General features: G+C 66.1%; 422 protein-coding genes, 2 tRNA genes and 2 pseudogenes (1 of these 426 only partly in view). 188 read left to right on the forward strand and 238 right to left on the reverse strand.

Annotated features, from left to right (window positions below):
- Positions 1-583 precede the first annotated feature (583 nt).
- Positions 584-1,414: a 23S rRNA (adenine(2030)-N(6))-methyltransferase RlmJ gene (locus tag AC3WS4_RS02850; RefSeq protein ID WP_492739888.1), complete on the forward strand. Its 831-nt coding sequence runs from the start codon at positions 584-586 to the stop codon at positions 1,412-1,414.
- Between the two features lie 127 nt (positions 1,415-1,541).
- Here AC3WS4_RS02850 and AC3WS4_RS02855 read toward each other — a convergent pair whose 3' ends face one another.
- From AC3WS4_RS02855 to AC3WS4_RS02865, 3 genes are all read right to left on the reverse strand, one after another.
- Complete coding sequence (locus AC3WS4_RS02855) at positions 1,542-1,862, reverse strand: hypothetical protein (protein WP_492739887.1); 321 nt, start codon at positions 1,860-1,862, stop codon at positions 1,542-1,544.
- 230 nt (positions 1,863-2,092) lie between these two features.
- The gene (locus AC3WS4_RS02860; protein ID WP_492739886.1) at positions 2,093-2,413 is read right to left on the reverse strand and encodes a 2Fe-2S iron-sulfur cluster-binding protein; all 321 of its coding nucleotides are present in this window, start codon (positions 2,411-2,413) and stop codon (positions 2,093-2,095) included.
- A gap of 3 nt (positions 2,414-2,416) precedes the next feature.
- The gene (locus AC3WS4_RS02865; protein WP_492742616.1) at positions 2,417-3,703 is read right to left on the reverse strand and encodes an aromatic ring-hydroxylating oxygenase subunit alpha; all 1,287 of its coding nucleotides are present in this window, start codon (positions 3,701-3,703) and stop codon (positions 2,417-2,419) included.
- 70 nt (positions 3,704-3,773) lie between these two features.
- On the opposite strand from AC3WS4_RS02865, the gene AC3WS4_RS02870 reads away from it, so the two are divergent.
- Together AC3WS4_RS02870 and gloA are read left to right on the forward strand one after the other, a co-directional pair.
- Positions 3,774-4,502 (forward strand): SDR family NAD(P)-dependent oxidoreductase, encoded by a 729-nt coding sequence (locus AC3WS4_RS02870; protein WP_492739885.1) that lies wholly within the window; start codon positions 3,774-3,776, stop codon positions 4,500-4,502.
- Positions 4,503-4,549: 47 nt separating this feature from the next.
- Positions 4,550-5,050: a lactoylglutathione lyase gene (gene gloA, locus AC3WS4_RS02875; protein ID WP_492739884.1), complete on the forward strand. Its 501-nt coding sequence runs from the start codon at positions 4,550-4,552 to the stop codon at positions 5,048-5,050.
- A gap of 8 nt (positions 5,051-5,058) precedes the next feature.
- Here the strand turns inward: gloA and AC3WS4_RS02880 are convergent, their stop codons facing one another.
- The 5 genes from AC3WS4_RS02880 to AC3WS4_RS02900 all read right to left on the reverse strand — a co-directional run bounded on the left by AC3WS4_RS02880 (position 5,059) and on the right by AC3WS4_RS02900 (position 11,933).
- Complete coding sequence (locus AC3WS4_RS02880; protein WP_082545088.1) at positions 5,059-5,844, reverse strand: FadR/GntR family transcriptional regulator; 786 nt, start codon at positions 5,842-5,844, stop codon at positions 5,059-5,061.
- Between the two features lie 63 nt (positions 5,845-5,907).
- Positions 5,908-7,164, reverse strand: a complete 1,257-nt coding sequence (locus AC3WS4_RS02885) for a spinster family MFS transporter (protein ID WP_492742618.1) — start codon at positions 7,162-7,164, stop codon at positions 5,908-5,910.
- A gap of 65 nt (positions 7,165-7,229) precedes the next feature.
- On the reverse strand, positions 7,230-8,012 hold the full coding sequence (locus AC3WS4_RS02890) for an SDR family NAD(P)-dependent oxidoreductase (protein WP_056348785.1): 783 nt from the start codon (positions 8,010-8,012) through the stop codon (positions 7,230-7,232).
- A 12-nt stretch (positions 8,013-8,024) separates the two neighbouring features.
- A complete protein-coding gene (locus tag AC3WS4_RS02895; RefSeq protein WP_492739882.1) occupies positions 8,025-9,560 on the reverse strand; it encodes a class I adenylate-forming enzyme family protein in 1,536 nt (511 codons plus the stop codon).
- A 54-nt stretch (positions 9,561-9,614) separates the two neighbouring features.
- Positions 9,615-11,933, reverse strand: coding sequence for a TonB-dependent receptor (locus tag AC3WS4_RS02900; RefSeq protein ID WP_492739881.1), 2,319 nt, complete (start codon positions 11,931-11,933; stop codon positions 9,615-9,617).
- A gap of 242 nt (positions 11,934-12,175) precedes the next feature.
- Here AC3WS4_RS02900 and AC3WS4_RS02905 point away from each other — a divergent pair, with 242 nt between their 5' ends.
- From AC3WS4_RS02905 to AC3WS4_RS02930, 6 genes are all read left to right on the forward strand, one after another.
- Positions 12,176-13,480: a cytochrome P450 gene (locus AC3WS4_RS02905; RefSeq protein ID WP_492739880.1), complete on the forward strand. Its 1,305-nt coding sequence runs from the start codon at positions 12,176-12,178 to the stop codon at positions 13,478-13,480.
- Between the two features lie 6 nt (positions 13,481-13,486).
- Positions 13,487-15,187, forward strand: a complete 1,701-nt coding sequence (dld, locus tag AC3WS4_RS02910; protein WP_492739879.1) for a D-lactate dehydrogenase — start codon at positions 13,487-13,489, stop codon at positions 15,185-15,187.
- Positions 15,188-15,672: 485 nt separating this feature from the next.
- A complete protein-coding gene (locus tag AC3WS4_RS02915; protein WP_492739878.1) occupies positions 15,673-15,834 on the forward strand; it encodes a hypothetical protein in 162 nt (53 codons plus the stop codon).
- Positions 15,835-15,983: 149 nt separating this feature from the next.
- A complete protein-coding gene (locus tag AC3WS4_RS02920) occupies positions 15,984-16,298 on the forward strand; it encodes a hypothetical protein (RefSeq protein WP_492739877.1) in 315 nt (104 codons plus the stop codon).
- Between the two features lie 33 nt (positions 16,299-16,331).
- On the forward strand, positions 16,332-17,306 hold the full coding sequence (locus tag AC3WS4_RS02925) for a hypothetical protein (protein ID WP_492739876.1): 975 nt from the start codon (positions 16,332-16,334) through the stop codon (positions 17,304-17,306).
- Positions 17,303-18,121: a Stf0 family sulfotransferase gene (locus AC3WS4_RS02930; protein WP_492739875.1), complete on the forward strand. Its 819-nt coding sequence runs from the start codon at positions 17,303-17,305 to the stop codon at positions 18,119-18,121. Before AC3WS4_RS02925 ends, AC3WS4_RS02930 begins: the two co-directional genes overlap by 4 nt.
- Before the next feature lie 11 nt (positions 18,122-18,132).
- Here the strand turns inward: AC3WS4_RS02930 and AC3WS4_RS02935 are convergent, their stop codons facing one another.
- From AC3WS4_RS02935 to AC3WS4_RS02945, 3 genes are read right to left on the reverse strand one after another with little or no spacing between them, the layout of a single operon-like run.
- On the reverse strand, positions 18,133-18,408 hold the full coding sequence (locus AC3WS4_RS02935) for a PqqD family protein (RefSeq protein ID WP_492739874.1): 276 nt from the start codon (positions 18,406-18,408) through the stop codon (positions 18,133-18,135).
- A gap of 12 nt (positions 18,409-18,420) precedes the next feature.
- Complete coding sequence (locus AC3WS4_RS02940) at positions 18,421-20,328, reverse strand: asparagine synthetase B family protein (RefSeq protein WP_492739873.1); 1,908 nt, start codon at positions 20,326-20,328, stop codon at positions 18,421-18,423.
- Positions 20,325-20,612 carry a PqqD family protein gene (locus tag AC3WS4_RS02945; protein WP_056346457.1) on the reverse strand — a complete coding sequence of 96 codons (288 nt, stop codon included), beginning with the start codon at positions 20,610-20,612 and terminating at the stop codon, positions 20,325-20,327. Before AC3WS4_RS02945 ends, AC3WS4_RS02940 begins: the two co-directional genes overlap by 4 nt.
- A 145-nt stretch (positions 20,613-20,757) precedes the next feature.
- Here AC3WS4_RS02945 and AC3WS4_RS02950 point away from each other — a divergent pair, with 145 nt between their 5' ends.
- Positions 20,758-22,623 carry an acyltransferase family protein gene (locus AC3WS4_RS02950; RefSeq protein ID WP_492742723.1) on the forward strand — a complete coding sequence of 622 codons (1,866 nt, stop codon included), beginning with the start codon at positions 20,758-20,760 and terminating at the stop codon, positions 22,621-22,623.
- On the opposite strand, the gene AC3WS4_RS02955 is transcribed toward AC3WS4_RS02950, so the two are convergent.
- On the reverse strand, positions 22,613-23,239 hold the full coding sequence (locus AC3WS4_RS02955) for a 2OG-Fe(II) oxygenase (RefSeq protein WP_492739871.1): 627 nt from the start codon (positions 23,237-23,239) through the stop codon (positions 22,613-22,615). The two genes, AC3WS4_RS02950 and AC3WS4_RS02955, sit on opposite strands and share 11 nt — an antisense overlap.
- An 85-nt stretch (positions 23,240-23,324) precedes the next feature.
- Between AC3WS4_RS02955 and AC3WS4_RS02960 the strand changes: the two genes are divergently transcribed.
- Complete coding sequence (locus AC3WS4_RS02960) at positions 23,325-24,416, forward strand: 50S ribosomal protein L11 methyltransferase (RefSeq protein WP_492742621.1); 1,092 nt, start codon at positions 23,325-23,327, stop codon at positions 24,414-24,416.
- On the opposite strand, the gene AC3WS4_RS02965 is transcribed toward AC3WS4_RS02960, so the two are convergent.
- The 7 genes from AC3WS4_RS02965 to AC3WS4_RS02995 form a co-directional block, all read right to left on the reverse strand.
- Positions 24,364-25,392: a lasso peptide biosynthesis B2 protein gene (locus AC3WS4_RS02965; RefSeq protein ID WP_492739869.1), complete on the reverse strand. Its 1,029-nt coding sequence runs from the start codon at positions 25,390-25,392 to the stop codon at positions 24,364-24,366. The two genes, AC3WS4_RS02960 and AC3WS4_RS02965, sit on opposite strands and share 53 nt — an antisense overlap.
- 650 nt (positions 25,393-26,042) lie before the next feature.
- Positions 26,043-27,464: a sodium:solute symporter family protein gene (locus tag AC3WS4_RS02970; RefSeq protein ID WP_492739868.1), complete on the reverse strand. Its 1,422-nt coding sequence runs from the start codon at positions 27,462-27,464 to the stop codon at positions 26,043-26,045.
- 51 nt (positions 27,465-27,515) lie between these two features.
- Positions 27,516-28,688 carry a mandelate racemase/muconate lactonizing enzyme family protein gene (locus AC3WS4_RS02975; protein ID WP_492739867.1) on the reverse strand — a complete coding sequence of 391 codons (1,173 nt, stop codon included), beginning with the start codon at positions 28,686-28,688 and terminating at the stop codon, positions 27,516-27,518.
- A 29-nt stretch (positions 28,689-28,717) separates the two neighbouring features.
- Positions 28,718-29,401, reverse strand: a complete 684-nt coding sequence (locus AC3WS4_RS02980) for an SDR family NAD(P)-dependent oxidoreductase (protein WP_492739866.1) — start codon at positions 29,399-29,401, stop codon at positions 28,718-28,720.
- Positions 29,402-29,405: 4 nt separating this feature from the next.
- Positions 29,406-30,350 carry a dihydrodipicolinate synthase family protein gene (locus AC3WS4_RS02985; protein ID WP_492739865.1) on the reverse strand — a complete coding sequence of 315 codons (945 nt, stop codon included), beginning with the start codon at positions 30,348-30,350 and terminating at the stop codon, positions 29,406-29,408.
- Positions 30,351-30,372: 22 nt separating this feature from the next.
- Positions 30,373-31,185 (reverse strand): IclR family transcriptional regulator, encoded by an 813-nt coding sequence (locus AC3WS4_RS02990; RefSeq protein ID WP_056351946.1) that lies wholly within the window; start codon positions 31,183-31,185, stop codon positions 30,373-30,375.
- Positions 31,186-31,394: 209 nt separating this feature from the next.
- A complete protein-coding gene (locus tag AC3WS4_RS02995; protein ID WP_492739864.1) occupies positions 31,395-34,322 on the reverse strand; it encodes a TonB-dependent receptor domain-containing protein in 2,928 nt (975 codons plus the stop codon).
- Positions 34,323-34,685: 363 nt separating this feature from the next.
- On the opposite strand from AC3WS4_RS02995, the gene bla reads away from it, so the two are divergent.
- The 3 genes from bla to AC3WS4_RS03010 all read left to right on the forward strand — a co-directional run bounded on the left by bla (position 34,686) and on the right by AC3WS4_RS03010 (position 38,124).
- Positions 34,686-35,669 carry a metallo-beta-lactamase gene (gene bla / locus AC3WS4_RS03000; RefSeq protein WP_162248592.1) on the forward strand — a complete coding sequence of 328 codons (984 nt, stop codon included), beginning with the start codon at positions 34,686-34,688 and terminating at the stop codon, positions 35,667-35,669.
- Positions 35,666-37,087: an LVIVD repeat-containing protein gene (locus AC3WS4_RS03005; protein ID WP_492739863.1), complete on the forward strand. Its 1,422-nt coding sequence runs from the start codon at positions 35,666-35,668 to the stop codon at positions 37,085-37,087. The genes bla and AC3WS4_RS03005 overlap by 4 nt, the downstream gene beginning before the upstream one ends.
- Positions 37,088-37,383: 296 nt before the next feature.
- Complete coding sequence (locus AC3WS4_RS03010) at positions 37,384-38,124, forward strand: SDR family NAD(P)-dependent oxidoreductase (RefSeq protein WP_492739862.1); 741 nt, start codon at positions 37,384-37,386, stop codon at positions 38,122-38,124.
- Between the two features lie 9 nt (positions 38,125-38,133).
- Here the strand turns inward: AC3WS4_RS03010 and AC3WS4_RS03015 are convergent, their stop codons facing one another.
- The 6 genes from AC3WS4_RS03015 to AC3WS4_RS03040 form a co-directional block, all read right to left on the reverse strand.
- Positions 38,134-38,535 (reverse strand): GFA family protein, encoded by a 402-nt coding sequence (locus tag AC3WS4_RS03015; protein ID WP_492739861.1) that lies wholly within the window; start codon positions 38,533-38,535, stop codon positions 38,134-38,136.
- Positions 38,532-39,188 (reverse strand): TetR family transcriptional regulator, encoded by a 657-nt coding sequence (locus AC3WS4_RS03020; protein ID WP_492739860.1) that lies wholly within the window; start codon positions 39,186-39,188, stop codon positions 38,532-38,534. The genes AC3WS4_RS03015 and AC3WS4_RS03020 overlap by 4 nt, the downstream gene beginning before the upstream one ends.
- Before the next feature lie 110 nt (positions 39,189-39,298).
- Positions 39,299-40,789 (reverse strand): acetyl-CoA acetyltransferase, encoded by a 1,491-nt coding sequence (locus tag AC3WS4_RS03025; RefSeq protein WP_492739859.1) that lies wholly within the window; start codon positions 40,787-40,789, stop codon positions 39,299-39,301.
- Between the two features lie 11 nt (positions 40,790-40,800).
- Entirely contained in the window at positions 40,801-41,598 is a 798-nt protein-coding gene (locus tag AC3WS4_RS03030) for a crotonase/enoyl-CoA hydratase family protein (protein WP_492739857.1), read from the reverse strand.
- A gap of 21 nt (positions 41,599-41,619) precedes the next feature.
- Positions 41,620-42,843, reverse strand: a complete 1,224-nt coding sequence (locus tag AC3WS4_RS03035) for an acyl-CoA dehydrogenase family protein (protein WP_492739855.1) — start codon at positions 42,841-42,843, stop codon at positions 41,620-41,622.
- Between the two features lie 11 nt (positions 42,844-42,854).
- Positions 42,855-43,955, reverse strand: a complete 1,101-nt coding sequence (locus AC3WS4_RS03040; RefSeq protein WP_492739854.1) for an acyl-CoA dehydrogenase family protein — start codon at positions 43,953-43,955, stop codon at positions 42,855-42,857.
- Between the two features lie 161 nt (positions 43,956-44,116).
- On the opposite strand from AC3WS4_RS03040, the gene AC3WS4_RS03045 reads away from it, so the two are divergent.
- Positions 44,117-46,420 carry a CaiB/BaiF CoA-transferase family protein gene (locus AC3WS4_RS03045; RefSeq protein ID WP_492739853.1) on the forward strand — a complete coding sequence of 768 codons (2,304 nt, stop codon included), beginning with the start codon at positions 44,117-44,119 and terminating at the stop codon, positions 46,418-46,420.
- Positions 46,421-46,435: 15 nt separating this feature from the next.
- On the opposite strand, the gene AC3WS4_RS03050 is transcribed toward AC3WS4_RS03045, so the two are convergent.
- Positions 46,436-46,807, reverse strand: a complete 372-nt coding sequence (locus tag AC3WS4_RS03050; protein ID WP_492742624.1) for an EthD domain-containing protein — start codon at positions 46,805-46,807, stop codon at positions 46,436-46,438.
- A 133-nt stretch (positions 46,808-46,940) separates the two neighbouring features.
- Here AC3WS4_RS03050 and AC3WS4_RS03055 point away from each other — a divergent pair, with 133 nt between their 5' ends.
- Both AC3WS4_RS03055 and AC3WS4_RS03060 read left to right on the forward strand, forming a co-directional pair.
- Complete coding sequence (locus tag AC3WS4_RS03055) at positions 46,941-47,351, forward strand: Zn-ribbon domain-containing OB-fold protein (RefSeq protein ID WP_492739850.1); 411 nt, start codon at positions 46,941-46,943, stop codon at positions 47,349-47,351.
- Positions 47,348-48,511, forward strand: coding sequence for a thiolase C-terminal domain-containing protein (locus AC3WS4_RS03060; protein WP_492739848.1), 1,164 nt, complete (start codon positions 47,348-47,350; stop codon positions 48,509-48,511). The genes AC3WS4_RS03055 and AC3WS4_RS03060 overlap by 4 nt, the downstream gene beginning before the upstream one ends.
- Before the next feature lie 187 nt (positions 48,512-48,698).
- On the opposite strand, the gene AC3WS4_RS03065 is transcribed toward AC3WS4_RS03060, so the two are convergent.
- Genes AC3WS4_RS03065 through AC3WS4_RS03085 form a run of 5 tightly spaced genes read right to left on the reverse strand, consistent with a single transcriptional unit; the run spans position 48,699 to position 54,150 of the window.
- Entirely contained in the window at positions 48,699-49,484 is a 786-nt protein-coding gene (locus tag AC3WS4_RS03065; RefSeq protein WP_492739847.1) for an SDR family NAD(P)-dependent oxidoreductase, read from the reverse strand.
- Positions 49,481-50,965 carry an aldehyde dehydrogenase gene (locus AC3WS4_RS03070; RefSeq protein ID WP_492739846.1) on the reverse strand — a complete coding sequence of 495 codons (1,485 nt, stop codon included), beginning with the start codon at positions 50,963-50,965 and terminating at the stop codon, positions 49,481-49,483. Before AC3WS4_RS03070 ends, AC3WS4_RS03065 begins: the two co-directional genes overlap by 4 nt.
- Before the next feature lie 22 nt (positions 50,966-50,987).
- Positions 50,988-51,764: an enoyl-CoA hydratase/isomerase family protein gene (locus AC3WS4_RS03075; protein ID WP_492739844.1), complete on the reverse strand. Its 777-nt coding sequence runs from the start codon at positions 51,762-51,764 to the stop codon at positions 50,988-50,990.
- Between the two features lie 11 nt (positions 51,765-51,775).
- Positions 51,776-52,549 (reverse strand): enoyl-CoA hydratase-related protein, encoded by a 774-nt coding sequence (locus tag AC3WS4_RS03080; protein WP_056348696.1) that lies wholly within the window; start codon positions 52,547-52,549, stop codon positions 51,776-51,778.
- Complete coding sequence (locus tag AC3WS4_RS03085) at positions 52,546-54,150, reverse strand: GMC family oxidoreductase (protein ID WP_492739843.1); 1,605 nt, start codon at positions 54,148-54,150, stop codon at positions 52,546-52,548. The genes AC3WS4_RS03080 and AC3WS4_RS03085 overlap by 4 nt, the downstream gene beginning before the upstream one ends.
- Positions 54,151-54,278: 128 nt before the next feature.
- Between AC3WS4_RS03085 and AC3WS4_RS03090 the strand changes: the two genes are divergently transcribed.
- Together AC3WS4_RS03090 and AC3WS4_RS03095 are read left to right on the forward strand one after the other, a co-directional pair.
- Complete coding sequence (locus AC3WS4_RS03090; protein ID WP_056348690.1) at positions 54,279-54,599, forward strand: 2Fe-2S iron-sulfur cluster-binding family protein; 321 nt, start codon at positions 54,279-54,281, stop codon at positions 54,597-54,599.
- A 44-nt stretch (positions 54,600-54,643) separates the two neighbouring features.
- Complete coding sequence (locus tag AC3WS4_RS03095; protein WP_162248591.1) at positions 54,644-55,270, forward strand: TetR family transcriptional regulator; 627 nt, start codon at positions 54,644-54,646, stop codon at positions 55,268-55,270.
- Between the two features lie 11 nt (positions 55,271-55,281).
- Here AC3WS4_RS03095 and AC3WS4_RS03100 read toward each other — a convergent pair whose 3' ends face one another.
- Complete coding sequence (locus AC3WS4_RS03100; RefSeq protein ID WP_492739842.1) at positions 55,282-57,417, reverse strand: molybdopterin-containing oxidoreductase family protein; 2,136 nt, start codon at positions 57,415-57,417, stop codon at positions 55,282-55,284.
- A gap of 224 nt (positions 57,418-57,641) precedes the next feature.
- On the opposite strand from AC3WS4_RS03100, the gene AC3WS4_RS03105 reads away from it, so the two are divergent.
- The 3 genes from AC3WS4_RS03105 to AC3WS4_RS03115 are packed head-to-tail and all read left to right on the forward strand — an operon-like array spanning position 57,642 to position 61,099.
- Positions 57,642-58,838 (forward strand): cytochrome P450, encoded by a 1,197-nt coding sequence (locus AC3WS4_RS03105; RefSeq protein ID WP_492739839.1) that lies wholly within the window; start codon positions 57,642-57,644, stop codon positions 58,836-58,838.
- Positions 58,839-58,895: 57 nt separating this feature from the next.
- Positions 58,896-60,086: an acyl-CoA dehydrogenase family protein gene (locus AC3WS4_RS03110; protein WP_492739836.1), complete on the forward strand. Its 1,191-nt coding sequence runs from the start codon at positions 58,896-58,898 to the stop codon at positions 60,084-60,086.
- A complete protein-coding gene (locus AC3WS4_RS03115; protein WP_492739834.1) occupies positions 60,083-61,099 on the forward strand; it encodes an acyl-CoA dehydrogenase family protein in 1,017 nt (338 codons plus the stop codon). Before AC3WS4_RS03110 ends, AC3WS4_RS03115 begins: the two co-directional genes overlap by 4 nt.
- Positions 61,100-61,142: 43 nt before the next feature.
- Here AC3WS4_RS03115 and AC3WS4_RS03120 read toward each other — a convergent pair whose 3' ends face one another.
- Complete coding sequence (locus AC3WS4_RS03120) at positions 61,143-62,567, reverse strand: aldehyde dehydrogenase family protein (RefSeq protein WP_492739833.1); 1,425 nt, start codon at positions 62,565-62,567, stop codon at positions 61,143-61,145.
- Between the two features lie 111 nt (positions 62,568-62,678).
- Here AC3WS4_RS03120 and AC3WS4_RS03125 point away from each other — a divergent pair, with 111 nt between their 5' ends.
- The 4 genes from AC3WS4_RS03125 (at position 62,679) to AC3WS4_RS03140 (ending at position 68,002) form a co-directional block, all read left to right on the forward strand.
- On the forward strand, positions 62,679-64,799 hold the full coding sequence (locus AC3WS4_RS03125) for a molybdopterin-containing oxidoreductase family protein (protein ID WP_492739832.1): 2,121 nt from the start codon (positions 62,679-62,681) through the stop codon (positions 64,797-64,799).
- Positions 64,800-64,880: 81 nt separating this feature from the next.
- Positions 64,881-65,489: a TetR/AcrR family transcriptional regulator gene (locus tag AC3WS4_RS03130; RefSeq protein ID WP_492739831.1), complete on the forward strand. Its 609-nt coding sequence runs from the start codon at positions 64,881-64,883 to the stop codon at positions 65,487-65,489.
- A 115-nt stretch (positions 65,490-65,604) separates the two neighbouring features.
- Entirely contained in the window at positions 65,605-66,381 is a 777-nt protein-coding gene (locus tag AC3WS4_RS03135) for a hypothetical protein (RefSeq protein ID WP_492739830.1), read from the forward strand.
- 19 nt (positions 66,382-66,400) lie between these two features.
- Positions 66,401-68,002 carry an AMP-binding protein gene (locus AC3WS4_RS03140; RefSeq protein ID WP_492739829.1) on the forward strand — a complete coding sequence of 534 codons (1,602 nt, stop codon included), beginning with the start codon at positions 66,401-66,403 and terminating at the stop codon, positions 68,000-68,002.
- Here AC3WS4_RS03140 and AC3WS4_RS03145 read toward each other — a convergent pair.
- The gene (locus AC3WS4_RS03145) at positions 67,974-69,581 is read right to left on the reverse strand and encodes an AMP-binding protein (RefSeq protein WP_492739828.1); all 1,608 of its coding nucleotides are present in this window, start codon (positions 69,579-69,581) and stop codon (positions 67,974-67,976) included. The two genes, AC3WS4_RS03140 and AC3WS4_RS03145, sit on opposite strands and share 29 nt — an antisense overlap.
- A 159-nt stretch (positions 69,582-69,740) precedes the next feature.
- Between AC3WS4_RS03145 and AC3WS4_RS03150 the strand changes: the two genes are divergently transcribed.
- Entirely contained in the window at positions 69,741-70,946 is a 1,206-nt protein-coding gene (locus tag AC3WS4_RS03150) for an aromatic ring-hydroxylating oxygenase subunit alpha (RefSeq protein ID WP_492739827.1), read from the forward strand.
- A gap of 3 nt (positions 70,947-70,949) precedes the next feature.
- On the opposite strand, the gene AC3WS4_RS03155 is transcribed toward AC3WS4_RS03150, so the two are convergent.
- From AC3WS4_RS03155 to AC3WS4_RS03170, 4 genes are all read right to left on the reverse strand, one after another.
- Positions 70,950-72,125: a CaiB/BaiF CoA transferase family protein gene (locus tag AC3WS4_RS03155; RefSeq protein WP_492739826.1), complete on the reverse strand. Its 1,176-nt coding sequence runs from the start codon at positions 72,123-72,125 to the stop codon at positions 70,950-70,952.
- Positions 72,115-72,855 carry a cysteine hydrolase family protein gene (locus tag AC3WS4_RS03160; protein ID WP_492739825.1) on the reverse strand — a complete coding sequence of 247 codons (741 nt, stop codon included), beginning with the start codon at positions 72,853-72,855 and terminating at the stop codon, positions 72,115-72,117. Before AC3WS4_RS03160 ends, AC3WS4_RS03155 begins: the two co-directional genes overlap by 11 nt.
- Before the next feature lie 61 nt (positions 72,856-72,916).
- Positions 72,917-75,307 carry a TonB-dependent receptor gene (locus AC3WS4_RS03165; RefSeq protein WP_492739824.1) on the reverse strand — a complete coding sequence of 797 codons (2,391 nt, stop codon included), beginning with the start codon at positions 75,305-75,307 and terminating at the stop codon, positions 72,917-72,919.
- A 346-nt stretch (positions 75,308-75,653) separates the two neighbouring features.
- The gene (locus AC3WS4_RS03170) at positions 75,654-76,277 is read right to left on the reverse strand and encodes a TetR/AcrR family transcriptional regulator (protein WP_492739822.1); all 624 of its coding nucleotides are present in this window, start codon (positions 76,275-76,277) and stop codon (positions 75,654-75,656) included.
- A gap of 190 nt (positions 76,278-76,467) precedes the next feature.
- Here AC3WS4_RS03170 and AC3WS4_RS03175 point away from each other — a divergent pair, with 190 nt between their 5' ends.
- Positions 76,468-78,102 (forward strand): tannase/feruloyl esterase family alpha/beta hydrolase, encoded by a 1,635-nt coding sequence (locus AC3WS4_RS03175; RefSeq protein WP_492739821.1) that lies wholly within the window; start codon positions 76,468-76,470, stop codon positions 78,100-78,102.
- A gap of 48 nt (positions 78,103-78,150) precedes the next feature.
- On the opposite strand, the gene AC3WS4_RS03180 is transcribed toward AC3WS4_RS03175, so the two are convergent.
- Both AC3WS4_RS03180 and AC3WS4_RS03185 read right to left on the reverse strand, forming a co-directional pair.
- Positions 78,151-79,686 (reverse strand): class I adenylate-forming enzyme family protein, encoded by a 1,536-nt coding sequence (locus AC3WS4_RS03180; RefSeq protein ID WP_492739819.1) that lies wholly within the window; start codon positions 79,684-79,686, stop codon positions 78,151-78,153.
- A 60-nt stretch (positions 79,687-79,746) separates the two neighbouring features.
- Positions 79,747-80,895, reverse strand: a complete 1,149-nt coding sequence (locus tag AC3WS4_RS03185) for an aromatic ring-hydroxylating oxygenase subunit alpha (RefSeq protein WP_492739818.1) — start codon at positions 80,893-80,895, stop codon at positions 79,747-79,749.
- Positions 80,896-81,000: 105 nt separating this feature from the next.
- On the opposite strand from AC3WS4_RS03185, the gene AC3WS4_RS03190 reads away from it, so the two are divergent.
- From AC3WS4_RS03190 to AC3WS4_RS03200, 3 genes are read left to right on the forward strand one after another with little or no spacing between them, the layout of a single operon-like run.
- Positions 81,001-83,313 carry an arylsulfatase gene (locus tag AC3WS4_RS03190; RefSeq protein WP_492739817.1) on the forward strand — a complete coding sequence of 771 codons (2,313 nt, stop codon included), beginning with the start codon at positions 81,001-81,003 and terminating at the stop codon, positions 83,311-83,313.
- Positions 83,314-83,348: 35 nt separating this feature from the next.
- Positions 83,349-85,457, forward strand: coding sequence for a molybdopterin-containing oxidoreductase family protein (locus tag AC3WS4_RS03195; protein WP_492739816.1), 2,109 nt, complete (start codon positions 83,349-83,351; stop codon positions 85,455-85,457).
- Complete coding sequence (locus AC3WS4_RS03200; protein ID WP_492739815.1) at positions 85,454-86,752, forward strand: MFS transporter; 1,299 nt, start codon at positions 85,454-85,456, stop codon at positions 86,750-86,752. Before AC3WS4_RS03195 ends, AC3WS4_RS03200 begins: the two co-directional genes overlap by 4 nt.
- A gap of 4 nt (positions 86,753-86,756) precedes the next feature.
- Here the strand turns inward: AC3WS4_RS03200 and AC3WS4_RS03205 are convergent, their stop codons facing one another.
- From AC3WS4_RS03205 to AC3WS4_RS03215, 3 genes are all read right to left on the reverse strand, one after another.
- Entirely contained in the window at positions 86,757-87,938 is a 1,182-nt protein-coding gene (locus AC3WS4_RS03205; protein WP_492739814.1) for a lipase family protein, read from the reverse strand.
- A gap of 68 nt (positions 87,939-88,006) precedes the next feature.
- A complete protein-coding gene (locus AC3WS4_RS03210; protein ID WP_492739812.1) occupies positions 88,007-90,448 on the reverse strand; it encodes a TonB-dependent receptor in 2,442 nt (813 codons plus the stop codon).
- A 157-nt stretch (positions 90,449-90,605) separates the two neighbouring features.
- Positions 90,606-91,460, reverse strand: a complete 855-nt coding sequence (locus tag AC3WS4_RS03215) for an alpha/beta fold hydrolase (protein WP_492739810.1) — start codon at positions 91,458-91,460, stop codon at positions 90,606-90,608.
- A 145-nt stretch (positions 91,461-91,605) separates the two neighbouring features.
- On the opposite strand from AC3WS4_RS03215, the gene AC3WS4_RS03220 reads away from it, so the two are divergent.
- The gene (locus AC3WS4_RS03220; protein WP_056351936.1) at positions 91,606-92,247 is read left to right on the forward strand and encodes a TetR/AcrR family transcriptional regulator; all 642 of its coding nucleotides are present in this window, start codon (positions 91,606-91,608) and stop codon (positions 92,245-92,247) included.
- A gap of 1 nt (position 92,248) precedes the next feature.
- On the opposite strand, the gene AC3WS4_RS03225 is transcribed toward AC3WS4_RS03220, so the two are convergent.
- The 3 genes from AC3WS4_RS03225 to AC3WS4_RS03235 are packed head-to-tail and all read right to left on the reverse strand — an operon-like array spanning position 92,249 to position 96,190.
- Positions 92,249-93,463, reverse strand: coding sequence for a cytochrome P450 (locus tag AC3WS4_RS03225; RefSeq protein WP_492739808.1), 1,215 nt, complete (start codon positions 93,461-93,463; stop codon positions 92,249-92,251).
- A 10-nt stretch (positions 93,464-93,473) separates the two neighbouring features.
- The gene (locus AC3WS4_RS03230; RefSeq protein ID WP_492739807.1) at positions 93,474-94,973 is read right to left on the reverse strand and encodes a class I adenylate-forming enzyme family protein; all 1,500 of its coding nucleotides are present in this window, start codon (positions 94,971-94,973) and stop codon (positions 93,474-93,476) included.
- 38 nt (positions 94,974-95,011) lie between these two features.
- Entirely contained in the window at positions 95,012-96,190 is a 1,179-nt protein-coding gene (locus AC3WS4_RS03235) for an aromatic ring-hydroxylating oxygenase subunit alpha (protein ID WP_492739806.1), read from the reverse strand.
- A 120-nt stretch (positions 96,191-96,310) separates the two neighbouring features.
- Here AC3WS4_RS03235 and AC3WS4_RS03240 point away from each other — a divergent pair.
- Positions 96,311-97,813: pseudogene (locus AC3WS4_RS03240) on the forward strand (GMC family oxidoreductase); the annotation flags it as partial.
- 330 nt (positions 97,814-98,143) lie between these two features.
- Here the strand turns inward: AC3WS4_RS03240 and AC3WS4_RS03245 are convergent.
- The 6 genes from AC3WS4_RS03245 to cysD all read right to left on the reverse strand — a co-directional run bounded on the left by AC3WS4_RS03245 (position 98,144) and on the right by cysD (position 106,543).
- Entirely contained in the window at positions 98,144-100,534 is a 2,391-nt protein-coding gene (locus AC3WS4_RS03245; protein WP_492739805.1) for a TonB-dependent receptor, read from the reverse strand.
- A gap of 68 nt (positions 100,535-100,602) precedes the next feature.
- A complete protein-coding gene (locus tag AC3WS4_RS03250; protein WP_492739804.1) occupies positions 100,603-101,787 on the reverse strand; it encodes a hypothetical protein in 1,185 nt (394 codons plus the stop codon).
- Positions 101,780-102,955: a sulfotransferase family protein gene (locus AC3WS4_RS03255; RefSeq protein ID WP_187142338.1), complete on the reverse strand. Its 1,176-nt coding sequence runs from the start codon at positions 102,953-102,955 to the stop codon at positions 101,780-101,782. The genes AC3WS4_RS03250 and AC3WS4_RS03255 overlap by 8 nt, the downstream gene beginning before the upstream one ends.
- Positions 102,952-103,719 carry a 3'(2'),5'-bisphosphate nucleotidase CysQ gene (locus tag AC3WS4_RS03260; RefSeq protein ID WP_492739803.1) on the reverse strand — a complete coding sequence of 256 codons (768 nt, stop codon included), beginning with the start codon at positions 103,717-103,719 and terminating at the stop codon, positions 102,952-102,954. The genes AC3WS4_RS03255 and AC3WS4_RS03260 overlap by 4 nt, the downstream gene beginning before the upstream one ends.
- Positions 103,716-105,629 carry a sulfate adenylyltransferase subunit CysN gene (gene cysN, locus AC3WS4_RS03265; protein WP_492742627.1) on the reverse strand — a complete coding sequence of 638 codons (1,914 nt, stop codon included), beginning with the start codon at positions 105,627-105,629 and terminating at the stop codon, positions 103,716-103,718. Before cysN ends, AC3WS4_RS03260 begins: the two co-directional genes overlap by 4 nt.
- Positions 105,629-106,543: a sulfate adenylyltransferase subunit CysD gene (gene cysD / locus AC3WS4_RS03270; RefSeq protein ID WP_492736570.1), complete on the reverse strand. Its 915-nt coding sequence runs from the start codon at positions 106,541-106,543 to the stop codon at positions 105,629-105,631. The genes cysN and cysD overlap by 1 nt, the downstream gene beginning before the upstream one ends.
- 191 nt (positions 106,544-106,734) lie before the next feature.
- Here cysD and AC3WS4_RS03275 point away from each other — a divergent pair, with 191 nt between their 5' ends.
- The gene (locus AC3WS4_RS03275) at positions 106,735-107,607 is read left to right on the forward strand and encodes a helix-turn-helix transcriptional regulator (RefSeq protein ID WP_492736568.1); all 873 of its coding nucleotides are present in this window, start codon (positions 106,735-106,737) and stop codon (positions 107,605-107,607) included.
- Between the two features lie 117 nt (positions 107,608-107,724).
- Complete coding sequence (locus AC3WS4_RS03280; RefSeq protein ID WP_492736566.1) at positions 107,725-108,315, forward strand: hypothetical protein; 591 nt, start codon at positions 107,725-107,727, stop codon at positions 108,313-108,315.
- A gap of 13 nt (positions 108,316-108,328) precedes the next feature.
- On the opposite strand, the gene AC3WS4_RS03285 is transcribed toward AC3WS4_RS03280, so the two are convergent.
- Positions 108,329-108,805, reverse strand: coding sequence for a methylated-DNA--[protein]-cysteine S-methyltransferase (locus AC3WS4_RS03285; RefSeq protein WP_056342971.1), 477 nt, complete (start codon positions 108,803-108,805; stop codon positions 108,329-108,331).
- A gap of 145 nt (positions 108,806-108,950) precedes the next feature.
- On the opposite strand from AC3WS4_RS03285, the gene AC3WS4_RS03290 reads away from it, so the two are divergent.
- The 5 genes from AC3WS4_RS03290 (at position 108,951) to AC3WS4_RS03310 (ending at position 115,551) form a co-directional block, all read left to right on the forward strand.
- Positions 108,951-110,186 (forward strand): MFS transporter, encoded by a 1,236-nt coding sequence (locus AC3WS4_RS03290; RefSeq protein ID WP_492736564.1) that lies wholly within the window; start codon positions 108,951-108,953, stop codon positions 110,184-110,186.
- 68 nt (positions 110,187-110,254) lie between these two features.
- Positions 110,255-111,433, forward strand: coding sequence for a formate-dependent phosphoribosylglycinamide formyltransferase (gene purT, locus AC3WS4_RS03295; RefSeq protein WP_492736562.1), 1,179 nt, complete (start codon positions 110,255-110,257; stop codon positions 111,431-111,433).
- 71 nt (positions 111,434-111,504) lie between these two features.
- Positions 111,505-112,158 (forward strand): TVP38/TMEM64 family protein, encoded by a 654-nt coding sequence (locus AC3WS4_RS03300; RefSeq protein ID WP_492736561.1) that lies wholly within the window; start codon positions 111,505-111,507, stop codon positions 112,156-112,158.
- A 70-nt stretch (positions 112,159-112,228) separates the two neighbouring features.
- Positions 112,229-115,045, forward strand: a complete 2,817-nt coding sequence (gene polA / locus AC3WS4_RS03305) for a DNA polymerase I (protein WP_492736559.1) — start codon at positions 112,229-112,231, stop codon at positions 115,043-115,045.
- Between the two features lie 2 nt (positions 115,046-115,047).
- Positions 115,048-115,551: a hypothetical protein gene (locus AC3WS4_RS03310; protein WP_492736630.1), complete on the forward strand. Its 504-nt coding sequence runs from the start codon at positions 115,048-115,050 to the stop codon at positions 115,549-115,551.
- A 4-nt stretch (positions 115,552-115,555) separates the two neighbouring features.
- Here AC3WS4_RS03310 and AC3WS4_RS03315 read toward each other — a convergent pair whose 3' ends face one another.
- Positions 115,556-116,188, reverse strand: coding sequence for a DUF805 domain-containing protein (locus AC3WS4_RS03315; protein ID WP_492736557.1), 633 nt, complete (start codon positions 116,186-116,188; stop codon positions 115,556-115,558).
- A gap of 187 nt (positions 116,189-116,375) precedes the next feature.
- Between AC3WS4_RS03315 and AC3WS4_RS03320 the strand changes: the two genes are divergently transcribed.
- Together AC3WS4_RS03320 and AC3WS4_RS03325 are read left to right on the forward strand one after the other, a co-directional pair.
- Positions 116,376-117,053, forward strand: coding sequence for a CDP-alcohol phosphatidyltransferase family protein (locus AC3WS4_RS03320; RefSeq protein ID WP_056342988.1), 678 nt, complete (start codon positions 116,376-116,378; stop codon positions 117,051-117,053).
- Positions 117,054-117,120: 67 nt separating this feature from the next.
- Positions 117,121-118,362: a hypothetical protein gene (locus tag AC3WS4_RS03325; RefSeq protein WP_492736554.1), complete on the forward strand. Its 1,242-nt coding sequence runs from the start codon at positions 117,121-117,123 to the stop codon at positions 118,360-118,362.
- Here the strand turns inward: AC3WS4_RS03325 and AC3WS4_RS03330 are convergent.
- Positions 118,359-119,249: a prephenate dehydratase gene (locus tag AC3WS4_RS03330; RefSeq protein WP_056342993.1), complete on the reverse strand. Its 891-nt coding sequence runs from the start codon at positions 119,247-119,249 to the stop codon at positions 118,359-118,361. The two genes, AC3WS4_RS03325 and AC3WS4_RS03330, sit on opposite strands and share 4 nt — an antisense overlap.
- 168 nt (positions 119,250-119,417) lie before the next feature.
- Here AC3WS4_RS03330 and AC3WS4_RS03335 point away from each other — a divergent pair, with 168 nt between their 5' ends.
- Both AC3WS4_RS03335 and AC3WS4_RS03340 read left to right on the forward strand, forming a co-directional pair.
- Positions 119,418-120,071 carry a c-type cytochrome gene (locus AC3WS4_RS03335; protein WP_492736552.1) on the forward strand — a complete coding sequence of 218 codons (654 nt, stop codon included), beginning with the start codon at positions 119,418-119,420 and terminating at the stop codon, positions 120,069-120,071.
- Entirely contained in the window at positions 120,071-120,508 is a 438-nt protein-coding gene (locus AC3WS4_RS03340) for a c-type cytochrome (protein ID WP_492736550.1), read from the forward strand. Before AC3WS4_RS03335 ends, AC3WS4_RS03340 begins: the two co-directional genes overlap by 1 nt.
- Positions 120,509-120,553: 45 nt before the next feature.
- On the opposite strand, the gene AC3WS4_RS03345 is transcribed toward AC3WS4_RS03340, so the two are convergent.
- Both AC3WS4_RS03345 and AC3WS4_RS03350 read right to left on the reverse strand, forming a co-directional pair.
- Positions 120,554-121,426 carry an LOG family protein gene (locus AC3WS4_RS03345; RefSeq protein WP_187141593.1) on the reverse strand — a complete coding sequence of 291 codons (873 nt, stop codon included), beginning with the start codon at positions 121,424-121,426 and terminating at the stop codon, positions 120,554-120,556.
- Positions 121,427-121,474: 48 nt separating this feature from the next.
- Positions 121,475-122,140 (reverse strand): extensin family protein, encoded by a 666-nt coding sequence (locus tag AC3WS4_RS03350; RefSeq protein WP_492742629.1) that lies wholly within the window; start codon positions 122,138-122,140, stop codon positions 121,475-121,477.
- A gap of 207 nt (positions 122,141-122,347) precedes the next feature.
- Between AC3WS4_RS03350 and AC3WS4_RS03355 the strand changes: the two genes are divergently transcribed.
- The 3 genes from AC3WS4_RS03355 to AC3WS4_RS03365 all read left to right on the forward strand — a co-directional run bounded on the left by AC3WS4_RS03355 (position 122,348) and on the right by AC3WS4_RS03365 (position 126,400).
- Positions 122,348-123,475 (forward strand): phosphoserine transaminase, encoded by a 1,128-nt coding sequence (locus tag AC3WS4_RS03355; RefSeq protein ID WP_492736546.1) that lies wholly within the window; start codon positions 122,348-122,350, stop codon positions 123,473-123,475.
- Positions 123,476-123,556: 81 nt separating this feature from the next.
- Positions 123,557-125,143 (forward strand): phosphoglycerate dehydrogenase, encoded by a 1,587-nt coding sequence (serA, locus tag AC3WS4_RS03360; RefSeq protein WP_056343009.1) that lies wholly within the window; start codon positions 123,557-123,559, stop codon positions 125,141-125,143.
- A 144-nt stretch (positions 125,144-125,287) separates the two neighbouring features.
- Positions 125,288-126,400 (forward strand): ATP phosphoribosyltransferase regulatory subunit, encoded by a 1,113-nt coding sequence (locus AC3WS4_RS03365; RefSeq protein WP_492736544.1) that lies wholly within the window; start codon positions 125,288-125,290, stop codon positions 126,398-126,400.
- Between the two features lie 110 nt (positions 126,401-126,510).
- On the opposite strand, the gene AC3WS4_RS03370 is transcribed toward AC3WS4_RS03365, so the two are convergent.
- Positions 126,511-126,888 carry a DOPA 4,5-dioxygenase family protein gene (locus AC3WS4_RS03370; RefSeq protein ID WP_492736542.1) on the reverse strand — a complete coding sequence of 126 codons (378 nt, stop codon included), beginning with the start codon at positions 126,886-126,888 and terminating at the stop codon, positions 126,511-126,513.
- A gap of 230 nt (positions 126,889-127,118) precedes the next feature.
- On the opposite strand from AC3WS4_RS03370, the gene AC3WS4_RS03375 reads away from it, so the two are divergent.
- Complete coding sequence (locus tag AC3WS4_RS03375) at positions 127,119-127,253, forward strand: entericidin A/B family lipoprotein (protein ID WP_156878310.1); 135 nt, start codon at positions 127,119-127,121, stop codon at positions 127,251-127,253.
- Between the two features lie 16 nt (positions 127,254-127,269).
- Here the strand turns inward: AC3WS4_RS03375 and AC3WS4_RS03380 are convergent, their stop codons facing one another.
- Positions 127,270-128,202, reverse strand: a complete 933-nt coding sequence (locus tag AC3WS4_RS03380; protein ID WP_492736628.1) for an alpha/beta hydrolase — start codon at positions 128,200-128,202, stop codon at positions 127,270-127,272.
- Positions 128,203-128,355: 153 nt separating this feature from the next.
- Between AC3WS4_RS03380 and AC3WS4_RS03385 the strand changes: the two genes are divergently transcribed.
- Positions 128,356-129,645 (forward strand): adenylosuccinate synthase, encoded by a 1,290-nt coding sequence (locus AC3WS4_RS03385; protein WP_492736540.1) that lies wholly within the window; start codon positions 128,356-128,358, stop codon positions 129,643-129,645.
- Here the strand turns inward: AC3WS4_RS03385 and AC3WS4_RS03390 are convergent.
- Positions 129,635-130,528, reverse strand: coding sequence for a haloalkane dehalogenase (locus tag AC3WS4_RS03390; RefSeq protein ID WP_492736538.1), 894 nt, complete (start codon positions 130,526-130,528; stop codon positions 129,635-129,637). The two genes, AC3WS4_RS03385 and AC3WS4_RS03390, sit on opposite strands and share 11 nt — an antisense overlap.
- Before the next feature lie 86 nt (positions 130,529-130,614).
- Here AC3WS4_RS03390 and AC3WS4_RS03395 point away from each other — a divergent pair, with 86 nt between their 5' ends.
- Both AC3WS4_RS03395 and AC3WS4_RS03400 read left to right on the forward strand, forming a co-directional pair.
- A complete protein-coding gene (locus AC3WS4_RS03395; RefSeq protein WP_492736536.1) occupies positions 130,615-131,118 on the forward strand; it encodes a L,D-transpeptidase family protein in 504 nt (167 codons plus the stop codon).
- 8 nt (positions 131,119-131,126) lie between these two features.
- Complete coding sequence (locus AC3WS4_RS03400; RefSeq protein WP_492736534.1) at positions 131,127-131,717, forward strand: NADPH-dependent FMN reductase; 591 nt, start codon at positions 131,127-131,129, stop codon at positions 131,715-131,717.
- 1 nt (position 131,718) lies between these two features.
- On the opposite strand, the gene AC3WS4_RS03405 is transcribed toward AC3WS4_RS03400, so the two are convergent.
- Complete coding sequence (locus AC3WS4_RS03405; RefSeq protein ID WP_492736532.1) at positions 131,719-133,035, reverse strand: spinster family MFS transporter; 1,317 nt, start codon at positions 133,033-133,035, stop codon at positions 131,719-131,721.
- 113 nt (positions 133,036-133,148) lie between these two features.
- Here AC3WS4_RS03405 and AC3WS4_RS03410 point away from each other — a divergent pair, with 113 nt between their 5' ends.
- Positions 133,149-134,723, forward strand: a complete 1,575-nt coding sequence (locus AC3WS4_RS03410; protein WP_492736530.1) for an amidase — start codon at positions 133,149-133,151, stop codon at positions 134,721-134,723.
- Positions 134,724-134,806: 83 nt separating this feature from the next.
- Here AC3WS4_RS03410 and AC3WS4_RS03415 read toward each other — a convergent pair whose 3' ends face one another.
- A complete protein-coding gene (locus AC3WS4_RS03415; RefSeq protein WP_492736528.1) occupies positions 134,807-135,292 on the reverse strand; it encodes a DUF2721 domain-containing protein in 486 nt (161 codons plus the stop codon).
- Positions 135,289-136,509, reverse strand: a complete 1,221-nt coding sequence (locus tag AC3WS4_RS03420; RefSeq protein WP_492736526.1) for an LL-diaminopimelate aminotransferase — start codon at positions 136,507-136,509, stop codon at positions 135,289-135,291. Before AC3WS4_RS03420 ends, AC3WS4_RS03415 begins: the two co-directional genes overlap by 4 nt.
- A 113-nt stretch (positions 136,510-136,622) precedes the next feature.
- Between AC3WS4_RS03420 and AC3WS4_RS03425 the strand changes: the two genes are divergently transcribed.
- The 3 genes from AC3WS4_RS03425 (at position 136,623) to clpS (ending at position 139,781) form a co-directional block, all read left to right on the forward strand.
- The gene (locus AC3WS4_RS03425) at positions 136,623-138,401 is read left to right on the forward strand and encodes a PHA/PHB synthase family protein (RefSeq protein ID WP_492736524.1); all 1,779 of its coding nucleotides are present in this window, start codon (positions 136,623-136,625) and stop codon (positions 138,399-138,401) included.
- Positions 138,402-138,523: 122 nt separating this feature from the next.
- Positions 138,524-139,237, forward strand: coding sequence for a phasin family protein (locus AC3WS4_RS03430; protein ID WP_492736522.1), 714 nt, complete (start codon positions 138,524-138,526; stop codon positions 139,235-139,237).
- A 217-nt stretch (positions 139,238-139,454) separates the two neighbouring features.
- A complete protein-coding gene (gene clpS / locus AC3WS4_RS03435; RefSeq protein WP_235535542.1) occupies positions 139,455-139,781 on the forward strand; it encodes an ATP-dependent Clp protease adapter ClpS in 327 nt (108 codons plus the stop codon).
- A 1-nt stretch (position 139,782) separates the two neighbouring features.
- Here the strand turns inward: clpS and AC3WS4_RS03440 are convergent, their stop codons facing one another.
- On the reverse strand, positions 139,783-140,274 hold the full coding sequence (locus AC3WS4_RS03440; RefSeq protein ID WP_492736520.1) for a winged helix-turn-helix transcriptional regulator: 492 nt from the start codon (positions 140,272-140,274) through the stop codon (positions 139,783-139,785).
- 189 nt (positions 140,275-140,463) lie between these two features.
- Between AC3WS4_RS03440 and AC3WS4_RS03445 the strand changes: the two genes are divergently transcribed.
- Together AC3WS4_RS03445 and AC3WS4_RS03450 are read left to right on the forward strand one after the other, a co-directional pair.
- Entirely contained in the window at positions 140,464-141,195 is a 732-nt protein-coding gene (locus AC3WS4_RS03445) for an SDR family oxidoreductase (protein WP_492736518.1), read from the forward strand.
- Entirely contained in the window at positions 141,189-141,803 is a 615-nt protein-coding gene (locus AC3WS4_RS03450) for a 2-hydroxychromene-2-carboxylate isomerase (RefSeq protein WP_492736516.1), read from the forward strand. Before AC3WS4_RS03445 ends, AC3WS4_RS03450 begins: the two co-directional genes overlap by 7 nt.
- Here the strand turns inward: AC3WS4_RS03450 and AC3WS4_RS03455 are convergent.
- Together AC3WS4_RS03455 and AC3WS4_RS03460 are read right to left on the reverse strand one after the other, a co-directional pair.
- Entirely contained in the window at positions 141,800-142,750 is a 951-nt protein-coding gene (locus AC3WS4_RS03455; protein ID WP_492742631.1) for a DMT family transporter, read from the reverse strand. The two genes, AC3WS4_RS03450 and AC3WS4_RS03455, sit on opposite strands and share 4 nt — an antisense overlap.
- Before the next feature lie 56 nt (positions 142,751-142,806).
- A complete protein-coding gene (locus AC3WS4_RS03460) occupies positions 142,807-143,817 on the reverse strand; it encodes a DUF3011 domain-containing protein (RefSeq protein ID WP_492736512.1) in 1,011 nt (336 codons plus the stop codon).
- Between the two features lie 251 nt (positions 143,818-144,068).
- On the opposite strand from AC3WS4_RS03460, the gene AC3WS4_RS03465 reads away from it, so the two are divergent.
- Genes AC3WS4_RS03465 through AC3WS4_RS03475 form a run of 3 tightly spaced genes read left to right on the forward strand, consistent with a single transcriptional unit; the run spans position 144,069 to position 147,627 of the window.
- Positions 144,069-145,715 (forward strand): TIGR02594 family protein, encoded by a 1,647-nt coding sequence (locus AC3WS4_RS03465; RefSeq protein WP_492736510.1) that lies wholly within the window; start codon positions 144,069-144,071, stop codon positions 145,713-145,715.
- A gap of 47 nt (positions 145,716-145,762) precedes the next feature.
- Entirely contained in the window at positions 145,763-147,046 is a 1,284-nt protein-coding gene (gene murA, locus AC3WS4_RS03470; RefSeq protein WP_492736508.1) for a UDP-N-acetylglucosamine 1-carboxyvinyltransferase, read from the forward strand.
- Positions 147,047-147,057: 11 nt separating this feature from the next.
- The gene (locus AC3WS4_RS03475; protein WP_492736506.1) at positions 147,058-147,627 is read left to right on the forward strand and encodes a hypothetical protein; all 570 of its coding nucleotides are present in this window, start codon (positions 147,058-147,060) and stop codon (positions 147,625-147,627) included.
- Between the two features lie 3 nt (positions 147,628-147,630).
- On the opposite strand, the gene AC3WS4_RS03480 is transcribed toward AC3WS4_RS03475, so the two are convergent.
- Complete coding sequence (locus tag AC3WS4_RS03480) at positions 147,631-148,902, reverse strand: alpha/beta hydrolase family protein (RefSeq protein WP_492736504.1); 1,272 nt, start codon at positions 148,900-148,902, stop codon at positions 147,631-147,633.
- Between the two features lie 91 nt (positions 148,903-148,993).
- Between AC3WS4_RS03480 and AC3WS4_RS03485 the strand changes: the two genes are divergently transcribed.
- The gene (locus AC3WS4_RS03485) at positions 148,994-149,665 is read left to right on the forward strand and encodes a hypothetical protein (RefSeq protein ID WP_492736502.1); all 672 of its coding nucleotides are present in this window, start codon (positions 148,994-148,996) and stop codon (positions 149,663-149,665) included.
- 19 nt (positions 149,666-149,684) lie between these two features.
- On the opposite strand, the gene AC3WS4_RS03490 is transcribed toward AC3WS4_RS03485, so the two are convergent.
- The 4 genes from AC3WS4_RS03490 to AC3WS4_RS03505 all read right to left on the reverse strand — a co-directional run bounded on the left by AC3WS4_RS03490 (position 149,685) and on the right by AC3WS4_RS03505 (position 153,247).
- Positions 149,685-150,641, reverse strand: coding sequence for a DMT family transporter (locus tag AC3WS4_RS03490; RefSeq protein ID WP_492736500.1), 957 nt, complete (start codon positions 150,639-150,641; stop codon positions 149,685-149,687).
- Positions 150,638-151,648, reverse strand: a complete 1,011-nt coding sequence (locus AC3WS4_RS03495) for a threonine aldolase family protein (RefSeq protein WP_492736498.1) — start codon at positions 151,646-151,648, stop codon at positions 150,638-150,640. The genes AC3WS4_RS03490 and AC3WS4_RS03495 overlap by 4 nt, the downstream gene beginning before the upstream one ends.
- Before the next feature lie 43 nt (positions 151,649-151,691).
- On the reverse strand, positions 151,692-151,877 hold the full coding sequence (locus AC3WS4_RS03500; RefSeq protein ID WP_492736496.1) for a hypothetical protein: 186 nt from the start codon (positions 151,875-151,877) through the stop codon (positions 151,692-151,694).
- Between the two features lie 152 nt (positions 151,878-152,029).
- The gene (locus AC3WS4_RS03505; RefSeq protein ID WP_492736494.1) at positions 152,030-153,247 is read right to left on the reverse strand and encodes an argininosuccinate synthase; all 1,218 of its coding nucleotides are present in this window, start codon (positions 153,245-153,247) and stop codon (positions 152,030-152,032) included.
- A 143-nt stretch (positions 153,248-153,390) separates the two neighbouring features.
- On the opposite strand from AC3WS4_RS03505, the gene AC3WS4_RS03510 reads away from it, so the two are divergent.
- The 3 genes from AC3WS4_RS03510 (at position 153,391) to AC3WS4_RS03520 (ending at position 156,538) form a co-directional block, all read left to right on the forward strand.
- A complete protein-coding gene (locus tag AC3WS4_RS03510) occupies positions 153,391-154,464 on the forward strand; it encodes a tetratricopeptide repeat protein (protein WP_492736492.1) in 1,074 nt (357 codons plus the stop codon).
- A 285-nt stretch (positions 154,465-154,749) separates the two neighbouring features.
- Positions 154,750-156,090 (forward strand): acyltransferase family protein, encoded by a 1,341-nt coding sequence (locus tag AC3WS4_RS03515; RefSeq protein ID WP_492736490.1) that lies wholly within the window; start codon positions 154,750-154,752, stop codon positions 156,088-156,090.
- A 10-nt stretch (positions 156,091-156,100) separates the two neighbouring features.
- Positions 156,101-156,538 carry a DUF1801 domain-containing protein gene (locus AC3WS4_RS03520; protein WP_492736489.1) on the forward strand — a complete coding sequence of 146 codons (438 nt, stop codon included), beginning with the start codon at positions 156,101-156,103 and terminating at the stop codon, positions 156,536-156,538.
- Here AC3WS4_RS03520 and AC3WS4_RS03525 read toward each other — a convergent pair.
- From AC3WS4_RS03525 to AC3WS4_RS03535, 3 genes are read right to left on the reverse strand one after another with little or no spacing between them, the layout of a single operon-like run.
- A complete protein-coding gene (locus AC3WS4_RS03525; protein ID WP_492736487.1) occupies positions 156,535-157,314 on the reverse strand; it encodes a molybdopterin-dependent oxidoreductase in 780 nt (259 codons plus the stop codon). The genes AC3WS4_RS03520 and AC3WS4_RS03525 overlap by 4 nt on opposite strands.
- Entirely contained in the window at positions 157,311-158,156 is an 846-nt protein-coding gene (locus AC3WS4_RS03530) for a cytochrome b/b6 domain-containing protein (RefSeq protein ID WP_492736485.1), read from the reverse strand. Before AC3WS4_RS03530 ends, AC3WS4_RS03525 begins: the two co-directional genes overlap by 4 nt.
- 30 nt (positions 158,157-158,186) lie before the next feature.
- Entirely contained in the window at positions 158,187-159,893 is a 1,707-nt protein-coding gene (locus AC3WS4_RS03535) for a class I adenylate-forming enzyme family protein (RefSeq protein ID WP_492736483.1), read from the reverse strand.
- 77 nt (positions 159,894-159,970) lie between these two features.
- On the opposite strand from AC3WS4_RS03535, the gene lgt reads away from it, so the two are divergent.
- The 5 genes from lgt (at position 159,971) to AC3WS4_RS03560 (ending at position 164,549) form a co-directional block, all read left to right on the forward strand.
- Positions 159,971-160,852: a prolipoprotein diacylglyceryl transferase gene (lgt, locus tag AC3WS4_RS03540; protein WP_056343107.1), complete on the forward strand. Its 882-nt coding sequence runs from the start codon at positions 159,971-159,973 to the stop codon at positions 160,850-160,852.
- Complete coding sequence (locus tag AC3WS4_RS03545) at positions 160,845-161,885, forward strand: class I SAM-dependent methyltransferase (protein ID WP_492736480.1); 1,041 nt, start codon at positions 160,845-160,847, stop codon at positions 161,883-161,885. Before lgt ends, AC3WS4_RS03545 begins: the two co-directional genes overlap by 8 nt.
- Positions 161,882-162,400: a GNAT family N-acetyltransferase gene (locus AC3WS4_RS03550; protein ID WP_187141626.1), complete on the forward strand. Its 519-nt coding sequence runs from the start codon at positions 161,882-161,884 to the stop codon at positions 162,398-162,400. Before AC3WS4_RS03545 ends, AC3WS4_RS03550 begins: the two co-directional genes overlap by 4 nt.
- Positions 162,397-163,158 carry a peptidoglycan editing factor PgeF gene (gene pgeF / locus AC3WS4_RS03555; RefSeq protein ID WP_492736478.1) on the forward strand — a complete coding sequence of 254 codons (762 nt, stop codon included), beginning with the start codon at positions 162,397-162,399 and terminating at the stop codon, positions 163,156-163,158. The genes AC3WS4_RS03550 and pgeF overlap by 4 nt, the downstream gene beginning before the upstream one ends.
- Positions 163,159-163,265: 107 nt before the next feature.
- On the forward strand, positions 163,266-164,549 hold the full coding sequence (locus AC3WS4_RS03560; protein WP_492736476.1) for an MFS transporter: 1,284 nt from the start codon (positions 163,266-163,268) through the stop codon (positions 164,547-164,549).
- Positions 164,550-164,580: 31 nt separating this feature from the next.
- On the opposite strand, the gene AC3WS4_RS03565 is transcribed toward AC3WS4_RS03560, so the two are convergent.
- Positions 164,581-165,585, reverse strand: a complete 1,005-nt coding sequence (locus tag AC3WS4_RS03565) for a RelA/SpoT-related domain-containing protein (protein ID WP_492736474.1) — start codon at positions 165,583-165,585, stop codon at positions 164,581-164,583.
- Positions 165,586-165,761: 176 nt separating this feature from the next.
- Here AC3WS4_RS03565 and AC3WS4_RS03570 point away from each other — a divergent pair, with 176 nt between their 5' ends.
- Positions 165,762-167,087: a cystathionine gamma-synthase family protein gene (locus AC3WS4_RS03570; protein ID WP_492736472.1), complete on the forward strand. Its 1,326-nt coding sequence runs from the start codon at positions 165,762-165,764 to the stop codon at positions 167,085-167,087.
- Positions 167,088-167,193: 106 nt separating this feature from the next.
- Here AC3WS4_RS03570 and AC3WS4_RS03575 read toward each other — a convergent pair whose 3' ends face one another.
- Positions 167,194-167,916 (reverse strand): HAD family hydrolase, encoded by a 723-nt coding sequence (locus tag AC3WS4_RS03575; RefSeq protein ID WP_492736470.1) that lies wholly within the window; start codon positions 167,914-167,916, stop codon positions 167,194-167,196.
- Positions 167,917-168,027: 111 nt separating this feature from the next.
- Between AC3WS4_RS03575 and AC3WS4_RS03580 the strand changes: the two genes are divergently transcribed.
- From AC3WS4_RS03580 to AC3WS4_RS03600, 5 genes are all read left to right on the forward strand, one after another.
- Positions 168,028-169,134: an ABC transporter permease gene (locus AC3WS4_RS03580; RefSeq protein WP_056343126.1), complete on the forward strand. Its 1,107-nt coding sequence runs from the start codon at positions 168,028-168,030 to the stop codon at positions 169,132-169,134.
- On the forward strand, positions 169,134-169,991 hold the full coding sequence (locus AC3WS4_RS03585; RefSeq protein WP_056343129.1) for an ABC transporter ATP-binding protein: 858 nt from the start codon (positions 169,134-169,136) through the stop codon (positions 169,989-169,991). Before AC3WS4_RS03580 ends, AC3WS4_RS03585 begins: the two co-directional genes overlap by 1 nt.
- A 9-nt stretch (positions 169,992-170,000) precedes the next feature.
- Positions 170,001-170,942, forward strand: coding sequence for an MlaD family protein (locus tag AC3WS4_RS03590; protein WP_056343132.1), 942 nt, complete (start codon positions 170,001-170,003; stop codon positions 170,940-170,942).
- An 11-nt stretch (positions 170,943-170,953) separates the two neighbouring features.
- Entirely contained in the window at positions 170,954-171,553 is a 600-nt protein-coding gene (locus AC3WS4_RS03595) for an ABC-type transport auxiliary lipoprotein family protein (protein ID WP_492736467.1), read from the forward strand.
- Positions 171,554-171,699: 146 nt separating this feature from the next.
- Complete coding sequence (locus AC3WS4_RS03600) at positions 171,700-172,020, forward strand: DMT family transporter (protein ID WP_492736465.1); 321 nt, start codon at positions 171,700-171,702, stop codon at positions 172,018-172,020.
- Between the two features lie 220 nt (positions 172,021-172,240).
- Here the strand turns inward: AC3WS4_RS03600 and pepN are convergent, their stop codons facing one another.
- Positions 172,241-174,835, reverse strand: coding sequence for an aminopeptidase N (pepN, locus tag AC3WS4_RS03605; protein ID WP_492736464.1), 2,595 nt, complete (start codon positions 174,833-174,835; stop codon positions 172,241-172,243).
- Positions 174,836-174,883: 48 nt separating this feature from the next.
- Between pepN and AC3WS4_RS03610 the strand changes: the two genes are divergently transcribed.
- Entirely contained in the window at positions 174,884-175,675 is a 792-nt protein-coding gene (locus tag AC3WS4_RS03610; RefSeq protein ID WP_492736462.1) for a Rossmann-fold NAD(P)-binding domain-containing protein, read from the forward strand.
- A gap of 30 nt (positions 175,676-175,705) precedes the next feature.
- On the opposite strand, the gene AC3WS4_RS03615 is transcribed toward AC3WS4_RS03610, so the two are convergent.
- The 12 genes from AC3WS4_RS03615 to AC3WS4_RS03670 form a co-directional block, all read right to left on the reverse strand.
- Positions 175,706-176,890 (reverse strand): DUF445 domain-containing protein, encoded by a 1,185-nt coding sequence (locus tag AC3WS4_RS03615; RefSeq protein ID WP_235535555.1) that lies wholly within the window; start codon positions 176,888-176,890, stop codon positions 175,706-175,708.
- 181 nt (positions 176,891-177,071) lie between these two features.
- Positions 177,072-180,680 (reverse strand): efflux RND transporter permease subunit, encoded by a 3,609-nt coding sequence (locus AC3WS4_RS03620; protein ID WP_492736460.1) that lies wholly within the window; start codon positions 180,678-180,680, stop codon positions 177,072-177,074.
- 42 nt (positions 180,681-180,722) lie between these two features.
- Positions 180,723-181,895: an efflux RND transporter periplasmic adaptor subunit gene (locus AC3WS4_RS03625; RefSeq protein ID WP_056343154.1), complete on the reverse strand. Its 1,173-nt coding sequence runs from the start codon at positions 181,893-181,895 to the stop codon at positions 180,723-180,725.
- 305 nt (positions 181,896-182,200) lie between these two features.
- On the reverse strand, positions 182,201-182,470 hold the full coding sequence (locus tag AC3WS4_RS03630; protein WP_056343170.1) for a GlsB/YeaQ/YmgE family stress response membrane protein: 270 nt from the start codon (positions 182,468-182,470) through the stop codon (positions 182,201-182,203).
- Between the two features lie 120 nt (positions 182,471-182,590).
- A complete protein-coding gene (locus AC3WS4_RS03635; protein ID WP_056343173.1) occupies positions 182,591-182,854 on the reverse strand; it encodes a GlsB/YeaQ/YmgE family stress response membrane protein in 264 nt (87 codons plus the stop codon).
- Positions 182,855-184,020: 1,166 nt separating this feature from the next.
- Positions 184,021-185,010 (reverse strand): quinolinate synthase NadA, encoded by a 990-nt coding sequence (nadA, locus tag AC3WS4_RS03640; protein ID WP_187141638.1) that lies wholly within the window; start codon positions 185,008-185,010, stop codon positions 184,021-184,023.
- 71 nt (positions 185,011-185,081) lie between these two features.
- A complete protein-coding gene (locus tag AC3WS4_RS03645; RefSeq protein ID WP_492736457.1) occupies positions 185,082-185,795 on the reverse strand; it encodes an adenylate cyclase in 714 nt (237 codons plus the stop codon).
- A gap of 66 nt (positions 185,796-185,861) precedes the next feature.
- Positions 185,862-186,476 (reverse strand): DUF4230 domain-containing protein, encoded by a 615-nt coding sequence (locus AC3WS4_RS03650; protein ID WP_492736455.1) that lies wholly within the window; start codon positions 186,474-186,476, stop codon positions 185,862-185,864.
- Positions 186,473-187,393 (reverse strand): MBL fold metallo-hydrolase, encoded by a 921-nt coding sequence (locus AC3WS4_RS03655; protein WP_492736453.1) that lies wholly within the window; start codon positions 187,391-187,393, stop codon positions 186,473-186,475. The genes AC3WS4_RS03650 and AC3WS4_RS03655 overlap by 4 nt, the downstream gene beginning before the upstream one ends.
- 556 nt (positions 187,394-187,949) lie before the next feature.
- A complete protein-coding gene (locus tag AC3WS4_RS03660) occupies positions 187,950-189,680 on the reverse strand; it encodes a M56 family metallopeptidase (RefSeq protein ID WP_492736451.1) in 1,731 nt (576 codons plus the stop codon).
- Complete coding sequence (locus AC3WS4_RS03665; RefSeq protein WP_492736449.1) at positions 189,677-190,045, reverse strand: BlaI/MecI/CopY family transcriptional regulator; 369 nt, start codon at positions 190,043-190,045, stop codon at positions 189,677-189,679. The genes AC3WS4_RS03660 and AC3WS4_RS03665 overlap by 4 nt, the downstream gene beginning before the upstream one ends.
- Positions 190,046-190,560: 515 nt before the next feature.
- Positions 190,561-190,707, reverse strand: coding sequence for a hypothetical protein (locus AC3WS4_RS03670; protein ID WP_492736447.1), 147 nt, complete (start codon positions 190,705-190,707; stop codon positions 190,561-190,563).
- Between the two features lie 20 nt (positions 190,708-190,727).
- On the opposite strand from AC3WS4_RS03670, the gene AC3WS4_RS03675 reads away from it, so the two are divergent.
- Entirely contained in the window at positions 190,728-191,123 is a 396-nt protein-coding gene (locus AC3WS4_RS03675; protein WP_492736445.1) for a group III truncated hemoglobin, read from the forward strand.
- A gap of 153 nt (positions 191,124-191,276) precedes the next feature.
- Here the strand turns inward: AC3WS4_RS03675 and grxD are convergent, their stop codons facing one another.
- From grxD to AC3WS4_RS03690, 3 genes are read right to left on the reverse strand one after another with little or no spacing between them, the layout of a single operon-like run.
- Positions 191,277-191,606, reverse strand: coding sequence for a Grx4 family monothiol glutaredoxin (grxD, locus tag AC3WS4_RS03680; RefSeq protein WP_056343201.1), 330 nt, complete (start codon positions 191,604-191,606; stop codon positions 191,277-191,279).
- 50 nt (positions 191,607-191,656) lie between these two features.
- Entirely contained in the window at positions 191,657-191,890 is a 234-nt protein-coding gene (locus AC3WS4_RS03685) for a BolA/IbaG family iron-sulfur metabolism protein (RefSeq protein ID WP_056343204.1), read from the reverse strand.
- Between the two features lie 10 nt (positions 191,891-191,900).
- Positions 191,901-192,224: a DUF1476 domain-containing protein gene (locus AC3WS4_RS03690; protein WP_056343429.1), complete on the reverse strand. Its 324-nt coding sequence runs from the start codon at positions 192,222-192,224 to the stop codon at positions 191,901-191,903.
- 213 nt (positions 192,225-192,437) lie between these two features.
- Between AC3WS4_RS03690 and AC3WS4_RS03695 the strand changes: the two genes are divergently transcribed.
- The 9 genes from AC3WS4_RS03695 to AC3WS4_RS03735 all read left to right on the forward strand — a co-directional run bounded on the left by AC3WS4_RS03695 (position 192,438) and on the right by AC3WS4_RS03735 (position 215,475).
- Complete coding sequence (locus tag AC3WS4_RS03695) at positions 192,438-195,536, forward strand: CHAT domain-containing protein (protein ID WP_492736442.1); 3,099 nt, start codon at positions 192,438-192,440, stop codon at positions 195,534-195,536.
- 4 nt (positions 195,537-195,540) lie between these two features.
- Entirely contained in the window at positions 195,541-197,631 is a 2,091-nt protein-coding gene (locus AC3WS4_RS03700; protein WP_492736439.1) for a CHASE2 domain-containing protein, read from the forward strand.
- Positions 197,618-198,376, forward strand: a complete 759-nt coding sequence (locus tag AC3WS4_RS03705) for a hypothetical protein (protein WP_492736437.1) — start codon at positions 197,618-197,620, stop codon at positions 198,374-198,376. Before AC3WS4_RS03700 ends, AC3WS4_RS03705 begins: the two co-directional genes overlap by 14 nt.
- An 87-nt stretch (positions 198,377-198,463) precedes the next feature.
- Positions 198,464-200,383 carry a ShlB/FhaC/HecB family hemolysin secretion/activation protein gene (locus AC3WS4_RS03710; protein WP_492742634.1) on the forward strand — a complete coding sequence of 640 codons (1,920 nt, stop codon included), beginning with the start codon at positions 198,464-198,466 and terminating at the stop codon, positions 200,381-200,383.
- A 28-nt stretch (positions 200,384-200,411) separates the two neighbouring features.
- The gene (locus AC3WS4_RS03715; RefSeq protein ID WP_492736433.1) at positions 200,412-211,940 is read left to right on the forward strand and encodes a hypothetical protein; all 11,529 of its coding nucleotides are present in this window, start codon (positions 200,412-200,414) and stop codon (positions 211,938-211,940) included.
- Positions 211,941-211,986: 46 nt separating this feature from the next.
- Complete coding sequence (cysS, locus tag AC3WS4_RS03720; RefSeq protein WP_492736431.1) at positions 211,987-213,450, forward strand: cysteine--tRNA ligase; 1,464 nt, start codon at positions 211,987-211,989, stop codon at positions 213,448-213,450.
- Between the two features lie 208 nt (positions 213,451-213,658).
- On the forward strand, positions 213,659-214,045 hold the full coding sequence (locus AC3WS4_RS03725) for a hypothetical protein (RefSeq protein WP_492736429.1): 387 nt from the start codon (positions 213,659-213,661) through the stop codon (positions 214,043-214,045).
- A gap of 106 nt (positions 214,046-214,151) precedes the next feature.
- Entirely contained in the window at positions 214,152-214,511 is a 360-nt protein-coding gene (locus tag AC3WS4_RS03730; RefSeq protein ID WP_056343221.1) for a hypothetical protein, read from the forward strand.
- A gap of 19 nt (positions 214,512-214,530) precedes the next feature.
- Positions 214,531-215,475: a D-2-hydroxyacid dehydrogenase gene (locus tag AC3WS4_RS03735; protein ID WP_492736427.1), complete on the forward strand. Its 945-nt coding sequence runs from the start codon at positions 214,531-214,533 to the stop codon at positions 215,473-215,475.
- Here the strand turns inward: AC3WS4_RS03735 and AC3WS4_RS03740 are convergent.
- The 6 genes from AC3WS4_RS03740 to pyk all read right to left on the reverse strand — a co-directional run bounded on the left by AC3WS4_RS03740 (position 215,472) and on the right by pyk (position 224,586).
- Positions 215,472-216,320 carry a metallophosphoesterase gene (locus tag AC3WS4_RS03740; RefSeq protein WP_492736426.1) on the reverse strand — a complete coding sequence of 283 codons (849 nt, stop codon included), beginning with the start codon at positions 216,318-216,320 and terminating at the stop codon, positions 215,472-215,474. The genes AC3WS4_RS03735 and AC3WS4_RS03740 overlap by 4 nt on opposite strands.
- 311 nt (positions 216,321-216,631) lie before the next feature.
- On the reverse strand, positions 216,632-218,566 hold the full coding sequence (locus tag AC3WS4_RS03745) for a cytochrome c3 family protein (RefSeq protein WP_492736424.1): 1,935 nt from the start codon (positions 218,564-218,566) through the stop codon (positions 216,632-216,634).
- 19 nt (positions 218,567-218,585) lie between these two features.
- Positions 218,586-219,482 carry a hypothetical protein gene (locus AC3WS4_RS03750; protein ID WP_492736422.1) on the reverse strand — a complete coding sequence of 299 codons (897 nt, stop codon included), beginning with the start codon at positions 219,480-219,482 and terminating at the stop codon, positions 218,586-218,588.
- The gene (locus tag AC3WS4_RS03755) at positions 219,482-221,929 is read right to left on the reverse strand and encodes a cyclic nucleotide-binding domain-containing protein (RefSeq protein WP_492736420.1); all 2,448 of its coding nucleotides are present in this window, start codon (positions 221,927-221,929) and stop codon (positions 219,482-219,484) included. The genes AC3WS4_RS03750 and AC3WS4_RS03755 overlap by 1 nt, the downstream gene beginning before the upstream one ends.
- A gap of 240 nt (positions 221,930-222,169) precedes the next feature.
- Complete coding sequence (locus tag AC3WS4_RS03760; RefSeq protein ID WP_492736418.1) at positions 222,170-222,943, reverse strand: arginyltransferase; 774 nt, start codon at positions 222,941-222,943, stop codon at positions 222,170-222,172.
- 188 nt (positions 222,944-223,131) lie between these two features.
- Positions 223,132-224,586 carry a pyruvate kinase gene (gene pyk, locus AC3WS4_RS03765; RefSeq protein ID WP_056343238.1) on the reverse strand — a complete coding sequence of 485 codons (1,455 nt, stop codon included), beginning with the start codon at positions 224,584-224,586 and terminating at the stop codon, positions 223,132-223,134.
- Positions 224,587-224,708: 122 nt separating this feature from the next.
- Between pyk and AC3WS4_RS03770 the strand changes: the two genes are divergently transcribed.
- The 17 genes from AC3WS4_RS03770 (at position 224,709) to pal (ending at position 236,177) form a co-directional block, all read left to right on the forward strand.
- On the forward strand, positions 224,709-225,029 hold the full coding sequence (locus AC3WS4_RS03770; protein WP_187141890.1) for a DUF1244 domain-containing protein: 321 nt from the start codon (positions 224,709-224,711) through the stop codon (positions 225,027-225,029).
- Positions 225,030-225,092: 63 nt separating this feature from the next.
- On the forward strand, positions 225,093-225,335 hold the full coding sequence (locus AC3WS4_RS03775) for a DUF2312 domain-containing protein (RefSeq protein ID WP_056343244.1): 243 nt from the start codon (positions 225,093-225,095) through the stop codon (positions 225,333-225,335).
- 30 nt (positions 225,336-225,365) lie between these two features.
- A complete protein-coding gene (locus tag AC3WS4_RS03780) occupies positions 225,366-225,683 on the forward strand; it encodes a YbjQ family protein (protein WP_077148138.1) in 318 nt (105 codons plus the stop codon).
- Positions 225,684-225,706: 23 nt separating this feature from the next.
- Positions 225,707-226,243, forward strand: a complete 537-nt coding sequence (locus AC3WS4_RS03785; RefSeq protein ID WP_492736416.1) for a hypothetical protein — start codon at positions 225,707-225,709, stop codon at positions 226,241-226,243.
- Positions 226,240-227,055: a hypothetical protein gene (locus AC3WS4_RS03790; RefSeq protein WP_492736415.1), complete on the forward strand. Its 816-nt coding sequence runs from the start codon at positions 226,240-226,242 to the stop codon at positions 227,053-227,055. Before AC3WS4_RS03785 ends, AC3WS4_RS03790 begins: the two co-directional genes overlap by 4 nt.
- An 83-nt stretch (positions 227,056-227,138) precedes the next feature.
- Positions 227,139-227,885: a YebC/PmpR family DNA-binding transcriptional regulator gene (locus tag AC3WS4_RS03795; protein ID WP_492736413.1), complete on the forward strand. Its 747-nt coding sequence runs from the start codon at positions 227,139-227,141 to the stop codon at positions 227,883-227,885.
- Positions 227,886-228,027: 142 nt separating this feature from the next.
- A complete protein-coding gene (gene ruvC / locus AC3WS4_RS03800) occupies positions 228,028-228,501 on the forward strand; it encodes a crossover junction endodeoxyribonuclease RuvC (RefSeq protein ID WP_492736411.1) in 474 nt (157 codons plus the stop codon).
- 303 nt (positions 228,502-228,804) lie between these two features.
- On the forward strand, positions 228,805-229,404 hold the full coding sequence (gene ruvA, locus AC3WS4_RS03805) for a Holliday junction branch migration protein RuvA (RefSeq protein ID WP_492736409.1): 600 nt from the start codon (positions 228,805-228,807) through the stop codon (positions 229,402-229,404).
- Positions 229,401-230,111 carry a TonB family protein gene (locus AC3WS4_RS03810; protein WP_492736407.1) on the forward strand — a complete coding sequence of 237 codons (711 nt, stop codon included), beginning with the start codon at positions 229,401-229,403 and terminating at the stop codon, positions 230,109-230,111. The genes ruvA and AC3WS4_RS03810 overlap by 4 nt, the downstream gene beginning before the upstream one ends.
- Before the next feature lie 7 nt (positions 230,112-230,118).
- Positions 230,119-230,526: a GFA family protein gene (locus AC3WS4_RS03815; RefSeq protein WP_492736405.1), complete on the forward strand. Its 408-nt coding sequence runs from the start codon at positions 230,119-230,121 to the stop codon at positions 230,524-230,526.
- Positions 230,519-231,547, forward strand: a complete 1,029-nt coding sequence (gene ruvB / locus AC3WS4_RS03820) for a Holliday junction branch migration DNA helicase RuvB (protein ID WP_492736403.1) — start codon at positions 230,519-230,521, stop codon at positions 231,545-231,547. Before AC3WS4_RS03815 ends, ruvB begins: the two co-directional genes overlap by 8 nt.
- Positions 231,548-231,647: 100 nt before the next feature.
- Positions 231,648-232,127, forward strand: a complete 480-nt coding sequence (locus tag AC3WS4_RS03825; RefSeq protein ID WP_492736401.1) for a YbgC/FadM family acyl-CoA thioesterase — start codon at positions 231,648-231,650, stop codon at positions 232,125-232,127.
- Entirely contained in the window at positions 232,121-232,819 is a 699-nt protein-coding gene (tolQ, locus tag AC3WS4_RS03830; RefSeq protein WP_056343269.1) for a protein TolQ, read from the forward strand. The genes AC3WS4_RS03825 and tolQ overlap by 7 nt, the downstream gene beginning before the upstream one ends.
- Positions 232,819-233,328 (forward strand): protein TolR, encoded by a 510-nt coding sequence (gene tolR / locus AC3WS4_RS03835; protein WP_492736399.1) that lies wholly within the window; start codon positions 232,819-232,821, stop codon positions 233,326-233,328. Before tolQ ends, tolR begins: the two co-directional genes overlap by 1 nt.
- Before the next feature lie 9 nt (positions 233,329-233,337).
- A complete protein-coding gene (locus AC3WS4_RS03840) occupies positions 233,338-234,162 on the forward strand; it encodes a hypothetical protein (protein ID WP_492736397.1) in 825 nt (274 codons plus the stop codon).
- 5 nt (positions 234,163-234,167) lie between these two features.
- Positions 234,168-235,535, forward strand: coding sequence for a Tol-Pal system beta propeller repeat protein TolB (gene tolB, locus AC3WS4_RS03845; protein ID WP_492736395.1), 1,368 nt, complete (start codon positions 234,168-234,170; stop codon positions 235,533-235,535).
- A 132-nt stretch (positions 235,536-235,667) separates the two neighbouring features.
- Entirely contained in the window at positions 235,668-236,177 is a 510-nt protein-coding gene (gene pal / locus AC3WS4_RS03850; protein WP_410468131.1) for a peptidoglycan-associated lipoprotein Pal, read from the forward strand.
- Here the strand turns inward: pal and AC3WS4_RS03855 are convergent.
- The 15 genes from AC3WS4_RS03855 to AC3WS4_RS03925 all read right to left on the reverse strand — a co-directional run bounded on the left by AC3WS4_RS03855 (position 236,164) and on the right by AC3WS4_RS03925 (position 252,616).
- A complete protein-coding gene (locus AC3WS4_RS03855) occupies positions 236,164-236,937 on the reverse strand; it encodes a prepilin peptidase (protein ID WP_492736393.1) in 774 nt (257 codons plus the stop codon). The two genes, pal and AC3WS4_RS03855, sit on opposite strands and share 14 nt — an antisense overlap.
- Before the next feature lie 3 nt (positions 236,938-236,940).
- Positions 236,941-237,651, reverse strand: coding sequence for a type II secretion system protein N (gene gspN, locus AC3WS4_RS03860; RefSeq protein WP_492736391.1), 711 nt, complete (start codon positions 237,649-237,651; stop codon positions 236,941-236,943).
- A complete protein-coding gene (locus AC3WS4_RS03865; RefSeq protein ID WP_187141907.1) occupies positions 237,648-238,130 on the reverse strand; it encodes a type II secretion system protein M in 483 nt (160 codons plus the stop codon). Before AC3WS4_RS03865 ends, gspN begins: the two co-directional genes overlap by 4 nt.
- Positions 238,127-239,266, reverse strand: a complete 1,140-nt coding sequence (gspL, locus tag AC3WS4_RS03870) for a type II secretion system protein GspL (protein ID WP_492736389.1) — start codon at positions 239,264-239,266, stop codon at positions 238,127-238,129. The genes AC3WS4_RS03865 and gspL overlap by 4 nt, the downstream gene beginning before the upstream one ends.
- 1 nt (position 239,267) lies before the next feature.
- The gene (gene gspK, locus AC3WS4_RS03875) at positions 239,268-240,275 is read right to left on the reverse strand and encodes a type II secretion system minor pseudopilin GspK (protein WP_492736387.1); all 1,008 of its coding nucleotides are present in this window, start codon (positions 240,273-240,275) and stop codon (positions 239,268-239,270) included.
- Positions 240,272-240,883, reverse strand: a complete 612-nt coding sequence (locus AC3WS4_RS03880) for a GspJ family type II secretion system protein (protein WP_492736385.1) — start codon at positions 240,881-240,883, stop codon at positions 240,272-240,274. Before AC3WS4_RS03880 ends, gspK begins: the two co-directional genes overlap by 4 nt.
- Complete coding sequence (gene gspI, locus AC3WS4_RS03885; protein ID WP_492736383.1) at positions 240,880-241,245, reverse strand: type II secretion system minor pseudopilin GspI; 366 nt, start codon at positions 241,243-241,245, stop codon at positions 240,880-240,882. Before gspI ends, AC3WS4_RS03880 begins: the two co-directional genes overlap by 4 nt.
- Complete coding sequence (locus AC3WS4_RS03890; protein WP_492736381.1) at positions 241,235-241,717, reverse strand: GspH/FimT family pseudopilin; 483 nt, start codon at positions 241,715-241,717, stop codon at positions 241,235-241,237. Before AC3WS4_RS03890 ends, gspI begins: the two co-directional genes overlap by 11 nt.
- Positions 241,704-242,189: a type II secretion system major pseudopilin GspG gene (gene gspG / locus AC3WS4_RS03895; protein WP_492736379.1), complete on the reverse strand. Its 486-nt coding sequence runs from the start codon at positions 242,187-242,189 to the stop codon at positions 241,704-241,706. Before gspG ends, AC3WS4_RS03890 begins: the two co-directional genes overlap by 14 nt.
- 11 nt (positions 242,190-242,200) lie before the next feature.
- Positions 242,201-243,418 (reverse strand): type II secretion system inner membrane protein GspF, encoded by a 1,218-nt coding sequence (gspF, locus tag AC3WS4_RS03900; RefSeq protein WP_492736377.1) that lies wholly within the window; start codon positions 243,416-243,418, stop codon positions 242,201-242,203.
- Complete coding sequence (locus tag AC3WS4_RS03905; protein WP_492736375.1) at positions 243,411-244,904, reverse strand: GspE/PulE family protein; 1,494 nt, start codon at positions 244,902-244,904, stop codon at positions 243,411-243,413. The genes gspF and AC3WS4_RS03905 overlap by 8 nt, the downstream gene beginning before the upstream one ends.
- A complete protein-coding gene (gspD, locus tag AC3WS4_RS03910; RefSeq protein WP_492736373.1) occupies positions 244,901-247,105 on the reverse strand; it encodes a type II secretion system secretin GspD in 2,205 nt (734 codons plus the stop codon). The genes AC3WS4_RS03905 and gspD overlap by 4 nt, the downstream gene beginning before the upstream one ends.
- Positions 247,106-247,110: 5 nt before the next feature.
- The gene (locus tag AC3WS4_RS03915) at positions 247,111-247,977 is read right to left on the reverse strand and encodes a type II secretion system protein N (RefSeq protein ID WP_492742636.1); all 867 of its coding nucleotides are present in this window, start codon (positions 247,975-247,977) and stop codon (positions 247,111-247,113) included.
- Positions 247,978-248,264: 287 nt separating this feature from the next.
- Positions 248,265-250,967, reverse strand: a complete 2,703-nt coding sequence (locus AC3WS4_RS03920) for a TonB-dependent receptor domain-containing protein (protein WP_492736369.1) — start codon at positions 250,965-250,967, stop codon at positions 248,265-248,267.
- 89 nt (positions 250,968-251,056) lie between these two features.
- Positions 251,057-252,616: a beta-helix domain-containing protein gene (locus tag AC3WS4_RS03925; RefSeq protein WP_492736367.1), complete on the reverse strand. Its 1,560-nt coding sequence runs from the start codon at positions 252,614-252,616 to the stop codon at positions 251,057-251,059.
- A gap of 318 nt (positions 252,617-252,934) precedes the next feature.
- Between AC3WS4_RS03925 and AC3WS4_RS03930 the strand changes: the two genes are divergently transcribed.
- Positions 252,935-253,021: transfer RNA gene (locus AC3WS4_RS03930), tRNA-Leu, on the forward strand.
- A gap of 281 nt (positions 253,022-253,302) precedes the next feature.
- On the opposite strand, the gene AC3WS4_RS03935 is transcribed toward AC3WS4_RS03930, so the two are convergent.
- From AC3WS4_RS03935 to AC3WS4_RS03950, 4 genes are read right to left on the reverse strand one after another with little or no spacing between them, the layout of a single operon-like run.
- Positions 253,303-254,193 carry an enoyl-CoA hydratase/isomerase family protein gene (locus AC3WS4_RS03935; protein ID WP_492736365.1) on the reverse strand — a complete coding sequence of 297 codons (891 nt, stop codon included), beginning with the start codon at positions 254,191-254,193 and terminating at the stop codon, positions 253,303-253,305.
- A gap of 35 nt (positions 254,194-254,228) precedes the next feature.
- Positions 254,229-255,749, reverse strand: a complete 1,521-nt coding sequence (locus AC3WS4_RS03940) for an AMP-binding protein (protein WP_492736363.1) — start codon at positions 255,747-255,749, stop codon at positions 254,229-254,231.
- A 1-nt stretch (position 255,750) separates the two neighbouring features.
- Entirely contained in the window at positions 255,751-257,304 is a 1,554-nt protein-coding gene (locus AC3WS4_RS03945; RefSeq protein WP_492736361.1) for an acyl-CoA synthetase, read from the reverse strand.
- A 52-nt stretch (positions 257,305-257,356) separates the two neighbouring features.
- Complete coding sequence (locus AC3WS4_RS03950) at positions 257,357-259,528, reverse strand: TonB-dependent receptor (RefSeq protein ID WP_492736359.1); 2,172 nt, start codon at positions 259,526-259,528, stop codon at positions 257,357-257,359.
- 146 nt (positions 259,529-259,674) lie between these two features.
- Here AC3WS4_RS03950 and AC3WS4_RS03955 point away from each other — a divergent pair, with 146 nt between their 5' ends.
- The gene (locus tag AC3WS4_RS03955) at positions 259,675-260,457 is read left to right on the forward strand and encodes a FadR/GntR family transcriptional regulator (RefSeq protein WP_492736357.1); all 783 of its coding nucleotides are present in this window, start codon (positions 259,675-259,677) and stop codon (positions 260,455-260,457) included.
- Positions 260,458-260,529: 72 nt separating this feature from the next.
- The gene (locus tag AC3WS4_RS03960; protein WP_187142358.1) at positions 260,530-261,900 is read left to right on the forward strand and encodes an MFS transporter; all 1,371 of its coding nucleotides are present in this window, start codon (positions 260,530-260,532) and stop codon (positions 261,898-261,900) included.
- 36 nt (positions 261,901-261,936) lie between these two features.
- Here the strand turns inward: AC3WS4_RS03960 and AC3WS4_RS03965 are convergent, their stop codons facing one another.
- Positions 261,937-264,615: a LuxR C-terminal-related transcriptional regulator gene (locus AC3WS4_RS03965; protein WP_492736355.1), complete on the reverse strand. Its 2,679-nt coding sequence runs from the start codon at positions 264,613-264,615 to the stop codon at positions 261,937-261,939.
- 182 nt (positions 264,616-264,797) lie between these two features.
- On the opposite strand from AC3WS4_RS03965, the gene AC3WS4_RS03970 reads away from it, so the two are divergent.
- The 4 genes from AC3WS4_RS03970 to AC3WS4_RS03985 all read left to right on the forward strand — a co-directional run bounded on the left by AC3WS4_RS03970 (position 264,798) and on the right by AC3WS4_RS03985 (position 270,938).
- Positions 264,798-267,380 (forward strand): TonB-dependent receptor, encoded by a 2,583-nt coding sequence (locus AC3WS4_RS03970; RefSeq protein ID WP_492736353.1) that lies wholly within the window; start codon positions 264,798-264,800, stop codon positions 267,378-267,380.
- Positions 267,381-267,456: 76 nt separating this feature from the next.
- A complete protein-coding gene (locus AC3WS4_RS03975; RefSeq protein ID WP_492736351.1) occupies positions 267,457-268,227 on the forward strand; it encodes an SDR family NAD(P)-dependent oxidoreductase in 771 nt (256 codons plus the stop codon).
- 32 nt (positions 268,228-268,259) lie between these two features.
- Positions 268,260-269,381, forward strand: a complete 1,122-nt coding sequence (locus AC3WS4_RS03980; RefSeq protein WP_492736349.1) for a DUF5938 domain-containing protein — start codon at positions 268,260-268,262, stop codon at positions 269,379-269,381.
- 12 nt (positions 269,382-269,393) lie between these two features.
- Positions 269,394-270,938 (forward strand): acyl-CoA synthetase, encoded by a 1,545-nt coding sequence (locus tag AC3WS4_RS03985; protein WP_492736347.1) that lies wholly within the window; start codon positions 269,394-269,396, stop codon positions 270,936-270,938.
- An 86-nt stretch (positions 270,939-271,024) separates the two neighbouring features.
- On the opposite strand, the gene AC3WS4_RS03990 is transcribed toward AC3WS4_RS03985, so the two are convergent.
- Together AC3WS4_RS03990 and AC3WS4_RS03995 are read right to left on the reverse strand one after the other, a co-directional pair.
- The gene (locus AC3WS4_RS03990; RefSeq protein ID WP_056343352.1) at positions 271,025-271,471 is read right to left on the reverse strand and encodes an Lrp/AsnC family transcriptional regulator; all 447 of its coding nucleotides are present in this window, start codon (positions 271,469-271,471) and stop codon (positions 271,025-271,027) included.
- The gene (locus AC3WS4_RS03995) at positions 271,471-273,411 is read right to left on the reverse strand and encodes an isoaspartyl peptidase/L-asparaginase (protein ID WP_492736345.1); all 1,941 of its coding nucleotides are present in this window, start codon (positions 273,409-273,411) and stop codon (positions 271,471-271,473) included. The genes AC3WS4_RS03990 and AC3WS4_RS03995 overlap by 1 nt, the downstream gene beginning before the upstream one ends.
- A 181-nt stretch (positions 273,412-273,592) precedes the next feature.
- Here AC3WS4_RS03995 and AC3WS4_RS04000 point away from each other — a divergent pair, with 181 nt between their 5' ends.
- Positions 273,593-276,337, forward strand: a complete 2,745-nt coding sequence (locus AC3WS4_RS04000) for a TonB-dependent receptor domain-containing protein (protein WP_492736343.1) — start codon at positions 273,593-273,595, stop codon at positions 276,335-276,337.
- A gap of 226 nt (positions 276,338-276,563) precedes the next feature.
- Here AC3WS4_RS04000 and AC3WS4_RS04005 read toward each other — a convergent pair.
- The 4 genes from AC3WS4_RS04005 to AC3WS4_RS04020 all read right to left on the reverse strand — a co-directional run bounded on the left by AC3WS4_RS04005 (position 276,564) and on the right by AC3WS4_RS04020 (position 278,322).
- Positions 276,564-276,640 (reverse strand) — tRNA-Arg (locus AC3WS4_RS04005).
- Positions 276,641-276,689: 49 nt separating this feature from the next.
- Complete coding sequence (locus AC3WS4_RS04010; protein ID WP_492736342.1) at positions 276,690-277,169, reverse strand: DUF1178 family protein; 480 nt, start codon at positions 277,167-277,169, stop codon at positions 276,690-276,692.
- A 3-nt stretch (positions 277,170-277,172) separates the two neighbouring features.
- On the reverse strand, positions 277,173-277,433 hold the full coding sequence (gene grxC, locus AC3WS4_RS04015) for a glutaredoxin 3 (protein WP_056343365.1): 261 nt from the start codon (positions 277,431-277,433) through the stop codon (positions 277,173-277,175).
- Positions 277,434-277,437: 4 nt separating this feature from the next.
- Positions 277,438-278,322: a double zinc ribbon domain-containing protein gene (locus AC3WS4_RS04020; protein ID WP_492736340.1), complete on the reverse strand. Its 885-nt coding sequence runs from the start codon at positions 278,320-278,322 to the stop codon at positions 277,438-277,440.
- 24 nt (positions 278,323-278,346) lie between these two features.
- On the opposite strand from AC3WS4_RS04020, the gene AC3WS4_RS04025 reads away from it, so the two are divergent.
- Positions 278,347-279,198: a methyltransferase domain-containing protein gene (locus AC3WS4_RS04025; protein WP_492736338.1), complete on the forward strand. Its 852-nt coding sequence runs from the start codon at positions 278,347-278,349 to the stop codon at positions 279,196-279,198.
- A 4-nt stretch (positions 279,199-279,202) separates the two neighbouring features.
- On the opposite strand, the gene AC3WS4_RS04030 is transcribed toward AC3WS4_RS04025, so the two are convergent.
- On the reverse strand, positions 279,203-279,586 hold the full coding sequence (locus tag AC3WS4_RS04030) for a (deoxy)nucleoside triphosphate pyrophosphohydrolase (RefSeq protein WP_492736336.1): 384 nt from the start codon (positions 279,584-279,586) through the stop codon (positions 279,203-279,205).
- Between the two features lie 258 nt (positions 279,587-279,844).
- On the opposite strand from AC3WS4_RS04030, the gene AC3WS4_RS04035 reads away from it, so the two are divergent.
- Together AC3WS4_RS04035 and AC3WS4_RS04040 are read left to right on the forward strand one after the other, a co-directional pair.
- Positions 279,845-280,015 (forward strand): Flp family type IVb pilin, encoded by a 171-nt coding sequence (locus AC3WS4_RS04035; protein ID WP_082544820.1) that lies wholly within the window; start codon positions 279,845-279,847, stop codon positions 280,013-280,015.
- Positions 280,016-280,161: 146 nt separating this feature from the next.
- Positions 280,162-280,326, forward strand: coding sequence for a Flp family type IVb pilin (locus AC3WS4_RS04040; protein WP_056343372.1), 165 nt, complete (start codon positions 280,162-280,164; stop codon positions 280,324-280,326).
- Positions 280,327-280,430: 104 nt separating this feature from the next.
- On the opposite strand, the gene AC3WS4_RS04045 is transcribed toward AC3WS4_RS04040, so the two are convergent.
- From AC3WS4_RS04045 to AC3WS4_RS04065, 5 genes are all read right to left on the reverse strand, one after another.
- Positions 280,431-281,921, reverse strand: coding sequence for a M48 family metalloprotease (locus AC3WS4_RS04045; RefSeq protein WP_492736332.1), 1,491 nt, complete (start codon positions 281,919-281,921; stop codon positions 280,431-280,433).
- 134 nt (positions 281,922-282,055) lie between these two features.
- Positions 282,056-283,003 carry an acetyl-CoA carboxylase carboxyltransferase subunit alpha gene (locus AC3WS4_RS04050; protein ID WP_492736330.1) on the reverse strand — a complete coding sequence of 316 codons (948 nt, stop codon included), beginning with the start codon at positions 283,001-283,003 and terminating at the stop codon, positions 282,056-282,058.
- A gap of 10 nt (positions 283,004-283,013) precedes the next feature.
- On the reverse strand, positions 283,014-283,955 hold the full coding sequence (locus AC3WS4_RS04055; RefSeq protein WP_492736626.1) for a tyrosine recombinase: 942 nt from the start codon (positions 283,953-283,955) through the stop codon (positions 283,014-283,016).
- Positions 283,956-284,225: 270 nt separating this feature from the next.
- The gene (locus AC3WS4_RS04060) at positions 284,226-286,037 is read right to left on the reverse strand and encodes a hypothetical protein (RefSeq protein WP_492736328.1); all 1,812 of its coding nucleotides are present in this window, start codon (positions 286,035-286,037) and stop codon (positions 284,226-284,228) included.
- Positions 286,034-286,342: a hypothetical protein gene (locus AC3WS4_RS04065; protein ID WP_492736326.1), complete on the reverse strand. Its 309-nt coding sequence runs from the start codon at positions 286,340-286,342 to the stop codon at positions 286,034-286,036. Before AC3WS4_RS04065 ends, AC3WS4_RS04060 begins: the two co-directional genes overlap by 4 nt.
- On the opposite strand from AC3WS4_RS04065, the gene AC3WS4_RS04070 reads away from it, so the two are divergent.
- Together AC3WS4_RS04070 and aroB are read left to right on the forward strand one after the other, a co-directional pair.
- Positions 286,315-286,890: a shikimate kinase gene (locus AC3WS4_RS04070; protein WP_082544812.1), complete on the forward strand. Its 576-nt coding sequence runs from the start codon at positions 286,315-286,317 to the stop codon at positions 286,888-286,890. The genes AC3WS4_RS04065 and AC3WS4_RS04070 overlap by 28 nt on opposite strands.
- On the forward strand, positions 286,878-287,984 hold the full coding sequence (gene aroB, locus AC3WS4_RS04075) for a 3-dehydroquinate synthase (RefSeq protein ID WP_056343385.1): 1,107 nt from the start codon (positions 286,878-286,880) through the stop codon (positions 287,982-287,984). The genes AC3WS4_RS04070 and aroB overlap by 13 nt, the downstream gene beginning before the upstream one ends.
- Here aroB and AC3WS4_RS04080 read toward each other — a convergent pair.
- From AC3WS4_RS04080 to radA, 4 genes are read right to left on the reverse strand one after another with little or no spacing between them, the layout of a single operon-like run.
- A complete protein-coding gene (locus tag AC3WS4_RS04080; protein ID WP_187142028.1) occupies positions 287,981-289,867 on the reverse strand; it encodes a cation:proton antiporter domain-containing protein in 1,887 nt (628 codons plus the stop codon). The two genes, aroB and AC3WS4_RS04080, sit on opposite strands and share 4 nt — an antisense overlap.
- Entirely contained in the window at positions 289,864-290,292 is a 429-nt protein-coding gene (locus AC3WS4_RS04085; RefSeq protein ID WP_056343392.1) for an iron-sulfur cluster assembly scaffold protein, read from the reverse strand. Before AC3WS4_RS04085 ends, AC3WS4_RS04080 begins: the two co-directional genes overlap by 4 nt.
- Positions 290,289-290,858, reverse strand: coding sequence for a CvpA family protein (locus tag AC3WS4_RS04090; protein WP_082544813.1), 570 nt, complete (start codon positions 290,856-290,858; stop codon positions 290,289-290,291). The genes AC3WS4_RS04085 and AC3WS4_RS04090 overlap by 4 nt, the downstream gene beginning before the upstream one ends.
- A gap of 10 nt (positions 290,859-290,868) precedes the next feature.
- Positions 290,869-292,230, reverse strand: a complete 1,362-nt coding sequence (radA, locus tag AC3WS4_RS04095) for a DNA repair protein RadA (protein WP_056343395.1) — start codon at positions 292,228-292,230, stop codon at positions 290,869-290,871.
- 183 nt (positions 292,231-292,413) lie between these two features.
- Between radA and fsa the strand changes: the two genes are divergently transcribed.
- The 4 genes from fsa (at position 292,414) to AC3WS4_RS04115 (ending at position 296,547) form a co-directional block, all read left to right on the forward strand.
- On the forward strand, positions 292,414-293,064 hold the full coding sequence (gene fsa, locus AC3WS4_RS04100; protein ID WP_492736322.1) for a fructose-6-phosphate aldolase: 651 nt from the start codon (positions 292,414-292,416) through the stop codon (positions 293,062-293,064).
- 213 nt (positions 293,065-293,277) lie between these two features.
- Positions 293,278-294,081, forward strand: a complete 804-nt coding sequence (locus AC3WS4_RS04105; protein WP_056343400.1) for an enoyl-CoA hydratase-related protein — start codon at positions 293,278-293,280, stop codon at positions 294,079-294,081.
- Between the two features lies 1 nt (position 294,082).
- Entirely contained in the window at positions 294,083-295,585 is a 1,503-nt protein-coding gene (locus AC3WS4_RS04110) for an acetyl-CoA acetyltransferase (protein ID WP_492736320.1), read from the forward strand.
- A gap of 83 nt (positions 295,586-295,668) precedes the next feature.
- A complete protein-coding gene (locus AC3WS4_RS04115; RefSeq protein WP_492736318.1) occupies positions 295,669-296,547 on the forward strand; it encodes a YwqG family protein in 879 nt (292 codons plus the stop codon).
- 10 nt (positions 296,548-296,557) lie between these two features.
- On the opposite strand, the gene amaB is transcribed toward AC3WS4_RS04115, so the two are convergent.
- On the reverse strand, positions 296,558-298,057 hold the full coding sequence (gene amaB, locus AC3WS4_RS04120) for an L-piperidine-6-carboxylate dehydrogenase (protein ID WP_492736316.1): 1,500 nt from the start codon (positions 298,055-298,057) through the stop codon (positions 296,558-296,560).
- A gap of 190 nt (positions 298,058-298,247) precedes the next feature.
- Between amaB and acs the strand changes: the two genes are divergently transcribed.
- Both acs and AC3WS4_RS04130 read left to right on the forward strand, forming a co-directional pair.
- Entirely contained in the window at positions 298,248-300,212 is a 1,965-nt protein-coding gene (gene acs / locus AC3WS4_RS04125) for an acetate--CoA ligase (RefSeq protein ID WP_492736314.1), read from the forward strand.
- Positions 300,213-300,264: 52 nt separating this feature from the next.
- Positions 300,265-300,786 (forward strand): hypothetical protein, encoded by a 522-nt coding sequence (locus tag AC3WS4_RS04130; protein ID WP_492736312.1) that lies wholly within the window; start codon positions 300,265-300,267, stop codon positions 300,784-300,786.
- Positions 300,787-300,980: 194 nt separating this feature from the next.
- Here AC3WS4_RS04130 and AC3WS4_RS04135 read toward each other — a convergent pair whose 3' ends face one another.
- From AC3WS4_RS04135 to AC3WS4_RS04175, 9 genes are all read right to left on the reverse strand, one after another.
- Positions 300,981-302,171: a serine hydrolase domain-containing protein gene (locus AC3WS4_RS04135; RefSeq protein ID WP_492736310.1), complete on the reverse strand. Its 1,191-nt coding sequence runs from the start codon at positions 302,169-302,171 to the stop codon at positions 300,981-300,983.
- A 28-nt stretch (positions 302,172-302,199) separates the two neighbouring features.
- Positions 302,200-303,192, reverse strand: coding sequence for a cyclic nucleotide-binding domain-containing protein (locus tag AC3WS4_RS04140; RefSeq protein WP_492736308.1), 993 nt, complete (start codon positions 303,190-303,192; stop codon positions 302,200-302,202).
- On the reverse strand, positions 303,189-303,959 hold the full coding sequence (gene xth / locus AC3WS4_RS04145; protein ID WP_492736306.1) for an exodeoxyribonuclease III: 771 nt from the start codon (positions 303,957-303,959) through the stop codon (positions 303,189-303,191). The genes AC3WS4_RS04140 and xth overlap by 4 nt, the downstream gene beginning before the upstream one ends.
- 39 nt (positions 303,960-303,998) lie before the next feature.
- The gene (erpA, locus tag AC3WS4_RS04150; RefSeq protein ID WP_056343477.1) at positions 303,999-304,340 is read right to left on the reverse strand and encodes an iron-sulfur cluster insertion protein ErpA; all 342 of its coding nucleotides are present in this window, start codon (positions 304,338-304,340) and stop codon (positions 303,999-304,001) included.
- Positions 304,341-304,628: 288 nt separating this feature from the next.
- The gene (locus AC3WS4_RS04155) at positions 304,629-305,330 is read right to left on the reverse strand and encodes a M23 family metallopeptidase (protein ID WP_056343479.1); all 702 of its coding nucleotides are present in this window, start codon (positions 305,328-305,330) and stop codon (positions 304,629-304,631) included.
- Positions 305,331-305,442: 112 nt separating this feature from the next.
- Positions 305,443-306,234, reverse strand: a complete 792-nt coding sequence (locus AC3WS4_RS04160) for a ferritin-like domain-containing protein (protein WP_492736303.1) — start codon at positions 306,232-306,234, stop codon at positions 305,443-305,445.
- A gap of 102 nt (positions 306,235-306,336) precedes the next feature.
- Positions 306,337-306,801, reverse strand: a complete 465-nt coding sequence (locus AC3WS4_RS04165) for a peroxiredoxin (protein WP_492736301.1) — start codon at positions 306,799-306,801, stop codon at positions 306,337-306,339.
- Positions 306,798-309,494, reverse strand: a complete 2,697-nt coding sequence (locus AC3WS4_RS04170; protein ID WP_492736299.1) for a bifunctional [glutamine synthetase] adenylyltransferase/[glutamine synthetase]-adenylyl-L-tyrosine phosphorylase — start codon at positions 309,492-309,494, stop codon at positions 306,798-306,800. Before AC3WS4_RS04170 ends, AC3WS4_RS04165 begins: the two co-directional genes overlap by 4 nt.
- A 67-nt stretch (positions 309,495-309,561) precedes the next feature.
- A complete protein-coding gene (locus tag AC3WS4_RS04175; protein ID WP_187141045.1) occupies positions 309,562-310,356 on the reverse strand; it encodes a response regulator in 795 nt (264 codons plus the stop codon).
- Positions 310,357-310,615: 259 nt separating this feature from the next.
- On the opposite strand from AC3WS4_RS04175, the gene AC3WS4_RS04180 reads away from it, so the two are divergent.
- Positions 310,616-310,726: a NepR family anti-sigma factor gene (locus tag AC3WS4_RS04180; protein ID WP_162248534.1), complete on the forward strand. Its 111-nt coding sequence runs from the start codon at positions 310,616-310,618 to the stop codon at positions 310,724-310,726.
- A 6-nt stretch (positions 310,727-310,732) separates the two neighbouring features.
- On the opposite strand, the gene tgt is transcribed toward AC3WS4_RS04180, so the two are convergent.
- From tgt to AC3WS4_RS04225, 9 genes are all read right to left on the reverse strand, one after another.
- Positions 310,733-311,869, reverse strand: coding sequence for a tRNA guanosine(34) transglycosylase Tgt (gene tgt, locus AC3WS4_RS04185; protein WP_492736297.1), 1,137 nt, complete (start codon positions 311,867-311,869; stop codon positions 310,733-310,735).
- 46 nt (positions 311,870-311,915) lie between these two features.
- Positions 311,916-312,404: a hemerythrin domain-containing protein gene (locus AC3WS4_RS04190; RefSeq protein WP_492736295.1), complete on the reverse strand. Its 489-nt coding sequence runs from the start codon at positions 312,402-312,404 to the stop codon at positions 311,916-311,918.
- Between the two features lie 70 nt (positions 312,405-312,474).
- Complete coding sequence (locus AC3WS4_RS04195; protein WP_492736293.1) at positions 312,475-313,236, reverse strand: tetratricopeptide repeat protein; 762 nt, start codon at positions 313,234-313,236, stop codon at positions 312,475-312,477.
- Between the two features lie 55 nt (positions 313,237-313,291).
- Positions 313,292-315,412, reverse strand: coding sequence for an EAL domain-containing protein (locus tag AC3WS4_RS04200; RefSeq protein ID WP_235535557.1), 2,121 nt, complete (start codon positions 315,410-315,412; stop codon positions 313,292-313,294).
- A 154-nt stretch (positions 315,413-315,566) separates the two neighbouring features.
- A complete protein-coding gene (queA, locus tag AC3WS4_RS04205) occupies positions 315,567-316,592 on the reverse strand; it encodes a tRNA preQ1(34) S-adenosylmethionine ribosyltransferase-isomerase QueA (protein ID WP_056343504.1) in 1,026 nt (341 codons plus the stop codon).
- Positions 316,593-316,605: 13 nt separating this feature from the next.
- Positions 316,606-317,331 carry a peptidylprolyl isomerase gene (locus AC3WS4_RS04210; RefSeq protein WP_492736290.1) on the reverse strand — a complete coding sequence of 242 codons (726 nt, stop codon included), beginning with the start codon at positions 317,329-317,331 and terminating at the stop codon, positions 316,606-316,608.
- A gap of 87 nt (positions 317,332-317,418) precedes the next feature.
- Entirely contained in the window at positions 317,419-317,925 is a 507-nt protein-coding gene (gene coaD / locus AC3WS4_RS04215; protein WP_056343510.1) for a pantetheine-phosphate adenylyltransferase, read from the reverse strand.
- A complete protein-coding gene (locus AC3WS4_RS04220) occupies positions 317,925-318,842 on the reverse strand; it encodes a polyprenyl synthetase family protein (RefSeq protein WP_492736287.1) in 918 nt (305 codons plus the stop codon). Before AC3WS4_RS04220 ends, coaD begins: the two co-directional genes overlap by 1 nt.
- Positions 318,843-318,847: 5 nt before the next feature.
- The gene (locus AC3WS4_RS04225; RefSeq protein WP_187141051.1) at positions 318,848-319,123 is read right to left on the reverse strand and encodes an exodeoxyribonuclease VII small subunit; all 276 of its coding nucleotides are present in this window, start codon (positions 319,121-319,123) and stop codon (positions 318,848-318,850) included.
- A gap of 83 nt (positions 319,124-319,206) precedes the next feature.
- Between AC3WS4_RS04225 and AC3WS4_RS04230 the strand changes: the two genes are divergently transcribed.
- From AC3WS4_RS04230 to AC3WS4_RS04260, 7 genes are all read left to right on the forward strand, one after another.
- Positions 319,207-319,866: a hypothetical protein gene (locus AC3WS4_RS04230; protein WP_492736285.1), complete on the forward strand. Its 660-nt coding sequence runs from the start codon at positions 319,207-319,209 to the stop codon at positions 319,864-319,866.
- The gene (locus tag AC3WS4_RS04235; protein ID WP_056343523.1) at positions 319,866-320,279 is read left to right on the forward strand and encodes a DUF2177 family protein; all 414 of its coding nucleotides are present in this window, start codon (positions 319,866-319,868) and stop codon (positions 320,277-320,279) included. Before AC3WS4_RS04230 ends, AC3WS4_RS04235 begins: the two co-directional genes overlap by 1 nt.
- 131 nt (positions 320,280-320,410) lie before the next feature.
- Complete coding sequence (locus tag AC3WS4_RS04240; protein ID WP_056343528.1) at positions 320,411-320,701, forward strand: hypothetical protein; 291 nt, start codon at positions 320,411-320,413, stop codon at positions 320,699-320,701.
- A gap of 77 nt (positions 320,702-320,778) precedes the next feature.
- On the forward strand, positions 320,779-323,034 hold the full coding sequence (purL, locus tag AC3WS4_RS04245; RefSeq protein ID WP_492736283.1) for a phosphoribosylformylglycinamidine synthase subunit PurL: 2,256 nt from the start codon (positions 320,779-320,781) through the stop codon (positions 323,032-323,034).
- Positions 323,035-323,057: 23 nt separating this feature from the next.
- A complete protein-coding gene (locus AC3WS4_RS04250; protein ID WP_492736281.1) occupies positions 323,058-323,792 on the forward strand; it encodes a DUF72 domain-containing protein in 735 nt (244 codons plus the stop codon).
- The gene (locus AC3WS4_RS04255; protein WP_492736279.1) at positions 323,789-324,190 is read left to right on the forward strand and encodes a hypothetical protein; all 402 of its coding nucleotides are present in this window, start codon (positions 323,789-323,791) and stop codon (positions 324,188-324,190) included. Before AC3WS4_RS04250 ends, AC3WS4_RS04255 begins: the two co-directional genes overlap by 4 nt.
- A 95-nt stretch (positions 324,191-324,285) precedes the next feature.
- Positions 324,286-324,636, forward strand: a complete 351-nt coding sequence (locus AC3WS4_RS04260) for an endonuclease domain-containing protein (protein WP_492742725.1) — start codon at positions 324,286-324,288, stop codon at positions 324,634-324,636.
- A 69-nt stretch (positions 324,637-324,705) separates the two neighbouring features.
- On the opposite strand, the gene AC3WS4_RS04265 is transcribed toward AC3WS4_RS04260, so the two are convergent.
- A complete protein-coding gene (locus AC3WS4_RS04265) occupies positions 324,706-325,488 on the reverse strand; it encodes a Coq4 family protein (protein WP_492736275.1) in 783 nt (260 codons plus the stop codon).
- Between the two features lie 192 nt (positions 325,489-325,680).
- Here AC3WS4_RS04265 and AC3WS4_RS04270 point away from each other — a divergent pair, with 192 nt between their 5' ends.
- Entirely contained in the window at positions 325,681-326,937 is a 1,257-nt protein-coding gene (locus tag AC3WS4_RS04270) for a DUF418 domain-containing protein (RefSeq protein ID WP_492736273.1), read from the forward strand.
- Here AC3WS4_RS04270 and AC3WS4_RS04275 read toward each other — a convergent pair.
- From AC3WS4_RS04275 to panB, 6 genes are all read right to left on the reverse strand, one after another.
- Positions 326,931-327,353, reverse strand: coding sequence for an Hpt domain-containing protein (locus AC3WS4_RS04275; RefSeq protein ID WP_056343545.1), 423 nt, complete (start codon positions 327,351-327,353; stop codon positions 326,931-326,933). The two genes, AC3WS4_RS04270 and AC3WS4_RS04275, sit on opposite strands and share 7 nt — an antisense overlap.
- 97 nt (positions 327,354-327,450) lie before the next feature.
- Complete coding sequence (locus tag AC3WS4_RS04280) at positions 327,451-327,672, reverse strand: sulfurtransferase TusA family protein (RefSeq protein ID WP_492736271.1); 222 nt, start codon at positions 327,670-327,672, stop codon at positions 327,451-327,453.
- Complete coding sequence (gene der / locus AC3WS4_RS04285) at positions 327,669-329,057, reverse strand: ribosome biogenesis GTPase Der (protein WP_492736269.1); 1,389 nt, start codon at positions 329,055-329,057, stop codon at positions 327,669-327,671. Before der ends, AC3WS4_RS04280 begins: the two co-directional genes overlap by 4 nt.
- A gap of 40 nt (positions 329,058-329,097) precedes the next feature.
- On the reverse strand, positions 329,098-330,429 hold the full coding sequence (locus tag AC3WS4_RS04290) for an outer membrane protein assembly factor BamB family protein (protein ID WP_492736267.1): 1,332 nt from the start codon (positions 330,427-330,429) through the stop codon (positions 329,098-329,100).
- A complete protein-coding gene (locus AC3WS4_RS04295) occupies positions 330,429-331,196 on the reverse strand; it encodes a tetratricopeptide repeat protein (RefSeq protein WP_187141061.1) in 768 nt (255 codons plus the stop codon). Before AC3WS4_RS04295 ends, AC3WS4_RS04290 begins: the two co-directional genes overlap by 1 nt.
- 115 nt (positions 331,197-331,311) lie before the next feature.
- The gene (gene panB, locus AC3WS4_RS04300) at positions 331,312-332,175 is read right to left on the reverse strand and encodes a 3-methyl-2-oxobutanoate hydroxymethyltransferase (RefSeq protein ID WP_056343565.1); all 864 of its coding nucleotides are present in this window, start codon (positions 332,173-332,175) and stop codon (positions 331,312-331,314) included.
- Between the two features lie 113 nt (positions 332,176-332,288).
- Here panB and AC3WS4_RS04305 point away from each other — a divergent pair, with 113 nt between their 5' ends.
- From AC3WS4_RS04305 to AC3WS4_RS04320, 4 genes are all read left to right on the forward strand, one after another.
- Positions 332,289-332,726 (forward strand): hypothetical protein, encoded by a 438-nt coding sequence (locus AC3WS4_RS04305; protein WP_492742641.1) that lies wholly within the window; start codon positions 332,289-332,291, stop codon positions 332,724-332,726.
- A 3-nt stretch (positions 332,727-332,729) separates the two neighbouring features.
- Positions 332,730-333,218 (forward strand): hypothetical protein, encoded by a 489-nt coding sequence (locus AC3WS4_RS04310; RefSeq protein ID WP_492736262.1) that lies wholly within the window; start codon positions 332,730-332,732, stop codon positions 333,216-333,218.
- On the forward strand, positions 333,211-333,432 hold the full coding sequence (locus AC3WS4_RS04315) for a helix-turn-helix transcriptional regulator (protein WP_056343571.1): 222 nt from the start codon (positions 333,211-333,213) through the stop codon (positions 333,430-333,432). The genes AC3WS4_RS04310 and AC3WS4_RS04315 overlap by 8 nt, the downstream gene beginning before the upstream one ends.
- A 112-nt stretch (positions 333,433-333,544) precedes the next feature.
- Positions 333,545-334,327 carry a dienelactone hydrolase family protein gene (locus AC3WS4_RS04320; RefSeq protein ID WP_492736260.1) on the forward strand — a complete coding sequence of 261 codons (783 nt, stop codon included), beginning with the start codon at positions 333,545-333,547 and terminating at the stop codon, positions 334,325-334,327.
- Here the strand turns inward: AC3WS4_RS04320 and AC3WS4_RS04325 are convergent.
- The 4 genes from AC3WS4_RS04325 to AC3WS4_RS04340 are packed head-to-tail and all read right to left on the reverse strand — an operon-like array spanning position 334,324 to position 337,394.
- Positions 334,324-335,259, reverse strand: coding sequence for an aldo/keto reductase (locus AC3WS4_RS04325; protein ID WP_492736258.1), 936 nt, complete (start codon positions 335,257-335,259; stop codon positions 334,324-334,326). The two genes, AC3WS4_RS04320 and AC3WS4_RS04325, sit on opposite strands and share 4 nt — an antisense overlap.
- A complete protein-coding gene (locus AC3WS4_RS04330) occupies positions 335,256-336,326 on the reverse strand; it encodes a glycerophosphodiester phosphodiesterase (protein WP_492736256.1) in 1,071 nt (356 codons plus the stop codon). Before AC3WS4_RS04330 ends, AC3WS4_RS04325 begins: the two co-directional genes overlap by 4 nt.
- Positions 336,323-336,670: an ArsC family reductase gene (locus AC3WS4_RS04335; protein ID WP_492736254.1), complete on the reverse strand. Its 348-nt coding sequence runs from the start codon at positions 336,668-336,670 to the stop codon at positions 336,323-336,325. Before AC3WS4_RS04335 ends, AC3WS4_RS04330 begins: the two co-directional genes overlap by 4 nt.
- Positions 336,671-336,716: 46 nt before the next feature.
- Positions 336,717-337,394 (reverse strand): Crp/Fnr family transcriptional regulator, encoded by a 678-nt coding sequence (locus AC3WS4_RS04340; protein WP_056343585.1) that lies wholly within the window; start codon positions 337,392-337,394, stop codon positions 336,717-336,719.
- Positions 337,395-337,633: 239 nt separating this feature from the next.
- Between AC3WS4_RS04340 and AC3WS4_RS04345 the strand changes: the two genes are divergently transcribed.
- Positions 337,634-339,007 carry a class II 3-deoxy-7-phosphoheptulonate synthase gene (locus tag AC3WS4_RS04345; RefSeq protein ID WP_492736252.1) on the forward strand — a complete coding sequence of 458 codons (1,374 nt, stop codon included), beginning with the start codon at positions 337,634-337,636 and terminating at the stop codon, positions 339,005-339,007.
- 116 nt (positions 339,008-339,123) lie between these two features.
- Here the strand turns inward: AC3WS4_RS04345 and AC3WS4_RS04350 are convergent, their stop codons facing one another.
- Together AC3WS4_RS04350 and AC3WS4_RS04355 are read right to left on the reverse strand one after the other, a co-directional pair.
- A complete protein-coding gene (locus AC3WS4_RS04350) occupies positions 339,124-340,629 on the reverse strand; it encodes a M28 family peptidase (RefSeq protein WP_492736250.1) in 1,506 nt (501 codons plus the stop codon).
- Between the two features lie 64 nt (positions 340,630-340,693).
- Entirely contained in the window at positions 340,694-341,497 is an 804-nt protein-coding gene (locus AC3WS4_RS04355; protein WP_187141067.1) for an HpcH/HpaI aldolase/citrate lyase family protein, read from the reverse strand.
- Between the two features lie 80 nt (positions 341,498-341,577).
- Here AC3WS4_RS04355 and AC3WS4_RS04360 point away from each other — a divergent pair, with 80 nt between their 5' ends.
- Positions 341,578-342,501, forward strand: coding sequence for an SPFH domain-containing protein (locus AC3WS4_RS04360; RefSeq protein WP_187141068.1), 924 nt, complete (start codon positions 341,578-341,580; stop codon positions 342,499-342,501).
- A 1-nt stretch (position 342,502) separates the two neighbouring features.
- A complete protein-coding gene (locus AC3WS4_RS04365; RefSeq protein ID WP_056343594.1) occupies positions 342,503-342,949 on the forward strand; it encodes an NfeD family protein in 447 nt (148 codons plus the stop codon).
- Between the two features lie 71 nt (positions 342,950-343,020).
- Here the strand turns inward: AC3WS4_RS04365 and AC3WS4_RS04370 are convergent, their stop codons facing one another.
- Both AC3WS4_RS04370 and AC3WS4_RS04375 read right to left on the reverse strand, forming a co-directional pair.
- On the reverse strand, positions 343,021-343,551 hold the full coding sequence (locus tag AC3WS4_RS04370; protein WP_187141069.1) for a GNAT family N-acetyltransferase: 531 nt from the start codon (positions 343,549-343,551) through the stop codon (positions 343,021-343,023).
- A gap of 111 nt (positions 343,552-343,662) precedes the next feature.
- Positions 343,663-344,568, reverse strand: coding sequence for a metal-dependent hydrolase (locus AC3WS4_RS04375; protein ID WP_492736246.1), 906 nt, complete (start codon positions 344,566-344,568; stop codon positions 343,663-343,665).
- A gap of 83 nt (positions 344,569-344,651) precedes the next feature.
- Between AC3WS4_RS04375 and AC3WS4_RS04380 the strand changes: the two genes are divergently transcribed.
- The 6 genes from AC3WS4_RS04380 (at position 344,652) to sppA (ending at position 351,459) form a co-directional block, all read left to right on the forward strand.
- Positions 344,652-345,257, forward strand: coding sequence for a TetR/AcrR family transcriptional regulator (locus AC3WS4_RS04380; protein ID WP_056346987.1), 606 nt, complete (start codon positions 344,652-344,654; stop codon positions 345,255-345,257).
- 174 nt (positions 345,258-345,431) lie between these two features.
- Complete coding sequence (gene obgE, locus AC3WS4_RS04385; RefSeq protein ID WP_492736244.1) at positions 345,432-346,475, forward strand: GTPase ObgE; 1,044 nt, start codon at positions 345,432-345,434, stop codon at positions 346,473-346,475.
- Between the two features lie 50 nt (positions 346,476-346,525).
- Positions 346,526-347,326, forward strand: coding sequence for a MipA/OmpV family protein (locus AC3WS4_RS04390; RefSeq protein WP_492736242.1), 801 nt, complete (start codon positions 346,526-346,528; stop codon positions 347,324-347,326).
- A 45-nt stretch (positions 347,327-347,371) separates the two neighbouring features.
- Positions 347,372-348,478 carry a glutamate 5-kinase gene (gene proB / locus AC3WS4_RS04395; protein WP_492736240.1) on the forward strand — a complete coding sequence of 369 codons (1,107 nt, stop codon included), beginning with the start codon at positions 347,372-347,374 and terminating at the stop codon, positions 348,476-348,478.
- A gap of 17 nt (positions 348,479-348,495) precedes the next feature.
- Positions 348,496-349,395, forward strand: coding sequence for an NAD(P)H-binding protein (locus tag AC3WS4_RS04400; protein ID WP_492736623.1), 900 nt, complete (start codon positions 348,496-348,498; stop codon positions 349,393-349,395).
- Positions 349,396-349,473: 78 nt separating this feature from the next.
- Positions 349,474-351,459 (forward strand): signal peptide peptidase SppA, encoded by a 1,986-nt coding sequence (gene sppA / locus AC3WS4_RS04405; RefSeq protein WP_492736238.1) that lies wholly within the window; start codon positions 349,474-349,476, stop codon positions 351,457-351,459.
- A 54-nt stretch (positions 351,460-351,513) separates the two neighbouring features.
- On the opposite strand, the gene AC3WS4_RS04410 is transcribed toward sppA, so the two are convergent.
- From AC3WS4_RS04410 to AC3WS4_RS04470, 13 genes are all read right to left on the reverse strand, one after another.
- On the reverse strand, positions 351,514-352,251 hold the full coding sequence (locus tag AC3WS4_RS04410; RefSeq protein ID WP_492736236.1) for a PepSY domain-containing protein: 738 nt from the start codon (positions 352,249-352,251) through the stop codon (positions 351,514-351,516).
- Positions 352,248-353,150: an alpha/beta fold hydrolase gene (locus AC3WS4_RS04415; RefSeq protein ID WP_492736234.1), complete on the reverse strand. Its 903-nt coding sequence runs from the start codon at positions 353,148-353,150 to the stop codon at positions 352,248-352,250. Before AC3WS4_RS04415 ends, AC3WS4_RS04410 begins: the two co-directional genes overlap by 4 nt.
- Before the next feature lie 18 nt (positions 353,151-353,168).
- Entirely contained in the window at positions 353,169-353,456 is a 288-nt protein-coding gene (locus AC3WS4_RS04420; protein WP_492742643.1) for a hypothetical protein, read from the reverse strand.
- Between the two features lie 106 nt (positions 353,457-353,562).
- Positions 353,563-354,189, reverse strand: a complete 627-nt coding sequence (locus AC3WS4_RS04425; protein ID WP_492736232.1) for a trimeric intracellular cation channel family protein — start codon at positions 354,187-354,189, stop codon at positions 353,563-353,565.
- 9 nt (positions 354,190-354,198) lie between these two features.
- Positions 354,199-355,536, reverse strand: coding sequence for an amidohydrolase (locus tag AC3WS4_RS04430; RefSeq protein ID WP_492736231.1), 1,338 nt, complete (start codon positions 355,534-355,536; stop codon positions 354,199-354,201).
- 22 nt (positions 355,537-355,558) lie between these two features.
- Positions 355,559-356,956 carry a dihydrolipoyl dehydrogenase gene (gene lpdA, locus AC3WS4_RS04435; protein ID WP_492736230.1) on the reverse strand — a complete coding sequence of 466 codons (1,398 nt, stop codon included), beginning with the start codon at positions 356,954-356,956 and terminating at the stop codon, positions 355,559-355,561.
- The gene (locus AC3WS4_RS04440) at positions 356,956-357,321 is read right to left on the reverse strand and encodes a gamma-glutamylcyclotransferase family protein (RefSeq protein WP_492736229.1); all 366 of its coding nucleotides are present in this window, start codon (positions 357,319-357,321) and stop codon (positions 356,956-356,958) included. Before AC3WS4_RS04440 ends, lpdA begins: the two co-directional genes overlap by 1 nt.
- A 13-nt stretch (positions 357,322-357,334) precedes the next feature.
- Positions 357,335-358,579 carry a 2-oxoglutarate dehydrogenase complex dihydrolipoyllysine-residue succinyltransferase gene (gene odhB / locus AC3WS4_RS04445; RefSeq protein ID WP_492736228.1) on the reverse strand — a complete coding sequence of 415 codons (1,245 nt, stop codon included), beginning with the start codon at positions 358,577-358,579 and terminating at the stop codon, positions 357,335-357,337.
- A gap of 20 nt (positions 358,580-358,599) precedes the next feature.
- Positions 358,600-361,419, reverse strand: coding sequence for a 2-oxoglutarate dehydrogenase E1 component (locus AC3WS4_RS04450; RefSeq protein ID WP_492736227.1), 2,820 nt, complete (start codon positions 361,417-361,419; stop codon positions 358,600-358,602).
- 94 nt (positions 361,420-361,513) lie between these two features.
- The gene (gene sucD, locus AC3WS4_RS04455) at positions 361,514-362,404 is read right to left on the reverse strand and encodes a succinate--CoA ligase subunit alpha (RefSeq protein ID WP_492736226.1); all 891 of its coding nucleotides are present in this window, start codon (positions 362,402-362,404) and stop codon (positions 361,514-361,516) included.
- Positions 362,405-362,413: 9 nt separating this feature from the next.
- Positions 362,414-363,160 carry a hypothetical protein gene (locus AC3WS4_RS04460; RefSeq protein WP_492736225.1) on the reverse strand — a complete coding sequence of 249 codons (747 nt, stop codon included), beginning with the start codon at positions 363,158-363,160 and terminating at the stop codon, positions 362,414-362,416.
- Positions 363,157-364,119, reverse strand: coding sequence for a malate dehydrogenase (gene mdh / locus AC3WS4_RS04465; RefSeq protein WP_492736224.1), 963 nt, complete (start codon positions 364,117-364,119; stop codon positions 363,157-363,159). The genes AC3WS4_RS04460 and mdh overlap by 4 nt, the downstream gene beginning before the upstream one ends.
- Before the next feature lie 224 nt (positions 364,120-364,343).
- Positions 364,344-365,855 carry an eCIS core domain-containing protein gene (locus AC3WS4_RS04470; protein WP_492736223.1) on the reverse strand — a complete coding sequence of 504 codons (1,512 nt, stop codon included), beginning with the start codon at positions 365,853-365,855 and terminating at the stop codon, positions 364,344-364,346.
- Between the two features lie 211 nt (positions 365,856-366,066).
- Here AC3WS4_RS04470 and AC3WS4_RS04475 point away from each other — a divergent pair, with 211 nt between their 5' ends.
- Both AC3WS4_RS04475 and AC3WS4_RS04480 read left to right on the forward strand, forming a co-directional pair.
- Complete coding sequence (locus AC3WS4_RS04475) at positions 366,067-366,609, forward strand: phosphatase PAP2 family protein (protein ID WP_492736222.1); 543 nt, start codon at positions 366,067-366,069, stop codon at positions 366,607-366,609.
- A 59-nt stretch (positions 366,610-366,668) separates the two neighbouring features.
- Positions 366,669-367,712, forward strand: a complete 1,044-nt coding sequence (locus tag AC3WS4_RS04480) for a polysaccharide deacetylase family protein (protein WP_187141088.1) — start codon at positions 366,669-366,671, stop codon at positions 367,710-367,712.
- On the opposite strand, the gene zapE is transcribed toward AC3WS4_RS04480, so the two are convergent.
- Genes zapE through AC3WS4_RS04495 form a run of 3 tightly spaced genes read right to left on the reverse strand, consistent with a single transcriptional unit; the run spans position 367,683 to position 370,068 of the window.
- Positions 367,683-368,807 carry a cell division protein ZapE gene (zapE, locus tag AC3WS4_RS04485; RefSeq protein ID WP_492736221.1) on the reverse strand — a complete coding sequence of 375 codons (1,125 nt, stop codon included), beginning with the start codon at positions 368,805-368,807 and terminating at the stop codon, positions 367,683-367,685. The two genes, AC3WS4_RS04480 and zapE, sit on opposite strands and share 30 nt — an antisense overlap.
- On the reverse strand, positions 368,804-369,289 hold the full coding sequence (locus tag AC3WS4_RS04490) for a PaaI family thioesterase (protein ID WP_187141090.1): 486 nt from the start codon (positions 369,287-369,289) through the stop codon (positions 368,804-368,806). The genes zapE and AC3WS4_RS04490 overlap by 4 nt, the downstream gene beginning before the upstream one ends.
- Positions 369,286-370,068, reverse strand: a complete 783-nt coding sequence (locus AC3WS4_RS04495) for a succinate dehydrogenase iron-sulfur subunit (protein WP_492736219.1) — start codon at positions 370,066-370,068, stop codon at positions 369,286-369,288. The genes AC3WS4_RS04490 and AC3WS4_RS04495 overlap by 4 nt, the downstream gene beginning before the upstream one ends.
- Positions 370,069-370,192: 124 nt before the next feature.
- Here AC3WS4_RS04495 and AC3WS4_RS04500 point away from each other — a divergent pair, with 124 nt between their 5' ends.
- From AC3WS4_RS04500 to AC3WS4_RS04510, 3 genes are all read left to right on the forward strand, one after another.
- A complete protein-coding gene (locus AC3WS4_RS04500; protein WP_187141091.1) occupies positions 370,193-371,722 on the forward strand; it encodes a lipopolysaccharide biosynthesis protein in 1,530 nt (509 codons plus the stop codon).
- 90 nt (positions 371,723-371,812) lie between these two features.
- Positions 371,813-372,553, forward strand: a complete 741-nt coding sequence (locus tag AC3WS4_RS04505) for a methyltransferase family protein (RefSeq protein WP_492736217.1) — start codon at positions 371,813-371,815, stop codon at positions 372,551-372,553.
- 4 nt (positions 372,554-372,557) lie between these two features.
- Entirely contained in the window at positions 372,558-373,247 is a 690-nt protein-coding gene (locus AC3WS4_RS04510) for a nucleoside/nucleotide kinase family protein (protein WP_492736215.1), read from the forward strand.
- Positions 373,248-373,363: 116 nt separating this feature from the next.
- On the opposite strand, the gene AC3WS4_RS04515 is transcribed toward AC3WS4_RS04510, so the two are convergent.
- Positions 373,364-374,134, reverse strand: a complete 771-nt coding sequence (locus tag AC3WS4_RS04515; RefSeq protein ID WP_492736213.1) for a nucleotidyltransferase family protein — start codon at positions 374,132-374,134, stop codon at positions 373,364-373,366.
- Positions 374,131-375,045, reverse strand: coding sequence for an alpha/beta hydrolase (locus AC3WS4_RS04520; RefSeq protein ID WP_492736211.1), 915 nt, complete (start codon positions 375,043-375,045; stop codon positions 374,131-374,133). The genes AC3WS4_RS04515 and AC3WS4_RS04520 overlap by 4 nt, the downstream gene beginning before the upstream one ends.
- A 151-nt stretch (positions 375,046-375,196) precedes the next feature.
- Here AC3WS4_RS04520 and AC3WS4_RS04525 point away from each other — a divergent pair, with 151 nt between their 5' ends.
- The 5 genes from AC3WS4_RS04525 to AC3WS4_RS04545 all read left to right on the forward strand — a co-directional run bounded on the left by AC3WS4_RS04525 (position 375,197) and on the right by AC3WS4_RS04545 (position 380,548).
- Entirely contained in the window at positions 375,197-376,027 is an 831-nt protein-coding gene (locus AC3WS4_RS04525) for a diacylglycerol/lipid kinase family protein (RefSeq protein ID WP_492736209.1), read from the forward strand.
- Positions 376,024-376,872, forward strand: coding sequence for a metallophosphoesterase family protein (locus AC3WS4_RS04530; RefSeq protein ID WP_492736207.1), 849 nt, complete (start codon positions 376,024-376,026; stop codon positions 376,870-376,872). Before AC3WS4_RS04525 ends, AC3WS4_RS04530 begins: the two co-directional genes overlap by 4 nt.
- 476 nt (positions 376,873-377,348) lie before the next feature.
- On the forward strand, positions 377,349-378,440 hold the full coding sequence (locus AC3WS4_RS04535) for an Rv3169 family protein (protein ID WP_492736205.1): 1,092 nt from the start codon (positions 377,349-377,351) through the stop codon (positions 378,438-378,440).
- Positions 378,437-379,480: a phosphotransferase gene (locus AC3WS4_RS04540; RefSeq protein WP_492736203.1), complete on the forward strand. Its 1,044-nt coding sequence runs from the start codon at positions 378,437-378,439 to the stop codon at positions 379,478-379,480. The genes AC3WS4_RS04535 and AC3WS4_RS04540 overlap by 4 nt, the downstream gene beginning before the upstream one ends.
- 54 nt (positions 379,481-379,534) lie before the next feature.
- Positions 379,535-380,548, forward strand: a complete 1,014-nt coding sequence (locus tag AC3WS4_RS04545; RefSeq protein ID WP_492736201.1) for a sterol desaturase family protein — start codon at positions 379,535-379,537, stop codon at positions 380,546-380,548.
- Here the strand turns inward: AC3WS4_RS04545 and AC3WS4_RS04550 are convergent.
- The 5 genes from AC3WS4_RS04550 to AC3WS4_RS04570 form a co-directional block, all read right to left on the reverse strand.
- Entirely contained in the window at positions 380,541-381,095 is a 555-nt protein-coding gene (locus AC3WS4_RS04550; RefSeq protein ID WP_492736199.1) for a PepSY domain-containing protein, read from the reverse strand. The two genes, AC3WS4_RS04545 and AC3WS4_RS04550, sit on opposite strands and share 8 nt — an antisense overlap.
- A gap of 216 nt (positions 381,096-381,311) precedes the next feature.
- Positions 381,312-381,809: a 30S ribosomal protein S9 gene (gene rpsI, locus AC3WS4_RS04555; protein WP_056343681.1), complete on the reverse strand. Its 498-nt coding sequence runs from the start codon at positions 381,807-381,809 to the stop codon at positions 381,312-381,314.
- Positions 381,809-382,288 (reverse strand): 50S ribosomal protein L13, encoded by a 480-nt coding sequence (gene rplM, locus AC3WS4_RS04560; protein WP_056346996.1) that lies wholly within the window; start codon positions 382,286-382,288, stop codon positions 381,809-381,811. Before rplM ends, rpsI begins: the two co-directional genes overlap by 1 nt.
- Before the next feature lie 178 nt (positions 382,289-382,466).
- Positions 382,467-383,273, reverse strand: coding sequence for a hypothetical protein (locus AC3WS4_RS04565; protein ID WP_492736197.1), 807 nt, complete (start codon positions 383,271-383,273; stop codon positions 382,467-382,469).
- Entirely contained in the window at positions 383,270-384,313 is a 1,044-nt protein-coding gene (locus AC3WS4_RS04570) for a COX15/CtaA family protein (protein ID WP_492736195.1), read from the reverse strand. The genes AC3WS4_RS04565 and AC3WS4_RS04570 overlap by 4 nt, the downstream gene beginning before the upstream one ends.
- An 87-nt stretch (positions 384,314-384,400) precedes the next feature.
- Here AC3WS4_RS04570 and AC3WS4_RS04575 point away from each other — a divergent pair, with 87 nt between their 5' ends.
- From AC3WS4_RS04575 to galU, 6 genes are all read left to right on the forward strand, one after another.
- On the forward strand, positions 384,401-385,324 hold the full coding sequence (locus AC3WS4_RS04575) for a M48 family metalloprotease (protein ID WP_492736193.1): 924 nt from the start codon (positions 384,401-384,403) through the stop codon (positions 385,322-385,324).
- A gap of 32 nt (positions 385,325-385,356) precedes the next feature.
- Complete coding sequence (msrA, locus tag AC3WS4_RS04580) at positions 385,357-385,893, forward strand: peptide-methionine (S)-S-oxide reductase MsrA (protein WP_492736191.1); 537 nt, start codon at positions 385,357-385,359, stop codon at positions 385,891-385,893.
- 137 nt (positions 385,894-386,030) lie between these two features.
- Positions 386,031-386,576: a regulatory sequestration protein YfiR gene (yfiR, locus tag AC3WS4_RS04585; RefSeq protein WP_187141106.1), complete on the forward strand. Its 546-nt coding sequence runs from the start codon at positions 386,031-386,033 to the stop codon at positions 386,574-386,576.
- The gene (dgcN, locus tag AC3WS4_RS04590) at positions 386,573-387,778 is read left to right on the forward strand and encodes a diguanylate cyclase DgcN/YfiN (protein WP_492736189.1); all 1,206 of its coding nucleotides are present in this window, start codon (positions 386,573-386,575) and stop codon (positions 387,776-387,778) included. The genes yfiR and dgcN overlap by 4 nt, the downstream gene beginning before the upstream one ends.
- Before the next feature lie 56 nt (positions 387,779-387,834).
- On the forward strand, positions 387,835-388,305 hold the full coding sequence (yfiB, locus tag AC3WS4_RS04595) for an outer membrane lipoprotein YfiB (RefSeq protein ID WP_492742645.1): 471 nt from the start codon (positions 387,835-387,837) through the stop codon (positions 388,303-388,305).
- 43 nt (positions 388,306-388,348) lie between these two features.
- The gene (gene galU / locus AC3WS4_RS04600) at positions 388,349-389,212 is read left to right on the forward strand and encodes a UTP--glucose-1-phosphate uridylyltransferase GalU (protein WP_056343707.1); all 864 of its coding nucleotides are present in this window, start codon (positions 388,349-388,351) and stop codon (positions 389,210-389,212) included.
- A gap of 37 nt (positions 389,213-389,249) precedes the next feature.
- Here galU and aqpZ read toward each other — a convergent pair whose 3' ends face one another.
- Together aqpZ and AC3WS4_RS04610 are read right to left on the reverse strand one after the other, a co-directional pair.
- Entirely contained in the window at positions 389,250-389,975 is a 726-nt protein-coding gene (gene aqpZ, locus AC3WS4_RS04605) for an aquaporin Z (RefSeq protein ID WP_187141109.1), read from the reverse strand.
- A gap of 98 nt (positions 389,976-390,073) precedes the next feature.
- Complete coding sequence (locus tag AC3WS4_RS04610) at positions 390,074-391,360, reverse strand: methyl-accepting chemotaxis protein (RefSeq protein ID WP_492736185.1); 1,287 nt, start codon at positions 391,358-391,360, stop codon at positions 390,074-390,076.
- Between the two features lie 181 nt (positions 391,361-391,541).
- Between AC3WS4_RS04610 and AC3WS4_RS04615 the strand changes: the two genes are divergently transcribed.
- The gene (locus AC3WS4_RS04615) at positions 391,542-391,847 is read left to right on the forward strand and encodes a hypothetical protein (RefSeq protein ID WP_492736183.1); all 306 of its coding nucleotides are present in this window, start codon (positions 391,542-391,544) and stop codon (positions 391,845-391,847) included.
- 7 nt (positions 391,848-391,854) lie between these two features.
- On the opposite strand, the gene AC3WS4_RS04620 is transcribed toward AC3WS4_RS04615, so the two are convergent.
- On the reverse strand, positions 391,855-392,523 hold the full coding sequence (locus AC3WS4_RS04620) for a S24 family peptidase (protein WP_492736181.1): 669 nt from the start codon (positions 392,521-392,523) through the stop codon (positions 391,855-391,857).
- A 126-nt stretch (positions 392,524-392,649) separates the two neighbouring features.
- Between AC3WS4_RS04620 and AC3WS4_RS04625 the strand changes: the two genes are divergently transcribed.
- Together AC3WS4_RS04625 and AC3WS4_RS04630 are read left to right on the forward strand one after the other, a co-directional pair.
- On the forward strand, positions 392,650-392,907 hold the full coding sequence (locus tag AC3WS4_RS04625) for a hypothetical protein (RefSeq protein ID WP_492736179.1): 258 nt from the start codon (positions 392,650-392,652) through the stop codon (positions 392,905-392,907).
- Positions 392,904-393,230 (forward strand): hypothetical protein, encoded by a 327-nt coding sequence (locus tag AC3WS4_RS04630; RefSeq protein ID WP_492736177.1) that lies wholly within the window; start codon positions 392,904-392,906, stop codon positions 393,228-393,230. Before AC3WS4_RS04625 ends, AC3WS4_RS04630 begins: the two co-directional genes overlap by 4 nt.
- Here the strand turns inward: AC3WS4_RS04630 and AC3WS4_RS04635 are convergent.
- A complete protein-coding gene (locus tag AC3WS4_RS04635; RefSeq protein WP_492736176.1) occupies positions 393,227-394,054 on the reverse strand; it encodes a hypothetical protein in 828 nt (275 codons plus the stop codon). The genes AC3WS4_RS04630 and AC3WS4_RS04635 overlap by 4 nt on opposite strands.
- A gap of 20 nt (positions 394,055-394,074) precedes the next feature.
- Positions 394,075-395,298: a TIGR04063 family PEP-CTERM/XrtA system glycosyltransferase gene (locus tag AC3WS4_RS04640; protein ID WP_492736174.1), complete on the reverse strand. Its 1,224-nt coding sequence runs from the start codon at positions 395,296-395,298 to the stop codon at positions 394,075-394,077.
- Positions 395,299-395,363: 65 nt separating this feature from the next.
- Here AC3WS4_RS04640 and AC3WS4_RS04645 point away from each other — a divergent pair, with 65 nt between their 5' ends.
- The 9 genes from AC3WS4_RS04645 to AC3WS4_RS04685 all read left to right on the forward strand — a co-directional run bounded on the left by AC3WS4_RS04645 (position 395,364) and on the right by AC3WS4_RS04685 (position 402,362).
- Positions 395,364-395,513 (forward strand): hypothetical protein, encoded by a 150-nt coding sequence (locus AC3WS4_RS04645; RefSeq protein WP_187141115.1) that lies wholly within the window; start codon positions 395,364-395,366, stop codon positions 395,511-395,513.
- Positions 395,506-396,888 carry a putative O-glycosylation ligase, exosortase A system-associated gene (locus AC3WS4_RS04650; RefSeq protein ID WP_056343729.1) on the forward strand — a complete coding sequence of 461 codons (1,383 nt, stop codon included), beginning with the start codon at positions 395,506-395,508 and terminating at the stop codon, positions 396,886-396,888. Before AC3WS4_RS04645 ends, AC3WS4_RS04650 begins: the two co-directional genes overlap by 8 nt.
- Before the next feature lie 83 nt (positions 396,889-396,971).
- Positions 396,972-397,979 (forward strand): DNA topoisomerase IB, encoded by a 1,008-nt coding sequence (locus AC3WS4_RS04655; RefSeq protein WP_492736172.1) that lies wholly within the window; start codon positions 396,972-396,974, stop codon positions 397,977-397,979.
- 31 nt (positions 397,980-398,010) lie between these two features.
- Positions 398,011-399,207 (forward strand): mechanosensitive ion channel family protein, encoded by a 1,197-nt coding sequence (locus AC3WS4_RS04660; protein ID WP_492736170.1) that lies wholly within the window; start codon positions 398,011-398,013, stop codon positions 399,205-399,207.
- Positions 399,208-399,301: 94 nt separating this feature from the next.
- The gene (locus tag AC3WS4_RS04665; RefSeq protein ID WP_056343740.1) at positions 399,302-399,760 is read left to right on the forward strand and encodes a MaoC family dehydratase; all 459 of its coding nucleotides are present in this window, start codon (positions 399,302-399,304) and stop codon (positions 399,758-399,760) included.
- A 71-nt stretch (positions 399,761-399,831) separates the two neighbouring features.
- A complete protein-coding gene (locus tag AC3WS4_RS04670; protein WP_492736168.1) occupies positions 399,832-401,013 on the forward strand; it encodes an acetyl-CoA C-acyltransferase in 1,182 nt (393 codons plus the stop codon).
- Position 401,014: 1 nt separating this feature from the next.
- Positions 401,015-401,599 (forward strand): carboxymuconolactone decarboxylase family protein, encoded by a 585-nt coding sequence (locus AC3WS4_RS04675; RefSeq protein WP_492736166.1) that lies wholly within the window; start codon positions 401,015-401,017, stop codon positions 401,597-401,599.
- Positions 401,600-401,614: 15 nt separating this feature from the next.
- Entirely contained in the window at positions 401,615-401,905 is a 291-nt protein-coding gene (locus AC3WS4_RS04680; protein WP_492736164.1) for a putative quinol monooxygenase, read from the forward strand.
- A gap of 4 nt (positions 401,906-401,909) precedes the next feature.
- Complete coding sequence (locus AC3WS4_RS04685) at positions 401,910-402,362, forward strand: DUF3617 domain-containing protein (RefSeq protein ID WP_492736162.1); 453 nt, start codon at positions 401,910-401,912, stop codon at positions 402,360-402,362.
- A gap of 6 nt (positions 402,363-402,368) precedes the next feature.
- Here AC3WS4_RS04685 and soxR read toward each other — a convergent pair whose 3' ends face one another.
- Positions 402,369-402,836 (reverse strand): redox-sensitive transcriptional activator SoxR, encoded by a 468-nt coding sequence (soxR, locus tag AC3WS4_RS04690; RefSeq protein WP_056343754.1) that lies wholly within the window; start codon positions 402,834-402,836, stop codon positions 402,369-402,371.
- Between the two features lie 196 nt (positions 402,837-403,032).
- Between soxR and AC3WS4_RS04695 the strand changes: the two genes are divergently transcribed.
- The 3 genes from AC3WS4_RS04695 to AC3WS4_RS04705 all read left to right on the forward strand — a co-directional run bounded on the left by AC3WS4_RS04695 (position 403,033) and on the right by AC3WS4_RS04705 (position 404,571).
- Positions 403,033-403,428 (forward strand): VOC family protein, encoded by a 396-nt coding sequence (locus tag AC3WS4_RS04695; RefSeq protein WP_056343756.1) that lies wholly within the window; start codon positions 403,033-403,035, stop codon positions 403,426-403,428.
- A gap of 64 nt (positions 403,429-403,492) precedes the next feature.
- On the forward strand, positions 403,493-403,957 hold the full coding sequence (locus AC3WS4_RS04700) for a pyridoxamine 5'-phosphate oxidase family protein (RefSeq protein WP_492736160.1): 465 nt from the start codon (positions 403,493-403,495) through the stop codon (positions 403,955-403,957).
- A 218-nt stretch (positions 403,958-404,175) separates the two neighbouring features.
- Positions 404,176-404,571: a YkvA family protein gene (locus AC3WS4_RS04705; protein WP_187141123.1), complete on the forward strand. Its 396-nt coding sequence runs from the start codon at positions 404,176-404,178 to the stop codon at positions 404,569-404,571.
- Positions 404,572-404,723: 152 nt separating this feature from the next.
- On the opposite strand, the gene AC3WS4_RS04710 is transcribed toward AC3WS4_RS04705, so the two are convergent.
- Entirely contained in the window at positions 404,724-405,944 is a 1,221-nt protein-coding gene (locus AC3WS4_RS04710; protein ID WP_492736158.1) for a polyhydroxyalkanoate depolymerase, read from the reverse strand.
- A gap of 269 nt (positions 405,945-406,213) precedes the next feature.
- On the opposite strand from AC3WS4_RS04710, the gene AC3WS4_RS04715 reads away from it, so the two are divergent.
- The 3 genes from AC3WS4_RS04715 to AC3WS4_RS04725 all read left to right on the forward strand — a co-directional run bounded on the left by AC3WS4_RS04715 (position 406,214) and on the right by AC3WS4_RS04725 (position 408,959).
- Positions 406,214-406,471, forward strand: a complete 258-nt coding sequence (locus AC3WS4_RS04715; RefSeq protein WP_492736156.1) for a YjhX family toxin — start codon at positions 406,214-406,216, stop codon at positions 406,469-406,471.
- Between the two features lie 155 nt (positions 406,472-406,626).
- Complete coding sequence (locus AC3WS4_RS04720; protein ID WP_492736621.1) at positions 406,627-408,390, forward strand: ABC transporter transmembrane domain-containing protein; 1,764 nt, start codon at positions 406,627-406,629, stop codon at positions 408,388-408,390.
- A gap of 32 nt (positions 408,391-408,422) precedes the next feature.
- On the forward strand, positions 408,423-408,959 hold the full coding sequence (locus AC3WS4_RS04725) for a DUF1993 domain-containing protein (RefSeq protein ID WP_492736154.1): 537 nt from the start codon (positions 408,423-408,425) through the stop codon (positions 408,957-408,959).
- A gap of 23 nt (positions 408,960-408,982) precedes the next feature.
- Here the strand turns inward: AC3WS4_RS04725 and AC3WS4_RS04730 are convergent, their stop codons facing one another.
- The 11 genes from AC3WS4_RS04730 to AC3WS4_RS04780 form a co-directional block, all read right to left on the reverse strand.
- The gene (locus AC3WS4_RS04730) at positions 408,983-409,408 is read right to left on the reverse strand and encodes an ExbD/TolR family protein (RefSeq protein ID WP_187141128.1); all 426 of its coding nucleotides are present in this window, start codon (positions 409,406-409,408) and stop codon (positions 408,983-408,985) included.
- Between the two features lie 253 nt (positions 409,409-409,661).
- Entirely contained in the window at positions 409,662-410,786 is a 1,125-nt protein-coding gene (locus tag AC3WS4_RS04735) for an OmpA family protein (protein WP_056343780.1), read from the reverse strand.
- 135 nt (positions 410,787-410,921) lie between these two features.
- Positions 410,922-411,368, reverse strand: coding sequence for a DUF2793 domain-containing protein (locus AC3WS4_RS04740; protein WP_492736152.1), 447 nt, complete (start codon positions 411,366-411,368; stop codon positions 410,922-410,924).
- A 12-nt stretch (positions 411,369-411,380) separates the two neighbouring features.
- Positions 411,381-413,558, reverse strand: coding sequence for a phage tail protein (locus AC3WS4_RS04745; protein ID WP_492736150.1), 2,178 nt, complete (start codon positions 413,556-413,558; stop codon positions 411,381-411,383).
- A gap of 173 nt (positions 413,559-413,731) precedes the next feature.
- Positions 413,732-414,193: an NlpC/P60 family protein gene (locus AC3WS4_RS04750; protein WP_492736148.1), complete on the reverse strand. Its 462-nt coding sequence runs from the start codon at positions 414,191-414,193 to the stop codon at positions 413,732-413,734.
- On the reverse strand, positions 414,186-415,019 hold the full coding sequence (locus AC3WS4_RS04755; protein ID WP_492736146.1) for a phage/gene transfer agent baseplate hub protein: 834 nt from the start codon (positions 415,017-415,019) through the stop codon (positions 414,186-414,188). The genes AC3WS4_RS04750 and AC3WS4_RS04755 overlap by 8 nt, the downstream gene beginning before the upstream one ends.
- Positions 415,019-417,352, reverse strand: a complete 2,334-nt coding sequence (locus AC3WS4_RS04760; RefSeq protein WP_492736144.1) for a DUF2460 domain-containing protein — start codon at positions 417,350-417,352, stop codon at positions 415,019-415,021. Before AC3WS4_RS04760 ends, AC3WS4_RS04755 begins: the two co-directional genes overlap by 1 nt.
- On the reverse strand, positions 417,352-417,918 hold the full coding sequence (locus AC3WS4_RS04765) for a tail tape measure protein (RefSeq protein ID WP_492736142.1): 567 nt from the start codon (positions 417,916-417,918) through the stop codon (positions 417,352-417,354). The genes AC3WS4_RS04760 and AC3WS4_RS04765 overlap by 1 nt, the downstream gene beginning before the upstream one ends.
- Positions 417,911-418,114 (reverse strand): phage tail assembly chaperone, encoded by a 204-nt coding sequence (locus AC3WS4_RS04770; RefSeq protein ID WP_492736140.1) that lies wholly within the window; start codon positions 418,112-418,114, stop codon positions 417,911-417,913. The genes AC3WS4_RS04765 and AC3WS4_RS04770 overlap by 8 nt, the downstream gene beginning before the upstream one ends.
- Positions 418,111-418,428 (reverse strand): gene transfer agent family protein, encoded by a 318-nt coding sequence (locus tag AC3WS4_RS04775; protein ID WP_492736138.1) that lies wholly within the window; start codon positions 418,426-418,428, stop codon positions 418,111-418,113. Before AC3WS4_RS04775 ends, AC3WS4_RS04770 begins: the two co-directional genes overlap by 4 nt.
- Positions 418,425-418,832 carry a phage tail tube protein gene (locus AC3WS4_RS04780; protein WP_492736136.1) on the reverse strand — a complete coding sequence of 136 codons (408 nt, stop codon included), beginning with the start codon at positions 418,830-418,832 and terminating at the stop codon, positions 418,425-418,427. The genes AC3WS4_RS04775 and AC3WS4_RS04780 overlap by 4 nt, the downstream gene beginning before the upstream one ends.
- Before the next feature lie 48 nt (positions 418,833-418,880).
- Here AC3WS4_RS04780 and AC3WS4_RS04785 point away from each other — a divergent pair, with 48 nt between their 5' ends.
- A complete protein-coding gene (locus AC3WS4_RS04785; protein WP_492736134.1) occupies positions 418,881-419,219 on the forward strand; it encodes a hypothetical protein in 339 nt (112 codons plus the stop codon).
- A gap of 77 nt (positions 419,220-419,296) precedes the next feature.
- On the opposite strand, the gene gp17 is transcribed toward AC3WS4_RS04785, so the two are convergent.
- The 15 genes and pseudogenes from gp17 to AC3WS4_RS04860 all read right to left on the reverse strand — a co-directional run bounded on the left by gp17 (position 419,297) and on the right by AC3WS4_RS04860 (position 431,398).
- Positions 419,297-419,686: a tail completion protein gp17 gene (gp17, locus tag AC3WS4_RS04790; protein ID WP_492736132.1), complete on the reverse strand. Its 390-nt coding sequence runs from the start codon at positions 419,684-419,686 to the stop codon at positions 419,297-419,299.
- Positions 419,683-420,231 carry a head-tail connector protein gene (locus AC3WS4_RS04795; RefSeq protein WP_492736130.1) on the reverse strand — a complete coding sequence of 183 codons (549 nt, stop codon included), beginning with the start codon at positions 420,229-420,231 and terminating at the stop codon, positions 419,683-419,685. The genes gp17 and AC3WS4_RS04795 overlap by 4 nt, the downstream gene beginning before the upstream one ends.
- Complete coding sequence (locus AC3WS4_RS04800) at positions 420,231-420,512, reverse strand: phage fiber-tail adaptor protein (RefSeq protein ID WP_492736128.1); 282 nt, start codon at positions 420,510-420,512, stop codon at positions 420,231-420,233. The genes AC3WS4_RS04795 and AC3WS4_RS04800 overlap by 1 nt, the downstream gene beginning before the upstream one ends.
- Positions 420,513-420,712: 200 nt before the next feature.
- On the reverse strand, positions 420,713-420,892 hold the full coding sequence (locus AC3WS4_RS04805) for a hypothetical protein (RefSeq protein WP_492736126.1): 180 nt from the start codon (positions 420,890-420,892) through the stop codon (positions 420,713-420,715).
- The gene (locus AC3WS4_RS04810) at positions 420,889-422,256 is read right to left on the reverse strand and encodes a tail fiber domain-containing protein (RefSeq protein WP_492736124.1); all 1,368 of its coding nucleotides are present in this window, start codon (positions 422,254-422,256) and stop codon (positions 420,889-420,891) included. Before AC3WS4_RS04810 ends, AC3WS4_RS04805 begins: the two co-directional genes overlap by 4 nt.
- A gap of 279 nt (positions 422,257-422,535) precedes the next feature.
- Positions 422,536-423,678, reverse strand: a complete 1,143-nt coding sequence (locus tag AC3WS4_RS04815; protein WP_492736122.1) for a phage major capsid protein — start codon at positions 423,676-423,678, stop codon at positions 422,536-422,538.
- 74 nt (positions 423,679-423,752) lie between these two features.
- On the reverse strand, positions 423,753-424,220 hold the full coding sequence (locus AC3WS4_RS04820) for an HK97 family phage prohead protease (RefSeq protein WP_492736120.1): 468 nt from the start codon (positions 424,218-424,220) through the stop codon (positions 423,753-423,755).
- Between the two features lie 11 nt (positions 424,221-424,231).
- Positions 424,232-424,543: a DUF6127 family protein gene (locus tag AC3WS4_RS04825; protein ID WP_492736118.1), complete on the reverse strand. Its 312-nt coding sequence runs from the start codon at positions 424,541-424,543 to the stop codon at positions 424,232-424,234.
- Positions 424,544-424,634: 91 nt separating this feature from the next.
- A complete protein-coding gene (locus tag AC3WS4_RS04830; protein ID WP_492736117.1) occupies positions 424,635-425,738 on the reverse strand; it encodes a phage portal protein in 1,104 nt (367 codons plus the stop codon).
- Positions 425,739-426,011: 273 nt separating this feature from the next.
- Positions 426,012-427,376, reverse strand: a complete 1,365-nt coding sequence (locus AC3WS4_RS04835) for a DNA-packaging protein (protein ID WP_492736115.1) — start codon at positions 427,374-427,376, stop codon at positions 426,012-426,014.
- Entirely contained in the window at positions 427,367-427,936 is a 570-nt protein-coding gene (locus AC3WS4_RS04840; protein ID WP_492736113.1) for a hypothetical protein, read from the reverse strand. Before AC3WS4_RS04840 ends, AC3WS4_RS04835 begins: the two co-directional genes overlap by 10 nt.
- Positions 427,937-428,286: 350 nt before the next feature.
- On the reverse strand, positions 428,287-428,457 hold the full coding sequence (locus AC3WS4_RS04845; RefSeq protein ID WP_492736112.1) for a GIY-YIG nuclease family protein: 171 nt from the start codon (positions 428,455-428,457) through the stop codon (positions 428,287-428,289).
- Positions 428,458-428,475: 18 nt separating this feature from the next.
- Positions 428,476-428,571 (reverse strand): annotated as a pseudogene (locus AC3WS4_RS04850) (GIY-YIG nuclease family protein); the annotation flags it as partial.
- Positions 428,572-428,819: 248 nt separating this feature from the next.
- Positions 428,820-431,207 (reverse strand): hypothetical protein, encoded by a 2,388-nt coding sequence (locus tag AC3WS4_RS04855; protein ID WP_492736110.1) that lies wholly within the window; start codon positions 431,205-431,207, stop codon positions 428,820-428,822.
- Entirely contained in the window at positions 431,204-431,398 is a 195-nt protein-coding gene (locus AC3WS4_RS04860) for a hypothetical protein (RefSeq protein WP_492736108.1), read from the reverse strand. The genes AC3WS4_RS04855 and AC3WS4_RS04860 overlap by 4 nt, the downstream gene beginning before the upstream one ends.
- A 148-nt stretch (positions 431,399-431,546) precedes the next feature.
- Between AC3WS4_RS04860 and AC3WS4_RS04865 the strand changes: the two genes are divergently transcribed.
- Positions 431,547-433,040, forward strand: coding sequence for a helicase HerA domain-containing protein (locus AC3WS4_RS04865; protein ID WP_492736106.1), 1,494 nt, complete (start codon positions 431,547-431,549; stop codon positions 433,038-433,040).
- Between the two features lie 65 nt (positions 433,041-433,105).
- The gene (locus AC3WS4_RS04870; RefSeq protein WP_492736105.1) at positions 433,106-435,544 is read left to right on the forward strand and encodes a serine/threonine-protein kinase; all 2,439 of its coding nucleotides are present in this window, start codon (positions 433,106-433,108) and stop codon (positions 435,542-435,544) included.
- Positions 435,545-435,587: 43 nt separating this feature from the next.
- On the opposite strand, the gene AC3WS4_RS04875 is transcribed toward AC3WS4_RS04870, so the two are convergent.
- From AC3WS4_RS04875 to AC3WS4_RS04890, 4 genes are all read right to left on the reverse strand, one after another.
- Positions 435,588-436,169 carry an ECF-type sigma factor gene (locus tag AC3WS4_RS04875; protein WP_492736103.1) on the reverse strand — a complete coding sequence of 194 codons (582 nt, stop codon included), beginning with the start codon at positions 436,167-436,169 and terminating at the stop codon, positions 435,588-435,590.
- Positions 436,170-436,219: 50 nt separating this feature from the next.
- Positions 436,220-436,966, reverse strand: coding sequence for a 2OG-Fe(II) oxygenase (locus AC3WS4_RS04880; protein WP_492736101.1), 747 nt, complete (start codon positions 436,964-436,966; stop codon positions 436,220-436,222).
- Between the two features lie 80 nt (positions 436,967-437,046).
- On the reverse strand, positions 437,047-438,525 hold the full coding sequence (locus AC3WS4_RS04885; protein WP_492736099.1) for a calcium-binding protein: 1,479 nt from the start codon (positions 438,523-438,525) through the stop codon (positions 437,047-437,049).
- 90 nt (positions 438,526-438,615) lie between these two features.
- Positions 438,616-440,655, reverse strand: coding sequence for a calcium-binding protein (locus tag AC3WS4_RS04890; RefSeq protein WP_492736097.1), 2,040 nt, complete (start codon positions 440,653-440,655; stop codon positions 438,616-438,618).
- Positions 440,656-440,929: 274 nt separating this feature from the next.
- Here AC3WS4_RS04890 and AC3WS4_RS04895 point away from each other — a divergent pair, with 274 nt between their 5' ends.
- From AC3WS4_RS04895 to AC3WS4_RS04910, 4 genes are all read left to right on the forward strand, one after another.
- Positions 440,930-442,600: a M20/M25/M40 family metallo-hydrolase gene (locus tag AC3WS4_RS04895; protein WP_492736096.1), complete on the forward strand. Its 1,671-nt coding sequence runs from the start codon at positions 440,930-440,932 to the stop codon at positions 442,598-442,600.
- Positions 442,601-442,877: 277 nt separating this feature from the next.
- Positions 442,878-443,126 (forward strand): hypothetical protein, encoded by a 249-nt coding sequence (locus tag AC3WS4_RS04900; RefSeq protein WP_187669092.1) that lies wholly within the window; start codon positions 442,878-442,880, stop codon positions 443,124-443,126.
- 67 nt (positions 443,127-443,193) lie between these two features.
- Entirely contained in the window at positions 443,194-444,456 is a 1,263-nt protein-coding gene (locus AC3WS4_RS04905; protein WP_492736094.1) for a L,D-transpeptidase scaffold domain-containing protein, read from the forward strand.
- Positions 444,457-444,658: 202 nt separating this feature from the next.
- Positions 444,659-444,904: a hypothetical protein gene (locus AC3WS4_RS04910; RefSeq protein WP_492736092.1), complete on the forward strand. Its 246-nt coding sequence runs from the start codon at positions 444,659-444,661 to the stop codon at positions 444,902-444,904.
- 9 nt (positions 444,905-444,913) lie between these two features.
- Here AC3WS4_RS04910 and AC3WS4_RS04915 read toward each other — a convergent pair whose 3' ends face one another.
- The 4 genes from AC3WS4_RS04915 to AC3WS4_RS04930 form a co-directional block, all read right to left on the reverse strand.
- The gene (locus AC3WS4_RS04915; protein ID WP_492736090.1) at positions 444,914-445,798 is read right to left on the reverse strand and encodes a DMT family transporter; all 885 of its coding nucleotides are present in this window, start codon (positions 445,796-445,798) and stop codon (positions 444,914-444,916) included.
- A 94-nt stretch (positions 445,799-445,892) separates the two neighbouring features.
- Positions 445,893-447,242 (reverse strand): aminotransferase-like domain-containing protein, encoded by a 1,350-nt coding sequence (locus AC3WS4_RS04920; RefSeq protein ID WP_492736089.1) that lies wholly within the window; start codon positions 447,240-447,242, stop codon positions 445,893-445,895.
- Positions 447,235-447,675 (reverse strand): DUF983 domain-containing protein, encoded by a 441-nt coding sequence (locus AC3WS4_RS04925; protein ID WP_492736087.1) that lies wholly within the window; start codon positions 447,673-447,675, stop codon positions 447,235-447,237. Before AC3WS4_RS04925 ends, AC3WS4_RS04920 begins: the two co-directional genes overlap by 8 nt.
- A 90-nt stretch (positions 447,676-447,765) precedes the next feature.
- Positions 447,766-448,830, reverse strand: a complete 1,065-nt coding sequence (locus AC3WS4_RS04930) for an endonuclease/exonuclease/phosphatase family protein (protein WP_492736085.1) — start codon at positions 448,828-448,830, stop codon at positions 447,766-447,768.
- Between the two features lie 87 nt (positions 448,831-448,917).
- On the opposite strand from AC3WS4_RS04930, the gene AC3WS4_RS04935 reads away from it, so the two are divergent.
- The gene (locus tag AC3WS4_RS04935) at positions 448,918-449,493 is read left to right on the forward strand and encodes a phosphoribosyltransferase (RefSeq protein ID WP_492736083.1); all 576 of its coding nucleotides are present in this window, start codon (positions 448,918-448,920) and stop codon (positions 449,491-449,493) included.
- A complete protein-coding gene (locus tag AC3WS4_RS04940) occupies positions 449,486-450,508 on the forward strand; it encodes an adenosine deaminase (RefSeq protein ID WP_492736081.1) in 1,023 nt (340 codons plus the stop codon). Before AC3WS4_RS04935 ends, AC3WS4_RS04940 begins: the two co-directional genes overlap by 8 nt.
- Here AC3WS4_RS04940 and AC3WS4_RS04945 read toward each other — a convergent pair.
- The 5 genes from AC3WS4_RS04945 to AC3WS4_RS04965 all read right to left on the reverse strand — a co-directional run bounded on the left by AC3WS4_RS04945 (position 450,505) and on the right by AC3WS4_RS04965 (position 456,545).
- The gene (locus tag AC3WS4_RS04945) at positions 450,505-450,966 is read right to left on the reverse strand and encodes a hypothetical protein (RefSeq protein ID WP_056343882.1); all 462 of its coding nucleotides are present in this window, start codon (positions 450,964-450,966) and stop codon (positions 450,505-450,507) included. The two genes, AC3WS4_RS04940 and AC3WS4_RS04945, sit on opposite strands and share 4 nt — an antisense overlap.
- Positions 450,967-451,043: 77 nt before the next feature.
- Positions 451,044-452,096 carry a rod shape-determining protein gene (locus tag AC3WS4_RS04950; RefSeq protein WP_492736079.1) on the reverse strand — a complete coding sequence of 351 codons (1,053 nt, stop codon included), beginning with the start codon at positions 452,094-452,096 and terminating at the stop codon, positions 451,044-451,046.
- Positions 452,097-452,281: 185 nt separating this feature from the next.
- Positions 452,282-453,826: a DHA2 family efflux MFS transporter permease subunit gene (locus AC3WS4_RS04955; RefSeq protein WP_492736077.1), complete on the reverse strand. Its 1,545-nt coding sequence runs from the start codon at positions 453,824-453,826 to the stop codon at positions 452,282-452,284.
- A 143-nt stretch (positions 453,827-453,969) separates the two neighbouring features.
- Positions 453,970-455,118, reverse strand: a complete 1,149-nt coding sequence (locus AC3WS4_RS04960; protein WP_492736075.1) for an HlyD family secretion protein — start codon at positions 455,116-455,118, stop codon at positions 453,970-453,972.
- The gene (locus tag AC3WS4_RS04965; RefSeq protein WP_492736073.1) at positions 455,118-456,545 is read right to left on the reverse strand and encodes an efflux transporter outer membrane subunit; all 1,428 of its coding nucleotides are present in this window, start codon (positions 456,543-456,545) and stop codon (positions 455,118-455,120) included. Before AC3WS4_RS04965 ends, AC3WS4_RS04960 begins: the two co-directional genes overlap by 1 nt.
- Positions 456,546-456,610: 65 nt before the next feature.
- Between AC3WS4_RS04965 and AC3WS4_RS04970 the strand changes: the two genes are divergently transcribed.
- Positions 456,611-457,246 (forward strand): TetR/AcrR family transcriptional regulator, encoded by a 636-nt coding sequence (locus AC3WS4_RS04970; protein WP_492736072.1) that lies wholly within the window; start codon positions 456,611-456,613, stop codon positions 457,244-457,246.
- Between the two features lie 5 nt (positions 457,247-457,251).
- On the opposite strand, the gene AC3WS4_RS04975 is transcribed toward AC3WS4_RS04970, so the two are convergent.
- Positions 457,252-457,304: the end of a reverse transcriptase-like protein gene (locus tag AC3WS4_RS04975; protein WP_492736070.1), read on the reverse strand. The gene runs 331 nt beyond the window's last position; 53 of the gene's 384 nt are visible here — the last part of the coding sequence; the start codon falls outside the window, past its right edge — the gene reads right to left on this strand; it ends in the stop codon at positions 457,252-457,254.

Here is a 457,304-nt window from a genome sequence, read left to right on the forward strand (position 1 = left end):
TCGATATCGATCGACTACAATCGGTACCAGCACTTCGATTGCTCATCTGAGTTACCCTGGCCCGATCTCAAATATGATCGGCGCCGACAAAACGAGCGGGAGCCAGCTTCGGGACTTTGAGTTACTTGTCGGTTTGACCGGCGAAGTTCTGCTTCGAGGGATTTTGGGTGCGGGCGCCACCTTCGCGCGACCTTCCAGGCTGCTTTGGCGACACGCTCCGATCCAGGTCATTCGACATTGAGCGGGTGCAGATCCGCTCCTGACAGACGCGGACGTCGAAGCGCCGCAATTCTGATCATGCGCTGTTATATGAATGTTCGGCCGACATCAGGCGACCGGGCGCTTCGCGGCAATGCCAATCGCATCCGGCTCCCCGATGATCGAACCTTCGCATGCGGCCCGGAGCCCGGCGCCTCCACCTCTGGTGACGGTCGCTAACGCGGGTTTGAGGCCTTGCGCAGAATGCTTTGAAGGTTTCCGTCCGACGCTATACGGGCACCGGATGGGTTGCTTCCCTCGCCTCGCGCTCGGCTTCCGCGCCCGGCCGTTCGATGAAGGCAGATCGCCAGGATTTTGAATTACAATGAATTATCGCCATAGCTTCCATGCCGGCAACAGCGCCGATGTCGTAAAGCACAGCCTGCTGATCGCCCTCGTGCGGGCGTTGCAGCTCAAAGAGAGCGCGCTCACCCTGATCGACACCCATGCCGGTTGCGGGCTGTACGACCTTGGCGGCGAGGAGGCGAGGCGCACCGGCGAGGCCACACAGGGCGTGCTGCGGGCCTTTGCCGACCCGAACCCCTTGCTGGACGACTACCGCGCCGCCGTTCAGGCCGTGAATGCCGGGGACGAGCTTCGCTTCTATCCCGGATCGCCGCGATTTCTGGCGCAGCTTCTGCGTCCGCAGGATTTTCTGATCCTGAACGAGAAACATCCCGACGACGCCTATGCCCTGCGCGGCGCGATGCGCGACACATCCGCCGCCGTGCACGAACGCGACGCCTATGAGCTTTGGCTGGCGATGCTGCCGCCCCGCACCGCGCGCGGCGTGGTGGTGGTCGACCCGCCCTACGAGCAGACCGATGAACGCGCACGTATCACCGCCACCCTCGCCGCGGCTAACCGCAAATGGGCGCATGGCGTGACGGTGGTCTGGTATCCGCTGAAAGACCGCGCCACGCATGTGCGTTGGAAGCAGCAGTTGCGCAACCTCGGCATCCCGAAATTTCTGGTGGTGGAGCATTGGTTGTACGATCGCGATCAGCCCGACATCTATAACGGCGCGGGCCTCTTTATCATCAACCCGCCCTATGCCTTCACGCAGGCGCTGCCGCCTCTGCTGGAAGCCCTGCGCACCGCGCTGGCGCCCGAGGGGCATAGGGGCGAGATTACAAGCGATTGGTTGGGCGATTAAAATTAACCCTCATCTTCCCCTTCTCCCAAAGGAGGAATTGGGGCGCTTCAGATTTTAAACAGATTTGCTCACGCTGAATTTGAAACGCGGTTTTCGCGCCGAATGCCAGTGCGCCAGACGATTGCGCTTAGTGGCCCTCGGCATCAACCATGAAGACCGTCGGCTTGCCGCGAGACGCCGGGTCCCATCCTGCCGACAATGCCGCTCGCACCCCTCGCGAGGCTATCGCGTCGTTGATGTGCGACCGCCCTTTCGGCAATCCTTTCAACAGGCGCTTTGGCGTCGGAAATTCCAGCACGGCTTCGCGGGGCATATCTCTCTGGCGCAAGGCGACCGTCATGCCCTTCCAGCCTTCGGAAGAGGACAGTTGGGGCTCGCTCAGGAGTTCCCAGTCATATTTGACACCATCGATTTGGACGGTACCGCCGCGGCCGTGCATGTGAAGCATGGGATGCCCATAGCATGTTAAGCGCGGCGCTCCAGTCGGTTCACATCAGAGATCGGCTACCGGACCGTCTAGCGGCCAAGACAGCCGCTCCGCGGCGACGATTGGCATGATTGCAGACCGCCTGCAATCATGCCGATTACCCCGATTAGCGAACGCGCAGTGCACGCTGCGAGCTGAGATTTCGCGATTTCGACGCAAGTTTTATCACTATCCGAAGACCTGGGAGCACATCATCGTTGCTCCTCTGAAAGCTTGACGGTTAGACCGTCCAATTCGGCAGAGACATCGATCTGGCAAGAGAGGCGGCTGTGTTCGTCTCGACCTTCGACGAATTCGAGCATCAGATCTTCGGCCTCGCCCAATGATGGCAGACGGTTACGCCATGCGGGGTCCACATGGACATGGCAGGTCGCACAGGAACAACCCCCGCCGCAATCAGCCCGGATCGCATCGATGCCATGCCGTAGCGCCGCTTCCATCAGTGAATGGCCGACCTCCGCCTCGACATTGCGCTCGGTTCCATCGGGCTCGACAAAAATGACTCTCACCATGCCTCAGTCTTCGGCCGCGAGATATTGATCGAGGCTGTCGTAGAAATGGCGCAACCGGCGCTCCTGCCGGTTGAAGAGCATTCCTTTGAACCCCTTGGAATTGACGCCCTTCTGAAGCCAGGGGATGTTGCGCGCGTCCTGGTTATAGACCTCATTCTCGAACTTATAGTCGAGTCCGCGCCCGTGTACCGTCTTGGGCCGCTCCACCGTCATCCCCGGCTCTGCCGGACGTTCGAACTGCTGGACCCAGAAAGTCGCTCGCCCAGGATCGTCGGCATGCGGCATGTAGCGAAATATCGAGAAGCGCTCGGCGAATGTGTTGATCGTGATATTGGGAAAGATGAAATAGTGGAAATCGTCGGTCATCTGATCGTCCGACAGCGCCGCGACGTCATAGCCCGCTTCCGTCAGCTTAGCCCGCATGCCGCGCTGCATAGCCAGCCGCATGTCGTCGAGCCGCCCCTCATATTCATCAGCATCGACCCCAGCGGCAGCCGCCATCGCCTTCAGCCCCGGCTGTGCCTTGCGTCGCTGCTCCTCGGGCAGGCGCGAACAAGGCGCGCCCATATGATAGAGGCCGCGGCTGTGGAGACCATAAAGATCGATCGGCATATCCTCCGCGTCTTCCAGATAGAATTGCAGCTGCGGGTGCGTCACCGGGCCGTGGTAGCCCTCCTGGAATGCATCCGCGGCAATCTTCCAGTTGCAGTCCCATTCAACGATCTGCTCGCCGACGAAATTATAGGTATCGAGCCTATACCCGGCGAGCTGGCGTCCCGCCTCACCCAGAAATTCCTCGAGGCTACCGGCATTGGGATCGAGATTGATCCAGACGAGATTCTGCCAGACCTGACAGCGGATCGGCGGCAGGGCGACATCCTTCTCGTCGGTATAGCCCTGGAAGCTCTCCTTATCGGGAATGTTGCGCAACGACCCGTCGAGGTTCCACTCGAAGCCATGGAACCAGCAATAGAGCGAGCGGATGTTGCGGCGCTCGGTGACGATCTGGCGCCCGCGATGCTGGCAGACATTGTAGAAGGCGCGGATCGCGCCATCGTCGCCATGCACGACCACCACCGGCTCCTTGCCGATCATGATCGGAAACGCATCGCCGGGCCTTGCGACGTCCGCAACAGGACACGCCAGGAGCCAGACCTTCGAGAAGACCTTTTCGAACTCGGCGGAAAGCACATCACGACCAGTGAATCTATGAGGCGAGATTCGCGACGTCGAAAATCCATCTGCGTCAAAAACACCTTTATTTTCGGCAAGAATCATCTCTCCGGTCATATTGGACTTTCCTTTTTTATCCCCTTATCTAGTATCATAGATATAAGAAGATCGGATGGAGGGCAAGAGGATGAAGACTGCGGTGATTACCGGCGCCGCATCGGGTATCGGCCGGCACATCGCCGTCGCACTGGCTTTGCGAGAAGCTGAAAGGCTGGTCCTGATCGACGTCGATGTCGATGGCATGAAAGAGACAGCGAGCCTTGCGTCGGGTGCGGAAACCATGCTGATCACGGCGGATCTTACCTGCGCCGACGCCATCGCCTCGGCCTTTGCCTCGCTCGCCGACGACCAGATTGTCATCGATCTCCTGTTCAATTGTGCCGGCATACCCGCCGGCACGCCGGCTTGGCCCGACACGCCTGCAGCGCGAATCCACACCATCATCGATCTCAACCTCGCAGGCACGATTCTCAGCGTCCAGGCGGCGCTGCCGTTGATGCGCTCACCCGGCGGCTCGATCGTCAACATCGCGTCGGTCAGCGGCCTCAATCCCTATGCGACCGGCGCCGTCTATGCCGCGAGCAAGGCCGGCGTGATCATGTTTACCCGCTGCTGCGCCGAGCTTGCGGTCACCCATGGCGTCCGGGTCAACGCGCTTTGTCCGGGCATTGTCGATACGCCCTTCCTCCGGAAGACGGGGCCTGGTGGCCAGACGGCAGACTGGCTTGCCGAGCGCCTCCGTGACCGTTCGATCCTCACCGCAGCCGAGGTAGCGGACGCGGCGATAAAGCTCGCGCTCGAGCCCGACACGGCGGGCGAATATGAAGTGCTGGTCGCCGGCACGGCCGACGCCTAATCACCTGCCTGACGCCTCCCCTTCCCCTCCGACAAGGATTTTCTTGCATGACCACCTCATCCGAAACAGCCGGATATGCGCTGAACCAGACGATGCTTCGTGTGCGAGATCCCGAAGATTCCCTGCGTTTCTATCGCGACATACTGGGCATGACGCTCCTCCAGCGGCTCGATTTCGAGGACATGCAATTCTCGCTCTACTTCCTTGCCTATCTCGGTGAAGGCGAGATCATTCCATCGGATCCAGCCGAGCGGGCGCGATTCATATTCGATCGCGAAACGACGCTCGAGCTGACGCATAACTGGGGAAGCGAGAAGGAAATCGCTACTCCCTACCATAATGGCAACAGCGAACCGCGGGGGTTCGGCCATATCGGAATCAGCGTGCCCGACGTCTATGAAGCATGCCAGCGCTTCGAACGGCTGGGTGCAACCTTCGTGAAGCGCCCGGATGACGGCAAAATGAAGGGGATCGCCTTCGTTTCCGATCCCGATGGCTATTGGATCGAAATCCTCTCTTCGCCGCGCATGACCGACTTCCTGACCTGAGCGCCGTCCTAGAGCGGGTCGAGATCAGGATCGAAATCGGCGAAGGAAACGGTCCGCGCGACTTCGCTCGGAAACAGCTGGCGCATGTCCGCCAGATAGCCGTCGACAAGGCCACTCATCGCCCGGCGCGCCTCTTCGGCATCGCGCGCGCGAACCGCATCGAAGACCTTGCGCGCGCGCTGGAGGGCGAGAACCCGAAAGGGCTCGGCAGGGACCATTCCGCCCGACCGGGTCAAACGTCGCAGGGCTGGCGCCAGCATCTCGATCAGCGGATTACGCGTCGCATCGGCGACGGCGTTCCAGAAGCGCGAATAGGCACGATAATAAGTCGGATAATCACCGACCGCTGCGTCCATGTCGGTGATCGCCTGCGCCATCCGATCGCAGTCGTCGGCCGTGGCGTTGCGCGCCGCAAGCGCGATCATCCCCGGCTCCATCGCCGCGCGCGCAATCATGAGCGAGTCGACCGTGGCACCCGAAAACTGGAGAACAAGCGCCAGAGTCGAAGCGAGCTCCTCCCAGTTCGGCTTGCCGACATAGGTTCCGCCCCCTGGCCCGGACTTTATCTTGATTACGCCTTGGATCTGGAGGAAACGCAGCGCCTCGCGCAACGCCCCGCGCGATACACCGTGGAGGGCCAGCGCCTCGGCCTCGGACCGGTAGCGGTCTCCGGGCTTCATGCCGCTATCGTAGATTTCCTGGGCTATATCACGCGCCAGGTGCAACGCCGTACCACCGCGCGGGCGCGCATCCCCCCGTTTGTCCTTCGCTCGCTCCCCTGCCATGCCTTGCATTCGTCTCCGCCGCCAATCTCGCCTAGCTAGTCAGTCCGGCGGCATATGGAAAGGCCGCAGCGCTCAGAGCGGTATCGCGTTCCGGCGCATGTGGCGCGATCCGAGCAGGAAATGCAGCGCAGACCACAGGGAGAAGGGGACGAGCAGAAGCATGGCCGAAGACAATCCGTCCTGCCCGCTCGCCCGTTGAACGATATCGCTCGCAGCCCCGATCAGCAGCGGCATGCAGCCAAAACCGATGATATTATAGGTGAGCAAAAGGAGGGCGGCGCCCATAGCCCGCGAGTCCGGCGGTGATTGCGACTGCACGGCGGCATAAGTTGGTCCGAGCCAGATCCCGCCCACCAGAGCGGGGAAAGCGTAAAGCCATAGCGCTGTGGTCGTATCGTCGACGGTCAGGAACAAGAACAGAGCCGGAAGCGCGATGACCTTCGCGGCGGCGGCGACCCAGAGCCGGCGCGCGGGATCGGTTCGGCCGAGCCGATCGGCGACCCAGCCGCCGATGATCATGCCGCTCGACCCGATGATGCCGCTGAGCAGGCCGAGTGCCAGCCCGACATCCAGCGCCGACATCTGGTGCGTCCGCATCAGATAGGTCGGCACGAACAAAATGGTCGAGGCAGAAACGCCCGCTGCCAGCGAAGCGCCGATGAAGACGTGGCGCAGCACGCGGTCCTTCCAGATCAGCGCGACGTTGCGCGTGAACGCCCCACGCAGCGCCGAAGAAAATACCACAACCCTTGTACGCGCCCGAAAAACGTCCTTTGCCGCCATGGCAACGAGCGGCGCCAGGAGAACGCCCGGCAAGCCCACCGCAACAAAAGCGAGGCGCCAGCCATATTCCTGTACAAGCCATGCACCCAGCAGATAGGAGAGCGTCAGGCCAGCCGAAGCGCCGGCGGCATAGACCCCAAGCGCCAGCGCCCGGCGATCGTCGGGAAAAAGATCGGCGATCAGGCTGTGCGCCGGCGGACTGCATCCCGCTTCCCCGAGCCCCACGCCCGCGCGCACGAGCAGCAACTGTACGAAGGACGTTGCCGCGCCGCACAGCATGGTCATCATGCTCCAGACCGCGAGCGAGATGGCGATGATCCGGGACCGGTTGCTGCGATCGGCCGCAAAGGACACGAAAATCCCGCCGATGCCGTACATCAGCGAGAAGGCAAAGCCGCCGAGCAACCCGAGCTGCCAATCCGCCAGCGCAAATTCGCCCTGGATCGAGGGCAACAGGATGGCGAGGATATTCCGGTCGATGTTCGCGAGCACAAAAACCGCCGTCAGCAGAAGGAGTGTCGTCCAGGGCCGCGGCACGCCCGTCATGGCGGTGGGCAATTCGCTTGAGTTCGGCCGTTCCAAGATGATCCTCTCCCGCTGCTTCCAGGGCTTCAAAAAACGGTGTAGCCGCCGTCCACCACGATCGAATCCCCGGTGTGAAAACTCGAGGCATCGCTCGCGAGGTAGACCGCAATCGCCGAGAAATCGTCGCCATCCCCCCATCGCCCGACCGGCGCACGCGCCACGACATTATTGTTGAATTTGTCCCAGCCCTGCAGCCTCTCGGTCATGTCCGATCGGGTCCAGCCGGGCAGGATGCTGTTCGCCCGGATCCCCAAGGGACCGAGCTCGACCGCCATCGCGCGGGTGAGCGAGACGACCGCGCCTTTCGTCGCGCCATAATGTTCGTTGCGTGCCGCGCCATGCATCGACGCGGTCGAGGCGATCGAAACCAGCGATCCGCCGCGCTCGCCCGTCTCGCCGCGCGCGATCATATGCCGGGCCGCCTCGCGAAGCGTGAAAAAGACGCCGTGAACGTTGACGTCCTGGATACGGCGAAAATCCTCGAGCGAAATGTCGAACATGTCCTTTCGGGCGATGCTGAGTCCGGCGTTGGCGATCGCCTGATCGATCCGGCCGAATTCATCCATGATCGCCGCGATCCCGGCCGCGACCGCCGCCTCGTCGGCGACATCGACCGATGCACAGCGCACTTCGCCGCCGAAACCGCGAAGCTCTTGCACCGCCCGCTCGTTCTTTTCGGGCTTGTTGCCCCAGATGACAACGGTCGCGCCGTGCATGGCCAACCCCTTCGCCATGCCGAGACCGATACCGCCGTTGCCCCCGGTCACCAGCGCGACCTTGCCGGTCAAATCGAACAACCCCTGTGTCATAAAATCTCCCGTTCAGGCGGCGCGAAAACGATCGCGCAATTCGGTCTTGAGAATCTTGCCGACACCCGACAATGGCAGTTCGTCGACAAGCGAAAGCGATCGCGGCAGCTTGTAACCCGCGAGCGATGCCCGGCAATGATCCTGGATCCCGGCCAGATCGAGTTCGGCATGGGGCTTCGGTACGACGACCGCATGAACGCGCTCGCCCCAATTCGCGTCAGGCAAGCCGATGATCGCGAGCGCGGCTATTCCCGGATGGGTGGAAAGCACCGTCTCGACCTCCGCCGAATAGACATTCTCGCCGCCCGTCACGATCATGTCCTTCAGCCGGTCGACGATCGTGACATATCCGTCCGCATCCATCCGCCCGACATCGCCGGTGTGCATCCAGCCGTCGCACAGCACCGCTGCGGTTTCCTCGGGCCGCCCCCAATAGCCGAGCATGACGTTGGGACCGCGAACGGCGACCTCACCCGACACCCCTCGGGGGGCCTCGCTGCCATCGGGTGCAACGATCCGTACTTCGCAGATCGCCGTCGCGCGGCCGGCCGAACGGGCGCGGCCGTTCGCAAACGCCTCGGGGCCATGATCGGCAGGCGCGAGAAGGCAGCATGTCGGCGACAATTCGGTCATGCCATAGGCCTGGCAAAAGCTGGTCTGCGGAAATGCAGCGACGAGCCGGGCGAGCAATGCCTGGTCAATCGTCGATGCTCCATATCGGATCAGACGCACGCTGCCGGTATCGAAATCGGCGAAGCGCGGATGATCCACCAACATCCGGAGCATTGTGGGGACGAGGAAGAGATCGGTCACCTTGTGCGTCTCGATCGCGTCGAGAACCTGCAAGGGATCGAAGACAGGCAGGAAGACGCAGGTCGCGCCCGCGAAGAGCGCGAGAAACAGTCCGGCGAGCCCGCCTATATGGAAAAGCGGCGCGGAGTGGAGAAAGACCGTGCCGGGCGTCGCCCCGGGCAAAGACAGGGTGGCCAATTGCGAGAAGGCGATGCCTGAATGGCTGAGCATCACGCCCTTTGGCTTACCCGTCGTCCCCCCCGTATATATGATCGCGGCGAGATCCGCGCCGCGGCGAAGCGCATCGGGAACAGCATCGGCGACGTCGAGCCACGCATCGCGGCCCGCGACTCCATCGACAGTGGATGCACCGATCGACACGATGCAGCGCAGGTGCGGAGCGGCGGCGCGGATGTCCGGGATCAGCGCGTCGAAAAAGGGATCGACGATGAGGACCGATGTTTCGCAATCGACGAGCGAGAAGGCAATCTCGACGCTCGACCAGCGCGTGTTGACTGGGTTGATGACCCCGCCCGCCCAGAAGGTGCCGAGAAGATATTCGGCATAGTGGTTCCCGTTGCCGGCCAGAAGCGCCACCCGGTCGCCCGGCTCGACGCCCAAAGCCCGTATCGCGCCGGCGAAGCGCGCCGCCCGGTCACGCAGCTCCGCCCAGCTCAACCGTTCGTCGCCGTCGACAAGCGCGATGGCATCCGGCGTTCGCTGTACCATTCTGTGCAGGCATTGAGTCAGATACATGGGACCGTCCGACAGGGAGAGAGGCGGCGCGGGGCGGCGCGCCCCGCGCCTCGATCAGAAACGGGCCTTTGCTTGCACGGCGATGACGCGGGGCTGGTCGACCTGAACCGTATAGGCGCCGGCGACGAGCGGAACGTTGAAACCGAAGCTCGGCACATATTCGTTGGTGAGATTCTTGCCGACCAAGGCCAGTTCCCAGTGTCCGTCGGCATCTCCGACACCGATGCGCAGGTCGTAGAGGGCGACGCCGCCCGTGATACGGTTCGGATCGCCATCCGGCCCATATTCCTGGCTGGTCCGCGCCGAGACGCGGCCATCCGCAATCGCAACCAGGCCGCCGCCCACAGGCTGGCGCAGATTGACGAAGAGCGATCCCGACCAGTTCGGAGAATAGGCCAGCGTATGTCCGCTCAGGTCCTGACCGCGCGATCCACCCGTCGTCACGCACCCCAGCGCCGCGGTCTGGTTCGCATAGCAAGGCGCATTGAGGTAGGAGACATAATAGGCATCGAGATAGGCCAGGTTGCCGCCGATGGTGACACCGTCGGCGACCGCGAATTCCGCCTCGGCCTCGACGCCGCGACTCCGGGCCTTTGCGGCGTTACGAACCGTAAAGCCGACGCCATTGAAGGAACTCAGCTGAAGATCGTTGAAGGTGCTCGAAAAGGCGCTGACATTGAGGCGCCCCCGCCTGCCGAACAGGCTGGTCTTATAGCCAAGCTCGAAGGATTCGGCCGTCTCGGGCAGAAATTGATATGTGGCGTCGGAGAAGGTCGCGATCGATGAATCGAAGCCGCCTTGCTTGAAGCCGGTCCGGTAGCTTCCGTAGAGAAGACCGCCCTTGTACGGCTCCCACTCGATCGAGACCGAGGGCGTGAACTTGCTTTCGCCCGAGGAACGCTTCACGTCGAAAGGACGCTGCCCGAGGACCGCGGCGGCTGTGGCGAGCACGACCGGGTCGGTGCTGGGCGTCGTCCCCGTGCCCGGGGCCGGAACGACGCGGATGTTGTGGATGTTGCGATCCGAGGTCTGATAGCGTCCGCCTGCGGTGAGGCGGAAGCCGGGCGCGAACTCGAATGTGCCTTGGGCAAACACGCCCATCGTGGACTCGTCGCGATAGGTGGTCGTGCAGCCCCTGATCCTGGTCGTGCGTCCCAGCACGCCCAGGTCGAAGTCGCTGCAGGAATCGATCGAGTCGATCTGCATGTTCTGGAAGTAGATACCGCCGATATAGGTGAAGCGCTGGTTCGGATCGGATTCGATGCGCAATTCCTGGCTGAACTGCTTGGTCGACTGATTGAGGAACGTGTTGACGATCGGCAGCGGCGTCGCGTCGGCATCGATCTGCTCGCGCCATTTGCTGTCGATATAGCCGGTTAGCGAGACGATCTTGGCAAAGTCGAAATCGAGCGTTGCCCGGAAAGTTCCGATGACGGCGCGATCCTTTCCGCATTCGTCGCAGGCGTTCGGATTGCGACCGGCCGAGCGGAATCGACTCGCAGTGAAATCTTCATCGGCGTCGAGTGCGCGCACCTGTGCGACAAAGCTGTTCACATTGGCGAAACGCGTATCGACGAAGCCAATCTGTGCGGAGCGACCGAAGCTGGTCGCGCGGCTCGCCTGCACCGATGCGAAGAGTTCGAGATTGTCGGTCGGATTGGCAAGCAGGCTGAAGCGCCCGGAGATGCTCTTCTCCTCGGGCGCACGCTTGTCGGTGTAGCTGTTGAAGAAGGCGCCGTCGGATGTCGACGCCTTGACCGCAAGGCGCGCAGCGACCCGGTCGCTCAACGGCCCGGTCACATAGCCTTCGAGCGAACGACGCGTTCCCCCGTCGATATCGACCAGGCCGACCGCCTGCCCCTCTAGGGTAAAGCGCGGCTGGCCCGACGTGATGTTGATCGCGCCACCGATCGTGCTCTTGCCGAACAGCGTGCTCTGCGGCCCTTTCAGAATTTCGACCTGCTCCGTGTCGAGGAAGGCGAGACGCGACAGGCGGGCAACGCCCATAGAAATACCGTCCTGAAACAGGCCGACCGACTGTTCAAAGGCAGCGCTCGATCCCGAGCCCACGCCGCGGACGAACAATTGCTCGCTGAGCCCGCCGTAGCTGATGTGGAGTGTCGGAACCGACGTCGAAAGCGCTTCAAGCCCGGTGGTGCCCTGGTTGACAAGAGATTCGCCGCTCACCGCCTGCACCGACACCGGAACGTCCTGGAGGCTCTGCGCGCGCTTTTGCGCTGTGACGATGATTTCGGTCAGCGCAGGACCTTCCGATGCCGCGTCGGCCGCGTCGGCGCCGGTTTGCTGCGCGTGAACAGTCGTCGGCGCAATGGCCCCCGCCGCCAGCGCCGCGAGCGCGCAGTGCGCGAGCATCCGCCCCCGACCTTGGTACAAACGCGGCGCTTGAATCAGCCTCTCGAGCATATCCCTCTCCCATGTTCGCCATGCTACGCCGGGTGACGCGCACAATCTAGCATCCTTGATTACTCGGAGTCGATGATATGTCAAGCATTGCACAATCCATATTATGCGCTGTTTAATGTCAGTATATCTCAGACATGTTGACCAAGACCCATATCAAGGATACCTGATATGAAATTTTTGGGAGATGATTGATGCAAGAAGGGAGCGCCCTGCTCGATCCCTATGCGGGGCAAAAAACGACGCCGGGGCCAGTTCACGCGCCGCTGTTCGACGTCGACCTCAGGATCGACCTCAAGCGTCACGACCTCTATCTCCGCGGGACGCCTGCCGAGGATGTGCGTGCGCTACGCAAGGCCGCCCCCATATTCTGGCATCCCGAGGATGAGCCGAACGAGCCGGGTTTCTGGGTTTTGACCCGCCACACCGATGTTCAGGCCGTGAGCAAGAATCCCGAACTCTTCTCTTCGGAGATCGGCGCGGGGGCCTTGCTGTCCTTCGACGAGAGCCGCCGCCAGCACCTCACGCCCGAGACGCTTGCCATCCGGCGTGCGAACATGGTCAACATGGACCCGCCCGACCATCGCACCTATCGCTCGCTCGTCATGCCCTATCTCGCCGGCCCGGCCAGCAAGCGCCTCGAGCCAGCGGTGACCGAGCGGATATCGGGACTGCTCGACACGATCCAGGCAGGCGAGAGTTTCGATCTGGTCTCAGAATTTTCTGCTGTCACGCCTGCGGCAACCATGTGCCACCTTCTCGGAGTGCCCGACGACGATCGCGACATGGTGGTCGAATGGGGCGATAAACTCGCCGCGGTCGGCGACCCCGAACTTGCCGATGAAGTGGCGGCGACCCACGCCAAGGTCTATAAATATGGAATGGACCTGTTCGAGCGAAAGCGGACCGAGCCGGGCAACGACCTGCTCAGCGCAGCGCATGAAGCGCTCGCCAAGACCGACCGTCCTTTGCGCCCCTATTCGGTCGAAAGCCTCTTCTCGCTCATGATCGTGGCGGGCCACCGGACGACGCGCAACACGACCACCTCGGGACTGCTCGAACTCTACCGCCATCCGGATCAGCTCACGCTGCTGCGCGGAAAGCCCGAATTGATCGGCAATGCCATCGAAGAGATATTGCGTTATACGACGGTCGTGCCGCTATTCCGGCGGACCGCCACAGCCGATACCGAAATCGCGGGCCAGAAAATCGCAAAGGGTGAAAAGGTCGTGATGTGGTATTCGGCCGCCAACCGTGACGAGAGCGTTTTCCCCGATCCCGACCGGTTCGACATCGAGCGACCCGAGGCGCGCAAGCATCTGACTTTCGGGCACGGCGAGCATATGTGCGTGGGCAATATGGTGGCCCGCCTGCAGCTGCGCATCGCCATCGCGGCCTTCGTCAACCGCTTCGACACGCTCGAAGTCGTCGAGCCACCCGAGTATCTGCGCACCAACCAGGCGGTTTCGATCAAGCGGGTCATGGTGCGGGCCGGTTGAGACGCGATGGCGAACGCCGACCTCGCAAGGCGCCTGATTGAGATCGTCGGCCGACGATATGTCGTCACGCGCGCGGCGGCGATGCGGCGCTTCACCAAGGGGTATCGCTTCGGCGAAGGCACAGCCTTGGCGGCAGTGAGCCCCGGGACGCTCGTGGAACTCTGGCGCGTCCTCAGGACCTGCACCGACGCCGACGCGATCGTGATCATGCAGGCGGCCAATACCGGACTGACCGGGGGTTCGACGCCGTTCGGCGATTACGACCGGCCGGTGGTCCTTGTCAGCGCGCGAAGGCTGCGGACTGCCCATCTCATCGATGGCGGGCGCGAGGCCATCAGCCTGCCGGGCGCAACGCTCGACCAGCTCGAGCGGATACTGGCCCCGCTGGGCCGCGAGCCCCATTCGGTGATCGGTTCCTCCTGCCTCGGCGCCTCGGTGATCGGGGGCATCTGCAACAATAGCGGCGGCGCGCTCATCAAGCGCGGTCCCGCCTTCACGCGGCACGCCCTGTTCGCGCGGCGCGGCGCGTCGGGTGCGCTCGAACTGGTCAATCACCTCGGCATTGAATTGCCCGCCGGCCCCGAGGACATGCTCGCCGCTCTCGAGGCGGGCCGCTTCGATCCCGGGGTGATCGTTGCGCCGCCGCCCGAAGCCGCGATCGACTATGAGAACCGGGTGCGGAGCGTCGACGAACCGACGCCTGCACGCTACAACGCCGACCCGTCCTTTCTGCACGAGGCATCGGGCAGCGCGGGACATCTCGCCGTGTTTGCGGTGCGGACAGACACCTTTCCCAGGGCGGAGAGCACGCAGGTCTTCTACATCGGCACCAACGATCCCGCTGACCTGACGAAGATCCGCCGCGACATTCTCTCAACCTTCGCCACGCTTCCAATCTCGGCCGAATATATGCACCGCGGCACTTTCGATCTTGCCGCGAGCCACGGCAAGGACATGTTCCTTGCTATACGGCTGCTGGGAACGCGCCGGCTGCCGCTCATCAACCGAATGAAAGAGTGGATCGACCGGGCAACGGCAAGCTTGCCCCTGATCCCGGCCAATCTCGCCGACCGGCTGCTCCATGCGATCGCCTCCCTCCTCCCGAACCATCTCCCGAAACGTCTTCGGCAGCTTCGCGACCGCTATGAGCATCATCTGCTGATCCGCACCGCGGACGAAACGACCGCCGAGATGGCAACATATCTCGGTAGCACGATCCCCGGCCTCGCCGCCGAATATCTGATCTGCTCGCCCGCCGAAGGCGAGGACGCTTTTCTCCATCGCTTCGTAGCGGCGGGTGCGGCCATCCGATATCGCGCACTCAATCCAAAAACCTCGGCGGGACTTGTCTCGCTCGATATTGCGCTTCCCCGTGATAAGCAGGACTGGGCCGAGACCTTGCCGCCCGAACTGGCAAGGCAAATCGCGCAAAGCCTCTCTTACGGACATTTTTTCTGTCACGTCTTCCACCAGGATTATGTCGCCATTGCAGGCTGCAACCTTGAAAGCCTAGAAGAGCAGCTCCTTACTTTTCACAATGCTCGTGGTGCCAAATATCCCGCAGAGCACGGCGTCGGCCATCTCTACCATGCCGAGGAAACGCTTGAGAGGCATTTTCAAGAACTCGACCCCACCAACAGCTTTAATCCCGGAATCGGTCGGTTGACGCGCGGAAGGAATTGGTTGCGCCAGGCCAGTCCAGAATAGGTCGGTCCTTCTTTGCTCGCTACTGCAATCAGCATCTCGTCGGATGTTCGAGGGAAGTAGCGCTGATACTAATGGCCGTTCACGGACTGGCAGGTTTCGGGAAGGTGAATGGCTATAGCTGCCGTTTCCGCCCGCACCATCGAGGACCAGGCGCCGCTGACAAACCCAACATCCAATGACACAGATCGGCTCGTCAGACGATGCCGTCCAACACGCACCGTGGCAGCTTAGGGAGGGGCCCTGCGAGACGGAGCCCTCTTGGCGATGCGAAGGTAGACCGTGACTCGATAGTCACCAATTGGGGTTCGCCTAGGTCCTGCGATTGATGATGATGCAGAACATTCTCTGAAGCACAGATCACGGTTCGGGGCAGCCGAACCGCAACCCCGAACAATCAACAATCGGTCATAGTTTGTAACTGGCGTAATCGCTTGTGCACCCGGCAATCCCCGCTTATGGTAACCGAGTTCACTAGGGGAAACGGCATGTCCGACAAAAAAACTGCAGACATTGTTCACGACATGGACGAAGTCTTGGCGAGTGCGAAGGAAGCGTGGATCAAGCCGGAAATCGCCGATTTTCAGCCGGTGACGGTTGCCCGCGGGATCAGCTATCGCATCGGCGACGGCATCAGCAACCTGAGCTGAGTCGCACCAAAGCCCTGGACAGGGGCTTGTGTTTTGACCGATCCAGCCTGCTCGCAGGCCTTTCGTGATCGAACGGCGATCGCATGCTCTTATGAATTCGGCGGCCTGCGCTTGTCGTCGTCGTTCGTCTGCATTTTCTGGCAGCGCTGATGGCCGAGACCGCTCGCGCCGTCGCCGATATCCATATCGAGCCGTCGTTCGATGTCCTGCGCGACGGGCGCTGGGCCCATCAGTCGGTCGGCCACCGCTTGTGCGCGAGGCAAGGCTCGCTTATGCTGATCGAGGGCAACAGAGGAAACGACATGGCCGATAAGGAAATCGCAGATACTCTTCACGACGCGGACGATGGCGTGGCTGGCGCCCGGGAAGCGTGGATCAAACCCGAAATCCTCGATTTTCAGCCGGTGACGGTTGCGCGCGGGATCAGCTACCGCATCGGCGACGGCTTCAGCAACCTGAGCTGATCCGCCCCAACGCGACGGATTGGGGACTGTGTTTTGACCGATCCCGCCTGCTCGCGGGCCGTTCGTGATAGACCGGCGGCTGTATGCTCTTATGAATTCGGCGGCCTGCGCTTGTCGTCGTCATTCCCCCTGCCTTTTCTGGTGACGTTGCCTGCCACCAACACTCGCGCCGTCGCCGACGTCCATATCGAACTGTCGTTCGACGACCTGCCCGACGGGTCCCTGGTCCATCAGTCGGTCGGCCGCTATGGTCTGGCGCTCCATTCCTTCGGGTCGGACTGGATTTTCCGCCATCGGGCGACAGGCGTCCGTGTCGATGCGACGGGGCGGCGGCTGGTCTGTCATTGTCCGCAACCATCGGATCTGTCGCTGCTTGCCGAAATCCTGGTGCGCCGTATCCTCCCCAAACTTTGCTATTTGCACGGCCGCCTGCCCATTCACGCGGCGACCCTGGGCGACGACGCCGGTGCCTTGCTGTTGCTTGGAGCCTCCAGCTCGGGCAAATCGACGACGACTGCGGCCCTCGCGCGCAATCTCGGCTGGCGGATTTTCAGCGACGACATGTCGATCCTCAACGATGGCGACCGCCCGCTGGCGCTGGGCGGCGTGCCCGGCGTGTCGCTGTGGCAGGATGCGGTTGACGGGCTGGATATTTCCGCCGCGCATCTGTCGCCGATGGCGGGATATGAAGGAAAATATGCCTATCGTCCTGCGGCGGGTCCGTCGGCTCCGCTGCCGCTGAACGCCATCATTCTTCTGTCGGCGGCAACCGACGACAGCGCGATCCGGCTGGAACCGCTGGCGGGGCCGGAGGTGCTGGTGATGATCTGCTCGCAGATCGTCCCGTTCAATCCGCGCGACCCCGTCGAAAACGCCGACCTGATGCGCCGCTTCAATCGGGTCGCGACGGACGTGCCCGTCTTTGCCCTGTCCTACCCCCGGACCTATGCCATGCTGCCCGCCGTCGTCGACACGGTCGCGCCGCTGATCGATCGGCGGGCGGCGTGACCCAATATGACCTTTCGCTGGCCGCGGCCGACTATGCGCCATGGGCCGGTGCGCCGCGCAAAAGCCTGATCATCGCCAGCCATCCGCGATCGGGCAGCACGCTGCTCGGCGAAGCCATCGCCTTTGCCGGCGGGCTGGGATGCCCGCTCGAATATCTGCATCGCGGATTTCGTCCCACCCTCGCCGAACGGTGGCAGACGCCCGATCTCGATCGCTACGTCGCCGCGATGCACCGCCACCGCACCGACGCCAATGGCACCTTGTCGATCAAAATGTTCTGGCAGGATATCGCCGAACTCGTTCTGGAAACGCAGCCGGATCACGACCCGGCGCGACTGGAACGCCCCGCCGACGCGGTCCCGGCGGAGGATTATCGCGCGATGGCGGCGATGCTGACGGCCATCCTGCCCAATCCGCACTATGTCTATCTCTATCGCCGCGACGGCCTGCGTCAGGCGGTGTCGTCGCTGGTCGCCACGCAGACCGGGATATGGCGCGTGATCGACGGATCGCAGGGCAGGCCCGCCTCGGGGCAGGCCGCCTATGATTATGATCGCATCATGGCTCTGCTCGCCTTCGGCGCGTTCAGCCATGGTCATTGGCGCGGCTTCTTCGCCGCCAATGGCATCGCGCCGCGGATGATCGCCTATGAGGATATGGTCGCCGATCCCGAAGACGTCATCGGTGCGCTGCTGGTCGATCTGGGGGCGACGAACCCCGTGCCCCGGCCACAGCGGATGCGGCGCCAGTCGAACGGCGCCAGCGACGCCCTGATGCTGCAATTCCTCCAGGACCACGCCGCCCGGACGGCATGACGCGCCGCCGGTCAGTTGACCGTCAACAGCCCCTTCGCCTGCATCGCGCTCACGAATTCGACCACGTCCGCCTGCCCGGCGGCGGCATCCATTTCGAACCGGTCGCCCAGATGGCGGCACAGGGTCGCCAGGTCCTTGGGTGTATCGAGCAGGTCCCAGATGCGCGACGCGCTATGGTTCAGCCGAAAGAAATGGCCGCTCTCGATGCTCATGAGGACGACCTCGCCATCGACTTCCGACGACACCATCGTATCGACACGCGCCACCACGCTGGTTTCTGTCATCATCGGGATCGTCCTTCATTCGCCGCGTTCATTTTCGAACGCATATTCAAGCCACATGTCGGTCGCAACCATGTTCCAGACCGCCGCATAGGCCGACATGGGCGGCGCGCCGCCGCCCGCCCCGCGCCAGACGAGATGTTCGGCCTGAATTTGCTCGAGAACAGCCGCATCGACCCATCCGTTGCGGACCCCATGCATATCGCGAAAGGGGCGCTTTTCCAGTCTTTGCGTCACCGCGTCGATGATCGGGGCCGAAATATTGGCCTTGTCGGTCCGCTGCCGGATCCTTTCGGGCAGGACGTCGCGCATCGCTTCGCGCAGCAGATATTTCTTGCTGTCGCCGCGCCGCAACATGTCGCCCGCCGCGCCTATCAGGAAACGCGTCAGCCGCAGATCGTGAAAGGGATGGCGAAACTCGATGCCCCGGCTCGCGGCATAGCTGAATACATTGTCCATGTTGATGTGCCGCCGCGCCAGCGAATAGACGCGATAGCGCTGGGTCTGCGAGAAGGAGCCGAGCGCCGGCGGGCGCGGCGCGTCGGCCCAGCGATCCGCAAGGTCGATCCGGCGGGCCCAGTCGGCCGAAAGCCATGGCGGCGTGTCTTGGGAAAAATCGAGATGCGGGCGCAACAGCCGTTCGCGCCGCGATCGCGACAGCAACGGTCCTACCGCACCGGCCAATATCGCCCGCGTCGCGCGCACCGGCCGGCCCCATCCCGCGCCGGCGGCCCCGGCTTCGCTTGCCAGGCCGCCCCATCTTCCGCGCCGGAACAGGTCGGGCCAGTGCGCGCGCGATCCGGCCAGCCAGTCGTCGCCGCCCTCGCCGGTCAGGGCGACGCGCAGACCGCGATCGTTCAGATGGCGGCACACCGACTCGACCGTCCCCGCCGTGTTGGGGCGCAGCGGCAGGTGCAGCGTCTGCGCGCACCATGTCGCTGCCTTCATCGCATCGAACGGTGCCCCTTCGACCATGGTCGATCGAATCCCGCATTGCGCCTCGACCTCGGCGATCCATTCGCCTTCGTCACAGATTTCGCCGGGGTAGCGCGCCGATACCGCCTCGACCATCGCCCCGATACGCCCGTCGCGGACGAGCTGGTCGATGCAGCAGACGACCGCCGATGAATCGAGGCCGCCCGACAATTGCGCCGCGACCGGTCGCTCCGACCGCGTCGTCGCGATCAGCGCCTGGTCGAACAGCGTGCGAAACTGTTCGACATGTTCCGATTCGGACAAGTCCATATGGTCCGCGAACGGCCCCGCGTTCCAGCACCAGCTCCGCACCCTGCCGTCGTCGACGCAAAGCGCATGTCCCGGCGGCAGGCGGTATATGCCGTCCCAAAAAGTCTCCGTATCGGTCACGAAACGCGCCGCCAGATGCTCGCCGAGCGCGCCTTCGTTCAGGCGCTTCGGCAAGCCGAGCCCGCGGATCAGCGTCGACGGCTCGCTCGCAAAGGCGAAAAAACCGTCCTGCCGCGTCCACAAAAAGGGGCGCATCCCGACCGGCGAACGCGCCGCGAACAGGCGGCGCGTGCCCGGTTGCCAGATCGCCAGCGCATAGTCGCCGACCAGCCGTTGCGGCAGTTCGTCGCCGAAACGGCCATGCGCGGCCAGTACGATGACGCAATCGGGTGCCGCCGCACCGGGATCGGCGGGCCCCAGCGCCTCACGCAACGCGTCGCGATTATCGAGGCGCCCGTCGAACAGGATCACCGCGCCCGACGCGCGATCGGCGTGCGGCTGCGCTTCGGTCGTCGCCTCGGGGGTGGTGTGCAGCGCAAAGCGGACGAAACCCGCAGGGCCGTCGTGCCAGCGGCCGACGCCGTCGATCCCGAGGTGCGGGGTGGCGGCGGCCAGACGGTCCAGCATGTCCGCCGTGACCGGCCGGCCGCCGACAAAGACCAGCCCGGCGATACCGCTCATGCGCGAACGACGATCAGGCCGCTTGCTGTCGCGCTGTCCAGAAAATCGGCGACATCGGCCGCGAGGACGCCCTCCGGCGCTTCATAGGATGACGCCAGCGCCGCGACGATCTGCGTGCGGTTCGCGCCGTCCGCGATCATCCGCCACATTTCCGACGCCTGTTTGTTGAGCGAGTGATAGCTGCCCCGGTCCTGGTCGAACAACAGGATCGGGCCGCCATTGTCGGTCCACACCATTGCCTTGCTCGGGGCGAAACGCCGCTCATCTCCGTCCACGTCATGCATCCCCGGTCTGGCATTCGGCCGACATCTTGTCGGAATTGACCTGACGATAACAGTGCGCGACAAGTCCGCCAATCCTGTCCGCTCGATCCCCGGCATCTTCTTGGAGTGAAACCCTATCGCGCGGACCACCGAATATCGTGCCGATATCGATGGCCTGCGCGGGATCGCGATATCGGCGGTGGTCGCCTGCCACATCAATCTGCCCTTCGCCGCCGGAGGATTTGTCGGCGTCGACATTTTCTTCGTCATTTCGGGCTTTCTGATCACGCGGCTGCTCGCGGACGAATATGATGCGCACGGACGGATCGGCCTCGCCGATTTCTACGCGCGGCGCGTCCGGCGCCTGCTGCCCGCGCTGCTGCTGGTGGTCGCCGCGACGCTGGTGGCCGGCTTCCTCTGGCTGCTGCCCGACGAACAGGTCGCGCTCGCCCGATCGGCGATCATGGCGCTGCTCTTTGCCGCCAATATCCATTTCTGGACCGTCGGGACCGGCTATTTCGAGCCCGCCAGCACACTGCTCCCGCTCCAGCATCTCTGGACGCTCGGCGTGGAGGAACAATTCTACCTGCTCTGGCCGCTGGCGTTCGCCGGCACCGCGGCGCTGGCACGACGGCGAAACCGGCCTGTCCTTCCCGCGCTGCGCCTTGTCCTCATCGCCGCCGTCGCGGCCTCGCTGGCCCTCGCGATCGTGCAGGGTCCTTCGCGCGCGGCCTTCTTCCTGCTGCCCGCCCGCGCCTGGGAGCTCGGCGCCGGTTGCCTGCTCGCCATGGCCCCGCCGCTATCGACCGCGCGCGCGCGCTGGCTCGCCCCGCTCGGGGTCACGGCGATCCTCCTCGCCATCCTCGTCTATGACACCCACACCCCCTTTCCCTCCTTCCGTGCCGCCCTGCCTGTCGTCGGCAGTGTCGCGCTGATCGCCGCCGGCGGCGCCGACCCGCGCGGGGCCGTGCCGCGATTGCTGTCGCAGCGCTGGATCGCCGGCCTCGGCAAGGTCTCCTACGGCTGGTATCTGTGGCACTGGCCGCTGCTGGCCTTCGCCCGCATCCAATGGGGCGGCGGCGTCCATGTCGTGCGCGACACCGGCCTCGTCCTGCTCGCCCTGCTGCTCGCCATCATCATGTACCACCGGGTCGAAATGCCGATCCGCGAGCGGCGCATGGCGGGGTTTGGCGACACCACCCGCTCGCTCGCAAGCGGCGGTGCGCTGCTCGTCGCGGGCCTTGCGCTCGCTGCGGCGCTGTGGGTCTGGGCCGCCCGGCCGAGCCCGGCGGGATCGCTGATGGCGCAATATCGGACGGCGCGCAGCGGCGCGGTGCGCGACTTTCCCTTTTGCAACGATCCCGCGCCCTGCGCGTCGGGCGCTCCGGCAGGCGGGCCGGCGCTGTTGCTATGGGGCGATTCGCATGCCGCCCAGCTCGGCCACGCGCTCGACCTCGCGGGCAGGCAGGCGGGCATCCACATCCTGACGCGGACCGAAGGGGGCTGCGCGCCGGGCGGTTCGCCCCTTGGTGTCCGCCGGGGCGATCCGCGCTGGATGGCATGCGCCGCGTTCGAACATCGGGTCCGCGCCGAACTGGCCGGTCTACGGGGCCATCGCAATCTGCGCACCCTGCTGTTCGCGGGCGGCTGGGACGCCCGGCAGGCCGGATGGGAGCGGCAGCTCGCCGCCGACGTCGACGCCGCGCGACGCCTGGGCCTGCGCGTGATCATCGCGCGCGACGTGCCCCTGCACAGCCGCGACGTCCTGCGCTGCACGGTCCGCCGAGGCGCCGACAGCTGCGCCGAGCCGCGCGCCGCGATCGAGCGCCGTGCCGCCGCAGTCGATCGCGCCCTCGACGAAATCGCGACCCAGCGCCCCGATGTGCGCCTCTGGTCGCCGCTCGACCGCCTGTGTCCGCACGACCGCTGCCCCGCCGCCATCGACGGGCGGCTGCTGTATCGCAATCAGGGGCATCTGACCCTCGACGGGTCGGCCTATCTGGCGCCGGCGCTGCGGCCCGTCATCGGCTGAGCCAGCCCCCGAACACCCGGCGCGGTCCGCCGCCGGTCAGCGGGGTGACGCGGTGGTGCAGTTGCGGATCGATGCGAAACAGCGTCATCGTTCCGGCGGGTCGGGCATCCTGCCGGAACAGCGTGCGACCCGAACCCTTTTCGCGAATCTCGAAACTGCCGCCCTCACAGGGCGCATCGCTCAGGTGAACCGTCACCGCCAGCCGGCGCAATCCGCCGTCGTTCAGATCGTCGTGCCAGTCGAGCCCTTGCTGCGTCCCGGGCGCCATTTCGCCGATCAGGCCGGTCACATGATGCAGCGTTTCGCAGCCGGCGATCGCCTGCGCCCAAAGGAGGAAGCTTGGCCGCTCGAGCAGGAAGCGCAGCAGCCGCCCCGCCTTGTCGCCCCCCTCATATGTCCGCTCCCCCACGCGCGCTATGGTTTCGGGCAGGAAGTCGGCGGCCCGGCACAGTTGCAGCAGCGTGTCGAGCAGCCCGTCGTCCCACGCCGGCCGGAACGACACCGCGCCATCGCGCAACAGCGCCGCGCGCATATCGGCGATCGTCGCGTCGCTCTCGTCGACCTCGGTTCGCGCGATGCCGATCCGGAGCGGGCATACCAGGCTGGGTTCCACCATGACCGACTCTTCTTCCCGACAACCGTCCCGGCGTAAAGCCGCAACTTTTGCTGGTGGCGATGCCGCGTCCCGATATATTGCGCCGATGAACAAAGATGATCGATTGCACGGGTTTGAAGCCCTCGTCCGCCAGGCCGACGGCAACGCCCCCGCCCTCGCCGCCCTTTCCCTGTTGTTCAGCAGCGACGGCTGGAAATCGCGCGCGGGCGAAATCGCGGCGCAGGTGCTGGCCTTGCCCGACGGCGATGTGGCGGCGCGCACGATCGCGCGCCACGTGATCACCACCGATGTGCCGCAATGGCATTTCGTCATCGTCGCCGATCTGGCGCGCAACCTTGCCTATGACCAGGCGCTGCAACGCGCGGTGACGCCGGGCAGCCGGGTGCTCGAAATCGGGACGGGCAGCGGATTGCTCGCGATGATGGCGGCCCGCGCCGGGGCGGCGCATGTCTATACCTGCGAAATGGAACCGGCGGTGGCGATGACCGCGCGCGAAATCGTCGCGCGCAACGGATTTGCCGACAGGATCACCGTGATCGACAAACATTCGAAGGATGTCGATGTCGGTGAACTGGGCGGCCCGGTCGATATCCTCGTCTCCGAAATCGTCAGCAATGAAATGCTCGGCGAAGGGGTACTGCCCGCAATGGAAGATGCCATCGCGCGCCTCGTCAAGCCGGGCGGGATCATCATTCCGGCACAGGGCACGATCCGCGTCGCGCTCGCGCATCTCGCCGATTTCCCCAGGACGATCGGTACGGTGTCGGGCTTCGATCTGTCGGCTTTCGACGACCTGCGCGAACCCAATTTCCGTATCCCCACCAATCGCCGCGGCCTGACGCTGGCGAGCGATGCCGTCGACCTGTTCGCATTCGATTTCACCTCGACCGCCCCATGGAGCGGCGACCGCGCGCAGGCGACGCTGCGCGCGACAGGGCAACCGGCCAACGGCCTGATCCAGTGGATCACGCTCGATATGGACGGCGTCACCGCTTATGAAAACCGGCCGTCGACCGAAGCGCCCCCCTCGGCCTGGGCGGCGGTGTTCCACGCCTTCGAAACCATGCTCGACCCACAGGACGGGCAGGACATTCCCGTCCTCGGCCAGCACGACATGGCGAATGTCAGGCTGTGGATCGATCCGCCGGTGCCAGCGGAAACCGCGCCAGCTCGGTAAATTCGTCGATCCCGTTGCAACCGACGACGTCGACATCCCCGGCGCGCACCCACACATGCGCGACCATGCCTTCGTCGGCGCGGTTGGCCACGCCATAATGGAGGGTGGTCGGCACATGCCGGCGCGTCAGCAACCATTGCGCGGCGAAGCCCTGCTCGAAACATTGCGCCCGCCAGGGAACGCGCCGGGCCGCCGCCCAGATCGCCCAGCGGATCGCCGCGATCAGTTCCTTTTGCCGCGCCGGGGCCGCATGGGGCGCGTCCGGATGCCGCGTCCGCGCGGCGATGGCGCGAAAGGGAAAAAAGCGGCGCAGCAAGGCGACAAGGGCGAGCATCAGCGTCGCCGTGACCAGCAATTTCTGCCTTTCGAACGGCAAGCGCGCGAAGCCGGTCACCGGTGCGACCGTGGCGCAGCGTCCGCTGATCGCACTGCGACTGCGGCCCCAAGGGATAAGTAGCCCCTCATGGCAGCGTCCGACGGGAGCGGGGGCAGCGCATGGCGCGGTTTTAATACCGAACTCGGTCGGCACAAGAGTTTGATCGCTACGAAGCAGCCCATGGCCCAATTTGCCTTCAGGAACCGAGGAAACACCGTTCGGGTCAATTCGGATCCTAGGGTTCCAGCGAGGCTCGGTCCTCACGGTGCATCGCACAGCTTTTTGCGATTTCTTGGCGCCAATTCTCGCATTTTCGATCATGTTCGTGTTTTGATGCCGCATTTCAGCGGCATCGGAGATGGCCCGCCATGCGTCCGGGCTTCCGGCTTTTAGCGTCCGAACGCCACCTTCCCATATTGACGGATCCGCGGTGATCCGCTCGGCATTGCGTGCGGCGATATTGCGATGCTTTTCGATGCGCTCGTCTTCGAACTCACGCCCATCCATGCTCGATGCGGCGGCGCCGATCCTGTCCAGCGGTTCGAGGGCGATGTCTTGCGCTTCGAGCGAGCGATGCGCTTCCAATCGGTGCAGGCCCACATGCTGGGGTCCCGCCTCTCGTTGGCCGCTTGTTCCAAGCCTCCGTAGCCCGTTCGCTGACGCATTGGCCGACGAGACGATGGCTCCCGTTCGGAGGTATAGACCTTGCCGTGCAATCGATCGAGATGCTTCAAACACGGATTGGAAGGTGCACCGAGGTTTCGAAGCTCGTCCGATTTGGTAGTGCCCATCGAGATGTCGCACAGGATCTGTGCAGCTTCAGGGAGCCGCGACCCAAAAGTTGCTCAACGGCGCCCGAACCCCAAAAGGCGACTGCGCATCGCGGCCGTACGGGGCCGGAACAGGGGAAGGAAAGCGATGTTCGACGAGGAGGGCAATCGTGACGACGTCATTTCTCACCCGAGATGCGTTGGCTCGCGCGCAGCGGGATCGATATCTGCTTTCAAAGAAAGACCGAGACGATCTCAATGCCTAGCCATCACGATCCTTCAACAAACGTTGAGAAGTTTCAGCGGCGACGGCGCCTGAACGGCAGCTTTCAGGCCTCAATTGGCTACGATTCGAACGGCCGACAATTATCAGCATATTGCGGATCTCCGAATATTTGAGTGGAAATGATCAAGAGCTAGGTTTCACCTCTTCCGAATCTCGATCACCCCTATAGCGGGCAAGCAGACTTGGACGCCCTTTCATCGCGGGTCCGCGTTTCCTGACTCAGCGGCAGTTCCTGGCATGGCAGGCGGCCCGCCGCGGACCAGTCTTTCCATGATGATGACGACGAGCGGCACGACGAGCGAAATATAGATGTTGTCGATGCCATAGGGGTTATCGAGCATGTACCAGATCGTCGTCAGGACCGCCGAACCGGCGAGCGCCAACGTCGCCCCGCGCGAGCTGGCGTAAAAGGGCAAGGTGAAGCCGATCACCGCGACGATCGAGATCGAAAGGCGTAGCGCGCGGGTGAAGAAGCTGAGCTTCAAAACCTCGGGCACGAACAGCGCGAAGATCAGCGGCACGAAGGCGATGACGATCGCGGCGATGCGGGTCATCCGGAACTGCTGGGCTTCGCTGGGATTGCGATAGGGCACATAGAAATCGCGGATCACGAGCGAAGCGATCGCGAGCGCGACGGTGCTGACGCTGACGAAGATCGACGCGACCAGCGACACGGTGACGAGCGCCGCTGCCCAGGTCGGCATGATTTCGAGGAACATCGGCAGCGCATAAAGGCTGTCGAGGTCGGGGCGGAGGTAGCGCGCCGCGACGCCGATCGCGGCGAGCGCAAAGCCGATCGGGAAGCAGAAGAGCGCGGCCCATAGAGCCGCCTTGCTCGCGTCGGCCGGGCCCTTCGTCGAGGAGATCGCCTGGATGATATATTGGGTCGAGAAGATCGCGCCGATCGTCGAGATCGTCCAGGCCGCGATCGTCGCGAAGCCGATCGTCCCGTCCCAGGTGAAATAATGCGCGGGAAGCGCCGCTTGCATGGGAACAAAGCCCTTGGTCGCCATCAAGGCCACCGCCGCGATGATCGCGATGCCGATCAGCTTGATCGCGCTGTGCAGCAGCGTCACATAGGCAATGCCCTTCAGTCCGCCGAAGAAATAATAGAAGGTGCTGACAACCGCGATGATCGCCATCGCCGGCAGCAGCCCGATCTTCATCACTTCCTGGATCGCCGCCGCGCCGCTAATGTAATTGCCGACGTTCACCAGCAGCAGCGCATAGATCATGATCAGCGAGACGACGGTCATCGTCTTGCGATCATATTTCTTCTCGATCGCCGCCGAGATCGTATATTCGCCCGACCCATAGATCTTCTTGGCAAAGAAGAGGCCGAAAAGCAGGAAGCCGATCGAGGCGCCAAGCACCGACCAGGTTGCCGCCATGCCGGAGTTGAACGCCTCCTGCGCGGTGCCGACGGTCGACTTGGCGCCGATGAACTCGGACATCAGGAGGACACCGACAACGATCGCCGGGAGCGCCCTTGAACCGACCATATAATCGGCATTGCTCTTGCTTCGCAGCCGATAGGTCAGCCAGCTGGTGAAAGCGATGTAGAGGACGACCGCGCCCATGATGACGATGGTTGCCGACGGCGCAAAATGACCCATTTCTCTCTCCCGTTCCGCCATTCAGCCGTACGTGCGGCGGCGGTAACCCAATCATTCAGCGAGTTCGCGCATCACCTTGATGAGGTCGCTCTTGCCTTCGAAACCGATGCCCGGAAGATCGGGCATCACGATATGACCGTCCTCGACCTTCACCGTGTCGGGGAAGCCGCCATAGGGCTGGAACAGGTCGGGGTAGCTCTCGTTTCCGCCGAGCCCCAGGCCCGCCGCAATATTCAGTGACATCTGGTGCCCGCCGTGCGGGATGCAGCGCGACGGCGACCAACCGCATTCGGCGAGCGCGTCGAGGGTGCGCAGATATTCGACCAGGCCGTAGGAGAGCGCGCAGTCCATCTGAAGATAGTCGCGGTCGGGACGCATGCCGCCGTAGCGCAGCAGGTTGCGCGCATCCTGATGGCTGAAGAGATTTTCGCCCGTCGCCATCGGGCCCGGATAGAATTCGGCAAGCGCCGCTTGCAGCTTGTAATCGAGCGGATCGCCCGCCTCTTCGTACCAGAAGAGCGGATAATCGCGTAGCGCCTTGGCATATTCGATCGCGGTCAGCGTGTCGAAGCGGCCATTGGCGTCGACCGCGAGCTGCGCGTCGCCATCGATTTCCTGGAGCACGGATTCGATCCGCCGGCGATCGATCGCGAGGCTCTCGCCGCCGATCTTCATCTTCACGACATTATAGCCGCGATCAATGTAGCCACGCATCTCGGCGCGCAGCGCGTCGTCGTCCTTGCCCGGATAATAATAGCCGCCGGCCGCATAGACGAAGACGCGCGGGTTCGCCTCGCGGCCCTTCATGTCGGCAAGCAGGCGGAAGAGCGGCTTCTCCGCGATCTTCGCGACCGCATCCCATACCGCCATATCGATCGTCCCGACCGCGACCGAGCGTTCGCCATGACCGCCCGGCTTCTCGTTGGTCATCAGCGTCTTCCAGATCTTGTCCGGATCGAAATTCTCGCCCTTCGTATCGAGTAGACTTGCAGGCTCGGCTTCGATCAGCCGATCGCGGAAGCGCTCGCGAATGAGACCGCCCTGCCCGTAACGGCCGTTGGAATTGAAACCGTAGCCGACGACACGGCGGCCGTCGCGAACGACATTGGTCACCACCGCGACGAGGCTCGCCGTCATCTTGGAAAAGTCGATATAGGCGTTGCGGATCGGAGACGAGATAGGCTTGGTCACTTCGACGATGTCGATGATCTGGGGCTGGGTCACTTTTTGCACCTTGGAGCTGATGGCGAGCGTCAGAGCGACGCGCCGCCACAGATGAGAATATCCTGGCCGGTGATCGCGCCGGCCTCGTGGCCAAGCAGGAACGCAACCGTGGCTGCGACCTCGGCGGGTTCGATGTAGCGGCCTATCGGCGGCAGTATGGGCGGAACGCCGGCCCGGTCGCCGCGCGTCAGAAACGGTGTTGCCGTCGCGGCGGGCGAGACGATGTTGGCGGTGATGCCGCGCGGCGCGAGCTCGATCGCGAAGGATCGCACCAGCCCGGTCAGGGCCGCCTTGGTCGCGGCATATTGCGCCTTGCCCTTTGCGCCGCGGCTGGTGCGGCTGCCGATCGCAACGATCCGTGCACCCGCGCCCATGCCCGGTGTCAGGTTTTGGACAAGAAGCGCGAGCGCACGGACATGCACGGCGTACATGAGGTCGCCGACGGCGGGATCGAATTCCTCGATGCCCCCGGTGGCCATGAACCCCGCGGCATGAACAATGGCGCCGACCGGACCGAGGCTGGCGGAGAGACCCGCCAGCGCCGCCATGTCGGCCAGATCGACGACCTCGAACCGCACGCCATCGGCAGGCTCGGCCGGCGTCCGGTCGAGCCCGATCACCGACCAGCCATCGCGGACGAGGCGCTGCGTTATCGCCGCCCCTATGCCCGAGGCGGCGCCGGTGACGACCGCGATGCGAGGGTCGGATGTCATGGCGTCAGACCAGCGCCGGTTCGACCAGGCCGGCGCCGCGCACCGCGTGCTCAATGCGGCGGAGTTCTTCGGCGCTCGGCGGCACCGTCGGCGGACGCACGGTACCGCGCGCGATCAGCCCGGCGGCGGCCATCGCCGCCTTCATGCAGGCATGCGCCTCGCCCGTAGGCTCGCCATCGCCATAGACCGCCTGCTTGAGCGGATCGATCAGCGCCTGCACGCGCTGCGCCTTGACCAGGTCGCCCTGCTGCACGGCATCGAGCAGGTCCGCGATCAGGCCCGGGATGACCGAGGCGAAGCCGACGAGCGCGCCATCGACACCCTGGACCATCGAGGCGAGCAGATATTCATCATGACAGGTCAGCAGCGCCTTGCCCGGCGCCGCGGCGCGGATCGCCTTCAGGTCGCGATCATATTTGTTCATCTCGCGCGTGCCAATCTTGAACGCCTGCACCGCGTCGAGGCGCGCAAGTTCGGCGAGCAGTTCGGACGAGAAGCTGGCCTTGGTCCAGGCGGGATAGACATGAACGATCAGCGGCAGCCCCGAAGCCTTGCCGATCGCCTCGAAATATTCGGTGACGTGCGACGGACGGAAACCAAAACGCAGCCAGTGATGCGGGGGCATGATGTCGAGCGCGCTGGCGCCGGCTTCGCGCGCGATCACGGCCTGTTCGCAGGCATCCAATATGCCCTCGCATACGATCGAGGAAATGACCGGGATGCGGCCATCGACCGCCTTTGCGACGATCGACGTCACCTGGGCGCGTTCCGCGGGGGTCAGCGAGAAGACCTCTCCGGTGTGACCGTTCGTCATGATCGCCTTGATGTGGCGCTGTTCGGAGAGCCAGCGCGCAAGCCGCGCAAGGCCGCCTTCGTCAATGCTGAAATCCTCATTGAACGGAACGGCGATGGCGGGGATCAAGCCCTTGAAATCGATAGCGGAAGTCACCGGTAAAAGTCTCCAATTGTTGCTATGGTGCCAAAGATTGTGCCGCCGTGCCGCCAGCGGCGCGAACGGCGAACGAAAGCTGGCGCGCGGCTTCGCAGGTGATGTCGCGTGCGCGGTCGACGAAATCGTCGAGAGTCTGGCCGAAGGACGGCGCCGCAACGCTGAGCGCCGCGAGCGGAACGCCGTCCATGTCGGTGATCGGCGCCGCGAGAACGCGCAGGCCCGTCACCGTTTCCTGGTCCGATACGGCGAAGCCGTCCTCACGGACCTTGGCGATCTCGTCGAGCAGCCGGTCGATGTCGACCATCGTATATTCGGTGAGCTGCTTCGGCGGATTGGATTCGAGGATTTCGCGTTCGGTCGCGACGGGCAGATGGGCAAGGATCGCCCGCCCCAGCGCCGACGAGAAGGCCGGGACGCGATTGCCGACCCGGACATCGACGGCCAGCCGTTGCAGCCCGGCCTGGATACGCTCGATATAGACCACCTCATAGGCATCGAGGACCCCGATCGAGGCCGCCTCGATATGGTCGTCGACAAGCGAGCGGAGCAGCGGCCGCCCGAGACTGCGGATGTCGGATCGCGCGATGGCGTTGAAGCCGAGATCGAGGCATTTGAGCGTCAGGCGAAAGCGCTTGCTCTCCCCTACCCGCTCGACATAGCCGAGCGACACCAAGGTATTCAGCATGCGAAAGGCGGTCGCATTGTCGGTCCCCGCCGCGCGCGCCACCTCCGCAATGACAAGCTCTTCGCTATCGAGTCCGAAGGCATTCAGGACCGCAAATGCCTTGGCCACCGACTTGACCGTATTCTTGTCGTTCTTCTCATCGCTCATCAGGATACTCCCGCTCGATTTTGTCATGCGGCCTGTTCCTATCAGCGCGGCGCGGCCAAAAATAGCGGGTGACGCAAGGGTCCATCCTGGCGCGCGCCGGGCGTCACCGCGCGCATGACGCGCGGCGACCCGGAGCCGGGGAGGACGAGATCCGGCCGCCGATTGTTCGGCACCCTTTGCTCGCCAGGATGGAAGAGGATGCGCCATCGTCAGAAGGAGAAGCGGGCGCCGACCTTGTACGTACGCCCGAGGACGTCGTAGAAGGTGCCATTGGTGTAGGAACTATACTGGGCAAACTTGCCCGGCAGCCCGAACCAGCCGGTCGCGCCGGTGCCCGGCGAGAAGGGCGGCTTGGTATTGAGGATGTTGTCGACGTTGGCGAACAGCTGGACCTTCGCCTTGTCGCCCGAGACGATATTGTAACGGATGTTCGCGTCGAGATAGAAATAGGCCGGAATCTTCTCGTCGAGATAGGTGTTCGCGGCCGCGAACTTGTACCGGTACATGCTGTCGATGAAGTTGCCGCGCAGGCTCACCCCCAGCTTCTCGTCATTATAGGCCAGCGTTGCGTTCCAGCGCCAATGCGGCACGCCCGAAAGGTCGCCCGCGAGATCGCGCGGATTGAGACCCGAGCTGTTTTCTTTGTATTTGTCGACATAGTTGGCGAGGAGCCGGGCCGAGAACTGGCCCGTCGAGCCACCGAACAGAACGTCGGCGCCGAAGCGATAGCCAAGGTCGAATTCGATACCCTGCGTCTCGATCGAGCCGAGATTGAGGAAGGGGTCGATAATCACGGTCTGGTCACTATTGATGAGACTGCAGAGCCCTTGGTTCGGTTCGCGTCCCGCGGCGGTGCCGCCGCCGAAGCAGCCGTCGATGATGCCCTGCGCGCCGAGCTTGCCGATGACGTCCTTGAGCTTGATGCGGTAGCCGTCGATCGAGAGCGTGAGTCCTCGCGTCAGCACATCTTCCATCGTAATGCCGACAGTGGTGCTGTAGGCGCGCTCGGGGCTGAGATCGAGATTGTTGCGTCCTGGCGAGACGGCGTTCGCCGAACCCGTTTCCACACCGCCCGGACCGCGGGTGATCACCGAGGAATAAGTGGTGTTCGCCCCGAAACTCTCGAAAAGCGAGGGCGCGCGAATATCTTTCGAATAGGCGGCGCGGAAGCGAAGGCCCGAGACGGGTTCGTAGGTGGTCCCGACCTTCCAGGTAACAACCGTGCCGCTCGTGCTGTAATCGGTCACGCGGATCGCGCCGTTGAGATCGAGCGATTCTGCGCCCTTCACGTCAGCGAGCAGCGGCACGACGACTTCGCTGAAGCCTTCGACGACGGTATAGTTGCCGGCGAAGCTCTTCGGATTGGATTGCTGGAAGCCCCCCGAGGCGAAGAGCGGCGGATTGACGAAGTCGGCGTAGAAGCTGACGTCCTGCGCGACCTTCTCATAGCGATAGTCGACGCCGGCCGCGAAGGACACGGGACCAGCCCAGGTCGAGAAGGGCTCGCCGTTGATCGACGCGCCTGCCGCGACCTGCGTATAGACCGAGCTTTGATAGAGATCGTCGACGATATAATCCTTCGCCGAGGCCAGCGACCCCGGTCCGAAAGGATTGGCGGGAACACAGAGGGCGGCCGCGCCATAAGCCGCCTCGCCCGGCGCCGCGGCCCCTTCGACATTCACGCGGCAATCGGGCAGCCCGGTCCGGGGATTGATGACGACGTCGGTTGCGGCGGCAAGGTTCGAGACGACGATATTGTTGCCGAGGATCGTGTCGTACCAGTCGCGCCCGAAGGTGCCATAGGCCTTCCACGACCAGCCTTTGCCCATCTGGCCTTCGAGGCCGGTGGCGACGCGGAAGACACGGTTGTTCGAATCCGAGGTCGCCGAACCGAGTTCGGGCGTCAGTTTCGACAGATAGATGGTGTCGGTGCCATTGGCGTTCATGATCGCCTGGATGTCGGCGGGGATGTACGGATTGCCGTTCCGGATCGCGATCGGATAGTCGGTCGAGGACGGGATCGCGTTCAAGAACAGGTCGGTTTCGGTACCCGACTCGCCATAGGAGGCTTCGATGAATCCGGTAAGGCTCGGCGAAAACTCATAGAGCGCGCGGCCAAAGAGGATCTTGCGCTCGAGCGGAGCCTGAAGGTTTCGCACACCGCGCCATTCGCCGTCACCGCCGATCGACACGCTGCGATTGATCGGTCCGACCTGGCCATAGTCGAACGGCGCCGAACTGGTCGAATTGAGGAACTGACGCCCATAGAAGGGGTCGGTCGACGCGAGCGGGTTTCCGTTGGCGGCGACGAGTACGCCGCCGCGCGTGTAGCTGTTGTGCGTCAGGCCGCAGGTCTGGAGCCCGAGATAGAAAGTGCCGTTCACCGAACCCGGGAACCAGCCGCACTGATCCTTGCCATAGGGCCGGTCGTTGGTCGTCGGGACATCCCACGACTTGCTGTACTCGCCCGCGAGCATGAGCTGGCCGCGACCATCCGCGAACGAGGTGCCGGCAGCGAGACTGAGGCTGACTTCCTGCGCGTCGCCATAATCGGAGACGCCATATTGCACCTTGCCCTGGATGCCTTCAAGCTTGCGTTTCAGCACGATGTTGATGACGCCCCCCACGGCGTCGGAACCCCAGGCCGCCGAAGCGCCGCCGCTCACCACATCGAGACGATCGACAAGCGCTTCGGGGATGAGGTTGATGTCGACCGAACTGCCGCCTGAATTCTCCGCGCCGTTCGAGGGAACGAAGCGGCGACCGTCGACGAGGGTGAGCGTACGCGTCGCGCCAAGGCCTCGCAGGTTCACATAATTGCCGCTGGCCTGCGACGTGGCGGGAAAATTCGGCGAAGGGCGAACCGAGGGAATGTCGTAAAGGACGTCCGCGATCGTCGTAGCGGCCTGAGCCTCGATCGCATCGCGCCCGATCGCGGTCACCGGCGTCGGCGCGAGATAGCCTTCACGGTTGACGCGCGTGCCAGTGACGATGATCGACGCGTCGTCGGCCGGCGCGCTTTCGGTAGCCTCGGCGTCCGGAGCGGCTTCCTGTGCCATCGCCGGGACGGCGGAGAGGAGGATCGCGGCGGTCCCGCATGCGAGCCTGATTTTCGACGTAAACAATGCCTTTTTCATTCATCCCTCCCGAGCGGGTTTCCCAAAGCGTGCCCGGTCGCCGGGCCATCCTGCCATCCGAGTGCGAAATTCGCATTATTCGGATAGCGAACTTATATTCGCATTTCTAAGCATATGGATTTTCGACAGCTTGTAAATACCCCCGAGGCAAGTTGAAGAAGTCGCTGATTTGCTTGATCTTCGCGCACCAAGGCCGCCCGGATGCCGACGATGGGGAAGGCCGCGGGTGCGACAGAAGGCGACACGGTGATGGCGAGTCGAACGTCAACGCGCGGACCTTGACATCGAGCGCCGACCCGATATCAAATCGCTCCTGACGAATATTAATTCGCTATCCGAATACATGGGAGAAGATCGATGGGCATGAAGAAGGCAATGTCGCGGTTCGCCGTATCCTTGGCTGCGCTGGCAATGGGCCAGGCCGCACTCGCCGCTCCCTCCGCGCCGCCGCTCGCGAAGATCGCCGCCGACTCGCCCCTCCTCAGCATCGACCCGAACGAAGTCGCCTGCGGTCGCCCCGCAATCGCCCTCATGGACGCGACGCGCATCACGACGGGCTGGGATCACCGCAAGTTCCCCGCCTTCAAGGTCGTCGGCAATACCTATTCGGTCGGCATCTCGGCGGTCACCGCCTATCTCGTCAAGACGAGCGACGGCCTGATCCTGATCGACACGACGTTCGACGAGACGGCGCCATGGGTTGCGGAGTCGATCGAGAAGCTCGGCTTCAAACTCGCGGACATCAAGATCATCCTCGGCAGCCACGCGCACCTCGATCACCAGGGAGGCAGCGCGTGGATGAAGGTCCATGCGCCGGACGCGAAGCTGATGATCATGGAAGGCGACGCCGAGACGGTCGAAAAGGGTTCGCCGGCGGTCGAAGGGATCGGCCGCGGCATGCCGCCGGTAAAGGTCGACCGCGTCCTGCACGACGGCGACAAGGTGACCCTCGGCGATGTGACCGTTTCGGTTTGGAAGACCGCCGGCCATACCCGCGGCGCCTCATCCTTTGAATGGCAGACGACCGAAAATGGCAAGACCTATGACGTGTTGCTGATGGGAAGCCAGCAGGCCGCCACCAAGCTCGTGCCCGAAGAATATCCCGGGATCGTCAAAGACCAGATCGACGGCTGGGAGCGACTCCTGTCGCTCAAGCCCGACGTCTGGTTCGGCGGCCACCCCTGGCAGCACAATAATGTCGACAAATATGAAGCGATGCTGGCCGAACCCGGAAGCAATCCCTTCATCGATCCCAAGGGCTATCGCTGCCTCGTGGCCGCGCGCGCCTTCGATTTTGTCGAGGAACTCAAGAAACAGGAAGCCGCAGCCGCCAAGGGCGGCAAGTGAGCGCGCGCGCGGCGCGGCTGCTCGCTGTTGCCGCGTGCGCAGCGCTTGCCGCCACACCGTCGGCCAGCGCCTCCCCCTCTTATTCGGGCGGGCCGAAAACACCGAGCCGCGCGACAGCGCTGTGCGGTCCAGGCGACAATCCCGAGCCCGGCATGCAGGGCGAGACGCCGCTTGCCGACCTCGAGGCCGGGCGCACCGCCACGCCCTATGTCTGCGGCATGCGCATCGTCGGCAAGCTCGACCCGTGGGGACGCGGCGACAATGCGATGCTCAAACGATCGCGCCAGTGCGCCTATGTTTACGGCGGCGGTGAACGCAAAGGAATCGCCGTCATCGACGCGAGCGACCCCAAGGCCCCCAAGGCGGTCGGTCTGCTCGACACGCCGGGCGCGATCGGGGGATCGGAGACGATGGACGTTATCGACACCGGCACCCGCCACCTGCTCGTCGCGGGCGACTATAGCGGTGGCCTCAGGCCGCCCGGCCCCGCTCCCCTCGACATCTACGATATCAGCGACTGCACCACGCCGAAGTTGCTCACGACCTTTTACTGGCCCGCAAACATCCATGTGCCCAAGATCTCGCCCGATGGCATGCGGGTCTATGCGAGCCGCGAATATGGCACCGATGGCCTGATGGTCCTCGACATCAGCGATCCGGCAAAACCCATTTATATGGGGGAATATCCGCTAGTCCTTCCCGGCGGCAAGGCACAGCGCTGCCACGACATGTGGATCAACGATGGCCAGACGCGACTGATCTGCGCCGGAAGCGTGCCGATGATCGAGGCGCGCAAGGGCGATTCCGCGCCCAGCATCTGGGACATCACCCAGATCGGCAAGCCGAACCCCGAATGGCCGACGATCAGGTTCGTCGGCACCAGCGACATCCGCGGCCAAGGCGACCATCATGCGCCGCTGCTGCGCGTCCGCGGCCGCCAGTATCTGGTGGCTGCGAATGAGCTCCGCTGCACCGCCTTCCCGCGCATCTTCGATATGACCGATGAAAAGTCGCTGCGCATGGTCGGCGAATTCCGGCTTGAGGCGAATGACCGCTGCCTCGATGATCCGGCATGGGCCAAGGCGAACGCCGCCGGCTCCTACGGCCTCCATTATAATGCCGTTGTCGACGATGCTTGGGGCGGCGTGGCGCTCGGCCTGTTCAGCTTCATGGGCTCGGGGGTCCGGATCGTCGACCTCCGCGATCCGACGCACCCGTACGAAGTGGCCTATTACCATCCGGGAGCCATCGATGCCCCCTCCCCTCCCGGTCCCCTCGCCGGCAAGACCGACAGTTGCATGTCGATCAACAGTTTCGTGCCAGAGACCGGCCATATCTGGTTCGTCTGCCGCAGCGGCTTTTACGTCGCCGAACTTTCAAAGGCCGTTCGCGCCAAGCTTGGCGCATCCGTGCCATGAGGTGGCAACGCCTTGGCTGATAGATGGGTCGGGCGCTTCGGCCACGGCGCATAGCGCGGACTTTCTCGGCCCTGCGGGAAAGGATGGGAATAGCCCGCGCAAGTCATTCCTGAAGGACGGGTAATAGTCCGACCAGCCGACCAAGCCTCCTCCTTGGGGGCAGTTCGCCCCCCGCCGTCCTTTTCCCGAACGCCTCCGCCATTGTAATCGGGAGGACATATCTACATATAATAGATATAAGACCCGGATGGTCCAGAGGATCGTTTCGGTGGCGCAAACCTGGTGGGAGAAGATTGATGGCAGGCCGATTGTCGGGAAAAATCATTCTTCTGTCGGGCGGAACCCGGGGGATGGGCGAAGCGCAGGTCCGCGGCATGGTGCGCGAGGGCGCCGAGGTCATTTTCGGTGGCCGGGATCGGGCCGCGGGGGCGGCGATCGAGGCATCGCTCGACAGCAAGGCGCACTTTGTGCCGCTCGACGTCACGAAACCCGAAGATTGGAAGGCTGCAGTCGAATTCGCGGTGGAGCGGTTCGGCCGGATCGATGGTCTCGTGAACAACGCCGGTGTCGGCGCTACGCGCCCGCTGGTCGACATCAGCGACGAGGAGTGGGCCAGCATCGTCGCGGTCAACCAGAACGGCGTCTTTTTCGGGATGCGCGAGGGCGCGCGCGCGATGCTGAAATCGGGCGGGGGTTCGATCGTCAATGTCGCATCGCCAGCGGGCACGAAGGCCCATGCCAATCTGGTCGCCTATTCGGCCGCGAAGGCGGCGGTGATCGGGATGTCGCGGGCGGCCGCCAAGGAACTCGCGCCCAGCGGCATTCGCGTCAACGTCCTGATCCCGGGCTTTTTCGCGACGCGCCTCCTGACCGAGACGACGAACAGCCAGGCCCTCATACGCGGTGCGCAGTTGACCCCGCTCGGACGCGTCGCACAGCCTGAGGAGAGCGTTGGCGCTGTCCTGTTCCTGCTATCCGACGAAAGCAGCTTCGTGACGGGCACGCAGATCGTCGTCGACGGCGGCTACACCGCGTGACCGGACAGGTCAGGCGTTTTTTTCGAACGCATATTGGCTTTCGGGCAACACAACCCACGGCAGTGCGGTCGATGTCCAGACGCTGACCGTCGGAGCGAAAGCTCCCGGATCGTCGAGCGTTCCGGCTTTGACGATCAGGAGCCCCTTGCCGTCGGTCGGCTCCGAGAAGATCGGCGACCCGCAACGACCGCAGAATTTGCGCAGCACCGCGTTGCCGGAAAATGTGTCCTTATCCTCATAGACCGACAGGTCGCCCTCATGGCTGACCGCGGCCCCCTTGAAGAGCAGATTGACCGAGAAGGCGCTGCCCGATTGCCGGCGACAGTTGGTGCAGTGGCATTGCGCCACCACGATCGGGTCGCCGTCGGCACGGTAGCGGACCGCCCCACAATTGCATCCGCCCTCGATCATATGGCTTTACCCTTCTGTCCGTATCGAAATCTGAAGCCGTCGAGCAGCACCTCGAGCGTCTCGACGAACAACGCCTCGTCGGACACCGGAGATTTGGCGATCGCTGCGGCAAGCAGCGGGTAACGCGCCGGATCAACCGTCGGCATCGCGGCGTGGTCGTGCGCCTTGGCCGCCGCGTCGAAGAGGGCCTTGCCATAGGTCAGCTTTTCGAGCGCCTCGAGAACCGCCAGATGATGCTCGGGCGGGTAAGGACAGTCCGACAGGCCGCGCTCATAGGCACCGAGCATCAGCTCGCGCGGGAAGAAACGCAGCATCAGCGGCCCGGCGTGCGCGTGGTTCAGCATCACGCGGCGGGTCGCAACCGCGAGGTCGATCGCCCGCTCCTCCCACGACGACCCCGGCTTTTCCCCCTGCCCCACCTCGACCAGCAAGGTCCGGGCCATCATGTGGAGAAGTTCGTCGCGGTTCTTGAAATGATAATAAAGCGACGGCGCCTGGACGTTCAGTTCGCGCGCCACCGCCTGCACAGTCAGCGCGTCGAGGCCCTGGCGATCGAGCAGGTCGATCGACACAAGGATCGCCGTTTCGCGCGTGATCAGCGGCGTCAGCGGGCGCCCCGGCCCCTTTTTTCTCTTGGCTTGGCTGGCGGGCAAACTTATCCCTTTCCCTATCGGCATTAGGCCGACAGATGCCATCATTGCCCGGCTTTGAACAGCCAAGAGGCTGCGACGCGCCAAATGCCCCTCAACCCCGCCCGTCGCGATCATGCAAAGCGCCATTCCCGAAGCCCCGCGCCCTCGACGATCCGGCCGGGCGCGCCCACAGGCTCCGCATCCGCATCGGCGAGCCGTCGCAGGACGTCGCCTTCGCTAGGCGGAACATGCGCGAGCGTCCGCTCGCCCCCCGGTGTCCGCGCAACCACCACGCCTGCTTTTGGCATCCCGTCGCGCCGATAGAGGATCGTGTAGCTTTCGATCGTCGCGTCACCCAGATAATCGCGCGCCAGCGCCGGAATTGCATCGCGCATCGCGTCGGCCTCCTCCTGATAATCGTAACTGCGGGGAAAGGAGGCCGCCGCGATCGGCTTGCCGCTGATCACGATGCTGTGATTATGCGTCGCATAGCCGCCATTTGCGAACAGCAGCCCCGTCCCGCCCTCGGCACGAAGCTGATCGGTCATGCTCGCGACGGCATGGCTCATATAGTTGCCGATCGGCCCGCCACCAAAGGTCAGGCCACCGAAGACGGTCGCCGGCCGTTCGGCCGGCCAATCGATGATCCGGCGGGCCAGCTTGGGAATGCAGGGGAAACAGCTGTACAATTCGACCATATCGAGCTGGGACGGATCGACCTTGTTCAAGGCGAGCGCGCGGCGGATTGAGACCTCCATGCTCGCGCTATGGTCGTAGCGATCGCGCTGCAACGGGCTGTTCGGTTCATGGGCCGCCGCACCATTACCGACATAGATCCAGCGGTCCTCGGCGATCCCGCGCCGGCGCGCCTCGCCGACGCTCGTCACGATGAAGGCGGCACCCTGGTTGACCGAGGCGTTGGCGACCATCAGCTTGTTATAGGGAAAGGCGATCGGCCGGTTGCTCTCGGTCGGCGTGATCACGTCAGCCGGGCTGACCGGTTTCCGAATCCATGCATGAGGATTGGCGGTCGCAACCTCAGAAAAAAGCGACCAGATCGTCCCGCTTTCGGCCTGCGCCTCGGCGAAACTTTGTCCGAGCGATGCGCGGAGTGCATTTTCGTAGAGAGGGTAAACATCGACCGGCGCGACCAGCCCATATTGCTGCGCATAGCTTGGCTCGCGCCGCTGCGCGGCTTCGCGCGTCGCATCGACGCGGCGGCCGGACTCCTCTGCCGCCGCCCTTGCTGCCGCGGTTCGCAGCGCCTCGGCGCCGCACACCAGCGCGATCCGGCACTCGCCGGCCCCGATCCGGTTGGCCGCTTCGTTGAGGAGCAGGACCGGGCTATCGCCGTTCGGCCCTTCGCTTTGCATCATCGTCGCGGGCGCGATGCCGAGTTCGCTCGCCAGAGACTCCCGCGCATCGCGAATGTCGCGGAACGATATCTGCTGGACGATCCCCAGAAAATCGGCGTCGGCGAGCAGCGCCCCGCCAGCGTCCTTTTCGGCGATCCGCAGCGCGTCCGCCATCAACACGACGGGATCGCGGCCATCGGCGGGGTTTTCCGGACGATCATTGATCTGGCCGACACCGACGATGATAGGTCTGTTATCGTCCGGCATGCTTTGTTTCCTCAACGAGCCTGCCAGACGGGCTGGCGTTTTTCGGCAAAGGCGCGCGGGCCTTCGCGCGAATCCTCGGAGGTGAAGACCACACGCGTTTCGCGCTTGTTCGCCTCCCAGAACTCGGCGTCGCTGGCGATCTGGCCCTCGGCGATACCCATGGCGATGCGCTTGCTGGCCTGCACCGCGAGAGGGGCGTTGACCGCGATGCGCTCGGCAAAGTCGAGCGCGGTGTCCATGAGCTTGTCCAGGGGCACCACTTCGTTGGCGAGGCCGAGATCGAGCGCGCGTTGCGCCGAAATCGGCTCGCCGGTCAGCAACAGCTGCATCGCAATCTTGCGTGGCAATTGCTGGACGATGCGAAACGCGCCGCCCGCCGCCGCGATGATCCCGCGCTTGACCTCGGGCAGTCCGAATTGCGCATGGTCGGCCGCAATCACGATGTCCGAGGCCAGCGCGAGTTCGGTGCCGCCGCCGAGCGCGAAGCCGTTGACCGCCGCGATGATCGGTTTGCCGATCGGGTGCCGCACAAAACCCGCGAAGCCCCAGGCGCGCTGCGCCTTGTCTTCGGGTTCGAGCCGCTCGCCGCGCGACAGGGCTTTCAGATCGGCGCCAGCGCAAAAGGCCTGGTCGCCCGCACCGGTGACGATCACCGCGCGGATTTCGGGATCGGCCTCGGCCCGTTCGAGTCCTTCGCCCAGCCCGATATGGACCGCGGCATTGACTGCGTTGCGCGCGTCGGGGCGGTTGATCGTCAGGATCAGGACATGGCCGCGACGTTCGGCGAGCACGGCGGGAGCATCGGTCATCTTGTCTCTCCGATTGGCGGGCTAAAGGCCCAAAATCTTGGCGATAATATTGCGCTGGATTTCGTTGGTCCCAGCATAGATCGACGCCGCGCGTTCGCTGACGTAACGCATCGGCGCGATCGCGGCCTCGCGCGGGCCGGCGAAAGCGCCCTCGGCGTGCGGGAAATGGACCGGCCCTGCGGAAACCCCCGCCTGCGGCTGATAGGCCATGCCATAGCGGCCAGCGGCGAGCAGGCGCAGTTCGGTGATCCGCTGCTGCAATTCGGTACCGCGGATCTTCATCAGCGACGGGATCGCATGCGGATAGCGACCGGCCCCCGCGTCGCTCATCGCGCGAAATTCGAAGATTTCGAGCGCCAGCACGTCGATCCGCGCCTGCGCGATCGCATCGGAGAAGGCGCCATCGTCGATCAGACGCCCGCCCTCGTCGCCGCGCGCGGCGCTGGCGAATTGCTCGATCTCGTCGAGGTCGATCTGCAAGCCCGGCGCATAGGCCGCGCCGCCGCGTTCGAATTCGAGCAGATATTTGGCGACGGTCCACCCGTCGCCGATCGCGCCCACGACATTCGCCTTGGGCACACGTACCGCATCGAGGAAAATCTCGTTCTGGATATTCTCGCCCGCGGGCGAAACCGTCGGCACCACGGTGACGCCGGGGCTGGTCATGTCGATCAGCAGGAAGCTGATGCCCTTTTGCGGCCGGTCGTGCGTCGACGTGCGGACGAGGAAAAAGCCCCAGTTGGCGGCGTGGGCATGGGTGCTCCACAATTTCTGGCCGGTGACGACCAGATGATCGCCATCCTCCTCGGCACGGCATTGCAGGCTGGCGAGGTCGGAGCCCGACCCGGTTTCGGAATAGCCCTGGCACCAGAAATGCTCGCCCGACAGCATGCGCGGCAGAAAATGGGCCTTCTGCGCGTCGCTGCCATGGCCGATGATCGCGGGGCCGCACATCTGCACCCCCATCGGCGACACCGGCGGTGCGCCAGCGGCGATGCGCTCGCGTTGCCAGATATAGCGTTGCGCGAGGCTCCAGCCGGTGCCGCCATGCTCGACCGGCCAGGACGGAGCGACCCAGCCCTTTTCGTGCAAGATCGCCTGCCAGGCGCGCGCATGATCCGGGTCGGCGTAGACGCTGGTCATATTGGCACCGCTCGCGCGCAGATCGTCGGTCAGCTTGTCGGTAAGAAAGGCGCGCACTTCGTCGCGAAAGGCGATTTCGTCGTCCCTCCAGGCGATGTCCATCGGCTGTCTCCTCAGGCCGCGCGCGACATTGCGACGAAGCGGCGGCGGTGCCAGTCGGCCGAGCCGAATTCGCTCTCGATCACGGTCGCGCGGCGGAAATAATGGGTCACCGCGACCTCGTCGGTCATCCCCATGCCGCCGTGGAGCTGGATCGCATTCTGGCCGACAAAGCGGCAGGCGTCGGCGATGGTCACCTTCATCGCGGAGACGGCGCGGGCGCGGTCGGCCGGCGCGGCGTCGAGGCTGAGCACCGCGCGGTACACCGCCGAGGTCGCTAGTTCGAGCTGCATATACATGTCGACCATGCGGTGCTGGATGACCTGAAAGGTCGAGATCGCCTGCCCGAACTGGCGGCGTTCCTTGGTGAAGGCGATGGTATCGTCGAGCATCACGCGCATCACGCCAAGCGCCTCGGCACCGAGCATCGCGGTTGCGACGTCGCACAGCCGCTCGATCGCCTCGGCGCCGCGTGCGATGAGCGCGCTGTCGGGGATCGCAACGGCATCGAAGGCGACATCGGCGGCGCGCCGGCCGTCGATCGTCGGAAATGCTTGTTGCGAAATGCCGACCGCGCCGGCTTCGACGAGGAACAGCGCCGGCTCGTCGCCGACGCGCGCGGTGACGAGGAAATGCGTCGCCATAGGCGCCCCGCTCACGACGATCTTGTGGCCATCGACCCGCCAGCCGACCGTCGTGCGCAGCGCAATGGTATCGCGCGGCATGCGGTCGAAGCGCGTTTCGGCCTCGGCCCAGGCAAAAGCCAGTCGCATATCGCCGCCGGCGATCGCAGCATGTTCGGCCGTGTGCCCGGCGCCGAGCGCCGACGCGCCGATCACTGCGGTTTCAAAATAGGGTTCGACGAACAGGTTGGCGCCAAGCTCCTCCATCACGACCATCATGTCGACCGCATCGCCGCCGATGCCGCCCGCACCTTCGGGCACGAACACGCCCAATATGCCGAGGTCGTCCGCAAGCCCGCGCCACAGCGATTCGCTCCAGCCGGACGCGCTACGCGCATTCGCCCTACGGACCGAAAATCCATTGTTGCGCTGAAGATACCCGCGCAACGCATCGCGCAACTGACGCTGATCGTCGGTGAAAGTGAAGTCCATCGGCAACTCTCCGTGGCGCGGCCGCTATCATAGAAGACGAGCGCCGCAAAACGAATTAGTCGATTAATTAACTTTTCTTCGCGGTGCAGATATGGCAAGCGCCAGCGCGGCCAGCGGAGCGTCTTCGCGTCCGCTGGCGTATCAAAGAGAAGGGTAAGTTCATGTCCGATCGGCCGCTGTCCGGCATTCGCGTCGTCGAAAGCGTGCAAGGGCCGCTGGCGATGATCGGACGCTATCTGGCCGATCTGGGCGCCGTGGTCGATCGCTTCGCGACCGAGGCCGACGCCGGCGCCGAGGCGGTCGTCGCCAACGCCGGCAAGCGGCTGCACACAGGCAATCTGGGCAGTCCCGAGGCCGCGACGGCCATCGAGAGCGCGCATATCGTCATCGCCGACCGGGCGTCGGGGGCCGATCTCGCCGCGCTCCGCCGCGCCCGCCCCGGCCTGATCACCATGACGGTCAGCGATTTCGGCGAAGACGGCCCGTTGGCGGAGTGGCGCGCGACCGGTCCTGTGCTCCATGCGCTGTCCGCCGTGCTGTCGCGCTCGGGCATTCGCGGGCGCGAGCCGCTGCTGCCGCCCGGCGACCTCGCCTATCAATGCGCCGCGCCGCAGGCTGTGTTCGCGCTGCTCGGCGCGCTGTACCGGGTGCTGCGCGGGGGTGAAGGCGCGCATTTCGATTTCGCCGCGCTCGACGGGGCGGTGCAGGGCCTCGATCCGGGCTTCGGCATCAACGGCAGCGCGACGATGGGCAAGCCCGTCGGCCTGCTGCTGCGCGACCGGCCACGCGCGGGATTCCAATATCCGATCATGCGCTGCGCCGACGGTTATGTGCGCATCTGCCTGCTTGCCAAGCGCCAGTGGCGGGGCATGTTCCGGTGGATGGGTGAGCCCGCGCAATTCGCCTCGCCCGATTTCGACCGGACGTCGCACCGTTATGCGTCGGCCGACCTGCTGCCGCATATCGCGGGCTTCTTCGCCGATCGTCTCCGCGCCGATCTGGAACGCGAAGGACAGGACTATGGCGTACCGATCGCGTCGGTGCTGACGCTCGGCGAATTTCTGGACAGCGACCATGCCGCCGTACGCGAAGCGGTCACCACGCTGGCCGACGGAACGCGGCTGCCCAATGGGTTCCTGACCATCGACGGCGACCGCATGGGGCCATTGCCGATTGCGGAGGCGGCCGAGTTTCCGGCAGCCGCCGGCGCGGCTCCGCTCGCCCCCTTTGGCGACCTCAAGGTCCTCGACCTTGGTGTGATCGTCGTCGGGGCCGAGGGCGCGCGGCTGCTCGGCGACCTCGGCGCCGATGTGGTCAAGATCGAGAGCCAGGCCTTTCCGGACGGCAGCCGCCAATCCTATCTCGAGCACGGCATGTCGGTCAGCTTCGCCGCAGGGCATCGCAACAAGCGCAGCCTGGGCATCGACCTGCGCAGCACCGAGGGTCGCGCGCTGTTCCTCGACATGGTCAGGCAAGCCGACGTCGTCTGCTCGAACTTCAAGCCCGGCACGATGGAGAAGCTCGGCCTCGGCGAAGCCGATCTGCGCGCGATCAACCCGCGGATCGTCCTGTCCGAAAGCTCGGCCTTCGGGGACACCGGGCCGTGGAGCGGGCGGATGGGCTATGGCCCGCTGGTTCGCGCATCGACCGGGCTGACGCTCGCCTGGCGCTATCCCGACGATCCGCAGAGCTTCAGCGATTCGATCACCGTCTATCCCGACCATGTCGCGGGCCGCATCTGTGCGATCGGGGTCGCGGCGCTGCTGATCCGTCGCCTGCGCACCGGGCTGGGCGGCGTCGCCAAGGTCGCACAATCCGAAGTGATGATCGGCCATTTCGCCGCCGACGTGGTGCGCGGCACCCCCGCCGGTGGCGCTGCCACCGACTGGCCGTGGGCGGCCTATCGCGCCGCGGGCGACGACGAATGGTGCGTGATCACCGTCGAGACCGACGCCGACTGGGCGCGGTTGTGCGAGACGATCGGCTATAGCGAAGGCTTGGCCTTCGACAGCGCCGCCAAGCGGCTTGCCGCGCGCGGCGAGATCGACACGGCGATCGAAGCCTGGCTCGCGGAGCGCAGCCGACACGACGCTGCGGAGACGCTGCAGGCGGCGGGCATTGCTGCCGCCCCGATGCTGCGGCTCTCCGAACTGCCGGATTCCCCCTATTATGTTGAGCGCGGTTTCTATCGGATCGAGGATCATCCCTGGTTGCAGGAGGATGTGTTCGGCGACGCCTATGTGGTCAAGACCACCGACCTGCCCGCACCGACCTTGCGCCCTGCCCCGCTGAGCGGCGAGCAAAGCGAAGAGGTCATCGCCGACTGGCTCGACATCGATGCGGCCGGCATTGGCACGCTCAAGGACAAGGCCATCCTCGAACCGCTTGCCGAACTGACGCGGCAGCAGGCCGAGGCGCATATGGCAAGCCGGGAACCCGTGACCGCGACCGGGCGTCCGAAATAGGACGCGCCGCCCGGTCTAGTCGATGACGTGAAAATCGTCCGACAGGAAGATCGGCGAATTGGGCAGGTCGATGAATTTCTTCTCATCGGCCAGCAGCAGTGCGCCCGCGACGCGCCCCGCCTCGGTCGAACCCGCGGCGGCGAAGCTGGCCATATCGTTCCACCACAGCTGCGCGATGCCGTCGAAATCCAGGCCGGAGGAGCCGCGCACATCGGCGAGCGGGAAGGCGCCCGGGAGCGTCAGGCTGTGCGACTGGACATATTTTCGGATGCCAAGCGCCGCGGCATGGTCCTTGACCAGCGGCGCGTGCTCGTTCCGCCAATAGTCCTGGAATTGCTCGCGCGTCAGGCCCGGCAGGCGCTTGAGGCAGAAGGTCACTCGCAGCATCATCGTCTCTCCCGTCGGTTCACGCGCCCACCGCGCACTTCCTCATTGCACGTCGCGATCAAATCTATATACAATAGATAAATGACGCAATGACCGCATAGATGATGCGGCGGGAAAGGATGGCAAGGGGCGAATGACCTATCATTCGGCAACGGGTCCGGTCGGCGCCGAGGGGCGCTATTGGGACGCGCTTCTCGAAGGGCGGCTTGAACTGCCGCGCTGCACGGGCTGCGGACGCTGGCATTGGCCCGCAGTTTGGCGTTGCGGCAGCTGCGGCAGCTGGGACCATGAATGGACCCAACAGCCGCTCGAAGGCGAGGTCTTCACCTATACCCGCACCCACCACCCGTTCGGCGGGACCGAAGCCTTCGCCAAACCCTTCTCGACCTTGATCGTCACCCTGAATTCGGTGCCGGTCCGCCTCGTCGGCGTATTGGAGGGAGACGAAGCGGGCCTGCGCATCGGCGCCCCTGTCACCGGAACGATCGCGCGCACCGCCTTTGGCGATGCCCAAATCCCCGCGCTGCGCTGGAGCCTTTCATGACCCCCAATTTGTCGGGCCTGACGGCCGCCGCCGGCGTCGGTTATCGCCAGTACAAACGCGGCACCGCGCCCGCCCCCGAACGCGGCGTGCTGGTCCGCGCGATCGTCGACGCCTGCGAAGACGCGGGTTTCGACCCGGCGGATGTCGACGGCTTTGTCTCCTATGGCGACGACAAGAACGAGCCGGTGCGGCTGATGCCCGACCTCGGCACCAAGGCGATCAACTGGTCAGCGCAGGTGTGGGGCGGCGGCGGCGGCGGCATCGCCGGAGCTTTTGGTATTGCGGCGTCGGCGATCCTCACCGGACAGGCGCGCGCCGTCGTCGTGTTTCGCGCGCTGGTCGAAGGGAATAGCGGGCGGCTGTCTGCAGCGGTGATGGCGCATCATCTCAACGACCATATGGTGTCGTCGGGCATTCTCGCCCCCGCGCAGGTCTGCGCGATGCGCGCGCAGCGGATGTTCGAATATCATGGCGTGCCCTATGAGCTGTGCGAAGAACTCGTCCGCGCCTCCTATTATCACGGCAGTCGCAACCCCGACGCGGTCGCCTATGGCAAGGATTTCGACCACGCGGAATATAGCGGTTCGCGGATCATCGCCGAACCGTTCCACCTGTTCGATTGCAGCCGTGAGAATGACGGCGCGGGCGCGATCCTGCTCGTCTCGACCGAGATGGCGCGCGACCTGAAGAAGAAACCGGTGAAATTGCTGTCGGTCGCGCAGGGGACCGAGGCGGGTTATGGCGACCTGCTCGAGAATGACGCGACCGAACTTTATCCGACCGCCGGCTTCCGCGCGATCCGCGACCGGCTCTACGGCACCGCGGGACTGACCACGGCCGATATCGATGTCGTCCAGCTGTACGAGAATTTCAGCGCGCAGGGGATCGCGTCGCTGATCGACCATGGCTTTTGCACATACGAAAATGTGGCAGAGGTTGTGCGCTTCGAAAATCTGATCGCGCCGAGCGGGAAGCTGCCGGTCAACACATCGGGCGGCAATCTGGCGCATGGCTTCGTCCATGGTTTCGTCACGGCGGTCGAGGCGGTGCGCTGCCTGCGCGGCGAAAGCCCGAACCCGGTACCGAACGCGCGCACCTGCCTGCTCGCCGGCGGTCCCGGCGCACCGACGATCAGTTCGGCGATCTTTGGGGTCGATTAAGAGTTTTTGCGTCGAACGGCCGGTTTCGGGTGGGCGTGGTCGCTCTGTATCTTATTACTTTGTCATTCCCGCGAAAGCGGGAACGCAGGGAAAGCTCAGCCTACGCACGCTCTGGGTCCCCGCTTTCGCGGGGATGACAAAAAGAGGAAGCGACCGCTTCCCACACCAAAGCCAGCGCAGGCACCTGTCAACTGACGGTCGAAATACCGCCGCTCACCGGCAGCAGCACGCCGGTCACCCAGGCGCCGGCGCGCGACGAAAGGTAGATCACCGCGCCCGCGATATCGTCCATTTCCCCTGCCCGCGCGCCCAGTGGCGAGACGAAGGCCTTGGGCACCTCGTCGTCCGCACCCATGCCAAGAAATTGCTCGGTGAGCCGCGAGGGGAAGAGGCCCGGCGCGATCGCATTGCAGCTGATATTGCGCTTGGCGAGGTGGCGGCCGAGGTGACGCGACATCATCGCAACGCCGGACTTGCTCGACGCATAGGCGAAATTTTCGAGATGCCCGGGGTTCAGCGCGGCGATCGACGCAATGTTGATCACCCGCGCCGGATCCCCCGGCGCTGCACCGCTTTCGAGTTGCGGCAGCAATTTGCGCGTCAGCAGGAAAGGCGCGGTCAGGTTGAGGTTCAGCACCGCATCGAAATCCTCGCGCCCATCGGCGTCGAGCGGCGTGGTGCGGTCGGTGCCGGCATTGTTGACGAGAATATGGAGCGGCCGCTCGCCAAGTGCTTCGGCGGCCCGTGCGATGCCGTCGTCGGTTGCGATATCCGCCGCGACGCCCTGCGCATTGCCGCCAAGTTCGGCGACGATGGCATCGACGTCGGCGGCGCCGCGCGCGACGACCCACACCTCGACCCCCGCCTGCGCCAATCCGCGCGCGATCATTCGGCCGATGCCCGATGTAGCGCCGGTCACGAGCGCGCGCTTGCCCGCGACGTCGAACAGGCCGGCGGTGTAGGCTGCGCTCATGCCAGCGTGCCGGGCGCTTGCGGCAGGAAGATCGTCTTGACCTCGGTAAAGGGCTCGATGCCCTCCGGCCCGCCCTCGCGACCGACGCCCGATTTCTTGAAGCCGCCGAAGGGATTGGTCAGGTCGAAATCGCGGCCGTTCTGAGTGAAATGCCCCGTACGGATGCCCCGCGCCACCGCATAGGCGCGGTCGGTGTCATGCGTATAGACGCCGCCCGACAGGCCGAACGGACTGTCGTTGGCGATCGCGATCGCTTCCTCGACGCTGTCATAGGGAATGACCGCGGTAACCGGGCCAAAGATTTCCTCCTGCGCGATCGCCATGTCGTTGGTCGCGTCGGCAAACACGGTGGGTTCGACATAATAGCCGCTGTTCAGCGCCGGCGGACGGCGACCACCGGTCGCGATGCGCGCGCCCTCTGCGACGCCCTTGTCGAAATAGCTGCACACTTTGGCATGGTGCCGCGCCATTGCGAGCGGCCCCATCATCGTCGCGGGATCGAGCGGATCGCCGATGCTGGTCGCCGCCATCGCCGCTGCGAGGCTTTCGACATAGGCGTCCTTGCGCGCACGCGGGACAAGGACGCGGCTGAAATTGATGCACACCTGGCCGCAGAGCAGGGTGATCATCGGCGCAAGCGCGGGTCCCATCGCCTCGGGCTCGAAGTCGTCGAGCACGATTGCCGCCGACTTGCCGCCGAGTTCCATCGTAAAGCGCGCCATGCGCGACGCACAAACCTGTGCGATATGCAGCCCGACCTCGGTCGAGCCGGTGAAGGCGACCTTGTCGACACCCGGATGGCGGACGAGCAGGTCCGACGCCTCGCGGTCGGCGGGCAACAGGTTGATCACGCCATCGGGGAAACCCGCCTCCTCGGCAGCTTCGGCGAGCATGAACGCCTCGAGCGGGGTTTCGGGCGCCGGTTTCAGGATCACCGTGCAGCCCGTCGCGAGCGCTGGCGCCAGCTTGATGAGCAGCGAGGCGAGCGGACCGTTCCACGGCGCGATTGCCGCGACGACGCCGACGGGTTCGCGCACCACCACCGCAACCTTCGACATCATGCCATTCGACGGGCGGACATCCTCGAACGGATAAGTCTCGGCGAGTCCGGCATAATAGTCGAGCAGCCCCGCGGTGCCCGCGCCCGACCCCTGCGCCATCCAGATCGGCACCCCGACCTGCGATATCCAGGCACTGTCGAGCGCGGCGCCGCGGCGTTGCAGTGCCTGTGACAGCGCGCGCATATAGCTCGCGCGTTCGGCGGCGGACATCCGCGGCCAGGGGCCCTCGTCGAACGCCTTGCGCGCCGCCGCGACCGCACGCTCGACCTCGGGCACGCCCGCCGCGACGACTTCGCCGAACACTTCCTCGGTCGCGGGATTGGTGACCGTGAAGCGGCCGCTGCCCTCGACGGGAATCCAGCGCCCACCGATAAAGAGCCGGTCGGGATGCGCCACCTGCGCGTTCGCTTGGCCAATCATCGTCTTCTCCTGATATTGCTGTTCAGCGTTTGTGGTCGTCGTGGTCCGACAGGAATTTCCCGAAGGTTTCGCCGCCGGCCGGAGCATCGGTCATGCTCGCGATCATCCAGTCATATTCAGCCTGCCAACCTTCGATTGGCGTGCGCGTCAGGCTGCCGTCGACGAGCGTCTTGATGCCGCCGATGCCCTGCGGCGGATGCGCAGCGATGGCGGACGCCAACGCGATCGCGCGCGCGTCGAGATCGGACGCATCAACGACCGCATTGACCAGCCCGATGCGTTCGGCCTCCTCAGCTTCGACCACCTGCCCGGTCATCAGGATCGCCTTGGCGCGCGGCGCGCCGACCGCGCGCGGCAGCGACCAGGTCGCATTGGCGCAGCCATAGCCGACCGCGGTCACCTTGAAGCGAAAGCCGGGCGTCGCGATGCGCATGTCGCAGGCGAGCGCGAGCAGCGCGCCCGCGCCGAAGCAGATGCCGTCGATCGCGGCGATGATCGGCAGCGGATGCGCGGCGACGCGCCCGAACACCGGATCGCGCGCCTCGAAGGCGCGGCGCATCGTGGCGGCATCGAAGCCCGCCATCTCGTGGATATCGAACCCTGCGCTGAACGCCCTGCCCCCGCGCGCACTGATGACGATGGCGCGGATGTCGGGGTCGGTTGCGGCATGGTCGAGCTGCTCGGCAAAGGCGGTGAAGGTCGGCGTGTCATAGGCATTATGCACATCGGGACGGTTGAAGATCAGGTGCAGCACCCCGGGCGCGGGGGTCGCGACGATCAGCGTCGGGTCGGTGGTCATGGTCGGGGTCCTCAGCTCGTTTGCGGCATATGCGCCGCCTGGTCGGGGTCGAAAGCGGTCACCATTTCGTAACCCAGCGACGCCTCGAAGATCGGCATCGCACCGCGCAGCCAATGGTTGAGCGCGCGCTTGCTGAGCTCGACCGCGAGCGGCGACCGCTCGGCGAGCGTCGCGGCATAGCGCAGCGCGAGCGGCAACACCTCCGCGGGCGGCACCGCGTCGGAGACGAGCCCGATCCGCTCGGCCTCGCGGCCGTTCAGCTTGTCGCCGGTGAGCAGGTAGCGCTTGGCCTTTGCCATCGAACAGAGCAGCGGCCAGACCATCGCGGCATGATCGCCCGCGGCGAGGCCGATACGCAGATGCCCGTCGGACAGGTTCGCCTCTTCATTGGCCACCGAGATATCGGCGAGCAGCCCGAGTGCGAGGCCGATCCCCGCTGCGGGACCGTTGATCGCGGAGACGAGCGGCTTTCGCATCTCGATCAGTCCGGTCAAGATCTGCGACGTTTCGCGCATCATCCGGATCTTGTTGGCGTAGTCATTGCCTTGGCCCGCGATGTCGGCCCAGTCGCCGCCGACGCAAAAGGCGCGCCCCGCCCCGGTCACCACCGCCGCGCGCGCGCCGGGATCGGCATCGATGGCGGCGGGCAGCCGCACCAACTCGCTATGCAGCACATCGTTGGTCGCATTCATCCGCTCGGGACGGTTCAATGTGAGCAGCACGACGCCCGGCGCTGGGCGCTCGACCGCAATATGCTGAAAATCATAGGCGGCGGCTGCGCTCATGCGGTGGTGCGGATCAGTTCGGCGGCTTTCTCGCCGATCATGATCGTCGCGGCATTGGTGTTGCCGCTGGTGATCTGCGGCATGATCGAGGCATCGACGACGCGCAGCCGCCCGACGCCGCGCACGCGGCATTCGGGGTCGACCACCGAGCCGGCGTCCGACCCCAGGCGGCAGCTGCCGACGGGGTGATAGGTGATCATCGTCTTGGCGCGAACATAGGCCTCCCACCCCGCATCGTCGGTGGGCACCGGGTCGGGCGAACGGTCGCCCAGCGTGATCGCGCTCAACGCGGGCATCGCGAACAACCGGTCGACCAGCTTCATCGCGCCGATCAGCGTATCGACGTCGGCGCGGTCGCCGAGCAATTGATGATTGATCACGGGCTCGAGCGCATCGCCCAGTTCGACACGCCCGCGCGACTTGGGCCGCGTGAGCGACACGTTGATGCTGATGCACGGCTCCTTCGGCATCACCGCCTCAGCCGACGACACCGTCTCGGGCTCGACATTGTAAGCGAGCGGCATGAAGTGGAGCTGGACGTCGGGTTCGTCGAGCCCGTCGCGGGTGCGCGCGAGACCCATTGCCTGCACCGCGGGCGCACCCATCGGCCCGGTCTTGTTCCAGAAAAATTTGGTCAGGTGCCGGATCATGTCGAACGGCCCGACCTGGCTGTTGAGCGTTGGTACGCTGACGAACTTGTTCTGGGTGATGCCGGGATGTTCCTGGAGGTTATGGCCGACCTCGGGCCGGTCGGCCTGCACCGCGATGCCGCGCGATTGCAGATACTCGCCCGCGCCGACCCCCGAGCGCAGCAGCAGCGCGGGCGACCCCATCGCACCCGACGAGACGATCACCTCGCGACGCGCGCGCAGAACCTTCGCATCGCCACCCTGGCGATAGCGGATGCCGACCGCCTCGCCATTTTCAATCAGGATCGTTTCGACATGCGCGTTGGTGACCGTCATCAGATTGGGACGTTTGCGCGCGTCACGCAGATAGGCTTTCTCGGTACTGCACCGCCAGCCGTCGCGCTGCGTCGCCTGGGTGAGGTACGCGCCCTCCATCTGCCCGCCGTTATAATCGTCGAGCCGCGCCAGGCCATATTGCTCACACGCGCGCAGGAACAGGTCGCACAGCGGATGCGGGTCGCGCATCGGCGACACCGACAGCGGCCCCTGCGACCCATGACTCTGGTTCGGCGCACCGCTCCAGCTCTCGCTGCGCAGGAAATAGGGAAAGACGCCGTCGAAATTCCAGCCCGTCGCGCCGAGCCGTTCCCACGCGTCGAAGTCGGCGCGGGTGCCGCGGATATAGACCTGCCCGTTGATCGCACTGCCGCCGCCGAGCATGCGCCCGCCCGACCAGATGAAGCGCCGCCCGTTGATCGACGGGTCGGGCAGCTGCCAATATTTCCAGTCGTAGCGGTCGTCGACGAGCATCTTGGCGAAACCGACCGGCATCTGGACCATCAGCCCGGTCGATTCGCCGCCGGCCTCGACCAGTGCGACGCGGACGCCCGGATTCTCGCTCAGCCGCGCCGCCAGCACGCAGCCCGCGCTGCCCCCGCCCACGACGATATAGTCCGCTTCCTCGCCTGACATGCACTCTCCATCAATCGACTAATTAATTTTAAGCTTCATATGCGCCTTCGTTGACACCGTCACCATGAAATATTAATTGATCAATTGAAAGTGGGTTGAACCACGGTGGCCGGGACAGGGAAAACCATATGCCAAGCGTGAATTTCCAGAATGCCGACGGCACCGTCGAGACGGTCGAGATCGAAGTCGGGGACTCGGTCATGCGCGGCGCACGCGACAATATGGTCGAGGGGATCGAGGCCGATTGCGGCGGCGTCTGCGCCTGTGCGACCTGCCACATCTATGTCGCCCCCGAATGGCTGGAGCGCGTCGGAGCCGCCGGCGCCGACGAAAGCGAGATGCTCGATTGCGTCAACGACCCGCGACCGAACAGCCGCCTGTCCTGCCAAATCGCGATGACCGACGACCTGGAGGGCTTGACAGTCTTCCTTCCCGAGTCCCAACGATAGGCGGGGCGAACATAGCGGACATGGGCATGGACAAAGAGAGCGGCTTGACGATCAAGGCAGCGCGGCGCGAGGAACGGTCGGCATCGGCCGAAGCGCTTTTGAACGCGACCGCGCAACTGCTGTCCGAGGCGAGCAACATCGACGTCTCGCTCAACGAGATTTCGCAGCGCGCATCGGTGAACAGCGCGATGATCAAATATTATTTCGGCAACAAGGAAGGACTGTTGCTCGCGGTGCTTGAACGCGATGCCGAAACCGCGATGACCGCGCTCAAGGCGCTGAGCGAGATGGATATCCCGGCCCAGAAGAAGCTGAAGATCCATATCAACGGTATCATCAACGCTTATTTTCGCTCGCCCTATATCAACCGCCTGATCCATTACATGGTCGAGTCCGGCAGTCCCGCGGCGAGCAAACGCGTCGCGCAGATCTTCATCGAACCGATGATCGAGGTCTATCGCGACATCGTCGCGCAGGGGGTGCGCGAAGGCGCCCTCAGGGACGTCGATCCCGGCCTGCTCTATTATTGCCTCGTCGGCGCCGCCGACCATATTTTCCACGCGGGCTATTCGGTCCCTTCGACGCTGGGCGTCGCGCGGCTCGACGACGGCATCAAGCAGAAATATGCCGAAATGGTCTGCGACATCTATCTGCGCGGTCTCGCGCCCTGAGCGTGCCGCGCTCACGCCGGCTTTAGCGCGGTCAGCTCGACCGCGATCCCGTCCATCAGCGTCGTCCCCGACACCGCCTCGACCACATCGGGGCCGTGGCCGAGCAGGATATTGACGTTCGCGCCCCCGGCCCGGTTCGCGCGCTGCCAGCCGCCGGTGCCATGCCCGAAGCAATGCGGATAAGATACCGTGCCGCGCAAATGGTCGGCGCTGACCTCGACCTCGACCTCGATCGCACCGAAGCGGTTCGACAAGGTCGCGCGATCACCATCCACCAACCCACGCTCGGCGGCATCGGCGGGGTGAATATGCAGCGTGGGCTTTTGCGAGCGGATCAGCCGGTCGACATTGTGCAGCCAGCCATTGTGCGAACGCATGTCGCGCCGCGAAAGCAGTTTCAGCCCCTCGATCGGTGCCGTCGCGAACAGCCGATCGAGCTCGGCGGCGACCATATCGTCCCACAGATGAATTTTCCCGTCGGCGTGCGCGATCTTGTCCTGATTGCCCCAAGGGATCGGAATGTCGAGCATCACGCCGTGCGGATGGTCGCGCAGCTTGTCGATCGACCAGTCGCCATGCAGGCCCGCCGGCCCCTGCCGGATAGCACCGTCGAGCACTTCGAGCGGGCGGAGCTGCCCGCCCGCTGCCTGCGCCGCGACCTCACCGGGCGAGGCGGCAGGCATCCGCAGCCCCATCCGCGCCAATATCTCGCAGAAGGTATCGAACTCGCTCCGCGCTTCGCCGACCGGCGGGATCACCGGCTCGGCATATTGCAGGAAGGGCTGCACCATGCTCATGAACGGCACCATCGGCAGGTCGGCGCGCTCGTAGAAGGTCAGCCCGGGCAGCACATAATCGGCGTAGGAGCCAGCCTCGTTGATATAGAGGTCGAACGACACCGACAGCTCGAGCTGTTCGAGCCCGCGCCGCAGCCGCTCGCCGCCCGGCGCCGCGAGCAGCACATTGCCGCCGAGCGAGAGCAGCGCGCGAACCTTGCCCGGACCGGGTTCGAGGATATCGTCGGGCATCACCGCCGAGGGCAGGAATTGCGTCACGCTCGGGAAATTGCCGACGCGGCTGCGCACCTCGTCATAACCGCCCGTCGTCGCGCGGTCGCTGCCCGCCAGCACCGGGGTCGCAAAGGTGCTGCCGCCTTCGTGGCCGAAGGTCCCGCCGACCATGTTGAGCGCCGACAGCAGGAAATTGGCGAGCGTCGCATGCGGCCCGCGGCAGATGCCGACACGGCCATAGCACACCGATTTCGGGCTGGCGGTGAGGCGGCGCGCGAGCCCCTTGATCGTCTCGACGGCGATCCCCGTGCGCCGCGCGACATCGTCATAATCGATGCCCGCGAGCGCCACCCGTAGTTCCGGCCAGCCCGCGCAACGCTCCGCCAGGAAAGCCTCGTCGGCCAACCCCTCGTCGGCAAGCGTCTTGAGCATCGCCAGCATCAGCCAACAGTCCGAATTGGGCTCGATCGCGACATGTTCGTAGCGCGCCGCGGTTTCGCTGCGCCGCGGATCGACGACCACCACGCCCCCGCGCGCCGCGACCGCGTCGAACTGCTGCCGGACGCGCGGGGTGAAGATCAGCGAGCCGTGCGAGATCAGCGGGTTGGCACCGAAGATGAGCATGAAATCGGCATTGTTGACGTCGGGCACGTCGATCGTCAGCGGGCTGCCATAGAGAATCCAGTTGGCGGTGAAGCGGGCATTGGTGTCCTGCGACCCCGCACCATAGATTTTCGTCGTGCCCAGCGCCTTCAGGAACATGCGGAACCCCGTCATGCCGTCGGTGGCATAGGCGGGCGGGTTGCCCTGGTAGCTCGCCACCGCGTCGGGGCCGTGCTCGGCGATGATTGTCGACAGCCGCGCCGCGATATCGCCCAGCGCTTCGTCCCAGCTTACCGGCTCGAACCGCCCCGGCGCGACGCGCTTCACCGGCCGCGTCACCCGGTCGGGGTCGTGCGTCACGCCATGATAGGCGATGCCCTTGACGCAGGCTTGCCCCTGCGACGACGGATTGTCGGGGTCGGGCCGCGCGCGCACGACCTTGCCGCCCTCGACCGTCGCCACCAGCCCGCACACTGCCGTGCAGATGCGGCAGAAGGTCACATGGTCGCCGTCCTCGCCCGTCGCTGGTCGCATGATTCGCTCCGGTTAGTTGATCGGTTAGAACCTTTCACTCTTTTTGCCGACTGTCCAGATTCTTCAAAATGTAAAGTCGACCGATATGGGCCAGAATCGCCATAAAGCGCCATTTCCTGTGCAATCGATGCGCAAAACAATTAATCGATTGGTTGACACGGCTTGCCATTTGATCGAAATTGCCTCGCACAAGGCCCAAAGCGGCACAGCGAGAGGATCGATCGATGGCGGACGTCAAAGACTATGCGGTAGAAGAGTTCAGCCAGCACGATCGCACGTTGATGCAGCGCCCCTATGATTTCTATGACAAGGTGCGCGAGACCGGATGCCCGGTCGCACGGTCGGAGCAGCTCGGCGGTTTCTGGTATACGACCAACTATGCCGCGACGCGCCGCGTCTACGACGATTTCCGTACCTTCAGCTCGGCCGACGGCACCGCGCTGCCGAAGCAGCCGCTGGCGCTCTATCCGATCGACCTCGATCCACCGCAGCAGACGCGGATGCGCAAATTGCTCAACCCGATCTTCCTGCCTGACGCGATCCAGAAATATCGCCCGCGCTTCGAGGCGATCATCACCGAGCTGCTCGACGCGATCGCGCCGGCCGGCGAGGCCGAATTGCAGGAACAGCTCGTCCGCCCGACGCTGGCCACGGTGATCATGCCCTTCCTTGGCGTGCCGCGCGATGATTGGGACAGCCTGTCGTTCAAGATCGATTTCCTGACCCGGATGCGCGTCGAGGATCCCGAAACCTGTGGCCAATATGGCCTCGAACTCAGCCAGTATCTGTACGAATTCGCCGCACGGCGGCGCCTGTCGCCGCCCGAGGACGATCTGATGCAGACGCTGATCGACGCCAGGATCAGCGATGAAGCGCTGACCGACGAGGAAATCGTCGGTATCGCGACGCTGGTGCTGTTCGGCGGGCTCGATACGACGAGTGCGGTCGCGGGCATGTCGCTGTGGTATCTGATCGAACATCCCGAAGAGCGTGCGCGCCTGCTGAACAACGAGATCGACTTCCCGACCGCGTTGCAGGAATTCGTGCGCTACGCCTCGCCGATCCAGGGCCTGCGGCGCACCGTCACCCGCGACACCGAGCTCGAGGGCTGCCCGCTCAAGGCCGGCGATTATGTGATGGCGATGAATGGCGCGGCGAACCACGATCCGGGGCATTTCACCGATCCGAACGAAGTCCGCTTCGACCGCGCGGTTCGCACCGAGCATGACCATCTGGGCTTCGGCGGCGGCGCGCATATCTGCATCGGCCAGCATTTCGCCAAGGTGCTGCTCGAAATGATGATCCGCTCGATCTTCGATCGCCTGCCCGACCTGCAGATCCGGTCGGATTTCCAGCCAGACTTCGCGGTGGGGGAATCGCGGGTGCTCAAGACCTTGCCGGTCACCTTCCGCGCATCCTGACCATGTTCTAGGGTGGGTCCGCGACCCGCGCTCCCACCCTGTCGACAGGATCATCATGTGCTGAAGCTGACCCCCGAAGAATCCGCCTTTCAGGGCGACGTCCGCGCCTTTTTCGCGCGCGATTATCCTGAGCATGTCATCGCGAAGAACAAGGCGGGGCAGCGGCTGACGAAAGAAGACCATGTCGATGCGCAGCGCGCGCTCAACGCACGCGGCTGGCTCGGCGTCGGCTGGCCGCGTGCGGTCGGAGGCACCGGTTGGACGCCGATCGAGCGCTACATTTTCGACCAGGAACTCGAATTCGCTCAAGCCGCGGGCATCATCCCGATGGCGGTCATCTATATCGGTCCGATCATCGCCGCGTTCGGATCGGAGGCGCAGAAGGCCGAATGGCTGCCCGCGATCCTCGAATCGCGCTGTTTCTGGGCGCAGGGCTATTCGGAACCCGAGGCGGGTTCCGACCTCGCCTCGCTGCGCTTCTCGGCGGTGCGCGACGGCGACGATTATATATTGAACGGGACGAAGATCTGGACCTCAGGCGCGCTATGGGCCGACTGGATCTTCTGCCTCGCGCACACCAGCCGCGAGGAGCGCAAGCAGCAGGGCATTTCGCTGATCTGCGCCTCGCTCGACCTGCCGGGCATCCGGGTCCACCCGATCCGCCTGATCGACGGGTCGGACGAACTCGCCCGTATCGAATTCGACAATGTCCGCGTGTCCGTCACCAACCGTATCGGCGACGAGGGACAGGCCTGGCATTATGCCAATGTCCTGCTCAAGACGGAGCGCCTGTCCTACGCGCATATCGGGTCGAAGAAGCGCGACCTTGCCAAACTGCTGGACGAGGCGGCGCGGCTGCCCGCGCGCGACGGTGGCCCGATGGACCGCGACCCGGCCTTTCGCCTCGCCCATGCCCGCGTCGAGGCGCGGCTCGCGGCGATCGAGGCGTCGATCCTGCGCGCGCTGCGCGGCGAGGTGTCGATGGCGACCGCGGCGGCGCTCAAGATCGCCTGCACCGAATGCGCGCAGGCGATCACCGAACTCGCCATCGACCTCGCAGGGCGGCACCGCCTGCCGATGCTCGACCGGGGCGGCCCCGACTGGGCCGATGCGGCACCGGCCACCACCCCCTTCGGTCCGGTGGCGGTGCAATCCTATCTCTTCGAGCGTGCGCAGACGATCTATGGCGGATCGACCGAAGTGCAGAAGAATATCATCTGGCGTTCGCTGGCGGGGATGGCGCGATGAGCGGGACGCTGTCCGACGCCGAACAGGCGATGCTTCGCGACGCCGTGCGCGCCTTTCTGGCGAAGGAGGGCGCGCCGCGATGGCCCGATTTCGCCGACCGCCTCCGCATCGGCGCGGCGCTGCTCGATGCGCAGCAAGGCTCCATCATCGCCGAGGAAATCGGACGTGCGCGGGCGCATTTGCCCTTCGCCGAGGTGGCGACGGCAGCGTGGCTGCTGGATCATTGCGGCGCCACTGCCCTGCCCGCCGACAAGGTGGCGACACTCGCTTGGGCCGAGCCGGGCCTCCGCTATGATTTCGCAGGCATCGAAACGCGCGCGCGGCGCGACGGCGACGGCTGGCGTCTCAACGGAACCAAGGCGGTGGTCGGCTGGGCCCCTGAGGCCGATACCATGCTTGTCGCCGCGCGCACCGGCGACGAGGGAGTGTCGCTGTTCCAAGTCGATTCCGCCAGGACCGAAGGCCTCCGGCTGTCGCCCTATCGGACGATCGACGGCCACCCCGCCGCCGACCTGATCTTCGAGAACCACAGCCTTGCGGCTGACGCGCTGATCGGTCCCGAAGGCGCGGCCATCGACCTGCTCGAAGAGGCCCGCGACCGCGCGCTCGCGCTGCTCGCGGCCGAGGCGGTCGGGCTGCTCGACAGCCTGCTCGAACAGACGATCGCCTACACCGGTCAACGCCGCCAGTTCGGCCAGCCGATCGCGGGTTTCCAGGCGCTCCAGCACCGCATGGTCGACATGTATCTCGAATGCGAGCTCGCGCGCTCGTCGGCGTGGCTCGCGATGGAGGCGCTCGACAAAAGCGCGGCAGCCCGCGCCCGCGCCGTGTCGAGTGCGATGGTCAATGTCGCGCGCGCCTGCCGCTTTGTCGGGCAACAGGCGATCCAGCTGCACGGCGGCATGGGCATGACCGACGAGCTGGCGATCGGCCATTATGTGAAGCGCGCGATGGCGATCGAAGTCCTATGGGCAGACGCCGACTGGCACCTCGCCCGGATCGTCGGGCTTTAGGGTCGGCGGGCGCTTGATCGAGCAGCGGGCCCGCCGATCGCCGTCAGGCCGGTTTCTTCGGCACGAAGATCACCTTGGGAAAGGTGAATTCGCGCAGGCCCTCGGCGCCGTTCTCGACCCCGAAGCCCGACTGCTTCGCGCCAGCGAAAGGAATATGCGGTCCGTTCTGGAAATTGTCGTTGATCCAGACGGTCCCCGTCTCCATCCGGTCGGCGACCGCGACCGCCGCATCGATGTCCTTCGACCACACCGCCCCCGCCAGCCCATAGTCGCAATTATTCGCCCGTGCGACGACATCGTCGATGTCGGAGAAGCGCAGCAGCGGCAGGATCGGGCCGAAAGCCTCCTCGGTCACCACCGCCGCATTTTCGGGCGGGTTGTCGACGAGGGTGATCGGGATGAAATAGCCGTCGCTCTCGGGCACATCGGCCCCCTGGAGCAAGGTCAGCCCCTCGGCGCGCGCATCGTCAATCAGGCCGCGGACGCGGTCATATTGCGCGCGGTTCTGGACCGGGCCGTACTGCACTCCCTGCTGCGCCCCGTCGCCGACAACGGCCTCTTTCGCGAGACGATGAAAGGCACCCAGCATCTCGTCATAGATATCGTCGTGAATATACAGGCGCTTGGTCGCGATGCAGACTTGCGCGCTGTTGTAGAAGGAGCCGAAGAACAGCTTCGGCGCGACCTCCGCCACATCGACGTCGGGCAGGACGATCGCCGCGTCATTGCCGCCGAGTTCGAGCGTGATGCGCCTGAGGTCGCGCGACGCCGCCTCCATCACGCGCTTGCCCGTCGCGGTCGAGCCAGTGAAGCTGATCTTCGCAAAGCCCGAATGCGCGGTCATCAACGGACCGAGCGCATCGTCGCCCGAAATGACGTTATAGACCCCGGCCGGCAGGATATCGCGCCACAGTTCGGCGAGCTTCAGCGAACAGAGCGGGGTGTAGGGCGACGGCTTCAGGACCATCGTGTTGCCCGCCAGCAACGCAGGGGCGATCTTCCACATCGCGAGCAGGAAGGGGAAGTTCCACGGCACGATCGCGGCGACGACGCCCAGCGGTTCGTGCTTGACGATCACCTGGCGCGTGTCGCTGTCCTCGACGATTTCGTTGGGCAGGTCTTGCCGCGCGACCGACTTCAGCCACCAGGCGCCCATCTGCACCTCGCCCTTGGCGAGTGCGGTCGGGCGACCCTGTTCGGCGACGAAGAGCGCGGTGAACTGGTCGAGTTGCGGCTCGATCACCTTCGCCGCCTTGACCAGCAGGTCGCGGCGCCCTTCCCAGCCGAGCGCCTTCCACGCCGGCAGCGCGCGCGTCGCCGCGGCGACCGCCATGTCGAGTTCGGCCTGCCCCGCGCAGGGCGCCGATGCGAAGACCTTTCCGGTCGCGGGGTTGATCACGTCGACGCGTGTCGCGGTATCGACCGCCGCGCCGTCGATGGTCAGCATATAGTCATTCGTAAAGTCCATTTTCACCCTCGCCCAATGATGCAGAAACTGTCTCTTGCGGGCGGGTTTGCACCAATTTTAACGATAATCAAATGATAATAGATAATGAGGGAAATTTGTGAGGAGCAGGCGATGATCGACAGCCAGACCACGCAGCTCGCGCCCGGCGAGGATGGGGTGCATTTCACCTTCTGCCGGCTGTGCGAGGCGCATTGCGGACTCGCCGCGAAGGTCGAGGCCGGGCGGATCACCGATGTCCAGCCCGACAAGGACAATCCGCATTCTTTGGGCCATGTCTGCCTGAAAGGCATCACCTTTCACAACGTCACTTACGACCCCGATCGCATCCTGACCCCGATGAAGCGCGTCGGCGGTCCGGGCGAATTCGCGCCCGTCGGCTGGGACGAGGCGCTGGACGATATCGCCGCACGTCTCACCCATGTGATCGACACCCACGGCCCCGACGCGGTCGCGTCGTACAAGGGCAACCCGATCGCCTTCGGCATCGACGTGTCGTTCAGCCTGAAGGCGTTCCTCAGGGCGCTGGGCATCACCAAATATTATGGCGCGGGGTCACAGGACACCAATGCGCGGCTGACCGCCTGTTACCTCGCTTTCGGGTCGGCGGTGACTTACGAGATTCCCGACCTGCCGCATAACGACATGCTGCTGATGTTCGGCGCCAACCCGTTGGTCTCGAACGGGTCGATGCTCTGGTCGCCGCGCGTGCGCCACGATCTCGACGCGATCGCCGCGCGCGGCCGCGTCGTCGTGGTCGACCCGCGCCGCACCGAAACCGCGCGCCGCTATCAGCATGTCGCGGTCCGCGCGAACGGCGACATCTGGCTGCTGCTCGGACTGCTCGGCGTGCTGATCGACGAAGGACTCTACGACGCGGACTATGTCGCGGCGCATACCGAGGGGTTCGCCGACCTCGCCAGCGCGGTCGCCGCGCATGGCCTGGCCGACTGCGCCGAGCGCGCGGGCGTCGATGCCGACACGATCGCCGAAATCGCGCGCAGCTTTGCCGCGACGCCGCGGGCGGTCGCTTATGGCCGGCTCGGGGTGTGCCGCGGGCCCCACGCGACGCTCGAGAATTTCCTGCTGATCGCGCTCAACCTGCTCGGCGGCAAGCTGGGCCGCCAAGGCGGCGCGATCTTCAGCCGCACGATCCTCGGCGGATCGCAGAATGTGCTGACCGGCGGCTATGGCGATACGCGCAGCCGGGTCGGTGACTTCCCCAGCGTCGCGCAATTCCTCGCCTCGGCGATGCTGCCCGCCGACATATTGGAACCCGGAGCGGGCCAGGTGAGCGCAATGATCCTGACCGGCGGCAATATGGTGATGTCGGCGCCCGGCGGGCAGGCCCTGGTCGATGCACTGCAGCAACTCGACCTGATCGTCGCGCTCGACATCTACCAGACCGAGAGCAACCGCTACGCCGATTATATCCTGCCGGTGCCGACCTTTTTCGAACGCGACGATTATCCGATGGCGGGACTCGGATCGATGATCCGGCCGTTCGTGCAGGTGACCGACGCCGTGATCCCGCCGGTCGGCGAGGCACGATCCGAATGGGAGATTTTCAATGCGCTGCTGGCCCGGATGGGCAAGCCGACCCATGGCCGCCCGATGGACGATCTCGACAAGGCTTTCCGCCTCGGCCCCGCGGGCGACGATATGGGCGCGTGCGACGGCTGGAGTTTCAACAAGCTGCGCGCGGCTCCGCACGGCGTGATGGTCGACCTGCCCGATCCCTATGACCCCTGGCCGCGCATCGCCTGGCCCGACGGCCGGGCCAGGCTGTGGCACGCGATGATCGCCGACGAATTCGTGCGCCTGGCACCGACGCCGTCCGACACGCTGCGCCTGATCACCCACCGCGACATCCGCTCGCTCAACAGCTGGCTGCATAATGTCCCGCGCCTCGTGCGCAGCCAGCACCCCGACCTGCTGATGCACCCCGAAGATGCGGAGCGGTTCGGCCTGTCCGATGGCGAGACGGTCGAGCTGTCGACCGGGTCCGCCACCGTCGCGGTCTGCGTCGCGATCACCGAGGATATGCGCCCCGGCACCGTCAGCTATCCGCATGGATGGGGCCATCATGGCGGCTGGCAGCACGCCAATGCGCAGGGCGGCAGCAACATCAACTGGCTGCTTCCGGTGGGCGAGGCAGCGGTCGAGGCGATTTCGGGAACGACGATCATGGACGGACTGGAAGTATTGATCCGGAAACGGCCTGTAGCGGCGTGACGAATTTGCGACTTGTTCGCGATGCCAGCCTTGCTACGACGGTCGGATGCAGCATTCCCCGGTCGGGGCAGGAGATCAGGCATGGACAGCGGCCCGGCATCAGCCCGGACGGACGATAATTCGACGCAGGAGCGCATCCTGCGCGCTGCCTATGATTGTTTCGAGCAATATGGGATCGGCAAGACGACGATCGAGAATATCGCGAGCCGCGCCAAAGTGTCGCGTCCAACCGTCTATAAATATTATCCGAGCAAGGATGCGATCCTCGACGAGATTTCGGTGCGCGAAACCTGGCGAGTCAACAGCGAGGTACGGCGGCGGCTGGTGCGATCGGACGACTTCGCTGATTTCCTGTCCGATACGCTGCTGCTCGTCATCCGGCTGGCGAACGAGAACATCTATATTCGCCGCATGGTCGAAAGCATCGAATTTCAGGAATCGGTGATTTCGCCGAGCAGCCTGATGCAGCAATTGCAGCGCACCTGGTGGGCGAACATGTTCGAACAGGCGCGGGCGCGCGGCGAGATTGCGACCGACCTGAAAATCGACGAGTGCATCTATTGGCTCGCGCGCGCGCAGGCGATGCTGATGCTGCAGGTCGCCTCGCCGCAGATCGAAGATGCCGAGAAACGCCGCTTCATCAGGCGTTTCATCGTCCAGCCTTTGCTCGCGGGCAGCGAAATCCGATAAACCTCCATCGCTGGGTTGACGGCCCTTCCCCAAGCTGACACAGATATTTAATCAATCGATTAAGTAGCCGCAGCGATATCGACGCGCGGCGCAGCGTGGGAGGCCCGCTCGAGCGATGACCGACGATACGGCGCGCCGCATGGCCGCCAATCCCGCTTATGGTGACGGCTATTTTGTCCGGACGACGCGTTTTCGCCGGCTCGGTCCCGATCGGGTCGAGGCGGTGCTGGAAGACCCGTTCCATGCGCTGGCGCTGCTGATCCACCACGACGACCAGAGGCTGACCGCCGTCGAGGGGCGCTGGGAGCGCCACCCGCTATCCAGTTGCGCGGAGGCAGGCGGCGAGATGACCGGCCTCGCGGGCCTGCCCTTGGTCGATGACCTGCGGACCCGATGGTTGCAGACCGAGCCGGCCCTGCAATGCACGCATATGTTCGACACGCTACGCCTCGCGGCGGTGCATATCGCGAAGGGGCGAGCCGACCGCCGCCATGACGTCATCCTGCCCGATTCCGACGCCGATTATCAGCCGGTTCGGCTGTTGCAGGATGGCGCGCTCGTGCTCGAAATCGTGATCAACGGTGATTTTCACATCACGGCCCCGTCCGCTTACTCCGGTGCCCCGCTGCTCAATGGGTTCGCGCGCTGGGCCGCCGAGCGGCTGTCGGCAGAAGATTTCGAGCGCCTGTTCCTGATCCAGCGCGGCGCCTTCGTCGGGCGCGGCCAGCGCATGGACATCACCCGCTATTATGGCCGCGACGGCGCGCTGTCGGGTCCGCTGCCCGCCACCTGCTTCGGATCGCAGCCCGAACGCTATGCGGCCTCGCTCCGCCTCGCCAACGCCCGCCCCGGCCTGCGCCGCGAGGATGCCGCCCTTTTTCCCTTCGCCTGACCACAGCAGGAAGACCCCGATGTCCGACATGCCCTTCCCCACCCCCGACCAGGCCGTCACTCGCCATCTGCTCGAGCGCCAGGCGCGCGAGCATCCGGACGATCTCTACATGCGTTTTCAGGACGGCAGCGAATGGAGTTTTGCCGAGGCGCTCGATCAGGCGCACCGTGCCGCGGGGGCGCTCAAGCGGCTCGGCGTCGAGCAGGGCGACCATGTCTTCAACTGGCTGCCCAACGGCAAGGCCGCGGTACGCGCCTGGCTCGGCACGCATATGCTGGGCGGCGTTTTTGTGCCCGCCAATCTCGCCTATCGCGGCAGCCTACTCCGCCATGTGTTGTGGCTTGCCGACGCGAAGGTCGGGCTGGTCCACCGCGACCTGATGCCGCGCCTCGCCGAGGTTGAGCGCGGTATGCTAGAAAAGCTGATCGTCATCGGGGGCGCCACCGAGCCGGTGGACGGTCTCGAACTCCATGACGAGGCGATGCTGGTAGAGCCAGGCAGCGCGGGCGACCTCGCGCGGCCGATCGCACCATGGGACGATATGGCGATCATCTTCACCTCGGGCACCACCGGCCCGTCGAAGGCGGTGATGTGCTCCTATGCGCATATGTGGACCTTCTACCACGCCGCGATGCCGGCGATGATCGGCCGCGACTATCGCCATCTCGCGCATCTGCCGATCTTCCATTCGGGTGGCTTCGGCTGCCTCTATGGCCAGTTGTCGAACGCGGGATCGGTGGTGCTCGTCGAATCGTTCAAGACCGATCAGTTCTGGCAGATCGTCCGCGATCATGGCGCGAACACGACCACCCTGCTCGGCGCAATGATCCCCTTCCTGCTCAGCACCCCGCCCTCGGACGACGATCGCAACCACAGCCTGAAATCGGTGAGCGCGGTTCCCTACACCGCCGACGTCAAGGCCTTTACCGCGCGTTTCGGGGTCGGCGCCTTCGCCGCCTACAGCATGACCGAGCTCGCCAATCCGGTGCAGAGCCCGCTCAATCCCGACAAGATCGGGGTCGCCGGGCGGCTGCGCCCCGGGCAGCACATTCGGCTGGTCGACGAACATGATATCGAGGTGCCCGAGGGCGCGGTCGGCGAGGCGATCCTGCGCTGCGACCAGCCCTGGACGATGTTCAGCGGATACTACAAGAATCCCGAGGCGACCGCCGAAGCCTGGCGCAACGGCTGGCTGCACACCGGCGACCTGCTGCGCCGCGACGCCGATGGCGACTATTTCTTCGTCGACCGCCGCAAGGACGCGATCCGTCGCCGCGGCGAGAATATCTCGGCCTATGAGGTCGAACAGGAAATCCGCGCCTTCGGCGGAGTCAAGGAGGCCGCGGTGATCGGGGTCGCGAGCGACAAGACCGAGGATGAGGTGATGGCGTGCATTATGCCGTCGGACGGCGCCGCGATCGACCTGATGGCGCTGACCGACTTCCTCGCCACCCGCCTGCCCCATTATATGGTGCCGCGCTATTTCCGGCTGATGCCCGACCTGCCGCGCACGCCCACGCAAAAGATCCAGAAATATGCGCTGCGCGATGACGGAGTCACCGCCGACACCTGGGATCGCGAGGCGGCGGGGATCAGGTTGCGGCGGGAACGGATCGGCTGAGCCGGTCCCAGGTCGCGTCGTTAACGGGCCGCTCGCGCAGCCCGGCCTTGCGGATCTTGCCCGTCGGGGTGCGCGGCAGGTCCGCGACGAACTCGACGAAGCGCGGGACCATGTAGCGCGGCAGCCGCTCGGCGAGATAATCGACGAGATCGCTTTCGGTGAGCGGCGCGGAATCGCCCAGCTGCACCACGATCTTGATCTCGTCCTCGCTGGCGCGCGCATTGCCGGGCAGCGTGGGGACGTCGGCGGCCTTCACGCCGATCGCCGCGGCTTCGGCGACCGCCGGATGCGCACGCACCTCGCCCTCGAGCTCGAGCGACGAGACATTGTTGCCGCGCACACGGAGGTAATCATTGGCACGGTCGAGGAAATAGAAATAGCCGTCGCCGTCACGGCGCAGGATGTCGCCCGTCTTATACCAGCCGTGGCGCGACGCTTTGGCATTCGCCTCGGGCTTGTTCAGATAGCCCTGGGTAATCAGGAAGGGCACCTTACCCCGGATCAGCAATTCGCCCGCCTGTCCGTCGGGCAGGTCGCGGCCTTCGGCATCGACGATCCGCACCTCGTACAGCGGCGACAGCTTGCCGCAGGTCTGCGCATTGGGCAGGTTCGACGCATTCAGCGGAAACCCGATTTCGGTCATGCCCCATCCGGTGCAAACCCTGACCCCGAAACGCGCCTCAAAATCGCGATAGTCGGGCAGCACCGGGTTCATCAGCACCCATAACAGCGGATTGTCGGCGTCGTCGGGCCGCCGCTCGGCATTCATCAGGAAGCCCGCGATGCCCATCAGCTGGGTGTGGGTGCAACCATGCGCGCGCACATCGGCCCAATAATGGCTGACCGAAAAACGGCTGCGGAAGATCATATGCCCGCCACGCACCGCCGCGAAAACGAAGCCGACGCGCCCCGACGAATGGAAGGTCGGCCAAGGCGAATAATAGACGGGGATCTGATCGGGATCGATCACCTCGCCGCTGAAATTATGCTGGACCTGCTGGATCGAACCCCACGCCTGAAGCACGCCTTTCGACGGTCCGGTGGTGCCCGAGGTGTAGATGACGGCATTGGTGTCGGCGAGTTGCGGCTCGGCATGATCGATACGCGGTGCACCCGCCTCGACCGAGGCCAGCGTCGCGACCGGGATATCGCTGGCGCATAGCGCTTCGTCGATGGTGATAATGCGTTCGAGCGTATCGAGGCGATCGCGGACCGCATTGACCTGATCGACACAGGCATTGCTGGTGATCAGCACCCGCGCGCGGCAATCGTTCAGCGCATAGGCGAGCAGATTGCCCTTATATTCGGGGTTGATCGGCACCTCGAGCGCACCGCGCCAGCTGAGTCCGATCCACGCGCAATAGGCGGCAAGACACGGATCGAGCATCGTCACGACGCATTCCCCGCGCGCGACCCCGATCGAGGCCATCGCGTCCGCGACGCGCAGCGCCGCCTCGTGAAACGCGCCGCCGGACATCGTGCCGCCCGCGACGTCGGTGATGAACGGCGCGGACGGATCGCGCGCCGCGCGCTCGCGGATCAGCACCGGGACCGAAGGCATATTCAGGCTGTCGACCATAACTCTCCCCGCGCTTCGCTTTGCCGGCATGCCGGTGCGTAAAGTCACATTTTTCACAAAGCCCTTTTTATATAGGTTTTTACTATTTACAATGCTATATATATGTAAAGTCAATCACGCCGGCCCGCTGGGACCGCGACGTCCCCCACGGAGAGTCGAATGTATCTGAGCCCCGAACATAATCGCCAAGTCGCGGAAAAGCTGTTCCGCCACATCCGCGACAACAGCACCGACATGATCGAGGAAACCTACGAATATCCGCTGTCGGTCTATTCGGACCCCGACATCGCGGTCGCCGAGCGCGAAAAGATCTTCGAACATTATCCGATGATGGCGCTTCACGGCAGCCAGCTTCCCGAATCGGGCAGCTATGTGACGGTGAAACTGAACCGCAGCGAGGCGCTGGTCACGCGCGGCAAGGACGGCCAGGTCCGCGCCTTCCTCAACATGTGCCGCCACCGCGGCGCGACTTTGGTGACCGAGGCCGAGGGCAAGCAGGGGCGCTTTTCCTGTCCCTATCATGGTTGGACCTATACCAATGAGGGCGAGCTGATCGGCCTGACCTTCAAACAGACGCTGGGGCTCAGCCTGCCGTGCCGCGAACGCAATCTGATTGCCCTGCCCTGCGAGGAACGCCACGGCTTCATCTGGATCGTCGAAAATCCTGAAGGGTCGATCGACGTAGCCGCGCATCTCGGCCCGGTGATGGACGGGGTGCTCGCGGGTTATGGTCTCGACCGCCAATATTTCTACCGCGAAGCCTTTTTCGAGTTCGACCAGAATTGGAAGATCATGGTCGACGGGCTGACCGACGGCTATCATGTCCAATGGGTCCATGGGCCAACGATCCGGCCCTATTTCTATATGAACATGATGGCGCGCGTCGAAGGCACCGGCGACCATGCGGTGACGACGACGCCGCGGCGCAAGATCGACGAGATATTGGACAGCGAGCCGGGCGAACACGACCTCGATCCCTATGTCGTCTATGGCAATATGGTCTTTCCCAATGTCAGCATCCAGCTGCACCCGCATCACGCCGAATTCTGGACGATGTATCAGGACGTCCACAACCCCGGCCGCTCGCGCGTCCATCTGCGCTTCCTGACTCCTAGGGCGCCCGGCGACTATGACGAGCGCGGCCAGACGATCCTCGCCAAGAATTGGGACATCGCCGAAGCCGCGATCCTGAACGAGGATGTGCCGATCGGCGACAGCATCCAGCGGTCGGCGAACATGCCGAACACCGGCACGATGCTGCTCGCGCACAACGAAGTGATCAACCAGCAGTTTCACCGCAGCTATGACCGGGTGATGGCGGGCCCAAGCGTGGTTCCGATGCAGGCGCGCGCAGCGCGCGGCTGAGACTCAGCGCGCGCCGAGGCCGAATTCGGCGCGGATCGCGACGTCGTCCTCGCCAACTTCGGGCGCCAGCGGCATGCCGAAATGCTGTCCCGCGACATGGATCGCGGTCGAGGTCAAAGTCAGCTTGCGCCCGTCGGGCAGCGACGCCTGATAGGTGTTGTCGCGCGCACTGAAATGCGGGTCGGCGATGACATCGGCAAAGCTGTTCACCGGCATCGCCGCCACATTGTCGCGCTCGAAATCGGCGAGCCAGTCGGCGCGCGGGCGCGAGGCGAAGATCGGGATCAATGCGGCATTGACCTCCGCGTCCTCGGTCCCCGTCTGCGGCTCGCGCGTGTAGATGGCTTCGAGGTCGGGACGGCCGACGAGCTTAAGCAGCGCCTGCCAGCTCTTCGGCGTGAAGGTCATCAGGAAGACCAGCTTGCCGTCGGCGCAACGGTAATTTTCCATCCGCGCCCAGAAACGCATTTTGCCGCTGGCATCAAGGAATCCCGGCCGCGCAAAGGTCGTGTCGGGATTGAGCAAAGGATCGAGCGCCTCGGGCAGCCAGTGCGCCGAACAATCGGCCGCCGCGACCTCGATCGCCGCCCCCTCGCCCGTCCGCCGCGCGCGATGTACCGCCGACACGACGGCGAAGGCCGCCTCCAGCCCATAGGCGTACATGCCGATCGACGGCGCCTGCGCCCCGTCGTAGCGCGAGATGCTGTCGCTCACCGGCGTGCCGAGCCCGCCATAGGCGTCGAACGACGGCCCGTGCGAGGCGAGCTTGGCATAAGGGCCCGTCTCGCCGAGCCCCGACAGCGAGCAGAAGATGATTGCAGGGTTCACCCCCTTCAGCACCTCATAACCGAGCCCCAGTCGCGCCATCACGCCGGCGCGCATGCCCTCAATCACGACATCGGCCTTGGCCGCCAGCGTCAGGAACTCCGCGCGTCCCGCCTCGCTCGCGAGGTCGATGATCACGCTTTCCTTGCCGCGATTCCAGCGCAGATGCATGTAGGAAAAGCCCGTTTCGTCGCCCACCGACCAGGGACCGGCGCGGCGCAGCGGGTCGCCGCCGTCGGGATCCTCGACCTTGATCACCCGAGCCCCCATGTCGGCAAGCCGGCCGCCGAGCGCATCGGGGCCGAAATGCGATACCTCGAGCACCAGCAGGTCGGTCAGGAAATCATAGGGCATGGGATTGCTTCTCCATCGCCGCGACGGCATCGGCGGCAGTCACGATTTCGGCCAGATAATTGCCGATCAGCCGTTCGGCATCCTCCTGGTCGCCCGCCGACAGCGTGCCGGTGCAATCGGCGACCAGATATTGCCGGTATCCAAGGTCGAACCCCGCGGCAACGCTGAGCAGCACGCAGGCGGTCGTCACCACCCCGGCGTAGAGGATCGTGTCGATGCCTTCGCGCCGGAGAAGAAAGTCAAGCTCGGTCCCGCCGAACGCGCCCGACCCCGATTTGACGATCGACAGGTCGCCGGGCTCGTCGCCGACCTCGGCGATCGGCGCAGCGCCGGGCGATCCGTCCAAAGCCCCGGCCGCTTTCACATAGGGGCGCAGCGCCGGGACGACATCGGCATAGTCCGGATGCCGGCTGGCAAGCCGCGCATGGACCACGCGCACGCCCGCACGGCGCGCGGCGGGCAGCAACAAGGCAAGATTGGGCGCGATGGTGTCGGCGAAGCGCGCGAGCAGATGGTTGGCGCGATCATCATGCCCCGCCGCGCGCATTGCGGCAATCGAGGGGCCATCCGGATCGACCTGCCAGTTGATCAGGTCGACGAGGACGAGCGCGGTTCGCGCCGGGTCAAAGCCGTTCCACGGATCGCCGGGCGTAAAGGCATCCGCATTATACCAATGGGCGGAAAGGCCGGACGGCAGCATGCCACCTATGGTGCCGGCTGATTGGTCCACCTTGTCCTCCTGCAAAAAACGCGGCCGCCGGCAATCCCCGTGCCGGCGGCCGTGCTTCCTTTTAGCGCTGCGACCCGAACTTCGTGCCGATCGTGACACCGGCGGTAGTCCCGCGCGAAAGCACCGAATAATAGCCGAAGGAGGTCGTCGACACGTTACGGAACACATCGTTCTGGTTGAACAGATCCTTACCCCACACCGAGACGTAGAACGCATCGTCGGGCGCATGGAAGGTGGCCGACAGATTGAGCGTCTCGGTCGCCTTCTGAATCGGAGCACGTCCGATGCCAGCCGGATAAGCTCCCGCTCCCGTGCCGCCCGCAGGATAGGCGCCATAGGTCGCGTGATCGAACGAGTCGACGTAGCTGAACAGGCCGCTCAGTTCGAACTTCCCGCCGTTGGCCAGGGGGATATTATAGTTGGCCTGGACGCTGACGGTGACGTCGGGCGTTGCCGGCAGGTCGAAACCCGAGCAATCCGCATTGGGAGGAACCGCGAGGCCCGATGCCCGGCGCCGATAGATGGCGCAGTTCTTGAAGCTGTCATATTCCGATTTGAAGAAGGTCGCGAAGCCCGTCGACAGCGAGAAGCGGTCGTTGGGGCGGTAGGCGGCTTCGATTTCGAGGCCCGAGATCGTCGCCTTCGCCGCATTGATCGACTGCTGGGTATTGGTCACCGGATCGACGATCGGAACCTGCAGATTGTCGTACTTGTAATAATAGGCGGCGGCGTTGAAGGTCACTTTGCGGTCGAACAGGCTCGTCTTGAGCCCGACCTCGAACGCGTCGATCGTCTCGGGCTGGGTCGGGATGACGTTGGGGATCGACGAGATATTGTAGACGCCGCTCTTGAAGCCGCGGTTGTAGCTCAGATAGCCCATGACATCGTCGCTGAACTTATAGTCGAAAACCGCACGATAGGTCAGCTCGGAGAAGGGCGCGCTAAGGCCCTTGCACGCCGGGTTGGCCGCGCAGATCGCGGCCGAATTGCTGTGGATCGCAATGACGCCGCCGGTGCCGTTGGGCACATAGGTGGTGCCCGCATTGTCCTTGTCGAGGACATGCTTTTCGTCGGTGTAGCGCAGGCCGACCGTCAGCTTGGCGGCGTCGCTGAACGCATAGGATGCTTCGCCGAAGAGACCGAGCGACTTGATGCTCACGAAGGCGCTCTGATCGATATAGGCCAGGCCCGAGGCCGGGCCGGCGCCGGCCGCCGAGCGGTCGAGCAGCGCCTGCGGAACCGTGTGCGGCTGGAGCGTGCTGGGAACGGGCAGTCCGACATATTGGTCGAGCCCCGCATAGCCGTCGCGGTAGTTGAGATAGAAGCCGCCGAGAATCCACTGGAACGGCCCATCGTTCATCGAGGTGATGTCGATTTCCTGCTGATAGCTCCGGCCCTTTAGCGCGGTATCGAACCAGAAGACGTTCGCGGGCGAGCCGTCGAGGTCATATTCGACCCCCGAGGTGCTGTGGCTATAGGCCGTGATCGACTTGATGTTGACCGGCCCGACATCGGCGTCGAGGGTCAGCGAGCCGCCATAGCCCTGGAAGCGGACTTCGGGATCGATCTGACCGTAATAGGAGCGTTCGGGCCGCGAAATATCGATCCCCGATGCCACCTGGCCGGTCGTGGTGGTTTCCCCCAGGATCGGCTGCAACGCCACCACGGCGTTGGTTTCGCCCTTCGAATAATAGCCCGACAGCGTCGCGGTGAAATCGGGCGTGGCTTCCCAGAGCACCGACCCGCGAAAGCCGAAGCTCTGATCACCGCCGACATATTTTCCGGCGCCGTTCAGCGCCTGGGTGCGGTTGCGGATATAGGGACGCTCGTTGCGGTAAAAGCCGCTGACACTTAACGCGAGCGTGTCCGAAAGGCCGCCCGTCACGAAACCGCGAGCGCCTTCTTCATCGGTGCCATAGGTGCCTTCGAGCATTCCGCCGAATTCGGTGTCGGGCTTTTTCGTGGTGACCAGGATCGCGCCAGACGTCGCGTTGCGGCCGAACAAGGTTCCTTGCGGGCCGCGCAGGACCTGCACCGACTGCACATCGGGGAAACCCTGAAGCAGGATACCGGTCTTATCGGTCTGATAGACGCCATCGACATAAACAGCGGTCGTGGCTTCGTTGCCGGGGGTGATGTTCCGCCCACCGACGCCGCGAATATAGGGCTGCGCCGCGCTCGATCCTTCGGTGATCAGAAGCGACGGCGTGACCGCGGCCAGTTCCAGAACATCCGAAACGCCGCTTTGCTGGAGCTGATCGGGCGTAAAGGCCGAAACAGCGATCGGCACGTCCTGCAAACGTTCGTCGCGCTTCTGCGCGGTCACAACGATTTCATTGACGCCCGAACTGTCGTCGGCCGCGTCCCCGGCATCCTGCGCCATCGCCGCCGTCGAGACGGTCGAAACCGCAATCGCCAGCGTGCATGTGGCGAGCTTGTAAGAAAAGCGCATAGCATCCTCCCATTGGCGACGCCCGCCCTTCGTTGAAGGCGGCGCCGCGCAGTCCATCACTGTGGGACGCGCGCTGCTCGAAACGATCAGGGCAGATCGGTTCGGCCGGTGCTGTTGCCGTGCATCACTCCCGATGCTTACAGACAACAGATTCGATAAAATGTCAACAATGTCACCGAGCAACGAGCACGCTGCGCGATGCACAATCTATGATATGTAGTTTAATTCGCGGAAATCCTTGAGAATCTTCCCGCCAACAAGGCTTTCACGTCCGGATTTCCATCGTGTTCAAATGCGATGCCGATCCTCGGCGAGTCGCGAATCGGGCCTGCGCCGCCCCGAATTGTCAGCTTGACGTGGGGGACCGATTGGCAAGCAAGGGTTCGACGACGAAGCGACGCACCATATGCCGCAGCTTGTCCTCGTCGCCGCCGAACTGGTCGAGCACCCGCAGCAGCATGACCTGATTGCGCGACAGCCAGTTCACAACATCGGCTGGGTCAAGGTCAGCTGCAAGTTCTCCGCTCGCCTGCGCGCGGTGCATCACCGATTCCCAGCGATGCCGCGCCTGCTCCTGATAAGGGCTGGTGGGGAGTTGGCTCTGCGCCGACACTTCCAGATCCTCGACGAAACGGCGTATATAGGGATTGCCGCTCGCCACCTGGACCGACGCGACAATCGCCTCGGTCGTCGTGTCGGCGAAATTCCGCTGGCGCTGGATGCGAGCGCGGACGAGGTCCTGAATCTTGTCGAGTTCGGCAAAGCCGATGTAATCGACGATCTCCATCTTGCCGCCAAAAAATTTATAGACCGTCGGGCGCGAGACGCCGGAGGCTCGCGCGATATCCTCGACCGTCGTCTTCTCGATCCCATAACGTTCGAAACAGCGACGCGCGCCCTCGACGATCTTCGCGCCGGTCTTGCCGATATCGGGCATGGCCTGTTCCTCGCGATTTTTCGAAACGTCCAATGGCTCCGTCCTTCCCCTGCCCGGCTTTCAAATGGGTCTTTGACCGGTAGACCCGCCCGTGAAACCGGCAATCGGCTTCATGCCCTGCCTTCACCATAGCATCAATATTTACATTTTCCATTTTTTGTTATTTGATAGCAGAACAGGCTTTCAGAGTCGGCAAAGCGACGATGGGTGGAGGATAAAGGGTATGCGATATCGGACAATGCTGATGATGGCCGGCGCGCTGACCGGATTGCTGACGATACCGTTTGCGGCGGCGCATGACCCGCGACCAGTTGCAATCCCCGGCGTAGCGGCCGCAGCCTGTTCGCCCGAGGCGATCACATGGGCGGGCAAGGATGTCGCGATCGAGTCGATCCGCTGGCTGGCCGACCCGGTGCCCTATTGCCGGATCGACGGGGTCGTGCGGACCGCAAATCCCGGGCCGAATACCGTCGGCTTCATGATCGCACTGCCGCAAAGCTGGAACGGCCGCTATCTGATGACGATTCCGGGTGGGTCGGCGGGCTACATCGTCAATCCGTCGCGCGAGCATCTGACCGCCGGCTATGCGGTGGCGACCACCGACAAGGGATCGCACTCGCGCGGTGCGCTCGACATGTCATTCCGCGGCGATCCGGCAAAGTCCGAAGATTATGCGCATCGCGGCACGCATGTGGCGGCAGTTGCGACGCAAACGCTGGCGCGCGGCTATTATAACCGCAGCGCGATGCCGCGCTATATCATGGGCTGTTCCGGGGGGGGCGTCAGCACCCTGATGGAAGCGGAGCGATACCCCGGCGATGCCGACGGCTTCATCGCGGCAGGCGCCCCAACCAGCGCCCATGTGCAGACGTTCTGGGCCTATGTCGCACAGCATGTCGCGCGCGATCCGGCGCGCTGGATATCGCCCGCCGACATGACGCGCGTTGGGCAGGCGATCGTGGCCAAATATGACGCGGCCGACGGCGCGCGCGACGGGCTGATCTGGGATCCAACGCAAATCCGCCTGTCGCATTCCTTGTTCCCGTTCCTCAGCGATGCGCAATATTCGACGCTCGAAATCCTGGCCGGCGGGTTCCCCCCGGTTGCGGGGTCCGACGTCGCGGCGCCGGGCTTTTGGTTCGCCAACCCCTCGCTGCTGGGACCGATCGCGCTGGGCACCGCGCCGCCGCCGTGGACCGACAAGACTCGGCCGCCTCTGTTCGGATCGACCGTGCTCAGCATGAAGGCTTTGCGCGCTACCGGCTATGATGCGCTGACGCAGATGGATTTCGGGGATCCGGCACAGCGCAACGAAGACGACGCGCTGTGGGCGCGCGTCGGCGGTTATGGCTATGATCCCGCCAATCTTGCGGCGATGCAGCGAACCGGCGGCAAACTGATCATGTGGACCGGCGCCTCCGACGAATCGATCCCACCCGCCTATACGGCGGATTACAGCGACGCGGTCCGGGCTCGGTACGGCGCCGAAAGCGGAAATTTCTTCCAGAGCTTTTTCGTGCCCGGGATGTTCCATTGCCGCGGCGGCGAAGGCTCCCCAACCGACAGCAGTCGCGCGATGCTGGACGCGATGCAGCGCTGGGTGGAGGGCGGCACGCCGCCAGCCGACATCATATTGACCAACAGTCCTCGGACGCTGGAACTCAACTCGACGTCGAACACGTCGATGTATGTTTCGGGCATGAGCCTCGAAAACCCCGCGACGGCCGACAGCGATGCCGCGGTGGCGCGCAGCTATCGCATCTGCGCCTATCCCAGCGTTGCGAAGTTCACGGGCGCGGAGGGAAGCGACGTCAGCGACGCGCGCAACTGGAAATGCACGGGAATGATGAAACGGTAAAAAGGGCGCGGCCGACGGGCGTCTCGTGCCGCCCGCCGGCCCCGATCGCTATTTCCCGAACAACGCCTTCGCCTGGTCGGGCACCGCCGGAAACAGCCCGCGCAGCGTCGGTTTGGAAATCTTGCCCGACAGGGTGCGCGGCAGCGGTTCGTCGATGAAGACGACACGGCGCGGACGCTTGAAGGCCGCGAGTTGCGCCGAGCCGTCGGTTTCGAGCGCGGACAGCGCCGCGCCTTCGTCCTTCACCCCGCTCGCGACGATCATCGGAACTTCGCCCCAGTCGCTGTCGGGAACCCCGATCACCGCCAGTTCGGCGATATGCGGGTTAGCCGAGAGGATTTTCTCGATCTCGGCCGGATAGACGTTGATACCGCCCGAAATAATCATGTCCTTCGACCGGTCGACGACCTTCACGAAGCCTTCGTCGTTCATCATGCCGGTGTCGCCGGTGCGCAGCCAATCGCCCGCAAACGTCGCCGCGGTGGCCTCGAGATTGCGCCAATATTCGCGCATGACATGCGGTCCGCGCACCATGATCTCGCCGATCTCGCCATTGGCAAGCGCGTTGCCGTCGGCGTCACCGATCTTCATCTCGCTGCCGACGATCGGGCGTCCCGCCCAGCCGATATGCGCGATCGCATCGTCGCCGTGCATCGTCGCCGCCAGCCCCGACGCCTCGGTCAAGCCATAGGACTGGATCAGCGAAATGCCCTTGGCGCGATATGCCTCGATCAGGTCGACGCTGACCGGCGCGCCGCCGGCGGCAGCTGAGATCATGCTCGACAGATCGGCCTTTTCGAAACCCGGTGACCGCATCAGCCGTTCCCAGACGACCGGAACCGTCGTCGCCGCGCTCACCCGATGCCGCTGGATCACGTCCAAATAGCGGTCGATGTCAAAATCGGATTCCAGCACCATCGTCCCGCCCGCATTGACCGCGAACTGGATGAAGCAGGAGACGATCGCGCCGGTAAAGACGAAGGGCACCGCGACCATGATCGAATCGCGCCAGGTCAGCCCTTCGGCGATATTCTTGGCGAGGCCGGGATACATGGCGCCGCCGTGCGTGAGCAGCGCGCCTTTCTGGCGCCCGGTGGTGCCCGAGGTGTAGCAGAGGAAGCCGGCATCGTTGAGGCCGATCGTCTCGGTCGGCACCGGACCGGTATCGATCAGCAGCGCGGAAAAGCGCCGCGCATCGCTGCCGTCGAGGCTGTAAATCGCGAAGGGCAGCTTCGATGCCGCCAACTCGAGCCGGTCGAGATGCTTCGCCTGAGTAACAACGATCTTGCAGTCGGCATCCTCCAGCAAAGGCAGAATTTCACTCGCGGTGAGTTTGAAATTGAGCGGCACGATCATCGCCCCGAGCTTCAGGCACGCGACGGTCAGCAGCGGCGCCTCGATCCTATTGTCGAGGTGCATGCCGACGCGGTCGCCCTTGACCACCCCGGCGGCGCGCAGGCCCCGCGCGATCGCGTCGCTGCGCGCGTCAAACTCGGCCCAGCTGGTGCGGACGTCGTCGGCGATCACGGCGCTGTGATCCGGCCTCCAGCGCGCCCAATAACGAACGAGTTCGGCGATATTCATGCAGTCTCTCCCGAGGGGGTTTTCGCGGGGTCCGGCTCTTCGTCCGGTTATGTCTCTATGTCAGGCCAACGCCTCGAACTCGCGCGCCATCTGCAAGTGCAGATGCTGCGTCGGCACTTCGTTGGCGCCATAGAGGAAGCCGGTCGTCGGCAGCGCCGCGGCATTGGCCTGGATCATTTCCTCCATCGGAAAATCCTCCTCGGTCGCGGCCTGCCGCAAAATCTCCCAGCTGCGGTTGATCCGCTCGGCAACCTCGTCGGTCAGCTTCGCCGGATCGGTCAGGAAGCGGATGTGGACATGGCATTTGCCGGGATCGGTCAGATGCGGCCACACGGTCCAATGCTCGATATGGTCGGGCGTCGGGATCACGCTCATGTTGGGGAAAATCATCAGGTTGCCGGTCAGATAGCGCCAGCCGCCCTCGATCGGTTCGCCGGCCTTGAGCTTGCGCGCGAGCCGCTTGCGCGCCGAATAGGATTGGCCGTGCCGCCCGAGATCGAGCCACACCGCGGCGCCGGTCTGGATCAGCTTGCCGACCCCTTCGGCGTGCAGGAATTGCGGGTGGAGCACGTCGATCGCGCCGTCCATCACCAACTTCCAGTTGATGTCGAGATCGATCTTCTGGTCCATGAAAACGACGAGCTTGTCGATGTCATAAGCCGCGAGCCGCTCGTCGGCCTCGCCCAGATAGTCGGCGATCGGCATGTCCTGCGGCGCCTGAGGCAGTTTGATCCACACGAGGCCGTGGCGCTCCTCTGCCTCGACCGCGAAGAGATTGCGGCACCCCTTGTCGAGCGTGCCATATTGCTCCTCGAACGGAATGCCGCGCAAGCTGCCGTCGCCCTTGAAGCTCCAGCCATGATAGGCGCAGACGAAAAAGGGCTTCTTGCCCTTCTCGCCCTGCTCGACCTTGCCGCCGCGATGGCGGCACATATTGCGGAACACAGCGACGCTGCCGTCCTTCTGCCGCACGATCAGCAGCGGCACGCCGAGTATGTCGCGGGTGACAAAACTGCCGGGTTCGGGGATTTCCATGCTCGTCGCGGCGGCGAGCGGTTGGCGCCGGAACACCTCGAGTTCGCGGGCCAGATGGTCGGCGTCGGTGAAATGCGCGGCGGGGACCTCGATCGAATCCGCGGCCATGTCGGTCGTGCCATTTTCCAGATGGTCGACGATGCGGCGATAGATCGTGTCCAATTCGATTTTCATGCCCTGTCCCTCGCCAATCCTGATGTTTACACTTTACGAAGAATGTAATTCATCTATAGTGCGGCGTCAAGCATCCGGCGATCGACGGACACGAGGTGTATGGGAATGAGGAAGTACCGGTTTTTCAATGTCGCGGCCGCCTGCCTGAGCGCTGCGGCGCTCGCGGGTCCGGCATCGGCAGCGCCCGACGACCAGCCGAAGATCGGCAAGACCTTTGCCGATTCGGTGCCCGGCAAAATCCAGCGCACCGTCGCCCCCGCGGGTGCCCCCAATATCCTCGTCTGGGTGATCGACGACATGGGCTTCGGCCAGCTCGGCAGCTATGGCGGCCTCGCCGAGACCCCCAACATCGATCGCGTCGCGCAGCAGGGGCTGCGCTACACCAATTACCACACCACGCCGATCTGCTCGGCCAGCCGCGCCGCGCTGCTGACGGGCCGCAATTCGCACCGCGTCCATATCGGCGGCCATTCGGCGATCGCGGTCGGCTTCCCCGGGCAGGACGCGCTCGTCCCGCGGAGTGCCGGCACCGTCGCCGAGAACCTGCGCCAGTCGGGCTATCTCACTTACGCCATCGGCAAATGGGACCATCTGCCGCAGGCCGACGCCTCGGCGGCGGGACCCTTCACCTATTGGCCCAGCGGCCAGGGCTTCGACCGCTATTATGGCTTCCTCGCCTTCGACGCCGACAATTTCGACCCGACGCTCTGGTCTGATCACGACCCCGTCGCGCTGTCGCCGCGCGCCGACTATCATCTCAGCGCCGATATGGCCGACAAGGCGATCGGCTGGATCGGTGCGCGCGACGCCACCGATCCGCACCGCCCCTTCATGATGTATTGGGCGACCGGCGCGGTCCACGCGCCGCACCACGCGCCGCAGCGCTGGCTCGACCATTATAAGGGCCGCTTCGACGCAGGCTGGGACGTCGCCGCGCAGCAGGTGCTCGACCGGCAGAAGAAACTCGGCCTCGTGCCAGCCGGCATGGCGCTCCCGCCGCTGCCCGCCGGGGTCAAGCATTGGGCCGATCTCAGCCGCGACGAGCAGCGCATGTTCGCGCGCCAGATGGAGGCTTTTGCCGCGCAGCTCAGCCACGCCGACGAACAGTTCGGCCGCATCCTGGGCGCGCTCGAAGCACGCGGCGAACTCGACAACACCGTCATCCTGATCACCGCCGACAATGGCGCCAGCGCCGAGGGCGCGCCGCAGGGCACGTTCAGCGAACATTATTTCGCCAACGCCTATTTCGCGACGCTCGAGGAAAATCTGCGCCATTATGACGATTGGGGCGGTCCCTCAACCTATCCCCACTATGCCAATGGCTGGGCGGTCGCGGGCAACACCCCGTTCCGCTATTACAAGCAGACCGCCTATGAGGGTGGCACGCGCGTGCCGCTGATCCTCTCCTGGCCGGGGGGCATCCCCGCACGCGGCGAATTGCGCGGCCAGTATCAGCATGTCACCGACATCACCCCGACGATCCTCGACGCCGCGGGCATCGCCCCCGCCGCGATGGTCAATGGCGAGCGGCAGATGGCGTTCGACGGCGTCAGCATGACATACAGCTTCGCCGCGCCCACCGCGCCGACCCGCCACGCCACGCAATATTATGAGATGTACGGCAATCGCGCGATCTATGCGGGCGGCTGGAAAGCCGTCGTCCCGCACCGGCTCGACGTGTGGGATTTCATGAACCGCCCCGTGTTCGGAGACGACAAATGGGAGCTCTACAACCTCACCACCGACCCGGGCGAACAACGCAATGTCGCGGCCGCCAACCCGCGCAAGCTCGCCGAGATGAAGGTGCTGTTCGACCGCGAGGCGAAGGCGAACAATGTCTATCCGCTGTCCAACACCAGCGACGCGTGGGGCTTCGTCCGTAAGATGGCCGCCGAGGACATGGCCCGGCGCGGCTATCAGTGGACCTACACCGGCGCCACCGCGCGCATTCCGGAAGCGCTCGCCCCGCCCATGCAGTCCGCCAGCTTCACCATCGAGGCGAAGCTCGATCTCGACAGCGACGCCGGCGGCACCATCGCAGCGATCGGCGGGCGGCATGGCGGCTTCGCGCTCCACTTGCGCGAGGGGCGCCCGGTCTTCTCCTATCGCAGCCTCGACCTGAAACTGACGGAAGTCGCCGCCGACCGCGCGCTGGGGCGCGGCCCCGCGACCATCCTGCTGCGCTTTGAACGGCGCGGCGAGAGCGAAGCGATCGTCCATATCCTTGCCGACGGCGCCGAAATCGCCAGCGGCACGATCAAGGGCGCCCTGCCCCGCCTGTCCTTCTCGCCGAGCGAGACCTTCGACCTCGGGCAGGACAGCGGTTCGGGGCCGCTCGCCGATGGCAAGACCGCAGGCGTACTCGATGGCCGCGTCCGCACCGTGAATGTCCGCGTCACCCCGCCCGCGGCGCGGTGACGGGCATCGAACAACAGGAAGGAAGGGAACAGCTGATGGCTTTCACCACCATCCCCGGCGCCGATGGCGACCATATCACCTATTGCCGCGTCTGCGAGGCGCTGTGCGGCATGGTCGCGACGGTCGCCGATGGCAAGATCGTCAAGGTTCGCCCCGACCGCGACAATCCCCATTCGCGCGGCCATATCTGCGTCAAGGGTCCCGCGCTCGCCGAAGTCACTTACGACCCCGACCGCGTCACCACCCCGCTGAAGCGCGTCGGCGGGCCCGGCGAGTTTGCGCCCGTCGGCTGGGATGACGCGCTGGACGACATCGCCGCGCGCCTGTCAGCGTCGATCGAGGCACATGGTCCGCAAAGCTTCGCGATGAACACCGGCAACCCGCCGAGCATGGGATGGCCCAGCTCGATGGGCAATTATCTGTTCAGCCGCGCGATGGACTGCACCAAGCTGTTCACCCCCTCGTCGGAGGATATCACGTCGGTGGTTCTCGCGACGGAGCTGATCTTCGGCACCCACGGCTTCGTCTTCCCCGACCTCGCGCAATGCGACCATCTGCTGATCTTTGGGTCGAACCCGCTGGTCAGCCACGGCTCCTTGCTCATCGCCCCGCGCTTCAAGGAGGATCTGGTCGAGATCGCCGAGCGCGGGCGCGTGATCGTCGTCGACCCGCGGCGCAGCGAGACCGCGCGCAAGTTCGAGCATGTCTCGATCATCCCCGCCGGCGACGTCTGGTTGCTCGGCGCGATGGTGCAGGTCGTCATCGCCGAGGGGCTGGCCGATAGGGCGTTCGTCGAGCGCCATTGTTCGGGCTTTGCCGAGCTTGCGGCGGCGATCGACTGGATCACCCCCGAGATCGCTGCCCCGCATTGCGGCATCGAGGCCGACGCAATCCGCACCCTCGCGCGCGATTTCGTCGCCGCGCCGCGCGCCGCGGCCATGGGACGCATCGGCATCTGCCGCGCCAGTTACTCGACGCTGACCAACTATTTCCTCCACCTCCTCAACCTGCTCGGCGGCAAGTTTCATCAGCCGGGCGGCGTCGGCTGGGGGCATGGCGGCACCGCGACCGACGCCCAGGCGACGGGACCCGGCCAAGCACGCCACAAACGCCACAGCTCGCGCATCAGCGGCCAGGCTTCGGTCTGGGGAACCCAGTCGAGCCTGACCTTCCTCGAGGAAATGACCACCCCCGGTGACGGCCAGATCAAGACATTGCTGACCGTCGGCGCCAATCCGGTGATGTCGATGCCCGGCGGGCCGCGCCTGACCGAAGGCTTTGAGGCGCTCGACCTGATGGTGTCGGTCGACCTCTACATGACCGAAACCTCGCGCCACGCGCACTACATCCTGCCCGCGACGACGGCGCTCGAGCGTGAGGACATCAATCAGTTCTTCATGAACCATATGGTGCGACCCTTCGCCCAATATGTGCCCGCGGTGATCCCGCCGACCGGCGAAGCGCGCGGCGAATATGAGATTTTGCGCGACCTTGCCGCACGCATGGGCCGCGACGGCGCCTTCGGCAACATGACGCCGTTCGAAATGGCCGACGGCGCGCTGCAGGCGGGGATCGAGGGGCAGGACGGGCTGTCGCTCGCCAAGCTGAAAGCCAATCCGCACGGGGTGATGATCGAACGCGGGCGCTGGGCCTTCGATTTCGAAAAGCGCATCGGCCATCCCGACGGCAAGATCCATTTGTGGGACGATATCGCCGGCGAGGAGGTGACGCGCCTCCACGCCGAGCCCGAGCCCGACCCGAACATGCTGCGCCTGATTAACCTGCGCAAACTGCGCTCGATCAACAGCTGGATGCACAATGTCGACAAGCTCGTCCGCTCCGACTCCCCGGCGCTGCTGATCAACCCGTCGGACGCCGCCGCGCGCGGCATCGACGACGGCATGGCGGTGAAGATCTCGACCCAATGGGGCGCGATCGAGGTCGTGGCCGAGGTGACCGACGAGGTCCGCCCGGGCTGCGTCGCCTATCCGCATGGCTGGGGCCATCGCGGCGGCTGGCGGGGCGCCAATGCGCAGCCGGGCCGGAACCTCAACGAAATCACGCCCGCAACCCCCGACCAGGCCGAACAGGTGTCGGGGATGAGCTGGCTCGAAGGCTTCCCGGTGGAGATTTGCGCGGCATGACGGCCTGGGCATGGCCGTCGCCAACCCGCGCCTGGTATGTCGCCGGGCTGCTCTGCCTGATCGCCGCACTGTCCTATCTCGACCGTTACATCATCGCGCTGCTCGCCGATCCGATCATCAGGGACATGGGCATCGATGCCACCGCGATCGGCCTGCTCATCGGACTCGGTTTCGGATTGCTCTATGCCTTGTCGGGGGTGCCCGTCGCCTATCTGATCGACCGCGGCACGCGCGTGCGCATCGTCGGCATCGGCGTGATCGTCTGGAGCCTGTCGACCGTCGCATCGGGCTTCGCGCCCAATTTCGAGATATTGCTGATGACGCGCGCCGGGGTCGCGATCGGCGAAGCGGTGCTGGTCCCCGCGACGGTATCGCTCGTTGCCGACCTCTTCCCGCCCGAAAAGCGGGCCCTGCCCATCGGCCTGTTCATGGCGGTATCGACGCTGATGGCGTCCGGGGCCTTCCTGATCGGCGCTTATGCCTTCGAACTCGCGGTCATCCTCTCACCCGATCTCGGACTCAGCCCATGGCGGCTGACGCTTGTCATCGTCGGTGTACCCGGATTGGTCCTTGGCCCGCTCTGGCTGCTCACCGTCGCCGAACCCGATCGCGTCGAAGAACCCGGACAGGCCGACCAGACCAGCCTCGCGGCGGCCCTCGCCTATCTCCGCCGCCACTGGCGCTTCTACCTGCCCTTCTATCTTAGCTTTGGCGTGTCGGCGCTCGCGAGCTACAGCTTCATCGCCTGGACGGCGACGATGCTGACGCGCAGCTATGGCCAGAGCGTCGCCGCCGCCGGCGCGATCTTCGGGCTTGTCGGCGTGATCGCGGCGGCGATCGCCGCCTTTTTCTGGCCGGCAATCAGCGCCTGGGTCTTGAAGCGCGACCGCGCCGAACTCGCGGTGCTCGCGCTCGCGGTCGGCCTCGGCATCGGCCACGCCGCAGTCGCTGCCTTCCCGCTCGCGCGCGACATCGACGGCGCAATCGCGATCATCGCCGTCGCGACCTTCGGCTATGGCGCGGCGGGCGGCCTCGCGGTGCTGATCATCCAGCACATCGCCCCGCCGCGCATGCGCGCCAAGATCACCGCGCTCTATGTGCTGGTCGGCAATCTGGTCGGCCTGACCTGCGGCCCGGCCTTGTCGGCGTGGATGTCCGACACCGCCTTCACCGGCAACGATGCGCTGCGCCAGAGCCTGTCGATGCTGGCGCTGGTCATGCTGCCGCTGACCGTGGGCCTGATCCTGTTCGCCATGACGGCGCACCGCCGCGTCGTCGCCGACGAAGGCCGCTAGGCGGCTAGGGCTTGCAGGTCGGCGCGATCGGTCCGCCCTCGATCGCCGCCTTGGCAAAGGCGATCGCATCGGCGGCGGCGGCGTTCACAACGCCCGAATGATCCTTGTCCTTGTAGATACGCGCCTCGACGACATTGCCGCGGCTGCACAGGTCGTTGACCAAGGTCAGCGTCGTCATCGGCAGCGCCGCCGTGTCAGCCGCGCCGATGCCGAAAAAGACCGGTGCCGCGAGGTCGAGCGTCGGAAACGAGCGCAAATCGACGTCGGTATCCCAGAGCCGCTTAAGCATGCCCGGCCGAAACGCCTTCGACGGATCGAGGTTGCGTGAGGCGGCCGCCTTCATCAGGTCGGGCAGGCAGGCCGATCCGACGATCTCCTCGATCTCGCGCCCCTGTTCGGTGAAAACCGCATCGGCATCGAGATCGGCATGGGTGCGCGTGAGTTCATAGCCGATCATCGCATAAGCGCCGGTGACCATGACGTCGGTCGCGCTCGACGCGAGTCCGCTCTCGATCGCTTCTCGCGATAGGTTCGGCGCGCCCGTCGCGACAACGCCGCGCACCTTCAGGTCGGGCGCGTGGGTCGGCGCATAGCCGGCGGCCGCGACGACCGTTCCGGCGCCCTGCGATTGCCCGACGAGGATGACCTGATTGGCCGTCCCGTAACGTGCGTCGCGCACGACGGCCCGCGCGCTGTCGAGGAGGCTGTACGAACTCGCGCGATAATTGGAATAGGGATGGATGCCCGGTGTGCCGAGTCCCTGATAATCGCTCGCCACCACCGCAAAACCGGCGTCGAGCCAACTCGAGATATAGCGGCCATCGCGCTCGCCGCGCGGGCGCGCCGATGGCGCGCAGACGTCAGCGATGCCGGTGGTGCCATGCGCCCAGGCCACTACGGGCCAGCCGCCCTTCGGCGGCGTACCACGCGGGAGGAAAACCGCGGCCGAAACCGGCACCATATGTTCGTCGGCGATGCCGTCGCGCGCGGTGTAGAGGATGCGCGTCGCCCTGCCCGCGCCGGGCACCGAAAAATCGGCGGGCAACGGCTCTTCGCCCAGTACGACGCCCGCCTCGCCCGGCAAAGCACCGGACCAAGCGTAAAAGGCCGGCACGCCGCCATCACCGACGTCGGACGGCGCGGCCCTCGCCGGCGCCATCACAAGGCCGAGCGAGACGATCAACATGAACCCGGCCCGCTTTCGCGGCGCCGGGTTCATCGTCGATCTGGCGCCGCGCGAACCGCGACCGAGCATCAGAATTTGACCGAGGCTTCGATGTAGAATTCGCGCGGATTATCGACGAAGGCCGACAGGTCGCTGAGCACGCCCGGACCAGCGGTGCCCGTTCCCGTGCCACCGGTGAACGGGATTTCCGAGCCGCCGGTCACCACCAGCTTGTTGCTCAGGTTGCGGCCGATCAGCGCCAGCGTCCAGCGATCGTCGGGGCCTTTCAAGCGCAGCGACGCGTCGAACTTCGTGAAGCTCGGCTGGATCGCGTCGGGGCGCAGCGTGTCGGAGAAATTATATTTGGCCGAATAGCTCATGTCGCCGCTCGCTTCGAGCGTCATGCCCGAATCCGACAGCTCGACCGCGTAGCTGGCGCCGAGGCGACCGGCAAAGCGCGGTGCCTTGGGCGGGGTCAGCCCGTCATAATCCTGGCTGGTGAAGGCCGCAGCGGGCGACGGGCGGAGCAGGTTGCAACCCTGCGCGATCGTCTGACCACCATAGCATTGGCCGACATAATCCTTGTAGGACGCATTGTTGTAGGCCGCTGCCCCGCGGAGCGAGAAACCGCCCGAACGCCAGTTGAAATCGCCCTCGATGCCCTTGACACGCAGCGTACCGGCATTCGCCACGACCTGCCCGATCGTCACCGGATCGAAATTCTGCACCTGCAGATCGAGATAGTCGTAATAATAGGCCGTCGCGTTGAGCGAAAGCGCGCCGCCCATCAGGATCGCACGCCCCCCGACCTCGCCGCCGCGGGCGCGCTCGGCACCGAACTGCCCGGCCGCGACGGTCGCGGCGGGGGTCAGGGTCTGCGAAATATTGAACCCGCCCGATTTGAAACCTTCCTTGTACGCGGCGTAAAAGGTCAGGTCGCGCGAGGGCTTGTAGCGAAGCGTGACCTGCGGCGAGACGTCGGATTCGCGATAACGATCGTCGAGCCGCAGCCCGCCCGGAAACGCCGCACCAAAGGCGGGATTGGCGGCGAGCGACGCCTGGAAGCTGTCGCGCGATTCATAGCTGTACCGCGCGCCCGCCGCGAGTTCGATCGCGTCGGACAGATTCGCCGTCACTTCGCCGAACGCCGACATCGAGCTGCCGGTGAAGCCGTTGTCGCGCTTGAACGTCACATAGGTCGGCCCTGCGGCGACAGCCGGCAAGGGGAAGATATAGGCATCGGTGTTGAAGATGAACTTGTTGCTCGACGCGAACAGCCCGAACAGCACGTTGACCGGCCCGCCCCACTTCGACTGGAAGCGCAGTTCCTCCGACGTCTGGCGATAATCGGCGAGCTGCGAGAAGGTCGCCGGATAGGCTTCACCCGACACGTTGTTCAGGTCGTTCTGCTTGAAGCGGTAATAGGAGGTGATCGAAGTGACGTCGAAAACGTCGCTCTCCAGCGTCGCGGTCAGGATACCGAAACCCGATTTGAGCCGCGAATACATGTGTCCGTCGCCGGCATAGCGATAATCGAGGTTCGCCACCTCAACGGGGATTGTCGAGCTGTCCGACCGGCCGTTGATGACGCAATCGGCATTGGGGCTCGGCGGAATGCCGTTGGCGGCGAAGGGCGTGGCGCGACCACCGCCGCAGATGCGCTCGATGATGTCGGTCGGGCCGCCGTCCTTTTGGTCGGTGTAGCCGCTTTTAACCTGGAAAGTCAGATTGTCGGTAGCGTCCCATTCGAGCGTCGCACGTCCGCTATAGGTACGGCCGCCGCCGCGATATTTGCTGTTGCTGTGGCGCTGGAGGCCGAACGGATCGATATAGGTCGCCGCGGCGGTGTTGGTGAAGGCGCCCTCACTGTCTGCGATGCGAAATGCCAGGCGCGCGCGCAGCCCGTCGGCGAGCGGACCCGAAATATAACCCTCGCCATATTTCTCCTGCGCCTCGAAACCATAGCCCGCCTTGAATCCCGCCTCGAAGACGTCGCGCGGGTTGTTCGTGGTGACCGCGATCAGGCCCGCGGTGGCATTCTTGCCGAAGAACAAGGCCTGCGGCCCCTTGAGTACTTCGACGCGCTGGACGTCATATTGGCTGAGACCGATCTCGCGGCCGCGGCTCATTGGCATGCCGTCGACGACAAAGGACACCGACTGGTCGAAACCCGCGCTGAGCGCGGTCGAACCGACGCCGCGGAGGAAGATGCTGGCCGACGACCCCGACGCCGCCTTGCCCGCGACCATCGTCGGCACGAGCTGTGCGATATCGTTAAAGTCGGTGACCGCGTAATTGTCGAGCGCCGCGCCGCCGAGCGCGGTGATCGCGACCGGGGCGTCGATCAGTCGCTCGTCGCGGCGGCGCGCGGTGACGATGATTTCGGCGTCGTTGCCGACATTGGCTTCGTCGGCGGGCGGCGGCGCGGCGGGCGCGTCCTGCGCATAAGCGGGCGCAGCAACCGCCGCGAGCGCGATAACCGATGCCAGGCAAGCGTAGCGAATTGCAGGACGCGAAACTTTGCGATCCATGACCGTCTCCTCCCAAAGGTCGAGCCGTCAGCTGCGGCCCTGTGGGATTTAACCTACAGTCATTAGATTTAAAGTCAATCGCAAATTTAACGCCGTAAGGTTTTCGGCGGACACATATTATCCATCATAAAATCTGATACTTAGTGCCAAAACTCTATCACGAAACCGGCATCAGTAATCGCTTCGCAAAAGCGATCACGCCGTCGTTGAATGCGTCGTTGCGATCGCCCGCGACCATGTGGCCGGCGCCCTGCACGTCGAGGATTTCAAGCCGCGGCACCTGCCGCCGAAAGGCCGCGATCCCGGCCTCGCTGACGACGTCGCTCGACAGCCCGCGGACCAACAGCACCGGCATGTCGACCAGCGCGCCCAGTGTTTCGGTCGCACGCTCGACGACGATATGATGCGTCCTCGGCGCGGTATCGAGGATGCGCGGATCCCAATGCCAGTACAGGCGCCCCTCCCGCGGGCGCAGATTCTTCATCAGCCCGCTTGTGTCGGTTGGCCGCGCACGCTGCGGGTTATAGGCCGCGACCGCTGCCGCCGCCTCGTCGATGCTCGCAAAGCCTTCGCGATGCCCGTGCATGAAGCCGACGATGCGCTCGATCCCGCGCGGATCGGGTTCGGGCACGATATCGACGAGCACGACGCCCGCGGGCCGCAGCCCTTCGTGCACCGCCTGGATCGCGGTCGCTCCGCCCAACGATGCGCCAACAAGGACGAACGGCACGCGCAGATCGGCCGCCACCGCGCGCAGATCGGCCGCGCGGTCGCTGAGTGCATAGGCGCCGGTGGGCGACCAGTCGCTGTCGCCATGCCCGCGCGCGTCGAAATTGATCACCTGCAATCCCGCGTCGAGCAGGCTGTCAACCGCACGGTTCCAGCTGTGTCGCGTCTGCCCGCCGCCGTGGAGCAGGATCACGCACGGCGCATCCGCCGCCCCGCCGCGATCACCGACAAGTTCGACTCCGTCCGAAGACACGAACACACGGGCCTGCAAGTGATCCGTCATCGACTGGCTCTCCTCATACTCGACAATGATCTCGGGATTATCTAACGTCAATAGATTGAACAGGCCACCCCAAGCGGCGGCGTTTTTGCACTGGCACGCGCCCGCCCGGGCTGCCATGAGCAATTTGGGCAAGGGGAAAATTTCGTTGGCACGGCCATCCAAACCGCTGATATCGCGCGCCAATGCGGCCGAGGCCGCGCTTGAGGTGATCGACGAGGTCGGGCTTGAGGAACTGAGCCTCAACCTCGTCGCGCGCAAGCTCGGGGTGCGGCCACCCTCACTCTACCATCATTTCAAAGACAAGTCGGAACTGCTCCAGGAGGTCGCGCGCATGATGTTCGTGCGCATCCCGACGGTGAACGATCCCGCGCTGTCCTTCGAGGAACAGATCATCGCGCGCTGCGTGGTGACCCGCCGCACCCTGCTCAAACATCCCAATGCCGCACCGCTGATGCTGCGCTATTTCCCGCGCCACCTGCTGCTCGCCGCCTATGAACGCGCGGCGTCCGAGGAACCCTACCCCCCCTCAATCCACCTGACCGTGATCGATGCGATTGAGAAATATACCTTCGGAACCGCGCTGTTCGAGGCGTCGGCTCAGGTGCGCGGCATCCCGGTGATCCCGGCGGTCGATGCGGCCAAATATCCGTACTTCGCCAAGGCTGTGGACGACAATCCCTTTGGCGACGAGGAGATGTTCGTCGAGGCGCTGCGCATGTTCCTGGTCGGCGTCAGGCGGCGCCTGGGCACGGATACCATCGGCGCGCCGCTCGGCGACGCCGACTAGGTCAGACCGCCCATTCGATCGGTAGCGCTTCGAGCGCCATCACCGTGCCGATGCGAAAGGCATGGCGTTCGCCCGCCGTCGCACGGAACGCCGGGATGCGTTTCACCCATTCCTCGGTCAGGATGCGAAGCTCGGCCCGGCCGAGAACATGCCCGACACACAGATGCGGACCCGACGAAAAGGTCAGGTGCGCGGTCTTCTTGCGGTCGAGGTCGAAGACGTTCGACTGCTCGAACTTCGCGGGATCGCGGCTGCCGAGACAGAGTATATTGAGCACCATCTCGCCTTCGCGAAAAGAAGCATCGCCGATCTGTTTGTCCGCGACCACCAGCCGCGGCGTGTTGACGACGCCATAGAGCCGCACCGCCTCGTCGGCGAAAGCAGGGATCAGCGACGGATCGGCGGCGAGCCGCGCCTGCACTTCGGGCATCTGCGCGAGCTGCTGGAAGGCGAAGCCGGTGACGTTGGTGACCGTGTCCATGCCGCCGAGGAAAAGCACGAAGCTCATAGCGAGAATTTCATCGTCGCTCATCGTCCGGCCGTCGACGTCGACGGTGATGAAGTGCGACATCAGCTTGCCGTCGGGCGCGGCGCGCTTCTCCGCGATCAGACCCTTGAGTTCACCGAGGATCAACGCGCTCAGCCGCCCCAATTCGGCTTCGTCATTCTGTGCCGAGAAGAAATCCTCTGCGAGATGGCGGAAATCCTGCAACCGGGCGAGGTCCATGCCCATCAGCTCCATGAAGACGCTGACCGGGAACACCTTCGACACATCGGCCTGGAAATCGCACGCGCCCTTGCCCGCGACCGCCTCGACGAACTCGGCGGCCCATTCGCGGATCCGCGGTTCGAGTGCCTTGATCGCGCTCGGTCCGAACATCGGCATCATCGCGCGGCGATAAGGCAGGTTTTCGGGCGGATCGAGGCTTAGCGGGATCATGAAGGGCGGGTTCTTGACGCGCGGAATCTGCATCTCGCGCACCGAAAAATGCTCGGGGTCGAGCACGATCTGGCTGATCGCGTCGAAGCTCTTGACGATCCAATGTCCGCCGTTGAGCCGGCTCCAGAAAATATCGGGCGCGTCCGACAGCGCGGCCGCGTAAGTGCCCTGCACATCCTCGCCGATGCGCGGATCGGCATAAATGTCGAAATCGAACACCAGATGCGCCGGAATGTGCGGCGGCACCGGCGCGGCGGCGAGTTGGGCGGCGGTCATCGACGGCTCCTCATCTGACGCGCTCCATCGTCTCATGAGCGCCGGCATAGGCTTCGCGCACCGCGGGCTTCGACAATTTTCCGGTCGCGAGCCGCGGCAGCGGGTCGGCAGAGAAAGCGACGTAACGCGGCACCTTGTAGTTCGACAGGTTCGTGTTGCAGTGGTCGATCAGCGCCGCGACGTCGACCTCGGCGGCGCCGTGATAAACGACGAAAGGCGTCTCGCCGAACTTCGGATCGGGCGCGGCGATCGCCAGCGCCTCGATCACGCCCGGAAACTCGCACACCACCCGCTCGACCTCGGCGGCCGAGATGTTGAGTCCGCCCGAAATGATCAGGTCCTTCATCCGATCGACAAAGGTCAGCAAGCCGCGTTCGTCGAGCGTGCCGATGTCGCCCGAATAGAGCCATCCGCCACGGATCGCCTTCGCGGTCTCCTCCGGATTGCGCCAATAGCCCTGCATCATGCCGGGCGAGCGCATCAATATCTCGCCGGGCTCGCCGGGGTCGCAGTCGCTGCCGTCGGGGCGCACCACGCGCAGATCCATGAAGACGCCGCCCCAGCCGCATTTCTCGGACTCTTCGATCGCCAGATGCTCGGGCATCATCGTCGCATTGCCGCCGACTTCGGTCTGGCCGTAAATCTGCCGGATCGTGATGCCTTTGGCCTTCCAGGTGTCGAGCAATTGCCGGCTGACCCGCGCGCCGCCCGCGGTCGCGAGGCGGATCGACGACAGGTCGGCGTCGGCGAAGCCCGGACAGCGCGTGATCGCCTCGAAGAAAGTGGGCACTCCGCCGAAACAGCCGATCTTCTCGTCCTGAATCAGTTGCAGGATAGCGTCGGGGACGAAGGCCGGTTCCATGTAGACCGTACAGCCCTGCACCGTATAATGGATGAGTTGGACGAAGCCCGCCGAGGTGTTCAGCGGTGCGAGCGTGATCACGCGCGATCCCGGCGACGACGAGACCTCCTCGACCGCCCAGCACGCCGCATAGGCGGTCATCGACCGGTTGGTGAAGACGACCCCCTTGGGCTTAGCGGTCGATCCGCTGGTCGCAATGATGACGACGGGGGCTTCGGGCACAGGATCATGCGCCGGCGATGCGGCTGCGGCGTGGCGTAGCGCCTCTATCTCCGCCATGGCGCGCGGGATCAGCCCCGCCGCCGTGACATTTGCCTCGAAATCGGGGGCGGCAAAGGCAAAGCGCGGTTCGGTCGTCTCGCACAACTCGCGGATTTCGCGCGGCGTGAAGCGGAAATTGACCGGATTGACGATCCCGCCCGCGCGGATGATCCCCATGATCAGCGCGCAATAAGCGAGGCTGTTGGTCGAACAGATCGCGACGCGATCGCCCGGCTGCAGTCCGTCGGCCTCCAGCATCGCGGCGACGCGGTCGGACCAGGCCTTATATTCGCCATAGCTCAGCCGGTCGCCGCCGAGCACCACCGCGGGCTGCTCGGGCCGCATCCGCGCCCACCAATCCATCGCACCCGGCAATGTCTGCGCCATTCAGTCCCTCTCTGTCCGATCTATCGCCGGGTCCGTCGTTACAGCAGTGCTTCGATCGCTTCATAATAATGGATGATATTGGTCTCGAGCCCGCAATAGATCGTTTCTTCGGGCACCCCGGCGTTCAGCCCCTGCTGGCTGATCTCGGCCGCCCGGAAATCCTCGCCGCCAAAGACGCTGAGGATCAGCTCATAAGAGCGCGCAAACACCTCCTCGGCCTTCGGCGTCGACGCCGCTTCGGGGGTAAGCATGAAATATTCGACCGTCGTTCGGGCGGGACCGCGCGGCATCAGCAGCATGACGCTGATATAATATTGGCTGGTCACCACGACGCAGTTGGGGAAGGTCGTGTAAGCGTGGGTCACCAGCTTGTGGACATTGCCGTCGGCCTCTTCGTCCAGCATTTCGGGGACATAGCCGATGCGCCCCGACACTTGCCGGATGTTCGGCCCGAACATGTCGACGATGTTCGGCGCGTCCTGAAAGCGGTCGCCGATCGACGCGGCGTGGAGCCGCTGGACATGATAACCCTCGAGGAAGGGTTCGAGCACGACCTTCCAGTTCGCCTGCAAATCGAACGTCTTGCGGCCATAGACATGCGCCGATCCGATGCCGAGCGCGTCGAAATCGTCAGCGACCTGCTGCGACAGGTTCGACCAGTCGGCCGGGATGTCGCGGTTGAGCTGGACATAGACGATCCCGCCCCACTCGCGCGCTTCGAGCTCGATCAGCCCACGCTGGTTCTTGTCGAGCCCCTGAAAAGCCTCGCTGCGCGACACGCCGATCAGCTTGCCGTCGATGCCATAGGTCCAGGCGTGATAGGGACAGGTCATGCGGCTCTGCTTGTGGACCGCGCAATCCTCGATGATCTTCGAGCCCTTGTGCTGGCACGCGTTGACGAAGGCCTTGATCGTGCCGTCGCGGGTGCGCGAGACGAGCATGGGGAAACCATAGCTGTCGTTAGCGACGATGCTGCCGGGTTCGAGCAGCGCCGAAAGGGTGACAGGGACCGGAAAGCGGCGGAAGATCCGCTCCTGCTCGCGGTCATAGCGGTCCTGGCCGGTGAAGATCGCGTTGGGGCGGGTCGCGCCGAAGGGGACCACGACCGCGTCCTTTTCGGCGGGGATCTTACGGATCGCCTCGATCTGGCTCGGGGTCAGATCGGCGAGCGTGGTCAGTTTGCGGGCGGGGCGCGCAATTTCACGAACTTCACCCATATCGCCAATCCTCTCCTTTTCGTTGGCCTCAGCCTATTCGACCCTTTACCTAATAACAATAGTTTTTTATGGTGCGGGTGAAAGCGCCGTAAAAATGGCCGGAATCGAAGGGATAGGCTCATGGACTTCGACTATATTATCTGCGGCGCAGGCGCCGCCGGCTGCGTGCTCGCCTATCGCTTGTCGGCGAATCCGGCGGTGACGGTCGCACTGATCGAAGCGGGGCCGCGCGACCGCCATCCCTTCATTTCGATGCCCAAGGGACTCGCCAAGGTGATGCAGGATCCCAAGCATCTGTGGGTGCATATGAGCGAGCCCGAGGCATCGACCGCGGGCCAGTCCGAGGCATGGGTGCGCGGGCGCGTGCTCGGCGGGTCGTCGTCGGTCAACGGCATGATGTATGTGCGCGGCCAGCCCGCCGATTTCGACGCGATCGCCGAACAGTCGAGCGACGACTGGAGCTGGGAGCATATCGGCGCCGCCTATCGCGCCTTGGAGAACCACGAACTGGGCGCGGGCGAAACGCGCGGCGATGCGGGGCCGATGAAGATATCGATGCCGACCCAGCGCCTGCCGATTTCGGACGCGCAGGTCGCGGCGGGCGAGGCGATGGGCTGGGCGAACAAGCCCGACATCAACGCCCCCGACGATCAGGTCGCGATCGGCTATGCCCCGCGCACGATCTGGAAGGGCAAGCGCCAGAGCGCCGCGCAGGCGTTCCTGCGCCCCGCCGAAAAGCGCCCCAACCTCACCGTCCTCACCGACCGCACCGTCGACCGCGTGATCTTCGACGGCACCCGCGCGGTCGGAGTCGAGGTCGTCCAGGGCGGCCAGCGCGAGCGGATCGACGCACGCCACGAGGTGATCCTCTGCGGCGGCGCGATGGCGAGCCCGGCGATCCTCGAACGATCGGGGATCGGCGACGCGAGCCGCCTCGCCGCGCTCGGCATTTCGCTCGTCCATCATAGTCCGCAGGTCGGCGAAGGGCTGATCGAGCATCGCGGCATCATCATGCAGTGGAAGCTGACCAAAGCGGCGCTGTCGCAGAACCGCGTCTTCGGCGGCTGGCGGCTGCTGCTCGCGACGCTCCGCTATTATCTGACCGGCGACGGCCCGATGTCGGCGGCGGCCTATGAGATCGGTGGCTGGTTCAAGTCGCGCCCCGGGCTCAACCGCCCCGACGTCCAGATGCTGATCGCGCCGTTCAGCTTCGACATGGCGACGCAGCGCACGCAACTCGAAAAACATCCGGGGATCAACGCGGTGATCTATCCGCTGCGCCCGACCTCGCGCGGCAGCATCCATATCGCGACGCGCGACCCCGATGCCGCGGCGAGCTTCAAGCCCAATTACCGCGACACCGACGAGGATCGCGCCGCGATGGCGGGCGCGGTGCGCGTGATGCGTGATTATGCGAAGCAGGAACCGCTGGCGGGCATGATATCGGAAGAGACGCTGCCCGGGCCTACCTTCGCCACCGACGCCGAAATCCTCGATGCCTATGACCGGTTCGGGACCTGCGGCTATCATGCGGTGGGCAGCTGCAGGATGGGCAAGGACGACGCCTCGGTCGTCGACCCGGCGCTGCGCGTGCGCGGGGTCGAGGGGCTGCGGATCATCGACACCTCGATCATGCCGGCGATCCCGTCGGGCAACACCAATGGCCCGACGATGGCGATGGCGTGGCGCGGCGCGGACATTATTTTGCGCGATGCGCCCTGGGGGGGTGATCTTAGCGGCCACCCTCCAATTCCGTTCGTGTCGAGCGAAGTCGAGACACCCCGAAGGCACGCCCTCCAGATGGGTGTCTCGACTTCGCTCGACACGAACGGGATTTATAACGCGGCTTTCCCACTAGCAACGCCCAGCACCAACCACCCAACGGCTAAGGCGGCGGGACCGCCGGCGATGCCCTTATCGCCTTTTTCGCCGCCCCGCCGCCTCGTCACGCCGTCACGAACCGAATTTATAGCCGATCGTGACGCCCCCGGTGATCCCGCGGCCGAGCGCCGTCGAATAGCCGAATGTCGTCGTCTGCATGTTGCGGTACACGCGGTCGCCCTGGTTGAGCAGGTCGCGGCTCCAGACGGTGACGTAGAGATTGTCCTTCAGCGGCCGGAAGGTCGCCGACAGGTTGAGCGTCGTCAGCGATTTCTGGATCGGCGCTCGGCCCTCGCCCGCCGGATAGGGGGTGCCGCCGGCATCGATCCCCGCCGGATAGAAGCCGTGGGTCGCATGGTCGAATTCGTCGGTGTAACTGAGCAGTCCCGCCAATTCGAGTTCGCCGTCGCGGCCGAGCGGCAGCTTATAGTTCGCCGATATACTGGCCATGATATTGGGCGTGACCGGCAGATCCTCGCCCGAGCAATCGGCGTTGGTCGCGAGCGCCAGCCCGACCCCCGCGGGGCGATAGATTTCGCAGTTCGGGAAGCTGTCATATTCCGACTGGAAGTAGGTCGAAAAACTGCCGTTCAGCGTCAACCGGTCGTCGGGGCGGAACGACATTTCGGCCTCGAACCCGGAGATCGTCGCCTTCGCCGCGTTGATCGAAATCTGGGTGTTGGTGGCGGGATCGACCACCGGCACCTGCAGATTGTCGTATTTATAATAATAGCCCGCGAGGTTGAGCGTCAGCTTGCGGTCGAACAGCTGCGATTTCAGCCCGACCTCGAAGGCATCGATCGTTTCGGGCTCGGTCGCGCGCGCCGATAGCGAGGAGATGTTGTACACCCCGCTCTTGAAGCCGCGATTGTAGCTCGCATAGACGAGCAGATCGTCCGAGAATTTATGGTCGAGGACGAGGCGATAGGTCAGCTCCGAAAAACCGGTGCTCAGCCCGTCGCATTGCGGATCGGCGGCGCAGACGTCGCCGATCGTCTGCGGGATCGCGATGACCCCGCCGGCGCCGTCGGGGACATAGGTTACCTTGCCATTGTCCGCGTCGAGCGTCGCGGTCTCGTCGGTGTAGCGCAGCCCGGCGGTGATCTTTGTCCCCTGCCCGAACTCGTACGACGCCTCGCCGAACAGCCCGACCGATTCGATTTTCACGAAGGTGCTGAGATCGATATAGGCGAGCCCCGACGTAGGCCCGAGGCCGAGCGCCGACAGGTCGAGCAGCCGTTGCGGAATGACATGCGGCTGGAGCTTGCTCGGAACCGGAAGCCCGACATATTGGTCGAGTTGCGTGTAGCCGTCGCGATAGTTGATGTAGAATCCGCCGAGCAGCCACTGGAAGGGCGCGCTGCCTTTCGACGACACCAGCAATTCCTGTTGCCAGGTGCGGCCCTTGAGGTCGGTGTCGAACCAGAAGACCGAGGCGGGCGACAGGTCGAGGTCGAGCTGAACCCCCGAACCGCTGCGCGTATAGGCGCTGGTCGAGCTGATCGCGATGTCGCCAAGATCATAGTCGAGGTGGAGCGACGTCCCCCAGCTGTCGTAGCGCACCTCGGGCGGCACCTCGCCATAATAGCTGCGCTTCGGATTGCGGATATCGACCCCCGACACCGCCTCGCCGATCGAGAAAGGCGATCCCGGCGCGGGCTGCATCGCCATGATCGGCGTCGTATAGCCCTTGATATAATTGCCCTGCACCATGGCCGAGAAATCGCCGCTCTCGAACAATAGGTTGCCCCGGAAACCATAGGTTTCCTCTTCGCCGGTGCGCTTGCCGATGCCGTTCGACGGGTTGCGGTTGGTGATGTAGGGCGTTTCATAGCGATAGAAACCGCTGACGCTGAACGCCAGACTTTCGCCAAGTCCGGTGGTGACATAGGCGCGCGCGCCGCGATCGTCGGTCCCCAACGTCCCCTCGACCATGCCGCCGAAATCCTGGCTCGGCTTCCTGGTCGAGATCAGGATCGCGCCCGAGGTGGCGTTGCGCCCGAACAAGGTCCCCTGCGGCCCGCGCAGCACCTGGATCGATTCGACCTCGGGAAAGGTCTGGAGCAGAATGCCCGTCTTGTCGGTCTGATAGACGCCGTCGATATAGACCGCCGCGCTCGACTCGTTGCCGGGGGTGATGTTGCGGCTGCCGACGCCGCGGATATAGGGCACCGACTGGCTGCCGCCCTCGGGCACCACCAGCGACGGCGCCATCTGCGACAATTGCCGGAGGCCGTCGATGCCGGTCGACTGGAGCTGGTCGCCCTGGAACGCCGACACCGCGATCGGAACGTCCTGCAACGCTTCCTCGCGCCGCTGCGCGGTCACGACGATGATGCCGTCGTTGCCGTCATTCTCCTCGGCGGCGGGCGCCGCCGGGTCGCTCTGCGCGGCGGCGGGCACCGCGGCCATGGCCATCAGAATGGCGGTCGAACCCATCAAGATTTTGTGCGAAACAATCATCTTCTCTCTCCCCATATCCTTGTTATCAAGTGACATTATTCGATCCGGGTCTGCCGCCCGGCGGCCATTTAGGCATAGCGGCGGTCGGCCGAGAGCCGCCGCAGCCGCGAGATCGCCTGGCGCTCGGTCGGCGAGACGCGCGGTTCGTCGGCGGGAAATTCGTCGCGCGCCGCAGCGAGCGAGACGAGTTTGGTGCGCGGCGCCCCCGGTGGGGTGCGCGAGGCGAGCTGCTGGAACCGCATGAAGATGAAGCCCGAGGTGATGCCGGTGGTGTCGAGCCAGTTCCAGACCCCGGGGTCCTCGCCGGCGATCACATAGCGAAACCGCCCGTCGCTAGACGCCAGCGATTGCGCCCCGGTGATGCTCGACTGGACCGAGCGCGGCGACAGGCTGTTGAACCACAGCGGATGGGCGAGCGCCAGGCTCTGGTAACGGGCATCGTTCGGTTCGATGGTGATGACGAGCGCCTTGCCCGCCGGCACTTCCCAGCGGCCCTTGGTGTTATACTGTCCGGGGAAATAGCCGGCATCCGCGGGTCCCACGCTCGGCGCCGGATAGGCGTTGACCGGCAATATCTTGCCCCAGTTTTGCGCGAAATCGTCGAGGAAGCGCACCTGGTCGACCATGTTTTTCGCCGCGATGGCATAGAGTTTCTGGACGTCGGCCAGCGCCGGTCGCCGCGGGATCGGCGTCGGCTGGTCCATCCGCTCGATCAGCATCGGGGTCGGCTGTTCGGTCAGCCAGTCGTTGACGGTCTGGCGCACGAACAGGCAGCGTGCGCGCTGGTCGCAGGGCATCCAGTTGCCGGGGCGTTCGGGGCCGCCGATCCACAGTTCGAAATGACCGTCGGCCTCGATCTGTAACCGGCTCGATTCGAGCACACCGATGCGGTCGCCGACGACCCCGTCGTCGCCGGCGAGCCCCGATACGAGTTCGAAGCAATAATCGACGGTGGTGCCGCGATTGCCGAACAGGCGATAGACGCCGGTGCCGTCGATCTGGGCGCTGTAATAATGATGGTCGGGGGTGGGCAGGCCCCAGGTGCGGACATTGTCCATGTCGCGCACAAAGGCGGGACGATCGACGTCATAGCTTTTGAACGCGCGTTCGACGTGGAAAATCCACATGCCCGACAGATAATGATAGCCCTCCGCCAGGTCGGCGTCGGTGGTGCCGGGGTGGGCGCGAATGATCGCCTCGACCTCGCGCGCTGCTTCGAGAAATTGCGTATAGCCGGTTGCGGATTCAGACATGGGCCCTGGTCTCCTTGCTGGTGGCGTCGAGGAAGCCAAAGGCCTCGTCGACCATCGCATCGGTCAGTTCGTACCGTTCCAGCGAATATTGGTTGATGCCGTGCTTGCCGGCGGGATTGTCGGCGATCCACGCGCGGATCGCGGCTTCGCCATCGTCCGACAAACGCGTCCCGGCCTGCGCATAAATCTCGCGGATATGCGGGATCGGGTCGGCGAGCATCTCGCGATAATCGACCTCGATCATCTTGAGCCGCGCCCCGAGCCGGACGCGCGCCTGTTGGAAGCGATGCATTTCGGGGACCCAATATTCGAGCGCGATACGCCCGATCGCGGCGGCCGAGCGCGTCAGATACGGCTGTCCTGCGGCTTCGAGCGCGTTGCAGAAGGAGGCGACGACGGTGCGAAAATCGCGGCGCGCATAGACGAAGGTCGCGCCGGGATGACAGGCAAGCATCTCCTCGAGATGGCCGACATGCACCGGGCTCTTCAATATCCATTTGCGCCCGCGGCGGCCGCCGTCCTGCCATTGCAGATAGCGCAGCAGGTCGGCGACATAGGCGTAGCTCGGACGGCGCGGCAGCGTGCGAAGATGGGCGAGATAATCGGCATCGGGGACGCCGGTGTAGATTTGGCCGACATGCTCGAAGCTGAGATGATGGAGATTCCAGTCCTCGTCGGCGTCGTCGGCGACCGCGGGGTGCGCGGCGTGGAGCGCGGGATTGCCGGTGCGGATCGCGTCGGCGACCGCCTCGGCATAGGCCAGCCGCCCGCCGGGTTCATGCGGCGCATCGCCCGGGAAGGGCGCGGGGTTGAGCAGGCGCCAGAATTTGAGCGACTGCATCGCCGGATCGGCCGACATCATCCGCTGCAGCACCGTGGTGCCGCTGCGCGGGAAACCGAGCACGACGATCGGGTCGGCGACATTTTCGGTCAGGATTTCGGGGTGGCGCGCGCGGTCGTCGGCGAAGCGCAGCCGGTTGATCAGCAGGCGCCGCACCATCGTGTCGAGCTGCGCGAGACCCTCGGGGGTCGGCGTGTTGCGGCGCGCGAAATGGTAGAAGGCGTCGAGCGCGGCGCGGAAATCCTGTGGTTCTTCGCGGTCGATGCCGCTCTCCGCGCGCGCCGCGGCCAGCGCGCGCGCGCCGTCCGCCGTGTCGAAACCCGTCATGCGTCTTTCCCCCCGATGTGTGAATTGCGGCACGCCGCGAGCAGGCCGTCGGCCATGTCCTTGCGGCAGATCAGCAGGTCGGGCATCGCCACGTCGCGCTGGTTGTAGACGAGCGGCGCGCCGTCGATGCGCGAGGCGTGGAGGCCGTGCGCGAGCGCGACCGCCGCGGGCGCGGCGCTGTCCCATTCGTACTGGCCGCCGCTGTGGAGATAGATGTCGACCTCGCCGCGGACGACCGCCATCGCCTTGGCGCCCGCCGACCCCATCGGGACGAGTTCAGCGCCGAGTTTTTCGGCGACCGCCAGCGCTTCGGCGGCGGGGCGGGTGCGGCTGACCGCGAGGCGCGGGCGCGCGGCGGCATCGGGGAGCGGGCCCGCGCGGTCGGTGGCGAGCAGGATGCCGCCGTCGAGGCCGGGCAGCGCGACCGCACCGATGACGGGCAAGCCGTCGATCGCGAGTGCGACATGCACCGCCCAGTCGCTGCGACCCTCGCCATATTCGCGCGTGCCGTCGAGCGGGTCGATGATCCAGACGCGGCGCTTGCCGAGCCGGTCGGGGGTGTCCTGGCTTTCTTCCGAGAGCAGGCCGTCGTCTGGCCGCTGCTCGCGGAGTGCATGGATCAGGAACTGATTGGCGACCTGGTCGCCCGCCTTGCCGAGCGCCTTGCCGGTGAAGAGGCCAGAGTCGCGCACGAGGAGCAGGATGCGGCCTGCATAGTCGGCGAGATGCGCGGCGAGCGCGGCGTCGTCCAGGACGGCGCTCATCCGATCAGCCTGTCGACGATCAGGTCGGCGGCCTCGTCCGGACTTAAAGCCGTGGTATCGACGCGGACTTCCGGTTCTTCGGGCGCTTCATAAGGGCTGTCGATACCGGTGAAGTTTTTGAGCTGGCCGGCGCGGGCCTTTTTGTAGAGCCCCTTGACGTCGCGCTTCTCGGCTTCGACCAGCGGCGTGTCGACGAAGATCTCGACGAACTCGCCCGCGGGGAGCATCGATCGCACCATGTCGCGTTCGACCTTGAACGGGCTGATGAACGCGGTGATCACGATCAGCCCGGCGTCGGTCATCAGCTTGGCGACCTCGCCGACGCGGCGGATGTTCTCGATGCGGTCGGCCTCGGTAAAGCCGAGGTCCTTGTTCAGCCCGTGGCGGACATTGTCGCCGTCGAGGAGGAAGGTGTGCCGGTTCATCCGGTGCAGCTTCTTCTCGACGAGGTTGGCGATCGTCGACTTGCCCGAGCCCGACAGGCCGGTGAACCACAGCACCGCGGGCTTCTGGTTCTTGAGCGCAGCGTGCGCCTCGCGCCCGATATCGAGCGCCTGCCAATGGACATTCTGGGCGCGGCGCAGGCTGAAGTGCAGCATGCCCGCCGCGACCGTCGCGTTGGTCAGCTTGTCGATGAGGATGAACCCGCCGAGCGTGCGGTTGTCGCCATAGGCCTCGAACACCAGCGGCTTGTCGGTCGCGACCTCGACGACCCCGATGCCGTTGAGCTCGAGCGTCTTCGCCGCCAGATGATCGAGGGTGTTGACGTTGATCTCATACTTGGGCGCCTGCACCGTCGCCGACACAGTCTGGGTCGCGAGCTTGAGCCAGTAGGCGCGGCCCGCGATCATCGCCTCGTCGGCCATCCACACGAGCGTCGCCTCGAAGCGATCCGCCACTTCAGGCGGTGCATCGGCGAGCGCGATCACATCGCCGCGCGAGCAGTCGACCTCGTCGGCGAGGCAGAGCGTCACCGACTGCCCGGCGACGGCCTCTTCGAGATCGCCGTCGAGGGTGACGATGCAGCTGACGGTCGAGGTCTTGCCGCTGGGCAGGATGCGCACCGCATCGCCCGGCTTGACCGAGCCGCCCGCGATGAGGCCGGAGAAGCCGCGGAAGTCGAGGTTCGGCCGGTTGACCCATTGCACCGGCATCCGGAACGGCGTCTCGACATCGCGCTGCGCGGCAACTTCGACCGCTTCCAGATGCTCGACCAGCGCCGGCCCCTTGTACCAGGGGGTGTTGTCCGAGAGGCTGGTGATATTGTCGCCCTTGAACCCCGAGATCGGGATCGCGGTGAACTGGGTGATGCCGATCTCGGTCGCGAAGGCGCGGTACGAGAGCAGGATGCGCTCGAACACCGCCTTGTCGTAATCGACGAGGTCCATCTTGTTCACCGCGAGCACGATATGGCGGATGCCGATCAGGTGCGCGAGATAGCTGTGGCGGCGGGTCTGGGTCAGCACGCCCTTGCGCGCGTCGATCAGGATCACCGCGAGGTCGGCGGTCGAGGCGCCGGTGACCATGTTGCGGGTATATTGCTCGTGCCCCGGGGTGTCGGCGACGATGAACTTGCGCTTCTCGGTGGTGAAGAAGCGGTAAGCGACGTCGATCGTGATCCCCTGCTCGCGCTCGGCGGCGAGGCCGTCGACGAGCAAAGCGAAGTCGATCTCGCCGCCCTGGGTGCCGACGCGCTTGCTGTCGGCTTCCAAGGCCGCCAGCTGATCCTCGAAGATCATCTTGCTGTCGTAGAGCAGCCGTCCGATCAGCGTCGACTTGCCGTCGTCGACCGAGCCGCAGGTGATGAAGCGCAGCAAGGACTTTTGCTGATGCTGCGCAAGATAAGCGTCGATATCCTCGGCGATGAGCGCGTCGGTGACATAGATGGGGGCGTCGGGGCTGTCGGTCATCAGAAATACCCCTCCTGCTTCTTCTTCTCCATCGACGCGTCGCCGCCATCCTTATCGATCGCGCGGCCCTGCCGTTCCGACGTCGTCGTCAGCAGCATCTCCTGGATCACTTCGCTCAAGGTCGCCGCCTCGCTCTCGACCGCGCCGGTGAGCGGGTAGCAGCCGAGGGTGCGGAAGCGGATCGAGCGCTCAACCGGGACTTCGCCCTCGCGGAGCGGGAAGCGGTCGTCGTCGACCATCAGCAGCAGCCCGTCGCGCTCCACCGTCGGGCGCGGCGCGGCGAAGTAGAGCGGCACGATCGGGATATTCTCGCGGGCGATATATTGCCAGATATCGAGCTCGGTCCAGTTCGAGATCGGGAAGACGCGGATGCTCTCGCCCTTCGCTTTGCGGGCATTGTAGAGGTTCCACAGCTCGGGGCGCTGCTTCTTGGGATCCCAGCCATGGCTCGCGGTGCGGAACGAGAAGATGCGCTCCTTGGCGCGGCTCTTCTCCTCGTCGCGGCGTGCGCCGCCAAAGGCGACGTCGAAGCCATGCAAATCGAGCGCCTGCTTCAGCCCTTCGGTCTTCCACATGTCGGTGTGCAGCGGGCCATGGTCGAACGGGTTGATCCCGCGCGCCTTCGCCTCGGGGTTCTGGTAGACGAGCAGCTCCATGCCGCTCTCGGCCGCCATCCGGTCGCGCAGCTCATACATCGCCTGGAACTTCCACGTCGTATCGACGTGGAGCAGCGGGAACGGCGGCGGCGAGGGATAGAAAGCCTTGCGCGCCAGGTGCAGCATCACCGCGCTGTCCTTGCCCACCGAATACAGCATCACCGGCGCCGCCGCATCCGCCAGCACCTCGCGCATGATGTGAATCGCCTCCGACTCCAAGCGGTCAAGATGGGTCAGCGCATTGCGGGCTGCGGGCATGCGGGGGGATTGGAAATTTGCCGGTCTCATGCCCCGCTCTTAGGAAGGCTGCGCGCCCGGCTCTTGACGATTCCTGCTAATTTGTAGAATCCTGCTAATTAATCGACTGACTAGATATCTTTCCATGCCCGACCGGGCGTGATAAGCTGTCGACGACCGCGCATCAAAGCGCGGCATCGCGGGAGGCAAGGATGCTGGGAAGCTTCTTTAAGAGTGATCGCGCGATCTATGCGCGCCACCAGTCGGACCTGGTCGTCGAACGCTGTTCGTCGCAAAAGGGCTGGCGCGGGATGCATCTGGAGGTCGGCCACAATCGCGGCTGCGACGTCCGGTCGCTGATGCTGCAAGGCCATTTGATCGGCATGCAGATCACCGGGCAGCCGCTGGCGGTCGAAATCCATGAAAATGGTCGATGGGTTCCCGCCACCCTGCCCTCGCATCAATTGTTCATCCATCCCGCGGGTACCCCGCTCAATATCCGGCACGATCTGTGGACCCGCTGGGCCTTTGCGATCGTCGACCATCCGGCGCTGGGGGCGCGGCGGGGGGCCGACAACACGTCGGGTTGGTCGGACCATGACCAGATTTTGTCGCTGCTGTTCCAGGCGCTGATCGAGCAGCTCTGCCACGAGCAACGCGATACGAGCGGCGATCGCGCACTGGCCCAGTCGCTGATCGACAGCTTCATCCTGGCGATGCACCAACGCGCCCCCGCGTCGCCCGCCGCATCGGCGCGCGGCGGCATCGCGCCCTATATGGTCGCCGATCTGCGCGTCTGGATCGAAGGCAATCTGGAGGCGAAGATCGGCGTCCAGGACATGGCCGACCGCCTCGGCTATTCCTGCGCCCATTTCGCGCGCGAGTTCAAGCGCGAGGTCGGCGTCACCCCGCACGGTTTCCTGCAGGACATCCGCCTGTCGACCGCGATGGACCTGGCGCGCCGCGGCGCGGCGCTGGTCGACATCGCGCACCGCTGCGGCTTTGCCGATCAGGCGCATCTTTCCAACGCCTTCAAGAGCCGGTTCGGCTTTTCCCCGGCAAGCCTGCGCCAGCGCAGCAATTAAAAACCCGCGATCGGCGCCGGGGATGGATCGACGCCATCGGCAAGGCCTTCGACGAACGCTCGCGGCTGCGACAGGACCGGGTTACAAAGGTCCCAAATCATGAGTGGGAGCGACGCGATGAAAACCGCCTGGGTCTGGGTCGTGACGATGCTGGCCGCCTGTTCGTCGCCGGCCAGCGAAACGGAGACGCCAGAGGGAACGACCGGCGAAACCGCCGCCGCCGCGCCTGCCGCCACGGCCGCGCCCGCCAAAACCACCGCCGCGCTGACGCTGGCTCCCGACGGGCTGTCGATCGTCGAAACGCCACCGGGCAAAGCCAGGCTGGTTCCCTTTGGTATCCCGCGCGCCAGTGCCGAACTGATGGTCGGCTCCGTTCAGGGCGAACAGCTGGGCAAGGGTTCGAGCGCCGAATGCGGCGCCGGAAAAATCGACTACACCAGCTACAGGGACGATCTCCAGCTGACCTTTCAGGAGAACAAGTTCGTCGGCTGGACGATCAACGGCGGCGAATCGCCGCTACGCACCGCGAAGGGCATCGGCGTCGGCTCGACGCGCCAGCAACTCGACGCCGCGTACAAGGTCGACGTCGAGGATTCGTCGCTCGGGCTGTTGTTCAGCACCGGCGACCTCGTCGGCTTGCTCGACATCGATGGAATCGACGGGCTGGTCACCAGCATCTGGGCGGGGACGGTGTGCCTGATCGATTGAGGCGATGACGCGCCTATCGCTCCAGTTCGAGCAGATATTGTTTCGCTTCCATCCCGCCCGCAAAGCCGGTGAGTTTCCCCGTCGATCCGATCACGCGGTGGCATGGGGCGATGATCGAGATGGGGTTGCGGCCGTTGGCGGCGCCGACCGCGCGCGACGCGCCGGGCTTGCCGATCTGCGCCGCGACCTCGCCATAGCTGCGCGTCTCGCCGAACGGGATGGCGAGCAGCGCCGCCCACACGCTTTTCTGGAAGGCGGTCCCGGCGAAGGAGAGCGGCACGTCGAAACGCCGCCGGTCGCCGGCGAAATATTCGCCGAGCTGGCGTTCGGTCTCGACCAGCAGCGGATGATCCGGCGCCTCGGTCAGCGGACCGAGGCGGACGCGGCCCGGCCGGTCATTCTCCCACAGGATCGCGGCGAGGCCGTTGGCATCGGCGACGAGGGTCAGTTCGCCGACCGGCGACCAGATGGTTTTGAAAACATGCGTCATGCGGCCATTCCTTGAACTGTGACGCTCGGTCTATGGCGAGGATTGCGGCGAAGCGCGTCCCGTATCTTGCGCCCAATCGCCCCGCCGAATTTTCTAGCCTCTTTCACCGGCTGTGATAGCCCATGGTCCGGGCGGGGGACAGGATATGGCGACAGCGAACGGCGACACGCGGCACAGCCCCGTCCGGCTGACCTGGATCGTCGTCCTGATCGCGCTGTCGGTCCTGCTCAACTATGTCGACCGCGGCGCGATCGGCGTTGCGGCGCCGCTGATGAAGGAAGAGCTGAAGCTTTCCGCGACCGGCTTCGGCTTTGCGGTCTCGGCCTTTTTCTGGGTCTATGCGCCGGCCTGCCTGTTCGTCGGCTGGCTGTGCGACCGCTTCTGCGTTTATCGCGTCTTCGCGATCGGCGTCGCGATCTGGGCGATCAGCACCGCGCTGACCGGGTTCGTCGGCGGACTCGCGTCACTGATTCTGCTGCGCCTTTTCCTCGGGCTCGGCGAGAGCATCGCCTTTCCGGGCAGCAGCAAGATCTTCGCCGCCGAGGTTCCGGCCGAGCGCCGCGGCATCGCCAATGCCTCTGTCTCCGCGGCGCTCGCCTTTGGTCCCGCGGTGGGGGTGCTGTTCGGCGGCGCGATCCTCGGCGAATGGGGATGGCGACCGGTCTTCTGGATTTTCGGGCTGGGAACCTTGCTCTGGCTGATCCCCTGGCAGATCGCTTCGGCTCCGCTGCGCGCGAAGCGCATCGCCGCGCCCGCCGGCGAGCGCGTCTCCCTGACGCGGCTGCTCGCCATCGCGACGCTGTGGAAAATGGGGGCGGTGCATTTCCTCTCCAACTATGGCTTCTACTTCCTCCTCGCCTGGTTGCCGCTCTATCTCGTCAACACCGAGGGCTATTCGATTCCCGAGATGACCGCACTGACGACGCTGGGCTTCACGACGCAGGGCGTCGTCGCGCTGGGCGCGGGATGGCTGTCGGACCGCATGGTCGCGCGCGGCGCCGAAGAGGGCGAACTGCGCCGCAAGCTGATGATCGCGGGCCATTTGTCGACCGCCGCCGCGATCGCGGGGATCGGCGCCAGCGACAATGTTTTCGCCCTCGCCGCCTGGCTGGCGCTCGCCGGGGTCGGGACCGGGCTGATCGCGACCAACCTGTTCGCGATCGGCCAGATCTTCGCGGGTCCCCGCGCCGCGGGAAGCTGGATCGGCGTGCAGAATGCGCTGGGCAATGTGTCGGGTATCGTCGGGCCGATCGTCACCGGACTGATCATCGACTATCTTGGCGGCTATGGTTGGGCCTTTGCATCGGCCGCCGCGCTGGGCGCGCTGGGCGCCGTGCTATGGTGGAAACTCATTCCCGAAATTCGCGCCGCCGATCTGTGATTCATCGGCTGGCCAATCGCCGCGTGCATTATTAGAGCGCGAACATCCCCTTTTCTTCGGAGCGCGCCATGACCCCCACCGCCACCATCTTGCTGCTCGGCTCGGGCGAACTCGGGCGTGAATTCGTGATTTCGGCGAAGCGCCTCGGATGCCGCGTCATCGCCTGCGACAGCTATGCCGGCGCGCCCGCGATGCAGGTCGCGGATAGCTTCGAAGTCTTTTCGATGCTCGACGGCGACGCGCTGCGCGCGACGATCGAAAAGCATCGCCCCGACCATATCGTCCCCGAGGTCGAGGCGATCCGCACCGAAATCCTTGCCGAGGTCGAAGCCGAGGGGTTCCATGTCGTCCCCAGCGCGCGCGCCGCGCAGCTGACGATGAACCGCGACGCGATCCGCGATCTTGCCGCGAGCGAGTTGAAGCTCACCACCTCGACCTTCGAATATGCGACCACCCGCGAGGAACTGGCCGCCGCCGCGACCCGCATCGGCTTCCCGCTCGTGGTCAAGCCGGTGATGTCGTCGTCGGGCAAGGGCCAAAGCACCGTCAAGACGGCCGCCGACATCGATGCCGCCTGGGACTATGCCGCCGCGGGCATGCGCGGCGACCGGCTGCGGGTGATCGCAGAAGCCTTCATCGACTTCGATTACGAGATCACGCTGTTGACGGTGCGCCACAAGGATGGCGTGACCTTCTGCCCGCCGATCGGCCACCGCCAGGAACGCGGCGACTATCGCGAAAGCTGGCAGCCTGCGGCGATGTCGACCGCCGCGTTGCAATCGGCGCAGGACATGGCGACCAAGGTCGTCGATGCGCTCGGCGGCCACGGCATTTTCGGGGTCGAGTTTTTCGTCAAGGGCGACGCGGTGATCTTCTCCGAACTCTCGCCCCGCCCGCACGACACCGGCATGGTGACGCTGATCTCGCAGCGGCTGACGCAATTCGACCTCCACGCGCGCGCCATTCTCGGCCTGCCGATCCCCGTCATCGCCGTGCCCGATGCCAGCGCCAGCGCGGTATTGCTGGCCGATCGCGACGCGAGCGATTTCGCGATCACCGGCCTCGCCGAAGCACTGGCCCAGCCCGACGCCGAAACGTCGGTCGACGCCCGCATCTTCGGCAAGCCCGTCACCCGCCCCTGGCGCCGCATGGGCGTTGCGCTCGCAAAGGTCGCGAGCGGCACGACCGACGATGCGCGCGATGCCGCGGTCGCGGCGGCGGCAAAGCTGCATATCGACTATAAATAGCCCCGCCATTGCGAGCGCGGCGAAGCAATGACGAAGGATTGTATCGAATCCTCCGCGAGATAAGCTGCGCCATGGCAAAGCGCCCTGTCCCGCTCCTTCGCTGGCTCGCAATCGTCGCGCTGCTGTTCCTCGTAATCGGCCTGCCGCTGATCTTTCGCGACCAGTTCATGGCGGCAAGCGACGCCGTCCTTGCCGCAGCCGACGAGCGTCCGATCGCCGCCGCCGCCTTCATCATCGCCGCGCTTACCCTCGACCTGTTCCTGCCAGTGCCCAACGGCGTCACCAACACGCTCGCGGGGGCGGCCTTCGGGTTCCCGGTCGGGACGCTCGTCATCTGGCTCGGGCTGATGGGGGCGAGCCTCGCCGGCTATGCCGTCGGCCGCTGGGCGGCGCGCCCGCTCGCGAAACGCTGGCTCGGCGCCGACGATGTCGAAAAGGCCCATGCCCTTGCCGAACGCGCAGGGCCGATCGCGCTGATCCTTTCGCGACCGGTCCCGGTCCTGGCCGAGGTGATGGCGATCGCCGCAGGCGTATCCGCCATGGCCTTCGCGCGCTTCGCGCTCGTCATGGCGCTCGCCAACCTCGGCGTCGCGATGCTGTTCGCGGCGATCGGGGCCGCAGCGATCGAGCAGGCCTCGACAGAACTGCTGATGCTTGGTGCCGTGGGCCTTCCCCTGCTCTTCTGGCTGAGCTGGCAAGGCATCGAGCGCTGGCGCACCCGGTGATGCGCGCGACCGGGAAGAAAGCAGGAACATCGCCCTAGGCCGCCCCGCCGGCCGCTGCTACATCCGCGCCATGTCGGAAAAGAATCATCTCTATCTGGTCGATGGCTCCAGCTACATCTTCCGCGCCTATCACCGCCTGCCGCCGCTGACGAACCCGCAAGGGACGCCGGTCGGCGCGGTCTATGGCTATACGACGATGCTGTGGAAGCTGGCGAAGGACCTGCACGACGCCGACGGGCCGACGCATCTGGCGGTGATCCTCGACCACTCGAGCAAGTCGTTCCGTAACGACATCTACGACCAGTATAAGGCGAACCGGCCCGAGCCGCCCGAGGATCTGCGCCCACAATTTCCGCTGATCCGCGACGCGACGCGCGCCTTCTCGCTGCCGTGTATCGAGCTTGAGGGTTTCGAAGCCGACGATTTGATCGCGAGCTATACCGAGGCGGCGGTCGCCGCTGGCTGGGACGTTACCATCGTCTCCTCCGACAAGGATCTGATGCAGCTCATCCGCGAGCCGGCGGGCGACGCGCCGCAGGTCGACATGCTCGACACGATGAAGAATGTCCGCCTCGGCCTCGACGCGGTGAACGAGAAATTCGGCGTCACCCCCGACCTCGTCGGCGACGTGCTCGCGCTGATGGGCGACGCGGTCGACAATGTCCCCGGCGTGCGCGGGGTCGGGCCGAAGACCGCGACCAAGCTGATCGTCGAATATGGCGACCTCGAAAAGGCGCTCGCGGGGGCCGAGACGATGAAGCCGTCGAAACTGCGCGACAATCTGATCGAGCATGCCGACATGGCGCGGCTGTCGCGCATCCTGGTCGAGTTGAAGCGCGACACGCCGATGCCCGACACGCTCGACCAGCTCAAGCTCGGCGCGATCCCGCCCGCGCCGCTGAAAGCCTTTCTCGACGAACATGGTTTCCGCTCGCTGTCGGCGAAGCTCGATCTCGGCGCGACCCCCGGTGGCCCGCCGACGCTGCCGCGCACCGGCGCGGCCCCCGCGCCGGTTCCCGCTGGCGCACCCTCGACCCCGACCCTGCCCCCGATGCCGGCGATCGACCGCTCGCTTTACGAGACGGTGACGACGATCGAGGCGCTCGACCGCTGGATCGCAATGGCCAAAGCGGCGCATGTCGTCGCGGTCGACACCGAAACCGCGAGCCTCGACAGCGTCACCGGTACCCTTGTCGGGGTCAGCCTGTCGACCGGTGCCGGCAAGGCATGCTACATCCCGCTCGGCCATGGCGGCACCGACATGTTCGCCGAAAAGCCCGACCAGATTCCTCTAGGCGAAGCGCTCGATCGCCTGCGCCCGCTGTTCGCCGACGATGCGGTGCTCAAGGTCGGCCATAACCTGAAATATGACATCGGTGTGCTCGCGCAGCACGACATCGTGATCGCGCCCTATGACGACACGCTGGTGATGAGCTTCGCACTCGACGCCGGCAAGCATCAGCACGGGCTCGACGAGCTGGCGAAGCTCCACCTCGATCACATCTGCCTCACCTTCAAGGAGATGTGCGGGACCGGCAAGTCGCAGATCAGCTTTGCCGAAGTCCAGCTCGACCGCGCGACCGAATATGCCGCCGAAGACGCCGAGGTCGCATGGCGCCTGTGGAAGCTGCTCAAGCTCCGCCTGCCGCTCGAAGGCGGCACCCGCGTATACGAAATGGTCGACCGCCCGCTCGCCGCGATCGTCGAGGCGATGGAACGCGCCGGGATCATGGTCAATCGCGACTATCTGGCGAAGCTGTCGGGCGAGTTCGCGACCGAAATGCTGCGCATCGAGGGCGAAATCCACACCCTCGCGGGCCAGCCCTTCGCCATCGGCAGCCCCAAGCAGCTCGGCGAAATATTGTTCGACAAGCTCGGCCTCAAGGGCGGACGCAAGGGCAAGTCGGGCGACTGGTCGACCGACCAGAACGAGCTCGAACGGCTCGAACGCGACGGCGTGCCGATCGCGCGCAAAATCCTCGAATGGCGCCAGCTCGCCAAGCTGAAGTCGACCTATACCGACGCCTTGCAGCAGCAGATCAATGCGAAGACGGGCCGCGTCCACACCAGTTATAGCCTCGTCGGCGCGCAAACCGGACGACTGTCGTCGACCGATCCGAACCTTCAGAACATTCCGATCCGCACCGAGACCGGGCGCCAGATCCGCGACGCCTTCATCGCCGCGCCGGGTCATGTCCTGATCGCGGCCGACTATAGCCAGATCGAACTGCGCCTCGCCGCGCATATGGCCGATGTACCCGAACTGAAGGAAGCCTTTGCGCAGGGGCAGGACATCCACGCCGCGACCGCGATCGAGCTGTTCGGCGAAAGCAACCGCGACACGCGCGGCAAGGCCAAGACGGTCAATTTCTCGATCCTCTACGGCATTTCGCGCTGGGGTCTCGCCGGCCGGCTTGAGGTCACGCCCGACGAGGCGCAAGCGCTGATCGCGCGCTATTTCGAGCGTTTCCCGGGGATCAGCGATTATATCACCGACACGCTGGAGAGCGTCCGCGCCAAGGGCTATACCGAGACGCTGTTCGGGCGAAAGACCTGGTTTCCGCGGATTAAGGCGGCAAGCCAGAACGAGCGCGCGGGCAGCGAGCGCGCCGCGATCAACGCGCCGATCCAGGGCACCAGCGCCGACCTGATCAAGCGCGCGATGGCGCGCATGCCCGCCGCGCTCGCCGAGGCCGGCCTGTCCGACGTGAAAATGCTCCTCCAGGTCCATGACGAACTCGTCTTCGAAGCGCCCGAGGACAAGGCCGCCGCGGCGGGCGACGTCATCCGCCGGGTGATGATGGGCGCCGCCGAACCCGCGCTGACGCTTTCGGTCCCGCTGGAGGTCGAAATCGGCACCGGCAAGAGCTGGGGCGAAGCGCATTGAAGATGCTCGCGCTGGCGGCCGCGTTGCTGCTTCAGGATGGTGCGGCGGTGGTCCCGCCGCCGGTTGTGGAAACCGCACCGCAGCCCGCCGCCATCCCCGCGATCGCCGATGAGGACATGCGCCTGTTCGCCGCACTCAATGGCCGCAAGGTTGCCGGGCGCCCCGTCGGTGGCCCCTATCCGACCGCCGACAAGATCCTGCTGCTCAACCGCGACCGCAATGGCCACCCCGACATCGGCGGCAGCCTCGCGATGCCGGTGCGCCAGTCGCTGCCCGCGCCGCCCGCCGGGACGATCGCGGTCGTCCGGCTGCACCAGCGCTCCGAAACCGTCGTCCCCGGCCCGACCGCCGACGACCTCGCCTTCGTCGCGGCGAACAGGATTCCGCTGTTCGTGATCGGCGAATGGGCGCGCCCCGCGCCGATGTGGGAGGTCGCCTGGCAGGGCGACGCGGTGCGCTACCGCGTGATCGGCGACGTCGGCGAAATCGGTCCCTGGCAGGATTGACGCCTCAGGGCTGCGGCCCGAAGCGATTGGGACCCGGCGTCCCGGCGCGCAACAATTCGATCACCAGCACGAGCATCGCGAGGCCGGCAACGATCGCCGCCCAGCTCACCCCGGACGCCTCGGGCTGCATCTTCGCTATCAGCCCGAAAATGTCGCCCGGCTGTTGCGGACCGCTTTGCGCGGCCAGTTCCGCCGACAGTTTCGGCATCATGCCCAGGATATGCTCGGTGCGACGCGCCTGATCGATTCCCGTCACCACCGCCGCAAGCGGCAGGATCAACGCGAACAGCCCGCTTCGCCCCCGGTCGTGCAGGCGGCGCGCGGTCGCCGTCAGCAACAGCAGCGTGGCCACCGCATGCATCGCCACCGCGATGTAGATCGACGCGATCATGCCCTCGAACATCTCGGTCATCATCTTCAGATTGGCCGCCTTGGCATCATAATCGGGCTGCATCGCGCCCTGCAGGTCGATCGACGGAAAGGTGAGCACGACCTGCGCGATCATCTGGACCGCGACCAGCGGCGCAAGGACGATGGCGAAATAGATCCAGAACTGGACCCGGTCGTCGCGCCCGCGGGGATCGATCGTCCCCGCCACCCCGCGCCGCACGATCCTCCCGATTGAAATATCGGCCATTTGTCTCCCCCTTCGGCTTTCCGGATAGCCGTTCGGCGACGGCGCGCCAAGCATATGCCGCGTCCATCCGCCCCGCCGCGAAGCCGGGCTGCGTGGTCGCGCCCTTTCCCCCCTGCGAAATTGCGCCTATGACGCCCGCGTGACGTCTGGCTGACACAGATGTGACAGCCCCCGACGAAAGGCCGACATGAGCAGCATTCCCCCGCAGGCGGCGACCCCTCCGGTCCGCATCCAGCAGAATATCCTCGCGCGCGGCGAACGCCGCCTGCTCAACTGGATCTGCCCGCGCCTTCCCGGCTGGGTCACCCCCGACCAGCTGACGACGCTGGGCTTCCTCGGCGCGGTGATGGTCGCGATGGGTTATATGCTGAGCTGGCTCGGCCCGGCGTGGCTCTCGCTGTCGGTGGCCGGCTATGTCGTCCACTGGTTCGGGGATTCGCTCGACGGCAGCCTCGCGCGCTGGCGCCGGATCGAGCGCCCCTCTTATGGCTATTTCGTCGATCACAGCGTCGACGGCCTTGCCATCTTCCTGATGGTCGGCAGCATCGGGCTCAGCCCCTATATGCGCTTCGACGTCGCGCTGATCGCGGTGATCGGATATCTGCTGCTGGCGATCCACAGCTTCCTCGCCGCCAAGGTCGTCGGCGAATTCCGCCTCTCCTACATGGCGGGCGGCCCGACCGAATTGCGGCTGATGCTGATCGCGATGACCGGGTTGATGCCGATCGTCGGCGGCGCCGATGTCTGGCACACCAATTTCTCACCCTTCGATCTTTTCGGGCTCACCATCTCCAGCATCCTCGTCACCCTGTTCGTGACGCAAAGCTTCGCCACCGCGCGCCAGCTCGCTCACCGCCGCGACTGAACCCGCCTGCCTTTTCGCTTGACTGTATTGTCATAATAATACAGCTAGCCGAAAAGAGGAGGGCGACATGAATCTCTGGAAAACCGCCTTGGCCGCCGCATGGATCGCGGCGCTGCCGTTCACGGCCGCCGCCGCCGATCCTGCCGCATCCGCGCCCGAGCCGATCGAAATCCTGCCGATCGCCTTTTCCGCCGAGGGCCTGTCGGGTCCCGGCGGCGATCGGCTGCGCGCCGAACTCGCCGACGTCCAGTTCATCGCGCTCGGCGAGGATCATGGCTTTGCGGGATCGCCCGAACTCGGCATGGCGCTGGCGCATGACGTCGCCGCGCCGCCCGGCGCGGCGCCGCTCTATCACGCGGTCGAGGTCGGCCCGGTCGCCACCCGCTGGGCCGGGCAGACGCTGCGCGACGGCGGACCCGACGCACTCGGCAAACCGCTCGCCGGACGGCCCTTTGCCATGCCCTTCCTGTCGAACGTCGAGGATGCGAAACTCGCCGCGCCCTTCGCCGCCAACGACCGACTGTGGGGCATCGACCAGGAATTCGTCGGATCGCCCACGATCCTGCTCGATCTGCTCGCCGAGCGCGCGAAAGACAAGGCGACGACGGAATTGCTCGCAGGGTGGCGCGACAAGGACAAGACCGCGCTCGGCGCCGGCCGGTTCGACGCGATCATGCTCCAGACGACCACCCCCGCCGGTTTCGCCGACCTCAGGTCGCGCTTCGCCGGCGATGTCGAGGCGCTCGCGATCGTCGACGCGCTCGCGAAAAGCGCCGCGATCTACCAGCTCAACGACAGCGGACGCTATCTGGAGAATAACGAGGTCCGCGCCGCCTTGATGCGCGGCTATTTCCTGCGCGCCTGGCGCGGCGCGGCGCCGAACGCACCGACGGTGCTGTTCAAGATGGGCGCCTATCATATGGGACGCGGCACGACGCCGACGTCGATCTATGATATCGGATCGCTGCTGCCCGGCCTCGCCGCCGCGAATGGCAAGACGTCGATTCACATCGCCTATGTGCCGCTGGCGGGGATGGTCCGCACCGTGAAGCCGTCGCCCACCGCCTTCACCGCAGTCGTACCTTATGAGGACGAGGCGATCGGTCCGATCCTCGACGCCGCGGGCATCGCCCGCGACAGCCTGCCCGCGACGGGCCATGTCCTGATCCCGCTCGCGCCGCTGCGCCACAAACTGCAGGGCAAGGCGCTACGCGAATTGCCGAGCTTTTCGCGGTTCATGCTGCTCGGTTACGACTATCTGGTCACGACGCGCGACGCGAAACCCGCGACGCATTTCGAGGCGCGCTAGGTGCGCGCGCGCGCCTGACGATAGATCCCGAGCAGCCGCAGCGTCTTGGTCTGGAAATCGAGCTCTTCAAGCGCGCGGTCGATGCGTTCCTCGCCCGGCGCCCCGACGATGTCGGCGTAAAAGGTCGTCGCGGTGAAACTGCCCCCGACCTGATAGCTTTCGAGCTTGGTCATGTTGACGCCGTTGGTCGCGAAGCCGCCGAGCGCCTTGTAGAGCGCGGCGGGAATGTTGCGCACTTCGAAGATGAAGGTCGTCATCAGCGGCACGTCCTGCGGCAGTTCGGTCAGCGGTTCGCGGGCCAGCACGACGAAACGCGTCATATTATGGTCGGCGTCCTCGATCCCGGTCTCGTGCAGCTTCAGCCCGTAGAGGTCGGCAGCGTGCGGCGGTGCCAACGCGGCGAGGCCCACCTCGTCGCTGTCGGCGACCCACGCCGCGGCGCCCGCGGTGTCGCTGTGCGCCACCGGGTCGATGCCGTTGCCGCGCAGCCATTTGCGGCACTGCCCCAGCGCCTGTTCATGGCTCATCGCGCGCGTCACCGGGCCGAGGTCGCGACTCATCAGACCGTATCGGATGCGCAGGAAATGCTCGCCGACGATCGACAGGCCGGATTCGGGGAGAAGGAAATGGATGTCGGCGACGCGGCCGTGCAGGCTGTTTTCGATCGGGATGATCGCGCGGTCGACGCGCCCGTCGCGCACCGCCTCGATCGCGTCCTCGAACGAATAGCAGGGCAAAGGAAGCGAATTCGGGTCATATTCGCGCGCCGCGAGGTCGCTGTTGGCGCCCGGCGCGCCCTGAAACGCAAGGCCGCGCGCCGGTTCGGCGAGTGCCGCCGCCTTCATTTCGTCGACCAATGCCTGCGCCGATGCCGAATAACTGCCCATATGTGCCTTCCCGCGTGGAGGCCGCGCGCATAGCGGCGCGGGCCTTTTCGCGCAACCGGCGTGAAGAGCCTTTCATCCCCTTGCGCCGCCGTGCGCGCACCAGTAAGGGAGCGTCCAAATCAGATATGAGCGTCCATGGGCGGGCGCCAGCGAACGGGGCTGCAAAGCATGGACAATCGCAACAATACCATCGCCGGCTGGGTGCTCTTTGCGGGCATTTGCGCGCTTGGTCTGACCATCGGGTCGGGCATGGTGTTCGCCGACCATCATCCTGAAAAGGAAGGCTATCCGATCGAGGACGCCGAAGGCGGTGCCGGCGGCGGCGAATCGGCCGTCCCGCTTCCCAACCTGCTCGCCGCGGCGGATGTCGCGAAGGGCGAGGCGGTGTTCGCGAAATGCGCCGCATGCCACACAATCAACGCAGGCGGCGCCAACGGCGTCGGCCCGAACCTCCATGCGGTGGTGGGCGACGAAATCGGCCACGGCCGGGGCGGCTTCGCTTTCTCCGACGCGCTCAAGAGCCACGGCGGCACCTGGACCTTCGAGAATATGGACCATTGGCTCGCCAGCCCGCGCAAGTTCGCGAGCGGCACCAAAATGTCGTTCGCCGGCCTGTCGAGCGCCGAAGATCGCGCGAACCTGATCGTCTATCTGAACGCCCAGGGTTCGAACGTGCCGTTGCCCGCCGCCGAAGCCGCTCCGGCAGCTGACGCCGCTGCGGCCCCGGCCGAAGGCGCGGCGACACCCGCCGCCGACAAGGGCGCCGCTGCACCGGCGGCCGGCGCCGCGGCCGCTCCCGCTCCGGCCGAAGCCAAGAAGTAATGCGTCTCGCGCCCGTCGTGCTGGCGGGCGCGCTCGTGCTTGCGGGCGCGCTGGCGGGTTGCGGGAAAGGCGACAAGCCGGCCGCCGAAACCCCGGACGCGCCGTCCGGTGCCCCCGAAGCGACGGTCGAACCGACCGCGGCGATGGGCGAACAGATCTTCAAGCGCTGCGTCGCGTGCCACACGATCGACAAGGGCGGCAACAACGCCATCGGACCCAATCTGCACGGCGTCGTCGGCCGCGCGGTCGCCTCGCACGCCGGGTTCAGCTATTCGTCCGCGATGAAGGCGAAAGGCGGCATCTGGGACGACGCGGCGCTCGATCTTTATCTCAAACAGCCGATGATGGCGGTGCCCGGAACGCGCATGGCGTTCGCGGGCATTCCCGACGATGCCGATCGCAAGGCGCTGATCCTGTATCTGGACGCGCAGAAATAGGCGGCTAGCGGGCCCCCGCCTTCGCGGGGGCGACGAAAGGGCGGCCTATTCCGCCGCCACCTTTGCATAGAAATCCTGGATGATCGCCCACGCCTCGTCGGCGGTCTCGACGAAGTGGAACAGCGACAGGTCGCGCGCGCTGATCACGCCTTCCTCGACCAAAGCGTCGAAATTGACGACGCGGGTCCAGAATTCCTGGCTGAAAAGGACGATCGGGATCGGCTTGATCTTGCCGGTCTGGATCAGCGTCAACAGCTCGAACGTCTCGTCGAATGTCCCGAAACCGCCCGGAAACACGCACACCGCGCGCGCGCGGAGCAGGAAGTGCATCTTGCGCAGCGCAAAATAGTGGAACTGGAAACTCAGCCCCGGGGTGACGTAGCGGTTCGGCGCCTGCTCGTGCGGCAGCACGATGTTGAGCCCGACCGATTCCTTGCCTTCATCGTCGGCGCCGCGATTCGCCGCCTCCATGATCGATGGCCCGCCGCCCGAACAAACGACGAAGTTGCGGCAGCCATTCTTGTCGGGCGGCACCTGGCTCGCGATGCGCGCCAGTTTGCGCGCCTCCTCATAATATTTCGCCTTGGCGGCAAGCCGCTCGGCGATCCGCTTTTCCTCGGGCGTCCGCGCCGCGTCGAGCACCGCCTGGGCATTGTCGGGCGACGGGATGCGCGCCGATCCATAGATGACGAGCATCGATTCGATCTTCGCCGCGTCGAGCATCAACTCGGGTTTCAGCAGTTCGAGCTGAAAGCGTACCGGACGCAAATCCTCGCGCAGCAGGAATTCGGTGTCCTGGAACGCCAGCCGATAGGCGGGGTCCTGGGTCTGGGGAGTCGATACCGCCTGCTTGGCGAATTGCGCGTCGTCCTTGGCCTTGTGGAAACGCGAACGATGGGGTTGTTTGTCTTCTGTCATGGGCGGACGGCTAGCCGTTTCCGCCGCGAAAGCCAAGTGCGCGGCGCCCTAGCGGCAGTATCCGGCGCCGCTCATATCCATGTGGAAATGGTTATAATGGGCGGCGTTGTAGTCGGGGCTGAGCACCGTGCCGAAGCGCCGGCACGCCGATTTGTGCAACGCGCGGAGGAAGTCCTGCGATGGTTTGTCGCCCGTCCACCCGCCGTCGAGCATGATCCGCCGCCCGTCGGCGAGCACGAAGCCCGACACGTCGACCGCGTTCGAATAGGCATGCTGCGACAGCCGGCCCGAACGGCCGCCATAAATGTTGCGGCAGCTGTAGGTGCCGAAGGTCTCGATCTTGACGACCTCCTGCCCGAAATATTTCCGCGCCGCTGGCTTCACCGCATATTGCGCCCACGCCGCGAAGTTGCGCGCCAAGGGACAGGTCATCGCGCCGAGGTTCGTCGTCGGGGTGCCGATGTCGAGCAGCTTGACCGCATCGATCGAACTGCACCCGCCGCCATGATCCTGGTTGGGCAGCGGGGTGAACTTCACCCCCGCCTGCTTCAGGTCGACCGCGCATTGCCGCGCCTCGGGGCTGTTGAACGACGGTGCCGAGGTCATCTGCGGGCGTTTGGGCGTGTCCGCCGACGGGCGCTGCGTATCGCTGCGCTTCATCACGTCGGGGCTGCCGAAACAGGCCGAAAGCGAAAGGGCCGCGATCGTCGCCATCAGGATATGGGGCCGGAGAAGCGGGAGTTTCGCCATGGCGTCAATTTACCGACACCATGGTTAACAAGTCTTAAAGTATGGCATCGGCTCGTCGATAATTTCGCCCGGGCGGCGCAATTTGTTTGACAGTTACGCGGCGCTCCCTAAACGCGGCGCCGGGCCACGCGGTCCCAACGCCGCGCGAGCTCTCTGCAAGGAGAGACTAACATGACTGAAGTGCCGACACCCGAATTGCGCCCTGCGCGCCCGTTTTTCTCCTCCGGACCCTGCGCCAAGCCGCCGGTCTGGTCCCCCGAAAAACTCAACACCGAATCGCTGGGACGCTCGCATCGCGCCAAGATCGGCAAGACGCGCCTGCAGCTTTGCATCGACCTGATGCGCGAGATGCTGCAGCTTCCCGACACCCACCGCATCGGCATCGTCCCGGGCAGCGACACCGGCGCCTTTGAAATGGCGATGTGGACGATGCTTGGGCAGCGCCCCGTCACGACGCTCGCTTGGGAGAGCTTTGGCGAAGGCTGGGTCACCGACGCTGCGAAGCAGCTCAAGCTCGACCCCACCGTCATCCGCGCCGATTACGGCCAGCTTCCCGACCTGACGCAGATCGACTGGTCGAACGACGTTCTCTTCACCTGGAACGGCACCACCTCGGGCGTCCGCGTGCCCGATGGCGACTGGATCGCCGCCGACCGCGAAGGATTGAGCTTCGCCGACGCGACCAGCGCGGTGTTCGCCTACGACCTGCCGTGGGACAAGATCGACGTCGCGACCTTCAGCTGGCAGAAAGTGCTCGGCGGCGAAGGCGGCCATGGCGTGCTGATCCTCGGCCCGCGCGCGGTCGAACGCCTCGAAAACTACACCCCGGCCTGGCCGCTGCCGAAGGTCTTCCGCCTTGTCAGCAAGGGCGCGCTCGCCGAGGGCGTGTTCAAGGGCGAGACGATCAACACCCCGTCGATGCTCGCGGTCGAAGACGCGATCTTCGCGCTCGAATGGGCGAAATGGCTCGGCGGTCTCGACGGGCTGAAGGCGCGCAGCGATGCGAACGCCGCGGCGCTCGACAAGATCGTCGAAGACCGCGAGTGGCTGAGCCACCTCGCCGCCGATCCCGCCAGCCGGTCGAAGACCTCGGTCTGCCTGTCGGTCGCGGGTGCGGACGAGGGCTTCATCAAGAAGTTCGCGGGGCTGCTCGACGCCGAAGGCGCCGCCTATGACATCGCGGGCTATCGCGACGCGCCGCCGGGGCTTCGCATCTGGTGCGGCGCGACCGTCGATACCGCCGATATCGAAGCGCTCGGACCGTGGCTCGACTGGGCCTACGCCTCGCTCATCGCCTAATTCTGTTCCCCGGCGCAAGCCGGGGCCCATTTCCCCATTCCGCTACAGGTCCCGGCTTTCGCCGGGATACGGAGACAGACAATGACCGCTCCCAAAGTTCTCATTTCCGACAAGATGGACCCCAAAGCCGCCGCGATCTTCAAGGAACGCGGCATCGACGTCGACGTCATCACCGGCAAGACCAAGGACGAGCTGATCGCGATGATCGGCGACTATGACGGCCTCGCGATCCGCTCGGCCACCAAGGTCACCGCCGACGTCCTCGCCGCCGCGACGAACCTGAAGGTCGTCGGCCGCGCCGGCATCGGCGTCGACAATGTCGACATTCCCGAGGCGTCGAAAAAGGGCGTCATCGTGATGAACACGCCCTTCGGCAACAGCATCACCACCGCCGAACATGCGATCGCGATGATGTTCGCCCTCGCGCGCCAGATTCCCGAAGCCAACGCCGGGACCCAAGCGGGCAAATGGCCGAAGAACGATTTCATGGGCGTCGAGCTGACCTCGAAGACGCTCGGCCTGATCGGCTGCGGCAACATCGGCAGCATCGTCGCCGAGCGCGCGCTGGGGTTGCGCATGAAGGTCGTCGCCTTCGACCCCTTCCTGACCCCCGAGCGCGCGATCGAACTCGGCGTCGAAAAGGCCGATCTCGATACCTTGCTTGCCAAGGCCGATTTCATCACGCTGCACACGCCGCTCACCGACCAGACGCGCAACATCCTCTCGGCCGAGAATATCGCCAAGGCGAAAAAGGGCGTGCGGATCATCAACTGTGCGCGCGGCGGGTTGATCGACGAGGCGGCGCTCAAGGACGCGCTCGACAGCGGCCATGTCGCGGGCGCCGCGCTAGACGTGTTCCAGACCGAACCGCCGGCGGCCGATCATCCGCTGTTCGGCGCGCCGAACTTCATCTGTACCCCGCACCTCGGCGCGTCGACCGACGAAGCGCAGGTCAATGTCGCGATCCAGGTGGCCGAGCAGCTGTCGGACTATCTGCTCACCGGCGGCATCACCAACGCGCTCAACGTGCCGAGCCTCTCGGCCGAGGAAGCGCCGAAGCTGCGCCCCTATATGAGCCTCGCGGAAAAGCTCGGCAGCCTCGTTGGCCAGCTCGCGCACGACAACCTCACGACGATCTCGGTCGAGGTCGAGGGTGCGGCCGCCGAACTCAACCTCAAGCCGATCACCGCCGCGGTGCTCACCGGCCTGATGCGCCGCTATTCGGACAGCGTGAACATGGTCAACGCGCCGCATCTCGCCCGCGAACGCGGGCTCGATGTGCGCGAAGTGCGTCATGATCGCGACGGCGACTATCACACGCTCGTCCGCGTCACGGTGGCGACGAGCGACGGCGACCGATCGGTTGCCGGCACCTTGTTCAGCAACGGCGACCCGCGCCTGGTCGAAATGTTCGGCATCAAGGTCGAGGCCGATCTCGACGGCCACATGCTCTACATCGTCAACGAGGATGCCCCCGGCTTCATCGGCCGCATCGGCACCGCACTCGGCGAAGCCGGGCTCAACATCGGCACCTTCCACCTCGGCCGCCGCGCCGCCGGGGGCGAAGCGGTGCTGCTGCTCAGCCTCGACTCGCCGATGCCCGAACCCCTGCTGTGGCAGCTGTGCCAGCTGCCCGGCGTGAAGACGGTGAAGGGTTTGAAGTTCTAGGACTTCCTGCCCTGCCAGTCCGCGTCGGGTGGACCGGGATGCCCAATCAGGCTCTCTCTCCTCCACGGTGTTTCGGCACCACCCGACGCGGACGAATCGCACCGGATCGTTGACTCCGGTCGCGACCAGCCTAAGGCCGCTCCGATGCCCAAAGCCCCCGCCCTGCTGCCCGAAGGCCTGCGCGACCGCCTGCCGCAACAGGCCGAGGCCGCGTCGCGCGTCACCCGCGCGCTCGTCGATGCGATGCGCGCGCACGGCTATGGCCGCGTCGCGCCCCCGCTCGCCGAGTTCCGCGAGACGCTCGGCGGCGACGACGAGCGCGCATCGCGCGATCTGCTCCGCTTCACCGATCCGGTATCGCAGCGCACCCTCGCGCTACGCCCCGACATCACCCGCCAGGTCGGGCGCATCGCTACCTCTTTGCTCGCGAGCGCTCCGCGGCCGCTGCGCCTTTGCTACGCCGGGCAGGTCGTCAAGCTGCGCGCCAGCCAGCTTCGCCCGGCGCGCGAAATGCTGCAGGTCGGCGCCGAGCTGATCGGCAGCGACAGCGTCGCCGCGGCGCGCGAGATCGTCACCGTCGCGATCGACGCGCTGGACGCCGCGGGCATCGGCCCCGTCACCATCGACTTCACCCTGCCCGACGTCGTCGACCTGCTCGCCGCCTCGCTGCCGGTCGCGGCCAGCCTCGATGCCTTGCGCGATGAACTCGACGCCAAGGATGCCGGCGCGCTCGTCCGCATCGGTGCTTCGGCCTATCTGCCCTTGCTCCGCGCCACCGGTCCTTTCGACCAGGCGATCGCCGACCTGCGCGCCTTCGACAGTGCCGGGGTGCTTGCCAGCCGTATCGACGCACTGGAAGAAATCGCCGCACCGATCCGCGACCGCGTGTCGCTGACCCTCGACCCGACCGAGCGTCACGGTTTCGCCTATCAAAGCTGGTTCGGTTTCCAGATCTTCGTCCCCGGCCAGGGCGACGCGATCGGCCGCGGCGGCGGCTATGCGATCCCGGTCGGCGAGGATCATGAAGAATCGGCGGTCGGCTTCTCGCTCTATCCCGATCCGCTGATCGACGACGGCCTCGGCGCCGAGGACGACGCCGACCGCCGCATCTTCCTGCCGCTGGGGCACGATCCCGCGCTCGCCGCGAGCCTGCGCGCCGACGACTGGCAGACGGTGGCGGCGCTGTCCGAAGCCGATAATGCACGCGCGCTCGGCTGCGGCTGGCGCCTCACCGCCGACGGTCCCGTCGAAGCCTGAAGCGCACCCCCACATCCGTTCGTGTCGAGCGAAGTCGAGACACGCGACCGCATAGGCTGCCCAAGCCGTATCTCGACTTCGCTCGATACGAACGGAGCAAAAAAGCCCGGCTAGAAATCCGAAACCCCAAAGCGCGGAATCCCCTGGTTCACCCCCGGCGGATCGAGCACTGTGACATCGAGTTCCACCGGCTCACCGATCCATTCGGCAAGGCTGGTATGGTCGGCGAGATCGTCGTCGGTGAGCGGATGCACCAGCGCGCGCAGCCCCGTCGCCTCGATCGCAGCAACCACCGCCGGCACCGCGCTCCCCACAAAATGCACCTCATATTGCGCGATCGGATGCGGCCCCACCCCGCCCTCGGTCATCGACCCGACGAACAGGATCGCCGGATCGCGCCCGAAATCGTCACGCAGCGCTGCAGCCGCAGGACGTTCGGCGGCGTCATAATAGATATGCGCGTGATAGGGGGCGGCGGGGTCGGTCATAGGGGCATCGCTTTCCGGGTCACGTCACCCCGGACTTGATCCGGGGCCTGCCTGCCTTGAACGAGAAGGCTGGCCGCGGGTCAAGCCCGGGTTCTTCCCCAGCCTGACGATCATTTCGAACGCTTCGGCCAGCGTGACGCCGATGCCGCGCAACGATCGTCGCGAGCGGATGTTGTCGAAATACCGCAAATGAATCGAGGGTGGGTCGCCCTCGTCGTCGGAGAGAGAAAATGAAAAAGCTTCTGAAAATTTTCGCAATCGGCAGCTCGATCTTGGTCCTGTCTGCTTGCAACACGGTTCAAGGCGCAGGGAAGGATGTCGAATCGGTCGGCGACTGTGCCGATGGCGTGAAGGGCAATTGCTAGACAGCGGCGTTAGACGCTATCGCGCAAACACCCGCTTCAACCATGCGTCGACCGCCGTCGTCGGCGCGTAACTCGGGTCGCCCAGTCGCCGGTTGATCTCGGCATGGCCCTGCAATCCCTCGCCGGGAAAGCTGCCATGCTCGACCTTGCTCCCGCCCGCCTCGAGCGCGGCGCCTAGCGCTTTGGCTTGGCGCACCCCGTCGGGCCGCTGGACGTAGAGCAGCAGGAAGGCCGGGGCGTTGGGCGCCGCCGCGTGCAGCGTCGGCGATAGCTTCGCCTGCCGCGCCGGATCGCTCCCGAACGCCTGCTTATAGGTCGCCTGCATGATCGGCGGTCCGTCCTTCGTCTGCGCCGGCACGTCATAAGCCGCGCCGTCGATCGGGATCGCCCCCGCGATATCGGCGAAAGAAAGGCCGACGCTCTTCAGATAGGTCTCATCGGTGCCGACCAGCGCCACCAGATGCGCGCCCGCGCTATGCCCCATCAGCACGATGCGCCGCCGATCGATCCCCAGTCGGTCGGCATCGCGGATCAAGGCCTTCACCGCCATCGCGACATCCTCGGCCTGCTGTTCGACCGGCGAGTCCGGAACCAGCCGGTAATCGATCGACGCAAAGGCATAGCCCTCACCCGGATAATGGTCGGCCTTGAAGCGCCCGGTCGCATTGTCCTTGCTGCCGCGCTTCCACCCGCCACCATGGACAAAGACGACCAGCGGCGCCGGCCCCTTCACGTCTTTCGCACGCCAGACGTCGAGCGACTGGAGCGGATCGCGGCCATAGAAGATCGTCTCGCTGCCCGGCGCCTTCGGCCCCTCGTCGGCACCCATTCGCTGCGCGATCCGGTCGCGCAGCCGCTCGCGCGCCTCCGCAAAGGGGCCCGGGACGATCAGGCTTGCCGCGACGAACGCCGCGAGCGCCGCGCCTGTGATCAACCGCTGTTTTCGCATCGCCTGCAATCTCCGCTTTCCCTGACGCCAGCATATCTAGCCCGCAAATGTCGCAAATCCGTCCCACCAAGCTTGCCTCTGCGGCCAAATCCGCTAAGGCCGCGCCGGGCCGGCGCTGGTCGTTTCGAGGCCCCAGTTCAGCAGGACAGCATCATGGCAAATGTCACCGTCATCGGGTCGCAATGGGGCGACGAGGGCAAGGGCAAGATCGTCGACTGGCTCGCCAGCCGCGCCGACGCCGTGGTCCGGTTCCAGGGCGGGCACAACGCCGGCCACACGCTCGTCGTCGGCGAGCAGGTCTACAAGCTCTCCTTGCTCCCGTCGGGAATCGTCACCGGCACGCTGTCGATCATCGGCAATGGCGTCGTCCTCGACCCCTGGGCGCTGCGCGACGAGATCACCAAGCTGCGCGGCCAGGGCGTCGCGATCAATCCCGAGAATTTCGCGATCGCCGACAATTGCGCGCTGATCCTGCCCTTCCACCGCGACCTCGACGCGCTGCGCGAAACCGCGGCGGGCGCGGGCAAGATCGGCACCACCGGGCGCGGCATCGGCCCCGCCTATGAGGACAAGGTCGGCCGCCGTGCGATCCGCGTCTGCGACCTCGCGCATCTCGACAAGCTAGAGCCGCAGCTCGACCGCCTGACCGCGCACCATGACGCGCTGCGCGCCGGTTTCGGCGAACCGCCGATCGACCGCGAACGCCTCATCGCCGACCTCACCGAAATCGCCGACTATGTGCTCGAATATGCGCAGCCGGTGTGGAAGCGCCTGAAGAAGGTCCGCAAGGCCGGCGCGCGCATCCTGTTCGAAGGCGCGCAGGGCGTGCTGCTCGACGTCGATCATGGCACCTATCCCTTCGTCACCAGCTCGAACACCGTCAGCGGCACCGCGGCGTCGGGCTCGGGCCTCGGCCCCTCGTCGGTCGGCTTCGTCCTCGGCATCGCCAAGGCCTATACGACGCGCGTCGGCAGCGGCCCCTTCCCGACCGAACTCGAAGATGCGACCGGCCAGAAGCTCGGCGAGCGCGGGCATGAATTCGGCACCGTGACCGGACGCAAGCGCCGTTGCGGCTGGTTCGACGCTGTGCTCGTCCGCCAGAGCTGCGCCGTCTCGGGCGTCACCGGTATCGCGCTCACTAAGTTGGACGTGCTCGACGGCTTCGACACCATCCGCATCTGCACCGGCTATCGGCTGCGCGGTAAGATCCTCGACTATTTCCCCGCCCATTCGGCCGACCAGGCCGAGGTCGAGCCGATATACGAGGAAATGGACGGCTGGCACGAAACGACCGCGGGCGCGCGCAGCTATGCCGACCTGCCCGCGCAGGCGATCAAATATGTCCAGCGCGTCCAGGAACTGATCGAAACCCCGATCGCATTGGTATCGACCAGCCCCGAACGCGAAGACACGATCCTGATCCGCGATCCGTTCAGCGACTGATCCCCGCAGCCGCAACGTCGCGGATCGCTGCGACGAAGCCGTCGGGGTCATTCTCCTGAATGAAATGTCCACCGTGCAGCGCGCGATGCGCCATGCCGTGTGCGCCCGGCACGCGCTCGGTGAACAGCGCGTCGCCGCCGCGCGTGATCGGGTCGCCGTTGGCGAAGCAGCAGAGGAAGGGCTTGTCGAAGCGCTCGAGCGCCGCCCATGCGCGTTTCTGGTCGGGTACGGCGACATTGTCACCGAGCGGCACGAAGGACGGAAAGATGCGCGCCGCGACCTTTGACGCGCGGGTCGGAAAGGGCGCGTCATAGGCGGCGATTTCTTCGGGCGTCAACTGCCGTTTCGCTCCGGCATTGACGATCCGCCCGACCGGAAACACCGGACTGTAGCGCGAGAAAGCGCGCCAGATGGCGAAGGCGCGCGGCGCCGGCTGGCCCTCGGGCAGGCCACCGTTGGACAGCGCGACCCCAGCGAAGCGATCGGGCATCTCCGCCACCAGCCGCAACCCGATCAGCGACCCCCAGTCCTGACAGGCGAGGATCATGTTCTTGAGGTCGAGCTCCTCGATCCACTGGCGCATCCACGCGACCTGCTGTGCATAGCTGTAGGCACCGGCATCCAGCGGCTTGTCCGACCGACCGAAACCGATCAGGTCGGGTGCCAACACGCGAAAGCCCGCGTCGACCGCCGGCCCGATCATCTTGCGATAGAGATAGGCCCAGGTCGGTTCGCCGTGCAGCATCAGCACGGGCTGCGCATCCGCTGCCCCCTCGTCGACATGATGCACGCGCAACCCGCCGTCTATCTCCAAATATTTCGGCGCATAGGGCCAGTCGGGTAGCGCGGCGAAGCGCGCGTCCGGCGTGCGATATATGGTCATGCTCCAATCCCCCCGCCGCCACCTTAGCTTGGGAGGCCGCGCTGACAACCACTTGCCGGAGACCGCCAAAGGCGTAGGGTCGGACGATGCGCTCCGCCCTCCCCCTCGTGTACCTGCTCATCACGGCCTGCGGATCCGCCGCGTCGCAGCCCCCGCAAATACCCCAGAACGCGAAGGCCGACCGCCTGCTGGTCGACAAGAGTGACCGCACCCTGATCGCCTTTGTCGGCAACCGCGAGATCGCGCGTTACACCAATATCCGCTTCGGCGACGCGCCCGAGGGGCATAAGCAGTTCGAGGGCGACGAGCGCACGCCCGAGGGCGACTACAGGATCGACGGCCGCAACGCGAAGAGCGCCTATCACCTGTCGCTGCGCATCTCCTATCCCAATGCCGCCGATCGCGCTTATGCGAAGGCGCAAGGGCGATCGCCGGGGGGCGATATCTTCATCCACGGCCAGCCCAATCGCTGGCCCGGTCCGCCGCTCACGACCGACTGGACCGACGGCTGTATCGCGCTGTCGAACGGTGAAATAGAGCAGCTGTGGGACCTGGTTCCCGACGGCACCTTGATCACCATTCGCCCCTAGGAGCTTCCATGTCCCGCAACATTCTCGTCTTCTACGGCAGCTACCGCCGCGACCGGCAGGGGATCAAGCTCGCCCACTGGCTGGTCGAAGCGATCGCGGCACGCGGCGACAGCGCCGAACTGATCGACGCCAAGGCGGTCGACCTCCCCATGCTCGACCGCATGTACAAGGAATATCCGGAGGGCGCGGCGCCGCCCGCGATGGCGGAACTCGCGGGCAAGATCCGCGCCGCCGACGGCTTCCTGTTCGTCACCGGCGAATATAATTGGGGACCGCAACCCGGCCTCAAGAATCTCACCGATCATTATCTCGAGGAATGGTTCTGGCGCCCCGCCGCGATCGCCTGCTATTCGGCCGGCCCCTGGTCCGGGGTGCGCGCGATGATGGGCTGGCGCGACACGCTGGGCGAAATGGGAATGGCGGTGATCTCGTCGATCCTGCCGGTCGGGCGGATCGGCGGCGCCTTCGATACCGACGGCCAGCCGGCGGGCGACGACGGCGCGCGGCTGGCAAAAAGCTTCCCGCGCTTCGCCGACGACCTCAACTGGTGGATCGACGCGGCGCGGGAACAGCGGGCGCGCCAGGCGCCGCCCTATTAACCTAACCCGACTTCAGTTCCGCCTTCAGCCGCAGGCTGGCACGCCAGAAGAAGAAGGCGGGGATCAGCCCCAGCCACGCCGCGCCATAAAGGACGTAACGCACGCTTTCCTGACCATAGGTCGGCGCCAGCATGTCCGACAGCACCCCGAACAGGAACGGCCCGAAACCCAGCCCGATCAGATTCTGCCCGAACAGCATGATCGACGCCGCGACCGCGCGCGCCTGCGGCCGCACAAGCCCCTGCACACAGCCATAGGCAGGACCGTAATAGGCCGAATTGAGGATCGTCGGGACGATCAGCAACGCCACCGCGACGCGCCAATCCTCCATATAATAGCCGAGGAACAGCACCGGCGCCGCGAGCGCCATGCCATAGGCGGGGAAGGTCAGGATATGCTTCTTGTCGCGCGGGCCGAACTTGTCGGCCATCTTGCCCCCGAGCCAGGTGCCGAGCACCCCCGCAAGCCCGAGCACGACCGCCATCGACAGCCCCGCCTCGGTCGTCGAAAGCCCATGGCTGCGGATGAAGAAGCTGATCGTCCACAGCGCCTTGCCATAACCGAGGAAGGCGACGACCGACGATGCGATCAATATGTAGACGAAAGCGCGCGAAGCGAAGATTTCGCGCATCGCCTCGCGGGTCGACAGCGGCACCACCGCCGCCGCGCTCGCCGCGGCTTCGGCAGTGCGGCTGTGGCGCGGCTCGCGCATCACGAACAACACGATCAATGCGAGCAGCAAACCCGGTGCGCCGACGAGCATCAGCGCGATCCGCCAACCATAGAGGTCGTTGACGATGCCCCCGATAATCAGCCCGAGCAGCGAACCGATCGGCACGCCCAGCCCGTAAAAGGCGATCGCCGACGAGCGTTTCTCGGCGGGCACGCTGTCCGAAATCAACGAGTGCGCGGCGGGGGTGCAGCCCGCCTCGCCGACCCCGACCCCGATCCGCGCGAACAGCAGCTGGACGAAATTCTGCGCGAGTCCGCACACCGCCGTCATCGCCGACCAGACGGCGAGCGCGAGCGCGATCAGCCGCACCCGGTTGGTGCCGTCCTTGTCGGCATAGCGCGCGATCGGGATGCCGAGCAGCGCATAGAAGACCGCGAACGCCGGTCCCGCGAGCAGTCCGAGCTGGGTATCGCTCAGCCCGAGGTCGGCCTTGATCGGCTCGGCGAGGATGTTGACGATCTGCCGGTCGAGGAAATTGAAGATATAGACGATCAGCAGCACCCACAGCATCGTCCGCGTCTGCGCGGACACGCCTGCGGTGGGCGGCGACCCGATGCTCCCGGCAAGGGCAGCTTTCTGGTTCATTCTTATCTCCCGTAACGCCATGGGAGCAGACCCGGCACCCCGGTGTCAACGCCGTTGCGGCGCGCCGAAATTCGCCGCTTGCAATTGCCGCTACGGCTGGCAGCTTCGCGCCCATGCAAAAAATTTCGCTGCTCGTCGCCACCGCCCTGCTCGCCGTCGCTCCCGCCGCCGCGATGCCGCCGCCGCTGCCGCCCGTCGAGGGCAAGGACGCCGCGACACTCCAGGCCGAGATGGAGAGTGGATCGATGTACGACGAACTGCTCACCACCCTCTATCTCGACCGCATTTTGAAGATCGACGACTATGGGCCGAAGCTGAACGCCGTCATCGCCACTTTCCCAGACGCGCAGAGCGAGGCGACCCGGCTGTGGAAAGAACGCGAGGCGGAGAAAAAACGCGGCCCGCTCCACGGCATCCCGATCCTGCTCAAGGACAATATCGAGGCGAAGGGGCCGGTGCCGACGACCGCCGGCTCGCTCGCGCTGAAGGACAATGTCACGAACCGCGACGCGCCGATCGTCGCGCGGCTGCGCGAGGCGGGCGCAGTCATCATTGGCAAGACCAACCTCAGCGAATGGGCGAACATCCGGTCGAACAATTCGACCAGCGGCTGGAGCGCGGTCGGCGAACTCACCAAAAACCCCCACGCGCTCGACCGCAACACATGCGGCTCGTCGTCGGGCAGCGCCGCCGCGGTCGCCGCCAGCCTCGCGCCGCTCGCCATCGGCACCGAAACCGACGGGTCGATCACCTGCCCCGCCGGGGTTAATGGCGTCGTCGGTTTCAAACCGACCGTCGGCCTTGTCAGCCGCACCCATATCGTGCCGATCAGCCACAGCCAGGACACCGCCGGCCCGATCACCCTCACCGTCCGTGACGCCGCCGCGGTGATGACCGTCATCGCGGGTAGCGACCCCGCCGATCCCGCGACCGCCGAGGCCGATGCGCGCAAGACCGACTATGCCGCCGCGCTCTCGCCCGACGCGCTGAAGGGCAAGCGCATCGGCGTGCTGCGCGACCGCATCGGAGACCGGACCGACGTCGCCGCACTGTTCGACGCGGCGCTAAAACAGATGGCGGACCTCGGCGCGACGATCGTCGAGATCGACGACAGCCGCAAAGGACTGGAGGAACTGGGCGCCGCCGAGTTCGAGGTGCTGATGACCGAGCTTAAGGCCGACATGGCGGCCTATCTCGCGGGCCTGCCCGGCAAGGACGGACCCAGGACGCTCGCCGACCTGATCGCCTTTAACAAGGCAGCCCCCGCCGAACTCCAATGGTTCGACCAGTCGCTGTTCGAACTGGCCGAGAGCAAGGGCGGACTCGACAGTCCCGCCTATGTCGAAGCCAGGGCCAAGGCGGCACGGCTTGCGGGTCCCGAGGGGATCGACAAATTGTTGAAGGACAAGCGCGTCGACCTCCTCGTCGGCGTCACCAACGGCCCGGCGTGGACCAGCGACCTCGTCAACGGCGATCATTATAGCGGCCCGAGCGTCAGTCAGCTTCCCGCCGTCGCCGGCTATCCGCACCTGACCGTCCCGATGGGCGCGGTCGAGGGCCTGCCGATCGGTGTCAGCTTCATCGGTGCGAAGTGGAGCGATGCCGATGTGCTGAGCGCCGGCTATGCCTATGAGCAGGGGAGCCGCAAGCGCATGACGCCGACCTATCGGGCCAGTGTGACGCCATAGGCAACGTCATCCCCGCGAAGGCGGGGATCGCTGGCGTCCAGACAGGCTGGGAGCGGCCCCCGCCTTCGCGGGGGCCACGATCATCACCGTTTATCCCGCCGGCGCTTCCAGCCCATTTCCTCAAGCTCGAGCAACTCCATCGGTACATGGATGTTGCGGATCGCCATCCGCACTTCGATCAGGAACAGCACCAGCGAGGCGAGCAGCAGCAACATCGCGATCGCGAACGCCCATGACGCGGCGAGTCCTAGGTTAAACCCGGCGATCGCCTGCGCAAACAACAGCGCAACGAGCAAACAGACGACGATGCCGCACGCGACGGCCGCGGCGATCGCGTTGTTGATCACATCCATCCGCCGATCAGCGGCACGTAGTTCGGCGACGACCCGCTCATGCTCCGCCCCCTCGGTCTCGGACCAGCGCTCCATCAACGCCCGCGAGCGGTCGACGACACGCGACAACCGCCCGGTCAGGACGTTGAGGAGGCTGCCCGTCGCAACGAGCAGGAACACCGGGGTGACCGAAAGCTGGATCGTCTCGGCGATCATCGCCGAGCCGGTGGACGTCATCCCTCGCCGCCCGCCGCAACCGATGGCGTGTTGACGCCGTGCATCTGGAGGAACTTGCGCACATTGCGCGCCGCCTGCCGGATGCGCTGCTCATTCTCGACCATCGCGATGCGCACGAAGCCTTCGCCGTCCTCGCCATAGCCGACGCCGGGCGCGACCGCGACCTTGGCATGGGTGAGCAGTTGCTTCGAAAATTCGAGGCTGCCCATCTCTTTCAGCGCGGGCGGCAGCGGGGCCCAGGCGAACATCGACGCCTTGGGGCTCGGAATGTCCCAGCCGGCGCGGCCGAAGCTGTCGACCATCACGTCGCGGCGCTTCTGGTACAGCTCGCGGTTCCTGGCGACGATATCCTGCGGCCCGTTCAAGGCCGCGCACGCGGCGGCTTGGATCGGGGTGAAGGCGCCATAATCGAGATAGGATTTCACCCGCGTCATCGCAGCGATCAGCCGCTTGTTGCCGACCGCGAAGCCCATGCGCCAGCCCGCCATCGAATAGGTCTTCGACATCGAGGTGAATTCGACCGCGACATCCTTCGCGCCCGGCACCTGCAGGATCGAGGGAGTCGGATTACCGTCGTAATAAAGCTCCGAATAGGCGAGATCGCTGAGGACCCAGACCTTATTCTCCTTCGCCCAGGCGACGAGCCGTTCGTAGAAAGCGAGATCGACCGCCTCGGCGGTCGGGTTCGACGGATAATTAACCACCAGGATCGACGGGCGCGGCACGGTGAAGGCCATCGCGCGGTCGAGGGCGCGCCAGTAATTTTCGTCGGGGGTCGTCGGCACGCTGCGGATCGTCGCGCCGGCGATGATGAAGCCGAAGGTGTGGATCGGGTAGCTGGGGTTCGGCGCCAGCACGACGTCGCCGGGACCGGTGATCGCGGTGGCGAGACTCGCGAGTCCCTCCTTCGATCCCATTGTCACCACGACCTCGCTTTCGGGATCGAGCTCGACGTTGAAGCGGCGCGCATAATAATTGGCCTGCGCGCGGCGCAGCCCCGGAATGCCCTTCGATTGCGAATAACCATGCGCGTCGGGCTTCATCGCCACTTCGCAGAGCTTGTCGATCACGTGCTGCGGCGGCGGCAGATCGGGGTTGCCCATTCCCAGGTCGATGATGTCTTCGCCCGAGGCGCGGGCGGCCGCACGCATCGCATTGACTTCGGCGATGACATAGGGCGGCAGGCGCTTGATGCGATAGAATTCATCTTCGGACATGGGAAACTAGAACAACTCCTTTTCGTTATCGGTAATAAGCGCGAACGGCCGCTCGCCAGCCGCGCCGCGGCTTGTTATAGGCATAATCTCCGGACAGACCAGCAGGAACCAGCATGAGCGACACGGGCAAAGACGGCACATCGGAAACGCCAAACCCCTTCATGCCCGCACCCGACGACCTGCAGCATTGGACCAGCGTCATGGGCCGGGCGCAGCAGATGATGCTCGATTACGCGATGGGACAGGCGAACGAGGGCAAGACCGGTGCCGCCGCGATGTTCGATCCCGCGGGCTGGCTGAACAGTCCCGCGACGCAGGCCTGGGCCGAGCAGTCGGCAAAAATGTGGGAACAGGGGGTTGCCTTCTGGACCTCGCTGGCGACGCTGACCCCGGGCTTCACCCCCGACGCGCCTGCCGAAGCGCCGAAGGACAAGCGCTTTGCCGATCCCGAATGGACCGAAAACCCCGCCTTCGCGCTGATCCGCCAGACCTATGGCCTGCTTTCCGACCAGTTGCTGGCGACGACGCGCCAGATGTCGGGCCTCGACGAGAATGCGCGCAAGAAGATGGAGTTCGCCGCCAAGGGCATGGCCGACGCCTTTTCGCCGTCGAACCTAGCGCTCACCAACCCCGAAGTGATCAAGCGCGCGGTCGAGACGCGCGGCGAAAGCCTGCTCAAGGGGCTCAAGCACATGCTCACCGACCTGTCGCGCGGGCAATTGAGCCATGTCGATCCCGACGCGTTCGAGGTCGGGGTGAATATCGCGACGACGCCGGGCAAGGTGATCCATGAGACCGATCTCTATCAGCTCATCCATTATGCGCCGACCACGAAGGACGTGTTCACCGTCCCGCTGCTGATCTTCCCGCCGTGGATCAACCGCTTCTACATCCTCGACCTGAACCCCGCGAAAAGTTTCGTGCGCTGGGCGGTCGAGCAGGGGCTGTCGGTATTCATGGTGTCATGGAAATCGGCCGACGCGTCGATGAAGGACGTGGTCTGGGACGATTATATCGCGGCGCAGGTCGATGCGATCGACACGGTACGCGACTTGCTGGGCGTCCCCGCGGTCCACACGATCGGCTATTGCGTCGCTGGCACCACGCTGGCCGCAACGCTCGCGATGCTGTCGGCCAGGCAAGAAGCCGACAAGGTCCAGTCGGTGACCTTTTTCACCGCGCAGATCGATTTCGAATTCGCCGGCGACCTCAAGATGTTCGTCGACGACAGCTATCTGGCGCTGCTCGAACAGCTGTCGGCGCCGGGTTTCCTCGATGGCCGCTATATGGCGGCGACCTTCAACAGCTTGCGCGGGCGCGACCTGATCTGGAACTATGTCGTCAGCAATTACCTGCTCGGCAACGACTATCCGCCCTTCGACCTGCTCTATTGGAACGGCGACACCACCAACCTGCCCGCGAAGTGGCACCGCCAATATCTGGTCGACCTCTATCGCGACAACCGGATGGTGATCCCGAACAGCCTGTCGGTGTGCGGCACCCCGCTCGACCTCAAGAAGATCAGGACACCCGCCTATATCCAGGCGGGGCGCGAGGATCATATCGCGCCGCTCGCCAGCGTCTGGCGGCTGATGGACCATTTGTCGGGCCCCAGGACCTTCCTGCTCGCCGGTTCGGGCCATATCGCCGGGGTCGTCAACCCGCCGGCCGCGTGCAAATATCAATATTGGGTCGGCGACAGCGACGCCGCCACGCTCGACGACTATGTCGCCAGCGCGCACGAGACCAAAGGCAGCTGGTGGCCGCACTGGATCGACTGGATTGCCACACAGGATAGCGCAAAAACCGCCGTTAAGGGTTCGCGCATTCCCGGAAAAGGTGCTAAGAAGGCGATCGAGGATGCCCCCGGCCGCTACGTCAAGCAGCGGTAAAATCGGGGAAACAAAGGGCCAATAAGGCCGCGAGCAACAATTTTTGTGCAGTGCACAAAAATATCCTTGAAATCGCCACGCCACTCCTATATTGTGCACTGCAACATAAAGGAGTTACCCCGATGGCTACCAAGATGGATAGTGCCGAAAAGGCTTTCGAAGCCGCGACGCTGGAAACGCCGGCGGCGACTCCGGCCGCTCCGGTCGAAACCGCTGCCCCGGCAGTGGCGAAGGCCGCTCCGGCGCCCGTAAAAACCCCGACGGTGAAGGCAAAAGCCAAGCCGGTCGCAAAGAAGGCCGCGGCCCCCAAGGCCGTCGCCAAAAAGGCCGCCCCCAAGAAGGCGGTCGTCAAGACCATTGCCCCCAAGCCCCTGAAGGCCGCACCGAAGCCGGTCGCTGCCGCCACCAAAGGATTCAAGACCATGAACGACACCGTCAAGAAGTTCGCCGACGAAGCGAAGACCCGCGCCGAAGCGCTGACCGCCGATTTCAACGCGAAGGCCAAGGAAGCCGTCGAGTTCAACAAGGCGAACCTCGAAGCCCTCGTCGAAGCCGGCAAGATCGCCGCGAAGAACGCTGAAGTCCTCGGCCAGGAAGGCGTGACCTTCGCTCGCAAGAGCTTTGAAGACACGACCGCCGCGCTGAAGGGCTACACCGCCGTCAAGTCGCCGACCGAATTCTTCAAGCTCTATGCCGAAAACAGCAAGAAGGCGTTCGACGCCGCTGTCGCGCAGACCTCGAAGACCAGCGAACTCGTCGTCAAGATGGCGAACGACAGCTTCGCGCCGATTTCGAACCGCGTGTCGGTCATCACTTCGAAGATGAAGGCCGCCTAAGGGCCTTCCTCTTCCCGTTGGCGCGGGCGTCTCTCCCCTCCTCCCAGCCTGCGCCGACAAACCAAGACCGCTCGCATCCTTCGGGTTGCGGGCGGTTCTTGCTTTCGGGGTTCTCACAAAAGGGGTTAATGATGCCCCTCCCCCTTGCGATTCCATCGCGGCGTGCGATATTCCGGTGACAATGCTTCCAGTTCAGACTCTCTCCCCTATCCGCGCCATGGCGGACAAGGACGATGGCACGCCCGGCCCGCCGGGCGTCGGCATCGCGACACGCACCCGCGCGAAGGCCAAAAAACCCTCGATGTACAAGGTGCTGCTGCTCAACGACGACTATACCCCGATGGAATTCGTCGTGATGGTGCTCCAGCGCTTCTTCAACATGGACATCGAACAGGCGACCCAGGTGATGCTCCACGTCCACCAGCAGGGCGTCGGCGTGTGCGGCGTGTTCAGCTATGAGGTCGCCGAGACCAAGGTCAATCAGGTGATGGACGCCGCGCGGCAGAACCAGCACCCGCTGCAATGCACGCTGGAAAAGGCCTGAGCTAACCCGCCCGCCGCGCCTGTTCGGCCTTCAGCGCCGGCGACGGCTCGCCCTTCAAGTCGCCATAGCCCAGCGCCGCGCCGCACCCCGGGCAGACCGTCGCCGTCCCGACATCGGTGCCGCACGCGCGGTGGGTATAACGCATCGCCGGGCCGTCGCCGGTCTCGCCATCCGCATACGCCCACCGCTCGGCCCAACCGCGCATCGCATAGAGCACGTCGAACAGATCCTTGCCCTTGTCGGTCAGCCGATATTCGTGGCGCAGCGGCTTGTCCTGATAGGCATGGCGTTCGACCACGCCTTCCTTTTCCAGCAGCTTGAGCCGCGCGGACATAAGCTGCGGGCCGAGTCCGGTGTTCGCCGCGATCGCTTCGAACCGCCGCCGCCCGAAGAACAGGTCGCGCAGGATCAGCAGCACGGCGCGGTCGCCGAGCAGTTCGGCTGACCGTCCGACGGGGCAGAAAGTATCCGAAAGATCCGCACGTCTGGGCATCTATCGTCCTCCCTACTCGTCATTGCGCGCGAAGCGAAGCAATCCAGAGCGGTTTACGCAGGCTCTGGATTGCTTCGCTTCGCGCGCAATGACGCGGTTTTTTGTCGCAGTACAATTGCCACCCTTCGTGGAAAAACCACTTGTCACTATGATTATCATAGTTATGATGGACGGCAAGAGGAGAGTCGCATGTCCAATCCAGCCGCCGTCATCATCGGAGCCGGCGACGCCACCGGCGGCGCGATCGCGCGCGCTTTCGCCGCCGAGGGCCTCACCGCCTGCGTCAACCGCCGCGCGCGCAACGCCGACCAGCTCGAATCGCTGGCGCAGTCGATCCGCGATGCGGGCCAACAAGCGCGCGCCTTCCCTGGCGACGCCCGTGAAGAAAGCGACATGATCGCGCTGTTCGACCAGGTCGAGGCCGAGATCGGGCCGGTCGAGGTCGCGGTGTTCAACATCGGCGCCAACGTCAATTTCCCGATCACCGAGACGACGGTGCGGGTCTACACCAAGGTCTGGGAAATGGCGTGCCTCGGTGGCTTCCTGATGGGCCGCGAGGCGGCGAAGCGCATGGCGCCACGCGGTCGCGGCACGATCCTCTTCACCGGCGCGACCGCGAGCTTGCGCGGCGGTTCGGGCTTTTCGGCCTTTTCGGGCGCCAAGGGCGCGCTGCGCATGCTCGCCCAGTCGATGGCGCGCGAACTCGGGCCGCAGGGCATTCACGTCGCCCACACGATCATCGACGGCGCGATCGACACCGACTTCATCAAGGGCCGCCACCCCGATTTCGACAATGCCAAGGCGGCCGACCTGATCCTCAACCCCAACGCCATCGCCGCCAATTATGTGATGCTCCACCAGCAGCCCAAAAGCGCCTGGACCCACGAACTCGACCTCCGCCCATGGGGAGAAAAATGGTGACCAAAACCGCCCAAAAGACATTGGAACTCATCTTCGATTTCGGCAGCCCCAACGCCTATCTGACCCTGAAAGTCTTACCCGAACTGCTCGACCGCACCGGTGCCGACCTGATCATCACCCCCTGCCTGCTCGGCGGCATCTTCAAGGCGACGGGCAACAGGGCGCCGATGATCCAATACGCCGACGCGCCCGCGAAGATGGCCTATGAAAACCTCGAGATGCGGCGCTTCATCGACAAGCATGGCCTGACAAAATTCCGCCTCAACCCGCATTTCCCGGTCAACACCCTGCTCATCATGCGCGGCGCGATCGTGGCGGAGGATGACGGCAACCTTGACGATTATGTCGAGGCGGTGAACCGCGCGATGTGGGAAGATGGGCTGAGAATGGACGATCCGGAGGTCGCCGCGGCCTTCCTCACCGCCAACGGCTTCGACGGCCCCGCGCTGCTCACGCGCACGCAGGAACCCGAGATCAAGGCGAAGCTCGCCCAAAACACCGAGAGCGCGGTCGCGCGCGGGGTGTTCGGCATCCCGACCTTTTTCGTCGGAGAGGAGATGTTCTTCGGCAAGGACCGGCTGGCGCAGGTCGAGGAAGCGCTGGGCTAAGCGTCTGCGGCGGGCTGCGGCGGGCGCCCGGCGACCAAAATCCCGGCGACGATCAGCGCCAATCCCACGATGTGGAACAGGTGCAGCACCTCGCCGAGAAAGAGCATCGCCAACCCTGCCCCCATCAGCGGCATGATATTCATATACTGCCCGGTCGCCGCCGATCCGATCAGTTCGACGCTACGGTTGAAGAAAAGATAGGCCAGGAACGACGGAAAGATCGACACATAGGCGATCGCAAGGGCGCTGCCCGTCGCCGGCACGATCAAGCGTCCCGACCAGATTTCCGTCGCATAGACCGGCATGATTACCATCAGCCCGACCATGATCGATGCGGCGAGAAAGCTGAGCGGATGCACCGCCGGGCGACGGCGGAGCAGCACCGAATAGAGCGCCCACAACATCACCGCGACGGCGATGATCGCGTCGCCGCCATTCAGCCTCAACGCGAGCAGCAGGCCGGGGTCGCCGCGCCCGATGATGATCAGGACGCCCGCCAGAGACACGGCGACACCCGCGATCTGCCGGGCGCCCGTCCGATCGCGCATCACCAGCGCACCGACGATCAGGATCAACGCCGGCTGCGCCGACTGGATCAGCATCGAATTGAGCGCGGTGGTGGTTTGCAGCCCGGTATAGAGCAAGGTGTTGAACGCACCGATTCCCAGCGCGCCGAGGATCAGCATGACCGGCCAACGCGCCCGCAATGCGGGCCAATCGCGCTTCAGATGCGGCCAGGCGAGCGGCAACAGCAGCGCGAGCGCGATCGTCCAGCGCCAGAAGGACAGCGCGGCGGGCGGCACCAGGTCGCGCGCGGCGCGCCCGACGATCGAATTGCCGGCCCAGAACAGCGCCGTCATCGTCAGCAGCAGATAGGCCCGCGACCACAAGGCCGCAGCCGGCCCATTCCCCTTCACCATGGCGGCGCGACCCTGTTCTCGTCTCATGCTTCGTCACCCGGCTTTCGCCGGGATGACGGCAATATCCAAAACGCCGTAGCGCGCTAGCTGAAATCGAGCTGGATGATCTGGCTCGGCGTCGCCCGGCAATACATTTCGACCGTCCGCGCCCCGTCGGGATAGGTCGCGGTCATCGTGGCGCGGATGCGCCAGCCGCCATTGCCCTGCTCCAGCGACACCAGCTTGTCATAGCTCAGCCGCGTGCCGCCGGTGACCCCGATCTGGCGTGCCGCGTCGTTCATGCAATTCTGCACCGACGGCCGCGCCGCGCTCGGCAACGCCGACAGGTTCGCGCTCAGCGTCGCCGGCGGTCCGGCAGGATAGGTGGCGGGCTCATCGGTCGTCGTCTCTTCGCCCGCCGGGGTTTTCTTCTTCTTGCTCAGCAGCAGCGCGAGCAGCCCGCCCGCGACCACGACGCCGCCGATGATCAGCCCGGTGCTCGGCCCCTTGTCCTTCTCGGGCCGGGGTCCGGGCAGCGGGGTCAGATTGTTGTAGCCATAGGCGAATTCGGCCCGGCAACCGTCGTTCACCCAGATGTAGTTCGCGGTATAGCCCCATTGGCGCCCGTCGTTGCACTTGCCGCCGAGCCGCCGCACCAGCTCGACGCGGTTGTTGGTCTGCACATTGCATTGTTCGTAGCGGCTGCCGCGCGATTCGCAGCGGATCGTCCCCGCATAATCGTCGACCGGCTGCGGCAGCGGCACCGGATAGCCGCCGCCATTGCCGTACCCATAGCCATAACCGAATTCGGCACGGCAGCCGCCCGACACCCAGATCTGGTTGGCGGTGAAGCCCCAGTCGCGCCCCTTCGAACAACGCCCGCCGATCACCCGGATCAGGTCGACGCGATTGTCGGTGCGCACATTGCAGCGCTGGAGCTTGTTCTTGCGCGATTCGCAGCGCAGCGTCCCGGCATAGCCCTGGTCGCGCGGCGGCTGGATCTGCGGGCCGCCCGAGCCGGGATAGGGATAGGTCGTCTGGGCAAGAACCGGCGGCGCGAGCTGCGCCATGATCAACGACGCCGACGTGGCGATGGTCGCGACAATATTCCTCATGCCCTTGCCCCTTCTGTTCTGAAAACCGACTCCGTCCAGTAACGTCCCTCTACTTCCCGATATTTGCACCAATGTTTCCACGTTTCGGTGCGCATTGCCATCGCAAAAGACCGGGTCCGGCAGGCAGGACTTAACCATGGGCGGCATCACTTCCCTTTCGGCGCAGCCTCGCTTAGGCTGCACCCTGCCATCCACCGCAACCGGAGGGCGGATGGTATCGCCATGATCGACCATCGGGGGCCGTGACAGTCATGCCGCGCAAACACATCATATTGCTCGTCCATGGAATCAGGACACACGCCAGTTGGTACGAACGCGCGCAACAGGTGTTTGCGCAACTCGGCGACATCGAAATCGAGCCGATAAAATACGGGCGCTTCGACCTCTTCCGTTTCCTGATCCCCGGCCCCTGGCGCCGCGGCCCGATCGACCGGTCGGAAGACCGGATGCTGCCCATCATCGACCGGGTCCGCAAAGAGGGCGGGCTGGTCAGCGTCATCGCGCACAGCAACGGGACCAATGTCGTCGCGACGCTGCTCAAGGAAAGCTACTTGTTCAAGATCGACAATCTGATCCTTTGCGGATCGGTGATCGATACCGATTTCGACTGGGAAGGCGTGTCGCACAAGGTCAGCGGCAAGATCATCAACGATTATGGCGTCCGCGACATCTGGCCCGCAGTCGCGAAATCCTTCACCTGGGGCTATGGCTATTCGGGCACCAACGGCTTCGGCGCGCCGGTCAAGGACCGGCTGCACGACACCACCCATTCGGCCTATTTCTCCAAGGACTTCATGGAGAAATACTGGATCAGCTTCTTCCGCGACGGCACGATCGTCCGGCCGGAATATGGCGATGTCGAAATCCCCGAATCGCCCTGGTGGTTCTATTTTTTCGAGATACCGTGGAAATGGGCGATCCTCGCGCTGCTGGGGTTGCTGGCCTTTTTCCTCTGGTCAGACAAAACCGCGATAGATGGCGGTGCAGGAATCAGCCGGGAAACCGGAGGGCCGGCGAACTACTTCGCCTATTATGAGATCGGTCAGGACGGCAGACCGACCAGCGACGGCGACCTCCGCTTGGAAGAGCGGGAGCAGGGCCTCCCCACTTATGAAGATGTAAAAGACGGCACGATCCTGGAGGTAATGACCGGCAAAAATCTGTATCTTGAACCCGAACGATCTTCGAAGAGTGTTGCCGTTGATCCCGGTACGTGTCTGGAAGTGCTTTCCCACGCCAAGCCTTTCAAGCCGGAGTTTGCGGTTTCGGGCGGATGGTTCGAAGTCAGACGGGTGTCATGTGCCGGCCAGTCCAGCGAGCCCGCCCCCGCCGAACAATCGGCCGGAACGACCGAAATTCCGGCCTTCAGCGCCGCGTGCGACCGGACCTCCTATGTCGTGAACCTCGACGAACTCGGCCAGTTGCGCACCGAGGCTGAACTGGTCAACACCGCAGCATGGGTGAATGTCGCGATCGGCGAGCTCGGGCAACGCGAATATTCGGGAGAGGAGGCCAATCCGCATATCGTCGCCTATATGGCGACCGCCGAACCCAAACTCCGCTCGGACGAACAGCCTTGGAACAGCCAGTTCGTCAATTATGTGATGAACCGGGCGGGGAAGACCGGCACCAACAGCGGACTGGCTCGGTCGTGGCTGAACTGGGGCAAGAATCCGATCGACGAGGTGGGCGAGCGCGTCGTCGGTTCGGTCGTCGTTGCCAGCCGCGCAGGCGTCCCCGGCGGCGGCGTCGCCGGCTTTTACCTCGGCCCCGACGGCACCGATTCGATCCGGATGCTGGCGGGAAATATCTGCAAGGAAGTTTCGATCGTATCGGTGCCCGAGGGCAGGATTCTGGGCTATCGCCTGCCCTCGGACTGGCTTGGCCCCGCGCAATGAGCGTCGGGTCCGCTTGCGCCGCCGCCGCCATCCGCTAAAGACAGCCGATGGATCAAATCGTCATTCGCGGCGGCCAGCGACTCAAGGGCCGTATCCCCATTTCCGGCGCCAAGAATGCGGCGCTCACCCTGCTGCCCTGCGCGCTGCTCACCGACGAGCCACTGACGCTGCGCAACCTGCCGCGGCTCGCCGACGTCGATGGCTTCGGCCACCTGCTCAACCAGCTCGGCTGCTCGACGACGATCGAGGGGTCGCGGCCCGAGGATTTCGGCCGCGTAATGACCGCGCGCACGACGACGCTGACGTCGACCGTCGCCCCCTATGACATCGTCCGCAAGATGCGCGCCTCGATCCTCGTCCTCGGCCCGCTGCTCGCGCGCGCCGGTGAAGCCACCGTCTCGCTGCCCGGCGGCTGCGCGATCGGCAACCGCCCGATCGATTTGCATCTCAAGGCGCTCGAAGCGCTGGGCGCCGAAATCGAACTCGCCTCGGGTTATGTGAAGGCGAGCGCGCCGGGCGGGCGCCTGAAGGGCGGCAAGTTCACCTTCCCCGTCGTGTCGGTCGGCGCCACCGAAAATGCGGTGATGGCCGCGGTGCTCGCGAAAGGCACCTGCATCCTCGAAAACGCCGCGCGCGAGCCCGAGATCGTCGACCTGTGCAACTGCCTCGTCGCAATGGGCGCGTCGATCGACGGCATCGGTACCGAGACGCTGACCATCGAAGGCGTCGACCGCCTGCACGGCGCGACCTATCGCGTGATGGCCGACCGCATCGAGGCGGGCAGCTACGCCTGCGCCGCCGTCATCACCGAGGGCGATGTCGAACTGGTCGGTGCCAACGCCAGCGAGATGGAAGCGACGCTGGCGGCGCTGCGCCAGGCGGGCGCGACGGTCGAGGAAACCAAGACCGGCATCCGCGTCGCGATGACCGGCCGCGCCGAACCGGTCACGCTGTCGACCGCACCTTATCCGGGCTTCGCGACCGACATGCAGGCGCAGTTCATGGCGATGGCGACGCTGGGCAGCGGCGCCAGCCTGTTCACCGAGACGATCTTCGAGAACCGCTATATGCACGTTCCCGAACTGGCGCGCATGGGCTGCGACATCGACGTGCGCGGCCGCAGCGCCGTGGTGCGCGGGGTCGACCATCTCGTCGGCGCCCCCGTCATGGCGACCGACTTGCGCGCCTCGATGAGCCTGATCATTGCAGGGTTGGCAGCGCAGGGCACCACCGAGGTCAACCGCGTCTATCACCTCGACCGCGGTTACGAGCGGCTCGAGGAGAAGCTGCAGGCGGTTGGCGCGGACATCGAACGGATCAGCGCGGGGTAAAGGGGCACGCAATGGCTGTCGAATGGCTAAATTTTGAACGCAAAAACTCATCGACCAAACGCGTTTGGAGCCGTTGGCTTACCGAGGTCCCGGCAATCAGGTCAGACTTTCTGCATTTCGTCAAAGATCACGACATTTTCGATTACAACGAAACAGCTGCCGCAGGGATACTTGCGGCGGCCGCTACGAGGGCTGGTTTCGTGTCACTAGCAGAATATGTCTGTCGCAAGAAAATGCAGACCGATCGTCGCAAACGCGTCAACGGTCGCGCCGATCTATGGATATTGGATCAGCGCGAGAGGCGAACATGGTCATTTGAATTCAAGTACTTAACTAGCTCAAATGGCTATAAGATTGATGTACTTGAGGATAAGATGCAGCAGGCGATCAATGACGCGTCATGCATTATCGAAGGAGAGGCGGACTGCGCCTATGGGGCTCTTCTTGTAAGCGCCAACCACGACACAGAATTTTCGGAACGCTATCTGGGAATTTTGAACGAGTTCGCCAAACAGGTGGATTATGCAGCAAAAATAGAAGGTGGAAAGAACCCGTTGTTCTTTTTTGCAACCCGGTCTTAGTCGCTATTTGGCATTCACCGTCAGCTTCTGCCCGCGCCCATAAGCGCCGCGCACGTCGCGCTTCACCCAGTCGCCGAGCAATTTCAGATAGCCGTGGGTGATCCGCGTGACGCTGCGCTCGCCATCCGGCCCGGTGGTGAACTCGAACATGCCATGGTCGGTCTGCGGAAAAAGATAGACGTCGACCGGCTTGCCCGCCGCCTTCAGCCCCATCAACGCGGCGCGCGTCGTCTCGATCGGCGCCTCGCGATCCTCGCCCGCGAGCACCCACAGCAGCGGCGTGTCTAGTTTCCGCAGCGCCGCAACCGCGTCATAGTCCCAGATCAGTTCCAGATTGTCGAAGCGCGCGCGGCCGACGCGGCGTAGTTCCTCGTTCGTCATCCGCGCCATCGCGCCGCTATATTCGCCCTCGATCTTCCCAGCCCATGGCTGCGACGCCATCGCGCGCCGCGCGACGTCGAGCGCGTCATAACCGTCCCTGAAATTCGACAGCAGCAGCGTCGCGGTCGCTTGCGACAACCGCGTCACCAGCGCCTCGGCATCCTTGCCGAGCCCCGCAGCGCGGACCTCGGACACCATCTGCTCGCGATCCTCCTCGATCGGCGAGGCGACGAGGCCGAAGCCGACCGCGACGAAATCGGCCCGGGTGCGCGTCGCCGCGAGCGGTGCGACCCAGCCGCCCTGGCTGCCGCCGAAAAAGCCCGCACGACCGTACCGCCCCGCCGCGAGGCCGCGCGCGGTCTCCAGCGCCTTCGCCGCGTCGGCGGCGAGCAATTCGAAATTCTGCGTATATTCGCCCTCGGACCCGCCGGTGCCGCGCTTGTCATAGACGAACACCGAAATCCCCTGCGCCGCCATCGCATAGCCATAGACGCCGCCGATCGGCGAGGTGCGTTCGGAGCCGTGCACCATGACCACCAGCGGCCGCCTGGCATCGGCGCCGGGCGGTTCGATCAGCACGCCGGTCAGCCGGGTCCCGACGCTGTCGAAGCTCGCCGGGGTCTCGCGGAAGGCGATCCTGTTCCAGCGCGCCCCCCGCACGTCGACCATGCCGTCGCGGCACGCCAATGGCGGCGCCGCCTCGCTCGTCGCGCCGCGGCGTCCGTCGCGGAACAGATAGCGCAGCCCCGGCGCGGGGATGCTCGGCACCGGCGCGAGCACCATGAAATCGCCGTCGGCGGCGGCATAGGTGCCCGGCGCGCAGGCGGACTGCGCGGCGGCGGGCGAGGAGAGGACGGCGAGCGCGGCGGCGAAAGCGAAGGCGATAGGTTTCATGATCCTGTTTTTAGGACAGCCGCCGCGAAATCCGAACCGCCTTCGACCAAGAACCGTTGCCGATCGATAGCGGGGCGCGCATGGTCGCGGCATGACCCGTGCATCGCACCGCACCGCCAAGGGGCTGCGCCAGTTTCTCGATCCCGAGCAGCAACGCGGCTGGCTGGAAGGCGACTATCGCCCGCCCGACGCCGACGAGCGGGCCGAATCGATCGAGCAACGCTTCAAATATGCGGCGCGCTTCGAAAAATTGCTGCGCCGCCCGCAGGCGGAAGACCTGCTGGCGATCCTCGGCCTGTACGCCGCCGCCTGCATCCCGGTGCCGCGCCTGACCGAGCGCTATTACTGGTCGGTCTCGTGCCTGCCCTCGACCTCCGGCAAGCCGCTCGTCCGCGTCAATGCGAGCTGGATGGAGCTGTTCACCCTCTATGCCGACGGCGACGATCTGCGGGCGCGGTTCATCGTCCATCTTTCGGATTTCACCGCTGACGGGTCGTGCGATCCCGAACAGGTGGACCACCCGCTGCTCGAGCAATGCGTCGCCGCGCCCGAGAATGTGAGCTGCTTCTTTCCGAACGGCGCCGACATGTTCGGGATCAGGGTCCGTAGTGCGGCGTCGATCCGCGTCTTTCTGTCGAACGCACATGCGTTGCGGGGCGTCCGCGCCTTCAACCTGACGCATATGAACCGCGGCCGGAACGCCTATCAGGCGAGCCATTCGTACAGCGTCGCGGATCATATGGTGGGCGAGGAGCGGTCCTGAAGCGCTGCGAGCGACCCGGTCAGTCGGTCTTGTCGACCGGCACCGACACCGTCCCGCCGCTGACCGAGGGCTTGTCGGGCCGCTTCGCCACCGCGATCGCCAGCCCAACCAGTGCCACCGCACCGCCCGCGATCGACAGCGGCGCCCAGCGATAGCCCTCGAGCACGGTTGAGAATCCCATCGCGATGATCGGGATCAGCACGCTCGACCAGGCGGCCTGTCCCGGCCCGACCTCGCGAATGATGTTGAAATAAAGCGGAAAGGTGACCGCGCTCGCGATCACGCCCAGATAGAGCACCCCGGCGATATAGGCGGGCGTGGTCTCGATGACCGGCGGGCCCGTCGTAATCCATGCGAAGCTCGCATCGCCGAGCGCGCCGAACAGCATCGCCCAGGCGATCATCACCACCATCGATTGCGCGCGCGCGATTTTGGCTCCCTGCATGACGTTCGAGGTCGATGCGCTCATCACGCCGCTCAAAGCCAGTACCGTGCCGAGCAGCACCTCGCCCGCGCCGACCGTGGCGGCGCGATATTCGTGGAGGATCATCATGCCGACCCCGACGATCGCGATTCCCGCCCCGGCGAGGAAGCGCCCCTCGACCTTCGTCTTGAGGAAGACGCGCCCGAGCAAGGTGTTCGGCACGATCAGCAGCGCGAACAGCACCGCGACGAGTCCCGAGGTGATATGCTGTTCGGACCGGTAGACGAAGTTGAAGTTGAACGCGAATTGAGCGAGGCCCAGCAGCGCCGCGAAGCCCCACGCCCAGCCCGATAGCAACAAGGATTCGCGCCGCCACAGCGCATAGGCGAACATCGCCGCCGCCCCGACGAAGAAACGATAGGCGACCGACCAGCTCGGCGGCACGACCCCCAACTGCCCGGTGATGACGATCCACGTCGAGCCCCAGATCAGCGTGATGAACGCGAACGGCAGCAGGACGCGCGGCGTCAAAAGGCTGGGCTGCGCGCTCACAGCGCCGCGATGGCTGCCGCGAGCGGCGCGACGGCTTCGGCGTCCTGGTCCCAGCTCACCACCAGCCGCGCCGCACCCTCGCCCCAGTCATAGAAATCGAAGCCCTTGGCACGCAGGTCGGCGGCATCCTCGGCGCTGATCCGCACAAACAGCTCGTTCGCCTCGACCGGATACATCAGCCGGTCGCCGCACGCCGCCGCGAGCGCCGCCGCGCCCGCATTGGCGGCGCGCGCGTTGGCGAGCCACAGATCGTCCTTGAGCATCGCGCGGATCTGCGCCGCGACGAAGCGCCCCTTGCTGAGCAGGTGGCCGCCGCGCTTCTTGAGTTCGCGCACGCCTGCGCCGCCGCTGCCGCCGAAGAAGACCAAAGCCTCGGCCATCATCGCACCGTTCTTGGTGAAACCGAAGGACAGCGCATCGACCCCGGCGCGCCAGGTCACATCGGCGGGCGCGCAACCCGCGAAGGCGACGGCATTGGCGAAACGCGCGCCGTCCATATGGAGCTTCAACCCCTTGCTCCTGGCGATCTCGCTGATCTCGCGCACCTCGTCGGGGCGCCAGGCGAGGCCATATTCGGTCGCGTTGGTGATGCTGATCGCGGCGGGCTGCACCTGGTGGACGTCGTTGCGGATGCTGCGGATGCGCTCGCGCAGCGCGTCGGCGTCGATCTTCGCGCCCGGCCCGGGCAGCGTCATCAGCTTGGCGCCGCCCGAATAAAAACTCGGTGCGCCGCATTCGTCGACCTCGATATGCGCCTCTTCATAGCAGAGGATGCCCTGCCAGGGCCGCACAAAATGCGCGAGGATGATGCTGTTCGCGGCAGTGCCGGTCGGGATCCACACGACCTCGCAGTCGGTTTCGAACAGATCCGAAAAGGTCGCGTCGAGCGACTGGCTGAGCGCGTCGCCGTCATAGGCGGTGTCGACGTGGTTGGCGGCCGCCAGCGCTTCCATCACCTTGGGATGGACGGTCGCGGCGTTGTCGGAGAAGAAGCGGGTCGCGGTCATGTCGCGCCCTTAGCGCAGCGAAACGCGGCACGCCAGCGGGGCCTCAATGGCGGCGATAGACGTAGCGTTTATAGGTCCGCGACCAGCGCACCAGATAGCGCCCCGGCCAGATGAAGCGTGTGCGCATCCCGGTGCGATTGACGTTCAGCGCAAAGCGCGGAACCAGCACAGTGCGCCATTCCCAATCGTCGCGTTCGGAGGTCGCGTCCTCCGCATTCCATTCGTCCATGTCCGCTACCCCATTGGATGGTGGCAGCCTCTTCCCGACATTATCGTTCGATTGCCGGGACGGTACGTATCACGCGCAGGGCGCCGGGTCGACCGCATGCGATCGATCCGGCCGCCTGCTGCGGCGATTCCTGCCCCGAACGGGTCGAAGCGTCAGCGGTCGCGCTTGGCCAGCAATTTCAGGCGCAGCGCGTTGAGTTTGATGAAGCCCGCCGCATCCTTCTGGTCATAGGCGCCGGCATCATCCTCGAAGGTCACATGGCGCTCGCTGTACAGGCTGTTCGGCGACTTGCGCCCGACGACACTGGCATTGCCTTTGTAGAGCTTGAGCCGCACCGTGCCCGACACCTTTTCCTGGCTATGGTCGATCGCCGCCTGCAGCATCTCGCGCTCGGGGGCGAACCAGAAGCCGTTGTATATGAGCTCGGCATATTTCGGCATCAGCTCGTCTTTCAGATGCGCGGCGCCGCGATCGAGCGTGATGCTTTCGATGCCGCGATGCGCGCGGGCGTAGATTTCGCCGCCCGGGGTCTCGTACATGCCGCGCGATTTCATGCCGACGAAGCGGTTCTCGACGAGGTCGAGGCGGCCGATGCCATGCTTGCGGCCAAGCTCGTTGAGCGCCGTCAGCAACGTTGCGGGCGACATCGCCTCGCCGTTCAGCGCGACGCCGTCGCCGCGTTCGAAATCGACCGTGATATATTCGGGGGTGTCGGGCGCATCCTCGGGATTGACCGTGCGCGAATAGACATAGTCCGGGGTCTCGTCCCACGGATTTTCAAGGACCTTGCCCTCGGACGAGGTGTGGAGCAGGTTCGCATCGGTCGAGAAGGGGCTTTCGCCGCGCTTGTCCTTGGGCACCGGAATCTGGTGCTTTTCAGCGAATTCGATCAGCGCGGTTCGGCTGGTCAGATCCCATTCGCGCCAGGGCGCGATCACCTTGATGTCGGGGTTCAGCGCATAGGCGCTGAGCTCGAAACGCACCTGGTCGTTGCCCTTGCCGGTCGCGCCATGCGCCACGGCGTCGGCGCCGACTTCCTGGGCGATCTCGACCAGCCGCTTCGAAATCAGCGGACGCGCGATCGAGGTGCCGAGCAGATAATCGCCCTCGTAGCGCGCGTTGGCGCGCATCATCGGGAAGACGAAGTCGCGCACGAACTCCTCGCGGACATCGTCGATATAGATATGCTCGGGCTTGATCCCCATCAGCTCGGCCTTGGCGCGCGCGGGTTCCAATTCGTCACCCTGCCCGAGGTCGGCGGTGAAGGTCACCACCTCGCAGCCATAGGTCACCTGCAGCCATTTCAGGATGACGCTGGTGTCGAGCCCCCCCGAATAGGCGAGGACGACGCGCTTGATGGACTCGGACATGGCAGCACCTTCTGGCGGGAAATGACGGGGCGGCGCCTAACAGGCCGATCCGCGCGGCGCAACGCCTTGGCGCGTTCTTACAAGTTTCAGCGCGCGACATGCGGCATGATCGCGCGCGGGGACGCGCCTGCAGGATGATTGTCATGCGAATGATCTTGACCTTCGCCGCGCCGCTGCTCGCGCTGGCGACGGCTTCCTCGACGCTGAGCGCCGGCGGCGCGATGCCCGCCCCCACCCGCGAATATAACCAGAATGTCGATTGCCATAACGCCTATGACCGGTTGGTGGCGGAGAAGAAGGCGGGGACCAGCCCGTCGGCGGCGGCGCTGGCGTGGGCGCAAAGCTATGAGGCGGGCGCCAATGCCGGCACCCCCTGTCCCGCGCCGCTGCCCGAAATGACCGCGCGCGGCGGCAACTGGACTATCCGCACCGTGGAAGGGCGCGACGCCGCGCTCGCCTATGCGCAGAAACAGAAGGACCCCGCCGCGCTCAGCGAGATCGGCCACGCATGGATCAACAGCAGCGTCGCCGGCGGCACCCCGCAGGACGGGCTGGCGCTGATCGAGCAGGCCGCCGACCTTGGCGACCCGGTCGCGCTCTATTCGGTCGGTACTCTCTATGGCGCCGGGATCATCGGCGGCAAGAAGGACCCGGCCAAGGCGTTTGAACTGCTCAGCCAGTCGGCGGCGGCGGGCCACATCGACGCCATCTATCGGACCGGACTCTATTATCTGGAGGGCATCGGGACGAAAAAGGACCCAAAAAAGGCCTTCGCCGCCTTCAAATCCGCCGCCGAGCGCGGGCATTTTTACGCGGTCATCATGGCGTTCGACATGATCAACAGCGGCACCGGCACCAGGAAGGATTTCGACCTCGCCTATCGTCTGTCGCGGATCGTCGCCGACCAGGGCGAACCCTATGGCGCCGTGATGGCGGCGTCGTCGTTGCTCCAGCTCAAGAACCCGCTGCCGCATGAAGACGAGATTCTCTATTGGATGGACGAGGGCATCGCGCGCGGCGACGACAACATCCGCGGCCAGCTGATCCCGCTCCGCGCGCAGGTCGTCGGCGCCTTCACCAAGGCCAAGGCTCCCCCCGAGTACAAGCCGCGCGTGTTTAAGGCGTGCCCCATGAAGACCGTGTGCCTGGTGAACCATTATTCGGGGCTGCAAAGCTGCACCACGAACAAGGATTATTGGAACGACTGCGACGGGTGAGACATCCTCCCTGTGGCCGCAGGCCATGGGGAGGGGGACCGCTCGCGAAGCGAGTGGTGGAGGGGCCGAAAGGTCGCGCGACGCCCGACGGCGTCGGCCCCTCCGTCACCCGCTTCGCGGCTGCCACCTCCCCATCGCTTCGCGACAGGGAGGATTGGTACGACACCCGTGTCCTTGCCTTCGGACAGGAAGGTACCGACGCGGTCGCCGCGCGGACGACCGTTGCGGATCGTGGCTAACGCTTTATCATCCTTTCCCGTCCACTTGTCCGGCGAGGAGAGATTTATGGACATCGCGACGCCGCCTAAAAAGACGCACTGGTCGCGCGCCCGCGCTATGGCCGAGGCGGCGCCGCCGACACGCAATCGCTATGTCGATTTCCTGCGCGCCTTTTCGATCCTCGCGGTCGTCGTCGGCCACTGGCTCGTCGCCGCGCCCTATATGAAAGACGGCGCGGTCGAGGGCGGGCATCTGCTCGGCATCCTGCCCTGGACACAGTGGCTGACCTGGGGGTTCCAGGTCATGCCGCTCTTCTTCCTCGTCGGCGGTTTCTCGAACGGGCTGTCCTGGGCGGCGACGCAGCGAAACGGGGGGCGCTTCACGACCTGGTTCGCGGCGCGCGTCCGGCGGCTGATCAACCCGGTGCTGCCGCTGCTGCTGATCTGGGCGCTGGTCACGCTGTTCGGCACGCAGGCCGGCATCGACCGCGCGGTGGTCAAGATGGCGACGCAACTCGCGCTCGTCCCTGTGTGGTTCCTCGCCGTCTATCTGATCGTCACCGCGCTGACGCCGTGGAGCCATGCAGCGTGGCGGCGCTTTGGCCTCCCATCTTTCTTCGCGCTCGTCGCGGCGGCGGTCGTGATCGACGTCGCCACGCTGCAATATGGCATTCCCTATGTCAATTTCCTGAACTTCGTCTTCGTGTGGGTCGCGATCCACCAGCTCGGCTATGCCTGGCACGACGGGCGGATCGCCGCGCCGCTGCTCTGGGCGGCGGCGGGCCTGGTCGCGCTCGGGCTGCTCGTTGGCCTTGGCCCCTATCCGGTCGCGATGATCGGCGTGCCGGGTTCGGAGCTGAGCAATTCGATGCCGCCGACGCTGGCCCTGCTCGCGCTCGGCATCGCGCAAACCGGACTCGCGCTCGCGCTCGAAAAACCCGCGCGCAAGATGCTCGATGGCCTCACCGCATGGACGGCGGTGGTGCTGATCAACGGCATGATCATGACCGTCTATCTCTGGCACCTCACCGCCTTTGTGCTGGTGATGATTGCCGCCTGGCTGCTCGGCGGCGTCGGCCTGCATGTTGCGCCGGGCAGTACTGAGTGGTGGCTGGCGCGTCCGGTCTGGTTCGCGCTCTATATCGCGTTGCTCTTCCCCTTCATCCTGCTCTTCGCCCGCTACGAGAGCGGCGGCAAGGCGGCGGAGGGCGACGTCACCCACGCGCGCCTGATCCTCGGCATGCTGATGATCTGCACCGGGCTCGCGATGACCGCCGCGATCAGCATCGCCAGTCCGCTCGGCGTTACCGGCGTGCGGCTATGGGTCGTCGCCCTGCCCTTCCTCGGCGCCGCGCTGGTCGGCTTCGGCCCCGCCGCGCGCCTGTTGATGCGCCGCGCCGAAACCTAGGAGACGCGAGATGGCCAAGACCGAGATCAAGACCAGGGCGACCGAGGTGACCGTCGCCGACTATATCGCATCGCTCCCCGAAGAACGCCGCCGCGAGGAGGCGCCGGTGATCGACGCGATCCACCGCCGCGTCACCGGGCTGGAGCCGAAGATGTGGGGACCGTCGATCATCGGCTACGGCAGCTATGACTATCACTATGACAGCGGCCATTCGGGCACGATGGCCCGCGCCGGCTTCAGCCCGCGCAAGGCGGCGATCACCCTCTATCTGATGGAAGATTATGGCGAGCGGCAGGCCGAGGCCGACGCGCTGTTCGCGGCGCTTGGCAAGCACAAGACCAGCAAGGTCTGCCTCTATATCAACAAGCTGGGCGACGTCGATCTGGCGGTGCTGGAAAGGCTGGTGGCGCTGACCTGGGACGCGATGAACGCGAAATATCCGGCCTAAATCCCCGCATACCATTCATAATCGATGCGGTCCTCCCAATAGCCGCCCTTGCCCGCGCCGATGCCATCGAGGCTGGCGACCGCTTCGATCCCGGTGACATATTTGGCGTGCTTGTAGCCCAGCTGGCGTTCGATCCGCAGCCGCAGCGGCGCGCCATTGGCGATCGGCAGCAGGGTGCGGTTGAGCGCCCACGCCAGGATCGTCTGCGGGTGCAGCGCGTCGATCAGGTCGCAGCTTTCATAATAGAGCGCGTCGCCGATCCGGTCGGCGCAGCGGAAGACGATGAAGCGCGCGGCGTCCTTGAGCTGCGCCGCGGCGAGGATGCGGCTGAGCTGCACCCCCGTCCATTCGCCGATCGCGCTCCACCCCTCGACGCAGTCGTGGCGCGTGATCTGGCTCCGCTGCGGCATCGCACGGATATCGGCCATCGACAGCGACAGCGGCTTGGCCACCAGCCCCGTCACCACGACGCGCCAGTCGGCGAACCCGCTTGCGGCATGGCCGGCATAGGCCGCGCCCGGCGGCAGCTTCGTCCCGTTCGAGCGGAACACAGGCGACAGATCGGCGCGGCCGAACTCGCGCGCCAGCGCGTCGCGGTTCATCAGCGCGCGTTGGCTGCCGCGATGCATGTCCTCGCCCATCGACAATATCTTGCGCGTGATCGGTGCCTCGTTGATCGCATCGCATCCGGCCAGCAACGGCAACGCACCCGCCGCCGCGGCCAGCCCGCCCGCGCGCGCGATCAACTGGCGGCGGGGAAGAAGGATATCGCTCATTCGCCCTTCTCCGGCGGCAGGCGGAACCAGCCGCTGACCATCGAACGGATCTCGTTCACCGGCCCCGCGAGCAACACCATGACGATATGGACGAAGAAAAACGCGACGAGCAGCCATGCCGCGATGAAATGGAGCGAACGCGCCGACTGGCGCCCGCCGAAGATATCGAGCAACCACGGCCACGCCGCGCCCATCCCCGGTGACATCGTCAGTCCGGTGAAGATCATCAGCGGCAGCAGGATAAAGATCACCCCGATGTAGCTTAGCTTCTGCAGGATATTATAGCGCGCCGCCGCCTCCCCCCTGGGAAAGCGCAGCCGGGCATGATCCTTGATGTCGTGCCAGATATGCCGCGGCGACCATTCGTGCCGCCGAACGTGCAAATCCTTGCGCAAATGCCCGCCGATCGCCGTCCAGATCATATAGAGCGTCAGCCCGATCGCGAGCACCCAGGCAAAGAACAGATGCCAACGCCGCCCGTCGGCAAGGCTGTATTTGGTGGGGATCGTCGCCCAGCCCGGGAAGGCCCAGGTCTGTTCCCCCCCCTCAGCGTCGGTCCAGCGCCCGAGCACCCCCGTCGTCTCGATCCGCGTATCGCCGATCCGCACGAATCCCGTCGTCGGCGTCGCCCCGACCGCGAACCAGGCATGGTCGGGGTTGGCCCCATATTGCCCCCAATAGAGGCGCGGGTGGGCGTTGAAGATCATCAGCCCGCTCATCAGCAGGATGAGCAGCGTGACGGCATTGACCCAATGCCAGATGCGCGTCGGCAGCCGGTGGCGATAGACGCGCCGCGGCTGCTCCGCGCCGGGCGGAACGGTGGGGGCTTCAGGCTGGGCCATATCCCCCATTCGCTTCGTTCCTCGCTTTGGTTACGCCGCGACCTCGGTCGCGAACTGCGCGCGATATTGGTTCCTGAGCGACACCTTGTCGATCTTTTCGCTACCGAGTTTTGGCAGCGCCGCGTTCGACATCCAGATCTTGTACGGCACCTTGTACGGCGCCAGCCGCGCGCTGAGGAACGAACACATCGCGCCGTCGTCGACCGTCGACCCGGGCTTCACCCAGATCACCGCGCCGACGACCTCGCCCAGCCGCTCGTCGGGCAGGCCGAACACCGCGCATTCGTTGACGTCGGCATGTTCGTAGATCGCCGCCTCGACTTCCTGGCAGCTGATATTCTCGCCGCCGCGGATGATGATGTCCTTCTTGCGGTCGACGATGAACAGATAGCCGTCCTCATCGACGTAACCGAGGTCGCCCGAACGGAAATAGCCGCTGTCGAAAAACGCCGCCTTCGTCGCTGCCGGGTTGTTCCAATAGCCCTCGAAATTGGCAACCGAACGCATGCACACCTCGCCGACCCCGCCCTGCGGCAGTTCGTCGCCATTGTCGTCGAGGATCGCGAGGTCGACCAGCGGCTTCGACGCCGGGCCGGTCGACATCGGCTTGGCGAGGTAATTTTCGTTGATGATGCCGCAACCGACCGCATTGGTTTCGGTCAGCCCGTAACCCAGCAAAGGCTTGGCATCGCCCATCTCTTCGGACAACCGCTTCACATGCTCGGGCGGGCGCGGCGCGCCGCCGCCGGCGTAGCTCTTGCACGTCGACAGATCGTAATTCTTGCGGTTCGGATGGGTCAGGATCTCATAGCTCATTAGCGGCACGCCGACGAAATAATTGCACTGCTCGTCCTGGATCAGCCGCATCGCCTCTTCGGCGTTCCACTTGGGCATCAAAACGAGTTTCCGCCCCAGCGCCATGCTCTGCAGGAACACTGGGATTTCGGCGGTGACGTGGAACAGCGGCGTGCAGATCAGGGTCGCGGGCTGGATGTCCGACATCAAGCCGTCCTGCGTCAACAGATGCACGATGCTCGCGGTCTGGGTCACATAGTTGAAGATCGCCTGCACCACCGCCTCGTGGCGCGAATAGGCGCCCTTCGACTGGCCCGTCGAGCCCGAGGTGAAGAGGATCGTCGCCAGGTCCTGACCGGTGAGCACCGGCAAAACCGTATCCGCGCTGCCGCCCGCCGACGTGATCGGCGCGATCGCTTCATCGATCGGCTGCGACAGGTCGAGCGTGATGACCTTCGCGCCATGCGCGACCTCCGCGAGTCGCGCGGCGCGCTGGACGTCGGCGATCACCAGTTTCGCCTCGCTGTCGGTGATGCCGGCGGCCAGCTCACCGCCCTGCCACCAGCCGTTGAGCAAGGTCGCGCAGCCGCCCGCGAGCAGTACGCCGATATAGGTGACGCACCAGGCATTGGCGTTGCGCATCGCGATGCCGACGCGGTCGCCGCGCTCGACGCCATGGCCCTCGATCAATCCCGCCGCGACCTTGCGCGCCGCGGCATAGACCTGGCCGAAGCTTAGCCGCTCGTCGCCCTCGACGAGGAAGGTCGCATCGGCATGCTGCGCAGCAAAAAACGCAACATAATCGGCAAGGTTGGTCGGCGCGTTGGTAATAAAGGGAAGGTCCCGGCCAAAACGTTCGACCGTTCCGACCTGGATCGGGCCGCCGGGCCCCGTGATCAGATTATAGGCGGCTTCCAGGCGCAAATCGAGCGCGGATGGCATCGGGCATCTCTCCTCTTGGTCTCGCTCGCCATACCCCTTATGGGGAGGCCTCTCCTGGGGAAGGACAGCGCGACTATATGTTTCTTTTTGCAACCTTAGCCGAAGCAACGCAATATGTGAACTTCCACGATCTCATGGGGGAAAACTCCGAGATCGCGTTCAGCGTCTTCGGCTGGCCGATCCGCTGGTATGCGCTCGCCTATCTCGCCGGCATCTTCCTCGGTTACTGGTATCTGCTCAAGCTGATCGACCAGCCCGGCGCCCCGATGGCGCGCCGCCACGCCGACGACATGATCTTCTATGCGATGCTCGGCATCATTCTCGGCGGCCGCCTCGGCTATGTGCTCTTCTACAATCTGGAAGCCTATATCCAAAAGCCCGCGACGATCTTCAAATTGTGGGACGGCGGCATGTCGCTGCACGGCGGCGTCATCGGCGTGCTGATCGCGATCTGGTATGTGACGCGCAAGGAAAAGCTCAGCTTCCTGCGCTTCTGCGACTATGTCGCGTGCGTCATCCCCTTCGGCCTGTTCCTCGGCCGCATCGCCAATTTCGTCAACGGCGAGCTGTGGGGGCGCATTTCCTATGTTCCCTGGGCGATCATCTTCCCCGGCGAGGCCGGCCCGCTGCCGCGCCATCCGAGCCAGCTCTACGAAGCCGGCCTCGAAGGGCTGCTGATGATGGCGGTCCTCACCTGGCTCTTCTGGCGTACCGATGCGCGCTACAAGCCGGGCCTGCTCGTCGGCATGGCGTCGATCATCTATGGCGTCAGCCGCTTCGCGGTCGAGTTCGTCCGCAACCCCGACAGCCAGCGGATGTGGGTCGTCGAAAGCACCGGGCTGTCGATGGGGCAATGGCTCACCGTGCCGATGATCGTGATCGGCCTGTGGCTGGTCCTCACCGCCAAGCGCCGCCGCCAGCGCGTCGAACCGATCGCCGGGCCCGACAGCGTTGCCTGACGAGAGTCCGCTGGAAAGCCTCTGGACGGACGGCCCGGTCAGCCTCGCCGACTATATGGCGGCGGCGAACGGCCATTATTACGCGGCCCGCGACCCGCTCGGCGCCGCGGGCGATTTCACGACGGCGCCCGAGATCAGCCAGATGTTCGGCGAACTCGTCGGCATCTGGTGCGCCGACCTGTGGGACCGCGCCGGGCGTCCGGCCTTTCGCTATGTCGAACTCGGCCCCGGTCGGGGTACCCTCGCCGCCGATGCGCTGCGCGCGATGCGGCGTTTCGGCTGCGACCCCGTCGGCGTCGAACTGGTCGAAACCAGCCTGGCGCTGCGTGCGGCGCAATTGTCGCGCGTTCCCGATGCCCGGCACCATGACGCCGTCGAAAGCCTGCCCGGCGACGCGGCGCTGCTCATCGTCGCCAACGAGTTTTTCGACGCGCTGCCGATCCGCCAGTTCGTCGCGACCCCCGAGGGTTGGCGCGAGCGGCTGGTCGCACGCGACGGCGCGCGGCTCGTGACGCAGCATGGCGACACCCCGGTCGACGCCGACGTCGCGCCGCTGCTCCGCACCCAGCCCGTCGGGACGGTCGTCGAAACCAGCCCCGCCGCGTCCGCGGTCATGCACGGCTGCGCGCTGCGCATCGCGCACAGCGGCGGCGCGATGCTCGCGATCGATTACGGCTATCGCGGCCCCGCGGCGGGCGACACGCTGCAAGCGGTATCGAGCCACCGCTACGCCGACCCCTTCGAGCGCGCCGGCGAGGTCGACCTCACCGCGCATGTCGATTTCACCGCACTCACCGCGGCGGCGCGGCACGGCGGGCTCACCGTCGCCGGTCCCGTCGGCCAGGGCCTGTGGCTCCAGCGGCTCGGGATCGACGCGCGGCTCCAATCGCTGATCGCCGCCTCGCCCGCCCGCGCCGAAGAACTCGAGGGCCAGCGCCACCGCCTCGTCGAGGCGGGCGAGATGGGCGAATTGTTCCAGATCCTCACCGCCTTCGACCCCGCCTGGCCCCACCCCGCAGGATTTGCCGCATGATCGTCCTCACTCCCGCCACCATCGCCGACGCCGAGGCACTGTCGGCGTTCGCCAATACGGCCTTTACCGCCACCTTCGGGCATATCTACGACCCCGCCGACCTCGCGCTCTTCCTGTCGACATGGAACCCGCCCGACCGGTTCCGCGCCCAGATCGCCGATCCCGACTGGTCGATCGCGATGGTCCGCGACGATGCCGGCGCGATCCTCGGTTACGCCAAGATGGGCCCGCTCGACTTCGAGCTTCCCGCCGACCAGCCGACCGACGACGCGGTCGAACTCCACCAGATCTATCTCGCCGACGCCGCCAAGGGCACCGGCGTCGCGACCGCGCTGATGGACTGGGGCATCGGCTGGGCGCGCGCGCGCGCGTCGATCCTCTATCTCTCGGTCTTCACCGACAATCCGCGCGCGCAGGCGGTGTACCGGCGCTATGGTTTCTACGACGTCGGCCGCAATGCGTTTCGTGTCGGCAACCATGTCGACGAAGACCGCTTCTTCCGGCTCGACCTGTGAGCGTCCCCTTCGTCCGGTCCGACGCGCTCGCCGACGTCCCCCACGGTTTCTTCGGCCGGCGCGGCGGCGTCTCGACCGGCGACCTCGCGTCGCTCAACTGCGGCCTCGGATCGGGCGACGACCCGGCGCTGATCGCCGAGAACCGGCGCCGCGTCGCCGACACCACGCTGCCCGGCGCGACGTTGACCGGCCTCTATCAGGTCCATGGCCATCGCTGCGTCATCGTCGACGGCGAAACCGACCTCGCCGCCCGCCCCGAGGCCGACGCGCTCGCGACCCGCACGCCCGGCCTGTTGCTCGGCATCCTCACCGCCGATTGTGTACCCGTCCTCTTCGCCGACCGCCAAGCCGGCGTCGTCGGCGCCGCGCATGCCGGCTGGAAGGGCGCGCTCGCCGGGGTCACCGACGCGACGCTGACCGCGATGGAAAGCCTCGGCGCGACCCGCGCCGGTATCGCCGTCGCGATCGGCCCGTGCATCGGGCGCGCCTCCTACGAGGTCGACGAGGGCTTCGTCGCCACCTTCCTGACCGACGATCCGGCCAACGAGCGCTTCTTCGCAGCCGGCAAGCCCGGCCATGCGATGTTCGACATCGCGGCCTATGTCGCCGCGCGCCTCGCCGCCGCCGGGGTGAGGCGAATTGCCATCGGCGGGCACGACACCTATGCCGAAGCCGAGGATTATTTCAGCTATCGCCGCGCGTGCCACAAAAGCGAGAACAGCTATGGCCGCCAGCTATCGGTGATCGGAATCCGCTGATACATAATCATCCGTCATCCCGGCGAAGGCCGGGATCTCAGCCCCGCATCGTGACGCGCCGGCGGGAGCCCGGCCTTCGCCGGGATGATGGCAAAAGGGGGATGCGGATGAAGAGCCTGGCGATACCGCGCAAACGGCTGGTTTCGATCGTCGGCGGGTCACTCGGCAATCTGGTCGAATGGTACGACTGGTTCGCCTACGCCTCTTTCGCGATCTATTTCGCGCCCGTCTTCTTCCCCAAGGCCGACCCCACCGCGCAGTTGCTGAGCACCGCCGCGATCTTTGCCGTCGGTTTCATCATGCGGCCGATCGGCGCCTGGGTGATGGGGCGGTTCGCCGACACGCGCGGACGCAAGGCGGGGCTGTCGCTGTCGGTCGCCTTGATGTTCAGCGGATCGTTGCTGATCGCCGTCGCCCCCACTTACGCGGTTGCCGGGCTGCTCGGCCCCGCAACGCTGCTCGTCGCGCGCATGCTACAGGGCCTGTCGCTCGGCGGCGAATATGGCGCCAGCGCCACCTATCTCTCCGAGATGGCGCCGCGCAAGAATCGCGGTTTCTGGGCCAGCTTCCAATATATGACGCTGATCGGCGGCCAGCTTTGCGCGATCTTCGTCGCGGTGGTGCTGCAGGGCTTTTTGACCGAGGAGCAACTCACCGCCTGGGGCTGGCGCATTCCCTTCGTCATCGGGGCGCTGCTTGCGCTCGGCGTCTATGTACTCCGCCGCAACCTCGCCGAAACGCCGTCGTTCCAGAATCAGGCGGTCGACCGCCCCGCCTCGACCGCGAAGCTGTTGTGGAAAGAGCATCGCCGCGAATCGATCCTCGTCGGCATCTTGTCGGCGGGCGGTGGGCTCGGCGCTTACACCTACACCAGCTATATGCAGAAATATCTGTTCAACACCGTGGGCTTCGACAAGGCGACCGCGACCTATATCATCGCCGCCGTCCTCCTCTGGTTTACCGCGATGCAGCCGGTGTTCGGCGCGCTCGCCGACAAATTCGGGCGCAAGCCGATGCTGCTGCTGTTCGGAATCGGCGGCGCGATTGCCGCGGTGCCGACCTTCCTGACGCTCGAGACGGTGACCTCACCGATCGTCGCGACCTTGCTGATCATGATCCCGATCACGCTGCAAAGCGGCTACAGCGCCAACAATGCGCTGGTGAAGGCCGAACTGTTCCCCGCGCATATCCGGGGTCTTGGCGTCGCCCTGCCCTATGCCATCGGCAACGCGATCTTCGCGGGAACGCTCGAAATGGTCGCGCTCGGACTGAAGGGCGCGGGGGTCGAGTGGCTCTTCTATTTCTACGTCGCCTTCATCATCGCCGCCGCGGGCGTCGCAACGCTGATGCTCCCCGAAACGAAGGATCGCAGCCTGATCGTCGAGGATTGACGTTGTATTCCTAGACGCCAGCATCGGCGTATCATTCGTTTATCTTGCCTTGAATGATCATGAATATCTTGTGCAGGGTCGGATCGTCCGGCTTCAAATCTTCAGCAACGCCGAAATCAACAATCGCTCCGTCCATATCGCCGCTTAGCGCCTTGGCCTCGGCCCGTTTCATATAATGACTGTGCAGTTTGGGCTGAAGTTCGATCAGCTTGTCATAGGTCCGGATAGCCTCAGGGTACCGCTGCGCCTCCATCAGTTCTCGCGCTGGAACGCCGAACATATTCGCTGCCTCAGACACCTTACGGTTGAGCTCATTTTGTTTGTCGGCAGTCTTGGGAGAGACCTTTGATTCTTCGTTAGCTGGCCCCATCGACGAAATAGCGTCCGAAATCTCTTCCGCCCGGGCATTCAATTTTTCGTTGATCTCATATATGCGATCGAACTCCTCGTCGGCCGAAGAGACTGCAGCCGCCAATCGCAAAAATCGCTGATTGAGTTCCGGCTCCTTCGTGGTCGATTTATATTGCACACGATGTTCGTTTTCAGCCCAAGCGTGCTGTAAAGCTGTTCGCACCTGAATCTCGAACAGCTTGTCGGTAATGCCCTTATACTCCATCAACCCATCGCGAGTCCTTCCCAGACGAGCGATTAGATGATGACTCTCATACCCCAGCCTTCCCTGAGCAAGAAGCTTTTCCGCCTTGTTTTCCTCTTCGACTATTTCTAAGCATTTGCGTAAAATTTCGCAAACTTCAACTATATGCCTTTTAGCTATTACTATTACCCTAAATCCAACTATATCCGTTATTTCATCGAAAGGTTTTTGATACTTTAGTTTTCCATTTTCATCTATTTTGTTAGATTTAGAGTAAAAACTATCAAGCGTCTTCACTCTATGACCATGAGCAACAACAAGTTTTTCAGGGATAACTTGACCTAATATAGAAGATACGGCTGAACACAGCGCATGATTTCCTTCCGCCCTGGCTTTAAATTCCCGGTCTATCCAATCTCTAAGGTGCTGTGTCGTCGCCATTTCATCCCCCAACATCGAAAGGCTTATTTTCCTATTGGTTCGAGGGTACCGCATCTTGAATGTGGAAACAATGTTGCGATCCTGCGTTGCACCTCAGCGCCGGGGTCTGATTGCGGAAGGCGCTCAACCGGGTTAGTGGTTGCCGTTGAAACCAATAATCTTCGAGGAAATGACGCATGCCCCCCATCGACAACGCCGACCTCACCGGCACGACGCCGCGCCGCGCGCCCAAGAAGGACGTCACCGAAATCGGCGGTCGCCAATTGTCGCCGACGACGCTGATGATGGGGTACGGCTATGATCCGACGCTGTCTGAAGGTTCGCTCAAACCGCCGATCTTCCTCACCTCGACCTTCGCCTTCGAAAGCGCCGCCGCGGGCAAGCGCCATTTCGAGGGGATCACCGGCAAGCGCCCGGGCGGCGCCGACGGCCTCGTCTATTCGCGCTTTAACGGCCCGAACCAAGAAATCCTCGAAGCGCGCCTCGGCGTCTGGGAAAAGGCTGAGGATGCGCTGGTCTTTTCCAGCGGCATGTCGGCGATCGCCACCCTGCTGCTCGCGCATGTCAGCATGAACGACGTCATCGTCCATTCTGGCCCGCTCTATGCCGCCACTGAAACGCTGATCGGCCGTATCCTGTCGCGCTTCGGCGCCACTTATGTGGATTTCCCCGCCGAAGCTTCGCGCGCCGAGATGGACGCGATCCTGACCCGCGCCAAGGAAATGGCCGAGGGTCAGGGCGGCAAGGTCGCGATGGTCTATCTTGAAAGTCCGGCGAATCCGACCAACGCGCTCGTCGATGTCCAGGCGATGCGCGCCGCGACCGACGCCGCCTTCGCCGAGGGCACCCGCCCACCGATCGCGATCGATAACACTTTCCTCGGCCCGCTCTGGTCGAAACCCCTCGCGCATGGCGCCGACATCACGCTCTATAGCCTCACCAAATATGCCGGCGGCCATAGCGACCTCGTCGCGGGCGGGGTGGTCGGCTCGAAGCACTGGCTCGGCCCGATCCGCATGATGCGCAACACCATCGGCACGATCTGCGACCCCAACACCGCCTGGATGCTGCTGCGCAGCCTCGAAACGATCGAACTACGGATGAGCCGCGCCGGCGAAAATGCCGAAAAGGTCTGCGCGTTCCTGCGCGATCATCCCAAGGTCGACGGCCTCGGCTATCTCGGTTTCCTGCCCGAAGGGTCGCAGAAGGACATCTTCGACCGCCATTGCACCGGCGCCGGTTCGACCTTCTCGCTGTTCATCAAGGGCGGCGAGGAAGAGAGTTTCCGTTTCCTCGACGCGCTCAAGATCGCCAAGCTCGCGGTCAGCCTCGGCGGCACCGAGACACTCGCCAGCCACCCCGCCGCGATGACGCATTTGTCGGTCCCCGACGCGCGCAAGGCGTTGATGGGCATCACCGACAACCTGGTCCGCATCTCGATCGGCATCGAGGACGCCGACGACCTGATCGCCGACTTCGCACAGGCCTTGGACGCTGTTTAAGAATCCTCCTCACGCTTGCGGGAGGGGCTAGGGGAGGGCCTGTGGGACGGGGCGGCCTTGAATAGACACGCCCCCCCCGACCCCTCCCGTAAACGGGAGGGGAGAGTTACCGCCGCTTCCCCCGCCAATCGACCACCGACCACCCCATCTGCGGCGCCAGCTTTTTCAGCCCCCGCGATGGGGTCGTCGCCACTGCCTCGTCGGCGAAATGCAGCATCGGATGGTCGGACACATGGTCCGAATAGGCACGGATATGCGCGGCATCGCGCGTGATCGCGTTCGCCGCCATCCAGTCCGAAATGCGCGCGAACTTCGCCTCGCCATAACAATTGTCGCCCGACAGGCGCGCGTGGACATGATCCGCCCCGTCGGGCTCGTCGAGGCGGGTCGCGAGGACGTCGGCGATCCCCAGCCGCTTCGCGATCGCATCGACATAGAGATGGAAGGACGCGGTCGCGAGCAGCACGCGGTACCCCGCCGCACGATCGGCCTCCAACTGCGCGAGCGCCGCGCCGTGCAATCCGCGCGCGACCACCTTGTCGGCATAGCTTTCGGCGAGCGGCGCGATCTCGTCGCGGCGGAAACGCGGCCCCACCAGCAGCCGCAGATTGATCGCCTTCAGCCGCGACCGGTCGATCAGTCGCAGCGAATAGGCGAGGCCCGCCAGCCCGACGAGCGGGGTCAGCAACATCCGCCATTGCTGGCGGCGGCGCACCACATGCATCAGGAAACCGCTGTAGGTTCCCGCACGCGTGATCGTGCGGTCCATATCGTACATCGCGATACGGTGCGCGGGCGCTGGTTCGGACACGACGATATTATCATCCATGGGCAACGCCTTAGCGCGCGGCGGCGCGGCGGCCAAGGCCACCCAATCACGACGAACCGACCCGTGGAATGGCTTGCCGTTATTCGCCAAATAATACAATGTCGTCGCACGATGGTGGCCAGGGCGGACTTCGAACAAAGCGACGGCGCCGATGGCGTCGCGGTCCGCTTCACCGGGCGGCTGACGCTCGCGCGGCTCGGCGACCTGCCCGCGCGGCTCGATGCGCTCGGCCCGATCGCCTCGCTCGACCTCTCCGCGATCGAACGCATCGACACGGTCGGCGCGTGGATCGTCACCCGCACCGTGCGCGACCATGGCGCGACGGTCACCGGCGCCAGCGAGGAAGCCCAGCGGCTGCTCGAAGCGCTGGCCAGCGACAAGAGCGAATATCGCGTTCATCGCGACCGCCGTCCGCCGTTGATCCGCATGCTCGAACAGCTCGGCGTCGCCAGCAGCGCGATATGGCGCGAACTGCTCGGCATCATCGGCTTCTTCGGCGCGATGATCATGGCGCTCGGCACCCAGATCCGCGCGCGCCGCCGCCTGCGCTGGAACGCCATCGTCACGCGGTTCCAGACCGTCGGCGTCGACGCCCTCCCCATCATCGGGCTGATGACCTTCCTGATCGGCATCGTCATCGCGCAACAGGGCGCGGTGCAACTGCGGCAATTCGGGCTGGAGGTGTTCACGATCAACCTCGTCGGCCGCGCCTCGATCCGCGAACTCGGCCTGTTGATGACCGCGATCATGGTCGCGGGCCGCTCGGGCAGCGCCTTCGCGGCGCAGATCGGTACGATGAAGCTGACCGAGGAAATCGACGCGATGCGCACGATCGGCGTCTCGCCGATGGAGGCGATCGTGCTGCCGCGCGTCGCCGCCGCGACGATATTGATGCCGCTGCTCGGCTTCTATGCCAGCATCTGCGCGATCATCGGCGGCGGCGTCTTTTGCTGGATCGGGCTGGAAATCCCGCCGCTCACTTACATTCAGCTGCTCCGCGACATCATCCCGATGACCGATTTCTGGGCGATGCTGATCAAGGCGCCGGTGTTCGGGGTGCTGATCGGCGTCACCGGCTGTTACGAGGGCATGCAGGTGCGCCAGAATGCCGAGGAGGTCGGCCAGCGCACCACCTCCGCGGTCGTTGCCGCGATCTTCCTCGTCATCGTGCTCGACGCCTTTTTCGCGGTCTTCTTCTCATCGATCGGATGGAACTGATGGCCGACGAAGCCGAAGAACAGCAAGTCCGCGAGGAAATCGCCGCCGCCGACGCGGTGCGCCCCGAACAGTTCGACCGCGCGATCTGCGTGCGCGGGCTGGTCAACAAGTTCGGCGACGCGGTGATCCACGACCATCTCGACCTCGACGTCCGGTCGGGCGAGATCCTCGGCGTGGTCGGCGGCTCGGGCACCGGCAAGTCGGTGCTGATGCGCTCGATCATTGGACTGCAGACCCCTGACGCCGGCGAGATCGAGGTCTATGGCAAGTCGCTCGACACGATCGCCGACGAAGAGGAATCGCGCGACCTGCGCCGCCGCTGGGGCGTGATGTTCCAGGGCGGGGCGCTGTTCTCGACGCTCAGCGTCGCCGAAAATATCCAGGTCCCCCTGCGCGAATATTACCCGCGCCTCGACCAGAAACTGCTCGACGAGATCGCCGCCTACAAGGTCGCGATGGTCGGCCTGCCCCCCGACGCGGGGCCCAAATATCCTGCCGAGCTTTCCGGCGGCATGGTCAAGCGCGCCGGCCTCGCCCGCGCGCTGGCGCTCGACCCTGCGCTGCTCTTCCTCGACGAGCCGACCGCCGGCCTCGACCCGATCGGCGCCGCCAAGTTCGACGAGTTGATCCGCGAGCTTGCCGACACGATGGGACTCACCGTTTTCCTGATCACCCACGATCTCGACTCGCTCTATGCGACCTGCGACCGCGTCGCGGTGCTCGCCGAGAAGAAGGTGATCGCGATCGGCACCATCCCGGAACTGCTTGCAACCGAGCATCCATGGATACAGGATTATTTCAACGGACCGCGCGGCCGGGCTGCGGCAAGCGGGAACCAAACCGCGCAGCGGCGATAGGAACAGCTGATGGAAACTCGCTCGAACAACGTCCTCGTCGGCGCCTTCGTCCTTCTCTTTACCGCGGCGCTCGCCTTTTTCGTCGTCTGGCTCGCCAACGACAGCGGCGGCGACAAGCGCGAATATGACATTTATTTCAAGCAGTCGGTCGATGGGCTGAACAAGGGCGCTCAGGTGCAATATTCGGGCGTCCCGGTCGGCCAGGTCACCCGGATCGCGCTGCTTCCCGACGACCCGCAATTCGTCCGCGTCCGCATCGAAGTGAACGAAGGCGTCCCGATCGTGCAGGGCACCACCGCTGCGCTCGAAGGCGTCGGCTTCACCGGCGTATCGCAGATTTCGCTCGCCGGCGGGGTCAAGGGCGCGCCGCCGATCACCGACAAGGGGCCCGACGGCAAGCCCGTCATCCCCAATCGCGTCGGCGGCCTTGGCGAACTGCTCAATACCGCACCGCAATTGCTCCAGCGCCTGTCGACGCTCACCGAACGCCTCGCCGAGCTTGCCGACGACCGCAATCAGGAAAGCTTCGCCGGCATCCTCGCCAATGTCGAGCAATCGACCGCGATCCTCGCACGCAACGGTCCGGCGATCGAACGCGCGCTCGCCGACACGCGCATCGCGATCCAGCAGACCGGGGTCGCCGCCGAACAGATCGGCAATCTCGCCGCGTCGGCGCAGGGCACGATCGACCGCAATGTCGATCCTGCGATGAAGAATCTCGCCGATACGCTAAAGGCCGCCAACACCTCGATGAAGACGCTCGAAGGCGCGATCGCCGACGCGCGGCCCGGCCTCAAGACCTTCAGCGAAACGACGATCCCCGAGGCGAACGCCCTGATCCGCGACCTGCGCCGCACCTCGACCTCGCTGTCCAGCCTGACCGACAAGCTCGACCAGCAAGGCGCGGGCGCCGTCATCAGCGGCAGCAAGCTGCCCGACTACAAGCAATGAGGATTTTCCGCATGACACGCCGTCTCCGCACGCCCTTGCTGCTCATCCTCGGTGCGGCGACGCTGTCCGCCTGCGTCAGCTTCGGCGCCAAGCCGCCGCCCTTCCTGCTCACCCTCGACGCCGATGCCGCCCCGCCCGCAGGCGCCGCGCGCACGGCAGGCGAGGCCGCGACGCTGACGATCCTTATCCCCACCGCGCCGCAGAAACTGCGCACCCAGCGCATCCCGGTGCAGCAGGACGGCGCCAGCGTCGCCTATGTCAAGGATGCGCAATGGGTCGAGGCGCCGCAGCGCCTGTTCCAGCGCCTGATCAGCGAAACCGTCGCCGCGCGCTCGGGCCGCGTCGTGCTCGACGAAGGCCAATATCTGACGGCGCCGGGCGAACAGCTCGCCGGCCAGCTGATGGAATTCGGCGTCGACGCCCGCACCGGCGAGGCCGTCGTCGTCTATCAGGCGATGCTGGTCGCGGCCGGCGGCAAGAGCGTGACCCAACGCCGCTTCGAGGCGCGCGAAAGCCTGGGCGGCGTGGTCGAAGCGAAGCCGGTGGGCGAAGCGCTGCAGAGGGCGGCGAACAAGGTCGCGGTCGATGTGGCGGGGTGGCTGGGGGACTGAACCCGCTCCGCGCCACGCGGCTTGCCATTTCGCCACCGCCATCCTAATGGCCCCCGCCACGACGATCTTTCGTCGACGCGTGCGGCCTCTTACGGGTTTCCGGCCAGCACCTTTTCTTTCGAGCCCGCACTCGAAAGGAATCCGCCATGGGATGGTTCATCCTGGCTATCGCCGTCTTTACCGAAATTTGCTGGGCGCTCAGCCTGAAATGGGCCGCGACGCTTGGAACATGGCAGGCTTCGGCCGTGCCCGTCTCGCTGAGCTTCCTCAACATGGCGCTGCTCGCCTTTGCGATGCGCGACATTTCGGCGGGCACCGCTTATGCGATCTGGACCGGCCTCGGCGCGGTCGGGGTGATCATCGGCGGCATCATATTGTTCGACGAACGCATCAGCGCGGTACAGATCGGCTTCATGGCGCTGATCGTGATCGGCGTCGCCGGAACGAAGCTTTTCGCGGCAAATTGACGCGCGTCTATTTTCGGGCAGGAGCGGACGTAAATATCCTCCCTGTGGCGAAGCCATGGGGAGGGGGACCGCGCCCGAAGGGCGTGGTGGAGGGGCCGAAAGGTAGCGCGACGCCTGACGGCGTCGGCCCCTCCGTCAGCGGCTTTGCCGCTGCCACCTCCCCATCGCTGCGCGACAGGGAGGATTTAAAGAACGCCCGCTCCCCGCCCCAAAACAGCCGTCACCCCATCAAACTCTTGCTCGCCTGCTCGGTGGTATCGCGCGACAGCCCCGGCTGCGCCAATATCCGCTCCAACTCCGCCTTCATCATCGCCGCGCGCTGATCGTCGAAGCGCTTCCAGCGCCCCAGCGGCGGGATCATGCGGGCCGCGGTTTGCGGGTTCTTCGGATCGAGCGCGATCACCAGATCGGCGATCAGTTTATAGCCCGCACCGTCGGCCTGGTGGAACGCCGCCTGGTTTCCGGTCAGCGCGCCATAGAGCGAGCGCACGCGATTGGGGTTCGCCAGCGTGAAATCGGGGTGCCCCGCGAGGTCCTTCACCGCCGCGACCGTGTCGGAGCGCATCGACCAGGCCTGCACCTGAAACCATTTGTCGAGCACCAGCGGATTGTCGCGGTAACGCTGGTAGAAGATGTCGAGCGCGTGCGTCCGCTCGTCGCTGTCGCCATGCGCCAGAGTCGCAAGCGCCGCCTGCCGCTCGGTCATGCCGTCGGCGTTCGAGAAGATGCCGAACACCAGCGCCGGCACATCGGCGATGCCGGTCGCGGCAAGATAGGCGATCGCGACGCCGCGCAGGCGGCGGCCGCCCTTCGCCTTGGGCGACAGGTCGGTCGCGGGCGGGCCGGTTCCCGACAGAATCGCGCGCCATTCGCCCTCGAGCGCTCGGCCGATCGCGGCCTGCAGCGCCAGCCGCTCGCGGCGGATCGCATCGGGGTCGACCGTTACCATCTGGTCGCCGATGAAGGCTTCGCTCGGCAACAGCACCGCCTCGGCGACGAAGGCCGGATCGTCGGCGCGGCCCGCGAGCGCTCCCGCGACCGCGTCGATCACCGCATGAGGATTGGCCTTTTCACCCGACACCGCCGCAACCAGCGTGTCAAGCATCAGTTGCTGCAGCGCCTCGTAACGCGCGAACGGATCATCATCATGCGCCGCGAGCCAGGCCAGTTCGCCCGGCGCGCGGACATAATCGACGATCACCGGCGCCGAAAAACCGCGGTTGACCGACAAGGCCGGCCGCGCCGCGAATGCGCCGAGCGGCACGCGCTGGCTCGCGCCGGTCAGCGTCACCAAAGTATCGGGCATCGCCGCCCCGCTGCCGTCCATCGCGAAGGCCGCGAGGCGCAGCGGCATCATCATCGGCTGCTTGTCGGGCTGGCCCGGGGTCGGCGGCACCGTCTGCGCCACGTCGAGGAACCAGTCGCCATCCTCTTCGGCCAGCGCCAGCGTCAGTCGCGGCGTCCCCGCTTGCTCGTACCAGCGGCGGAACAGAGACAGGTCGATATCGCCGCCCTCCTCCATCGCGCGGACGAAATCCTCGCACGTCGCGGCTTCGCCGTCGTGGCGCTCGAAATAAAGGTCGGTGCCGGCGCGGAACCGCTCGGGGCCGAGCAAGGTCGCCATCATCCGGATGATCTCGGCGCCTTTGTTATAGATGGTCGCGGTGTAGAAATTCGAGATTTCCTGAAAGCTGTCCGGACGGATCGGGTGCGCGAGCGGTCCGGCATCCTCGGGGAATTGCGCCGCGCGGAGCAGGCGGACATCCTCGATCCTTTTGACCGGCGACGATCCCATGTCGGCCGAAAAGCTCTGGTCGCGAAAGACGGTGAAGCCTTCCTTCAGGCTGAGCTGGAACCAGTCGCGGCAGGTGACGCGATTGCCCGACCAGTTGTGGAAATATTCATGCGCGACGACACCCTGCACGCCGTCGTAATCGAGGTCGGTCGCGGTATCGGCGTCGGCGAGGATGTAGCGCGTGTTGAAGACGTTGAGCCCCTTATTCTCCATCGCCCCCATGTTGAAATCGCTGACCGCGACGATGTTGAACAGGTCGAGGTCATATTCGCGGCCATAGACGCGCTCGTCCCACGCCATGCTGTCCTTGAGCGCCTGCATCGCATGACCGGTGCGGCCCTCATCGCCCGCGCGCACCCAGATGCCGAGTTCGACCTCGCGTCCCGAAACGGTGGTGAAACTGTCGCGGTTGACCACCAAGTCGCCCGCGACAAGCGCGAAGAGATAGGACGGCTTGGGCCAAGGATCTTCCCACAGTGCCCAATGCGTGCCCTCCGGACCATCGCCCTGCTCGACGCAATTGCCGTTCGACAACAGGATCGGAAAGGCGGTCTTGTCGCCCGCCATGCGCACGCGATAGCGGCTCATCACGTCGGGACGGTCGGGATGGAAGGTAATGCGGCGAAAGCCCTCGGCCTCGCATTGCGTGCACAGCATGCCGTTCGACGCGAACAGGCCCATCAGATTGGTGTTGGCGCTCGGGTCGATCACCGTGTCGACTTCCACTGTCGCCGCTATGCGGTCGCCGAGATCGACGACCAGGTCGCTGCCCTGCATGCGCCAGTCGTTCCACACCGCGCCGTCGACGCGCACCTCGACCGGCGTGATCGCGTCGCCGCGCAGGGTCAGCGGCACCGGCGTATCGGCACGGCGCTCGACCGACAGGCTGGCCGACACCTTGGTCTCGTCGATGCCCAATGCGAAATCGAGCGCGACGTCGGGGACTTGCCATTCCGGCGGACGATAATCGCCGCGGTGGATGGTGACGGGAAGGACGGGCGTCGAGGAGGCATCGGTCATGCCGGCAGGTCTAGGCGCGGGCCGCAGCCTGCGCAATAAGGCGCGGCGATGGGACAGATGCTGATCTTTGGAATGGGCTATGCCGCAAGCCACCTCGCGCGGCGGCTGGAGGCGCGCGGCTGGGACGTGAGCGGGACGACGCGCGATGGTCGCGGCGGGACGCTCGCGTTCGGCGACCGCGATGCGGTGCTCGCCGCGCTGCGCCCGGCGACGCACATCCTCTCGTCGGTCCCGCCCTCGGACGGACGCGACCCGGTGCTCGACCATTATGGCGATGCGATCGCGGTCGCGGGCGCCACATGGACGGGCTATCTCTCGTCGACCGGCGTCTATGGCGACACCGGCGGGGCGTGGGTCGATGAGACCGCCCCGATCAAGGGCCGCCGTGCTGACCGCAACACCGGAGACGCGGCCTGGCAGGCGCTGCGCGGCGACATGTGCGTGCTTCGCCTCCCCGGCATCTATGGCCCCGGCCGCAGCATCCTCGACCGCATCGGCGAAGGCCGCGCGCACCGCATCGCCCTGCCCGATCAGGTCTTCAGCCGTATCCATATCGACGACATCGCGAGCGCCGTGATCGCATCGTTCGGCGGTCCCCCGGGCGTGTACAACCTCGCCGATGACGAACCTTGTCCTCAGAACCGCCTCGTCGAATGGGGCTGCGCGATGCTCGGCGCGCCGGTGCCGCCGTTGCAGGCCCTCGACGAAGCCGGCCTGTCGCCCGCCGCGCGCGCCTTCTATGCCGAGAATCGCCGCGTCGCGAACGGCAAGGCGAAACGCCTGCTCGGCTGGACTCCATGCTATCCGAGCTTTCGAGAGGGGTTGGCAGCCTGTCTGTAACCGTCGCCCCCGCAAAGGCGGGGCGACGAGTCAGATCAACACATCCACCGTGTGGATCAGCACCCCGACCAGCCCGCCGACCAGCGTGCCGTTGATGCGGATATATTGCAAATCGTCGCCGACCGCATTTTCCAGCCGGTCGGTGATCGTCTTGGCATCCCAGCCGCGGATCGTGTCCGACACAAGTTTCAGCGCGGTCTCGCCATAGCTGTCGACTGCGCCGACGACCGCGCGCCGCGCATAGCGGTTGAGCGTACGCTTGATATGGGCATCCTCGCCCAGCATCGCGCCGAACTGGGTGACGAGTTCGCCCAGCCTGCCGGCAAGCATGGTGTCGGGATCGCGCGCGGCTTTCAGCAGCGCGCCGCGGCCCTGTTCCCACAAACCATCGAGCCAGCGCTTGACCGCCTTGTTCTCGAGCAGTTCGTCGCGGACCCGCGCGACCTTCGCCTGCACTTCGGGATCGTGCTGCAGGTCGAGCGCCATCTTGGCGAGCCCTTCCTCGACACGGATGCGCAGCGGATGATCGGGTTCGACCGCCATTTCACTGAGCAGCTTGCCCAGCCCCGCGACGATGCGGTTCGAAATGCTTTCGTCGAGCCCGGTGAAGCGCACGATCGCATTCGAATTGTCGTGCACCATCTGGTGAATCAGATGGTCGTTGAGTTCGAGCGTCTTCGACCCCCATTTGACCATCGCGTCGAGCAACGGCTGATGCCGCCCCTCGGCCAGCGCCGCCTGCAGCGCCTGCCCCAGCAGCGGCGCGACGTCGAGTTCGCGTAAGCGGTCGGCGATCGCCGATTTGACCATGCCGCCCAGCCGCTGCTGGTCGAGCGCGCCGAGGCCGTCGGCGATGATCCGCGACGCGCCGCGTTTCAGCCGCCCGCCGCCTTCGCCCGGTTGCGACAGGAATTTGCCCACCGCGCCCGCGATGTCGACCGTCTGCATCTTGCGCGCGATCAGCCGCGGCAGCAGGAAATTGGTGAGCAGGAAGCGCGCGAGCGTGTCGCCGATGCGGTTCTTGTTGCGCGGCACGATCGCGGTGTGCGGGATCGGGATGCCCATCGGATGGCGGAACAGCGCGGTGACCGCAAACCAGTCGGCCAGCCCGCCGACCATCGCCGCCTCGGCAAAGGCGCGCACGAAACCCACCGCAGGGTGAACGTCCTGGAAATATTTGGCGCTGACGAAAACGATCGCCATCACGACGAGCATGCCGGTCGCGACGACGCGGATGTTGAGCCCGCCCGTCGGAACGGCAACGCCCACCCCCCGGTTGATATGGGGGGGGTGGGCGCGATCGGTATCGATTTGCGGCGAAACGCTGTCCGTCATGGCCATCCAATGGCGAAGCGCGGCAAAGGTTGCAACCGGCGCCGCGCCGCGCGCTTTCGCGTCACTCCGCCGGGTGCGGTTCCGAAGGAATGCCGTGCGGCTTGGTGTCGTCGCCCGGCTTATAGGTCAGCAGGTTGCGCGAGAAGAATCGGCCCAGGCGCTTTTCGATGCTGTCAGCGAGGCTGAAGCCCGCCGGCACGATCAGCAGCGTCAGCATCGTCGACAGGATCAGGCCGCCGATCACGACCACCCCCATCGGTGCGCGCCAGGCGCCGTCGCCCGACAGCGAGATCGCCGTCGGCACCATTCCCGCGACCATCGCGATCGTCGTCATGACGATCGGCTGGGCCCGCTTGCGCCCCGCGTCGAGCAAAGCCGGTCCCTTGGCGATGCCATGATCCATCTCCTCGATCGCGAAATCCACGAGCAGGATCGAGTTTTTCGCCACGATCCCGAGCAGCATCAGGATGCCGATATAGACGGGCATCGAGATTTCCATGCCGGTGATCCAGAGGCCGAGCAGGCCGCCGAGCGGCGCGAGCAACAGCGACGACATGTTGACCAGCGGCGAGAGGAAGCGGCGGTACAGCAGGACTAGCGTCGAAAAGACGAGCGCGAGGCCCGCGACGACCGCGATCGCGAAGTTGAGGATCAATTCCTCCATGAACTTCTGCTGGCCCTGCACGATCTTGCGGATGCCCTGCGGCATGTTCTTGACCGACGGCAGCGCATCGATCTTGGTCTGCGCGTTGCTGGTCACGAGGCCCTTCGTCAGATCGGCACCGATCACGATACGGCGGGTCTGGTTATACCGGCGCAGCTCGGTCGGCCCCGCGCCGAAGCTGATCGCCGCGACCGATTTCAACGGAACCGTCGTACCGCGTGTCGTCGGTACCGGCAGATTTTCAAGCGTCGCCAGGCTGCGGCGCGAATCTTCGGACAGCAGCACGCGGATCGGGATCTGGCGATCGGACAGCGAGAATTTCGCCGCATTCTGGTCGATGTCGCCCAATGTCGCGATGCGGATCGTCTGGCTGAGCGCCGCCGTCGTGACGCCGAGGTCGGCGGCAAGGTCCATGCGCGGATTGATGATGATCTCGGGCCGCGGAATATCGCCCTCGATCCGCACCGCCCGCAGTTCCTTGAGCGCGCTCATCTCCTTGACGATCTTGAGCGCATGCTTTTCGAGCGCGACCGGATCGTCGCCGCCGATGATGAAGCTGATGTCGCGGCCCGAAAAACCGCCAGCCTGGCTCTGGAACGACACGCGCGCGTCGGGGATCGCCGCCATCTTCGGCTGCAGACCGCGTTCCCAGTCGACGCTGCTCGTCTCACGGTCCTTTTTCAGCGTGATATAGACGCTGCCGCCGCCGACATTGACGTCGTAAAAGGCGTTTTCCACCGACTTGTCGGCCGCCAGGATCGCATTGACCTGGTTCGATATCCGTTCGCTCTGCGCCAGCGTCGACCCCGGTGGCAATTCATAGGTGATCTGGCTGTAGTCGCTGTTGATCGTCGGCTGGAACTGGCTGGGAAGCGTCGCGAAAAGGATGATGCTCCACACAAAGGCTCCGACGCCGATCCCGACGATCCACACGCGGTGATCGAACAGTCGCGCATACGCGCGCTGGGTCATATATTGCGCCCATCGGGTGAAGCGCCAGTGGTGCATTCCGAACAGGCGCCCGAGAAGCCAGGCAAGCGCTCCGAGCAGGATCGCCGCGGCCATGACCATGGCCCAGGACGTGATCGCCATCTGAGCTGGCGCCAGCTTGCCCAGGAACCACAGAATCCCGCACAGCACAGCAACGATCCCGCCGACCCACGCATAGGCGCGCAAAGCCGACCTGAGTGTGGTCTGGTTGATCCATGCGACGAATGCGCTGAACAGGATCATCACCAGACTGCTCAGGAGGAAAGCGGCGACGGCTGCCATCGGCGTCAGCAGCAGGAAATGGAGAGCCGCATTCGGCCCGCTCTGCCCCACCGGCACCGGCTGAAAATACTTCATCGTCATCACGACCAGCGCGCCGAACGCCACCAGCAGCGGCAGAATCAGGAAGGTCGGCCGCGTCGCCATCGGCTCGAAGCGCGCCCGCACCACCTTGTGCTTGCTGTCGTCGAGCGTCCAGCGCAGGATGTTTTCGTACCGGTCGACCCACGGCCCCGACGCATGGTCCTGCTCGCCCTGCGCCGACAGGAAATAGGCCGCGATCATCGGCGTGATCATGCGCGCGACGGCCAGGCTGACGAGCACCGCGAAGACGACCGTCATCCCGAACTGGATGAAAAATTGTCCCGACACGCCGGGCATCAGCGCGACGGGCAGGAACACGGCGACGATCGACATCGTCGTCGCGACCACCGCGAGGCCGATTTCGTCGGCGGCGTCGATCGACGCCTGATAGGCGGTCTTGCCCATGCGCATATGCCGGACGATATTCTCGATCTCGACGATCGCATCGTCGACGAGCACCCCGGCGACGAGGCTGAGCGCGAGCAGCGACAGGCCGTTCAGCGAAAAGCCCATCATGTCCATGAACCAGAAGGTCGGGATCGCCGAGAGCGGGATCGCGAGCGCCGAGATCAAGGTCGCGCGCCAGTCGCGCAGGAACAGGAACACGACGATGACCGCGAGGATCGCGCCCTCGATCATCGCCGCCATCGAGCTGCGATATTGTTCCTTGGTATATTCGGTGCGCGTGAAGAGGATCTTGAAATTGACCTTGGGGTTGTTCTTCTTGATCTCGGCGAGCTTCTTCATCGTCTCGTCATGGACGGTGACGTCGGACGAACCCTTGGCCTTTTCGATCGAGAAGGACAGCACCTGCCGCCCCTCGATCTTGGCGAGGTTGCGCTGTTCGGCATAGCCGTCGGTGACCGTCGCAACATCGCTGAGCCGGATCGTGCGGCCATTGCCGAGCGACAACTGGTAATTGCCGAGCTGGTTCGCGGTCCCGGCGTTGCCCAGCACGCGGACGGCCTGTTCGGACCCGGCGATTTCGGTGCGCCCGCCCGCGGCGTTGACGTTGACCTGGCGCAGTTGCTGGTTGATCTGGCTCGCGGTCACGCCATAGCTTTGCATGCGCGCGGGATCGAGGATGACGCGGATTTCGCGGTCGACCCCGCCCGACCGGCGCACGCGCGCCATGCCGGGGATCGACAGCAGATCCTTGGCGACATTGTTGTCGACGAACCATGACAGCTGTTCGAGCGTCATGTCGGTCGCTTCGACCGCGAAATAGGTGATCGGCCCGCCGGAGAAATCGACGCGCACGACCTGTGGCTCGAGGATTCCGTCGGGCAGGTCGCTACGAATCTGCTGAACCGCCTGGTTGACGTCGTTATAGGCGCGGTCGATCGGCGTACCGATCGCGAACTGCACCATCGTGCTGCTGCTGCCCTCGCCGACATAGGAGGACATGTCCTCGACCCCGCTGACCGCCCGCACCGCGGCCTCAACGCGCTGCGTGACCTGCGTCTCGAGTTCGGTCGGCGCGGCGCCCGGCTGCGCGACCAGGACCTGCACCGCCGGGAATTCGACGTCGGGGTTGTCGTTGACGTCCATCCGGTTGAAGCTGACGACCCCCGCCAGCAGCAGCAGCACGAACAGGACGATCGGCGGCACCGGATTGCGGATGCACCAGGCGGAGATGTTACGGAAGCTCATGGTTCAAACGCCCTTGTGCGCACGTCCGGCAAAAATCGGATATCAGTTCGACGTTTTCTGAAGGACCGGCTTCACGGTATCGCCGGGATTCAGGAAGGCGCCGGCCAGTACGACGACGCGCTCGTTGCCGGTCAGACCCGATGCGATCGCGATCCCGGCATCGGAGACCGAACTGACCTGGACCGCGCGGCGCTCGACCTTGTTGTCGTTGCCGACGATCAGGACGAAGCTGCCTTCGGGGCCGCTCTGGACCGCACTTTCGGGCAACAACGGCGCCTCGGCCGAACCGGCGACCAGCTTGGCATCGGCGAATCCGCCGGGGCGCAGTTCGGCGCTGTACGGGATCGCGATCCGCACCATGCCCTGTCGGGTCTGCGGATCGATGACCGGCGACTTCTGCCAGACTTGGCCCGCAACGCCCTGTGCGGCGCCGACCGGGGTCACCGTGGCCCGCGTTCCCACCGGAATGCGCGCCAGATCGGCCTCGGCCAGCTGCGCCATCATTTCCATCTCGCCGCCCTTCGCCATGCGGAACAGCACACCGCTGCCCGAGCTGACGATCTGCCCGGGCTCGACCTGGCGCGTCAGCACCAGGCCCGCCGCCGGGGCGACGATGTTCAGCCGGCCGTTGCGCGCCTGCGCTTCGCCATATTGCGCCTGCGCGACGCGGACGCGCGCATTGGCGGCATCGCGGGTCGCGCGCTTGCGATCCATGTCGGCCTTGGAGATGAAGCCGCGCGATACCAGCGCCTCGGCACGGGTGAGTTCGGCCTGCGCCAGATCGGCGTCGGCCTGCGCCACGCGGATCGAGGCGGACAGCGCCGCGGCCTGCTGCGATTGGACCGAGCGGTCGATCACCGCCAGCGTCTGCCCCGCACCGACCCACTGGCCCGGCTCGACGAGCACGCGGACGACCTGACCGCCCTCGCCGGCGACGCCGACGGGCATTTCGCGGCGCGCCGCGATGGTGCCGTTGGCCGAGATCTGCGCCTGAACCGATTGCTTGCCCGGGATCACGACGGTGATGTTCGGAATGCTTTCGCTCGATGGTCCGCCGGCGGACCCGCCAGCGGCGGCGGCGCCATCGCCCTTGCCCGCCGAAAAGGCGAAATAGGCCGCGGCGAGTGCCGCGAGGATCAGCGCGATCGCGACGATCAGCAGCATCCGGCGCCGACGATTGCCGGCCTCGTCATCATAGCCCGCGAGGCTGTCCATCACATCCACTTTCCGCTCGTAGTTCACGCCAAATTCCTCTGTCCCGCCCCAACCATGGCATGCGAGGGCCGCGTCGTCCGTGCCCGCGAAGGGGGCGCCGGAACCTCGGCCATTCTTCGCGGTGTATTATCCAATTAAATCACCCCTGACAAGGGGGAAACGCGACCGCACCGCCGCCCAAGGCGCGGCGCTTCATAATCGGCCCGGCGGCCGAACTCCAGTGGCCTGGCGCCAAAAAAGGCGGCCGACTCGCGCCGACCGCCTTTTGGAAACCGATCCGGAAAGGACCGTCTATGTCAGCGGGATCAGCGGACCTTGCCGCGCCGCACGAGATTGACGATCCCGAGCAGGACCACCGCGCCGATGAAGGCGGTGAGCAAGGTCATCGGATCGAAGGCGTCGCCGCGCAAATGCCCGCCGCCGAGAAAGCGGCCGAACAGGAAACGGCCGAGGATCGAACCGAGACAGCCGACGATGATATTGAGGAAAATGCCCTGTTGCGCGTCGGTGCGCATCACGATGCTCGCGAGCCAGCCGATGACGCCGCCCATGACAATTGCGATAATCCAAGTCATATATGACCCCCTACGATCGTTTTGGATGCCCGAATATTACCGGGCAGACGCGATGGTAAACCAAATCGCGTCAACCGCCTAGCGATATGGCGGCGACGCCGAACGCCGCCGCCACGGGTGTCAGCGGACGCTGCCGCGACGCACCAGGTTGATCAGGCCGAGCAGCACGACAGCGCCGATAAAGGCCCACAGCAAACCGATCGGGCTGAAGGTACTGAGGCTGGCGCCCATGCCGAACATGCCGCCCAATATATTACCGAGAAAAGCGCCGACGATACCGACGACGACATTCAGGATGATGCCCTGCTGTGCGTCGGTGCGCATGACGATGCTGGCCAGCCAGCCGATGATTCCGCCGACGATCAGCGTGATGATGATACCCATAGACACACTCCCTTATTGCCGGACCTGCGGAGCACGCAGACCGGGTGACTTCCGGCAACGCCTGATGGCGTCCGAACCTCGTTTTGCCGATGTCAGCACAATGCGATGGGAGCGCAAAAGGTTCCCGGCCGGTCCGCGAGGACGCGGCCGGGAAAGTGGGATCCGTTCCGATCTGGGAACTTCTCCGGGTCGCAAGCGGAGGGATAAGCAGGCGGGGGCGACGGCGGTGTGACAGAAGTCACAGGGCGCACGAAATATTTGGCGGCGGTTGCGGACAGGTCGGTTTCGGGGTGGGGCGCGGATGGTCCTTAAATCCTCCCTGTCGCGCAGCGATGGGGAGGTGGCAGCGACAAAGCCGCTGACGGAGGGGCCGACGCCGTCAGGCGTCGCGAAACCTTTCGGCCCCTTCACCATTCGCTTAGCGAACGGTCCCCCTCCCCATGGCTTCGCCACAGGGAGGATATTTACGTCCGCTTGCGCCCGAAAGCCGACGTTCCAACGACTGCCTGCCCTGCATCAGTCGAGGCCACTGCCCCACCCGCATCGCGCGCACGCGAAATGGGGGCCGGCATCGCTGCCAACCCCCACTATCCGGTATCCTTCCGGTCGCTGCCCGCTTGCCTTCATCCCGGTCCGCTTCTCTTGCGATCGGCGGCCCGCAAAACGACGCTTGCGGCGCGTTCCGGAGCTATCCGGCGATGGTTTGGTCGGCCCCCTTTCGGGGGCCGGCCGCACCTGGAAAGCCCTTCATCATCTCTTCCTGCGTCTGCCGAAGCAATCGCCGTCCAAGCGATGGACTGCATTTCCTGTCCCGATCGGGTCCGCCTCAACTCGTGGGAATCGCGGCGTTCCGTGACCAGGGTATCGGTCCACTTCCTCGTCGTTCCGGTCCGTTTCTTTCCAGTCGGTCTTGCAACCTTCCTTCGTGTCCCGGCGGTCCGTCGTCTCCGTCGTCCGATGATTGGAAGCTGACATGAGTCGGCGAGGCCGCCAACAAAAATTGCAGCGAAACGCCCCCAATTGCGCCGTCGACTGTGGATAAGTCCGGCATTAGCAATTAGCGGATTCGCCGCAGCATTTTTGTAACAAGAGCGCAGCATTTTCGGATTCGGTTTTCGAAAAGCCGGCCGCCACTCATCGCCGCGACTCGATTTTTCAGACGCGACTCAGGCGCGTCCCAAATCGCCCTTGCCCACCGTCCCCGACGCCATCTCCAGCATCCGGTCGAGGCTCTTGCGCGCCGCGAGCCGCAATTCCTCGTCCATCTCGATCCGCGGCTGCAGGTCGCGGAGCGCGATATAGAGCTTCTCCATCGTGTTGAGCGCCATGTACGGGCAGATGTTGCAGTTGCAGTTGCCGTCGGCCCCCGGCGCCCCGATGAAGGTCTTTTCGGGGATCGCCAGTTCCATCTGGTGGATGATGTGCGGTTCGGTCGCGACGATGAGCGTATCCGACGGGAAGGTCTTGGCGAATTGCAGGATGCCGCTGGTCGACCCGACATAATCGGCATGGTCGACGATATGCGGCGGGCATTCGGGGTGGGCGGCGACCGGCGCGCCGGGGTGCTGTGCCTTGAGCTTGAGCAGCTCGGTTTCGCTGAACGCCTCATGGACGATGCACACGCCCGGCCACAGCAGCATGTCGCGCCCGAACTTGCGGTTGAGATAACCGCCGAGGTGCCGGTCGGGGCCGAAGATGATCTTCTGGTCCTCGGGGATCTGGCTGATGATCATCTCGGCGCTCGATGAGGTGACGATGATGTCGCTGAGCGCCTTCACCGCCGCCGAGCAGTTGATGTAGGTCAGCGCGATATGGTCGGGATGCTTTTCGCGGAAGCGCTTGAACTGTTCGGGCGGGCAGCTGTCCTCGAGGCTGCACCCGGCGTCCATGTCGGGCAGGATGACGATCTTTTCTGGCGACAGGATCTTCGCGGTCTCGGCCATGAACTTGACGCCGCAAAAGGCGATGACGTCGGCGTCGGTGTCCGCGGCCTTGCGCGACAGTTCGAGGCTGTCGCCGACGAAATCGGCAAGGTCCTGAATCTCGGGCTTCTGGTAATAATGCGCGAGGATGACCGCGTTGCGTTCCTTGCGGAGCCGGTCGATTTCGGCGCGCAGGTCGAGGCCGGAGAGGTTTTCACGGATCGGAGCAGTCATCTTATTTCCTTGTCGGAGCAGGAATTTCCCGCCCCTCTACACGTCACCCGCCAGCGGGGCAATTCGCCGCGTCAGCCGCCGGTCAGCCGCGCCGCCAGCGCGATCACCGGCGGCGCCAGCGACAGGAGATAGATGGTGGCGCGCACCGCGATGACAATGAAGAAGATGGCCTTGGTCGCCGGATGAACCCGCCCGAAGGTGCGGCGATCGTGCAGCGCGATGATGCCGACGACGGCGAGCTGGATCAGGCCGATCGGGATATCGGACCAGCCGATCATCAACGGCATCGGCAGGATGCGCCCGAGCGCGGGTTCGAGGATGACGATCGTCGCGCCGATCATCAGCCGTCGGTGCCACTGGGTCGCATGCCGCCGGCGCACCGCCCACCAGACCATCGCGCCAAAGACCAGCGCCTCGACCGTCGTCAACGCGAGGAAATAGGGCGGCGAGAAAAAGGGTGGAAAGCGGTTCAGCACCAGCGACGCCAGGCCGGTAAAAATCCCCAACCCGGTGATGACGAGCGCAAGCCCGCCGCCGATCCAGCCGAGCCGCCGGTGCAGCGGCAGCTCGGCGCGCGACACCAGCGTCGGCTGGACGATCAGCAGGCCGAGCCAGGCGAGCATCGCGATCCCGTGGAGATGCACCCAGAAGGGCGCCGCCACAGGGTCGACGAACCCGCGCAGCGCGAATTGCGCAAAGCCGAAGACAATGAAGACCGCGAGGCCGATCGCCATCCGCTGCCAGAAACGCTCCGCGGGAATCACCCCCGCCGCCGACGTCGCCATGCCATACCCCCCCAGGTTGGTTGCACGGCTGGACTAGCGCAGCGAAGGCCGCGCGCAAAGGCCGATTCAGTCGGCCGTGTCCCCGGCGAACCGCGCAGTCACCTTGGCGTCGATGCCCGCGGCCCTCAGCGGCATGGCGAAGCTCTGCTCGATGGCGGTGCGCGCCGCACCCTGCGCAAGGCGCATCGGGGTGCTGCCCCTGGCCTGCTTGATCAGTTCGTCCTGCGCGGCCCTACGGTTCGCGTCGTCGAGCGTCTTTTCGGCGTCGGTCAGCGTCAGCAGGATCGCGCCGTCGCGAAACTCGCTGATCGCGTCGATGTCGATCTCGGGTCCGGCGAGCCGCAACGGCGGCAGCGTCACGGTCAGCGTGCCCGCCTCGGCATTCCAGTCGAGGTCGGATTGCTTGAGCTTCGCAAGGTCGAGTTCGTAGCGCACCGTGCCCGGCATGATCAGCGTCTTTTTGGCGCTCAACCCGAGCCGGCTCTGCGTCGAGGTCACTACCGCGACATAACGCGCGGTGAAGGGGACGAGGATATTCTGCTCCTGCAATCCCTGCAGGCTCGCGGCGACGACGGTCTCGGGCTCATAACCGCGCTGCCAGTCCTGCCAGGCGCGCCAGCCGAGGAAGACTCCGACCGCCAGGACGACGAGGATCAGGATGCGGAAGAGCGAGCGGCTCATGCGACCAGCCGCCATGCGTCGGCTTCGCGCGCTACGCGGCCGCGCTGCTCGAGATCGAGCAGGTGCGCGAGCACCGACCGCCCGGCAGCACCGGTCAGGCGCGGGTCGAGACCCTTGTACATATGCGACACCATCTCGGGGATAATGGTCGTGCCGCGTTCGAGTTCCTTCAAAATCTGGCGCTCGCGCTGTTTACGGTGGCCCAGCATGCCGCGCACCAACTGCCGGGGCTTGGTCACTGAGGGGCCGTGCGCGGGATAATAGACGCGGTCTTCGCGCTCATAGAGTTTCGACAGGCTGGCCATATAGGCCGCCATGTCGCCGTCGGGCGGGCTGACGACGCTGGTCGACCAGGCCATGACATGGTCGCCGGTGAACAAGGCGCCGCTTTCGAGCAGCGCGAAGCAGAGGTGATTCGACGTATGCCCCGGGGTCGCGACCGCCTCGATCGTCCAACCGTCGCCCGATATCCGCTCGCCGTCGGCGAGCACGCGGTCGGGGGCATAATCGGGGTCGAAGGCCGAATCGGCGCGCGGGCCGCTGTCGCTGATGGCGAGCGGCGCGCAGCCGATGATCGGCGCCCCGGTCGCCTCCTTGAGCGGCGCGGCGGCGGGGCTGTGGTCGCGGTGGGTGTGGGTACAGAGGATCGCCGCGACGCGCGCATCGCCAACCGCGCGCAGGATCGCGTCGACATGGCCAACCCCATTGGCATCGGCAGGGTCGCCGACGCTGAAGCCGCTGCCGGTCGGGCCGGGGTCGATCACCGCGACGTCGCTGCCCGCCCCGACGATCCAGGTCTGGGTGCCGGTGAAGGTATAGGGCGAAGGGTTCGGCGCGAGCACGCGGCGCACAAGCGGTTCATGCTGCTCGCAATCGCCGGCGTGGATGGAGTCGGGCCAGGGCTTTTCGTCGCTCATGGGGTGCATGTGGCATTGCGGGCGGCGGAGCAAAAGGGGATCGGCGAAGAAATTCGGACGGGCGAGCGCCTTAAGGGCACAAAAGCCCCGCATGACGCGCCAACAAATGAGTCCTTTGTGGCTTTAAGCGATGCGACGGGCGAGGCGGCGAGCGCGTTTTTGCGAGAAGGCACCGGAGCGGTCGGCTGGCTCATCGGCAAGGGTAGATCATGGCGGGATAAATTAGGAAAGCCCGATTTTGGGGATGGCGGGTATCGAGCGATTGCGGACATAAATCCTCCCTGCGGCGCAGCCGTGGGGAGGGGGACCGCCGCGCAGCGGTGGTGGAGGGGCTGCGGCCTTGCGCCAGCCTTTGACGGCGTCGGCCCCTCCGTCAGCGCTTCGCGCTGCCACCTCCCCATCGCTGCGAGACAGGGAGGAGCGGCAACGCCCGCTTCCCACCCAAAGCGAAAATCGCACCCCTGCAAAGAAAAAGGGAGCGGTCGCCCGCTCCCTTTCCCCGCCCCTGCCGCAGATGCCCACCGGGGAGAAGGCACCCGCGTCAAAACTGAAACTGTCAGTCGACCGGTTTTTCGAGGTCGGCGATCGCGCGGTCGAGGTCGGCGGCGACCTTGGCGCGAATCTCGTCGGACATGCGCCGGCCCGCTTCGCCCTCGGCGAACTGGTCGCGCGCCTTTTTGAGCGCCGACAATTGGGCCGTCCTGTCCATGCCGCCGCCGCAGCGGACCATCACGACGCGGCTGTGCTTCCTGCCATCCTTGTCGTCGCGGCTCACCAGCGGCGTCGACTTCTGGCCCTCGCCGCAGTTGATCGCCGAGAAACTCTTGCCGTCGAACGACTGCCAGGCACCGGGAGCCATCGGCGGCATCGGGGGCATGGGCGGCATCGGCGGGATGGGGGCAAGCGCGAACTGATGCTTGCGCTTCGCCTCCAGCTTGTCGGCGATCGCCTCGGCCTGCGCGCCGGTGACACCCTGTTCCTTCAGCGTCGCGAGGATGTCGTCGCGCGACAGCGCGCCGGGCATGCGCAGTTCGAACCGCTTCGCCCTGGCGTCGCCGGGCGCGAAGATCATGGCTTTGCCCTCGCCGTCCTTGACCTCGCCGTTGCGGATCACGATGCGATGCACCTCGCGCTTCGTGCCGTCCCTGGCGGTCGCATCGCCCTCACCATGCTCTTCGCTGGTGAAGATCATCACGCGCGGGGTGCCGGCGATGGCCTCGGGGGCCTCGGGCGCTTCGGGCGGCAGCGGCGCGTCGGGAGCCTCGGGCGGCGGCGGGGGTGCGGGCGGCGCGGCGAGGTCGCTTTGCGCGCTCGCGATCCCGGCGGGCACCAGCGTCGCGGTCGTCGCGAGCACCGCGAGCGTCGCGCCGCCGACGAGCAGCCGTCCGACGAGGCCGCGCTTCTTCGAAATATCCTGCTGCATCAGCATCGTCAGTCTCTCCTGCAAATTGTCGTGGACCGCCATCGGCGCCGCGAGCGACAGCCGCGAGCCGACCGCCGCCTTGGCGATCGCAGTGGCATAGCGCGCGGTGCGAACATTGCGCGGCGCGCTGTCGGTCAGCGCGAGGACCCGCGCGTCGCACGCCGCCTCCTGGTCGAAACGAAAGGCGCGGAGCGCGCGCCAGGCGAAGGGGTTGAACCATTGCACCGACAGCAGCAGCAGCGCGGCGGCATTGGCCCACAGATCGCCGTGGCGATGATGCGCCAGTTCATGGTCGATCGCGAGCGCGCGTTCCTCGATCACATAGCGCGCGAAAAAGTCCTGCGGCACCGCGACATAGCGGCGCCACAGGCCGAAGGCGACGGGTCCGTCGACCGCGTCGGTCATCACCAGCCGGATGGTGCCGATCGGTTCGAGCACCACCGCGCCGGTCAGCACCTGACGGCGGAAGCGGTGGTGCGACACCATGGCCGCGATCAGCACCGCAACCATGCCCGCCGCCCAGACGGTAAACAGCACCGGCAGCACGTCGGCCATGGTCAGCAGCGGAGCGGCCTGCACCGTCGACGCCGCCGCGACCGTATCGGTCGGCGCGAGCATGATCAGTTCGGTAACCGGTTCGGCCGTCGCAGAGGCCGCGGCGGCAATGGCCGGTGCGACCTCCGGCTGCGCGAAGGGCAGCGGCGGCAGCAACAGGCGCAACGCGGGCACCGCCCACAGCGCATAGGTGAGCCCCGGCCCGAAATGGCGCGCGAAGGGCTTGCGGATCAGCAGGATCATCAGGACGAGCACGGCGGTCGTGACCAGCGTGTCGCCCCAGGCCTGGAAGACCATGGCGGCGCTCATGACTTCAGCCTCCTGAGCAGCGCCTCGATCTCAGCGATGTCGGTGTCGGACAGCGCCTCGCGCTCGGCGAGATGGGCGATCAGCGGGCTGACGCGGCCGCCGAACAGGCGGTCGACGAAGCGCTGCGATTCATCGCCCACCGCATCGGCGCGCTCGACCGCGGGGCTGTAGAGAAAACGCCGTCCTTGCGCTTCGGCGGTCACCGCGCCCTTCTGGACGAGGCGCGCGACGAGCGTCTTGACCGTCGCGAGCGTCCAGCCGTTCGCGGCCCCGACATTCTCCGCAAGATCGGTCGCGCTCTGCGGGGATTCGTCCCACAGCGCCGACAAGATCTGCATTTCGGATTCGCTGGCGCGTTCTGCCATCGTGGAACCCCTCCCTTCGGCCTCATCTGCGATACGACTACAGATGTAGTCAATAGGCTGAACCGATGATGAATGAAGCTGAACGGCGCTGAGGGAACGATCGTCCCTGTGGCGAAGCCATGCGGCAGTGGCAGCGGCGTAGCCGCTGACGGAGGGGGCGACGCCGTCGAGCGGCAGCGCAAGGCCGCGGCCCCTCCACCAACCGCTTCGCGGTCGGTCCCCCTCCCCATCGCTTCGCGACAGGGAGGATTCGGACAGACCTGTCGGGATTTTTGACACCCCCGATGCCCGGTAAGGAATTGCTAACCAGCATCTCGCCCCGAAAACCGCGATGTCGCCAAACTGGCACGCCCCTTGTATGGTATCGGATGTTCCCGAGTGTTCCGCTCAAAGGAGCGGTGGGGGACATCAGTCTGGTCCCTGATGTCCCCTGCCCCCACTCAGGACATCCCCACTTACCCCCGACGCGACGGGGGGCGGAGCGGCCGAAAGGCCCCGCCCCCCGGACGCACTTCTCAGTCTCCTGCAAGCTCCGGCACGCCGAACAGCGCCGCGCAATGCGTGCGATCAAGCCGATGCCGAAAATCCTTCGAAAACCCGGCCTTCGTCATAATATGTATTTTTGTTGCATGTTTTAAGTTCGGCGAATAGATGCGCGTCATATGCATGTTCGGAGCGAGTCGTGGAACAGGACGAGCAGATCGACGAAACCGCGCTCGAGCGCCTGATCCCCGCCTTCTACGACCGCGTGCGCGCCGATGCGGAGATCGGCCCGCTGTTCAACGACGCGGTGCACGACTGGCCCGGCCATCTGGAAAGGCTGGTCGCCTTCTGGTCGTCGGTGATGCTGACCAGCGGCCGATACAAGGGCAGCCCGATGGCCGCGCACCTGAAGCACAAGGCGCACATCACCCCCGCGATGTTCGACCGCTGGCTCGCGATCTGGACCGCGACCACCGACGAACTGCTCGCGCCCGCGGCGGCTGCCGCACTGCAGGCGAAGGCCGCCCGCATCGCCGAAAGCCTGCAACTCGCGCTTTTCTTTCGCCTCGAAGATCCTCGCATCCGGGCCAGCTGACCTTCATCTGGTTCAGGACAAAGCCCCTATGCGCACCGTCTCCGCGGGCCTGTGAGACCCCCGACGCGTCCCGAAGCCGCGTACCGGCACAAAAGGGCCCGCCGACGCACTCCAGCGTCGGCGGGCCCTTTTGTTCGGAAAGGCGATGTTCCCTTATTCGGCGCGCGCCGGGACGTCGGCGACCAGCGTGTGCAGTTCGCCCGCCTCCCACATTTCCATCATGATGTCGCTGCCGCCGACGAATTCGCCCTTCACATAGAGCTGGGGGATCGTCGGCCAGTCGGAAAACTCCTTGATGCCCTGGCGGATCTCCATGTCCTGCAGCACGTCGACGGTGTCATATTCGACCCCGAGCCGGTCGAGCATCGCGATCGCGCGCGACGAAAAGCCGCATTGCGGGAACAAGGGCGTGCCCTTCATAAAGAGCAGGACGGCATGGTCGCCAACCAGCTTGGCGATACGATCATGGGTGGCTTCGGTCATGGTGCAGTCTCCGGTTGGGCGCGATGTCGCGCCCGAAAATCATCTGGTCCCTATGAAGGAACGCCGGTGGTCAATTGCAAGGCATGAAGTTCGCCGCCCATGCGCCCGCCGAGTGCGGCGTACACCGCCTTATGCTGCGCGACGCGGGTCAGCCCTCGAAAACTCTCGCTGACGACATGCGCGGCATAATGGTCGCCGTCGCCGGCGAGGTCGGTGATCGTCACCTCCGCACCGGGGAAAGCGGCGGCGATCATCGCCTGCAGATCGGATTCGCGCATCGCCATCGCGCGGCGCCTACTGCTTGTCCATGAATTGGCGGCGCGCTTCGACCGCCTTGTCGTTCAGCGCTGCGCGGATTTCGGCGTCGCTGATCTCGACCTGCGCTGCGGTCAGGTCGCCCGCGAGCTTGCGGATCACGTCCTCGTCACCGGCTTCCTCGAAATCGGCCTGGACCACCGCCTTGGCATAGGCGTCGGTTTCCTCGGGAGTCAGCCCCATACGCTCGGCGGCCCATTCGCCGACCAGCCGGTTGCGGCGTGCGGTGATGCGGAACTGCACCTCCTGGTCGCGGGCGAACTGCGCCTCAAATGCTTTTTCGCGATCGTCGAATGCGCTCATCATATCCTCTTGGTTTGAAACCTGTCGGCTTGCAGATAGGTCGGGCGGCCAAGGCACGCAAGGCGCCTGTGCGCCAGATCACTTCCCTTTTGAATGCGAAGGGGTTAGGGTTCGCGCCAACGGTTATGGGTCGTACCGCAGCAACAAAGACTGCGCCTTGCCGCCATCGGGCTGGCACGGCGCCCTTGCGTTTGTGTTTGGGGGATTACGTTCATGGCCGCTCGACGTCCGTTTTTCGTCTCGTTTCTGGGAATGCTGGCGCTTGCCGCACCCGGGACGGCGTCGGCGCAGGCGTCCGACCCGACGCTGCGCGACAGCTTCGCGATCGGCGACAAGGGCGGGTCGCTTTGCGAGGTCCAGTCGACGGTACGCGACTCGGTGATCACCGGCATGTTCGACCGCGCGTGGATGATCGTCTGCCGCGATGCCGGCCAGCCCGTCGGCTATGTCCGGATGCTGCGCGCGACCCCGGCCGAAACCCGGGCCCGCGTCGATCGCGCGCGGGCCGGAACGATCGCCTGTACCGCGACGGACAACTGCATGGTCAAGGACAGCGACGTCCAATGGACCACGCGCATCGAGGGCGAGGGCAACACCAGCTACGCGGTCGAGGGCTTTACCGCCTATAAGGACGCGCTGAACCTCGCGCTCGAATCGATCCGCCAGCGCAAGGTCGCCTCGGGCACGATCAATGTCGCGACCACCTCGATCGGCGGCAACGACGGCTTTGCGCGCACGCTCGCGGGGACGATCGACGTCGATCGCGCGCTCGCCGAGGGTTATCGCCGCAACCACAGCGGCGATTATGCCGAGGCCGCCGAATTTTTCGAAGCGCTGTCGCGTCGCGCGCTCGAGGAACAGGCCGCCGCCGACATCGATCCGACCGAATTCACCCTCAACCGCGCGCTGCAGAAATCGAACCTCGGCGAATTCGCCGAGGCCGAGCGGCTGTTCGGCGAGGTCGAGGCGATCCCGACCACCGATGCGGTGCAATTGCGCCTGCGCCGCAATTTCCGCGCGATCCACGCGCTCAACCAGCGCGATTATGCCGGCGCCGCCGACCTGCTCAACACGCCGATCCCGCCGCTGGCCAGCGCGGTCACCGTGGCGGGCGACGCGGTGACGCTGACCCCCGAGATCGTCGCCGGGGTCAACAGCGGCAGCAATGCGCGCGCGATCCGCCAAAGTTCGGACAATGAGCGGCTGACCCCACTCGAACGCGCGCAGATCATCGACGCGCAGGCGGTCCACCTGCTCGGCACCGTCGAGCGGCTGCGCGGCAATCCGGCGGCGGCGAAAGCGGCGCAACTCAAGGGGCTGGCCGACGCGATGGCGGTCCGCGAAGGCCGCGTGACCTCGATCGTGCGGCTGCGCTCGCAAATGCTCGGCGAACTCGCGCTCGCCGAAGAGGCCGCGGGCGACAAGGACGCCGCCGATGCGCGCTTCCTGGAATCGATCAACGCGCTCGCGGTCGAATATCCCGAAACCAACGCGCTCGCCTCGGCGCGCGCGCGCTATGCCGCCTTCCTGACCCGTCAGGGTCGTGATGGTGAGGCGATGACAATCTATCACGACGTCGTCGGCGCGCTCGCGAGTTCGCAGCGCTCGACCTCGGGCATGGCGAACATGATGGCGCCCTATTACCGGCTGCTCGCCGCCAAGGCCGCGAGCGACCCCGCCGCGGTCGGTGACTTCTTCGTCGCCAGCCAGTTGCAGGTCCGCCCCGGCGTCGCCGATACCCAGGCGGTGCTGGCGCGCGAATTGTCGAGCGGCAGCGCCGAAGGATCGCGGCTGTTCCGTCAGGCGACGACGCTGAACCGCGACATCGAACGCGCCCGGATCGAGGATGCGCGGCTCGCGCAAATGGTGGAAACGCCCGAAATCAACGCGCTGCGTGCCGATCTCAAGACGCGGCTCGACAATCTTGACTTCCAGCAGGCCGAAACCGTCGCGTCGCTGTCGGCCTATCCGCAATATCGCGTCGTCGCGCCGGGCAAGCTCGACCTTGCCGAACTGCAAGCGGTGCTGCGTCCCGACGAGGGGTATCTGAAGATGCTCGTCGTCGGCGATGCCGTTTATGCGATGCTGATCGACACCAAGGGCGCGCAGCTGTGGCGCTCGGACATCAGCACGACGCAGCTCGAAAATGCGGTCGACAGCGTCCGCTCGACGATCTCGATCGTCGAAAATGGCCGCCGCGTCACCTATCCCTTCGACGCCGCGACCGCGCGCAGCCTTTACACCCAGTTGTTCGGCCCGGTCGCCGACCGGCTGCCGACGATCGCCAACCTGATCTTCGAACCCGATGGCGCGATGCTGCGGCTGCCGATCAACCTGCTGATCACCGCCGATACCGGGCTCGCCGATTATGAGCAGCGCCTGCTCGATCCGGGGGCCGACGCGTTCGACATGCGCCGGATTGCCTGGCTCGGGCGGACGACGCGGCCGAGCACCGCGGTGTCGGCGCTCGCGTTCCGCAACGCGCGCCAGGCGGCACCGTCGAACGCGGCGCACCAATATTTCGGGCTCGGGCAGAATCTGCCGGTGGGGCCCACCCTCCCCTCGCTCGGGTCGCGCGGCGCCGCCGGCGGGGTCGACGACAATTGCCAATGGGCGCCCTCGCAGTGGAACCGCCCGATCTCGGCCGACGAACTGAACACGGCGCGCGTCGCGATGGGCGACCGGGCGGCGGCGCTGCTGACCGGCGGCGCCTTCACCGATACGGCGGTCAAGGCGCGGGCGGACCTCAACGACTATCGCATCATCCATTTCGCGACCCACGGCCTCGTTACCGCACCGCGCCCGTCCTGCCCGGCGCGCCCGGCGCTGGTGACGTCGTTCGGCGACAGCGATTCGGACGGCCTGTTGACCTTCCAGGAAATCTACGACCTCAAGATCAACGCCGACCTGGTGATCCTGTCCGCCTGCGACACTGCGGGCGCCGCCTCGGTCAGCGCCACGCGCGAAGCCGGCGTGGCGAGCGGCGGCGGCAATGCGCTCGACGGGCTGGTCCGCGCCTTCATCGGCGCCGGCGGCCGGTCGGTGATCGCGAGCCACTGGCCCGCCCCCGACGATTTCGACGCGACCAAGCGGTTGATCGGCGGACTGTTCGCGGCACGGCAGGGTGAGAGCGTCGGCGACGCCCTGTGGGCAACGCAGACGCTGCTGATGGACGAAAAACAGACCTCGCATCCTTATTATTGGGCGGGGTTCGCGATCATCGGCGACGGCGGCCAGGCGCTGCTCCACGGCGGCACCGCGACCGCAGCGGCACCGCAGACCGGAGAGGCCGCCGGCCGCGCCGCCCGCTGATCCGATGACCGAAACCCCGACGACCGAACCAGAGACGGCGCCCGAAGCCGCGGCCGAAAAGCGCGCGGCGGTGCCGCTGCGCAAACAAGTGCGGCGGCTGTTCACCCAGCTCGGACCGGCGCGACTGGCGACGACGCTGATCTTCCTGATCGTCGCGATATTCGTCGCGCGGATGAGTTGGCAATTGCCGCTCGCCGGCGACGCCGAACGCGCGCTCTACGACAGCCGCGCCTCGCTGACGGCGCAGCATGTGGGGCAAGACCCGCGCATCGTCATGATCACCTATAATGACGAGACGCTGTTCAACACCGGGATCCGCTCGCCGCTCGACCGCACCCTGCTGACGACGGCGCTCGCCAACATCGACGCGATGGGCGCCAAGGCTATCGGCATCGATATCCTGTACGACTCACCGCGCCCCGACGACGACGCGCTGAAGGCGCAATTGCGCGCGATGAAGACGCCCACCTGGCTCGCCTATCTCTCGCAATCGGACAACCCGACCACCATCCAATATCAGCAACAGCAATTCCTCGACGCGTTTCTGGCCGATGTGACCACCGCCAGGACCCACCCGACCAGCGTGCGCTTCCGCACCGACGAGGACGGGGTGATGCGCAACTGGCCCGACCGGCCCAAGGGGTTGCCGCCGCTGATGGCCAATGCGCTGGCGCCGGTCGACAAGGCGCATGCCGACTATCAGGGCAATATCCGCTTCCGCTTGCCCGCCCGCGCCGATGCGGAGCAGGAAGAGCCGGTCTTCGCCAATATCCCGATCGACAGCTTCGCCATCCCGATGGACGACGAGACGCGCGCCGGTTTCGCCGAACTGGTGCGCGGCCGTTATGTGCTGATCGGCGGCGACATCGTCGACAACGACCTGTTCACCACCCCGCTGTCGCGCCTGCCCGACCTGCAAACGGGCGAACGCGAGCAGATGATCGGGCTGGAGGTGCACGCGCATATGCTGGCGCAGCAACTCGACGGCGCATGGTCGAACCCGGTTCCGGGCTGGGGCCTGTGGGCGCTCGCGCTGCTCGTCGTGATCGCGGGCGGGCTCACCAGCCTGATCGACCTCAAGGCGCGCTGGGTGATCGCGATCTTCATCGCCCAGATGCTGTTTTTCCTCGCCTATCCCTTCTGGCTGCAAAAAGTCGGGGTCGATACCACCGGCCTGCCCGCCTTCGGACAGGCGCTCGGCTGGCTGTTCGGCTTCGTCGCGGTCGGCTCGGCGGCGCGCGCCATCGGGTCGCGCCAGCGCGCCTTCGCGCAATCGGCGCTCGGCAAATATCTGCCCGCCGACGTCGCCGAACAGATCATGCGCGACCCCGAACAGCTGTCGCTGCACGGCGAGCGGCGCAACATCTTCTGCGTCTTCACCGACCTCGAGGGCTTTACCAAGCTCAGCCATGCGACGACGCCGGAAACCGTCGCGCGGCTTCTCAACGAATATCTCGACCGCTTGTCCGACGTCGTGCTCGGCCATGGCGGCACGATCGACAAATTCGTCGGCGACGCGGTCGTCGCCTTCTGGGGCGCGCCATTGAGCCGCCCCGACGACGGACCGCAGGCCGCCGCCGCGGCGATCGCCATGTACGAAGCGGGCGAGAAATTCCGTGTCGACCTCGCCGCCGAAGACGTCCCCCCGCTCGGCATGACGCGCGTCGGGCTCCACGTCGGCGACGCGATCGTCGGCAATTTCGGCGGCGAGGGCCGCATCCAGTACACCGCGCTCGGCGACAGCATGAACACCGCCTCGCGGCTCGAGGCGGCGAACAAGAGCCTGAAGACCGGCGTCCTGATCTCGGCCGAGGCCGAGGCGCGCGCGAAGCGCGACGATCTGGTGCCGATGGGCCGGGTGACGCTGCGCGGCCGCGCGCAACCGGTCGACACCTTCACCCCGCGCCCCGACCTCAGCGCCGACCAGCGCGCGCGCATCGCCGAAATGGTTGCGGCGCACGCGGCAGGCGATAAAAATCTTTATGTGACCTGCGCCACAGCGGTGGGCGCCGAATTCAGTCACGATACATCCATCCTGTTCTTGATAGAACGACTGAACGAGACCGAAAGTGGAGAAAGCTATGTCCTGTCCTGAGATCCGCACGCGCCGGCTGGGATTGACCGCCGCCGCCGCGCTCGTCGCGATCGCCGTCACCGGCACCGCCGCGGCGCAATCGATGGTCGTCCGCTCGACCGGGCCGTCGGCCTCCAAATATCCGGCGGGCACCAAGCTCAAGAACAGCGACCGCGTGACGCTCGTCGCGGGCGACAAGGTCGTGCTGATCCAGGGCGGCAAGACCAAGACGCTGACCGGCGCGGGCACCTTCACCGCCGGCGCCACCGTCGTCGCCAGCCAGTCGATGGGCACCACCGTCACCCGCATGATGGCCAAGCGGCCGATGGCGACGCGCGGCGGAGCGTCGCGCGGGCCGGAGGAAATGAGCGCCGAGAACCGCGCACCCAATTTGTGGCTGCTCGATTATCGCGCCGGCGGCACCTTCTGCGTCGCCGATCCGGCGACGCTGATGCTGTGGCGCCCCGATATGACGAGCGACACCGCGCTGACCATCGCCAGCGGCGACAAGAGCGAGACGGTGGCGATCGTCAGCGGCGCGCAGTTCCGCAAATGGCCGACCGACACGTTGCCCGTGCAATATGACGTCGACTATCGCCTCTCGGGCGGCGGGCTTGCCGCGCCGGTGACGGTCCGCTTCGCCGCGCTCGCGGCGATGCCCGAAACCCCCGACGCCGCCGGCGAAATGCTGCTCGGCAAGGGCTGCGCGCCGCAGCTCGACAGGCTGGTCGACGCGATGGCCGAATCGGAAGCGACGGGCGGTTGACGGAAACGGGCGGGAATGATTGAACCCGCCCGATCCATCTGATAACAATGGGATGAAAAGCTGCCGTACGAGCGGCAAGTCCTTTCCTTGGGTCGAAAATTCGCGCAGCCCGTCACCGGGCTGGGCATGATGAATTGGACGTGCGGCGGCGACGCCGCGCGCCGTCGAACGCAAGGGGTGGAGATGATCGGCAGCGGCTATCAGGGGCAATCGCGCGAAGCCGAAACGCGGCGGCGGGCCTTCCGGCGCTTCGTCGCCGGGTCGGGCCTGATCGTCGCGGCCTTGCCCGTCGTCGGGCACGCGCAGGTCGCGACCCCGCAAATCCCGACCCGCGAGGAAATCCAGCGCCCGGCGCCGCCGCCGGTTCCGCAGGCGAACGAACAGGTCGTCACCGCCGACGATGCCATCGAACGCGCACCCTGCCCGCTCGCCAACCCCGAATTCGCCAATATCCGCGTCACGCTGCGCGACGTTCAATTCTCCAGCGTCGAGGGCATCGACCCGGCGACGCTCGCGTCGACCTGGTCCGACCGCGTCGGTCAGGACCTGCCGATCTCGGTGGTCTGCGACATTCGCGACCGCGCCGCGACGATGCTGCGCGCAAAGGGCTATCTGGCCGCCGTCCGCGTCCCGCCGCAGACGATCGACGACGGCATCGTCAAGCTCGACATTCTCGCCGCGCGGATGAGCCGGATCGAGGTGCGCGGCGACGCCGGCGCCAATGAAGGGTTGCTCCAGCGCTATCTGTCGCATCTTCAGGACCAGCCTGTCTTCAACATCGCCGATGCCGAGCGCTATCTGCTGCTCGCGCGCGACATTCCGGGCCTGTCGGCGCGGCTGACCCTGCGCCCCGGCGCCGCGCCGGGCGAAGTGGTCGGCGAGGTGACGGTCGACCGCACCGCCGCGATCCTCGACTTCAACGTCCAGAATTTCGGGTCGAAGGACGTCGGTCGCTGGGGCGGCATCGCCCGCGCGCGCGTCTTTGGCCTGACCGGCATGGGCGACATGACCACGGTCAGCTTCTATTCGACCCCCGATCTCGACGAACAGAATGTCGCGCAGGTCGCGCATGAATTCCGCGTCGGCGACGAGGGGCTGAAATTCGGCGCCAGTTACACCTATGCCTGGACGCGGCCGAGCGTCGCGGCGCTGCCGATCAAGTCCGAAACCCAGATCATCAGCCTGTTCGCATCCTATCCGCTGGTACTGACGCAGGCGAACCGGCTGACCGTCGGCGGCGGGTTCGACCTGATCGACCAGGACATCGGGCTGGGCGGCGTGCCGCTCAACCGCGACCGGCTGCGCGTCTTCAACCTGCGCGCCGATGGCAGCTGGACCGACCCGGCATCGATCGGCGGGCGCAGCGGGTTCAGCCCCGCCGAGCCGCGCTGGTATCTCGGCGCCTCGCTCGAAGCGCGGCAGGGCGTCAATTTCCTCGGCGCGAGCGACGATTGCGGCCCCACCGGCGCCGCCTGTTTTGTCCCCGGCGCGATCCCGCTGACCCGCATCGAGGGCAAGCCCGACGCCTTCCTGGTGCGCGCCAACGCGCTCGCCGAATGGCGGCCAGTCAAGAATTTCACCCTGTCGGCGGCGCCGCGCGCGCAATGGGCGAGCGACCCGCTGCTCGCCTATGAGGAGTTTTCGGGCGGCAACTTCACCGTCGGACGCGGCTTCGACCCCGGCACGGTGATCGGCGACAGCGGCGTCGCGGTGTCGGTGGAGGCGCGCTACGGCAGCCTCGTCCCCGCGAACACCGAAAGCGGCGCGCTCCAGCCCTTCGTCTTTTTCGACGCCGCCTGGGTCTGGAACAAGGACCTCGCCTTTGCCGGGCTCAATCCGCAGAAACTCTATTCGGCCGGCGGCGGCATCCGCCTTGCTTATGGCGATTTTGGGCGGCTCGACCTGACCGTCGCGGTGCCGCTCAACCGCGCGGGCTTCCTGACCCAAAAGCCCGAACCCCGCTTTCTGCTCAATTTCACCACCCAGTTCGGCGTGAAGGCGCGCTGACATGAGTTTTTCATCGAGGACATCCGCCATGCGTGCCACCGCTTCGATCCCGACCGTCCGCACGGGCAAGCCGCACCTGTTGGCGAGCTGCGCGATCGCGGCGGGGCTGGCCGCGCTCGCCTTCGGCGGCCCGGCGCGCGCGCAGGGTGTCCAGGGAACGGGGCAGGTCGTCACGGGCACTGCGACTATTTCCCCGCCGGCGCCCGGCATCGCGCCGCCGAACACCACCCAAGTCGTGACCACCAGCGCGCAGACGATCATCAACTGGACCCCGACCGACAGCGCAGCGACCGGCGCGCCGATCGATTTCCTGCCGACGGGCAACACCCTCGAATTCTATGGCACCGGCCAATACACCGTCCTCAACCGCTTCGTCGCGGTCAACCCGATCACCGGCGCGCCGATCCCGATCAGCCGCCAGATCGCGCTCAACGGCACCGTCAACAGCTATGACGGATCGCCGTTCTCGAGCGCCGGCAACCCGCAGGGCGGCAATATCTGGTTCTACAACGCCGGCGGCATCCTGATCGGCGCGCGCGCGGCGATCAACGTCGGCAGCCTGGTGCTGACCGCGAACGATATCGACACCACCGGCGGCCTGTTCGGCCCCGGCGGCGAAATCCGGTTTCGCGGCGCATCGGGCAGCACGGCGTCGATCGACATCAGCCCGCAAAGCTTCATCAGCGCTTCGTACCCCGGCAATCCGGGCAGCAGCTATGTCGCGCTCGTGGCCCCGCGCATCAACCAGGGCGGGATCATCGACGTCGATGGTTCGGCCGCGCTCGTCGCCGCCGAACAGGCCGACATTACGATCAACAACGGCCTGTTCGACATCAATGTCACGGTCGGCGCCGAGGGTGGCAACGCCATCACCCACACCGGCATCACCGGCGGCCCGGCCCACCAGCAGGGCGATACCGACCAGAGCCGCGTCTATATGGTCGCGATCCCGAAGAACGATGCCGTCACGATGCTGATTTCGGGTCAGGTCGGCTATCGGGACGCGGTTACCGCGCAAACCGACCCCGACGGCGCGGTGGTGCTGTCGGCGGGCTACAATGTCGCCAATGGTGTGATCGCCGGCGCGCCGGTGGGCACCGCCGCCGCGAACATCACTGTCAACGACACGATATTCCAGAGCAGCGTCACGGCGCACGCCAGTGGCGCTTTCGTCGGCCAGCCGATCGCGTCGATCCCCGCTGGCGGCCCTGTCGTCGCCGTGCCGCCGCCGCATCTCGGCCGCCTGATCGTCCAGGGCAACGCCACCTTCATCGGCGACGCCAGCGCGACGGTATCGGTCGGCAACAACCAGATCGTCGGTGCCACCGGCAATTTTGTCGTCGCATCGAACGGCAGCGGCGGTCAGGCCGGCAATGCGGCGATCAACGTCAATCCGGGCGGCGGGCTGGCGGTTCTCGGCAATCTGTCGCTGCTCGCTGCCGGACGGCCCGATGCCGTCACCGGCAACAGCACCGGCGGCAGCGCCCAGTTCACGGTCGACGGCGGCACCGTCGTCGTAGGCAACGGCATTGCGATTTCGGCGGCCGGGACGGGCGACCTCAGCGCCACTGGCATCGGCGGCACGGGCACCGGCGGCACCGCCGGCCTTACCGTCCAAAATGGCGGCTCGCTCACCGCCGACACGATCAATGTCTCGGCCAGCGGGCGTGGCGGCGGCGTCACCAGTTCGCCGTCAGGCGCCCCGGTCATCGCCGACCAGGGCGGCAACGGCCAGGGCGGCACCGCCGAAGTCACCGTCGACAGCGGCGGCACGCTCACCGCGAACACCAGCCTCAGCGTCACCGCGAACGGCGCCGGCCAGATCGGCAACGTCCAGTCGGGCAATGGCACCGGCGGCACCGCGCGCATCCAGGTGCTCGGCGCGCTGAGCTCGCTGACCTCGCCCACCACGACGCTCGCGGCGGGCGGCACCGGTGGCGGCTCCGTATCCAGCCCCAATATCGGCACCTTCCCCTCGCTGAACGGCGGCGACGGACAGGGCGGCACGATCGAACTGACCTTCACCGCCGACAATTCCTCGACCGCGGCGCTCGGCGACCTGACGGTCAATGCGTCGGGGGCCGGCGGCAACGCCACCGGCGACGGCGCGACCGGCGGCAATGCGACGGGCGGCACGGTGACGATCACCGCCGACAATGGCATCAACGCCGAACAAAACTCCCTGTCCGTCGACGCGAGCGCGCTCAGCGGCGGCGCATCGAGCGTCAACGGCACCAGTTCGACCACCGGCGACGCCGTCGGTGGCACGATCAATGTCACGATCAACGGGGGCGCGACCCTCGCGTCCGACAGCTCGATCGGTTTCGACGCCAGCGCGCAGGCCGCGTCGGGCGAGAACCGCGGCAATGCGCGGGGCGGCACCATCGCCGTGACCGCGATCGGCAGTGGCGGCAACAGCAGCCTGACGGCTTTGACCACGATCACCGCCAATGCGAGCGTCGGCGGGGCCAATGGCACCCTGCCCAACAGCACCGGCACGGCAACCGGCGGCGACATCGATTTCACCGCCGATGGCGGCACGATCACCGCCGGATCCTTCGATATCGCTGCCACCGCAGCCTCCGGCAACAGCGCGGGTGCCGGCGGCGCCGCGCAGGGCGGCACGATCGACATTCGCGCCGCGAACACCGGCGTCTTTTCGGCAACCGACAGCGCCGGAACCAGCTCCTTCGCGACCGATGCGGCAACGGGTTTTTCGCAGGGCGGCGCCTCGGCCACCGGTGGCCGGATCGGGGTCGTCATCGATGGCGGGACCGTCAGCTTCGGCGCCCCCGCCTTTTTCAGCTCGACCGGCATCGCCGGGGGCGACGCGAGCAGCGCGGGCAACATCGTCGTCGGCCGCGGCGGCTCGATCCTGCTTCAGGTGCTCGACAACAATCTCAACACCAGCACCCTCAATTTCCAGAGCCTTTCCGTCAGCGCCGACGGACGCGCGGCCCAGATTTTCGAGGGGCCGGCACAAATGCCCGGCACCGCCGCGGGCAATGGCGGGGACATCACCGTCGACGTGCAGGGCGGCCAGGTGACCGGCGGACAGCTTCAGCTTTCGGCCAGTGGCTTCAGCGGCTCCGTCGCCGGGAACGACGGCGTCGGCAGCGGCGGCATCGCGGCCTATACGCAGACCGGCGGCGCTGTGAACGTCGGCGACCTCGTCGTGTCGGCGGATGGTGTCGGCGGCGGCAACCTGCGCGCGTCGACCGGCGGATCGGGTTTTGGCGGCACGGCAACCATCGACCTGCTGGGCGGCACGCTCGACGCCACGAACATCACCGCGCAGGCGGTCGGCGCCGGCGGCGCCGGGCAGATCGGCGACGACAGCGACCCCGCGAACCCGGTCGACGGCCAGAATGGCGGTTTTGGCCAGGGCGGCACCGCGACGATCAACCTCAACGGCAACGCGGTCGTCACCACCACCACGCTCAGCGCCCTTGCGTCAGGCATCGGCGGCGACGGCGGCGATTTCATCAGCGCCGCGGGCGTCGTCGGCAACGCCGGCAACGGTGGCAACGGCCAGGGCGGCACCGCCGCGATTAACCTGACCGCGGGAACGCTGACCTCGGGGGACATCACCGCCGACGCCGGCGGTTTCGGCGGCAACGGCGGCGGGCTGCTCAACCTCAATTCGGGTCCGGTGTCGGGCGTCGCACGCGGCGGCAACGGCGGCAACGGCCAGGGCGGCACCGCGACGATCGACCTCGCGACTTTGGTCACCGCAACGGGCACCATGGGCGGCTATGCGCTGGGGGTCGGCGGCATCGGCGGCACCAATAATATCGGCGGCGACGGCGGTTTCGGGCAAGGCGGAACCGCAGAGCTGATCGTCGACAATATCGCTGCCGGCAGGGTCGACGTGATCCTCGATTCCAGCGCCGAGGGCGGCGACGGCGGCGACGGGGTCGACGGCGCGGGCGGTTTCGGCGGCTCGGCCTTTGGCGGCATATCGCGCGTCCGGGTGACCGGCGCGAATGGCAGCGCCACCATCTCGCAGGACAATTTCACGGCCGGCGCACTGGGCGGCCAGGGCGGCAATGCGGCACTCGCAGCGGGCAATAATCCCCGCGTCGGCCCGGCCGGCGGCGGCGGCGGCAACGGCACCGGCGGCACGGTCGAAGTCATCGCCGACGACGGCGCGGTGACGCTGACCTTCGGGCGGCTCAGCGCCGTCGCGCTCGGCAGCTTCGGGACCGGCGGTGACGGCGGGACCGGCGCCGACAATCCCGGCACCATCACCCTGCCCGGCCCCGACGGCATCCCCGGCACGCCCGACGATGTGGTCATGGGACTGAGCGGCGGCGACGGCGGCCTTGGCGGCGCCGGGTCCGGCGGACTCGTTCACCTGGTCGCCAATGGCAGCGGCAGCATTTCGTCGAGCGGGGCGCCGGTCTCCATCGCGGTCGGCGGCACCTCTGGCGCGGGCGGCGCGGGCGGCGTCGGCTCGGGGGGCGACGGCGCCGGAAATGCCTTTACCGGCACGATCGGCGGCCGGGTCCAGATCGAAACCTTCAGCAACGGGACCGCTGCCGGCACGATCACCCTCGGCGACACGACGATCGACGCCAATGGCGATGTCGCGGGTCGGATCGAGCTGCGGAGCGCGGGCACGATCCAGATGGCCAGCCTGACTGCCAATGCGTTCGGCGGCACCTCGCTGACCAACAACGACACCGACGTCGCGCCGCAGGGCATCTTCCTCGGCGTCACCAACGGGCTGATCCAGACCGACGGCGCCGTGTCGCTGAACACCGACGGTTCGGTCGGCGTCTATGCCCAGGGCACCGGCCAGCTCAACGCCGGCGGCGCGCTCACCGTCAATGCGGGCGACCAGGTCGATATCCGCCACGATTTCCGCACCGGCACCGCGCCGACGATCCAGTCGGGCACCAGCGCCTCCTTCACCGCGGTGAACTCGATCCGCAGCGCGCCGGGCAGCCTCGTCAGCGGCGGCACCAGCCTGTCGATGATCGCGACCGGCACCAACAGTGCGATCGACGTCGATTCGCTCGATGCGCAGACGCTGACCCTGCTGCTCGCGACCGAAGGCCGCATCAACGTCTATGGCACCACGACCAGCGGCGACGACCTGACCGCCAATGCGCGCGACGAGGTGGCGATCAACGCCGCGACGGCGGGCGACGACATCAGCCTGACCGGCAACACGATCGTCGCCGGGCGGCTGGTCACCACCGGCACCGGGCTCGATTCCGAAGTCGACGGCAGCAACATCTTCTTCAGCACGGTGAGCGCGGCGAGCGTCGACCATGCCGAGGCCGACAATGATTTCACCGCGAATGTCGGCAGCTTCGCCACCGGCCCCAATTCGATCATCACCGGCGGCGACATCGACATCAACGCGCTGGGCGCGGTCGACCTAGGCAATTCGACGGCGGGCGGGTTCGTCGCGGTCGATGGCCAGTCGATCGTCTTCGATACGATCGGCGCCGGGACCACGGTCACCCTCAACGCGACCGGCACCGCGCCGGGGGCCGAGGGCATCCTCGGCAACGGCATCACCGCAGGCGGCAATGTCGCGCTGTTCGGCAACACGATCCGGATCAACGACAGCGTCGTCACCTCGGCCTCGCTGTTCGCCCTTTCGACCGGCGGCAACGCGCGCCTGTCGGCGACCACCGACGGCGACATCATCATCAACAGCGCCGGCGACATCGGCGGCAATTTCGCGGCGGGCGGCAATGTCGGCCTGACCGCGGCCACCAACATCACCGCACAGGCGACCGCCGCCGGCACCTACGTGGGGCCCAACGGCCCGTCCGAAGGCTATGTCTTCATCAACGCTGCGGGCGATGCGAACCTGCTCGCGGGCAGCAGCGCGGCGACGATGATCGGCGTCGCGGCGGGCACCAACGCCAATGTCGACGGCGCGACGGCGGGCGAGGATCTTTATGTCGTCGCGGGCAACACCGCGACCGTGACCAATTCGCTCGCGGGCGACGACCTGATCGTCACCGGCACCTGCTGCGTCATCGTCGATAATGTCTCGACCACCGGCGCGGGCCCCGACGGGCGCAGCCTGATCCTCGCGCCGTCGAGCGCGGGCGGACCCGACATGTGGCAGATCCAGACCGGCCCCACCGACCTGTCGAACATCGTGCTGACCGCCTCGGCGGGGACGATCGACGCGTCGAACGCGGTCGCCTTCGACAATCTGACCGCGACCGCCAGCAATGTCGTACGCACGACGAACACTATTCGCTCGGGCCTCGTCACCACGATCACCGGCAGCGCGCTCGATCTCGAATCGGTCACCGCAGGCACCGACATCATCCTGACCTCGACCAGCGGCGGCATCGGCGCGATCGGTGCGCTGTCGGCCGGGCACGACCTGACGATCACCTCGGCGGCCGGCGGCAGCTTCGCCGACCTGTCGGCGGGCGACGATATCCGCATCACCGCCAACGGCAATGTCTCGGCGGCAACCCTGCTGACGACGGCGGGCGGTGCCGACAATGAGGCCGACAACTCCGGCGCCTATATCACCACGCCGGGCAGCATCGCGATCACCGGGGCGACGAACACCGTGGGCCAGACCCGCCTGACCGCCGGCGGCACCGTCGACGCCGGCGCGATCAACGCCGATTATACCTTCATCGACGCGGTAGGCGCGGTCAATATCACCGGCAATGTCAACAGCGGCGGCATGTTTATCGAGGGCAGCAGCGTCGCGCTGCGCAACGCCAACGGGCTTTCCAACCAGATCCTGCTGCGCGCGACCAGCGGCGACGTGACCGCCAACGGCAATGTCACCACGCTCGCCGACCTGCAGGTACAGGCGACGGGCGCGATCACCATCTCGGGTGCGGCCAGCGGCGGCAATTTCGTCGAGATGATCGGCGGCTCGATCGACGTCGCCGACGTCAGCTCGAACAGCTTCGTCACGCTGCGCTCGAACAGCGGCGCGATCAATTCGACCGGGACGATCTCGGCGGGCAGCGATGTCTTCATCAACGCCGCGACGGGCGGCACCTTCAACGCGATCACCGCGGGCGACGATGTGTCGATCGGCGCGGGCGGCGACGTCACCATCGCCTCGATCACCGCCGAGGGCAGCAACCCGCAGGGCGAGGAAATCGGCAGCAACGTTTCGGGCACCATCGCGGGCGTGCTGACCGTGACCGGCAGCACCTTCGCCAACGACGACGTCAATTTCAGCGCGACCAGCATGTCGCTCCAGGACGTGACCGCGGGCGGCTCCTTCACCGCGGGCGCGAGTGGCGGGCCGATCGCGCTGACCAGCGCCGACGTCGGCGCCAATATCGGCCTGACCGCGACCGGCGCGGTAACCGCGACCGGGCTGCTCCAGTCGGGCGGCGACACGACGGCCAGCGGCGCCAGCCTCGGCCTGCGCGGCATCACCGCGGGCGGAAATGTCGCGCTGACCTCGACGACGGGCGACATCCGCACCGACGGCGACGTCTTCGGCTTCAACATCAGCTATACCTCGGCGCGCGACATCGTCCTCGACGCGAACGACCGCGCCTTTGCGAACGGCACGCTCGCACTCGACGCGAACCGCGACGTCCTCGTCGCCGGGCAACTCGACGCCGACCGCGACCTGACGGTGCGCGCATCGCGCGACGCCAATGTCCGCATCGCCGGCGCGGGCGACGACATCCGCATCACCGGCGGTCGCAGCGTGACGGTCGGCAGCGTCGACGCGACCGGCGGCGGCATCGACGACGAGAATAGCGGCAGCAACATCGTCCTGCTTTCGTCGGGCGCGCTGGTCGCCAGCGGCCCCGTTTCGGCGGCGAACAACGTCACCCTGCGCGGCACCAGCGTCGGAACGCAGGGGGTCGACGGCAATATCGTCTCGATCACCTCGACGGTCGGCGATGTCGACCTCGGCGGCAGCGTCAACGGCTTCAACGGCGTCACCATCGCTTCGGCCGGCGATATCACCCAAACCAGCGCCAGCCGCATCGCGACGAGCGGCAATCTGACCGCGACCGCCGGCGGCGACATCGCGGTCGGCAACATCATCTCGGGCGGCGCACAGATTTCGGCGCCCGGATTCATCAGCACCGGGTCGATCACCGGCTCGGCCCGCGTCGAAGCGGGCGGCGCGGTGACTGTCGGCGGTAATGTGCGCGGCGGCGTCTTCTCGGCAGAGGGCAGCTCGATCGACCTCGGCGCCAACGAGGTGCGCGTCGTATCGACCGACCTGACCGCGACGAACGGCGGCATCACCGCGACCGGAGCGGTGATCGCAACCGGCGGCAATGTCGCCGCCAACGCCACCGGCGCCGTCAGCCTGACCGGCGGTGTCACCGCGTTCCAGAACGCCAGCCTGACCGGCGCCAGCATCGCCGTCGGCGATGTGACCGGCACGAACGGCAGCGTCAGCCTGACCGGGACCAGCGGCGCGGTCACGGCCACCGGGACGATCGACGCCGGCCGCGACATCGTCATCGCGACGACGCAAGGCGGCAGCTTCGGCTCGCTGATCGCGGGCGACGACATCGGCATCAGCGGCAGCGGCGACGTCACCGTCGCGCTGATGGACGCAACCGGCGACAACCCCGACAGCGGCGAGAGCGGCAGCAACATCAACATCGCGCTCGCCGGGGCCTTCGACGTCGACCATGCCGAGGCGGCGGGCGACTTCACCGCCGACGTCGCGCGCATCCGCACCGGACTCAACTCGATCATCACCGACGGCAATATCGACATCACCGCCAGCGGCGCGGCCGACCTCGGCAATTCGACCGCCGGCGGGCATATCGACGTCGATGCCCAATCGATCGCCTTCGCCGCGCTCGACGCGGGCGACTATGTCGACCTCAACGCCACCGGGACCGCGCTCGGCGCCGAAGGAATCGCCGGGACGACGATCCTAGCGGGAAGCAACGTCTTCCTGACCGGCAACAGCATCACGGTCGGCAACATCGACTCCGGCGGCCTGTTGTCGGCGTTCGGCAGCGGCGGCGACGTCGCGATCGCCAACGGCACGGCCGCGGGCAACATCGGCGTGCTGGCCGGCGGCAATATCAGCGGCGCTTATGTGGCCGGCGGCGACATCGAACTGAGCGCGGGCGGCAACATCAATGTGACCGCCAATGCCGCGGGCGGCGCCCCCGACCCGAGCAACGGTGACGTCGACACGGCGGGCAATGTCTTCGTCGACGCCGGCGGCAATGTAACGCTGGTCGACAGCAGCGGGGCCGGCATGGTCGGCGTCAACGCCCGCGGGTCGGCGACGCTGACCAATGTCACGGCGGGCGAGGATATGCTCGTGCTCGCGGCAACGACCGCCAACCTCTCGGGCATCACCGTCGGCGACGATCTCGACGTCCGGGCCGGCGGCGCGGTGACCGCGACCGGCGTTCGCGCGACCGCTGCGGGACCCGACGGCTTCGTCCTCGACTATACGGCGAACGGCTTCACCATCGGCCAGGGCGAAGGGGTCTCGTCGCTCGACGGCGCCGACATCGACCTGCGTTCGACCGGCGGGTCGATTGCCGCCGCCGGACTGTCGGCGGGCGACGACATCATCCTGGGCGCCGCCACGTCCTTGTCGGTCAGCGGCGCGACGACGCTCGGCCTCGGCCAGACCGGGGGCGACAGCAGCATCCGGACGCAAAGCGGCAGCGGCACCTTTGCCGGCCTCGCCGCTTTCGACGATGTCCGCATCAATGCGTCGGGCAATGTCGCGGTGACCGCGCCGGCGACGGCGGGCCGCGACATCACCATCGCCGCAGCGTCGGTCGATATCGCCAGCCTGACGACCCCGGTCGGCGACGGGATCGACAGCCTGAGCGCCGGTCGCAACCTGCAGGTCACGACAAGCGGCGCGATCAGCGGCGGCGCGGTGCGCGCCGGCGGCAATCTGGAACTCGCCGCCGGGACGACGATCGCAATCACCCGCGCCGTCACCGGCACCGGCGGCTCGCTGGCGCTCAGCGGCGGCGAAGGCGTGGCTGCGGGCACCGTGGCCAGCGGCGGCACCACCTCGCTCGACAGCGCCGACGGCGCGATCGAGATCGCCAGCCTGAGTTCGGTCGGACCGGTCGATGCAAGCGGCAACAGCATCGCGATCGGCAGCGGCAGCGGCAATCTGGTCTTCAGCACGCTGACCACCGATGTCGGCGACGCGTCGATCACCAACAGCGGCAATCTGTCGGTCACCGCCGGTACCGTGGCGGGCCGCGCATCGCTGCGGTCGACCAATGGCGACCTCAGCGTGACGCAGCTCGGCGCCGCCGACGTGCAGCTCGAATCCGACGATGACATGACGCTCGGCGCGGTGACCGCGACCAACAGCCTGCTCGGCGAGGCTGGCGGAGTGCTGACGGTCAATGGCGCGGTCACCGGGCGCGAAATGTCGTTTGGATCGGCGGACATCGTCATCGGCTCCGGCGGGCGCCTCGGCACCGCCGGCACCACCGCCGTGCTCGACGTGCGCAACACCGACGGCAACAGCCAGACCTTCATCGGCGGCACCGGCACGCGCGACGGCTATCATATCGACGCGGCCGAAATGGCGCGCCTCTATGGCACCGACATCCGTATCTTCGCCCCGCAGGTTGACGACAACAATGGCGGCTTCGTCGCGGCGGCGCCCGGCGGACTGCCGATCGGTTCGGTCGGCAGCAACGCGCAGCCCGACGTGATCATCGACGATTTCACGATGACCGCGGGATCGCCGACCTCGAACCTCGGCACCAACGGCACGCTGACGATCGAAACCCCGGGCAAGGCGCGCGTGCTCGGCGACGTGCTGCTCACCGGCATGGGCGACAACAACGGCCTCGCGATCCGCGCCAGTGACGCGCTCGAAGTCATTTTGGGCGAAGGCACGATCCGGCTCACCGGCGGCAGCAGCACCAGCGGCGCCTCGACCCCCGGCGGCCTCCTGACGCTCGAATCGGAGGATGTCATCGTCGCGACCGCCAGCGCGATCGCCGACGTCGCGGCGGCGGCCGACATCGATGCGATCGACGACCGGCTGGCACAGAATGACGGCGTGACCAGCGACGAAGGCGCGCTGGTCGCGGGCGGCATCGACGTCAGCGTCGTCGGCGGCTTCTATGTCCAGAACAGCGGCCTCGGCACGCGCTTCGCGCAGCGCCGCGGGCTGACCTTTGGCGCGCTCGGACTCAATGTGAACGTCGAGGGGTCCGATTCGCGGATCGTCATCAACGGCGTCCACCTTGGCCCGTCGGGCCAGGTCACCGGCCTCGACGCCATCCCGCTGCTGTCGATCGACGGCTTCGTGATCGGCAGCGGTCCCTTGAGCGGCAGCGGCCTCGCCTTCGACTCGGGATCGACGATGAACGGGTGCCTGATCGTCAGTTCGACGACCTGCGCCTTCCTCGAATTCGAATCCTCCTTCCCGGTGCAGGATGTCATCAACGACAAGGACGATGACGAGGGCGATGGCGACGACGCCGATGGCATGAGCCTGCCGGTGCCGCTGATCACGATGCGCAGCCTCGACCCGTTGACGGGCGAGCCGCTGCTCGACGATCCGGTGACCGGCGCGGGCAACGACGACCTGTGGACGCCGCCGAGCGAATAAGCGTTTCGGTTGACGTTGGGCCTCGCGGCGGGGCATGGCGCGGTCGATGACCGACGCCCCTGCCCTGCCGCTGAAGCTGTTCAACAGCCTGACGCGCTCCCTCGAGGAGTTCGTCCCCGTCCATCCGGGCGAGGCGCGCGTCTACAGCTGCGGGCCGACGGTCTATAACTATCCGCATATCGGCAATATGCGCGCCTATGTCTTCGCCGACACACTGGGGCGGATACTGTCGTTCAAAGGGTACAAGCTCACCCACGTCATCAACATCACCGACGTCGGCCATCTGACCGACGACGCCGACGCAGGCGAGGACAAGCTCGAAAAAGCGGCGGCCGAGCGCGCGCAATCGATCTGGGACATCGCGCGCCATTATACCGAGGCCTATTGGGCCGACATCAAGGCGCTCAATATCCGCCAGCCCGCGCACTGGTCGATCGCCACCGACTATGTCCCGCAGATGATCGAGTTCGCCAAGGCGATCGCCGACAAACATTGCTACGAACTGGACAGCGGCCTCTATTTCGACACCGCGAGTGTCAATAATTACGGGCGCCTCGCGCGCCACGGCACCGATGAGGGTGAAAGCCGTATCGACCCGGTCGATGGCAAGCGCCAACCTGCCGATTTCGCGATCTGGCGCAAGACCCCCGCGGGCGAGACGCGCCAGATGGAATGGGATTCGCCCTGGGGCCGCGGCGCGCCGGGCTGGCACCTCGAATGCTCGGTGATGTCCGAAGCGCTGCTCGGTTTCCCGTTCGACATCCACACCGGCGGCATCGACCATCGCGAGATCCATCATCCGAACGAGATGGCGCAGAACCAGGCGCATAATTGCACTGACTTCAGCGGCGCGCGGTTCTGGATGCACAATAATTTCCTCGTCGAACGCTCGGGCAAGATGTCGAAGTCGAGCGGGGAATTCCTCCGCGTCCAGCTCTTGGTCGACAAGGGCTATCATCCGCTCGCGTACCGGCTGATGTGCCTGCAGGCGCATTATCGCAGCGAGCTGGAGTTCAGCTGGGAGGGGCTGGGGGCGGCGCTGACGCGGCTCAAGCGGATGGTGAAGATCACAGAGATGATCGCCGATCCTCCCATGACCGAAGGCTTGTCGCACCCCAAATTCGAAGCTGCGCTGGCGAAATTTGATGCCGCGATGTCGGACGACCTGAACACACCGATAGCGCTCACCGCGCTCGAAGATGCGCTTGCGGTGAAAAAGGTCGATGCCATCATCAAGCGCAGCGTCATCGAACGAATGGACGCCGTGTTGGGGCTCGGCCTGTTCGGAAGCGAGACCAACGACGAGCTAGCTCGCGAAGATCTTCGCGTCCGCCCAAAGGCCGCGGCCATCACCGAAGAAGAAATCGAAGCCACCCTGACCCGCCGCAAGGAAGCCCGCGCCGCCAAGGACTTCGCGGCCTCCGACGCGCTGCGCGACGAGCTCATCGCCGCCGGGGTCGAGGTGATGGACGGCGACCCGCTCGGCTGGGATTGGCGGTTGGAGACATAGCTGCCGCAGTCATGGGCGAGGTCGGATTTCGACCGAAGTCGGCTATAAATCCTCCCCGTGGCGAAGCGATGGGGAGGACGCGACAGGGAGGATCGGCAACGTCTGTTCCCTACCCAATATTGATCATCAGCGCTTCGGAGGTGGGGCGGCAACAAGCGACCGAAAGTTGCAGTTAACGCCAAAACGCGATGCCGCTAAGAGCTGTAGGATGTTTGTCAGGTTTGTAATTGATACACTGGATGAGGATTCAGGTCGGCGGCAGGGGCTGTTCCAGGCGGGGGAAACTCTCGCCTCAAGCGGACGGATGGGTGCAGATGATCTGAAACATCTGGAATCGCTGTACGCTTGGTTCAAAGCTCATCTTCCAGTACCGACCCGCTTTGCGGTTTCTTCGAAGCCCCATGCGAAGGCTCAAGCACTAAGCTGGTTTCGCGACGCGTCGAGCGAGCATATCGGTCAGATGCGCGAGTATAAGCGGGTTCTGGAGAAATATGGCCTGCAAGTGTCAATGCTCTGCACCAAACGCCCCGGCTACATTGTGTTCGAAGATCAGCATCAGGTGGTGGCGTATCCATTCGCTGATACGCCCTGCTGACCATCCACTAATCCTCTCCCTGGATTGAAAGCAGCCTGACCGCTTCCCACCCCAAATCTGACGCCACGCCCCTTGCTTACACTCCTGTAAGCGTTACACTCCCGCCATGCTCGACCGCATCGCCTGGCTCATCCTCGCGCTCATCCACCTCGCCCCGGCGCTCGCCTTCTTCCGCCCCGCGATGCTGACGCGCCTCTACGCGACCGACGCCCAAAGCCCGACCTTTCTGCTGCTCCACCACCGCGCGGCGCTGTTCGTCGTCGTCTGCACCCTCTGCGTCTGGGCGGCGTTCGACCCCGGCACGCGCCGTGCCGCCAGCGTCGCCGCCGCGATCAGCATGCTCTCCTTCCTGTGGCTCTATTGGCAGGCCGGATCGCCCCCGTCGCTCCGCACCATTGCGTTCGCCGACCTTGCCGGACTGCCCTTTTTGGCCATAGTGGTGTGGCGGGCCTTCTCCCCCGCCTGAAACACGGGATCGCCAACCAATGACCAAGACCGTCACCGTCCTCTCGGGCCTCGTCCGTCCGCTCATCGAAAGCCGCCTGCCCGACTGGGTCGAGCCGCGCTTTTTCCAGTCGAAGGAGGAGGCGATGGCGCTCGCGCCCGAGGCCGAGATCGGCTGGTTCGACATGTACGACAAGCGCGACATGGCCGCCGCGATCACCGCTGCGGCGAAGATGCGCTGGCTGAACTCGATCTATGCCGGGGTCGACGGCATCCCGTTGGGCCTGCTCGCACAGCGCGGAACGGTGCTCACCAACGGCGTCGGCATCAACGCGATCACCATCGCCGAATATGTCGTGATGGGCATGCTCACCGTCGCCAAAGGGTACCGCGAAGTCGTGCGCGCGCAGGAGCGGCATGAATGGCTCCAGGATTCGCCCGGCAAGGTCGAACTCTACGGGGCGAAGGCGCTGCTGCTCGGCTATGGTGCGATCGGCAAGCTGGTCGAGGAGCGGCTGAAGGCCTTCGCCGTCGACGTCACCGTCGTGCGCCGTTCACCCGGCCCCAACACGCTGACCCCCGACCAGTGGCGCGACCGCCTCGGCGATTATGACTGGGTGATCCTCGCCGTCCCCGCGACGCCAGAGACCGACGGCATGATCGGCGCAGCCGAACTCGCCGCGATGAAGCCGTCCGCGACTTTGATCAACATCGCACGCGGCAGCGTCGTCGACCAGGCCGCACTGGTGACCGCGCTCGACGCCAAGCAAATCGCCGCGGCCTTCCTCGACGTCACCAGTCCCGAACCGCTGCCCGCCGACGATGTGCTGTGGAGCCTCGACAATGCGCATATCACCATGCACCTGTCGGGCCGCGCGCAGGACAAGATGTTCGTGCGCGCCGCCGAGCGCTTCCTCGAAAATCTCGGCCGCTGGCACAAGGGCGAGGCGGTCGAGCCGCGCGTCGACCTGACGCTGGGCTATTAGCCCGGCCGTTCGGCCTTCAACTCGCGCACCAGCGGTTGCAGCCGCTCGTCATATTTCGCCAGCATCGTGTGCGATCCGGCGTGGTCGTAGAAGCTCACCAGCTCGCGCCCGTTCCAGCGGTGCAGCGCATAGGCGGGGTCTTCGGCGACGATCATCGGGCGGTCGTCGGGCTTGTTCTCGTCGATCGGGCGCAGGTCGAGCGACACCTGCGGCGCGGTCGACGAACAGATGGCGATGGTCCGCCCCTCCCACGACACGGTGACGCTGCGGTGAAGATGCCCGCAGATCAGCCCGCGTACCTGCGGGTGGCGGCGGATCACGTCGGTGAAGGTCGCGACCCAGGGTTCGTCGGGATGCGTGTTCATCCACTCGATCCCGCTTTCGACCGGCGGATGGTGCATCACGACATAGGTCGGCTTGGCCGGCTCCTTCGCCAGTTCGGCGTCGAGCCACGCCGCGCGCGCCTCGCAAAAGGCGCCGCCATGGCGCCCTTCCTCGAGCGTATCGACGGTGACCAGCCGCAGTTCGGGCAGGTCGATGCTGTACTGGATAAAGCCTTTGCCGTCGTCGAAGCCCGGAAACTGCGCATGAAAATTGTCGCGCAGGTCGTGGTTGCCGACGCTCGGCCACACCGGAAAGGGGCAGCGCGAAAAGGCCGTCGCCAGACGGCGATAGCTGTCCGGATCGCCGCGATCGGTGATGTCGCCGGTGGCGAGCAACAGGTCGGGCCGGTTCGGCCCCTCGATCAGCAGGTCGAGCACCTCGTCCAGCCGCTTGCGATTATATTCGGCCGGATTGTCCGGATCGAACCCGATATGGATATCGGTGATCTGGGCGATCAGCATATCCGTCCCCTGTCTCAGGGCCTAAACCCAAGAACTGCGCGTTCGAGGCGTCGAAATGGCGAAGATATCGCCTTCGCGTGGCCGCCGCGGATGGTGGTTCCATCTGCAAGGCCGCGCGCAGGCGAGATCGAAGCCATTTCGGCGTCCCTTCGGGATTTGATCGATTTTGTCCATGGCTGCGTCAGCGAGTGTTGAAATATCGACATATTCCTGCCCCTCGCTTTCTGGCCCTGAACAAAATCGCTTCAAACCTCGAGCGCGCAGTTCTTGGGTTTAGGCCCTTTTGGTCGGCTGGTCCGACCGCCCTGTTGTCATCCGCCCTGTTCAGTGGCTTGTAGCGCTGGAGTGCGCCAAGTCACATTATAAAGATTCCGGCCCACACGCCCTGTGATTTGGCTCACAGCATAAGTATCGTGCGACGGTTGTTTTGTCATGAACGCCGTCTTTTTCTTGCGCTGGGTCGGCGGCATCCAGGGTTTGCCGCCGTCGCTGTGATATTCGTGGCACATCGCGCAGGGCGATTCGGTCGCGGTCTCGACCTTGACCAGCCGCGCGCCGCCCTCGCCGACATGGCAGTCGCGGCACTGGCGCAGCCCCGGGACGAGCAGGTCGGTCGATTGTTTCGACGCGCTCGCCGCAGTGTGGCAGTCGGCGCATTCGGTTTCCTTGTGCGCGTCATGGTCGAACCAGCCCTTTTGCAGGAAGCGCGGCGTCTGGTTGACCGCCATCACCCGCCAGTCGTTGCCCGACGTCGGCGCAAAGATCGTGTGGCAGTCGTAACAGGCTCCGCCCTTCGAAAAGACCGCGCGCACGGCGTCCTGGGCGCGGCTCGGCCGCACCGCGACCTCGCGGAAATAGATGTTGTAGACCTGCCCCTCGGCATATTGGCCCGGCCGCCGCCGTTCCATGCCGCCGAGTTGCAGCGGCCGTGCGGGCGGGGTCGAACGATAATAAGCGGTGAGGTCGGCAACGACCTGTCCGGGCTCGCCGTGGCGCAGCGTGCGCGTCACGCCGCCGACGGTTTCGAAGGCGAGGCTGTGACACATCGCGCAATCGCGCTCCATCTCGACCGGCTTGATCCGCACCCCGTCGGCGTCGGGCTTGTGGCAGTTCGCGCATTCGAGCTTCTTGCCGAAGTCGTAGCGTCCCCGGAAGCTCGCCGCCATGCGCGCGACCCCGCCGGCCGCCTGCAGGTGCAGGTCGTGCGGGAATTTCAGGCCGTTATAGTCGAGCGACGGCTTGCCGAGCGCGGCGCGCACCGGCTTGGCGCCCGGCGCCGCGTGGACGAGCGGACGGAAATCGGGATGGCTGGTGCCGAAATCGCCGGCATCGGCAAGCGCGGTCGGATGCCCCGCGGCCTTCAGCCGGCCGTTCATGCCCTCATGGCAATCGGCGCAGAATTTCTGCGGCGTCGCCGCCATCGGCCCCGCGCCCTCATGCTCGGTATGACATTCGACGCAGCGACCCTGCGGCCGGTTGAACGCCTGCCCGACCCCCGCGAGGAATTTGTCGAACCCGCCCGGCGGCGCGCGCGCCGCGAGCAGCATCGCGGTCGGCGCATTGGCGTGCGCGGTGCTCATCGCCTTATGCTCGCCGGTGTGACAGCCGACGCACGCCTTGTCGGTCACCGCCACGAACGGCTCGACATGGCACGACTGGCAGTCGTTCTTCAGATTGGCGTGCGCGCTCGACAGCGGCCCCGACAGCCACGCGGTGTCGGCATGATAACCCTTCGGCCGCTCGTCGACATTCTTGTAGCTCTGCCAGGCCCAGATCGGCCCGACGAGAAAGGCGAGCAGCATCAGGATCGCGAAGGTCCAGGCGCCGACACGCTTACCCGGCATCACCCCCTGCAGCGAGAAGGCCTTGGCCTCGTCGACGTCCTTCGACGACTGCGACAGCTCGTCGATGCGTTCGACGAGCAGGATGATCGCCTCGCCCTCGCGCGCGATCGTCAGGCGGTGGCCGCCGAAGCGCAACTCGGCACCGGCGGCGCTGTCGATATCGGCGACCGTCTCGGGCCGGCCGTTGATGTCGAAGCCTAGCCCCTCCTGCGCCTGCACCCGGACATGACGCCCATCGGTGCTGGTGATCGTCGCATGATGCGGGTTCACCGCCAGGTCGGCGATGTGAATGATGTTGCCGCCCTCGCGGCCCAGCGTGATCGCATCGCCGGGCAGCGCCTGGTCGCGGATGATCTGTTTGCCGGTCTTCGTTGTCGAGATACGGCGCAGGATGAAGCTCATATTTCCCCCTCCCCTCGCCTTACCAATAGAAGAACACGCTGATGATGTGCGCCGACAGCGCCGCGATCAGCGCAAAGGTCAGCGGCACATGCACGTAAAGCCAGATTTCGAGCAGCGCGCGGATGCGCAGATGCTGGCGCAGCCGCCCGAGCGCCGCCTGTTTCTGCTTCAACAGCCCGACGACCTTCTCGCGCGCCTCGGCATCGCTGCTGCGCGATCCCGCGAGCGTGTGCAGCGCGGCGGCAGTCGCGCATTTGGGATAGCGCCCCGACAAGCGCGCGCCGATGCCCCCCGCGAAAGGGTCCTCGTCCAGCGCCGCGAGCACCGGCGCGGTATCCTCGGGGGTGAGCGGCTGTGCGGCGCTGTGCAACTGGCGGTCGAAGGCACGGATCGCCTCGAGCATCTGCATCTGCGTCATCTCGTCGCGATTGTTCGACAGCGCCGCGGGAAGCGTCGAATAGACGACGATGCCGTAAAGCCCCGACAGGATGACCAGCATCATCAGCGCCCAGGCGAGCGTATGGACGTTCCAGCCGAGCTGAAAGCCGGTGTGCCAGGTGCCGATCACCATCAGGCTGAGCCCGAGATAGACATGCGCCGAGGTCCAGGCCTTGAGCGACCAGTAATCGCTCGTCATCTTGCGCTTGCGATAACCCAATGCGGTGAGCCACAGGATCAGCCCGGCGCCGAGCGTGCCGAGCGTATAGCCGTACCAGCTGCCGCCATTGTGCCGCGGCGTCACGTCGACCATCGCATAGCTGACGATGATCAGCAGGCAGAGCCCGCCCGAAATCTTGGCCCAGCGGAAATTGGCGTAGCGCAGGAAACCCTCGTGCCGCCGCTCGCGGACGCGTTCGGTCTGCGTCGCCTTGCTGCGGCGGCCGCCGCGGAACAGGTTCGAAAACAGGCTCGCCATCAGCCGGCGTCCTCTTCGAGCCGCGCGATCGACAGGAATTCCTCGGGCGACACGCGGATCGCGGCGCCGGTCGGGCACGCCCGCACGCATGCGGGGCCGCCCGCGATGCCCTTGCACATGTCGCATTTGACCGCGATCTTCTTCGGCTTCTCCTCGCCCAGTTTCTTCTTGGTCCATTTGGGCGAGGGTTCGCCGGGACCGGGACCGAAACCAGTGAGCAGCCAGCGCAGCAGGCTCGGCTTCTCGGGTGGTGCCGCCTCCATGCGGATCACGCCATAGGGGCAGTTGCGCATGCAGTTGCCGCAGCCGATGCACCCCGGCTCCATGAACACCTCGCCGTCGGGGCCGCGGTGGATGACGTTCGGCGGGCAGTCGGCCATGCAATGCGGATGCTCGCAGTGGCGACAGCTTGTCGGCACATGCAGATGCGCGAAGGTCTTGCCCGCCTCACGGTCGAGCCGCGACAGCCCTTCATGGCTGTCGGCGCAGGCCTTTTCGCAATTGTCGCAGCCAACACAGAGATTCTCGTCGATCAGCAACGCGTCGGTCGCCTCGCCCAGCCCTTCCTTCATGATGAAGCCGGCGGTGTCCGAATACAGGTCGACCGCGCTCGAATAGCTCGCTTTGCGCGATTCGATGAAGGCATTCATCGCGGCGCGCTCGGCGACCGCGGCCTCGGTCGCCTCGCGGACCTTCGGCCGCTTGGCGAGCATTTCCTTGAACTGCTGTCCCTTCAGCCGGATCACTTCGCTCGCGACCGCGGCCTTGACCGTGGCGTTGCGCGGCGCGCCGCTGAGCACCGCCATTTCGCCGAAATAGCTGCCCGCCGGCAGGTATCGCAGGAAGATCGCCTTGCCGCCGATATCCTTCTCGACCACCATCGAGCCCGAGCGCACGACATAGACATCGTCGCCCTCGTCGCCCTCGGCGAGCACGACCTTGCCCGCCGGAAAGCGTTCGATCGCCGGATCCTCGACGACCGGTTCGAGATCCTCGACCGTCAGCCCGCCCTTGAAGATCTGGAGCAGCTGGCGCTCCAGCGAGATGCGGTTGATCACGCGCTTGGCGCCCGGCACCGACGCCATCAGCTTGAGCGCGGCGGTACGCGACACCTCGACAAAGATGCTGTCCTCGCCGGCGCGGATCGTCGCGCCGCGCTTGCGGCCCGAAATCAGGCCGACCTCGCCAAAGATCGACCCCTGCTCGATCGGCACCGTCATGTCCGGACCGATCTCGACCACCGCATGGCCGTCGGCGATCGCGAACAGCGATGATCCGGGCTCGTCGGCATAGAAGACGACCTCGCCCTTGGGATAATAGCCGACCTTCGAATCGAGCATGAACTCGCGCATCTGCAGCGGCGAGACGTCGGCGAAGATGCGAACGCGGGTGCGGATATAGTCCAGCCACTCGCTGACCGATTTCTTCTGCGGCAATTTCTCGAAAATCGCCGCCAGATCCTTTTCGTCGGCGGGGGTCAGGTCGGTGTTGCCGTTGATGAACTCGACGACGTCATAGCCCTGGTTCATGCAATGCTTGATCAGCGGATAGCCCGCGAGCGCGCCGATCACGAAGATGCCGGGGACGGTCGATTCAAAGGTCGGCGACAGCTTGGGAAAGGCTTCGCGGTCGGGACCGGTGAATTCGATCCCCATCGATTCGACGAAACCACGCGGCGCGACCGACCCGAGACGCGCAACGATCACGTCGCACTCGATCTTTTCGTCGCCGGTCGGGGTTTCCAGCGTCAGCCAGCCGGGCTCGACCAGCTTGGGCTGGGTCTCGGTACGGATCGACATGAAACCATTTTCGCCCGCCTCCATCATGTCGGAGACATTCTTGGCCTTGGCGCGCGCGAAATCCTTCGAGCGGTTGAGGATGGTGACGGTGTTTTCCAGCGCCTCCTCGGCGACGCCGAGCGCATTCTCGATGCCCGCGTCGCCCGACCCAACGACGGTGATATGCTTGTCCTTGAAATCCTCGGGATCGTCGACGGTATAGATGATGTGCGGCAGGTCGTTGCCGGGGCAGCGCATCCGGTTCGGGTTGCCCTGGGTCCCGATCGCGAGGATGATGTTTTCGGCGTGAAAGACGTCGCCCTTGGCGGTCTTGATCGCGAACGCGCCCTTTTGCCCGGTCACCTCGGCGACTTCGGCATGATAGGCGACCTGGACCTTGTTGTTCGCGGCATCCTCGTCCCAGTTGCCGAGGATATATTCGCGCGCGCCCTCGGCGAAGCGGCAGTCGGACCTGAGGTCGAGCCGCTCGGGCGTCGCCAGCACGCGCTTGCCCTTCTGATATTTATAGATGGTGTCGGAAAGGTGATCGGTCTTTTCGAGCAGGATGTGCGACAGGCCAAGCTGTCCGGCGCGCGACGCGGCACTCAGCCCCGCGGGACCCGACCCGATGATCGCGACCCTGACAACATTGGGGACCGACTCGCTCATGCGCGCGTCCGCCGGCCGCGCGATACGCCGCCCGACCTTGTCGCCGTGATGCTCACAAACCTGCGCACGGGCATCCCTGTCCCCCTGTCGCCAGCCCCCCGGCGAGTACAATATGGATGCGACCCGGACTTATGTCCTGAACGTCAAGCTATGCCCTTGAAAGCGGGGAAAGGTCAACCGGCGAACGGCTAGTTTCTGGCTGCTGCGAGCCGTTCGCAACAGCGCCAAAAACGCCGCGTGTCAGGCGAGTTCGAATTGCGCCGCGATACGGTCCGACGCGACCGGCTCGAATCGCGACCAGCCCTCGGGACCAAGCTTTTCGAGCGGGCGGAAGCGCGCCTTATACGCCATGCGCGCCGACCCCTCGATCCAATAGCCGAGATAGACATAGGCCAGCCCCGCCTGCGCGGCGCGCTGGACATGGTCGAGGATGATATAGGTGCCCAGCCCCTCACGCAGCGGATGCGAAGCGTCGAAGAAGCTGTAGATCATCGACAATCCGTCGCTCTGCCGGTCGGTCAGGCAGCAGCCGATCAGGCGGCCGCGCACGCCGTCGACGCTCGGTTCGCGATATTCGATCAGATAGCTATCGACCGGGGTCTGTTCGACCATGTCGGCGAAATCCTGTTCGTCCATGTCGGCCATGCCGCCATTGGGATGGCGCGAGGCAAGATAGGCGCGGAGCAGCGCATATTGTTCCTCGGTCGCCCAGGGCTTGCAGGCGGTCGCGACGATATCGCCGTTGCGCCGCACATTGCGCTTGTGCGAAGTGTTCGGCGTGAAATCGCCGGCGCACACGCGCACCGACACGCACGCCGTGCAATCCGAACAGCTCGGGCGATAGGCGACCGACTGGCTGCGACGAAACCCGATGCGGCCGAGCGCGTCGTTGAGCTCGCCCGCGCTGTGGCCGCTGAGTTCGGTGAACACCTTGCGCTCGGTCTTGCCCGCCAGATACGGGCAAGGCGCCGGGCTGGTGACAAAAAAGCGCGGGAAACGGAACGGGGCGGACACGCGGGCTTCATCTCCGAAACTGGCGCAGCAGACCCCGACGCAAGGCCCCCCGACGCGTTGATGCAGGGGGTTATGCCGCGCCGCGCCGATGGTGCAAAGAGGATTTACCAATTTCGACCGTCCGCACGCGGGTCCGACCGAAAAAAATTGTGCCTGTCCGGCACATCTGTGCCGGACTGAATCAACCCTCAGCTGTAACCGCGCAATTCATCGCCGGTCAGCGTCGCGACATGCAGCACATTGGTCGACCCCGGGGTCCCGAACGGCACCCCCGCCATCATCACCAGCTTCGCACCGGGCCGGCCGATGCCGTGGCGCAGCGCCATGCGCTTGCCCTTGGCGATCATCTCCTCGAAGCTGCCGATGTCCTTCGTCGGTACCGCATGCGCGCCCCACAGCAGCCCGAGCCGCCGCGCCGCCTCTTTCTTCGGGGTCAGCACGAGCAGCGGCGCATTCGGCCGCTCGCGCGCGACGCGGCGCGCGGTCGAACCCGACGCGGTGAAACAGATGATCGCATCGGCGGCGATCGTCGCGATGATGCTCCCCGCCGCTTCCGCCAGCGCATCGGCGGTCGTCGCGTCGGGCAGCGTCTCGGTGAAATGCAGGCGGCGGAAATAATCGGGATCGCTTTCGACCGAGCGCGCGATCGAATCCATCATCGTCACCGCCTCGACCGGCCAGGCGCCCGCCGCGGTCTCGGCCGACAGCATGATCGCGTCGGCGCCGTCATAGATCGCGGTCGCAACATCGGACACCTCGGCGCGCGTCGGCGAGGGCGAGGTGATCATCGATTCGAGCATCTGCGTCGCGACGACCACCGGCTTGCCCATCCGCCGCGCGGTCGCGACGATGCGCTTTTGCAGCGGCGGAACGGCTTCAGGTGGCAATTCGACCCCCAGGTCGCCGCGCGCGACCATCGCGGCGTCGGCAAGCTCGAGGATCTCCTCGATCCGCTGGACCCCCGACGGCTTTTCGAATTTCACCAGCAGCGCCGCCTTGCCGCCGATCAGGGTCCGCGCCTCGGCGACGTCCTCGGGCCGCTGGACGAACGACAAAGCGATCCAGTCGACATGCTGTTCGAGCGCGAATGTCAGGTCGCGGCGGTCCTTTTCGGTCAGCGCCGCGAGCGGCACGACGACGTCGGGGACATTGACACCCTTGCGATCCGAAATCTTCCCGCCGACCTCGACGACCGTGTCGATCCGTGTCGGTGACACCGCCTGCACGCGCAGCACCAGCTTGCCGTCGTCGATCAGCAGCCGGGTTCCGGCTTCGAGCGCCGCGAACAATTCGGGATGCGGCAAATGCACCCGCGTCGCGTCGCCTGGCGCCTTGTCGGTGTCGAGCGCGAAGGGTTTGCCCTTGACCAGTTCGACCGGGCCACCCGCAAAGCTCCCGACGCGCAGCTTCGGCCCCTGCAGATCGACGAGGATCGTCGTCGGGCGGCCGGTATCCTTCTCCAGCGCGCGGATCGCGGCGATCACCTTCGCATGGCCTTCATGATCGCCGTGGCTCATGTTGACGCGAAAGGCGTCGGCACCGGCGCGGTGCAGTTCGGCGATCATGTCGGGCGTCGCGCTGGCGGGGCCAAGCGTCGCGAGGATGCGCACCTTGCGCTGGCGGGGAGTGAAGCTCTGGACCACGGGGTGCTCCGGTCAAAAATCTGGGGGTGAATGTCGGCCGCTTGCCTAGGCGCGTTGCGGCGGCCAAGGCAAGCCGCGTATAGCTATTCATCGCCCCGAACCGGCCGAGTGGAGAAACGATCATGTCGTGCAGCGAAGACCAGAATGTTCCGAACGACGCGCTCGACACGCTCGACGATGCCGTCGCCGCCGCGGCCTTTCGCCGCCTTGTCCGTTTGCTCCAGCATCGCAGCGACGCCGCGAACATCGACCTGATGGGGCTCGCGGGCTTCTGCCGCAACTGCCTCGGCGACTGGATCGCCGAGGCCGGCGGCATCGACAAGGAGGATGGCCGCGCGATCGTTCACGGCATGCCGACCGCCGACTGGAAGGCGCTCCACCACACCGCCGCGACCCCCGAACAGCTCCGGCGGATGGAAGAAAGCATGGCGAAGAATCCCTGACCTCGCTAGGGACGCGCCAAGCGCGATTCTCGCGTCCCACCATCCCCATTACCGGAGTCCAAAATGAGCGAAGCCACCGTGTCCGACCAGCAACTACGCCTGTTCATCGAGCGTATCGAGCGGCTGGAAGAAGAGAAAAAGGGCATCGCCGACGATATCCGCGACACCTATAATGAGTCGAAATCGCAAGGTTACGACCCGAAAATCATGCGCCAGATCGTCCGCCTGCGCAAATTGCCGGTCCACGACCGCAAGGAAATGGAAGCGATCCTCGACGTGTATAAATCGGCGCTCGGCATCGACTGACGCCCACCTTCAGATCAGGAGAGAGTGACGATGTTCAGCACCACCACCAACGCCGTCGAGGGCCGCCCGGTCCGCGAATATCTGGGCATCGTCACCGGCGAAGTGATCGTCGGCGCCAATCTGTTCCGCGACCTGTTCGCCAGCATCACCGACATCGTCGGCGGCCGCTCGGGCAAATATGAGGATGTCCTCGCCCGCGCGCGCAAGGAAGCGCTGTCCGAAATGGAGGGCGAAGCCGCCCGCCTCGGCGGCAATGCCGTCATCGGCGTCGATCTCGATTACGAGGTCATCGGGCAAAATGGCTCGATGTTGATGGTCAGCGCGTCGGGAACCGCGGTCATCCTCTGAAACGGACGGGAGCTGTGGGGGCGATGACATTCGGACGGGTGGCCTTGATATTGGCGGCATCGATCGTCGCGCGACCGGTTACGGCGCAGGAAGCGCTGCCCGATCCGGCAACGATCAGCGTTCCCGACATCGGGTCATCGACGGACCCCAAGGTGGCTAAAGAGGGATATAAATTCTTCTTCTTCCATGATCCGTCGGTCGGTTTTGCCGAAGCCTATGCCGATATTGCCGAATGCCGCACCTTTCTGGCGAGCAATGGCGTTCCGGCGCTGCCGACGTTTCGGCCATGGGTCGAACCCGTCAAACGCAAGGACACGGCAAGCGTTGCCCCCTATGGCTTCGTCGGGGCGGTGATCGCCTCGATCGTCCTCCCGAAGATGGAGCGCGCCTTGCGCAGCAACAAGCTGCGCCGTTGCATGGAACCGCGCGGATACCGGCTTTACCCGATCGCGGAGGCCGACTGGGATCGGCTGAACGACGGCGATGAAGAAATGCTTGTCGCAATGCAGGCGAAGCTGGCTTCGGGGCCGAAGCCGCAAATCCCGGAAGTCAGCGAATGATCCGGCTGTTCCTCGCCTTGTTCCTCGTCAGCGCCTCCGCAGCCGCCTTTGCAAAAGGCGGCGACGGGGTGACGAACCACACCGCCGCACCGGCCGCGCTCGATTCGTCCAAAGCCTATCTGCTTTTCCAGTCGAGCACGGCCAAGTCGGGCATGGTCAATATCGAGCATGTCTTCCTGCGCATCCCGACCGAAACCGAGATCGCGGCATATCGCGCGGCGAAGGACGCCGCCTATGCCGCCGATCTGCCGAAGTTCACCAAGAAGGCCAAGGACGGCCGCGTCCCGACGATCGACGATTATGCCTTTGCCTATGACGGCCCAGCGAACGCTTTCGCCGTCGATGGCGGCGATTTTCTGGAAGACGGCGACATGCGCACCTTCCTCGTCGAAGTCCCGGCGGGGAGCTATGTTCTCTATGGCATCTCGGTCGGCGGCCGGGTGATCACGACCTGCAACTGCCTCGGCACCGTGAAATTCGCGGCACGTGCCGGCGTGATCACCGACATGGGGTCGCTGTTCGCCGACAAGGTGCACAAGGAATCGCCGGTCCCGAATCTGGAAGACAATGTCGGGCCTTCGATGTCTGCCCATGGCTTCGTCCTGGGCCAGGCGCTCGTCCCGTCGACGGACGAATTGAAACACCCTGCGGCTCTGGCCGGCCTGCCCTTCGAGACCGCAGATTATCACGCCGTCGGGCTGTTTACCGAACCCGGTGCACAGGGCATCAACCGCCTCGCCCCGATCCCCGGCATCCTCGGTTACGATCGCGGCAAGGTCATCGACCTGCGCACGGGCCAACCGGCGAACTAGCCGAAAATCGCCAAGCCCGTTGAAAATTGCGCCGCACTCGGCAATAGGCGCGGCAGTCATCTCATCGATTTCAGGAGCCCGCCGTGGCCGGCCATAGCAAATATAAGAATATCATGTACCGCAAGGGCGCGCAGGACAAGAAGCGCAGCTCGCTCTTTTCCAAGCTCTGCCGCGAAATCACCGTCGCCGCGAAAATGGGCCTGCCCGACCCCGACGCCAACGCCCGCCTGCGCGCCGCGATCAACGCCGCCAAGGCGCAGTCGGTGCCCAAGGACAATATCCAGCGCTCGATCGACAAGGCCGCAGGCAACGACGGCGATAATTACGAAGAAATGCGCTACGAAGGCTACGGCCCGGGCGGCGTATCGCTGATCGTCGAGGCGTTGACCGACAATCGCAACCGCACCGCGACCAACGTCCGCACCGCCTTTGCCAAGAATGGCGGCAACCTCGGCACCTCGGGCAGCGTCAGCCACGGCTTCGACCGCCTCGGCCTCATCAGCTACCCCGCGAGCGCCGGCGACGCCGACACCGTCTTCGAAGCCGCGCTCGATGCCGGCGCCAGCGACGTCGAATCGTCCGAGGACGGCCATGACATCTGGACCGACGTCGACGGCCTGCACGAAGTCGCCAAGGCGCTCGAAGCCAAGCTCGGCGACCCCGAAGGCGTCAAGCTCGCCTGGCGCCCGACGCTGAAGAGCGACGTCACCGACGAAAGCATCGCGCAGACGCTGTTCAAGCTGATCGACACCCTCGACGACGACGACGACGTCCAGACCGTGTGGGGCAATTACGACATTTCCGACGAGGTGATGGAGAAATTGGGCTGATGAAAATCCTCCCTGTCGCGAAGCGATGGGGAGGGGGACCGCTCGCGAAGCGAGTGGTGGAGGGGCTGGTGCGTCATGGCCCCTCCGTCAGCGCTTCGCGCTGCCACCTCCCCATGCCTGCGGCACAGGGAGAATCAAGACCATGATCATCCTCGGCCTCGACCCATCGCTCAGCTGCACCGGCTGGGGCGTCATCCGCGTCGAGGGCAGCCGCATCAGCCATATCGCCAACGGCCAGATCAAGACCGACGCGAAGGCGCCCCTGCCCGACCGCCTCGCCCATCTCGACACGGTGCTGGCGGCGGTGATCGCCGACCACGCGCCGACGCAGGCGGCGGTCGAGGAGGTGTTCGTCAACGACAACCCGCAATCGACGCTGAAGCTCGCCCACGCGCGCGGCGTTGCCCTCCTCGGCTGCGCGCGCGCCGGCCTCCCCGTCGGCGAATATGCCCCGCGCCTCGTCAAGAAAGCGATCGTCGGCACCGGCGCCGCGGCGAAGGAACAGGTGCAGGCGATGCTGCGCGTGCTGCTGCCGGGCGCGAAGGTCGCGGGCGCCGACGCGGCGGATGCGCTGGCGGTCGCGATCTGCCACGCGAACCACAAGCCTTTGCGCTAGGGTTCAAGAAAGCGATTTCTGGCAAAAAGGCACAAAGAAATCTGCCTTGGTCCGGATGAGCGGTTTTTCACATCATCGTCACCCTGAACTTGTTTCAGGGTCCATGGCCCGGGCTATCGGGCCACGCGGCGTCGAGCGAGAGTACCGGCCATGGATGCTGAAACAGGTTCAGCATGACGAAGGGGGGTGAGGTCGACGCATCACCGATCGCCGGGGAGCGCACCCCCTTTGTGGCTTCGTGGCTTCGTGCGAGATTCCTTCTTCCTTGTTCCCTTTTCATTCTCCCCGCGCTAGCACAGCGACATGATCGCAAAACTCACCGGACGGCTCGACAGCAGCGGCGCAGGCCATGCGGTGATCGACGTCGGCGGCGTAGGCTATCTGGTCGAGGCCTCGGCGCGCACCCTTGACGCGCTCGGCGCGGTCGGCGGCGACGTCACCATCCACACCGAAATGCTGGTCGGCGAGGACTTTCTCCGCCTGCTCGGCTTCGCGCGCGCCGAGGAGCGCGACTGGTTCCGCCTGCTCACCAGCGTCCAGGGCGTCGGCGCCAAGGTCGCGCTCGCGATCCTCTCGGCGCTCGAAGTCGCCGACCTCCAGCGCGCGCTCGCCAGCGGCGACAGCGCGATGATCGCTCGCGCCAATGGCGTCGGGCCGAAGCTGGCGCAGCGCATCACGCATGAATTGAAGGACAAGGCGCGCGCGCTGGGCGGTATCGCTGGTTCGAGTCCAGCCCTGTCCGCCACCACCGGCCCCCTCGGCGACGCCGTCACCGCCCTCACCGGCCTCGGTTTCAAGCCCGGCGAAGCCAGCGCCGCGGTTGCAGCGGCGAGTGAGGAACTCGGCGCCGGCGCGACCCTCGACGCGCTGGTTCGACTGGCGCTCAAGAAAGCGGCGAAGTGAAAGGCCTCACCTCTCCCACCCTCGTCACGCTGAACTTGTTTCAGCATCCATGGCCGTCGCCAAATATTAGTGGTAAGCACTTGCGACAATATCTTGGCCTCTTCCTCGCGACTGCAATCTTACCTTGGGCAAATCCCGCACGCTCACAGCAGTCTGAAGCGGGAGCTTCCGCGCCGATTTGGAGCGAAATCACAGTCCGAGGAAGCGTGCCGGCTCATATCAGACCCACCGGCGAACACGGGACAGTGGTAGTGGAAGGGGATGTGACCCCAGAGGGCAAAATCTCCAATCTCGCCGTCACGAAATCAAGCGGATCGCTGGCTATAGACGATCATGCGCGAAACAGCGTCAATGGACAATCCATGCCATCCGACGAAATGAAAAAATCACCGTCTCGCGTTCGCCTTAATGTCGAGATATATAATCCTCCCTACAAAGATCTTCAATCCATGGGATCTAACCTTTCCTGCGAGCAAGCTGTTCTCGATTCCGATTGGTACGCTCGGACATTTCCCAATTCAGGACTAGAAAAAACACCTCAATATCTATTTATTAAATTTTCTTATAGTATTTCCGATATTCCGGAACTCGCATTCGTCGCCGATAGGAAAAATTACGACAGGACCTGGGCCGCGGCACTCGATGCCTGTCGCAAGACGCCAACCTCGTCTTTTTTTGCGACATTGATCGCGACGTCAAAGCAATGATTCATAAATGACGACCGCCCCCACCCGCCACGCCTCCTGCCGCTGCGGCCAGCTTCGCATCGCCTGCACCGGCGAGCCGATCCGCGTGTCGGTGTGCCATTGTCGCAATTGCAAGGCGCGGAGCGGCAGCGCCTTTGCCGCACAGGCGCGCTTCCCCGCCGAGAATGTCCGCACAGAGGGCCAAGCGAAATTATACCAGCATCCCGGTGGAAGCGGCACACTCGCGGACTTCTACTTCTGCGAAAACTGCGGCTCCACGCTCTGGTTCCTCAATCACCCGGAGCTCGACAGCTATGCCGTGCCGATCGGCAATTTCGAACCAGGCCATGACTTCGAGTTGCAATTTTCAGTCTATGAGGATCGTCAGGAACCTTGGGTTTGTATCCTCGGCGAGGCAATAGAGCGTTATGACTGAGCCGGCCCTCACCACCCCCCAGCGCACCCCCGAGGATGCCGACGCCGCGCTGCGGCCCAAGACGCTCGCCGAGTTCGTCGGCCAGGCGGCCGCGCGCGAAAACCTCCGCATCTTCGTCGAGGCGGCGAAGGCGCGCGGCGATGCGCTCGACCATGTGCTCTTCTTCGGCCCGCCGGGGCTGGGCAAGACGACGCTGGCGCAGATCGTCGCGCGCGAGCTTGGCGTCGGCTTCCGCTCGACGTCGGGCCCGGTGATCGCCAAGGCCGGCGACCTCGCCGCGCTGCTCACCAACCTCGAGGACGGCGATGTGCTGTTCATTGACGAGATCCACCGCCTGTCGCCCGCAGTCGAGGAAATCCTCTATCCCGCGATGGAGGACCGCGCGCTCGACATTATGATCGGCGAGGGCCCGTCGGCGCGGTCGGTGCGCATCGACCTGCCCAAATTCACCCTCGTCGGCGCGACGACCAGACAAGGCCTGCTGACGACACCGCTGCGTGATCGTTTCGGCATTCCGGTGCGGCTCAATTTCTACACCCATGGCGAACTCGAACAGGTGATCACGCGCGCCGCGCGGCTGCTCGCGCTCCCACTCGCCCCCGATGGCGCGCTCGAAATCGCGCGCCGCGCGCGCGGCACCCCGCGCATCGCCGGCCGCCTGCTCCGCCGCGTCCGCGATTTCGCGACCGTTGCCGGGCACGCGATCGTCGATGCGAAAGCGGCCGACGCCGCGCTCAACCGGCTCGAAGTGGACGCGCTCGGGCTCGACGCGATGGATCGGCGCTATCTTCTTATGATCGCGGACATTTATCGCGGCGGCCCGGTCGGCGTCGAAACGCTCGCGGCGGGCCTTTCGGAGCCGCGCGACACGATCGAGGACGTCATCGAGCCCTATCTGCTCCAGATCGGCCTGATCGCGCGCACCGCCCGCGGCCGGATGATGAACGCCAGCGCGTGGAAACATCTCGGGCTCAATCCGCCTGCGGGCACCCAGGAAGGCCTCTTCGACCAAGGAAAATAGGCGGAAATCCGCCACTTTCTTCCACCAAACGGCATTATCGCGCGACGAACCGTTGATCAGGGGTTTGCGACGAGTCGAAGCATCGCTATCGGTTAACCAGATGAGCGACGCCCCGCCCCCCTTCGTCCCCGGCGCCTTTGTCGGGGCCGCGCATCATTACCGTGCGCGCGTCTATTTCGAGGACACCGACCTCTCGGGGATCGTCTATCATGCCAATTATCTGCGCTATATGGAACGCGCGCGATCGGACATGCTGCGCCTTGCCGGGATCGGCCAGCGCGCGGCGATGGAGGGCGGCGAAGGCGCCTGGGCGGTGACCGACCTGAGCATCAAATATCGTGCCCCCGCGAAACTCGACGACGATCTGCTGGTCGTCAGCACCGTCGAGGCGGTGCGCGGGGCGAGCGTGATCATCGCGCAGCGCATCCTTCGCGGTCAGGATGCGTTAAGCTCCGACACGTTTACCGAGGGGCGTGTCACTGCGGCCTTCCTGTCCCCAGCCGGCCGTCCCCGCCGCCAGCCCGGCGATTGGGTCCAGCGCTTCACCGCCATCATGAATGGAGAGAATTTCCCTTGCTGAACAATATTTCGCTGGCCGCCGACGCGGCGACGCTGTCCCCGATCGCGCTGTTCCTGCAGGCCGACTGGGTCGTCAAGGGCGTGATGATCGGCCTGCTTGCGGCGTCCATCTATGTGTGGACGGTGATCGCCACCCACGGCCGCGGCGTCAGCAAGATGATGAAGGCGTCCGAACGGTTCGAGCGCGATTTCTGGCGCGCGGGCAATATCGACAAATTCTATGACGAGAATGGCCGCGAGGAACTGCCCAGCGCGAAAGTACTCGGCGCCGGGATTTCGGAATGGCGCCGTTCGACCGCGGGCAAGAGCGTCGACCGCGACGGCACCCGCGAGCGACTGGGCATTGCGATGAACGCCGCCGTCGCGGGCGAAGTTGACAAGCTGGCGGACAAGATCGGCGTGCTCGCCACCATCGGCTCGGTCGCGCCTTTTGTGGGCCTGTTCGGTACCGTGTGGGGCATCATGCGCGCCTTCACCGAGATCGCGGCGCAGAACAAGAGCAGCCTTGATGTCGTGGCCCCGGGCATCGCCGAGGCGCTGTTCGCGACCGCGATCGGCCTGTTCGCGGCGATCCCGGCGGTCATCGCCTACAACAGCTTCTCGCAGCGTCTGAACCGGCTCGAATCGCGGCTCGGCCGTTTTGCCGACGGGCTGCACGCGACATTCAGCCGCGAGCTCGAGGTCGAAGCCTGATGGCAATGTCGGGTCCCTCGGGCGGAGCCACCGGTCGGCGCGGACGCGGCGGGCGCCGCGCGCCGATGTCCGAAATCAACGTCACGCCGCTGGTCGACGTGATGCTGGTGCTGCTGATCATCTTCATGATCACCGCGCCGTTGCTCGCCTCCGCCGTCCCCGTCGATCTGCCCGAAAGCCGGGCCAAACCGGTCGAGACCGAGGAGCAGGAGCCGGTGCAGCTGTCGATCAACGGCGACGACACCATCTATATCGGCGAGGAAGTCGTGCCCGAGGCCGAGCTGCCCGCACGGCTCGACGCGATCGCGGCGGCGCAGAAAGAAGGCGAGCGGCCGCAGCAGATCATGCTGCGCGCCGACAAGGGGCTCGATTACGGCCGCGTCATGCGCGTGATGGGCGAACTCAACCGCGCCGGGCTGACCCGCATCGCGCTGGTGACCACGGGATCGGAGGGCGGGTCCGAAGGCGCAGCGCCTGCGGTCACCGACGGTTCAGGCACGGCTCCATAGGCTGACATCATGGCGGCGACACGGGCAATGAAGGGCAATGAGGCACGCGGCATCGCCATCGCGGTGATCGCGCACGTCCTGATCATCGGCCTGCTTTCGGTCCAATGGACCGCGGGCGAGCGGCGCTTCGACAATCCGCCGATGGAAGTCGACCTGATTGCCGAGACCGCGACCGAATCGAGCGCGCCGGTGCTTAGTGACACGCCACCCGCCGCCCGATTGGGCGAGGAGGATGCCGTCGATATCGCCGCCCCCGAACCACTGCCTACACCCGCGCCGCCGCTGCCCGAACCGATCGTGCGCCCAACCCCCGCACCAACCCCCAAACAGGTCGCGCGCCCAGTCCCAGCGCCGCCCAAAAAGACCCCGCCGGCGGTGGCCAAAGCACCGCCGAAGGCTGCACCCAAGGCGCCTGCCACAAAGTCCGGCGCCCGCCCGACCGGACGGCTCGATGGCATCACCGACGGGCTGGGCCGCGAACAGACCAAGGCACCCAGCAAAGGCGCCCCGGCCGCCAAGACCGCGGCCGAGGTCCGCCGGTCGATCGATGTCAGCATCAAGGCGGCAGTCGCGCCGCGCTGGAACGGTTGCCGCGTGTCGGGGGTCGATGTCGATCAACTCAAGACCGTGGTGAAGTTCCGATTGACCGCATCCGGGGCGCTCGCCGGGTTTACCAGTGTCACCACGACCGGCGAAAACGACAGCAACAAGTTTCAGGTCCAGCGTCATCAGGAATGCGCCAAGCGCGCGGTGGAATTGGCCGCTCCCTTCGACCTGCCCGAAGAAAATTATAGCTTCTGGCAAAATTACACGCTCGATTTCATCAAGAGGTAAGTGACATGATCCTCCGTTCCACCGCCTTCGCCCTCGTGCTGGCACTCGCTGCTTCCCCCGCCATGGCGCAGGTCGCTCCGACACCGCCCGCCACGCCGGCACCGACCGAACCGCGCGAAACCATCGAAGGCACGCTGTCGCAGGACCGCACGGTCATCGCGGTGCCCGCGCTCGCCACGCCGGCGGTCACCACCGTTGCGGGCCTGCGCACCGACAGCCTCGGTCGCCAGATCGCCGAAGTGATCGCCGCCGACCTTGAACGCAGCGGCCTCTACGCGCCGCTCGGCCCGGGCAGCGTCCGCGCGATTACGATGGCCGAGGTTACCGCGCCGCGCTTTGCCGACTGGCAGGCCCGCAATGCAGAGAATGTCGTCCACGGCTTCGTGCGCACCAACAGCACCGGCGGGCTGATCGTCGGCTGCTATCTCTATGACACCCAGCTCGGCAGCGAGCTGGTGCGGCAGGGGTTCGAAATCCAGCCGGGCGACTGGCGCCGCGCCGCGCATAAATGCGCCGACGCCATCTATTCGCGGCTGTCGGGCGAGGCGCCCTTCTTCGACAGCCGCGTCGCCTATATCGCCGAGAGCGGCCCCAAGGGAAACCGCATCAAGCGCCTCGCGATCATGGATTCGGATGGCGGCAACCACCGTTTCATCACCAACGGTCAGGCGCTCGCGATCTCACCGCGCTTCTCACCCGACTACCAAAAGATCGTCTATGTCAGCTATCTGAACGACCGCGTCCGGGTGTTCATCTATGACGTGGCGGCGGGCACGCAAAAGCTCGTCACCGAAAGCCGCAACGCGACCTTCGCGCCGCGCTGGTCGCCCGACGGCACGCAGATTCTCTTCTCGATGGCGACCGGTGGCAATACCGACATCTATCGCATCTCGGCGAACGGCGGCACGCCGGTGCGGCTGACCAACAACCCGGGCATCGACGTCGGCGGCAGCTTCTCGCCCGACGGCAAGAAGATCGTGTTCGAAAGCGACCGGTCGGGCGGCCAGCAGGTCTATACGATGAACATCGACGGGTCGAACCAACAGCGGATCAGTTTCGGCGGCGGGCGCTATGCCACCCCCGAATGGTCGCCGCGCGGCGATTTGATCGCCTTTACCAAGATGGGCGGCGGCGAATTCCGCATCGGCGTGATGACCCCGTCGGGCGGCGGCGAGCGCCTGCTGACCAACGACTGGCAGGACGAAGCGCCGACATGGTCGCCGAACGGCCGCGTGCTGCAATTCTTCCGCACCTCGCGCGGCGCCTCCGGCAAGTCGAGCCTGTGGCAGGTCGACCTGACCGGCGTGAACATGCGCAAGCTGCAGACTCCGCAGGACGGGTCGGACCCGAGTTGGGGACCCGTGCTGCCGTAATCGGCCAATCCGCACCAAATGTGCGGCGGAACCAATGTTGCAGCCTCGGGTTGAACCCAAAGGTTCAACATGGGTTAATCTCAACATGAACAGGACCATCCGGATTAACACGAAAGGGACGACAACATGACGATACGGAAAACCACCGCCATGATCGCCGCGATCGCAATGCTCGCCGTGGGCGCTTGCTCGAAAAAGGCGCCCGAGGTTCTGCCCCCCAACCCCGACGGGATCGACGACGGCAGCGGCAATTCGGGCGGCGGCACCGGCGTGATCCCGGGTTCGCAGCAGGACTTCCTGAACAGCGTTTCGTCCGACCGCATCTTCTTTGGTTTCGACCAGTATAATGTCGATGCCGAGGATCAGGCGACGCTGAGCAACCAGGCCCAGTGGCTGCAGCGCAATTCGGCGGTTCGCGTTCTGCTCGAAGGCCATGCCGACGAACGCGGCACCCGCGATTATAATATCGCGCTTGGCGAACGCCGCGCCAATGCCGCGAAAAACTATCTCGCCTCGCTGGGCGTCGACCCGTCGCGGATCGAGGTGATCAGCTATGGCAAGGAACGCCCGGCCGACACCGCGTCGACCGAGGAAGCCTATGCGAAGAACCGCCGTGCGGTGACAGTGGTCATCCAGCGCTAAGCAACGGCCACAGCGCCACCGTCGCCCAGGCGGCGACGGTGGCAAAGAGACCGAAGGGGACCTGTCGCAACGCCAGCGGCCGGTCCCCTTTCTTTTGCGTGGTCAGCGCCCAGACCATGCCGCCGACGCTGGCGAGCAGCAGCATCAGCGGCAGCGCCTGCCAGCCGAGCCAGCAGCCGATCGCCGCGACCAGCTTGGGGTCGCCGCCGCCCATGCCGTCCTGCCCGCGCCCGCGCCGATAGGCGAGCGCGACGAGCGCGAGCAGCACCCCGCCCGCGACCGCACCGATCCAGCGGTCGAGCAGCACCGTGTCAAGCAACGGCCCGGCGAGCAGCAGGCCGGTGATGGCCAGCACCGCATTGAGCCGGTCGGGCAGCCACATATGCCGCGCGTCGAGCAAGGCGAGCGGCAGCAGCAGCCAGCCGAACAGCGCCCAGAGCCACCCCGCGATGCCGGGCATGATCGTCAGCGCCAGCGCGCCGATCAGGCCCGATGCCAGCTCGACCTGCATATGAAAGGGATCGATCCGCGCGCCGCATGTCCGGCAACGGCCGCGCTGGACGAGCGCCGAGACGAGCGGGACGAGATCGAGCGGACCGAGGGCGCGCTCGCAGCCGTCACAGTGGGAGCGCCCCAGCAGCGACCGCCCGTCGGGCCAGCGTAGCACCAGGGTCGCGATAAAGCTGCCGAGGACCACCCCGAGCAGCGCCGCGAACCCGACGCCCGCGCCATATGGCAAGGCGTCAAGCGCCGCCGTCATCGGTCAGAAACGGCCCGAACTGACCAGCACGAAGCCGTTGCTGCCGGCGCGAAAACCGATCGCCGACAGCGCCGACGCCATCACCGGGTCATCGGCGGTGATCGCGAACTCGGCACGCCAGGCGCCGCTACCGTCGAAGCCGAGCATCAGTCGCTCCATGCCGGACTGGCTGACGAGCGCCGCCTGTGCGCGGCCCTCGACGCAGCGCAGCGGCCCCGTAAGGCCACGCGTCAGGTCGAGCCCGGCGATCGAGGTGCCGACGCTGAGCTGGATGCGCCCGCTCGCCGAGACGCAGCGCCCGCGATCGTCGAACCGTACCGCGGCACCCTCGAAGCGCAGGCTGTCGACCGGAACGAGGCCGAGGCCACCCGAGAGCGAGGTCGTGCCGTTGAGATCCGAAAGGCCGCGCGGGTTGCTGCCATGGAGACGCCCCGCGAGTTCGCCGAGCCGCGCATCGGGCCGACTGAAAGCCAGCTCGACATCGCCGCCGAGCAGGGCCAGCGGCGACAGGCTGGCCTGCACATTGCCGAGCGGCAAGGCACCGAGCCGCGCTTCGATCAATTCACCCGCCCAGACCGAACCATTGACCTCGCGCGCGGTCAGCCCCGACTTTTCGGCGCCCGCCATCGCGAGCGCGAGGCGCATCGGGAAGGTCGCGACAATCAGGATCAGAATGATCAGGACGGCGGCAAGGATGACCCGGCGGCGCATCATTTGCCCCCGCGCCGCAGTTCGGCGGTCATGCCGACGGTACCGTCGGCGGCCGGGGTGATCGTCAGCTGGTCGACGACGAAGCCCTGCGTTTCCAAGGAGGCGAGCCAGTCGGCGAGCACCGGCGCGCGCGCGGTGGCGATCGCGATCGTTGCCTGCCCCTGCCCGCGTGCTTCATTGCGGTCGAGCGTCAGCCCGATCTCGCCCGCCGACTGGGTGAGAAACTGGTCGATCGCGACCGCGTCATTCGCGGCGGCGGCCGAAGATGCCGGACGCTGCGCCAGCAACTGGACCTTGGCGGCAACGCGGCCCTGCCGCTCGATCGCGGCACGATGATCGGCCTCGAGATTGGTGAAGGCGGCATAGGCCGGACGGCCGAGCAGCCAGATGAAGACCGCCAGCGCCAGCACCCCGGCAACCCCGACCATCCAGCGTTCGCGACGCGACATACCCTGCCACCAGTTGGAGATCCGATCGGTCATGGCACGGCCCTCACCGTGATGTTCGCCATCTGGTTGCCGTCGGTGCCGGCCATCGGCTGCGCGGTGATCTTGTAGCCGCGCGCCTGCAGCGCCAGCAGCACCGCGTTCAGGTCCTCGGTGCGCGGCGCCGCGATCGTCGTCGACAGCGTGCCGTCGGTGCGGTGCGACAAGCTCTTGAGCGCCACCCCCGGCGTGTCGCGCATCGCGTCGTAGAGCGCCGACGCGGGCACCGAGAAGGCGAGCGGCCCGCCGCCCGCAGCCGCGAGGCGGCGGTCGAGTTCGGCCTCGGCGCTCTCTGCGTCGGTGGCGGTGACGCCAGCCTTTTTGGCGGCGGCGACGCTCGCATCGTCAGCGCGGCCGATGTCGGCGTTGAGCCGGATCGCATGGATGATCGGGACCAACAACGTCACGGCGAGCAGGACGACGGCAAGTCGCTTCATCCACCGGACCAGCGCCGGATCGATCGCCCAGCTGCGCCTCGGCTGCCACGCGCCGGTCAGCAGGTCGAGCGGCGGCGCGGCGAGCGAGAGCAGCAGCGCCTGACGCATCCGGTCGGCATCGAGCGGCGCGATCGGGCGGCCGGCGGCGATCAGCGGGTCGAGTTCGGGGTCGGAGATGAAACTGCGGTCGTCGCTGCGCAAAATCTGTTCGCGCCCGAGTTCGGCCGACCACAGGCTGTCGGGCTCAGGCGGCGGCACGGTCGCGGCGGCGGGGATGATCGCGGCGGGGGATAACCCCTGTGCCTTCAGCCAGTCGGTCCATGCCGCCATCGCGGCGTGGGTGGTCACCGCGACGGGCACCGCCTGCCCCGCGTCGGCGGGCTGGCCGGCGACGACATGCAAGAGCGCCGCATCGCCCAAGCTGTCGCGCAGCGTATCGACGCGCGCGATCGCGGCGGCCTGTGCCGGGGCGGCGTCGGGATAGTGGCGCCAGCGCAGCGGCACGTCGGCGGCGGGTGCAAGCGCGATCAGCCGGTCGTCACCCTCGTCATCCCGCGGCTTTTCCCAAGCGTCGACCCAGCCGTCATCCTGTCCCGAATCGACGATCACGCCGTCGTCGACACGCAGCCACGCCGCATCGGCCCGCTCGCCGAGCATCGCCGCCGGGGGCAGCCAGAGAACCAATGTGCGCGCCATGTCAGTCGGTTTCGCCCCAATCGCGCCGCACGATCACCGGCGGCATCTGGCCCGCCGATGGCGCACCGCCGTTCGCGTCGATCAGCGATACAGAAGTCAAGAAACCATCCCCCATCGTCACGTCGGTCTTCAATATCAGCCAGCGGCTCGTCACCCCCGCCTGCTCGGCGACATCGGTGGGCGGATCGAGCCGGGCGAGCGGTCCGGATTCCCAGAATCGCACGCTGCTGCCATAGCCGCCGGCGGGCCGCGCCGCCAGCGCCGCGCGTGCCTCGGCGGCGGTCAATTGCCCCGGCAACAGCATCGCGACGAGCGGCGCCTGTTCGGGCGCCAGCGTGTTGATGTTGAGCTTGACCGGATCGGTCGCGGGCAGCGCGCAGATCCAGGGTTTGAGCCGCGCATAAAGCTTGGGCGTCACCCCGCGCACCGCGCGCAATTCGCTGACATCGGCCATCTTGCGGTTGGCGGGAAGGTAGCTGCCGGGCAGCGAGCGATAGACGCCGTCCTCGGCGCCGAGCGGGCCATCAACGCTGTCGCTGTCGATCCAGTCGGCGGTCGCGCCGGCCACCATACGCGCCTCGTCGGCGTTGACCCCGAGCAGCGTCATCAGTTCGGCGAACTGGCCGGTGCCACCGGGGCGCTGGGTGAAGCGGCCCGGGATCGTCTCGGCGACAAGGCTGTTCAGGTTGAAGCAGTTACTCGCGTCGGTCAGCCGCGCCGTCCCCTGCCCGTTCGGCAACGGCAGGGTGAAGTCGCGCCCGAGCCAATCGCCGGCGAGCGTGAGTTTTGCGGGATCGCGCCCGACGAGGTCGGCGACGCGGCGCAGCGCGATCTGTTCGGCGGCGAAGCTGTAGGCGCGGCCCTGATCGACCGTCGCGGCGCTGCCCGCGATCCGCGTCGCGAGCGTCAGCCGGTCGAGCGCGGTCGCGGCGATCACCGCCATCACCGCGACGAGCAGCAGCACGCTGAGCAGCGCGGCGCCGCGTTCATCGGATTGTCCGCGGTTCATGGCACGGGCGTCCCGAGCGGCAGCGGCGGCGGCGGTACGGGCGCGGTGAGGAACAGCATCACCAGTGGTGCGCGGCCCTGCCGGGTCAACCGCACCTCGACCGCGCGGGGCAGGCGATCGCCGGGATCGGATGTCCAGCTGCTGCCCCATTGCCCCTGCTCGTCGCGATAGCGAACGGCGACACCGGCCACTTCGTCCACCAGACGGTCGCCATCGCTCAATGCCGTGCCGTCGAGCATCGGCTGCGCCGCGCGGCGCCATTCGCCGCCGACACGCGCATAGGCGACCCGCTCGACATTGGGGCGCGACCCGCCGTCGAGCGAGGCCGCACCGCCATGGACGAGCGCAAAGCCGGTTTCAGAGCCGGCAAAGGCGGGGACCGTTTCGCCCGAGGGGCCGCGCGTCGAACGCGGCAGCGCCTGCGCAAGGTCGTTGGCCATCAGCGCGCGCAACCGGTTGACCCCGCCCATCGCCTTCAGCCGGTCCTGCACCGCATCCTGCGTATCGATGCTGCTGCGCAGCAGCCCGACGCCGATCGCGGCGATCGCCGCGAACAGCGACAAGGCGACGAGCATCTCGACGAGGGTGAAGCCGCGCTGGTCCTTCATCGCGACGGCCGGATGATCGTCAGCGCCGCCTGCCCACGCCCGCTTTCGGGGCGGACGATCAGGTCGATGCGCAGCAGGCCGTCGGCGGCGGTCTTCGCGACACGCTGTTCGACGCGCCAGTTGCGCCCGGCATTGGAAACCCCGGTCGCGCTGTTGCCGATCGTCGGCGGCGCGGGGTCGGTCCACAATTCGACCGCGCGATTCTGCGCGACGATGCCCGCGATGGTGGTCTCGTCGAGGTCGCCGGCGGTGCGCACCGCAAAGGCGTCGAGGCGCACGAGGGTCAGCGCGGCGATGCTGAGGATGCTGAGCGCGACCAGCATTTCGAGCAGGGTGAAACCGCTTTCGCGCTCATTCGCCACGGCTGACCTCCCCCGTCGCCGAGACGCGCACGACCTCGCGCGCGTCACCGCCGCTCAGCACGATCGCCTGCGGGGTGGGGCTGGTGCCGACGCGGTCGAACAATATGCGCGCCGCGCCCTGCCCGTTGCCTGCGGCGAACCGGACGTCGGAGGGCCAGTTGCGCCGGTCGAACGAACGGCCGGGCAGCGGCTGCCACTCGCCCGCGATCCGCCGTTCGAAACCGTAACCCGACGGCGCGAAATTGACCGACACGCTGCGTCCCTCGATCACGGCGACGTCGCGCGCGGCGGCGAGCCGCGCGGCGAGCCGGTCGGCTTCGCTGCGCACATTGCGCTCCTCGCCGGGAATGGTGAGTGCTACGGCGGTCGCGGCGAGCGCCATGATCGCGAGCACGACCATCAGCTCGACGAGGGTGAAGCCGTTCGCCCTTGCCCTGCGCCTGGCGGACGCGGGCGTCCTAGCTGTCTCCACCGTGGATATCCGCATTGTCGTCGGTGCCGCCGGGCGCGCCGTCGGCGCCGAGCGACCAGATGTCGAACGCCGCACCATTGGGACCGGGCGCCTGATAATTATACGGACGGCCCCACGGGTCGTTCGGCAATTGCTTGATATAGCCGCCGCGACGATAGCGTTCGGGCTGCGCCAGCGACGGCGGCGCGACCTTCAGCGCATTGAGTCCGTCGCCCGACGCGGGATAGGCCAGATTGTCGAGCCGATATTGTTCGAGCGCGGTTTCGAGCGTCGCGATATCGGCCTTGGCCTTGGTCACCATCGCTCGGTCCTGGCTGGGCAGCACGTTGATCATCACCACCGTGGCGAGAAGCCCGATGATGAAGATGACGACCATCAATTCGGTCAGGGTGAAGCCGCGCTCGTCTCTTTTGCGGCGCCGGTCGACCGGCGGGCGCGAGGGATCGAGCATCAGGCGAATGAAAAGCTGCATGAGCGACATTATTATAATCCGGCAAGGTTCTGCAACTGGAGGATCGGCAGCAGGATGGCGAGGATGATGAGGGCGACGCACGACCCCATAACGACAATTATGACAGGTTCGAGAAGCGCCATCGAGGCGGCGGTAAAACGGTCGAATTCGCGTTCGAGATAGTCGGCGGCGCGCTCGAGCATCTGCTCGAGCCGCCCGGCGCTTTCGCCGCTGGCGGTCATATAGACGAGCAAGGGCGGGAACACCCCGGCGTCGCGCAGCGCGGCCGACAGACCGCCGCCGGCGCGCACCTGGTCGACGATCGTCGCGGTCGCGCCCGCCAGCGCGGCGTTGCGGATCGTCGGCACGGTCAGGCGTAGCCCCTCGACGAGTGGCAGGCGGCTCGACACCATCGTCGACAGGGTACGCGCGAAGCGCGCCGCGTGAAGATCGCGGAGCAGGCGGCCGAGGAGCGGCAGACGCAGCAGCCGCGCATCGACCCGGGCCTTGAACGCCGGGCGGCGCATCGCGGTCACCCAGCCGAAGACCGCGGCGGCGAACAGCAGCGCGACCAGCCACCACCAGTTGGCGGCGAAACTGGAAATGGCGATCACCGCGCGGGTGAGGAACGGCAGTTGCTGGCCGGAGTCGGTGAATTGTTCGACCACGCGCGGGACGACGAAGATCATCAGCGCCGCAACGACGCCGATCGCGACGAAGGCAAGCACGATCGGGTAAGCAAGCGCAGCGATCAGCTTGCCGCGCACTTCAGCCTGGCGTTCGAGCAGGTCGGCGAGCCGCGCGAGGATCGTCGTCAGGCTGCCGGTGGTTTCGCCCGCGGCGACCATCGCACGGTACAGCGGCGGAAAACTGCCCGGCTGGCGCGCCATCGCATCGGCGAGGCGGCGGCCTTCGAGCAGGCCGGCGTGGACGTCGCCGACGACGACACGCGCACTCTCCGCTTCGCTCTGTCGGGTCAGCGTGCGCAGCGCTTCTTCGAGCGGCGCGACCTCGGCGAGTGTCGCGAGTTGGCGGGTGAAAAGCGCGAGTTCCTTGGCTGACAATTTGGTGCGGCGAAACGCGAACAGCGACCGGCCCGCCGCCGGCTTCGATCCCGCTGCCTCGACCGCGACAATATGAAACTTCCGCCGGACGAGATCGGCGCGCGCGGCGTCATCGTTGGCGGCGGTCAGCCGCCCCTTGCGCTCGCGGCCCTGCGGATCGATCGCCACATAGCGATAATCAGGCATCGATTTCCTCGCGCCGCGCGACGCGGATCGCTTCCTCGGCGGTGGTCAGTCCCTTGGCGACCATCGCCCGCGCCGCCGACGCGAGCGTTGGCGATTTGAGGAAGGCGTGCTTGACGATCATCGCCTCGTCGCCGCCATTAAAGATATAGCGGCGGACGGTCTCGTCGACTTTGATCGCCTCAAACACCCCGATCCGGCCTTTATAACCGGTGCCGCCGCAATGGTCGCAGCCCTTGGGCCGCCAGATGACGGTGCCAATGTCGAGTCCAAGCATCGCGGCAATGCTGTTGTCGGCCTGCACCGGTTCGCGACAATTTTCACAAAGTTTGCGCACAAGTCGCTGGGCGATGACCGCACGAAGCGTCGACGCCAGTAGAAAAGGCTCTACTTTCAAATCCTTGAGACGCGTTATGGCGCCGACAGCGTCGTTGGTGTGGACCGTCGAAAGGACGAGGTGACCGGTGAGCGAGGCCTGCACCGCGATATCGGCGGTCTCGCGATCGCGGATTTCGCCGACCATCACGACGTCGGGATCCTGGCGCAGGATCGCACGAAGCCCAGCGGCGAAATCAAGCCCGACCTTGGCGTTCACCTGCGTCTGGCCGACGCCGTCGACGGCATATTCGACCGGGTCCTCGACAGTCAGGATATTGCGCTGGCCGTCGTTGAGTTGCTTGAGCGCAGCGTAAAGCGTCGTCGTCTTGCCCGACCCCGTCGGGCCGGTGACAAGGATGATGCCATTGGGTTCGGCCAGCGCCTCGCGCAAGATCTGATCGGCGGCACCCGACAGGCCGAGGACGTCGAAATCGATCCCCGCCGCGTCCTTGTCGAGGATACGCATCACGACGCGCTCGCCGGCGCGGCTGGGCAGCGTCGAAACGCGGACGTCGACCGCTTTGCCCGCGAGGGTCAGCCCGATGCGGCCGTCCTGCGGAATGCGGCGTTCGGCGATGTCGAGCCGCGCCATCACCTTGATGCGGCTGACCACGACGGGGGCGACGTGCGGCGGCATGCGCAGATGCTCGCGTAGCACCCCGTCGGTGCGCATGCGCACGACGAGCCCGCTTTCATAGGGTTCGATATGGATGTCGCTGACACCCTGGCGCACCGCTTCGGCGATGATCGCGTTGATCAGGCGGATCGCGGGGGCGTCGTCGGCGCTGTCGAGCAGATCCTCGGCGCTCGGCAAGCTGAAATCCATGTCGCTGCCGTCGAGCGAACCCGCCATCGCCGCCGCCGAGGCATCGACGGCATAATGGTCCGACAGCAGCCGGTCGAAATCGGCGGCGTTGATGGTGGCGACGCGCAGCGGCTGCGCGAGGTGTCGTTTCACCTCGATCAACACCGCAGGGTCGGCGCCTTCGCGCAGGGTCGCAAGCCAGACGCCGCCCTCGCCCGGCGCGATGACGACGCCGTGGGTGCGGGCAAAGGCATAGGGAATGTCGACCGGCGCCGGGGGCGCGGCGATCGGTTCGTCTTCGGTCACGGATAGTCTCCCGGCGGCGGGGCGGGGGCATTCGAGATCGAGGGCGGCACATCGGTCGTCGTGACGCTGCCGTCGGGGCCGCGCAGCGCCGGCAGATCGACCGGGCCGACGGTGATGTCGGTCGCGGTCGGCGGCGACGGCGGGGTGGCGCCCATATAGTCACGGACCAGCGTGTCGAGCGCGGGTTCCTCGTCGGGATTGCGGCGCAGTTGGGTGTCGCGAATATAGCCATAGCGGCGCGCGGTGAGCGCGGCGTTGTCCTCGCGGTTGCGCAGGATCGTCGGGCGGATGAAGACCATCAAATTGGTCTTCGAGCGTGAACGGCTGCGCGATTTGAACAATTCGCCGATCAGCGGAATGTCGCTGAGCAGCGGTATCCGTTCGATCGTCTTGCGCTCGTCGTCGTTGAGCAGCCCGCCGATCGCGAGGATTTCGCCGTCGTCGACCGTCAGCACCGTTTCGAACGAGCGCTTGTTGATGATCAGGTCGCCGTTGCGCGACGAGACGGGTCCCGCGACGCTCGACACTTCCTGACGCAGGAAGAGTTTGACCTCTCCGGCGCCGTTTACCTGCGGCGTGACGTCGAGCTTGATGCCGACCTCCTCACGCTGGACGGTGCGAAAGGCGTTGTCGAAATTGTCGCTGAGCGCTTCACCTGTTGTGATCGGCACTTCCTGGCCGACGAGGAATTTCGCCGCCTGGTTGTCGAGCGTGACGATGTGCGGGGTGGCCAGCAGGTTCGACGTCGTGTCGGACTTCACCGCGTTGATGATCGCCCCGAACACCGTATTCTTGCCGATGTCGCCCGCAAATCCCGCGAACCCGCCGGTCGCGGTGAGCAGCGATGCCGCCGCCGCTTCCTGCAGGCTGTTGCCGAGCGAGCTGTTCGTTTGCGTCACCGTGGTGTTGCCGTTCACCGTCGTCGTCTGCTGCGACAACTGGTTGGCGGCATAGGCCCCGCCGAGCGTCAGGATGTTGGGCGAGGCGTTGCCGTAGCTGGTCGCAACGAAGGGAATATTCTTGCCGCCGAGCAGGAACTGGACGCCGAGCTGTTTCGCCGCATCGTCGCCGATCTCGACCACGATCGCCTCGACCAGCACCTGCGGCCGGCGGCTGTCGAGCTGACGGATCAGTTCGCCGAGCATGCGCTGGACGTCGGGGTTGGCGGCGACGATGATCGCGTTGGCGCCTTCGTAGCGGGTGACGATCGCGGGGCCGCGCGTCGCGATGCTGCCGCTCCCGCCGCCGCCGGTCGAGACGGGCGCCGCCGCCGGGGCCGGGGCGGCCGTCGATGCGCCGTTGCCGCCAGAGGACGAGGACGAGGACGCCGCCGGCAGACCCGCCTTCTGCGCCGGATCGCTGCCGCCGCCGATGAGCTGCTGGATCGTCGGGAGCAAGGTTTCGGCGTTGGCATGGTCGAGCCAATAGACGCGCAGTTCGGTGCCGCCCGCCGCCTTTTGATCGAGGTCGTTCGCCATCTGGACGAAGCGCGCGACGAGCGCCTGGTCGCCGCGCAGCGCGATGGCGTTGCTGCTGTCGATCGGGACGATCGCGACCGGCGCCTGCGCGCCCTCCCCCGCCGCCGGCGCGAGCGCCTGAAGCGCGGCGGCGATTTCGCGCGCGCCGGCATTTTTCAGCGTCACGATCTGGCTTGTCGTGCTGTCGCGGTCGATGCTCGACGCGAGCGCGCGGATGCGGCGGATATTGTCGGCGAAGTCGGCGACAACCAGGCTGTTGGCGTTGCGGTTCGCCGTCAGCGAACCCTGCGGGCTGACCAGCGGGCGCAAAGTCTCGACCGCGGCGACGGCGTCGATGTGGCGCAGACGAATGATTTCAGTGACGAACTGGTTCTGCGCCGCGCGGTCGCTGCCGATGCGGCCGGGCTGCGACGCCGCGCCGTCGATCGGCTGGATACGATAGCTGCCGTTCGGTCCCGATACCGCGACGAGACCGTTCGAGCGCAAGGTGGCGAGGAAGATTTCGAAATATTCGCTGCGCGATAGCGGGCGGTCGGTGACCACCGACACCTTGCCGTTGACGCGCCCGTCGATGACAAAGGTGCGCCCGGTGATCCGCGCCGCATCCTGGATGAAGGCGCGGATGTCGGCGTCGCGGACGTTGAGCGTATATTGCGCAAGCGCGGCGGTCGGCGTCGCCGAAACCAGTGCGGCGGCAAGCATCAGGGACAGTTTGAGGCGCATATACCCTACTTCGAAACAAAAATGGCGATCGGGACGACGTTGGCACCGCGCTCGACTTCGAGCGAGAGGCGTGCCCCCGGTGTGATTTGATTGGCGAGCGCGGCGGCATCGCCCGCCGAGCCGATCGGGCGGCCGTTGACGCCGCGAATGACGTCGCCCGGACGCAGGCCCGCGGCGCGGAAGGCGGCGCCGTCGCCCTGCGGCTGAACGACGACCCCGGTGACGCGGCCGTTTTCGCTGCGCGGTGCGAAGCCGACGCCGCTTTTCAACGCGGCGGGCGAAAGTTCGCCGGCAACCGCATCATTGGCAGGCGCCGCCCCGACCTCGGGGGTCGGCGCGGGCAGCGGAGTCGCGGGCGTCGCAACCGGCGCCGCGCCGCTCTGGTCGAGGAACAGGCTTTCGCGCGCACCGCCGCGGTCGAGCAGCACATGGTCGAAGGCGACCCCGACGAGCTTCACCCCCGGCCCGATCTCGTCGCCCACGGCATAGCTGTTCTGGATACCGTCCTCGGCAGCGATGATTGCCGATCCGCCGCCGGTCGCTTCGTTGATGTTGACGCCGAACAGCGTCAGGCCGAGAGCGGTGACCGTCGCCGAGGCGGGCCCCTGTCCGCCGGTCCGGAAAAAGGGATCGAAGCTGGTGAAGAGCGCGCGGCGCTCGGCAGGCGAGGCGATGACCGCGGTCTGCGGCTGCCAGGCGCCAAGCGGCGACAGGGGTGTCACGATCGTCCAGAGCAGGCGCACGACCTGCACCGCGAGCAGCAGCGCCAGCAGGCCGACGACCAGCATGGGCCAGACCGCGCGTGGCGAGCGCTTGCCGCTGCGCAGCCATGCGGGCAATCCGCGCGGCAACCGAACGGCCGATCCGGACATCAGCGTCGCCATGAAAACCTGTTTATCCCCCGCATCACCATGGTGCCTCGCGAATCGCCTAGGGGCGATTGGTGACAATCAGCTGACGGGAAGATTACAGTTTTTTGACAGTCGGGCGAGTCCGGCCTGTGGCGGCTCGCCGTATCTATCTTCCCGGTGCCGCAGGCATTGGGAGGTGGCAGCCCGAAGGGCTGACGGAGGGGCTTTGACGCAGCGTCGATGCCCCTCCACCACGCCCTTCGGGCGCGGCCCCCTCCCCACCGCTTCGCGGCAGGGAGGATGTTTCATCAGAATTTCAGCGACGCGCTCAGCGAGAAGCTGCGGCCGATTTTGTAGCGGTTGAAGAAGATCCGGTTGTCGCCGAACTCCTGTACCTCTTCATAATTGCGGCCCGTGAGATTGCGCGCCTCGAACTTCAGTTCGATTTCCTTGTTCAGCAGATTGATGCCCTGCCGCGCGACGAAATCGAGCGAAATCCCCGGCTTTTCGCGCAGGTCGGGCTGGCCTGAGGGACCGCGGCTGGTGACGCGCGGGCTGGCATAGGTCACGAGCAGGGTCTGCTGCGACAAATGGTCCTGATCCTCGAGCCCGATCTGGAAATTGACCAGATGGTCCGACTGGCCGGTGAGCGGCGAGCCGTCGAAGAAGAAGTTGCTCGCATCCTGCACCACGCCGTTGATCGTCGTGGTATCGCCCGCCGCGACCGAGATGTCGGACTGGGTATAGGTATAGTTGCCGATCAATACGAAGCGGCGGCTCGACCAGAAAGGCGCATCCGACAGCGTGTCGAGCGGGAAATATTTCTGCAGTTCGAACTCGACGCCATAAAGCGTCGCCTTCGGCGCGTTGGCGTAGCTGGTGTTGACCGAGGAGTCGGAGATCGAGGTATAGGCCTCGATCGGATTGTCGATGGACTTGTAGAAGCCCGCGACCGTCAGGCGCTGATCCTTGGCGAAATACCATTCGTACCGCGCTTCGGCGTTCGTCAGCCGGCTGTCGGTCAGCGACGGGTTGCCGCGGAACAGACGGTTCGATTCGGGATCCTGATAGACCTGCGCCACCAACTCACGAAACTGCGGGCGGGCGATCGTCTTCGACCCGCTAACGCGCAGCTGCATGTCGGGGGCGACTTCCCAGGTCAGGGTGACCGCGGGCAGCCAATAGTCGTTGTTCAGGTTCGTATCGACGATCGACGACGCGCCCGAATTGAACAGGTCGATCGGCGACACCGTCTGCTTGGCATCCTCGTACCGGACGCCGGCGTTGATGTTGACGCCCGACAGCAGTTCGGCCTGTACCTGCGCATAGCCGGCATGGGTGGTCAGCGCCGCGTCGAACGCCGCGGTGCCGTCCTGCGCCGAGGTTTCGAGCAGCGTGATGTCATAAAGCTGGATCGACGCGTCAGAGAGCAGATAGTCGGGGCGCAATTGCTGCACCGGGATCGGCAGGTTCGAGGCGCGATACTGGAAGGCGCGGCGCACCGAGGTACGGCTGGTATCGCTATAAGCATAGCCGACGGTCCCGGTGATGCGCGGGGCGATTTCGTAGGACAGGTCGACGCCGCCCGACCACAGATCTTCGTTCAGGTCGGAAAAGGCGATCGTCGCGTCGCCCTTGTTGCCGCCGAGGTCGTTGACGAACTTGTCGCCGACGGGGTCCTGCGCGGTCGGCAGATTGGTGCGGACATAGGTGAAGCTGCGTTCATAGGGCGCTTCGCGCTGCGAATTGGCATAGGCGCCGCGCAGGTCGAGCTTGAGCCGGTCGAAATGGAATTCGCCGACAAACTGGGTGTTGATCAGCTGGCGTTCGTACCACGCCGTGTCCTGCTTCATGATGTCGCGACCCGACTGGTTCTGGTCGGTGCCGAGCGCGAGACGCGCCTGCTTGAGGGTGTCGCGGATATAGAGGTTGGTCCAGCGCAGCTTGTGATCGCCGATCTCGAGCCCGAAGCCGAGCAGGCCGTTGACGACGACGCGATTGTCGGTGACGACGCGGTTGTAGCTGGTCTGCGGATCGCCCGACAGGTCGGCCTCGACCGAGGTCTGCTGCAGCGTGTCGCGGGTGCGCCACTTGTTGCTGATCCCCGCCGTCGCGATGATGCCGAGTTCGCCGTCGGCCATCGGGATGGTCAGGCCGCCGGTGACGCCCGCCGACCAGTTGACCGGGATATGGTTGTTCTGTTGCAGCAGCGTCGTCGGCGCATTGACGAGGTCCATGGCGATCGCTTCGAGATCGTCCTTGCTGAAATCGGCGCCCTCGATGATCGGCTTGCTGCTGGCAAAGGCCGCGGCGAGCGACTTGGGCACATCGCGGGTGCCGTCGTCGAAACCCGTCCAGTCGGCGTCGCCGCCATAATAGGTGTAGCCGAGTTCGTTGGTCGTCTCGCTGTCCCAGCCGATGCCGCCCGAGAAGGTCAGGAAATTCTCGCGCGGGGTCGACTTGGTGGTGAGGTTGATCACGCCGCCGCCGAACTCACCGGGGAAGTTCACCGAATAGCTTTTCTGGACCAGCGTCGAATCGATGACGTTCGACGGGAAGATGTCGAGCGGGACGACGCGCTTCAGCGGTTCGGGGCTCGGCAGCGGCGAACCGTTGAGCAGCGCGAGCGAATAGCGATCGCCGAGGCCGCGGACATAGACGAAGCCGCCGCCGACGACCGACAGGCCGGTGACGCGTTGGAGCGAACCCGAGATATCGCCCTCACCGGTGCGCGCGATGTCGGCGGACGAAAGGACCGACACGACCTCGGGGGTCGCGCGGACGACATTGGGGGTATAGCGGCCGGTGACCACGATTTCCTGATCGGAACCGCCGGGGATCGACACATCGGGCTGATCGTCGTCGGCCGGCGCCGGATCGGCGGCATCGGCGGTCGGCGGCGTGGCTTCGGTGCTCGAACCCGCGGGTCCGGCGTCCTGTGCCAGTGCGGCCGGTGCGACCAACGCCGACGAGAGGAGCAGCATGCTGGCGAAAATCGACCGTTTGGTCATGGCCCTAAAAACCCCTATAATTCGGATGATAAGCGGGGCGGGGCGCGCCCCGATGGTGCGCCCCGCCCCAATTCAGGTACGAAGGCGCGTCAGACCGGGATGAGCGTGCACGCGGCGCTCGACGAACCGAAGCTCGCGGTCGCGCTGTTGCAGGTCCAGCCGGTGAAGCGCGTGTCGCTGGCATCGCGCACCGCGCCGACATAGCCCGCGTTCACGAAGAAGGCGTTGATCGGAACCGGGTTGAACGCCGGGCGGGCGGTTTCGGTGGCGCCGTTGATGAACACGTTCGACAGCGTCGGGACATAGGTCGAACTGTTGTTCGTGCCCCCGTTGAAGATCGTCGCGACCTGATCGTTGGTGACGCCGCTGGTGCCAAGGAAGGCGCTGGCGCCGCCGCACTGCATGTTGACCGAGTCGAACTTCGGCGGCCCGGCTTCGTCGGCACCCGTGGTCTGGATCGTCGTTGCCGAGTTGATGCGGACGCACGAGATGCCGGGCGCCACGATCAGACCGTTCATCAGGCGATAGTCGGCGCCGCCGCGGATCAGCACCGACGCGGTGTTGCCCGCCGCATTGGCGCGGTGGATGAAGGTGAAGTTCGACAGCGCGACATTCTGGCGCGGGGTGGTGTCTTCATTGCCGTTCGAGTCGATTTCGAGCATCGAGTCGCCGACGGTGCCGCCGGCGCGCTGTACCGCGAGCAGGAACTGGACATTGCCCTTGTAGCCGACGTCGGTGTCGAGACCGTCATCCTCGGCGCCGGTGATCGCCAGGTTGCGCATGTTGACGCGGCCGCCGAACACTTCGATGCCGTCGTCCGAGCTGTTGTGGACCTGGATATTTTCGATCGTGGTGCCCGAACCGACGCCCGACGGGGTCAGGCCCTGCAGTTCCTTGTCGGCGCTGAGGATGAAGCCCGAGTAGCGGATCTGGACATAGGACATGCGGCCCGAATTGTCGGCCGGCTGCGCGCCGCCATAAAGCGCGTTCGACGTGCCTTCGGTGTCGCGTTCGCACGCGGCGGTGCCCGGCGTGGCGCCCGGCGCGAGGCAGTCGGTGACCGGCGCACGGCCGAGCAGGACGACGCCGCCCCACAGCTGCGAGGTATTGTCGTCGGCCGAACCGACGACGTTGCCGCGACCCGTGAAGATGATCGGCTGCGACGGAGTGCCGACGGCGTCGATGCGGTTGCCGCGATTGACGACCAGATAGGAAACGCCGGTCGCGCCGAAGATGGTGACGCCCGGATCGATCGTCAGCGTGACGTCGGTGTTGGTGCTGGTCGCGCCCTGGTCGGTGCCGACATCGACGCGGCCGGGGAGCGAGTAAATGACGCCGGCGACCTTGGGGATCGCGGTCGAGGCGGTGAAGCGCGCGGGGAAGCCGCAGTTGCGCCAGGTACCCTGCGGACCGGTGATGGTGCCGAGATCCGACAGCGCGGGGCCGGCGATGCTCGGGCAAGCGGCGGCAGGGGTGACGCCGGTCGGGGTCGGCGTGGGGGTCGGGGTCGGCGTGGGGGTCGGGGTCGGCGCCGGGATCACGATGACGCCTTCACCGGGCGAAGCGACACCGTCGGCACCGCAGGCGGCCAGAATAGAACAGGCCACGCTGCTGAGCATGACCAAACGAACGCGCGCGAAAGCCGCCATGAAATTCTCCGTTATCCGCTGTGCGCCGCCGGATCGGTCGGCGCCCCTGCTGAAAAATCACCGGCCGGTTCGAGAGGAGTGCCCCGCCGCGCCCCCGGTGACGCCGCCACTAGGGTGATTCGGTGACGGTCTGACGCCAGAGCGATGACATTTGAGTGACTCTTTGGAGTCGGTTTCGTGACAAGCACCAAAGCGCGTCACGCGACTTGTTCGCAGCTGCGAAAATAAATGCGGCACAGCTTGCTTGCATCGTCCGAAAAGCTTTGCTAGGCGCCCGCTCCTACCCGGAGCCGGACCCATTCGGCCCCATCATGATGTGCGGTCGTGGCGGAACTGGTAGACGCGCAACGTTGAGGTCGTTGTGGCCGAAAGGCCGTGGAAGTTCGAGTCTTCTCGACCGCACCACTCAGTCCTGCGGGATCTGGGAAATCAGGCATCGGAGAGATTGCAGCCGCAACGCGGCGCAGCTCCGGGCGCTTTACCGATCGACGGCCGTTCGAACCGAACCCCTCCATGGGCCGGCGCGCGCCCTCGCCCATCTGATCAGCCGGACACGAACCTGCCCTCTCGGCCGTGCCAGCGATGAGGACGCTCGATCGTCCTCAAGCGCTGCGCGTCATGCTCTGCGATTGCCCGTGTCGACATGATCGACCATTGCCGACAGGCTAGGCGACAAAGCCCCGGGTTCAACGCGCGCCCTGCGTCCATCGCGGCCTTCGCTTTTCGATAAAGGCCATCGCCGCCTCGCGATGGTCGGGATGGGCGCGTGCCAGCAGAAAATTATCGCTTTCGATTTCGATCGCCTCGTCTCTCGAGACCGTGGCGGCCGCCCGAAAATTCATCTTCACCTGCGCAAGCGCCATAGGCGACATCGAGGCGATGTCTTGCGCGAGCGTCAGCCCGGCTTGCTGAAGACCATCATCGGCATGAACCTCGGCAATCAAACCGAGCGCCAGGGCCTCGCTTGCCGAAAGCCGCTTGGCCGACAGCGCGAAATAGAGCGCCCTCGAAGGTCCCAATATCCTGTTGAGGCTCCAGCAGGCCGCGAGGTCACCTGCCAGGGCGATCCGGGGATAAGCGAAGGCGAATTTGGCGGCGTGGCTCGCGAGCCGTATGTCGCAAGCGGCGGCCAGCGCCAGCCCGCCCCCTGCCGCGGCGCCGTTCACGAGCGCGATCGTCGGCTTGGTCGATCTCATGAGAGCCAGACATCCCGACGCCGACTGTGCAAGGAGCGTTCTGGTTTCCGCGTCGGGCCGCGCCGCGTCGAGCCCGGCAATCAAACCGCCAATGTCGCCGCCAGCCGAAAATGTCTTGCCGCTGCCGGTCAACAGGATCGCGCCGACGGCGTCATCGCTTTCGGCGTCGGCGATGCTGCTGTGAAGGGCCAGGCCGAGTTCGGGCGACACGGGATGCCGGCCGCAATCGCTTTCCAGCGTCAGTTTGAGAACGCGGCCGTGGCGCGATTTGGAAAGAGAGGTGGTACTGGTCATGGCCTTCCCCGCCTTTGGATGCGTATCAGATGGAGCCGATCGTCGATCCCGTCGTCCAGACGCACGCAAAAAATTGCCGGCGAGCACCGCTCGCCGGCAAGGTTGGATGCTCGCTATATCCATCACCCCGCAAGACGCAGCATATGCTTCAGCACTTTGCCGGTCGCATTGCGGGGCAGTTCCGTCACGATCGTCAGGCGTTCGGGGGTCTTTTGTTTCGCGATGCCCGCCGCGGCGAAATGCGTGCGCAGCCCCTCGAAATCGAGCGTGGCGCCGGGCTTCAGCACGACGCAGGCGCGGACGATCTCACCCATCCGGTCGTCGGGCGCCGCGACCGCCGCGGCGTCGGCAATCGCCGGATGCGTCAGCAGCACCGCTTCGACTTCCTTCGACGAGATATTCTCACCCCCGCGGATGATGATGTCCTTCTTGCGGTCGGTGATGTGAAGATAGCCCTCGGCATCGAGGCGGCCGATATCGCCGGTCCGGAACCAGCCCCCCGGCAGGAAAGCCGCGTCGTTCAATACCGGGTCGAGGTAGCCGAGAAACAGGTCCGGGCCGCGGGTGCAGATTTCGCCCTCTTCGCCGGATGCGACGTCGACGCCTGCGTCGTCGACGAAGCGGAGCGTCGTGCCGGGCGTCGGCCGCCCCTCGGTATGGAGTTGCTTTTCGACCGGATCGTCGACCACGCCCGAGGTGACCGTCGGATGTTCGCTCGAACCGTAACAATGATAGACGGCAAGGCCCTGCGCCCGGCACCGTTCGACCAGCGACGCCGGAACCGGCGCCGCGCCGACCAGATATTGCTCGAGCGACGACAGGTCACGGCCCTCGGCTCCCGCCGCGGCGATGGTGCCCGACAGGTGAAAGGGCGTTCCCGACGATGTCGTCACCCGGTGGGTCTCGATGAGGCCGGCGGCGACCGCGGCGTCCCAATGATCCATCAGGACGAGCGGCACCGCGTCGCACAGGAAGCGGTACATCGCCAAGGCGCCCGCGACATGGCCCGGCGGCCAGGGCGAGAGCACGACCTCCAGCTTCCCCCGCGCCCGCAGCGCGCGCATCGAGGCGAGCTCGGCCAGCATGCCCGCAGCCGAATGCATGACCCCCTTCGGCGCCGCGGTCGTTCCCGAGGTATAGACGAGCAGCGCCATGTCCCGCGGATCGCACGGCACCGGATCGGCAATCACGCCCTCGGCCGTGAGCCGGTCGAACACCGGCCCGACGGCCACATGATGCCGCAGCGCCGGGAGCGCACCACAGGTTCCGATCAGCGCGGCAAAATCGACGCCGCGAAAGCGTTCGGGGGTGAACAGCCATTTCGCACCCGACTGGCGCAGGATGAAACCCAGCTCGGTCGCGCCATAGATGGTCACGATCGGAAGCAGTACCGCGCCCGACTGCGCGGCGGCGACCGCAACGACCAGCCATTCGCGCCAGTTGGGCAGCATCGCGGCGACGACGTCGCCCTTCGCGACCCCGGCATCGGAGAGCCGCGTCCCCATCCGTCGCCCCGCCGCCACGACCTCGGCCAGCGTGGTATGGCTCGGCTGCCCGTCCGACGCGACGACGAGCGGCGTGCCCGGCGCGCGGGCCTCGGCTTCCAGGATCGCCCCGATCAGGCTGCCGGGCACCGCCGCCATCTCAGGCGACCCGCCGTGCGAAACCCGCCCAATAGCGTTCGCGAATCTCGCGCTTGTAGAGCTTGCCGGTTTCGTGGCGCGGCAGCTCGGCCTCGAAATCGATGCTGCGCGGGCATTTGACCGCGCTCAACCGTTCGCGGCAATAAGCGATCAGCTCGGCCTCGAGCTCGGGTCCGGCATCGGCCGGGTCGCGCGGCTGGACGACGGCCTTCACCTCTTCGCCCATCTCGGCGCTCGGCACGCCGATGACCGCGACATCGGCGACCTTCGGGTGGACGGTCAGCAGATTCTCGATCTCCTGCGGATAGATGTTCACCCCGCCCGAGATGATCATGAAGCTCTTGCGGTCGGTCAGGAACAGATAGCCGTCGGCGTCGAGATAGCCAATGTCGCCGAGCGCCGACCAGCCCGGCTCGGTCGGGTGCCGCGAATCGCGCGTCTTCTCGGCATCGTTCAGATATTGGAAGTTCCAGCCGCCCTCGAAATAGATCAGCCCCTGCTCACCGGCTGGAAGCTCGCGCCCCTCGTCGTCGCAGATATGGATCGTGCCCCAATCGGCGCGGCCGACCGAACCCTTCTTGCGGAGCCATTCCTCCGAGGTGATGAAGGTCGAACCATTGCCTTCCGAACCGCCATAATATTCGTAGATGATCGGCCCGAGCCAGTCGATCATCCGGTCCTTGACCTCGATCGGGCAAGGCGCGGCGGCGTGGATGACATGGGTCAGCGACGAGACGTCGGCAGCGACCCGCTCCGCCTCGGGCAGGCGCAGCATGCGCAGGAACATCGTCGGCACCATCTGGGTCACCGTGACCCTATAGGTCGCGATCGCGGCAAGCGCGGCCTCGGGGGTGAAGCGCGGCATCAGCACGACGGTCGCGCCCAGCCGCTGCGCGGCGGTCGAGATCGCGAGCGGGGCGGTATGATAGAGCGGCGCCGGCGACAGATAGACGCTGTGCGGGCCCGTGCCGTAACGGGCGGCCTGCCGTTCGGCGAGCATATGCGGCTCGGTCGCCGGTCCGCCCGTCAACGGCAGGCGAATGCCCTTTGGCCGCCCGGTCGTGCCCGACGAATAGACCATATGAAAGCCCGCGCTTTCGTCGGCGATCGGATCGGCCGGAAAGTCCGCGATGGCATCCCAGCCGGGCAGCGTTCCGTGCCCCGCACCCAGCGCATAGATATGCTGCAGATCCGGTGCGCTTGCGCTTGCGACGTCGAGGAAGGCGCCCAGTTCGGCGATGTCCCCGCTCGTGACCAGCAACCGCGAGCTCGAATCGCGCAGGATATAAGCGACCTCCTCTACCGTCAGCTTGGTCGAAATCGGGGTGATATAAAGGCCGGCGCGCTGCGCGGCCCAGTAGATCTCGTAATATTCGAGGACATTGGGAAGCCAGATCGCGATGGTATCGCCGGCCTGGATGCCGAGGCTACGCAGGAAATGCGCGCCGCGGTTCGCGCGCTGCTCGAGCGTGCCATAGGTCAGGGTCTCCCCCGTGTCCGACCGGATCGCGGCGGCCTGATCGGGGTTGCGGGCGGCGTGAATTCTGGGATGCATCGACGATCCTCTAGGCAAAGGCGCCGCGCGGCTCGCGCGCGGCGCCCCCATATCAGAAATTATAGCTGGCGGAGATGCCGTAGGTGACCGGCTGCGCCCAGGCGATCGCGTCGCGCGCCGACGATTCCGACCGCGAGGTCGCATATTTGGTGTCGGTCAGATTGCGGCCCCAGATCGACAGGCGCAACTGATCGTTGGGCGAATAGGAAATGTCGGCGTCGACCGTGAAGTAGGACGGCTGCGAAATGCGTTCCTGGAACGAATAATTGATCTTGCTCGACCAATAGGGGCGCACGCCGAAGCTGATCTTGCTGCCGCCCGCGAGTTCGAGGTGATAATTGGCCCCCGCGCTGATGGTGAACTCGGGCGCGCGCAGCAGCTTGTTGCCGCTGGCATCGACGTTGACCTGGGCGTTGCCGCAATTGAGGTCAGGGCATGGCGTGCCGTTCGTCAGCGTTGTCCGCGGGAAGAAGGCGGGGGCACCGGGGAAGCTCTTGAAGCGCGCGTGCGTCCAGGCGAATCCCGCGCGCAGGTCGAAATTGTCGGCGGGACGCCATGTCGCATCGCTCTCGATCCCGTGGACGCGCGCACGCGCCGCGTTGAACAGCCGGCTGACCCCCGACGTATAGTCATAGGCGGTCACCTGGATGTCTCGATAATCATAGTGATAGGCGGCGATGTTGAAATCGATCGCACGGCTCGCCGATTTGAAGCCGGCTTCATAAGCGGTGATCTTTTCCGGACGCACCGGCGTGGTGCTCGGCGACGACAGATTATAGGTGCCGCTCTTGAAGCCCTGGCTGAACGTCGCATAGACGTTACTGCGCGGCCCGACGTCGACGCGGAGGCCCGCGCGCGGCGTCCAGCTGGTATAGGTGACGTCGGTATCGACGGTATAGGCGCCGCCCGGAAAGCCGCGCTGGAACCCGCGCTTTTCCTTGCTGTAGCGCAGCCCGGCGATGAGCGACACCGGGCCCAGGTCATAGGTCCCGTCGGCAAAGCCCGAGATGCTGTTGCTGGTGATCCGCGCGCGATAGAAGGGGTTGCCGTTGAGGCGCCAATTCTCCGATCCGGCGGCATTCCAGTAATAATAGAGGCCGGCGACCCACGAGAAATCGCCACCGGACGGCGAGGTCAGGTTGATTTCCTGGCTGAAGCTTTCGTTGAACTGGTCGTAGGTCGCGAAGGACGACGGCGCGTAGCTCGAATCCAGGTCGGCGTCGATGAAGTCCTGTTCGTCGATATAGCCGCTGATCGTGTTGAGCGTCGCAAAGCCCAGGTCGATCTCGCTGCGCAGCGACACCGTGTTGACCTTCGCTTCGATCCGCGTCGCGATTTCCTGCGACGACGTGCCGCGCTCGACGGCGATCGGTCCCGAATTGGCGAAGTTCCGCCCCACCGAATTGCCGTTGAGCGTCGTGTAGGTCAGCCCCGACGGATCCTTGGTTTCGGTATGCGACGCCGCGAGGATGAACCGCACCGCGTCGCTCGGCTCGAAAAGCAGCTTGCCGCGAATGTCGAAGCTCGATTGCTCGCCCCGACGCTCCCCGGTCCGCAGGTCGCGGATGAACCCGTTGGTATGGCGGCGATAGACCGAAATATCGGCGGCGAGGGTGTCGGTGAGGCCGGTCGAGGCGTAGGCGCTGAGCTTATATTCATTAAAGCGACCGAAGCTCGCGAACGCCTTGCCGGTCGGCGTGAAGGACGGAGTCAGCGTCGTCAACAGCAAGGCGCCGCCGGTCGCGTTGCGGCCGAACAGCGTGCCCTGCGGCCCCTTCAGCACCTGCACCGATTCGAGGTTGACCAGGTCGAACATCGCGCCCGTCTGGCTCGCGAAATAAACCCCGTCGACATAGACGGCGATGTTCGATTCGGCACCGCCGCCCTGGACGCTCGCGCCGATTCCGCGCACCGTGGGCTGCACATAGGCGCCGGTCTTGTTGATCAGCACGCCCGGTGCCTGCCGCGTCAGGTCCTCGATCCCGTTGACTCCGGCCTGGGCCAGCGCCTCGCCGCTGATCGCGACGACCGACGCCGGGACATCGACGAGACGTTCCGAGCGGCGCTGCGCGGTCACGATGATGTCGCCATCGCCCGCTGCGGCTGCGCCTTCGTCGGGCGCCGGGCTGGCGACGGAGGTTTCGTCGTTCATCTGCGCCGCGGCCGGCGCGGCGACCGCGAGCGTGGCAGCAATGCCGGCAATTCCCAGAACCGTCTTCGTCATCGTCTCTCTCCCATCCTGCCGGTCAACCACGCCGGCTTGGCGTGCTTCAAATGCCATACGCTCTAATTGTCAAGCGATTTAGATTTAATCGCTATCGATATGTCATAGTGTTTGTCACATTCGACCGGCGACCTTATGGCTCTGCAATGACCGACCAGGATTTGATCGAAAACGAAGCGAACGGCGGCCACAAGGCGAGCGTCGCCGAACGTGTGGCCGAAGAGCTGCGCGAGGAAATCGCCGCCGGTGAATGGCCGATCGGCGCGATGCTGCCCGCCGAGCATCAACTGATGCAGCGTTTCGAAGTGTCGCGCCCGTCGTGCCGCGAGGCGCTGCGCATCCTGCAATCCGAAGGACTGGTTCGCGTCGAGCGCGGCAGTCGTGGCGGCGCCCGGGTCCGCGAACCCGACGCAGCGCGCCTCGCTTCCTATTGCACGGTCTTTCTGCAGATGCGCAACGCGACGATTTCCGAAGTCTTCGAAACACGCATCGTGATCGAAACCGCGGCGGTCGCATCGCTGACGCGCAACGTCACGCCGGCCATTCTGTCCGCACTGGCGCAGAATGCGGCGTCGCAGCGCTACCTTGTCCACGACCGTCCCGAATTCTATGCCCGCGGCCGACTCTTCCGCGAAACGCTGGTCGAAAATTGCGGCAGCGAGACGCTGCGGTTGATGGGCCTGATGATCGGCGGGATCGCCGACCGCCAGTTGTCGCTGCTGTCGGTCCGGCTGCCCCACCATCCGCAACAGGTCGAACGCTATATCGCGGCGATCGGGGTGAAGGAGGAGATGATTGCCGCGATGGAACGCCGCGACGCCGACACGGCGGCGGACCTGTGGCGGCTTTACCTTCGGCGCTATCTCGAAAACCTTCAGGAAATCACGCCCAACTCGCTCCGGAAACTCAAGCCTTTTCCCTTCGAGTGAGAAATCGCTTTCGCATTTAATCCATATCGCTAACATATAAAAGAAAAGCGCTAGCGAATGGGATGAGAGACAATGCGGTACGACGCGTCGGTTGATGAGGAAGCGGGTCCCCGCGACGACGATGCGGCGGTGCAGGGCTATCCGCCGGCGTCGCGTGCCTGGGCCAGCACCGCCCTGATGACGTTGCTGTTCGCGATGGCCTATCTCGATCGCCAGATCGTATCGTTGATGGTCGAACCGATCAGCACCGAATTCGGCGTCGGCGATTTCGAGATCAGCCTGCTGCAAGGGTTCGCCTTCGCGCTCTTGTTCGCGGTCTGCGGCTTGCCGCTGGGCCAGGCCGTCGACCGGTACAAGCGCCGCTACATCATCCTCGGCGGCGTCATGATATGGTCGATCGCGGCGATGTCGTGCGGGCTGGCTCAGAATTTTGAGCAATTGCTCTTCGCGCGCATGTTGGTCGGCGCGGGAGAGGCGGCGCTCGCCCCGGCTTGCTATTCGCTGCTGGCCGATCTTTTCCCTCGCCGCAAGCTGACCTTTGCGATCGCCGTTTTCATGCTGGGGGCGCTGCTCGGCGCCGAGCTTTCGCTCGCCATCGGCGGCACCATTCTCGAACTGGCGAAAGATGGCGTCGACCTGCCCCTGCTCGGGCCGACGGCCGGATGGCGGTTCGCCTTCATCGTGACCGGCCTGCCGGGCATCTTCATGGCATTTCTCGCGCTGTTCATTTATGAACCCGCCCGTCCGAAAATCGCCCAGACGCAACATCGGGGATGGGGCGAAGTCTATGACTTCATCCGCGCGAGGAAGCTGTTCTTTTTCGTCCAGATCCTTGGGTTCTCGGTGGTCATGGCGCTCGTCTACGCGCGGCTCGCCTGGACCCCGACCTTCATGATGCGCAGCTTTGGCTGGAGCGTCAGCGAGACCAGCTATGCGCTTTCGACCTACGGCTTCATCGTCGGGGCGTGCTGCCTGCTTCTGGGTGGCCGGGTCGTCGATCATCTGTTCCAGAAGGGCCTGCACGACGCGCATTTCCGATATTATGTGGTAGGCGGGGTGGTGCTGGCGCTGCTCGGCAGCGCCGCCTATCTCTCATCGAGCCCGAGCGGTTATTTCCTCGCGATGGCACTCCCCTCCTTCCCTCTCGCCATGGGGGCGATCGGCGCGTCGGCGATCCAGATGGTCACCCCTGCGCCGCTGCGCGGGCGGGTCTCCGCAGTCTATCTGTTCGCGGTCAGCATCATCGGGATGTCTGCGGGCCCTGCGATCGTCGGCTATATGACCGACCATTGGTTCGGAGACCCCGCCGCGATCGGGATGTCGCTCGCCCTTACCTTCGGTGCCTGCGGAACGATCGTCACCATCATCTTCTTGTGCGGACTGCGCGCCATGCGTGCGGCTGTCGGCGAGGCCGAAGCAGCGGGCGCTTCGGCCAGCCATTGACACCGGCAGGCCAGCGCGTCCGGCCTAGGTTATGCGCTAGCGCGCGGCGCTCTCGATCAGCTTCAGTCCCAATGTCGTCGCGTTGAGCACCGCTTCCTCGCGGCTCGTCGCGCGCAATTTGCGCATCACATTCTTGAGGTGCCATTTCACGGTCTCGGGCGCGAGCTGCAACGTGCGCGCGATTTCCTTGTTCGACTCGCCGGCATTGAGCGCGCTCAAAATCTCGATCTCGCGCTCGGTGAGGAAGGAAAAGGCCTCGCCCGGCGCGGGCACATGCGCGCCTTCGAGCGCCGGATCGTGCCGCGCCGGATCGGCGAGCTTGAGCAAGGCGAGGAAACAATCCGAGCTATAGGCCTCACTGCAGAAATTCTGCACCGCGCGCACCCCGGTGACGTCGAGCACGTCGACGATCGTGCGGCGGAAGCCGACGCTCGCGGCGTGGTTGAGAAAACGCACCGTTTCGAGTTCGACCATCTTGTCGCAGCGGCCGCTGAGCTGCGGCAGGATGTTGAACAGCGTTGCCGAGGCGCGCAGTTCGGCATCGTCGGCGTTCGACGCCAGCCGCAGCAGTCGCTCGGCGACCGTCGTCAGCCGCGGCCGGTCGCCCTGTGCGATCGCTTCATAGGCGCGGGCTTCGGACAGCAGGGCAAAGGCGCGGCCCTGCGCCGACAGCGGATCGATCACCGCAGCTTCCTCGTCGGCGATCGCCACCACCGCTTCGGCATCGATCGTCGGCGGCAGCCGCAACCGCGCGCGTTCGACGATGCAAAGCGCCTTGAGCGGCAGCCAGCCTCGCTTGAAGGCAAGCAGTTCGGCACGGTCGGTCAGGGCCGCGGCCTCATCGGTCCGCCCCATGCTCGCCGCGACGCGGATCGCGACGAGGAAGGCATGGGTCACGGCATCCTGGAAGGCGCTGTTTTCGAGCAATGGCAGCGCCGCATTGGCCAGCGCGGCAGCGGCCAACGGATCGTCGCGCTCGTAACAACAGCGCGCCAGCGCGGCATCGACCAGCGCGGCGGCGAGATTGGCACCGGCAGCGGCCCTTTGCGCATCGCGCAACAGCCGCTCGGCCTCACCGAGCTGCCCCAGCGCCCGCGATGCCGCCGCGCGCGCGCAGACCGCCATCGCCAACGGCAGGTCGAGCGGTTGTCCCGCGCCGCGCAGCATCAGCGGACGAACCGAATCATGGACCAGCCCGAACAGGCCGCGTCGCGATGCCCCATGGGCGCGCATCGCGCGTAGCATTGCGACCGCAAAATCGGACAGATCGTCGGGCGCGGCGAGAAGCCGGTCGCAGGTCTCGGCGACTTCGTGGATCCGGTCGCCGGCATAGGCCCGATTGAACAGGGTGATGGCGGCGGCCTCCGCCTCCTCGCCGTCGGCCGCCAGGATGGCGACGTCCGCATAAGGGCGCGCGGTGAGCACCGAAAGCCAGGCATCGGCGACGCGAAGGCCCGCCGTTTCGGCGATATGTTCGGGCGCCAGCCGACCCATCCAGTCGGCCACCCGGCCAATCTCGCCGCGCGCCAGCATCGGCATCGCGATATGCGCCAGCAACCCGGCGGCCAGCGCCGGATCGCCACCGGCAAGTGCCTGATCGACAGCTTCGCCTTTCATCCCCTGCGCGGCATAATGACGTGCGGCGACGCGGTGCAACTGCGCCCGGCTGTCGCGATCGACGCCGCGCAGCAATGCGGCGCGAAAGGCGGGATGAAGTTGGTAGCCGCCACCGCCGTCGTCGACCGGCTCGACGAACAGCCCCCCGGCGGCGAGATCGCGTAACAGGCCAGCGGCATCGGCATCGCCGCTGAGCAATCGCGCTAGATCGGTATCCAGTTTCGGGGCGACCGCAACACGGCCAAGGAAGCGAAGCTTCGTTTCGGACAATTCGCTCACAAGCGTCGCAAGATGCGCCTCGATCCGGCCGGTCAAGCCGTTCCAGTCGCGATCGCGGGAAAGCGCCTCGCCCTGTTGTGCCGCCAACCGCGCCCCGGTCGGCCAGCCTTCGAGCAGGGCGCTGAGCGACACATGGCCCTGCGCATCGAGCCTCACCCCCGCACCTTGCAGGAAAGCACGCAGCATCTCGCCCGTCAGCGCGAGGTCGGCGCGGCCGATGTGGAGCGCCATGCCGCGCCGTTCGGCCGCCTCGATCGCCACCGCCGGTATCGCGCGGCTCGCGAGCACCAGCCGCAATTGCGCGGGCGGATGGCGAAGCAGCCGGCCCAGCACATCGAGCGCATGGGCGTCGCCCAGCCGGTCGATGTCGTCAAGGACAAGCAGCAGCGGCTGGTTGCCCGCGTCTATCTTTTCGGCGAGCGCATCGGCGAGTTCCGCCGCCGGCGTCGGTTCGGCTCCGTCGTCCGAAACCGCATCGCCGCGCGCCAGCATCACCGCCCGAACCATTCGCTCGACGGCGCCCGCAGCATCGCCGTCGGCTTCGAAAGATAGCCAGGCCGTGTCCCAGCCCGCTTCCTGCGCCTCGGCAAACAGCGCCGCGCAAAAGGCGGTCTTGCCATAGCCGGCCGGCGCACGAACGACACACAGTTCGTGGGCCGCCAGCCTGTCGAGCCAAGGCCGCATGGAATCGAGTCCGACAAGATCGGGCGGAAAGCGCGGCGGCACATATTGGCGACGGACGAAACGCGGCCGGTCGGCAGGCGGCACCGCGCGCAGCAGCGCCTTCGCTTCGATCCTCGATCCCGATTGGACGGTCATGCGTGTGCCCCTCCCTTATTCCCACTGGCTACGCCGCGCGAGGCCGCCCGGCAAGCGGCGCGCAGCCATCCCCCCCATCGCTCCCCCCGCCGCTTGGCCTGTCGCCGCGACCGCCACCGCCATAGCCTCCTTCCATCGACGGCCCCGCAAAGAACCGGGTCGCGATCCTTGGGAGAGACGATATGACCAAGAAAGCATTTCTGGCGACCTGCCTGTCCACCACCATGCTGATCGGCTGGCATGGTGCCGCCTTCGCCCAGGACACCGCGGCGCCGCAGACCGAAAGCGGCGGCATCGCCGAAATCGTCGTCACTGCGCAAAAACGCGCGCAGAATTTGCAGGACGTTCCGGTAGCAGTCTCGGCGCTCGCGGGCGACGAACTCGAATCGCGCGGGGTCAGCGAAACCTCCGACCTTCAGGGCTTTGTTCCCAGCCTCCAGATCACGACGCCCTATGGCCGCACCCAGCCGAACTTCTCGCTGCGCGGCGTGTCGGTGGCAAACGAGTTTTCTGCCTCCACCGCGTCGCCGGTCGGGGTCTATGTCGACGAAGTCTATCAAAGCTTCCGCGCCAGCCACGGCCAGCAGCTCTACGACCTCGAACGCGTCGAAGTGCTGCGCGGACCGCAGGGCACGCTGTACGGCCGCAACACCACCGGCGGCGCGATCAGCTTCTTCAGCAACAAGCCCCAGCTTGGCGCGAGCAACGGCACCCTGACCGTCGGCTATGCGAATTACGACACCAAGACGGTCGAAGGCGCTCTGGAGGCCACACTGGTCCCAGACAAGCTCGGCATCCGTTTCGCAGGCACCTTTGCGAAAGGCGACGGCTGGCAGTTCAATCCCATCCAGAACCGCGATGTCGGCACGACCAACACCGTCGCCGGGCGCGTGTCGCTGCGCTGGAAACCCTCGGACACCGTCGACATCAACCTGAAGGGCTATTTCGCGCGCGACAATCCGCTCGCGCCAAACCCCTATGCCCTCGGCCAGCTCGCGGGCGGGCGCGACGTGCTCGGCTATTCGCGCTTCGATCCGGCGCAGAATGGCGGCGCGCCGCTCGGCAAGAACGAGGTCGCGGCCGACACCGGCGGGCGCTATTTCACCTCGTCGCGCGGTGTCGCCCTCAACATCGCGGTCGAACTTAGCGACACCGTCTCGGTCACCTCGATCACCGGTTACGACGGCGGAAAATATCGCAATTCGCCCTTCGATTGCGACGGATCGCCGAACAGCGTCTGCGCGCTGCGCTACAATTCTGTCAGCCAGAATTTCAACCAGGACCTGCGCTTCAATTACAAGGGCGACCGGCTCAATCTGGTGGCCGGCCTCTACTATGGCGTCGACAAGATCGACACGCGCAACGAGATCGATTTCTTCGGGGTGCTGAAACCGATCCTGCTCGGTGCGGGGGTACCGACCTCCTTCTTCAACGCCCCGGTGTCAGCGCCGCAGGCGGCGGCGATCATCCCGGCGTTCGCGGCCAACCCGGCGCTCGATCCGACCAACCCCGCCAATTGCTCGGCGGTGCCGACGGGCAACCCCAACGGCTTCCTCGACGCACGGTCGCTGATCGCGCTGCTCACCGATATCCAGGTCAATAATTCGGGCGGCGGCGGGTTCGGCGGCGCGATCTCGGCGGCGTGCCGCGCAGCGGGCGCCCCGCCCTTCGGCCCGATCAGCGGCGAGCAGAGCTACACGATCAAACGACCGTCGGCGGCGATCTATTTCGACGGCAGCTATGACCTGACCGACGCGCTGACCGTCAGCGTCGGCCTCCGCTACACGATGGACAAGGTCAAATATCAGAACGGCCGCACGGTGCTTTACGACCTTGGCGGCACGATCCGCGCCAGCACCATCCCTTACACCTTCCCCTACAACCCGAACGCTCCGGCGCTCGAACAGAATGAGAAGGCGAACCGCCTGACCGGCCGCGTTAACATCAGCTATGACTTCGCCGACGATATGATGGGCTATCTCAACTACAGCCGCGGCTATCGCAGCGGCAGCTTCAACGGCCTCGCCTATCAGGGCACCAATCAGGTCTATTATATCCAGCCCGAGCAGATCAACGCCTATGAAGGCGGGCTCAAGATGCGCTTCCTCGACCGCCGGGTGCAACTCAATCTCGCGGGCTTCTATTACGACTATAAGAACCATCAGGTGACGCAGGTCATCGGCGCGACGACCTTCACCCGCAGCGCCAACGGGCGCCTCTATGGCGGCGAGGCCGAACTGACGATCCAGGCCGCCGACTTCCTGCGCTTCGACGCGTCGATGAGCCTGTTGCGCAGCAAATATAAGGGCAATGTGATCGACCCGACCGACCCGTCGAGCCCGACCCGCAACGTCAACGGCAACCCCTTCCCCAACGCCCCGCGCACCACCTTCTCGGCAGGGGTCGACTGGGACGTGATCGACAGCGGCGACAACAAGCTGACGCTGCGCGCCGATGCCGCCTACACCGGCAAATATTATTTCGACCCGTTCGGCGACTATGGCCAGAACCCGTGCGACCGCGCCGGCGCGCCCGGCAACGTTCGCCCCGCCGGTCCTGCGATCACCTGTGGCAACCCCGGATACTGGCTCGTCAACAGCCGGCTCACCTTCGAGCATGGCAATTATGCCGCCAGCCTGTGGGTCAAGAATCTGACCAACAAATTCTACTACAGCTACGGGCTCAATATCGACATCTTCGGTCTCGACTATCTCAATCGCGGTACCCCGCGCACCTATGGCGTCGAGCTGACGGCGAAGTTCTGATCGCTTACCCCCGGGGACCGGCGGGCACCCCTCCTCCCGCCCGCCGGTCCCACCCCGACCAGGCAAGGAGCATCCGATGATGCGGTTTACAGGCAAGAGCGTGCTGATCACCGGCGCCGCGCGCGGCATCGGGCTGGCGGCGGCACAGGAATTCGCCCGCGAGGGCGCGTCGGTGACGATCACCGATATCGACGGCGACGAGGCGGAGGCTGCCGCCGCCGCAATCCGCGCCGAGGGGCACAAGGCCGAGGCGCGGCGGCAGGACGTCGCCGACGAGGCCGCGTGGGACGCGCTGATCGCCGATATTGTCGCGCACGAGGGCGGGCTCGACATCCTCGTCAACAACGCCGGCATGGGGTTCCTGAAATCGGTCGTCGATACCAGCCTCGGCGAATGGCAGCGGCTGATGGCGGTCAATCTGGAGAGCGTTTTCCTCGGCACCCGCGCCGGGATCGCGGCGATGAAGGACAAGGGCGGTGTCATCGTCAACGTCGCCTCGATCGCCGCCAATGTCGCCGAGCCGCTCTTCCCCGCCTATAACGCCAGCAAGGCCGGGGTCGCGATGTTCACCAAGGCCGCGGCGGTCGATTGCGCGCGCAAGGGCTGGCCGGTGCGCATCAACTCGCTCCACCCCGGCTATTGCGAGACCAAGCTGGTCGCCGACGCGGTCGGCAGCCTTGGCGACGCCGCCGGCGATTTTGCGGCGGCGACAGTCGGCGCGATCCCGCTCGGCCGGATGGCGACGACGCGCGAAATCGCCCGCCCGCTGCTGTTCCTAGCCAGCGACGATGCCGCTTACATGTGCGGCAGCGAGCTGATCGTCGACGGCGGCTACACCGCGATCTGATCTCCAACTTATTCAAACTAGGGAATAATGACATGAGCAAGAAGCCGGTCATCGTCTATGGCGCCTCGGGCTACACCGGTCGCCTCGTCTGCGAATATCTGCGCGAACTCGGCATCCCGTTCATCGCCGCCGGGCGCGACGCCAAGCGTGTGCAAGAGGTGATGGACAAGGTCCCCGGCATCGAGACCGCCGACTATCAAGTCGTCGAGGTCGAGCATGATGTCGCGGCGCTGACCAAGCTGTTCAAGGGCGCGCAGGTCGTGTGCAACATGGTCGGCCCCTTCATCAAATATGGGCCCGAGACGGTCGAAGCTGCACTTGCGGCCGGCTGCCACTATCTCGACACAACCGGCGAACAGGACTGGATGCTGCTCGCGCAGGAAAAATGGGGCGACGCCTTTGCCAAGAAGGGCCTCCTCCTCTCGCCCTGCGTGGCGCAAATGTACACGACCGGCGAAATCGCGGCGAATATCGCGCTCGAAACCATGCCCGGCCTCGACACGCTCGACATGCTGGTGCTGTGGAAAGGCTTCCCGACCTATGCCTCGGTCCAGACGATCTTCACGATCCTCAAGGCCGACTGGTATTATCTCGAGAACAACCAATATGTTCAGTGGCCGACGCTGACGACGACCGAATGTCAGGTGCCCGGCCAGCACGCCACCGCGCTGACCCTGCCCTGGGGCGGCACTTCGCACCCGATCTGGTTCAAGACCGATCCGCGCGTCTCGACGGTCAAGGTCTATGGCGGCGTCTTCGCGCGCGAGGTCATGGACAATGTCGTCGCGATGACCAAGATGATCGACACCGACATCAAGCCGCTACCCTTTGCCGAACAAGAGGCGGCGCTCGCAAAAATGGCGGAATCGGTACAGGGCGACATGCCGCCGCGCGAAAATCCGCGGCTCAACACCAGCATCGACTCGGTCTATGCCTCGGGTCCGCTCGGCCGCGTCCATGTGCTGATCCACGGCAATTGCAATTACAAGCAGACCGGGCTGATGCAGGCCTGGGCGGCGGCGAATTTGCTGCAACAGGCGCCGCGCCGCACGGGCTTCGCCTCGGCTTGCCAGGCCTTCGGACACCGCGAAATCCTCGGCAGCCTGCGCCAGTTCGGGCTGGTGCTGAAACCGATCGTCACGGTTCATGACTGACCAGAGCGCCTGATGCGGCTGGTCGACTGGCTCGACAAGGGGGCGTCGCTGGGCGCCGATGCCCCCTGCCTGACGATGAACGGGCAGAGCCTGTCCTATGCGGATGTGCAGGCGCTGACCCACCGCGTCGCGCACGGACTGAACGCGTCGGGCATTTTGCCGAATCAGCATGTCGCGATCCTGTCGGGCAACGATCCCACCGCCTTCGCCTGCGTCTTCGCCATCTCGCGCGCCGCAGCGGTGTGGTGCCCGATCAACCCGCGCAACGAAGCGGCCGAAAACGCCTTCGTCCTCGACAATTTCGATTGCTCGGCGCTGCTCTTCCATTCGAAGTTCACCGACCTCGTCGATGAATTGCGCGGCCAATTGCCCAAGCTGAAGCTGCTAGTCTGCCTCGACGCCGAACAACAATTCGCCCCCTCGCTCGACCAGTGGCTCGCGGGCATCGAGAGCAGCCCCTTCACCGCCGCCCCCGTCAGCGACCTCGCGATGCTCCCCGGCACCGGCGGCACCACCGGCCATCCCAAGGGGGTGATGCTGACCAATCGCAATCTCGAGGCGATGACCGCGCTCACCTTGATGGGCTATCCGTTCGAGGGTCGCCCCGTCTATCTCGCGATGGCGCCGCTCACCCACGCGGCGGGCGTGCTCGCCTTCCCGATTCTCGCGCATGGCGGCGAAGTCGTGATCATGCCCTATCCCGATATCGGCGAATTCCTGTCGCTCGCTTCACAGCACCGCGCGACGCATACATTCCTGCCGCCAACCTTGATCTACATGCTGCTCGACCACCCCGCGCTGCCCGCGACCGACCTCTCGTCGCTGAGATGCTTCTGGTACGGCGCCGCGCCGATCTCCCCCACGCGGCTCGAAGAGGCGATCGAGAAGATCGGCCCGGTGATGGCGCAGCTCTTCGGGCAGACCGAGGCGCCGATGATGATCTCGATGATGGCGCCGAAAGATCATTTCAATTCGGATGGATCGGTCGCGCGCCACCGCCTGTCATCGGCGGGCAGGCCGGGGCCGCTGGTCCGGGTCGCGATCATCGATAGCGATGGCAAGGAGCTACCGCAGGGCGAACGCGGCGAGATCGTCGTCAAAGGCTCGCTGGTCATGGACGGCTATTACAAGAACGCGGCTGCGACCGCCGAGGCGACGGTGAACGGCTGGCACCGCACCGGCGACATCGGCTATCTCGACCCCGACAATTTCCTGTTCATCGTCGACCGCGCCAAGGACATGATCATCAGCGGCGGCTTCAACGTTTATTCGGCCGAGGTCGAGGCGGCGCTGCTCGCGCATCCGGCGGTGCAGGACGGCGCGGTGTTCGGCCTGCCCGACGACAAATGGGGCGAGCGCGTCTGCGCCGTCGTGCAATTGCGCGCGGGGCAAAGCGCCGACCCGGCCGACATCATCGCATCGGTCAAGGCCGCGATCGGCAGCGTCAAGGCGCCGAAGACCCTCGAAATCTGGGCCGATCTGCCACGATCGAAGGTCGGCAAGGTGCTCAAGAAGGATATTCGTGCGCAGAAACTGGCGGCGGCCAACGACGGCTGACCGGACCAGCGGCGATCACGCGCCGTCGCCCGGTTTCCGGCGCCGCTCTCAATAGCTTTCGATAAAATCGGCGAACTCGCTCTACGCTATCGCTCGATCTTGGTGGCGAGAATGACCGACGTGGTCGTGCGTTCGACACCTTCGAGAAGGCCGACATCGTCGATCAGCTCGTTGAGTTGGACGCCGTCCTCGGCCTCGAGCATCGCGATGATGTCATATTCTCCGCTGATCGCGTGGACCGCCTGAACCTGCCGCAGGGCCGCGAGCGCCTGCTCGACCTCACGGTGAAAGCGGGGCAGCGTCTTGATCATCATATGCGCTCGGACCCGGCTTGCCGAGAAAGCATGGCCGAGCCGCACGGTGTAGCCCGCGACGACCTTGCCTTCCTCCAACCGCGCGAGGCGCGAATAGATTTGCCCGCGCGAAATGCCCAGCTCCTTGGCGAGCTGCGCGATCGTCTGGCGGGCGTCGTCGCGGAGCAGGGTCAGCAGGCGTTCGTCGATCTCGTCGAGCGTGACGCCCCCGCTGGCCATCAGTCGGCCAGCTTTTCGTCGGCGAAGATCGCGGTTTGTGGAGTCCCCCCGGCGCTCATCCGCCCGCGATACATGCCAAGGTCGTTAATGGCAAAGGCCGGGTCGCCGTCGGGGCCCATCGCGATCAGCCCGCCGTCGCCGCCGATCGCGCCGACCGCCATGATCGTCGCCTGCGCCGCGTCCTTCAGGCTTTCGCCCTTCCACGCGACGCGGTCGCAGAGCTGGCGTGCGGCGCTTTCGCGGATGAAATATTCGCCCGACCCGGTCGCCGACACGGCACACTGGCCATCCTTGGCATAGGTGCCCGCGCCGATGATCGGGGAATCGCCGATGCGGCCCCAGCGCTTGCCGGTCATGCCGCCGGTCGAGGTCGCCGCGGCGAGATGGCCCTCGGCATCGAGCGCGACCGCACCGACGGTGCCGAACAAATGGGTGGGATCGATCGCCGCCTGCTGCTTCTTGCGCCAGGCCAGCAATTGCTGCCAGCGCTCCTCGGTGCGGAACCAGCTGGGGTCGACCTGTTCCAGCCCCTGCTCGACCGAAAAACGGTCGGCGCCGTCGCGCGCCAGCATGACGTGCGGGCTCTTGTCCATGACGGCGCGGGCAAGGTCGATCGGATGGCGCGTGCGGGTGACCCCGGCGACCGCCCCGGCCTTTTGCGTCTTGCCGTCCATGATCGCGGCGTCGAGTTCATTCTTGCCCTCGGCGGTGAACACTGCGCCGCGCCCGGCGTTGAACAGCGGATTGTCCTCGAGCACGCGCACCGCCGCGGCGACCGCGTCGAGCGCGGGGCCGCCCTTGTCGAGCACGGCGCTGCCGGCGCGCAGCGCCTCGTCGAGACCGGCGCGATAGGCGGCTTCCTTTTCGGGCGACAGCGAGCCGCGTTCGATCACCCCGGCGCCGCCGTGGATCGCGAGCGACCAGCGCGGCACTTCGGCGATCGCCCCGGCGCGCGCGGCGTAATGGCGCTCGAACACCGGATTGTCGACGCGACCCGAGGGCAGGTGGATCACCGAGTTCGGGCCCACCCCCGTCACCTTCACACGCGGCGCGTCGAGCGGGCGTCCGGCGGTGACGTCTTTCAGCCCGGCGCCGTCGACGACCCAGGCATAGCCGTCGGGCGCGGTCGCATAGATCCGCCCGCGGCCGTCGGGTTCGACCGCCAGCGCGGCGCTTTCATCGACGCCGAGGCCGAGCATCGGAGGCAGCGCGGGGTCGCGCCCGACCTGCGCCTTGGCGACGAAGGCGAAGAGGCGGCCGAGCCGCTCGCGCTCCTTGAAATGGGTGTCGGTGACGACGCCTTTCAAGAGCGCGAGATGGAGGAAATCGCCCTCGATCGTGTTGGCGGGGCCGAGCGGGTCGGCAAGCGCCTCGGGACTCCGGATGCTGCCGTCGTCCATCGCGCCATAGAGTTTTTCGCCCTGCATCGCGAGCCCGGCGCTGGTCCCGGCGAGCGGCTTGCCCGCCGCGACATGCGCGTCGAGAATCTCGGCGACCGGGGTGCCGCGCCAGTAACGAACGTAGCGCGCCTGGTCGCCGCCGGCGATGAAGATGCCGTCGGCCTTGCGCAGCCGGGCGAGGATCTTCTTGTCGGTCGATTGCGAGCGCGCGTGGAAGACGAAGATTTCGGCCGACTCGATGCCGCCGATCTCGTCGAAGAATTCCTTGCCCATCTCCTCGCCATAAGAGGCGCTGATGATGACGATATGGCCGCGCCCGGCTTTGCCGAAGAACCATTTCATCGCGTCGATATTGCGGTCGCCGCCGCCCATCAGCAGCAGCCCGCCCGACACGGGGCCAGGGGTCGGGGTGTCGAGCTTGCCGAAAACATAATGTTCGACGGGCTTTTCCTTCGCCTCCTTCGCGGCGGCCGGGGTCAGGGCGATACCGAGCATCGCGATCGACAGCAGCCGGATTCCCCTGATGAACGCGCGCAGCATGGCTTTCCTTCTCCCAATGAACGGGCGGATGTTACAAAATGTAGACCTGAAAAGACAATATGATTTCCAGATTCGACATATTGATTGAAATTATCGACGCTTTCTGGTGGGATGCGCGAAACATCCGGTGCGCGGGGCGCGTAAGGCATCGAGTCGAGCCGGGCAAACAAGGGGTTGTATGATGACGAATTTCTCGAGGCGTCCGATGCGGGTTCTGCTGGCGTTGGGCGTTTGCGTGCCGGCGCTGTCCGCGCCGGCCTTTGCGCAGGAGGCCTCCGCCGAGGCGGGCAGCGAGGAAATCATCGTCACCGGGTCGCGCATTCCCACGATCCGCGACCAGGGGCCGTCGCCGGTCACCACGATCGATTCCGATACGATCCGCGCCAACGGCTATACCAGCGTCCCCGAATTGCTCGCCGCGATGACGCAGAACAGCGGCGAAACGCAGAGCCCGCAATCGGGCAGCAGCGCCGACTTCACCCCCGGCGCGCAGCAGGTCGACCTGCGCGGTCTCGGCCCCAACCATACGCTGGTGCTGATCAACGGGCGCCGCATCGCCGATTTCCCGCTGCCCTATATCGGGCGCAGCAACTTCACCGACATTTCGAACATCCCCGTCAGCCTGATCGACAAGGTCGAAATCCTGAGCGGCGCGGGGTCGGCGATCTATGGCTCGGACGCGATCGCCGGCGTCGTCAACTTCAAGATGAAGGAAAAGCTCGACGGCATCACGCTCGACTATCGCCACGGGCGCACCGAGCATGGCGGCGGCATGTCGCACCGCGTCACCGCGACGGGCGGCTGGTCGACCGATCGGTTCAACATCGCCGGCGGGATCGAATATATCGACCAGCGGCCGCTGTGGGCGTTCGACCGCAGCATCCAGGACAGCACCGACGACAATCCGGTGAACACGCTGGCGCGGCGTACCTTCCTGCGCATCGACGACAATGTCGACTATATCACCCCGCCGCCGGGCGCCTGCGCCGCGCTGTCGGGACTCAACATGGGCACGATCCAGCAATATAACCGTCCGCGCTACGGCGATTTCTGCGGCAGCAAGCAATCGATCGCCTATGGGACGATCATTTCGGGGCGCAAGGGCTTCAACAGCTTTGGCACCATGTCCTACGAGCTGTCGGACAATGCCAAGCTGTTCACCGACTTCCAGTTCGGGATCAGCAAGGTGCGGCTGATGTACGACGTCACCGCCTGGGCGTTCGAACAATCGTCTTCGAGCGCCGACAATTATTTCTACAACAGCTTCACCGACCAGCTCGAGGATTGGTCGCGCCAGTTCACGCCGGAAGAAACCGGCGGGTTCGAGCTGCAGCGGATCAAGCAGACGACCTACAGCATCACGCCGGGCATCCGCGGCACGGTTGCCGATAAATGGAATTACGAGCTGTCGTTCAATTACAGCCGCTACCAGTCGACCGTCCGCTGGCCGCAGATCATCAACAGCAAGGCGCAGAAGCTGTTCCTCGGCGACCGGGTTGGCTTCGACGAGGACAGCGGCTATCCGATCTACAACGCCGACCCGGCGCGGCTCTACACGCCGCTGACGCGCGCCGAATATGAAAGCATTTCGGCCGACACCGTCTATCGCCCTTACGCCTGGACCAACAATTTGCAGGCGACGCTGACCAACGGCGAGCTGTTCGAGCTGCCCGCCGGTCCGGTCGGCTTCGCGATGGTCGCCGAATATGGCAAGCAGGGCTATAATCTCCGGCCCGATCCGCTGGCGCTCACCGACTATTATTACAGCTGGAAGGACAGCGATGGCGAGGGCAAGCGCAGCCACGCCGCCCTGGGCGGCGAATTGCGCGTGCCGGTGCTCGATTTTGTGACGGTGACCGGGGCCGGACGCTACGATCGCTTCGGTTTTGCGGGCCGCAACGTCGGCAAATTCACCTATAATGGCGGCCTTGAAGTGCGGCCGATGGACAGCCTGTTGTTCCGCGCCGCCTATGGCACCGCGTTCCGCGCGCCCGACCTCCATTATGTGTTCACCGGACCGGGTAATGTGTCGAGCGGCGTCGACGATTATTACCTCTGCGGCATCGAAGAACCCGACGAAGACATCGGCGACTGCAGCTATTCGGGCACCGGCGTCGTCGTGAACCGGACCGGCAACCGCGATCTCAAGGCCGAAACGGGCAAGACGCTGACCGCCGGTATCGTCTTCGCTCCGTCGAGCCGCCTGCACCTGTCGGTCGACTATTTCCGCGTCTCGCTCGACAATCAGGTCGACGACCTCAGCATCGACCAGATCGCGCGCGACGAGGCCGCCTGCCGGCCCGACGCCAATGGCAACACCGAACTCGATCCCGCCTCGCCGACCTGTCAGGACGCGATCGCGCGCGTGTCGCGCTTCACCGGCGGCAGCTTCGCGGGACAGATCGAATCGATCCGCGTCAACCCGATCAATATTGCGCGCGAAAAGACCAGCGGTATCGACATCGCCTTCCGCGGCACCTTGCCCACCAGCTTCGGCGATTTCACCCTGTCGCTCGCGCACAGCCATGTGTTCAAGCACAGCTTCCAGCAATATCCGGGCGATCCGATCGAGAACAAGCTGGCGTTCGACAGCGGATTCTACCTGCCGCGCGACAAGTCGAACGGCAGCATCACCTGGGCCAGCGACGGATTGCAGCTCACTTTCTCGGGCACCCGTCTCGGCAAGCTGCCCAATTATGACGAGGACGCGTTCCTGAAGGCGAGCTATTTGTTCAACGCGACGCTGCAATATGATTTCACCGATCATATGCGCGGGTCGCTGACGATCCGGAACCTGTTCGACACCAACCCGGTGAAAGACCCGACCTGGTCGAGCTATCCCTATTACAACACCAGCTGGTTCGACAGCGTCGGGCGCAGCGTGTTTCTGCAGTTGACCTACAAGCTCGGCGGTTCGGCACTCTGAAGGCTTTCGAACCGATCCTTCGCTAGCGCGGCGGTTATGGGCCGGTTGTGGCGAGCCAGCTTTTTGCTTGGCTCTCCACCCCGGCTTTACCCCGGGCGTTTCGATCGAGAGCGGCATGGCGGAGACCGAGACGATCGCCGCTGTCAGCGGCGCGATGCGCGTCGGCGTGCCCCGCCGCGGCCGAAATCGCGTCGAAGCTGTAAAATGATCGCGACGACGAGCGAAGTGGTGCACCCGACAGGATTCGAACCTGTGGCCCCCAGATTAGGAATCTGATGCTCTATCCTGCTGAGCTACGGGTGCGCCGCCGTCCGTGTAGCGGCGTGGCCCGCAAAGCGTCAATCGGCCGCGATCAATTCAGCGCATCGGGCGGCACGAAGGGAACGAGCAACGGCATCGCCGCGATGCCGTCGTCGCGTAGCGACTGAGCTTCCTCGGGCGAGGTCTGGCCGTGGATCAGGTCCTCGGCGGCGCGGCCTTCGTGCATCGCGCGCGCCGCGTCGGCAAAGTCGCGGCCGACCCAGCGCGACTGCGGCAGCATCTCGGCCTGTTTCGCCGCGATCCCCGCCATCACCTTGCGGACGAGTTCGGGCGAGATTTCACCGGCATGGCCGTGCTGGGCCTCGGTCGGCGCCGGAGCCGACGGCGCGGCAAGCTGGTTCGACTTCGCCCCGATGCGCGGCGCCATCACCGCTTTCCGCACATCGCTGTCGCCGCAGATCGGGCAGGCGATCAGCCCGCGCGCCTGCTGACCGGCAAAGCTATCGCTGCTGGCGAACCAGGCCTCGAACCGGTGGTCGCCGGCGGCGCAGCAAAGATCGAACACGATCAAAGGTCAGGCCGTTCCGAGCAGCGGATCGAGCCCGCCCTTCGCATCGAGCGCGGCGAGGTCGTCGCTGCCGCCGATATGGCGGCCGTCGATGAAAATCTGCGGCACCGTGCGGCTGCCGCCGGCGCGTTCGACCATCGCTTCGAACCCCGCGCGATCCATCGTCAGGTCGATTTCCTGATAGTCGGCGCCCTTGCGGTCGAGCAGCGCCTTCGCGCGCGAGCAGTAAGGGCAGAAAAATTTCGTAAAGACTTCGATTTTGGCCATCTGGCTATCCTGTCATGATCTGATCGCTGATATCGGAATCCAACGTGGCAAAGTCAAATATGTTGCCGGTCATCAGCGCTTCGGGGACGACCCGCGCCCAGCTGAGCGCCGAAACCCGCACCGCACCGCTGCGCCGGAGCGCCCTGGCGGCGGCGCGCAAGGTCGCCCCGCTGGCATGGACATCGTCGATCAGGATCAGGTGCCGTCCCGCGGCTCTCGCCTTGGCATCGGGGGCCAGCGCAAACGCGCCCGCGACGATCTTCTCGCGCTCGCGCCGGGACTTGCCGCGCAGCGACGCGGTCGCCCTGGCGCGCAGCAACAGATGATGATCGTGCGGGGCGCCGGTCAGCCGCGTCAGTTCGTCGGCGACGAGCGCCGCCTGGTTGAACCCGCGCGACCAGAGCCGCCGGCGGTGGAGCGGGATCGGCACGAGCAGCGCCTCTCCCCCGTCCGCCAGAGTCGTCAACGGCCGCGCCATCAGGCGCGCCATCAGCCGGGCATGACCGAGCCGCCGGCCATATTTGAGCCGCAGCGCGACGGTGCGCGCCGCGGGGCCATAAGCGACCGCCGCCGGAGCGCCATCGAAGGGCGGCGGATTCGTGAGACAGGCGCCGCATTGCAAATCGGCGCCCGCCAGCGCCCGCGGCAGGGGGATCGAACAGCGGGCGCAGGCGGGACCATCGAGGAAATCGAGCGATTGCCAGCAGGCCAGGCAGAATTGCCGGTCGCCGGCGACGATGATCCCGCAGGCGGGACAGCGCGGCGGCAAGGCATAGTCGACGATCGCCCGGCCCGCGTCGCGGAGGCCGCGCAGCAGGCTTGCCGCCCGCGCCGGCGTTTCGCTCTCGACCTGCACCGCCGCGCTCGCCATGTCCGACTTGTGAAGCATCGCACGAGGCGGCACAAGCGCCGCATGTCGCAGCCCCCCGCCCCGCTTTTTTCCTCCGCGCGCCACCGCGCCCAGCGCGATCGCGTGGCGCACCTGCCCGCCGAGGCCAATTTTCTCGCGCCGATCATCGCCGAAACGCTGCTCGACCGCCTGTCGATGGTGACGCGCCGCTTCCCGCGAACCCTGCTGATCGGTGCCCATGACGGCGCGCTCGCCGACCATCTGCGCGCGACGGGCACCGAATTGACGATATTCGAGGCGGGGCCGGCACTGGCCGCCGCGACGGGCGCGATCGTGGGAGAGGCCGATGCGATCGACCTGCCCTTCGCCAGTTTCGATCTGATCGTCTGGCCCGGCGGACTCGACAGCGTCAACGACGTGCCCGGAGCGCTCGTCCGGTTGCGCGCGCTGCTCGCGCCCGATGGCTTGCTGCTCGGCGCCTTCGTCGGCGACGGCAGCCTGGCGCGACTACGGCGCGCGGTGATGACCGACGGGGTGCGCTCGATCGCCCGCCTGCATCCACAGATCGACCTCGCGGCGATGGGCAATCTACTCCAGCGCACCGGTTTCACCATGCCGGTGGTCGACGTCGACGCGCTGAGCGTGCGCTATGGCGACTGGTTCGCGCTCGTCCGCGATCTACGCGCCGCAGGCCTGTCGAGCCGGCTATCCCCCGCGCCGCCGCCGTTGACGCGCGAAGAGGCGACGCACATCGCGGTCGCCTTTGCGGCGCAGGCCGACCCCGACGGCCGCGTCGCCGAACATTTCCGACTGATCCATTTCAGCGGCTGGGCACCGCATCCCGATCAGCCCAAACCCGCGCGACGCGGCAGCGGCACCGCGTCGCTCACCGACGCGCTGAAACCGAAAGACTAGGGTCCTAGAGCAAGGCTTCGAGCAGCCCGATCAGCGGGCGGTCGGCGGGCGGCATGTCGAGGCCGTAAAGCTCGACCGGCCGCATCCAGCGCAGCGCCGTGGCGTGCTGCGCCACCGGCACGCCTTGCCATTTGCGCAGCGCATAGACGAGCAGCAGCAAATGCCGGTCGCCCAGCGGCTCGCTCGCGAAACAGGCGGGGGCCAGGCAGGCATGATCGACCACGATTCCCAGTTCCTCGTCGAGTTCGCGGATCAACGCCGCCTCGGGGGTCTCGCCGGGTTCGAGCTTGCCGCCCGGAAACTCCCACAAACCGGCCATCGCCGTGCCTTCGGGACGTTGCTGGACGAGCACCCGCCCGTCGCGATCGACCAGCGCCGCGGCGACCACAATGAGACAGTTTTCGGCGGCTTTTATTGATGGGACAGAGGACAAATTATTAACCCTGATATGCGAAATCCGGAATCCTCGGGAACTCTAGGACCAGAATCCCCGAATTGCACGGCCGAGGTTCGAACGATTCTATCGTCTCGGACCCATGGCGCGATTGCGGCACGGACCAGTGCGGCATCGCGCGCACGTCACGGCCATGGACGGTCGTCCGGCGATTCGGGAATGCTGAGCCTGGAAAAAGGCAGGGGCAGAATGATGACCAAGATTGCCAAGTTGCTGCGGTCGACCAGCGCCGCGACGGCTGTCGAATATGGGCTGATACTGGCCCTGATCTTTATCGCGGCGATGACCGCGATCACCAATGTCGGCAATTCGACCATCAGCATGTGGAACAATGTATCGACCGCGTCGACGAACGCGATGTGAGATTTCGGCTGTCCGAAAATGGGACTGACGAAAGCGGCCAAGAGCCGGCGGCGCATTAAGAAATTCAAAACCAATTCGCTGTAGAAGTGCAAATGTTGACCCGACCAGACCGTCAACAGGGTAAGTGACTTATCAGGAGACCAGACATGAAGTTTCTCAAGAAATTCGTTCGCGACACCAAGGCCGCGACCGCCATCGAATACGGCCTGATCGCCGCTCTGATCGCCGTCGCCGGCATCACCGCGATGACCTCGGTCGGCAAGAGCGTCAGCGGCACGTTCAACAACGTGAACACCGCGCTCACGACCTAATATTGCGATTTCGCCGACCGGTCCGCCGGCCGGCAATCCAATAGAAAGGGCGGTGGAGCAATCCACCGCCCTTTTTGCTGTCCGGTCGAAAAGTCCGCGCCGGTTCAGCGGCTCGCATACACCACGATCTTGACCTTCTGCCCCGGCGTCAGACGGCTTGTCGCGGTCAGCCGGTTGAGCACCTGAAACCGCTCGGTCTGGTAATTGCTGTACGCCATACGCCGCGCCAGCGTCGCGACGGTGTCGCCGCGGCCGACCGTCACCACATCGATGCGGCGCGGCTTGATCGCGGTGGCTTCCGCCGTGCTGAGGCGGCGCACGCTGTTGTACATCGTATTGAACACGCTGCCGCCGCCCGCCTTGGTCAGCGCAACGAAGTGAAACGCGCTGGTCCGCGAAAATTCATAGGCAAAGACCGTGACGTCGACCTGGCCCGACTGGGTGTTCGCCCGCGCGGTCGAAGTATAAGCGGGGATTCCGTTCACCGTCGTGCGCTGGATGCTGCTGGGTGTCAGCGCGGTGTTGCCCGCCACCGATTTGAACGCCGCGGCGACATAGGCATTCATGTCGCCGTTATAGGCCGCCGTCGTGAACTGCGCCTGCCCACCGGTGCCGCTGACCGACACCGCGGCCGCGCCATTCTGCATCCCGTAACCGCTCGGCACCGCGAATTTCAGCCGCAGGTCGGGGTGGAGGAATTCATTGCCCTCGACGACACCTTGCGCCGGATCGTCGCCATAGAGCACGCCGTCGACCGACGCGAGGAAGGCATCGGCGTTGCGTACGCCGCCGGTTCCCGCACCCGAAGCGAGCGTCTGGGCGTTGCGCACGCGCGACGCCGGGTCGGGGTGAGTGCTCGCCCATTCGGGTAGCGCGCGCGCGTCGCCGCCCGACAGCCGGGCATCGAGGTTGGTCTGGTTGGCGAGGCTGGCGAGCACGGTCGACAGCGCCAGCGGATCATAGCCCGCCTTGCGCAGATATTGGACACCGAGTTGGTCGGCCTCCAGTTCCTGACTGCGCGAGAATCCCAGGGTCGCGAGCTGTGCGACCTTCATGGCATTGTTCTGAAGCAGCCCGCCGAGACCACCGAGCAACCCGCCGTTGTCGCCGATCGCGCCGCCAAGCACGCCGGCGAGGACGCCAAGGATCGAATTGCGCGTCGCCGCCGACTGCCGCTTCTTGCTATGCTGGGCCGCGACATGGCCGACCTCGTGGCCGAGCACGCCCGCGAGTTCGGCTTCGTCGTTCATCAGCGCCATCAGCTGGCGTGTGACGTAAATATAGCCGCCGGGGATCGCGAAGGCGTTGTTCACCGGCGAATTGAGCAGGGTGACGGTGAAGTCGCTACGCGCGTTCGAAAGGCCCGATTGCACCGCGATAGCCTGCCCGACGCGCCCGACATAGGCGGCCTGCGGCCCGGTGTAGGTGCCGCCGAATTCCTGCACCAGTTCGGGATGCGCGTCGCTGCCCTGCTTGCGCTCGCTCGCGGTGATGCTGGTCGCCGTCTTGATCGTCTTGGTCTTCGCATCGGCGATACCGCCGATCGTCACCGCGCTGGCGAGCAGCGCAGCCATCGCCAATTTTGTCCGGGTCATGTTGATCTCCCTTGGTCCTGTCCGCGATACCATAAGCCTATATCCGCGCACGAAAAGACGCGCCATGAACATCCGGCTCAGGCAATTGACAGGGAAAACGTCGGGCCCGCGATCGGGTTCCGGAAAGAAGCCGTCTAGCCGCGGCCCATGGCGAGGAATTTCTCCTCGCGCGCCGCGAGAATCTTGTCGCGCGGCAGCCCCGACAGCGCGTCGAGTTCCTGCGCGATCGCGTCGCCCAGCGCCTTGATCGCGATTTCTGGCGCACGATGCGCGCCGCCGACGGGTTCGGGAACGATGCGGTCGATGATCTTCAGCGCGAGCAGATCCTCGGGCGTCATTTTCATCGCCGCCGCCGCGTCGGCCGCCTTGTCGGCGGTGCGCCACAGGATCGATGCGCAGCCCTCGGGCGAAATCACCGAATAGACGGCATGTTCGAACATCAGCACCCGGTTCGCCGCGGCGATCGCGATCGCGCCGCCCGATCCACCTTCGCCGACCACTGTCGCGACCATCGGCACGCCGAGCGCCAGGCATTGTTCGGTCGAGCGCGCGATCGCCTCGGCCTGCCCGCGTTCCTCGGCCTGGATCCCCGGGAAGGCGCCCGAGGTGTCGACGAGTGTGATCACCGGCAGCCCGAACCGGTCGGCGAGCTGCATCAACCGGATCGCCTTGCGATAGCCTTCGGGCTTCGCCATGCCGAAATTATGCTTCATCCGCGACGGGATATCGTCGCCCTTTTCATGCCCGATCACCATCACGCGGCGACCGCGAAAACGCGCCAGTCCGCCGAGGATCGCCTGATCGTCGCCGAAATTGCGGTCGCCGGCCAGCGGCATCCAGTCGTCGAACAGCCCCGCGACATAATGTTTGAAATGCGGGCGGTCGGGATGGCGCGCGACCTGCGTCTTTTGCCAGGGCGTCAGCTTCGCATAGATATCGCGCAACATCTTCGAGGATTTGTCCTCGAGCCGCGCGATGTCCCCCTCGATATTGAGCGTCGGATCGTCGCCCATTTCGCGCAATTCGGCAATCTGGCGATCAAGCGCCGCGACCTGTTTTTCGAAGTCCAGAAAGGCTGTCATCTGTGCGCGGTTAGGACGATGGCGTCGCAACGTCAACGTTCGCCGCCACCCCGCCCGTCCCGACATCCATGCGCGCGAGCGGATGGCGGCGATTGACGAGTTCGACGAGGCGACGACTGTCGACATGGGTGTAGATTTCGGTCGTCGCGATGTCGGCGTGGCCGAGCATCAGTTGCAGCGCGCGCAGATCGGCGCCGCCCTCCAGCAGGTGCGTCGCAAAGGCGTGGCGCAGCACATGCGGGCTCACCGCGGTCGGATCGATCCCGGCACGCGCCGCCAGATCGCGCAGCATCTGGAACAGGCGCACCCGCGAAACATGGCTCTTGCCCGACGGAAACAGCCAGGACGTCCCGTCGGCGAGCAACGGCAGCCAGCGATCGAGCGCATCCCGCGCACGCTCAGACAGCGGAACCAGCCTTTCCTTGTCGCCCTTGCCGCGCACGATCAGATAGAGCCGCTCGCCCGCGATCGCCCGCCGCGGCAGCGACACCAATTCGCTCGCGCGCAGCCCAGAACCGTAAAGCAGTTCGAGCAGCAACAACATCCGCACCGCGGCGGCGGGCGGCGAGGCCCCATCGGCCTCCCCGCTTGCCTGGGCGAACAGGCGTTCGACATCGTCATGGGTCAATATGCGCGGCAGGGGCCGCCGCGTCGTCGGCCGCGCCAGCGGCTGCGTCGGGTCATCGGCCCGCTCGCCCTCGTCGCGCAGGAACGCGTAAAATTGCCGCAGTGCCGACAATTTGCGCGCCGCGCTGCTCGCCGCAAGTGATTGATAACCGGCCATGATCGTGCGCAGCGCGTCGGTGTCGGCATCCGCCAGCCCGTGCGGCGCCATCGTTGCCGCCTGCTCCAGATCGCGGCGATAAGCGACGAGCGTGTTGCGCGCCGCGCCGCGTTCGGCGGCCATCATTTCGAGGAAACGGTCGATCAGCGCGGCGTCGCCGTCGCGCATCTCAGAGCGTGACAAGATGACATGGATCCGCCGTGACGGAGCCGAATTTGGCCGAGTGCAAGGCGCGAGGAGCAGCGCGATGTGGTTCATCGTGCGCGACGAGCAACGCAGCAATCGGCCAAATTCGGCCCGCCCTGGAGGGGTTGCCTCCGGAAGCCCGCCGGACTGCGGCGCGGCTCTGGACCGGGCCACCAGCCCGGTCTGCGATCCGCTTCTTGCCGGCGAGCTTCCGGAGGCAATCACGGCGGGTCCATGTCATCTTGTCACGCTCTAGACCCGAACCAGCGCCTCGGCCGCGATCATCCGCGCCTCCGACGCCAGCCCGACTTCGCGCAACGCCTTCACGATATGATAGAGATGATAGGGCGGCATCGTCGACCAGTCGCCCTGCATCCCCGCTGCCGCGAGCAGCGCGACCATGCCCGGTTCGCCGCGCGCTGCGGCGTCCGAAATCGCGCGCGTCCAGCGCGTCTGCTTGCCGAGGTTCACCTCGAGATCGCTCGCCGCCGACGCCGCCTGGCCGCTGTCGATGCGCCCGAGACCGGCCAGCCCCGCGAGCAGCAGCTTGCTGCGCTGATAATCGGCGCTATCGTCATCGCCCGAAAAGCTCGACACCGCGCTCGCGGTCGTGCCGTTGAGCGCGCGTGGCGATCCGACCGCGAGGACCCCCCAGGCGCGGCTGCCGACATTGACCGTCGGCACCCAATCGATCGCGCGATTGTCGTAACCGCCCGCGAGCATCGACCCGATCAGCTGCCAGGGATCGCTGCCGACCGCGGTGCCGACCGGCAACGCCGCGGCGGCGCGAGCGGTCGCGACCTGCGCCGCGTAACGATCGACCGGATTGCTGCCTCGGCCCCACAGGCTTTCCATCGCCGCATAGCGATCGGCCGCCGTTTCGCCGCCAAAGGCACTGCGCAACAGATCGGTCTGCGCCGCCAGGCTTTCGGGCGGTTCCTCTTCGCTCGCCGCGGCGCTGAGCAGCGAGACATAGGCTTCGCTCGACAGCACCCCGCGCGCCGCCGCATCGGGCGCGGCGGCGACGCGGTCGGCCATCTCGCTCATCGGCGCGAGCACGGTCCAGGCGCGCATCGCCGGGGTGGCGGTGCCGCGCAGCGGCGCCGGAATCGGCGTCGCGGTCGCGGTCGCCATGCCGAAGCGCCAGCTCGTCAATTTGTCGATCTTGTCCCACTGGATCGTGATCGAACGCCCGCCCGCGCCGCTCGCACCGAGCACGCGTTCGGCGAGCAAAATGTCGAAATTCGATACCTTGCCGCTCGATCGCACGCGGCTCATCGCCCAGCCGGCGGGACCCGCCTCGCCCGACAGGCCGGCGCAGATGCCGGCGGCGAGCCGCCACGCCTGTTCGTCGCCATGCGCAAGGCCGGCGGGGACATAGGGGCACATGCCGGCGGGATCGGCGTTGGCGAGGAAAACCTGCTGCGCCGTCGCGACGAGCCGCGGACTCGCGCGGTCGTAATCGACCGACTGGACGATCGTGCGCGCGATATTCGCCTCGCCCATGCGCAGCAACAAGGCAGCACGGTCGGCGGCGAGGTCGGCGCCGTTGATCGTGTCGGGGGTGTCGATGGCGGAGGCGAGCGAACGCCGCAGCAGGATCGCGCCCCAGCGCGACGCCAGCGGCCCGCGCGTCGAACGCATGATCGCGGCGGCATATTGGCCGCGCACCCCGAATGCATCGGGGCCAAGCCCGCCGGTTTCCGGGGTCAGCGGGCCGATGCGGGTAAGCAGGCGCCGCGCACCGGGCGGCAGGTCGTATTTCAGCGTGCCGGGTTCGACCTCTTCGCCGTCCTCGAGCTCCTCGTCGTCGGTCGCAGTCGCGGTCGTGGCGGTGCCGGGGAGCGTCGCGGTGACGGTCGGGGCGACCGGCCCGGCCTTCGGCGTCGACGAAGGGGTCGGTGTCGCGGTCGGCGCGGGGGTCGGCGACGGGCTCGGCGTCGGGGCCGGATTGCCGAAACCTTCGGGCAGCAAGGATTCCTGCGCGAGCGCGGGCAGGACCAGCGCGGCGGCGAGAGCGGCGCCCGACAGGCCCAGCGTCAGCGGTACCAGCCGCGTCTTCATTGCGGGCGGCTTTCGGGCGTCGCGCTGTCGGCAATCTTGTCGGTCACATCCACCTCAATCATTCGCGGTTCGATCGGCCGGCCCAGGAAAATCAGCAGCAGCCAGAAAACCAGCAGCACCAACAAGAACACGACCAATCGACCGATCCAGAGGCCTTTCCCCGATCTGCCCTGCCTGCGCAATATCCAATGCCATCCTTTGCCGACCAGAAGCCCGTTTTGCGCGGCGCAGCAAAACCATTGTCCCGCGCGGTCCAGCCGGTATAGCCGCGCCCAGCATGACGCGAAACCCGAAAAGCCCGGCACCGATTTCCTCGGGGGCCCTGTCCGCGGCGATCCGCGAGCGGCCGATCGTTCTCGTCGGGCTGATGGGATCGGGCAAGTCGACGATCGGCCGCCGTCTCGCCTCACGGCTCGGGATGCGCTTCGCCGACGCCGACGACGAGATAGAGCGCGCGGCGGGCATGACGATCAGCGAGATTTTCGCGCGCTTCGGTGAGGCGCAATTCCGCGACGGCGAGCGCCGCGTCATCGCGCGCCTGCTGACCGGCAAGCCGCTCGTCCTCGCGACCGGCGGCGGCGCCTTCATGAACGAAGAGACGCGCGCGCTGATCAAGCAGGCCAGCCTGTCGATCTGGCTCGACGCCGACATTCCGACCCTCGTCGAACGCGTCGGGCGCCGCAGCCACCGCCCGCTGCTCAAGAATCGCGATCCGGGCGAGGTGCTGCGCGAACTCGCCGTCGTCCGTAACCCGATCTATGCCGAGGCGCATATCCGCGTCAGCTCGGCGTCGAGCCCGCACGACCATACGGTGCGCGCGATTTTGGAGGCCCTTTCGCAATGGAACGCCTGACCGTCGAACTCGGCAGCCGCAGCTATCCGATCCTGATCGGCGACGGCCTGATCCGCGACATCGGCACTCATGTCGCGCCGCTGCTCAAGCGCCCGCGCACGATGATCGTCACCGACGACCATGTCGCGCAGCACTATCTGACGTCAGTCGGCGCCTCGCTCGGCGCCGAAGGCATTTCCTTCTCCTCGCTGGTCCTGCCGGCGGGCGAGGGCAGCAAGAGCTGGGCCGGCCTCGGCCGCCTCACCGAATGGCTGATCGGCGAGGGCGTGGAACGCAGCGACCATGTCATCGCGCTCGGCGGCGGGGTGATCGGCGACCTCGTCGGTTTCGCGTGCAGCATCGTCAAACGCGGCTGTGCCTTCGTACAGGTGCCGACCACGCTGCTGGCGCAGGTCGACAGCAGCGTCGGCGGTAAGACCGCGATCAACGTCGCGGCGGGCAAGAATCTCATCGGCGCCTTCCACCAGCCCGCGCTCGTCCTGATCGATCCGACGACGCTCGCAACGCTGCCGCGCCGCGAACTCGGCGCGGGCTATGCCGAAGTCGTCAAATATGGCCTGATCGACGATCCCACCTTCTTCGCCTGGTGCGAGGCGAACGGCGCCGCGTTACTCGCGGGCGACAGCGCCGCCCGGCACAAAGCGATTGCGCACAGCGTATCGGCCAAGGCGCGCATCGTCGCCGCCGACGAGCGCGAAACGCAGGATATCCGCGCGCTGCTCAACCTCGGCCACAGCTTCGGCCACGCGCTCGAGGCCGAGACCGGCTATTCGGACCGACTGCTCCACGGCGAAGCGGTCGCCGCGGGCATGGTGCTGGCGCATCAGTTTTCGGCCGCGAACGGCCTCTGCCCGCCGGAGGACGCCGCCCGCGTCCGTGACCATCTCGCCAGCGTCGACCTGCCGCACAGCCTCGCGAGCGCCGGCGTCAACAGCGACGGCGCGACGCTCGCGGCGCACATGGCGCACGACAAGAAGGTACGCGGCGGCAAGCTGCCGCTGATCCTGACGCGGGGCATCGGCCAAAGCTTCGTGACCGAAGACTATGGCCTCGACAAGGTCGCGGCGTTTCTGGACGGCGCCGACGCCGCCTAGGCGAACGGCTCACCCTCGGCCTCTTCCTTCGCCAGCTTCGCCGCGCGGCGCGTTTCGCGCAGTTTCTCGAGGATGCTCGTCCCCTCGCGGCTACCCCCGGGCTGGAAACGATGGTCCATGCCCGCCGACAGGTCTCCATCGACCAGCTGCGCATCGAGCCGCACCTCGTCGAGGTGACGCAGCGCCGCTTCGACATCCTCGATCTCGCGCCGGTCGATGTCGAGCTGTTCGAGCGCCATCAACCCCAGCGCGATCGAGCTTTCGAACACCTCGCGCACCGCGCCGCTCGCTCCCGCCCCGTCGATCGCCATCAACTGGCGGCGGTCGAACACGCGCATCAGCACCTTCGCATTGGGGAAGGCCTCGACCACCGGGCGCAGCGCGGCGGCATCGACGCTGCGATCGTCGATGCAATAGACAATCAGCTTGACGTCATCGGCCCCCGCGCGGCGCAGCAGGTCGAGCCGCAGCCCGTCGCCGAAATAGACCTTGGTGTCGAACCGTTCCGACAGCTCGATCTGGCTCGGCTTCTTGTCGATCAGCGTCACCGAACAATCGACCGCATGCAGCATCTGCGAAACGATCTGTCCAAACCGCCCATAACCGATCACCAGCGCCGATCCGCGCGGCGCATCCTCGGGACCGGCGAGCTCCTGGCCATCGCGGTCGGGCGCGAATTCCAGGTTGCGCGCGAACAGCATCAGGAAGGGCGTCGACACCATCGACAGCGTCACCACCGCGCTGAACAGGCTCGCTGCCTCGGGGGCGATCAGCAGCGCGTCCGACGCCTGGGTGAAGAGCAGGAAACCGAACTCGCCGCCCTGGCTGAGCAGCAGACCGAGGCCGAGCGCGGCCTTCCACGACATGCCGTACACGCGCGCGATCCCGGTGAGAACGCCGACCTTGACCGCGACCAGCCCCGCCGCGAGGCCGAGGACGAGCCAGGGCCGCTCCATCACCGCGCCGACATCGAGCACCATGCCCACCGCAAGGAAAAACAGGCCGAGCAGGACGAGGCGGAAGGGCTCGACATCGGCCTCGATCTCGTGCCGGTACGGCGAGTCGGCGAGCATCACACCCGCGATGAAGGCCCCGAGCGCGGTCGACAGATGCAGGCTGTGCATGAAGGCCGCGCTCGCCAGCACCACCAGCAGCCCGACGACGACGAACAGCTCGCGCTCGCCATAGCGCCCGACGAGGCGCAGCAACGGGTTGACGATGAAGCGTCCGACCAGAACCAGCGCGGCGATCGCGCCGACCGTATAAAGCCCCATCTGCCATCCCGGCGGCGCCGACGGGTCGGCGGGCGCGCGCGACAGCGCGGCGACGATGGTGATCATCGGCACGATCGCGAGATCCTGGAACAACAGGATCGAAAAGGCCTTTTCGCCGAAGGGCGAATTGATCGTGCCCGAAGATTTGAGGCTGGGCAGGACCTGCGCGGTCGATGACAGCGCCAGCGGCAGGCCGAGCGCCAGCGCCGCCTGCCAGCTGAACCCCAGCGTCGCGAGGATCAGCGCGGTGAGGATCAGCCCGCTCACCACGACCTGCGCCATGCCCAGCCCAAAGATCGCGCGGCGCAGTTCCCACAGGCGGCGCGGATGGAGTTCGAGCCCGACGAGGAACAGCAGGAAGGCGATGCCGATCTCGGCGAAGGCGAGTTTCGATTCGCCGCCACCGACCAGCCCCAGCCCATGCGGGCCAACGAGCGCGCCCGCGATCAGATAGCCGAGCACCGCACCGAGGCCGAGGCGGCGAAAGATCATGACGAACAGGGTCGCGACGCCGAGCAGGATCGCCCCTTCGAACAACATCGTGTCGGTCGCGACACCATTGCCGGCCGCGATGTCCGACGCGGCGGTCGCGAGCAGCAACAGGCTCATGCGCCCGCGGTCTCCGCCTCATAGGCCGCGATCGCCGCATCGAAGGGCAGCAGGATGGCGCCGTGCCGCGCGGGATAATCCTTCGCCGGCGCCAGCAGGTCGAAGCCGGGCCAGTCGGGCTGGTCGCCGGTGCCGCCAAACCAGCCCGCTATGGCTGTCCGCGCGGCGCGGATATCGTCGAGGCTTCGCCCCTTCGCATGGCGCGCGAGCAGTGCCGCCGACGCCTGTCCGAGCGCGCAGGCCTCGACATGCAGGCCCACGGCGGTCACGCGGCCATCGCCGTCGGTATCGAGATCGAGGATGATCCGGCTGCCGCAGAGCGGCGCGCGCAGCGAGGCGTGATGGCGCGCATCGGGCAGCGGCAGATATTCGGCGGTCGCGACCGCGAGCGACAAAATGTCGCGATTATAGAGCGGCGCGCTCATTTCGCGCCCGCGGCGGACGCGTCCTTGTTGTCCTTGGCGCTGCCGTTTGCCTCGGCCTCGCGCGCTGCGGCGCGGCGCTCGGCGATGACCTTGCTCATCGCCGCGCTCGTGGCATTGAGCGCCGGATAGGTGCGGCTGTCGGTCATCCACGCCGGGCGCTGCGTATTGCCATAACCGATGTCGTACAGCAGCGTGACGAGCAGGAAGCCGATCGAAGCGATCAGCAGCCCCTTCACGGCACCGAAGCCCGCGCCCAGCCCGCGGTCGAACCCGCCGACGAGCGAGGCGCGGCTGCGCTTGCCCATCGCGCGCGATCCCCATTTGGCGAGCGCGAACACCCCGCCGAAAACGAGCACGAAGGCGAGCACCGCCGCGCCGCCCTGGGTCCCGACCCAGCCGCTGACGAGGCCGGTCACCATGCCGTGAAACAGGCGCACGGCGACGATCGCCAGCACCCAGGCGAGGAGGGTCGTCACCTCCTGCACCAGGCCGCGCGTAAAACCGAGCACCGCGCCGCCGCCAACCAGCACGAGCACGACGATATCCAGAGCCGTCAGACTTCCCATTTGCCGGTCGCTAGTCGCGCCCGAGCATCAGGTCAACGAGTTCGCCCAATCGGCCGAAACCGGTGACCGAAATCCCGCCGACGCCCTTCATCCCCTTGGGACCCCAGCCGGTCGAGAAACCGAGCTTCGCCGCCTCGCGCAACCGCAGCCCGTCGTGCGACACCGGGCGCACCTCGCCCGACAGCGACAATTCGCCGAACACGATCGCATCGGCGGGCACCGGCCGCTCGCTGAACGCCGAGATCAGCGCCGCCGCGACCGCGAGGTCGGCCGCGGGATCGGTGAGCCGATAACCGCCCGCGATATTCAGATAGACCTCCGCCCCGCCAAGCTGCAGCCCGCAGCGCGCCTCCAGCACCGCGAGCACCATCGCGAGCCGCCCGCTGTCCCAGCCAACCACCGCGCGGCGCGGCGTCGCCCCGCTCGCCAGCCGCACGGTCAGCGCCTGCACCTCGACGAGTACCGGCCTGGTGCCTTCGAGCGCGGGGAACACCACCGACCCCGGCACGTCGCGGCTGCGGTCGGTCAGGAACAGGCTCGACGGGTTGGCGACCTCGCCCAGCCCGCCCTCGCCCATCGCGAACACCCCGATCTCGTCGGTGCCGCCGAAACGGTTCTTGACCGCGCGCAGGATGCGATATTGGTGGCTGCGCTCGCCCTCGAACGCCAGCACCGTGTCGACCATATGTTCGAGCACGCGCGGCCCCGCGATCGTCCCGTCCTTGGTGACATGGCCGACGAGCACCAGCGCCGCGCCGCTGTCCTTGGCATAGCGGATCAGTTCCTGCGCCGAGGCGCGGACCTGGCTCACCGTCCCCGGCGCACCCTCGATCAGGTCGCTGTGCATCGTCTGGATCGAATCGATGACGATGAAATCGGGATCGCTTCCGCCAAGCGTCGCGAGGATATCGCGCACCGAGGTCGCGCTCGCCAATTGCACCGGCGCCTTGCCGAGCCCCAGCCGCTGCGCGCGCAGCCGCACCTGCGCCGCGGCTTCCTCGCCGCTGATATAGACGACCGTCTTGCCCGCCAGCGCCAGCCGCCCCGCCGCCTGCAACAACAGCGTCGACTTGCCGATCCCCGGATCGCCGCCGATCAGCGTCGCCGACCCCGCGACGAAGCCGCCGCCCAGCGCGCGGTCGAACTCGGCGATGCCGCACAGCATCCGCTCGGGCATGATGCTGTGCGCGTCGAGCGCCTCGAGCGCGATCGTCCGGCCACCCTTGCTGAGGTCGTGCTTCGCCGAAAAGGCGGTTTCGCCGGCTTCTTCGACCAGCGTGTTCCACTCGCCGCAATCGGCGCACTGCCCCTGCCAGCGATAGGTGGCAGAGCCGCAATTCTGGCAGACATATTGGCGTTTCGCTTTGGCCATGGGGTTCGCTTAGCGGGAACAAAAATGGAACGCCAGCCCTTTATCCCGTCGCCATTGCGAGCGAAGCGAAGCAATCCAGAGCGTGCGGTAACCGCTCTGGATTGCTTCGCTTCGCTCGCAATGACGGGGAAAGGGTTCTAGGGGAGCGAAGAAACCGAATCGCCTGCCCTCAAGGAAGCCCCCATGAAATTCTTCGCCGACACCGCCGAAATCGCCGACATCCAGGAACTCGCCGCGACCGGCCTGCTTGACGGGGTCACCACCAACCCCTCGCTGATCGCCAAGTCGGGCCGCGATTTCAAGGAAGTGACGCGCGAGATTTGCGCCCTCACCACCGGCCCCGTCTCGGCCGAGGTCGTCGCGCTCGACCATGAAACGATGATGAAAGAGGCCGAAATCCTCCGCAAGATCGCGCCGAACGTCTGCATCAAGGTGCCGCTGACCATCGACGGCCTCAAGACGTGCAAGGCGCTGACCGGCGACGGCACGATGGTCAATGTCACCCTCTGCTTCTCGGCGGCGCAGGCACTGCTCGCGGCCAAGGCCGGCGCGACCTTCGTCTCGCCCTTCGTCGGCCGCCACGACGACAACGGCTTCGACGGCATGCAGCTCATTTCGGATATCCGGCTGATCTACGACAATTACGGCTATGAGACCGAAATCCTCGTCGCCAGCGTGCGCCACGGCATCCATGTCCTCGAGGCCGCCAAGATCGGCGCCGATGTGATGACCGCGCCGCCGTCGGTGATCAAGGGCCTGTTCAAGCATATCCTGACCGAAAAGGGCATCGAAGGCTTCCTCGCCGACTGGGCCAAGACCGGGCAGTCGATCTGAAGATAGAGATCCTCCCTGCGGCGCAGCCGTGGGGAGGGGGACCGCCGCGAAGCGGTGGTGGAGGGGCCGGCGACGTCGCGCCATGGCCCCTCCGTCAGCGGCTGCGCCGCTGCCACCTCCCCATCGCTTCGCGACAGGGAGGATTCATCCCTTTCCAGTTGACGTAAACGTCAACTCACGCCGATACTCCCCTACGACAAAGGGAGAGATTCGATGACCGACACCGCCGCCCCCGCCGTTCTGACGCAGCGTCAGGGCCATATCCTGATCATCACGATCAACCGGCCCGAGGCGCGCAACGCGGTCAATGCCGACGTCCATGTCGGCATCGGCACCGCGCTCGAAGAGGCCGAGAACGACCCCGAGATCCGCGTCGTCGTGATCACCGGCGCGGGCGACAAAAGCTTCTGTGCCGGCGCCGATCTTGTCGCACTGTCGCGCGGCGGCAAGCTCGCACCCGACGATGAGGCGCAGCAGGCGTGGGGCTTCGCGGGCATGGTCGCGCACCCGATCTCGAAACCGATCATCGCGGCGGTCAACGGCTTCGCCTTTGGCGGCGGCTGCGAGATCGCGCTGATGAGCGACATCGTCGTCGCTGCGGAAACCGCCCAATTCGGCCTGCCCGAGGTCAAGGTCGGGCTGTTCGCCGCCGCCGGCGGCGCCTTTCGCATCGCGCGCCAGCTGCCGCAAAAGCTCGCGATGGAGCATCTGCTCACCGGTGACCCCTTCGATGCACAGGCCGCGCATCGCTATGGCTTCGCCAATCGGGTTGTCCCGCTCGCCGACCTGATGCCGACCGCCATCGCGCTCGCCGAAAAGATCGCCGCCAACGCGCCGCTGTCGGTGCAGGTGTCGAAACGCGTCGCGCTCGGCATCCACGAAGGCCGTATCGCGTCGGACGCGGCGGCGTGGGAGGCGAACACCCTCGAACGCAACCGGCTGATGCGCAGCGAGGACGCGCGCGAAGGCCCGCTCGCTTTCGCGCAGAAGCGCAAGCCCGAGTGGAAGGCACGCTAGGATGACAATGACCGATCCCGAACTTATCCCCGTCATCATCGGCGTCGGGCAGGTCAACGACCGCCCCGCCGATCCCGACCAGGGCCTCGATTCGCTTGGCCTGATGGTCGCGGCGCTGAAGGTCGCCGCCGAAGACGCGGGCGTGTCGCTGACCGAAATCGACAGCCTCGCGATCGTCGACCAGATCAGCTTCCACAGCCTCGGCAAGCTTCCCGAACCGCTCGCCGCCGCGATCGGTGCGACCCCTGCGATCAACTACCAGTCGGCGGCGCCGCACGGCGACACCCCGATCCGCCTGCTCAACGAGGCCGCGAACCGCATCGGCGCCGGCGAGATCAAACTCGCCGCGATCGTCGGTGCAGAAGCGCTGCGCACCGCCGCCGGCCGCGCCGCCAAGGCCGCGAAAGGCGAAGACAAAAGCTATAACGCGATCCGCCAGGTCGCGACCCGTCGCGAACCCAATTATTCGCAATTGCACGGGCTCTCGGCCCCGGTCGATGTCTATCCGCTCTACGAAAACGCCACCCGCGCCGCCTGGGGCCAGACGCTGACCGAGGCACAGGACGAAAGCGCCGCGATCTGGTCGCGTTTTTCCGAAGTCGCCGCCGCCAACGATGGCGCGTGGATCCGCAAGCCCGCGACGCCGGCCGACATCCTGACCGTCGACGAACGCAACCGCCCGATCGCCTTTCCTTACTCGAAGCTGATGGTCGCCAATTCGTCGGTGAATCAGGGTGCGGGCTTCCTCGTGACCAGCCTCGCCGAAGCGCGGCGCCGCGGCATCGCCGAGGACCGGCTCATTTACGTGGGCATGGGCGCGGCGGCGAAAGAACCCGCCAACATCCTCCACCGCGACCGCTACGACGGCAGCGTCAGCATGGAAACGAGCATCAACCGCACGCTCGCGCTCAACAGCATGACCGTCGAGGATTTCGATTGCGTCGAACTCTACAGCTGCTTCCCCTGCGTGCCCAAGATGGCGCGGCGTACGCTCGGCTGGTCGGTCGACAAGCCCGCGACCGTTTTCGGCGGCCTGACCTTCGGCGGCGGCCCGATCGCCAATTACATGAGCCACGCGGTGGTCTCGATGGTCGAAAAGCTGCGCAAGGAGGGCCGCTACGGCTTCCTGTTCGCCAATGGCGGCTTCGCGACCGACAATCATTGCATCGTCCTCGGCAGCGAACCGATCGCCGCCGCCAGCTTCCCGCAGGATTTCGACTATCAGGCCGAAGCCGAGGAAAAGCGCGGCCCCGTCCCCGAACTGGTCAAGGACTATGCGGGGCCGGCGACGATCGAAAGCTACACCGTCTTCTATGGCCGCGACAGCGCGCCGAAAGCCGGCGTGGTGGTGGCGCGAACGCCCGAAGGCCAGCGCACGCTGGCGCATGTCGACGTGAGCGATGCCGCTATGCTGGCGTTTTTGACCGACGGGACGGCGGAACCGGTGGGGACGGCGGGCGCGGTCGTGGCGCTGGGCGACGAGCGCTTCGGCTGGCGCGCATAAGCCTCTCCCCTCCCGCAAGCGGGAGGGGAACATCGTCCCAAATTCACTCGCGCACGATCGGCTAAGCCGATAGGCTCCACCACATGAAAAGGCTCCTGCTCCCTGCGGCCCTCGCAGCCGCGACGATGTTCGGCTGCACACCGGCGATACCCGCCGAGCCGACGATGCAGGAATTGCTACGCGATCCGGCGGTGTCCGAATTTGCCGCCTGGCAGGCAAAACACAGCCTCCCCGCGATCGAACTCGAGCCGGCGGGTCCGGCCCCCGCCACGGCGGGGGGCACACGCATCGGCGGCCCGGTCTGGCTGGCGGCCGGCGAAGCGTGGCCCGCCGACCCCGAAGGACGACCGATGTCCTTCCTGGCGCAGGTCGATTTTGCCGAACTGCCGCCGCTGCCCGACTATCCGACCAGCGGCGTGCTGCAATTCTTCCTCGCCCGCGACGACCTGTATGGCGCGAATTTCGAGAAGCCCGAGGCCGGCAAGTTTCGTGTCATCTGGCGCGAAAAGCTGGGTGGCCCCGGCCAGTTGCACAGCGGGCGGCCAGCGGGCGACCGCGGGATCGACGATTATTCCCCGCTCTACGACGCCACCGTCGCGCGAGGCATCGCGCTGAAGCCGAAACGGACCGATCAGGTCCCCTCGGTCGAATCCTGGCTCGCCGAACGCGACCTCGCCACGCTGCTCAACGACCGCGCCAAGAGCGACCGCATCTATGCCTTCGCCGACAAGCAGATCGAACTGGCGACCCAGGGCCACCATGTCGGCGGCCACCCCGGCTTTACCCAGTCCGACTGGCGCGCGGACAAGCGCTATCAGGACGTCGACCGCGTCCTCCTCAACCTGTGGAGCGACGACCACATCATGTGGGGCGACTCCGGGCAGGGCCAATTCATGATCCGCCGCGAAGACCTGCTCAAGCGCGACTTCAGCAAGATCTTCTACCAATGGGACTGCTACTGAGCACAGCGGCCTAAATGTCGAACGACACCCCTTGCGCCAGCGGCAGCGCGTCCGAATAATTCACCGTGTTCGTCGCGCGCCGCATATATTGGCGCCAGCTGTCCGCCCCGCTCTCGCGCCCGCCGCCGGTCTCCTTCTCGCCGCCGAACGCCCCGCCGATCTCGGCGCCGCTGGTGCCGAGGTTGACGTTGGCGATCCCGCAGTCGCTGGCGACCAGGAAGCGTTCGGCCTCGCGCATGTCGGTGGTGAAGATCGCCGACGACAGGCCGGCAGCGACCGCATTATGTTCGTCGATCACCGCATCGAGGTCGTCATAGCGCATGACATAAAGGATCGGCGCGAAGGTCTCTTCGAGCACCGGTCCGACCTGCCCCGGCATCTCGACCAGCGCGGGCCGCACATAGAAGCTCGCGCCTTCGCCGACGCGCTCCCCGCCCTGCACAGCGCCGCCCGCTGCCTTGGCCGCCGCCAGCGCCTCCTGCATCATCTCATACGCTGCGCGGTCGATCAGCGGCCCGACGAGCACCTCGCCCGCCAGCGGATTGCCAACCCCGACGCTCGCATAGGCCGCCTTCAGCTTGGCGACGAAGCCGTCGTAGATGCTGTCGTGCAGGAACAATCGCCGCGTCGTCGTGCAGCGCTGCCCCGCGGTCCCCATCGCCCCGAACGCCACCCCGCGCAGCGCGAGGCCAAGGTCCGCCGACGGCGCGACGATCACGCCATTGTTGCCGCCAAGCTCAAGGATCGCGCGCGCGAAGCGCTCCGCCAGCCGCGGCGCGACCGCGCGGCCCATGCGCGTCGACCCCGTCGCCGACAGCAAGGCCACGCGCTTGTCGTCGACCAATGCCTCGCCCGCCTCGCGCCCGCCGATCAGCAGTTGCGACAGCCCCGCCGGCGCATCGCCGAAACACGCCACCGCGCGCGCGAAAATCGCCTGCGTCGCCAGCGCGGTCAGCGGCGTCTTTTCCGACGGCTTCCACACCACGCTGTTGCCGCACACCAGCGCCAGCGCGGCGTTCCACGCCCATACCGCGACGGGGAAGTTGAACGCCGAAATCACCCCGACGACGCCCAGCGGATGCCACACCTCCATCATCCGGTGCCCTGGCCGCTCGGTCGCGATGGTCAGGCCGTAAAGCTGGCGCGAAAGCCCGACCGCGAAGTCGCAGATGTCGATCATCTCCTGCACTTCGCCCGCGCCCTCGGACGGAATCTTGCCCGCCTCGATCGTCACCAGCTTCGCCAGATCGTCCTTGGCCGCACGCAATTCCTCGCCCCACAGCCGTACCAGTTCGCCGCGCCGCGGTGCCGGAACCTTGCGCCATGCGCGAAAGGCGGCAACCGCCTTGTCCAGCGTCTCGTCGATCACCGCCGCATCGGCGACGCGCAGCATCGCGACCGGCTCGCCGGTCAGCGGCGTCACCGACGGCATCGATCCGTCGGTCCACAACGCCCGGTCCACGCCCAGCCCGTCGAGCAGCCGCCCGACCTCTTCGCCGATCCCGGTCATCGATAGTCCTTTCCATTGCGATCTCGTGCCGCCTCTAATCCCCTCCACCCGTTCGTGTCGAGCGAAGTCGAGACACCCCGAAGTCGTATGCGACCGACGGGCACCTCGACTTCGCTCGATGCGAACGGATAAGGAGGGACTGACAAGATTCGCGGCCTAAGCGACGGGCCTGAAAAGCGGGAGAAGCAACATGTCCGACCTACCCCCCTCCGAACCTTTGGTCCCGGTCCCCGCCGACGCCGCCGCGAACACCCATTGCACTGCCGCCGATTACGACCGGCTCTATGCCCAGAGCATCGCCGACCCCGATGCCTTCTGGGCCGAACAGGCGAAGCGGATCGACTGGATCAGGCTGCCGACGAAGATCGCCAACTGGTCCTACGATCCGGTGTCGATCCAATGGTTTGAAGACGGCGTCCTCAACCTTTGCCACAACGCCGTCGACCGCCATGTCGCCGCCGGCCATGGCGACCGGACCGCGATCATCTTCGAGCCCGACGCCCCCGATGGCGAGACGCGCACGATCAGCTATGCCGCACTGCTCGCCGACGTCATCCGCTTCGCGAACACGCTCAAGAAGCTGGGTGTCCAAAAGGGCGACCGCGTCACCATCTATATGCCGATGATCCCCGAGGGTGCGGTCGCGATGCTCGCCTGCGCGCGCATCGGCGCGGTGCACAGCGTCGTCTTCGGCGGCTTCTCGCCCGAGGCGATCCACGGGCGGATCGAGGATTGCGCCAGCGACTGGGTGATCTGCGCCGACGAGGGGCTGCGCGGCGGCAAGACCGTTCCGCTCAAGGCCAATGTCGACAAGGCGCTCGAACGCGTCGACGTCAAGGCGGTGCTCGTCATCGCCCACACCGGCGGCGACGTCGCGATGACCGAAGGCCGCGACCATTGGTACGATGCGCTGTCGGCCGATGTCGGCGACACTTGCCCGTGCGAGCCGATGAACGCCGAGGACCCGCTGTTCATCCTCTACACCTCGGGCTCGACCGGCAAGCCGAAGGGCGTGCTCCACACCGTCGGCGGCTACTCGGTCTGGACCGCGAGCACCTTCTGGTACGGCTTCGACTATCGCCCCGGTGAGATCTTCTGGTGCAGCGCCGACATCGGCTGGGTCACCGGACACTCCTATGTCGTCTATGGCCCGCTCCAGAACGGCGCGACCACGCTGATGTTCGAGGGCGTCCCCAACTACCCCGACCACGACCGTTTCTGGCAGGTCGTCGACAAGCACCAGGTCAACATCCTCTACACCGCGCCGACCGCGATCCGCGCGCTGATGCGCGAGGGCGATGACTATGTCACCCGCCACGACCTGTCGTCGATCCGCCTGCTCGGCAGCGTCGGCGAGCCGATCAACCCCGAGGCATGGCGCTGGTACAGCGACATCGTCGGCAAGGGCCGCGTCCCCGTCATCGACACCTGGTGGCAGACCGAGACCGGCGGCATCATGATCACCACCCTGCCCGGTGCGCATCCCGCGCAGCCCGGCAGCGCCGGCAAGCCCTTCTTCGGCATCCGCCCTGAGCTCGTCGATGCCGAGGGCGGCGTGCTCGTCGACGAACAGAGCGGCGGCGCGGCCGAAGGCAACCTCTGCATCACCCATAGCTGGCCCGGACAGGCGCGGACGATCTACGGCGATCACGCGCGCTTCGCCGAGACCTATTTCTCGACCTACAAGGGGAAGTATTTCACCGGCGACGGCTGCCGCCGCGACTCCGACGGCTATTGGCGGATCACCGGCCGCGTCGACGATGTCATCAACGTGTCGGGCCACCGCATGGGCACCGCCGAGGTCGAAAGCGCGCTCGTCCTCCACGCGGACGTCGCCGAGGCCGCGGTCGTCGGCTTCCCGCACGACATCAAGGGCCAGGGCATCTACGCCTATGTCACGCTCAACGCCGGGGTCGAGGCGACCGAAGACATGGTCGCCGCCCTCAAGCAGCAGGTCCGCAAGGAAATCGGCCCGATCGCCACCCCCGACCATATCCACCTGACACCTGGCCTGCCCAAGACGCGCTCGGGCAAGATCATGCGCCGGATCCTGCGCAAGATCGCGGAGAATGATTTCGGGTCATTGGGCGACACATCGACGCTGGCCGACCCGAGCCTCGTCGACGGGCTGATCGAGGGGCGCAAGAACCGGTAGGCGCGGCCCCGACAATATAATGAATTTACGAAGTTTCAGGGAATATTGACAAATGAGAATAGCATTTGCCCTAATTCTTGCCGTTGTGCTCGGAGGATCAGTCGATAGAAACGAGCTTGGCCAGAAAAAATACAAAGTCCCTACCGGCGCAACAGAGACCGCAACATTTATCTTTCCTAAGGGAGGCTTGAGACTATCCGTTTTCAGCGGAGATTATCAATATTACCGGACCATGAAAGGCGATGAATGTCAGTTATCTCAAAAGCTTATTGATTATAGCGCTGGAATTGGTCGAAATACAAAAGAAAAACCGATAAAAATTGAAGCCGGAAAGAAGGTAGAGATATTGGGCTTTACCATGAAGCAAACCTACGGAGGCTATAATTCTCAGCTTTACTCGTCTTGCATAAACGTTATCGAATTCACGCCAAAAGCCAATGCGACATATAACATCACCCAGATACCGGACGGCAACAATCCTATTCGCAGTTGCTCGATGGATGTGAAGGAAGTTTCTACAGGCCGAACGCCAGAGGATATGAAAGTGCTTCCTGTGCCGAATTGCGAGTTTTAGCGTTGATTTCCCGTTGATGGAATCGATTGGGCCTTCCCGAGGAGCGGGCTCGATCGGCGGTGAGCGGGCGGGGCGCACAGTCCAGGCGACATGGCCGCGCTGCCAACCCTGCTCGACATGTTATCGCCAGACGAATGCACCAACTAGCTAAAAACATAGAATATTTCCGCCCAAACGGGAGAACCGCAACACAGCTACTTCGCGAGCGCCTCGCACAGACGATCGGTCGCCAGCGCGATGCGCGATTCGGCGGTATCGCGATTGGCCGGGCTGTTCTCGACGCCCTTCGTTTCGGTGTTGAACGCCAGCAACGTTCCCGCCCGCTGGTCGGGGCAGAGACTGAGATAGGCGCGAAAGCCGTTCTGGTCGCCATTGTGACCTATGAAGCGCACGCCCGCGCCGCGGTCGACGAAGAAGGATAGCCCGCTCTGGGTCGTCTTCGCCATGCGGCCCTGCGTGAAATCCTCGCCCGCCGCGATTTGCGGCACCCACATTTCCTCGAGCGACGAGCGCTTCAGCACCAGATCATAGTCCGCCTGCCGCGCAGGCTCGCCGAGCAGGAAGGCGGCATATTTCGCCATGTCGGGCATCGGCGCGTTGAGCCCGCCGTTCGACACGGTCACCCCGGTGTCGACATCGAACGGCACGGCGACACGCCTGCCGTCACGGACATAATAGCTGTGCGACCGGTGCGGCAGCAGGTGCGGCGGCGTCCGGTCGAAAGTGCTGTCGTGCATACCCAGCGGCTTCAGGATGTTCTTGTCGACATAGACTTCATAATCCTCGCCCGACAATCGCTCGATGACCTGCCCCAGATAGACGATGCCGGGGTTCGAATAGCCGAAGCGGCTGCCGGGTTCGAACTCGACCCGCGTGTAGGGCAGCATCGCCAACAACTGCGACCAGTTGGCCGGTTCGAACGGCTGCCAGTCATGCTCGCGCCACGGCCAGGTGCCGCTGCGGAACCCCGCGCTGTGGCTCATCAGCTGGCGCAGCGTGATCGCGCCCGTGTCACCATAAGGGTTATGCACCGCCGCCAGTTCGGGGACATATTTCACGATCGGGTCGTCGAGCGACAGCAGCCCGCGATCGCGCAGCTGCATGATCGCGATGCCGGTCATCGTCTTGGTCACCGACGCCCAATGATAGATGGTACGCGCATCGACCGGCACATGCGCCTCGGTGTCCTGCTCGCCCAGATGGTCGGCCGCGACAACCTGCCCGTCGCGCACGACGTAAAAGCTGCTCCCGGCAATATTCGCGCGGCGCATTTCGGCGCGGTGGAGCTGGCGAAAGTCACGCAGCGCGGCGTCGAAACCACCCTCGTCCGCCCCGGCGGACGGGGCTGCGGTCAGGCAAAGGGCGACGGCAATCCAGCGCGACATGGCAATCCCCCATCGGCTCATCGAAATATCAGGCCGCCACCGCGTGCCCGCGCTGCATCGCGAGGATGCGCGCCTCGACCTGATCGAGCGCGTCGAGCGCGGTGACGAGGTCGGCGTTGACCGACGCGCCGAGTTCGCGGCTCAGCGCATCGCCGGTCCCGAGCATTTCGGCAAAGGTCGCGCGGTCGAAGGCCAGCAACGTCGCCTGCTCGCTCGTCCGCAGCAGCCGGTCGTGTGCCATGCCCGATAGCATCGGCGACAGACCGACAAGCTGGCCGGGACCGGTGACGGTCAGCTGATAGATACCCTCCCCGTGCGGCAGGCCGCTGCGCACCGCCCCGCGAACCACGAGCCAAATCCGGTCGGACGATGCGCCGACCCCCGCAAGGTCGGTATCGGCGGCAAGGTCTATCCGCTCCCCCGCATCCCAGAAGGCCCGCCGCTGGCCCGGCGTCATCGCCGCGCAACAGGGAAGCTTGGCGAGAAAGGCCTCGGCCGCGAAATCCTCCTCGCTCACCGGCGGCAGCGCCCGCTGCGGGCGCGGCGTGAAGCTATCGGGGGTTTCGGACAGCATCGCGGCAATATCGCGCGTCTTGCCCGCAACCCGCGCCGCGACCAGCCGGCCAAGCGCGGTCTGCAATTGCAGCGAGGCGGGGCGAAGCTGCGACAGTGCGGCGCGAAACTGATCGGCGGGCATATACCAGCTGCGCACCGGTCCGCGCGCGATGCCCATCGCCGATCGTTTGATATCGCGGCCGATCAGCGCCATGTCGCCGATGACCTCGCCCGGGCCGACCTGCGCGAGCAAGGCCAGTCCGCCTCCGGGCAGCCGCTTGCCGATATCGACCCGGCCCTCGTCGATCAGGTACAGGCCCTCGGCGCGCTCATTCTGGACGAGCAGCGCCTCGCCATCGGCGAAATGGCGCACCGTGAAGGCATCGGCGATTTCGGCACGCGCGGCGTCGTCGAGGTCCGCGAACAGCGGCACGTCCGCCAGCCCGCTGGCGGACAGCGCGTTCAAGCGAGCACCGCCCATGTCGACGCATGGTCGCTCGCCTTCTCGCGCCCGCGGTGGTCCTTGTCGACTCCGGCGTCGACCAGCCGGTCGGCGAGCGCAGGACTGAGCAGCAGATGATCGATGCGAAAACCATGGTCGCGCTGCCAGCCGCCCGCCTGATAGTCCCAGAAGGTCCACACCCCGCCCGCCGGATGGCGGCTGCGGATCGCGTCGGTCCAGCCGTCACCCAGCAGGCGGAACCAGGCGTCGCGTGATTCGGGCTGCATCAGCGCATCGGTCGACATCGCGCGCGGGTCCCACACATCGTCATCGTGCGGAATCACGTTGTAGTCGCCGGTCAGGATCGTCGGGATCTCGGCGGCGAGCAGCGCCTTCGCGCGCTCGCGCAGCCGCGCCATCCAGCGCAGCTTGTAATCGAACTTCGGCCCCGGTTGCGGATTGCCGTTGGGCAGGTAGATCGACGCGACGCGCACGCCGTCGACATCGGCCTCCAGGTAACGCGACTGCTCGTCCTCGGCTTCGCCCGCCAGCCCGCGCTGCACCTCGACCGGCGTCGTGCCTTTGGCGAGGATCGCGACGCCGTTGAAGCCCTTTTGCCCGTGATAGAGGAAGCCGTAACCCGCGGCCTCAATCTCCTTGGTCGGCATCGTCTCGTCGCTCGACTTCAGTTCCTGCAGGCAGGCGATATCGGGCTGGGTTTCCTCCAGCCATTCGACGAGACGCGGCAGGCGCGCCTTGATTCCGTTGATGTTGAAGGTCGCGATTTTCATGCCGCACCTATGGCAGCAACGGGGTCGCGACGAAAGGCGTCAGATCGAGAAGCTCGACCCGCAGCCGCAGCCCGAGGCCGCGTTGGGATTTTCGACCTTGAACGACGACCCGCCGAGCGAATCGACAAAATCGACGATACAGCCGCGCACCAGGTCGATGCTGACGGGATCGACGACCAGCTTCACTCCGTCGGTCTCGGTGACGATATCCTCCGCATCGATGCCTTCGGCGAGCCCGAAACGATAGGTAAAGCCAGAACAGCCGCCGCCATCGACCGCGAGGCGCAGTGCAGCCTCTGCTTCACCCTTGCGGTTGGCGATCCAGCGGACGCGCGCCGCGGCGGCGGGGGACAGAGTGATATCGGAAAGCTGCGTGGCCATGGTGCCAAGATAGGGCGTGCGAGCACGAATGGAAGGGGGTGTGGCGATCGGATCACGCGAGCGGCGGCTCTGGGGTGGGGAGCAGACGCCTCCATCATTGTCATCCCCGCGAAAGCGGGGACCCAGTAGCAACGTCGGCTCGCTGGGTCCCCGCTTTCGCGGGGATGACAAAGTGAGAGGTGCCTGCGGCAACTAACGCCCGAAACCGCCATCCCGTACGCCCAAATGAAAAGGGCGCCCCGGCTTGGACCGGTGGGCGCCCCCTCCTCTCCGACCCTGAAAAGCTATTTATTCGGGCCCGCCCATCGCCAGCTTGTCGCCGGTGATCGCGGCGATCGCCATGCTGTCCTGGCGGCAGAAGGGCATCGGATTGACCGGCGCGCCTTCGATGCGGACTTCATAATGGAGGTGGTTGCCCGTCGAACGGCCGGTCGAACCGACGTAACCGACGACCTGCCCCTTCTTCACCTGCTGGCCCGGGGCCACGATGTAGGAGGACATATGGCCGTAGCGCGTCTGGATCGCGTTGCCATGTTCGATTTCGACATAATTGCCATAGCCGCCGAGACGCTGGGCGCGGCCGACGATGCCGTCGGCGGTCGCATAGATCGGGGTACCGTGCGGCGCGGGAATATCGACGCCATTGTGGCGCGCAACCTTGCCGGTGATCGGGTGGACGCGCATGCCGTAGGACGACGACAGCGACATATTCTCGATCGGAACCCGCGACGGGATGGCGACGCCGATATTGGCGGTCAGGCCAGTGTCGAGGCGCTTCCACGCCTGGAAAATCGCGCGGGCTTCGGTATCTTCGCTGGTCTGCGGAACGCCGGCGGTGAAGCTGTCGTCATCGGGTTCGTCGGGAACGACGATGCCCGCATCGGCGCTGGTATCGGCAGCCTGAACAGCCGGGGCGGTGAAGCCCATCAGCGCGGTGGCACAAAAAATCAGCCCAAAACGAAACTTTTGCGCCAGAAGAGTGTTTATCACTTAACGACCCCGCATCTGCCATGTCGCCAATGGAAAATTTTCCGTTGGTGCCGGTTTTGTCTGCATTGGATGATTGATCATCCGCCCGCGATGATGTCTGCGGGGTCAATCGTTACGAAGCAATAACAGCGTAGTATTCTTGCGTTAAACCGGCGTCGAGGCGCGCTGAGTCGTTGAACGGCGGCTTCAAAGACCCCCGAAATCGCGATTTTACGAGGCTTTGCCAGGTTAACGTCCGGGCGAATCCCTGTTCATCGCACGCCCGGTTGAACCAGTCTGTGCCCGCGCTCACATGGCGAATCTCGTCGCGGTAAATGCGCCGCAGGATCGCGGCCGATGCGGTATCGCCGACATCCTCGAACCGAGTGATCATCGCCGGCGTCACGTCGAGCCCGCGCGCTTCGAGCACCATCGGCACGATCGCCAGCCGCGCCAGCGCATCGTCGCTCGTCGCTTCGGCCGCCTCCCATAATCCGGCATGCGCGGGCAGCGCGCCATAATGGCTGCCGAGCGCCCGCAATCGCCGGTCGAGCAGCGCGAAATGCATCGCCTCGTCCGCCGCGACGCCGATCCAGTCGTCGACGAAGGCGCGCGGAAATTCTCCCCCGAAGCGCCCGACAAGGTCCACCGCAAGGTCGATCGCGACGAACTCGATATGCGCGAGCGCGTGGAGCATCGCGATGCGTCCGCGCTCGGAACCTCCCTTGCGGCGGCTCGGCATGCGGCTGGGCGGCAGCAGCTGGGGATGTTCGGGCCAGGCCGGCCGATCGGGCATCGCGACGTCGCAGCGATGCGCGAGGTCGCCGCGCCGCCAGGCGCGCGCCAGTTCGCGCGCCGCGCGCCTTTTGGCGTGCGGATCGGCGGTCAGCAGCACCGCCCGCGCGGCTTCGCCCAAGGAGTTCATGGATTCCCTATCCCGTTCGCGTCGGGCGAAGTCGAGACGCCCCTCGGTCCAGCACGACGTCTCGACTTCGCCCGACGCGAACGGAAAAAGGGGCAGTAATCATCAAAGCGCCTTCGCCGCCTCCAGCACCGCTTCGGCATGGCCCTTCACACGGACCTTGCGCCACTCGCGCGCGAGCTTGCCGTCGGCGCCGAACAGGAAGGTCGAGCGTTCGATCCCCATATAGCTGCGGCCGTAATTCTGCTTTTCGACCCAGGTGCCGAACGCCTCGCAGACCGAGCCTTCTTCATCCGACGCAAGGCGCACGGTCAGCCCATATTTGTCGCGGAACTTGCACAGTTTTGCCGGCGCGTCGCGCGACACCGCCAGCACCTGCGCGCCGAGCTTCGCGAAGTCGTCGGCAAGCCGCGTGAAATCCTGCGCTTCGACGGTGCAACCCGGCGTGTCGGCCTTGGGGTAGAAATAGACGACCAGCGGTGCGCCCGTCAGGCTCGCAAGGTCGATCGCCGCGCCGTCGGCGTCGAGCAGCTTCATTGCGGGAACAGCATCGCCGATGGTGAGGGTCATGGCATTTTCTCCTGTGGGTCGGGGCGAATCGACGCCCACCAATTTGTAATCTCCTGCCGCGCCGCGTCATGCGCGGCAAGCAGCTGCGGCCAGCCCGGCTCGCCGCATTGGCTCGCCACCAGTTGTCGCGCCGCGGCGGTCGCGGGTTCACCTTCGGGTGCGGTCAGGCGCAGCATCACGAGCATCCGCGCGAGCAGCGCATGCGCCTCGCACACTTCGGGCGGTGCGAGGCCCTTGCCCTTCAGGCACGCGAGCGCCGCCGCGATATTGGGGTCATGGCATTCGCCGCTGGCGAGCTGGGTCACCTGCATCGCGAATTCGAGGTCGACCAGCCCGCCCGGCCCGCCCTTGATGTCGAGCGCGCCCTTCGGCGGCTTGTGTGCCGCCATCTTGTCGCGCATCTCGGCGGCGTCCTGCGTCAGTTTCGCTGCATCGCGCGGCGCCGCGAGCAGCGTGTCGATGACGCACTGCACCTCGGCCTTCGCACCGTCCGATCCATAGACGGGCCGCGCGCGGAGCAGCGCCATATGCTCCCACGTCCAGGCCTCCTCGCGCTGATAACGTTCAAAGCTGTCGAGCGTGACGACCAGCGGCCCCTGCGCGCCCTGCGGCCGCAGCCTGGTATCGACGTCATAGAGCTTGCCCGCCGCGGTCGGCACCGACATCGCCGCGGTCACCCGCTGCGCGAGGCGGTTGTAATAGGTCGTCGCGCCGAGCGGCCGCCGCCCGTCGGATTCGGCGAGATGATCGCCGGTGAACAGATAGATCAGATCGAGGTCCGACGCGTGCGTCAGCGCCCGTCCACCGAACCGGCCCAGCGCGAGGACCACCAATTCGCTGTCGGCGATCCGCCCATGCGCCTCGACGAATTCGGCGACCGTCGCATCGGCGAGCACCTGCAGCGCCGCCTCGGCAAGCTCGGCATAGCCGCGCGCAATGACCATCGGGTCGCTCGCGCCCGCGATCAGTTGCACGCCATATGCGAAGCGCCGCTCGCCGACCCGGTCGCGCACGCGGTCGAGCAGGCGTTCGTAATCGAGCCCCGCGAGCCCCGGCGCCCATTCGGCCCGCAACTGGGCCTTGTCGGCGGGCGCATCGAAAGCGCGTTTGTCGATCAGCCCTTCGATCAGCTCGACCCGCACGCCCAGCGCCTCGGCAAGCGTCGGTGCCAGCGTCAGCACGCGCACCGCGACCTTGGCGAGTTCGGGCTGCGCCGCGAGCAGATGGAAAAAATTGATCGCGCTCGGCAACCCCGACACCAGCTTGTCGAAACGGGTCAGCGCCGCTTCGGGATCGGGTGCGGCGCCCAGCGCCTTGACCAGTTCGGGCAGCACCGTCTCGAGCGCGTCCTGCGCCGCGGGGGTGCGCAGCGCGCGCAGCTTGCCCCCTCGCCATTCGGCGATCGCGCGCAATGCCGGCTCGGGCGGTTCGAAACCCGCCGCCATCAGCGCCCCGGCAAGTTCGCCCTCGTCGCGCGGCAGACCGCTGGTCGCCGCCCGTTCGAGGACGAGCCGGTCGTAACAGGCGGCAACCTCGGCGGTGACGGGCTGGAGCATCGCGAGCAGCGCCGCGCCGTCGGCATGCCCATCGAGCCGCGCCACCGCATCCAGCACGGCGGGCTGCAGCGGCAAACAATGCGTCTGCTGGTCCTCGATCATCTGCAACCGATGTTCGATCCGCCGCAAAATAGCGTAGCAACTGGTCAGCCGCTCCGCGACCCCCCCCTCGATCCGCCCGGCTTTAGCGAGCGCCGCAAGCGCGTCGACTGTCGCCGGCACACGCAGCGACGGGTCGCGCCCGCCATAGATCAACTGGTGGACCTGCGCGAAAAACTCGATCTCGCGGATGCCGCCGCGCCCGCGCTTGAGATCGTAGCCCGGCCCAAAGGCCTGCCCCTGCGCAAAATGGTCGCGGATGCGGTCGCTCATCGCGCCGATTTCCTTGAGCTGGCGAAAATCGAGGCTGCGGCGCCAGATGAAAGGCTGGATCGCGGAGAGGAACTCGCCACCAAGCGCACGGTCGCCAGCCGACGCGCGCGACCGGATGAACGCGGCTTGCTCCCACGCCAGCGCCTCGGATTCATAATAGGAGATTGCCGCATCGACCGGCAGGACGATCGGCGTCACCTCCGGGTGTGGGCGCAGCCGAAGGTCGACGCGCAGCACATGGCCGTTCGCGGTGCGCGCCGACAATATTTCGGTCATCCGCCGCGCGATCCGCACCGCCGCCTCGGTCGGGTCGTCGCGTTGGCGACGCGGCATCGTCTCCGGATCGAAGATCAGGATCGGGTCGATGTCCGAAGAGTAATTGAGTTCGTGGCTGCCGAGCTTGCCGAGCGCGATCACCGACAACCCGCGCGGCTCTTCGCCGGGCACGCGCTCGGCAAAGGCAGCAGCAAGCGCGGCATCGCAGGCGGCGTCGGCAAACGCCGACAGGTGCCGCGTCGTCGTCGCGACATCATGCTCGCCCGACAGATCACCGAGCGCAAGCAACAAGGCGATGCGCCCGCGCCACTGGCGCAGGCTCACCATGATATCGTCATCGCTCGGCGGCGCGGCGACCGCCGCCAGCGCGGCGTCGGTGCCGTCGGTCAGGAAGCGCGTCACATCATCGGGCTGCAACTCGGCCAGCCGCGCGAGAAAGGGCGCATTGGCAGTCAGGCGATCGAGCGCCGATTGGCGTTGGGAAGTCATCGCCCCGCCCTATCACCTGCTCCGGCCAAGCTCGCAACCCATAGCGCGCAATAGCGAAGGGATGAGCTCAGGCCGGAACCGTGCTCTCGTCGAAGAACAGCACCTGCGAGATCGCGGCGCGCAGCGTCGCGGGCTGATACGGTTTGGTGAGCAGGAAGGCCGGCTCGGGGCGATCGCCGGTGAGCAGCCGTTCGGGGAAGGCGGTGATGAAGATGACCGGTACCTTCAGCCCGGTCAGGATTTCCTGCACCGCCTCGATCCCCGAACTATTGTCGGCGAGCTGGATGTCGGCGAGGACGAGGCTCGGTGTGTGCGCTTGCGCCTCGGCGACCGCCTCACTGTGCGTGGTTGCGACCGCGACGACGTCATGCCCCAGGTCGCGAACGATCATTTCGATGTCCATCGCGATGATCGGCTCGTCCTCGATGATCAGGATGCGCGCACGCGTCTGGCGGTCGATCTCGGCCATCGCCTCGTCGATCAGGCCGCGCACCGTCGCGGCGTCGCGGCCGATGATGCGTCCGGCCTCCTCTTCGCTGAAGCCTTCGACCGCCGTCAGCAGCAGGGCCTGGCGCGCGAGCGAGGGAATGCGGCGCAGCCGCGCGTCGGCGATCGCGATGTCGGCGGCGGCGGGTTCGTCCGATTGCCCCTGTTGCTCGCTGGCGAGCCCGAAATTGTCATGCACCATGCGATAGAGCTGGATGCGCAGGTCGGCGCGCGTATCGACCGCCGCCGGGTTTGCGACCAAAGTCTGCAACAGGCCCGCGACCAAAGCATCGCCGCTCCGCTGGCTTCCCGAAATCGCACGGCCGTAGCGGCGCAGATAGGGAAGATGCGGCGCGATCGCCTGACCCAATGACATAGTTTACCTCCTGATACAGGTCCATGCCTGCCTCGAAACCCGCCAGAATCGGACGATGCTCCGCCCGCGCCCGATATTATTGCGCCGACGTGGAACGATCTAACGGCAAATTGGTTTCATGGGGAAGAAGAAACGCGCCATTGCTCTTTGTTGAAGGCGCGGTTAGCTACAGGCCCCATGTCCATTGGATATCATGATAATGCCGTCTGAATCCGGGTCCCCTTCACAGAAGCGAACCGGAAAAGACGGTGACAAGAAAATGACCAGAAAGGCGCAGGACGTGAACATCGCCCTGCGTCGCGCCTATGAGTCTGCGGTCGACGAGACGATCCCCGATTCGATGATGGACCTGCTCAACAAGCTCAACTGAGTCGCGTCACCCGGCCTTGCCACGCTGATACCGACTCTCGAAATCCGACTGGAAAGCCGCGAAGCGCCCCTCGGTGATCGCATCGCGCATCCCCTGCATCAGATCCTGATAGAAATGCAAATTGTGCTGCGTCATCAACATCGCGCCAAGCATCTCGCCCGCGCGGACGAGATGATGGAGATAGGCGCGCGTCCAGGTCGAGCATACCGGGCAGCCGCAGGCCTTGTCCAGCGGCGCCTGATCCTCGGCATGCTTTGCATTGCGGATGTTGACCGGACCGCTCCAGGTGAAGGCCTGCCCGTTACGCCCCGAACGCGTCGGCAGCACGCAGTCGAACATGTCCACACCGCGCGCGACCGCACCGACCAGATCGTCCGGCTTGCCGACCCCCATCAGGTAGCGCGGCCGGTCGACGGGCAGTTGGCTCGGCGCATAGTCGAGCACGCCAAACATCGCCTCCTGACCCTCACCCACCGCGAGGCCGCCGATCGCATAGCCATCGAAGCCGATGTCGGTCAGCGCCGCCGCCGAGCGCGCGCGGAGCGTCTCGTCGAGCGAGCCTTGCTGGATTCCGAACAGCGCCGAACGCGCCGCATGTTCGTCGCCGGCGTCGAAGCCCGCGCGGCTGCGCGCGGCCCAACGCATCGATCGTTCCATGCTCGCCTCGGCGCGCCTGGCATCGACGCCATTCGGCGGGCATTCGTCGAACGCCATCACGATGTCGCTGCCGAGCAGCCGCTGGATCTCCATCGAGCGTTCGGGCGTTAGCATATGACGCGATCCGTCGAGATGGCTCTGGAACGCCACGCCTTCCTCGCTCTGCTTGGTCAGCGCCGACAGGCTCATCACCTGATAGCCGCCGCTGTCGGTCAGGATCGGCCGGCCCCACCCCATGAATTTGTGCAAGCCACCCAACCGCGCCATGCGCTCGGCGCCGGGGCGCAACATCAAATGATAGGTGTTGCCCAGGATGATGTCGGCGCCGGTCGCGCGAACGTCCGCAGGGCGCATCGCCTTCACCGTCGCGGCGGTGCCGACGGGCATGAAGGCGGGGGTGCGGATGTCGCCGCGCTGCATCGCGATGACGCCGGTTCGCGCTGCGCCATCGGTCGCGGCGACCGAAAAGGTGAATCTTGTGGTCATGGCGCGCGCCTATGGCGGGCGGACGCGCGAAAGTCGAGCGCCGCGCCTATTCGCGCTCGTCCTCGCTCGATGGCTCATCGGCAGCCGCCTTCGCCTTTTCCTTCGGCTTTTCCTTCGCGAAGATTTCCGCCAGTTCCTTCTTCCGCGCCGCGGTCAGCCCCTCTTCGGCGGCGGGAAACATCTCTTCCTCTTCCTCGTCGATATGGTGGAGATAGCGATGCTTCATCGTGCGAAACCGCGTCAGCCAACCGGTCGAGGCAAAGTCCATCTCATAGAGTTCGGTGAGCATCTCGTCGATTTCCTTATGCTCGCTCGCGCTATGCTGGGCGTCCTCGCGCAGGTCGGGCTTGCCCATCATCGTCGCGTAGAGCGACAGTTCCTCCGACGCCGCGTGGGCGGTGACCTCGACGCGGAACGCCTCGAACAATTGCTCGCGCTCGGGGCTGTCGCCATGAGTGTCGTCGATCCGGTCGAGCAGGTCGCGATGCCGGTCGTGATCGGCCTTGAGTCGCGCGAATATCTTTGCTTCCGCCATGATCGTCTCCGTTCGCTGATCCCTCGAACGGATAACGGCTTATGACGGCAGCGGTTCCGCTGCGGCGAAGTCAGGGTCCCTTGGGGGCTTCGGTCGGCGCCTCGGCAGGCTGCGTCGGCAAAGGCCGCACCGGTTCGACATAATCCGAATAGAGCGCGGTCGCCTTGGCCGCGACGCGGTCGAGCACCTCGGTCTTCTGGTCCGCAAGCATCCGATCGGTGATCGCCCTCCCCGATTCGTCGCCGAGTGCAGCCGCGACCGAGAACCACGCGGCGGCGGTTTCCTTGTCGGCCGCAACGCCCTGCCCTTCGAGATAGAGGATGCCGATGCCGTAAAAGGCGTGCGGCTCGCGCTTTCTTGCCGCCGCCTGATAATAGTCCATCGCCTTGGCGAAATCGACCGGCGTGCCGCGACCATTGGCGTGCATCACCGCCAGGCTGACCTGCGCCGCCAGATTATCCTGCGCCGCCGCCTTCTTCAGCCAGCCGAACGCAGCCTTCGGATCCTCGGTCACACCCTCGCCGGTGTCGTACATCACGCCGAGGCGCCACTGGCACTGGCTAAGCCCCTTGTCGGCGCATTTGCGGTACAGCCCCGCTGCCTTCGCCTTGTCGGCAGTGATATTCTCGCCATTGTCATAGAACCAGCCGAGCGCGAACTGCCCCTCGGGGTCACCCTCGCCTGCCTTTTCCTGCGCGAGCGAAAATGCCTCGATCGGCTTGCCCGCCTCGATCAAGTCGGCGACCTGCTCGCCGGTCGATGCGGCGGTGAGCGCGACCCACGCCAATCCGACGATCGCGACGCGCTTGATATGATGTGCTGTGCTGAACATGGGTGCCTTTTGGCAAAGACGCTGCGTCGGCGCCAGCGCTACCTGCGCGACCGTGTCAGTTGCCCGTCCAGTCCGTCGTCGTGGTAAACGACGGCAGCGCCAGCGAGGTCGCGGTCTGTTGCGTGGCGGCGGCGATGAGATAGGGCGACACACGGTGCCGGGTGCACAGCCCGCCATTGCCGTCACTGACCATCGACTGTTCGAATTCGATGCCCTGCTGGTGCTTCTTGGTCCGGCGGACGGTTGCGGTGGCAAGTTGGCCTTCGCCGAAGTCGATCACGAACTGGGTGCCGATCGGCACGTCCATGATCCCTTCGATAAAGGCGCCGGTCGCCGACAGGTTACGCATCACGACGGTATAGCGGTAATTGTCGTGGATCGCACCGACATTGCGGAACATCTGGAAACGATCGTTGCGCTGACGCGCCGGACCCGCTGGCTTGATCGTCCAGTTTCCCGATTCGGCATGGCCGAGCAGTTCGTCGTTCGACACCGACTTGCTGTACACATAGCCTTGCACATGGCTGACGTTGAGTTTGCGGATCAGGTCGAGCTGGTCGAGCGATTCGATACCCTCGGCGGTCGTTTCCATTTCGAGCGCCTCGGCGAGCGCGACGATCGCCGCGATGATCGCGCCGTTGCGCGAACCCGGTTGGGTCGCACCGCGTACGAAGCTCTGGTCGATCTTGATCTTGTCGAACGGCGCCGACTGCAGATAGCCGAGCGACGAATAGCCGGTGCCGAAATCGTCGAGCGCGAGGCGGACGCCGATCGCCTTCAGCGCCTTGAACATTTGGCTGGTTTCGGCCGAATCGCCGAGAAAGACGCTTTCGGTGATTTCGAGTTCGAGCTGTTCAGGCGGCAGGCCACTGGCGGCGAGCGCATGGGTGACGATTTTCGGCAATTCGGCGTTGGCGAACTGGATCGGCGAGACATTGACCGCGACGCGCATCTCGCCCGGCCAGCGCGACGCGTCGTCGCACGCCTTGCGCAGCACCCATTCGCCGAGCGTCCAGATGAGGTTGGCTTCCTCGGCGATCGGGATGAACAGCGCCGGCGAGATCGGTCCGCGCTCGGGATGCGTCCAGCGGATCAGCGCCTCCATGCCGGTGACGGTATCGGTCTTCGCGTTGACGATCGGCTGGTAAGAAAGCTCCATCTCGCCGCGTGCAAGCGCATCGCGCAAATCTTCCTCAAGCGCGCGGCGGTCTTCCGCCGACTGGTGCAGGTCGCTCGAATAGAAGCTGAACCGGCCGCGCCCATTGCCCTTGGCCGCATAGAGCGCGAGGTCGGCGTTGCGAACGAGATTGTCGCTGTTGTCGCCGTCGAACGGGCTGATCGCAACGCCAATCGAGGCGCCGATGATGCAGCGGCTACCCTCCACCGAATAGGGCTGCGACAGGCTGTTGATGATGTCCGACGCCATGTCGCCCAATTTGCCGCGATCCTCGACGTCGGGCAGGATGATCTGGAATTCGTCGCCGCCCAGGCGGCTGACCATTTCCTTGTCTCCCACGATCTTGAGCAGCCGTTCGGCGACCTGCTTGAGCAGCGCGTCGCCGGCGGGGTGGCCGAGCGTGTCGTTGACCTGTTTGAAGCGGTCGAGGTCGAGCAGCATGATCGCGCACGACCGCTGTTGCTGGGCGAAGGCGGCGAGCGTCGTATCGAGCTTTTTCGAGATGTTGAAGCGATTGGCGAGCCCGGTCAGCGAATCATACATCGCGAGCCGCGACGCATCCTCGGCCGACCGGCGCTGCTCGGTGATGTCGATGCCGCTGCCGCGATAGCCGGTGAAGCGGCCACCGCCGTCGAAGTGCGGGCGTCCCGACACCGCCCACCAACGCTGGTCGCCCTCGAACGCGCCGCGTAGCGGCAATTCGTCGAATTTCGACTGTTTGGTGAGCAGGAAGGGCAGAGTGCGTTGCCGCTCGCCATGGCTGTCGACCGGCAGGAACAGGTCGGAAAAAGTAGCGCCGAGCATCGCGGCGGCGGTCCGGCCCATCTGCTGCGCGACGTGATGGGTGATATAGGTCAGCCGACCGTCGGCATCGGTCGACCAGAACCAGCCCTGGCCGCTTTCCTCGTAATTCTGAAGGAGGAGCAACGCTTCCTTGGTGTGGATGCTGGGAACGACTTCAGGGCGCGGCGTCGCCGCGCGCGCGCTGAACTTGCCCAAAAACCCTCGCCCACCGCCGTCTGGCACTCTCTATTTCCCCCGGTCGTCCGGGCGCAGCACCGGCTTACCCATGTCGCATCATCGTGCTGGTCCCCACCAATTGAGACCATTTGCCTGAAATCCCTTGCGAATCAGTAAATGACGGGGAGTCAGATCAGGGGAGCAGCAGACTCGCGTCGCCATAGCTGTAGAAGCGATAGTCATACGCGATGGCGTGGGCATAGGCCGCCTGCATCGCGTCGAGCCCCATCAGCGCGCTGACCAGCATGAACAGGGTCGATTTGGGAAGGTGGAAATTGGTCATCAACCCGTCGATGGCGCGGAAGCGATAGCCCGGGGTGATGAAGATCGCGGTGTCGCCCGCAAAGGGCGCGATGATACCATCCTCCCGCGCCGCGCTTTCCAGCAGGCGCAGGCTGGTCGTGCCCACCGCGATGACGCGCCCCCCCGCCGCGCGCACGGCGTTCAGCCGCCCGGCGGTGTCGGCATCGATGCGGCCCCATTCGGCATGCATGACATGATCGTCGGTATCGTCGGCCTTGACCGGCAGGAAGGTTCCGGCGCCGACGTGGAGAGTGAGCGTTTCGCTTTTTACCCCGGCTTCGGCGAGCGATTCCAGCAGTTCAGGCGTAAAATGCAGCGCTGCGGTCGGTGCCGCCACCGCCCCGTCTTCCTTCGCGAACATCGTCTGGTAATCGCTGCGGTCGGCCTCGTCGGTCCCGCGCTTGCCCGCGATATAGGGCGGCAGCGGCATCGTGCCGGCGCGTTCGAGCAGGATTTCGACGGGCTCGTCGCCGGCAAAGGCTAGGATGAAGCTGCCGTCGGCGAGCCGGTCCTCGGCAACCGCTGCGACGCCCGAACCGAAATCGACGCGTTCTCCAACACGAAGCCGCTTGCCATTGCGGATGAAGGCCTGCCAGCGGCGGAGGTCGATGCGCTTGTGCAGCGTCGCGCCGATTTTCGCTTCGCCGCGTTTCCCTTCGAGCTGCGCCGGGATGACCCGCGTGTCGTTGAACACGAGGCAGTCGCCCGCGCGGAGCAGCGCCGGCAGGTCGCGCACGCCCCGGTCGGACATTGCCTGTCCCTCGACCACGAGCATCCGCGCCGCGTCGCGCGGACGCGCGGGGCGGAGCGCAATACGCTCGGCAGGAAGGTCGAAATCGAAGGCGTCGACGCGCATCGCGCGCCTCTCCTTACCGGATCGGAGCGTTGAGCTGGTCGGCGGTGATCGGCGCCGCGGCGGGCGCGGGCACCGTGTCTGTCAGCATCGACGCCGGCGGCATCGGCTTGTTGTCGGCGGCGACCGACACCTGGACCATTCGCGACATCACTTCCGGCGGTTCGCCTTTGTGGATCGCATCGACATATTGCATGCCCGAAATCACGCGGCCGAAGGCGGTGTAGCGGCGGTCGAGGCTGAAGCGCGGCTGGAGCATGATGAAGAACTGGCTGTTCGCGCTGTCCTCGCTCTCGGCGCGTGCCATCGACAGCGTTCCGCGCAGATGCGGCGTCGGGTTGAATTCGGCCTTGAGGTCGGGAAGCTGCGAGCCGCCCTGCCCGGTCGCGGTCGGATCGCCCGTCTGCGCCATGAAGCCGTCGATCACGCGGTGGAATTTCACCCCGTCATAGAAGCCCGCACGCGCAAGCTGCTTCACACGTTCGACATGGTTGGGGGCAACGTTCGGATAGAGCTGCGCGACGATCCGCCCACCGGTCGAAAGGTCGATGTTGAGCATATATTCGGGGTTGTTGATATATTGGTCGGGCGTCATCGCCGGCACCGCCGGGGCGGCCGTGGTTTCGCCCGTGGCCGGTGCCGTCGCGGGCGCCTCCGCCGGGGGCGTTTCCTGCGCCGCGAGCGGAGCCGCAAGGCCGAGCGCTATCGCCGTCAGGATCAGGGGGCGGAAGGTGAATGTCATGCTGGATCGGCCTTTGTGATGAAATGCTCTATGCGCCCCGTCTGGCGCGGCCCTAGCGGGAAAAAGCTGAACGCTCAATGATCGCGATCAGGCGTCGCCCTGGCGCAGCCCGCGTTCGGCGATGCGCCCCGTCACCGCGTCCTTCACCGCCGGAGTGACGAACTTGTGGATGTCGCCGCCGAAGATCGCGATTTCCTTGACCAGCCGCGACGCGATCGGCTGCAATCCGACGTCGGCCATCAGGAACACCGTCTCGATCCGGTCGTTCAATTGCTGGTTCATGCCCGCCATCTGATATTCATATTCGAAGTCGGCGACGGCGCGCAGCCCGCGCACGATCACGCTCGCGCCCTCGCGTTCGGCAAAGTCCATCAGCAGCGAGTTGAAACCGACCACACGGATATCGCCGCCGATGCTGGTGACCTCGCGGCGAACCATCTCGATCCGCTCCTCGTCGTCGAAGAGCGGCGATTTGGTGATGTTGGTCGTCACCCCGATGACCAGCCGGTCGACCAGCTTCGCGCCGCGCCGGATGATGTCCATATGTCCCAGGGTGATCGGATCGAACGTCCCCGGATAAACCCCCACGCGCATCAGCGGTCCCTTTCCACGATATAATGGGCGATGGCGCGCAGCAGCGTCGCCTCTTCGCCAAATCCTGCCAGATGGCCGATCGCCTGGTCGACAAGCGCGACCGCCTGTTCGCGCGCCCGGTCGAGCCCCATCAGCGTCACGAACGTCGCCTTGCCCGCCGCCGCGTCCTTGTGCAGCGCCTTGCCCGCCAATTGCTCGTCGCCCTCGACGTCCATGATGTCGTCGGCGATCTGGAAGGCGAGCCCGATGTCGCGCGCATAACCGCGCAGCGGCGTGCGTCCCTCGGCCGGGATGCGCGCAAGGATCGCGCCGGCCTCGACCGAGAAAGCGATCAGCGCCCCGGTCTTCAATTGTTGCAGCCGGGTCACCGTCGGCAGATCGAACTGCGCGGTCTCGGCGGCGAGGTCCATCATCTGCCCGCCCGCCATGCCCGCGGGCCCGGCGGCACGCGCGAGTTCGCGGATCAATTCGCTGCGCACGAAGGGATCGGCGTGGGTCGCGGGATCGACGAGCCATTCGAAGGCGAGCGCGTGAAGCGAATCGCCCGCAAGCACGGCCGTCGCCTCGTCATAGGCCCTGTGCACCGTCGGCTTGCCGCGGCGCAGGTCGTCATCGTCCATGCACGGCAGGTCGTCGTGGATCAGCGAATAGACATGCATCGCCTCGACCGCCGCGCCGACGCGCAGCGAGAGATTGCGGTCGACATGATAAAGATCGCCCGCCGCGCGGACGAGCAGGGGACGCAGCCGTTTGCCGCCGCCGATCGCGGCGTGGCGCATCGCCTGATAGAGACGCTCGCGCGGATCCTCGGGAACTTGCAGCAACTGGTCGAACAGCCGGTCGGTCGCCTCGACCACCTCGGACTGCGCATCCGCGAGCAGGCGGCCGCCGTCGATATCCCCTTCCGCGACCGTCATCCGGTTCAGCCTTCGCCGAAGGGCGTCGTACCCGCCGGCCGGCCGTCGGCGCCGAGGCTGACTTGTTCGATGCGCGCCTGCGCCGCGGCGAGCCGGGCCTCGCAATGGCCGCGCAGCGCATGGCCGCGTTCGTAGAGCGCAACCGATTCCTCGAGGCTGACGTCGCCGCTTTCGAGCCGCCGCACGATCGTTTCGAGTTCGCCCATCGCGGCTTCGAACGAGAGCGCGGCGATGGCGGGGGCGCCAGAGGTTTCCGGGGCGGGTGCGGGGGTGTCCGTCATGGCACCTGCTTTGGCCCTTTCGGCACCCGATGGTCAAGTGCGGTCGAGCTTGACGTCGCCCGGCGGCGCACTAGGCTCGCGTCATGTTCATCGGCCATTTCGCCCCGGCGCTGGTCGCCGCCGCCCGGCCAAAAGCGGCAGGCCTCGGGACGCTCTTCGTCGCCGCACAGCTTGTGGATATCGGCTTCGCAGCGCTGTTAATCCCGGGGATCGAGGCGATGCGCATCGCCCCCGGCATCACCGCGATGAACCCGATGGACCTCTTTCATATGCCCTACACCCACAGCCTGCTCGGCAGCCTGCTCTGGGCTGCGGGGTTCGGGGCGCTCGTCTGGTTCGCGACGAAGCGGCGCGCGGCGGCGATCGGCGCTGCGCTGGTCGTCGTGTCGCACTGGTTCGTCGACCTGCTCGTCCATATTCCCGACCTGACGCTCTATGGCGCGCCGCCCAGGCTCGGGCTCGGCCTGTGGGATCATCCGGCGATCGCGATGCCGCTGGAGATCGCCTTCATCGGCGCCGCATTGATCTACTACGCCCGCCGCACACAGGCGCCGACGGGCAACCGGCGGCTGTGGATTCTCGCCGGACTGCTCGCCTTCGCGCAGGCCGTCGACTGGTTCGGGCCGAAGGAACCGGTCTATTCGCTCGCGATCCCGGCGACGATGCTTTTCGCTTATGCGCTGCTCGCCGCGACCGCCGCCTGGGCGGGCGCCAACCGCCGTGTCGCGGGGACGATGCCCTGATGCTGCAGGCCGCGGCCGGATACGGCTTCACCGCCCTGATCTTCGGGATTCTCGACGCCTTGTGGCTGACGAAGGTGGGACCGAAACTTTATCGGCCGGAAATCGGCGAACTGCTGATGGACGGCTGGCGCCCCGTCCCCGCGCTCATCTTTTACGCCCTCTATATGCTCGGCATCCAGATTTTCGCGGTCCAGCCCGCGCTCGCAGCGGGAAAATGGCAGGTCGCGGCCACATATGGCGCGCTGTTCGGCTTCTTCTGCTACATGACCTACGACCTTACCAACCATGCGACGATGAAGATCTGGTCGACCAAAATCACCCTCGCCGACATCGCCTGGGGCACCTGCGCGACCGGGCTGTCGGCGGGCGCCGCCGCCTGGCTGGTGCTGACGCTGCTGCCGCGCGGCGCCTGAGCGCCCGCCAGCGCGCGCAATCACGTTTCCGTTTTTTGCAATTGCCGAATGTGGCACGTCGCATCATGCTGCACCGCACAAGAGAGAGGGGCGTAAAGGCAAGTTTTGTCCGCTAAACAAGGACTTGCATCATGAAAAAATTTCTCCTCCCCATCCTGACCCTGTTCGCCGTCCTGCCCGCCGCCGCGCATGCCGAGGAAGCGCGCCGTTTCGAACATGAGGGTCGCATCTACAGCTACACGATCAAGACCGTCGGCGAACGCCGCATCATCGATGGCGTCGACGAGGCGAGCGGCAAGCGCTTCTCGCTTCGCGTCGGCACCCACAAGGTCCGCGGCACCGTCGGTTCGCAGCAGGTCGAATTTTCGCTGAAGGACGTCGAGCCGCTGAAGGCCACGGTCACCGTCCTCGCCGCGCGCTGATCTCCGACGCAGGCCCCATGGTGCGAAATGCACTATGGGGTCTGTTCGTTTTGTCCTCGCGCGGCTAAAGGCGCGCCATGACTCAGACAGCAGCCGCGCCCGCCTCCGTCATCACCCCCGAGATCGTTGCCGAACACGGCCTGTCTCCGGAAGAATATGAGCGCGTCCTGCACGCGCTCGGGCGCGAACCGAACCTTGTCGAACTCGGCATCTTCTCGGTGATGTGGTCCGAACATTGCAGCTACAAAAGCTCGCGCCTCCATTTGAAGAAATTGCCGACCGAAGCCCCCTGGGTGATCTGCGGCCCCGGCGAAAATGCCGGCGTCATCGACATCGGCGAAGGCCCCGACGGCAAAAAGCTCGCCGCGATCTTCAAGATGGAGAGCCACAACCACCCGTCGTACATCGAACCCTATCAGGGTGCAGCGACCGGCGTCGGCGGCATCCTGCGCGACGTCTTTACGATGGGCGCGCGCCCCGTCGCGAACCTCAACGCGCTGCGCTTTGGCCGCCCCGATCATCCGAAGATGAAGCATCTGATCTCGGGCGTCGTCCACGGCATCGGCGGCTACGGCAATTGCGTCGGCGTCCCCACGGTCGGCGGCGAGGTCAATTTCCACAAGGCCTATGACGGCAATATCCTCGTCAACGCGATGACCGTCGGCGTCGCCGAACAGGACAAGATCTTCTATTCGGCCGCCTCGGGCGTCGGCAATCCGATCGTCTATGTCGGCTCGAAAACCGGCCGCGACGGCATCCACGGCGCGACGATGGCGTCAGCCGACTTTGGCGAGGATGCCGAGGAGAAGCGCCCGACGGTGCAGGTCGGCGACCCCTTCACCGAAAAATTGCTGATCGAGGCATGCCTCGAGCTGATGGCGTCGGACGCGATCGTCGCGATCCAGGACATGGGCGCTGCGGGCCTCACCTCGTCATCGGTCGAGATGGCGTCGAAGGGCGGCGTCGGCCTCCATCTCAAGATGGACGATGTGCCGCAGCGCGAAACCGGCATGACGACCTACGAGATGATGCTGTCCGAATCGCAGGAACGCATGCTGATGGTGCTGAAGCCCGGCCGCGAGGATTTCGCCGCCGCGATCTTCCACAAATGGGAACTCGATTTCGCGGTCATCGGCACCGTCACCGACACCGGCCGCATGGTGCTCGAGCATAAGGGCGAGATCGTCTGCGACATTCCGCTCGCCCCGCTCGCCGACGACGCGCCGCTCTACGACCGGCCGCACGTCCCGACGCCGAAGCAGCCCGAACTGACGAGCGTCCCCGAAACGACCGATGTCGCGGCCGACCTCAAGACCTTGATGGGCACCCCCGACATCGCCAGCCGCCGCTGGATCTACGAACAATATGACAGCCAGGTCGGCGGCGACACGCTGCAGATCGGTGGCGACGCCGCGCTTGTTCGTATCCATGGCACCAACCGCGCGCTCGCCATGTCGACCGATTGCACCCCGCGCTATTGCTACGCCGACCCTGTCGAGGGCGGCAAGCAGGCGGTCGCCGAAACCTGGCGCAATATCAGCGCGGTCGGCGCCACGCCCTTGGCGATCACCAACTGCCTCAATTTCGCCAATCCACAGCGCCCCGAAATCATGGGCCAGATCACCGGCTGCCTCGACGGCATGGCGCAGGCGTGCCGCGCGCTCGACTATCCGATCGTCTCGGGCAACGTCAGCCTCTATAACGAGAGCAAGGCGACCGGCGGCGGCAGCGCGATCCTGCCGACCCCGGCGATCGGTGGCGTCGGCGTGATCGAGGACCTCGGCCGCGCGGTAGGCATCGGCTTCAAGCGCACCGGCGATATCGTGCTCGCGGTCGGCGAGCGCGCCGGCCATCTCGGCCAGTCGGTCTGGCTGCGCGAAATTTTGGGCCGCGAGGAAGGTCCGCCGCCGCCCGTCGACCTGCGCGCCGAAAAGCGCACCGGCGATTTCATCCGCGGTGCGATCAACGCCGGCTGGATCACCGCCTGCCACGACGTCTCCGACGGCGGTATGGCGGTGACGCTCGCCGAAATGGCGCTCAAGTCGAACATCGGTGTGCTGGTTAGCGAAGAACAGCCTTTCGGCGTCGCCGAAAGCTTCTTCGGCGAGGATCAGGGCCTCTACCTCGTCACCGTCTGCGACACCTGCCTCGCCGATTTCCTCGACGCTGCCGGCCGCGCCGATGTGCCCGTCGATCCGGTCGGACGCACGATCAAGGACCGCATCGTCTTCGAACTGGAAGGCAGCGACCATAGCGTGACGCTCGCCGAGCTGCGTGACGCGCATGAAGGTTTCTTCCCGACGCTGATGGGGGCCGACGCGGCGCTCGCATAACCAGTCACGAAAGAGAGGGGCCGATGAGCATCCATGTCGGAATCGGGGGCTGGACCTTCGAACCGTGGCGCGGCCCCTTCTACCCCGCCGGCCTCGCACAGAAACGCGAGCTCGAATATGCCGGCCAGCATCTGACCGGCATCGAGATCAACGGCACCTATTATGGCAGCCAGAAGCCCGAGACATTCGCGAGCTGGGCGGCCTCGGTCCCCAACGGCTTCAAGTTCAGCGTCAAGGCCTCGCGCTTCACCACCAACCGCAAGATACTGGCCGAAGGCGCCGGATCGATCGAGAAATTCCTGACGCAGGGGCTGACGCGGCTCGGCGACCGTCTCGGCCCGATCCACTGGCAGTTCATGGCAACCAAGAAGTTCGACCGCGACGATTTCGCCGGCTTCCTCGACCTGCTGCCCGACAGCCAGGACGGCCTCCCCCTCCGTCACGCGATCGAGGTCCGACACGAAAGCTTCCGCGACCCTGCCTTCACCGCCATGCTGCGCGAGCGCAACATGGCGGTCGTCTATGCCGACAGCGACGAATTCCCCTGCATCGACGAGCAGACCGCCGACTTCACCTACGCCCGCCTGCAACGCAGCCAGGAGGATGTCGAAACCGGCTACGACGCGGCGGCGCTAGGCAAATGGGCTGCCCAGGCGAAGGACTGGACCAAGGGCGACCGCGACGTCTTCCTCTTCTTCATCTCGGGCGCGAAGGTCCGCAATCCCGTGGCCGCACAGGCGCTGATCGCGCGGCTATGAGTGCCGGCTATTCGGGCACCCCGCTCGCGAAGAAATTGTCGCTGAAGGACGGGATGACCGCGTGGTTCCACGCGATGCCCGCCAGCGTGCGCGAAGAGATCGGCGATGTCGCGCTCGACGAACTCGGCGCTCCCGAAGCCGGACTCCAAGCCGCACATATCTTCACGACGGAACGCGCCGAACTCGACCGGATGCTCCGCGAACTGCGCACCCTCATCGATCCTGCGGGTTTCGTCTGGGTTAGCTGGCCCAAGAAAGCCTCGAAGGTCCCCACTGACATCAGCGAGGACGTCATCCGTGACATCTGCCTGCCAATGGGCTGGGTCGATGTGAAGGTCTGCGCCGTCGATACGGTGTGGTCGGGGCTGAAGCTGATGGTGCGGAAAAAGCTGCGCTGATCGACAAAAGCGACGGTCGGGCTAAATAGATCCTCCCCTTCGCGAAGCGTTGGGGAGGGGGACCGCGCCCGCAGGGCGTGGTGGAGGGGTCGCGCGTGCCGCCAAGCAACAACGCCTACAGGAACGCGAAACGGTTGCGCCGCAAGATGTCGCTCCCCGAAGTGCTGCTCTGGCAAATCCTCAGAAAGCAGCCCGGCTATATCAAATTCAGGCGCCAGCACCCGATCGGCCGATATGTGCTGGACTTCTATGTGCTGGAACTAAAGCTCGCGATCGAGATCGACGGCATCGCCCACGATATGGGCGACAGGCCCGACCGCGATGAGACGCGCGACCAGTGGATTGAATCGCAAGGAGTGCGGATGCTGCGTATCGCCGCGAAGGACGTCCTCGCCAACCCCGTCGCTGTCGCAGACAGCATCGTGCGGCTCTGTACCGAGAGGTAAAACCCCTCCACCACTCGCTACGCGAGCGGTCCCCCTCCCCATGGCTTCGCCAAGGGGAGGATCTTCAGGTCAAGCCGCAACCGCCTGCTGCGCCGCGAGGAAATTATAGGGGTCGATGCCGCGGCTGCGGTATGCCCGGTGCGCTTCCTTATAAAGCGTCGGTTCCCCGATCCCCAACCGCGCGCGTGCGGCGTCGAGCGGTTCGGCGAGCAGCGAGCGGATATCCTGCTCGATGATCGCCTTCGACGCCTTGCCGTGACGCTGGCCCTGGCGGATCGCGCCCATCACCGGCGCGTCGCCCTTGACGCTGCGCTTCAGTTCGTAACCGCCGGCATAGGCGATGAAGAAATTGCCGTAATTGCCCGTCTGGCCATAGGTGAAGCCGAGCACGCACTGCTCGCCGAGTGCGTCGCGGCCATAGCCGGTCAGGATGTGGAACAGGTCGTGCGTGTCGCGCAGGCGGTTGGCATACCACTGCACCTGGTCGTCGAACTTCGGGCGCCCCATCTTGTCGGCCTCGGCGACCAGGCCGGCCGCCGACAGGCCTTCGCGGCGCATGAAGGTGACATAGGCGTGGCCCACCGTGCCTTCGGGCAGTGCGTCGATCCAGCCATGATCGTCGAGCAGATCGGGCAGATAGGGCTCGCTCGCCATCAGCCGCTGGCCGAAATCGCTTTCGACGAAGGCGCGCGCATCATCCATGAAGCCCTTGCGCGGAAGATTCTCGAAGATGTGGAAGACCTGCTCGGTGTCTTCCTTGTCCTTGATCAGCTTGCGAAAGTGCGACAGCGCCTTGAACGGGCGGAACTTAGCGGGCTGGCGGGCGGGATGGGAGAAGATGGTCGGGGTCATGGCGGCTCTCTTTCGGCGGACTCTGGCGAATCATCTGACGCTGTCCAGATAGCATTACTGACATATATGTCAATAGCGTCTCGACGGGCTGGACGGACTGGCCTCCGAACCGTTATACCATCATAATACAGCATCGGCGATGTGCGCGATGATCGAGAAGTTGCGAAGACCTTCGATCGACAGGGGAACGGTATGAACGGGCAAGCGGCAGCAACGCGTTACGAAAGTCTCGACGCCATTCGCGGCGTCGCGGTGATGGGCATATTGGCAATGAACATCGTCGCCTTCGCATTGCCGATGAGCGCCTATTTCAATCCCGCCGCCGGCGGAGCGCCAGGCACGAGCGACCTTGCAACCTGGGCGTTCAATTTTGTGTTCGTCGATTCCAAGATGCGCGGGCTGTTTTCAGTGCTGTTCGGCGCCAGCACCCTGCTGGTGATCCAGAGCGCCGAGGCGAGCGGGCGCAGCGCGGCCGGTACGCATTATGCGCGAATGTTCTGGCTCGGGCTGTTCGGCCTCGCCCATTATTACCTCTTCTGGTTCGGCGACATCCTGTCGCTCTATGCCGCGTGCGGGCTGCTGCTGTTCCTGTTTCGGGGCCTGTCGATCCGCGCGCTGCTGATCTGGGCGGCCGTTTTCCTGTTCGTCTCGCTGCTGTTCCTGGGATCGACCTGGCTGTCGATCGCGATGCTCGACACCGGCAATCTCCCGCCCGAAACCGCCGCCGCCATGGGTCAGCAAATGGCCGAATTCAACGCGATGATGGGACCGAACTCACCGACCTATGCCGCCGACGTCGCCCATTTCCTCGGCAGCTATCGCGAGATCGCGGGCACCCGCATGGGTTCCGACGCCGCCGAACCGCTGGTGCAGGTCATGCTGTTCCTGTGGGAGAGCATGGCGCTGATGCTGATCGGCATGGCGCTGTTCAAGTCGCGCATGCTGACCGGCGAATGGAGCCCGGAGCGCTACACCAAATGGGCCACCGCCTGCTTCGCGATCGCGGCACCCGTGCTCGCATGGATGGCGTGGCACAGCGCGCAGACGGGCTTCGCGACGATGACGGTGTTCGGAACCAGCCTCGTCTTCTCGACGCCGTTCGACATCCTGATGACCGTCGGCTGGGCGGCGCTGATCATGCTGCTGATCCAGACCCGCGCCAGCGCCGCGGTCCGGGCGCGCCTCGCCGAGACGGGGCGCATGGCCTTCACCAATTATCTGGTGACGACGATCGTGATGACGACGATCTTCTACGGCTATGGACTGGGCCTGTTCGGCAGCGTCGGGCGCGCCGGACTTTACCTGTTCTGCTTCGGCATGTGGGCGGCGATGCTGTTCTGGTCGAAACCCTGGCTCGCCCGCTTCCACTACGGGCCGCTCGAATGGCTGTGGCGCAGCCTGTCGCGCTTCAGCCTGCAACCGATGCGGAAAGGCGCGGCGGTTCAGTAACCGACGGCGCGCCCGAAACCGGGGGCGCGGCGCTGGACGAGCGGATTGGCTTCCTTTTCCAGCGCAGCCAGCGTTTCCTCGAACAGCGGGCGCAGCGTGACCACGCGTGGCAGATATTCTTCGGGGCTGACCTGACTTTCGATGCAATGGCGCGCGAAGGTTTCGATATCTTCGGCAAGGTCGGCGAGTTTTTCGGCCCCGAACTGACGCGATTCGCCCTTCAGCGTGTGCGCGGGCATGACGAGACCGCGTGCGTCGCGGGCGCGCATCGCTTCCTCGATCGCGACGACCGATTTGGTGCCGTCTTCGCGAAAATAGCCCAATATCCGCACGAAAGCAGCGCCGAGCTGCGTGCGCGTCGCGCGGAATTCATCCCAATCGACCAGGATATCGTCCACTCGTTTGTCCCTTGGCATCAAAATTCGGTCTTTGGTCCCAGCCCCGTCATGCCGCGAATCCGGTAAAAAAGCCGTTACGATGGGGACGTCCGCTTCCGATGCGGCCCGTTTTGGGTCAGGTGCGGCGGACCAGCCAGCGGCCTGCGGCTTCGGTCGTGACGGTCCAGCCATGTTCGCCCGCCAGCGCCGCGACTTCGCGCTCCGCCTGCGGATCGTCGGCGAGCAGGATCACAGCGGGATCGGTACGCATCGCGCGGGCGAGCCGTAGCGCCGGCCATGGGCATTTCATGCCGCGCGCATCGACGATTACCGGATCCAAGTTTTCAGCGGCCGTCATTCGTCATAGGGATTGCGCGAATTGCGGAAATTCAGCCGCACGGGCACGCCCTGAAACCCCAGTTCCTTGCGCATGCCGTTGACCAGATAACGCTCGTAACTGCCGGGCAGCGAGTCGGTGCGCGTGCCGAAAACGACGAAGGTCGGCGGGCGGGTGCGCGCCTGGGTGATATAGCGTAGCTTGATGCGCTTGCCGCCGGGCGCGGGCGGCGGGTTGTTTTCGACCGCGCTTTCGAACCAGCGGTTGAGCCGTGCGGTCGAGACGCGGTTGGTCCATATGGCGCGCTGTTCGAAGGCGACACGGACAAGCGTGTCGATTCCCCGGCCCGTCGCGCCCGAAATGGTGAGTACCGGGACGCCCTTGACCTGGCTGAGCCCGTCCTCGAGCGCGCCTCGGACGCCGTTGAACAGCGACGACGGGTCCTCGGCGACGTCCCATTTGTTGAGCGCGACGATCAGCGCGCGGCCTTCCTGCAGCACGCGGTCGGCGATGTGCAGATCCTGCGATTCCAGGCCTTTGGTGGCGTCGAGCAGCAGCACCACGACCTCGGCGAAATCGACCGCGTGGAGCGCGTCCATCACCGACAGTTTCTCGAGCTTGTCCTGCACCTTGGCGCGCTTGCGCATGCCCGCAGTGTCGAACAGCTGGATCTCGTGGACCTCGCCGTCATTTTCCCACCGCCAGTCGACGCGGATCGAATCGCGCGTGATCCCCGCCTCGGGTCCGGTGATCAGCCGGTCCTCGCCGATCATGCGGTTGATCAGCGTCGATTTGCCCGCATTGGGGCGGCCGACGATCGCCAGCTTCAGCGGACCGAGCGGCGCATCTTCATCCTCTTCGCCTTCGATGGGCGGTGGCAGCGCTTCAGCCGCGGCGGCATCGAATCCCTCGACGATCGGGCGCAGCGCGTCGAACAGGTCGACGATGCCCTCGCCATGTTCGGCGCTGAGCGCGATCGGATTGTCGAAGCCGAGCGAATAGCTTTCGTTGAGCCCGTTTTCGCCCTGTTTGCCCTCGGCCTTGTTGACCACGAGGATGATCGGCGTGTCTTCGCTGCGCAGCCAGCGCGCGATTTCCTCATCGAGCGGAGTCACCCCGGCGCGGCCGTCGATCATGAACAGCGCAGCGTCGGCCTCGCGCACCGCTTTCTCCGTCTGCACACGCATCCGGCCGGGAAGCGTCGCCGCGTCATAATCCTCGAACCCGGCGGTATCGACGATCGTGAATTTCAGTCCCAGCAGTTCGCCGTCGCCTTCGCGCCGGTCGCGCGTCACCCCCGGCTGGTCGTCGACCAGCGCCAAGCGCTTGCCGACGAGCCGGTTGAACAGCGTCGATTTGCCGACATTGGGCCGGCCGACAATGGCGATCGTTGCGGATCGCGCCATTTCATATTCCTTCAATAAATAGGGACAGTCCCTATTTAATTTAGCGCCAGGCGGTGATGCGTCCGTCGTCCGCCAGGATATAGAGGACATTGTTCGCGACGATCGGCGACTGCGACAGCGACGTCTTGAACTCGGTCGTCGCGATCAGCGACCCGTCGGCGGGCGAAAATTCGGAAAGCTGACCCTCGCTGTTCACCGCGATCAGGCGGCCACCGGCGAGGATCGGGCCGGTCCAGCGGATCGGGTCCTTCTTCTTCTTTTCGGTTTCGACACGGAAGCGCGCGAGCTGCTGGAGCCAGCGCACCTTGCCGGTGCCGCGCGCGACGCACAGCAATTTGCCGTCGTCGGTCATCGCATAGACCCATTCGCCGACCACATAGGGCGTCGAAATGCCGGCGATCGAAATTTCCCAGCTGCGCTGGCCGGTGACGAGTTCGTAGCTTGCCATGCGGCCGCCCTGGCCGAGCGCGAAGACGCGGCCGCGGTCGATCACCGGGTCGGCATCGACGTCGGACAAGGTCGACACCGACAGCGCCATCGAGGTGCGCGCCAGCGCATCTTCCCAAAGGTCGCGGCCATTCTCGTACCGATAGGCCTGCACCTCACCCGACGAGAAGCCGGCGACGATCGTGCCCTGCCCCGCGGCGGGCGATCCGGCGCCGAAGATGCTGCCGGCTTCGAGCGACGCCGTCGCCTGCCACAGCACCGCGCCGTCGGCGGCGTTGAGCGCGATGATCTGGTTGTCCTGGGTGATGACATAGACGCCGCCGAAGGCGATCGTCGGGGCGCCGCGCAGCGGCCCCGCGGGCTTCACCTTCCACAGGATCGATCCGTCGGCCGCGTTCAGCGCGGCGACATCGCCGACGCCGCTGGTCGCATAGACGACGCTACCGTCGACCGACGCGCCGCCGCCGAACAGCGAATCCTTGAAATCCTTGCCGGTGGTGCCGATCGACGCGCTCCACAGCGACGCGCCGGTGTCGGCCGAAAAAGCCGACACGACAGCATCGGTGCCGACCACGAACAGCCGGTTGTCCGAAACGACCGGTGCCGCGGCCAGCCGCTGCTTGTTGTTGCCGCCGGCGATGCTGGCGGTCCAGATCTGGCTGCGCGACGCGCCGAGCGCGGGGTGCCCCATCGATTTCGACGCGTTGCCGCCCGACTGCGCCCAGTTCGCGTTCACGACGGGATCGGGCAGCACGACCGCGACCGACGCCGTGGCGGGATCGACCTTGACGCTGTTATCGTTCGACAGGATCGAGACGCGGTCGCCGACGGTCGGGGTTTTCGGCCCGCCATTGCCCTTGAGCACGCCGCAGCCGGCGAGCGTCAGCGCAATCAGCGCCACGCCGACAAAATTGGCTTTCCGCATTATTTCTTTTCCTCGGCTGGTCCGGCGGCCGCCGGTGCGGCGCTGCCCTTCTGTTCCTTCGCGGCGCTCTCGGCCGCGCGATCCTTGACGACGTCGACGCCCAGCATGCCGGCCATCTGGACGGTGCGCGACTGCAGCGACTTCGGGATATTGGGGGTGTCGGCGATCCGGCCGTAAAGCGCGCCCGCCTCTTTAAACTGACCGAGCTGGTAATGCGCGGTTGCCGACAGTTCGGCGGCGCTCGGGAACCAGCTCGACGCGGGATCCTTGGCATCGACCATCGGTTTCATTCGCGCGATCACTACTTCGGGCTTCAGCGTGTCATATTCGAAGGCGGTCTGGCGGATCAGCGCCAGATCGCGCAGCGACGGGTCGAGCTTGGTGTCGGCGGCGGCCTTGGCCATCAGCGCGGCAGCGGCTTTCAGGTCGCCGCGCTCGGCCTTCATGTTCGCTTGCTGGAACAGCGCGACGGCGCGATAGGCGGGGCCGCCGTCGGCCTCGATCTTGGTCAGCTCGGCGGTCGCCGCAGTCGGCTGCGCCGCCTTCAACTTGTCGAAGGCCGCGAGCAGCTGCTCGGCATTCTCGCCGCGCTTGGTTTCCTGCATATGGCCCCAATAAAGGTAGCCGCCGAACGCGATCAACGCCGCGACGACCCCGACCAAGATCCAGATGCCAAACCGCTGCCAGATGCTGTCGAGCTGGTCCTTGCGGACAGCCTCATCCACTTCCTGCAACAGGGCCGCATTGTTCGTCGGGCTCAACGCCACACATATTCTCCATAGACCGGGCAGGCACGAAGACGCCCGCCGGTGGTTTCCTTAGCGACGGCACCCGAAAAGGCCAAGCTTTTCACTTGGCCCGCGCACACCGCCTTATGCCGGATCAACCGGCGTAGATCTGATCTTCGGTGGGGAATGAACGGGACCTGACTTCGTCGGCATAATCCTTGACCGCGCCGTTCACCACGCCGGCCATATCCTGATAGCGTTTCACGAATTTGGGGACACGATCGAACATACCGAGCATGTCGTCGGTGACCAGCACCTGACCGTCGCATTTGGCCGAGGCCCCGATGCCGATCGTCGGGCAGTCGACCTTCTCGGTGATCTCGATCGCGATCGATTCGAGCACGCCTTCGATGACGATCGAAAAAGCGCCCGCCTTTGCGACCGCGATCGCGTCCTCGACGATCGAACGCGCTTCCTCCTCGCTCTTGCCGCGCACGCCATAGCCGCCGAGGATATTCACCGCCTGCGGGGTCAGCCCGACATGGCCCATTACCGGAATGCCGCGCTGGGTCAGGAATTCGATCGTCGGGGCGAGCACCTTGCCGCCCTCGACCTTGACCGCCGCGGCGCCGGTTTCCTTGAGCAGCCGCGCCGCATTGTCGAACGCCTGCTGCGGGCTGCCCTCATAGCTGCCGAAGGGCATGTCGACGATCACCGCCGCATGATAGCTGCCGCGCACCACCGCCGCGCCGTGCAGCGCCATCATGTCCATCGTCACGCCGACGGTGTGCGGCAGGCCATAGATCACCTGCGCCAGCGAATCGCCGACGAGCAGCATGTCGCAATGCGGATCGAGCAGCTGCGCCATGCGGACGGTATAGGCGGTCAGCATGACGATCGGCTCGCCGCCCTTGCGCTGGCGAATCCGCGGCACCGTAAGGCGTTTCATCGGCTGCGGCGTCGGATTGGCGCGGCTGGTCGAGGTGTCGTAGGTGAGCGTTTTTGGGAGCGTGGACATGGGGTCGCCGCTTACCCCCAAATAGAAGGCGGCGAAAGCGCCAAAGCCATGTCATGTTATTATTTGTTGACTCTATGTTAAAAATATTCGACATAGAGTGCATATTTCATGACATGGAGTCGAATCGGATGGCCTTCCGCGAGAAAATTCACTGGGTCACGCTGGTGACGATGATCCTGGCCTTCGGCTGGTACTTCCTCGCCTACCCTTGGCAGATCGCCGACAGTCCGGCGGCTGTGTGGGCGACGGCGGGGATGCTGGTGCCGGTCACCATCGCAATCATCGTCGCGATGACCGTCGCCACCGCCTTCCTTGCGATCCGCAACCGCGGAGAGGTCGATGTCAAAGAGGATGAACGCGACCGCAGCTTTCATATGCACGGCACCCATTATGCCTATTATCCGCTCGTCGTCGGCATCTGGGTCAACATTTTCCTGATCTTCTGGGGCATCGGCCAGGCGCAGCAGCTCAATCTGATGATCGCGACGCTGGTCGTCGCCGAGTTGGTCCGCATCGGGACCCAGTTGTTCCTCTATCGCCGGGGGTACTGAGCCATGTCCCCCGCGACCCTCGAATCCGCGCGGCAGCTTGCCGGCGCCGACACCGGAGATTTGTCGATGAACTTCCGTGAAAAGACCGCCTGGCTGAACGTCATCGCGATGGTCGCCGCCTATACCCTCTATTTCGGGCTTCTCCTGTCCGGGCATCCCGCCGGGCGCGAAATATTCCCCATGCTGTGGCTCTTCGGATCGATCGCCATAGCGCATGCTGCCACCGTCATCGTCGGCACGATCATCCTGTCGGCGCAGGCCCCGAAGTCGGAGCGCGCGCGCGCCGACGAGCGCGACCGCGCGATCCGCCGCCGCGGGGCGACCGCCGCCTATTATGTGCTGCTGGTGGGGATGATGGTCGTCGGCGTCTATATGCCCTTCGTCGACGGCGGGGTGCGGCTGGCGAATTGCGGCCTGTTCGCGATCGTCGCCGCCGAACTGGTAAACAGCGTCGTCGTGCTCATCAGCTACCGGAGGGGCTGGCATGGCTAAGCCCCCTTTCACCAACGACATCCGCACGCTGCGCTTCCTTTCGGGCGAGATGACCCAAGGCGACCTCGGCGACCGGGTCGGGGTCACCCGCCAGACGATCGCGGCAATCGAACAGGGCAAATATTCCCCCTCGCTCGAAGTCGCCTTTCGCATCGCGCGCACGTTCGACAAGCCGCTCGAAGCGGTGTTCCAGTGGGACGAAAGCGCCGATTGAAACAGCGCGGCCGCGCGGGTGCGGCCTCGGCTCTCCCCGGGGCCGGGGCCGCACCTTGATTTGGCAGCGCCCGCGAAAAGGCCTAGGCTGGACCGTCCGAAAGGAGTCGCCGGTGCCCCGCCTTGCATTGCTCTGCTCCGCCCTGCTGGCCGCCGCGCCGCTGTCGGCGGAGTCCCCCGCCCCGCTCCCCGCCGACCTGCACCTGATCCCGGTCGCTCCCGACACGAAACCACGCCCCTGGGCGATATTCTTTCCCCGCGCTGCGGGGGTCGGCACGCTCGCACCCGGCAATCAATATGCCGACCTTGCCCGATATCTGAATGATCGCGGCATCGACGTCGTGATCGTGGACGACGACGCGGCGCTCAAACGGCTCGCCCCGAAGGGATCGGCGGGTGAAAAGCGCGCGACGATTGCGCTCGACGCGATCGCACGGCTGCGTGAGCAGGGCCGCTTCGACATGCGCTGCCCCGGCGTCGTCGTCGGCTGGTCGCGCGGCGGCGAAGGCGCACTCACGCTGGCATCGAGCAAGCAAGGCACTGACAGCGGCATTCGCGCCGCGATCGTCTATTATCCCTCGGTCGGCGGCCAGCCGTCCCCTTGGCCGCAGCGGATGCCGGTGCTCGCGCTGCAAGGTACCGCCGACGGGACCGCACCGGCCAAAAAGCTCGAAGCCCTCGCCGCCGGGCGTGTGAAGAACGCCGAATATCCGTTCATCGTAAAGCTCTACCCCGGCGCCAAACATCGTTTCGACGTCGCACACCCGGTCGACGATCCGGCAAGCGCGACGACGGAAGAGGATTTCGACGCCAATGCGCACGCCGACGCCCGCGAGACGATCGGCGCCTTTCTGTTCGAACGGGGGATCAGCTTCGAAAGCTGCGCGCTCGACTAGGCTCCGGCGGCAGTCAGCGCCGCAAGTTGCTCGGCGGTCAGCGTCAGATTCTCGCTGCCCATGATCTCGTCGAGTTGCGCGACGCTCGTCGCGCTCGCGATGGGCGCGGTGACGCCCGGCTGGGCGGCGACCCAGGCAAGCGCGATCTGCGACAGGGTGGCACCCGTCTCCGCCGCTATGGTATCCATCGCCGCCAGCATCGCCGGCCCCTTGCCCTCGACATAGGGCTTCACGCGCGGGCCGCGCGCGCTTTGGCCGATGTCGTCGACGCTGCGATATTTGCCCGACAAATACCCCGAAGCAAGGCTGAAATAGGTGACGACACCCAGCCCCTCGGCAACGCACAAATCCTGCAGCGCGCCCTGATATTGGCCGCGATCGAGCAGGTTGAGTTCGGGCTGCATCACGGTGAAACGCGGCAGGCCGTTGCCGTCGGCCACGCGCAGCGCCTCGGCCAGCCGATCGGCCGAATAGTTGGACGCGCCGATCGCGTCCACGACGCCCGCGTCGACCAGTTCGCCGAACGCGCCGAGCACCTCGTCCAACGGCACGTCCGGATCGTCCTTGTGCGCGAAATACAGGTCGATCCGGTCGGTGCCGAGCCGGTCGAGCGAACCCTGCACCGCCTTGCGGATGCGATCAGGCTTCAGCCCGCCGGGCATCATGCCGACCTTGGTCGCGATCATCACCCGGTCGCGCGCGCCGCCGGCCTTCAGCCAAGCGCCCATCATGCGCTCGGACTCGCCGCCCTTGTGGCCCGGCACCCAGGCCGAATAGACGTCGGCGGTGTCGATCATGCCGCCGCCCAGTTCGACGAATCGGTCGAGCACGGCGAAGCTCGCGTCGCGGTCCGCGGTCATGCCGAAGACATTGCCGCCGAGCATGAAGGGCCGGATCGACAGGCCGCTCTGGCCCAATGCGCGTTCGGTCATGGCTTGCCTTTCACCGTCGCAACGGCCTCGCGCGGGTTGTCGCTGAACAGCCCGTCGATGCCGGTTTTCAGATAGGCGTCGATCTCGGCGCCCAGATCGCCATGGCCGGCGGGATTGATGCCCCCCTTGTCGGCGAGCGGCAGGAAATAATTTTCGCGGCGAAAGGTCCAGGGATGAACCTTGAGTCCTGCCGCATGGGCGTCCGCCACCAGCGTCGTCGGCTCGCCCAGCGTTCCGAGCGCGCCGCGCGGGATGACCATCGCCTTGTTGGGTCCGATACCGTCGGCATAGGCGGCGATGGCTTTCAGCCCGGCAGGCGTCGCCATGGCGGCATAGGTCGTCTTCGCATCGTCGGCAGGACCGCCTTCGCCGTCCATCAACTGGATCAGCGGCAGGTCGCTCCTGGCGCGGATCGCCTTGAGGTTCGCGACCTCAAAGCTCTGAATGAAGACCGGCGCGGTGCGGTCCCGATAGCCATAGCGGTCGAGCATCGCCAGCAGCGTCGCCTCGTGCGGCAGGCCGATCGACGCGAAATAGCCCGGATGCTTGGTTTCGGGATAGACGCCGACCGGGACGCGGCGCCCCTTGTTCACTTCGGCCAGCAGGTCGAGGATTTCAGCGAAGGTCGGAACCTCATATCTGCCGTCATATTCGGTGCTGCGCAGTTGCGGCAATCGTTCCTTCGCACGCAGCGTCTTGAGTTCGGCAAGGGTGAAGTCCTCGGTGAACCATCCGGTGAACGCGGTTCCATCGATCGTCTTCGTGGTCTTGCGGCCGGCGAATTCGGGATGATCGGCGACGTCGGTGGTCTCCGAAATCTCATTCTCGTGGCGCGCGACGAGCACGCCGTCCTTGGTCAGCACGAGGTCGGGTTCGATATAGTCGGCACCGAGGTCGATCGCGAGCTGATAGCCTTCAAGCGTATGCTCGGGGCGCTCGCCCGACGCGCCGCGGTGCGCGATGACGATCGGCGGTTTGCCGTCCAGCGTCGGTTGCTGCGCCGCCATCGGCTCAGCCCCGCACGCCGCGAGCAGCAGCGCCGGCACCACCGCCCATCGCCGGATCATGCAAAACGCGTCTGCCATTCGGCGGCCGAAAAGCCCGCGCTCACCCCGTCGTCCGCCTCGACCACCGGCCGTTTGATCATCGCCGGCTGGTCGAGCATCAAGGCCTTGGCCTTGCCCGCATCCAGATCCGCCTTGTCCGCGTCGGGCAGCTTGCGAAAGGTCGTCCCGGCCTTGTTGAGCAATTTTTCCCAGCCGATCGCGTCGACCCAGGATTGCAGCGTCGCGGGATCGAGCCCGTCCTTGCGAAAATCGTGGAATCTGTACGGAACGCCCGCCGCATCGAGCCAGGTCCGCGCCTTTTTCACCGTGTCGCAATTGGGAATTCCGTACAAAGTCAGTGCCATATATAGTCCATGTTAGAAGCCGCCGATGACAATAATGCGGCAGACCCTAAGCGATGGGTGGCAGGTCGGCAATGCGGGCGTTGGCGTTCGCCAATTTACCGCGAAGCGCGCGCGCAAAGCCTTCGTGCAGCGTGGCGGCGATGCCCGGATTGGCGGTGAGATAGGCGCGCAGCGAATGCGCCGGGATGAACCACATCCGCGCGTTGCTCGCGAGCAAGACGGTCCCGGTCGCATGGCTGCCGTCGAGCACCGTCGCCTCGCCGATCAGCGTCCCGCCCGCCACGGTGCCGACGTCGATGCCCTCGCGCCGGATCGTCGCAACCCCGTCGGCAAGGTAAAAGAGGCTGGGCGCCGCCTGGTCCTCGCGGATCAAGACCTCGCCGCGCCGCGCCGAAATCCAGTGCCCCTGATCGATCAGCCGGCGCGCATTGCTCGGGCTGAGCGCTTCGAAGTGCAGCCGCCGCAATTCCTGTTCCTCCGGCGAAAAAGCCACCTGGGCATCGCCGATCCAGTCCCGCCCCACCTGTCCGAGGTTGACCGCGAGGATCAGCCCGACGAGCAGCGAATAGCCGGCGCCCGGAGCATGGAACAGGGTGAGCGGCAGCGCGATCAGCGCCGCAAGCGCCAGCCCGATGCGGACGTGCGTCAGGGTCAGCGCGAAGCTGGTTCCGAGCACCAGCAAAAGTGCGCCATATCCGAACCAGGCGGGATCGAAACTCGCCATATGAATCTTTTCAACAGGTGGCCCCTTACCTGGGCCACTAAGTGTAGAAGGTTACGGATTGCCGAACGGACGATCGCGATCCCCGCGCGCACGTCCCAAAACCATAGCAAACTATCAGTTTTTCGCGGCAAAGAAAAGCACAGGTGCGCAAAAGCCGCGCCGATGCTAATTTCCTGATCCTTGCCTCCATGGTCCATTCGCGCCATGGCGGCGCGCGATTCGATTTTTGGATTTTGATTATGACACAGCCATGGCAGCCGCACAGCTGGCGCTCGCACGAAGCCCGCCAGCTTCCCACCTATTCGGACGAGGTCGCCCTCGCCGCCGCCGAGCGCGAGCTGTCGAATTATCCGCCGCTGGTGTTTGCCGGCGAGGCGCGCGAACTGACCAGCGAACTCGGCCGCGTCGCCGAGGGCAAGGCGTTCCTGCTCCAGGGCGGCGACTGCGCCGAAAGCTTCGCCGAATTCCATCCGAACAACATCCGCGACACCTTCCGTGTGCTGCTCCAGATGGCGGTCGTGCTGACCTTCGCGTCGAAAATGCCGGTGGTGAAGCTCGGCCGGATGGCGGGCCAGTTCGCCAAGCCGCGTTCGGCCGACATGGAAGACATCGATGGCGTCGAGCTGCCGAGCTATCGCGGCGACATCATCAACGACATCGCGTTCGAAGCATCGGGCCGCGCGCCCGACCCGCAGCGCATGGTCAAGGCGTACAACCAGTCGGCGGCAACGCTGAACCTGCTGCGCGCCTTCGCCGGCGGCGGCTATGCCAATCTGCGCCAGGTCAACGCCTGGACGCACGACTTCATGGACCGCAGCCCCTGGGCGAAGAAATATCAGGAAACCGCCGCGCGCATTTCCGAAGCGCTCGCCTTCATGGAAGCCTGCGGCGTCACGCCCGAAACGGTGCCGCAGATCAAGGGCACCAGCTTTTACACCAGCCATGAAGCGCTGCTGCTTCCCTATGAGCAGGCGCTGACGCGGCAGGACAGCCTGACCGGCGGCTGGTACGACACCTCGGGCCATATGCTGTGGGTCGGCGACCGCACCCGCTTCGAAGGCTCGGCGCATATCGAGTACCTCCGCGGCATCGGCAATCCGGTCGGCATGAAGTGCGGACCGAGCCTCGAAGCCGACGTGCTGCTGCGCCTGCTCGACACGCTCAATCCCAATCATGTCGCGGGCCGCATGACGCTGATCACGCGCTATGGCCATGACAAGATCGAAGCGCATCTGCCCAGGCTGGTGCGCGCGGTGAAGGGATCGGGCCATCCCGTCGTCTGGTCGTGCGACCCGATGCACGGCAATGTCATCAAGACGCCCAACGGCTACAAGACGCGCCCGTTCGAGCGCATCCTCGCCGAAGTGCGCGGCTTCTTCGCGGTCCACCGCGCCGAGGGCACGCATGGTGGCGGCATCCATATCGAGATGACCGGCCAGAATGTCACCGAATGCACCGGCGGTGCGATGGACGTGACCCAGATGGACCTCGCCGACCGCTATCACACCCATTGCGACCCGCGTTTGAACGCGGGTCAGTCGCTGGAACTGGCGTTCCTGCTGGCCGAAATGCTCAACCAGGAAATGAGCGAACGGGCGAAGCAGGCGGCCTGATCAGCCTCATCAACTCGTCATTGCGAGGAGCGAAGCGACGCGGCAATCCAGAGCAGGCGTAAACCGCCCTGGATTGCTTCGCTTCGCTCGCAATGACGAAGCCTATTTCCCCGGCCCTATTTCTCCGTTCCCGACCAAGCCTTGGTGTCGGCGAACACCCGACCGAGCGCGACGTGCAGGTCGGCATCCTCCGCCGCGCCGCCGAGCGGGATCGCGTCGCTGAAATTGTCGGCGGCCTTGTGATAGTCGCTGCCGAGGAATTTCTCGAGCAACGGCATGTCCGAGAAACTTCCCCCGACCATCAGCGACGGCACGCCCTTGGCGCCGAGTGCCCAGCCGTCCTGCCGCTGGACAAAGGCGTCGGCCTCGCCATCCTCGTCGAGCTTGCGGCCGAGGTCGGTGGAAACCTTGCGCACCACCGCGTCATAGGCGGGACGCCCGCGCCCGATCGTTGCGACCGGGGTGCCGCGCGGCGAGATGGCGATAGTGTCGATGTTGAGCGCGACGGTGATGTCACCCAGCGGCACCACCGGATGATCGGCGAAATAAGTGGCCCCGAGCAGGCCCTTTTCCTCGGCGGTGGTCGCCATGAAATAGATGTCGCGGTCGGGCCGCAGTCCGCTCGCGAGCCGCTTGGCGACCTCGGTCAGTACCGCGATGCCGCTCGCATTGTCGACGGCACCGTTGCAGATGCGATCGGCATCGCCCTCGTCGCCGCAGATCCCCAGATGGTCCCAATGGCCGAGGAACAGCACCGCCTTGCCGTCGGGTTTCGCGCCCGGCAGTTTGGCGATGATATTGTGGCTGGCATAGGGACGCACTTCGGTCTCGGCGCTGAGGTTCGCGGTGACGGCGAGGTCGGTGCCGCGATAATCGGGCGACTTGGCGGCTTCGAGCGCCGCGACCGCCGGCTTGCCGACCTTGGTCAGCAAGGCCTGCAGAGCGGGCGCCGCGATGAAGCCCGTCGCCGCCGCGCCGGGCTTGGCGCCGGCAAGCTTGGTGGTCTGCGATCCGAACGATCCCTGCACCGCCGCCCAAGGCAGCGCATCGCTCGCGACGACGAGCACGGCGGTCGCGCCCGCTTCGGCGAGCATCTGGCGCCGGTCGCGATAGCGCGGCATCTTCTCGCCGAACGGCACCGCGTCGGAGAGCAGGATCGCGACCTTGCCCTTCACATCGGCGGCGACCTTGCCCGATGCATCGACACCATAGCCGACGAAGATCACCGGCACGTCCGCCAGCGCCAGCGAGGCGTCGCGTCCGGTCAGGACGATGCTGTCGTCCGACAGCGGAAAGGCGCGGCCGCGTACCTTGAACTGGACGCTGCCCGCGATCGCGGCGCTTTCGACCAGCGGCACCGGTTGCAGCCAGGGGGTTTCGCTGCCCGGCACGGGCTGGAGCCCCATCCTGGCCCATTCGCCGACGACATAGGCGATGGTGCGGTTCTCGCCCTCGGTCCCCGGCGCGCGCCCCTCGAACGCGTCGCTCGCCAGCACGCGCATATGCGCGGCGAGGTCGGCTTCGGTAATCGGGGGATCGACCGGCCTGGCCTGAACGGCGGAAACGGAGACGGCGATCAGAGCGACGGCCGCGATCGCGGCGCGAAATTTTATTGCGTGCATGGCGGCGCGGCATGGCATGTCCGCGAACGACCGGCAAGACGGTTCGTCGAAGCGGATCGGGCGTTTATCGCCCCGCCCGCTCCAGCAGCGCGCGGGCCGCGGCGACATGCATATCTTCGATCATCCGCCCCTGATGTCGCTGCGCCCCGCCGGTCGCCGCGGCAACCAGCGCTTCGGCCTCGGCGATCTCGCGCGTGGACGGCGCAAAGGCGGCATTGCACGGCTCGACCTGCGACGGGTGGATCAGCGTCTTGCCGTCGAACCCCAGCCGCCGCCCCTCGGCGGCTTCCGTCGCAAAACCTTCGGCGTCGTCGATGGCGTTATAGACCCCGTCGAAGCCATATTTCCCGCCCGCCCGCGCCGCGAGCACGATCGCCTGAATCGCGTGGCTCATCGCGCTGCGGTCCATGCCGTCGGGCAGCTTCAGTTCGTAGGCAAGGTCGTTGAGTCCGGCGATCAGGCCCGCGACCGCAGGGTCGGCGGCGATGTCGCGCGCGGCGTAAATCGAGGTCGGCGTCTCGATCATCGCGAGCAAAGGCAGAGCAAGCCCGCGTGCGGGTTCGAGGTCGGCGATCGCATCGACCTTCGGCAGCACCACGGCATCGAGCGGCAGCCCGGCGACCGCGTTGATGTCGGCCGCCTGATGCTCGCTCCCGGTGCCGTTGATCCGCACCGCGATCCGCTTGCCCGGGAACCCAGCGACCACCGCCGCACGCATCGCGGCACGCGCCTCTTCCTTGCGGTCGCCGGGCACCGCATCCTCAAGGTCGACGATCAGCATGTCGGCCGCAAGCCCCTGCGCCTTCTCCAGTGCGCGGGCGTTGGAACCGGGAACATAGAGCAGCGAGCGGGGCGCAAAATCGATCATGCGCTTTTCTGTGGCGCAAGCCGGGCAATGTCGCAATAAGTTAGCGCCAGAGGTTTGCGACCAAGCAGAGGGGATTTGTCATGGGTTTTGGGTTTGCCATCGCGATCGTGGTGCTCGCCTTGTTCTTCCTGATCTGGGCGATGACGCCGGTCCGGCAGGGCTTCAGCTATACGATCGAACGGTTCGGACGCTACACACACACCGCGCAGCCGGGGCTCAACTTCATCACCCCCTTCTTCGATCGTGTCGGCCGCAAGGTGAACATGATGGAACAGGTGCTCGATATCCCGGGCCAGGAAATCATCACCAAGGACAATGCGATGGTCGCGGTCGACGGCGTCGTCTTCTTCCAGGTGCTCGACGCCGCGAAGGCCGCTTACGAAGTCAGCGACCTCTATCTTGCGATCATGAACCTGACGACGACCAACCTGCGCACCGTGATGGGTTCGATGGACCTCGACGAAACACTGTCGAAGCGCGACGAGATCAACGCGCGCCTGCTGCACGTCGTCGACGATGCGACGACGCCGTGGGGCGTCAAGATCACCCGCGTCGAGATCAAGGACATCCGCCCGCCCGCCGACATTTCGAACGCGATGGCGCGGCAGATGAAGGCCGAGCGCGAAAAGCGCGCCAACATCCTCGAAGCCGAAGGCATGCGCGCGTCGGAGATCCTGCGCGCCGAGGGTGAGAAGCAGGGCCAGATCCTGCAGGCCGAAGGCCGCCGCGAGGCGGCCTTCCGCGACGCCGAGGCGCGCGAACGCGAAGCCGAGGCCGAAGCCAAGGCGACCCAGATGGTGTCGGACGCGATCGCGAGCGGCAATGCCCAGGCGATCAACTATTTCATCGCGCAGAAATATGTCGAGGCGGTCGGCCAGTTCGCGACCAGCCCCAATGCCAAGACGATCCTGTTCCCGGTCGAGGCGACGCAGTTGATCGGCACGCTCGGCGGCATCGGCGAACTCGCCAAGGATGCGCTGGCCAGCCGCGAAGGGAGCCGCTGACATGCCCGACTGGATTGCGAACATGGAGCCGCATTGGGCGTGGTTGTCGATCGGCGTCCTGCTCGCAGCGGCCGAGATCGTCGCGCCGGGCTTCTTCCTCGTCTGGCTCGGCGCCGCCGCGATCGTCACCGGCATCGTCGCGTGGATCGTCCCGATCGGTGTCCCGCTGCAGCTCGCCATCTTTGCCATATTGTCGATCGTCGCGCTTTACGCGGGGCGCAAATATCTGCGCGACAATCCGATCACCACCACCGACCCGCTGCTCAACCAGCGCGGCGGGCGGCTGGTCGGCGAAGTGCTGACGGTGACCAAGGCGATCGAAGACGGCCGTGGCCGCGCCAAGGTCGGCGACGGCGAATGGCCGGTGCGCGGCCCGGATACCGCCGAAGGCACGAAGGTCCGCGTCGTCAGCGCCGAGGGCGGGTTGCTGGTGGTGGAACTGGCTTAGGCTAAACCACATCTCGTCATTGCGAGGAGCCGAAGGAGATTGCTTCGCTCCGCTCGCAATGACGAATATCTCTATCCGCCGCGCGGTCGCGCGTAGATATTAACGATCTCGGGTAGCACGTCGCTCGATCCGGTCAGGCCGAACCCCAGCTTCGCCGCGACGCGCTCCGATGCGCCATGTCCCGGTTCGATGATGCAACGGATGTCCGCCGCGTCGAGGTTCGCGTCGGCCCAGGCCAGCGCCGCGCCCATCGCCTCGGTCGCGAGGCCGCCGCCCCAATGGTCGGCGTCGAACGCCCAACCCGCCTCGGGCTGTCCTTCGAGTTCGGGGATGCCGCGACCGAAATAGCTTAAGCCCCCCATGCCGATCAGCCTGTCGGTGACCTTGTCGGCAAACACCCAATAACCAAAGCCCATCACCGGCCATAGCCCGGCGGCCGACAGGAACTTGCCCCAGCTGACGTCGGGGGGGCGCGGCTCGCCGCCGATGAAGCGCGTCACGCGCTCGTCGGCCCACATCGCGATATGGTCGGCTTTGTCCGACAGGCGGTGCTCACGCAGGCGCAGGCGGTCGGTTTCGATGATCGGGGGCGTCGTGAACATGGCGCCGGGCTATCAGCGCACACGACGCGCCGCAAGCCGCTGATCCCGCAAAGGCGAAGCCCCGAAAATGGGGAGAGAGAGCCCTTTGGAGGCTCCGCCTTTACGAGCCGGTCAGGCGGCCACGGCCGCCAATTCCTCGTGCCGCGCCGGCGCAGCCGAGCTGTGCTGCGGCATCACCGCATCGACATAATCGCTTTCATATTTGCCGATCAGCGCGCGGTCGTCGTGATTCCACGGGTGGAAGCCGGGCAGGAAATAGCTGAGCCAGGGCAGGAAGCTCTTGCGCAGCACCCCCGGCTTGCCGAGCAGATACCACCAGATGCGCGCCGTGACGCGCCAGCCGGTCAGGCCGTCCTGCTTCAGCAGCGCCTTCATCCCCTTGACGCGCTTCGGCCAGAAGCGGGTGGTGACGAGCAGCATCATGATCGACTTGGCGCGCCAGCGTCTGAAGCGACTCCAGTCCTTCGTCGCGTGCAGCCAGGTGTCATAGGCGACGCCCTTGTGCTCGATCTCCTCGATCGCGTGCCATTTCCACAGCGCCGCCCATTCGGGTTCGGCGCCGGCATACATGCTGTCGTCGCGCAGCATCACCGCTGCCATCATCGCGGTATAATGTTCGAGCGCGATCGTAGCCATCAGGTTGACGATCTGCGGCCGTGCCTTGATCAGGTCGAGGACGTGGTTCACATCGTCTTCGAGCTCGCTGAGGTCGTAACCCGCTTCCGCCGCCTTCTTGTTGAACACCACATGCTCGCGGCTGTGGATCACCTCCTGCTGGGTGAAGGCGCGGATTTCGCGCGCCAATTTGTCGGGCACGCCATCGCGGTGCGCTTTCACCGCCTCGATGAACATCGCCTCGCCGCGCGGGAAGGTCACCGACAGCGCGGTGTGAAAAGCCGAGGCGATCGGGTCGCCGTTCAGCCACCAGCGGCCCTGCCGGTCGTCGCGGCCGAAGCGCATGTCGCGCGGCGTGATCGCAAGGTCGGCGGGGGTCGGGTTGTGGGAAAAGCTGGACATATGGTCTGCACCGTCGAAAAGGAGAGGAAGGGCGTGGGGACGTCCTATGGGGCATATGTTAAAGGTTACTTACAGTGGTGTCAATAGTAGCGAAGAAGCGCCTGAGTCCCGAAGAGAGCCGGTCGGCAGCGCTTGAGGCGGCGCGGACGATCCTGATCGAGATGGGGCCGGCGGCGGTGACGCTGAAAGCCGTGGCGGCGCGCATCGACCGCACCCACGCCAATCTGCTGCATCATTTCGGCAGCGCGGCGGGACTGCAAAAGGCACTCGCCGCCTATCAGGCCGAAACCGTCTGCGCGACGATCGGCCGGAAGATGGCGGAATCGCCACCGGGCGAACGCAATGTGCGCGAGATCGTCGACCTCGCCTTCGATGCCTTCAACGAGGGCGGCGCCGGCGCGCTCGCGACCTGGATGGCTGCGACGGGCAACGAGGATGCGCTCGACCCGATCGTCGAGGCGATCCACCGGCTGATCGACAACATCGCGCCCGACGCGCATGAAAAGCGCCTGATGCACGAAGATACGCTGGCACTGGTGCTGATGGCGCTGGGCGATGCGCAGCTCGGCGGCCCGATGGCCGAGGCGCTCGACCTGCCGCGCGACACGTCGCGGGTGCTGGCGACCGAATTGATCACCGGCAGGATCGCGAAATTCTGGGCTGAGCACGGCGGCAAGCCTGCTGCCTGAAGGCTAGCAATTTTGTTGCGCGCGCGCTAAGGGGCCGCATCCCGTCATTCCGTTCGCATCGAGCGAAGTCGAGACTCCCTTCGGTCGTGTGCCCCGATGGGTGTCTCGACTTCGCTCGACACGAACGGGATTTGATGTGTAGTTTTCCCGTCTCCCGCGCCCAAAGGCCCCGCCATGCATTTCCTCGATCAAGCCAAGATATTCGTGAAGTCCGGTGACGGCGGCCCCGGCGCCGTCAGTTTCCGGCGCGAGAAATATGTCGAATATGGCGGTCCCGACGGCGGCAACGGCGGCAAGGGCGGCGACATCATCTTCGAAGCGGTCGCCGGGCTCAACACGCTGATCGACTTTCGCTACACCCAGCATTTCAAGGCCAAGCGCGGCACCCCCGGTGCCGGCCGCGACCGCACCGGCGCCGGTGGCCCCGACCTCTTGATCAAGGTGCCGATCGGCACCCAGATCCTCGACGACGACGAAGAGCGCAGCCTGCTCGCCGACCTGACCAAGGAGGGCGAACAGGTCACCTTCCTGCGCGGCGGCGACGGCGGGCGCGGCAATGCAAGCTACAAGACCAGCACCAACCGCGCCCCGCGCCAGCACGGCCCCGGTTGGCCCGGCGAGGAGATGTGGGTGTGGCTGCGGTTGAAGCTGCTCGCCGACGCGGGGCTGGTCGGGTTGCCCAATGCCGGCAAATCGACCTTCATCAATGCGGTGAGCAATGCGCAGGCCAAGGTCGGCGCCTACGCCTTCACCACGCTGCGCCCGCAGCTCGGCGTCGTCAGCCACAAGGGCAATGAATTCGTCGTCGCCGACATCCCCGGCCTGATCGAGGGCGCCGCCGACGGCGCCGGGGTCGGCGACCGCTTCCTCGGCCATATCGAACGCTGCCGCGTGCTGCTCCACCTCGTCGACGCGAACGACGAGGATGTCGCGACCAGCTATCGCATCGTGCGCAACGAGCTCGAGGCCTATGGCGCCGACCTGCTCGACAAGCCGGTGGTGGTCGCGCTCAACAAGATCGACACGCTCGACGACGAGCTGATCGCCGCGCTGTCGGCCGAACTGGCCGAAGCGAGCGGCCATCCGGTGATGGCGCTGTCGGGCGCGAGCGGCGCCGGGGTCGAGGCGGTGCTCGACAAGCTGCTCGAAGCCGTCGTGGGCGACGTCGCGGGCGAAGACCCCGACGGCGATGCCGACGCCGCATGGTCCCCCGTCTAGGAACCAAGCGCCGAGGCGGGACTTGGTTGAGGGAACAGCAGGAGTCCCCAATGCCCCCTCGTCGCCTGATCCCTTATAGCCTCGCCGCCTCGTCCTTGCTGGCGTTGACGGCGCCTGTCTTCGCGCAAGAGGCCGAAACGCCCGCCCCCAAACGCACGCGCATCATCGCCGGACCACAGCTTTCGCCAGCCTGGCCGGGCGCGAAAGACCTGTCGATCGGCCCCTATCTCGATCTCTCGCGCGAGCATGAAGGCACCGAATTCACCTTCGAAGCCGCCGACGAAAGCTTCGGCGCGCCGCTCCTCCAGGCCGGCGACTTCGCCTTCGGTCCGGCCTTCGGCTTCGTCGGCAAACGCACCGCCGCCGATGTCGGCGCCAACCTGCCCAAGGTCGGGCTGACGATCGAAGCGGGCGGGTTCGCGCAGGTGTCGCTGACCCCGAACTTCCGCCTGCGGGCGGAGGCACGGCGAGGCCTCGGCGGCCATGACGGCTTCGTCGGCGAGGTCAGTGCCGATTATGTCGTGCGCGACGGCGACGACTGGCTCTTCTCCGTCGGCCCGCGCGTGACGCTCGGCGACGGCAAATATCAGCGCGCCTATTTCGGGGTGAGCCCGGCCGCGGCGGCCGCCTCGGGCCTTCCCGCCTTCGATATCGACGGCGGCGTTCACGCGGTCGGGCTGACCGCCGGTTATCTCCGCCAGCTCAGCCCGAACTGGGGTCTCGCGGCCTATGCCCGCTACGACCGCCTCGTCGGCGACGCCGCGCGCTCGCCCGTCGTCCGCCAACTGGGGTCGCGCGACCAGCCATCGGTCGGCGTCGCGCTCAGCTACACCTTCGGCGGCGATCGCTGAGCAAAGCCATTGGCGCGCGGCGCCGCCCGCGCTATCGGCGCCATCATGAGCCTCTTTCCGCCCGCCGCCTGCCCCCGCCTGATCGTCAAGATCGGCTCGGCGTTGCTCGTCGATCCGGACGGCACGGTGCGGCGTGACTGGCTGACCGGCATCGCCGCCGACATCGCCGCACGCGCCAGGGCAGGCCAGCAGGTCGCGGTCGTCTCGTCGGGCGCGATCGCGCTCGGCGCACGGCGGCTCGGGCTGACCAAGGGCGGGCGCGCCAGCCTCGAGGATGCGCAGGCGGCCGCCGCGACGGGGCAAATCGCACTGTCGCAGGTGTGGGCCGAGGTACTCGGCGCCGAGGGGCTGACCGCGGCGCAGATGCTCGTCACGCTCGACGATCTTGAACATCGCCGCCGCTACCTCAACGCTGCCGCGACGCTCGACCGCCTGCTCAGCCTCGGCGTCGTGCCGATCATCAACGAGAATGACAGCGTCGCGACCGAGGAAATCCGCTTCGGCGACAACGACCGCCTCGCCGCGCGCGTCGCGCAGGCGGCGGGCGCCGACGGCGTGATCCTGCTCAGCGACATCGACGGGCTGTACGACCGCAACCCCGCGCAGGATGGCGCCGTCCATATCGCGCGCATCGAGCGTATCGACGCCGCCATCGAGGCGATGGCCGACGCCGGGTCGGCCTCGGGCATGGGATCGGGCGGCATGGTGTCGAAGATCGCGGCGGCGCGGATCGCCAACGCCGCGGGCGCGCATCTCGCCATCGCGTCGGGACGCATCGACCACCCGCTCTCGACCGAAGCGCCGCACAGCCTGTTCGTCGCCGAAAAGGGCGCGAGCGCGCGTAAGGCCTGGCTCGCCGGTGGGCTGACCGCCAAGGGACGGCTCGGCATCGACGCCGGCGCGGTCAAGGCGCTGCAGGGCGGCGCCAGCCTGCTCGCCGCCGGAGTATCGACCGTCGCAGGCAGCTTCGCACGCGGCGACATTCTCGACATCACCGGTCCCGATGATCGCGTCGTCGCGCGCGGTCTTGCCGAATATACCGCCGCCGACGCGGCCGCGATCCTCGGCCTCGGCCGCGACGCGCAAGAGGCGGCGCTCGGCTATGCGCCGCGCAGCGCCGTCGTCCACCGCGACCATATGGTGCTGCTGTGACCGCGCCGGTGCTGGCGATGACCGGCGCGACCGGCTTTGTTGGCGGCGCGACGATGCGACGCGCGATAGAACAGGGCTGGCACGTCCGCGCCCTCACCCGTCGTCCGCAGGAGCAACGCGACGGCGTCACCTGGATCGCCGGCGCGCTCGACCAGCCCGATGCACTCGCCGACCTCGCGGCGGGCAGCGACATCGTCCTGCACATCGCGGGTGTCGTCAATGTGCCCACCCGCGCCGCGTTCGAAGCCGGCAACGCCACCGCGACCAGCAACGTCGTCGATGCCGCGCGCGGCGCAGGGATCACCCGCTTCGTCCATGTCTCGTCGCTTGCGGCGCGCGAGCCGGACCTCTCCAACTACGGCTGGTCGAAGGCGCGCGCCGAAACGATCGTCAAGGCGAGCGGGCTCGACTGGACGATCGTTCGCCCGCCGGCCGTGTTCGGACCCGGCGATACCGAGATGCTCGACATCTTCCGCATGGCGCGCCGCGGCATCGCGCTGCTGCCGCCCGCCGGGCGGATGTCGGCAATCTACGTCGATGAACTCGCGCGCCTGCTCGTCGCGCTCGCCGCCGATCGCGACGCCAGCATCGGCGCCATTTACGAACCCGACGACGGCAAACCCGGCGGCTGGTCGCACCGCAGCTTTGCCCGCGCGGTCGGCCGCGCCGTCGGCCGCAGCCATGTTTCGACCCTCACTATTCCGGCGACCTTGCTCAAGGCCGGCGGGCGGATCGACAAGCTGGTGCGCCGCAGCCGCGCCAAGCTGACCCCCGACCGCGCGCGCTATATCGCGCATCCCGACTGGGTCGCCACCAACGGCGCCGGCCCGCCGCCGGACCTGTGGCGCCCCGAACTCGACACCGGCGATGCGCTGGCCGAAACCGTCCGCTGGTACCGCCGCGAAAACTGGCTCTGACGCCGCCGGTGGGGCGTCGTCGCCCGCCGGTCGAAGCGTGCATTGCCAAGGACGGGGCGCATCCCTAGGTTTGCAAGCATGACCGACAGCACCGCGAACACGCCCAACGATCCCGCCGGCCCTTGGGCCATCCCCGTTCGCCGCCCGCTGCCCGGCGATGACAAGCCGAAAGGCACCACCAGCTTTCCGCGCAAGGTCTGGAACCTGCTCGTCGCGATCAAGGACGGGTTGGCGCTCATCTTCCTGCTCCTCTTCTTCGTCGTACTCTTCGGCCTGTTCGCGGGACGCCCCAATCCGTCGCTGCCGGTCAGCGAAGGCGCTTTGCTGCTCCAGCTCGACGGCGTCGTCACCGAACAGCCCGCCGAGATCGATCCGTTCGCGGCGCTGTCGGGCGGCAACAACCTCAAGGAAATTCGCGTCCGCGACGTCGTTCACGCGCTCGAAACCGCAGCCGATGACAAGCGTATCACTTCGGTGGTACTCGACCTCGACCGCTTCCTCGGCGGCGGCCAGGTCTCGCTCGCCGAAATCGGTGACGCGCTCGACAAGGTCCGCGCACAGAAAAAGCCCGTCCTCGCCTTCGCCACCGCCTACACGACCGACAGCTATCAGCTCGCCTCGCACGCCAGCGAGATATGGGCCGACCCGATCGGCGGCGTCGCGATCGCCGGACCCGGCGGTTCGCGGCTCTATTACAAGGGGCTGATGGACAAGCTCGGCGTCACCGCGAACATCTATCGCGTCGGCACCTTCAAGAGCGCGGTCGAACCCTATTTGCGCGCCGACCAGTCGCCCGAGGCGAAACAGGCCGACCTCGCCTATGCCGGCGCCCTGTGGGAAAATTGGCTGGCCGACGTCAAAAAGGCCCGCCCGAAGGCGAAGATCGATCCCTTCATCGCCGACACCGCGGGTGCGGTGCGCGGCGCGGGCAATGACCTGTCGAAGGCGTCGCTCGACGCCGGGCTGATCGACACGCTCGGCAGCCGGATGGCGTTCAGCAGCCGCGTCGCCGAAATCAGCGGCGCATTCGACGACAGCCAGCCGTGGAACTATAATGCGATCCCGCTCGACAACTGGGTCGCCGCCAATCCGCCGAAGCAGCCCGGCAGCGCGATCGCGGTGGTGCCCGTGATTGGCGAGATCGTCGATGGCGAGGCTCCGAACGGCAGCGCCGGTGGCCAGACGATCGCCCAGCACATCCTCGATGCTGCGGCCGACGACAGCATCAAAGCGATCGTCCTGCGCGTCGATTCGCCCGGCGGGTCGGTGCTCGCGTCGGAGGAAATCCGCCAGGCGCTGCTCGCCGCAAAGGCGAAGAAACTGCCCGTCGTCGTGTCGATGGCCAATGTCGCGGCGTCGGGCGGCTACTGGATCGCAACGCCCGCCGACCGCATCTTCGCCGAACCCGACACGATCACCGGGTCGATCGGCGTCTTCGGCATCCTGCCAAGCTTCGAACAAACGCTCGCCAAGGCCGGCGTGACCACCGACGGCATCAAGACGACGCCCTTGTCGGGCCAGCCCGACATCCTCGGAGGGGTGAACGACGAGTTCAACCAGTTGGCGCAGGCCAGCGTCGAGGATATCTACGGGCGCTTCACCGGCCTCGTTGCCAAAAGCCGCAAGCAGCCGATCGAGAAGATCCGCGAGATCGCCGAAGGGCGTGTCTGGGCCGGCGGCACCGCGCGCCAGATCGGGCTGGTCGACCAGTTCGGCGGGCTGCCCGACGCGATTGCCGCCGCGGCTAAACTGGCCAAGGTCGATGGCGACGTCCACGCCAAATATTTCGAGAATGAGCCGAGCGAGTTTTCGAAGATGCTCGCCAGCTGGACCGGCGCCGAACAGGAACCGACCGCGGCGTTGCCGCGCGGCTGGTTCGGCATCGCGGCGATGAACCGCCAGATGATCGAACGCCGCGTCGTGCAGGACCTCTCGCTGCTGACCGAGGCCGGGTCGGTGCAGGCATCGTGCCTCGACTGCCGCGCCTATCTGCCCGCCGTGCCGCGGCCGGGCCAGGCGGAGGCTAAGGGCTTTTTGGCGACGCTAGCGCTGTTGATGCGCTGATACTCCCATCCCGCTTGCGGGAGGGTCGGGGGAGGGCCTGTTGCCTTCCCGCCCTTACGACATGCCCTCCCCTAACCCCTCCCGCAAGCGGGAGGGGGACTGTTTGCGCCGCCGCCGCTGGCGCACGAACAGCATCACGAATCCCAGCACAACCGTCACCAGGCTGACCGCCGTGAAGCCGATCAGCAGCGGGTGGTGCGTATCCTCGCGGGTCTGCAGATCCATGATGTGCAGCCCCCAGAAAAAATCGTAGCCGCGCCAATATCCGGTCCGAAGTGCCAGCAACTCGCCGGTATCGGCATCGACATAGGCATGAAGCCCGCCGTCATAAACGATCCGCCACGCCGGGCGATCGCGCCGCAGTTCGATCGGATTGGCGTCGGCGGCGAAGCGGCGTACCGATAGCAGCTTGCCCGGCGCCTTGAGCGCGCCATCGGCGATCACCCGCGCCTCGGCAGCGGTGAGGGGCGGCAAGAGCGCGCCGGTCGTCGCATCGGCGGCGCGGCTGTCGTCGCCGGTATAGCGCACCAGCCACACCGGTCTCGCCCCGCGCATCGCCAGCTCAAGCTTTTGCACCGGTCGGCCATTCAGCTGCGGCGGCACCGCCGCCAAGGTCACGGGGATCGCAACCGGCTCGCTGCGCAGATCGCTGCCGCGCACTTCGTCGATCGGCTTGATCACCATGACCAACCCCGACAGTGTCCACAGGATCAGCGGCACGCCGACCAGCCAGCCAAGCCAGATATGGATGCGGAGCAGTTGCGCGCGCAGCCGCGTCTTCAGCGCGCTCATGCCGCCGCCGCCAGCTCCCGCGCATGACCCGCGATGGCATCGGCGAGCGTATCGACGAGCGCGAGCGGCAGGTCATGCCCCATGCCCGGGATCGTCATCAAGCGCGCGCCGGGGATGCTCGCCGCGGTGTCCTTGCCGCCCGCGAGCGGCACGAGCGGATCGGCCTCGCCATGGATGACCAATGTCGGCGCGGTGATCGTCTTCAGCATCGCGCGGCGGTCGCCGTCGGCGACGATCGCCGCCATCTGGCGCGCGACACCCTGCGGGTACCAGCCGCGCTCGAAATCGCCGCGCACCCGGCGCTGCAACCGTTCCTCCTCGGCGGGATAGGCGGGGCTGCCGATCACCCGCGCGGCGCGCACCGAATAGGCGATCATCGCCTCGGGATCGCCGCTCATCGGCCGGTTGGCGAGCACCGCCATCGCGTCCTTGTTGGCGCGCGGCAATCTGGGGTTGCCGGTCGTCGACATGATCGAGGTCAGCGACAGCGTACGGTCGGGATAGCGCGCCGCGATATGCTGCGAAATCATGCCGCCCATCGACGCGCCGACGATATGCGCCTGCGCGATACCGAGATGGTCGAGCAGCGCCACCCCGTCGGCCGCCATGTCGGCAAGCGTGTAAGCGGGACGCACCGGCAGGCGCAACGCCGCCTTGACGAACATCCATTTCAGGTTGGGTACCCGCGCCGCCTCGAAGCGCGTCGACAGGCCGACGTCGCGATTGTCGTAGCGGATGGTGCGGAAACCATGGGCATTCAACGCATCGACGAGCTCGTCGGGCCACAGAGTCAATTGCCCGCCCAGTCCCATCACCAGCAGAATGACCGGCGCATCGCGCGGCCCCTTGTCCTCATAGGTGATGTCGATGCCATTTGCGGTCGTCTGCATTGTCGTCATGGAAAGCCCCTGCAAGGGTCAGGCCCTTCGCGCGGCGATGGTGCTGACATCCGTGTTCACCGACGAACCTGCCACAGCCAGCGTATTTGGCAAGCCCGCGGCGCAGGAGCCGCGCGCGGCACGCAAGCGGCCGAACCGTTCACCCCATCCCGCACACATCGCGAACAGCCGGTCGCGCAGCATCACCGCGGCGAGGATCGGCGGCGCGGCCAATAGCATGACCCCCGCCGTCATCGCCGCATCGCAATCGACCGCGCAGTCGGCCGACGCGACGCCGGCGCCGAAACTGATCAACAAGACTTCCAAGGCCCCCACGCGCCCCTTTCGTGCGATGCGGGCTAGGCGTGGCGGGTTAATCGATTCTGACAGCCCGGCTGCCGTTCGGGTCATTCCGTCCCGAACCGGGACCCGTTCAGCGGGTCGGTTCGCGATAGGCGGGCAGCGCCAGCGACCAGTAGATCGCGGCGCCGCGCAGGACGAAGCCCGCGACCGCACCGCTCAGCGCCGCGACCGGCGTCCCCGCGCCAAGCCAGAGCAGCGCCAGAAACAGCCCCGAGGCGAGCGCCGCCGCGGTGACATAGATTTCAGGCCTGACGATGATCGATGGCACCCCGGCGAGGATATCGCGGATGGTGCCGCCGACGCAGCCGGTGATCACCCCCATCAGCAGCGCGGGCACCGGCGGCACGCCCCACGCCAGCGCCTTGGCGGTGCCGAAGACGGCATAGGCCGCGAGCCCAACGGCATCGGCCCATTCGAGCAACTGCCCCTGCCACCAGCGTTCGGGCGTCACCCAGACGACCAGCGCGATCGCGATGCACACCGCCGCGATCGCCCCGTCCTGCACCCAGAATACCGGCGCGCCGATCAGCAGGTCGCGCACGCTGCCGCCGCCGACCCCGGTCACCAGCGCGAAAAACATCGCGGTGACCAGCGTCTGGCGCAGACGCACCGCCATCAGCGCCCCCGACAAGGCGAACACACCGATCCCGGCAAGATCGAGCAGCCGGATCAGCAGGTCATTGTCGGGGACGGGCATCGCGCCTCGCTATTTCGCGGCAGGGCGAACGCCGCCGACGATCGAGAGCATGATCGCGGTCACCGCGTTGCGAATCGCCGGCTCGGCCTGCGGCGCGAAGAAAGGCGAATGGTTGGTCGGCGCGGGTTCGCCCTTCGCCTTCAGGTCGGCAAGCACCGCGGGATCATAACCGCCGATGCCGAAAAACAGCGACGGCACGCCCGCATCGACGAATTCCGAATAATCCTCGCTGCCCGACATCGGCGCCGCGCTCGCGGGGGCGAAGACGAGGCCCTTGCCGAACACCGGGGTCAGCGCCGCGACCGCGGCCTTGGCCATCGTCTCGTCGTTGGTGAGAATGCCGGTGCCGCTCAGGTAGCGGATCGTCGGTTCGGGCGCATTGCCCATCGCCGCCGCCGATCTCGCGACGCGCGCGGTGCCGTCCTGGAGCAGCTTGCGCACCTCGGGCGACTGCGAACGCAGATTGACCTTCACCTCGGCGCTGTCGGGGATGACGTTGGGCGCGCTGCCGGCGTTGATCGCGCCGATCGTCAGCACGCCAAAGGCGGCGGGATCCTTCTCGCGGCTGATCACCACCTGCGTATCGGTGACGAAGCGCGCGGCGATCGGGATCGGGTCGATCGTCGCCGCGGGCATCGATCCGTGCCCGCCGCGGCCGTGGAAGGTGATCGAATAGCTGTCGGAGGCCGACGACCCCGCGCCCGCCTTGATCGCGACGACACCCGACGGCAGGTTCGAGACATGCGCCGCAAAGCCGAAGTCGGGCTTGGGGAAACGCGTCAACAGCCCGTCATCCAGCATCGCGCGCGCGCCCTTGAGCGGTTCCTCGGCCGGCTGGCCGATCAGCACCGCCGTCCCCGACCAGCTGTCGCGCATCGCGCTCAGCGCCTGCGCGACGCCGATCAGATAGGCGACGTGCGTGTCATGGCCGCAGGCGTGCATCACGGGGACATCCCTGCCCTCATAGGTCGCGCGCGCCTTGCTCGACCAGGCCAGCCCGGTCTTTTCCTCCATCGGCAGCGCGTCCATGTCGGCACGCACCAGGAAGGTCGGCCCGTCGCCGTTCTTCAGCACCGCGACGACGCCGGTCCCGCCGACCTTCTCGGTCACGGTGAAGCCCGCCTTGCGGAGATGCTGGGCGAGGATCGCGGCGGTCCGCACCTCCTGCATCCCCAGTTCGGGATTGGCGTGCAAATCCATGTAGACCGCCTCGAGAGCCGGATAATTTTTGTCGAGAAGCGCGGTCAGCCGCGCGTTCGCCGCAGCCATGTCAGGCGCCGCCTGAGCGCCCGCCGGGACCAGAAAGAGGGCGAGCGAAGCCGCTGCCCAGAGCCCATGCTTCGCCATCACTCTCTCCCCCAAATGCCTGTCAGATGTGGATCGGCTTGCCGGTCACCGCCATTGCCGCTTCCTTCACCGCTTCGCTGTGCGTCGGGTGGGCGTGACAGGTGTAGGCGATGTCTTCCGACGTGGCGCCGAATTCCATCGCCTGCGCGGCCTGCGCGATCATCGTGCCCGCGACGCTAGCGATGATCCAGACGCCGAGCACGCGGTCGCTGTTGGCATCGGCGATCACCTTCACGAAACCGTCGGGTTCGTGGTTGGTCTTGGCGCGGCTGTTGCCCGCCATCGGGAATTTGCCGACCTTGACCTCGCCGCGCTCCTTCGCCTGCTCTTCGGTCAGGCCGACGCCGGCGATCTCGGGCATGGTATAGACGACCGAGGGGATGACGTCGTGGTTCACGATGCCGGTCAGCCCGGCGATATTCTCAGCGACCGCAATGCCTTCGTCCTCGGCCTTATGCGCGAGCATCGGGCCGGGGATAACGTCGCCGATCGCCCAGATACCAGGGACCTGCGTGCCGAAATCATGGTCGGTTTCGATCTGGCCGCGCGCGTTGACCGCGAGGCCCGCCTTGTCGAGGCCCAGCCCTTCGGTGTTCGGGCGGCGCCCGATCGATACCAGCACGACATCGGCCTCGAGCGTCTCGGCGTCACCACCAGCGGCGGGCTCGAGCGTCAGCACGGCCTTCTTGCCCTTGACCTCGACCTTGGTGACCTTGGTCTTCAGCTTGAATTCGATGCCCTGCTTCTTGAAGATGCGGTTCGCGTCCTTGCGCACATCGGCGTCCATGCCGGGCAGGATCTGGTCGAGGAACTCGACGCAGGTGACTTTCGCGCCAAGCCGGCGCCACACGCTGCCGAGTTCGAGTCCGATCACACCGCCGCCGATCACGACCATATGCTCGGGAACTTTCGCGAGTTCGAGCGCGCCGGTCGAATCGACGATGATCTGCTTGTCGTTATCGACCGCGACGCCGGGCAGCGGGGTGACCGACGATCCGGTGGCGATGACGATATTCTTGGCGCGGACCGTCTTGCCCGCGACCTCGACACTGTCCTTGCCGGTGAACTGCGCATAGCCCTTCAGCCAGTCGACCTTGTTCTTCTTGAACAGGAATTCGATGCCGCCGGTCAGGCCCTTGACCGCGTCGATGCGCTGGCCGTGCATCGCGGGCAGGTTGAGCTTGGGGGTCACGTCGATCCCCATCTTCGCCATCGCGCCATTGGCGGCGGCGTCATAATATTCGGACGCGTGGAGCATCGCCTTCGACGGGATACAGCCGACATTGAGGCAGGTGCCGCCGAGCGTCTCGCGCCCTTCGGCACAGGCGGTCTTGAGGCCGAGCTGCGCCGCACGGATCGCCGCGACATAGCCGCCGGGGCCGGCACCAATGACAAGGACGTCGTAATCGTAATCAGCCATCATATACTCCATTGCAGGCCCGGTGCGGCGACATAGACCCAGGCGCTCTCGCCCGATTCCAGTGCGACGCGCTGCCGCTGATAGTCTTCGGCCTCATAGACATCGGCCGCTTCGAGTTCTTGTCTTGTAATCCAATATAGGGTGCCCGCGATCCGCTGCGAGCCTTCGCTGTCAGGTGCGAGCACCGGATAGTGATTTTCGCCGCTTTTGCGGGCCACCTCGGGGTCGGCGATCGCGATCCGTCCGAGCCGATACCCAGTCAGCGCGTCCACCTTACCGCTGAGCAACCGGCCGAACTGTTCGCGCTGCACGTCCGGATATTGGAGCGTGCCATAGGCGAACAAGGCTTCGGTGGCGTCGCGCATGCGGCGTTCCCTATTACAGGTCGATCAGCAGCCGCGTCGGATCCTCGATCGCTTCCTTGATCGTCTTGAGGAAGGTCACCGCCTCGCGGCCATCGATCAGGCGGTGGTCATAGCTCAGCGCCAGATACATCATCGGGCGCGCCACGATCTGGCCGTCGCGGACGACCGGACGTTCCTCGATGCGATGGAGACCAAGCACCGCCGACTGCGGCGGGTTGATGATCGGGGTCGACATCAGGCCGCCGAACACGCCGCCGTTCGAAATGGTAAAGGTGCCGCCGGTCATGTCGTCCATCGTCAGCGTGCCCTCCTTGGCGCGCTTGCCGAGGTCGGCGATCGCCTTTTCGATCTCGGCGAAGCTCAGGCTGTCGGCGTTACGCACGACAGGCACGACGAGGCCGTTGGGCGCGCTCACCGCGACCGAGACGTCGAGGTAATCGAAATAGACGATCTCGTCGCCGTCGATGCGCGCGTTGACCGCCGGAATGTCGTGCGCCGCGAGCGCGACCGCTTTGGTGAAGAAGCTCATGAAGCCGAGGCGGACGCCATGCTTCTTTTCGAAGCTTTCGCGATATTTGTCGCGCGTCGCCATCACCGCCGACATGTCGACGTCGTTGAACGTCGTCAGCATCGCCGCGGTTTCCTGCGCCGACTTCAGCCGCTTGGCGATCGTCTGGCGCATCCGGGTCATCTTGACGCGCTCTTCGCGGCGGCCGGAGGCGCCCGATGCCGCGGGGGCGGCAGCGGCGGGCGGCGGCGCGGCCGCCGGAGCCTCGGGCGCATTATTGGCGGCGGCGAGCACATCTTCCTTGGTCAACCGGCCGTCCTTGCCGCTGCCTTTGATCTTGCTCGGGTCGACGCCATGCTCGAGCACCAGGCGACGCACCGCGGGCGACAGGGTGGTGACGCCGTCGCCGGTCTCTTCGCTCGCCGTCGCGGCGGGCGCGGGTGCTGCGGCTTCGGCTTTCGCGGCGGGAGCAGGCGCCGAAGCCGGCGCTGCGGGCGCCGCGGCCTTGCCGCTGCCAGCCTCGATCGTCGCGATCACCGCGCCGACGGCGACGGTGTCGCCCGCAGCGACCACCTGCTGCCCCATCACGCCCGCGACGGGCGAGGGTACCTCGACCGCGACCTTGTCGGTCTCGAGGCTCGCGATCGGCTCGTCGAGCGCGACCGCCTCACCCGGCTGCTTCAACCATTCGCCGACCGTCGCTTCGGTGACGCTTTCACCCAAGGTGGGGACTTTGACTTCGGTGCTCATCTTGCTTTCCTTTGGGGCGCTTATTTATTCTTGGTGCGGCGGATTTCGGCGCGAACGCTCAGGCCCAGCGCGTCGGCGACCAGCGCCGACTGCTCGGTCTGGTGACGACTCATCAGCCCGGTGGCGGGCGATGCCGCCGCGGCACGGCCGGCATAGCGCGGCCGCATGCCCTTGTGCCCGGCGTTGGTCAGCGCTTCCTCGATGAACGACTCGACGAAGGACCAGCTGCCGTTATTGCGCGGCTCTTCCTGCGCCCACACCACTTCCTCGAGCTTCGGCATGCGTTTCAAACGCACGGCGAGCGGTTCACCCGGGAAGGGGTAGAGCTGTTCGATGCGGATCACCGTCGTATCGGTCTGGCCCGCGGCATCGCGCGCTTCGATCAGGTCGTAACCGACCTTGCCCGAACAGAGGATGACGCGTTTCACATCGCCATCGGCGGGCGGGGTGCGGTCCGACATGATACGGCGGAAATGCGCGTCGCCGATGAAGTCCGAGCGCTGCGACACCGCCAGCTTGTGACGGAGCAGCGACTTGGGCGTCATGATGATCAGCGGCTTGCGGAACGGGCGCAGCATCTGGCGGCGCAGGACGTGGAAATAGTTCGACGGGGTCGAAATATTGCACACCTGGATATTGTCGCCCGCGCACAGCTGCAGAAAGCGTTCGAGGCGCGCCGAGCTATGTTCGGGACCCTGCCCTTCATAGCCATGCGGCAACAGCATCACGAGGCCGTTGGCGCGCAGCCATTTGGCTTCGCCCGACGCGATGAACTGGTCGATCATGATCTGCGCGCCATTGGCGAAGTCGCCGAACTGCGCTTCCCAGAGCACGAGGCTCTTCGGATCGGCCATCGCATAGCCATATTCGAACCCGAGCACGCCATATTCGGAGAGCGGGCTGTCGAGCACCTCGAACCGGCCGTGCGGCACGGTGGTCAGCGGGACATATTTATTCTCGGTCTGCTGGTCGACCCAGACCGCGTGACGCTGGCTGAAGGTGCCGCGCCCCGAATCCTGCCCCGACAGGCGCACCTGATAGCCCTCGCTGAGCAGCGTCCCGAACGCGAGCTGCTCGGCGGTCGCCCAGTCGAACACTTCCTTGTCGCTCTTGTCGGCGAACATCGCGCCCCGCGCGTCAATCACGCGGCGCAGCGTCTTGTGGACGTCGAGGTCGGCGGGGATCGTCGTCATGATCCGGCCGATCGAGTCGAACAATTTGTCGCTGACCCCGGTCGAGATGTTGCGGCGGGCGTTTTCGGGATCGGCGGGGGCGTGCAGCCCCGACCAGCGACCCGCGAACCAGTCGGCCTTGTTCGGCTTGTAGCTTTTCGCCGATTCGAAATCATCCTCAAGCCGCGCGACGAATTCGGCGCGGCGGGCGTCGGCCCAGCCGGCATCGATCACGCCCTCGGCTTCGAGTTTCGCCGCGCAAAGCTGCGACACCGGCGGGTGCTGGCGGATGACGGCATACATCAAAGGCTGGGTGAACGAAGGCTCGTCGCCCTCGTTATGGCCGAAACGGCGATAGCACCACATGTCGATCACGACGTCGCGCTTAAACTGCTGGCGGAAGTCGATCGCCAGCTTGCAGGCAAAGGTCACCGCCTCGGGATCGTCGCCGTTGACGTGCAGGATCGGCGCCATCACGCCCTTCGCGACGTCCGACGGATAGGGCGACGAGCGCGCATATTGCGGGCTGGTCGTGAAGCCGATCTGGTTGTTGACGATGAAGTGGATGCAGCCGCCGGTGTTGTAACCGCGGATGCCCGAGAAGCCGAGGCATTCCCAGACGATCCCCTGCCCCGCGAAGGCCGCGTCGCCGTGGATCAGCACGGGCAGCACCTGCTCATGCTTGGCAAGGTCGTCGCGCACCACCTGCTGCGCTCGCACCTTGCCGAGCACGACCGGGTCGGCGGCTTCGAGATGCGACGGGTTGGGAACCAGCGACATATGCACCGACGCACCGCCGAACTCGCGGTCGGTCGAGGTGCCGAGGTGATATTTGACGTCGCCCGACCCGCCGACATCGTCGGGGTTGGCACTGCCGCCGGAAAATTCGTGGAAGATCACCTTGTACGGCTTGGCCATCACGTTCGCGAGCATGTTCAGGCGGCCGCGGTGCGCCATACCGTAGACGATTTCCTTCACGCCATATTGGCCGCCATATTTGATGATGGCTTCCATCGCCGGAATCATCGATTCGCCGCCGTCGAGGCCGAAGCGCTTGGTGCCGACATATTTGCGCGCGAGGAATTTTTCCCATTCCTCGGCCTGGATCACCTTGTTCAGGATGGCGCGTTTGCCTTCGACCGAAAATTCGATGATCTTGTCGGCGCCTTCCATCCGTTCCTGCAGGAACTGGCGCTCCTCGATGTCGGCGATGTGCATATATTCGAGGCCGACATTGCCGCAATAATTCGCGCGCAAGATCGCCACGATCTCACGGATCGTCGCTTTTTCAAGGCCGAGCGCACCGCCGACGAAGATCGGCCGGTCCTGATCGGCGCCGACGAAACCATGATATTCGGGTGTCAGATCGGCGGGCAGCTCGCGCGTGCTGAGCCCCAGCGGATCGAGGTTCGCGGCGAGATGCCCGCGCACGCGATAGGTGCGGATCAGCATCATCGCGCGGATCGAATCATTCGCCGCGCGTTCGACTTCGGCATTCGACAGCGGCGCACCGGCCTTGGCGGCGGCGGCCTTCACTGCGACCTGCATCTGCTGCGGATCGAGCGCAGCGGTCAGGTCGTCGCTGTCGATCGGCGGCCAGTTCTTCGGCGCCCAGCTGGGGCCCGCCTGCGGCTCGTCGATGTCAAAGCTCTGTCGTTCGAGGTTCATGATCTTTTCCATTCCCTTGCGAGAAATGGCTCCGGGGAGAAGGGTTGGGAAGGGGACGCCCGCCGGAACCGTTTCGTTCCGGCGGGCGCGATACTCAGACGCGTTCTTTCAGCACTTCGACGAGCGTCGTGCCGAGTTCGGACGGGCTCGCCGACACGGTGATGCCCGCGGCTTCCATCGCCGCGATCTTGCTTTCGGCGTCGCCCTTGCCGCCCGACACGATCGCACCGGCGTGGCCCATGCGGCGGCCCGGAGGCGCGGTGCGGCCCGCGATAAAGCCGGCCATCGCCTTTTTGCGGCCGCGCTTGGCTTCGTCGATCAGGAACTGCGCCGCCTGCTCCTCGGCGTCGCCGCCGATTTCGCCGATCATGATGATCGACTTGGTCGCTTCGTCGGCGAGGAAGAGTTCGAGGACGTCGATGAAGTTGGTGCCGTTGACCGGATCGCCGCCGATGCCGACAGCGGTCGTCTGGCCAAGGCCGGCGTTGGTGGTCTGGAACACCGCTTCATAGGTCAGCGTGCCCGAACGCGACACGACGCCGACGCTGCCCTTGGAAAAGATGCTGCCCGGCATGATGCCGATCTTGCATTCGCCCGGCGTCAGCACGCCAGGGCAGTTGGGGCCGATCAGCCGCGACTTCGAACCCGACAGCGCGCGCTTCACCTTGACCATGTCGAGCACCGGAATGCCCTCGGTGATGCAGACGATCAGTTCCATCTCTGCGTCAATCGCCTCGAGGATCGAGTCGGCGGCGAACGGCGGCGGAACATAAATGCAGCTCGCGGTCGCGCCGGTCGCGGCCTTGGCTTCCTCGACAGTGTTGAAGTTGGGCAGGCCGATGTGCGTCGTGCCGCCCTTGCCCGGCGTCACGCCGCCGACCATCTGGGTGCCGTAAGCGAGCGCCTGTTCGGTGTGGAACGTCCCCGTGGCACCGGTCATGCCTTGCGTGATGACCTTGGTGTTTTTGTCGATGAGAATGGACATGAACGACTCCTAATTGGTCGCGCCGGTTGGCGCATGTGATTGGAATTCTTTTGGTAAAGGTACGGAAGACACCATGACGACGCGGAACTGCGTGTCAGCCTCGCCCGATCGAAGAGTGACGCTCTTTTCGGTCGCCGCAAGCTCCAGCATGTGGTTGCCCGCAACGAGGATATTGGAAAGATCGACTTCGGGGGCGTTGCGCCGGATATTCGCTGCCAGCTGCTCGAATTTCGGCAATTCGCCAATCGACGCTGCGGCAAGCCCGTCGATAAGCGCCCTGCGAACCTCGCCCAATTGGCTCAACTCTTCCACACGACCAACCACGCGGCACATAACGCGCGAGCCAAAGTCCAGCAGCGCGATGCTCCGATCATCCTTAGAGAACTGGATGAATTCATAGCTACCGAGCTCATTCGACTTCTGGCGCGGCAGGGTATAGGACCAGCCACTCTCCGCCAGAATATACGAGTGAACGCTGTTGTCCGGGCTGACGACAGCCATACACCGCCGCGCATCTTCGACGAAATCGGCAGGAGACGCAGGCGCACCAAGCTGCTCCGCAATCGGGCGCAGGTCGGACTTCGGCGAAACCGTCGGAGGCAGGATGATCGGAGGAGGCCGGACCAGGTCCGGCCTCTCAGGCGAAATCCGGCTTTGCGATATTTCGTCCCTGCCACGCGTCGATACATCCTGGGCCAGTGCCGAAGCACCAGACCCGGACAACATCACCGCAAGAAGACAGAGACGCAGCATCACGCCAGCGACGGATCCAGATTCTTGCACGCGTCGAGCAGTTCCTTGACCGCATCGACCGAGACCTGCAGCCCGGCCTTGTCGTCGGCATCGAGTTCGATCTCGATGATCTTCTCGACGCCGCCGGCACCGATCTGCACCGGCACGCCGACATACAGGCCGTCGAGGCCGTACTGGCCATCGACATAAGCGGCCGAAGGCAGGATGCGCTTCTGGTCGCCCAGATAGGCTTCGGCCATCGCGATGCCGCTCGCGGCCGGGGCATAGAAGGCCGAACCGGTGCCGAGCAGCGCGACGATTTCGCCGCCGCCGCCGCGGGTGCGCTTGACGATCGCGTCGATCTTGTCCTGGCTCGACAGGCCCATCTTGACGAGGTCGGGAACCGGGATGCCGTTGATCGTCGAATAGCGGACGACGGGAACCATCGTGTCGCCATGGCCGCCGAGGACGAAGGTGTTCACATCCTTCACCGACACATCGAACTCGTCGGCGATGAAGTGGCTGAACCGCGCCGAATCGAGCACGCCGGCCATGCCGACGACCTTGTTGTGCGGCAGACCCGAAAATTCGCGCAGCGCCCACACCATCGCGTCGAGCGGGTTGGTGATGCAGATGACAAACGCGTCGGGGGCGTTGGCCTTGATGCCTTCGCCGACGGCCTTCATGACCTTCAGGTTGATGCCGAGCAGGTCGTCGCGGCTCATGCCCGGCTTGCGGGCAACACCGGCGGTGACGATGATGACGTCGGCGCCGGCGATGTCGGCATAGTCGTTCGTGCCGGTGATCTTCGCGTCAAAGCCCGCGATCGGGCCGACCTGCGACAGGTCGAGTGCCTTGCCCTGCGGCACGCCTTCGACGACGTCGAACAGGACGACGTCACCGAGTTCCTTCTGCGCCGCCAGCAACGCCAGCGTTCCGCCGATATTTCCGGCTCCGATCAAAGCGATTTTCTTGCGTCCCATGGCGCGCGGCACTCCCTTCGTGGCAAGCCCGGCAATGAAGCACAAAACCGGCTGGCACACGGGCCAAATCGCCGCGCCGGTCCCTAGACGGCGCCGCCCTACGCCGATTCCCTTAAGGAAACAACCGCGAAAAGCATGAAAATCAAAGATTAATTGCTAATAGTTCGCAATAGTGATAGAGGCCCATTTGCACCGGCCTCCGGCATCGATCGCCCGCGCCAAGGCTACCACAGATTGATCTTGGCTTTGATCATCAGCCGACCCAGTGCGGGGTCGTCGTTGACGAAATCCTTGAGGAAATTATGCTCGACGCCGATCGAGCCCAAGGCGTCGATGCGATAGTTCAGCCCATAACCCGCCGACAGGCCCGCGCCGAATTTATCCGCGCCGGGGTTCATGTCGCCGAATGTCCCCATGCCCTCGGCATAGAGCGACGGCAGCCAGACGCGCTGGGGATCGAGCGACACCCCGACCCCGGCCCCGGCGATCTTGATCGGCCCGCCCAATTCGGTCTGGCCGACGCCATAGAGCCGCAATTTATGCCCCAGCATCGAATAAAATTGATGGCGATAGGATAGTTCGAACCCGAACGAGCCGGCGCCCGCCGCCTTCGGCGCCGTGGTCGCGGCGGTGGCGCTCGTCCCGATTTCCAGCGCATGGAGACGCATCCAGGCATCGAGCCCGTTGGGGCTTTCCCAGATCAGCCCAAAGCCGCCCCACGATCCCTGCCCCGCGGCGTCGAGCGTCTTGCGGACGAATTCGGTGCAGTTGAACTGGAACAGATTATATTTCGGCTTGGCCGCGCATATCCCCGAGGCGTAGCTTTTCGCCGCGGCGAATTGCGCCGCGGTGAGCTCATAGCTTTGCGACGCGGTGATATGGTCGTCGTGCGCGGTGTCGGGATGATGAACGCAGCCTTCGACGTCGGCAAAGGGCTGGCTGGCATCGAAACCGGTCTGCGGCCAGAACCCATAGGTCCAGTAATTGCCGGTGTCGTCCTGCAGCCGCAACCAGGCGTGCCCGACGTTGGAGGTGAAGGGGATCAGCAGGAACGGCCCCTCCTTGTCCGCCATGATCGTCAGCGTATATTTGCCGGTCTTGGTCGCGATGCCATCTTCCATCGTGCAGTCCGACGCGCATTGATCGGCGGTGACGCGGCGCACGACGCGGCGCGCCTCGCCGCCCCCCTGCAGGACATGCGCCAGTTCGTGCGCCATCAGCCGCCGCCCATCGCCGGTCCCCGGCCGATATTCGCCGCGGGCAAAGGCGACGTCGCTGCCCAGCGTGAAGGCGCGCGCCTGGATCGATTGCGATGCGATGTCGGCGGCGGCCCCGTCATGGACGCGCACGCCCGACAGGTCGGCACCGAAGCGCGGCTCGAAAAACGCCCGCTCCGATGCCGGGAGCGGCGCCCCCGACCCGAGCGAGGCGATCGCCGATTGCGCCGCAGGGGTCGCGGGCGCCGACCCCGTGGCCGAGCCGCCGCTGGCCTCGCGCCGCACGACCGGCGCCGACGCCTCGCCGCGCGCTGGCGTCGCCGCGCGCATCACATGATCGGCGGCGGCATCGGCCTGTTGTTCGGCGGGGTCGTTCGCAGCGCCGATCGTCAGCGGTGCGTGCGACGGTACCCCCATAAGCGAAGCAAGCGGCGAGCGCGCGCGTCGCGCCGGCGCCTGTTGCGGCGCGCCGGTAGCGGGCAGAACGCGGTTTTTGCGGCGGATCGCGCGTCGGTACATGGCAGTTCGCCTTCCAACCCCCCGGTCGGCGGCTTGTATCGGAATTCCCCCTTTTCGTCACCCCGATACAAGCCGGCCCGGCGAGAACCTAACCGCCTTCCCGGCGCACCAATTGGACCAATCCGCCAAAAGCGGCGTACCGGAGCCGCAATTTTGGCCGCGGCCAATTCTGCGCTATGCATCGGTGCCATAACGGCACGAGGCGAGCGACATGATACGATCTGGACTGACCACCGCCGGCGCCGCGATCGCGCTGGCATGCGCGGCGCCCGCCCACGCCAGCGAAAAGGGCTGGGACGATGCCGGGACCGTCGCCAAGAATGCGCTCGTCGTCGCGGCCTTTGGCGTCCCGGCGGTGCAGGGCGACTGGGAGGGCGTGCTGGAAGCGGGTGGCAGCATCGGCGGCACGATCCTGATCACCCAAGGGTTGAAGGAGGCCTTTCCGTCGCGCCGCCCCGACGGCAGCGACAACAAGAGCTTCCCCTCGGGCCACACCTCGACGAGCTTCGCCGCCGCGGCGACGCTGCACAACCGCTACGGCTGGGAAGCCGGCCTGCCCGCCTATCTGGTCGCGTCCTTCGTCGGCCTCAGCCGCGTCGAGGCCAGGAAGCACCGCGTCGGCGACGTCCTCGTCGGCGCCGCGATCGGCACCGCGACCGGGCATCTGATCACCACCAAGGCGAACGACAACATCCACATCTTCCCCTGGGCCGATACCAAGAGCGCCGGGGTCGATGTGACGCTGCGCTTCTGAGGTCCGCCGCAACCCCCGATTAACCCTCCCTTATCCCCCTGCCTGTTAGGCTCGCGGGGATGACGCGGGCTATCATCAGCTTCGACACCGAATTGTCGGCGGGCCTCTATCAACGGGGCGCCGATGCGCGTGCAAATTTCGAAAGCTCGATCCTCGGCCGTTGCCGCGACGGCGATTATGGCATCCACTTCCAGATGGACATGCTCGAACGCCATGGCCTGACCGGGGTCTATTTCGTCGATCCGATGCCGGCGCTCGTCTATGGGCCCGAAATCATCGACAGGATCGTCCAGCCGATCGTCGCGCGCGGGCACGAGGTTCAGCTTCACATCCACACCGAATGGCTCGAATTCGCGCGCTTCAACCCCATCGGGCGGCTCACCGGACGCAACATCGGCGACTTTCCCCTCGGCGCGCAGAAAAAGCTGATCGGCCTGGCCCGCGACATTCTCGTCGGCGCCGGCGCGCCCAAACCCACCGCCTTTCGTGCCGGCAATTTTGGCGCCAACGACGACACGCTGCGCGCCCTCGCGTCGCTCGGTTTCCGTTTCGACAGCAGCTTCAACGGGGCGTATCGCGATCATGGCTGCGCCATTTCGCTAGACCCGGGCAACCTCGCGGTCCGCGCGCATGAAGGCATATGCGAAGTCCCGGTCAGCGGGTTGATGGACCGCGTGGGCCGTTTCCGTCCCGCCCAACTCTGCGCGATGTCCGAAGAAGAGATGCGCGATGCCCTGGGTCATAGCGCGGCAAGCGGCGCCATCCAGTTCTCGGCCTTCAGCCACAGCTTTGAACTTCTGAGCCGCGACCGCGCGGTGCCCAACGGACTCGCCATCGCGCGAATGGAGGCGCTGTGCCGCGCCGTCGCCGAGGATCCCCGCGTCACCAGCGGGGGTTTCGCGACATTGCCCGCCCCGCCCTCGCGCCCGGCGCGGATCGGCATCGCCGCGCCCAAGCCGCTGCGCACCCTGCGCCGTATCATCGAACAGGGCGTCGGCCATGTCGTCCACGAGGTCCGCTATGTCCGCGACCTGATCGCGGTGACGGTCAACTCCTCGCGCTGGGGCAAGGTGCTAGGCGGCGTCTTCCTGGCCGTGGCCTAAGGCCAGATAGTCGTCGGACTGCATTTCCGACAACCGGCTCGCGGTGCGTTCGAACTCGAACGCCCCGTCGCCCGCGACATAGAGCGCATCGGGCATCGCCGCCGCACTCGCGAGCAGCTTGACCTTATATTCGTAGAGCGCGTCGACAAGCGTCACGAAGCGCGCCGCCTCGTTGCGATTCTCGGGTCCCATGCGCGGGATGCCGACGATGATGACGGTGTGGAAATGCCGCGCGACCGCCAGATAGTCGGACGCGCCGCGTGCTTCGCTGCACAGGCGCTTGAACGAAAAGACCGCGACCCCCTTCAGCGCCTTGGGGACATGGAGGATGCGCCCGCCGCCGAGGTCGAGGTCGAGCGTCGGCACATGCGCGCGATCCTCGGGCGGATAGTCGGTCAGGCGAAAAAAGGCCGCCGACAGCGCCGCGCTCGCGGCATCGTCGGCGGGCACGAACCAGCGCGCCCCGTCGCCAAGCCGGTCACGGCGATAATCGGTCGGGCCGTTCAGCCCCATCACGTCGAGCTTCGCCTCGACCAGCGCGATGAAGGGCAGGAAATGCTCACGGTTGAGCCCGTCCTTGTAGAGATCGGTCGGCGGCCGGTTCGAAGTCGCGACCACCGTCACCCCGCGGTCGATCAAGGCGGTGAACAGCCGCGAGAGGATCATCGCATCGGCGCTGTTGTTCACCACCATCTCGTCGAAGGCGAGGCAGCGGACGTCCTCGCAGAGCGCGTCGGCGACGAGCGGGATCGGATCGCCCGCCTCGCTTTTGCGCACCTCGCGCATTCGCGCGTGAACATCGATCATGAAGGCGTGAAAATGGACGCGCCGCTTACGCTGGATGGTCAGCTGGTCGTAGAACAGGTCCATCAGCATCGACTTGCCGCGCCCGACCGCGCCCCACAGATATACACCGCGCGGCGCCTCGGGCTTGCGGCCGGTCAACCGCCAGAGCAAGCTGCCGCGCGGCGGCACCGCCTCGAGTTCCTTTTGCAGGCGGTCGAGCCGTTCGGCCCCGGCGCGCTGCTCGGGGTCGGGCCGCAACTCGCCGCCCGCGACCAGCGCATCATAGGCCGCGAGCACGCCCGTCGTCATTTGCTCGCCTTGCGGATCGTCCCCGCAAAGGTCAGCACGATGTGACTGTCGCCCTCGCCCTGGACCACGAGTCCGCGCAGGAAGATCAGCCGCCCGGTTTCGCGCACCAGTTCGACCACGGCGTCGAGCGGCTCGCCGAGCCGGCCGGCGCCGACGAACTGCGTCGACAGGTCGAGGGTTACCGAATGGCCGGCGTTGAGCGATCCGAACTGGTGCGATGCCGCGAACAGCGCGATATCGACGAGCGCGAGCGTGACCGCACCATGGACATTGTCGCCGAGGTTGCTGTGCTTGCGCTCCGGGATCATCCGCACCCGCGCCTGCGGGCGGCCGTCGGGCGTGTTCGGCTCGACACGCACCGATAGCGGTTCGATGAAGCTGTTGAAGCGGCTCGCGTCCTTGAGGTTCCAGCTCAGCCAGCCATCGCCCTCGTCCTCGGCGCTAAAGCTATAGCGGCGAGGTTCCTCTATCCCGTCGTTCACACCTGCCGCTCGGCCTCGAGCTTCTTGATCTCGGCGATCGCGCGTGCCGGGCTCAACCCCTTGGGGCAGGCGTTCGAGCAGTTCATGATCGTGTGGCAGCGATAGAGGCGGAAGGGATCTTCCAGTTCGTCGAGGCGTTCGCCGGTCATTTCGTCACGGCTGTCGGCGAGCCAGCGATACGCCTGGAGCAGGATCGCGGGGCCGAGGAACTTGTCGCTGTTCCACCAATAGCTCGGGCAGCTTGTCGAGCAGCAGGCGCACAGGATGCATTCGTACAGCCCGTCGAGCTTCTCGCGTTCGGCGGGCGACTGCAGCCGCTCCTTGCCGCTCGGCGTCGTCGTCTTGGTCTTCAGCCAGGGCTCGATCGAATTATATTGCGAATAGAAATGGGTGAAATCGGGGACGAGGTCCTTGATCACTTCCATATGCGGCAGCGGGGTGATCTTGATATCGCCCTTCAGATCCTCGATCGCGGTGGTGCAGGCGAGGCCGTTCTTGCCATTCATGTTCATCGAACAGCTGCCGCAAATGCCTTCGCGGCACGAGCGGCGGAAGGTCAGCGTCGAGTCCTGCTCGCTCTTCATCTTGATCAGCGCGTCGAGCACCATCGGGCCGCACTTGTCGAGATCGATCTCGAAATTGTCGAAATGCGGGTTCTCGCCCTTGTCGGGGTCGTAGCGATAGACCTTGAATTTCCGGACTTTGGCCGCGCCTTCGGCTTTGTGGGTCTGGCCGCCCTTCTGGATGCGGCTGTTCTTCGGAAGGCGAAATTCGGCCATGTCGCTGGCTCCCCTGATGCAGTCGGGGTCGGACTAGACCCGATTAATCGCGACGACAAGGGGTGACGGACGCAAAAGCGAAACCCGCTGGCGGGGCCGCGCGCGAGCGGCTACTGGCGCCACGATGAGCGACGACACGCCCGCCCCCGCCGTTACCAGCCGCAGCGTCGCGAAGGGGCTCGGCACCACCGTGCTCGCGCGCCTCGGCGCGGTGGTCGAGATCGTCGCGCAGCCGCTTTATGTGCTGATGTTCGGGCTCGCGGGTTACGGCCTCTATGCCGTGCTGTGGGCGACGATCAACCTGCTCGAAAATCTCTTCGACCTCGGCATGACCAGCGCGATGCAGCGCACCGTGCCGCAATCGGCGAGCGATGCCGATGCCGCCGCGGCGCTGCGCACCGCGATGCTGTTCGGGGTCGGGCCGTGCCTGATCGTCGCGGCACTGATCGCCGTCTTCGCCGCCGACCTCGCACCCTTCCTCAACGTCGCGGCGAAGGACCGGCCGCTCGTCGTGCCCGCGATCCAGCTCTTCATCTGGGCGCTGCCGCTCTGGGCGTTCGTCGAGATCGCGACCAGCGCGATGCGCGCACGCATGGTGTTCGGCGCCGAGATCCGCCTCCGCATCGTGTGGGAACAGATCATGCGACTGGTGTTCGCGAGCGCCTTCTTCGCCGGCGGCCTCGGCCTGAAAGGCCTGTTCATCGCGCATCTCTGCTCGCTTGGCATCACCGCGATCCTCTGCGTCCGCCTGCTGCGGCGCTATTACAACTTCGGCGAATTGCTCCACGGCGGACGCGGCGGCGAGACCGCGAAAAACACCTTCTGGGCCGGGCTGTCGATCCTGCCGTCGAACGTCATCGCGCGGCTGTTCGGCGACGCCCCGGCGCTGGTGCTCAACCTGATCCTGCCCGGCGCGGCGGGCGCCGCGGCCGCCGCGCTGTTCACCATCGCGCGCAAGCTCTCGAGCGTCGTCCAGCTCGTCCGCATCGCCTTCGTCTATGTGATGGCGCCGCTGGCAGCCAGCGCCGAGCGCGAGGACCGCGCGCAGGTGACCGACATCTATGCCTATGCGACGCGGCTGATCATGGCGATCGCGCTCCCGCTCGCCGCCATCCTCGCCGCGGGCAGCGCGCCCCTGCTCAGCCTGTTCGGGCATGAGGCAAAGGTCGCGCAGGCCGCGCTGGTCATCCTGCTCTTCGCGCGCGCCGCCGAGGCGGTGCTCGGCATCTCGCTGCCGGTGCTCCAGGTCGTCGCGGCGTTCCGCCACCAACTCACCGCGGCCATCGTCGGGGTGATCGTCGCCGTCGGCGCGGGCTGGCTGATCGTCGGGCATATGGATGCGCTGACCGGCGTGACGCTCGCCATGTCGATCGGCCTCGTCGTGATGGGCGGCATCCCGATGCTCCAGCTCGCGATCAACGAAAAGCTCCATCCGTTCGACCACCAGTTCGCCGGCGTCGCGCTGCGCGGCATCGCGATCACCCTCGTCGCGGGCGCCGCCGCTTGGCTCGCCGGGCGCCTGCCCGACGCGATCGCGCTGCCGCTGATCGTGCTGCTCGCGGTCGCAGCGATCTGGCTGTCGCTGCGCTTCGCCCTTCCCCACGCCGACCGCGCCTCGCTCGGCAAGACGGCGCGCAAGCTGCGCCTCGTCTGAAATATTCGGTCTTATTTTAGCCGCAAAAATCGCTAGAGGGGTGCCACCTTATTCTGACGCCGCGCGTGTGCGGCCAACAGGCGGATCCAAATGTACCAGCAAGAACTCGCCCGCAGCGGCAAGCGCCTCTTCTTCATTCGCGGCACCTATATCTACATCACCATCGCCATCTCGGTGCTGATCGCCTGGTGCAGCAAGGATTGGGGTCCGTTCCAGACCGCCTTCGGCGACTGCGCGTGGTTCTGGCTGTCGCTCGGTATCGCGAGCGCCGGCGCGATCGTCCGCATCTTCACCAGCGGCTGGGCCGCGCTCGGCACCTCGGGCCGCGCCAAGGTCGCCGCCGAAGCGAGCGAACTCAACACCACCGGCCCTTACAGCCTGGTCCGCAACCCGCTTTATGTCGGCCGCATCCTGAACTTTACCGGCATCGCGATGCTGTCGGGCAGCTGGGTGTTCGGCGCGATCGTCTTCCTGCTTGGCATCCTGATCTACGAGCGCATCTCGATCTACGAAGAAGAATATCTGCGTGAGAAGTTCGGCGCGGCGCATGCCGAATGGGCGAAGGACGTCCCCGCCCTCCTCCCGCGCCTCCACGGCTGGGTGAAACCCAAATATCCCTTCTGGTGGAAGCGGATGATCTGGCGCGAACAGAATAAGCTGTTCCTGCTCGCGACGACCGTCTTTCTGACCTGGTTCGCGCGCCTCGACTTCAACTTCGACGTGCTGACGCCGCAGCAGTGGACCTGGGTCTATGCCTATGCCGCGCTCGTCGTCGTCCGCTTCATCATCGGCGGGCTCAAGATGATCGGTTTCTTCAAGGAACTGAGCTGATCTTATGGGGAGCGATCTCGCTCCCCTGATCGCAGTCGTCGGCAGCGACGGGTCGGGCAAGTCGACCCTGTCGGCGGACCTGCTCGCGCATATCCAAAAGACCCGCGCGGCGGAGTCGGGCTATCTCGGGCTAGGCTCGGGCGAGCAGGGCCGCCGCATCGGGCGCTGGCCGATCATCGGCCCGCCGCTGCACCGCTTCCTCGACGGCATCGCCGATCGCTTGCGCGAACCCGGCGAGCCGATCCCCGGATATCTCGCCGCGCGCTATGCGCTGAACAAGTCGAAGAAACGCCGCGCCAAATTCGACGCGCTGCTCGACCAGCGCCGCGCGGGCAAGGTGATCGTCACCGACCGCTATCCGCAGCTTGAAGTCCCCGGCCTCCACGACGGCCCGATCCTCGCCGGCCGCGCGACCACGCCGCGCCTCGCCACGATGCAGGCGGAGGAGCGCGCGCTTTATGCCGAGATGGCGGCCTACAAGCCGACCCTCGTCGTCCGCCTGCACGTCGATGTCGACACGGTGATGCTGCGCAAGCCCGACCACGACCGCGCGCTGATCACGCGCAAGGTCGAAACGGTGCCGCTGCTGACGTTCAATGGCGCGCAGATTGTCGATATCGACGCGACGATTCCTTATACGGAGGAACTGGCGATCGCGATTGCGGCGGTGGACAAGGCGTTGGCCGAGGCCTGAAACTCGCCCTTCGTCATGGCGAGGAGCGAAGCGACGCGGCAATCCAGAGTCCGCGTAAACCGCCCTGGATTGCTTCGCTTCGCTCGCAATGACGAGATGTTGGAACGTCAGGTCGTTTACACTCGCCCCGCCATGATCGCCTCGATCAGCTCGATATCGACCGGCTTGTCGGCATCGATGCACGCCTCGGGGTCGCTCATCGGCACCACCGTCGCCTTCAGCCCGAAGCGCAGCCCCGCACGCGCCACCCCCTGCTGGATCGTGAACAGCCGCAGCAGCGCGCCGATCAGCAACCACGGCCCAAACGCCGCAATGATCTTCAACCCCTTTTTGCGGTCGCGCTCGATCCGGCCCCAGAAATCGAGCAGCGGCAAAACCCGCCGCCCGCGCAGCCGGAACATGTTCGCCCCCGACCACCAGCCGCCGCGGAACTTGAGCCAGGTCCGCTTCGATTCGGGATAGCGCGCGAGCAGCACCGCGCGCTCGACCATCGCCACCGCGACGTCGCTGCCTTCGGCGCCATCGAGGAACTCGGCGATCATCGCGGGCGTCAGCAACACATTGTCGGCGGTCGTCACCAGCAGCGGATCGTCGCCCGGTGGCAGCGCCGCGGCGAGCGAGCTGCTGATCCCCTGCCCCGAATCCGAAAAATGCAGGTCGGCGAGCCCCGCCAGCCCCGGCTCGGCGGCGAGTTCGGCGCTGTTCTGCGCCAGGATGGTGATCGGCCCGACCAGCGGCGACGCGCGCAGCGCCCGCACGACATGCACCAGCATCGCCTGCCCCGCGATCGGCAGCAATGCCTTGGTCGACACCCCCGTGCCGCTGAGCAGCGGGTCGGGGCCGGGCCGGCTGCCCGCCATCACGATCGCCGGAATCTTGATGGTCATTGCGCCGCCGTCACCCGCTTCGCGGTCGCGCCGCGCAGGAAATCGGTCGCCTCGGCCAGGATCGGTCCCTTGTACGACAGCGGCCCGGTCAGCGCCATGACGAGATCATTGTGGCTCAGCCCGTCATAGGTCCGCAATTGCACCGATCCGCCCACCTTCTCCATCGCCGCCGCGAGGTGCTGGCTGTTGCGCACGCGCACGACGGTATCGGCGGTGCCATGGCCGAGCCACAGCGGCGGCGCACCGGCGCGCGCGAAGGCGATCGGCTGGGTTCGCGCGACCGGGCGAATATCGCCCATCGCGACATCGGCGCGACCGCCCTTCTCGAAGGGGAGGAAATCATAGGGTCCGGCGAGCGCCGCGACGCCGCGAATATGCGACGCGTCGCTGCCCGCCGCCTTCATCCATTGCGGGTCGAGCGCGATCATCACCGCGTTATACGCCCCCGCCGAATGCCCCGACAGCGCGATCCGGCCGGCGTCGCCGCCATAATCGCCGATATGCTTCTCGGTCCACGCCACCGCCGCCGCACTGTCCTGCAAGAAGTCGGGCCAATGCCCCTCCGGCACGATCCGGTAATCGGGAATGACGACGATGAAGCCCTGCTTCGCGAACGCCCGCCCGGCAAAGCCATAATCGTCGCGCTGGCCGCTGTACCAGCCGCCGCCATAGAGCCAGACGATCACCGGCAGCCGGTCGCTCTTCTTCGTTCCCGTCGGCACCCAGATGTTGAGCTTGTTGCGCTCACCGCTGCCATAGGGCTGGCCCGCGACCTGCAAGGTCGCGCCGTCACCGTCGCCGAGCAGCCGGTCGCCGAGGTTGAGCGACTTGGCGCCGCCCCCAACGATCAATTTGGTCCCGCCGCCGAACAGCAGGATCAACAGGCCCACCACTATCAGGATCTTGATCAAACGCCGCTGTCCCTTGACTGGCTCACCCGACATAGGCCCGCTCTCCACCAAGCCGCACGTCGGGCCGTCCCGCGCCCTACAAGGGCGGGCGTCGCCGAACAAGCGCCCAACACCGCCGCGACCTTTTGCGCGTTCGTGCGTAGGATGGCCGATGACCACAGCCTTCACCCGCCCCGCCCTCGTCTGCAACACCCGGAGCGGCAGCCACGACGAAACAATGCGCGCCGCGATCGAAGAGGCCTGCCGCGCCGCCGGCGCGCCGCTCGCCGCGACCTTCGCGCTGCCCGATGCTTCGCTGCCCGATGCGCAGATGCTGCGCGCGCAGGATATCGACCTGCTGCTCGTGTGGACCGGCGACGGCACGATCAACGCCGCCGCGGCGCAGGTCGAGGGATGGCGCGGCGCGATCCTGCCGCTACCCGGCGGCACGCTGAACCTGCTCTCGAAGCAATTGCACGGCGACCGCCCCGCACCCGACATCCTGACCGACGCGCTCGGCGGGAAAGGGCGGCGGCGACCGATCCCGATCATCCGCTCGGCGACCAAGCAAGCTTTCATTACCGTCGTCGCGGGACCCGCGACGCGCTGGGCCACGGTGCGCGAAACGATGCGGCAGGACGGCGTGATCGAGGCCAGCCGCGCCGCGCCCGAAGCGCTCGACACGATGCTTAACGCCCCCGGGGTCGGCGTCGTGGGGCACACCAAGACCTATCCGGCCGTCATTCTGACCCCGACCGAAAACGGCATCGCCGCCGACGGCATCTTGACCGAGGGCACCGGCGACGTGCTGCGTCACGGACTCGCCTGGCTCGGCGGCGATTTCCGCGACGGCCCCAGCGAGCCGATCGCGACCGCCGAGACGATCCTGCTCGAAAGCGCAGCTCCGATCAGCCTCGAATATGACGGTGAGCTCAGCGAAATACCCTCCCCTGCGCGCTTCACGCTCGGGATGAGCGCGGTCGATTTCCTCACCACCGCATGACGCGCCTGTTCCACATCAGCGACCTGCATTTCGGGCTCGAGGATCGCGCGGCGCTCGCTTGGTTCGCCGATTGCGTGAAATCGGAACGGCCCGATGCGGTGCTGGTCACCGGCGATCTGACGATGCGCGCACGGTCCCGCGAATTCGCCGCCGCCTGCGACTGGATCGAACGGCTCGACGTGCCGGTGACCGTCGAAGTCGGCAATCACGACCTGCCCTATTTCAATCCCCTCGCGCGCTTCTTCTGGCCCTATGCCCGAATCCGGCGCATCGAACGGCTGGTCGAGCGCGAACTCGACCTCGCGGGCGTCGCGGTCGTGCCGCTCAAGACCACCGCGCGCGCGCAATGGCGGCTCGACTGGTCGAAGGGCTGGGTGACGCGCAGCGCGCTCGACAAGACGATGGCGGCGATCGACGCGCTGCCCCGCAGCGCGCGGGTATTCGTCACCGCGCACCATCCGCTGGTCGAGGCGGGCACCCGCGGCCGCGCGCTGACCCGCGGCGGCGAGACCGCGCTCCGTGCGCTCGCCTCGCGCGGCGTCGCGGCGGTGCTCACCGGCCATGTCCACGACGCCTTCGACCTGGTGCGCGAGACCCCCGACGGCCCGATCCGCATGATCGGCGCCGGCACCCTGTCGCAGCGCATCCGCTCGACCCCGCCGAGCTTCAACGAGCTGACCATCGCGGACGGGACCATCGGCGTGCGCGTGCGCAACCTCGAAAAAATACCCACCCCCGACATGCAGATCGACGACGTCCCGCCCGACGCCCTGCCACCGCGCGACCCGGCCGAACCGGTCGCCCCCGTCGGCGCTGTGCCGCCGGTCGATCCCCCGGTGCATTGAAGAGCGACCCCGACTGTCGATTTTGGGTGGGAAGCGGACGTTGCTTAAATCCTCCCTGTCGCGCAGCGATGGGGAGGTGGCAGCGGCGAAGCCGCTGACGGAGGGGCCGACGCCGTCAGGCGTCGCGCAAGCTTTCGGTCCCTCCACCACGCCCTTCGGGCGCGGTCCCCCTCCCCATGGCTTCGCCACAGGGAGGATTTCATGTCCGCTTCCCGCCCGAAACCCGCCATCGCCCGATGCCGCAAAAACCGCTTTCCTAAAAAACATCGCCATGATCTATTCTTCGGGATGGCCATGTCGCTTGCCTCGTCGAATGCAGGTTTCAAGCCCGGCCCATATTACCGGCCTAAAGCGACAAAGGAGACAGTTCGGACGCGTCCGCCCGTGTCCTTTGTGTCCTTAAGACCCAAACCAGCCCCTTCCCATCCCGCAGGCGCCGCGATAGGTTGCAACAAAAAACGGGATGAGGATGAAACATGCTGACCAAAGGCGATGATTTTCCGCTGCACCAGACATGCGAGCCGGTGGCCTTCGCGGGCACCGACCGCAATTTCTACGACCGCTATTTCTTCAACGGCTACAGCCCCGACGGATCGGTCTTTTTCGCCGCCGCCATGGGTTTCTATCCGCAGCTCGGCATCGTCGACGCCGCCTTTTGCGTCGTCGTCGACGGCGTCCAGCACAACCTCCGCGCCAGCCGGCGGTCGTCGGGCGAGCGGCTCGATCTTTCGGTCGGACCGATCGCAATTTTGATCGACGCGCCGCTCGAACGTGTCACGCTGAGCATCGCACCGAACGACGGCCCGCTCGGCGCCGAAATGACCTTCACCGGCCGCCATTTCCCGATCGAGGAACCGCGTTTCATCCGCCGCAACGGCACCCGTCTGTTCATGGACTATACGCGCATGACGCAGAACGGCCGCTGGTCGGGCTGGCTGTCGGTGGGCGGCCAACGCGTGACCGTGGGCGACGGCTGGACCGGCACCCGCGACCGCAGCTGGGGCATCCGCCCGGTCGGCGCGAGCGAACCGCAACCGCCGCCGCAGGGCAATTTCAACCAGTTCTTCTGGCTGTGGACGCCGTGCAATTTTGACCATGCCTCGCTCTTCTTCCACAGCAATGACGATGGCGAAGGCAACCCATGGAACCGCCGCGCGGTGATCGTCGGCGACCATGGCGGCGAGACCCATTTCGACGCCGCCGCCTTCGCGCTCGACTGGCAGCCGGGCAGCCGCCGCGTCGCCGCGCAGCGCACCGAGCTCGGCGGCGGGCGGTCGCTGACGCTGTCGCCGACCGGCCCGGTCTTCGCGATGAGCGGCCTCGGCTACACCCATCCCGTCTGGGGTCATGGGTTCGACCATGGCCCCGACCCATCGGTCGCGCACGACAGCATGGCGGAGGGCGAGCGCGGCTGGGGCAATCCGCTCGCGATGCATATCCAGGCGCTCGTCACCGCCGAACTCGTCGACGGCAGCACCGCGCATCGCGGGGTCGGTGTCCTCGAACAGCTCTTTGTCGGCCCGCACGCCCCGACCGGCCTCTCCGGCCTGATGGACCCCGCCGCATGAGCTTCCCGACTTCGCCGGAGGCGATGTCGCCCGCATGGATCGCGGAGCAATTGGGGCAGACCCCGGGCGCGCTGCGCGGCTTTACCGCGAGCAAGGTCGGCACCGGGCAGATGTGCGACAGCTTTCGCCTGACGCTCGACTGGGCCGACGGGGTCGACGCGCCGGCAACGATCATCGCCAAATGCCCGAGCCATGACGAGGCGAGCCGCAACATCGCCAAGCTGACCGGCACCTATATCAAGGAGGTGAGTTGGTACCGCGACCTCGCCGCGACCAGCGGCGTGCCGGCGCCCGCCTGCTATTTCCACGCGATCGAGGATGACGAGGTCGAATTCGTCCTGCTCCTCTCCGACCTCGCCCCCGCAGCGCAGGGCGACCAGCTCGCCGGCCGCGACCTCGCGGGGCTGGTGCCCTGCATCGATGCGGTGGCGAAGCTCCACGCCCATCTGTGGAACGATCCAAGCCTCGCCGACATGTCCTGGCTCGCGCGCGACAATAGCGGCCTGGTTCGCGCGATGTTTCCGCAGCTCTATCTCGGCTTTCGCGAACGCTATGCCGAACGCCTGGCGCCCGAGGTGCTCGATCTCGGTGCGGGGATCGTCGACCGGCTCGACGCCTATTTGTCCCGCGAACCCGCGGCGCGCAGCCTCGCCCATGGCGACCTCCGGATCGACAACATCCTTTTCAGTCCGGACGGGAACGCCTGCTGGCTCGTCGACTGGCAGACGCTGGGGCGCGGCAGCGGCGCCACCGACCTCGCCTACCTCGTCGGCACCAGCATCGCCGACCCGTTCGAGCGTGCCGCCGCCGACCGCCCGGCGTTCGACCATTGGATCGCGGCGTTGAAAGCCGAAGGCGTCGATCCCGACGCGGGTGCGCTATGGACCGACTATCGTCTCGGCGCGCTCAGCGGTTATTTCATGGCGGTCTTCGCGTCGATGAGCGTCGAGCGCACGACGCGCGGCGACGAAATGTTCGCGGTGATGGCCGAGCGCCCGGCGCGGCAGGCGCTGGCGCTCGGCAGTCTCGATCTGCTTTGACGCGGAAAGTCCCCGTTAGGTCGCCATTTACCATCCCCCCCTAAGACGGGGGCAATGGGCGAACAACCGGACATCGCAGCGACCCTGTCGTCATGGGCGCCCCACGCACTGACGCTTGCGGCGGCCCTGCTCGCGCTCGCGCTGATGCTCCGTTTCGCGATCCCGCGCGGCCGGTCGCGCCCGGTGCGCACGAAGGTCCTGTTGCGCGCGCTCCTGCCCGCACGGATCGTGCGCAGCCCATCGGGCCGCGCCGATATTGCCTGGTTCCTCTTCGGCGTGCTGTTCTCGGCAAGTGCACTGGGTTGGGCGCTCTGGTCCGGCGAATGGTTCGCGGGCCATATGCTGCGTGGCCTCCATATGCTGTTCGGATCGCCCGCGCCGATCGCCGCGCCGGCGTGGGTCGCCGGCACCGTCATGACGCTGATGCTCTTCATGGCCTATGAATTCGCATATTGGCTCAACCACAGCCTCAGCCACCGCGTCGGCTGGATGTGGGAATTCCACAAGGTGCATCACACCGCCGAATCGCTGACGCCGCTTACCAATTTCCGGGTCCATCCGGTCGACACGATCCTGTTCTTCAACATGGCCGCCGCATCCGCGGGCATCGCCATGGCACTCGTTCATTTCGCCTTCGGGCGCGTCGGCGGCGGTTTCCTCATCCACGGCGCCAATGCCCTCACCTTCCTCGCCACCATAATCTTCACCTATCTTCAGCATTCACACCTGTGGATCAGCCTGCCCGGTCGCGCGGGCCGCTGGCTGCTCAGCCCGGCGCACCACCAGATCCACCATTCGGTCGAGGAACGGCATCACGACCGCAATTTCGGATCGACGCTTGCGATCTTCGACCGGATCTTCGGGACGCTCCACCTGCCCGCCGCGAAGCGCGAAAGGCTGCGCTTCGGTGTCGATGGCATCGCCTATGATCCGCACGGGCTCACCGGCGCGGTACTGATGCCTTTCGCCGATGCCGCGCGACGGATCGCCACGAGCATCGAGACCACGAAAGAGGGCGGCCCGTCGCCAGACCACCCGCTTCAGTCGCTGCGCGAGAACGCTAACTGACCGCCGCGATCCCGGCGAATGCCGCCAATCCGACGGCCGAAGCGACCACCGCGCCGCGCCGCATGTTCGGCACCTTGAGCGCCACGATCAGCCCGGAGGTCACGAGAAAGAACAGCCCGAGCGCCAGGATCGCGGCATAAATCTTGAACGGCGTCCCGCCCTTCGCCTTGTGCAACTGAACGAAGAAGCGGTGCCAGCTCGTTTCCTTGACGATCAGCTTGGCCGTGGTCGCGGTTTCGCCGGGCTCGAGCGTCACGTCACGCCGCGAGCCGGTCCAGTCGAGCTGGAAACTGTCGCCGACCGGCTTGACCGTCGCCCCACCGGTCGGGGGCGCAACGTCCTGCTTGGCGAGTTCCCTCACGACGATCGCCTGCAGCGCCGCCTTGTCGTCGGTCAGCGGTGCCGACAGCGTCACCACATGGTCGCTCGTCACATAGTCGCCCTTTGCACCCCAGGTGTAGAGCGCTCCCGTCAGCAGGTAGAGGAGAATGGCGGGAAAGAGGAAAGCGGCGACCAGCATGTGCCAGCGGACCAAAAGACGGTGCATGAAAATTCTCCCGATGGAAGCGCCCGGTCGGACAGGATTATATCGCATAGTCAAGCTGGTGCCGGCGCATGCAACAATATTTTACAACCGCGTGCGCGGGCGGTGCGCCTATCTCAACCGATGCGTTGTTGGATCGCCCGGTGCCCGCGTCCAAAGAAAAAGGGCGGCCCGTTGCCGGACCGCCCTTCCCTTCTCCGTCCGTCGACGGAAAATTCGTTAGCGCTTCGAGAACTGGAAGCTGCGGCGGGCCTTGGCCTTGCCGTACTTCTTGCGCTCGACCGTGCGGCTGTCGCGGGTCAGGAAGCCAGCGGACTTCACGATGCCGCGCAGCGCGGGTTCGAAACGGGTCAGCGCCTGCGAGATGCCGTGCAACACGGCGCCCGCCTGGCCCGACAGACCGCCACCCTTGACGGTAGCGACGATGTCATAGCTGCCGATGCGATCGGCGAGGCCGAACGGCTGGTTGATGACGAGGCGCAGCGTCGGACGTGCGAAATACACTTCCTGGTCGCGGCCGTTGATCGTGATCTTTCCAGTGCCGGGCTTCAGCCACACGCGGGCGACGGCGTCCTTGCGGCGGCCGGTCGCGTAGGAACGGCCCTGCTTGTCGACCTGCTTTTCACGCAGCGGCGCATTGCTCGTCGGGGCGGCAACGGTGCCTTCAACGGCGCCGCCGAGATCCTTGAGATCGGTCATGGTCTGTTCGTCGGCCATTATGCACCCACCTTGTTCTTGCGGTTCATCGAAGCGACGTCGATCACTTCGGGGTTCTGCCCGGCATGCGGATGGTCGGTGCCGGCGAAGACGCGCAGGTTGCGCATCTGCTGGCGACCGAGCGGGCCGCGCGGGATCATGCGTTCGATCGCCTTTTCGAGCACGCGCTCGGGAAAACGGCCTTCCAAGATCTTGGCGGGGCTGGTTTCCTTGATGCCGCCGGCATAGCCGGTGTGCTTGTAATAGCGCTTGTCTTGCAACTTCTTGCCGGTGAACTTCACCTTCTCGGCGTTGATGACGATGACATTGTCACCGCAATCGACGTGCGGGGTAAAGCTCGGCTTGTGCTTGCCGCGCAGGATATTGGCGATAATCGATGCGACGCGGCCCACAACCAGGCCGTCGGCGTCGATCAGCACCCATTTCTTTTCGACCGTTGCGGCGTTCGCCGATACGGTCGTCTTGGTCAGCGCCTTCATCATGGCGACCTCCTTAAGACATGGACGAGGGCGAGAGGGCCCGCCCGAAACAAACCGCGCCGCACGTCCCGAGCGGGACATCGCGGCGCTTCGGAGCGGGCCAATGGCGATAACGGCGCCGAAAGTCAAGCAAGGAGCGGCTTTGCTGACGGGTAAAATAATACCCTTCTAGTCAGCGCTACCCCGGATCGCCCGGTGTCAGCGCGCGAATCCGCTCTTCGACGAGAGTCCGCGCGGCGCTTCCAGGCTCGCCGACCCAGCTCTGCCGCTGTTCGCGCAGGATGAGCCCGGTGTCCGTATCGACCGTCCATAATGTGTCGATGTCGAGCGGCGCGGCGCCAGCCGTCACCTCGCCCTTTTCGACCTTGGCGACAATAAGCCGCGCGTCGTCTTGCTGGATCGATACCGACGCATCGCCATTATCGGTGGTCGGGATCGCTGCATTGGCGGGTGCGATCAGCGCGCGGACGTCGGCGGTGACCAGCTTCTCACGCTCGGTTTCGGGCAGCGAGGCAAGCAGGGCCGCCACCTGCTGCGCCTCGGGTGCCTCGGCGCCCGCCGCCAGTCCCTGCGTCCGCCCGGCAACGCGCGCCCACAAACTATCGGGATCGGCGAGCGCGACCTTGCGCCCATCGGCATCGACCAGATAGGTCAGCGTCTCGCCGACCAGCGGCTCGACCAGCCCGGTCAGCGCCCGGACGAGTTCGGGCCGCGCGTCGGATTCGATCCGCCGCAGCACCGCGTCGAGCCGGTAGCCGCGCCCCGCGCTTTGCCATTCGAGCGCATAAACGAGCGAAAAGCTGATCAGCGTTCCGTTGCGGCTGATCCGCCGCGTCGTGACGCGATACGCCATCGGCTGTCCGACTGGCGGCGCGAAGCGCTGTTCGCGCACCGCCATCGGTGCGGGCTGCTCCACGGTTGCGGTTGCGGTCTCGGGCGCGGCGAGCAACAGCAACGCCCCCGCCCAGACGCCCGCGCCGATCATGCGGCGGCGCGGCCCAGCCGGTGAAGCCCGGCCGCCGCCGTCGCGACCAGGATCGCGCCGGTCACCTGGTGCAGCACCGCGATCCACAGCGACACGCCGGTCAGCACGGTCAGGATGCCGAGCATCATCTGCGCGGCGACCACCGCGACCAGCATCGTCGCCACGCCCGTCGCGCCACGCCGCGCGAGCGTGCGAGCAAGCCAGAGCAGCGCCAGCGCCGCGACCCACGACCACCAGCGGTGGAGGAAATGGAGCAGGAAGGGATCGTTGGTCAGCGCCATCCACGCGCCGTCCGACCAGTCGATGCCCTCGGGGACGAAATGATCGTTCATCGCCGGCCAGGTGTTCGCCACCTGCCCGGCGTTGAGCCCGGCAACCCAGGCGCCAAGCAGCAACTGGACGAAAAGGATCGCGATCACCGCGATCGCCGCGCCGGTCAACCGCGCCGGCCGGGCGGCCGGATCACGCGCCAGTGCCGTCAAATCGCGCGCAGTCCATACCAGACCCGCCAGCAGGAACAGCGCGGTGAGCAAATGGGTCGCGAGGCGGAAATGGCTGACGTCGGTGCGATATTCGAGGCCCGAAGCAACCATCCACCACCCGATCGCACCCTGCAGCCCGACCAGCGAGGTCAAGGCGAACAGGCGCCAGCCGTAGCCGGCCGGGATCGCGCGCCGCGCCGCGAACCAGATCAGCGGGACGAGCATCGCGCCGCCGACGAGCCGACCGAGGACGCGGTGCAGCCATTCCCAGAAGAAGATCGCCTTGAACGCCGCGAGCGACATACCGACATTGATCTCCTTATATTCGGGGATCTGCTGATATTTGTGGAACTCTTCCTGCCAGCCCGCTTCGTTCAGCGGCGGCAGCACGCCCGACACCGGCTTCCATTCGGTGATCGACAGGCCCGATTCGGTCAGGCGGGTAATACCGCCGACGGCCACGACTAGGATGACCAGCAGTGCCACGCCCCAGAGCCAACGCGCGAGCGCGGCGGGCCGGGGGCCGGGGGGGGCGGTCGAAACAGGATTATTCGCCATCGCCGCCCTATCGTCGCTCGCCCCGACTTAGGCAAGGGGGCGACGAAAATCATGGCCGGCGGGCCAACCGGTCGGTATCAGACGGCGATGCGCTCCCCCGCCCTGTCCCTGCTCGCCGCCGCGGCGATGCTCGCGCCCGGCGCGGCGCGCGGCGCGTCGACGGACTCCGCCGCGCTCGCCGCGCAGGAAGCGCGACTGGCGGCAATCGCCTATCGGCTGACCACGGGCAGCGCGCACTGGTGCCCCGACACCGTGCCGCAGCCGGGCTGGTTGCTCAGCGACGCGCGGCGGTTCGACCAGCGCGACCGGGCGTCCGCCGCGGCCACCTATGGCACCACCGGCGACGGCCCGTTCATCGCCGCGCTCGCCCCCGATACGCCCGCCGCCCGCGCCGGACTTGTACGCGGCGCGACGATCGCCGCGATCAACGGCCAGCCGGTACCGACACTCGGCGCCGGGCCGACGATGCGGATCGATGCGATCGTCGTGATGCTCGACGCGCTCGAGTCCACCGCCGCGCTGACCGTCACCGATGGCGCCGGGGTCGTGCATCCGATCGCCCCCGCCCCCGGCTGCGCGAGCAGTTTCCGGATTGAGCGGTCCGGGCCGCAGGCCGCCGCGAACGGCAGGCTCGTCCGCCTGACGCTCGGCCTCGCGCGCTCGATCGCCGACGATCAGGAAATGGCGGCAGTGGTCGCGCACGAACTGGCGCATAACATCCTGCGCCATCGCGAACGGCTGGCGGACGACCGGTCGATCGACCGCGTACGCCAGACCGAACTGGAAGCCGACCGGCTGTCGGTGTGGCTTATGGCGGATGCGGGCTATGATCCCGCCGCCGCGATCCGTTTCTGGAACCGGCACAAAAAGCCGCTGGTCCGCGCCGCCAGCCACCCGCCGCGCAAGGAACGGATCGCCGCGATCGACGCCGAAATTGCGGCCATGCGAACCGCGCGCGCCGCCGACCCCGCCGCGCGGCCCTTGGAATTGCGCGGCGCATTCCTATTTTGAGGCCATCCCCGCTCCCGACAAGGATTACCGCCATGACCCACGAAACCGCGATTTTTGCCGGAGGCTGCTTCTGGTGCACCGAAGCGGTGTTTCAGGGCCTTGCGGGCGTCGACAAGGTCGAAAGCGGCTATATCGGCGGCCATGTCGTCGATCCCACCTACAAGCAGGTGTGTGGCGGCGACACCGGCCATGCCGAAGCGATCCGCATCACCTTCGACCCCGCCGTCATCTCCTATGGCGACCTGCTCGACGTCCATTTCGCGACGCACGATCCGACGACGCTCAACCGCCAGGGCAACGACATCGGCACCCAATATCGCAGCGCGCTGTTCCCGCTCGACGCGGCGCAGGGCGATTCCGCGCGCGCCGCGATCGACCGCGCCCAAAGCGACCAGACGGCGCCGATCGTGACCACGATCGAACCACCCGCGACCTGGTACCCGGCCGAGGACTATCACCAGAATTACTGGGACAGCGAAGGCCAGCGCAATCCCTATTGCATGGCGGTGATCCCGCCCAAGCTCGCCAAGCTGCGCAAGGGCTTCGCCGACCGGCTGCGCACCGACTAGGCAGAATGGCCGGTGCGACGGGTGTTGCATAATGGCCGCATGACGTGACTTGTCATTGACTTGCCTGCCGTTTCGGCTAGCGGACGCGGCCACATTCGGGCAGGTTGGCTCGTGCGCGTTGGGGGTCGCAAAAAAGCGTGCTGGCATCATTGTTCCTGATCGGCGCGATCTGGTCGACGCCGCAGATGTCGGTTCAGGCCGCCAGCCAGACGATCGTCGAAGACGGCATCGACGGAATGACCAATGCGGTCAACCGGATGACCGGCGGCATCATCACCTATGCGCGCTGGCCGGGACCGGCCGAGAGCCACCGCACCTTTTGCCTCGTCGGCACCCCGCAACTGACAGCCCGGGTCGCCCCCGACCTGCCCGGCAACGGCCCGCGAATCACGGTCCGCCGCACCACCCCCGGCGCGGTGATAAGCAACGGCGATTGCGACATCCTGTTCCTCGGACGATTGCCGATCGCCGACCGCCAGCGCCTGATCGGCTGGGTGCGCGGCCGCCCGGTGCTGACGATCAGCGACGACGACCCCGCCTGCCTCTATGGCGCGATGTTCTGCCTCGCCGAAAAACCGGCGGGACTGAGCTTCTCGGTCAATCTCGATTCGATCGGCCGCGGCCCCTTGCGCGTCGATCCGCGCGTGCTCAAGATCGGCCACGCCGACGGAGGCACGCCATGACGCGCCGCCCGCTCGTTCGTACCAGCTTGCAAAAACTGCTGTCGCGCTTCCATTTCGGCGTCACCTTGTTCGCGGTCGCGCTGTCGGGGCTGACGATCCTGCTGTCGGGCATCACCGCGATGCGCGGCTATGCCGATCGCAATATCGAACTCGCGGCGCAACTCGGCGCCTATGGCGTCGAGCCCGCGCTGGTGTTCAACGATGCCGCCGCGGCGCGCGAAGGGCTCGCGCCCCTGATGCAAATTCCCGGCATCGCCAGGCTGCGGGTGCTCGACGACCGCGGCCGGCCACTCGCCGAATGGGTGTCGCCGTCGGAGGACCCGGCGCCGTTGCTGACCCGCGTCTTCTTCCCCGAACCCGTTGCCGTGACGATCCGCCGAAACGGATCGGCCATCGGCACAATCCAGGTGTGGGGCGATTCCTCGACGCTGATCGACTATGTCCGCATCGGGCTGCTCGCCGGGCTCGCCTGCCTGATCGTCACCGCGCTCGGCACGATCGCCATGGCGCGGCGCTTCGAGTACGAACTGGTCAAGCCGCTGAACGAGATCGCCACGGTCGCCCATGACGTGCGCCTCCATCGCCGGTTCGACAAACGCGTTCAGTCGCTCGGCATCACCGAACTCGACCGGCTGGGCGGCGACATCAACGCGCTGCTCGACGAACTGCAGGGCTGGCAGGGCAGCATGGAAAGCGAACGCGCGATGCTTGCACACCGCGCCTCGCACGACGCGCTGACCGAACTACCCAATCGCGCCGCCTTCGACGAACAACTGGCGCAGCGCATCGGGAAGGCGCAGCAACAAGGAAGCCGCCTTGCCCTGCTCTTCATCGACGCCGACAATTTCAAGGCCGCCAACGACCGCTTCGGCCACGCGGCGGGCGACGCCGTACTCGTCGCGCTATCGAACCGGATCGGCGCGACGTTGCGCGACGGCGACTTCGCGGCGCGGATCGGCGGCGACGAATTTGTCGTCCTCGTCGATCCGCTCGATGCCGCGATGGAGCCATCGGCGCTCGCCGATCGGATTCGCATCAGCATCTCGCAGCCGGTGACGCTGCCGGGCAACGCCCTTTATCGCCCGACGGCGAGTGTCGGCGTCGCGGTCTTTCCCGACGAAGCAACCGATGCCGCCGCGCTCCTCACCGTTGCCGACGCCGCCATGTACGCCGACAAACTATCCAACCGAACCCGCCCTTGATCCCCCCAATGAAGCGAGTTGATGCCGTGATCCATGCCCTTCGCCGTCCCTTACGCGTGCTGTCATTCCTGTTCATCGCGGCGGCACTCGCCGCCTGTCAGAGCGTCCCCCAGCCCACCGGCTTCAACGCCGCGCAGGTCGCCGCACTCAAAGCCGAAGGTTTCGTCGAGACCGATGCCGGCTGGACGCTTACCCTGCCCGAGCGGCTGTTGTTCGCGACCGACGAAAGCAATCTGAAGCCCGATCAGATCGAAACCATTTCAAAGATCGCCGCACGCCTCTCGGCGGTGGGGATCACCTCCGCACGCGTCGAGGGCCACACCGATTCGGTCGGCAGCAGCGCCTATAATCTCAAGCTGTCACAAGCCCGCGCGCAGGCGGTGGCCGCGCCGATGCAGGCGAATGGCATGTCGCTGGCTCCCGACCAGGTCATCGGCCGCGGCGAGGCGCTGCCCCTGTCGAGCAATGCCACCGCCGAAGGCCGCCAGGACAATCGCCGTGTCGTCGTGATCGTCTGGCCGCAATAGGCCCCGCTTTCCTTGGCCAAGCTTCGCCGCTAAGCCCGCGCCCATGAAACCGATCCGCAAAGCCGTATTCCCCGTCGCCGGCCTCGGCACCCGCTTCCTGCCGGCGACCAAGGCGATCCCCAAGGAAATGCTCCCCGTCGTCGACCGACCGCTGATCCAATATGCGGTCGACGAGGCGCGCGAGGCGGGCATCGAGCAGATGATCTTCGTCACCGGGCGCGGCAAAAGCGCGATCGAGGATCATTTCGACATCGCCTTCGAACTCGAAAAGACGATGTCCGAACGCGGCAAGGACCTGTCGGTGCTCGAACCGACGCGCCTCGGCCCTGGCAATTGCGCTTATGTCCGCCAACAGGAACCGCTGGGCCTCGGCCATGCGATCTGGTGCGCGCGCGACATCGTCGGCGACGAACCTTTCGCCATCTTCCTGCCCGACGAATTCATGCACGGCACGCCGGGCTGCATGAAGCAGATGGTCGACGCCTACCACCGCGTCGGCGGCAACCTGCTCTCGGTGCTCGAAGTGCCGCACGAACAGGTGTCGAGCTATGGCGTGATCGCGCCGGGGACGCAGGACGGCGCGATGACCGAAGTGCTGGGTCTCGTCGAAAAGCCCGCGATCGCCGACGCGCCGTCGAACCTGATCATCTCGGGCCGCTACATCCTCCAGCCCGAAGTGATGAAAGTCCTCGCGGCGCAGGAAAAGGGCGCGGGCGGCGAAATCCAGCTCACCGATGCGATGGCGACAATGATCGGCAAACAGCCGTTCCACGCCGTGACCTTCGACGGCGCGCGCTACGACTGCGGGTCGAAGGCCGGCTACATCCAGGCCAATCTCGCGGTCGCGCTCGAACGGCCCGACATCGCCGACGAGGTTCGCGCCTTTGCGATCGACCTTTTGAAATAGAACCGGCGGCGGCGAAACGCCGCCGCCGGCCCGATCCTCAATTCCCTTCGATATTCGGCTTCGGGAAGCTGTCGGCACCGATGGTGCGATAAAGCCATCCGCCGAGCGCGCCGCCGATCAGCGGCGCGACCCAGAACAGCCACAGTTGCTGCAGCGCGAGGCCGCCGACGACCAGCGCCGGCCCGGTGCTCCGCGCCGGATTGACCGAGGTATTGGTCACCGGGATCGAAATCAGGTGGATCAGCGTCAGCCCCAGCCCGATCGCGAGCGGCGCGAACCCCGCGGGTGCGCGCCCGTCCGTCGATCCCATGATGATCCACAGGAAAAAGGCCGTGAGCAGGATCTCGATGATCAAAGCCGAGGTACGATCAAAGCCACCGGGCGATCCGGCGTCATAGCCATTCGCCGCGAGCCCCTTGGTCGCAAGGTCGAAGGCCGGATTGCCCTCCGCGACATGCCAGAGCAGAAACGCCGCGACGATCGCGCCGAGCACCTGCGCCACCACATAGAGCGGAATGTCGCGCGCCGCGAACCGGCCGCCCGCCCACAGGCCGACGGTCACCGCAGGGTTGAGATGACAGCCCGAAATATGGCCGATCGCATAAGCCATGGTGACCACGGTCAGGCCGAACGCCAGCGAGACGCCGAGCAGCCCAATGCCGACGTCGGGAAATGCGGCAGCGAGCACGGCGCTCCCGCACCCGCCGAATACAAGCCAGAAGGTGCCGATAAATTCGGCCAAGCCCTTTTGCATGTTACTCATATGACCCTCCCCTCAGCGCCGACGGCGATGAGCGCGGCTGGCGCAGAAAACAGCCTAGCATCGCCATCGGCGACGACAAGCCCCTGAGCCGGCGCGGATCAGGCGGCGGCGACCGCCTCGACGAAGTGCCGTGCGCGCTGGTGCAGCGATTGCGCTGCTTGCGTCAGCCCCGCCGACAATTTGCCGAGCGACTGCGCACCGTCGCCGACCGCGGTCGCGCCGCGGCCGATGTGCTGGACGCGCGTGTCGATCTCGCGCCCCGCCGCGACCGCCTGCTCGACATAGCTCGCGATCATCAGCGTCGTCGCGCTCTGCCCGTCGACCGCCTTGTCGACCGCGTCGGAAAAGCCGTTGTTTGCGACGATCGCCTTTTCGACCTCGTCGAACCCCTCGGTGACCTGGCCGACGATGTCGCGGATGCGGTCGATATAGTGGGTGATGTCGCCCGCCGCGCTGCGCGTCTGCTTCGCCAGCGTCTTGACCTCCGACGCGACCACGGCAAAGCCGCGCCCGGCATCGCCGGCGTGCGCCGCCTCGATCCCGGCGTTGAGCGCCAGCATGTTGGTACGGCTCGCCATGTCGATGATCAGCGCCAGCATCTGTTCGATCGACAGGCTCGCCGCCTTGAGCGCCGCGGCGCGCTCGCTCGCCGCCTTAACCTTGCGGTGCGCGTCGCTGCGGACGGTGCGGGCGTGGGTGCCGTCGTCGACGATCCGCCGCATCGAGGCGGCGAGCGCGTGGCCGCGGTCGCCGAGTTCGCCGAGCCCGGTCAGCGTCTGCGCGGTCGCCCCCGCGACCGACACCGCATCGCGGCCGGTCTGCTGCGCGCGTTCGGCAAGGTCGCGCGCCACCTCCTCGACCTGGCGTGCAGTGTGCGACAGCGCGGCGGTGAGCGCGGCGATATCTTCGTGGAACCGGTCCCCCGCCGCATCGACCCGCGCGGCGCGCGCGCTGCGTTCCTGCGCCAGTTCGACCTCGCGCAACATCGCCAGTTTGGCAAGCTGGCCGCTGTCGAGCGTTTCGACGAAACGGCCGTCGCGCACCAGCACCAGCCCCTCGGCGCCGGCCGCGCGCGAGACGATGGCGAGCAGGGTCGCGGTCGATTCGGCGACGTCGGCGGTCAGGCAGGGTTCGGTCATCGTCGCGATCGACCCGCCGATCGTCGGATTCTGCATCAGCGAGAACCAGTAGGGACAGAACAGCAGTTCGCGCACCCGCTGCTCGCGGATGATCCCAACCGGGTGGCCGCGCGCATCGAGCACCGCGAGGACGCGCAACTGCGGGTCGTGCCGGAACAGGTCGATCACCTCGGACAAATGGGCGTCGGTGCGGATCGCGGCCGAATGGCCGGGGGTGGGGGCAAGCGCGAGATCGACGGGGGTCATGGATGGACTTTACGCTGGAGGAGGAGGCCGGGCAGACCTAACTCGCGATGGTAAAGACAGTTTTAACCATTTGTTTCAATGATATGACAGAGCCGCGCGGCGGGCGCTCCTTCCGCCGCAATCCCCTGTTCAGCCGCGGCGCGATATGCGATTGCTGCCGCTCGTTCGAAAGGATGCCGATATGCGTGCGATGTTCCTCCTCCTGCTGGCCGCTCCGCTGCTCGGCGGCTGCGTCAGTACGGCCAAAACGATCGTCACCGCCCCGTTCAAGGCGGTCGGCCAGGTCGCCGACTGGTCGACCACCAGCCAGGACGAAGCCGACCGCAACCGCGGCCGCGAGTTGCGCAAGCGCGAGGAACGGCTCGGCAAGCTGACCCGCGAGCGCGACAAGGCGGCCGAGAAATGCCGCGACGGCAAGGAAGAACAGTGCCAGCGCGCCGAGGTGCTCGAGCATGAGATCGAAGCCGAAATGGCGGCGCCGAACTAGACGCCCGCTACCGCACCCGCCGCCCGGTCCATACCACCCGGCCGACCAGTTGCACCGCCGCCATCGGCAGGTCATCCCAGCTGCGATACTGGACATTGTCGCTGATCACCGAAATCCGCCCCGGCCCCGGTGCGCGTGCGATGCGCTTGACCATCAGCACATCGTCCATTCGCAGCACATAGATGCCGTCGCGCAGCCGCGCAGCCGCGTCGCCGCCGTCGACCAATATGTCGTCGCCGTCGTTCAGCGTCGGCGCCATCGAATCACCCTCCACGCGGATGATGCTGAGCGCGCGCGGATCGGCACCCAAGTCGCGCAGCCATTTGGGATCGAAGGCGACCTCGCCCTCGACGGGCTCGCCGTCGATGCTCGCCCCCGCCCCCGCCGAAGCGCCGATCGCCAACTTGGGCACCAGCACCATATCGGCCCCGCGCGCCCGCGCCGGCGCGGCGACGCGATGCACCGGCCCACCCAGCATCGCTTCGGGCACGCCCAGAAAGGCCGCGATGCGCGCCCGGTCCTCTTCGGCGAGCCGCCGCGGTGAACCGCGCTTGATATATTGCTGGATATAGGCGGGATTGCGTCCGATCTTTTCCGACAGCCGCGCATAGTCGACGCCCCGTTCCCGCAACAGCCGGTCGAGCGCGGCGCGCGGATCATCCCCGAAATTGGCCATGAGCGGTTCCTTCCTATTTCGTATCTATCAATAGGATTTATCCTAGACAAGTAGGAAAATACCCATCAGATAGGAATTATCCTATCGGGTGAGTCGCCCGACGGTTGGAGCGATCAGGGAGGATTTATGGCGCGAAACCTGTTGCAGCGGATCGAGGCGTTTCTAGCCGAATCGGCGATGCCGCCGAGCGTCTTCGGCCGCGAGGCGGTGCGCGACCCGCGCCTCGTCGCCGATCTGCGCGAAGGCCGCGTCGCCGGACTTCGCATCATCTGCCGTGTGGAACATTTCATGAACAAATGGCGGGCCGACCATCGTGCCGGGCGCGTCGCGCCGTGCGGGGACCTGCGCCTCTACGCGGTGCGTCATCCGGGAGAAACGCCATGATGCGCTGGTCGCCCGCACGGCCGCCGCGCCCCGGATGCCCGCACCGCCGCCTTCGCCGTCTGCTCGAGCGCGAACTGCCGCACGGGCTTTCGCTCGGCGCCTCGACGCTGCGGCCATGGGCGAGCGCCAATTTCGTCGGCGCGCGGCACCTGTTCCCGTGCCTGATCGGCGACGAGGACGCGGCGGTGCTGCGCCCGCTACTGCAGGCCCGGCTCGAAACGATCGAATGGCGCCTGCCGGGACATATCGTCGCCGATCTGGTCGTCGAGATGGCCGACGACGGAGCGGATCTGCGGATCGAAGTGCTGACGGTGGAGGATTAGCCGACTGCGCGGCGAGTCATGCGCTGCAGCGTGCTGAGCGCCGCTTCGAGCGCGAAGTCGGGTTGCTCGACATCCTCGTTGGCGGCGGACGCTGGCGCTACCGGCGTCGCCGCGGCCGCTTTTCGACGCTGCGCGAGCCCCGCCTCGAACCGTGCGACCATCGCGCCGAGGCTGTTGTCGCTGGTTTCGGGCATCGGCGGACGCGTCATTTCGGCGGGTTGCAGCCAGGGTGCATCGGCGTCGTCGGCGTCATAATCGACCGGCGCGAGGTCGGCGAGCACCAGTTCGTCCTCGGCCTCCGCGACATCGGTCAGCATCAGGTCGAAATCGTCGTCGCCATCATCGACCGCGGGCGCGACCAGCGGCCCCAGCCCACCCACGGGCAGGTCGCGGCCGGCACGGATCGGCGGGCGCGGCGCATCGTCGGGGTGCATGTCGGCACGGCGGCGCGGCAGCGCCGCTTCGGCCTCGGCCTTCGCCTGCCGTTTCGCGCGCGCCGAGACGCGGCGATTGAGCAGGTCGTTGCCGCGCACCGAGGGCTTGGCGATCAGAAGTGCGACCAGTCCCGCGAACAACGCGGCGATCGTCGCCATGCCGACCGCCAGCGCAAGGCGTCCGGCGTTGCCGACGGGCGGCAAGAAGAAATCCGACAGGCGATCGAGATAAAGGTTCCAGCTGATCCCGGCGACCCAGGCGAGCGGCATGACCGCCGCGAACAAAAAGGTCAGCGCCCCGGCACCGATCACCGCCGGCACAGCCGGGCGCACACCGCGCCACAGCGCCGCGAGCGTTTCGTGTCCGGACTTTTCCTGTTCGTCGTCCATATCGTCCCAACCTGTCCGCGTCAGGCCGCAAGCGATGCGGAATCGCGTCGCAGCAGTCGCTGGTAAACGGGTTCGTAACGTAAAATGTTTGACGACCAGTTACGATGCTTTTCGACGAAGACGCGCGCGACGCGGCGCTGCTCGGCCCAGCTCTCCTGCGATGCGAGCAATCCGGCCAGCGCCGATGCGATCGCCGCCGGGTCGTCGGGCGCGAACAGCGTCCCGGTTACCCCGTCCTCGATCAGCTCGCGATGCCCGCCGACATCCGACGCCGCGACCAGCTTGCCCTGCGCCATCGCCTCGAGCGGCTTCAGCGGGGTGACGAGGTCGGTCAGCCGCATCTTCTTGCGCGGATAGGCGAGGATATCGATCAGCGAATAATAACGCTCGACCTGGTCGTGCGGCACCCGGCCGACGAAGTGGATCCGGCTCGCGACGGGCGAGGCCGCCGCCTGTTCCTTCAGCGCCGTCTCCATCGGACCACCGCCGACGAGCAGCAATTGGGCGCCCGGCTGCGCCGCGACCAGCGCCGGCATCGCGGCGATCAGGTCGTCGATGCCTTCATAATCATAGAAACTGCCGATGAAACCGATCACCGCATCGCCGTCGCCCAGCCCCAGCGTGGCGGCCAGCGCCGCATCGCGCGGCGGCGGGTCGCCGAACAGCTCGAGGTCGACGCCATTCGGCGACACGACGATCTTGCCGGCATCGACCCCGCGCGCGATCAAATCGCCGCGCAGCCCGTCGCAGATCACCGCGACCGCATCGGCCGATTTCACGGCATGGGTCTCAAGCTGGCGGGTCAGGAAATATTTGGCGCTGCCCTCGCGCCCGGTGCCGTTGCCGACCGCCGCATCCTCCCAGAAGGCGCGGATCTCGTACAACACCGGAATGCCGCGCCTTTTGCCGACACGCAGCGCCGCCATCGCGTCGAGCACCGGCGAATGGGCGTGGAGCAGATCGGGCCGCCATTCGTCGACCAGCGCCTCGATCCGCGCCGCGAGCGCCCCGATCTCGCGCCATTCGCGGATCGGCGAGCGCGCCGGCGCGATCGGGGCGGTGCGATAGAAGGTCAGGCCATCGACGGTCTCGCCGTCCGGCCCGGGTTCGGGATGGCGCACCCCGGTGACACCGGCGACCTCCCACCCCTTCGCCACCTGCGCCTTCATCAGCGCGCGGGTGCGGAAGGTATAGCCGCTGTGCGCGGGCAGGCTGTGGTCGAGGACGTGGAGGATACGGGTCATGACCCGCGTTCAATGGCATACAAGCCTTAACGCGCCGTCAACCCAGATCGCGTAGGCGTACGCCCATGGTCGACAATTTCTCCATCGGTCTGACGCACGTCCTGCTGGGAATCGCGCTGTGGCGCCTGCTGTACCGCGACGACCTCGACCGCGAAGTCAGCCCGCGCATGCTGTGGCAGCGCCGCAAGGACGCGGAAGAGCGCGGCGATGCGTGACATCGCTTTCGTCGCCTTTCTGTTCGCCTTCATCGGGCTCGGCTTTCGCAAGCCGTTCCTGTTCGTTCTGTGCTTCTGCTACATCGACATCGTCGCGCCGCAACGTCTCAGCTATTTCCTGATCAACTCGATCCCGATTTCGCTGATCGTCTTCGGGCTCGCGATCGTCGGCTGGCTCGCGGTCGACGACAAGCGCGATACAAGGTGGTCGGGGCGACAATTCCTGCTGCTCGCGCTGCTCCTCTATTGCTGGATGACGACGATCCAGGCCGATTTCCCGGTCGAGGCGCAGGAGAAATGGAGCTGGGTGTGGAAGGCGCTGGTCTGGGCGATCTTCCTGCCGCTCACGCTGCGCACCAAGCTGCGGATCGAAGCGCTGACCCTCGTCATGCTGCTCTCGGCGGCGGCGATCGCGATCGCCGGCGGTATCAAGACCGCGGCGGGCGGCGGCGGCTATGGCACGCTCCAACTGCTGCTCAACGAAAATTACGGCCTCTACGAAGGCTCGATCATGTCGGCGGTCGGCATTTCGATCATTCCGCTGATCCTGTGGTACCGCAGGCATGGCACGATTTTCCCGCCCGACTGGCGCGTCAATCTCTTCTGTTTCGCCCTCGTCTTCGCGTGCGTGCTGCTGCCGATCGGGACTCAGGCGCGCACCGGACTCGTCTGCCTCGTCATCCTCGCGGGCCTGTCGCTGCGCGCGGTCAAGCACCGCTTCCTCTATGTCGCGGGCGCCGGGCTGCTCGCGCTCGCCGCCATTCCCTTCCTGCCGCAAAGCTTCACCGAGCGGATGGAAACGATCCAGAACCACAAGTCCGACCAGTCGGCCTCGACCCGCGTCGCGGTGTGGGCGTGGACATGGGAATATGCCAAGGACAATCCCTTCGGCGGCGGGTTCGAGGCCTATATGCAGAACCATGTGCGCGTCGAAAAGGCCGCGAGCGCCTATGACCCCAACAAGCCGCAGGAAGCCGAGCCGACGGTCTATGAGGAAAAGGGTCGCGCCTATCATTCGAGCTATTTCGAAATGCTCGGCGAACAGGGCTATCCGGGCTTGACCCTCTGGCTCCTCCTCCACCTTACCGGCCTGATCCAGATGGAACGGCTGCGGCGGCGCTATCTCAAGACGCGCCGCGGCGAGGAGCAATGGATCGCGCCGCTCGCCACCGCGCTCCAGCACGGCCATATCACCTATCTCATCGGGTCATTGTTCGTCGGCATCGCCTTCCAGCCCTTCATCTACATGATGCTCGCGCTGCAGATGGGCCTGTCGACCTATGTGCGCCGCCGCGAACGCGAGGCCGGCTGGCGCCCGCTGACCGCCCGCCCGGCACAGGTCCCGACCCGGCATCCGGTGGCGCAAGCAAACTAGGCGCCTCACTTATATCGTCATTCCGGCGAAGGCCGGGATGACGGGCATGGGAACCATCGCGCGTGCCAACGCGCTATCCCCCCATGTCCGCGCGCCTGATCCATGTCGACGACAGCCTGCCCGGCATCGGCCGCGAACGCCTCGCCGACGGCTGGCGCTACCGCGACGCCAGAGGCAGGATCATCCGCAACGCCGCCGAAATCAAACGGCTGAACGCCATCGCGCTCCCTCCCGCCTATGAGGATGCGTGGTTCTGTCCCGCCGCCGACGGCCATATCCTCGCGACCGGCTATGATGCGCGCGGGCGCAAGCAATATCGCTACCATCCTGATTTCCGCCGCGCGCAGGACGCCGACAAATATGACCGCTGCGCCGCCTTCGGCCATGCCCTGCCGCTGCTCCGTGCGCGGCTCGAGCAGGATCTGGCGCGCCGCACCCTGTGCCCCGAGCGCGTCGTCGGCGCCGTCGTCCGCCTGCTCGACCTCGCCGCGCTGCGCGTCGGCAACGAGCAATATGCCGCCGCCAACAACAGCTTCGGCGCCACCACGCTGCGCCAGCGCCACGCAAAACTGACCGGCAAGACCCTTCGCCTCCGCTACCGCGCCAAGGGCGGCGCAAAGCGCGACGTCGTCGTCAGCGACCGCAGCCTGACGACGCTGGTCCGCCGGCTGCAGGACCTGCCGGGGCAGCATCTCTTTCAATATGAGGATGACGGCGACCTTTGCGCGGTCGCCTCCGAAGACGTCAACGCCTATATCCAGGATGTGATGGGCGATGCCTTCAGCGCCAAGCATTTCCGCACCTGGTCGGCGAGCGTCGAGGCCTTCGCCTATCTCCATGCCGCCGCCGAACCCCCGACGCTCAAACAGCTTTTGCAGCATGTCGCCGACCATCTCGGCAACACCCCCGCCGTCGCGCGCAAGGCCTATGTCCACCCGGCGATGCTCGCCGCGGCGCTGGAACGCGCCGACTTCGCCGCGGCGGTCGGCCCCCTCCCCCGCGCGACCCGATATCTTTCGCGTGTCGAACGCGGCTTTTTGACCTATCTGGAGCGCGCACCCGATGCGGCGGCGCTGCTCCGCTCCGCCTGACCACCGACCAAGAGGACGCCAACGGCCCGCCATGACCTTCTCCATTCTTGCCGCCGCGACGACGGCTGCCGCGAAACCCGCCGCGCCTGCCAACAACCCGCTCGACGATCTGCGTTACTGGTGGGACGCCAGCATCGCGTGGGTGAACAGCCACTGGCTGCAAATCGGCATCGCGATCGGCGTCGGGCTCGTCATCTATTTCCTGCTGTCGATGATCCGCACCTTCGCGCTGAAGCGCGCTCAGTCGGCGCCGGGCGAATTCACCCTGACCGACATCGTCGGCCGGGTGATCCACAAGACCAAATCGATCGTGCTCGCGATCATCGCGGTCCGCATGGTCGCGGGCTACGCCCAGCCGCCGGCGCTGATCCTCGGCACCATCCAGACAGTCTTCACCATCGCCGTGGTGCTGCAGGCGGCGATCTGGGGGCGCGAAATCATACTCGGCCTCATCCAGCGCCGCGCCGCCGAAGGGCATAACGAAACGCTGTCGAATGCGATGGGCATCATCCGCCTGCTGATCAGCATCGCGCTCTTCGCCATCGCCGCGATCGTCATCCTCGACAATATGGGGGTCAATGTCACCGGCCTGATCGCCGGCCTCGGCATCGGCGGCATCGCCATCGGCCTCGCCGCACAGGGCATTTTTTCCGATCTTTTCGCCTCGCTCTCGATCATCTTCGACCGCCCGTTCCGCGTCGGCGAAACGATCAGATATGACACCAGCACCGCGACGGTCGAGCGCATCGGGCTGAAAAGCACCCGGCTGCGCTCGGTCAACGGCGAACTGCTCGTCATCTCCAACACCAACCTCCTCGGCAAGGAGATCACGAATTTCGCGCACCTCCACCGGCGCCGCGTGACCTTCACGATCAGCGTCATCTACCAGACGACCCCGGCGATGCTGCGCGACCTGCCCGCACTGCTCGAGGAACAGGTCAAGGCGGCGGGCCATGAGTTCATCCGATCGAGCTTCCTGACCTTCGGCCCGTCGAGCCTCGATTTCGAATTGCTGTTCGACGTCTTCACCGAACAGTTCGAGGAAGTGGTCGCGGCAAGGACCGATGTCGGCATCCGCCTGTTCGAAGCGCTCGCCGCCGCGGGCTATGAATTCGCCTATCCGACGCAAACGACCTTCACCGCCGCCCCTGACGGAACGATGATCCTACCCTATGCCGAGTCTCCGAAACCGAGGGCGGGGGCAGCCAAGGCGGCCAAACCGGGCTGACGCTACGGCGGCGCGGACGTGGGGCTTGGCCCTTGTGCAATGCCGCATGACAGGCCTAGAACGCGCCCCGAACCAGCAATAGAGGGGATGGCATATGGCCACGATCACGCCGCAGGAATTGCAGACCAGGGTCGGTGAGACCATCGGGACGTCCGAATGGGTGCTCGTCGATCAGGACATGATCAACAAGTTCGCCGACGCCACCGGCGACCATCAGTTCATCCATATCGACGAGGAAAAGGCGAAGCTGACGCCCTTCGGCGGCACGATCGCGCACGGCTTCCTCACGCTCTCGCTGATCCCGATGCTCGGCGCGAAAACCGACTCGCCCAAGATCGACGGCATCAAGATGGGGGTCAATTACGGCGGCAACAAAGTCCGCTTCCTCGCCCCCGTCCGTTCGGGCAAGCGCGTGCGCAGCCATGTGAAGCTGCTCGAACTCGACGAAAAGCGCCCCGGCCAGTGGCAGCAGACCAACGAGATCACGGTCGAGATCGAGGGTGAAGACAAGCCCGCCTTGATCGCCGAATGGATCACGCAGTTTTTCGTGTGACCCGCACCCAGGTTTGACCCGGCCGACCTCCCCCGAAAAGACAACCGGAACCTAGCAGAAGGACCCCTATCATGCGTGACGCCGTCATCGTTTCCACCGCCCGCACCCCGCTGACCAAGGCGGGACGCGGCTCGTTCAACAACACCCTCGCCCCGACGCTGGGCGCTTATTCGGTCAAGGCCGCGATCGAACGCGCCGGGCTCGAAGGCGGCGAGATCGACGACGTCGTCTTCGGCGCCGCGATGCAGCAGGGATCGCAGACGATGAACGTCGCGCGCCTGATCGCGCTGCGCTCGGGCCTGCCCGTCACCGTCCCCGGCATGTCGATCGACCGCCAGTGCTCGTCGGGCCTGATGACGATCGCGACCGCCGCCAAACAGATCATCGTCGACCGCCAGGACATCGCGGTCGCCGGCGGCCTCGAGAGCATCTCGAAGGTCAGCGGCAGCGGCAAGGCCTTCATCGAGGTCGATCCCGAATTGATCGCGATGCACAAGGACACCTATATGCCGATGATCGGCACCGCCGAGGTCGTCGCGAAGCGCTACAACATCAGCCGCGAAGTGCAGGACGAATATTCGCTCCAATCGCAGCAGCGCACCGCCGCCGCGCAGGCCGCGGGCAAATATGACGACGAGATCGTCGCCTGCAACGCGACCATGGCGGTGGTGAACAAGGAAACCAAGGAAGTCACCTTCCAGGACGTCGTCGCCAGCAAGGACGAATGCAACCGCGCCGACACCACGCTCGAAGGGCTCGCCAGCCTCAAGCCGGTGATGGGCGAAGGCCACACGATTACTGCGGGCAACGCCAGCCAGCTCGCCGACGGCTCGTCGGCGTGTGTCGTGATGGAAGCCAAGATCGCCGAGAAGCGCGGCCTCCAGCCGCTCGGCCGTTATGTCGGCATGGCGGTCGCCGGCACCGAGCCCGACGAAATGGGCATCGGTCCGGTTTTCGCGATCCCCAAGCTGCTCGAACGCTTCGAGCTCAAGATGGACGACATCGGCCTCTGGGAACTCAACGAAGCCTTTGCCGTGCAGGTCCTCTATTGCCGCGACACGCTCGGCATCCCGAACGAGCTGCTCAACGTCAACGGCGGCTCGATCTCGATCGGCCACCCCTTCGGCATGACCGGCGCCCGCTGCGTCGGCCACGCGCTGATCGAAGGCAAGCGCCGCGGCGTGAAATATGCCGTCGTCACCATGTGCATCGGTGGCGGCCAGGGCGCAGCGGGCCTGTTCGAGGTCTTCTGATTTGCGTCTGAGTAAACCGCGTATCGAGCCGGTCGACCTCGACCGGCTCGATGCCGACCAGCGCGCCGCGCTCGAACCCTTTTTCGCCACCGACGGCGGGCGGGTGGGCGGCGGCCGCATTCTCAATATCTTCCGCACCCTCGCGCACGCGCCCAAGGCGATGACCGCCTTCCTCGGCTGGGGCAATTATATCCTGTCGAAGCGCAGCGCGCTCAGCCCGCGGGACCGCGAACTCGTCATCCTGCGCACCGGCTATAATTGCCGATCGGGTTATGAATGGACCCAGCACAAGCGCATCGGGCTCGACTGCGGGCTGACCGAGGCCGAGATCACCCGCATCAAGGCAGGTCCCGACGCCGAAGGCTGGAGCGACCTCGACCGCGCGATGCTCCGCGCCACCGACGAGCTTACCGGCAATCATTTCGTTTCCGACGCCAGCTGGGCCGCGCTCGCACCGCTTGGCGACAAGGGCCGTATGGACCTTGTGATGACCGTCGGCCAATATACCCAGGTATCGATGATGCTGAACAGCTTCGGCATCCAGGTCGAAGAAGGCTGGACGGTCGACCCCGACCTCAAGGCCTGAACAGAGGAGAGAGATATGAGTGAAATCGGCGTCGTCGCAATCCTGCGCGTCCTGCCCGGCAAGGAAGCCGAATTCGAGGGCGTCTTCGCCGAACTCGCCCCCGCCGTGCGCGCGAACGAGCCCGGCAACAGCTACTACAAGCTGTTCCGCACCGAAGAGGCGGGCGTCTACAAGGTGCTCGAATGTTATGACGACGCCGCGGCGGTCGAAGCGCACCGCGCGTCGGACCATTTCCGCACCCTCGGCGCCAGGCTCGGCCCCTGCCTCGCCGGTGCGCCCGAGATCGAACGGCTCGCCGCGGTCTGACCCGGTGCACGGCGCGGCCTTCCTGATCCCGCTCGCCTTCGCGGGCGCGGCGGCGGTGACCGTGCCGGGGCCGCAGGCGGGAAAATGGACGCATGTGACCCAACTGGTCAGCGCCGACATTCCCGGCGTGCCCGAAACGCTGGTCCGCGCCGCCGACAAGCGCGAGCCGCGCACCACCTGCCTGACCGCGCAGCAGGCCGCCGCCACGCCGCAGGTCCTGCTCCATGCACCGGGCGCGACCTGTTCGTCGCGCAGCTACACACTGGCCGCGGGCAAAATCCGCGGCCAGTCGGTGTGCCGGGTCAAGGAACTGGACACCCCGGTGCGCACGATCACCACCGGCACCTACAGCGAAAAGGGCTATGTCACGCGCAGCGTGACCACTGGCACGCGGGCGGGCCGGCCGCTGAAAGTTGTCACCGCGACCAGTGGCAAATGGCTCGGCGCCTGCCGCTGACTTCGGTCAGCGCTCGGCAATCTCGCCCGACCGGTCCCCGAGCAGGTATCGCGGCCCTGCGCCGCGCTGCGCCGCCTTGTCCTCGCGATTATACAGCCCGCATTTCTTGAGGCTCAGACAGCCGCAACCGATGCACGCGCCGAGCAATTCCTGCGTCCGCTCTAGCGCCGCGATCTGCTCGGCGATCCGCGCCTGAAGACCCTTGCTGATCCGCGCCCAGTCGGCGGCATTCGGCGTGCGCTCGGCGGGCAGCCGCGCCAGCTCGGCGGCAATCTCCTCGAGACTCAGCCCCAGTTGCTGCGCGATCAGGATGAACGACACGCGGCGGATGTCGGCGCGCAGGAAACGCCGCTGCCCGCCGCGCGTCCGCAACGCCGCGACCAGCCCCTTCGCCTCGTAAAAGCGGATCGCCGACACCGCGACCCCGGTACGCGCTGCCAGGTCGCCGATCGCGATCAAGTCTGTCCGGTGCATCCCAACCTCCGTCATTGCGAGGACCCCGGACTTGATCCGGGGGACGCGGCAATCCAGAGTGTGCGGTAACCGCTCTGGATTGCTTCGCTCCGCTCGCAATGACGAGCCATAAGCCGGTACCGCATTTCCTCTTGATCTAAACCTCACTTGAGCTTTCATAACCCGCTGCGTCAACCCGAATCACGAAAGACGAACCATGACGCACCCCTTCATCGAACATGTGAACCTGACCGTCAGCGACCCCGACCGCAGCGCCGGCATTCTCTCGGCGATCTTCGGCTGGCACGAACGCTGGCGCGGGCCCGCACGCGACGGCGGCCGCACCATCCACCTCGGCACCGACAGCGCCTATGTCGCGCTTTACACCGGCCCCGACGGCGAGCATGCCGATGCGCGCTATGCCAAGGGTGAACCGCTCAACCATCTCGGCGTCCAGGTCGACGACCTCGACACCATCGAGATGCGCGTGAAGGCGGTCGGCCTCACCCCCTTCAACCACGGCGATTACGAACCCGGCCGCCGCTTCTATTTCCTCGACCCCGACGGCATCGAATATGAAGTCGTCAGCTACAACGAGCCACGCCCGCGCTGAACCGGGCAACATCCCGGCCCTTGCCGCGTTGTCGCTGTATCGAGGGGGAAAAAGGAGTTTCCCCATGAGCGAGGACATTAAGAAGACCTTCTGGAAGGCGCTCGACGCCAGTCCCTATGTGATGGTCGGGCTGGCCGGTGAGCGCGATCATCATATCCCGATGAACGCGCAGCTCGACAAGGACGCCAGCAGCGCCTTCTGGTTCTTCACCGCGACCGACAACCGCCTGTCGGCTGGCGGCCCGGCGATGGCGCAATTCGCGTCGAAGGGCCACGACCTGTTCGCCTGCATCTCGGGAACGCTGCGCCTCGAAACCGACCGCGCGGTGCTCGACAAGCTGTGGAACAACAGCATCGAGGCCTGGTACGAAGGCGGCAAGAGCGACCCCAAGCTCGTCCTCTTGCGCTTCGACCTCGACAATGCCGAAATCTGGACCGCCGACGCGAGCATCAAGGGGCTGTTCAAAATGGCGACCGGCATGACGATGAAGGAAGGCGAACTCGGCCAGCACGCCGAAGTGGCGCTCTAAACCTGTCCTTCTCCGTTCGTGTCGAGCGAAGTCGAGACACCCCGCGAGGTGGCGCTGTCTTTCGGCGTGTCTCAACTTCGCTCGACACGAACGGAATTTGAAGTTCGCAGGGCTGTGGTCCCCACAAGCAGTCTGTAATCTCGCCAAGGCAGGGTCGGTAATTTCCCCAAGGCGCTTTTCGCTTGGACGACCAAGCCGACCGGCTAAGGTCGGCCGCAATGACCGGCAAATCCCTTTCCGAACGCATCGGCGACCTCGGCCACCGTCTCGCGGTCGAGGCGCATACCGCTTGGCTCGCCGCGCGCGACAGCCGCGTGCCCTGGCCCGCGCGCATCCTCGCGGTCGCGGTCGCCGCCTATGCGCTGTCGCCGATCGACCTGATCCCCGATTTCATACCCGTGCTCGGCTGGCTCGACGACCTGCTCATCGTGCCGCTCGGCTTGTGGCTGGTCCGCCGCCTGATACCCGATCCGCTATGGGCCGAACTCCACGCCGCCGCCGAAGCCGCCGCCGACCGCCCGTCGAGCCGTGCGGGCATGGCCTTCATCCTGCTGCTGTGGGCGGGATTGCTCTATATCGTCTACTGGAGCGTGCGGACCTCGCCCTGGCATTGAAGAATCTGGAAGCGTTCATCCGTCCGGCTTCCTCCTTTCCCGTTCGTGTCGAGCGAAGTCGAGACACCCATCAGAAACGCATGACTTCAGGGTGTCTCGACTTCGCTCGACACAAACGGGGTTGGAGAATGGTCAGCTAAGGGGCGGCGGCATCACCCCCCGTTGCTGCGGATCCACGCCTCGACCACCGGCGCGATATCCTCGCGCCATTTGCGGCCATTGAAAATGCCGTAATGGCCGACGGTCTTCGCCATCAGATATTTCTTCTTCTCCGCGGGCAGCGCCTTGGTCAGCGTCAGCGCCGCCTTGGTCTGGCCGATCCCCGAAATATCGTCGCGCTCGCCCTCGATCGCCAGGATCGCGATATCCTCGATCGCATTCAGGTCGACCACCTGCCCGCGATGCAGCATCTCGCCCTTGGGCAGGGCATGGCGCTGGAACACCAGGTCGACGGTCTGCAGATAGAATTCGGCGGTCATGTCACACACCGACCGATATTCGTCGTAAAATTCCTTGGTCTTGTCGGCTTCTTCGCCGTCGCCGTCGACCAGATGTTTGAACATCGACCAATGGCTCATCATGTGGTTGCCAAGGTTCATCGACATGAAGCCCGCGAGCTGCAGGAAGCCCGGATAGACGCGGCGCCCGGCGCCCGGATACCAGGCGGGAACGGTGACGATGACATTTTCCTGGAACCAGGCGTGCGGGCGCGTCATCGCATGCTGGTTGACCGCGGTCGGCGCCTTGCGCGTGTCGATCGGCCCGCCCATCATCGTCAGCGTCGCGGGGCGGCACTTGTGCTTGTTCGCCGCCATGATCGCCGCGGCGGCGAGGCTCGGCACCGACGGCTGGCACACCGCCAGCACATGCGCGCCGGGACCGATATGCTCGAGCCACGAAATCAGATAGTCGATATAATCGTCGAGATCGAACTTGCCCGCCGACAGCGGTGCATTGCGCGCGTCGCGCCAGTCGGTGATCCACACATCATGGCCGGGCAGCATGCGTTCGACCGTGCCACGCAGCAGCGTCGCATAATGGCCCGACATCGGCGCGACGATCAGCAGCTTGGGGGCATCCTTCGACCCCTTGTGGGTGAAATGCTTGAGCTGTCCGAACGGCTTGCGCGCCTCGACCTTCTCGCTCACCCGCACCGTTTCGCCGTCGACGATCGTCTCATACAGCTCGAACCCCGGCTTGCCGCGCGGTGCCGCGGCGTGCGCGAACACCTCCAGCGCCGATGCGAATTGCGGGCTGCCGCCGAAATAGCCGAGCGGATTCGCGGGATGCTGCATCACCTGCGCCCCCGCGGTCGCGAGCGCGCTCGCCCCCGCGAGCCAGCTCTTCTGCATGTCAAAGGCGTGATACAGCATATGCGACGTTTCCTTGCGTTGCGCGGCGCTCTGTCGGCGCCTGTGTTGCTTCGCAGTCTAGGCGTTCCGTTCCATTGTGCAATGCGTCATAAACATTGCGGCGCAGGATATTTGCCCATAGCCTGCGCCGCGACGCCGTCCGGGCGTAGCCGGAGTGATTATGACCGAGATTGCGGGCAACCGCTAACATCCTGGCGAAACAGGATGATGGCACGTGCCGACCCTGGCGTCGGCGCGCTTTTGTTGTTGCCAATCTCGGACACTATCTCATGAATATCTCGAAATCGGAACAGCGCGTGCTCCACGTGCTGGCGCAGGGCGGCATGATTCGCCATCGGCGCGATGAAAACGGCCGTCTGGTCGAGGCGATCTGCTTCACTCGCGACGGCCATGTGCTGGCCGGCGCGGGTTTGGCGCTGTTCAGGCGGCTGCGCCATCGCGGCTTCATCGGCTCGCTGGGCGGCGCGCCGTACCGCATCACGCCAGCGGGGCTGCGTGCGGTCAGGGCGCAGCTCGACAACCGCTGAACCACCGCAAGGGCCCGATAATGTGCGCTGGCTTCATAATGCTTGAAGCCAGCGCATCATTCTGCGGCGTTGAGCGGCGGCATCGCCGCTGCTAGGGCCAGGCCATGGCGACAAGATCAGACGAACCGGCCTCTCCCTCCCCCGCTCCCGCTGAAATGCCGGACAAGCGCCCGCGCAAACTCGGCAGCCTGCGGATGATCTGGCAACACGCCAGCCGCTACCCGCTGCAATTGCTGATCGCCGCGGTCGCGCTCGGCGTCGCGGCGCTCGCGACGCTTGCCATCCCCTGGCAGTTCAAGGAAATGATCGACAGCGGCTTCGTCGCCGGCGGCGGCGACGTCGCGCCGCATTTCCGCCTGTTCTACGTTATCGTGCTGCTGCTCGCGGTCGCGACCGCGCTGCGCTTCTATTTCGTCAGCTGGCTCGGCGAACGCACCGTCGCCGATATCCGCCAGGCGGTGCAGCGCAACCTGCTGCGCCTTGCCCCCGGCTTTTTCGAAGAAAACCGCCCGTCGGAAATCGCCTCGCGGATGACGTCGGACACCACCGTCATCGAACAGGTCGTCGGCACCACCGTCTCGGTCGCGCTGCGCAACACCGTGATGGGCATCGGCGGCATCATCTATCTCTTCTCGCTCTCGCCGAAACTCACCGGCGGCATCCTGCTCGGCATCCCGGTGATCATCATGCCGATCGTGCTGCTCGGCCGCCGCCTGCAGAATGTCTCGCGTTCGAGCCAAGACCGCGTCGCCGACATCGGTGCGACCACCGCCGAACAATTGGGTGCGATGAAGATCGTCCAGGCCTTCGGACAGGAAAGCCGCGAGGCCGACCGCTTCACCCTGGCGGTCGAGAATAATTTCGCCACCGCGAAGCGCCGCATTCGCCTCCGCGCGATCATGACCGCGATCGTCATCGGCCTGCTCTTCGGCGCGATCACCACCCTGCTCTGGTACGGCGCCGCGGGTGTCGCCGCCGGGACGATCACCGGCGGCACGATCGCCGCCTTCGTGCTCACCGGCGGCCTCGTCGCGGGCGCCTTCGGCGCCCTCACCGAAGTCTATGGCGACTTGTTGCGCGCCGCCGGCGCCGCCGAACGCCTGTCCGAGCTGCTCAACGCCGAACCCAGCATCGCGCCACCCGCCAACGCGCGCCGCTTCCCCGACCCGCCGCTCGGCACGCTCGAATTCCGGAACGTCGAGTTCCGCTACCCGACCCGGCCCGACGCCCCCGCGCTCCACGACTTCAGCCTCGCGATCGCCCCGCGCGAGACGGTTGCGATCGTCGGCCCTTCGGGCGCCGGCAAGTCGACCCTCTTCCAGCTCGCCGAGCGTTTCTACGATCCGCAGGGCGGCAGCATCCTGCTCGACGGCATCCCGCTGATCGACGCCGACCCCGCCGACATCCGCGCGCGCATCGCGATGGTGCCGCAGGAAACGGTGATCTTCGCGGCCTCGGCGCGCGACAATCTGCGCTACGGCAATTGGGACGCCACCGACGAGCAATTGTGGGATGCGGCGCGCGCTGCCAATGCCGAGGAGTTCCTCGCCAAGCTGCCGCAGGGGCTCGACACCTTCATGGGTGAGGGCGGCGCCCGTCTCTCGGGCGGCCAGCGCCAGCGCGTCGCCATCGCCCGCGCGCTGCTCCGCCGCGCCCCTTTGTTGCTGCTCGACGAAGCGACCTCGGCGCTCGACGCCGAATCCGAAAAGCTGGTGCAGGACGCGCTCGAGGCGCTGATGCACGACCGCACGACGATCGTCATCGCGCACCGCCTCGCCACCGTGCGCGCCGCCGACCGCATCATCGTGATGGACGACGGCCGCATCGTCGAGGAAGGCAAGCATGACGCGCTCGTCGCCGCCGACGGCCTCTACGCCCGCCTCGCGCGGCTCCAGTTCCAGGACAAACACGCCGCCTGACCTCCCCCGTTTCCCCTTCGAAGGACAAGACGATGCTCTACGACTTCACGGTACCCGCCTATCGCAACGGCCTCCGCGCGCTGTCGGCGCAGCTCGACAAAGCGCTCGGCTGGGGTGCCGAAAACGGCGTCGGCGAGCTGCAGTTCATCGCCGCGCGGCTCGCGCCCGACATGTTCCCGCTCGCGTCGCAGGTGCGTTTCTCGTGCCAGCAGGCGATCCAGGCGCTCACCCGCCTCGGCGCCGCCGGTGCCCCGCAATTCGCCGAGGACGCCGCCGACTTCGCCGGCCTCCAGGCGCAGCTCGCCGCGACGCTGGCCTGGCTCGATACCGTCGACTCCGCGACCATCGACAGCGATCCCGGCCGCCCCGTGGGCTTCGACCTGCCCAACGGCATGGCGTTCGACATGACCGCGTCGACTTACGTCCGCGACTGGGCGCAGCCGCAATATTATTTCCACCTCGTCGCCGCCTACGCCATCCTCCGCCACATGGGCGTGCCGCTCGGCAAGGTCGATTATGTCAACTATATGCTGGCCTATCTGCGGCCCGGGACGGCCCCCGCCGCCTGACCGGCAGCAGGCGCCGCGGCGCGTCAGATCAGACCGCCATATTGGTGAATCCCCGGAAAGGCGAGCTTGCTGCCGCCGTTGCGGCGGATCGCGCCGATCGCCTGATCGACCCGCAAATAGCGCGCCCGCGCCTCGGGTTCGAACATCAGCGTCGCGGGCTCGGTACGATCTGACGCGAGCTTCACCAGCTTGCCCAGTTGCGCGAGGTCAACCGCCTCGCCGTTCCAGCGGATCGTGTCCGCCGTATCGACGGTGATGCGGTTCTCGTCCCGCACGTCGGTCGGCCCGTCGATTTCGCCCGGCAACGTGATGTCGACCATGTGCGTCGGCGACGGGATGGTGATGATGAACATCACCAGCATCACCAGCATCACGTCGATCAGCGGGGTGGTGTTGATCACCGGACTGGCGTTGGGATCGCTCCGGAAAATGCTGCGACGTCGGCGCATCGTCTCTCTCCCTGTCGAAGCGCGGCGCCGGCACGACATTGTCGATCGTCGCAGCCGGGCCCGCTATCGATCGGCCCCCTTGCGCCGCTCGCAAGCGGTCACCGATCTTTTGTTATGGTATAACATTATAGAAACGACGCAAACAAAAAGCGCGCCGGACCGGACAACGCCCGACCCGCCGCGCGCATAAAGAAAGGGCGGCACCTTTCGGTACCGCCCCTCTTTTGGTTCCAACCCAACCGGGCGGGAAATCTTAGTTGCCCGAACCCGGGCCGTACTTGATTTCCACGCGGCGGTTCTGGTCGTTGCGGACGCCGTCGGCGGTCGCAACGGCCGGGCGGCTTTCGCCGAACGCTTCTGCGCTGATCGAGCCATCCGAGATACCGCGAGCGGTGAGATAGCTGCGAACCGCGGTGTTGCGGCGTTCCGACAGACCGACGTTGTACTTGGCCGAACCCGAACGGTCAGCGTGACCGGCGAGCCAAACCTGCGTACCCGAGCAGCCACGGTTGTAAGCGCTGATGGCGTTGTCCAGCGTCGACGCCGCTTCGGGCGTGATGTTCGACTGATCCCAGTCGAAGTAGACGATGTACGGGCCAGGCTCGCAAACCGGCGGAGGCGGCGGCGGGGGCGGCGGGGGCGGCGGGGGCGGCGGGGGCGGCGGCGGGGGCGGCGGAGGTGCCGTCGGTGCCACCGGTTCCGCACCACCGAAGTTGAACGTCAGCGTGCCGAGGATCGAGTGCGAACGGAAGCGCGTCGAAACGTCGCGGCCGCGCTGATCGACCAGGTCGAGGTTGCTGGCGTTGAAGAAGCGATACTTCAGGCCGACATCGATGTTGCGGGTCAGCGGAGCGCGAACGCCCGCGATGGCCTGCCATGCGAAGCCGGTGTCCGAATCGTCGAGGAACGGACCGGCGAAGACCGGAGCGACATCGACGCGAGCCACACCGGCGCCGCCGCCGACGAAGCCCTGAAGGCCGTCATCGTCGCCGAAGTCGAGCATGCCGTTGACCATGAAGCTCAGCGCGTTCGAATCGCCGTTCATGGCATAGCTGCCGGTAACCAGGTTACCCGTGCCATTGGCCGAGCCCGGGATGCCGGGGGTGTTGAAACGGCCGGCCTTGATGTCGGCTTCGCGGTAGCCGACTTCGACTTCCGCGCGGAAACCGCCGAAATCATAGCCGACGACGCCTTCGAAGTCGTAACCCTTCTTGTGGTCGAGCGTACCTGCATTGTTGAAGGTGCCGATGTCGAGATCGAGATCTTCGACGATCATGACACCACCCCCAACTCCTACGTACCAGGAGTCGTCGCGCGCCAGAGCAGGCGTCGCAAGGGCGGTGGAGGCCAACGCCACGGCGGCGGCAAGCTTCCTCATAGTAGATTCCCCTTTCAATTGAGATTTACGTCTCGCAGACGTCCTACCCCCGCCTTTGGTTCCGCGCAAGCGAACAAATTGCCAATCTGTTGCCAAAAAGCCGCACTTGTCGGGCGATAATAGGTAAAATCAGCCTTAAATCAGAAGACCATGGCCGACAAGAGCCAGAATCACGGCCGCGATCGCCGCACGCGCTTCGGAGTCGACCGTCGCTCCCCCCGCCGGACTCGCGATCGGGCCGGGTTCGACCCATGCCACACCGTCGAATCGCAGCCAGCCTCCGTCGCTTAGCCGGTGTGTCCGCATGCCCGGCCGCGGTGCGACGAAGCGCCATCCGCCGCTGGTCCACAAGGCGAGCCCGCCATCCTTGCCGGCCCACGCCCCGCTGGCCCCCGCACCGACGATCCAGCCCTGCCCGGCGGCCGGCGCGGAGGGCGGGACCGCCTGCGGCCCGTCCTCGACCACCGGCTGCACCAGCGCATCGAGCAGGGTCAGCGCCTCATTGTGCGTTACCTCCTTCTGCGCCTGCGCCATCGCCAACAGGGGCAGCGCGAAACGCGCCGTGCTCGGCAGGTCGGTCATCACCTAATCCTTTCAATCGAGGGGAAGAATAAGCGGTAGCGACAGCGCAAAATCGCCGACCTGGCGGATCGCGAGACTGGTACCGGGCGGCAGCGCCGCGACCTCCGCCGCGCCGAGGTGCAGCGATGCGGCGGGGCATTCCCACGGACCGCTGCCCGCCACCGGAGGCTCCGCCGTCACCCGCCAGGCCTCGCGTCCTTCGCCGAGCGGCAGGTCGATCCCGTCGCGCCAGCCGGTATCGGTCCGGCTCCGCCGCACCCATGCGACCAGCATCCCGCCCGCGCCATCGCCGGAGACCGCGCCATGCACCGGCGCCAGCGGGCGCAGCGCCGCCGCCGTATCGGGCACCGCCACCTCGGTCAGTTCGGCGGCGCCGCGCGGCGCCCATTGCAGTGACGCCATGCCGCCGTCGGCCCAACCCGCCAGCGCATCGGGAAGCACGACCGGCGCCGCGTCGTCGAGCAGGACAAAGGGCGTATCGGCGGCATGCGCCACCGCCCGCTCCGTCCCGGCCCGCCCGCGGAGCAGGCGCGACAGCCGCCAGGTCGTTTCGCCCAGCGCTTCGGCGACGCCGAACTGGATCAACTCGTCGCCGATCATGGCGCGATTGGCGCCGCCGAGCAGCGCCGCATCGTCGACCGACATCATAACCATCGACGGATTCGTCAGCGAAACCAGGATTTTGCGTTCCATGTCGAACAGCGTCGCGTCGCCGGGACCCAGCGCCGCCGCCAGCGCTCCCAGCGCCGCGGCGGGCCGGATCGTGCCGACCGGGATCGGCTCGGCGCCCGGCGCTGGAACCAGCCAGGTCTCGGCCCCGCGCCACCCGTCATTGCCCCCTGCCGCCGCGACCAGGATCCGCGGCGCGGTCGCGCTGCCACCGCCGAGGTTGGGCAGGTCGAACAGCCGCACCACACCCTCGCTGTCGGGCCAGTCGGGCGCGGGCACCGACACCCCCGGATCGGCCTCCCCGGCCGCGATCGTCACCGGCTGGTGGCGCAGCAACTCGATCCTGACCTCGCCATCCTTGACCGTCCGCGACGCGACGCGCCACGCGCTCGCATCGTTCAACGTCACCACGCCGCCGACCGGCAGCGCCAACGCGGCCAGGTCGGCGCGCCACACCCGTGTCTCGCGGCCGTCGGCCGCCGCCGCGGCGATTTGCCGCGCCAGGGCCCGCGCACCGCCCGCCGGCAACACCGCCGGCAGGTCGATCCGGTCCTCGCGGCGCCCGCCGCCGGCGACCAGCGCACTCTGCTGGCCGAGTTGATAGTCGCGCTCGGGTTCGTAATGCCGCAGCCGGATCGCCCCGGGCAGCACCGACAGCGGCGCGCGGCGCACTTCGGCGCCGTCGCGCGCCGATGATATCCGCCGCGCCTCGCAGAAATCGCCCAGCGCCACCGGATCGCCGGCCAGTCCCGTCGGCGCCAGCGTCCAACCGTCCGCCGCCCCGACCAGCCGCACCCCGTCGGCCTCGAACAGCGGCGCCAGCGCCTCGCGCACCCGGTCGCCCGACGCCGCATAGCCCGAAAAGGCGGTGCGTCCCGTGCAGCGCCCCGCCTCGCCGAGCAGCGCGTCGCCGACCAGCCCCGCATCGATCGGACCCGCATCGGCCTCGACCTCGAAATTCAGCGCCGGAATGCGGTTGCCGAAACTCGCCAGCTCCAGGTCCTCGAACACCGCATAGCTCAGCCCGCGAAACGCGCTCGCCGACCCGATGCCGACCGCAGAGGCGATCAGTGGATCGACCGGCTGGTCCTCGCTCCCGTCGTACCAGCGAAAGGCGCAGCGCTCGCGGAACGTCCCGCTCGTCCCGCGCAGCAGGTCGCCGTCGGCCCAGATGCGCCGGATCGCACGCACCGGCCGCGACGACAGCGCCACCGCCAACGACACCGCATAGCTATACTCGGTCGTCGACGGCCGCCCCTTGCCGCCGCCATGCTTCTCACGCCGCTCGATCAAATCGGTCGCCCAGATCACGCTGCCGGCGACGCGCATCGTCCCGAACAATTGCGGGATGGGCTGGCCATAGGTCGACGCCTGCACCTTCAGATCGGCCAGCCGCGGCCCTTCGCGCCCCTTTGGCTTGAAGATTTCGGCGTCGATCTGCTGCCCGATGAACGCGCCGATCGCCGACCCGATCGGCCCGCCGATCACCTGACCGACGACCGACAGCACCAAGGTTGCCATGACTATGCTCCCGAAAAATGAGGGGTGCGGGCCGCCGCGCGATGACCGATTTCGCGCGGTAGCGGGCATATGATTCCTCCCTGTGGCGAAGCCATGGGGAGGGGGACCGCGCCCGAAGGGCGTGGTGGAGGGGCCGAAAGCTTGCGCGACGCCTGACGGCGTCGGCCCCTCCGTCAGCGCTTCGCGCTGCCACCTCCCCATGGCTTCGCCACAGGGAGGATCTTATGTCCGCTCCCGACCTTGAGCCGCCACCGCTCCGCCTCCCAAAGCTCATCACCCAGAGGCGTCTCGACCACCCGCCGCAGCCCGGCATGCGCATGCACCAGGCTCGCCGGCCCGATCAGCCCGAGATGAAACTGCCCCGCCGCCAACGCGAACAGCGCGACATCGCCGACGCGCCCATCCGCCACCGGCCCGAACCCGGCACCAGCGAGCCCCGCCTCGACTCGCCTCCGCGTCCACCCGCGCAGCGGATAATCGCCCGGCCGCACCAGCCGTACCCCCGCTATGGCATAGGCCGCCCACACCAGCCCCACGCAGTCGAGCCCCGTCGCCGGATCGTTCCCCTGCAACCGGAACCGCACCCCGACCATCGCCCGCGCCGCCGCAAAGGCACGGCAACCAAGCTCATCCACCCGGATAGCGCGTCAGCAGGTCATTGCCCGGCAGATGCGCCTCGCCGCGAAAATTCATCGCATTGGCAAAGCGCGCGCCGCACGTCGCCAGCTGCCGGTCGCACCCCTCGGTCAGCCGCACCCGCGCCGGCAATGCGGACAGCAGCCCCGGAACATCGGCCAGCACCAGCACCGCCCCGTCGTCGGCGATCACCGGCGATGCCAGCCCGCACGCCGCACCCTCGATCCACAGCAATTCGCCGAACGCCATCGTCCCCGCCGCGACCGGCGCGTCGAGCGTCACCGCGCGCCCGTCGACCGCGACCACCCGTCGCATATGCGTCAGGGACGCCAGGCCGACCCGGCACGCCCGGTCGCCCAACGCCGCCCGGCACGACGGCGACGTCGCCGGGCACGCCGGCCCGTCGAGCGACCGCACCACCCCCTGCAACTCGACCGCAAAGGCCGATCCCCGTCGCTCGACCGCGCCCAGTTCGCCGCGCGCCACGACCACCGGCGCCGTATCGGGCGCGCTCCAGTCGGCCACCATCAGCGCCAGCCGCGCGCCGTCCCAACGCCCCGCGTCGAGGTCGACGGCGGCAATCGCCGCGCTCGACACCGCGCCCTCCAGGTCCATCGTCTCGACATCGAGGCTGTCGCTCGTCTCGAGCGCCGACGGCTTCATCCCCGGCGCCGCGCGGTACAGCGTGCCGTCCGCCATCAGGTCGCGATCGTGCGAGGTCAGCCCCACCACCACCCCGTCGCGCCGCGCCAGCCGCCAGCACCAGGCAAGCGTCACCAGCTCCTCGCGCAGCCAGTCGGGCGCCGTCGTCAGGGGTTCGGGCATCACCCCGAAATCCCTTGGGGCGCCCGCACCTCGACCAGCGGCACATTCGCCATCTCGCCCGCCAGAAAGGTCGCGCGACTCACCTCCAGCCGATCCTCGGCGAAACGCACCGGCACATCGAAGCGAAACCCCGCGCGCACCACGATCCCGACGGCAGGCGCGACATCGAGCAGCACCTCGCCATCGCCGGTGACCACGAACGCCGCCGTCTCGATCCCGTCGACCGACACCCTGACGCTGCCCGCGACCGGCAGTCGGATGGCCCGCTCCTGCATCGCCTCGCCCGCGCCATAACGCTTCACCAACGCGAACTGCCGCCGGCTCCCGTCGCCGGTCCCGAGCCACTGGTCGGACGCTGTCGGCAACCCGCCATCCGCCGCCGACCCATGGTCGAACGGATCGCGAAACCGGAACGCCCGCGCCGCACCACGCCGCGCGCGGAAGAAGTCGGCCAGCGCCCGCACGTCACCCTCCGACCGCACCCCCGGCCCCGCATCGTAGCGCATCCGCGCCTCGGCCCATTCGCTCGCGCGCTGCTCGTGCCCCGACGGCGAGCTCACGATCTGGGTCGAAAATTCGGTCACGCTGAGCGCCTCGCGCCCGATCGCCAGCGGGAAATCCACCGCATCAAATGCCTGCATGTCATCCTCCCCGTCGAACCAGACGAACCCGTCGCGCGCGACCTGCGGCAGCGCCCAGACGAACGTGCGCGCCACCCCCGCGCGCACGCTCGCCCCGGCCGCCTCGGCGATCGCCGCCCATTGGTCGCGATCCTCCGCCCGCAGCACGAATCCCGAAAAATAATGTTGTTCGTCAATTGGATAACCCAGCCGCGCTACCATCGCGCCCCGCGCCGGTCCGGTCTCGGCCCCGCGCCCGCCGGTGACCCAGTCATAATCCTCCAGCTGGAGCACATCAAAGGCCGGCACCGCCCAGCCGAGCGGCACATTGGCGCGCCGCACCTCGGGCGCCGCCGGGTCGAGCACCGTCGGCAGGAAGACGAGCAAATGGCTGACCAGCCCAGCGCCCCCCGCCTCGTCGCGCGCCGCCGCGACCAGCGCCGCAGTCGATACCGCGAGCAACGCCCCCAATGCATCGAGCATCGCTCGCTGTCCGCCGTCGAGCGCCGCGCGCAGGTCGGGGATCGCGACACTCGTCCCGCCGAGCGCCGCCGTCGTCGCGGCATCGTAACCGCAAATCTTGCCGGCCGGATTGACCCACCACCAGGGCTCGCCGACCTGGAACTTCACCGGCAGCCCCGCCGCCACCGCCACCCCGACGAACGCCCGCGCGACCAGCTGCAGATAGCCCATCGCCACCGCATTGGCGGGCGACAGCAAAGTCGACGGCGGCACCCATCCGGTCAGCGCCGGCGCGCCCTCGGCGTCACGCTGCTTCCAGTCGTTCCAGCAATATTCGTCGAAATATTCATAGGACAGCGACCAGATCACCCCCAGCCCCGCCTCTGCGCATACGCCGGCAAAGCCCGCATGCCACAGCGCGCACGGCGCGTTGATCGTCCCGCCGGCCAGGCTCGCGTAAAAGCCCCCGCCCGACGCCTCGAGCCGCATATAATGGCTCATCCCGACATAATGGACGACGTCACCGCGATAGCCGAGGTGGGCGATCTGCCGCACCACCCGCGCCGGGGTCAGGTGATAGATATCGTCATAGCCGTTCGTCATCCCCAGCCCATGTTCGGGCAGCATCGCATCGCCAATCGTCAGCACCGATCCCGACCCCGAACAGGCGATCTCGCTCATCTCGGCCCAGCCCGCGACCGGCCCGGCCAACACTCCCTCGCTCCCGTCATAGCCCGGCGGCACCAGCGACACGAACATCCGGTCGATATCGCCCGCCCACACAGGGTCAGCCTCGCCGGGCAGCAGATAGCCGCCGTCGAGCGCATCGAAATTCAGGCTGACGAACGCATCCTCGCCAGTCCCCTCGGCATAGTTCCACAGCCGCACATACCAGGCGCGCGGGCTGCCTTCGGCATCGCGCCCCTCGATCGTCAGCGTCGGCCCGTGCAGCGAGTCGAGCGGCTTCACCCCGCCCGACCGCCAGCGAAAGCTCAGCTGGCAATGCCGAAAATCGCGGCTGGTCGCATAAGCGAGCAACGGATGATCCCAGCGATCCTCCGCCGCCCAGATCAGCCCCGCCAGATCCTGCTTTTGATAAAAGACCGTCTCCACCCGCAGCGCCGCCGGCGCCGTAGTCACGACGCTCGCCATCATCGGCCGCGCAAAATCGACCGTCCAGAACCGCGGATCGAAGCGCTTGATCCACCCCTTCCTGTGATGCGGCTCGGCCGCGACCAGCGCCCAGCCCATCAGTCCGCCTCCACCGCGCGCCGCACCGCGCGCGCCAGTTGCCGCCCGGTCTGCGCCAGCCGCGCCGGCTCGCTGCCGCCCTCGCCGCGCACATTCACCGTGATCGCGATGTTGCGCACCGCGCCGCCCGCCGGTTCGATCCGCCCGCTCGCGGTGGGCACGAACAGCTCGGGCCCGCGCTCGCCGACGCGGTAGGCGCGTCCGGCGCTCACCGGCCCGCCGGTCGCGCGCCCCGGCGCCCCGAACAGCGCCTGCACGATCGACGTCGCCAGCGCCAACAGGCCGCCACTGCCCCCGCCGCCCTGCGGCCCGCCCCCCAGCGCGTTCGAAATCGACGCGCGCGCGATGTCGGCCATCACCGACAGCGCCACCCGCTTCAGATCCTCGAACCCCAGCTTGCCGGTCAGGATGGCGCGGCTCAGCGCGCGCTCGATCCCCCGCCCCGCCGCATCGGCGCCCGCGATCAGCGGCCCCTCCAGCGTCGCGCGCATCGCCGCGACGTCGCGCTGGAAGACGCTCGTGTCGGCACGCACCGTCACCAGCATCTCGTCGATCTCGTCACCCATCGGGAAAAGCCTCCATCATCGCGCCCAGCGCATCGCGCGCCATCGGCACCGCCGCGCCATCCTCGTCGGCCCACGCCGCCAGCACCGCCGCGGCATCGGCGGGGGTCGCCGTCCAGAACTGGCCGGGCAGCCATCCCGCGACGCGCGCCATCACCCCCGCCAGCCGCACCGCGCCCGGCCCGAACGCCTCGCTCATCGTCCCTGCAATATCTGGCCGAGCAGCACGCGCAGCGCCGGCGTCACCGCGACCAGCCCCTGCGCGACCACCGCCTCGCCCACCGCTTCGCGGGTCAGCGTCTCGGGCCGCCCCTCGACGCAATGCCAGAACAGCGCCGCCAGTTCGCCCAGCCCCAGCCGGCCGTCGGCGGCGCGCTCGACCAGCGCGAACAGCGGCCCCAGCTCGTCCTCCGCCGCGACCAATGCTGCAAAGCTCGGGCGCAGCACGAACGCCGTTTCGCCGACCCGCAGCTCGGCCTCCCCGCGCAGCCTGTTCGCCGCCACCCCGGTCACAGGCTCACCACCGGACCGCTGCTCTCGAGGTTCAGCGTATATTGCCGCTCGCCGTTATAATCGCCGGCATAGTCGAGCCGCGTCACCAGGAACCGCCCCTGCATCCGCTCGCCGCTCTCGAACGCCAGTTCATAGGCGTCGATCGCCCCCGACAAGGCATGGCCGCACAGCCGCACCTCGGCATCCGACCCGGTGAAAATCCCCGCCGCGCTCACCGAAACCGAGCGCACCCCGGCGCCCGACAACAGCTCGCGCCACCCGCCGCTGTCCTTGGTCGTGACGTTGACCGCCTCGCCGTTCACCGACATTTGCGTCGTCCGCAAACCCGCGACCGTCTGGTACGCCGGCGGTACCTCGCCATCGCCGATCTTGAGCAAAAAGGCGCTCCCATTTTCGATTGCCATCGTCTAATCTCCTCAACATAAAATCATGCGTAAACGGGGAGTCGCAGGATGCTGATTGCAACGATACTTCTGGCCACCATGGCGCCGGCTTCGACCGCCAGCGTCGACACGACGCGTGCCGCCTTCACCAAATGCCTGCGCGACGACATGAAGAAGTCGCTCGAGGCCAAGATGGGCGAGGCCGAATATGAAATGGCGCTGAAATCGACCTGCTCGGCCGAGCGCGACGCCTTCCGCGCCGCGGTGATCGCCTTCGGCCGCGCCGCCGGCGACAGCGAGAAAAACGCCACCGACGACGCCGACATGCAGATCGAGGATTATCACGCGAACTTCACCGACAAGTTCAAGGATTACAGCTCGACCAACACCCTGCCCGGCGGCGAATAAGCGACGCGGCGAGGCCGCAGCATAAGGTGCAGCAAAAACTACCGTCGCCCCCGCGAAGGCGGGGGCGACGTATCGCCTCACCCCACCAGACACCGGCACCGCACGACGATCTCGTGCCGCCACCCCCCATCCTTCGCAAAGCCGAACCGCGTCCGGACCACCCGCGCGCCGACGACCCTCCAGCCATCGCCTTCACCGCGCAGCCCCGGCACCAGCGCCTCGATCCGCCCCGCCGCGCCATCGCCCGCCGCCGCGCCGACCCCGACCAGTGCCAGCGTCAGCCGCACCTCGCGTCCCGCGACATCCTTGGTCCCCCAATCGCTCCCCTCGGCCGCGCCGACGCTGACATAGGGGGCGCTCGCCCGTGCCGGCACTCCGTCGAACACCCCGTGGACCAGCCCCGCCAGCGCCGCGTTGCCCGCCAGCAGCGCCAGCGCCCGCGCGCGCACCGCCTGTTCGGCGCTCATCGCCACGCGCCTGCTCTCAGGCCAAACGGACGCCAGGGCTGCCACAGCGCCGCGATGATCGCCGGCACCTCGCGCGCGCCATCGTCGCGCGCCTCGTGCAGATGCTGGATCATCCGGATCAGCCCCTGGCGGATCGCCTCGGGCACCCCGTTCGCGTCGGCCGCCAGCCCGGCGCGATAGGTCGCGCGCACCCGCATCGCCTCGCCCGGCGCATCGATCGCCAGCCGCGCGCCACCATCGCGGTCGATTTCGGCGCGCCAGGCATCGTCCGCCAGCACGGTCTCCTCTTCGCCGACCAGCCCCATCACCGCGTCGACTGCGACCACCGGCCGCTTGCACAGCCGCATCCAGCCGCGCGTCACCGGGATGTCCTCGGCTACCGTCCGCACGATCAGCATCTGGCCGGTGAACGCCTCGCACAGGTCGGCGGCGCTGCGGATCAGCCCCGCGACCACCGCATCGTCCTGTCCCGCGCCCAGCCGCAGCCACGCCTTCGCTTCGGCGACGCCGACCGGCGCCGCGCCTTTCTCGATCTGCGATATCATCAGCGTTCCTCCACCCGCAGCGTCAGCGACCGCTCGTCGATCTGCCCGTCGCTCAGCGTCACCCGGTTGGTCACGCGATAGACGCCCCCCGCCTCGCCGCCGTCCAACGTCGCCGCGCAGCGCAGCAAATCATGGCTCGCCCCCGACACTGCGACGCCGCCGGCAAGCGCGGGCTCGACCGCCCAGCTCGCCGCGACGATCACCTGCCCGTCGACATAGGCATCGCCCCAATCAAACGCATAATCGACCCGCGCCCCCGGGTCCTTGATCATCAAACCCATGTCATTTCCCCTCGATCATGTCGCGCCGCGGCGCGGTTTCCGATCCTCCCTGTCGCGAAGCGATGGGGAGGGGGACCGCCGCGAAGCGGTGGTGGAGGGGCCGCAGCCTTGCGTCAGCCTTTGACGGCGTCGGCCCCTCCGTCAGCGCTTCGCGCTGCCACCTCCCCATGACCTGCGGTCACAGGGAGGATCGGCAAGCCTCACACCAGCCGCCCGTCCCGCCGCACCCGCACCACCCGCTCCCCCGCCTGCGACCCCGCCGTCCGCCCGCGCGCGTCGCCGCGCGCCGCGCCGACCCGCGGCCCGGGATATTCGCTCGCCAGGTCGCGCAAACCCGCATCGGCGATCGCGCCGGCGCCCAGCGCCCGCGCCCCGATCATGCCGCGATCTCGCTCGCCAGCCCGGCGATCAGGAACAGCGCCAGCTGGTCGCCGCGCACCCCGAACCGGTCGTGCCAGACGCCCGCGCCATCCTCCCAGCCGTCGAAACACAGAAAGGCATAGGGGGTCCGCCCCGGCCGCCCGTCGTCGCCGACCGGATCGACCAGCCCCTCGTCGGCCATGATGTCCCACACCGCCTGCGCCCGCACCCCGAAATGCCGCCGCGCCGCATCGGCGCCCTTCGCCGCGATCGCGTCGGTCCACTGGAAAAATCCCAGTTCGCCCCATATCCGCCGCGCCGCGCGTATCTCCGCCGCGCTCGCCGCACCCTGCCAATGCTTGTCACGCGCATCGGACGTGTTGATCGTCCCCGTCGCCGCATAGACGGTCGACCAGCGCTGGCTCGCGCCGCCGAGCTGCTGGCTATTGTCGGTGCCGGGCCGGAATCGCCCCGAACTTTCGAGCACCACCGCGCGGTCGAGCAAGGTCACCCCCGACGCGCTCAGCTTCAGGTCGGTCTGCCCGCCATGCGCGACCGGCATCGTCGCCGCGATCTGCGCGCGCACCCCGGCACCCGTCACCGACCCGTCGGCACTACGAAAATTGAGCGCGGCAAAGACCGCATTCGCCGTCCAGCCTGCGGCGCCCGCCTGCGTATCGGCAATCTCCGCCACCACCGGCGCGCTGCCGTCGACCGCCGAACTGCCCTTGACCACCAGCCGCTGCCCCGGCGCATCGTCGCCGACCCCCAGATTGCCCGCGCACACGAACCCGCCGCCGCTACGCTGATGGACCAGCGCCGTCGCCGGCACATTGACCCAGCCGCTGCCGCGCCGCATCGTGACGCTGTCGGCCGCCTCGACAAAGGTCGCCGCCGCATGCCCGGTCGAAATCGGCTGCTTGCCCGCAAGCACACCGTCATGCGCGGCAATCGCCGCCTGCGCCGCGCCGATCGCCGCGCCCTGCGCCGCGATCGTCACCCCCGCCGCCGTCAGCGCCGCGCCGTTGGTGGCAACCCCGGCGGTCGCCGCCGCCAGCGCGCCATCGGTCGCCGTCAGCCACCCCGCGCCGACGGTCAGCGCGACCGTCTTGATCCCCGCCGAAAACACCACCGGCGCCCCACCGTTCGACGACGCCGCGACGGCATCGCGCCGCAGCCGTCCTTCGGCATCGAGCCCGCCGGTCCCGACCTCCCACTCGCCTTCGTGCCGCACCCCGGCAATGCTGTAGTGAAAGCTCGCGCCGCCGGGCACGGCATCGGCAAAACGCCGATGCCCCGCCACCGCGCCGTTCAGGACGAGCGCACCGCTACCTGTGCCGGTGCTCGTCTCGCGCACCAGGTCGGCAAAAAATATCGTCGGCATGGCTGCGCCATCCTTTCGCTATGTTCGACTATCCAAATCCTCCCTGTCGCGAAGCGATGGGGAGGGGGACCGCTTGCGAAGCAAGTGGTGGAGGGGCCGCGGCCTCGCACCGACGCCTGACGGCGTCGGCCCCTCCGTCAGCCCTGCGGGCTGCCACCTCCCCATGGCTTCGCAACAGGGAGGATCGGCAACGCCCGTAGTCCGACGAGAAAAATAAGCGCCCGGCCCCTACCGAAAGGGAAAGGACGGGGGCCGGGCGCCCCATCGCACGCCAGCCAATCAGCTGGCGGCGAATTTCATCAGCTTGATCGCTTCCGAATTGATGATCGCACCGCCCACCCGCTTGGTTGCATAAAAATGCACAAAGGGCTTGTTGCTGAACGGATCGCGCAGGATGCGCGTCTCGCCGCGGTCGGCGATCAAATAGCCGGCGCGGAAATTGCCGAAGGCGATCGACAGGCTGTTCGCCCCCACCGCCGGCATGTCCTCGGCCTCGACCACCGGATAGCCGAGCAACGTCGCCGCCTGCCCCTCGACCAGCCCCGGCTGCCACAAAAACGCGCCGTCGGTCGTCTTGAACTTGCGAATCCGCGCCAGCGTATCGCTGTTCATCACCCACGCCGCGCCCTGCCGGTACGGCGCGCGCAGCGAATGCACGAGTTCGACGAGCTTGTCCTGCGGGTTCGACGCCGCGAACGCGCCCGCCGCGCCCGACGCCAGATATTGCAGCGTCCCGAACGCGCGCGTGCCATCGACCTCGTTGGTCGTCGCCGCGTCGAGGAAGCCCTTCGGCCGGTTCGTCCCGTTGCCGCTCACGAACGCCGCCCCCTCGGCCACCGCGAATTCGCGCGCGATCTCGTCGGCCAGCCAGCTTTCGACATCGAACATCGCATCGTCGAGCATCGCCTGGCTCGCCGCCGGATTGGCATAAAGCTCGCCCGACGGCGGCGCGATCTCGGCAAAGCTGCGCGTCGCGGTCTCGGGCCGCGCAGCAGTCTCGCCGACCCAGCCCGCCCCCGTCGCCCCGGTCGCGACCAGCTTGCGATAACCGCTCGTCCCCGTCTGCACGACGGTGGCGATCGACCGGATCGGCGACAGCGATTTCAGCGTCGCCGCGATCGTCCCGTCGATCTCGCGCGGCACCGCATAACCGCCCTCGGCGCCCGACGCCCCCGACAGGCTCTTCATCTCGACCCCGGCATCGATACCCCTGCGCAGGTACCGTTCGACGAACGCATCGCGCGCCGGATCGTCCGCCTTCGCCCCATCGAGCGGCAGCCGCGCCGCCGCCACCACCTGCGCATCGACCTGCGCCTTCAACGCGGCGACCGAGGCCTTCAGATCATCGACCGCTTCCGCCGCCAACACCGCATCGAACGCCCCATCGAGCGCATCGGCCTTCACTTCGATATCCAACTCCATGCCCGTCACTCCTTCTTGAATCTCTTCCCTCCCCCTTGACGGGGGAGGGTTGCGCAGACTTGCGAACTTGTTCGCTAGTCGAAGCTGGGTGAGGGTGAGGCGCCCTCTCGGCGCCCACCGACATCCACCGCAATCACCCGCGCCAGCGCCTGCATCGGCGCCGCCACCAAACTCACTTCCGCCAGATCCAGCCCCAGCAGCTCGCGCGGATTGCTCCCGCGCGCCGCGGTCACCCGGTACCCGAACGACAATCCCGTCAGCGCCCCGCGCGCGACCAGCGCCGCCGCGGTCGGATGCGTCACCCGCGCCACCACGCGCAGCCCGCGCGCATCCTCGGCCAAGCCCTCGATCGTCCCGATCACCGCCCCCGGCCGGTGCTGCCACAACAGCGGCACCGCCCCGCCCGCCGCCAGGCTGCGCGCAAAAGCGCCGCTGCGCACCACATCCCCGCCGCGATCGACGCGGTCGAACACCGACGCATAGCCCGCGAACCTGATCCTCCCTCCCGCTCGCGGGATGGGTTGGGGGAGGGCCTGTTCCACCACCGCCCCCCTCACCGCAACAACCCCGGCAGCCCCAGCTTCACCGCCAGCCCGACGACCAGCAGCGCCAGCGCGCCCCGCACCGCCCAGTCGACCGCCGCCTTCCACGCGCTCGTCTTGGCATCGCGCCACGCGCCGAGCAGCTGGCGCAGATCGCTCATGTCGCCGCGCGCCGCCTCGTCCGACAGCCCCAGCCGCGCCAGCGCCCGCCGCGCCCCCAGCTCGCTCGCCTCCTCGATCAGCGCGCGCAGCACTGCGGCATCCGAAGACGCACCCGTCCCCGCCAGCGCGACCAGCCGCGCCAGCGCTTCTTCCTCATCCATGTCGATCACTCCCGTCGCCCCCGCGAAGGCGGGGCCGCTATCGGCGTAGCGCCAGGTCGCCAGCGGCCCCCGCCTTCGCGGGGGCGACGCTTCAAACCCCCAGCAAAGCCCGCTTTTCCTCACCCGTCAGCCAGTCCGCCGCCGACACCTCGTGCCACAGCATCATCCGTTCCTCGGTCAGCGCCGGCACCTTGTTCAGGTCGACCCGCAGCGCCGCATCGGGAAACCACCCGCGCAGCCCCTGCGCGATCCCGCCCAATATCTTCCCCGCCAGCGGCAGCACCGTCAGCCGCCACAGCGCCCGGTTCGCCTCCTTGTAATTCGCGTAAGTGGCATCGCCCGGCAGCCCGAGCAGCATCGGCGGCACCCCGAACGCCGCCGCGATCTCGCGCGCCGCGCTATGCTTCAGCTCCAGGAAATCCATGTCGGCGGGCGACAGCGACAGCGCCTGCCACCTGAGCCCGCCCTCCAGCAGCAACGGCCGCCCCGCATTCGCCCCGCCCGCGAACCCCTCGGCCAGTTCCTCGCGCAACCGCTCGACCTGCTCGGCCGACAGCGGCACCCCCTTGTCGCCCGGATCATGCACCAGCGCCCCAGACGGCCGCGCCGCATTCTCCAGCAGGCTGCGGTTCCACCCCGTCGCGGCATTATGCGCCGCGATCGCCGCCGCCGCCGCGCCGAGGCACCCCGCGCCATAATGATCGTCGAGCGGATGCGGCGCCTTCAGGTGGACGACCGCGGTCCGCCCCGCGCCATCCTCGGCCGCCAGCACCGCCGCGCTGCCCCCGGCCTTGTAGCGATAGGCGACCGGCCACCCCCGCGCATCGGCCTCGACCGTCACCCGCTCGGGGCGCAGCGCGAACAGCTCCGCCGGCGCCCCCGCCCCGTCGCCCAATATCTGCACATAGCCATTGCCGTGCAGCAGCAACTGCGCCGCCAGCGTCTCGAGCAACCCCTGCCCGCCCGACGTCCCCGCCACCAGCGCCGCCAATGCCGGATCGCTCGCCTCCAGCGGCGCCCCGCCGACCGCCTCGGCGACCAGCTGCACGCTGCGCCGCACGATCGGATTCTCCAGATAGCCGCTGCGCACCTGCGCCTCGAACGACAAGGGCGCGGGCGCCGACCAGCTCCCGTACACCCGCGACAAAGCGGGCCGCGCAGGATGCTGCGCGGCCTTGCGGCCAAACCAGTTCATAAGATTCTCCCACAATATCCTCCCTGTGGCGAAGCCATGGGGAGGGGGACCGCCCGCGAAGCGGGTGGTGGAGGGGCAGTGACGGCTCGCGCCACGGCCCCCAGAAAATGCGCGCAGAGGCGCAGAGTTCGCAAAGATCCGGTTCACGCGGAGGCGCGGAGACGCGGAGAAACATATGGGCGGCTAAGCCGCCATTTCCCTCTTCTCTGCGTGCTCTGCGCCTCTGCGCGAAAATTCTCTTTCTATCTCCGTCTCTCCGCGTCTCCGCGTGAACTAGACCCGCCGCACCCCCGGCCCCGCCGCGCCCATCCCGCGCAGCAACTCCGCCAGCGCCCACACACACGCATCCGCCCGGTCGGGCGACCGCCCCGGCCCCGCATAGCCGCCGCCGACCTGGAACCCGCAAAGCTGGTCCTCCAGCTCCGCGAACACCCCCGCATGCACCACCTGCCCGCGCTCATAGGCGAGCGCGACCGGCTCGGCCCGCCGCGCCTTGCCGACGCTCGCATGCACCGGCACCACCGGCAGCGTGCAATCGGCCTGGCGCAGCGTGCCGGTCACCATCTCGCCGCCCATATTGCTCTCGGCCACCACCCGGTCGGCGCCCCGGCGCGCCGCCGCCGCGGCGACCGCCTGCGCCCACACGCCAGGCGACGCCTTTTCGACGCTCGCATCCTCCAGCACCGCCAGCCGCCCGTCGCGCAGCAATGCCGCGACGACGATCCCGCACGCGTCGCCTTCGCTGGTCGCCGGCGGATCGACCCCGATCACCACCCGCACCGGCTTGCCGACGCTCGCCGCATCGACCCGGCACCCCTCGACCAGCGCCCTTGTCCACAGCGCCCCCTCGACATCCTCGAGCATCTCGCCGCCCAGCTCCTGCCGCCCCAGCCGCGTCCCGCCATAGCTCGCCAGCATCGCCTCGACGAAGCTTTCGGGCAGGTGCGGGTTCTCGCCCGTCCGCCCATAGGTCGGCACCATGCCCGGCGCCGCCAGCACCCGCCGCATCGCCGCATTGGTCCGCGGCGTCGTCGTCACCAGCACGCGCGGGTGCTCGCCCAGCCGCATGCCCAGCATCAGATTGTCCCACGCCGCCGTCCCGCGCCGCCATTTCGCCAGCTCGTCGCACCACGCCGCATGATGTTCGGGCCCGCGCAATTCCTCGCCGGCCTCGGCCGAATAGAGCATCGCCACCGCGCCGCTGTCGAACAGCAGTTCGCGCCGCCCCGCGACCCAGCGCGGCGTCTCGTGCGACCGCGCCACGGTCAGCAGCCCGCTCGGCCCCTCGATCATCACCCGCTGCCCGTCGGCGATCGTCGCCGCGACCAGCGCGATCCGCGCCCCCGGCCGATCGCGCGCCACCTCGCTCACCCATTCGGCGCCCGCCCGCGTCTTGCCGAACCCGCGCCCCGCCTGGATCAGCCAGATGCGCCAGTCCCCCGGCGGTATCCGCTGCCCGTCATTCTGGAACCCGTACCAGCGCCGGACCAGCTCGGCCTTCTGCCCCTCGGTCAGCCCGCGCAGCACATCGCGCAATTCCCTGGGCGTCAGGCTGCGCAGCCACGCGATCAGGTCGTCCGACCGCCACTGCCGCGTGACCGCGTCGGTCGCGTCGGGGTCGGCATCGGTCAACCACATAGCGGCTCCGGCCCCTCCGGAGCCGCGCCACCCTTCGGCGGCGACGGGGGAGGCGAAGGCGGCGGCAACGCCCCGCGCGCCGCGCGCTGGCGCAGCACCATGCCGATCCGCTTGATCAGCGCCGCGTCGGTTTCCTCCTGCGTCGCCACATGCCGCTCGGGCTGCCGGCGTTTCGACGCATGCCCCTGCTGCACGCTGCGGCGATGCAGGTTGAGCAGGTTCATCGCCTGCTCCACCGTCATTTTCTCGACCGGTTCCGCGCCCTCATCAAGATCGATCCCTTCGACCACCTGTAACGCACGGCGGACCAGCGCCATTTCCAGCCGTTCGTAACCGATCTCCAGCGCCGCCTGCCACTGCCGCGCAAATTCGGGATCGCGCGCGCGGAGCAGATAGGCGCTGCGCGTCGCGACCCCCGCCGCCTTGTTCGCGCGGCTGACGTTACAGCTCTGCGCCAGCTCGGCCAGGAACGCCGTCCGCTTCGCCGCCGTCCACCCGTTCTTCCGCACCGCCCGAACCTGCAACTGCCCCTTCTGGTTCGGAATGATTTCCTCGTCCATATCGCCCGCCTCCAAAGCAAAAGGGCCGGAAAGCCCCTCCCATCGGAAGAGGCCCCGGCCCGACTCGCAATTCTGCATGATGAGGCATATGTGCCATATCAGCGTGACGATGTCAAGTATAATAACCTATATGGTTCTAATATGCCGGTCGTTGCCAGAAGCGAGCCAACACGGACCCACCCAATCCTCCCTGTGGCGAAGCCATGGGGAGGGGGACCGCGCCCGAAGGGCGTGGTGGAGGGGCCGAAAGCTTGCACGACGCCTGACGGCGTCGGCCCCTCCGTCAGCGCTTCGCGCCGCCACCTCCCCACGCCTTCGGCGCAAGGAGGATTGTACGTGAGGCCCCATCGTCATCCCGGGCTTGACCCGGGACCCGCCTTCCTTCTTCCAAGCGGCAAAGGCTCAAACCCGAAATCCTCGGCCAAGTCGCGCCAGGTCGGGTTCATCGCGTTGATCAAATCATATTTCCACGGCCGCACCCATCGCTTGATGCGCTTCTCGCGCAGGATCGCGGTGTCCATCACCTCATGGCGTTCAAATCAGACGAGGCGTTTGATGCCATAATCTTTGGTGTAACCCTCGAAGGTCTCGGCCCGATGCTGGTGGATGCGCTGAACGAGGTTCGACGTGACGCCAGTATAGAAAGTCCCGTGCTAGGACCGCGCAAGGATATAGACGCAGGGATAGCGTTCCATCGCCGCATGAAAAGACGAGGCAGGCCCCGGGTCAAGCCCGGGGTGACGACTGGGTGTAATGTCTTCGCGGGGCCATTTGCCCCGCCCTTAGAAAAAGCTGCCCTGCCGCCCTTCGGTTGGATCGGCGCGGCTCGGATTCAGCCAGAACGGCCGCTCATATTGGTGTCGGCGGATTTACCCGACGGCGACTATTGCGGCAGGAACCCCAGTTCATAAACCATTGGCCGCAGTTTGGCTGAAAGGGCGGCGTAGGCGGCCTTGAAGGGTTCGAAGTCGGTCAGTTCAGTGTCGCCATAGGCTTCGAGCGCGCGCCGGATCTGATACCACCCGGCGTCGAGGCGGCCGAGCCTATATTCATCGCGGACCTTGCGCGGAAATTGCGTGGCGTGGAAGCGCGTCCACAGCTTGCGCCCCTCGTCGAGCACGGCTTGCGCCTCGGACGAGAAGGCCATGCCCGAGATGTGGCGGACCATGAAATCGCTCTGGAACCGACCTTTCGCCCCCACCTCAGCTTCAGTGAAAGGGACGAAATGGTTGACAAGGCTCCAGTCGCGGTCGCTCCAGCGCAGCCCGTCGGCCCCGGCGGTCAGGTTACTACCGTTGAACAGCATCCAGACGAGACAGTCGGATTTGAACTCCTCGGTTAGCGGCTGCGAGGGCTGTAGGAACTGGTCGCGGTCGTTGAGCCAATTTTGCGGGATGACGCGGCGAACCGCAAACACAACTGCAATTTTCCATAGGTTTTCTGGTTTAACAAAATAGCCGCCGGCATGACCAATCGAATGTACCGAAGAGAACACGGCAGTCATCGTGCCTGCATTCTGAAAATCGTTACCATTGCAGAAAAAATGGGCAATTGCGCCATCAGACCAATGTTTGTTTCTGACATGATCGGTCTTCGCAATCGGTGTTATTGCGTTGATCAGAGGGACAGCATCCATACCATTTTTCCGTTCCCGCGGAATCCAATTGCTTAAAAAACGGTCGTTAGGAACATTAAAGAACGTCTTCTCATCTATGGTATTTCCTTCTCGATCTAGCGCGATCGTAGATATTTCGTCAGATGGTTCTGCGATAGCTAAATCCCAAAGCAAGAAGCTGATTGGATAGTTGCCCTTTAAGCCATCAAACACCTTGCTAGGTACAACAAATCCGTCGAGGAACTTGGCAAGCCAGCGTTCGCGAAAGTGTTCAAAATTCGGAGCGTTAACGTATTTCAGTTTGGCGAAAATTGCGAGCTTCGTGGAGGGTAACTCGCTCATGATCCGGTGCAAAAACTGGACAAACAACTCACGGGCGGCATATCCAAGATCGCCCATACCGTAGCTGACTCGCGTCGTCGCGATTCCAGTTTTGCCCGCTTTCCCCTGCGTATTTGCTGCCTCGCCATAAGGCGGATTGATCAGCACCAGAATCGGCTTCGCGCCCTTCCTGCCCTCTTTCGCATCGACGATCGCTTGGCGTAGCGCGGGCGGCACCTTGCCCGATAGCGTGTAGTCGATCTCGCCAAAATCGGTGACGTCGTCGTTGAGATAGTCGTACTGGAAAATCTCCGCGCCGGCGAAGGCGGGGTTGGACTTCATTATCGTTACATCAGCCTGATCGAGCGTGGACATGAAGACGTTACGCAGATTGCTGTGCTTGGCCTCCAGATTGCCGACGCCCGCGCACATGTCCCACACGAGATAGCGGTCCTGCCAATTCGGCCCCAGTGTGGCGAAGAGCTGATCATAGGCTCTGTCGACGATGTGTAACGGCGTGTAATAGGCGCCCTTGAACTTTTGCTCGTCTACCGGGAGCAGGCTGTCGCGCCGTTCGAGCAGATAGTGGCGGTGCTTCTGATCTGGCGGGCGATGATAGATGGCCCAGAAGTTGCGATAGCCGCGCTCGCTCGCCAGCTCATATTGCTCGGCACCGAGGATGAAAACCGGCTTGTCACCGCTGAACAGCAGCCGCGCGGGTAGGTTGCGCATCGCCTCGTTGGTGCCGTCGTGCATAATGTCGGCGAAGAACAGAACGGCATAGTCGGCAGCGTTGACCGTGCCTAGCTCGCTACCGACCATCTCCACCCAGCGATCAAACACCTGGCGCAGATTGTCGGGCGTGATCGGGGTGCGGATGATCCGCCGTTCGCGGATCGCGTCCTTCACCGCCTTCACGAATGCCGCTTCGTCGTGCGCGATCTCGTATTCGACGATGTGCGTCTGCACATAGGGCGCGATCTGCGCGGCGAGTTCCTTGCCCGCCCCCGATCCCGATTTCGGCCAGTCGATGTTCTTGTCGTCGAGCAGCGGCAGCGCCTTCTCCGTCGGCATGATCGCCGCCTTCTCGCGGTCGATCACCGCGAGGAAGGCAGGGATCGCCTCGCCGCGCTTCTTCGCCGCGCGGATGTAGAACAGCAGTTGCGCGAACATCACGATTGGCGGAGTCGAGATAGCCTTCGCCTCGAACCAGACCTCCTGAGTCTGAATGTCGACGAGATTCTTGGAATAGGATTTGAGGCCGAGCGCCGCGATATAAGCGTCTTTGACGTCTTCTTCGGTCCGCGCGCGCGCCAGAGTTTCGAACAAGCTCACTCTTGTTTCTCCTCGCGGATCAATTCGAAATCGACCATGCCCGCGTCGCCGCGCTTCGGTTCGTTGACGACCGTCAACGCCGGATCGATGCTCTGGAACAATTTGTACAGGGCCGGGCGATAGCTGTGTTCGGTCGCGCGCCCGCTCTCGAACTGCGCGCGCACTTCGTCCAGATAGGTCGCTATGTCCATGTGATCCCGTCGCCCCGCACTATTTTCGTTCCGCGACAGTGGCGGTCAATCGAACGAAGGGCAAGCCGCCGAACAACTTCTACGGCGACCCTCCGACCCCACCCCCACCATTGCCACCCCGCCCCCGCCCCGTTAGTGGCAAGCCATCGTGGACAGCAGCATCACCATCGGAACCGACGCCGCGCTAAATGCGGTCCGCATCGACGTGCAGGAACTGCTCGCGACGCGCCTGCTCGTGCAGGGCAATTCGGGGTCGGGCAAGTCGCACCTGCTGCGCCGCATCCTCGAGGAAAGCGCCGGCCTCGTCCAGCAGGTGGTGATCGATCCCGAGGGCGATTTCGTCACCCTCGCCGACCGCTACAACCATGTCGTGATCAACGCCGGCGACTATAGCGAGCGCGAGATCGCGGCGATGGGCGCACGCATCCGCGAACATCGCGCCTCGGTGATCGTCGCGCTCGACACCTTGGATATCGAGGCGCAGATGAGCTGCGCCGCCGCCTTTTTGAACGCGCTGTTCGACGCCCCGCGCGAACATTGGTTTCCCGCGCTCGTCGTCGTCGACGAGGCGCAGATGTTCGCGCCCAGCGCCTCGGGCGACGTGTCCGACACCGTCCGGCGCGCCAGCCTGTCGGCGATGACCAATTTGATGTGCCGCGGCCGCAAGCGCGGGCTCGCCGGGGCGATCGCGACCCAGCGTCTCGCCAAGCTCGCCAAGAATGTCGCGGCCGAGGCGAGCAATTTCCTGATGGGGCGCACCTTCCTCGACATCGACATGGCGCGCGCCGCCGACCTGCTCGGCATGGAACGCCGCCAGGCCGAAGCGATCCGCGACCTCGACCGCGGCCATTTCCTCGGGCTCGGCCCCGCGATCTCGCGCCGCCCGGTGTCGATCCGCATCGGCGCGACCCAGACCGCGACGCGCGCCGGGACGCACGGCCTGCTGCCGCTCCCCGATGCCGAGCCGCACGACATGCGCACGATGCTCTTCGCCGAGCTGGAGACGATGCCCCCCCCGCCGCCGCCCGCACCGAAACCCGTCCCCGCGCACGACCTGATGCGGCAATTCGCGGCGCACGACGACGACCTCGCGCTCGCCGAGGCCGAACCCGATCCCGCGCTCAGCCCCGAAGAGGTCGAGGCGGCACAGGCCGCCGCGACCGCCGCCGCCGAGGATATCGAGGCCGGGATCGTCGCCGCGCTGCACGACATGCTCGCCGACCCCGACGGCGCCTTCCACCCCGAGGCCTTTCTCTACCAGGATTTCTCGGTGCGTTGCCGCATGGCGCGGCTCGCGCGCGTGCCGCTCGACCTCGCGCAGTTCCGCCGCCGCTTCGCGCTCGCGAAGGGGGGCATTTTCGACCCCGCCGACCCGCGCTGGGCCGATCTGCTCGACGCCGCGTCGCGCCTGCCCGACGACATGCTCGCGCCCTTCGTCCAGATCGGCCGCGCCGCGATGGAGGGGCTGCCCTGCCCCGACGACGACGCGCTCGGCCGCGCTTATGGCACCCGCTCGCCGGGCCGCATCCGGCGCCTCGTCGACTATATGGAAAAACATGGCGCGGTCGTCGTCCGCTCGGACTTCGGCGGCCGCCGCTCGATCGGCATCCCCGCGCTGGGGCTCAGCACCGAGGCCGAATAGCGCCGCGATTCCAGCGATTGACCTCCTTCCGTCTGGCCTTACACCGGGGACGAGGGGGACATCATATGGCGGGACTCGACCGGGACGATTGGCAGGCCATCCAGGCGCTGTTCGATGAACTGGTCGACCTGCCCCCCGACACCCAGACCCGGCGGCTGACCCGATCGGCGCTCGCCCCCGACATCGTCACCGCGGTGCGCGGGCTGCTCACCGCGTCGCGCGGCGAGGGCATCCTCGACGGGACGCCGCCGCCGCTCGGCACCGAAGCGCCGCCCGCGGCCTACACCTCGCTCGCGTCGGGGCAGGATGTCGGCGGCTTCACGATCGACCGGTTGATCGGGCGCGGCGGGCTCGGCGAGGTCTATCTGGCGCGCCGTGCGGGCGCCGATTTCGACCAGAAGGTCGCGCTCAAGCTGCTCCGCGTCGACGCCGCCGAGCGCGCCGAAAGCTTCGCGCGCGAACGCCGCCTGCTCGCGCGGCTCGACCATCCGGGGATCGCGCGGCTGATCGACGCCGGGGTCGCCCCCGACGGCCGCCCCTATATCGTCATGGACTATGTCGACGGGCAGCCGATCGACGCCTGGTGCCGCAGCCACGCCGCCGACCTCGACACGCGGCTCAAACTGTTCCGCGAAACGTGCGACGCGGTCGCCTTCGCCCACGCCAACCTCGTCGTCCACCGCGACATCAAGCCGTCGAACATCCTGATCGACCCCGCGGGCAAGCCGCGCCTCGTCGATTTCGGCATCGGCAAATTGCTCGACGACAGCGCCGCCCTGCCCGCGACGACGCAGGCGATGCTCACCCCCGACTATGCCGCCCCCGAACAGCTCGGCGGCGACGAGGCGACGGTGGCGACCGACGTCTATGCGCTCGGCGTCGTCCTCTACGAACTGGTCAGCGGCCAAAGCCCCTGGCGCACCGAAAAATCCTCGGTCCCCGCGATGATCCGCCGCGTGCTTTACGAGGATGCGGCGCTGCCCAGCCGCGCCGCCGCGACCGGCGCCGGCCCGGTCCCCGCAGGCAAGATCGGCGGCGATCTCGACGCGATCGTGATGAAGGCGATGCGCCGCACCCCGACCGAACGCTATCTCAGCGTCAGCGCGCTCTCCGAAGACGTCGCGCGCCACCAGCAGTTCCTGCCCGTCCACGCGCGCGACGGGTCGACCCGCTATATGGCGGGGCGTTTCCTGCGCCGGTACCGCTGGGGCGTCGCCGCGACCGCCGCGGTGCTTGCCGCCTTGCTCGTCGGAGCGGGCGGCATCGCCTGGCAGGCGCGCGCCACCGCGATCGAACGCGACGCCGCGCTCGCCGAGGCCAAACGGTCAGAAGCGATCAACCGGCTGCTCACCGTAATGCTCCGCGACACCGCCGCGACCGACGAGGGCGAGACCGCGACGGTCAAGCAGATGCTCGACCAGACCGCCGAGAAGCTCGCCAATTCGCTCGACCACAGCGAGGAATCGGCGGTCCTCGTCGCCACCCTCTTCAACCTCTACGTAAACCTCGAAGACAACCTAGGCTCCTACACCCTCGTCAGCCGCGCGCTCGAACGCGGCGTGGGCAGCGACAGCGCCGCCGCGACCGCCGACCTGAAGATAAAAAAGGCGGCCGGCGCCGCCGCGATCGACAATACCGAAGAAATGCCCGCGCTGCTCGCCGACGCCGAGCGCGTCTTTGCGACGGATCCGATCCGCTACCGCCTGCAGATCGTCGAACTCAAACAGGCGAAGGCCCAATATCTGCGCCGTACGGGCAAGACCCAGGAGGCGATCGAGCTCCTCGTCTCGACCCTCCCCGACGCCGAAGCGGTGTGGAAGGAAAACCATCGCGACCTGCTGTCGGTCTATAACAATATCCTCGTCTACATGATCGAAACCAACCAGCTCGACGCGATGACGCCGATCATCGCGCGTGCCGAGGCGGTGATCGCCCGCTCGGGCGATGAGAACAGCGGATCGGACCTCAACATCCGCCAATTGAAGGCGCTGCGCCTCATCCGGCTCGGCAAGCCCGCCGAGGCCGAACCGCTGTTGATCGCCCTCGTCGCCCAGCGCCGCGCGACGCTCGGTGAATCGGCGGGCCTCGCGGTCGACCTGGTGCAATTGAGCCGCGCTCAGATGCCACTTGGCAAATATGCAGCGGCGCGCAAAGCGTTGGAGGAAGCCTATCCGATGGCGGCCGACAATCTTTCGCCCAAGGCGCTGCCGACGATCATCATCGGTGCCGCACTCGCCGAGGCGCGCGCCGAAACCGGCGACGTTGCGGGTGCACAGGCGCTGATCGATCAGCTCCAGCCGCTTTTCGACGCCATGCCCCCCGGTCTCCCCGCCGCCGTCCTCGGCCGCGCCCGCGCGATCCTGCGCCTGAAGCAGCGCCGCCTCGCCGAAGCGCGCCGGGAAGTCGACGACGCCGACGCAATCTTCCGCAAGGCTGGGCCGAGCGGCATCCCCTATCTGCAATCGGTCGCGGCGCTGCGCAAACGCATCGCCGCAGCGGGCTAGGCCGGGACCGCGCCGGCGACCATTGGGCTCATGGCAGCAGGCCTTAAGCCGCGGCCATTTCCTGATGGATCCACGCCCGCGCCTGTACCCACCAACGGCGCACCGTTCGGTCGGTTACCCCCAGCACGTCGGCAGTCTCGCGCTCGTCCATCCCGGCGAAGAAACGGCAATCGACGACCTGCGCCAGATTGGCGTCCTGCCGCTTCAACGCCTCGAGCGCGTCGCCGAGTTTCAGCACCTGTTCGTCCTCGGGCACCGCGGCGGCGAGCGAATCGAGGCTCTGGGTAAAGCTGTAATCCCCCGCCCCGCGCTTCGACGCCAGCCGCGCCCGCGCCGCGTCGATCAATATGTGGCGCATCGCGGTCGCCGCGCAGGCCAGGAAATGCGACTGGCTTTCCCACCCGTCGGCGCGGCGCAATTTGACATAGGCCTCGTTGATCAGCGCCGTCGTCTGCAAGGTCTGGGGGCCGCCGGCGCGATAATGCTCGCGCCGCGCGATCGTCCGCAGTTCGGCATAAAGGCTCGCCACCAGCGCGTCGGCGGGACCGGGCAGGTCGTCCTCAGGGGGCGTATCCGGATCGATCGACTTTCCCCCGCAACGCGGCCCGCCAGCAAGTCTGACCAAATGATTTTATGCGGCCAGACCAGCAGTTTGGCAAGCGGGCTTCGCTCGCGTCACCCCGCGTCGTGGAAGATCAGGCCGAGGGTGCGGCGCTGACCGGTTCGTAGGGCACTTACCCCGTGGCGCATCGCTACCCGATAATCGCCGCGGGCGCCCCGCACCGGCCGGGTGTTGACCGCGAAGACCACCGCATCGCCCTTGCCCAGCGGCACGACCGCGGCGCGCGACTGCATGCGCGGGCGCTGCTCGGTGAGCAGGAACTCGCCACCCGTAAAATCGTCCCCCGGTGCCGACAGCAGCACCGCGAGCTGCAGTGGAAAGACATGCTCGCCATATAGATCCTGATGCAGGCAGTTATAATCGCCCGGCCCATAGGACAGCAGCAGCGGTGTCGGCCGCGCCTGCCCCGCCGCGTGGCAGCGCGCCAGAAACGCGGCATGGGCGTCGGGAAAGCGCACATCCATCCCCATCCGCGCGTGCCAGCGGTTGGCGATCGGCGCCAGCCGCGTATAGAGTGCCGTGCGCAGGTCCGCGACCGGCGCCGGCAGCGGATAGGCGAAATAGCGATATTCCCCGCGCCCGAACCCGTGCCGCGCCATATGGACATGGCTACGAAGCCCTTGCGGCGCGTCGTAACACGCCGCCAGCGCATCGCATTCGGCATCGCCGAACAGCCCTGGCACCACCGCCCAGCCCTCGGCATCGAGCGCCACCGAGAGGGCCGGCCAATCGATCGCGGCGATCCGCGCCTCGATCGGGTGGGTGGCGGAGCGGGCGGGCGGGGCGATACCAGTCGTCATCCCGCCGCCATGGCTTCGCGCCGCGCGCGCGGCGCCCCGTTTCTTGCGGTCAAATGCCGGCGAACATCGACTGCCGCCGCTCAGAACCCGAAATCGGCGCCCGACAGCAGCGACATGTTGAAATTCTGGATCACCAGGAAACGATCGGCCGCATATTGGACCACCGCGTCGGCGCCCTGCTGATAGATATGCGGCTGCAGCGCGGCAAAATCCGAATACCCGTCGACCTTGATCGTATCGAGGCCGTCTTCGAAATCGAGGATATAGTCGATCGAAGGAAGGCTCGACGCCTGCACGAAAAACAGGTCCCCTGCCGCGCCGCCGACCATGACGTCGTTGCCGTCGCCGCCATCGATATAGTCGCGGCCGGCGCCACCAACGAGGACGTCATTGCCGCCATAACCGTACAGCTCGTCGTTGCCATCCTCGCCATAGATGCCGTTGGCAACGTCATTGCCCAAGATCAGGTCATGGCCGCCACCACCCAGCAAGGCGACGTTGAGTTCGCTAGCCGGTCGACCGCGCTGGTCGCGAGCCGAAATGAGATTGCTCAGTTCGTTGCCGACCCCAAAGGTCGTGTTGCCCCAGACGTACAGATTCTCGACATTGGCATAGAGGTAATAGCCCGCCCCTTCGATGAGGGCATAGACACTGTCGCTTCCGCCGCCCGCAGCTTCGAAGGTCAGATCGGCGGGGGTATCGACACGATAGCTATCGTTGCCGGCACCACCGTCCATCAGGTCATAGTCACCAAGTCCGCCCGCGCCGTCCAGAACATCTCTGCCGGCACCGCCGACGAGGATGTCGGTGGCGAAATCCTCACCCCCTTGCAGTTCGTCGTCGCCGTCCTCGCCATAGAGGGCATCCGAACCGTCGCCACCATAAAGCAGATCGTGACCATTGCCGCCGACCAGATAATCATTCCCGTACAGCCCGAACAGCCAATCGTTGCCGTCTTCGCCGAAAATGCTGTCGTTGCCACCGAACGGCTCGCCTTCGCCGCCGCCCGCAATCGAGTCGTTCCCGGCGCCGCCCAGCAACAACTCGTCACCCAGCCCGCCTTCGATCCGGTTGTCGCGGGAATTGCCGACCAGAAAGGTCAGCGTGTCCGACTCGACGATAATCGTCTCGATATTTTCATTGGCGTACCAGCCGCCATTCTGAATGCGGACAAAGGCCGTATCCCGGCCATAAAGAGAGAGGCCTGGCGGGTCGGCATCTTCGAACACGATATCGCCCGGATGGTCGATACCATATAGGTCATCGCCCTTACCGCCATAGAGCAGATCGGCCGACGGCGCTTCGGACGGATCGAAACGGATATCGAGCGAGTCGTTTCCGAACCCGCCAACCAGCGTATCAGTCCCCCTGCCACCGTTCAGCGATGCGCCATAGAGAATGTCGTCGCCGTCCCCGCCATCTATCTCGTCATAGCCGGCACCGCCGACCACCAGGTCGTTCCCCGCACCGGCCCGGATGATGTCATCCCCGTCGGTCCCGGTGATCTTGTCGTCCCCGGCGGTACCGACGATTTCCTTATGCGCCACCTTCTTCAACACGACCTTCCCCGTTCTGCGTCCCGGCCTCCTCGCCGCCTAAACATCCGATATTCAGCGGCACCAGTTCGCACAACGGCAATGTGGGCGCGGCTAAAATCCGAAATCGGCGCCGGTCAGCGTCGTCGCGACGACATTTTCCAGCACCAGGAACCGCCCGCTGCTATATTCGATCACCGTGTTGGCGCCCTGTTGCGAAAAATGCGACTGCAGCGACGCGAAGTCGATATAGCTGGCGCTGAGCTGGATCCGGTCGATCCCGCGTTCGAAGTCCCTGATATAGTCGATATCGTTGCCATGGGTGCCGATGAAGAAACGGTCCGCCCCCGCGCCGCCGACCAGGACGTCGCCCCCCGCGCCGCCGTCGAGGAAATCATTGCCGGCGCCGCCGATCAGCACGTCATTGCCGCCGCCGCCGTAAAGTTCGTCGTTGCCGCCCTCGCCGTAAAGCCCGTTCGCGCCGTTATTGCCATATAATTTGTCGTTGCCCCGCCCGCCGAGCAACGTCACCGCGGTGTTGCCTTCGGCGGAGATCAGATTGTCGAGCTCGTTGCCGACGCCAAAGCTCGTGTTGCCCGACAGGTACAGATTCTCGACATTGGCGTAGAGATAGTAGCCGGCGCCGTTGATGTGGGCATAGACCGTATCGTTGCCGCCACCCACCGCCTCGAAGGTCAGGTCGTCGGGGGTGTCTACATAATATTTGTCGTCGCCGGCGCCGCCGTCCATCAGGTCATAGTCGCCCAGCGAGGCGTTGCGATCGCCGGTGCCGCCGTCCAGACTGTCGTTGCCTGCGCCCCCGACCAATATGTCGGTGAAGAAGCCGGTGCCGCCGAACAGGAAATCGTCGCCATCCTCGCCGTAAAGCGCATCGGCCTCCCCGGCCCCGTTGAGCGAGTCATTGCCGGTCCCGCCGGCGAGATAATCGATCCCGCCGCCGCCAAACAGAAAGTCGTTGCCGGCTTCGCCGAACAGGCTGTCATTGCCCAGACCGCCGTTGATGCTGTCGTTGCCGCCACCGCCGAGCAGCAATTCGCTCGCCTCGCCGCCGCGAATGTCATTGTCCTGCGCATTGCCCACCAGAAAGGTCAGGGTGTTCGAACTCGACCAGATATTTTCGATATGGGCATGCCCGTACCAGCCGCCGTTCGCGATGCGGACGAGCGCGGTGTCGGTGCCTTCACCGGCATTTTCGAACGCGATGTCCCCGGCATGATCGATGCCATAGGTGTCGTTGCCGGTCCCGCCATACAGCGCGTCGGCGAATGTCGGATCGCTCGCGAAAAAGGAGGTGTCGAGCGAATCATTGCCCTCGCCGCCGATCAGCACATCCACCCCCGTGCCGCCGCTCAGGGAGTCGTCGCCCGCCTCGCCGTACAACACGTCGTTGCCGGCATCGGAAAAGACCGAGTCATTACCCGCCCCGGCCAGGATCGTCATGTTGCCCGTCGGTGTCTTCACCCCGCCCAGCTCGGCCGAGGTCTCGATATAATTGTCGAGGTTATTGCCGACGATCGTCGCCGACTCGCGAACCCCGTTCACTGTGCGCGTGCCCAGCACGCCGCGCAGCCATTCGACATTGGCGGGCATGTAAAACACGTTCCCGCTTCCCGGCGTCTCGCGATAGAGCAGGATGATCGTGTCGCGTGTGCCCTCGCCGGGATTTTCGAAGATATAGTTCTGGTCGGCGAAGCGCACATAATAGGTGTCGTCACCAGTGCCGCCGTACATATAGGTCGTGCGGGTGCCCGTCTGAGCGGTCCCGAAGGTGGCCTCGGCGATTAGCGTGTCATTGCCCGCCTCACCGTACAGATAGCTGGTCTGGCGCCCGTTCGCAGGCAACCCCAGGCTGGCGAAATCGGCGTTTGCAAAGGCCTCGAGGCTGCCCTCCAGCGTATCATTGCCTTCGCCGCCATACAGCCTGTCGTTGCCGACCGTCGCGTAAAGCCGGTCGTTGCCGCCCTCGCCATATAAAATGTCGTCGCCGATGCCGCCATCGACCACGTCGTCGCCGCCGCCGGCATGGACGATATCGTTGCCCTTGCCGGTGGCGATCTCGTCGGCGTCGGCGGTGCCGACAATGTCATCGACGCCATCGGTGCCGGGAATCACTTTTCTTGCAACGGTCGCCACAGGATTCTCCCCACGGAAATGCACCAAAAGACAGACAGATGCGTCGCCCCCCACACCTGCCTAGATTCGACCCGGCGCGCCGCCCATCCCAATAAATTTCGGGTGGGATGCCGCATGGGTCGTCGACGGGGCGCCCGATCGCGGCAGCTTGTGGGGTGGCCCCGGAGAACATCCCCGCTGCTTTGGCGCCGCGAATGTGCCATGGACGGAAAAACGCACTCTGACGGGTCGGGACCTTCGAACCCACCCTTTCCAGCCGGGACTATACCTTATCATGTCGATGCGCCTCACCGCCGCCCTTCTCCTCGCTCTCGCCGCCCCCGCCGCCGCACAAACCGGCACGGCGCCCGCCCCGACGATCTCCGCCGACAACCTCACCGAAACGGTGCGAACCCTCGCCTCGGACCAGTTTCAGGGCCGCGCGCCCGGCACGGTCGGCGAGGAGCGCACGATCGGCTATCTCATCGGGCGGATGCAGGCCTTGGGGCTCGAACCCGGCGGAACCGACGGCGGCTGGACCCAGCCGGTGCCGCTGCTCCACACCGCGCTCGCCGCGCCGACCAGGCTGCAGTTCGCACGGAACGGCAATGTCCAACCGCTCGTCCAGGGCACTGACATCTATGTCTCGACGCTCCAGCCCGTCGATATCGCGACCGTCGCCGCCGCGCCGCTCGTCTTCGTCGGTTACGGGGTCAGCGCCCCCGAACGCGGCTGGGACGATTTCAAGGGACAGGATCTGAAGGGCAAGGTCGCGGTCTTCCTGATCAACGACCCCGATTTCTCCGCCGCCGCGGGCGAACCCGTCGCGGGCAAGTTCGGCGGCAAGACGATGACCTATTACGGCCGCTGGACCTACAAGTTCGAGGAAGCCTCGCGCCGCGGCGCGATCGCCGCGCTGATCGTCCACGACACCGACGGCGTCGGTTATGGCTGGAACGTCGTCAAAAGCGGCGGCGGCGAAAATTATGGCCTCGTCGTGCCCGCCGAAAAGCGCACCAGCCTGCAACTGCAGGGCTGGATCGCCCACGACGTCGCCGACAAGCTCTTTGCCGACGCCAAGCTCGACCTGAACCAGCTCCGCATCGCCGCGCGCCGCGCCGATTTCCGCCCCGTTCCGATGTCCGGCGTCACCCTCGACGCCGCAATCCCGGTCCGCCAAGAGGTCGTGCAGAGCCAGAATGTCCTCGCCAAAATCCCCGGCGCCAAACGCCCCGACGAGGTGGTGATGTATGGCGCCCACTGGGACGCCTATGGCGAGGGCAAGCCCGATGCGCAGGGCCGCATCTACCGCGCCGGCGCCAATGACGACGCGCTCGGCGTCGCCGGGCTGTTCGAGATCGCCCGCGCCTTCAAGGCGGCGCCCGCCCCCGACCGCAGCCTCGTCTTCGCCTTCTGGACCGCCGAGGAACGCGGCCTCCTCGGCTCCGAAGCCTATGCCCAGAACCCGATCTATCTGCCCGAAAAGACCGTCGCCAACCTCGGCCTCGACATCCTTCAGACCGCGGGCAAGGCGAAGGACGTCATCCTCGTCGGCAAGGGGCAGGGCAGCCTCGAGGACGATCTCGCCCGCGTCGCCGCGACGCAGGGCCGCACGGTCTCGGTCGAGAGCCTGCCCGAACGCGGCCTCTTTTACCGCGCCGACCATTTTTCGATGGCCAAGCGCGGCGTCCCCGTCCTGCTGATGATGGGCATCGCCGGGGCGTCCGACCTCGTCGTCGGCGGCAAGGCGGCGGGCCAGAAGTGGGTCGATGACTATACCGGCAATTGCTATCATCAGGCCTGCGACGCGTGGGACGACAGCTGGAACCTCGACGGGGCGGTGCAGGATATCGAGCTGTTCCGCACGATCGGCGACGAGCTCGCGCGCTCGGCCAAATGGCCGTCGTGGAAGGACGACAGCGAGTTCAAGGCGATCCGCGACGCGAGCGCCGCGGCGAGGCAGTAAACCTCGGCACCCTCACCCTTCCCACCGGCCTTGCCGGCGGGCCCCTTCCCTCTCCCGCCGGGAGAGGGAGGGAGGCGCGAAGCGCCGGAAGGGTGAGGGCCGAAGGACTCGCCCGCATCCCTCGTTCCACCGCCAAAACTCCCCCTCTCGTCGCGCAAAGCGCACCGCTGATCGCGCGCCCGACGCCCCCGTGCAACATTGGCCACCACGCCGCGTAGCTTTTTCGCACGCGCGTCGGGGGGAATCCCCACCCTGCGCCATTTCCAAGGAGCGACCCATGCGTTTCACCCCCCTCATCGTCACCGGGGCCGCTGCCCTGCTACTGTCAGCCTGCGCCGCCAAGGAAGAGGTCGCCATGGCCCCGCCGCCGCCGCCGGGCGCCGTTCCGGGCAGCGTCGCCGCCGACCGCGACGGCGATGGCATCATCGACGGCTATTACACCGCCGACGGCATCTATCACCCGAACCAGCCGGCTTACACCCCGCCGCCCCCGCCGCCGCCGACCCGTATCGGCGAAAAGGGCTGATCGCCCTTTGGACCAGATGACATGCCGGGGAATGCGGTGCCGCTGCATTCCCCTTTTCCTCGCGCTGATGGCGACCGCCGCGCCGATCGTCGCCTCGGCCGCGCCCGCAAAGGCCCCCGCGACGGCCAGCGCCGCCACCGGTTTGGACACCGCGCTGCGCGAACAGGCGGGCGGCGACATCAAACGCTTCTACGCCGAGCGCGGCTACAAACCGCTCTGGGTCCGCGCGGGCCGGATCGGCCCGCAGGCCGACACCCTGCTCGGCTACCTCGCCTCGGCCGATCTCGACGGCCTCAAACCCTATCGCGTCGACAAGCTGCGCGCGCTGATCCGCGACGCGCAGGGCGGCAACCCCGAGGCGGTCGTCCGCGCCGAACTCGCGCTGTCTGACGCCTTCGCATCCTATGTCCGCGACCAGCGCAAACCCGGCAAGGACCGCACCGTCTATGCCGACAAGTCGCTCAAACCCAAGCGCCCCGAAGCAATCACCGTGCTGCGTGCCGCCGCCTTCTCCAAGGATTTCGGCGCGTACATGACCGGCATGGACTGGATGAGCGAGGATTATGTCCGCCTCCGCACCCTCGCCGGGCAAGCCGCGAAACGCGGCGCCTCGCGTGACCAGATGGCGCGCCTCCGCCTCAACCTCGACCGCGCGCGCATCCTGCCCGGGCCGTGGGTCCATCATGTCGTCGTCGACGCCTCGTCGGGCCAGCTCAGCTATTATAGCGCGGGCAAGCGCGTCGGCACGATGAAGGTCGTCGTCGGCGCCCCCGCCACCCCCACGCCGTTGCTCGCGGGCCAGCTGCAATGGGCGATCCTCAACCCCTATTGGAACGTCCCCGACTATCTCGCGCAGAACAGCATCGCGCCCAAGGTGCTCGCGGGCCGCAGCCTCGCCTCGCTGCGCATGGAGGCGCTGTCGGACTGGAGTCCCGGCGCGCGCAAGCTCGACCCGTCGGAAATCGACTGGACCGCGGTCGCTTCGGGCCAGCGGGTATTGCGCCTGCGCGAACTGCCCGGCGGTGCCAATTCGATGGGCCGCGTCAAATATCTCTTCCCGAACAAGCTCGGCATCTACCTCCACGACACCCCCGACCGCGCCCTGCTCAAGAAGGACGACCGTCACTTCAGCAACGGCTGCATCCGGCTGGAGAACGCCGCCGAACTCGGCCAGTGGCTGCTCCAGCGCTCGATCAAGTCCAAGTCCAGCGCCCCCGAACAGGCCGTCGCGCTCCCGCACGAAGTCCCCGTCTACCTGACCTACCTCACCCCCGTCGCGACGAAGCAGGGCGTCGCGTTCCGTGAGGATGTGTACGGGCGCGACGGGTAGATCGACCCGTCCATGTCCCCTCCGACGTCACCCCGGGCTTAACCCGAGGTCCCGCTATTCGGCCCGGCTAAGCTGGATCCCGGATCAAGTCCGGGATGACGATGAACATCAATCTTGATATCACGGCCGAATGTTCGAACGGGCAGGCGACATATCACCCTATCCCAAGGGCCGACCGGAACCCCCGCCATCGGCGGGAATCATGCTGCTGGCCTTTGCCGCGTGGATAGGAGCCGGCGCCTATGCCCTCGAAGCGATGTGGGGCATTCTGGATCGCGCTGCGACTTCGATCGTCGCTCAGTGGATCGGTGCGGGCATAGCGTTTTCTGCCCTCGCGCTCTGCGCCCATTGGGTGATACGGATGCGGAAAGCCCGGTTTCGCGGCAGGCTCGAGGCCTATGAAGCCGCCATCCGCTCCGTCGACGTCGCATCGTCGTCGCCCGACTGACCCACGTCTCTACCTCACCTCGCGCTCGACCAGCAACGCGGTCGCGGGCTTGCGCCGCAGCGCGACGATCAGCACCCCGACCATCGCCAGCCCGCCACCGATCGCCATCCGCAAATCGAAATGATCGTGGGTGATCCACACCCCGAAACCGATCGTCGCCAGCGGGGTCATCAGCGTCAGCGGCGCGAGCAGATTGGCCTCATAGCGGTCGATCAGGTGATAATAGACCGAATGCGCGCCGACCGAGACGATCAGCGCGGTGAACAGCACCGCGGCGAGGAAGGGCCAGCCGACCGCCAGCGCCGCCGCCGCCTGCCCCTGCTCGAACGTCGCCGAGGCGAGGCCGAGCACGGTGACCGACACCAGCCCCACCCACGCCTGGAAACGGAAAGGCGCGACATCGTCGACCTGCTTCATCAGCACCGCCCCGGCGGCGCCCGAAAAGGCCGAGGCGGCGATCAGCCACAGCCCCGTCGACAGCGCGAAGCCGGGGCGCCAGGTGACGATCAGCACGCCGACGAGCGTCAGCGCGATCCCCAGCCCGCGCCGCCAGTGGATGCGCTCGCCGAGGATCAGCACCGACAGCAGCATCGTGAAGGGCACCCCCATCTGCAGCACGATCGCCGCCGAGGACGGCGAGGTCGTTTTCAGCCCGACGAACAAAAGCGCGAAACTGCCGCCGCCCAGGCACAAAGCGATGGCGACGATCCGCCAGGCCGGGCGCGGCATCGGCAGCAGCCAGGGCAGCATCACCGCCGCGACCACGGCGAAGCGCAGCGCCGCATAGAAAAGCGGCGGAATCGCCCAGCTGTCGACGATGATCTTGCTCAGCACATTGTTGAAGGCCCAGATCAGGCACACCGCAACAAGGAGGAGGAAATCGCGGACGCGCACCGTTTCACCCGAATGGCGGAAAGCCGGACGTCCGCACTCGCGGGCCGCGTTAGCAGATAGGGCTCATCATGGAACCCGCAGAACCGGGTAATCGCTATGCGGCTTTACCCGCACCCAATTCCATCTCCAGCACCGTCAGCCCGCGCGCCAGCACCTCGCGCGTCACCGCGCCGCCCAACGACACACGCAGCGCCGCCTCGCCGCCCTCGCCCGCCGCAAAGGCATCGGCGGCGATCGCGGTCACTCCCGCGCCGCGCAGCGCCTCGGCGATCCGCCCCTGATCGGCCCCGGCCGGCAAGGGCACCCACAGATGATAGCCGCTGGCATGCGCCGCATAGGAACTCGCGGGCAATATCTCCGCCGCAAGCCCCTGCCGCGCTACCGCTTCGGCGCGCGTCTCGGCGACCAGCCGGTCATAGCTGCCGTCCTCCAGCCAGCGCGTCACCAGCGCGGCGTCGAGCGGCGGCGCCATCACGCAGCTCTTGTGCACCTCGGCGGCCAGCGCCAGCGCCTCGCGCACCGACGGCGCGCGCACATGCGCGACGCGCAGCGCGGGCGACAGGATCTTCGAACAACTCGCCACATAAGTTCCCAGCTCGGGCGCGAAGCTGGTCAACGGCGCGATCGCGCGCTCGGGAAGCTGGCCATAGGCGTCATCCTCGATGATCCGCACCCCGTGCCGCCGCGCCACCTCGGCCAGCGCCCGCCGCTCGCCGGCGTCCAGCGTGCGCGTGGTCGGATTGTCGTTGGTCGGCACCACATATAGCGCCGCCACTTTTGTGGTCCGGCACAGCGCCTCCAGCGCGTCGGCGTCCATCGCCGCCAGCGGCGCGAGCGTCAGCCCCGCCTTGCGCGCCAACTGCAGGAACACCGAATAGATATGCGTCCCGCACGCCACCACATCGCCGGGCTGCAACGTCGCCGCGACGATCGCGTGCAGCGCATTTTGCGCGCCCGCGGTGACGATCACCTCGTCGGCCGAACAATCGAGGCCCAGCCGCGCGAAAATCGCCGCGCCCGCCGCGCGGTCAGCCGCGCGCCCGCCCGCCGGTGTGTAGTGCAATCGCCCGCCCGCACCCGGCGCGCGCAACAACGCACCCGCGGTGCGCTCCCATGCCGCCAGCAACGACCCGCCCGCGACCTCGGGCGGCATGTTCATGCCGGTGTCGAGCGGCGGCGGCCCCGCCGCGATCGCATCCTGCGGCAGGATGAAGCTCCCCGCCCGCCCGCGCGCGCCGATCAGTCCGCGCTGGCGCGCCTGGTCATAACCCTTGGTGACGGTGGTCAGGTCGATCCCCAGCCGCGCCGCGAGATCACGCTGCGGCGGCAGGCGATCGCCCGCGCGCAGCCGCCCCGTCTCGACCGCCGCCGCGATGCTGTCGGCGATCGCCAGATATTTGGCGCCCGGCGTTTCGTTCAGGTCGGGAATCCATGCCTCAGCCATCGCCGTCGCTCGCCACCTCCCGTTTCGCCCGCGCGTTCAGCTCGGCCCACAGTGCGCCGGTCCCCGCTTCCTGCGCCTTGTTCACATATTGCGACGCGACGAGCCAGCCCTTGATCGGGTGCAACATCAGCAGGCACGGCACGATCATCAGCGGCACCGAGGTCACCAGATGCACCCACCAGGGCGGATTCAGCGCGACCTCGAACCACACGACGAGGAACAGCAAGGGAAAGGCGACGAAGCACAGCGAGAAGAACGCCGGGCCATCGTCAGGCGTCGCGAAATCATAATCGAGCCCACACGTATCGCAATGGTCGGCGACTTTCAGCCAGCGCCGGAACATCTTTCCCTCGCCGCACCGCGGGCACAGCCCGTGCAGCCCCGCCCGATAGATCCACCGCCATTTGTCGCGACCCTCAAGCTCGCCGGTCATCGTCTTAATCCTGCATGTCACCGTGCATATACCCATACACAATGCCATACATAATATCGAGACGTTGCGGAGTCAATATTTGCGAAACGTTCAGCAGGCGGGGACGGGTGCCGCCGCCATCGCCGCGGGCCAGCGCAGTTCATAGGTGACGAGAAAGCCGTCGTGATCCGACAATCGCGGGCTGTCCGGACGGCCGTCGAACATCGCCTCGGCACGCAGCGGTCGGATCGTCAGCCGCTCGCCGTTCGCGAAAAACTGCAGGTCCTGCGTGTCCATCCACGGCGCGTCGCCGTCCCACGACAGCGCGACCGTGCATCCCGCCGCGGGGTCGATGCACACCTCATGCACCAGGGTCAGCGGGTGATGCGCGGAGAACCCCTCCCACCGCGCCTCCGAATGGCGCATGTTGAAATCGCCGCCAAAGATCAGCGCGCTCTCGGGCGCCTGCGTCCGCGCGATGAAGTCCGACGCCGCGAGCGCCTGCCGCGCATGCGCTTCCAGATTGCGCGTTTCGGCGACCCCCGACGCCTCGCGCGAATTCATATGGGTGTTATAGATGTCGATCGGTCCCGGCACCCCGGGCAGGTGGACGCGCGCGAGCATCACCCCCTTGTTCGCAAGGCAATCGAGCCCCGCACAGGCGCGCCGTCCAAAAGCGTCGGTTTCGGTCGCGACGATCGGGTAGCGCGACGCGATGGCGAGCCCGCCGCCGAGCAGGCGAAGCCCGACCTCGCCCTTCAGCGGCTTCGCCGTCCCCGGCATCCGCCCGTTCGCGGCGGCGGGCGGATCGGTGCGCCGCGGGCCGGGCACGATCGCGGGATAGCCGCTCGCGGCGACCGCACGCTTCGCGGCGGGGCTGAACATCTCCTGGAACAGCACGACGTCGGGCGCGGTGCCCGCCGCGTGCATCGCCGCCAGCCGCGAACCGATCTCGGCCAGTTCGCGCGCGCGTCCCTTGCGCGCCGGCCAGCCCAGCCCTTCCAGATTATAGGTCAGCACCGACAGCGTCGCGGTCCGGCTTTCGCCCTCGGTCCGGACCGGCATCGCGGGGGCCGCCGCGCAGGACATCATACGCAGCGGCGGCTTGGGGCCGCAGGCGGCGAGCAGCGATGCGCTGCACGCCATCAGGATCATCTGGGCATATCGGGGGGTCATCGCACCAGCCCATATCGCCGCATCGCCGATCCGTCACCGGTTCCGAGACGGATTGGCGGCGCGGCGTGGCGGGGCTATGCCACGACCATGACCACCGACAAGATTTTCCTCAGCGCCAACGACCTCCTCGCCGATTCGCTCCGGCTCGGCATGCAGGTCATCGACAGCGGCTTCCGCCCGACACATCTCGTCGGCATCTGGCGCGGCGGGGCGCCGGTAGGCATCGCGGTGCAGGAACTGCTCGATTATCATGGCCAGCATTGCGACCATATCGCGATCCGCACCTCCTCCTACCACGGCATCGACAAACAGGACGCCGAGGTCAAAGTCTTCGCGCTCGGCTATCTCATCGACACCCTCGACCCCGAGGACCGGCTGCTCATCATCGACGACGTCTTCGACAGCGGGCGCAGCATCCGCGCCTTCATCGCCGAACTAAGGGCGCGCTGCCGCCACAACATGCCGCGCGACATCCGCATCGCCACCGTCTATTATAAACCGCGCCGCAACGTCACCGATCTCCGCCCCGATTTCTTCGTCCACGAAACCGACCAGTGGCTGATCTTCCCCCACGAGATCGACGGGCTGACGATCGAGGAAATCCGCCGCCACAAGCCCGAGGCGGCGATCATCCTGCGCGAGGAGGGAAACAGCAATGCCTGACGGTTTCACGTCCAGCGACCGCGCCGCCTTCATCGCCGGCCTGCCCAAGGCCGAACTCCACCTCCATATCGAGGGTAGCCTCGAGCCCGAACTGATGTTCACCCTCGCGCAGCGCAACGGCATCGCGATCCCCTTCGCCAGCGTCGACGAGGTCAGGGCGGCTTATGCCTTCTCGAACCTCCAGGATTTCCTCGACATCTATTATCAGGGCATGGGCGTGCTCATCGCCGAGCAGGATTTTTACGACCTCACCGCCGCCTATCTGGCGCGCGCCCACGCCGACAATGTCCGCCACGTCGAAATCTTCTTCGACCCGCAGGGCCATACCGAACGCGGTGTCGCCTTCGAAACCGTCGTCGCCGGCATCACCCGCGCCCTCGACGATGCCCACGCGCGGCACGGCATCACCTCGAAACTCATCCTGTGCTTCCTCCGCCATCTCAGCGAAGCCGACGCCGAGGCGACCCTCGACGAAGCGCTGCCCTGGCTGGGCCGCATCGACGGTGTCGGCCTCGACAGCTCCGAAGTCGGCCACCCGCCCTCGAAGTTCGCGCGCGTCTTCGCCCGCGCCCGCGGCCTCGGCCTGAAAATCGTCGCCCACGCCGGCGAGGAGGGACCGCCCGAATATGTCCTTGAAGCGCTCGACATCCTCCAGGTCGACCGCATCGACCACGGCAACCGCAGCCTCGAAGACCCCGCGCTCGTCAACCGTCTCGCGGCCGAAGGCATCTGCCTCACCGTCTGCCCGCTCTCGAACCTCAAGCTCTGCGTCGTCGACGACCTCAGCGCCCACCCGCTCAGGGCGATGCTCGATGCGGGACTCGTCGCAACGGTGAACAGCGACGACCCCAGCTATTTCGGCGGCTATGTCGGCGCCAATTATCAGGCGGTCGCCGACGCGCTCGACCTGTCGAAGTCCGAACTGGTCACCCTTGCGCGCAACAGCTTCACCGGCTCATTCCTGGAAGAGGCCGACAAAGCGAAGTACCTCGCCGCGATCGACGCCTGGGCCTAAGCGGCGGGCACCAGAAACTTCAATCCCTGCAGCCGGACGACCTCGCCGCCCTCGCACACCGGCGCCGCGATCAGCCGCATCCAGCGCCGCGCGCCGGTCGCGGGCGCGATCTCGGCGTCGAGGGTGAAGCCGCGCCGGTGCTGGATCGCATAGGCGCGCAGCGTTTCCATCGCCGCGCGCGATCCTTCGCAATAGAGCGCGACCGTCTCGGCGCGCGATACGCGCGCGCCGTCGGGCAGGCCAAAGATCGTATAGACCTCGCTCGACCAGCTCAGCCGGTTGTCAGCCAGTTCGCAGCTCCATTCGCCGGGTCTGGACATCCCCGCGGGCAAGCTTCGCCCGGCATCGGCGAAGACCAGCCCCGCGTCATAGTCGTGCAACTGCCCCAGCTCGAAGTGCCGCGCACGCTCGTAAAGCGGCCAGCTATGATGGATCGGCAGGGGATGGGTCTGTTGCACGTGCGCTCCTGAGGTTCGCTCCTTAACGCTAATCGCCAACGACTAACAACAGGTGACCGACCTGCGCCCCTATGAGATCACCCCGCGATCAGCACCCCATGGTAAGCGGGGTCCTCGAACGCCATCCCCGCGCCGGTCGCCACACAGGTCAGCGCGTCCTTGGCGACCTTGACGTCGAGCCCGGTCGCCTGCGCGATCGCCTCGTCCATCCGACCGAGTAAGGCGCCGCCGCCGGTCAGGGTGATGCCTTCGTCGATGATGTCGGCCGACAATTCGGGCGGGGTCTGTTCCAGCGCCGCGCGCACCGCGCTGACGATCTGGCCGACCGGCTCGGCGAGCGCCTCGGCGATCTCGACCTCCGACACACGGATTTCGGCGGGACGGCCGTTGACGAGGTCGCGGCCCTTGACGCTGATCACCGTGCCATCGCCTTCGGGCGGCGTTGCGCAGCCGATCGCCAGCTTGACACGCTCGGCGGTCATTTCGCCGATCATCAGATTATGTTTGCGACGGATGTAGGACGAGATCATCTCGTCCATCTTGTCGCCGCCGACGCGCGCCGAATTGCTGTACGCGATGCCGCTGAGCGACAGCACCGCGACCTCGGTCGTGCCGCCGCCGATGTCGACGACCATCGCCCCGCGTGGTTCGGCGACCTGCAGCCCGGCGCCGATCGCGGCGGCCAGTGCCTCCTCGATCAGTTGCACCGACACCGCGCCGGCGTTGCTCGCCGCATCGCGGATCGCGCGGCGCTCGACCATCGTCGACCCCGACGGGACGCAGATCACGACATGGCTGCGGCGGCGCAGCCGGCTCGGGCCGCCGAGCACCTTGTCGATGAAATATTTGATCATCTGCTCGGCGACGTCGATGTCGGCGATCACGCCGTCGCGCAGCGGCCGGATCGTCTCGATATTGCCGGGGGTCTTGCCCATCATCAGCTTGGCGTCGTTGCCGACGACCTTGACCCGCCGCACGCCATCGCGCGTTTCAAGCGCGACCACCGAAGGTTCGTTGAGCACGATGCCCTGGCCGCGGGCATAAACGACGGTGTTCACGGTACCGAGGTCGATGGCCATGTCGTGCGCGGAACTGCCGAAACCTTGGCCGAAACGATGGAAAAAACTCATGGGGGGTGCGGACCCTTTTTTTTGGCGGCGTAGGGGGAGGCGGGGTCCGGTCGGCCACCCGCGCCCGCACCCTCTGTCAGGCTCGCTTGTGGCGCGCGGCGGGGCGCGTCAACCGGAACGGTAGCCGGAACGGTGGTTAATCAGGGCCGAACGATATTACCGCGCCGGGCCGTGCCCCGATCGCGTCAGTGCGAGGCGCCCATCGACACCTGCTTGGGCAGCGGCGCGCACCAAACCGCAATCGCGGCGATGACGAACACCACCCCGGCGGCGAGAAACAGGTGCAGCACCCCGATCGTGCCCGCCTGCACATCGACCATCCGCTCGATCGCCGCGCGCGCCTGTTCGATGCTCAGCCCGGCGCGTTGCAACTGATCCATCGCGCCGCCGGTGTCGTTCATATGGCTCACCAGTTCGGACCGCGCGACGCGGTTCTGGCTGTCCCACGCCGACGTCGCGATCGCCGTCCCCATCGCGCCCGACAAGGTGCGCAGGAAACTCATCAGCCCGGCCGCCGACGTCTGCTTGTCGGGCGGTACGCTCGACAGCGCGAGTGCGGTCAACCCGACGAAGAAAAAGGGCATCCCCATTCCCTGCAACAAATGCGGCAGCGCGAGCGTCCAATAGTCGACATCGGCGTTCCAGCTTGCGCGCAGGATCGACACGAACGCCATCCACATGATGCCGGCGCTGATCGAAATGCGAATGTCGATCTTGCCGATCAGCCCCGCCGCCACCGGCGACAGCAACACCGCGAACACCCCGATCCACGCGACGACATAGCCGGTCTCGGTCGCGGTATAGCCCGCCACCTGCTGCAGCCACAGCGGGGTCAGCACCACCTGCGAGAAAAAGGCGCCGAAACCCAGCGAGATCGCGATCGTCGCGAAACTGAACCCCCGGAACCGAAAGACGCGCAGGTCGACGACCGGATTTTCGTCGGTCAGTTCCCAGATGACAAAGGCGGCGAACGCGATCGCCGCGACGATCGCCAGCATCACGATCCACGTCGATTCGAACCAGTCATGCTCGCGGCCGGTGTCGAGCATCAACTGGAAGGCGCCGACCGACAGCACCAGCAGGATCAGCCCGACCGTGTCGATCCGCGCCTTGGCCTTCTTCGTCTCGAACGGCCGCAGCAGGCTCGCGACGCCAAAGAAGCAGAGCGCGACCACCGGCAGGTTGATGAAAAAGATCCACGGCCAGCTCCAGTTGTCGCTGATCAGCCCGCCGAGGATCGGCCCGAGGATCGGCGCCGTCGTCGTCGTCATCGCCCAGATCGCGAGGCCGATCCCTGCCTTCTCCTTGGGAAAGATACGCAGCAGCAAGATCTGCGACAGCGGCATCAGCGGACCGCCCGACAGCCCCTGCAGAATGCGGAAGACGATCAGTCCGTCGAGGGTCTGCGATATGCCGCAAAGGAAGGAGAAAATGCCGAAGCCGACGATCGAATAGAGGAACCAGCGCACCGTGCCGAAACGCATCGCGAGCCAGCCGGTCAGCGGCACACTGATCGCGTCGGCCACCGCATAGCTGGTGATGACCCACGTCCCCTGCGTCGGCGACACTGCCAGCCCGCCCGCGATATGCGGCACCGACACATTGGCGATGGTGGTGTCGAGCACGACGACGAAATTGGCAAGCGCCAATGCGAACGCCGCCGCGAACAGCCGCACGCCCGTCAGCGGCGCGGGTTCGTCGGACAGGATGGCGGTGGCCGAGCTAGCCACGGCTCATCCCCCAAACTCCGTCATTGCGAGCGTAGCGGGCCGAAGGCGGCCGTAGGCCAACCAATCCAGAGCGGGCTTGAACCGCCCCTGGATTGCCGCGTCGCCTTCGGCTCCTCGCAATGACGAAGTGTTTGGCAGCATCGTTACTTGCCGCCGCGCGTGTCGATCGTCGCTTCCATCGACAATCCGACGCGCAACGGATGCGCCTTCAGCTCTTTGGGGTCGAGCGCGATGCGTACCGGCAGGCGCTGCACCACCTTCACCCAATTGCCCGTCGCATTTTGCGCCGGGATCAGCGAAAAGGCCGCGCCAGTGCCGCCCGCGATGCCGACGACCTTGCCATGGAACACCACGTCGTCGCCGTAAAAGTCCGACACCAGTTCGACCGGCTGGCCCATGCGGATGTCCTTGAACTGGCTTTCCTTGTAGTTGGCGTCGACATAGGCGGTGGCGATCGGCACGATCGTCATGATCGGCGCGCCCGCGGCGATCCGCTGCCCGACCTGCACCTGCTTGTTCGTCACGATGCCGTCGACCGGCGCGCGGATCACCGTGCGCGCCAGGTCGAGCTCGGCCTTTTCGAGCCGCGCTTGTGCCGCCGCGACGTCGGGCGCGCTGTCGATCGTCGTCCCGCGGGTCAGCGCCTCGGCCGCGCCGAGGTCGCCCGTTGCCGAGCCCCGCGTCGCCTGCGCCGAAGCGATTCCGGCCGATGCCAGGTCGCGCGCCGCCGTTGCCGACTGCAGCGCGGCGCGTGCCGAGGTGATTTCCTCGCCCGACACCGCGCCGGTGCCCGACAGGCTTTCGCGCCGCGCCAGTTCGGCGCGCGCCTTCTCGACCATCGCATTGGCATCGCGCAGCCGCGCCCGCGACTGGTTCACGTCGGCGCCGCGTGCGACGACGCGCGCCCGCGCCGCATCGGCATTGGCACCCGCCTGACCGTAACGCTGCCGCGCCAGCCGCAGCGCCGCCTGTGCGTCGGCGACCGCCAGCTTGGCATCGGCATCGTCGAGGATGACGAGGATGTCGCCCTTCTTCACCGCCTGCGTACCCGCGACGCGGACCTCCTGCACCGGCCCGGCGACGAGCGCGGTGACGACGGCGGAATCGGCACCGACATAGGCATTGTCGGTATGCACCCGCCCCGCCTGCGTCAGGAAATACCACACCGCCCAGAGCAGTGCGACGCTGACCACGACGATCAGCAGGATGCGCAGGAATTTCCTGCGTTTCGCGCCATTCGCCTCGGCGGTGGGGGAGGTTTCGGCGGGGATCGCAGCCGTATCGTCGGCCATCATCTGTCTCCTGTGGAAGTCTTGGCCCGATAACCGCCGCCCAGCGCGCGGATCAGGCTGATGTCGAGCGACAGTTGCCGCGCCTCGAGGTCGGCGACGCCGCGCGCCAGCGCCACCGCGCTGTCCTCGGCGGTCAACGCGACGATCTGGTTCGACAGCCCGGCGCGATAGCGCAGCCCGGCGAGCTTCGACGCCTCTTCGGCCGCGGCCAGCGCCGCGCGCCGCTCGGTCAGTTGCCGCGCATTGGCCTCGCGACTGCGCACGATGTCGGCGACATCGCGAAGCGCCGCGATCAGGCTCTTGTCATAATTGGCGACCACGACGTCATAATCGGCGCGCGCGCCGCGATACCGGCCCTGCAACCGCCCGCTGTCGAAGATCGGCAGGCTCAGCGCGACGCCGCCATTGCCATATTCGGATCCCTTGTCGAACAGGTTCGACAGCCCGAGCGATTGTAGCCCGACCAGCGCCGACAGGCTGATGTTCGGATAGAAATCGGCGCGCGCGACATCGATGCGTTTCGCCGCCGCCTCGCCGCGCAGCCGCGCCGCGACGATGTCGGGCCGCCGCCCGATCAGCGCGATTCCCGCGTCGGCCGGCAATCCCGCCGCCGGGACGGTCAGCACCGGCCTGGCGATCGCCAGCCCGCGATCGGGACCCGCGCCGACCAGTGCCGCGATGCGGTTTCGCGTCAGCGCTATCGCCTCCTCGAGCGCGACGACATCGCCGCGCGCCGCCGCGGTACGGCTCTCGGCCTGCCGCTGCCCCCCCAGATTTTCCAGCCCCGCCCGCGCGCGCTCGGCCGACAACCCGGCGCTCGTCCCGCGCACCCGCACCGCCGCGTCGGCGACGTCGAGCGCGGCGAACTGCCCCGCAAGGTCGGCATAGGCCGAAGCGATCCCGGTGGTCAGCATCAGCCGCGCCTGCGCCGCATCGACCCGTGCCGCCTCGGCCTCCGACGTCGCCGCCGCCAGCGCCGCGCGATTGCGGCCCCACAGGTCGAGGTCGAAACCGAAGGTCGCGGCGATATGCCCCGTATCCTGAATCCCGTCGGGCACGAACTGCGGCGGAATGCCCAGATTCTTGCTCTGCTGGGTGCCGCCGACGCTGCCCTCGACGCCGACGCGCGGGCCGAGCGCCGCGCCCGCCTGCTGCGCCAGCGCGTCAGCGGCGCGCACCCGCGCCGCGGCGATCGCGACGTCGGGCGATCCGGCCAGTCCCTCGTCGATCAGCGCCGTCAGCTGTGCATCGCCGAACCCCTGCCACCAGCCCTCGACCGGCCACGCGCCCGCCGCATCGGCGAAGGAGGCGCTCGACGCCAGCGACTCGGGCGCGACGGGAACCGGCTTCGGCCCGACGTCGGGGGTCGCAACGCAGCCCGCGAGCAGGCCGAAAACAGCGGTGACAAGAAATATTCTGCGGGGCATGGCATCCAACGATACTAGCTGGTATCATGCGCCATTGAACTGCGGACGATAAGTTGTCAATCGAAATGATACCAGACAGTACGACTACTTTGGACGATGCCGCTGCGGCGCGACGCAAGGCCTTTGTCGACGCCGCGCGCGCGCTGTTTTTGGCGAACGGCTATAGCGGCACCACCATGTCGTCGATCGCCGCCAAGGTCGGTGGGTCGAAGACGACGCTCTGGACCTATTTCCCGTCGAAGGAGGACCTGTTCGCGGCGGTGGTCGACGAGATCGTCGGCGAATATGGCACCGCGCTGCACGTCGACTTGCCGGTCGACCAGCCGGTGGTCGAGGTGCTGACGCGCTTCGGCAATGTGCTGATGGCGGCGCTGGTCACCACCCCGCTGCTGTCGTTGTTCCGCCTTGTCGTCGGCGAGGCCGAGCGCTTTCCGCATCTCGCCGAAACCTTTTACGAGCGCGGCCCGCGTCGCGGCAAGGCGCGCGCCGCCATCTGGGTCGCCGCCAAGATGGCGCGCGGCGAATTGCGCACGGGCGACCCGATGCAGGCGGTCCGCCATTTCGCCGGGCTGTGCCAGTCGGGGATCTACCAGCACGCGGTGCTCGGCCTGCCCGAAGGCCGAGAAACCGACCGGATCGCCGCCGAAGTCGATGCGGCGGTCGACACCTTTTACCGTGCTTGGGGGCCTGCGGCGCGCTGAGCACCTCAGCGCGCGTGCAGCTTCGTCAGCGCGATCCCCGCCAGGTTTTGCGCCCGCC

Source organism: Sphingopyxis sp. EU05-FHT14B03 (assembly GCF_058790875.1).

Coding starts and splice junctions, on each gene's coding strand:
- AC3WS4_RS02850 (WP_492739888.1), top strand. CDS start 584: ATGAATTATCGCCATAGCTTCCATGCCGGCAACAGCGCCGATGTCGTA.
- AC3WS4_RS02855 (WP_492739887.1), bottom strand. CDS start 1,862: ATGCTTCACATGCACGGCCGCGGCGGTACCGTCCAAATCGATGGTGTC.
- AC3WS4_RS02860 (WP_492739886.1), bottom strand. CDS start 2,413: ATGGTGAGAGTCATTTTTGTCGAGCCCGATGGAACCGAGCGCAATGTC.
- AC3WS4_RS02865 (WP_492742616.1), bottom strand. CDS start 3,703: ATGACCGGAGAGATGATTCTTGCCGAAAATAAAGGTGTTTTTGACGCA.
- AC3WS4_RS02870 (WP_492739885.1), top strand. CDS start 3,774: ATGAAGACTGCGGTGATTACCGGCGCCGCATCGGGTATCGGCCGGCAC.
- gloA (WP_492739884.1), top strand. CDS start 4,550: ATGACCACCTCATCCGAAACAGCCGGATATGCGCTGAACCAGACGATG.
- AC3WS4_RS02880 (WP_082545088.1), bottom strand. CDS start 5,844: ATGCAAGGCATGGCAGGGGAGCGAGCGAAGGACAAACGGGGGGATGCG.
- AC3WS4_RS02885 (WP_492742618.1), bottom strand. CDS start 7,164: ATGACGGGCGTGCCGCGGCCCTGGACGACACTCCTTCTGCTGACGGCG.
- AC3WS4_RS02890 (WP_056348785.1), bottom strand. CDS start 8,012: ATGACACAGGGGTTGTTCGATTTGACCGGCAAGGTCGCGCTGGTGACC.
- AC3WS4_RS02895 (WP_492739882.1), bottom strand. CDS start 9,560: ATGTATCTGACTCAATGCCTGCACAGAATGGTACAGCGAACGCCGGAT.
- AC3WS4_RS02900 (WP_492739881.1), bottom strand. CDS start 11,933: ATGCTCGCGCACTGCGCGCTCGCGGCGCTGGCGGCGGGGGCCATTGCG.
- AC3WS4_RS02905 (WP_492739880.1), top strand. CDS start 12,176: ATGCAAGAAGGGAGCGCCCTGCTCGATCCCTATGCGGGGCAAAAAACG.
- dld (WP_492739879.1), top strand. CDS start 13,487: ATGGCGAACGCCGACCTCGCAAGGCGCCTGATTGAGATCGTCGGCCGA.
- AC3WS4_RS02915 (WP_492739878.1), top strand. CDS start 15,673: ATGTCCGACAAAAAAACTGCAGACATTGTTCACGACATGGACGAAGTC.
- AC3WS4_RS02920 (WP_492739877.1), top strand. CDS start 15,984: ATGGCCGAGACCGCTCGCGCCGTCGCCGATATCCATATCGAGCCGTCG.
- AC3WS4_RS02935 (WP_492739874.1), bottom strand. CDS start 18,408: ATGATGACAGAAACCAGCGTGGTGGCGCGTGTCGATACGATGGTGTCG.
- AC3WS4_RS02940 (WP_492739873.1), bottom strand. CDS start 20,328: ATGAGCGGTATCGCCGGGCTGGTCTTTGTCGGCGGCCGGCCGGTCACG.
- AC3WS4_RS02945 (WP_056346457.1), bottom strand. CDS start 20,612: ATGCATGACGTGGACGGAGATGAGCGGCGTTTCGCCCCGAGCAAGGCA.
- AC3WS4_RS02955 (WP_492739871.1), bottom strand. CDS start 23,239: ATGGTGGAACCCAGCCTGGTATGCCCGCTCCGGATCGGCATCGCGCGA.
- AC3WS4_RS02960 (WP_492742621.1), top strand. CDS start 23,325: ATGAACAAAGATGATCGATTGCACGGGTTTGAAGCCCTCGTCCGCCAG.
- AC3WS4_RS02970 (WP_492739868.1), bottom strand. CDS start 27,464: ATGGGTCATTTTGCGCCGTCGGCAACCATCGTCATCATGGGCGCGGTC.
- AC3WS4_RS02980 (WP_492739866.1), bottom strand. CDS start 29,401: ATGACATCCGACCCTCGCATCGCGGTCGTCACCGGCGCCGCCTCGGGC.
- AC3WS4_RS02990 (WP_056351946.1), bottom strand. CDS start 31,185: ATGAGCGATGAGAAGAACGACAAGAATACGGTCAAGTCGGTGGCCAAG.
- AC3WS4_RS02995 (WP_492739864.1), bottom strand. CDS start 34,322: ATGAAAAAGGCATTGTTTACGTCGAAAATCAGGCTCGCATGCGGGACC.
- bla (WP_162248592.1), top strand. CDS start 34,686: ATGAAGAAGGCAATGTCGCGGTTCGCCGTATCCTTGGCTGCGCTGGCA.
- AC3WS4_RS03010 (WP_492739862.1), top strand. CDS start 37,384: ATGGCAGGCCGATTGTCGGGAAAAATCATTCTTCTGTCGGGCGGAACC.
- AC3WS4_RS03015 (WP_492739861.1), bottom strand. CDS start 38,535: ATGATCGAGGGCGGATGCAATTGTGGGGCGGTCCGCTACCGTGCCGAC.
- AC3WS4_RS03025 (WP_492739859.1), bottom strand. CDS start 40,789: ATGCCGGACGATAACAGACCTATCATCGTCGGTGTCGGCCAGATCAAT.
- AC3WS4_RS03030 (WP_492739857.1), bottom strand. CDS start 41,598: ATGACCGATGCTCCCGCCGTGCTCGCCGAACGTCGCGGCCATGTCCTG.
- AC3WS4_RS03035 (WP_492739855.1), bottom strand. CDS start 42,843: ATGGACATCGCCTGGAGGGACGACGAAATCGCCTTTCGCGACGAAGTG.
- AC3WS4_RS03040 (WP_492739854.1), bottom strand. CDS start 43,955: ATGGACTTCACTTTCACCGACGATCAGCGTCAGTTGCGCGATGCGTTG.
- AC3WS4_RS03045 (WP_492739853.1), top strand. CDS start 44,117: ATGTCCGATCGGCCGCTGTCCGGCATTCGCGTCGTCGAAAGCGTGCAA.
- AC3WS4_RS03050 (WP_492742624.1), bottom strand. CDS start 46,807: ATGCTGCGAGTGACCTTCTGCCTCAAGCGCCTGCCGGGCCTGACGCGC.
- AC3WS4_RS03055 (WP_492739850.1), top strand. CDS start 46,941: ATGACCTATCATTCGGCAACGGGTCCGGTCGGCGCCGAGGGGCGCTAT.
- AC3WS4_RS03060 (WP_492739848.1), top strand. CDS start 47,348: ATGACCCCCAATTTGTCGGGCCTGACGGCCGCCGCCGGCGTCGGTTAT.
- AC3WS4_RS03065 (WP_492739847.1), bottom strand. CDS start 49,484: ATGAGCGCAGCCTACACCGCCGGCCTGTTCGACGTCGCGGGCAAGCGC.
- AC3WS4_RS03070 (WP_492739846.1), bottom strand. CDS start 50,965: ATGATTGGCCAAGCGAACGCGCAGGTGGCGCATCCCGACCGGCTCTTT.
- AC3WS4_RS03075 (WP_492739844.1), bottom strand. CDS start 51,764: ATGACCACCGACCCGACGCTGATCGTCGCGACCCCCGCGCCCGGGGTG.
- AC3WS4_RS03080 (WP_056348696.1), bottom strand. CDS start 52,549: ATGAGCGCAGCCGCCGCCTATGATTTTCAGCATATTGCGGTCGAGCGC.
- AC3WS4_RS03085 (WP_492739843.1), bottom strand. CDS start 54,150: ATGTCAGGCGAGGAAGCGGACTATATCGTCGTGGGCGGGGGCAGCGCG.
- AC3WS4_RS03090 (WP_056348690.1), top strand. CDS start 54,279: ATGCCAAGCGTGAATTTCCAGAATGCCGACGGCACCGTCGAGACGGTC.
- AC3WS4_RS03100 (WP_492739842.1), bottom strand. CDS start 57,417: ATGCGACCAGCGACGGGCGAGGACGGCGACCATGTGACCTTCTGCCGC.
- AC3WS4_RS03105 (WP_492739839.1), top strand. CDS start 57,642: ATGGCGGACGTCAAAGACTATGCGGTAGAAGAGTTCAGCCAGCACGAT.
- AC3WS4_RS03115 (WP_492739834.1), top strand. CDS start 60,083: ATGAGCGGGACGCTGTCCGACGCCGAACAGGCGATGCTTCGCGACGCC.
- AC3WS4_RS03120 (WP_492739833.1), bottom strand. CDS start 62,567: ATGGACTTTACGAATGACTATATGCTGACCATCGACGGCGCGGCGGTC.
- AC3WS4_RS03125 (WP_492739832.1), top strand. CDS start 62,679: ATGATCGACAGCCAGACCACGCAGCTCGCGCCCGGCGAGGATGGGGTG.
- AC3WS4_RS03130 (WP_492739831.1), top strand. CDS start 64,881: ATGGACAGCGGCCCGGCATCAGCCCGGACGGACGATAATTCGACGCAG.
- AC3WS4_RS03135 (WP_492739830.1), top strand. CDS start 65,605: ATGACCGACGATACGGCGCGCCGCATGGCCGCCAATCCCGCTTATGGT.
- AC3WS4_RS03140 (WP_492739829.1), top strand. CDS start 66,401: ATGTCCGACATGCCCTTCCCCACCCCCGACCAGGCCGTCACTCGCCAT.
- AC3WS4_RS03145 (WP_492739828.1), bottom strand. CDS start 69,581: ATGGTCGACAGCCTGAATATGCCTTCGGTCCCGGTGCTGATCCGCGAG.
- AC3WS4_RS03150 (WP_492739827.1), top strand. CDS start 69,741: ATGTATCTGAGCCCCGAACATAATCGCCAAGTCGCGGAAAAGCTGTTC.
- AC3WS4_RS03155 (WP_492739826.1), bottom strand. CDS start 72,125: ATGCCCTATGATTTCCTGACCGACCTGCTGGTGCTCGAGGTATCGCAT.
- AC3WS4_RS03165 (WP_492739824.1), bottom strand. CDS start 75,307: ATGCGCTTTTCTTACAAGCTCGCCACATGCACGCTGGCGATTGCGGTT.
- AC3WS4_RS03175 (WP_492739821.1), top strand. CDS start 76,468: ATGCGATATCGGACAATGCTGATGATGGCCGGCGCGCTGACCGGATTG.
- AC3WS4_RS03180 (WP_492739819.1), bottom strand. CDS start 79,686: ATGAATATCGCCGAACTCGTTCGTTATTGGGCGCGCTGGAGGCCGGAT.
- AC3WS4_RS03185 (WP_492739818.1), bottom strand. CDS start 80,895: ATGAAAATCGAATTGGACACGATCTATCGCCGCATCGTCGACCATCTG.
- AC3WS4_RS03190 (WP_492739817.1), top strand. CDS start 81,001: ATGAGGAAGTACCGGTTTTTCAATGTCGCGGCCGCCTGCCTGAGCGCT.
- AC3WS4_RS03195 (WP_492739816.1), top strand. CDS start 83,349: ATGGCTTTCACCACCATCCCCGGCGCCGATGGCGACCATATCACCTAT.
- AC3WS4_RS03200 (WP_492739815.1), top strand. CDS start 85,454: ATGACGGCCTGGGCATGGCCGTCGCCAACCCGCGCCTGGTATGTCGCC.
- AC3WS4_RS03205 (WP_492739814.1), bottom strand. CDS start 87,938: ATGTTGATCGTCTCGCTCGGCCTTGTGATGGCGCCGGCGAGGGCCGCG.
- AC3WS4_RS03210 (WP_492739812.1), bottom strand. CDS start 90,448: ATGGATCGCAAAGTTTCGCGTCCTGCAATTCGCTACGCTTGCCTGGCA.
- AC3WS4_RS03215 (WP_492739810.1), bottom strand. CDS start 91,460: ATGACGGATCACTTGCAGGCCCGTGTGTTCGTGTCTTCGGACGGAGTC.
- AC3WS4_RS03225 (WP_492739808.1), bottom strand. CDS start 93,463: ATGACCGCCGCCCAACTCGCCGCCGCGCCGGTGCCGCCGCACATTCCG.
- AC3WS4_RS03230 (WP_492739807.1), bottom strand. CDS start 94,973: ATGGCGCAGACATTGCCGGGTGCGATGGATTGGTGGGCGCGGATGCGG.
- AC3WS4_RS03235 (WP_492739806.1), bottom strand. CDS start 96,190: ATGGGTGAAGTTCGTGAAATTGCGCGCCCCGCCCGCAAACTGACCACG.
- AC3WS4_RS03245 (WP_492739805.1), bottom strand. CDS start 100,534: ATGATTGTTTCGCACAAAATCTTGATGGGTTCGACCGCCATTCTGATG.
- AC3WS4_RS03250 (WP_492739804.1), bottom strand. CDS start 101,787: ATGTCTGAATCCGCAACCGGCTATACGCAATTTCTCGAAGCAGCGCGC.
- AC3WS4_RS03255 (WP_187142338.1), bottom strand. CDS start 102,955: ATGACGGGTTTCGACACGGCGGACGGCGCGCGCGCGCTGGCCGCGGCG.
- AC3WS4_RS03260 (WP_492739803.1), bottom strand. CDS start 103,719: ATGAGCGCCGTCCTGGACGACGCCGCGCTCGCCGCGCATCTCGCCGAC.
- cysN (WP_492742627.1), bottom strand. CDS start 105,629: ATGACCGACAGCCCCGACGCCCCCATCTATGTCACCGACGCGCTCATC.
- cysD (WP_492736570.1), bottom strand. CDS start 106,543: ATGCCCGCAGCCCGCAATGCGCTGACCCATCTTGACCGCTTGGAGTCG.
- AC3WS4_RS03275 (WP_492736568.1), top strand. CDS start 106,735: ATGCTGGGAAGCTTCTTTAAGAGTGATCGCGCGATCTATGCGCGCCAC.
- AC3WS4_RS03280 (WP_492736566.1), top strand. CDS start 107,725: ATGAAAACCGCCTGGGTCTGGGTCGTGACGATGCTGGCCGCCTGTTCG.
- AC3WS4_RS03285 (WP_056342971.1), bottom strand. CDS start 108,805: ATGACGCATGTTTTCAAAACCATCTGGTCGCCGGTCGGCGAACTGACC.
- AC3WS4_RS03290 (WP_492736564.1), top strand. CDS start 108,951: ATGGCGACAGCGAACGGCGACACGCGGCACAGCCCCGTCCGGCTGACC.
- purT (WP_492736562.1), top strand. CDS start 110,255: ATGACCCCCACCGCCACCATCTTGCTGCTCGGCTCGGGCGAACTCGGG.
- AC3WS4_RS03300 (WP_492736561.1), top strand. CDS start 111,505: ATGGCAAAGCGCCCTGTCCCGCTCCTTCGCTGGCTCGCAATCGTCGCG.
- polA (WP_492736559.1), top strand. CDS start 112,229: ATGTCGGAAAAGAATCATCTCTATCTGGTCGATGGCTCCAGCTACATC.
- AC3WS4_RS03310 (WP_492736630.1), top strand. CDS start 115,048: ATGCTCGCGCTGGCGGCCGCGTTGCTGCTTCAGGATGGTGCGGCGGTG.
- AC3WS4_RS03315 (WP_492736557.1), bottom strand. CDS start 116,188: ATGGCCGATATTTCAATCGGGAGGATCGTGCGGCGCGGGGTGGCGGGG.
- AC3WS4_RS03320 (WP_056342988.1), top strand. CDS start 116,376: ATGAGCAGCATTCCCCCGCAGGCGGCGACCCCTCCGGTCCGCATCCAG.
- AC3WS4_RS03325 (WP_492736554.1), top strand. CDS start 117,121: ATGAATCTCTGGAAAACCGCCTTGGCCGCCGCATGGATCGCGGCGCTG.
- AC3WS4_RS03330 (WP_056342993.1), bottom strand. CDS start 119,249: ATGGGCAGTTATTCGGCATCGGCGCAGGCATTGGTCGACGAAATGAAG.
- AC3WS4_RS03335 (WP_492736552.1), top strand. CDS start 119,418: ATGGACAATCGCAACAATACCATCGCCGGCTGGGTGCTCTTTGCGGGC.
- AC3WS4_RS03340 (WP_492736550.1), top strand. CDS start 120,071: ATGCGTCTCGCGCCCGTCGTGCTGGCGGGCGCGCTCGTGCTTGCGGGC.
- AC3WS4_RS03345 (WP_187141593.1), bottom strand. CDS start 121,426: ATGACAGAAGACAAACAACCCCATCGTTCGCGTTTCCACAAGGCCAAG.
- AC3WS4_RS03350 (WP_492742629.1), bottom strand. CDS start 122,140: ATGGCGACGATCGCGGCCCTTTCGCTTTCGGCCTGTTTCGGCAGCCCC.
- AC3WS4_RS03355 (WP_492736546.1), top strand. CDS start 122,348: ATGACTGAAGTGCCGACACCCGAATTGCGCCCTGCGCGCCCGTTTTTC.
- serA (WP_056343009.1), top strand. CDS start 123,557: ATGACCGCTCCCAAAGTTCTCATTTCCGACAAGATGGACCCCAAAGCC.
- AC3WS4_RS03365 (WP_492736544.1), top strand. CDS start 125,288: ATGCCCAAAGCCCCCGCCCTGCTGCCCGAAGGCCTGCGCGACCGCCTG.
- AC3WS4_RS03370 (WP_492736542.1), bottom strand. CDS start 126,888: ATGACCGACCCCGCCGCCCCCTATCACGCGCATATCTATTATGACGCC.
- AC3WS4_RS03375 (WP_156878310.1), top strand. CDS start 127,119: ATGAAAAAGCTTCTGAAAATTTTCGCAATCGGCAGCTCGATCTTGGTC.
- AC3WS4_RS03380 (WP_492736628.1), bottom strand. CDS start 128,202: ATGCGAAAACAGCGGTTGATCACAGGCGCGGCGCTCGCGGCGTTCGTC.
- AC3WS4_RS03385 (WP_492736540.1), top strand. CDS start 128,356: ATGGCAAATGTCACCGTCATCGGGTCGCAATGGGGCGACGAGGGCAAG.
- AC3WS4_RS03390 (WP_492736538.1), bottom strand. CDS start 130,528: ATGACCATATATCGCACGCCGGACGCGCGCTTCGCCGCGCTACCCGAC.
- AC3WS4_RS03395 (WP_492736536.1), top strand. CDS start 130,615: ATGCGCTCCGCCCTCCCCCTCGTGTACCTGCTCATCACGGCCTGCGGA.
- AC3WS4_RS03400 (WP_492736534.1), top strand. CDS start 131,127: ATGTCCCGCAACATTCTCGTCTTCTACGGCAGCTACCGCCGCGACCGG.
- AC3WS4_RS03405 (WP_492736532.1), bottom strand. CDS start 133,035: ATGAACCAGAAAGCTGCCCTTGCCGGGAGCATCGGGTCGCCGCCCACC.
- AC3WS4_RS03410 (WP_492736530.1), top strand. CDS start 133,149: ATGCAAAAAATTTCGCTGCTCGTCGCCACCGCCCTGCTCGCCGTCGCT.
- AC3WS4_RS03415 (WP_492736528.1), bottom strand. CDS start 135,292: ATGACGTCCACCGGCTCGGCGATGATCGCCGAGACGATCCAGCTTTCG.
- AC3WS4_RS03420 (WP_492736526.1), bottom strand. CDS start 136,509: ATGTCCGAAGATGAATTCTATCGCATCAAGCGCCTGCCGCCCTATGTC.
- AC3WS4_RS03425 (WP_492736524.1), top strand. CDS start 136,623: ATGAGCGACACGGGCAAAGACGGCACATCGGAAACGCCAAACCCCTTC.
- AC3WS4_RS03430 (WP_492736522.1), top strand. CDS start 138,524: ATGGCTACCAAGATGGATAGTGCCGAAAAGGCTTTCGAAGCCGCGACG.
- clpS (WP_235535542.1), top strand. CDS start 139,455: ATGGCGGACAAGGACGATGGCACGCCCGGCCCGCCGGGCGTCGGCATC.
- AC3WS4_RS03440 (WP_492736520.1), bottom strand. CDS start 140,274: ATGCCCAGACGTGCGGATCTTTCGGATACTTTCTGCCCCGTCGGACGG.
- AC3WS4_RS03445 (WP_492736518.1), top strand. CDS start 140,464: ATGTCCAATCCAGCCGCCGTCATCATCGGAGCCGGCGACGCCACCGGC.
- AC3WS4_RS03450 (WP_492736516.1), top strand. CDS start 141,189: ATGGTGACCAAAACCGCCCAAAAGACATTGGAACTCATCTTCGATTTC.
- AC3WS4_RS03455 (WP_492742631.1), bottom strand. CDS start 142,750: ATGAGACGAGAACAGGGTCGCGCCGCCATGGTGAAGGGGAATGGGCCG.
- AC3WS4_RS03460 (WP_492736512.1), bottom strand. CDS start 143,817: ATGAGGAATATTGTCGCGACCATCGCCACGTCGGCGTCGTTGATCATG.
- AC3WS4_RS03465 (WP_492736510.1), top strand. CDS start 144,069: ATGCCGCGCAAACACATCATATTGCTCGTCCATGGAATCAGGACACAC.
- murA (WP_492736508.1), top strand. CDS start 145,763: ATGGATCAAATCGTCATTCGCGGCGGCCAGCGACTCAAGGGCCGTATC.
- AC3WS4_RS03475 (WP_492736506.1), top strand. CDS start 147,058: ATGGCTGTCGAATGGCTAAATTTTGAACGCAAAAACTCATCGACCAAA.
- AC3WS4_RS03480 (WP_492736504.1), bottom strand. CDS start 148,902: ATGAAACCTATCGCCTTCGCTTTCGCCGCCGCGCTCGCCGTCCTCTCC.
- AC3WS4_RS03485 (WP_492736502.1), top strand. CDS start 148,994: ATGACCCGTGCATCGCACCGCACCGCCAAGGGGCTGCGCCAGTTTCTC.
- AC3WS4_RS03495 (WP_492736498.1), bottom strand. CDS start 151,648: ATGACCGCGACCCGCTTCTTCTCCGACAACGCCGCGACCGTCCATCCC.
- AC3WS4_RS03500 (WP_492736496.1), bottom strand. CDS start 151,877: ATGGACGAATGGAATGCGGAGGACGCGACCTCCGAACGCGACGATTGG.
- AC3WS4_RS03505 (WP_492736494.1), bottom strand. CDS start 153,247: ATGTCCGAGTCCATCAAGCGCGTCGTCCTCGCCTATTCGGGGGGGCTC.
- AC3WS4_RS03510 (WP_492736492.1), top strand. CDS start 153,391: ATGCGAATGATCTTGACCTTCGCCGCGCCGCTGCTCGCGCTGGCGACG.
- AC3WS4_RS03515 (WP_492736490.1), top strand. CDS start 154,750: ATGGACATCGCGACGCCGCCTAAAAAGACGCACTGGTCGCGCGCCCGC.
- AC3WS4_RS03520 (WP_492736489.1), top strand. CDS start 156,101: ATGGCCAAGACCGAGATCAAGACCAGGGCGACCGAGGTGACCGTCGCC.
- AC3WS4_RS03525 (WP_492736487.1), bottom strand. CDS start 157,314: ATGAGCGATATCCTTCTTCCCCGCCGCCAGTTGATCGCGCGCGCGGGC.
- AC3WS4_RS03530 (WP_492736485.1), bottom strand. CDS start 158,156: ATGGCCCAGCCTGAAGCCCCCACCGTTCCGCCCGGCGCGGAGCAGCCG.
- AC3WS4_RS03535 (WP_492736483.1), bottom strand. CDS start 159,893: ATGCCATCCGCGCTCGATTTGCGCCTGGAAGCCGCCTATAATCTGATC.
- lgt (WP_056343107.1), top strand. CDS start 159,971: ATGTTTCTTTTTGCAACCTTAGCCGAAGCAACGCAATATGTGAACTTC.
- AC3WS4_RS03550 (WP_187141626.1), top strand. CDS start 161,882: ATGATCGTCCTCACTCCCGCCACCATCGCCGACGCCGAGGCACTGTCG.
- AC3WS4_RS03560 (WP_492736476.1), top strand. CDS start 163,266: ATGAAGAGCCTGGCGATACCGCGCAAACGGCTGGTTTCGATCGTCGGC.
- AC3WS4_RS03565 (WP_492736474.1), bottom strand. CDS start 165,585: ATGGCGACGACACAGCACCTTAGAGATTGGATAGACCGGGAATTTAAA.
- AC3WS4_RS03570 (WP_492736472.1), top strand. CDS start 165,762: ATGCCCCCCATCGACAACGCCGACCTCACCGGCACGACGCCGCGCCGC.
- AC3WS4_RS03575 (WP_492736470.1), bottom strand. CDS start 167,916: ATGGATGATAATATCGTCGTGTCCGAACCAGCGCCCGCGCACCGTATC.
- AC3WS4_RS03580 (WP_056343126.1), top strand. CDS start 168,028: ATGGTGGCCAGGGCGGACTTCGAACAAAGCGACGGCGCCGATGGCGTC.
- AC3WS4_RS03585 (WP_056343129.1), top strand. CDS start 169,134: ATGGCCGACGAAGCCGAAGAACAGCAAGTCCGCGAGGAAATCGCCGCC.
- AC3WS4_RS03590 (WP_056343132.1), top strand. CDS start 170,001: ATGGAAACTCGCTCGAACAACGTCCTCGTCGGCGCCTTCGTCCTTCTC.
- AC3WS4_RS03595 (WP_492736467.1), top strand. CDS start 170,954: ATGACACGCCGTCTCCGCACGCCCTTGCTGCTCATCCTCGGTGCGGCG.
- AC3WS4_RS03600 (WP_492736465.1), top strand. CDS start 171,700: ATGGGATGGTTCATCCTGGCTATCGCCGTCTTTACCGAAATTTGCTGG.
- pepN (WP_492736464.1), bottom strand. CDS start 174,835: ATGACCGATGCCTCCTCGACGCCCGTCCTTCCCGTCACCATCCACCGC.
- AC3WS4_RS03610 (WP_492736462.1), top strand. CDS start 174,884: ATGGGACAGATGCTGATCTTTGGAATGGGCTATGCCGCAAGCCACCTC.
- AC3WS4_RS03615 (WP_235535555.1), bottom strand. CDS start 176,890: ATGCTCGTCGTGATGGCGATCGTTTTCGTCAGCGCCAAATATTTCCAG.
- AC3WS4_RS03620 (WP_492736460.1), bottom strand. CDS start 180,680: ATGAGCTTCCGTAACATCTCCGCCTGGTGCATCCGCAATCCGGTGCCG.
- AC3WS4_RS03625 (WP_056343154.1), bottom strand. CDS start 181,895: ATGGACAGCCTCGCGGGCTATGATGACGAGGCCGGCAATCGTCGGCGC.
- AC3WS4_RS03630 (WP_056343170.1), bottom strand. CDS start 182,470: ATGACTTGGATTATCGCAATTGTCATGGGCGGCGTCATCGGCTGGCTC.
- AC3WS4_RS03635 (WP_056343173.1), bottom strand. CDS start 182,854: ATGGGTATCATCATCACGCTGATCGTCGGCGGAATCATCGGCTGGCTG.
- nadA (WP_187141638.1), bottom strand. CDS start 185,010: ATGACTGCTCCGATCCGTGAAAACCTCTCCGGCCTCGACCTGCGCGCC.
- AC3WS4_RS03645 (WP_492736457.1), bottom strand. CDS start 185,795: ATGGCGACGTCGGCGGCGGGGGTGATTCCCGCGGAGCGTTTCTGGCAG.
- AC3WS4_RS03650 (WP_492736455.1), bottom strand. CDS start 186,476: ATGAGCCGCTCGCTCTTCCGCATCCTGATCCTCGTCGTCCTGGCGGTC.
- AC3WS4_RS03655 (WP_492736453.1), bottom strand. CDS start 187,393: ATGAGCGACGAAAAGCCCTGGCCCGACTCCATCCACGCCGGCGATTGC.
- AC3WS4_RS03660 (WP_492736451.1), bottom strand. CDS start 189,680: ATGAGCGCCGCCATGGTCTTCCAGGCCTGGGGCGACACGCTGGTCACG.
- AC3WS4_RS03665 (WP_492736449.1), bottom strand. CDS start 190,045: ATGGCAGAACGCGCCAGCGAATCCGAAATGCAGATCTTGTCGGCGCTG.
- AC3WS4_RS03670 (WP_492736447.1), bottom strand. CDS start 190,707: ATGACGCGCATCTATTCGCCGAACTTAAAACATGCAACAAAAATACAT.
- grxD (WP_056343201.1), bottom strand. CDS start 191,606: ATGACCGAAGCCACCCATGATCGTATCGCCAAGCTGGTTGGCGACCAT.
- AC3WS4_RS03685 (WP_056343204.1), bottom strand. CDS start 191,890: ATGGCGATGCGCGAATCCGATCTGCAGGCGATGATCGCCGCCGCTTTC.
- AC3WS4_RS03690 (WP_056343429.1), bottom strand. CDS start 192,224: ATGAGCGCATTCGACGATCGCGAAAAAGCATTTGAGGCGCAGTTCGCC.
- AC3WS4_RS03695 (WP_492736442.1), top strand. CDS start 192,438: ATGGCCGCTCGACGTCCGTTTTTCGTCTCGTTTCTGGGAATGCTGGCG.
- AC3WS4_RS03700 (WP_492736439.1), top strand. CDS start 195,541: ATGACCGAAACCCCGACGACCGAACCAGAGACGGCGCCCGAAGCCGCG.
- AC3WS4_RS03705 (WP_492736437.1), top strand. CDS start 197,618: ATGTCCTGTCCTGAGATCCGCACGCGCCGGCTGGGATTGACCGCCGCC.
- AC3WS4_RS03715 (WP_492736433.1), top strand. CDS start 200,412: ATGCGTGCCACCGCTTCGATCCCGACCGTCCGCACGGGCAAGCCGCAC.
- cysS (WP_492736431.1), top strand. CDS start 211,987: ATGACCGACGCCCCTGCCCTGCCGCTGAAGCTGTTCAACAGCCTGACG.
- AC3WS4_RS03725 (WP_492736429.1), top strand. CDS start 213,659: ATGTTTGTCAGGTTTGTAATTGATACACTGGATGAGGATTCAGGTCGG.
- AC3WS4_RS03730 (WP_056343221.1), top strand. CDS start 214,152: ATGCTCGACCGCATCGCCTGGCTCATCCTCGCGCTCATCCACCTCGCC.
- AC3WS4_RS03735 (WP_492736427.1), top strand. CDS start 214,531: ATGACCAAGACCGTCACCGTCCTCTCGGGCCTCGTCCGTCCGCTCATC.
- AC3WS4_RS03740 (WP_492736426.1), bottom strand. CDS start 216,320: ATGCTGATCGCCCAGATCACCGATATCCATATCGGGTTCGATCCGGAC.
- AC3WS4_RS03745 (WP_492736424.1), bottom strand. CDS start 218,566: ATGAGCTTCATCCTGCGCCGTATCTCGACAACGAAGACCGGCAAACAG.
- AC3WS4_RS03750 (WP_492736422.1), bottom strand. CDS start 219,482: ATGGCGAGCCTGTTTTCGAACCTGTTCCGCGGCGGCCGCCGCAGCAAG.
- AC3WS4_RS03755 (WP_492736420.1), bottom strand. CDS start 221,929: ATGAGCGAGTCGGTCCCCAATGTTGTCAGGGTCGCGATCATCGGGTCG.
- AC3WS4_RS03770 (WP_187141890.1), top strand. CDS start 224,709: ATGTCGTGCAGCGAAGACCAGAATGTTCCGAACGACGCGCTCGACACG.
- AC3WS4_RS03775 (WP_056343244.1), top strand. CDS start 225,093: ATGAGCGAAGCCACCGTGTCCGACCAGCAACTACGCCTGTTCATCGAG.
- AC3WS4_RS03780 (WP_077148138.1), top strand. CDS start 225,366: ATGTTCAGCACCACCACCAACGCCGTCGAGGGCCGCCCGGTCCGCGAA.
- AC3WS4_RS03785 (WP_492736416.1), top strand. CDS start 225,707: ATGACATTCGGACGGGTGGCCTTGATATTGGCGGCATCGATCGTCGCG.
- AC3WS4_RS03790 (WP_492736415.1), top strand. CDS start 226,240: ATGATCCGGCTGTTCCTCGCCTTGTTCCTCGTCAGCGCCTCCGCAGCC.
- ruvC (WP_492736411.1), top strand. CDS start 228,028: ATGATCATCCTCGGCCTCGACCCATCGCTCAGCTGCACCGGCTGGGGC.
- ruvA (WP_492736409.1), top strand. CDS start 228,805: ATGATCGCAAAACTCACCGGACGGCTCGACAGCAGCGGCGCAGGCCAT.
- AC3WS4_RS03815 (WP_492736405.1), top strand. CDS start 230,119: ATGACGACCGCCCCCACCCGCCACGCCTCCTGCCGCTGCGGCCAGCTT.
- ruvB (WP_492736403.1), top strand. CDS start 230,519: ATGACTGAGCCGGCCCTCACCACCCCCCAGCGCACCCCCGAGGATGCC.
- AC3WS4_RS03825 (WP_492736401.1), top strand. CDS start 231,648: ATGAGCGACGCCCCGCCCCCCTTCGTCCCCGGCGCCTTTGTCGGGGCC.
- tolR (WP_492736399.1), top strand. CDS start 232,819: ATGGCAATGTCGGGTCCCTCGGGCGGAGCCACCGGTCGGCGCGGACGC.
- AC3WS4_RS03840 (WP_492736397.1), top strand. CDS start 233,338: ATGGCGGCGACACGGGCAATGAAGGGCAATGAGGCACGCGGCATCGCC.
- tolB (WP_492736395.1), top strand. CDS start 234,168: ATGATCCTCCGTTCCACCGCCTTCGCCCTCGTGCTGGCACTCGCTGCT.
- AC3WS4_RS03855 (WP_492736393.1), bottom strand. CDS start 236,937: ATGACGGCGGCGCTTGACGCCTTGCCATATGGCGCGGGCGTCGGGTTC.
- gspN (WP_492736391.1), bottom strand. CDS start 237,651: ATGATGCGCCGCCGGGTCATCCTTGCCGCCGTCCTGATCATTCTGATC.
- AC3WS4_RS03865 (WP_187141907.1), bottom strand. CDS start 238,130: ATGACCGATCGGATCTCCAACTGGTGGCAGGGTATGTCGCGTCGCGAA.
- gspL (WP_492736389.1), bottom strand. CDS start 239,266: ATGGCGCGCACATTGGTTCTCTGGCTGCCCCCGGCGGCGATGCTCGGC.
- gspK (WP_492736387.1), bottom strand. CDS start 240,275: ATGAACCGCGGACAATCCGATGAACGCGGCGCCGCGCTGCTCAGCGTG.
- AC3WS4_RS03880 (WP_492736385.1), bottom strand. CDS start 240,883: ATGAAGGACCAGCGCGGCTTCACCCTCGTCGAGATGCTCGTCGCCTTG.
- gspG (WP_492736379.1), bottom strand. CDS start 242,189: ATGCAGCTTTTCATTCGCCTGATGCTCGATCCCTCGCGCCCGCCGGTC.
- gspF (WP_492736377.1), bottom strand. CDS start 243,418: ATGCCTGATTATCGCTATGTGGCGATCGATCCGCAGGGCCGCGAGCGC.
- gspD (WP_492736373.1), bottom strand. CDS start 247,105: ATGCGCCTCAAACTGTCCCTGATGCTTGCCGCCGCACTGGTTTCGGCG.
- AC3WS4_RS03915 (WP_492742636.1), bottom strand. CDS start 247,977: ATGTCCGGATCGGCCGTTCGGTTGCCGCGCGGATTGCCCGCATGGCTG.
- AC3WS4_RS03920 (WP_492736369.1), bottom strand. CDS start 250,967: ATGACCAAACGGTCGATTTTCGCCAGCATGCTGCTCCTCTCGTCGGCG.
- AC3WS4_RS03925 (WP_492736367.1), bottom strand. CDS start 252,616: ATGGCGGCTTTCGCGCGCGTTCGTTTGGTCATGCTCAGCAGCGTGGCC.
- AC3WS4_RS03940 (WP_492736363.1), bottom strand. CDS start 255,749: ATGGCGGCGGTGCCCGGCAGCCTGATCGGGGCGATCCTGGAAGCCGAG.
- AC3WS4_RS03945 (WP_492736361.1), bottom strand. CDS start 257,304: ATGCATCCCAGAATTCACGCCGCCCGCAACCCCGATCAGGCCGCCGCG.
- AC3WS4_RS03950 (WP_492736359.1), bottom strand. CDS start 259,528: ATGACGAAGACGGTTCTGGGAATTGCCGGCATTGCTGCCACGCTCGCG.
- AC3WS4_RS03955 (WP_492736357.1), top strand. CDS start 259,675: ATGACCGACCAGGATTTGATCGAAAACGAAGCGAACGGCGGCCACAAG.
- AC3WS4_RS03960 (WP_187142358.1), top strand. CDS start 260,530: ATGCGGTACGACGCGTCGGTTGATGAGGAAGCGGGTCCCCGCGACGAC.
- AC3WS4_RS03965 (WP_492736355.1), bottom strand. CDS start 264,615: ATGACCGTCCAATCGGGATCGAGGATCGAAGCGAAGGCGCTGCTGCGC.
- AC3WS4_RS03970 (WP_492736353.1), top strand. CDS start 264,798: ATGACCAAGAAAGCATTTCTGGCGACCTGCCTGTCCACCACCATGCTG.
- AC3WS4_RS03975 (WP_492736351.1), top strand. CDS start 267,457: ATGATGCGGTTTACAGGCAAGAGCGTGCTGATCACCGGCGCCGCGCGC.
- AC3WS4_RS03980 (WP_492736349.1), top strand. CDS start 268,260: ATGAGCAAGAAGCCGGTCATCGTCTATGGCGCCTCGGGCTACACCGGT.
- AC3WS4_RS03985 (WP_492736347.1), top strand. CDS start 269,394: ATGCGGCTGGTCGACTGGCTCGACAAGGGGGCGTCGCTGGGCGCCGAT.
- AC3WS4_RS03990 (WP_056343352.1), bottom strand. CDS start 271,471: ATGGCCAGCGGGGGCGTCACGCTCGACGAGATCGACGAACGCCTGCTG.
- AC3WS4_RS03995 (WP_492736345.1), bottom strand. CDS start 273,411: ATGCTGCGCGCGTTCATCAGGGGAATCCGGCTGCTGTCGATCGCGATG.
- AC3WS4_RS04000 (WP_492736343.1), top strand. CDS start 273,593: ATGACGAATTTCTCGAGGCGTCCGATGCGGGTTCTGCTGGCGTTGGGC.
- grxC (WP_056343365.1), bottom strand. CDS start 277,433: ATGGCCAAAATCGAAGTCTTTACGAAATTTTTCTGCCCTTACTGCTCG.
- AC3WS4_RS04020 (WP_492736340.1), bottom strand. CDS start 278,322: ATGCTTCACAAGTCGGACATGGCGAGCGCGGCGGTGCAGGTCGAGAGC.
- AC3WS4_RS04025 (WP_492736338.1), top strand. CDS start 278,347: ATGTCGCAGCCCCCCGCCCCGCTTTTTTCCTCCGCGCGCCACCGCGCC.
- AC3WS4_RS04035 (WP_082544820.1), top strand. CDS start 279,845: ATGACCAAGATTGCCAAGTTGCTGCGGTCGACCAGCGCCGCGACGGCT.
- AC3WS4_RS04040 (WP_056343372.1), top strand. CDS start 280,162: ATGAAGTTTCTCAAGAAATTCGTTCGCGACACCAAGGCCGCGACCGCC.
- AC3WS4_RS04045 (WP_492736332.1), bottom strand. CDS start 281,921: ATGACCCGGACAAAATTGGCGATGGCTGCGCTGCTCGCCAGCGCGGTG.
- AC3WS4_RS04050 (WP_492736330.1), bottom strand. CDS start 283,003: ATGACAGCCTTTCTGGACTTCGAAAAACAGGTCGCGGCGCTTGATCGC.
- AC3WS4_RS04055 (WP_492736626.1), bottom strand. CDS start 283,955: ATGCGCGACGGCGACGCCGCGCTGATCGACCGTTTCCTCGAAATGATG.
- AC3WS4_RS04060 (WP_492736328.1), bottom strand. CDS start 286,037: ATGAAGACGCGGCTGGTACCGCTGACGCTGGGCCTGTCGGGCGCCGCT.
- AC3WS4_RS04070 (WP_082544812.1), top strand. CDS start 286,315: ATGACGCGAAACCCGAAAAGCCCGGCACCGATTTCCTCGGGGGCCCTG.
- aroB (WP_056343385.1), top strand. CDS start 286,878: ATGGAACGCCTGACCGTCGAACTCGGCAGCCGCAGCTATCCGATCCTG.
- AC3WS4_RS04080 (WP_187142028.1), bottom strand. CDS start 289,867: ATGAGCCTGTTGCTGCTCGCGACCGCCGCGTCGGACATCGCGGCCGGC.
- AC3WS4_RS04085 (WP_056343392.1), bottom strand. CDS start 290,292: ATGAGCGCGCCGCTCTATAATCGCGACATTTTGTCGCTCGCGGTCGCG.
- AC3WS4_RS04090 (WP_082544813.1), bottom strand. CDS start 290,858: ATGGGAAGTCTGACGGCTCTGGATATCGTCGTGCTCGTGCTGGTTGGC.
- radA (WP_056343395.1), bottom strand. CDS start 292,230: ATGGCCAAAGCGAAACGCCAATATGTCTGCCAGAATTGCGGCTCTGCC.
- fsa (WP_492736322.1), top strand. CDS start 292,414: ATGAAATTCTTCGCCGACACCGCCGAAATCGCCGACATCCAGGAACTC.
- AC3WS4_RS04105 (WP_056343400.1), top strand. CDS start 293,278: ATGACCGACACCGCCGCCCCCGCCGTTCTGACGCAGCGTCAGGGCCAT.
- AC3WS4_RS04110 (WP_492736320.1), top strand. CDS start 294,083: ATGACAATGACCGATCCCGAACTTATCCCCGTCATCATCGGCGTCGGG.
- AC3WS4_RS04115 (WP_492736318.1), top strand. CDS start 295,669: ATGAAAAGGCTCCTGCTCCCTGCGGCCCTCGCAGCCGCGACGATGTTC.
- amaB (WP_492736316.1), bottom strand. CDS start 298,057: ATGACCGGGATCGGCGAAGAGGTCGGGCGGCTGCTCGACGGGCTGGGC.
- acs (WP_492736314.1), top strand. CDS start 298,248: ATGTCCGACCTACCCCCCTCCGAACCTTTGGTCCCGGTCCCCGCCGAC.
- AC3WS4_RS04130 (WP_492736312.1), top strand. CDS start 300,265: ATGAGAATAGCATTTGCCCTAATTCTTGCCGTTGTGCTCGGAGGATCA.
- AC3WS4_RS04135 (WP_492736310.1), bottom strand. CDS start 302,171: ATGTCGCGCTGGATTGCCGTCGCCCTTTGCCTGACCGCAGCCCCGTCC.
- xth (WP_492736306.1), bottom strand. CDS start 303,959: ATGAAAATCGCGACCTTCAACATCAACGGAATCAAGGCGCGCCTGCCG.
- erpA (WP_056343477.1), bottom strand. CDS start 304,340: ATGGCCACGCAGCTTTCCGATATCACTCTGTCCCCCGCCGCCGCGGCG.
- AC3WS4_RS04160 (WP_492736303.1), bottom strand. CDS start 306,234: ATGAACTCCTTGGGCGAAGCCGCGCGGGCGGTGCTGCTGACCGCCGAT.
- AC3WS4_RS04165 (WP_492736301.1), bottom strand. CDS start 306,801: ATGACCCTCACCATCGGCGATGCTGTTCCCGCAATGAAGCTGCTCGAC.
- AC3WS4_RS04170 (WP_492736299.1), bottom strand. CDS start 309,494: ATGACTTCCCAACGCCAATCGGCGCTCGATCGCCTGACTGCCAATGCG.
- AC3WS4_RS04175 (WP_187141045.1), bottom strand. CDS start 310,356: ATGTCATTGGGTCAGGCGATCGCGCCGCATCTTCCCTATCTGCGCCGC.
- AC3WS4_RS04180 (WP_162248534.1), top strand. CDS start 310,616: ATGACCAGAAAGGCGCAGGACGTGAACATCGCCCTGCGTCGCGCCTAT.
- tgt (WP_492736297.1), bottom strand. CDS start 311,869: ATGACCACAAGATTCACCTTTTCGGTCGCCGCGACCGATGGCGCAGCG.
- AC3WS4_RS04190 (WP_492736295.1), bottom strand. CDS start 312,404: ATGGCGGAAGCAAAGATATTCGCGCGACTCAAGGCCGATCACGACCGG.
- AC3WS4_RS04195 (WP_492736293.1), bottom strand. CDS start 313,236: ATGTTCAGCACAGCACATCATATCAAGCGCGTCGCGATCGTCGGATTG.
- queA (WP_056343504.1), bottom strand. CDS start 316,592: ATGCGCGTCGACGCCTTCGATTTCGACCTTCCTGCCGAGCGTATTGCG.
- AC3WS4_RS04210 (WP_492736290.1), bottom strand. CDS start 317,331: ATGACATTCACCTTCCGCCCCCTGATCCTGACGGCGATAGCGCTCGGC.
- coaD (WP_056343510.1), bottom strand. CDS start 317,925: ATGCGCGTGGGGGTTTATCCGGGGACGTTCGATCCGATCACCCTGGGA.
- AC3WS4_RS04220 (WP_492736287.1), bottom strand. CDS start 318,842: ATGACGGTCGCGGAAGGGGATATCGACGGCGGCCGCCTGCTCGCGGAT.
- AC3WS4_RS04225 (WP_187141051.1), bottom strand. CDS start 319,123: ATGACGGACACCCCCGCACCCGCCCCGGAAACCTCTGGCGCCCCCGCC.
- AC3WS4_RS04230 (WP_492736285.1), top strand. CDS start 319,207: ATGTTCATCGGCCATTTCGCCCCGGCGCTGGTCGCCGCCGCCCGGCCA.
- AC3WS4_RS04235 (WP_056343523.1), top strand. CDS start 319,866: ATGCTGCAGGCCGCGGCCGGATACGGCTTCACCGCCCTGATCTTCGGG.
- AC3WS4_RS04240 (WP_056343528.1), top strand. CDS start 320,411: ATGAAAAAATTTCTCCTCCCCATCCTGACCCTGTTCGCCGTCCTGCCC.
- purL (WP_492736283.1), top strand. CDS start 320,779: ATGACTCAGACAGCAGCCGCGCCCGCCTCCGTCATCACCCCCGAGATC.
- AC3WS4_RS04250 (WP_492736281.1), top strand. CDS start 323,058: ATGAGCATCCATGTCGGAATCGGGGGCTGGACCTTCGAACCGTGGCGC.
- AC3WS4_RS04255 (WP_492736279.1), top strand. CDS start 323,789: ATGAGTGCCGGCTATTCGGGCACCCCGCTCGCGAAGAAATTGTCGCTG.
- AC3WS4_RS04265 (WP_492736275.1), bottom strand. CDS start 325,488: ATGACCCCGACCATCTTCTCCCATCCCGCCCGCCAGCCCGCTAAGTTC.
- AC3WS4_RS04270 (WP_492736273.1), top strand. CDS start 325,681: ATGAACGGGCAAGCGGCAGCAACGCGTTACGAAAGTCTCGACGCCATT.
- AC3WS4_RS04275 (WP_056343545.1), bottom strand. CDS start 327,353: ATGCCAAGGGACAAACGAGTGGACGATATCCTGGTCGATTGGGATGAA.
- AC3WS4_RS04280 (WP_492736271.1), bottom strand. CDS start 327,672: ATGACGGCCGCTGAAAACTTGGATCCGGTAATCGTCGATGCGCGCGGC.
- der (WP_492736269.1), bottom strand. CDS start 329,057: ATGGCGCGATCCGCAACGATCGCCATTGTCGGCCGGCCCAATGTCGGC.
- AC3WS4_RS04290 (WP_492736267.1), bottom strand. CDS start 330,429: ATGCGGAAAGCCAATTTTGTCGGCGTGGCGCTGATTGCGCTGACGCTC.
- panB (WP_056343565.1), bottom strand. CDS start 332,175: ATGTCCACGCTCCCAAAAACGCTCACCTACGACACCTCGACCAGCCGC.
- AC3WS4_RS04305 (WP_492742641.1), top strand. CDS start 332,289: ATGGAGTCGAATCGGATGGCCTTCCGCGAGAAAATTCACTGGGTCACG.
- AC3WS4_RS04310 (WP_492736262.1), top strand. CDS start 332,730: ATGTCCCCCGCGACCCTCGAATCCGCGCGGCAGCTTGCCGGCGCCGAC.
- AC3WS4_RS04315 (WP_056343571.1), top strand. CDS start 333,211: ATGGCTAAGCCCCCTTTCACCAACGACATCCGCACGCTGCGCTTCCTT.
- AC3WS4_RS04325 (WP_492736258.1), bottom strand. CDS start 335,259: ATGACCGAACGCGCATTGGGCCAGAGCGGCCTGTCGATCCGGCCCTTC.
- AC3WS4_RS04330 (WP_492736256.1), bottom strand. CDS start 336,326: ATGATCCGGCGATGGGCGGTGGTGCCGGCGCTGCTGCTCGCGGCGTGC.
- AC3WS4_RS04335 (WP_492736254.1), bottom strand. CDS start 336,670: ATGGCACTGACTTTGTACGGAATTCCCAATTGCGACACGGTGAAAAAG.
- AC3WS4_RS04340 (WP_056343585.1), bottom strand. CDS start 337,394: ATGGCGAGTTTCGATCCCGCCTGGTTCGGATATGGCGCACTTTTGCTG.
- AC3WS4_RS04345 (WP_492736252.1), top strand. CDS start 337,634: ATGACACAGCCATGGCAGCCGCACAGCTGGCGCTCGCACGAAGCCCGC.
- AC3WS4_RS04350 (WP_492736250.1), bottom strand. CDS start 340,629: ATGCACGCAATAAAATTTCGCGCCGCGATCGCGGCCGTCGCTCTGATC.
- AC3WS4_RS04355 (WP_187141067.1), bottom strand. CDS start 341,497: ATGATCGATTTTGCGCCCCGCTCGCTGCTCTATGTTCCCGGTTCCAAC.
- AC3WS4_RS04360 (WP_187141068.1), top strand. CDS start 341,578: ATGGGTTTTGGGTTTGCCATCGCGATCGTGGTGCTCGCCTTGTTCTTC.
- AC3WS4_RS04365 (WP_056343594.1), top strand. CDS start 342,503: ATGCCCGACTGGATTGCGAACATGGAGCCGCATTGGGCGTGGTTGTCG.
- AC3WS4_RS04370 (WP_187141069.1), bottom strand. CDS start 343,551: ATGTTCACGACGCCCCCGATCATCGAAACCGACCGCCTGCGCCTGCGT.
- AC3WS4_RS04375 (WP_492736246.1), bottom strand. CDS start 344,568: ATGTCCAGCTTTTCCCACAACCCGACCCCCGCCGACCTTGCGATCACG.
- obgE (WP_492736244.1), top strand. CDS start 345,432: ATGCATTTCCTCGATCAAGCCAAGATATTCGTGAAGTCCGGTGACGGC.
- AC3WS4_RS04390 (WP_492736242.1), top strand. CDS start 346,526: ATGCCCCCTCGTCGCCTGATCCCTTATAGCCTCGCCGCCTCGTCCTTG.
- proB (WP_492736240.1), top strand. CDS start 347,372: ATGAGCCTCTTTCCGCCCGCCGCCTGCCCCCGCCTGATCGTCAAGATC.
- AC3WS4_RS04400 (WP_492736623.1), top strand. CDS start 348,496: ATGACCGGCGCGACCGGCTTTGTTGGCGGCGCGACGATGCGACGCGCG.
- sppA (WP_492736238.1), top strand. CDS start 349,474: ATGACCGACAGCACCGCGAACACGCCCAACGATCCCGCCGGCCCTTGG.
- AC3WS4_RS04410 (WP_492736236.1), bottom strand. CDS start 352,251: ATGAGCGCGCTGAAGACGCGGCTGCGCGCGCAACTGCTCCGCATCCAT.
- AC3WS4_RS04415 (WP_492736234.1), bottom strand. CDS start 353,150: ATGACGACAATGCAGACGACCGCAAATGGCATCGACATCACCTATGAG.
- AC3WS4_RS04425 (WP_492736232.1), bottom strand. CDS start 354,189: ATGCCCGTCCCCGACAATGACCTGCTGATCCGGCTGCTCGATCTTGCC.
- AC3WS4_RS04430 (WP_492736231.1), bottom strand. CDS start 355,536: ATGGCGAAGCATGGGCTCTGGGCAGCGGCTTCGCTCGCCCTCTTTCTG.
- lpdA (WP_492736230.1), bottom strand. CDS start 356,956: ATGGCTGATTACGATTACGACGTCCTTGTCATTGGTGCCGGCCCCGGC.
- AC3WS4_RS04440 (WP_492736229.1), bottom strand. CDS start 357,321: ATGCGCGACGCCACCGAAGCCTTGTTCGCCTATGGCACGCTCCAATAT.
- odhB (WP_492736228.1), bottom strand. CDS start 358,579: ATGAGCACCGAAGTCAAAGTCCCCACCTTGGGTGAAAGCGTCACCGAA.
- AC3WS4_RS04450 (WP_492736227.1), bottom strand. CDS start 361,419: ATGAACCTCGAACGACAGAGCTTTGACATCGACGAGCCGCAGGCGGGC.
- sucD (WP_492736226.1), bottom strand. CDS start 362,404: ATGTCCATTCTCATCGACAAAAACACCAAGGTCATCACGCAAGGCATG.
- mdh (WP_492736224.1), bottom strand. CDS start 364,119: ATGGGACGCAAGAAAATCGCTTTGATCGGAGCCGGAAATATCGGCGGA.
- AC3WS4_RS04470 (WP_492736223.1), bottom strand. CDS start 365,855: ATGTACCGACGCGCGATCCGCCGCAAAAACCGCGTTCTGCCCGCTACC.
- AC3WS4_RS04475 (WP_492736222.1), top strand. CDS start 366,067: ATGATACGATCTGGACTGACCACCGCCGGCGCCGCGATCGCGCTGGCA.
- AC3WS4_RS04480 (WP_187141088.1), top strand. CDS start 366,669: ATGACGCGGGCTATCATCAGCTTCGACACCGAATTGTCGGCGGGCCTC.
- zapE (WP_492736221.1), bottom strand. CDS start 368,807: ATGACGACGGGCGTGCTCGCGGCCTATGATGCGCTGGTCGCGGGCGGC.
- AC3WS4_RS04495 (WP_492736219.1), bottom strand. CDS start 370,068: ATGGCCGAATTTCGCCTTCCGAAGAACAGCCGCATCCAGAAGGGCGGC.
- AC3WS4_RS04500 (WP_187141091.1), top strand. CDS start 370,193: ATGAGCGACGACACGCCCGCCCCCGCCGTTACCAGCCGCAGCGTCGCG.
- AC3WS4_RS04505 (WP_492736217.1), top strand. CDS start 371,813: ATGTACCAGCAAGAACTCGCCCGCAGCGGCAAGCGCCTCTTCTTCATT.
- AC3WS4_RS04510 (WP_492736215.1), top strand. CDS start 372,558: ATGGGGAGCGATCTCGCTCCCCTGATCGCAGTCGTCGGCAGCGACGGG.
- AC3WS4_RS04515 (WP_492736213.1), bottom strand. CDS start 374,134: ATGACCATCAAGATTCCGGCGATCGTGATGGCGGGCAGCCGGCCCGGC.
- AC3WS4_RS04525 (WP_492736209.1), top strand. CDS start 375,197: ATGACCACAGCCTTCACCCGCCCCGCCCTCGTCTGCAACACCCGGAGC.
- AC3WS4_RS04530 (WP_492736207.1), top strand. CDS start 376,024: ATGACGCGCCTGTTCCACATCAGCGACCTGCATTTCGGGCTCGAGGAT.
- AC3WS4_RS04535 (WP_492736205.1), top strand. CDS start 377,349: ATGCTGACCAAAGGCGATGATTTTCCGCTGCACCAGACATGCGAGCCG.
- AC3WS4_RS04540 (WP_492736203.1), top strand. CDS start 378,437: ATGAGCTTCCCGACTTCGCCGGAGGCGATGTCGCCCGCATGGATCGCG.
- AC3WS4_RS04545 (WP_492736201.1), top strand. CDS start 379,535: ATGGGCGAACAACCGGACATCGCAGCGACCCTGTCGTCATGGGCGCCC.
- AC3WS4_RS04550 (WP_492736199.1), bottom strand. CDS start 381,095: ATGCACCGTCTTTTGGTCCGCTGGCACATGCTGGTCGCCGCTTTCCTC.
- rpsI (WP_056343681.1), bottom strand. CDS start 381,809: ATGGCCGACGAACAGACCATGACCGATCTCAAGGATCTCGGCGGCGCC.
- rplM (WP_056346996.1), bottom strand. CDS start 382,288: ATGAAGGCGCTGACCAAGACGACCGTATCGGCGAACGCCGCAACGGTC.
- AC3WS4_RS04565 (WP_492736197.1), bottom strand. CDS start 383,273: ATGATCGGCGCGGGCGTCTGGGCGGGGGCGTTGCTGTTGCTCGCCGCG.
- AC3WS4_RS04570 (WP_492736195.1), bottom strand. CDS start 384,313: ATGGCGAATAATCCTGTTTCGACCGCCCCCCCCGGCCCCCGGCCCGCC.
- AC3WS4_RS04575 (WP_492736193.1), top strand. CDS start 384,401: ATGCGCTCCCCCGCCCTGTCCCTGCTCGCCGCCGCGGCGATGCTCGCG.
- msrA (WP_492736191.1), top strand. CDS start 385,357: ATGACCCACGAAACCGCGATTTTTGCCGGAGGCTGCTTCTGGTGCACC.
- dgcN (WP_492736189.1), top strand. CDS start 386,573: ATGACGCGCCGCCCGCTCGTTCGTACCAGCTTGCAAAAACTGCTGTCG.
- galU (WP_056343707.1), top strand. CDS start 388,349: ATGAAACCGATCCGCAAAGCCGTATTCCCCGTCGCCGGCCTCGGCACC.
- aqpZ (WP_187141109.1), bottom strand. CDS start 389,975: ATGAGTAACATGCAAAAGGGCTTGGCCGAATTTATCGGCACCTTCTGG.
- AC3WS4_RS04610 (WP_492736185.1), bottom strand. CDS start 391,360: ATGACCCCCGTCGATCTCGCGCTTGCCCCCACCCCCGGCCATTCGGCC.
- AC3WS4_RS04615 (WP_492736183.1), top strand. CDS start 391,542: ATGCGTGCGATGTTCCTCCTCCTGCTGGCCGCTCCGCTGCTCGGCGGC.
- AC3WS4_RS04620 (WP_492736181.1), bottom strand. CDS start 392,523: ATGGCCAATTTCGGGGATGATCCGCGCGCCGCGCTCGACCGGCTGTTG.
- AC3WS4_RS04625 (WP_492736179.1), top strand. CDS start 392,650: ATGGCGCGAAACCTGTTGCAGCGGATCGAGGCGTTTCTAGCCGAATCG.
- AC3WS4_RS04630 (WP_492736177.1), top strand. CDS start 392,904: ATGATGCGCTGGTCGCCCGCACGGCCGCCGCGCCCCGGATGCCCGCAC.
- AC3WS4_RS04635 (WP_492736176.1), bottom strand. CDS start 394,054: ATGGACGACGAACAGGAAAAGTCCGGACACGAAACGCTCGCGGCGCTG.
- AC3WS4_RS04640 (WP_492736174.1), bottom strand. CDS start 395,298: ATGACCCGTATCCTCCACGTCCTCGACCACAGCCTGCCCGCGCACAGC.
- AC3WS4_RS04645 (WP_187141115.1), top strand. CDS start 395,364: ATGGTCGACAATTTCTCCATCGGTCTGACGCACGTCCTGCTGGGAATC.
- AC3WS4_RS04650 (WP_056343729.1), top strand. CDS start 395,506: ATGCGTGACATCGCTTTCGTCGCCTTTCTGTTCGCCTTCATCGGGCTC.
- AC3WS4_RS04655 (WP_492736172.1), top strand. CDS start 396,972: ATGTCCGCGCGCCTGATCCATGTCGACGACAGCCTGCCCGGCATCGGC.
- AC3WS4_RS04660 (WP_492736170.1), top strand. CDS start 398,011: ATGACCTTCTCCATTCTTGCCGCCGCGACGACGGCTGCCGCGAAACCC.
- AC3WS4_RS04665 (WP_056343740.1), top strand. CDS start 399,302: ATGGCCACGATCACGCCGCAGGAATTGCAGACCAGGGTCGGTGAGACC.
- AC3WS4_RS04670 (WP_492736168.1), top strand. CDS start 399,832: ATGCGTGACGCCGTCATCGTTTCCACCGCCCGCACCCCGCTGACCAAG.
- AC3WS4_RS04680 (WP_492736164.1), top strand. CDS start 401,615: ATGAGTGAAATCGGCGTCGTCGCAATCCTGCGCGTCCTGCCCGGCAAG.
- soxR (WP_056343754.1), bottom strand. CDS start 402,836: ATGCACCGGACAGACTTGATCGCGATCGGCGACCTGGCAGCGCGTACC.
- AC3WS4_RS04695 (WP_056343756.1), top strand. CDS start 403,033: ATGACGCACCCCTTCATCGAACATGTGAACCTGACCGTCAGCGACCCC.
- AC3WS4_RS04700 (WP_492736160.1), top strand. CDS start 403,493: ATGAGCGAGGACATTAAGAAGACCTTCTGGAAGGCGCTCGACGCCAGT.
- AC3WS4_RS04705 (WP_187141123.1), top strand. CDS start 404,176: ATGACCGGCAAATCCCTTTCCGAACGCATCGGCGACCTCGGCCACCGT.
- AC3WS4_RS04710 (WP_492736158.1), bottom strand. CDS start 405,944: ATGCTGTATCACGCCTTTGACATGCAGAAGAGCTGGCTCGCGGGGGCG.
- AC3WS4_RS04715 (WP_492736156.1), top strand. CDS start 406,214: ATGAATATCTCGAAATCGGAACAGCGCGTGCTCCACGTGCTGGCGCAG.
- AC3WS4_RS04720 (WP_492736621.1), top strand. CDS start 406,627: ATGCCGGACAAGCGCCCGCGCAAACTCGGCAGCCTGCGGATGATCTGG.
- AC3WS4_RS04725 (WP_492736154.1), top strand. CDS start 408,423: ATGCTCTACGACTTCACGGTACCCGCCTATCGCAACGGCCTCCGCGCG.
- AC3WS4_RS04730 (WP_187141128.1), bottom strand. CDS start 409,408: ATGCGCCGACGTCGCAGCATTTTCCGGAGCGATCCCAACGCCAGTCCG.
- AC3WS4_RS04735 (WP_056343780.1), bottom strand. CDS start 410,786: ATGAGGAAGCTTGCCGCCGCCGTGGCGTTGGCCTCCACCGCCCTTGCG.
- AC3WS4_RS04740 (WP_492736152.1), bottom strand. CDS start 411,368: ATGACCGACCTGCCGAGCACGGCGCGTTTCGCGCTGCCCCTGTTGGCG.
- AC3WS4_RS04745 (WP_492736150.1), bottom strand. CDS start 413,558: ATGGCAACCTTGGTGCTGTCGGTCGTCGGTCAGGTGATCGGCGGGCCG.
- AC3WS4_RS04755 (WP_492736146.1), bottom strand. CDS start 415,019: ATGCCCGAACCCCTGACGACGGCGCCCGACTGGCTGCGCGAGGAGCTG.
- AC3WS4_RS04760 (WP_492736144.1), bottom strand. CDS start 417,352: ATGGGCTGGGCGCTGGTCGCGGCCGAGCCGCATCACAGGAAGGGGTGG.
- AC3WS4_RS04765 (WP_492736142.1), bottom strand. CDS start 417,918: ATGGGTGACGAGATCGACGAGATGCTGGTGACGGTGCGTGCCGACACG.
- AC3WS4_RS04770 (WP_492736140.1), bottom strand. CDS start 418,114: ATGAGCGAGGCGTTCGGGCCGGGCGCGGTGCGGCTGGCGGGGGTGATG.
- AC3WS4_RS04780 (WP_492736136.1), bottom strand. CDS start 418,832: ATGGCAATCGAAAATGGGAGCGCCTTTTTGCTCAAGATCGGCGATGGC.
- AC3WS4_RS04785 (WP_492736134.1), top strand. CDS start 418,881: ATGCTGATTGCAACGATACTTCTGGCCACCATGGCGCCGGCTTCGACC.
- gp17 (WP_492736132.1), bottom strand. CDS start 419,686: ATGAGCGCCGAACAGGCGGTGCGCGCGCGGGCGCTGGCGCTGCTGGCG.
- AC3WS4_RS04795 (WP_492736130.1), bottom strand. CDS start 420,231: ATGATATCGCAGATCGAGAAAGGCGCGGCGCCGGTCGGCGTCGCCGAA.
- AC3WS4_RS04800 (WP_492736128.1), bottom strand. CDS start 420,512: ATGGGTTTGATGATCAAGGACCCGGGGGCGCGGGTCGATTATGCGTTT.
- AC3WS4_RS04805 (WP_492736126.1), bottom strand. CDS start 420,892: ATGATCGGGGCGCGGGCGCTGGGCGCCGGCGCGATCGCCGATGCGGGT.
- AC3WS4_RS04810 (WP_492736124.1), bottom strand. CDS start 422,256: ATGCCGACGATATTTTTTGCCGACCTGGTGCGCGAGACGAGCACCGGC.
- AC3WS4_RS04815 (WP_492736122.1), bottom strand. CDS start 423,678: ATGGAGTTGGATATCGAAGTGAAGGCCGATGCGCTCGATGGGGCGTTC.
- AC3WS4_RS04825 (WP_492736118.1), bottom strand. CDS start 424,543: ATGGATGAGGAAGAAGCGCTGGCGCGGCTGGTCGCGCTGGCGGGGACG.
- AC3WS4_RS04830 (WP_492736117.1), bottom strand. CDS start 425,738: ATGAACTGGTTTGGCCGCAAGGCCGCGCAGCATCCTGCGCGGCCCGCT.
- AC3WS4_RS04835 (WP_492736115.1), bottom strand. CDS start 427,376: ATGTGGTTGACCGATGCCGACCCCGACGCGACCGACGCGGTCACGCGG.
- AC3WS4_RS04840 (WP_492736113.1), bottom strand. CDS start 427,936: ATGGACGAGGAAATCATTCCGAACCAGAAGGGGCAGTTGCAGGTTCGG.
- AC3WS4_RS04845 (WP_492736112.1), bottom strand. CDS start 428,457: ATGGACACCGCGATCCTGCGCGAGAAGCGCATCAAGCGATGGGTGCGG.
- AC3WS4_RS04860 (WP_492736108.1), bottom strand. CDS start 431,398: ATGGACATAGCGACCTATCTGGACGAAGTGCGCGCGCAGTTCGAGAGC.
- AC3WS4_RS04870 (WP_492736105.1), top strand. CDS start 433,106: ATGGCGGGACTCGACCGGGACGATTGGCAGGCCATCCAGGCGCTGTTC.
- AC3WS4_RS04880 (WP_492736101.1), bottom strand. CDS start 436,966: ATGACGACTGGTATCGCCCCGCCCGCCCGCTCCGCCACCCACCCGATC.
- AC3WS4_RS04895 (WP_492736096.1), top strand. CDS start 440,930: ATGTCGATGCGCCTCACCGCCGCCCTTCTCCTCGCTCTCGCCGCCCCC.
- AC3WS4_RS04900 (WP_187669092.1), top strand. CDS start 442,878: ATGCGTTTCACCCCCCTCATCGTCACCGGGGCCGCTGCCCTGCTACTG.
- AC3WS4_RS04905 (WP_492736094.1), top strand. CDS start 443,194: ATGGCGACCGCCGCGCCGATCGTCGCCTCGGCCGCGCCCGCAAAGGCC.
- AC3WS4_RS04910 (WP_492736092.1), top strand. CDS start 444,659: ATGCTGCTGGCCTTTGCCGCGTGGATAGGAGCCGGCGCCTATGCCCTC.
- AC3WS4_RS04920 (WP_492736089.1), bottom strand. CDS start 447,242: ATGGCTGAGGCATGGATTCCCGACCTGAACGAAACGCCGGGCGCCAAA.
- AC3WS4_RS04925 (WP_492736087.1), bottom strand. CDS start 447,675: ATGACCGGCGAGCTTGAGGGTCGCGACAAATGGCGGTGGATCTATCGG.
- AC3WS4_RS04930 (WP_492736085.1), bottom strand. CDS start 448,830: ATGACCCCCCGATATGCCCAGATGATCCTGATGGCGTGCAGCGCATCG.
- AC3WS4_RS04935 (WP_492736083.1), top strand. CDS start 448,918: ATGACCACCGACAAGATTTTCCTCAGCGCCAACGACCTCCTCGCCGAT.
- AC3WS4_RS04940 (WP_492736081.1), top strand. CDS start 449,486: ATGCCTGACGGTTTCACGTCCAGCGACCGCGCCGCCTTCATCGCCGGC.
- AC3WS4_RS04950 (WP_492736079.1), bottom strand. CDS start 452,096: ATGAGTTTTTTCCATCGTTTCGGCCAAGGTTTCGGCAGTTCCGCGCAC.
- AC3WS4_RS04960 (WP_492736075.1), bottom strand. CDS start 455,118: ATGGCCGACGATACGGCTGCGATCCCCGCCGAAACCTCCCCCACCGCC.
- AC3WS4_RS04965 (WP_492736073.1), bottom strand. CDS start 456,545: ATGCCCCGCAGAATATTTCTTGTCACCGCTGTTTTCGGCCTGCTCGCG.
- AC3WS4_RS04970 (WP_492736072.1), top strand. CDS start 456,611: ATGATACCAGACAGTACGACTACTTTGGACGATGCCGCTGCGGCGCGA.